We start from the raw sequence: 461,373 nt of genomic DNA, 5'->3' as shown, positions 1-461,373 counted from the left end.
TTACGGACTTGACGACTTAATGACTCATTCAGTAAATGGCAGTGGCTTTAATGCTGACTATGGATTATTAGGATCAAACAAAGCAACTGAAGACAAAGTGAAACTTTTTCCGAGAAACTGCAATGAGATTGTCGGGGAATTACAAAAGGCTTTTAAACAAAGCACGGGAAAACAAGTAGAAGTAATGATTTATGGCGACGGTGCTTTTAAAGATCCCCAAGGCAAAATATGGGAACTGGCCGATCCTGTAGTTTCTCCCGGCTATACTTCCGGCTTGTTCGGAACTCCTAATGAAATTAAGATTAAATATGTAGCCGATAATGAAATGAAAGCGCTTACCAGTGAAGCACTGACCCAGGCTATTAAAGATAAGATAAAGGATAAATCGCTTAATCTATGTGGCAAAGAGGAAGCTTTGGGTACCACGCCGAGGCAGTATACTGATTTATTGGGCAGTTTGTGTGATTTAACCAGCGGCAGTGGTGACAAAGGTACACCGGTCGTTCTGGTACAGGGGTATTTTGATAATTACGCGACAGAATAGTAACGTTAGAAAAGTGCCGTGTGCTTAACACGGCCTTTTTTCTTTTAGTCAATGATTATCTTTCTTGATACTCTCATTATCATCATATTTTTGTATATTTTTGTGTTTGGCGGAGAGAATAAAATTTTGTATGATAAAGACAGCAATTTTTTTAGGTGGGGGTGCCTCGGCAGCCGAAGGCGCACCTGTACAAAATCTGTTATTTAAAAAATATTTCAAAAGTCTTCGTGCTGAAAGTAATTATAGTGACTGCAAGCGCGTGAGTGAACTTAGCTCGTATTTTAAAGAAATGTTTTTTATTGATGTGCTTCATGATGATTTGGATGCTATTCAGTTTCCAACCTTTGAAGAAGCTATTGGCCTGTTAGATTTGGCTGTTCGTAAACGACAGTCGTTTATGGATTTTGATTTGGAGAACCTTGCACAAAGCTGTAATCGGATTGGCTTTATCAGGCAGTATCTGGTGTTGTTAATGGCTGAGGTACTTGAAGATAAAACGTCTGTCGTGAAAGGGCTCCATCGCGCTTTGGTGGAAAGTCTGAGTTCCAATGGGCTTCTGACCGATATGGTGTTCCTATCGACCAATTATGATATTTTGATTGATCAGGCTTTAGCTTCCAGGGATGACATTGCTTTAGATTATGGAGTAGACTTTACCAATTATGCAAGTCCGGCTTATTCTCCGAATAATAACAAGCTCATTGTTCAGCTCTATAAGGTGCATGGGTCGCTTAACTGGTTTTATTGTCCAACTTGCAGTTCATTGCGGTTAATCAAGTGTCAGCAGGGGGTCTTTAACTGGTTAACAAACCCTGCGCAGGTACGGTGCAGACGTTGTCAATCAATGGAAACTCCTGTCATTGTGCCGCCTACATTTTTCAAAGATATGTCTAATAGTTTTTTAACTATGGTTTGGCACAAAACCGAAACAACCCTAAGGGATATTGGACACCTTATTTTTTGCGGTTATTCATTTCCAGATGCGGATATGCATGTTAAATATCTGTTAAAACGGATTCAAACCAACCGTGCCGGCAGGCTGAAGATAACGGTAATTAACAATTATCCTGGCAGGAAAGCAGCAAGGAGGCTGGAGGAAGAAGAACGCTATAAGAGGTTTTTGGGTACCCATGTCCATTTCGCTAAAAAAACCTTCGAAGAATTTTGCCGGCAACCGGAGACCTTTATATAAAGTTATCTGATTGCCGACAGGAAGATAACAAATAGCCGCCAATTTGGCGGCTATTTGTTTATCCCAACAGAGCAGGATTTTTCTTTATTTTGCTTGGTTAAAGGCTAATAAAAGAATATGGTTGCCGTGCTTACTGGTAAAGTCTTTTTCGAACTTTTTGATAGTATCCAGTTCTTCTGTAGACAAAGTCGCAAAGTTGATTTTGTCAGCGTGCATTGTAGGACTCCTTTCTATAATCGGCTTACTATTAATTTTGCCAATTATAGAATTTATATGCCGGAATCTACAAGCGGCCGCTGCAGTTTAGAACATTGCGGATTTTATGTTTGACCATGCCTTTAATGGCTTCGCGGGCTGGTTTCAGATATTGCCGGGGGTCAAAGTCAGATGGATTATTGGCAAAATGTTCTCTGACAGAAGCAGTCATAGCCAGACGGAGGTCGGTATCAATATTAATCTTGCAGACACCCATTTTACCAGCTCTGAGCAGCATATCTTCGGGAACGCCTTGGGCGCCTTTGATTTGGCCGCCAAATTGGTTGCATTTATCCACAAACTCAGGTAGTACAGTAGAAGCACCATGCAATACCAGCGGGAAGTTGGGCAACAGTTTGGAAATGGTTTCAAGACGGTCAAAATCAAGTTTGCATTCACCTTTAAATTTATAAGCGCCATGACTGGTGCCGATAGCAATTGCCAGGGAATCTACTCCTGTACGCTCCACAAACTCTACGGCTTGATCAGGGTCGGTATATGTAGCATCTTTGGCACTGACATTAACGGCGTCCTCGATACCGGCAAGACGACCAAGCTCGGCTTCAACGACAACACCGCGCTCATGGGCATAGTCTACAACTTTTTTAGTGAGTGCAATATTTTCTTCAAACGGGAGTTTGGAGCCGTCTATCATAACTGAACTGAAGCCGCCGTCAATGCAAGATTTGCAGATTTCAAAATCCTCGCCATGATCCAGATGCAAACAGATCGGCAAGTTAGAATCTTCCAGGGCCGCCTCGACCAGTTTAATTAAATAGATGTGTTTGGCATATTTACGAGCGCCGGCAGATACCTGAAGGATGAGCGGTGCCTGCTCTTCCTTGGCGGCCTCAACAATGCCCTGAATAATTTCCATGTTATTGACGTTAAATGCGCCAACAGCATATTGGCCTGCATAAGCCTTTTTGAACATCTCCTGTGAAGTTACTAATGGCATGGAAATCCCTCCTATGTTTTCCTAAGAACCAGATATATTATAGCATATTTCAAATACATTATAGCATATTTAGATATTATTTCCCAAGTTTGCTGATAAGATTAATTAGATCATCCGGCAAAGAACTAGTCAAGTCAAGCTGCTGTTTGGTAACCGGATGTGGCAGAATCAGCCTGGCTGCATGCAGAGCCTGGCGATTAATCTGATCAACAGGACCACCGTAGAGGTCATCTCCCTGCAGCGGACAGCCGATATACTGCAGGTGAACCCGTATCTGGTGGGTGCGTCCTGTTTCCAGCAGGATTTCAAGCAAACTGGCATGTTTGAAGTTTTCCAGAACGCGATAACGGGTAAGGGCGTGCTGACCGTCGGGACGCACCTCTCGTTCAATAATACTGTCAGTTTTACGGCCAATCGGGGCATCAATTACTCCGCAGGCAGGAGTCGGAATGCCGGTAGCGACCGCCAGGTACTGTTTAACGATATATTGTTGATTTTGATTAAGCCAGTGCTGAATATCGGGACGCTTGGCAATAAGTATCAGGCCTGAGGTATTACGGTCAAGGCGGTTGACAGGGTGGAAGCCGCAGGAGTAGTGCTGCAGGCTATAGTAATGCATAATTGCATTGCCTAATGTACCGGAACGCTCTCCGGTTGCCGGATGTACCAGCATGCCTGCCGGTTTATTAGCTGCCAGCAGCCATTCATCCTCATAGATAATTGAAAGCGGCAGGTTTTCGGCAATAATGGACGAGGTTTCCGGCCAAGTGACAGTAATGGTGTCTCCGGGATAAACCGTGTCGGAGACTGCCGCTGGCTGGCCGTTAATGGCAAGGGTTCCATTTGTTTTTATCTTACGCCATAATGTTAGCGAGAGTCCGGCCTGCCGCCGTAAAAAATCCTTTAGTGGCAGGGCAGAACAGGTTAGTGGGACAGTAAAATCAGGCATAGTCACTCCTGGGATGCTGAATATACATTAAGTATAGCCTATTATTCGCAATACTAGAATAAAAATCCTCTAAAAGCAAGAAAACACGGCTTGCGCTGAGTTTGGCAAGCTGTGTTTTCTTGTTTATCTGACGGCTAAGCCCCTGGATAAGGTTGATGCATAAAAAATATAGGAGGCAAGCCGCCTCCCTGCAAACATGAAAGTCTCAGAACATATTTTGCACCATGCTTATCATCATGGCTATGTGCTCGCGCTCTGTTGCTATGGATTCTTTAATATAATCGCCCATTGGATTTGCTCTTAGCCCATAGTAGTAGGTAAACCGGCGATGCCGCCGGATAAGCCCTAAAAGGAGTGCCAGAAGCAATAGGCGACTGCCCAAAAATTGCCGCTCAGTGTCTGCCTGCTCGTTGTCGCGCATTTTAAAACTGTATTTTTTCGTTATGGCTGCCAAATTATCGTCATGCATACATATCATGTGTAAAGTGTCCAAATAGCCTTCCCAATGGTTTTCGGCCATAGTGATAAGTGTATCGCGCATGCCGTCGCTGGCATGTTCTGACGCCTCTACGGCTGTATACATAAGCTCAAGCTGCTCAATAGCTTCCTGATGTAATAGTATCATGTGCGCCGGGTCAACGGCTAACGGCCGACGGCTGAATATTTTCTTCATCGGGACATCAGCTCCTCTGCCAAGGCATTAACGAAGTTTATCTGCGACCGCCTTTGAAGGGAGCGATAAAGCGGATCATCTTGATTGGTACATGCAGTGAAATGGAGCGCCGGCAAAAGCTACTGTTAACTATGATGTAATCGCAGCCTACATAGCAAATGGTGCCGCAGAATGTGGAACCTTTACGGTCAATCATAGCGTCGGTGCCGAGGAGAACTTCATCGCCTAAAAAGCAGAGCAGGCGGTCTTTGAAGTTATCCCGCTGCATTTTATACGCCATAGGGTCTTCCATGAATTGGTCATCACAGCACATCATGTCTTTATCCGGATAATCACAACACATTCCGGCTTCCGGACCATACCAATGAGGATATCTGGTTTCCATAAATATCAATGACCTCCTTTATTTACCTTAAGAAAAATAATGATGATTTTTATATATTCTCTTTCTACTTCAGCATATGAAGTTCAAAAACATAATGTTACAGCCGTCAACAATTTAAGAGTTGAATTATAATTAGGACTCTAGTACTAGTGGCTGGCGATGAAAACAGGCAGGAAAAAAGCGGTATGTGACGAATATATAAGCTATCTTTAAATATAAGTAGGTGAATCTTGGCTCAATGGAGTTTATGAAAAATAGTAATATTATTCTCATGGGTTTTTTAGTATGGGTGATTATTGCGCCGCGCGCGAGTAGTCCGCGATATGGCGAACTATTTTTAGCCTATATGGCAGCACTGTTATTCAGTCTTATCGGCAGTTCAGAGCTTATGATGACAAAGCCGGTCGCCTTTTTCTTTACCTTAGGCGGAGTACTGGCTTTTTGTTATGTTGTAGCACGCAAAACTGTTAGAATAACTATTCGAAAGTAAGGAGGATTTTTTATGTCTTCTCATCCTGATAAAAAGTCAGCCCGGGTACGACGGGATAATAAACCTAACGAACGAGCTGAAGTCAGGTATTTCAAGGGTGAAGAGCAATTTGAACGCTGGCGTAAAGAGTTTGTTCAGCATCAGGATTATGAGCTTAAGTTAGCCGCTGTCAGCAAAGTTACCTATAGCCCGGTGGATTTTGAATCGTTACTGGTGACTGAGCCTTTTCCCGAGCTGAAGTTAACTGATTATAGTTATCTAGTCGACAAAGCTGCAAGTAATATGGAAGGTAAGTATGTTTACCCTGTTGCTGCCAGAATCGCGGCCATTGTCTGTTTGGTCGGTGTATTGGCAATACTTTTTAGCCCAATGACTCTTTTAATCACGGCTGCGTTTGGAGTTGCGGTCGCAGTATCTCTGCATTTTACTATAAAGGACAGGGAAGAGGCTATAAAGAAGGCCAAACTTGAGGCTATGGAAGAAATCGGCGGGCGCAATGCCCAGGAACGTCTGGCTTACGAAGAAGCCAGACGTCAATATGAAGAAAAAGAGGAGTCACGAATCACGCTCATCAACCAATTGATGGCCGGGGAAGCTGCTGCCGTTCGCTCCCGGGTGGACGAGGTGCTTAACCAAGTAAAACTGCCGGTAGTTGTTGAAGTTGAGATTGATTTTTACAGGAATATTCCGCTGGCGAAGGTATACCTGCCAACCAAAGGCGTTATTCCCAAACAACTTTGCGAGATTTTACCGACAGGCCGTCTTCAGTATCAGGATAAAGATACCCGGGTGTTTAATAAACAATATTTTGAACTTAGTGCGGCCATTATCTTACAGATTGCATCGACAATTTTGGCCCATATACCCTCCTTTCAAGAGGTATATGCTGCCGGCATTGTTAAAAACGAATTTAGTGATGATTGTGTAATTGCTGTAAAAATTCACCGAGATAAGATTGACTGCATCAACCGGGCAGCTAATGCCATTGCTGCCATACAAGCATTTGATGCCGTATACGAATGTGATACTTCGTTAGCGCTCTATCCTATAGATATGTTGTATCCGCCTGAATGGGAAGGGGTCGACAAGCAGCAACTGAAAAGTTTGAAGGTGCGAATATTTAAATAATAATCCCGGATACTATAGCGGAAAGAAAAATTTTCACTATGTATTGAAAGTAACAGGAATTTAATTTTTTATGAAGAATAATAATTATTATTAAGTAAAAAATAAAATAATCTGGAGGGAAATATCTGATGAAAATTGCTGATTTAGTACAAAGTGCTGATTGGAAAGCTGAAAAACATGTGCCGGTAATCGATGCGCCAGCCCAAGCAAAAGCTGGGGAAAAAGTTACTGTAGAAGTTTGTGTAGGCAAAGAAATTGCTCATCCGAACACAACAGAGCACCATATTCGCTGGATAAAGCTTTACTTTAAACCTGATAGCGGCAAATTTGCCTATGAAGTGGCAGCTTTCGAATTTGCCGCTCACGGTGAATCGGTGGAGGGCGCCAACAAAGGACCCGTTTATACCGAACCGTTTGGTAAGGCTGTTGTTAAATTAAATGTTTCCGGTACATTTGTTGCTGAAGCCTACTGTAATATTCATGGTTTATGGGAAGGGTCCAAGGCCATTTCTGTGGAAGAATAGTATATGATTTTTTGAAAGGTCAGAGAGGGTGACTCCTGACTTTTCTTTATTTTATTTTGATTTTGCCGGAGTGTTCAATTATTTAATTTCTTGTTATTTTTGTCCACAGGTAGAAGGATATTGTGTTTGTATGGAGAATATAAACTGCCATGCTGAATTACATGCTGTATAATAAAGGGGGATAGGCATGGCACTAATTGTAAAAAAATTTGGCGGAAGCTCAGTAGCTACACCAGAAAAAATTATGGCAGTTGCCAGGCGGGTATTGCAGGAAAAAAAGCCTGACGATAAAATTGTTGTTGTTGTGTCAGCAATGGGAGATACTACCGATGACTTGATAAGTTTGGCTAAGGCAGTTACAGATCAACCTGTTGCCAGAGAAATGGATATGCTGCTGGCAACAGGCGAGCAAGTATCTATTGCACTTTTAGCCATGGCATTTACCAAATTAGGACATGCGGCCGTGTCCATGACCGGTTTTCAAGCCGGCATAACCACCAATGAGGTTTTTAACAAGGCCAGGATTACCGGCATTGATCCTGCAAAGGTAGTTACTGAACTTAATGCCGGCAAGATTGTAGTGATTGCGGGTTTTCAAGGTTTGACAAAAGCCGGGGATATTACCACATTAGGACGGGGTGGTTCTGATACTACCGCCGTGGCAGTGGCCGCAGGATTAAAAGCTGACCATTGCGAAATTTACACTGATGTGGATGGCATTTATTCTACCGATCCCCGGATTGTTCCGACTGCCAGACGGATGAAGGAGATTACACATAACGAAATGCTTGAAATGGCTCGTCTGGGTGCCGGTGTAATGCATCCGCGTTCAGTGGAATTGGGTAAGCACTATGGCATGCCAATTCATGTTCGTTCCACCTTTACAAATGAATCAGGCACATTTATCAGGGAGGAATATACGATGGAAGAAAAAGAGTTTGTAATTCGTGGCGTAACCCATGACACCAATGTGGCTAAAATTGCCGTATTAGGAGTTCCCGACCGGCCAGGAATCGCCTATAAAATATTCTCTACTCTGGCTGATGCCAATGTTGATGTGGATATGATAGTACAAAGCGTACGCGTTATGGACAAACACATAATCGACATGGTGTTCACGATTGCTCAGGGAGATGTTTCCCAGGCCAGGCTTATTTTAGAGAAGCTTGCTGAAGAAATGGAATTCAGCGGTCTACTCATTGATGAAAATGTAGCTAAAGTGTCGGTAGTCGGCGCCGGCATGTTAGGCAACCCCGGTATTGCTGCCGCTACCTTTGGCGCATTGGCTGATGCCGGTATCAATATCGCGGTTATCAGCACTTCTGAAATCAGCATATCCTGTTTGATTGAAGAGGACAAAGCCAAACAAGCCGTTAATGCTATTCATGCCCGCTTCTTTCCCGCATAACACTGCAAAGTAATGAAAGCACCAGCCTCCGGCAAGAGGCTGGTGCTTGTTTTTATTCAAGCGCTTCTGATACAAAAATTACAATGTATCGATTGTGTAATACAGGCCAACCTATAAACAGGCACCAAAAATAAAAACAAATGGAGGTTTTGCGTAATGTCAAGGACGAGAAAACCAGTGAACCCTGCAGCGCAAAATGGCCTAGACCGTCTAAAGGAAGAAACGGCTGCCGAGCTTGGTCTTAAAGACTACAAAAACACCTACAAAGGCGCTCTGACTTCGGCCGATAACGGCCGGGTAGGGGGACATATGGTTCGCAAGATGATTCAAAGCCGCGAAACTCAATTTGGACAAGGAAGTGTACAGGCTACTAATGGGACTGCCACAGCTGCACATGACGTCAACCAAAAACCTTAAGCAGGCATAAGCCTGCTTTTTCTCTTCCTAACAGAAAGCATACCTTTCTTAAAAGCAGGATAAAGGCAACAGCGACTTCCGCTGCGACGCGCCTGGATGGCATAGCAATTCGGCCCGCCAAAGGCTCGGTGTAAGCCGTGTTTTCTTTATAAAAAAACTCTTTTTTGCCAAATTTTAAACAGGAAATATAATGGTATAACCAGAATAAGTATATAATAGGTTTAAATCCGTACGTTTTGAATTTTATTTGGGCCTATTTGAAGAAGGAGTGCATTGTGTGAAAACGGCATTAATAAAACATTTATCCAGCCATGTCGGTGAACAAGTAACTGTGCAGGGCTGGGTGTACAATCAGCGCTCTTCCGGAAAAATTACTTTTATTATTCTCCGGGATGGTTCTGGACTGATGCAGGGAGTTGCCGTTAAGCAGGAAGTGGGTGAAACGCTTTTTGGCGAAGCCAAAAAACTTACTCAGGAAAGTGCTGTCAAATTAACGGGAATTATCCGCGAGGAGCCGCGTTCGGTGGGCGGTTACGAAATGCAAGTCACCGGTCTGGAGATAGTCAGCATTGCTGAGGACTATCCTATTACCCATAAAGAGCATGGCGTGGATTTTCTGGCTGAACACCGCCATTTGTGGATTCGTACGCCACGCCAGGCTGCCGTATTACGTATCCGCTCAGAAATTGAACATGCACTGAGAAACTTTTTTTATGAGCGTGACTTTGTCCTGGCCGACGCGCCGATTATTACGCCGGCGGCTTGTGAAGGCACGACCAACTTGTTTGAGATTGACTATCATGGTGAAAAAGGCTATTTATCACAAAGCGGTCAGCTTTATAATGAAGCAAACGCCATGGCTTTGGGACGCATATATTGTTTTGGTCCCACTTTCCGGGCGGAAAAATCCAAAACTCGCCGGCATTTGCTGGAGTTTTGGATGATTGAGGCAGAAATGGCTTATTTCGACCTGGATGCCAACATAGAGCTCCAGGAAGAAATGATTTGTTATGTTGTCCAGCGTGTCCTTAACAAATGTCAAAATGAGCTGAAAACCTTAGAACGCGATATAGAAAAGCTGAAAGCTATCAAACCGCCGTTCCCGCGCATTAGCTACACTGAGGCTGTGGAGCTGTTAAAGCAGGCGGGTGAAGAGTTTACCTGGGGCGATGATTTTGGTGCACCGCATGAGACCATTATTTCCAACCACTTTAACGCACCGGTATTTGTACATCGTTATCCGGCAGCAATTAAAGCTTTCTATATGAAACCCGATCCTGATAATCACCAAGTGGTTTTAGGCGCCGATCTCCTGGCCCCTGAGGGCTATGGAGAAATTATTGGCGGCGGCCAGCGCATTGATGATTTGGCATTATTGGAGCAGCGTATTGCGGAGCACAAACTGCCCCAAGCTGCGTTTGAGTGGTATTTGGACTTGCGCCGGTTTGGCACTGTGCCACATTCCGGCTTTGGTTTGGGGCTTGAACGCACGGTGGCTTGGCTGTGTGGTTTGGAGCACATACGCGAGACGATACCTTTCCCGCGCATGCTTCATAAAATGTATCCGTGAGACTGCAGCTAAACAATAAAAAACAGAGGATAATTTAAAAACAAAGTATATATAGGGGGAGATAATATGACAGTAAGTATTGCCGCAACACATGCGAGAGGTAAATTTGCTACAGACAAAATTTTCGGAGCGGCCGCTGCCGCTAATAAGGATGTTGCCCAATATGGCAAAGCAATGGTGGTAAATGCCACCATTGGTGCAATTTTAGATGACAATGAGGCATTGGTTTGTCTGCCTACTGTGGAAAAAGTATACCGTAGCCTGCCAATAACTGAAGTAATCAACTATGCGCCTATTGCCGGCCTGCCTGAGTTTTTGGATGCAGCAACAGCGTTAGCCTTTGCCGATAACCGTCCTGATGCTTACACCGAGGCGGTAGCCACTTCCGGCGGTTCGGGCGTACTTCATCATACAATTGCCAACTATACCGAGCTTGGTGATACTTTGCTTACTTCTGACTGGTATTGGGGCCCCTACAAAGTATTGTGTGAAGATGCGCTGCGCAAGCTGGATACATACACCCTGTTTGACGAGAACCAAAACTTTAATATTAAGTCATTTGAAAGCAAAGTTACCGAACTCTTAGCCAAACAAAACAATTTGGTGACCATAATCAATACTCCGGCTCATAATCCGACCGGTTACAGTTTGGCAGATAACGAATGGGACGGCGTATTGGAGGTAGCCAAGGCGGCAGCAAAAGATCAATCAAAACGGCTTGTCCTTTTGGTGGATATTGCATATCTTGACTATGCGGGTGAAAAAAACGAATGCCGTGCCTTCATGAAAAAATTCAGTAACCTTCCTGATAATATTCTCGTTATTTTAGCCTTCAGCATGTCTAAAGGCTATACGATGTATGGTCAGCGTACCGGAGCCATGATTGGCATTTCTCAAAGCAAAGATGTAATCAAGGAATTTGCTGATATTAACCAATTCACCAGCCGGGCGACCTGGTCTAATATCAACCGCGGCTGCATGCGCCTGTTATCCACTATTTACAATGATAAGGCCATTCTAGCTCAGGTGGAGAAAGAGCGCAGCGAATATTATGCAATGATTCGTGAACGTTCGGAAATTTTTGTCCGTGAGGCTAAAGCCGCTAACCTTCATATGCTGCCCTATATCGCAGGTTTCTTCCTGACTATTCCTTCCAATAATCCTGAAGCGGTATGTGATAAATTGCATGAGGATCACATTTTTGCCGTACCACTGGCTAAAGGTGTTCGCGTAGCCGTATGCGCTGTACCGTCTGCCAAAATTACCGGCATGGCTGCTAAAATGGCTCAGGCCATGGCAGTGGTTGAAAAGTAACACCTAAAACCAAAAGCAAGATTGCTTCGCGTTAGCGCAGCAATCTTTTTTTTTTCACCAGGTCACCTCTTATTACATAAAATATAATATACTTTTGAGAAATGTAGATGAGGTGAGAAAATGGCTGACAATTTAGCGATTGCTTATCTTCGGGGAGGGCCGCTTGCGCCTGAAATTAAAGGAGAGGTAACTTTCCGCAGTGTACGAGGCGGTACCAAGGTCACTGTTGAGGTTTGGGGCTTACCCCGCTATCAGCCGGCAAGTAACGGAAAACAGCCGGTCGGACCTCATGGTTTTCATCTTCATGAACGGGGAACTTGCAAAGTGGGAGATCCGGATGATCCTTTTATGGCAGCCGGCGGACACTGGAATCCTGGTAATCAGCCGCATGGCAACCATGCCGGTGATTTTCCTGTACTTTTTTCAAACAAGGGATTTGCCTATATGTCTTTTTTTACCGATAAATTTACCGTTGCCGAAGTTATTGGCAAGGCGGTTATTATTCATGAAAGTCCTGATGATTATCGAACCCAGCCGTCAGGTAATTCTGGACGACGGCTGGCCTGCGGGGTAATCAGAAGATGTCAGGATAGTTAATATAAGATTTTACCATTGTTTGAACACATCGGTGCGGGAAATACTAGTGCAAAGGAGGTCGATAGCTATGCTTTGCCATCAAAACAACTTAATGGGTGAATCCACACTTGCGTTTCCCCGCACCGGTTTTTGGATTGTGCATATTTTGGGAGGGTTATTTCTTATTTCGCTAGGTATGCGGCTGGTGGTAAGAAAAGCGCCTGTCCCCTTACTGGTTTACAGGTTGTTTAAAATGCTGCAGTAAAGATAAAGTGGAAAACCGCTAAAACAAGAGGTCAGCTTTTCCCTAGTGACAGGGAAAGCTGACCTCTTGTTTTTAGGGGAAATGATTATTTAAGCACCATCATTTCAGTAGCTTTTACCAGCGCAGTAACCTTATCTCCAGGAGCCAGCTTCAAATCTTCTACCGAATCGACAGTTATAGCGGCTACCAGTTCGGTGCCTTTATAATCCATAACAACCTTTGCCATCACAGAACCTTTAACCACTTCTTTTACTGTTGCCTCTAATTTGTTTCTGCCGCTGATTTTCATGATGTAATCAATCTCCTTTTTATTTTGAATTTACTTTATATAACAAATTATAACATGGAAAATTATGAAAAAAAACAGGAAAAACAAACACATCGTCATGGCTACAGCTAACAATATTACAGTTTTAACTAAAAAAATAAAAAATAAACAAAAAAAGGAGCTGTCGTGAACATTTTATAAAAACGTTCACGACAGTGTCCTTTTTGGCATTATGATCTTGTACATTGCCGATATTCAACTGTTACAACAAATGTTTTTGTTACGGTATGTGCTTTAAGCGACAGTATAAATTTTTACATCAGGGGCGGCGCTCCAGAGTGGTTTTAATCCGACAAAGACATCATTTTTGAACATTTCAGTGTCAAGATAGGCTTTTGCATTTTCAACGCTATCAAAGCCATGAAGAACTTGTACATCTTCGTCACGGACAAGCAGCTCTTTAGTCTGGGCTCCTTTGATTTGGTTTAGGAAAGGTTGCCGGTAATCGGTATAAACCTTTGCTGCTGCTGGCCGTTTGGCACTCTCAATGACCATCGTAATTTCCAAATATGCTTTTACACTCATGTCATTACCTCCACGTACTTTGTTGATAAGTTAACCACAATCAAAGTATAACAAGGCAAGTTGGAGTAGCAAATATGTTAGTAAATTTATAAGTATCTAATAATTTTAATAGTAATGGCGTTATAATAGCTGATCACATGTTTTACAAGGCGGGAGCTTTTTGCTTAATTGGTCTTTGGTCTGTTGTCGTGACCAAAGGCAAATGCTCTGAAGAATGGGTAATACAGACTGTCCTTTTTTAGTCAAAGAATATTCGACCTTTGGCGGTATTTCATTATACTGTTTGCGGCTAATAATTTCATCTGCAATAAGCTCCTTTAACATAGCAGCGAGCACAGCGTCAGTTATATTGGCAAGCTCTTTTCTAAGTTCATTGTAACGCATAACGCTGTGGGCAGACAGAACACAGATTATTCTTGATTTCCATTTGCCGCCAAAGATATCAAGTCCATATTCGAGAGGACACATAAATGTTTTTTCTAGTTTGGGTTCATATTTCATAGTAAATCACCGTACCTTATATTTTATAGTAACTATAGCAACGGAAAATGATAGTGTCAATATACTGGGAAATCTTATATAAGCCGAAATTTTATGCTATGTTTTTTCATAGTAACTAATCAATTTATTAATATTTACACCATTGTAAGGTTAAGGTATATTTAAAGTTAAAGTTTCCATTAACAAAATAGAACAATGGACTAAACTTATAAAATCTGTATAAGGCAGGAGATATAATGTTCGAGTACGAAACTAGAGGTGTATGTTCAAAAAAAATTCAATTTGAGATTCAGGATAATATAGTTAGGAAAGTGTCTTTTTTAGGTGGTTGTAATGGCAATCTACAAGGTATCGGCAGTTTGGTTGAAGGAATGAAAGTGGAGGAGGTTATTAATAGACTCGAAGGGATAAAATGTGGAGGGAAAAATACATCTTGTCCGGCGCAACTGGCGATAGCGTTAAGACAGCAGGCCGTATCTCAGGTTGTACCAAACGCTTGAGTATGAAAAAGATCCAGATATCTCAAGCTTTTGCAGAAAAAAACAGCAATTTCAGGGGGCTTATTCATGAAGAATAGCAAGTATGTTGGCAAAATTGATGATCTCCCACTAGTCGATTGCTCTGATTTCATCTTAGGGGCTGAAAAGCGTATCGTTTTTGGCCCGGATCGATTTGGGGATGCCTATGTTATGCGTTGCTTTACATTAGAGCCCTATTCTGTGGCACCACCCAACCAGCACCCTTGGGAGCACTATGCTCTGTGCATCGGCGGAGAAGGAAAATTTATAGTTGGGAACACCGAGTATGATATTGCCAATGGTTACTGGATGCATGTTCCCGGCAACATCTCTCATATTTTCTGGAATACTTCGGATAAAGAACCGCTTGTTATTATTTGCATTGTTCCCAAAGGTGGAGACGTAAATCCATTTACTACTGCTAGGCCCACTCACCAGGAATGCAGTTTTTGATAATAGTGGTATATCTGTAATAAAAACAAAACAGACGATTCAAAAAGTAGAATCGTCTGTTTTGTTTTTTATAATTAGCATCCGTAGGGATTGTTCTGGCACTGTTCGCATTTTAAGCAACGAACAGGATTTTTCTTATTATTCAGCAGATGGAACAATCCCCAACGGCGGATTTCTTTCATAATGTTAACCATGCCGACCCCCAGTTTTGTCAGCGAGTATTCCACTCTGGGGGGATTTTCCTGATAGTCGATTCGCACAACAAGTCCATCGTCCTCAAGCTCCCGCAGCTGATCTGTCAAGACTTTATGGGAGATATTGGGGATGGCGCGCATAAGTTCACCAAACCGTATACTTTCGTAGGTGAGCAGTTCCTTAATGATGGTAAGCTTCCATTTTCCGCTAATCATGGACAAGGTGGTTTTGATGGGACAACTTTCAGGAGTCATGCTAATTCCCCCCAGATAAAAAATTAACGCTAGCCAGTTACCAAAAAGTGCGTATCCAGTCACAAAAATGTGCGTACTTGTAAAAGAATCATCTAGATTATATATTGAATACATAATAAAAGTCAAACGCAAGACTATGCAGTTATATAGTAAAGGCATTGATAAAAATCTGCCTTTAGAAAGGCTTGCATTTGCTTAAAAAATGGAGGTTTTATGTATGGAAAATGTTAAGTATGTTGGTAAAATTGATGAATTGCCGTTAATCGACTGTTCCGAATTTATTAAAGGAGCTGAAAAGCGCATTATTTTTGGGCCAGGCCGATTTTGGGATACCCATGTCATGCGCTGCTTCAAATTAGCTCCCGGTTCTGTGGCACCGGAAAACCAGCATCCTTGGGAACACCAGGCTTTGTGCGTTGGCGGCAAAGGGAAATTTGTCATTGGCGACACCGAGTACGATATTGCCGGTGGTTCCTATATGTTCGTGCCTGGTAACATCCCTCACACCTTCTGGAATACTTCTGAGACTGAGCAGCTTGTGATTATCTGCATCGTTCCCAAAGAAGGCGATGTAAATCCTCTTACCGCCAGCCCGGAACAGAAAAAATTTAGTTTCTGTTAATAAGGAGTTGAACACTATATGCCAATGAAAACCCATAAAGTCACTATACAGCAAAAAAACGCAGTTTGCATGGAATTTGAGGCTCGCGGACTTAAAACCTTGGTTGACGAACCGTTAACATCCGGCGGCACCAATCTTGGCCATACTCCGGTTGAACTACTTTTGGGAAGTCTCGGTTCGTGCTTGGCGATCACCACATTTATTTTTGCATCCATGCAAGGCATTCCTATCACCGATATTCGGGTAGAAGTAGAGGGTGACATGAATAATGATGGTTTGACAGGTGTTGATCCATCAATGCCGACAGGCTTTCAAAGCATTCGCTATCACTTCTTTGTCAAGAGTTCTGCTCCCGAAGAACGCATTCGTCAACTGGTAGAATTTGCGGAAGCAAAATGCCCGGTCGGTTCCACAATTCGTAATAGTGCAGCTATGTCTGAAGTCAAATTGACAATGGTTTGATACTTCTCCCGGCAATGTGACAGTAAGCTGCCCTGCCGGAGTAATGCGGCGGGGCAGCTATTTTATCCTTTTACACTTTACTGGGGGGATTATATCATGGAAATTAAAATCGGATTTATTATGGGCCCATCTCCTGTCACGGTAGGAGCGGTTACTGTGAAAGCAGGCGACTGTGTGAAGTCTGGGGACAAGCTCATGGAATATGAAACGCAGAAAGGCATTGTTCCTGTTGTGTCCTCAATTGACGGAATCGTGCAAAAGGTTTTTGTCACCCAAGGTGACAAGGTAACTGCAGACGATGTCCTATTTGAGGTAGCTGATGCTCTAAAGGGAACGGCAGCAGATGAAAATAGTGCTGGTATTACTAAAGAAATTGATGCTAACTGCGAACTATTGGTAATCGGTGCAGGTCCTGGCGGTTATGTCGCAGCCATCCGCGCAGCGCAAGCCGGGATCAAAACCACCATTGTTGAAAAAGGTGAGCTTGGCGGCACTTGTCTTAATGAAGGCTGCATCCCTACCAAAGCATTTGTCAAAACCGCCCAGTTATTCCGCGAGATTGCGGAAAGCGAACTGTATGGTATTCATGTACAAGACGCCAAAGTGGATTTTGCCCAGGCCTTCCGCCGTAAAAATGAAGTGCGGAAGCAATTGAAAGGCGGCGTGGATTCGCTACTGCGTGAGCACGGAGTTACTGTCTTGCGCGGGGAAGCCTTGTTCTGCTCTGATAAGCAGGTTGATGTTGTAGCAACTGATGCCATCTATCACGTAACTGCTAATAACATTATTATTGCTACAGGTTCCAAAATCTCGCAACTGCACATCCCGGGAGCACACCTTCCGCTTGTATTGAACAGCCAATCTGTGCTGGATTTGGAGCAGCTCCCGTCTTCCATTACAATTGTTGGCGGCGGCGTTATCGGTATGGAGTTCGCTTCGATTTTTGTCAGTATGGGTGTAAAAGTACATGTCGTCGAATTTTTAGATCATATTCTTGCTATGCTGGACAAGGATGTCTCAGGCGAACTGCAAAAGTTTTTACAAAACAAAGGGGTACAAATACACACCTCTGCCAAAGTGACAAGCATTGAAGCAAGCATTGACGGCCAGGCTATCGTAACCTATCAGCAGGGAGAAGAGCTCTTTAGATTGGCAAGTGAAAAAGTACTGATTTCCATTGGTCGCGAGCCGAACCTGGATATGCTGCAGTTAGAAAAAGCAGGTATCAGACTGTGGGAAAAGAAACGCGGCATTGAAGTGAATGAATTCATGCAGACGAATATTCCGCATATTTATGCAATTGGTGATGTTGCAAATATGATTCAGCTTGCTCATGTGGCCTCCCATCAAGGTCTTTGTGCTGTAAACAATATCTTGGGCCATGCGGAGAAAATGGACTATGCTGTTGTGCCTAATGTTATTTTCACCAATCCAGAAACAGCGGCAGTCGGCATGACGGAAGCAGAATGCGAAAAACAGCAAATCGCGTTCCAAATTGCCAAATTCCCTTACTACGCCAACGGCAAAGCACTGATTATGAATGAGACCAATGGGTTTGTAAAATTGATACAAGACAGTGCCAGCAAAAAGATTATCGGCGCAAGCATTATTGGGCCAGATGCAGATGCGGCAATTAACATACTGTCATTTGCCATTCGATTTGGTCTTACTGATAAGGATATAACCAGTGTTATCTTCCCGCATCCAACCACTAGTGAAGCCATTTTCGAATGTGCATCAGGCTTGACTAATACAGCCATTCATTTACATCAGAAGGATTATCTAAAATAAGAATACTGCCTGCCATTTACTACAAAGGGGATGCTATTTTTGCTGCTGGTACAAAACAATTCACTTGATCCTTATTATAATCTGGCGCTAGAGGAATATTTGTTGACAAATCTCCAGGAAGATGTTCTGTGCCTGTGGCGAAATAGGCCGACAGTGGTTGTCGGCAAAAATCAGAATACTTTGGAAGAAATTAATCTAGATTATGTCCAGCGTGAAGATATCAGGGTAGCTCGCCGCCTAACAGGCGGTGGAGCAGTTTATCATGATCTTGGCAATGTAAACTATACCCTAATCATACCTTACGCCCAAGACATATTCGGAGATTACGAAAAATTCACACAACCGATTATTGCATTTCTCAACACACTGGGAGTTACAGCAACTCTTTCTGGCAGAAATGATTTATGTATCGGGGAGCAGAAAATCTGCGGCAATGCCCAGGCAGTTGTGAATGGACGGCTGCTGCATCATGGCTGTATCCTATTTTCATCTGATTTAGCTGCGCTTACCGATGTACTGCGCCCCAATCCTGCAAAAATAGAAAGTAAAGGCATAAAATCGATTCGCAGCCGCGTTACTACCATTTTGCAGCAGCTAGAGGAAAAGATCAGCGTGGAGGAATTCTGCTCGGCACTGCAAGCGTATTTTTTGCAGGCTGTTCCCGACTTAAAGCCGTATACGCTGAGTACGCAGGAAACCAAGGCTGTCCGTGAACTAGCTCGCCACAAATATGCTTCCTGGGCATGGCAATATGGTGTTTCGCCTCAATATTCATGGAAAAAATGCCAGAAGTTTGCCCATGGATTTTTGGATGTCCGCATGGAAATCAGCGAAGGTAAAATTGAACAAATTACTATTTTTGGAGATTTCTTTGGCCTTGAGGATATTACCGAACTAGCTGACACTTTACGCGGCTGTCCTCATGAAAAATCAGCTATAATGGAGATTCTTGGGCAGACATCCATTGAACGGTATATCTACGGCGTGACTGCAGGGGATTTCTGTGCTCTATTAGTTTAAATAACAAGTTGCAATCTTATTACAAGGAGGTTCTTACATGTTTAAAAGCTTACAAGCAAGAAAATACTTTTATGTTATTCTTCCCTTGTTTATTGGATCAATCATTTCGTATCTTGATCGAGTCAATGTTGCCTTTGCGGCGCTAAGTATGAATCAGGATATGGGATTTTCCGCTGAAGAATATGGAATGGGAGCCGGTATTCTCTTTTTCGGTTATATGCTGTTTGGCGTTCCAGGGACACTGATCGCAGAACGCAGAGGTCCCCGTTCCTGGCTTGCTGTCATATTGGTGGTTTGGGGAGTGGTGTTAGCGTTCATGGCATTTATGCAAAATGCCACGCAGTTTTATATCCTGCGCTTTTTACTGGGAGCATTAGAGGCCAGCTTCTTTCCTGTTGTTTATGCTGTTATTATGCCGCGCTGGTTTAATACCAAGGAGAGACCGGCAGCTATGTCCCTTTTTCTATCGTCCATGCTCTTATCAGGAGTTATTGGCGCACCACTCGCCGGTTGGTTATTAGATGTTTCCATTTGGGGGCTCAAGGGCTGGCAAACCTTATTTATCCTGGAAGCGATTCCGGCTGTTGTCTTAGGTATTGCCTATTTATATTGGCTGCCAAACTCGCCTAAGGATGCTGTTTGGCTGTCATCAGAAGAGAAAGAGCTGTTGACCCAAGAATACGAGCAGGAAGTTGCCGCAAAAAACTCAGTCCGGAAATTTACCATTTGGGAATCTTGTAAGAATAAAAAAGTGCTGAAGCTTGCTGGAATCTACTTTTTGTGGATGACTGGTTTTTGGGGATTCAACTTCTGGATGCCCACTGCGCTTAAAGCGGTATCTGGTTGGTCTAACACCCAGATGGGCTGGCTTATCGCCATACCCATGACCATCGCTTTTTTTGGTTTCAATCTGTGGGGGATGTCTTCTTCTAAGTCAGGGGAAAAACGTTGGCACATGGCTTTGCCGTTATTCTTAGGTGCTATTGCGATGGGTGCCGGGCCGTTTGTTACGAATCCTTGGATGAGTCTTGTACTTGTCAGTCTTAGTGCATTAGGACTATATGTGGGACTGGGAATCTGGTGGTCTTATCCGACTACCTTCTTATCCGGTTCGGCTGCTGCCGCCGCGACAAGCTTAATTAACTCTATCGGCTTAATCAGCGGCTGGGTTGGGCCATATGTTACCGGTTATATGAAAAATGCGACAGGCTCATTTCAAGGGGCGTATATCGGAATGGCTATTTCTGTTGCCATCGCAGGTTTATTTATCCTAACGTTAGACAATGGGGTTGCGACTGGTAATACAGAAAAAAAGCATGATGCTATGCAGGATGTTAAGAACGCATAATTTATATTTTCTATTTTAAATAAAAAGTCCGGCGGTGAAATGTCAAGCCCCTAAAAGGCGAAAGATTTAAAGAAATGAGCAGATTGATCGTTAGAGTGGCCGAAAAAGGGAATAGCAAACAAACCCTGCCTGCCCCATTTTTTAACAGCAGGGAGTGAAGGGGGCGTAGAAATCTACGCCGGTTTGTAAAGCCGGTTATCTTTCAGCAGTCGAAAGACTAACCTGACCAATTTTCTGGCAGTTAAAGCGAGTGCGCGTTTATGCTGATACTTGTTGACCTCTTTGAATTTAAGGTCATAGTAGCGCTTGTACTCCGTGTCGCAACGCACGAGAGAATGGGCGGCTTCACACAAGTAGTATTTGAGGAAACGGTTGCCAGAGCGGATGAGGCGGGTATTGTGAGCTTCAAACATACCGGACTGGTGCTGAGACCAGGCAAGGCCGGCAAATTTAGCAAGAGCGGCTTGTCCATTAAAACGGTTGATATCGCCGATTTCGGCGATGATACCAGCGGAAAATACGGGGCCGATACCAGGAACCGAAGTCAATGTGTTGGGGATGTTGTCAAACTGGCGCTGAATTTCTTTATCTAGGGCTTTAATCTGAGACTGCATAGCGCGCATGGAGGAAATGGATAGGGCCAACACCTGATTTACGGAGTCAGTGACCGTCTTAGGGAGACGGTAAGAGCCTCTAGCGGCAGCTTGTAGCGCTTTAGCAATCTCCAGCGGTCGCGGAGAGCGATTTTTCCCTTTGTGCGCGATAAAAGAAGCCAGTTGGTCAATATCCATGTTGGCCATATCATCTGGGGTTTCAAACTCTTCAAAAAGCGCCAGCGCCGTCGCCCCGAAATTATCGGAGAAAATCTTCTCCTGGGTGAGACCGGAGCATTTCATGAAGAGATAGTTCATAAACCGCTGCTTTTCCCGTGTGAGATTTTGGACAGCGAAGAAGCGGGCGCGGGTTAGGTTTTGCAGAGCTTTGTAACGGTAATCGTCCATGTAGACCGGGGCAGTGATCCGGCCGAAGCGAAGATTGTCGGCGATGACGAAGGCGTCTATGAGATCGTTCTTGGGCAAATCAGAATAGGCATCCTTAAACTTTTTAACCTGCTTGGGATTGAGCACATGCAATTTGCGTTCGAACCGCCCCAGAGCGCCGTCTTCCCGCAGGAAATACAGCAGATTATTGCCGTAAACCGAAGTGGCTTCCATGCCAATCACGGCGGCGGACAGGTTCTTCTCCGTCAATGCGGCTACCACTCGCTTGGAGAGAGTCTGCGCCCCGCCGAGGTTGTTTTGGACCGAAAAGGAACTATGTTTGGAGCCGTCTGGCAACATGATGTATACTGCGTTATTACGGCTGCCTACATCAATGCCAACGAATAATGGATTCACAGTTTCACCTTCTTTCCTGGATGAATTTTGAGTCAACCGGCTTGGCAATACCCATGATACCGGAGCATCCACACCCTCGCGTATTAGAATCCAGCCGGGAACAGGCCGTTGCGAACCCGTACTGCAAAACGGGCTGCCTGTTGCCTGGCAAACAGCCGGCGGTTTGAAGCTAACTTCCGGTTCAGGGGAACAGACTTTTTTTGAAGCAGCCTTTCGGCTCAACAGGAGAATGAAGAACTTTAACCTGATTGACACAAGGTCAATTTTATCATGGGTATGGGCAGGCCGGTTGGCTTGTTACTATCTGCGGGGGCATAAAAATCCCCTCGCAAAACTTATTATACGAGCATTCCTGTAAACGGTTAAAAACGGCGATTGAACAAAAAGAAGATACTCCCTACAATTAGCTCAAAGGGGTCAAGCCCCAAGCAGGGTCAAACAGCAACAGAGTTGCCGAATGCCCTAATTAAAAAACGAGCATAGCATTGAAGGGAGTATCCAAAATGAGTGTAACACAGAACGAAAAAATTCGTCAATTGACAGAAAGCACAATGGTGGTCGGTGTGGATATCGCCAGCGAGAGCCATTGGGCACGAGCGTTCGACTGGCGCGGGATTGAACTGACCAAAGCATTCCATTTTGAAAACGATGCGGAGGGCTTTGTGCTCCTGACCTCATGGATATGGGATGTAGCGGCGAAAAACAGCAAGGATCAGGTTGTCATCGGGGCAGAGCCAACGGGCCACTACTGGTTCACGCTGGCGGAATATCTAAAAGACAGCGACATCAAGTTGGTTTTGGTAAATCCGCACCATGTAAAGAAAAGCAAGGAATTGGATGACAACCACCCGAGCAAGAGCGACCTGAAAGACCCGAAGGTCATTGCCAAATTGGTACTGGAGGGGCGCTACTGCGAGCCATATATCCCAGAGGGCGTATACGCCGACCTACGGATAGCGATGAATGTCCGTGAGCGTATTATCAGGGAGATGGTGATAGCGAAGAATCAAATCCAGCGGTGGCTGAAAATTTATTTTCCCGAATATCGAAGTGTCTTTGTAAATTTCAGCCAAACTGGTAGTATGGCGATCCTGCATGAAGCCCCCTTTCCCGCCGACCTGGCTGCTTTAGGGCCGGACGGTATCAACACCATCTGGCGACGCATGAAACTGCGGGCGGTGGGAAAGAAGCGTGCCCAGAACCTGTATGCGGCGGCTAAAAAGAGCATCGGATGCAGGGACGGCATGGGAGCAGCCCGAACAGAATTGAAGCTACTACTGGAAGATTACGACGCCAAGGCCCAGCAGCTTGCGGAAATCATGTCCATGATAGAGGCATTGTGCGAACAAATACCTGCGGTAGCCGAGTTGATGAAAATCCCCGGTATTGGCCTCGTGACCGTGGCCGGGTTCTTCGCAGAGGTCGGCGCCGTCCGACGGTTCGATTCGCCAAGGCAGATTCAAAAGCTGGCCGGTCTTGCCATCACGCAGAACAGTTCCGGCAAATTCAAGGGACAAACAGGCATCAGCAGACGGGGACGCTCCCGGTTGCGAACGGTTTTGTTCCGGGCCGCCATTATGCTGGTTGGATGGCATGGCAGCCCAGAGTTCCGGCAACTGCATCAATACTATACAACCAGGGAAAAGAACCCGTTGAAGAAAAAACAATCCATTATTGCTATGAGTTGTAAGCTCATCCGAGTGTTTTACGCGGTCTCGACAAAAGGCTGCGCTTACGACCCCGTGAGACTGCTTGCGGATATTCATAGGAACCAGCCGCAGCAAGCGGCGTAACCGTTACAGGAAGCTGCTCCCTGAAGCGTCGCGGGGATGCACCGGGCTTCCGTCCATCAGTATTTTGCAAAACAAAAACAGAGCCGGTAGTTGGTCATCAAAATTCTCCATCAGAGCAACGACTCGGCATACGAGCACGACTGACACCACCTTGCAGGCAAGCAGAACGAAGGAATTGAGGGCAACGACCCTGTTAGACATGGGAGGTTTGCTGCTGCGGGAAATGTGGTTTACCGTTTGGCCTGTCATCAAAAAACACTTGATGCTGGCTTTGCTGTGCCTCTTTCCCGCTGGATTAGGCGTTCGACGCTCTCCGTGCCTGCATACGCTCTGTTTAACCTTGCGTAATCCTGTGAAAACGGGAGTATTGGAAAGAAAACTCAAGATTATTTAGGGAGGAGATATAGCATATGACTACAATAAATCCTAGCGAGAAAAGCCGAGTAATTTCTGCCGCAGAAATGGCATCTGTATCTAATATCTCAAATTTGACCAACGATCGAATCGAAGCGTTGGCAGGTGGTCACGGTATGGTTAATATGGCCATTCATACTGTGGTCAACGTTATCACCGAAGAAGTGCTCAGAGGCAGGAGCCTATCCATTGAATTTGCCGATGCCCGCAGACTGCCGATTGATGATATCATGGAGAAAGCAATCAAAACGGCAAAACATTCCGGAGCTGATGGTGCAAACGCCGCATTAATCGTAGCATGCATTATGTATTTGGCAGGGTCTAAGGCACAGGTTGGCATACCGGCCGGAAACAGGAAGCTGGGGGCTACTGCCCGGATGTTGGCTCAGGTGGATCGAAGCGGTGTCGCCGCAGTTCCCACAGCTAAAATGAATAATAAAATCTCCGGATTTCCTGCGGTTGTGGCCATTAATCAGGCTATGATGGAGGGACGATTGACGTCCTTTGACGGTAGAAAGATACCCATGTTTGTGGCTGGCGGCCCAGTATATGGGCATAGTGCATTGGGGGAAGATTTTATCTGGCCGGAGATGGCACGAAACGGTGCACGTATTGGTACACAAGCCATGCTTGATGCCATGGCCGGTGCTGCGATGCAACCCAAGCCTTTTATCTCTGCTGTATTAGGTGCTGCCGCGATTCTGGAAATCATCCATCCGGATGCTGAGGTGCCGGAAGCAAGCGGGCAATATGGCCGGACAAGCTCGGCCTATTTGGTGGGTAAGTCGGCTGTCGAAACTGCAGGGCTACCGGAGAAGATCCATTTAAAAGTTACCGGAGAGGAATATGATACTGCAAAAGTTGTCGGTGATGTCGGTTTAATTATCAAGGATATCGGCGGACCTTCTGTAATCGGCATGATGGCTTTTGATGAAATTTTTGCTGCTTTTACTGAAATGCTCTCAGGATTCTCAGGAAGTCCTGTCAATACACCACTCGGACATATCGGGGCTTATGCCATTATCGGGATGAAGGCATTATTTGAACATAACGGGGATGCCGAGAAAGTGGCAAAAATGATTGCTGAAGAACGTGCTCAAACTACATTTAATCCGGAAGTGGCGCTGTTCAGTATAAATACAATAGCAAGAAAAGCTAATGAACTTAACAATGGTCTTGTCACTAGTATGTTAATCAATGCAACCGAGCCCGCAAGAGCCAAAGCCTTACATTCGCGCGCGGAGTTTGCTTTTGCCCAACTATCGGCAGGGAAAACGCTGGAAGAAGTAGTTCGCGCATTGGATGAAGAACGTATTGCATATATGGAAAAACATGCCGATAGAATTCTTAGTGATATGACAGGCAGTGAGACCCACGTTAAAATACTAAAAATCGCACCAGGCGCAAGAAGAACTGCCAACCTCGCGAAAAAGTATTGGGCGTTTGATCCGTTGATTGATATTAGTGTGACTCTTGGTGATAAGACGGCTGTGATGCATGGGTTTGTCCATGACATTATACCCCAAATATGCAAAGGGGAGCGACCTGATATTGAATGGGCAGCACCACTGGGTGCTGTAATAATGGATGAAATTGCCTTTTCAGGAGTTTGTATTATGAATATTGTTGTACCTGCTGCCATAGCTGCGGCAATGAAACTCTATACGCCAGCTGAGGCGGCAACTATTGCTGAAAAAGCGGCATATGTTACTGCCGGCATCCCTGGAGGAAAGGCTGCGGCAACACGGGTTGCAAAACTTGCTTTAGAGATTATTGAAGCTTAAACGAGGAGAATAAGGAAGGATTGCCGTTATGCTTTTAATGACTACCGTTGACAATGTAAATGCTGAACACGTTCCATACCTAATTGAACAGTTAATGGCAAAAGGAGCCGGCAATGTCCATGTGGTGAATGCGATGACCAAAAAGGGGAGGCCGGAATATATTCTGCTAATTGATACACCTGAGGGAAATGTAGATATAGTCAGCGGCTATCTTGCTGCTGAATTAGGAACCTTGGGTATCAGGCAGTTTAATGTCGACCATATCTCTTACAAATACTCTATCGAGACGATGAAGGTAACCTTGCAGGATGGAACAGGGAATAAAATTTGGGAAGATAATGTAAATGTCAAGTTAGTCAAAGATGTCCGTGATAATCCACTCACTGCCCGGGCAGAGTATGAGTGTGTGAAGAAAGCGGCAAAAGCGTTTGAAGCTTCGGGTGCAGGCATTACCTTTTATGAATTAAAACAGATTATTGAGAGTCAGGCAGTAAGCTATTTCAAGAATACGGAGTTTGCAATACATGTTGAACCAGTAGACAAAAGTAAATTGCGGGATAAGAATCCCAGCCGGTGAAACTGCAAAGTTCCATTTCATAATATTTTTCTTGCTAGTAGTCAAAAAAGGGCGAGTCGCAAGACGATTTTTAAATAATCGTTTGCGACCCGCCTTTTTTAACTATTTCCCATAAGCTGACCAGTTTGGGACAAGTCATAACCGCCCATGCCGGCTACTTCGTTACGGAATACATCGGAACGGATAATGGTTAACAGCGCCTGGAAATGTGGCTTATCCGCATCCTCCCGGCGCAAGACAAGGTCATAACGCTCTTTTTTTTGAAAAATGAAATCAATATCATAACGCTCTTTTTTTTGAAAAATGAAATCAATATCGCTGACTTGCAGTGCAGCTTTTTCGATACCGATACCGACATCGGCTTCGCCTCTGGCCACACAACTGGCGACTGCCAGATGGCTCATTTCCTCCCGGGAGTAGCCGTTTATCTGGCGGTAATCAATTGCAAGCACGTGCAGCATTTCGTCAAGCAAAACTCTTGCGCCGGACCCGCGCTCCCGGTTGATGAGCGTTATATCAGGCCGGTTTAAGTCATGCCAATGGCTGATGTTTTTTGGATTGCCTTTGGCAACGTAAAAACCGGTATTGCGATAAGCCAGGTTGTAGACCACTGTACGGTGCCCTGGCAGAAACCGGCGTACATAAGGAGTATTATACGTGTCGGTATCGCTATCCCACAAATGGGCAGTAACGACATTAGCAGTCCCGCGATACAGGGATAACAGCCCGTCAATGCTGCCAGCATAATTGCGAAAACAACGGATATGGGGAAGTGCTCTTTCGAGATGCCGGGTTAGAATATCAAGGATAATGTCTTGCCCGCAGATGATAAAGCTGTCCGGTTCGGCGCCCGGGTCGTCTAATGGTGGCTGGGCAGCGCCCTTCCGGGACAATGCAGTTTTCTTTGATTTTTGGATATAGACTTCTAAATCCGGTGCTTCGACCCGGACTTTGCGACCAATGTGATAGGCCGCAAGATCGCCCCGCTTAATCATTTCATAGACGGTGAAGCGAGAGATCTTCAGGATTTTGGCAACTTCTGCGGGGGTGTAGGACGTTGTGTCACTCATAATATGCACCTCTATAAAAAGTTATATTAATTGCTGGCAAGCTCTTGCCAATATCATACAACAAATAATATAATAACACCATAGAGGCTATGTTCGTTTTTGTTAGTTTATATTAGTTGAAATGAATTGCATTTGCGTTTTTTATTTTAAACGGTAAGCCAAGCCTTTGCTTTTTCGATGATATTAATTAAAGAAGAGTACGGTAGTATCTACTGTTTTAGGTATAGTTCGGTTATGTTAGTTGTTTTTTGCCTGAAAGGGGGTAAGGTATTTGTTTGATTCATTGACAGCCGGGCTGAATGAAGACTGTCCGTATGGGGATATAACGACAGAATTGCTTGGGATCAGCGGATTGGGAAAATTTCGGTTCATATCACGGGAAGATGCTATCATATCCGGAACGCCGCGCCTTAAAGAGTTTTTTGAGAGCAAGAAACTCCAGGTCGTTGATTGCAAGGAAGCGGGGACCCCAGTAGCTAAAGGCGGAGTCATTATTGAGGCCCATGGCGAACTAACGACACTGTTTAAGTTATGGCGGATATGTCAAACGTACCTGACAGTGATGTCAGCTATTGCTACGCAAACTCATAAGCTTGTCAGTGCAGCCAGAGAAGTCAATCCCGATATTCAGATTGTGGTGGCTTGTCGCAAAGCTCATTTGGGAATGAGGCTGGATGAAATGCGGGCTATTCAGGATGGTGGCGCTATTTATCATCGCAATTCGCTAAGTGATACTATTTTGATAACACAGAACCACATGAGGATGCTGGACAGCCTGCCTGAAAAGTTGTATTCCATGCAGCATAAGATTGAGTTTGAACCCAGCAATCTGGAGGAAGCCTTCCGCTATGCTTCCTGCGTAGATGTTATGCTGCTTGATCATTTTGAAGCCGAAACGTTAAAACCGGTTGTGCAGGAGCTGCGGCAAATGAATCCTAAACTCCAAATAGGGGTGGCCGGAGGTATCACACTGGACACGGTGAAAAAATTCGCCGGGTTTGTTGATCTCATTGTACTTAGCTCTGTACTATATGCCTATCCGCTGGATTTTACCTGCCGGATAGAGCGAATCTAAGGGGGAAGAAAAGATGGGGAAAATGAGTACAAGACTGTTTGTTGTTTTGGCCCTGGCAGTAGCCGCTATTTTTAGCTTGGTTGGCTGTGGCGGCGAAAAACAAGCTCCACCGGCAGCGCAAGCACAGCCGGTAGAAATTAATGTATCGGCGGCAGTGAGTCTTAAGGATGCACTTGCGGAAATTCAAAAGAACTATCAGGCTAAAAACCCGAATGTTAAACTTGCTTACAATCTTGGGGCTTCCGGTGCCCTCCAGAAGCAAATCGAGCAGGGTGCGCCTGCAGATATTTTCATTTCAGCTGCTCCCAAACAGATGAACGAATTGGAAGAAAAAAATCTAGTCAACAAAGCCACCCGCAAAAATTTGGTTGAGAATAAACTGGTTGTTGTTGTGCCTAAAGAATCAAAGCTGAACATAACCAAATATGAAGACTTAACTCAGGACGGAGTGAAAAAGCTTGCGCTTGGTGAGACAGCCACAGTGCCTGCCGGTCAGTATGCCCAACAGGTATTACAAAAATTAGGATTGTGGGATGCAATAAAAGACCGGGTAGTTTTCACCAAAGATGTACGTACCGTACTGGCTTATACTGAAACAGGCAATGTAGAGGCCGGGATTGTATATAAGACAGATGCCATTTTCAGTGACAAAGTGAAAGTTGCCGCCGTTGCGCCGGAAGGAAGCCATCAGCCCATAGTTTATCCTGTGGCTGTAACCACCGGTACTAAACAGCAAAAAGCAGCCGAAGCTTTTGTTGAGTATCTGTTTAGTGCAGAAAGCAAAACCGTCTTTGAAAAACATGGCTTTACGATGGGTAAATAGCAGACAGCTTGTTTAAGGTAGTGCAGGGGGGAGTTTACCATGAGAAGGAATGCTGCAGTTCATTTGCTGTTTGGACTGGTTGCAGTTTTGGCTGTTGCCGGAACCATCTGGGCTGTGGAGCCTGTGGCTCACAGGCCGGCTAAACTTGCAGAACCGGTTGAAATTAATGTTTCTGCCGCGCTTGGCCTAAAAGATGCCTTACAGGAAATTCAAACAGAATATGAAGCAGTTAACGCAAATGTGAAGCTGGTGCTCAATCTTGGGCCTTCCGGAGTTTTGCAAAAGCAGCTGGAGCAGGGTGTTCCTGCCGACCTGTTCATTTCTGCCTCTATGAAGCAGATCAATGAGTTGCAAAGTAAAAACCTTGTAGTACCTTCTACCCGAAGAATACTGGTGAATGACAAATTGGTTTTGATTGTTCCTAAGAATTCACAGTTGATAATTGAAAGTTTTCAGGATTTAAAAACAGTTACGCGATTTGGCATGGGCGAGCCGGCAACAGTGCCGGCTGGCCAATATGCCATGGAATTGCTTAAAGGCATTGAGGTATGGGAAGCCGTTAAAGATAAAGCTGTCCAGGCTAAAGACGTTCGTACCATCATCTCCTATGTCGAAACAGGAAATGTTGATGCCGGTATTGCATTTTCGACGGTAGCAGCGCTGAGTGATAAAGTAAAAGTCGTCGTTGTTGCGCCTGATGGTTCGCATACGCCGGTTATGTTCCCGGCGGTAGCTATGACTAATTCTAAGCATCCTAAAGAGGCGGCCGCCTTTTTAGACTATTTATGTGGTCCGCAAAGTGCAGCAATATTTCAGAAATACGGTTTTAGTTTTGTCGGCTCAGGCCAATAAGGTAGGTGTATGTTATGGAATGGCAGCCAGTCCTTTTGTCGGTCAAGGTTGCACTTGTCTCATTAATATTTGTATTCACCTTTGGAGTAGCTGCCGCTTATGCGATGCGAAGCTTTGAATTTCCCGGCAAGAGTGCACTGGAGGCAGTTTTTGCATTGCCCTTGGTATTGCCGCCTGTGGTAACCGGCTTTGTATTATTGGTTTTGATTGGCAAACAAGGGCCGATAGGACAGTTTTTGTCAGAAACCTTCCATACCCAGATTATTTTTACGCCATATGCAGCAATGCTTGCTGCCACGGTAGTTGCATTCCCACTGATGTATCAAAGTACCAAAGCGGCTTTTCAGGGGGTGGATCGTACCCTTGAGGACGCCGCCCGGACGTTAGGCTCCAGTGAATGGCGGGTTTTTCTGACAATAACCATCCCCTTGGCTTGGCCGGGTCTGGTTGCCGGGCTGGTATTGTCCTTTGCCAGGGCACTGGGCGAATTCGGAGCCACTATCATGGTAGCCGGTAATATTCCCGGTAAAACGCAGACCATTCCGCTGGCAATTTATTTCGCGGCAGAATCCAATAACTTGACGCTTGCCGGCACCTATGTCCTGTTGATTAGCGGTATAACCTTTCTCCTCATTTTTTGGCTCAATGTCTGGTCGAAAAAGAGAGCCGGCGATACGTCTGTAAGGGGGTTGTTCTAAATGCTGCAGGTTGCTATGAAGAAAAGATTATCGGATTTTACGCTGGATATTAAGTTTACGGTCGCCAACGATATTTTGGTATTGTTTGGCCCTTCAGGTGCGGGCAAGACAACCATTCTGCGGGCCATTGCCGGTCTCTTAAGGCCGGATGAAGGCCATATTATTCATAATGAATGTGTTTTGTTTTCTTCAGCGGCAAAAACCTTCATGCCGCCGCAATCGCGGCGTGTGGGATACATGTTTCAGGAATTTGCCTTATTTCCGCATATGGATGTTAAACGCAACATCTGGTATGGTGTTAAAAAACATGACAGCAGATCCCAGGAGCTCTATGAACGATTGTTGGGGCTGTTGCGTATTGAGCATTTGGCATCACGGTTTATTGAGAAATTATCAGGCGGCGAGAAGCAGCGAGTGGCTTTGGCCCGTGCGTTGATGGCAGAACCGGCGATTCTGTTGCTGGATGAACCTTTGTCGGCACTTGACAGTGATACCCGCCTGGAATTACAGGCAGAGCTAAAGAAGATTCAGGGTATCTGGAATATTCCCTTTATTCTTGTCACTCATGATCTTGCAGAGGCCAAGGCATTGGGGAATCAATTTTTGTTTTTAGAAAAGGGCAGGCAAACAGCCGGCGCTGCTTTGCCAATTGCGGAGCTGCTTCAGTGTCAGGGTGTTGGTTAGTGGTGCACGGCAGGGTATTTTGTGAACAGTATAAAGCAGGCTTGTATCAGCTAAAAGAGCAGTAGTTTCTTTTAGTTGATTTTTTATATATGAGGATATTGGAAGACGGCTATAATAAAAGCTTTTGTGGCCGGTGATATTGATATGGGCGGGGGATGGTTAGATGAGTATTGCTATCGTGGATGTGAATGGCTGGCAAAATGTGTTGGATCTTAAAAGCGGTAAAAAACGCACTGAGGATACACCACTTATCCGGTTGGTAAGGCAAGTGCTGGACAGGCATCCTTATCCCGGGGATACCGACCTGCGCAGCAATACCTGGGTAACGGATACCGCTTTGGATATGCTGGAACAATATAATCCCCAACTTGTATTTTTAAGCTACGCGCAGCAATATTTTGCTGCCCGGTATACGCGGCTGCCGGATATTGCATGGGATGCTATGACTGATGAGCTATTTAGCGAAATAGAACGTTTTGTCAGACAATCGGGATTTACTCCGATAATTATTGGCAACGGTGATATGATAACTATTGAGGGCTGGATCGATTTGACCAAACTGGATGGTGCGGCAGTTTGTACAAGCTGTTCCACCCGCTATGCAGGGCTTTATAATGCAAGCAGGAGAGATTTTGAATATGTCCATAATCTACAGCAAGTAGAAAGGGTTGTCAGCAAAGCGGAATTTATCCGGGAATTTGACGGTCACCAGGAGGATGTCCGGCGTTTACCGGAATATCTGGTGGTGGCAAAAGCAGGATATTGTTTTAAAACACCGGCAGTGCCGCAGCCGGTTATGATGCCGGCGCGCAATGAAGTAGTTCCCATATATACAGAGCTGGGAAAAATAACTGATATTACCGGTATCTGTGAGCATATCCGCGCTTGCGGCGGAAACAAGAAGATCGCGCTGATTGTCTTAGAGGGTATTGGCAGAAAACATTTCCGGTTGCCGTATCAAGAATGTAGCAACCGGCTAAAATGGTTTTGTTATGAACCGGGAGTGGCACAATATTTGTCGATTTCCTGTGGAAAGCATCAGCTATTTCAGTATCCGGCCGGTTATCGGCAAAGTGTGGAGGCTGATGTAAATACAGATTATCCGTTTTCAGGTAAATTTGAGGAGATGCCGGCAGGCACACTGGGAGAAAAATTTGTCGGCAAGAGTATTGCTATCGGCAATAGGAGTATGTTTATGCATACCGTTGCCGGTGTGGACATTTCGATTGAGTGTTTTGCAAGAAATTTAAATAATCTGGGCTGCCTGGCGGTTATTCATAAGAGAAAAGTAGGTCAGAGATTTCTCTAACCGATTGACCTTTTGCCAAAACTTAGCATACATGCTCTTCTTATGTTAATTGATTATTGCGGCAGGAGAATGGGGGAATATAGTTGAATTAGCATATATATAGTTTAGAGAAAGTTTATCGCTGATGAGGGGGCCTGTCACATGTCGGAAAAAATAAGTGTAACCTTTTCCAATGGACGTACTGTCGAGTATGAGAAAGGTGTTACACTGCTGGAAATTAGCCGGGATGCCGCTCATAGGTATACTACACCGGTGGTAGCCGCAAAAGTAAACAATACCATAAGGGATCTGCAGAATGTGCTAGAACAGGACAGTGTGGTAGACTTCCTTGATCTCCGGAGTGAGGCCGGGATGAAAGTGTATCAGCGCAGTGTCACTTTTGTCTTGATTGCTGCCGCTCAGGAACTGTTTCCAGGCAGTGAAGTAACGGTGGAGCATTCCTTGAGCAAAGGGCTGTACTGTGAACTGCATCATGGACGGGATATTATGCCGGAAGACGTCGAAAAACTTGAGCAGCATATGCGCCAAATTATTGAGGAGGACCGGCCGATTGTTCGTAAAACTCTGCCTAAGGCCGAAGCTATCGAAATGTTTAAGGCAGCAGGACAGCGGGAAAAAGTCAGTCTGCTCGAACAGTTTGACAAGGAAAACGTCAATATTTATTACTGTGGCCAGGTGTATGACTATCTTTATGGTAATATGACACCTTCAACCGGTTATGTAAAAGTATTTGAACTTAAATATTATCCACCGGGAATCATCTTACGGCTCCCTGAGAAGGATAATCCTAATGTGCTGCCCAAATTTGTTGAGAATCCAAAATTGTTTAAAGTGTTTAAAGAAGCCGCCCAATGGGGAAATATTTTACGGTGCGCCTATGTAGCCAACCTGAATGAGTGCACTGGTAAAGAGGATATAACAGATATTATAAGAGTAGCGGAAGCCTTGCATGAGAAAAAGATAGCCCAGATAGCCGACTTTGTCGCTTCGCACCGTGACGAAGTTCGGGTTATTTTGGTAGCCGGTCCTTCCTCATCAGGAAAAACTACCTTTGCCCAGCGGCTTAATATTCAATTAAGAGTTAACGGGGTGTGGCCGGTACCGCTTTCACTGGACGATTATTTTGTTGACAGGGAGAAAACGCCGGTTGATGAACATGGCGAGTATGATTTTGAATCGATTGAAGCCATTGATCTGGAATTATTTAATTCTCATCTGGCCAGGATTTTGTCCGGAGAAGAAGTGGAAATGCCTACCTTTAATTTTAAAACAGGGCAGCGTGAATACCGGGGCCACCGTATTAAGGTAGACAAAAGCCAGCCACTGATTATCGAAGGCATCCACGGACTTAATGAACGTTTAACAAGTTCAGTGCCCCGTCACTGTAAAATTAAAATATATATTAGTGCCTTAACGCAATTGTCGATAGACAGCCACAATCGCATTCCCACAACCGATGCCCGTCTTATTCGCAGGATTGTCCGCGATAGTGAGTTTCGTTCCCATGACGCGCTGATGACACTCAAGATGTGGCCATCGGTACGCCGGGGCGAGGAACGCAACATTTTCCCATTTCAGGAAGAAGCCGATTTAATGTTTAATTCGGCGCTCATTTACGAATTGGCGGTGCTCAAGAAATACGCCGAACCGCTGCTGCAAAAGATTACACCAGACAACTCAGAGTATTCGGAAGCTCGCCGGCTGCTCAACTTCCTGGAATACTTTATTCCGGTGGAAGATAATGAAATTCCGCAAAATTCCATTCTGCGTGAATTTATCGGCAAGTCTTGTTTTGAAAAATAGCAATAAAAATATCACCCGGCTTTAAGCAGGGTGATATTTTTTTACGGTCACAGCCAACTGTGTGTTAGCGGTTGGACTCAAAAAACTTAAGGGCAACCTCGGGGAATACGGCATAAGACAATACATCTTCGGTAGAGGCATTAGGATAACCCTTTTCAGCCAATTCCTGACGAAGGGCAGGCATTTGCGGCTTGATGTCGTCAGCCGGACGGTGGGTGATAATCTCATCATCCCCAATTAGCGTTTTCAAGAATTCCGGGTCAATAGGAGCCGGGGTACGGCCATATTTACCGCGGGCAAGATCTTTGATTTCCCGTGGCACAACTTTATAGCGGCCCAACATAACGTTGAAAGCCGACATGGAGCCAACAATCTGGCTTGTTGGTGTAACCAGCGGCGGATAGCCGAGCTCGGCCCGCACTTTGGGCATTTCCTCGATAAGATCAGGGAACTTATCTGCCATACCCTGTTCTTTCATTTGGTTTAAAAGATTGGAGAGCATGCCACCGGGGATTTGGAACGACAGTACCTTGGTGTCAATTTCAATGTTGGTATTAAGATTAAAGGTTTCAGTCAGTTGTTTTTTTATAGTCCGGAAATGATCGGCAATGGGGAACAGCTTCTCCTTGCTGAGGCCGGAATCACGCTCAGTGCCTTCGAGGGCGGCAATCATGGCCTCGGTAGCCGGCTGGGAGGAAGCCATAGCGAATGGTGAAAGGGCGGTGTCAATAATATCAACACCGGCTTCAACTGCTTTTAAGTAAGTCATAGAGGCCATGCCGCTGGTGTAGTGTGTGTGCAGGTGAATGGGTATATTGATTTCGGCTTTCAGTGTTTTTACCAGTTCATAGGCTTTATATGGCGCCAGCAGGCCGGCCATATCCTTAATACAGATAGAGTCGCTGCCCAGACTGACAAGGTCTTTGGCTACTTTAAGAAAAGAATCGTTGTTATGGTAAGGGCTGATGGTATATACGAACGCGCCTTGTACATGCGCTCCCGACTCTTTGGCGGCACGCATGGAGGCTTCCAGGTTACGGACATCATTAAGGGCATCAAAAATTCGGATTACTCCCACACCATTATCAACTGCCCGCTTGACAAACTCGCTGACAACATCGTCGGCGTAATGATTGTAGCCAAGTACATTTTGGCCGCGTAAAAGCATTTGAATGGGGGTTTTTTTCAAATACTTTTTAATTGTGCGCAAACGCTCCCAGGGATCTTCATTCAAGAAGCGCAGACAGCTGTCAAAAGTAGCGCCACCCCAAGCTTCAATGGAGAAATAGCCAATTTCATCAAGCTGCTCTAATACCGGCAGCATGTCCGAAGTGCGCATACGGGTGGCAGCCAGTGACTGATGCCCATCGCGCAGGACTGTTTCCGTAATTTTTAATGGAATACCTGTATTCATGAAAGTCCCCCTTACTTATTAGTTTGATAATTCAATTAGTAAAATGGCAATACTTAAATTTTAGACGGTTTTTGCTGCTTTGACCAGTAGCAATGAAAAAAATATACTGTATACATTAATTAATCTTTTCTGGCAGGTTCCAGGTGACGGGCCAAAATTGCCGCCATCTTGCTGGAGCCTGTCATCGCAGGCATGCCGTTATAGTGCCCAAGTTTGGTAAGGATCGAGTATACCTGGGGATTTTCCACCGGTGTATGGGCATGGGAAGCGTTGCCATAGTCATTGATATAATTGGTGCATTCTTCCGGCGGAATAAGTCTGCCGGGACCACCGGCACAGCCACCCTTGCAAGCCATGCCTTCGATAAAGTTGGCATCCAGTTTGCCTGCCCGAATATCTTCCAATAGTTTGGTACAGGCAGGTATACCGTCTACTTTGACCGGGTTGAAGTTTTCGGCACGGCGGGGGATAAGCTTTTCTACTGTGGTACCTACGGCTGCGCTGACGCCGCCTGTACGGCCATAGAGCCGGCCGCCCCAGGAGGCTAAGGGGTTTTCTTCATCCGCTTCCTCAACCGGGTTCACATTAGCTGCCTCAAAAATGGTCGCAAGTTCCTGAAAGGTGAGGACGAAATCAATGGCGCCTTTCAGGTCAGGGAGTTGTGCTTCCGATTTTTTCGCTACACATGGGCCAATGAAAACCACTTTGGCATCTGGTTCAAGTTCTTTAATTACCCGTCCTGAGGCAACCATCGGGGATACTGACGGCGATATATGGCCCATTAAGTCAGGGAATTTGTTTTCGATCAGTTTAATCCAGATAGGGCAGCAGCAACTGGTGATTAGGAAATCATGTTCATCTTTAACATGTTCATCATATTCAAAGGCTTCCTTAATGGTGATCAGGTCGGCATACAAGGCTGTTTCCACCATTTCGCTAAAGCCCAGCTTTAATAGCGCGCTGCGCAGTTTGCCTGCCGTTACCTCAGGACCGAACTGGCCGGTAAACGCCGGGGCAACAGAGGCATATACTTTATGGGTATTTTGCTTAAGTAAATTAATCAGTGGTACAAATTGTGATTTATCAGCCAGCGCGCCAAATTCGCAGGCATTGATGCAGTAACCGTCTCTGGCGCACTTATTTTTATCGATACAAGGGCGGCCAAGTTCATCACGGGTAATCGCGCTCATTGGGCAAGTGGTTTGGCAGTTGGCGGTTTTACAATCCTTACAAGCTTCCGGATTGGCCAGGACAATGGGTTCGCTGCCCATACCCATCAGGGCTTCTTCATCATATTCATTAATAACCTCTTCCGAGTTGTTGGGCTCAAGACCCATGGCAATGCGAATCTGATTGGCGACAAGTCTTCTGGTAGCTTTATCTTCAAATTCAGACTGCAGTAAATGGCATATTTCCTCTTTACGTTCGAAAAGTTGGCCTTCCCAGGCAGCTTTTGCAACTTGATAAAGGATTCTAGGTCTGATATTAAGATCGGGAGGAGTACTTTTCTTCATTGTTATCACCCATCCAATTATGATTTTATTACCAATAGTATAATTTGACGTTTTATGTAGAATTTCCTGTTGTAGTTTGTGCAATTATTTGCTATTGTAGTAGCGCAATGAATTTAAAATTATATTAGATAGTAGGAGACATATGGACAAAGAAATACGAACCGAGTCTGTTTTGAGGAAAGACCTTTCGCTGCTGACTGCCACGACACTGGTAATCGGCATGGTTATTGGTTCCGGGATTTTTATGAAGCCCGGCAAAGTCATCGAGGCTGCCGGTGACTCTACTATGGCTTTGGCGGCCTGGGGATTAGGCGGCATTATTACCATCGCGGCAGGACTTACTGTAGCCGAGCTGGGGGTGCAGATACCGAAAACAGGCGGTATCTATGCCTATCTGGATGAAGTATACGGCAAAATGTGGGGTTATCTTTTCGGCTGGGTACAGACCTTCATTTATGGACCGGCGACAACCGGGGCGTTGGGCTTATATTTTTCCACATTATTGCTGCCATTTTTTAATTTCCCTGAAACCTGGAAGTTGCCGGTAGCCATTGCAGTGGTTGCATTTTTGGGCGGTGTCAATGCACTGGGAGCCAAATATGGCGGCTTGATTCAGTCGGCAGCTACTGCCGCTAAGCTTGTGCCCATTATACTTATTGCGGTTTTTGGTCTGTGGCAAGGCAATGGACAGATTCTTAATATGCCGGGCGGGATAGGGGAAACCGCAGGTATGGGGGCTGCTGTCCTGGCAACCTTGTGGGCATATGACGGCTGGATTAATGTGAGCTTTGTTGCCGGTGAAATGAAAAATCCGGCAAAAGAATTGCCGCGGGCTATCATTACCGGTTTGGCTATTGTTATGGCGGCTTACCTTGCCATTAATCTAGCGCTATTTCATATGCTGCCGGCTTCTGAAATTGCTCTTCTCGGCAACCGGGCCGCAGGTACAGTTGCCGGGCTGCTGTTCGGTGAAATGGGCGGGAAACTGATCAGTATTGGTATTTTGATTTCGATTTTCGGCGCACTTAACGGCTACATTTTAACCGGGGCAAGGGTGCCTTTTGCCATGGCGCAAAACGGTCTGTTGCCCGGGGCGCAGCTCTTAGGGAAGGTTCACAGCAAATCCGGTACTCCGGCCAATGCCTTACTGCTGGTAGTAATTTTGGCGGCAGTGCTCATGACTCTGGGCGATCCGGACCGTTTGACAGATATGGCTATGTTCATTATTTGGGCATTCTATATTTTGGCCTTTGCGGCAGTGTTTATCTTACGCAAGCGAAACCCTAAAGCCAAACGGTCTTACAGTGTACCCGGTTATCCTATCGTACCAGGTATCGCTATTTTGGGTTCCGTATATATTGCGTTTAGCATGCTGGTGCATAACCCCGGCGACGCTTTATATGCTTTGGGCATTACGCTGGCAGGTATTCCGGCATATATGCTTTTACGAAAAAAATAAGTATTGTTCAGGCGCAACGGCAAAATGCTGTTGCGCCTTGTTTTTTTTATTCTGACAGCAAGCATAAAAAGGCTTTAATGGGGAACCTATAAGATGATATTCTAGTTTGTATGTTATGAGGTGAGCCTTTTGGAAAAGGTTTGTCCATTGTGCAATGCGCTGCAGCAGGTTGAAAAAAAATGTCCGCACTGTGGCAAGACTATGCTGGATGGCGGTGCACTCAATAACTATCTCGGGCCCTATAGTCCTTATATGGAAGCGCAGTCATTGCCGTTTCAGTCTGAAGCGTACTGTATACATCTGCTCTATTGTCCGGAATGTGATTATGACAGGCAAGAAATCCTGGCGCTGGTGGCCATGTAGCTGGCATAAAAATGTTCCGACAGGCAGATACTAAAAAAAAATAAAGGAGTGAATACCTATGTCTAATCCGATTGTCAAATGTACTGTTGATCAATGTACTCACTATATGCCAGGTGACCAATGCATGGCAGCAAAAATCAGCGTTTACAATGATGAAATGGAAGGTAATTCAGCAAAATCAGCAGACACCCAATGTAAAGCTTTCCATCACCGCAAAACAGTGGGCGATATGATTGGCGCATTGCATAATGCCAATGTTGGCGGCAGTGTGTCGGCGGCCTTTCTGGAAGGCACTCAAATCACTCCGGCTGTTGAATGCTTTGTTAATGAATGTAAGTTTTGGGATAATGGCAACTATTGCGGCGCCGACCAGATTCACGTAACCGGTACTAATGCGTCGAAAACCACAGATACCGATTGCGAAACTTTTAAAAAGAAGTAATTAAAATTAGCAGGCAAAGGCCCGAAAAATAAGATAATGAAAAGCCACAAACATCGATACAATGTTTGTGGCTTTTCATTGGTAATCTTGCGTTACTTAAAATTTAATGCTTGTCATGACAGCCGCACCCGCATTGGTCGCCATGGTCAACAACTTTAATCGAGTCAAGCTGGACTTTAACCTGACCTTTAATATGCTCAATATAACGGCGGCGGAGTTCAGCCTGCTCAGCACGCTCGTTATCAGTAAGTCCTGTTTCACGGCTTTTTTTTGCCAATTCATTTATTCTGGCAATGCATTGTGCTGTTATCATAAGTGATTGCCTCACTTTCATTATTTAATATAATAGCAAGAAATATTCTTCCTATTATGTAAAAAATACTAACAAATTATTGACAAATGTGCAAGTTAGAATGAAAATAAAGTAGACTTAGCTTCAGGTGGGGTTTTGAACCATATTGGCCTACGCGGACAGATTAAATGGCGAGTTTCTTCTGATCTCGTAGCATAGCGGCGAAATGCCACCCAAGGCACTATGTCTTCTACGTGTGTTGTAATAGCTGATCCAGGCCTCGATACTGGCCGCAGCCTGCCCTAGCGTAGCAAAGGACCGTTTTTTAACATGCTCCACTTTTAAAAGCCGAAAGAAGGATTCCATCGGGGCGTTATCATAGGGATTGCCTTTCCGGCTCATGCTGCCAAGGATGTTATGTTCTTTCAGCAAGTCTTTATGCTTGTGCGATGTATATTGACTGCCCCTGTCGGAGTGATGGATGAGACCTTCAGCAGGTTTTTCTTTTACAATGGCCATCCTAAGTGCTTTACAAGCAAGGTCTGCTGTAGGGCGATTGCCCAGAGCCCACCCAACTATTTTGCGTCTGGCTAAATCTAAGATACAAGCTAAATAACACCACTGGCCGCCCACTCGGATATAGGTGATGTCAGCCAGCCACACTCTGTTTATTTCTTGCACCTCAAAGTTTTGATTTAACAGGTTGTCAAAGGCTTGTTCATTCGGGTCAGCTTTGGTGGTTTGAGGTTTGTATTTGCTTTTTATCTGGGCTTTGATGCCATGAGCATGCATGATTCGCTGCACTTTGCTGCGCCCAATGATAATCCCTTTGTCGTTTAGTTCTTCATAGACCTTTTGAACGCCGTAATTGTGATCATGTTCTCGTTCAATCTGATGAATATGAGCCACTACTACAGCATCCCGATCGTGGGTTTTCGGGCAACCGGCTTTCACCCAGGCGTAATATCCACTTCTGGCTACCTTTAAAATGCGGCATAAATCGCTAACAGCATATTGGGAGCGATAATCGTAGATAAACTGATATCTTATTTGCTGTTTTTGGCGAAGTATACCGCTGCTTGCTTTAAAATAGCGACTTCATTCTCTAGTTCCTTAATGCGTCGTTGCGCTTTACGAAATTCATCCTCATCGGGCTTGAGATTTCCTGTTCCGGGGAAAGCATGTTCTGGATCACTTTTATATTGTTGAATCCATTTATAGACCGTATTTTCGTGAATTCTTAGTTCCGCTGCCAAACTGGGGCAAGTACGAGCTCCACTTAGATAAAGTTTCACGATATCTTTTTTGAACTCTGCATCAAATCGCTGACCTTTCATGTTGGACACCTCCTGGCTTTATTGTACCAACCATTCTTGATGTCCACAAAAGGCATTACGGTTCACTTTAACCCCATCTGAAGGTTAGTCGCCCTTATCCAGGGACTTAGTCGCTCTTACTCCCACCTGGAGAGGGGGGAGTCTTAGAGCGAGTTAGTCATCGGATAAAAATTAAAGGAAAATAGTTCTATATTCCGAATTAAGATACTATGACTATTATACCGGGAAAGGTGAGAAAAATTTATGAATAAGTGGCGTTGTAATGTATGTGGCTATATACACGAAGGAGAAAAAGCTCCGGCAGAATGTCCGGTTTGCGGGGTGGGGCCGGAAGAGTTTGCTATTTTTACGGAAAAAGTTGAACAAAGGCAGCCGGGAAAACGCTGGAAATGTACGGTGTGCGATTATGTTCATACAGGCGATACTCCACCGGACAGCTGTCCCTTATGTGGTGTCAGCGCAGAACTATTTGTATTGCTGCTGGATGAGACTGTCTCACTCACCCGTGAGGCGGTAGCTGAAGCCGGGCTGGATACCGCGAATTCTGCGATGGATAAAATCAGTTATGGCTTGTACATCGTTACGTCCATTAAAGATAACAGCATCAACGGACAATGCTGCAATACCGTATTTCAGCTGACAAGCAAGCCGTTACGGATTTCTATTTGTCTTAACAAAAGGAATCTGACCCATCAATATGTTATGGACAGTGGCATTTTTGCCGTGTCGATGCTGGGAACCGAGCAAACCGAGGCTGTCAGGCGGTTTGGTTATCAGTCAGGCCGGAATGTAGATAAATTTGCCGGGATAGAATATCTTTCCGGGCAGAACGGCTGCCCGATCCTCACAAACTGTCTTGCTTATGTTGAAGCGAAGGTACTGCAAACGCTGGATGTCGGTACCCATACACTCTTTATCGCTGATGTGACTGCCGGCAGAATGGTAGCAAACGAGGAAGCACTGACATATAGTCTTTATAGGAGCAAAAAAGGATGATTAGCGGCGTACGCCAGTCATCCTCACAGAAAAGAAATAATAAACATGAGGGTGATAATCTTGTATGAGCTGATTATTATCGGCGGGGGACCGGCAGGGATGACGGCAGCCGTATATGCGGCGCGCAAGAGGATGAATGCTTTGCTAATTACTAAAGAGTTTGGCGGACAGCCGATGTGGACCATGGATATTGAGAATTATATGGGCTATCAGTTTGTCACCGGGCCGGAGCTGATGGAAAAGTTTGATGAACAGGTGAGGAAATTCCCGATTGAAATAAAATATGAAGAAGTTACCAAACTTGCTGCCAATGATGATGGCACCTTTAGTGTAACCGGCGACGGGGAAGAATATCGGGCCCAAACGGTTATTGTTGCTTCAGGCAAGCGGCCGCGCCGTCTGGCAGTGCCGGGTGAAGCTGAGTTTACCGGGCGGGGTGTCAGTTATTGCGCTACCTGCGACGGCCCCCTGTATGCCGGTAAAACGGTAGCCGTAATCGGCGGCGGCAACTCGGCGCTGCAGGCAGCTATTGAAATCAGCCCGATTGCCGAAAAAGTATACCTGATATCCATTGCCGGCTACAACGCTGACCCGATTATTATTGAAAAACTTAAAGAACTTAAGCGCCCTGTCGTTGAATTTATGGGTTACACGACAACCGCCATTACAGGCTCGCAAGCGGTGGAAAAGCTGGTACTGGTCAGCAATGATACCCGGGAACAAACAGAACTTGATGTGCAGGGAATTTTTGTGGAAATCGGCTTAGAGCCCAACACCGAATATTGTGAGGGAGTAGTGGACTTTAACAAATACCGCGAAATTAACACCGATTGCCGTACACGCACCAAACTACCGGGCTTGTTTGCTGCCGGTGATGTCACCAACGGCCCTGACAAGCAAATTGTAATTGCTGCCGGCGATGGTGCTAAAGCAGCATTAGTAGCGTATGAATTTCTGCTGCACAAACGGCCAAACGCTTAACAGCAAGCCAAGGGACCGGCACCTGCATATGTGGCAGGTGTTTTTCTTTTCTCAGTTATACTTGGCTTTTTCCGGAAAATGAGTATAATATTATTCATACCATTAGTAGATAGAATACGATTTTTATTGGAGTGTGAGAATGTGAAAACTGTCATAACAATTGTCGGGCAGGACAGAGTTGGCATAATTGCCATGATTAGCAACATTTTGGCAGAAAACAATGTTAATATCCTTAATATCAATCAGAATATACTTAATGGATTTTTTAACATGGTTATGATTGTCGATATGGGTCAGTCCATTATCAGCCTGAAGGATCTGGGTCACCTGCTGGGAGAAAAGGGTGCTGCCATGGGCCTTGATATCAAAGTGCAGCATGAAGATATCTTTAAAATAATGCACCGTGTGTAGTCGTAAGCTTGGAGGTAATACATATGTTCACAATGCAGGATGTTAATGATACTAACCGCATGATTGAAGAAAATAAGCTGGATATCCGGACGATTACGATGGGTATCAGCCTGCGGGACTGCGGTCATCCGGACAGCAAGGTGCTTTGCCGCAATATTTATGATAAAGTGACCCGTACGGCTGAGAAGCTGGTGCAGACAGGAGAAGACATTGAGGCCGAATATGGTATTCCTATCATCAACAAACGTATTTCGGTAACTCCTATTGCCATTGCTGCCGAAAGCTGCCAGACCGACAGCTATGTTGAAGTGGCCCGGGCGCTGGACGCGGCGGCTAAAGAAGTGGGTGTAAACTTTATCGGCGGATTTTCCGCACTGGTGGAAAAAGGCTACACCAATGGTGACCGCATATTGATTCGCTCCATTCCGGAGGCGCTAGCCGTAACCGAGAGAGTATGTTCCTCAGTCAATCTGGGCTCCACCAAAGCCGGAATTAATATGGATTGCGTCCGGGAAATGGGTGAAATCATTAAGCTTACGGCTGAACGCACCAAAGACCGGGATGCGTTAGGCTGCGCCAAGCTTGTGGTATTTGCTAACGCACCGGAGGACAACCCGTTTATGGCAGGGGCCTTCCATGGTGTGGGTGAACCAGAGACTACCATCCATGTGGGAGTATCAGGTCCCGGTGTTGTCAAACGGGCGCTGGAAGATGTGCGCGGGCGCGACTTTAGCACTGTGGCCGAAACCATCAAACGCACGGCCTTTAAAATTACCCGTGTCGGCCAATTAGTGGCGCAGGAAGCGGCACGGAGGCTTGGTCATCCTTTTGGCATTATTGATTTATCCTTGGCCCCGACACCCGCAGTTGGTGACAGTGTAGCACATATCCTGGAAGAGATGGGCATAGAAAGTTGTGGAGCTCCCGGGACAACAGCCGCATTGGCGCTCCTGAATGATGCTGTCAAAAAAGGCGGCTTAATGGCTTCCTCGCATGTTGGCGGTCTCAGCGGCGCTTTCATCCCTGTCAGTGAAGATGCCGGCATGATTGCTGCCGTCGAGCGTGGCAGCCTGTCCTTAGAAAAGCTGGAAGCCATGACCTGTGTATGTTCGGTTGGCCTTGATATGATCGCCGTACCTGGCGATACTTCGGCGGCTACCATTTCGGCCATTATTGCCGACGAAGCCGCCATTGGCATGATCAATAACAAGACGACAGCTGTCCGGATTATTCCCGTACCCGGCAAAAAAGTTGGCGATAGTGTTGAGTTCGGCGGCTTATTGGGCTATAGCCCGATACTGGCTGTCAGCAAATTCAAATCTGATGACTTTATTGCCCGCGGCGGGCGAATTCCGGCACCGGTCCGCAGCCTGACCAACTAAAAATGCAGCAAATGAATAAAGGCGAGATTGCCAGCATATGTGCAATCTCGCCTTTCGGCAGCTATGCTAGTACCTCGTCTCACCTAATTCTTTGGATTATATAGCAGTCTTTTTCCGCCCTGCGTTGTTGTCGTCGCCTTACATATGTCCGATATGCGCGGCTCCTCCGCCTAGCAGGGCGAAAAAATCCTTGCTATCTAATCTCAAATTTTAGGTAAGACAAGGTACTAGAATACTTCATTGGCTTCACGATATTTGCGGACGGCAGCCAGTTTGTCCTCAATGGTAGCTGCTGTCTCCCAAACCTCTTTGAATAGAGCGGAGTTTTTGAAACCGGCGTTCCAAAGATAGGCATCATCCGGTGTATAACAGGCAAAAGTAACAGGCTGGTTTAGGTTGTCCGGCATTTTGCCGTTATCATCGGTGAGTAAAGCATAGTCACCTGTGGCAGAAAGCTCAATACCCAGCACCACCAGGTTATCCTCAATTTCTGTTTGTTCAAATCCAAGAGCTCCATAAAAATTTACAATAGTATCACTCATTTGATCATCTCCTTATTAGTTTGGTCATATTTGTCAAGATTAGAGGTAATAAAGCAGGTGTGTGGAATAAACCATGAGAATGAATAAAACAGGGTATACTTTCTGTTAGGACTAAAAAACAACAATCTGGGAGGCTTAGATTTAATATATATGGAAAATACATTTGCACAACTGGGGCTTAATACAACGCTGGCGTCCGGGCTGGCCAAAGCCGGTCTGACAGCTCCGACTGCTATCCAAAGCGAGGTAATTCCACTGGCGCTGGCCGGTAAAGATATTATCGGCCAATCACCCACAGGTACCGGTAAAACTTTGGCCTATTTGCTGCCATTATTTCAAAAGCTCGCTGTTGACAAACGTGAGACACAAGCCTGCATCCTGGCGCCCACCCATGAACTGGCCATTCAGATACAGCGTCAGATAGAAATGCTGGCAAATCATTCAGGCTTGCCGGTAATGGCTGCGCCTCTGATTGGTGATGTCAATATTGCGCGGCAAATCGAAAAGCTAAAGGACAAGCCGCATATCATAACCGGGTCCGGCGGGCGAATTCTTGAGCTCATTCAGAAGAAGAAGATCAATACCCAAACTATTAAGACCATTATTCTGGACGAAGCCGACAGACTGCTTGACGACAAAAATATGGACAGTATCAAAGCTGTAGTGAAAACCACACAAAAAGACAGGCAATTGCTGGCGTTTTCGGCGACAATAACGCCGGTGGCGCTTAGCCGGGCGCAAGAACTGATGAACAAGCCGCAGCTGGTGCAAGTTGAAGGCAGGGCGGAGACGATGCCTGACATTGAACATGTGTATTTTGTGTCAGAGCGGCGGGATAAATTTGAGGTGCTGCGTAAAATAATCCGCAGTGGTAATATTGCCCAGGCGCTGGTATTTATCAATAAAAGTGATGATGTTGAGCTTACCGTTGACAAGCTGAATTACCACGGCCTGACAGCGGCTGGTATTCATGGCAGCTTTGTTAAGGAAGACCGGAAAAAGGCCATGGATGGCTTTAGAAGCGGCAGGCTTCAACTATTGGTAGCCTCCGATCTGGCAGCCCGGGGACTTGACATACCGGGGATAGGATATGTATTTAACTTGGATTTGCCGGAAGATCCGCAGGTTTATTTGCATCGTGCCGGGCGAACCGGCCGGGCAAAGAGCAGCGGGGTGGTTATTTCATTAGTTTCACCGCGGGAACTGCCGCTGATTGCTAAATATGAAAAGACTTTGCAGATTGAAATGCTGCCAAAACAGATTGCCCGCGGTAAGGTTTTTGATAAGAAATCCGGCAGCCGGCCGAAGCCGGATGCACGCAAAGCCAGAAACGGGATTACCGCGCCGCGTGGGGAGTGACGGAAGAACCTGCACTTAGGATATTCCACATTGGCATTACTATTCCTCTTCCTTTTGGTGGCAGAGATATTATCATGTATGCTAATATATAAGGATATGAGGTATACCGTGTTGACGGCGGCATGACTTATGTGGAAGGGGCCAGTTGTTAAGTGAGACTATAAAATGTTAAGCTTCGCATAAAAAAGTTTATGTAAAGACATTTCTTATGAGGCCAAAATCCTCATACACCTCCTTTTATTTATCTTTTTTTCTGTTTTACTTTACATAATATTATCATTAAAATGCAACACTTAAATTAGTAATTAAACCATAAATTACTAGTTTAAGGAGGTTGCTTTATGGAAGCAAGAAATAATGTTTCAACTGGAGATTTAAGTCTGTACATTTCAGCTCTTAATGAGAAACTGGAAGAATTAAATTATAGCGCAAGCGCTAAAAATCGTATGAACTCTGTTTGGCTTGTACTTATGGCTTATGTAACTGAAAACGCACCTACTCCATACAATGAAGAATTCCGACAAAAGTTTATACGGGATATTTATGGGCACTGTATGGGAGAAAAACAATCCGCATTTATTGTTAACCGTGCAGATCTTACTGTTGGTGATATACGTTTTGTTTCTCCGGCAACGGTAAGAATTGTCGGAAAAGGAAGGAAAGCTAGGATTGTGCCACTTCTTTCAGGGACGGAAAAACTGCTCCAAGCCTATTTAAAGATTTAAAACTACAACCTAATGAAATAGATCATCCCTTATTCTGTAATCGGGAGAAACAGAAATTTACTAGAGCTGGTATTACGTATATACTCAAAAAGTATGCTGCCGAAGCGCGGGCAAGTAATCCCGTCTTTAATTCCAGATACGTTATCACCACACTGCATTCGACATTCAAAGGCAATGCATTTGTTGCAAGCAGATGTGAATCTAATTTATATCCGCGACTTGCTCGGACACAGTGATGTAAAAACTACAGAAGTTTATGCAAGAGCAGATAATGAGCAAAAGCGAAAAGCTTTAGAAGCTGCAAATCCAATTAAAACAAAGGTACAATTTCCTGCATGGACAGACGATGACGGTTTAATGGAGTGGCTAAAAACTTTTGGAAAGTAAATAGAATTTATCAGGAGTATTTTGAAATTAACACAGTTCATCTATAATTTAATAAACATATTAAAAATTAACGAAAAGGATGGATTGTTAAAATGATCATACGCAAAATGGTTGCAAGCGATATTCCTGAGTTATCACAGTTATATATATAGGCAATTTTGGAATGAAGATTCTTGCATTGAAACCATGTATGACCAGTTTAAGAAGGTTTGCGAAAATGGTACACATATATTATTAAGTGCTGTAGAAAATGAGCGTCTAATTGGTTCAGTTATGGGTGTTATTTGTGAAGAATTATACGGTAATTGTAAACCTTTTATGATTTTGGAAAATATGATAGTTGATAATAAATGTAGAAATAAAGGAATTGGTAAAGCCTTGATTGCTGAAATCGAGAAAATTGCTATCGATAAAAATTGTACACAAATAATTTTAGTTACAGAAATTGATAGGATTGATGCCTGTAAATTTTACGAATCTGCTGGATATAGTCCTACTAAAAATAAGGGCTTCAAAAAGAAACTTTAAAAATACTAGTCATTTATTAGCAGCTTATTATGGAAAGACTATGGAGGACAAAAACCAATGGAATCGCAAAAATTACCCCCTAACTTAACATATCCTAAAACTTTACATAGACTATATATTGCTGAAAAACCGAGTATGGCAGCGGAAATTGCCAAATGCCTGCCAGGACCGGCAAGCCGCAAGGACGGTTGTATTCACACCGGCGGCGGGGTCATTACCTGGGGTTATGGACACATTCTGCGCCAGGCTGAGCCGGATGAATATGATCCTAAATATGAAAGATGGCGGGTAGAAGACTTGCCGATTATTCCGGAAAGCTGGAAGCTGCTTGTGGCCGATTCCTGCAAAAAACAGTTTGAGATTATTAAAAACCTGATTGAGCAGGCCAATGAAATCGTTCATGCCGGTGACCCTGACCGGGAGGGGCAGCTCTTAATTGATGAAGTGCTGGACTATGTACATAACCAAAAGCCGGTGCGCCGGCTGCTTTTAAATGCGCTTGATGAGCAAAGCATCAGGAAGGCCATTGCCAATCTTCGCGACAACCAGGATTTTCAGAACCTGAAGCAATCGGCGCTGGCCAGGTCACGGGCTGACTGGCTGATTGGCATGAATTTGTCCCGCGCTTATACCCTGGCGGCGCAGCGGGCCGGTCACCGGACGACACTCCCGGTTGGGAGGGTTAAAACCCCGACACTGGCGCTGGTAGTTCGCCGGGAACGCGAGATAGAGAATTTTAAGCAGGCAGACTATTTTACGCTCAAAGCTGATTTTGAGCATAGTGACACTATTTTTACAGCCTATTGGAAACCGCGGGAGGAGCAGTCGGGTCTTGATACCGAAGGCCGGCTGGCCGATAAGGCGATTGCCCAGGCCCTGCTGGAAATGCTGCAGGCGGCCACCGAGCCGGCGGCAGTAATCTCATGCGAAACAACGGAAAAGAAAGAACCGCAGCGATTGCCGCTGGCATTATCGACACTACAGGTTATGGCAGGCAAAAAGTTTGGCTATGACCCGCAGGTGGTTTTAGATACTGCCCAAAAGCTGTATGAACGAAAATTAACTACTTATCCGCGTTCTGACTGTGAGTTTTTACCTGAGTCACAACAGGATGATGCTGCCGTAATTCTTGGTAATCTGACAGGGTTGGCCCATCGTGAATTGGCTGGCTGGTCTGGCAAGGCAGACAGCCTGATTCGCAGCCGGGCCTGGAACGACAAAAAGATTACAGCCCACCATGCCATTATTCCCACTGTGGAGCGCTGCAATTTTGCCGCATTAAATGAAACCGAAAGAAATATATATTTTCTGATTGCCCAGGCATATATCGCCCAGTTCTATCCGGTGCATGTCTATGACCAGACACGGGCTGAGCTTGAACATGCCGGCGAAAGGTTTACCGCCAATGGCCGGATTATCAAGGAACTGGGCTGGAAAGAAGTATATGGTGCGGAAGCCGAAGAAAAGAAAGAAGAGGACAGCGGCACACTGCCGGCCATGAGCAAAGGGGACCGGGCGCGCTTTATCCAGGCTTCGGCCGAAAAGAAGTCAACAAAAGCACCAAGCCGGTTTACGGCAGCCACATTGCTGGCGGCTATGAAAGAAATTCATAAATATGTTAAAAACCCGGATTTAAAAAAGCAGTTGAAAGATGTGGCCGGCATTGGGACTGAAGCCACCCGGGCCACCATTATCAAAGAACTTATTGAACGTGGCTTTTTGCGGGAAGAAACCAAACGCAAGTACCTCAAACCAACCGAACCTGCGTATCTGCTTGTGGATATGCTGCCGGAAGAGCTCACTTATCCTGACTTTACCGCCTTATGGGAAGATATTTTGCGCCAAATGGCAGAAGGCAGTGCCAGTCTGGATGCTTTTTTGGGACAGCAGGCGCGGTTTGCGGCCAGTCTTTGTACCAAGGCCAAAGGGGCTGACATCCCGCTCAAGGGTGATCACCACTGTCCGCGCTGCCGCAAAGGGGTACTGCAGCTTAGAAACGGCAAGCATGGTAAGTTCTGGGGCTGTTCCCGTTACCCGGCCTGCCGGGCATCCTTTGATGATAAAAATGACAAGCCGGATATACCGGTACGAAAAGCACAAGGGCAAGGCTGATTACGCCTTGCCCTTGTGCTTTTATTTATCCTAACAGAAAGTATCACTTTCTTAAGAGCAGGATAAGGGCAACATCGGCTTCCACTGTCGCCAAAGGCCGGTGCAAGCCGTGTTTTCTTTATCTGCCTCTAGGAGCTTTGCTGCCGGAATTCGCTGCGTCTGCTTTAGGTTTCCGGCGGCTACGGAGATTGTTTCCGCCATGGCTGACGGCTTTTTTGTCGCCAGTCTTCTTGGCAGTCACCGGTTTTTCCGTAATCTTCTTAGTTGATGCCGGAGAAGCTTTTTTCGCATTTTTAATTACTTTTTGTCCGTTGGCTTTATATTTTTCAATAGAAGACTTGATTCCCTGCTCAATCAGCCGCAGATACATGTGTTCACCAGGACTAATGAAGGTGATGGCTGCCCCGGTTTGACCGGCCCGTCCGGTCCGGCCGATGCGGTGGATGTAGCTTTCGGGGTCGTGCGGGATATCATAACTGAAGACATGGGTGACGCCCTCAATGTCCAGGCCCCGGGCGGCAATGTCTGTGGCAACAAGGATTTGCAGCTTTGCCTCGCTAAACCGGCGCATAACCTGCATACGTTTAGCCTGTGACAAGTCGCCATGCAGCTCGTCAGCTTTATAGCCGCGCTGAATAAGGGCAGTATTGACAGCTTTGGCCCGTTCTTTAGTATGGCAAAATACAATGGCCAGATAAGGCTGCTGTTCATCAATCAGGCTGCAGAGTTTGTCAAGCTTGCCGGCCTCAGGCAGTTCAATCATGATTTGTTTGATTTCATCCAAGGTTACATTTTCCGTTTGGACGCGGATATCGGCCGGCTTGTCCATATAACGGGCGGCCAGTCCCCGTACCTTCGGCGGCATGGTTGCCGAGAACAGCAGGGTCTGCCGTTTGCTGGAAGTCAGCTTTATCAGTTCTTCCACTTCTTCTAAAAAGCCCATGTGCAGCATTTGATCGGCCTCATCCAGCACCAGCCGGGAAACACCGGCAAGCACCAGCGTTTTACGTCTGACATGGTCAAGCAAGCGGCCTGGTGTGCCGACTACGATGTGAGGCTGACCTTTCAACTTGCGGATTTGCTCATCCACCGCTTTGCCGCCATGTACCGACAAGACATTAATGCCAAGGATATTGGCCAGTTTGGCGGCCTCGGCCGTAATTTGCAGTGTTAATTCCCGAGTTGGGGTGATAATCAAAGCCTGTACATGGGGTGCCGAAATTTTTATTTTTTCCAAAATGGGCAGCAAAAAGGCCAGTGTCTTGCCGGTACCTGTCTGGGCTTGGGCAATAACATCTTTGCCTGCCAGCAAAATAGGAATTGCCTGGGCTTGTATCGGGGTAGGACGGGTAATTCCTGTTGTTTTTAAAAATTGAGTCAACTCAGGGCGGATGCCTAAGGCTGAAAAGTTTGTCGACATAGAAGGCACACCTTTCTTTTTCATAGTATGCGGTAAAGTCAGTTTGCACAAGCCGTAAAGCGGCTATGCGTGGTAAATATACAATATACTACTATTTTCCAGAAAAGTAAAGAGGCTTTACTGGAAGGTTTGGTGTCAGAGCCTAAGTTTTGTAGAAAACATATTGCCAAACAGCGGACAGAGGAAGCTATTCAAAGAGTCTATTATGGTGATGGTAAAATAAAATGGGGCCTTCAACAGGAATGGCATTGGTGAGGAGAGAAGAATATGACGATAATAACATTTCTTACGGTCAGAGTTGCAGTAATTATAAAATGAGGGGGAGAGCAGATGAGCATTGATGCAATTGTATTACATTCCACCGATAATGTGGCTACCGCAGTTCAGGACCTGAAAAAAGGCCAACAGGCTATAATTCGTTTGGGACGGGAGATCAATCGTGTAAGCATAATGGAAGATATCCCGTACGGTCATAAGTTTGCGGTGCGGAAAATCAATAACGAGGAAAACATTTTAAAGTATGGAGAGGTCATTGGCCGGGCAACGTCGGATATTGAAACCGGCTGCCATGCTCATATTCAAAATATTGAAAGCTTGCGTGGCCGCGGCGATCTTCAGAAGGAGGTATAACATGGAATTTATGGGTTATCGTCGTGCCAACGGTACAGTAGGGACGCGTAATTTTGTCGGTGTTCTGTCAGCGGTAGTATGTGTAAACGAGGTTGTAGAGTCGATTGTTCGTCAAGTGCAGGGTACTGCTCGCTTCACCCATCATCAAGGCTGCTGTCAAACGCCACTGGATATTGGAATTGTGAACAAAACTTTAATCGGATTGGGGGGCAACCCCAACTTACATTCGGTAATTATCGTGAGTCTTGGCTGTGAGAGCACCGATATCACAGGCGTAATCGAAGGTATTCGCGCAGCCGGCAAGCGGGTAGAGCATCTTATTGTTCAGGAGATTGGTGGTTCAGCACGGTCAACAGCGGCGGGAATTTTACTGGCGCAGGAAATGGTGAGAGAGGCCTCGTTTGCCAAACGTGAGGCTTTCCCAATCAGTGAACTGGTTATGGGCATGAAATGCGGCAGTTCTGATACCACATCCGGCTTGGTGCCCAATCCAGCTATTGGTGTAGCCTCTGACTTATTGGTAGCTGCCGGTGGGATATCAATTTTAGGTGAGGTTACAGAGTTCATCGGAGCTGAGCACATATTAGCCAAACATGCCGCGAATGAAACAGTGGCTCAGGAAATCTACAGATTGGTTGAACGTATGGAAAAAAGAGCAATGGTGGTCGGTGAGGATATTCGCGGCGGGCAGCCTACCGGTGGCAATATCAAGGGAGGCCTTACCACCATTGAAGAAAAGTCACTTGGGGCCATCGCCAAAGCCGGATCGGCACCTATCCAGGCAGTCTATGAATACGGTGAACAGCCTACGGTTAAAGGGCTGGTAGTAATGGATTCCCCCGGGAGGGAGCCGGAGATATTAACAGGTTTGGCTGCTGCGGGTGCCAATGTAATTGTCTTTGCAACCGGCCGGGGAGCGCCGCAGGGATTTCCGTTCGTGCCGGTGCTTAAAATTACCGGTAGCCGCACTGCTGCCGAAAAAATGAGTGATCATATTGATATGAACCTGAGTGCGGTAATTGAGGGCAGTGATACAATCCCGGATGCCGGGCATCGTATTCTGGAAGAAGTGACTCATATTGCTTCAGGGGCTATGACCAAGGCGGAAATATCGGGATATGTCAATTCAATGGATATTTATATGCGGGGGCCGGTTATCTAGACTGCTGAAGTAATTTTTGATAATGAAAGAGAACTGCCGTTGTTTAAAGAAGAAGCTACGTAAATTGAATTTGCAGAAATGGAGTGGAAAACATGGCTGTAACAGTAAAAAACACAGTAGTAGGCTTTGTTGGGATTGGTGTTATGGGTAAGAGCATGGCAGGGCATTTGCTGAAGGCCGGTTATCCTGTACGGGTATATAACCGGACTAAAGCCAAAGCCGAGGATTTACTTAAGCAGGGTGCGGTATGGGAAGAAACGATAGCCGGATTAGCAGCCAATTGCAATGTGATTATCACGATGATTGGCTATCCCAAAGATGTCGAAATAGTTTATTTGGGTGATGACGGTTTATTAAAAAATGCCAGCCAGGGAACATATTTTTTGGATATGACTACGTCGTCACCAGAACTAGCAATCCGTATTTACCGGGAAGCGAAGGCAAAAAACATGCAGGCTCTTGACGCGCCAGTCTCAGGCGGTGATATTGGGGCAAAAGAAGCACGGCTTGCCATTATGGTGGGCGGTGAGCCGGGGGCTTTTGCCGCTGTCCGGCCGATTTTGGAATTGATGGGTAAAAATATTGTTTTACAAGGCGCCGCCGGGGCAGGCCAGCATACTAAGATGTGCAATCAGATTGCAATCGCAAGCAACATGATGGGCGTATGCGAGGCAATGGCTTACGCAAAAAAGGCTGGCCTTAATCCCAGCCTTGTACTCCAAAGTATTGAGACCGGGGCGGCAGGCAGTTGGTCACTGAGCAATCTGGCTCCCAGGATGTTGGCCGGCAATTTTGAGCCAGGCTTTTATGTTAAGCATTTTATTAAAGATATGAAAATTGCTATTGAATCTGCTCAACAAATGGGCTTGGATACTCCGGGACTGCAGCAGGCAATCAAGCTATACGAGCAGTTGGCAAGCCAAGGGGAGGAAGACAGCGGAACTCAGGCATTATTCAAATTGTATCAGTAATTTAGGATAATGTGTTCTTAATGGGCATCACCATTTGCCCAGACTTTACAGGACATTCCTGGAAAAATTGAGATAATGTGATACAAATCCTAAGTTTTGCAGTAAAAAAATATAAAAAGCTCTGCAGTACAGCATTTTATACGCACTGCAGAGCTCTTCTTTTGGTATAGTAGCTTATTGTACCAGCCATTCTTGGTGTCCGCAAAAGCCATTGCGATTCAAGCGCAGGGATTGCCTGAACTTGAACAGGCCTAGGTCGGTAATGTCGGTTTAGGCTATGTGTAAGTAAAATGTGATATACCATTTCCATAAAAGTAAAGAGTCTTTCTTCATATAAAAAGCTATTTGTGTTAAAATGAGAAAGAAAAACCTTGGCAGATACTATATATACAAAAGGAATGGAATATGAATTTATTAACAATAGAGAATCTTACCAAAAGCTACGGTGAACGAGTATTATTCGGCAATGTTACCTTTGGCATTGATGATGGAGATAAAATTGGGCTTATTGGGGTCAACGGCACCGGCAAATCTACTTTTTTGAAAATTATCGCAGGTGTGGATACCGCAGATTTTGGCAAAATAACGGCAGGTAGCGGTATAAAGGTTGAATATCTACCACAAAATCCTGAGTTTGATGCCCAGGCTACCGTATTGGAGCAGGTGTTTAGAGGCCATTCACCGGTTATGCAGGTATTGAGAGACTATGAACAAGCTTTGGTAGAGGCACAGCGTTATCCTGATGATGCTGTGCGCCAGAAACGGCTTATCAGCTTAACGCAGCAGATGGACACACAAAATGCCTGGCAGCTGGAAAGTGATGCCAAAATCATACTTACCAAGCTGGGGATTACTGATTTTGCCGCCATTGTCAGTACCCTGTCCGGTGGTCAGCGCAAACGGGTGGCACTAGCCAGTGCGCTCATTAATCCTGCCGACGTGTTAATACTGGACGAGCCCACTAACCATATTGATAACGACACTGTAGCCTGGCTGGAACAATATTTGGCTAAGCGCAAAGGCGCACTTATTATGATTACCCATGACAGGTATTTTCTTGACCGGGTAACCAACCGCATTATCGAATTGGATAAAGGCAAGTTATATACATATACCGGCAATTACAGCAATTTCCTGGAGCTGAAGGCCGAGCGGGAAGACCAGCAGGAAGCCAGTGAACGCAAACGGCAGAATATCCTGCGCAATGAGTTGGCTTGGATACGGCGGGGAGCGCAGGCCCGCAGCACCAAGCAAAAGGCCAGGATTGAGAGGTTTGAGCAGCTTAGCGCCCAGACTCCGGATGGCAGACAAGGCCAAATAGAGATAACGGCAGGTGCCAGTCGTTTGGGGCGCAAGATTATCGAGATGGAGCATATCGGCCAAGCCTTTGAAGCTAGTACGTTAATCAATGACTTCAGTTATATTGTCCTTAAAGACGACAGAGTAGGTATTATCGGGCCTAACGGCAGCGGTAAATCCACTTTACTTAATATCATTGCCGGACGGCTCATTCCTAACCAAGGTCAGGTTGAAATCGGCCAAACGGTGAAAATTGGTTACTTTTCTCAGGAAAGCACCGAAATGAACCAAGACTTGCGGGTTATTGAATATATTAAAGAAGAAGCTCACTTTCTGCCGACAGCCGACGGCGGTACTCTTAGTGCCGCTCAGCTATTAGAACGTTTTCTCTTTCCGCCTAATCTGCAGTGGACACCGATTGCCAAGCTGTCAGGCGGGGAGAAGCGCCGCCTGTTCTTATTGCGGGTGCTCATGAGTGCGCCTAATGTGCTCTTGCTGGACGAACCGACCAATGATCTGGATATCCAGACCTTAAGCATTCTGGAAGACTATCTTGACGACTTCCCGGGTGCTGTTATTGTGGTATCCCATGACAGATATTTTCTTGACCGGCTTGTGGAAAAAATATTTGCCTTTGAAGGTGACGGCAGGATTACACAGTATCCTGGCAACTACTCCGATTATCAGGAAAGAGTCAGTATGCTGGAAGCTGAAGCTTTACCTACAAATAAGAATAAAAATACTGCAGATAAAAAAATTGCGGCACAAGACAAGCCCAAAGAACGGCCACGCAAACTGTCTTTCAAGGAACAGCGTGAGTATGAGCAAATAGATGAAGTAATTGCCGGTGTAGAACAGGAGCTTTCTCAGGTAGCCCACGCCATCAATACCGCCGGCAGCAACTTTGAACTGTTACAGGAGCTTACCGCAAAACAGCAGGATTTAGAGTTAAGACTAAACGAATTATTGGATCGCTGGACCTATCTTAATGAGCTGGTAGAAGAGCTTGATAATAATAATTGATAAAAAGGAGTGAGTACCTTGATAGTCTCGCCATTATTCTACCGTTTTAGAGCTGACAAGGTACTAATCTGACAGGCTATGAACATACAGATATTTGGCACGAAAAAATGTCAGGATACCAGGAAGGCCGAGCGCTATTTCAAGGAGCGCAAGATACCGTTTCAATTTGTCGATCTGACAGTGCGCGGTTTAAGCAAGGGCGAACTAGACAAGGTCAGGGCGGCTGTCGGCGGACTGGAAAACCTGATTGACAAAACAGGCAAAGAATACGAAAAACGTAATTTGAAGTATTTGGTGCACAATGTGGAAGAAATGCTGCTCAATCACCCGTTGCTCTTAAGAACTCCGGTGGTACGGAACGGGGCTAAGGCTACTGTGGGGTATTGCCCGGAGGTTTGGGGTGGTTGGAGTTAGAATGAGGTCAATATGATTTGCAGGTTTTTCCTGCTAACCTTAGCGCTAATATCAAAGAATGCTATAAGCTCTTGGCGGTTTAGGAAACCTTCAACTTTAACAGTAGAAAAGTAAAAAAATCAGCATACACCATTCACCGGGAGGCAGGTTCTCAGGAAGCTGTCTCTCGTATTTTTTTGCGCAAAAGCAGAAGCTGCCTCCAGTGTTATTGAGACAGCTCCTCCTAATCGGTTTTCTTTTTAATTTGCTAATTTCTTCGAAAAATCAGCTTTTTTCCATATAGGGGACTTATAGCTGTTAAGTTTAACTATAATTAATGCTGTACGGTCGCTAAAACCCTAGCAAGCGTGATTTGTACATCCAATATAATTGGCCGCTGGCACGGAGCCCGCTTTATCGTTATTGCGAAGACGGCCAATAAAAGCCTGATCCTACTGTTAGCCGACAAATTGAAAGCGCTTGCTGCCGAAACCAAATTTGCAATTGGTGAGGAAATGGTATCGATTCGGCTAGCGATCGGTCATACGGTTTCACAGGACTATGATACTGTCGACTATCTGATTGAACGTGCCATTAAGGATTCACTTGAGAGAAGAGCCCCGGAAGCGCCGCCGGCGCCGGAGAAGCCTCAGGCGGATAAAGCCACGGTTGTCAGCAGGCAGCGCAAGGAAAGCAGTTTTCACTCTGCCAGCTCCAGACGGTAATCCTTATAGGAAGATGATACGATTAATTTTTATTTATCCTAATGATGCATAATTACAGGAGGAGACTAAATGAAAAAAATATTTTTGTTTTTCACAGCAGTTATTGCTATGACCTTTTTTATGTCATTTCAGTCGGAAGTTAAAGCGGCCTCTACGTGACGTCTTAATATACCTCCCGGTTCGGTTGAGGTTGTAGCATTAACTAAAGTTTATAAGGTTGGGGAAGCATTTCGCACTAGCGATGTAGGCATGCATATTTATTATGCTAAAAATCGTTCTAACTATCATGGACATAAAGAGTTAAAGTACTGGGCTAATGGAGTATCAATTGCAGAGGGTTACATATTTAAAACTCCTGGTAAAAAAACGATCACTATAAAATATCAGGGTAAGCAAGGGCAATATGATTTGCAGGTTTTTCCTGCTAACCTCGGCGCTAATATCAAAGAATGTTATATATTAAACGCTCCTCCAGAGTTTTCGTATAGACAAACATTAGATTTATTTGACCCTTCTGATATTACAGTAAGATGTGTTTATACCAATGGTGCAACTGATGACTTTAGAGCGAGCGACTTAGAGTTTTATGCTAACGGTGTTAAGCTATCGAAAGGATATAAGTTTAAAGAAGCTGGCAATAAAAACTTTGTCATTCGCTTAGGAAACTACAATATTAAACAAACACTAACAGTAGTTCCTGCTTTTGATAAGGCTGTAAGCCGTTATGAGCTTATAAATCAACCTGATCAAACCAAATATAAAGTTGGGGAAGCTTTTCATACCTGCAAATATACTGTAAGATGTTACTTTGAAGACAATACTACAGCGGATTTTAGTGGCGATCAGCTTGATATAACTGCCAATGGTGTACAGATGCATGAAAACTATGTTTTTGTTAGCCCAGGGGACAAGAAAATTATTATATCTCTTGGCGGTTTCAGGCAAACTTCGACGTTAACAGTAGAAAAGTAAAAAATCAGCATACACCGTTCACCGAGAGGCAGGTTCTTAGGAATCTGTCTCTCGTATTTTTTTGCTCAAAAGAAGAAGGCTGCCTCCATTGTTATTGAGACAGCCCTCCTGGCAGAGTTTCCTTTTAATTTAATTCGCCAATTTCTTCCACATCCGGAATTTATAACTATTACGTTTAACTATAATTAAAGTCTATGCCCGGCGCATTACCCAGTATTTCCGGGAACAAGGCTATCTTGTCGCTAGGGCTGTTATTCCCGCCCAGACGATTGAAAATGGCGCCGTAACCATCCAGGTGCTGATTGGACAATACGACCAAATTCAGGTGCGGAATAATTCTGACCTGCGTCAGACGGCGATTGATCGTGTGCTGAGCCCCCTGAAAAGCGGCCAGTATATCCGCAAGGAAACCCTGGAACGGACACTGCTGCTGCTATCCGCTACGGACGGTATCAGCAGCAAGGCGACCTTAACGGCAGGCGGCGCACCCGGCACCTCCAGCGGCATTGCCAAAACGACCAGCATCTACGAAAGCGTTATCCTTAAGCGTTCCCGTGACTTTAATCTCACAGGCCGTATCGGCTTTGACCATAAGGAACTGGAAGACCGCATTGACTATTTTGGCTCCAACGGCCGTAAATCCGCCGATGTGTGGAATCTTGGCATCAGCGGCAACAGTCGTGACAATGCCGGTGGCGGCGGCTACAATAGCTTTGGCCTTACCTTCGCGCTGGGACACCTCGACATGGATTCGGCGGATGCGGTTACCGCTGACAGCAGCGCTCACACCGCCGGACACTATACGAAAGCCAACCTGAATCTCTACCGGATACAAAGCCTTGCCCCGGTATCTGATACCGGAGCAAGGCTTTGTTTGTCGGACGGAGGATTATTTTAATTCAAGGAATACTGAATGATCGCGATTCGGCAACTGTTTCCGGCAGTTTCAAAGAGACGGCAACTTTGAATACTTGTTGTTCACAATACATAGAGCAATAACCGTGGTATTTGGAAGTTAGGGCTTTCACACTGGCAAGCCCCATTCCATGATTATTGCCATGTTTTGAGGATACAAAACCATCGTCTTGATGTATAACGGAGCCGCAAAAAGAATTAGCAATTTTAATTACCAGATGATTCTTGGCTATGGTGGTTTTAATGTCAATAAAACGCAACTGATCTGGAGGCATTTTACTGCAGGCTTCAACAGCGTTTTCCAGGCAGTTGCCAAGAATAACGCACAGGTCTTGATCATCAATGCCTAAATTGCCGGGCAAATGCAAGTTTGTATTTACAATAATACCTTGCTCCTGGGCCGCCTTTAGGTAATAGCTAATGAGAGCATCCGCAATTTGGTTGGAACAAACTTTCGGGAGAGAAATGTCGTCATAGTGATTGCAAAGCTGGCCCAGATAAATTTCTGCCGCAGCCGAGTCTTTTTTTACTAGAAATTCTAAGCATGTCACAAGATGATGACGCAAGTCATGGCGCATTATTTTCATAGCGTTAATACTATCGTTTAGGTTGCGATAATGCTCGTGCTGCAAGGCCAGTTGTTTTTCTGCTTGCTGGTTGCGCATTGTCTGATAGATTGCTGTGGCAACCAGGTAATAGGTAAAAAGAATCAATAAGGTATTTACTACCAGCGGAATGAAGTTGGATAGCAAATATGTTCTTTGTACCCCATAAAATGCCAGCAGTACAAATGACAAAAGGGGAAAACAGGTAAAAACGAAATTTCGCTGATCGATAATTGCAATCATATTGCCGGCATAGGGTGATACATATTTTTTTATTAAAGGCAGTGATGCAGCCTCAAGCAGCAGACCTGCCAAAACCAAACCGCCTACATAATGGTTAAATAGTAATTGCTCTAGAAATAAAAAGATAAGAAAAGTAAATTGGGAAAGGGAAAAAATCATAAAAAAGACAAAAAGCTTAGCATTCATTGTCTCCTTAAAAATCAGCGCGCAAGGAACCATATACAATGAGCCCACCATGTAGCCAAGCAAAAAAGGATCAGGGATAATGGTCTGCAAAATGCCGCGCAAAAAGTAAATAGTGATCCAGGTAACAGAGAAGGCAGTCACTTGAAACCAAAGAGGACGCCGTGGAGTTAAGAATATATATAGCAGTAAAATATTTGTTATTAAAAATATGCCTCTGCTTACAAGCACTATACTCTCTTGCAAAATAACCTCTCCTACTGCTGCGACATTAAATCAGTCCAACTAAAAAGGGATTGCTTATAATGTTGCAGAATTGTTATTTATATCCCACACCTTAGGTGAATCTGGTTACGAGGTGGCAACCAATGCTAATCATAGCGATTTGTGACGATAATGCTGCTGACAGAATAAAGCTGTACGAAACAATTGAAAGCTATTTATGTAAGCAGGGTGTCAGCGCTAATCTCTTTGCTTATGATAACCCTTATAAATTAAACTCAGTTATCGAGAGTAAAACCATATGTTTTGATATCATATTTCTGGATATCATTATGGACGATATGAATGGAATGACATGTGCGCGGATAATCCGTAAACAGGACAAGTTAGTTAACATTATATTTCTGACAAGTTCAACAGATTACGTTTATGAAGGATACGAAGTCAACGCGACAGGCTATCTGGTAAAACCGATACAGATAGATCAGTTAGCCAAGGTTATGGAAAGGGCAATAGCGCAGATCGAAAATGCAGAGAAAGCAAGCATTTGTATCGCTTACCGCGGTGTAACTCAAAAAATACTGACAAAAGATATCCTTTACTTAGAAAGTGAAAATAATAAAGTAAATATTGTCCTGGCGAAGACAGCGGAAAAAATAACTGTTTATACTAAACTGGATGAATTCGAACAAACTCAGCAGTTAAACACCTTTATCCGGTCACACAAAAGCTATCTGGTCAATTTCCTATATATCGAGAAATATGAAAATGACAGGTTTGTATTAACTGACGGAACGGCCATACCAATTAGCCGAACAAATAAAGAGAAAGCCAGGGACGCCTTCTACAAGCTTCTAAATAGTCAATAGTATATAATCACAATTAACTGCCATGCGTCATGTATGGCTTTTTTCTTTCTTTATATTTCGCCAATTTCACCAAAAAACCTGCCTTTTTCCGCATATGGAATTAACATTCGCAAGACTTAACTATAATTAATATACTATGGAAGCGTTTGGGGCGGTAAAGCACCATATGAGGATGAAGTGCCATTTTATAAAGAGGTTCAGTTCACCGACATAAATCCGCACAACGCCGAGTTCAATTTCTAACTGCCTACAGGGTTGGCGAGGGCTTTGACGGCACCGGGTTTAAGATGGTGTATAAGGATGATAATGACGGAGGGAAAATAACGGACATCTCTGCTAATTACAGTTTTTATACTTCGGATGGCGTTAAGCTGACGCAAGGCCGTCCGTTCTAGACTGCCGGAACAAAGATGATTGAAATCAAAGGAGACATCGGAAATGGCAAGTTAACACTTGTGGCGAGATATTTTATCATTGTAACTGACGGTTCTCATCAATAACTTAGTTGATTCCCAATGTTGGGATTAGCATAAGGGGAGTTAAATCAATTGGTAGAAGTTATCATTGCAGCAGCATTGAGACTAATCTGCATAGTAAAACCGCGTCACCAGTGCTGGCAAGTGATTAACATCCGAACCGGTGAGAAACGACGCATGTAGAAATAGAGGATGGTAGCAGAGAGACTTAAGTATAACTGAGCGGCAGAGCGTTTATCATTAGAAAAATTTTAGCAATGAAGGGTAAGGTAGAGTGCTTGCAGCATGCTTTTATAACGACGGTAGCGTTAACAATGAAGAATTTAAAAAAATAGTATCCAGGTATAATAAGGTCATTTTGCGCTATGTAAAGATATATTATTTGCCTGGCGGTGATTATCACGATATGTACCAGTGGGGCTTAATCGGTCTATATAAAGCTGTGCGTGATTATGACGAGGAACGCGGCAGATCGTTTCACCTAATTGCTGAGCTTAATATTAAAAATACAATCAAATCAGCAGTAATCATGTATAATCGCAAAAAACACTACATTCTCAATAAAGCCATTTCGTTAAGTGCAATAGCAGATTGGTCAAATACAAGCGATCAGTTAGAGTTAATAGGAATAATCAAGCAGAGTTCTTCTGATGATCCTGCTGAGCAGATTATTGAAATTGAAACCATCAAGACCATCTATGCGACAATGGACAGTGTACTGTCACGCCTGGAAAAAAGAGTTATTGAGCTGTATATTATCGGCTATAAACAGCGGGAAATCGCACAAGTATTGGACTTTCAAGAAAAGGTAGTAGATAACGCAATCCAAAGAGCCCGCCAAAAAATGACATTGCACTTGAAGGAATGGCGCGGTTTTTGCAAAAAGAAAAAAAGCAGGTACTGACCACCTTTCGCCAAGATTTAGAATGGAGGCTTTAGTTTGGAACCCGAAATCAGTGATAGAATTAAAGAGTTATATGATCAAGCGCAAATCCTGGTTGTTGACGATTCCATATTTTCACGGACCTTGATTACACGAGAATTACTTACTAGCGGATTTAACAAAGAGCAAGTACAGCAGGCCGGTAGCGGGAGAGAAGCGTTGGAAAAGATAAAAGAAAAGACCTTTGATCTTTTCATCATAGATATCATTATGGACGAGGTGGACGGTATAGTGGTGCTGAAAGAAGTGAAGCGAACGCAGCCTGCGGCCAAAATTATCATGTGTAGCAGCCGAAATACAGAAGATGCTGTTCAGGAAAGTGTTTGTATCGGCATTGACAGCTTTATCGTAAAACCTCACACAGCAGAAATTTTTCAAAAAGTTTTGTATCGTATTTTATTAAGCGGCGATGAGGCAGGTAGTTCCCAGAACAATGTGATGACATGGCACGCAAAATGTCATGTCTGCGGTCAGAAAATGGTGGAAGTCAATGCTATGGATATGGTTAGCTTCTACTGCCCACGAAATTGTATGAAACTTGGACCCTGGTCAATAGTGCTAGTGAAGCAAAGCGAACTGGATCGCATCTATGGGGAGGCGAAACGTTTAGAAGTCTAATAACCACAATTAGCTGCCATGCGTCATGCATGGCTTTTTTTTATTATTTCGCCAATTTCACCCAAAAGCCTGCATTTTTCCACATCTGGAAGTAACAGTCGCAATAGTTAACTATAATTAATGTAAATATTGGATTGTTAACAAGGAGGAGCTAATTTTGCTAAGACTGTCAGAAAATGCGATAAAGATGCTAGTATCCAAGTATAGGGCTGTTTTACAGCGTATGTTGGTTAAAAACACAGCCGTATTTGCAGCGTGCTGCGTGATGATCGGGGCGGCTGCGCCTGTTGGTGCTGCTGAGGTTACCTACGACGACGCCAAGGCGACAGGTGGCACAGGGCTGCAAACCGCCGCCATCGGCGGCGCGACCAACCCAAGTCTGTTTCCCGGCACTTCTGCCGTACCCGGTGCATCGGGCAACACGGTCACTGTAAATTATACAACCGGCACAACCCCGGACCGGGTCTTCGGCGGCCTCTCGAATAGCGCGGCGGTGACTGGCAACACAGTGAATTTTTTGAATGGGACTGTGACCAATAATCTTTACGGCGGGTATGATGCTGCTGCCGCGAATGGCTTGGGATCTACCGGTAATACCGTGACTATTTCCGGTGGCACAATTGATAACATGGCGATTAGCGGCATAAGCCTCAATGGTAATGCCACCAATAACAAAATAACAATCTCAGGAGGCACGGTTAAAAATCAAGTGCGCGGTGGTTCTGCTAATGCTGCCGGTGATGCTATAGGCAACAGTGTTATCATTTCCGGTGGTACGGTGGGCGATGGATTAGGCACTATGTCTAATGGATGGGTTATTGGTGGTTCTAGTCAAGATGGTACTTCCTCCGGCAATACGGTAACCATCAGTGGTACCGCCAAAATCAACCGTGTCGATGCAGGGGAAAGCACCAGCGGTCCAGTGACAGGCAACAAGCTATTCGTTACTGGCGGCGAGATAATGGGTAGTACGGCCAGGGCTGCTTGGAGCAATACCGGTCTAGTCTCCGGCAACGAGGCGCACATGTCCGGTGGCATTATCCATAACTTTGATGGCGCCAGCGGGTCGCTTATGGGCGGACACAGTAATTCTGGCAATGCCGAGAATAACCTTGTAACCATGAGCGGCGGCAGTGTTTCCGATGTAACAGGCGGAAGTTCAGGGGATGGTAATGCTATAGGCAACAAAGCCATCATGAGCGGCGGAGAAGCGAATACGCTTGAGGGAGGATTTAGTTCAGAAGGCAGCACTGAAAACAACGAAGTACTGTTTAGTGATGGTAAGGTAGGTAACATTTATGGCGGCAAGACAATGGATAACAGCGTTGTTCTCGGTCATGTTCCCGGAAATGCTTCCGGCAATACGGTCAACATCACTGGCGGCGAAATTCTTTACGATGTTTATGGTGGCATGAGTTCCCAGGGATCTGCCAACGATAATACAGTAACCATTGGCAGCAACGTACGATTGGCAGCCACATCTTCTGTTTACGGCGGTTGGATAGATCTTTCCAGCAGCGGCACATCTACCGGCAATACCCTGAATGTCAACGGTTTCACAGGAACCCTCAAAGAAGTTAACAGCTTCCAAAACTACAACTTCTTCCTTCCTGCATCCCTGAAAAACGGCGGCACCATGCTCACCGTTACCAATGCTACCAACCTAACAGGCACCCAGGTAGCAATTACCGGCATGGAAGGGGGCTCACCGTTGAAGCAAGGTGATACCGTTACCTTGATCAACAGCACTACCGGTACTCCTGCTGCCTATCGCGTATCTAACGTGCAGTCAGGCATTTCCATGCTCTATGATTTCGATATGGCGGCTACGGTGGATAGGGGATTAACAGCAACACTAACCTCCGCACAAGTCAACCCGCAGACCAAAGCTCTCGCCGAAGGCATTGCTGCCGGAATGGCTTTTGTCAACCAAGGTGCGGACATAGCAGCCGGTGACGGCCTGGCTGATGCCAGGGCACAGGCGCAAGCAGCCGGAGGTGCAATCGCCATGTTTGGCGGCATGTCACATGGCTCGTCCAAGTATAAAACCGGCTCCCATGCCGATTTGAAAGGCACCTCCCTCATTATCGGCTGGGCTAAGCAGCAAGCTGCCGAGAACGGTGCAAAATTGAAAGGGCTATTCCTCGAAACAGGCTGGGGCAACTATGACAGTTACAACAGCTTTGGCAATATGCCCAGTGTCAAAGGCAAGGGAGATACCCGCTACTATGGTTTAGGTGTACTCGCCAGACAGGATAAAGCAAACGGCAGCTACCTGGAAGGTTCGCTGCGGGGCGGCAAAAGCAAAACCGACTTCAGCAGCAGCGACCTAAGAACCGCTGCCGGACAAAGAGCCTCCTATGACAGTGATGCTGCCTACTACGGCGTGCATATCGGCGTTGGTAAGCTGAAAGTCAATGGCAACAAAACACTGGACACCTATGCCAAATATCTCTGGACACACCAGGACGGTGATGACGTAACAATCGCCGGAGAACGTTTTAACTTTGACGGAACCGATTCCCATCGCTTGCGCATCGGCGCCCGCCTAAGCAAAGTCCAGCCGGGCGGCAAAGTAACCAACTATGCCGGTTTGGCCTATGAATACGAGTTTGACGGTAAAGCCCAGGGCAGCGTTCACGGTATGAGGCTTGATGACCCCAGCCTCAAAGGCAGCACAGGTATCCTGGAATTGGGCGTAAGCATCAAAAGCCGCCCGGAAAGCAGCAACACCCTCGAACTTGGCCTCCAGGGCTATGCCGGGAAACGGGAAGGTGTGACAGGGACAGTGCAGCTTAAGCGGGTATTTTAGCTTCCGGGGGCTGTCTCAATCAAGTGGCAGCTCCTTTAAGTTACTATAAAAAAAGACGAAAGTCAGATAAAATCTCACAGGTCACCCCCGATCGTTAGCCGCAAAGCATAGCAAGGAAACCAAATTAAGCAGAAGAAGGAAATAGGTGAGACAATGAAATGGTTTAGATTCTTGTTCATGTTATTAGCACTATGGTTGGGAATGTTCCAATGCCTGGATGTAAACGCCCAGGAAGTGGTAGTCAACGGTCATGGCATTTCTCGTGAAGCGGCTATGCAGGATGCATTCCGCCAAGCTGTGGAACAAGCAGTCGGAACCCTAGTCGATTCGCAGACACGGGTGCGAAACTACGCTGTGCTAACCGATGATGTTTATACCAAATCGCAAGGCTTTATCAGAGAGTATTCTATTTTATCAGAACAATATATGGATGCTAGGATTGTTATTCAGGCCAGGATAATAGTTGATTCTGAGCCTAATTCCCAACTTATGACGATCTTGCAGCGTTTACAAATGATTGATGTGGGCTTGCGTGACCCCCGTATTGCCGTTATTGTCACCGAGCATTACAACCGTCCGCTCCCCGATCCGGTAGCTGAATCAGCCATCATTAACCAACTAATCGAGGCAGGCTTTAAGCGCTTGACAGATCCTAACAGGTTGGCTCATATTCGCCGTTCTGATGCGATCAAGGCTGTTATCAACCGCGGCGATACCGCCACAGCTATACGACTTGCTGCCACGGAACCGCTTGATTATTTGATTGTAGGGGAAGCCTTTAGTGAATATGCAGGATATGGCCCCGGTCACAGCATCATATCCTGCTACGCGCGTGTCGAGACAAGATTGATTAAGGCCGATACCGGTGAGATTATTGCTGCACAAGGCTTTCAAAGCGGCGGAATTGACGTTACTGAACTTGCTGCTGCCAAGGCATCCTTGAACAATGCCGGTAAACTGGCCGGAAAGTTCTTTGCAGATAAGCTAATGACTTATGCCGCCAACCCGGAAAAGGGTCTCCGGCTCAAGGTAGTCGCCGTCAATGATTATGCGGTTATTAATCTACTGGGGCGCTTAGTAAGAGAGCAGCCTGGAGTCAGCAATGTATTTTTGCGGGACTATCAGCAAGGAACGGCGATGTTTGATGTCAATTATATCGGCAATCCGGCTATATTAGCAGAACGGTTAGAAAAGATGCCGGAGTTACCGGTAAAGGTAAATGAAATTAGTCATAGCGTGATTGTAGTTAGCATGAGGTAAACCAAAAGGGGGGGATTTTATATGATGCGCAAAGGTATATGGGGCATGGTATTGGTTTGTATTATTATTGTTGTGTCTTCAAATGCAGCGTTGGCAGCTGCAAACACCACAAAAAAAATAGGAGTGCTTACTCTCAACAATAATAGTTCGTTCCATAACCTTGGTGTCATGGCCGCTGATATGCTTACTGCAGACTTGATAAAGCTTAAATCATGTACTATTGTTGAACGCAGTGAATTATCGCGTGTATTTGAAGAACAAGCAATGGGAGCAAGGGGCTTTTTGGATGAGGCAACAGTAACCAAGTTAGGCGGTATATTGGGGTTGGATTACTTAGTGATGGGTACGGTAGATGGAATTCTAAAAGAAGAGCCGGGACATTATTACTATTACGATAAATATGACAAAAAAACAAAGCAAACGCGTAAAGAAAAAAGATGGGTTGACAGTAAATTCAACACCTCTGCCAACCTCACCATAAAAATAGTGGATGTAAAAAATGGACAAATTGTTTGGTCAGGGCAAACATCAGGCGATTCCTCCGATAAAAGCATCAGTGGTGCGGTTACAGAGGCTGCTTACAACCTAGTTAGAGAAATATACCACTTTATTCCCGTACAAGGCTATGTGATTAAAGTGGTAGGCGACAAATATACTATTGACTTAGGTACTAAGCACAATATGGCTAAGCGTGATAAATTGCTGGTCACTGGTGCAGGTGAGACGATACAACATCCGGTAACCGGTCAATTGATTGTCAGCAAAAAAAATATTGCCGAACTGGAAGTTGTTGAAGTTTTTGATACTATTTGCGTGGCCAAACGAAAAGATAAGGATAGCGACAAAAACCCACAACTGCAGAAGTATGTTAAAGTCGGTGATACTGTAACCAGGCAATTAAGAAAAAAACCCAGCGGCTTTTTAGGCTTGGGCTGGTCGGGAAAACATGAATTTTAAAAGGTATTCAGGCCACCAATCCGACACCACCCCGCCCTACGGGTACCCCACCACAGTGGGGATTTAAGAATATTTCGTCATAAAACCCAGTAATTTTGGAGTTTTCGAGGATGCTCAATCATACAAGGGAGGAAACTTACATGTTGAAAAAATATTGTGTCGCTTTCACCATTGGTGCGATACTGTTCACTGCTGCACCATCACTGGTAGGTGCAGCGTTGATAAATACGAATGTAAATGTGTCGGTAACTGCATTTGATCAAATTGGCGAGCATGGTACTGTGAATTGGAAGCAAGGTGTGGTTGAGGCTGTCGGCACAGGTGTCCCACCCTATGAAACCTACCCCGCGCAAGCCCGAGCTATGGCTAAAAGGGCAGCCGTTGTAGATGCACAGCGCAATCTCTTAGAAGCCATTCATGGTGTTCAAGTTACCGCCGAAACTACTGTGCAAAACTTTGCAATTGCTGATGATACTATTAAAACTAAGGTCAGTGGTATTGTTAAAGGCGCTAAAATTGTTCATGAACAGCAATTTGCCGACGGCACATATCAAATAATTATGCGTATTAATCTATTCGGACAAGGCAGTGTCGCAGAAGCTATTACCAATTCTGTAAAATCAACTACTCCGGATCTGTTACTAAGCCCATCTCCTGCTTACAAACCGGCAGAACTTCCCCTAACTGTCAGCTCCAGCTATACCGGTTTGGTGATTGACGTAACCGGACTGCCATTGACGCGGGCGATGTCTCCCGTGGTTTTTGATGATACTGGCCGTAAAATTTACGGTCATGAAAATATTATCCCCCAATATGTAGTATCGCAAGGCATGATTGACTATATGTGTACACCAGAAGATTTAAGAACGCTCGAACTTGGTCAATCTCGTGCCGGTACTAAGCCAATAACAGTAAAAGCACTTGCGCTGCGCGACCACAATGTCAATATCATTATCAGTCAAGCTGATGCTGATAAAATATTAGCTGCTAATATGCAGGATAACTTTTTGATGCAAACAAGGGTTTGTGTGCGACAGTGAACTTCTGTCCAGGTAAGGACGGTATGTGAGAAGGAACTGTTATTGAATAAGTATCAAAACCTTGAGGCAAATGAGGGCAGACCTCGTTGCCCTTTCCAGCACCGTTACTAATGATACGGAGAACCATATCAATGGTGATAGAAAAATGGTGTGTAATACAAGTAAATAAAAAAATAGTCAAGTTCCTGCAGAATGTTCTAATAGTTTGCAGGAACTTTGTGTTTTTATAGCAAATTTATTAGTTGTGAAGCTTAATAGGGCGTTTAGACTCGAAAAATCGTGTTGCAACTTTTAGTGAGAGTTTTGTTAGGAATGGGGTTTTACAATGCTAGTTGTAAAATCCCATTTTTTATAGGGGAGGTAGCCAAAATGCCTGTTACATTGGAAGGTAAATTAGTAATTGCGATATCTTCGCGGGCACTTTTTGATTTAGATGACAGTAATAAAATTTTTGAGGAAAAAGGCGAGGATGAGTATACAGCGTATCAGATAGAGCACGAAAATGAAGTACTAGGACAGGGCGTAGCCTTTCCGTTAATAAAGCGCCTATTGGAACTCCGTAATCCGGAAACAAATGAGGACATGGTTGAAATCGTTCTAGTTTCTAAAAATGATCCAAATACTGGGCTCAGAGTTTTAAACTCCATAGAATCTTATCAGTTAAATATTACACGTGCGGCTTTTTCACGAGGGAGAACACCTTATAAATATTTAAAAGCATTTAATGCAGACTTATTTTTATCGGCGAATCCGGATGATGTAAAATTGGCACTGGAGAATGGATATGCTAGCGCTACTATTTATACAGGAACACCTTATAGAGAAGATGAAAACTTTGATGAAATCCGGATTGCCTTTGATGGCGATGCCGTAATATTTAGTGATGAGTCAGAGAAAATATACCAGGAAAAAGGGTTGGAAGAATTTAAACGGTTTGAAAAAGAAAACAGAGAGATTCCAATGGCACCTGGCCCCTTTAAAGCCTTTCTCACTGCTTTAAATAACCTGCAAAACGTCTATAAAAATGCAGACAAAAAGCCGATACGAACGGCTTTAGTAACCGCACGAAATGCTCCCGCCCATGCGCGTGCAATAAAGACACTTCGCGAATGGGGAATTGGCGTTGATGAGGCTTTCTTTTTAGGCGGATTGGACAAGGCTCCAATATTAGAGAGCTTTAATCCACACATTTTCTTTGACGACCAGCATACATACTGTATAACTGCATCAAAAGTAGTCCCAACCGGACATGTACCGATTGGCGTAAAAAATTCTCGGAAGTGAAAAACAGGATCTGAGGGCAGGAAGCGTAGGGACGCACATTTTGCTTCCATGATAGCAGGCAGTTTCTGGACAGTGGGGACGTCAGGCTGTGCGAAAACAAGTAAAGATTAACTTAATAAAACTAGCCTCAAAACATGAGCGTTAAGGATACTATGATATAATAAAATCATAGACAAATTTGGCTTAGAGGTGAATATATGTCGCGCTTTATAAGCAATAACACGGATAGAAACCAAATTAGTCTGATTCCGTCTTCGCTTGAAGGAATGATAAGCCAGGATAACCCTGTTCGTGTGATTGACCTCTTTGCCGATAGCCTGGACTTAAATCAAATGGGGTTTCGTTACGCTACGCCCAAAGCAGTCGGACGTAAACCATACAATCCAGCCGACTTGCTCAAATTGTATCTTTATGGCTATTTTAACGGCATTCGGACGTCACGAAAACTCGAAAATGAATGCAAAAGAAATATAGAGCTAATGTGGCTGCTTAAAGAATTAACACCGGATTATCGCACCATTGCTGATTTTCGCAAAGATAATATCTCCGTTCTAAAGAATATCTTTCAACATTTTTCCGTATTCTGTAATGAACTTGGCCTGTTTGGCAAAGAGATTGTAGCCATAGATGGCAGCAAGTTTCGAGCCAATAATGCGCGGAAGAAGAATCTTACTAAAGGCAAGGTAGCTAAAATGTTAGCCTATTTTGAGCAGTCTGCCGCACGGTATCTGGAGTTGCTAGAACACAATGACGACCTTGCCGACGCTTCCCATGTCGCTTATAGCCAAGACGATATAAAGCAGAAGTTGGCCAAAGTAAATCAACGTATTCAAGAGCTTACGGAGCTCAAGGCACAAGTGGATAAAACGGGCGAGGTTTCTTTGACGGATCAAGAATCCCGCCTTATGAGCGTTAACAATATGGGGTTTGAAGTAGCCTATAATATGCAAACCGCAGTAGATGCCAAAAACCATCTCATTGTTGCAGTTAATGTAACCAACAATCCGGCCGATCAAGGGCAGCTTCACCCAATGGCCATACAGGCGAAAGAAGAATTAGCTACAGATTCCATTACTGTACTTGCCGATAAAGGATATTATGCAGGAGAATGTCTCAGAAACTGTGAGCAAGACCAGATTACGGCCATTGTATCCAAGCAAAATCCGCCATCAAGCACGGGAAATCCAGCCTACACATTAGACAAATTCCAGTATGATCAAGAAAACGATTGGTATATTTGTCCGCAAGGACAAATCCTGCCTAAGGTAAGCAAGGCAGAGACAAAAGAAAAGATGTATCGGAGCAAGGCCTGTAAAAATTGCCCACACAAAAAGGAATGCACAAAAAATAAACGAGGCCGGCAAATCATCCGAGGCGAATACCATGAGATCATGGCACGAGCCGATGAGCGATTAGCGAGAAATATGACACTTTACAAACAACGGCAGATGATTGTGGAACACCCATTTGGGACCATTAAGCGAACAATGGGTTACACGTACTTCCTGCTGCGGGGAATAGAAAAGGTGCACGGAGAAGCAGTTATGCATTGTTTAATGTATAACCTAAAACGCGTGCTCAATATTTTAGGAACAGATAAATTGGTGGCAGCAATCCGGAAGTGTTCAAGCTTTTATTTCCAAGATTGCTGCTGTTTTTCTTCCTATTCGGCTGTTTAGACCCTTAACCGCTTGAGAATATGACTGTTTTCGCACAGCCTGACGTTCCTGATTCGTCAACTTTTGGTGTTGTATGTTAGCTGATGGCCGCCGATCGTATAATTGAAACATAGTTAAAACCGGAAGACTATTTTCCGATGATAAAAAGTTGACGGAAAAGGAACGTCCCCTTGTTGTCCTGTAGGGTATTGCCCGGAGGTTTGGGGTAGTTGGAGTTAGAATGGTTTAATATATCAGATGATGCGCCTGTGCCTTTTGGTGCAGGTGTATCGGGTTTTTAAGGTTGGTTGGGGAGAACCGTACCACTGGTAACGGTGCTGGAGTAGAAAAAATAGGGGTAGAGATATGAAGAAAATTACGGTTGTTGGGGCACCTATGTGGCTTGGTCAATCCGTGTTTGGAACTCAATTAGCTCCAGCGGTAATTCGCTCTGCAGGCCTTATCCAATCTCTGCAGTTAAGACATACTGATGTTATCGATTCTGGAGATTTAGAATTTAAAAGTGAAGAAAATTATTGTTCTGTTGATGATATTCGTTGTAAAATCAAAAACTTGAACCCAGTTTGGGAAGGAGTAGAACTTTTAGCTTCAAGAGTTTCAGAAATTGTTGCTGAAGGGAGATTTCCTCTCATTTTAGGGGGAGATCACAGTATCGCGATAGGGAGCCTGGCCGGCGTTGCAAAGCATTATCGAAATTTGGGTGTCATATGGTATGATGCTCATGCTGACAGTAATACGATGGCGACATCACCGAGCGGAAATGTCCAGGGGATGCCTTTAGCGGCAAGTCTCGGGGCGGGGCAGTCCGAACTGGTTAAGGTTGGTGGCTATAGAAATAAAATTAAAGCGGAGCATGTTGTGCTAATCGGCGTTCGCGACATAGATGCAGGAGAGCAAGAATTTATTGAGCGCAACCAAATAAAACAATTTACGTCCGAGGATGTCTTTCGGATTGGCATCCACAATGTTATAGAAGAGGCCGTTTCCTATCTGGCTACGCAATGCGATGGCATTCATTTGAGTTTTGATTTAGATGTACTTGATCCAAGCGATGCTCCTGGTGTAGGAACACCTGTCGCAGGAGGAATTAGCCTTAAAGAAAATATAGAGGCAATGAATCTATTGGCAAAGCACAATATCATTACTTCGGCTGAATTTGTTGAAGTGAATCCTTTAGTGGATAGAGACGGAAAAACTGTGAAGGCTGCGATTGCATTAATAGAGGCATTGCTTACTAATTAGAAAAGCGAATTACGAGTCAGGTGTAGAGTCGGGTGACGGTTCTTTGAGTCACCTGTGTCGAGGGGACGTTGTGCCAAGAAGCGCGGTCGAGTAGAAGCGCGCCTCGCGGCACGCCCCCCTCACAGAACCGGACGTGCCCTATTAAGGCATCCGGCTCTTCATAGCAGCATTTACTTACGTTTAGCCATAGATATTTACATAGATCCTCGCTTTAGCTAGCGGGAATCTATCTTTGAGTTTTGCAAATCCTTCCCAGGTCAAGCTCTTCTTTTGGCTTCTTCGATTAAGTACTTCAAACAATTTACGCCGTATATAGTATCCAAATGTATTGATAGCGCTGCTGTTGTCGGTTACTCCATAGTAGCGGAAGTGACCAACCAGCTTGATGTTTATCTGCTTAATCAATTTTCCTATCTCTGTATGCATATTTTGATAGAGCCATCCAGCGAAATGTTTTAGCTTTGCTCTCAATTTCTTCCGGCTGGTTTTCCTTTTGACGCGGAATTTTCCCTTCTTGCTCTTGCTACAGTAGTGCGTGAACCCAAGAAAGTCGAATGTCTCCGGTTTGCTGGCCCCTTGGTTATTCCGTCTTTCCTCAGCAAAGCGCCCGAATTCGATAGTCTTTGTTTTCTCCTCTGCTATTTCTAGGTTGAATTTCCTCAATCGTTCTATCAACTTACCGTAGAAATCTTCGGCATCTTCTTGGTATTGAAAGAAGCATACAAAGTCGTCACAGTACCGAATTAAATAGGCCTCGCCTCTGCATTCCCGCTTTATCTTTACCATAAACCACAGGTCGAGCACATAGTGCAGGTATATGTTCGCCAGGGTTGGGGATATGATTCCCCCTTGCGGCGTTCCGGTGTCCGCCTCTTCTAGTTTCCCCTGTTCCATGACACCTGCTTTAAGAAATCGTACTATCAGTCTCAATAGATTCGGGTCTTGGATTCGTTCTTGTAGAAACTTCACCATCCACCCGTGTTCTACGTTGTCAAAGAATCCTTTAATGTCCGCATCCACTACATAGCTGACCTTCTTGCTTTCGAGAATCTTGGTGATTTCCTTCAGCGCTTCATGGCAATTTCTCTCTGGTCTGAAACCGTAGGAGCAGTCCAGAAATTCCGGTTCGTAGATGGCTGTCAGGACTTCATTAAGTACTTTCTGCACCAGTTTGTCCTCATAGGCAGGTATCCCTAGTGGGCGTTTCTTCTTATCCGTTTTGGGGATGTAGACTCTCTTTACTGGCTGCGGCTTGTACGCTTGCCGCTTCATTCTTTCCAGGAGATTCTTGATGTTTTCCTGTAGCTTTTCACCGTATTCTTCTTTGGTTACACCATCAACGCCTACTGCCTTGTCTGCTGACAGAATACTATGGGCCGCGTTCAGGCTTTCCTCGTCAATAGCATGGATAAGGGTTTGCAACTTGACTCTCGGTCTTTGTTTGGCTAATTCAGCTATCCTTGTCAGCTTTGTTTCCAATGGGTTCTCTGCCTCCAGTGCAGCATTGTTTCTTTTTCCAAGGCCACTACTATGTTACGTCCTTCCCTCCGCTGGCATTACCCGGCTTCTTCGGTACTACGACGTAATCCGACTCCCTGTCGCTTATTTGGCTTCCTCATCTTCGACTTGTCCGCCATACTCCTTTGAGAGCGGCAGGGTCTCCCAAGTTCACACGGAGTAACAGTGTGTAGCATGCCAAGACCTACGATCCCGGGCTGCCGCGATTAGCTCGCCTGTATCGCTAACTGCGGTGTTGTCTTCTGCTCGTCCCATGCATCGACCTTGACCATTGATGATTTCGGGATTCTACATCTTCAGCTTGTGCTTTCGGCCTACTACCTTTCCTGCCTACGCTTAGACCTGGCGTTACCGCTTCAGTCCCAAGGCTGGATACTGGGTGGTTGGCTAGACCTTCCCAGACGGGATTTCCACCCGCTTTACTCCGTGCGCTTCTTGGCGCACGGGACGTACACTTTGCTTCTGTGATAGCAGGCACTGGTTTCCAGCCAGAAGCAATCAAGCGTTTTTGCGAAGCAAATTTTACGTCCCTTTGCTTCTTATAAAGGGCACGGAAAAACCGTATCACTGGTAACGTCGAGAAGAGGCCTTAATCCTTGTGGCTGCAGGGATTGGGGCCTGCTTTTTTGTATGCTTCTAGGACTTGTGAGGGTAGCTGCCCTGATTGCCCTGCAATTTGGAAGAGATCAATTGAGATAAATGGGTTTCGGAAATGTCATTTGAGTATGGGGTTATTTGTGTTCGTCTTATGTGCAATTACGTATTTTATTAAGCAATAGGAGGAAAATAAGGGGAGTAGATAAAAAAGTTGATTTAAAAAGTAAATTAAACTTTTCATCTTATGTAAGGGATTTTACTGAGTCAGCTATACTGGTACATAGAAGCAAAGAAGCAAATACTGTTAAAGCAGAATGAAAGCTATTGGGAAGGGAATAGGGCCCTTATGAATTTCAGTGTTTCAAAGAATGAGAGGGAGGGAAGCGAATGATTTATGTCGCTTTACTGCGAGGGGTAAATGTTGGTGGGAAAAATAAAATCGACATGAAGCTATTGAAGGAAACTTTCGTACGAATAGGTATGAGATCTGTAGTCACATATATTAACTCCGGCAACGTGGTTTTCGCTGACATACAACATTCTAAAGTAGAAATAACTACACTGCTAGAAAAAGCTATTTCTGAGGACTTTCAGTTGAAGATAAAGGTTTTAGTTCGTAGTATAAATGATTTTAACCATATGATGGAAATTATGCCTAATTATTGGAAAAATGATAGGGATATGAAATGTGATGTGCTGTTCTTATGGGATGAAGTTGACGGGGAGACATTGCTTAGAGAATTAGAAATTAAGCCTAACATAGATACGGTTATATATGCACCTGGAGCTGTTTTGTGGGCTGTGGATAAATGCAATGCCACTAAGAGCGGTTTGCTAAAATTTGTGGGTACATCCCCATACAAAAAGACGACAGTGAGAAACGTCAACACTACTCGAAAAATATATGCTATTATGAAAGAACTATAGAAGCAAAGGGACGTATATTTTGATTCTATTTGTATCAGAGCCTACACAAACAAGCATTTTTGCGAAGCGAATTTTCCGTCCCTTTGCTTCTTCTAAGTTTGCCTAACTATAATTGTACTTTGCTTGGAGTTTTATTTATGCCCAAAGAAGATATAAAAACATTAACACCTATGATTGCCTTATTAGGGTTTTGATGAGCTCAGAAAGGCGGAATAACCCGTTCTCCATTTCAGGTAATGAGGCATAAGAATAAGATAGGCGGAGATGTCGGTTTGATAGCGTATCGTATATGTTGCCAGGATGAATCAAAAGACCATTATTTAAAGCCTCTTTAAATAGTTTTTGCATAGAGACGGCCTGATTTAATATGAGCCAAATGTAAAAGCCGCCTTTAGGAATTTGCCAAGTGGCAATATCGGAAAAATGGGCTTCTAAGGCATTGCAAGCTACTTTGCGGCGAATTCGTAGCTGTGTTCGGACTTCTTCTAGATGTGTTTGGTAGAGACCGCTGGTCAACCATTCTGCGGCAGCCCATTGGGATAAGGAGCTAGAACCGTAGTCAGTTTGCATTTTAATGTCCGCTAGTCTTTCTATGACTGGTTCTGGTCCTACGATCCAGCCAATGCGTAAGCCAGGACTTAATGATTTTGATAGACTGCCCAGGTAGAGTACAAGCCCTTCTTTTTCAAGAGCCTTTAGTGGTATGGGAGGTGGTGTATCGAGCCAGAGTTCTCTATAGACATCATCTTCAATAATAGGTAATTGCTCTTTTTGACATATATTAATAATGCTTTTACGACGTTCTTTTGTCATTGTGATTCCTGTTGGATTGTGAAAACAGGGGATAGTATATAGTAAATTTACATTTTTATGTTTTTTATGAAAAGAGATAGGCTCCATGTTCATACCCTCTTCGTCAAGGGGAATTCCGCAAAGATCCATATTCATGGATTGAAATAATTTGAGGGAAAAAAGATAGGATGGTTTCTCAAGTAAGATTGTAGATTCTTTTGGTAATAGGCTGGAGCAAATCAATTGCAGAGCTTGCAGTGCGCCAGATACAATCATAATCGATGCTGGAGAGGCATTGATACCGAAGGAGGATAAATACATACTGATCTGCTCACGGAGAAACAATAATCCTCTTGGTTCTTCGTAGCCTAGGGCGTGAATACGATCAGGTAATTTCCTTAGGATTGAATCCATCATAGTTTTCGGGAAAATTTCTGGCGAAAGTTCTCCTGTACTTAGGCAAATGACCTTGGGATTGAATTCTAAATGGTTGATTTCCTGGATGGTATGAAGGTTGGGGAGATGTATTCCTCTGTCAAGATAAGAAGTCCAATTGTTGGGTGGGGTTGATGAGAGCAGGGACCAAGTATTATTGGCCACCCAGGTACCGCTTCCCAGCTTGCTTTCGAGTAATCCGTCTGCTATTAATTCATCTAAGGCAATTGTTAATGTACTTCTATTTACCTGGAAAATACGGGCAAGAGTACGTTGCGGAGGCAATTTACTATTAATAGGCCACTCACCAGTGGCTATTTTATTTTTCACATATTCTGAAATTTGTTGATAGAGGGGCAGAGAGTCTTTAGGATTAGGTGCCCAATCAATTAATAACACTTGATTCTCCCTTTCTTGAATGTTTTTCTCATTATAACAAATTGGATGGTATGATAACAATCCAATTGGCTGAAGACATTCCAGGGATGTTTTATTATACTGTAGAAAACAATGACAGGGAGAGAATCTGATGCAAGCATTTGTTCATGGAATAGTTCTAGCTATGGGGTTGATACTGCCATTGGGAGTACAAAACATATTTGTTTTTACCCAAGGGGTGACTCAGCCAACATTTTTGAGAGCGTTGCCTGTTGTTATTACGGCAGCGATGTGTGACACTATTTTGATTTTAATGGCAGTTCAAGGCGTTTCCTTATTTATAGCTAGTTTTGCTTGGGTTAAGGTATTTTTCCTTGGAGTAGGAGTTGTTTTTTTATCCTATATGGGGTGGCTTACCTGGAATAATACGTTAGTAAATAGTTGTGATAAAGAGGAAAAAATTTTTACCGTCAAACAACAAATCCTTTTTGCAGTCACCGTTTCCCTGTTTAATCCTCATGCTGTCTTGGATACCATTGGTGTGATTGGGACAAGTTCTATTAATTATAGTGGAAATGAAAAAGTATTGTTTACAATGGCTTGTATTCTGATATCTTGGTGTTGGTTCTTACTTTTAGCAGTTCTGGGATGGAGAGTAGGAAAGCAAAACGGATTTACACAAATATTTGGAGTCATAAATAAAGTTTCGGCAGTTTTCATGTGGCTATCAGCTATATATATGGCTTATAGTAGTAATTTATTGGTTTAAATCATGCTTATCTAAGTAGCCGTTTAGCCCTATACGGAGAACCATATCATTAGTAACGGCGAAAAAAAGCCTTAACCCTGAGAAGTCAGGGTTAAGGCTTTTATATTTAGAGTTTTTTATTTATAATCCTTCGCAATTAACTGCTCATACACTGACCCGTCAATGAGAGCCTCAATAATTACTGGCCCTGACATGGATAATCCTTTTTGCAAGGAGGCTCGCATTTCCTCCTGATCTCGAGCTTTTAGAACAGGAACTCCGAGGAAGCTATCTGAACCAAAATACTCACCCACGTATAAATCTGTACCATATTGAGGCAGGTTCTGCCGCTGCTGCTTAACGTCAATCAGACCCAAGCTTCTATCGCAAAGGACAACCACTACAATATGTAATCCAAGTCTGCGTGCGGTCAGGAGTTCTCCGCAATTCATAAGAAACCCACCATCGCCGGTTACACAGATAACGGTACTTGATGGCTGGCATAATTTAGCACCAATGGCGGCGGGTATCCCGAATCCCATAGCCGACCATCCATTTGTTATAAGGAAACGGTTTGGTTCGCCAGTCTTCCATAATTGCCCTAATAGATGAAGATGTGCGCCCACGTCACTCGTTAAGATTGTATCCTGAGGCACTATTTCACGGAGCGTTGTTATAAGATCTGATGGACTAAAATTACTGCAGACAGGAACTAGTGCCTGGAACAACTGGGCTTTATTTTCTTGAATTTGACCAAAATCCCAATGGTATTCTGGTAGTTTTAGTGAATTTAAAAAAGACAAAGTATCTGAAACATTGCCGGTTATTTCATAGATACTATGGTAGTCAGGCGTAATATCGACTGGATCTACGTCAATATGGACTAAGGGTACATTTGGCATCCAGGACTCGTAGTTAAATTCTATTGAGTCATACCCAATGCCAATGACTAAATCGGCCTTTCTGTATATTGATGCGACCATATCGCTCTTGGCATGGAAAAGAACTCCGGCATAGCAGGGATGGTCCTCTGGGATAACCCCTTTTGCCATCGGTGTTAAAACTACGGGGATATTATTGTTATCCACAAATTCCTGTATTAATTTGTGAAGCCCCAAGCGTACGGCTGTCAGCCCTACTGCTAATACAGGCTTTTTTGCCTCCATTAGCAGGGTGGCCACCTGTCTGAATAAGGAAGGGTCCGGCATGGAGAAAGGCACTTTCTCGTAGTTATGAATCAAGGTACCGGAATCTAGCATTTCTCCGTCTATATCGGCAGGCAATCCAATATGAACAGGCCCAGGAACTCCCGAAGTTGCTATCCTAAAGGCGTCGGTGGCAGTGGCTGTAAAGTTGCCTTTTGTCATCCTAAAAGTCCGCTTTGTTATAGGTTGGTAAAGCGCTTGATGATCAATATTCATTTGAACTCTTCTACCCACCTCAGCATCTTTTACCTCGGTAGTGAGGGCAATGACGGGTGAACGGTCTAACAGGGCGCCGCCGATGCCGGTCGACAAATTTGTGGCGCCTGGTCCAAAAGTAGCATGGCAAACGCCGGGTATACCTGTCAAACGTCCAAAAACGTCCGCCATAATGGCAGCACTCTGTTCATTTGCCACTAAAATAAATTCGATACCATTGTTTCTCATTGCATCCAGGTAAGGTATTGATGGGCCGCCGGGAATGCCAAACACATACCTTACTCCCAGTGCATGAAATGATTTGATTAATTGTTCAGCCAATGTTGGCATACAAGTCTCCTTAACCGTTGTTTTCTATACTTGCTCATATGAAGATTACATATCTTGCTATTTATTCAGTATCAATTCTCTATTTGTTCCTTGAATCCTCCGAAACATAGGCAGAACACCCAAAAAGAGTATATAAAAAGGTATCTTTAATAAGAGGGATTCCTGCCTGAATTTTGCATTTGGGCAGGAATTCTGTATAATTAAAAGTAAAAGGGAATACAGTTAAACCGCATACGAGGATGGGGTCCAAATGTTAGACAAAAAAAGCATATATGCTCTTTTAGATAAATATCAGTTTACATATGAAGCCTACGAGCATCCTGCTGTTTATACTATTGAGGAACTGGATGCTCTAACTATTCCGCATAAAGAGCAGATTGTAAAAAACCTTTTTATGTGCGATGATAAGAAGAAAAACTATTATTTAGTTACCGTGCCCGGATCTAAGACCGTCAATCTAAAAAGCCTGAGCGAAAGGATATCAAGCCGCAAGCTGTGTTTGGCCAGCGAGCAATCGCTTAAAGAATTGCTGCTGCAGGAAAGAGGACATGTAACTCCGCTGGGGGTTTTGAATAATGCTCAGAGAAATGTTATCGTAGTATTTGATAAAAGCCTGGATAATCAGCGAATAGGCATCCATCCCATGGAAAATACGGCGACAATTTTTATTGCTTTTGAGGATATTAAAAAACTGATACAGGCTCATGGAAATGCTGTTATTATGTGTGACTTTGATTAATTTTAAAACTGGAGATAAAAATAATGCTGACAAAAGCTCGGGAAATATTAAAAAAATACTACGGCTATGATGAATTCCGGCCAGGACAAGAAAAAATCATTGCCAGTTTGCTTGGTGGCAAAGATACGGTAGCTATTATGCCGACCGGTGCGGGAAAATCGTTATGCTTTCAAGTTCCGGCGATGCTCTTGCCTGGGGTTACAGTCGTAGTTTCACCGCTGATCTCATTAATGAAAGATCAGGTGGACGCATTAACCGCACAGGGCATACCGGCTACTTTTATTAATAGTTCGCTGACAGGCTCCGAGGCTGGCAGGAGGCTGCAGAATATGCGTGCCGGGCGGTATAAGCTGGTATATGTGGCGCCGGAACGGTTGACTGCTGACTGGTTCCAGGCGGTGGTTGGCGAACTCAATATCAGCATGCTGGCAGTGGACGAGGCCCACTGTGTTTCACAATGGGGGCATGATTTCCGGCCAAGCTACCGGGCTGTCAGCTCTTTTATTGCCGGTTTGAGTAACCGGCCGGTGATTGGCGCATTTACCGCCACCGCAACACCTGAGGTAAAAAAAGATATTGAGAACCTGTTGGCCCTCAAGTGGCCGCAAGTGTATATAACCGGTTTTGACCGGCCGAACCTGTCTTTCTCCGTCCTGCGCGGTGAAAACAAGCAGCAGTTTATTTTGCAATATCTTAAGGCTAATGCCAATCAGGCAGGCATTATTTATGCTGCCACCCGGAAAGAAGTTGACGGCCTCTATGAATTGCTTAGGAAAAAAGGGCATGCTTCCGGACACTACCATGCCGGGTTAACTGATGAAGAACGCATGTCGCAGCAGGAACAGTTTCTTTACGACGATATCCGGGTGATGGTGGCCACTAACGCCTTTGGTATGGGAATTGACAAATCCAATGTGCGCTATGTCATCCACTACAATATGCCGAAAAATATGGAATCCTATTATCAGGAAGCCGGACGCAGCGGACGGGATGGCGAGCCTGGTGAATGCATCCTGCTGTTTGGGCCGCAGGACCCGCTATTGCAGCGGTTTTTGATTGATAAGTCTGTCGAGCAGCCGGAACGCAAGCAGCATGAGCTGAAAAAGCTGCAGGAAATGGTGGATTATTGCCATACGCCTGATTGTCTGCGGCAATATATCTTAAACTACTTTGGTGAGTTTGCGGCAGGGCCGGGCTGTGGCCATTGCGGCAATTGTATGGCGGACGGCGAGCAGGTGGATATTACCGTTGATGCGCAGAAAGTGTTTTCTTGTGTCTATCGACTGAAGGAACGCTTTGGCATTGCCGTTATTGCCGATGTGCTGAAAGGCTCTAAAAATAAAAAAGTCCAACAGCTGAGTTTGGACCGTCTGCCAACCTATGGGCTAATGGCGCAGCGCACAATCCCGGATATTAAAACACTGGTTCAGCGTCTGGTTGCCACAGGCTATTTGCGTTTGACCGAAAGTGAGTATCCGGTAGTAAAGCTTGAGCCCAGTGCCGTGCCGGTGCTGAAAAATCAGGCCCAGGTTTGGCAAAAGGTATTTACCGAGCGTCAGCCTGTGGCTGATGATGCTTTGTTTGAACTGTTGCGCAAATGCCGTAAAAGCATTTCCGAACAGGAAGGTGTGCCGCCATTTGTCGTGTTTGCCGACACTACCCTACGGGAGATGAGTCAGCATCGTCCGGCAGACCTTGCTGCCATGCGCCAGATAAAAGGTGTTGGCGAACTGAAGCTGCACAAATATGGCAGGGAATTCTTGCAGGTTATCACTCAATATATGGCGGAAAACGCAATTGCCGCAAGCAATACCGAGGCGGTTGCCGCTGCCGAAGCAGTAAAACCGGCAGCAAGTAAAAAGAACAGCAAAGCCGATACCGAGCCCAGTCATGTAATAACTCTGGCAATGTACCGGGAGGGTAATGACTTGGACGCTATTGCCAAAGCCAGAGAGTTGACAATGAACACCGTGCAAAACCATTTGGTGCGCTGTGCTCAGGAAGGTCATGCTGTTGACTGGGACCGGCTTATTCCCGGGCAGTATGAAGAATTAATTATTGCCAGGATAAAAGAAATCGGCGGCAAACAGTTAAAACCACTGAAGGACGCTTTGCCTGATGCTGTGAGCTATGCGGCTATTAAGGCTGTTTTGTGCAAGCACTTTGGTACAGCAGACCATTAATCAAAGCGGCAAATTTAATATATATGAAATGTAATGGAGAACTGCGCATGGATAAAAAAGCAATAGCCTGGCTGTATGGCCAATTGCCGGAACTTGTGGACAAAGGGATTATTTCGGCGGAAAGCGCGGAACGGCTAAAAAAGCATTACGGATCTGTGGCGGCTACTACCGGCACAAGAACCTTTCTGCTGGTATTTGGTGTTATTGGCACACTGTTGGTTGGCCTGGGCATTATTTTAATTTTGGCCCATAACTGGGAGCAGCTCACTAAACTAAACCGGCTGATGATTTCCGTTGGCCTGCTGGTAGTCGCTCAAACCGCAGCCGGAAGTGTGTTGTGGTTTAAGGCAGACAGCCCGGTATGGCGGGAGACTACGGCCACTTTACTTATGCTCATGGTGGGCGCGGCGATGGCTTTGGTGGGCCAGACCTATCATCTGGCAGAAAATGTCGATGCTTTTTTGCGTACCTGGATGCTTTTATCGTTGCCGCTTATGTATCTCATGAATTCTGTGAGTGTAGCAGTACTATATACCATCGGGGTGACAGTCTGGGCTGCCGGTGGTTATGCTGACATAAGCAACCAATGGATTTGGGTGTTATTCGGGTTAGTGCTGCCCTATTACCGGAATTTGCTCCAAAACAACCGTTATGCCAATGCCACCGTTATTTTGTCCTGGGTGTTGACTATCTGTTTTTATTTTTGTTTTGCAGCGGTCTTCTCTCAGAACTTGGCTAATTTGGGCATGCTCATCTACAGTTGTTTATTTGCCTTAACCTATCTTTGTGGTGTGCTATGGTTCAGCGGCCGGGAGGGGTGGATGCCGTTCCGGCCGGTAGGTTTGGCAGGGAGTATTTTTCTAACCTTTTTACTGACTTTTCATGATATCTGGAGTCATTTGCAGGTAAGCTGGAACGCTGGTTCCGGAGTTCTGTATCTGTTTGCAGCGGTGCTGTTGGCACTGGTCATTGGCGGTATGCTGCGGGTGCGAAATAATCCGGGAGTCCGGCAATTTGCCCTGATACCCTGTGTCATTGGCGCGGGCTATCTTGTTCAGTATTTTGACGGCAGCGGTATTGGTGCAACCTTTATTTTGAATGCGTATATGCTGGGCCTGAGTATTAGTGTGATTGCTGCCGGGGTGAGAGTGTATAATCTTGCTAAGCTCAATCTGGGTATGTTCATGATGGCGGCGTTAATTATTGCCCGCTTCTTTGATATGGATGTAAGCTTTATTGTTCGCGGCGTGCTGTTTGTTCTGGCAGGCATCGGTTTTCTTGTGGCCAATGTGGTTATAGTACGTCGTAAGGCAGGGGGGCAACATGAAAAATAAGAAACTGCTGTTTGGTGTATTTATCGTCGTCGCCGTACTGCAAGCCGCTATGCCGCTGTATATGGCCTGGCGGTGGGAAAATATTCTGGCGACAGGCCAAAGGTTTTATTGGCAAACAGCACCTGTTGACCCATATGATGCCTTTAAGGGACGGTATGTGGCGCTGCGCTTTGAGGAAACCACAGCCCCTGTTGTGGACGAGGAAGTGATATCCGGTAAAAAGGCATATGCCATTATTGAAGAAAATGCCGCAGGCCAGGCATTTATCAGCGCCGTTACTGCCAAACGTCCGGAGCAGGGCGCTTATGTAACCGCTAAGATTTATCGCAGCGGGGAGGGCATGGCTTATGTGGTTTTGCCGTTTACACGCTACTATATGAATGAATACCTGGCGCCGGCAGCCGAAGCCGCCTACCGGGAGAGTGCCGGCAAATCAGGGGTTGCCGCCGTCCGGATTAAAGACGGTTATGGTGTTATTGAAGAACTGTATATTGGTGATAAAACACTGGTTGAATTTTTGCGGCAGCCGTAACCGCTGTAAGGGATGTTGTTGATGCCATATACGTATATTGTTAAGTGTGCCGATGGTAGCTTGTATACCGGCTGGACAACCAATCTTGAAACCAGAGTGACAGCACACAATAGCGGCAGGGGTGCGCGTTATACCCGTAGTCGTCTGCCTGTCACGCTGGTCTATTATGAGCTCCAGCCTGATGAGAGTCAGGCGAGAAAGCGTGAATATGCGATAAAGCAGCTTGACCGTAAAGACAAAGAACAGCTAATTGCCGGTTTTACGAATTAAAAGGAATAAAGGAGCATTTGATGGACGGAACACAGCGGAAACATATAATCCCCGGTGCAAAAGTAAAAATCGTGCAAAAGCCGCATCAGCGCACAGGGCAGTTGACTGAAGGGATAGTAAAAGATATTCTTACAAGCAGCCCTGTGCATCATCGCGGGATCAAAGTCCGGCTGACAGACGGAACTGTCGGCAGGGTACAGGAAGTTATCGGTTAGAAAAATGAGCTAAGCCTAGGTGACAGGCTTAGCTCATTTCTTTACAGTGTGCGGTTTTCGATATGTGCGATTGCGCGCAGGGATTGCATCAAAGCAGTGAAACGTTCGGGTTTGATGGATTGCTGTCCGTCACATTTGGCATTGCTGGGGTCTTGGTGAACTTCGATGATGACTCCGTCGGCTCCTACCGCAACGGCAGCTTTTGAGAGTGATTCCACCATCCACCATAACCCGGCAGCATGACTGGGATCGACGATAACCGGCAAATGGCTGAGGCGCTTGATTGCCAGTACGGCGCTGAGATCAAGGGTATTGCGGGTGTAGGTTTCGAATGTCCGGATACCGCGTTCGCATAAAACGACGTTTTCATTACCGCCTGCCATAATATATTCTGCAGACATCAGGAGTTCTTCGATTGTCGCGCTGAGCCCTCTTTTCAGCAGAATGGGTTTTTCAATTTGGCCTGCGGCTTTTAACAGGTCAAAATTTTGCATATTGCGGGCGCCGATTTGAATAACGTCAATATCTTCGTGATGGTCTTCCAGTTGCTTAACTGACATGATTTCTGTGACGATCGGCAGACCGGTGGCTTCACGCGCCAGCTTCAAAAGCTCAAGGCCTTCTTGTTGCATGCCTTGGAAACTGTACGGTGATGAACGGGGTTTGAAAGCACCGCCCCGCAGAAAACCGGCGCCAGCGGCCTTAACTTCCTGGGCGATACCGACAATTTGTTCCTGGCTTTCCACCGAACAAGGTCCGGCGATGATGGCCAGTTGATTGCCGCCGATGGTTTCTGAACCGGCGCGAATCACGGTGTTTTCCGGATGGAAGGTACGGTTGGCCTTTTTGTAAGGTTCTTGTACGGAGAGTACCTTTTCCACATAGTGTTTACTGAGCAGGTAGTCGCGGTCCAGCTTGCCGGTGTCGCCGACAATGCCTAAAATGGTTTGAAACTTACCATAGGTAGGCCAAACGCTGCAGCCATAGTTTTCCAGTTCCTGTTTCAATTTTTCAATTTGTTCAGTGGATGCCAAAGAATTTAACACAATAACCATAGATAACGCCTCCTGAAATTTTAATATTTATTATAATTAAAAATAAAAAACCTAAGGCTCATTGAGCCTTAGGTTTGCTATCATAGCAACCGGTTATGTTTATTATTAAGGACTCAACGGTGAAACATGTATTAATTTATCGTATGCAAAAAAGCCTGCGCCAAAAAAGCTGGCCCAAGCAAAAAAGAAAAAGTATTGATTTGCATATAAATTAATAGCACTTAGTTTCATGTTGATCACCTGTCATGGCTAATTTTAAATCATGTATTCATTATACCAGAGAAATTGGCACTGTCAACACAAGAATGGAAAATAGGATAAATTTAATTTTCGTGTAATTGATGTAGTATGAAATTAATACAAATGTACACAAAAAATCTTAAACTAATCCAGACTGCCTCTGGGAAAGACGCGGGCATTAGCGGAAATAAATTGACACTGACAATTGTTGCTTATATACTTTATAATAAATCCCATCAAATAAGATTTCTTCCGGATTGGAGGCACAGACTGTGCGCATAACTAAAGCAATTAAACAAGAGATGCTTGCATTATTGGAGCAATATTATAGCGATACTACTACTGCGCTGAATTACACTACGGCGTTTGAACTTTTGATTGCCGTAGTGTTATCAGCTCAGTGTACAGATACCAGGGTGAATATTATCACGGCGCGGATGTTTCCCCGTTATAATACACCGGAAAAAATTCTTGAGTTGGGGCAGGACGGGCTTGAAGCAGCAATCAGGGATTGTGGCTTATTTCGCAGTAAAGCGAAAAATATTCTTGCAACCTGTGAGATATTGTGCCGGGAATATGGCGGACAAGTGCCGGAAAAATTTGAGGATTTACTCAAACTGCCCGGAGTGGGGCGGAAAACCGCCAATGTTGTGATAAGCCAATTATTTGGTGTGCCTGCCATTGCAGTGGATACCCATGTATTCCGGGTGGCTAACCGGCTTAAGCTGGCAATGGGTGATACGCCGCTGGCTGTTGAGCAAGGGCTTATGCGCGCTATTCCCAAAGAAAAATGGGGAGATGCCCACCACTGGCTCATCTGGCATGGACGCAAAGTCTGCAAGGCAGCAAAACCGTTGTGTAGGGATTGCTTTTTGCAGCATTTGTGTCCAAGCAGTAATGCTAAGTAGGATGTTGTATAAAAATTAAATATGATGTATAATAATACAAATGGTTAGGGGGATGGGCTATGATTTTTCGTAAAGCGACATTTAGTGATGTGGAAAGCATCCTGAAATTGATTAATGAGTATGCTCAGCAGGGGCTTATGCTGGCACGCTCGCGTAATACCCTGTATGAAGGATTGCGGGAATTTGTCCTGGCCGAAGAGGACGGAAAGGTTGTCGGAGTTGCGGCTTTGCATTTGGTATGGGACGAGTTAGCCGAGATCCGGGCGCTGGCTGTCCATCCCAGCAAGATAAAGACTGGTATTGGGCGCACGATTGTGGAGAAACTTACCGAAGAAGCGAAAGAACTTGGCGTTAAAACCTTATTTGCCTTAACCTATCAGCCGGGATTTTTCCGAAAGCTGGGCTTTAAAGAAGTGGAGAAAGACAGTGTACCGCAAAAAATGTGGAAAGAATGTATCAACTGTCCTAAATTTCCCAACTGTGATGAGATTGCCATGGTTAAAGAATTATAAAGAAAACTCAGCTTGTGCTGAGCCTTTCTATTGGAATAAAACAAACAAGCCTGCTGTCAGTTGCTTTTGACAGCAGGCTTGTTTGCTTTTTCCGGGCTATAAATCCATACTTTCACCTGGGTTCATAATATGTACAGGAATGTTCATCGCCGTAATTTTCTCCTTAAAAGCTTCCGGCGATTGGGCAATAACCGGCCAGGTATTATAGTGCATGGGAATTACTGCCTGTGGCTGGAGCAGTTTGACGGCTTCCACAGCGTCATCAGGCCCCATGGTATAATTATCGCCAATCGGCAGCAGGGCGTAGTCGATTTTCTCCAGGCGACCCAGGAGTGCCATGTCGCCGAAAAGTGCCGTGTCACCGGCGAAATAGAGGGTTTTGCCAAAGAAACTGACAATAAACCCGGCAGCATGTCCACCAGGGATGCCCGCACCATGGAAGGCAGGCGTTATCCGGACATAGCCAAAATCAAAGGAGCGTTTGCCGCCCAGATGCATGCTGATATTGGCACAGTTTTGTTGTTCTGCCAGAGCGGCCAGTTCAGCCGTACCAATAACGGTGGCGCCTGTGCGCTTGGCAATGGCGATAGTATCGCCAAGATGGTCGCCATGACCGTGACTGACCAGAATGTAATTGCAATTAATCTCATCCGGGCTGGCAGGATTGGCAGGATTACCGGTAAAAAAAGGATCAAACAGCAGGGTTGTATTTTTGTGAGTTACGGTAAAACAAGCATGTCCATAAAATTTTAGGGTAATCATAAATACACCTCCACAAGGATACTCGCTATAGTATTTTTACACCATGGCCTGATAAATTCCTGCTATGCGCAGGTAGTTTATGCAATCCAGGCAATAAGATTCCAAAATATGGTTTGCAAAAGAAGGTTAATTGGATAAAATGAAGAATTTTTAAACTATAATAATAGTGGGTAATAAAGGAGCGCTAACAAATGATTCCGGTAATTTCTGTGGTAGGGCGGTCAAATAGTGGTAAGACAACCTATTTGGAAAAACTAATTGCAGAGCTTAAACGCCGGGGATACCGGCTGGCGGTTATTAAGCATCACCATACCGATAATGTTGAACTGGATCATCCCGGAAAAGACACTTGGCGGCACGCTCAGGCAGGGGCAGATATCGTTTGTCTGGCTTCGCCGAATAAATTTGCCATGATGCGAAAAAGTGACCAGGAACTGTCACTTGACCGGGTGATTAGTTACATTGATAATGTGGATATAATCTTTACCGAAGGCTATAAACAAGAGGCTAAGTCAAAGATTGAAGTGTATCGTCAGGCAGCAGGCCATCTTCCGCTTGGCAATAAGCCGGAGCTGCTTGCTGTAGTGAGCGATACCGTTCTTTATCAGGATGTGTCGCATTTTGCCCTTGATGATCCGTCAGCTATGGCTGACTTCCTAGAAAAAAATGTGTTGAAAATGAAATAGCAAAGGACTGATTGCTGTGCATGACGGACATAATCGCCAAATCAATTATTTACGGGTTTCGGTAACCGACCGCTGTAATTTTCGCTGTGCTTATTGTATGCCAGAACAAGGCGTTCCCATGCTTAGCCATGATGATATTCTCAGTTATGAAGAAATGTTCCGGGTAATCCGGGTTCTCAGTCAGCATGGTATTAGCAAAATTCGCTTAACAGGCGGTGAGCCGCTGGTGCGGCGGGGAATTACCGGGTTTATCCGCAGCATTGCCGACCTGAATACGATAACCGATATATCTTTGACCACCAATGGCAGCCTGCTTGCCGGAATGGCTGGTGAGCTAAAAGCCGCTGGTTTAAAACGGGTGAATATCAGTCTTGACACCATTGATCCGGAACGGTTCAGATGCATTACCGGCGGTGGCGATGTTGCTGCAGTCATCAAAGGAATACAAACCGCCTTAGCGGTAGGCTTGATGCCGGTAAAGCTTAATGTTGTGTTGACTAACATAATCTCGAAATACGATGTAGCGTATTTTGTCGATCTGATACATCGCGAGCCGGTATCTATCCGGTTTATTGAATATATGCCGATTGGGGATGCGCGGGTTGGCCCGGGCCCCAGTATTGCCGAAATCAAAAAAATGATTAATTCCTCAGGTCGTGGAACTTTGAAGCCAACTTTGGATATTCATGGCAACGGTCCTGCAAAATATTTTTGCCTGCCACAGGCCAAAGGCTCCTTCGGCTTTATAACCCCCATATCGGAACACTTTTGCGGTGCCTGCAACAGGATTCGCCTGACAGCAGACGGAAAGATTAAGCCCTGTCTGTTGTCAAATCAAGAAGTAGATATTAAGGAGGCTCTTCGCAGTGGGGCTGGTGATGATGAAATTGCAAAATTATTTTATGCCATCATTACGAGCAAACCGGAAGGTCATACTTTGTCAAATTCGGGCAACCCGACGAATTTTTTTCGAAAAATGTCACAGATAGGCGGATAATTCAGGTACAGGACTCTTATACTGTTAAGGTCGAAAAATTATTCTTTTTTAAAAAACTTATGGCAGCCGGGGCCTAATGTAAAGCGATTAGAGTAAAAGTTGCAGCAATTAACAAAGAAGGTGCGGATTTTGACAAGACCTTTTCACGGTATTTCTACGTTATATACCATTGAACCCTCGATTCGTAATGTTGCTTTTTCCCATCATGCACTCTGGGTAGAGCAGGCAAATAAAAATATGCGGGAAGGCTTTGAATGTGCCATTTATTATGAGCCATATGCCAATCTTGTGTATCCTGATACCTTAGATGCCATGATGGTTGAGATTACGGCCGGTCAGACAGGATATCACATTTCCGGCTTTGCTGTAATTCCAGATGGTGAACGTGAGGAAATTAAGATTAATATCTGGTATTCCAATTATGCTAAAGCCAAACAGGCTGCTGACAGATGGATTATAGCGACCCGTAAACTGGTGATGTTGCATAATAAATAAAGTTTCATATGCTTTATACAGGCAGCCTAAGGCAGGGCAGCCAGCAAATGGGTAAACCGGTTGTACCGAATTTATCCTGCTGGGATTGTTACTGTCATTAGGCTGCTGATTTTTTGTTTCATTAGGGGCATGTTTTTTATCAAGTAACCTGTTGAGGGTACACATTTTATGATTGTGGCTTTTAGTAATGGTATTGTGTCATCTAAGTGTGATATACATGTAACACAGCAAGACACAAATGTCACACCTTCTTAACAATCGTGAAAAAATAAACTTATTACCATGGTAAAAAAAGCTTTAATTACTATATATTTACAATAATACATACATTGGCATGAAAGTTGCGATATATATGAGTGTGATTTACGATACCGGGAAAAGTGGCTTCGTCCTCCCTTAGTCCAACATCCAACTAAAGTTCGGGATATGGACTCCGAAATTTTGCCACCAGGAGGTGAATTAGTTAGCGTAGTTCAATATTTTGCAAGATGTCCCGGTTCGGTGAGTTGCTTTGGTTAAGCTATTTGGTGAAAAAAACTTAAATAACGAGAGGAGTTTGAATAATGACGAAAAAATCTTATGGTTATTTTATGCCTCCGGTATCCCTGATGGGGGTTGGCTGCCTTGAGGATATCGCTGATTATATTAAGCCGATGGGCTTTAAGAAGGCGTTAATTGTTAGCGATAAAGTTCTTGTCCAAATTCAACTTACCAAAAAACTTACCGATGTGCTTGACAAAATTGGCGTAGCCTATGTTATTTTTGACGGTGCTCAGCCTAACCCAACCGTTACTAATGTTAATGATGGCTTGAAATTACTTCAGGACAATAAATGTGATTTCGTTATATCTTTTGGCGGTGGTTCGCCTCATGACTGTGCAAAAGGTATTGCCATTGTTGCTGCTAACGGCGGCAAGATTGAAGACTACGAAGGTCTTAATAAATCAGCCAAACCTCAAATGCCGCTGATTGCGGTTAACACAACCTCTGGTACCGCCAGCCAGATGACCCGCTTCTGTATCATTACCGATGAAAGCCGGCATGTAAAAATGGCCATTGTTGACTGGCATACAACGGCAGTTATCGCTGTTGATGATGCGGAATTAATGGTTGCTATGCCGCCGGCTCTTACTGCTGCCACCGGTATGGATGCACTGACCCACGCAGTAGAAGCTTATGTATCCACAATTGCTACCCCGGTCACCGATTGTGCCGCCCTCAAGGCAATAGAATTGATTTCCGGCTATTTAAGAAGAGCAGTTGCTAACGGCAATGATATGGAAGCCAGAGAAATGATGACATATGCCGAATATCTTGCCGGCATCGCTTTCAATAACGCCAGCCTGGGATATGTACACGCCATGGCCCATCAGCTTGGTGGATTCTATGATCTGCCTCATGGTGTCTGCAATGCTATTTTGCTTCCGGCCGTGGAAGACTATAATGCGAAAGTTGTTCCTGAAAGATTTGTTGATATCGCCAAGGCAATGGGTAAGGATGTTACAGGATTATCTTCGGCAGATGCTGCCGCAGCCGCACTTACCGCCATTCGGGAACTTTCTGCCGACATCGGTATTCCAGCAGGCTTGAAAGACCTCAAGGGGTTTAAGGAAAGCGATATTCCGACTCTTGCCGCTAATGCGCTTAAAGATGTCTGTGGTCTAAGTAATCCGAAACAAGCCACGCAAGAAGAAATTGAGGCTATCTACAGAGCTGCCATTTAAATAAACGAAAGCCGTATAAGACATATGGGAGCCCGGCAGATTTTGCCAGGGCTCCTTGACTTTACAACGCTGCGCCGCCGGCGCTTAACCTCCGCCTATGCATAACGGCCGCCCGCACCTCAAAAATGTTGACGGTTGTAAGCAGTGCATTAGCGGTTTTTCTTATTTATAAAATAGTAATAGAAATGTGACATAAAAATGATACTAAAATATTGCAGGAATTGTTAAACAAATGGCAAATTTTATAAGTATGAAAAACAGTACTGGGCAGACCAGGAGCAATTCAAGCAGCAGCTGAGGAAGGGGATATAGAAGTGGGGCTTACACATTTCAACAATTGCGGTAAAGCCCGCATGGTTGATGTCACCGTGAAAGAGGAAACAAAGCGGGAGGCCGTAGCAGAAGGCCGGATTAGCATGGAGCCTGCCACGCTTGCACTGATAAAACAAGGGGCAATGGGTAAAGGTGATGTCTTAGGAGTGGCCCAGGTAGCCGGAGTCATGGGTGCCAAACGGACCTGGGATTTAATTCCGATGTGTCACCCGCTGCTATTGACAGGAGTTAATCTTGAATTTGTTATTGATGATACGGCAAGTGTGATTGATATTAAAGCCATTGTCAAGACCACCGGCAAAACCGGAGTGGAGATGGAGGCACTTACAGCGGTTTCAGTGGCTGCCTTAACCATTTATGATATGTGTAAAGCCGTTGATAAAGGCATGACAATTGAATATGTCCGCCTGGCGGCTAAATCAGGCGGCAAAAGCGGCGACTATGTCAGGGAGGATAAATAAAATGCAGGGTAAAATTGTAGCTGTTTGTACCAGCAAAAACAAAGGGGAACGTAAAAAAGATGTCAGACAGGCGAATTTGCTTGTCGGTCTGGGACTTGAAGGAGACGCTCATGCCGGGTTTAAGCACCGTCAGGTAAGTTTGCTGGCATTAGAAAGCATTGAAAAGATGCGGCAAATGGGGCTTGATGTTCATCCTGGAGATTTTGCCGAAAATATAACGACCCAGGGATTAAACCTGCCGGTTTTGCCGATCGGCACCAAGCTTAAGATCGGCGATACTTTGCTCGAAGTCAGTCAAATTGGCAAGGAATGTCACACTCGCTGCAATATCTATTACCAGGCCGGTGATTGTGTTATGCCGAAGGAAGGCATCTTTGCCATTGTTGTGGCAGGCGGTAAGATTGCGAGTGGTGATAGTATTGAGGTGATTGAAAATGTTTAGTATTGGCATTATTACCGCCAGTGACAAAGGCGCGCGTGGTGAACGGGAGGATCTGAGCGGCAAGGCGATTGCCGAGGTGCTGGCTGAGCTCGGTGAGGTTAAACATTATCTAATTGTTCCTGATGAGCAGTCAGCCCTCAGTGAGGCGATGATTCAAATGGCTGACGACCGTAAGCTGGACCTGATCCTTACCACCGGCGGCACCGGCCTTGGTCCGCGTGATGTGACACCGGAGGCCACCTTAGCTGTAATTGACAGGCAGGTACCGGGTATTCCGGAAGTTATGCGAGCCAAATCGCTGGAAAAAACCTCACGGGCTATGCTCTCACGAGCTGTGTCCGGCTTGCGCGGGCGGACACTGATTATTAATTTGCCCGGTAGCCCCAAAGGCGTGCGGGAATGTTTGGAAGCCGTACTGCCGGCTCTGGAGCATGGGCTCTCAATCATGAAAGGGGAAGCAGGCGAATGTGCCAGACCCTAATGCCTGCCTAACAGCCAACCCGCTCAGAAAATACCAAAGGAGATGATTGTTTGTTAAGAGCTAATTATTTACAAGTGCTTGCCGATATTCGTGAGGATATAACGAAGATGGGCGAAAAAACCGTCTTATCGGTAATGACGGCAGTCAGCTCCTTTGCCTTGAATAATGTTGAGCAAGCGCAACTTTCACGGCAGTATGAAAAAGAAGTTGATGCTATGTATAAAGCCATTGATGACAAATGCATTACCACAATTGCCACCCAGCAACCGGCTGCTGCCGATTTGCGTTTTCTGGTATCAACGATAAAAATTGCCAATGAGGTTGAACGGGTAGCCGATTATGCAAACAATATTGCAAAAATAGTCCAAAAAAAATTTCCCAAACTGGATTTGGCCTCGCTTGCTCCGGTAACAGACGGAGTTACCAAACTTGGTGAGCTGGCAGCAGCCATGCTTGCTGACGCCATCAGGGCCTATGCATTGAATGATGCCGAGTTAGCTACCCAGGTAAGAGAGCGGGATGCTGAAGTAAATAAGCTAAATAAGGCGTTGATTAAAGATATTTTAGCCATTGCGATGACTAATCCGCAAAATCAGGAAGCCGTACTTGAGTATAATGTAGCCATTCGCTATATTGAAAGGGTGGCCGACCGGGCGACAAATATTGCCGAAGGGGTATTTTACATTGCTACCGGCTTTAACGTGAAAGATAAAAAGTCATAGGAGTGAATGGTTTGTCAAAGCCAATATATGTAATAGGCCACCGTAATCCGGACACTGATTCCATTTGCTCGGCCATTGCTTATGCACAGCTTAAGAATGCATTGGGCGAGCAGGCAGTTCCTGTACGTGCCGGAAAAATCAATGCCGAAACCAAATATGTTTTAGATTTTTTTGGCATACAGCCACCGCAGCTCCTGCTTGATCTGTATCCCCGGGCCAAAGATGTAATGCATGAAAAGCTGGTTACCATTCATCCCAGGAATACGCTGCGAAAGCTGGGGCAGCTTATTACGCAGTATAATGTAAAATCAATTCCGGTTGTGGAAGATGACGGTAGTTTGGTGGGCATTGTCACTGTCGGAGATTTAGCTGAACGCTATGTTAGTGAGCTCGGGATGCAGGATTTGCGGGAAACCGGGGTCGACTATGCCGGAATCCTTGGATGTCTCAATGGTACTTTATTATGTGGCGGTGATTTGTCCAAGTCCATTCAGGGCCATGTAAAAATTGCCGCTTCCCATACTCAAACTATGGCTAAAGTGATTAAACCGGGTGATATTGTTATTGTCGGCAATCGTACCAATGCTCAGCTAAGCTGTATTGAAGTGGGAGTAGCTTGTCTGATCATAACCGGCGATTATGAAATAGAGCCTGAGGTGGAAGCTGCTGCCATAAAAGCCGGGACATATATCTTCCGTACCCCTTATGATACCTATACCTGTGCCCGGCTGATCAACCAGAGCATTCCGGTGGGAAAAGTTATGAAAACCAAGGTTACGTCCTTTAAACCGGACGATATGGTAGCCGACCTGAAAAATGTCATTATTCGTACCGGCTACCGCAACTATCCGGTAGTTCAAAACGGTAAAGTGGTAGGACTTATTGACCGTGACCGGCTGATAGTGCCTGAGCGTGACCAGGTGATTCTGGTGGACCATAACGAGCGTTCGCAAGCCGTTGATGGAATTGAAGAAGCTAAAATTGTTGAGATTGTGGATCATCACAGGCTGGGTGGACTGGAAACCAGTGAACCTATTTTTATCAGACATGAGCCGGTAGGCTCTACCGCTACCATTGTAGCCAATATGCACTGGCATAGAAATATCGATATATCCCGGCAAAGCGCAGGGCTGCTGCTGGCAGCCATCATCTCAGATACCGTATTGTTTAAATCGCCGACTACAACGGCAAAAGACCGCGATACGGCCCAAAAACTTGCACAGATTACCGGTCTTGACATTCAGGAATTTGGGATGGGCATGCTGCAAGCCGGTTCGGTTATAGATAAGCTAAGTCCGAGCGATATTGTAACTACCGATCTGAAAGAATTTCAGATTGGTGAATATCATGTTGTGATTAGTCAAATATCTGTCATGGACCCCGAAGCAGTGTTAAAGCAGCAAAAGCAACTGAATGCCGCGCTGCAGGAAATCTGCGAAAAAGGGCAGTATAGTATGGCCATATTATTGGTTACCGGTATATTGAGCGAGGCTACGTATCTCTTGCATTATGGTCAGCCGTCAGGTCTCATAGCAGCTGCATTTGGCGAAGGACGCTCTGACGGCACCTGGTTTCTGCCTGGTGTTATGTCACGCAAAAAACAGGTAGTACCGCCGCTGATTGATGCCGTCCGCCGGGATATGTATAACTAGATAAGCAGAAGGGATTGGGATACATGACTACTTATACGACAAGTGGTGTATGTGCAAAAAAGATTGAATTTGTGGTCGAAGATGGCATTATAAAAAAAGTGGAATTTCAGTCAGGCTGTCCGGGAAATCTGGCCGGAGTCAGCCGGCTGGCTGTGGGGATGAAGGCCGAGGAGGTAATCGGTAAGCTCAAAGGAATAACTTGCGGCGACAAGCAAACCTCCTGCCCGGATCAGTTTGCCAAGGCCTTGGAAGCGCTGAATGGCAAGTAAAATAAAGTAGACTTAGCTTCAGGTGGGGTTTTAAGCTCATCTGAAGCTAAGTCATCGGATAAAACTAGGAGAGTAGCAGGTGAAGCGAGTGCTTGTTTGTGAGATTATCTACCAAACCACCGGTGAGCGCTGGGGGATATTTCCACGAGATATTGGTGAATTTCAAGCACGGCTTGTTAGTGATGAACGGATAATAAATAACAGCAATACCAATACTATTATTAAGAGATCGGCGAATTTTGAAATAATATCAACTTCTTTTACGCCTGATGAAAAAAACAAACGTCATAGAAAAGCACTTGAAGACCTGGTGCAGGAACTGCAGCAGGCAGGCTGGAAACAGCAGCCTGAGCAGGGAACAGAATGGTACAATCTAACATTCCGTAAAAAATAACTTAACAGTATCCTATTGACAACACGTAATTTATCTGCTATATTCATCAGCAACAGCATATTCAAATGCAATGAACGGGATAAGTAAATTAGCTGCGCTATTATCAGAGAGCCGGGGGGTGGTGTGACCCGGTAGGCGTGCATATTGAAATACACCCGTGAGCAGCAGGTCGAACGGAATACAAGTAGACTGCGCCGGAGGCCACCGTTATCATAGGCTAGGGTATCGGAATTCCTGTACCTGAAAGAGTGGCTTGCTATTTATTTAAGCAAGCAGGGTGGTACCGCGAGTAAAGTCTCGTCCCTGTATAGGGGATGGGACTTTTTATATTTTTATGGAGGCGATAGACATGATTATTGTAATGAATCCTACAGCTACCCAGACAGAAATTGACAATGTGATTGCCCGGGTAACCGCAGCCGGCTTAAAAGTCCATTTGTCGGAAGGTAAACTTCGTACCATTATTGGTTTAATTGGCGAGAAAAAACTCATGGTTCAGTTGCCGCTCGAGGCTATGGCCGGGGTGGAAAAGGCAATATCGGTTACCGCCGGCTACAAACTGGTCAGCCGGGAGTTTAAAAATGAAGACACAGTTATTGATGTTGGCGGCGTGCTGGTGGGTGGTCCCCATATTGTTGTCATGGCCGGACCTTGTGCTGTTGAAAGCCGGGAACAATTACTGGAATCGGCAAGGATTGTCAAAGAAGCGGGCGCCCAATTTCTGCGGGGCGGCGCTTACAAGCCGCGGACTTCGCCTTACTCTTTCCAGGGACTTGAAGAAAAGGGACTGGAGATGCTGGCTGAGGCCAGAAGCTTGCACGGGCTGAAAATTGTTACCGAGGTTGTTGATATTGAATCCGTACCGGTAGTCGGCGCCTATGCCGATGTGTTGCAAATCGGTGCGCGCAATATGCAAAACTTCCAACTCTTAAAGGCGGTAGGCAAAAGCGGCATGCCTGTACTGTTAAAACGCGGGATAGCGGCTACCATCAATGAATGGCTGCACGCCGCCGAATATATTATGAGTGAAGGCAATTTCAACGTTATGTTCTGTGAGCGTGGTATCAGGACCTTCGAAGAATATACCCGTAATACACTGGATTTAAGTGCTGTGGCCGCGCTCAAGAACTTGAGTCATTTGCCGGTTATTGTTGATCCCAGTCATGGAACCGGTTTGTGGAAATTAGTGCGTCCCATGGCTAAAGCGGCCGTCGCCGGCGGAGCAGACGGACTGATGATTGAAGTTCATCCCAACCCGGCCGAAGCGTTATCTGACGGCAATCAGTCACTGACTCCTGCCAATTACCAGGCCTTAATGAGTGAAGTGGCAGCCGTTGCCAGAGCAGTAGACAGGAGAATGGCATGACTTCGCCTGCTGAGCGGATTGCAATTATCGGCATGGGACTGATCGGTGGTTCGCTCGGTTTGGCCTTAAAGGCTGCCAGAGGCGGCAAAATAGAGATTACTGGTATGGATACCAATGAACTGTCACTTGTCAAAGCGCGGCAGAGTGGTGCTGCCGATATAGTTACTACCGATTTTAAGGCAGGTGTGATAAACGCCGACATAATCTTTTTATGTACACCGGTGCTGCAAGTGGCTTCACTGGTAAATGAAATAGCACCTTATATAAAAAAAGGCGCTATCCTGACAGATACCGGCAGTACGAAAGGCTATTTAATCGAGCAAATAACGGCAGTATTGCCTGAAGGCGTGCATTATGTGCCGGGACACCCAATGGCCGGGCGTGAGAAAAGCGGTATAGAGGCTGCCGACGAAACGCTGTTTTGTGATAAGTGGTATATCCTTACCCCTGATGCGGCAAGTGATGCGCAGGCCATTGACACAGTTCGCCGGGTTATTGGCTGGACAGGAGCCAAAATTACCGTGATGGAGGCTTGCCAGCATGACTGGTGTACCGCACTTATCAGTCATGTGCCGCACATTGGGGCGGCGGCTCTGGTCAATCTGCTGGAACATGCTCACGATCAGGACAGCAGCATTAAACTGGCTGGCGGCGGTTTTCGGGATACCACACGGATTGCTTCTTCCAACGCCGATATGTGGGCCGATATCTGCATAACTAATTCCGGGCCGATTGCCGACAGCCTGGACAAATTCGGCCAGCTATTAACCCAGGTGGCAGCGGCTGTCCGCCAGGGAGACCGGACAAGCATCCATACCTTCTTTGCCACTGCCAAAAAACGCCGTGATGAACTATTGCGTTTGGAAGAGGCCGCTAACGGACAACCCTTGACCAATGGGCATTGATAATTTGAGCCATTAGCTGTTTGCCGTCAATATCAGGATGAAGACCGTCGATGGACAAATGCTCGGGAAGTTTACGGCTGCTGTCGGTAAAATAGGGTTCAATGTCAATACAGTATTGCTGTTGACGGATGAAACTATTGACGGCATCAAACTCTTCCCGCCAGCCGGGTACTGTTTCCTCCTGGAAGATGAGGGCAATGGTTTCCGGATTAATGGGCGGCAAAGTCAGAAATATCGGCCTGATACCATGCAGCAGGCATTTGTCGCGAATAGCGGCAAGTTCGGAAATTACCTGTGTCGCGGGAATACCGCCGCGCAGACTGTTAGTTCCACCGAGAATAATTAAATAGTTTGGCTTAAAGGGCAGGACATCCTGCTCAAACCGCGCCAGCATGGTTGCCGCAGTATCACCGCTTTTACCCAGATTAACGGTGGGAAAATAAAGGTATGTCTGGTAGCTATAGTCGGAATCGGCCGGAGAATAGGAGATAGCGCCACCACCATGCGTGATACTGTCACCAAAGGTTGCCGCATATTGTCTCCGGGTTGCAGCAACGGTAAAATCGGCTGTGTCCGAGTAGCCGCCCACCGGATTTCCGGCCGCATCCATCCCGCGAACCCGCCAGTAATACCTACCTGAGTTTCTGCGGGGCTGGTCATCATAGCAATCATTAACGCCGGTAACAATTTTGCTCCAGATGCGATGGCGGGATGGTTCAACGCCATTAGGGTTTTCCGGCGGCCGGCTGGTAAGCTCGACTTCATAACTTACACCACCTGCCACCGGAATCCAGGCATAGGCAGGATAAAGTGGTGCCGGCTGTGTTGCCGGCATCCGGTTATTAGTCAGGGGACGGGTAACCGGGACAAGGCTGCGGTCAAGCCAGACTTCGGCCGCGTCAGAAAACACTCCCAGCGGGTTGCCTTGCAGATCAAGAGCGCGAACGCGCCAGTAAATACAGTTGCCTTTATACCAGGATAAATCAGCATTATACCCATTGGTAAAAATTTTCCGTACTAAACGAAGCTGGTTCTTCGCTGGAAAAACAGTATTGGGATTTTTCGGCAGCTCTGCGAGGAATTCCAGTTCATAGTAAACTGCGCCTGGAACTACTGTCCAGGTAAGCATCGGCTGGACAGAGGACGGGGCGCTGTCAGGATAAAAAGAAGTAGGCGCAGGTTTGACATTATCGGCGCTTTCAGGTATTTGGCCGATGTTATCGGTTAGCCTGATGGAATTGGCAGATGGGTCCAGGGGCTTAATTTCCGCCGGCTTCGGTTTGAGCGGAATCGGATCTGCATTTTTTGGTATTTCCGGCAAATATAGCATTAGTGCCAGCAATATTGCCAATATAATCAGTATCTTCAATGTTTGCACCTGCCGGATGTATGGTAGGAACGACTGTTATATGCTTATCATGCTTATAGTATTGACAAAAACTACACTGACAATAATAAAGAAGCTTAGTGGATGCTAATCAGCCCATCCACCAAGCTTCTTTATTATTGTCTAAACTTTACAATACCGGGCGAAAAATCATTTTGTCGCAAACCCTGCTATCCTTGCCAGAGTTATTTTCCTAAGGGCATCTACGCTGCTGAAAGCAATGTTAGGCACATAATAGGTCTCAAGCTCATCATGCAGTTTCTTTGCTTCCTTGATATAGGCTCCGGCTTTATCGAAAAACTCCCAGAAAGCGGTCCGGTCATAAGCGGTGACCGCGTCTAGCTGTCTGGTAATCACCGGATTGAGGCATTCATTCATGTCAATAACCGGTGTTGTATTATCAAGGGACAGATTATGCGGCGGTGTGGAAGTCAGCACAGCCGTGTCAAGAGCCGGGATGATGATGTGTTCTATTTTTAGCGGGTCAAGCGGACAGTAATAGGTTTCGATATCAAGCCCCTTAGTGATAGCCGTATCGGCGGCTTTAGCCAGCAGGGTAGCTTTGCCTGTGCCGGGAAAGCCGGTAATAATATAGCGGTGCTTGATATCGGCACTAATAGAATCAATATAATTTACCGGACCAATTGGCGTGATCGCAGAGGCGAAAAGCTTCCTGTTTTTCCCCTGGCCTACGCTGGTGACACCGCCAAATATTTTCTCAATAATGGCAGTTGTTTTCTGGTTGGCTATTTTGTAATCCATTGCTTCGCCGTTGGCCGCCTCCCAGTCATCATATACCGCTTTGGCCGCTCTGAGCATGCGGTAGGCGCGTTGGAAGCGTTTGCCGATCTCCCGGGTGCAGCTTACGATTTCAGCTTTATTGTTGATCAGCTTGCTTTCGTCCCAAAATTCGCCGAGATTGAGGATTTCGTCAACACAACCGGGATGCTTGGGATCAACAATATGAGGAGAAGTACCGTCAATTAATGCTGTATTGAGCGACGGTATGACCAGCCCGTCCAGGGAATGCGGGTCACTTGAGCAATGGTGATGTTCGACGTCAAAACCCTGGTCCACCATCGCCTGCCCAATTTTTTTCATAAACGTGGATTTGCCGACTCCGGGTCCGCCCTTCAACAGGAAAATCCTGGTAGCGTCAATTGGAATTACATAGTCATAATAAGAGAAAAAGCCTTGGGGGGTGTTGCCGCCGGGAAACACATGCTTGATTTTGCCTTCAGCCATTGTTATCCTCCCTTTTGTGGCAGTTTGCCATTACCGTTTTTCTATAATGTATATGACTCAGGCGGCATGAGTAGATCAAAAAATCCTATATTCATTGACATATCCTGGGGATAATGGGTAGGATTTTTACTTTTTGTGTAGAATAATAATTACTTTGGACTTTTATCCAGGGAGAATGCTATGCGCAAAGAAATATATGGATATCTTGCTGTTATTGCAGCTGCCAGTATGTGGGGAATTGGCGGTTCGGCAGCCAAAGCGCTGATGAATCAGGATATTACGCCGTTCCTGTTAGTGAAAATTCGTCTGACACTGGCATTTTTATTAATGGTAGCCGGGCTTTTCTGTTACAACCGCCAACTGCTGGTGATTCCGCGCCGGGAAATAGCGTATTTTGCCGTACTGGGTACGGCCGGAATGGCGCTGTTACAATTTTTCTATTTTTACACCATCAGCCTTACGAATGTTGCCACCGCCGTTTTCTTGCAATATCTGGCACCGGTACTGATGGCTGTATATGCAGTGCTTTTTGAAAAGGAAAAACTGGGTTGGCAGCGCGGCAGCGCAGTTGGGTTGGCCACTTTGGGCGGACTCATGATTATGCTTAACGCAGGCAGTACCAACATCAGCCTGCTGGGGCTTGCCAGCGGCCTGATGGCTGCGGTGGTTATGGCGTTTAATACCATATACGGGAGACGGGGGGTACGCCAGTACCATCCGCTGACAGTGGTCACCTACTCATTTTTCTTTGCCGCATTGTTTTGGTGGCTGGTGTCGCCTGATGCGTGGACAGCAGGAGTCATTCATGCCGGCAATTGGTGGCTGTTTATGTATATTGCCGTATTCGCCACCGTAGTTCCTTTTTTACTGTATTTTACCGGTATGCGGTTTTTATCGCCGACCAATGTGGGAGTTACTGCCTGCCTCGAACCTGTTATTGCCGCTGGTGTCGCTTACCTGACGCTGGGTGAGGTTATGGGCTGGCTGCAGTCCTGCGGCGGGCTGCTGGTAATTGGCGCCGTTATTTTGCTGCAGACAAGCAGTGAACCGCAAGCTGCCCCAACTAAGGACAAACAAGCTGATATTGTATAACTGGAGTGATTTTGATGCATATTGTACTGGTAGAGCCGGAAATTCCCGGCAATACCGGCAACATTGCCAGATTGTGCGCAGCTACCGGCTGTGAACTGCATTTGGTTAAACCGCTGGGGTTTTCTATTGAGGATAAGTATTTAAAGCGGGCAGGGCTTGATTATTGGAATTTGGTTAAAGTACATGTTCACGAAACCTTTAATGAAATAGCCGCATTGTACCAAGGCCATAATTTTTATTTTAATACCACAAAAGCCGATAAACATCATAGCGATATTGCGTACCAGCCCGAAGACCTGCTGGTTTTCGGCAAAGAAACTGCCGGACTGCCTCAGGAACTGCTGCATTCTTACCCGGATAACTGTGTCCGCATCCCTATGGTTGATGATGCCAGGTCACTTAACTTGTCGAATGCGGTAGCAATTGTCGTATATGAGGCGTTCAGGCAGCAAAATTTTGCCGGGCTCAGATGATCATGCAGCAAAAATTTCAGATCTAGGACGGTGATTCCATGTTTGCACAATTTGGACCGGCAGGTAATCCGGACGCATTTTATGAAGCCGGCTTCAAGTCATCGGCCGACATGCCTAAATGGCTGGCAGGTCTTACGCTTAACGCTTATGAATATCAATGCAGCCGCGGTGTTAACATTAAGCAGTCGACTGCCGAACTGGTAGGGCAGGAGGCTGCCCGTTATGGGGTTAAACTTAGCATCCATGCGCCTTACTATATAAGTTTAGCTACCGAGGATGAAGCCACTGCCAGCAATACGGAACGCCATTTTCTCCGTTCGCTTGAGGTTGCAAAATGGATGGGCGCAGACAGGATTGTTTTTCATATCGGTGGCTCCGGCAAAGGTATTGACCGGCGCCAGGCATTAGAACGCGCCAAACGCTCATTTGCCAAGGTTTTGGAGCAGGCTGAGCAGGCAGGCTTGGCAGGCCCGAACCTCTTGCCGGAGACGATGGGCAAACAAAATCAGCTGGGCTCACTTGACGAAGTGCTTGAGTTATGCAAAATGGCCGAATGGGTGCGTCCTGCTGTCGATTTTGGCCATTTACATGCCGTGACCGGCGGTCAGTATACCACCAGCCAGGAGTTTGCCGCTGTATTTGATAAAATCGGCGAAGTACTGGGAGAAGAAGCGGCCAAACAACTGCATATTCATTTCAGCCCGATTGAATTCACCAAAGGCGGTGAGAAACGTCACTGGAGTTTTGGTGATCCTTTCGGTCCGCCGCATGAGCCACTCCTGGCAGTCATTGCTGACAGAGGGTATACACCTCGGATTATCTGCGAGTCTGCCGGCACTCAGGCTAAAGATGCCAAAACGATGCAGGTGTTTTACCAAAAATTATTGAAAAAAGATTTCAGTGTATAAAGAGTACAAATAATGCATAAAATAGATGGTGTACTGGAGGTATTTTCATGAGTGTGCATGACAAAGCCCATGATTTGGGGCGGGCGTTGAGAAACTCTGACGAGTACAAGGCGTTTTTACTTGCCAAGCAAAATCTTGACAATGACGCAGCAAGCAAAACCATGGTACAGGATTTTTTCAAGAAAAAGCTGGCTGCCGAATATGACTTAATGGCCGGTCATCCTGAAGATAAAGAGAAGTCTCAGGAACTGCAGAAAATGTATGAAATGATTGTCCTTAATCCCAAAGCCAGAGACTTCATTCATTCTCACATGCGTTTTCAGCAGATTGCGGCTGACATATACAAAATAATTGGCGATGCGGTCGCCGAAGGAATGGATATATTTGGCAAAGAATGAGAACATGGTTACCATGCCGGTAGACTTTGCTGCCGAATTAAAAAAAGCTATTCCCCCGGAAAGGCTGCTGGTTAATGAACCGTTGTCCAAACACACCACGTTTCAAATTGGCGGTCCGGCTGATTTTTTAGTGCTGCCGGCTTCACCGGTGGAAGTGGCGGAGGTGCTTGCACTTGCTGAAGCTTGTACTGTACCTGTCACTGTGTTGGGGAATGGTTCTAATGTATTGGTGCTGGACCGGGGCATTCGCGGTCTGGTTATTAAATTTGGCGCTGAAATGGGGTATATCCGGCATAACGGCACGACTGTGTTTGCCGGAGCCGGTGCGTTGCTCTCAGAGGTATCGCAATATGCCGCCAAATCCAAACTCACAGGCTTTGAGTTTGCCATTGGTATTCCCGGCAGTATTGGCGGTGCGGTATTCATGAATGCCGGAGCCTATGAAGGCGATATGAGTCAGGTGGTGCAGGCTGTCACTGCGGTATGCGCCAATGGCAAACGGCAACGGTTTGTCCGGGAAGAACTGCTTTTTGGTTACCGGCACAGTGTTTTTCAGGAAAACGGCTGCCTTGTCTGCGAGGTTGAACTGGCTTTGTCTGCCGGTGAGGATAGCTCTATTCAGGTTCGTATTGAGGATTATACAAACAAACGGCACAGCAAACAACCGATTGATATGCCCAGTGCCGGCAGCACCTTTAAGCGGCCGCCGGGGTATTTTGCCGGTACCCTGATTGAGCAGGCCGGCCTCAAAGGTGCCCGTGTCGGTGGCGCACAGGTTTCAACCAAACATGCGGGGTTTATTATTAACGCCGGTGGTGCGACAGCCCGGGATGTGCTGTCACTTATCAGTAAAGTTCAGGATCGTGTCTATCAACAGTTTGGTATTTCCCTGCATCCGGAGGTACGGGTATTAGGGGAAGGCTAAGACAAGGGTATAGCAGAAGTTTTTAACCGGGAGCAAAATGCCCCGGTTTTTATTATTTTTGCAGGGAAAGCAGGCAAGGGTATTGAATTTAGAATATTATACACAGTAACAAAATGCTGAAAAGGAGACAAAGCTATGCGTTTAACTTTTTTGGGAGCCGCTGGAATGGTAACAGGTTCCTCGTACCTTTTGGAAATCGGTCAGAAAAAGTTTTTGATTGACTGCGGCCTGTTTCAGGGGTCAAAAGCCATTATGGCACTAAATAGACGGGATTTTTTATATAACCCGGCCGAGATTGACGCTGTGTTTTTAACTCATGCGCACATTGATCACAGCGGGCTTTTGCCCAAATTGTGCAACTCAGGCTTTAAAGGGCCTATTTACGCTACGAAAGCAACTGCCGAACTATGCAGCATTATGTTGCCTGATAGTGCTCATATTCAGGAATTTGATGCGGAAATTGCCAATAGAAAAGGGCAGCGTGCCGGACGCAAACCGGTAGAACCCTTGTATACGGTAGCAGATGCTTATGCTTGCCTCAATCAGTTTTCACCCGCAGCCTATGATACTAAGCTGACACTGTCTGAGGAGGTTACCATTCAATTCAGGGATGCCGGCCATATCTTAGGTTCTTCCATGATTGAGGTATGGGGAACGGAAAATGGTCAAACCGCCAAAATTTTGTTTTCCGGTGATATGGGGCAGCCTGATCAGCCGATTATTAAAGACCCGGCCATCATTGAATCAGCCGATTATATTGTTCTTGAATCTACTTACGGCGGCCGGCAGCATGAGCCTGGCGACCCCATTGAGCTGTTAGCCAAGTATGTTAATGATACCGCAGCCAAAGGCGGCAATCTGGTTATTCCGTCCTTTGCTGTTGGCCGCACCCAAACCCTGCTGTATCATTTGTATAAGTTGTTTAAAGCAGGTTCGATACCGGAAATTCCCATCTTTGTGGACAGTCCGCTGGCGATAGCGGCAACCAATGTATTTTTGAAAAACTCACAAGAGTATGATAAAGAAGCCTATGATCTGATGTATGGCGATCAGGAGCAGCCGCTGCGCCTGCCGCAGCTGGTTTACACCAAAACGGCTGAGGAGTCCAAGGCCATTAATAGTCTGGATAAACCGGCCATCATTATATCGGCCAGCGGTATGGCCGATGCCGGGCGTATTCTTCATCACTTAAAACACAACCTATGGCGGCCGGAAAGCACTATATTGTTTGTCGGCTATCAGTCGCAGGGCAGTTTGGGACGCCGGATACTGGACGGTGCCAGAAAAGTTAAGATTATGGGTGAGGAAATCAGTGTTAGAGCGGAAATTCATAATATGGAAGGTTTTTCGGCTCACGCCGATCAGAGCCAACTGACTTCCTGGCTGAAAAATTTTACAACAAAACCGGCTAATATTTTTATTGTGCATGGTGAAGAGGACCGGTCAGAACCTTTTGGCAAAATGATTAATGAAGAGTTTGGCATAGCGACATATATTCCGAAATATGGTGATGCTGCCCAGATTGACGGACGGACCTGGAACATTGAGCCTTCGGCGATTACGACGGTTGAGCCAGCCGTTCAGCAGCTTAGAGATCAGCTCGAGGAAATGGAAAAAGAATACGCCGACTTCCGGCGCAGGCTCGAAGACCTGGTGGCTGCCAATTCCGCCAATCTTCAGGCAGTGCTTAAGCGTGTTGAGAAAATCCGGACATTTGTTAAAAAGACACTCAGTGATTTATGGTCGTGATATGATAATTTTTATTTGACATTTGCTGGTTGGTATAATATAGTGAATTGTGCATTACACTACAGAAGGGTGCAGCTAAATGCATCCTTCTGTTTATTTAGGGAGGACAAGCATTATATATGGAACGAAACGACTTACGTAATATTGCAATTATTGCCCATGTTGACCATGGTAAAACCACTTTGGTCGATGCTATGCTTAAACAAAGCGGCGTTTTCCGCGCCAATGAACATGTAGCCGAACGCGTTATGGACTCTAACGACATTGAGCGGGAACGCGGCATTACTATCCTGTCTAAAAACACGGCGGTAATGTATAACAATACCAAAATTAATATTGTTGACACTCCGGGTCACGCCGATTTTGGCGGCGAAGTGGAGCGGGTTCTCAACATGGTTGATGGTGTGCTGCTCTTGGTTGACGCCTTTGAAGGACCTATGCCTCAGACTAAATATGTGTTGAGAAAAGCATTGGAACAAAAATTGAAACCCATTGTGGTTATAAATAAAATCGACCGCCCGGATCAAAGGGTGGAGGATGTTGTTGATGAGGTTTTAGAACTGTTTATTGAGCTTGAGGCCGATGATGAGCAGCTTGATTTCCCGGTTGTCTACGCTACTGCCAGGTCAGGTATTGCAAAAATGGAAATGGCCGACGAAAGCGACAACCTGCTGCCTTTGTTTGAATGTATTGAGAGAACCATACCTGCACCGCAGGGCGAAATTGACGGTCCGCTGCAGGTCATGATAACCACCCTCGATTATGACGATTATGTCGGGCGGATTGCCATTGGCCGGGTTGTGCGGGGGCGTATTGTGTCCGGACAAAATGTTACTGTTCTGACCGGTGAGACTCAGGAAAAGGCCAAAATCGGTAAACTATATATATATGAGGGCTTAAAGCGTACCGAGGTTAAGGAAGCGGCCTTGGGTGATATCATTGCCATGATTGGCTTGGAAACGGTCAATATTGGTGATACTGTGGCCGATACCGAAAATCCGGAAGCCTTACCGACCATCAGGATTGATGAACCGACTTTGGCGATGCTGTTTGCGGTTAATACCAGCCCGTTTGCCGGGAGGGAAGGTCAGTATGTTACCTCCCGCCATATTAGGGACCGTCTGTTCCGCGAGGCGCAAACCAATGTTAGCCTGAGGGTTATCGAAACTGACAGCCCGGACGCTTTTGAAGTTGCCGGCCGGGGCGAATTGCATTTATCCATTCTTATCGAAACCATGCGCCGTGAAGGCTATGAACTGCAAATCGGCAAACCCCAGGTAATTTATAAGCAGATTAACGGACAGCGCTGCGAGCCAATGGAATTTTTGACAATTGACGTACCGCAGGAATTTATGGGCGCAGTTATGGAATCTCTGGGAACTCGCCGGGCAGAACTTGTCAATATGGTGGAACTGGCCGGTTACCTGCGGATGGAATTTATTGTTCCGGCGCGCGGGCTGATTGGTTTTAGGTCAGAGTTTTTGACCAATACTAAGGGCAATGGCATTATGCACCATGTGTTTCATGGCTATGTACCCTATAAAGGCGATATTCCCGGCCGTACCCGTGGGGCTCTAGTGGCGTTTGAGGCTGGTGAAACCAGTGGTTATGGCATCAATAGCATTCAGGACAGAGGCATTATGTTTGTTATTCCGGGGCAAGCCGTATATCAGGGCATGATCGTTGGCGAAAATGCCCGGGAAATGGATATGGATGTTAATCCCTGCAAGAAAAAACATGTTACCAACATGCGGGCCAGTGGCTCTGATGATGCTGTCCGGCTGGCTCCGGCGCGCATTTTCAGCCTGGAGCAGGCGCTTGAATATATTAATGATGATGAACTTGTGGAAGTCACTCCACAAAGCATCCGGCTGCGCAAAGCAACCCTGGACAGACATGCCCGCGGACGCGAGCGGAAAAAAGAGGCTTAAGCAAGGTACACTTTACTATTCACAATGACAAGCGGGAGGGGTAACCATGATATTGTTATCACCTGAGGCTGAAACAGTACTTCGCGCCAGATACCTGCGCGAAGATGAAACCCCCGAACTCTTATTTCGCCGGGTGGCTGATTACATAGCCGGTGCTGAAGCCGGCTATGGGCAAAATGCCGCCCAGGCAGCCCAGGCATATTATGAGCTGCTGGCTTCCGGGACGTTTCTCCCCAATTCTCCTGCACTTATCAATGCGGGAAAGCCCAAGGCCCAGTTAGCTGCTTGTTTTGTTTTACCAATAGAAGATTCCTTAGCCGGTATTTTTGATACTCTGAAACATACTGCCCTCATTCATCAGAGCGGTGGCGGCACCGGTTTTTCCTTTTCCCGCCTGCGCCCGGAAGGCGCCCGGGTAGGAGCAACCGGTGGAGCCGCAAGCGGCCCGGTATCTTTTATGCATATCTATGATTTGGCTACACAGGTTGTTAAACAGGGGGCTGCCAGGCGTGGTGCCAATATGGCGGTATTGCGGGTGGACCACCCTGATATTTTTACTTTTATTACTGCTAAACGCCGGCATGATGTACTCAATAACTTTAACCTGTCGGTAGGTATAACCGACGCTTTCATGGAAGCTGTTAAACAGCAGGCTGATTTCGAGTTGATAAATCCCCAAAATCATACTCCGGTCCGGACTGTGCCTGCCCGGGAAATATTTGACTTGCTGGTACAGATGGCCTGGGAGAACGGCGAGCCCGGACTGTTTTTTTTAGATATTGTCAATAAAGCTAACCCTACGCCTGCTTTGGGCTTATTTGAGTCTCCTAATCCCTGCTCCGAGCAGCCGCTGCTGCCATATGAATCGTGTGTGTTAGGTTCAATCAACCTTACCCGGCTGCTAACAGCAAATAAGGGGCAGAGAGTTAGCCTTGATAAACATAAACTGACCCGGACTGTTAGACTGGCAGTCCGGTTTTTGAATAATGTCATCGATATCAACAGTTATCCGCTGCCGGAAGTGACGGAAGCCACCAGGAAAACCCGGAAAATTGGGTTAGGAATTATGGGATTGGCCGAACTGTTTATTTTGCTTGATTTGCCCTATGCCAGTCAGGAAGCAGTCCAATTAACCAAGGATATTATGCAGGCAGTTACAACTGAGGCGAGAGCCATGTCAGCCGAACTGGGACGGGAGCGAGGCAGTTTTCCCGCTTTTGCTGATAGTATTTACCCCCGGCAGGGTTATGAGCATATGCGTAATGCTACAGTAACCACCATCGCGCCGACAGGAACCATCAGTATAATTGCAGGCTGTTCAAGCGGTATAGAACCACTGTTTGCCCTGGCCTTGACCCGGAGAGTTCTTGACGGCAGGTTGATTACCAGTGTAAATCCGGTGGCTGTTAATTACCTCAGGCAGCAGGGGCTGCTGACACAAGCAGTTAATGAGCAAATAGCCCTGGCGGGAAGTGTGGCCGGCCTGGCACTGCCTGACAGAGTGAAGCGTGTGCTGGCTACCGCCCATGAAATTGAGCCTGCATGGCATGTAGCCCAATTGGCTGCAGCTCAGGCATACACCGATAATGGTGTTTCCAAAACGGTAAATCTGCCCAAGGACGCTACCTGTGAAGACGTTGCCAGGGTATTTTTTGCAGCCTATGATCAGGGGTGTAAAGGCGTGACAGTATACCGGGATGCCAGCCGGGATGAGCAAGTGCTCAGCCATGGTGTCGGGTGCGAAGAATGTCGGCAAATATTCTAGATATACCTATTTAAAAGCATGGCAATACTAGAAAGCGTAACAGTTTTTTAGGTTATTATCGGGAACTTTGTCTTTGCTTTAGTGCCACAGTCCTACCATATTGGGAGATTTCACCCTATTTTACCTGTAACACAAAATTTCGCCGCAGTCTGGCAGGAATTAGCATAAAGTATGTCGAATACTTTCCTAGAAAATCTTGAAGATTTGAGATAAGTATCTAGGGAGGCGTTGAACGGTGGCGCTTGGATTAATTGATAAATTGACTAACTTTTTGATACCGCTGGAAGAAGAAACAGCAGCACCGGGAAAATCAGAAGTGTCTGCCGGGGCAAAAGAAATGGCGGTACAGGAAACCGAACGTCGTCCCAAGCTTAAAGTACATACTCAACAACCGGGACAACTGAAATTATATGTGGATTTGCCAACAAGCTTTGACGATGTGCAGGCATATGCCGATTATCTCAAAACGAATATTGCTGTTGTGGTCAACTACCAGCAGGTAGATGCCGCTACCCAACAGCGTATGAGCGATTTTTTAAATGGAGTATGCTATGTTCTGGGCGGCTGTGTACAGCGGGTTTCAGACAGAGTAATACTTTATGCTTACGCCAATATTGAAGTGGATAAAAAGATTTTCGCCTATTCAGTACCTACCTATGTACGGGTGAAAAACGAATAAAGTATGTGCAATAATAAACAGCCGGCAGACTGGTGAAGTCAAGCCGGCTGTTTTATTATTGCACATACTCACTCAATCACTTTCATATATTTCAATAGTATACTGACATTCATTTTGTAGTCAATCTGATGGGAGGAGTCAGCGGTATGAAAAGATTAAAGGCTAAAACCGGCAAATTCGGCTCATCATTATGCCTGATTGCTCTTAGTGCCATGCTAATGCTGTTTGCCACTCAACTGCCGGTATTTATGGAATCCGCTGCCGGACAATTTTTTGCCGGTTTCTGGGCGTTGTTTGCCCTTACTATGTGTACGGCACATGTTTTGCGTTTAACCGGTGAACGGCGGCGTCATATAACGGTAATGCCGCCGGCAGCAGGGCCGAAAGATGCCCGCACCCGGAAAAGTGTCGGCAAGCTGCGGGTTATGCGCGGCTAATACAGCATTAGCAAACTTTACCCGGATTTAATATGTTTTTAGGATCAAAGGTTTGTTTTATACTCCGAAACAAGCCAACGTGTTCAGCCTCTAACGAGCAGGCTAAGTAGGGTTGTTTCGCATGGCCGATGCCATGTTCACCCGATACTTGCCCGCCTAGCTCTGTTGCTTTGGCATACATTGCCTGCATGCTTTCCTCCAGTTTAGTTTCCCAGGTTGCTTGCGCCAGCTTGTCCCGCAGTACATAGATATGCAGGTTGCCGTCACCGGCATGACCAAAGCTTTGAATCCGGACTCCCAGCTTGTCTTGCAGACTGCGGGCGAATTTTACGAACTCTGCAATTTTGTTGCGGGGTACAACTACGTCACATTCATCCATTTCGGTGGTAGAGGCCTTGATGGCTTCGAGGAAAGCGCCTCTGGCCGACCAGATAGATTGCTGTCTTTCAGGTGTATTGGAAATCAAGACATCAAAGGCGCCTGAATCCAAACAAATATGAGCAATCCGCTCATACGCCTTTTCCAGTTCTTCGGTACTATTGCCGTCAAAGGTAAGGAGTAAATAAGCGTCAGCTGAAGTATCAGGAAATTTTTTGCCCAAAAATTCTTCTGCTGCGAGAATGACCTCGCGTTCCATGAATTCGACAGCGGTTGGGATAGATTTTGCCTTAATTATTTTCGGCACGGTTTCGATAGCTTGACCAAGATCAGGGAAAGGGATTAACAGACTCAAGGCTTTTTTGGGCAGCGGCAGCAGACGTAAAATAGCTTTAGTTACAAAGCCCAGCGTTCCCTCAGAACCAACAATAAGATCTTTCAGGCTATAACCGGAACTGTTTTTTACATTCTTGCCACCGAGATTAATGACTTCGCCATGGGGCAGTACAACCTCCAGTCCACGCACATAATCCCTGGTGACACCGTATTTGACAGCGCGCATACCGCCGGCATTGGTGCTGATATTGCCGCCGATGGTTGCGCTTTTTTCACCAGGATCAGGCGGATAAAAGAAATCGTGTTTTTCGACATAGGCTGCCAGTTCCATGAGCAGAACACCCGGTTGTACTGTTATTGTCAGGTTTTCATCATCAAGCTCGAGAATTTTATTCATTCGCACGGTGCTGATCATGATTCCCCCATGTAAGGCAACCGAGCCGCCGACAAGGCCGGTTCCCTGGCCGCGGGGAGTAACAGGAATCGTATTGTCGTAAGCATATTTCATTATTTTTGCTACTTCCTCAGTAGTTAATACTTCGACAACTACTTCAGGATAGTTTCTTATCATACTTAATTCGTCGCGGCTGTAGGTTTCCGGCACATCTTGTCCGGCAAGCACGCGCGTGCCGCACAGTGATACCAAAAAGTCAATGTCTTGTTGGTCAATTTTTTTGTAGGACACACCACCAGCTCCTAATTATGAGATTTTACATTTGGCGGGATTGGTCAAGCAATTCCATTAATCTTGGTACGATTTCAAAAACATCACCTACAATCCCGTAGTGGGCAATGTTAAAAATCGGAGCATTATCATCATTATTTATGGCAAAAATCACATCCGCCTTGTCCATTCCGGCAACAAACTGGATAGCACCGGATACGCCGCAGGCGATAAGCAGCTTGGGCTTTACAGTTCTGCCGCTTAACCCGATTTGTAGTCTGGCATCAGCCAGCCCAGCCTCAATAAGTGGTCTGGTTACGGCAACCATTCCCCCTAATTGTTCTGCCAGCTTGTTAATAATATCCAGGTCTTTCTGGTTTTTTACGGCTCTGCCGGCAACAACAATAATTTCGGCATCTTCCACACTGCGGACTTTTTCTTTATCTTTTGTGCTCAGAACCCGGATGCGTGATTGCAGTGCCTGGTTTGCTATGTCGCAGAACGTAACTTTGCCGGTTGGCTGAGAGATTTTTTGCGGTGCGGAAAAAACCTTATAACGCACTGTCGCAAATTGCGGGCGATGGTTAGGGGTATAAATGTGGGCCATAATATTACCGCCGAAGGCCGGACGTATTTGGGCTAAATTCGTATCCTCATCCACATCCAGGATGGTGCAATCGGCTGTTAAGCCTGTACCAAAACGGGCTGCCACCCTGGGAGCCAGGGACCGGCCGAGATTAGTACTGCCAACTAAGATAATGCTGGGTTTCTGCCTGTTGATGAAATCCTCGAAGACAGCAGTATAGGGTTCAATTCTGAAATCCTCTAATTCCGGGTTATCGTAAACAAAAACATCATCAACACCATAGGCTAGCAAGCTGTGAGCAGTCTGGCTAATATCGCGGCCAATAAATAAACAATACACCGGGTGCTTGATTTTGGCAGCCAGTTCTTTGGCTTTGCCAATCAATTCATAGGTGACCGGATGAATGTGGCCGTGATGATGATCAACGTAGACGGAAATACCGCGCCAGAGACTTTTGTCAATTTCCTCAACTTTTTCCTCAAAGCAGGAAAATACCCCCTGAGGACCTGTTTTGACACAAATATTACACATCTTACAAGCCGCATTAATGGACAGATAGTTGTTGTCATACTCAATTGCGCCAAATGGACAGATTTTAATTAAATCATCGGGATTGGTTACTAAGTCTTGTCTAATTATAATTTTGGACATAGCCGTCCTCCTTACACCAGCTTACATGCTTGCAATTTTGCTGCCATTTTGCCTGCCAGTTCATCAGCGTTGCCGCGCCAGATTTCTCTGTCAATGTTTGACTCAGGTGTAAAAATCCGCAGCACCCTTGTCGGTGAGCCATTGAGGCCGTATTTTAATTCGTCCTGGTCGGTAAAATCTTTCAGCCCGTAGAAGGCTATCTCCTTATCTTTAGTTTGCAGCTTTAATTTAAAAGAGGGGAGGCGGGGTTGAAAAATTTCTTTTTCAACGGTTATCAGGCAGGGAAATAATACTTCAACAGTTTCCACGGTATTTGTCATATCCATTTCTACGATAATAGAGTGTTGTGTGACTTCTACGATCCGTCGTACATAAGCCACATGGGGAATATCCAAAAATTCAGCCAGTTCCGGACCGACCTGGGCGGTATCCCCATCGGTGGTTTGTTTGCCGCAAATGATGAGGTCAAAATCACCCATTTTTCTAAGACCCTGTGCTAAGGTGTACGATGTTGCCAACACATCGGCACCGCCAAATTTTCTGTCTGTCAGTAAAATTCCATCATCAACGCCCATCATAAAGGCTTCCTGAATAATTACAGACGCCTGAGGGGGGCCCATGCTTACTGCTTTAATTACGGCGTTATACTGCTCTTTAAGCCGCAGGGCTGTTTCGACAGCATATAAATCGTAAGGGTTCATCTTGGAATCTACCCCTTCACGTTTCAGGACACCTGTTTCTTGGTCTACCTCCACCTCGGTGGTGCCGGGAACTTGCTTGATACAAACAACGATATTCAAATACAGAACCCTCCCTGTTTATAAGACAATTTTGTTAGCTATAGCATGAATAGATATTGCTTAGCTTATACTTATTTACCTCAGGAACACAGTTTTTGCTATAAAAAGAGCCCGCACCCGGAAAGCTTTCCGAAGTGCGGGCAATGTGGAAAATAACCTTAGTTTTAATAGGATTAACCCATTGTGGCTAGTACATCAGCCAAATTATTCAATAAATTATCCAGATCATCACGGCTAATAACCAGTGGCGGCTGGAAGGCCATTACATTGCGGTCAGGGCCGTTTTTGCCAATAAGGAAACCGCGGTTTTTCATCTCTTCTAACATGCGGTCAAGCTGTTCGGTTGCCGGCGATTTGTCCGGTTTGACTATTTCCGCTCCGAGCATGAGGCCATGGCCGCGAATATCACCTATAAGGGGATGCTTTTTTTGTAATTCAGTCAGACCTTGTTTGAGATATTCGCCAAGCAGGGCCGCCTGTGCGGTCAGGTTGTTCTTGGTAAGCACCTCCAGGGTTGCCAGAGCAGCGGCCGAAGTGACCGGGTTGCCGCCAAGGGTTGAAGCGCCGGGGCGGGTATAGGTGTCGGCTATTTCAGGACGGGCAGTAAAGGCGCCGACAGGCGTGCCATTGCCTAAGGCCTTGGCCATAGTCATAATGTCCGGTTCCACACCGTAATGTTCAATCCCAAACATCTTGCCGGTACGGCCAAAGCCGGTCTGGATTTCATCAATGATTAGGAGAATGTTGTATTTGTCCAGAATCTCTTTGATCCGTTTAAAATAACCGGGTGGCGGAGTAATGATGCCGCCATTGCCCTGAATGGGTTCGGCGATAAAGGCGGCAACCTGGCCGGCGGTGGTGGTCTTAATTATTGTTTCAAGTTCATTGGCGCAAGCCAGGTCACATTCAGGATGGCGTTTGCCATAAGGGCAGCGGAAGCAGTAGGCATTGGGCGCAAAGCTGATGCCGCCAACCGGGCTGGTATCGGTACGCCACATCGACAAACCGGTCAGGCTCATGGTCAGTTTGGTACGGCCGTGCAGGCCTTGACGCAGGCTGATGAATTCCTGTTTACCGGTATAGATTGATGCTAGCAGGGCAGCGCCTTCATTGGCCTCGGTGCCGCTGGAACAGAAAAAGGTTTTCTGGAGGCGCCCGGGGGTAATTTGGGACAGGCGCTGCGCCAAATTAACAATATTTTCGGTAAGATAAATGGTGCAGGTATGCTGCAGGGTCATCACCTGATCACAGACGGCTTTGGTAATCTCCGGGTGGCAATGGCCGCAGTTAACCACAGATACTCCGGCAAAGCAGTCAAGATATTGTTTGCCGGTATGGTCATACAGGTATTGCATTTCCCCCTTGACTAACTGCATCGGTTCAGTATAAAAATGGTAAACGCAAGGGATCATATACTCCTTCTTTTTTCGAAGTATTTCATCAGGTCCTAAGTATTGCTCCTGGTTTGTCGTAGTCATATTTTCATCCTTTCAGCCTCAGCAGCAAATTCTAGCCAACAGTCTAGCGTGATACGCGATAGCGAAAAGCCCCGATACCCAACTGCCGCGGGCCGGCAATTCTGTCAATAATTGTTTTGTCAAACACATAGGTATCACCAGCAGCCAGTTTGTCAAGTTCTGCGCGATAGGCAGCTGTAATTATGCCGACTAGTTCGGAGCTGTAATGCTGGCCTTCAATCCGGTAATTAACGATGCCTGCCTGCATAAGTGCAGCCAGGTGGGGAAGCAGGCACAGATCTTTGGCAAAGAGAATATGGTTGCGGCAGTATTGATCAATCTTAATGTCATGCCGTTCACCGGCACTGTCTAAGAGGGAGTAGTGCCGGTTGGAACACAGGTCATGGCAGGGATGGGTGGCAGTGCCGGCCATAATGGCTGACGGTATACAGTGATCCAGTACCATAGCCTCAATGGCGCCATGAATAATCATTTCCAGCGGCAAGGGGCTGTGCTTGGCCAGTTCGGTAATTTGTTCATAAGTAGCTTCCAGGGAGATCGTTGCTTTGCTGGCGCCGTTGTCTTTGAGCCAGGCGGCGGTAAGGTGATTGAAGAGATTAAATGAAAAGTCAGTCTGGATTGACAGGCTGGAGGTCTGTTTTGCCAGGCGCAGCATGCCGCTATTGGAAACCATCAGACCATGTGGCTTTAGGGTTTCCAAACCGGCAAATAATTGTTCAAGCTCGCCGGCTTCCCGTTCCATGGTAATGCGCGGCGTAGTGACAATAACCTGCACTTGCCGGTCATCCGCCAGTTTGACGGCAGCTTTTATATCCTCCAGACTCCAGGGCTTACCGGGAGCAAAAGCCTCACCGCCAATATAGGCAATATCGGCACCATTGGCAAAGGCGCTGGTTAGTGAAGCAAGGTCAGCCACCCGCACGGCAAGAGCAGGACGCAGCCGCAGGGAAGGATTGTCCGACCCGGTATTTGGTACCAGGACTGCCGCACTGCCGGTGACGCCGGCTTCTTTGACTGCCTGACTGAAAAAGCGGGGCTCGCGTTCACCGGTATAGCCAATAGAGCTGGCACCTGGATTGCCAAGCGCATAACAGGTTGAAAAGTCACGGGAACGGTATTCATAAAGTTCTTGCCAGTCTGTGGCATCAAAGGTGTAGCCATTGGGGTCGGCAATATAGCGGTCAAGGGCTTTGCGGTATAGCCTTACAATCCGGCTGACAAAATCGGCCGTACGCATGCGGCCTTCAATTTTGAAGGAGCAGACACCAGATTGAATCAGCTGCGGTAAAGCCGTGTACATGCACATATCCTTAAGTGCTAATTTATACGGTCCGGGGTCTTTTGCGGCCACAGCCTGACCGGTAAGGGTATCGACAAGCTGGTAGGGCCAGCGGCAGGGTTTCAGGCAGCGGCCGCGGTTGGAGCTTTGGCCGAATACTACACCGGAGTGGAAGCACTGACCGCTGTGAGCTGCGCACATGTCGCCATGAATGAAATATTCCAGTTCAACGCCGGTACGCTCCCTGAGCAGCGAGAGCTGGGACAATGTCAATTCACGGTTGGTTACCACCCGGGTAATGCCATAGTCCATAAGCGCTTTTATGGTATGTTCATTATGAGTATTCATCATAACTGAAGCGTGCAGGGGAACAGTAAGGTTGATTTCCCGCGCCAGTTCCAGGATGGCCAGATCTTGGACAATCAGTGCATCTGGCTGGATTTCATTTAAAAATTTGAGATAATCGCGCACACCGGGGATTTCCCGTTCACTGATAAGGTTATTGACAGTAACATATAGACGGACGTTACGGGCGTGAGCGTAGGTAATAGCCTGGGTCAGTTTTTTATCATCAAAATTGGTATCAGTCCGGTGCAGGCGCATGTTAAAGCGTTTGCCGCCAAGATATACGGCATCGGCGCCGGCTGTAATTGCCGCTTCTAATACTTCCCAAGTGCCGACAGGCGCTAAAAGTTCAACAGATTGCCGGGTTAATAGCATGTAGTTCACTCCAAATTAAGAATTACTCAAACACTTCTTTCGCTTTGACCAGCAGTGACGGAGACAGTTCAATTCCCAGATTGGCTGCCACGAAGGTATTCAGTTGAATTTCGGGATGTTCAACAATACCGACAGGAATATTGCCAGGTTCAGCCCCGGCAAGAATTTGTGCTGCCTGGGCACCACAAGCGCGTCCCAGTTCGAAGTGGTTGGCCACAAGCGCTCCTAATGCTCCTGCTGGCACATTGGGGGCATGGGAAGTAATGATTGGCAGGTTTGCCGCTTCGGCATAGTAGGCTACACTGGCGAAATTTTCTTCGATGACCCGCCCAATGGGGAGAAACAGAGCATCCAGGTTTGGCGGCAGTCGATCTGCCAATACCGACAAATCCTCAGCTTTGTCTGCAGGCAGTTCAACAAGACTAAACAGGCCGGCTGCCGCTTGTTTAAAATTACTTATCTCCAGCAGGGCATTGCTGTCGCCGCTGTGATATAAAATGCCGATGTTGTTAGCTGACGGCAAAAGCTCACGGATAAACGCCGCTTTGGCGGCAGCCGGAACCATACCTGCCATGCCCGTGGCTTTGCCCCCCGGCTTGTCCATGGTTTTAACCAGTCCCGCACCTACCGGGTCAAAGACCGGTGTGAAAACTACCGGGATATTGCCTGCTAAAGCAACAGCCGCCTGCGCAGCCGGGGTAGAACAGGCAAAAATGAGGTCAACCTTTTGTTTAGCCAGTTTGCCGGCAAGCTGCGGTAAATCATGCAAAGCGCCATCGGCATTTACATAATGAAACTCAACAGCCAAATCTTGTCCGGTCAGCCCGGATTTAAAGCCATGTACGGCATCATCCAGATTCTGCGTTAACTGTAAAATCCCTATATTATGCAAGTAAATAACACCTCTCGCCTTTCTTTTTTGTACAATTTCCACATGAAATTGACAAATACCTGCTAGTACCTTGTGGCACTTAAAATTTGAGATTAAATAGCAAGGATTTTTTCGCCCTGCTAGGCGGAGGAGCCGCGCATATCGGACATATGTAAGGCGACGACAACAACGCAGGACGGAAAAAGACTGCTATATAATCCAAATAATTAGGTGGCACAAGGTACTATAGACTTGACAAAACAACGGACAAAAATTAAACCACGTTGTTTCGCAAGAATATGATATAATACACAAAGAAAGATATATGTTTCATGCTACAGCAAAGATTGCTGAATGATGATTACAGGGATGATGAGAAACCTTATGAATACAGATAAAACTTATAATACAGGCGTATCTTTTGTCCATTTGCATAATCACACCGAATATAGCCTGTTAGACGGCGCTGCCCGAATTGAAGATATGGTGCGCCGGGCCAAGGAATTGGGAATGCCGGCAGTAGCCATGACTGACCATGGTACGATGTACGGCACAATCGATTTTTATAAACAAGCCAAGAAGCATGGCATTAAAGCAATTATCGGCTGTGAAGTATATGTTGCGCCACGCTCGCGGTTCGATAAAGCAGCTGTGGAAGGGGAGTCATATTATCATCTCGTGCTGCTGGCCGCCAGCGAGCAGGGGTATCGCAATCTTATCGAATTGGTATCGCGCGGCTACAGTGAAGGTTTTTATTACAAACCCCGGATTGACCGGGAAATACTGCGCAGCTATAGTGAAGGCCTGATTGGCTTGAGTGCCTGCATTGCCGGTGAGATACCTGCGGCGATTTTGCGGGGAGATCTGGCCGGAGCCGAGGCTTTGGCTGCTGAGTATAAGGAGATTTTCGGACAGGACAATTTCTTTATCGAACTGCAGGATCACGGCATGCCTGAAGAAAAACAGGCAAACCAGCATTTGGTCAAACTGGCGGCAAAGCTGGAACTTGGTCTTGTTGCCACCAATGACGCTCATTATATTAACAAAGAGGACGCCGAATGCCATGATGTTCTGCTTTGTATTCAAACAGGCAAGACTGTGGACGAACCCGGCCGGATGCGGTTTCCCAGTGACGATTTTTACTTGAAAAGTCCGGCGGAAATGGCTGAGCTGTTTGCCGGGTATCCGGAAGCTTTGAGCAATACCCTGAAGATTGCTGAACGCTGCAATGTCACCTTTGATTTTGACCGGCTCTACCTGCCTGATTTTCCTACACCGGATGGCATCAATGACGATGACTATCTTGCCCAGCTATGCCGGGAGGCGGTTTGCCGGCGGTATCCGCAGGCAACGCCGGCAGTGGAGGAAAGGCTTGTTTATGAACTGGGTGTCATAAAAAAAATGGGTTATTCCAGCTACTTCCTCATTGTCTGGGACTTTGTCAACTATTCCCGTAGCCAGTCCATTCCTGTAGGGCCGGGAAGGGGTTCGGCGGCTGGCAGTATTGTTGCCTATTTGTTAGGCATTACTAATATTGACCCGCTTAAATACGGCCTGCTGTTTGAACGGTTTTTAAATCCGGAACGGGTATCTATGCCTGATATTGATATAGATTTTTGTTATGAACGCCGCAGTAAAATCATCGAATATGTTGTAGCACGCTATGGCAGTGACCGTGTAGCGCAAATTATCACTTTTGGAACTATGGCGGCGCGGGCGGCGATCCGCGATGTGGGACGGGCGTTAAATCTGCCCTATGGCGAGGTTGACCGTATTGCCAAATTAGTACCTGCCGAACTGGGTATCACTTTGAAAAAAGCGTTAACAGCCAACCGGGAGTTAAAAGACCTCTATGACAGCGAAGAAACAGTAAAGAAACTGGTTGATCTTGCCATGGCGGTGGAAGGCTTGCCGCGCCATGCTTCCACCCATGCCGCCGGCCTGGTTATTGCGAAAGAGCCGCTGACACATTTTGCCCCGCTGCAGCTTTCCAGTGAAGGTTTTCTTACCACTCAGTTTGACAAAGACCGGATTGAAGAAATCGGTCTGCTGAAGATGGATTTACTGGGGCTGAGAACCCTGACGGTTATTGGTGATGCCATCGCCCTTATCCGGGAAAACCGGGGACAGGAACTGGATATTGAAACCATTCCGCTGGAAGATGCCAAAACCTGCGCCATGCTGGCTGTCGGTGATACCTCCGGCGTGTTTCAAATGGAATCAAGCGGCATGACCAATCTGGTGAAAGACTTGAGGCCGGAACGGTTTGACGACCTCATTCCCCTGGTGGCGCTCTACCGCCCGGGTCCTTTGGGAAGCGGCATGGTATCTGATTTTATTGATGGCCGCCACGGTAAGAAGGTAGTTACCTATCTGCATCCGCTCTTAGAGCCCATCCTCGAAGATACCTTTGGTGTTATCCTGTACCAGGAGCAGGTTATGCAGATTGCGTCCACACTGGCCGGGTTTACCCTGGGACAAGCCGACCTGTTGCGCCGGGCTATGGGGAAAAAGAAACATGAAGTGCTGGATGCGCAGCGGGAAAACTTTCTCCAAGGGGCCGCCGAACGGGGGATAGATGCGAAACTGGCTCATGATGTGTTCGAACTTATGACCCATTTCGCCGACTACGGTTTTAACAAATCCCACAGTGCCGCCTATGCCCTGGTAGCCTATCAGACAGCGTACTTAAAAGCCCACTATCCGCAGGAGTTTTACGCAGCACTGCTTACCAGTGTCATGGGAACCAATGATAAGGTGGGTTACTATATCGAAGAATGCCGCCGCCGGGGTATTGCCGTTTTACCGCCGGATATTAATGCCAGCGGCAGTTCGTTTTCGGTTGACGGCGAAGCCATTCGCTTTGGCTTGGCCGGTGTAAAAAATGCAGGCGGCAATGCTTTGGAAAGCATAATTAAGGCCCGGCAAAAGGGCGGTAAATTTACGTCACTTGTTGATTTTTGCTCCCGTGTTGACATGCGGCTGGTGAATAAACGGGTTATTGAAAGTTTGATTAAATGCGGGGCTTTTGATTCGCTTAATGCCCGCCGTTCCCAGCTGCTGCACGTACTGGAGCAAGCTGTCGAAGTGGCTGCCTGCCGCCAGAAGGACGCGGCCAGCGGACAATTGGGGCTGTTTGGGGACGATACGCTGGAGTGCGTAAATGATGTCAGCCTGCCGGATATACCCGAAATGCCGCAGGAACAGATCTTAGCCTTGGAAAAAGAAATAACCGGATTTTATGTAACCGGTCATCCGTTGGATAAATATCGTGCTAAATTGGAGACGCTGCCGGCACTGGGCACTTTGGCCGAAGGTCAATATACCGACGGGCAGCCCATCCGGGTAGGCGGGCTCATTGCCAGTGCTAAGCGCATTAATACCAAAAATGGCAGTATGATGTGTTTTATCAGCCTTGAGGATTTTTCCGGACAAGTGGAAGTCATCGTATTTCCCAAGGTTTTTGAAAAAACAGGCCGCCTGTTGGCGCCTGATTTACCTGTCCTGGTTTCCGGACGGCTGAATATTCACGAAGAAGGCGCCAAGGTTATGGCTGACAATATCAGTTTGCTGGAAAACGCCGGCGCCGAGGTTAGAATTACTTTGCGCCAGGAGCAGGAAACCCCGGTCATTTTAGCCAAGCTGCAGGAAGTGCTCACCAAATACAATGGTCAGGCAGCCGTTTATTTGCATCTGACCGGCAGCAGCCGGACACGGGTGATAAAGACGGAGAAAAAATATTGGATTGAGCCGACACCGGCAGCTGTTGCCGCCATTGAAGGGCTTTTGGGCAAAGGGACTGTAACTACTGCTTAATCGCAACGAAATTTTAATTGATTTGCGAAAAATGTTGCAGTTGTCCCGTAAATAATATTAGAATAAGAGATATTACATTTGTTGCTATTAATCGAATATTGTACAACAGGAGGCTATCGCATGGAAATCATTGTTTGTGTCAAGCAGGTGCCTGACACTACTGAGGTTAAAATTGACCCGCAGACCAATACGCTGATTCGTCAGGGTGTGCCAAGTATTGTAAATCCTTTTGATAAAAATGCTTTGGAAGAAGCGCTGAAACTCAAAGAAAAGCATGGAGGACAGGTAACGGTAATTTCTATGGGACCACCTCAGGCTGCCGAAGCGCTGAAAGAGTGTATTGCCATGGGGGCCGATGAAGCTGTTTTACTGAGTGACCGCGCCTTTGGCGGTGCCGATACACTGGCTACCAGCCGGACCCTGGCTGCAGGTATTAAGAAACTTGGTAATTTTGATGTTATTCTTTGCGGCAAGCAAGCCATTGATGGGGATACCGCCCAGGTAGGACCGGAGCTTGCGGAGCATTTGGCAATCAGTCAGCTTACCTATGTTTCCAAACTTGACATTACCGATGGGGTAGTCAGAGTGGAACGTGAGCATGAAGAAGGTTATGAAGTTATTGAAACCACATTGCCTGTGTTAATTAGTGTGGTAAAATCCATTAATGAACCGCGTTACGCCAGTATTAAAGGCAGAATGAAAGCCAATCGCAAAGAGGTGCCTGTCTGGACGGCTGCCGATGTTGATGTAAATTTGGACGAGATTGGCCTTAAGGGTTCACCTACCCAGGTTCGCCGCATCTTTACCCCCCAGCAGCGGGTACAGGGTGAGATTATTCAGGAAGATACTGCCCGTGCCGCTGTAACCCGGTTACTGACTAAACTTAATCAGGCTAAAATTATCTGATGCAGGGGGAATTATAAATGGCTGTAATTGTAGATAAAGAACAGTGCATAGGCTGCAGTGCCTGTGTCGGTGCCTGTCCGTTCGGGGCGATTGTTATGGAAGACGATAAAGCAGTAATTACCGATGCTTGCACAGTATGTGGCGCATGTATTGATGTATGCCCCGTAACGGCCATCACTCGTCCGGCTGCGGCAGAACCGGCGGCAGATACCGGTGATTATCAGGGTGTATGGGTATATATAGAACAATTTCAGGGCAAGGTTCGTAATGTCGGACTGGAACTGCTGGGGGAAGGGCGTAAACTTGCCGGTGCGATGGGACAGGAACTGGCTGCCGTAGTTATCGGTGAAGGTGTGGAACCCTTAGCCCGGGAACTGTTTGCCAGCGGTGCTGACAAAGTGTATTTGCTGGAAGGCGCAGAATATAAGCATTACAGCACCGATGCTTATACCATTGCTTTAACCGATTTAATCACTGCCTATAAACCTTCCGTTATTCTGATGGGGGCGACCAATGACGGGCGCGATCTTGGCCCGCGGGTGGCCTGCCGGGTAGGTACAGGTCTGACGGCTGATTGCACCAGTTTAGGCATTGATGAGGAAACCGGGCTTGTTGCCTGGACGCGTCCGGCCTTTGGCGGCAATATTATGGCTACCATTCTGTGTCCTAATCATCGGCCGCAGATGGGAACTGTCAGGCCCAATGTATTCAAACGTCCTGTGCCTGATACCTCTCGCAGCGGCGAACTGGTGCGGGTAGCAAGCAAAGTCAAGGCCGAAGATATCAGGACAAAATTTATTGAATTACTGACACTCAGCGAAACTGCCTCCTGTAACCTTGACGAAGCTCAGTTCATTGTCTCCGGCGGCAGGGGGATGGGTAAACCCGAAAATTTTGCGCTTATTGAAGAATTGGCCAATGTACTCGGCGGCGCTGTCGGTGCCTCCCGCGCGGCTGTTGACGCCGGCTGGAAGCCGGCTATCCATCAAGTCGGACAAACCGGCAAAACCGTAGCTCCCAAAGTCTATATTGCCTGCGGCATCAGTGGTGCCATCCAGCATTTAGCCGGTATGTCGACCTCGGACATCATTATCGCTATTAACAAAGATGCCGATGCGCCTATCTTTAAATTTGCCGACTTTGGCATTGTGGGTGATGCTTTGGACGTGTTGCCTGTGCTGATTGAGGAGATTAAAAAACTTAAGCAGGCCTGCTGATTAGTATACATAATAAGTCCCGCACTCCAGACTAGGGAATGCGGGACTTAATTTATCCTGATAGAAAGTATAACTTTCGCCTGGATAAGGCAACATCGGCTTGCACCTTCGCTGAGGCTCGGGGCAAGCCGTGTTTTCTTTATTTTTACTTACGCAGAATCAGTGCCACTCGCCGGTGTCGATTTTGCGCTCTGTCTTTTGGCAACATACAAACCGGTTAAAATTATCATAGCACCAAAGAATTGCAGCCAGCCGAAGGTTTCCCCCAGAAACAGATACCCGGCGCCAACCGCAAAAACCGGAGCCACATTATTATACAGTGATGCGGTGGCACTGCCTGCCTTGGCTGTTCCCCAAATCCAGAGACAATTGGCCAAGCAGAGCGGGAATATGCCGGAATATAACAAGCTGGCCCAGCCCGGCCACGGAACTGCCTGCCAATCAACAACAAGTATGGAGGGCAGGGATACCAGGGCGAAGAGGCCGCTGGAAATGAGCAGGATATAGGTTGTAATCTGATAAACCGAATAGGTTGCCGACAATGGGCGGGAAAAAACGGTATAATAGCCATAGCACATTTGTGCGGCCAAAAGCAACAGCGCTCCCTGGATATGATTGCCGGCAAGACTGACTTCTTTGCCTGTTCCTGCTACCATCAAAACTACGCCAAACAGGGAGATGGCAATGCCTTTGATGATATCCGGATTAATAGCTTCCAACCGGTGAAAGTGACTGATCAAAGCTACACTGACAGGCAGACAGCCCAGAATTAGCGATGAGTTGCCGGCAGTGGTGAGCTGCAGGCCGAAAGTGAAAAAAAGCTGAAAAAAGAAAAACCCCAGGCTGGAAATAAGGACAGATTTTTTATCTTCCTGCCGTAAAGGTATCCAGATACATAAACGGCGTAAAATCAGCCAGGCAACGGCTAGTGCCGCGAATAGGCGGACTGCGTTATAAGGCATAGGCGGTATATGGAGCAGGCCGATTTTCATTACCGGCGGGTTCAAGCCCCAGAGTAAGGCGACAAGCGCCAAGACGAGATGTACCTGCATTGTAAACACCTCTAAGTAAATGTATCCTATACATATACCATGGAAATCGCTGGATTCCTGCTTGCTGCACATGCAAAAAACGAAGATTTAATTCCGTGCTTGGCTGTAAAGAGTTTTTTTAGTAAACTTATGGTATAGCAGATTGCAACCAGATTACATAAAGGGAGTTTTTGCCTATATGATAAAGAGTGTACTTTTTGACCTTGATGGAACCTTATTGCCCCTTGATCAGGATGCGTTTTTCCATGAATACTTAAAGCATATGGGGCGGCGGGCAGCCAGCATCGCCGAACCCAAACAGTTCATTAACCAGCTGTTAGCCTCGACCGGGACTATGATTAACAGCAAGGATAAAACCAAAACCAATCAGCAGGTCTTTTGGGAGGATTTTTTGGCTAATATTGGTATCACCGAGGATGTGCTTGTGCCGGTTATGGATAATTTCTATGAGACGGATTTTGTCCTGGTAAAGCCAACAACCAGAGCCAGTAAGGCTGCCCGCCAGGCCGTTATGGCGGTACTTGAACTTGGCTTGGAGGTAGTTGTGGCTACTAACCCGATATTCCCGCTACATGCTGTCAGGCAGCGTATTGACTGGGCTGGATTAGGGGATATAAACTTTAAACATGTTACCAGTTATGAACACTGCCATTTTTGCAAACCCAATCCCGATTATTATCGGGAAATCGTCGACCAGATTGGCCGGCAGCCACAAGAGTGCCTGATGGTGGGGAATGATGTTGAAGAAGATTTAGTGGCAGCTAAAATTGGCATGAAGACTTATTTGGTAACAGATTGCCTGTTAAATTCTAAAAAACTGGATTTTACAACCGATTATCAAGGAACATTACAGGAATTGGCTGACAGTATTGCAGGCATCATCAAAGCAGAGAATGGTGGCGTCAGCTAATGTACCTGGCGGTAGTTTACGCCGAATTTTCCGGTATAACTTGTGTTATTGCCGGAAAAAATAATCTTGACAAAACAAAAAACATGGGATAGAATAACGCTAAAGTTAATTTGTGTAAAAAGCTGTGAGCAGGACGAGTACATTTGTACACTTCAGTTCAGCGAGCCGGTGACCGGATTTCCGGAGGTGTGATGACCGGCCTGGAGAGCATATGGAATGGACCTGTGAGCTGTCCACCGAAAGCAACTGCAAGTAGGCTGGGCCGGCTGCCGCCGTTAGCAGGCTAGGGTATCGGATTTTTGTCCCGTACCTGAATAAGGAAAAGTGCAGACTTTTCAAATAGGGTGGTATCGCGACCATTTCGCCCCTGGGGTGAAGTGGTCTTTTTATTTACCCAATTGACTGTATTTTTCAAAATAGGGTGGTACCGCGGACCATTTCGCCCCTTTCGGTGAAGTGGTCTGTTTTTTTTTATGCAAAGGAGGCTGGACATTATGTTAAAGGATTATCTTTCTCAGGCAGTAGCCGGTCGGCATTTTTCCCGTGAGGAAGCCAGAAACGCCATGCAGGTAATCATGTCAGGACAGAGCAGTGAAGCCCAGATTGCCGCCTTTTTGACTGCTATGCGCATGAAGGGCGAAACAAGCTTGGAGGTGGCCGGCTTTGCCGAGACCATGCGCAGTCAGGCCCTCAGGATCGAATGCAAAGCCCCCAGGTTAATTGATACCTGCGGCACCGGGGGCGATCAACGCGGAACTTTTAATATATCGACAGCAGTTGCCTTTGTATTGGCAGGAGCCGGGCTGAATGTGGCCAAACACGGCAATCGTGGTGTGTCCAGTTCGTGCGGCAGTGCCGATGTGCTAAAGGCTCTGGGAGTAGAACTGGAGCTGCCGCCGCAGGGAGTGGCAGAGGCTATTGATACCATTGGCGTCGGCTTTATCTTTGCCCCCCGCTTTCACCAGGCCATGAAATATGCTGTCAAGCCGCGGCAGGAGCTAGGGTTTCGAACCGTGTTCAATTTGCTGGGCCCGCTGACCAATCCGGCAGGCGCTCATTGCCAGCTAATCGGGGTGTATGATCCGGCCCTGACAGACAAAACCGCGCAGGCACTTGCCGAACTGGGAGTAACCCGGGCGATGGTTGTGCACAGCCTGGATGGGCTTGATGAAATATCAACAGCCATGCCGACAAAGGTTGCCGAAGTATGCAAAGGGGAAATACGCTCCTATGTAATTGACCCTGCAGCCTATGGGTTTAACGCCTGTACCCAGGCTGATTACCGGGGCGGCACCGTGGCAGACAATGCCCGGATTATTCTTGCCTTACTAAACGGCGAGCAAGGCTTTAAACGCGATATCGTTCTGCTAAATGCCGCCGCAGCTTTGGTTGTTGCCGAGGCGGCGGCAGATATCAGGGAAGGGCTGCAGTTAGCGACGCAAAGCATTGATACCGGCGCTGCCTTGGGCAAGTTGGCGGCATTAAGGACGTTTACGCAAAGGTATCGGGAGGAGGGATTGGCATTATCGTAAAAATTTGTGGTATCACTACCCTGGAGGCAGCGCTGGCAGCCTATGATTTTGGCGCAGATTGGATTGGTTTTGTGTTTGCACCAAGTAAACGGCGTATTACACTGGCAGAGGCCAGAAAAATTTCCTGCCGGATTTCGCAAATTGGTAAGGTCGGCGTATTTGTTAATGCGCCGCTGACTGAAGTGCGGGAGGCAGCCTCAGCATGCAAGCTGGATTATGTGCAGTTGCATGGTGATGAACCGCCTGAGTATTGCCGCCTGGTTGGTTATCCGGTGATTAAGGCCTTTAGAATTGGTTCGGGTTTTAGTGCAACTGCTTTCAACGGGTATCGGACATCATGGACTTTGTTTGACAGCTTTACTGCCGGGGTGCAAGGGGGAACAGGCAGGGTCTTTGACTGGCAGGCAGCACAAACGCTGGTTAAGCAGGCACCAAGACCGCTGCTGGCGGCAGGAGGTCTCACCCCGGAAAATGTGACGCAGGCAATTGCCGTTCTCGGGCCTGACGGCGTTGACGTATCCGGCGGTGTGGAAACCAACGGGATAAAGGATATTGAAAAAATTAAACGCTTCATCACGGCAGCCAAAGGGGGGATAGGCCAAAATGCTAAATAGTATTGTCGATCAGACCAGACAGGCGGTAGCCTTGGCTAAACAAAACAAACCGCTTGCGGTTATCGAGCAGGATATAGTAACCGGAAATTATGCTTTTAGTGAGGCTGTTAAGCAGCGTGACTGGACACTGATTGCCGAGTGCAAGCTGGCATCGCCGGCTAAAGGAACGCTGTGTGGCGGCTATTCGGTACCGGAGCTTGCCCGAATGTTTGCCGCCCATGGCGCCGCCGCGTTATCGGTGCATACCAATGCCGCTTTTCGCGGCAGTATTGACGATATTGCCAGGGTAAAGCAAATGGTTGATTTGCCGGTGTTATGTAAGGAATTTATCCTTGACGAATACCAGCTCTATGCAGCCCGGGCAGCAGGAGCCGATGCTGTACTGCTTATTGCTGCCATATTGACCGCAGACGAGCTTGGCCGCTTTATCGGGGTTGCCGCCGATCTGGGGATGGACGCCTTGGTGGAAGTGCACACCCTGCCGGAACTACAGCAGGTACAGCAGACAACGGCTAAACTGATAGGCGTCAATAACCGCAATCTGGAGACCTTTGCCACCAGTATCGAGCAAACCTTTGCCTTGCTGCCCTATTATGAACCGGGAGGGCGTTTGCTTATCAGCGAAAGCGGCATTACGACCAGTCAAGACGCGCTAAGACTGAAACAGGCTGGAGTAAACGGCATATTGGTAGGCGAAGGACTGGTAACGGCCGGGGATATTGCCGCTAAAACCCGCGAGCTTGCTTTGCTAAGTGCTAAAGAGGAAGGGAGAGACAATAATGCCTGATAAGAATGGAAGATTTGGCAGCTACGGCGGCCGGTTTGTGCCTGAGACGGTTATGCCGGCCCTGATTGAACTGGAGGAAAGCTATCGTGCCTTACAAGCGGATGCCGGCTTTCAAGCTGAAGTGGAGTTTTACTTTAATGAATATGCCGGGCGTCCCACCCGGTTGTATCATGCCGCCAAGCTGACACAGCATTATGGACGGGGACAAATTTATCTGAAACGGGAAGATTTGCTCCATACCGGCGCCCACAAGATTAACAACGCCATTGGTCAAGCACTTTTAGCCAGGAGAATGGGGAAGAAACGTATTGTCGCCGAAACCGGCGCCGGTCAGCATGGGGTAGCCTGCGCCACGGTGGCGGCGTTGTTTGGCATGGAGTGCTGCGTTTTTATGGGCCAGGAAGATATGGAGCGACAGGCGCTGAATGTTTTCCGCATGCGCCTGTTAGGTACACAAGTCATACCGGTCACCAGCGGCAGCGGTACGCTTAAAGATGCTACCAGTGAAGCCATCAGGTACTGGGTAACCCATATTCAGGATACCCACTATATTATTGGCTCAGTAGTCGGCCCGCATCCGTATCCGATGATTGTAAGAGACTTTCAGGCAGTTATCGGCCGGGAAGTCGCCCGGCAGGTTGAAGAAATTGGGGCTGAGCTAAAATATATGGTTGCTTGTGTTGGCGGCGGCAGCAATGCCATGGGAATTTTTTATCCATTCCGAGATAACGCGGCAGTTCGTAAGATTGGCGTCGAGGCTGCCGGCAAAGGGCTTAACACCGGTGAACATGCGGCCTCATTGACCCACGGCAGGCCGGGTGTACTGCACGGAGCTCTAAGCTATCTCCGGCAGGATGGTGAAGGTCAGGTTATTCCGGCTTACTCTATATCAGCCGGTCTTGACTACCCGGGAGTTGGGCCGGAACATGCCTGCTTCAAAGATAGCGGACAGGTAACCTACACGTCGGTTACCGATAAGCAGGCACTGGCTGCTTTTCAACAGCTGGCGCGGCTGGAGGGAATCATCCCGGCCCTGGAAAGTTCACACGCTTTGGCGTACCTGGAAGAATTAATGCCGCAGACCAAGGAAACGGATGCGATTGTTGTCTGCCTGTCAGGGCGGGGCGACAAAGATGTGCAGATGGTGGCCGATGTATTGGAGGGACGGATATGAGCAAGATAACGGAAAAATTATGCGATTTGAAAGCGGCGGGGCGCAAAGGCTTAATTATTTATCTGACAGCCGGTTATCCCGATTACCATGTTACGTTTGAGACCGTGAAGGCACTGGCAACCGCCGGCGCCGACATAATCGAACTCGGACTGCCGTTTTCCGATCCCATGGCCGATGGTCCTATCATCCAGCAGGCAGCAACCCAGGCGCTGGCGGCAGGCGCAACCACCGGCAAGTTACTGGAATTGACAGCGCATATCAGGCGGGAAGCCTCCATACCGCTGGCAGTTATGACCTATTACAATCCGGTACTGCAATATGGGGCGGAAAGGTTTGCCGCTGACTTTGCCCAGGCCGGTGTTAGCGGATTAATTATTCCTGATGTGCCGCTGGAAGAGGCAAGTGCCGTAGAACCTGCCTGCCTTAAGACCGGTCTTGACCTCATCCGGTTTCTTGCTCCTACCACCACTCCTGCCAGATTAAAAGACATTTACCGGCAGGCTTCCGGCTTCTTGTATTGTATTTCAAGTACCGGAGTCACTGGTGTGCGACAGATTGACTACCAGCAGTTAGCGCCGCTGTTAGCGGCTGTCCGCCGGGAAACAGATTTACCCCTGGCTATCGGCTTTGGCATCGGCAGCCCGGCTGCCGCCTGTCAAGCGGCTCAGCACGCTGACGCAGTCATCGTCGGCAGCGCTGTTATGGAGCGGCTGATGCAGGACGGGGTTGAGGCGGCAGCGGAGTTTACCCATTCGCTCAGACAGGCGCTGGACAGGGAGTGTGGCTGCTGATGCGAATATATCCGGGCAAGGAGGAATTTTGCCAGTTAGCTGATCAATATACGTTATTGCCTGTTACCATGGAATTGTCTACCGATTTGGAAACTCCGGTTTCCCTGTATTACAAACTGGTGGGAGAAAGTCCGGGATTTATTTTGGAAAGTGCGCAGACAGGCAAGACCTTTGGACGGTATTCTTTTATCGGTACAAAGCCGCTGGCTGTTTTTACCGCCTGCAAAAACCGGGCTGACATAACAGTTGGCGAATGTTCAACACAGGAGAACGGCAAACCGCATCTGGTGTTCAAAGATTTTTTAAAGAAGTTTTCTATGCCCAAGCTGCCGGAACTGCCGCCTTTTGCCGGTGGCGCGGTGGGATATGCCGCCTATGAAGCGGTAGTGTCCTGGGAACGGGTACGTGGCCTGGATATTCCGGATGAATTGCCGCTTATCGAGCAAATGGTTTGCCAATACATCCTGGTTATGGATCATCTGACTCATTCTACCAGACTGATAAATTTGGTGCATGTCGCGTCAACTGCTCAGGCCGCTGGCGCCTATGACCTGGCAGTACGGGAACTGACGGAATTAGCGGCTAAGCTTAAACAGCCTGTTTCTTTGCCTGAGGATGAGTCAGAGCAGACAGGCCGGCCGGTGGCAGCCGACAGAGTCGGGGAGGCGGTACCGGGTAAAGAACAATATCTGGCGATGGTAGAACAGGCCAAAGAATACATTGCGGCAGGAGAATTATTTCAGGTCGTGCTGTCACGCCCTTTTTACTACCGGTTAGCCAGTCCGCCGTTTTCGCTATACCGGCGGCTGCGGCAAGCCAATCCCTCGCCGTACATGTTTTATATTAACTTTGGCGAACGGCAGCTTGTCGGGGCTTCGCCGGAACGGCTGGTCAAGCTGGAAGACAACAAAGTATTGACTTGTCCGATTGCCGGAACGCGCCGCCGGGGTGAGAGCGCGGCAGAAGATGATCGGCTGGCCGGGGAACTGCTGGCCGATATCAAAGAGAGGGCCGAACATGCCATGCTTGTCGACCTTGGCCGCAATGATTTAGGACGGATTAGCCTGCCGGGAACGGTGCATATTGACAGGCTGATGGAAGTGGAAAAATACTCCCATGTCATGCATATTGTGTCAGAGGTGTCCGGGCAGCTGGCGCCTGAGTTTTCGGCTGTGGATGTGCTCACCGCCTGCTTTCCGGCAGGTACGGTGAGTGGTGCACCTAAAGTGCGGGCCATGGAAATCATTCACGAACTGGAGGGGGATATTCGCGGTCCTTATGCCGGCGCGGTTGGATACTTTGATTTCAGCGGTAATATGGATACGTGTATTACCATCCGTACGCTGATGATTGACAAACAGCAGGTGACGGTTCGGACCGGGGCGGGTATTGTCGCCGATTCCATACCTGAAATGGAATACCGGGAAATTATGAATAAAGCCCGGGTATTAATGCAATTGCTGGAGGAGGCTCCGATAACATGATTTTACTGCTCGATAATTATGACTCGTTCACCTATAACGTGTATCAGTATGTGGCTGGTCTGGGCTATCCGGCAACAGTCATTCGCAATGACATGACTACCATAGAACAAATTGCCGGAGCGGGATATCGCGGGATCATTATTTCACCCGGACCTGGAACTCCGGCAAATGCGGGTATTAGTAAAGCGGTTATCGAACGGTTTGCCGGACAAGTTCCCATATTGGGAATTTGTCTTGGCCACCAGGCTATCGGTGAAGTATTTGGCGGGCAGGTGGTTCGTGCACCGCAGCCTGTGCATGGCAAAGCCGAGTACATTATTCACCGGGGGCAGGGCATTTACCGTGATTTACCCAAGCCGTTTACTGCCGGCAGATATCACTCACTGATTGTTGATAAAGCAGGACTGCCTGACTGCCTGGAAATTACGGCCAGTTCGCAGGATGATTTAATTATGGGCCTTAGACACCGCAAGTATGATGTAGAAGGAGTGCAGTTCCATCCTGAGTCTATTCTGACGCCCCAAGGAAATAAAATACTGGAGAATTTTCTTGTTAAGGTAAGATAAGTTTCATACACTTCTCATAAAGTAATAAATATATTTTGAAGAAGATTTCCGCTTTCTTGCAGAGAAGTATACCGATGAAAAGCTTGAAAAATAAAGTTAAAACTTCTATAATATAATCAGGTTGGTTGTTGGGAACAACTCTTTTGGAGGACAATGGCTGTAATACTTGGCTTTTTTGCTAAGGATTCCGGCCATTATATTTGAGCACTACAAGGAGGGGGAAGAAAGATGGAAGTGGGCGGTATCTACATACCGGAGCCATTACATGCCGTAGTGGCATTTATTACAGACTACTCATACCTATCCAAACTGGCAGTATCTGTTTTCATTTTTTTTGTATTTTGGGGATTTCAAAATCTCTTTACTAATTATATCTTTGCTTTTATTCTCAGGCTTATTCACCGAAACAATGACACTCAGGAGCATTCTTTTCTTAATACTGTCCGTGTACCTATCAGGAATTTAATTGTACTTGTCGGTATTTACCTTGCCTTGCAAAACTTCTTGCCTGACACCTTCAACTCTGTACTAAATAATATATTGAGAACAGGCAGTATTGTTTTATTTTCAAGTGCTATAAATGCATTGATTGGTTATTACTCTGAAAACCAAGATAGAATCCACCAGATTTTTAATCACGAAATAGACAAAATTTTAATTCCGTTTTTTTCAAAAGTAATGCGGTTTGTTGTGCTGGCGTTAGCCTTTGTTGCCATCGCCAGTACCTGGGGCTATGATGTCAATGGTTTTATAGCCGGTCTGGGGCTTGGCGGCCTGGCTTTTGCCCTGGCAGCCAAAGACCTTATTGCCAATATTTTCTCCGGAATTATTATTATCACAGACAAACCGTTTAGTATTGGCGACTGGATAAAAGCAAGTGATGTTGAAGGAACGGTTGAAGACATTAATTTCAGAAGCACTAAAATTAGGGCTTTTGACGCGGCACTGGTTACTGTTCCTAACTCAAATCTGGTAAATACTTCTATTATAAATTTTACCAAACGTAATTTACGCCGGATAACTTTCCAATTAAACGTGCGTTACGATACCCCCAGTTATAAGTTAGAAGCATGCATTGCCGGGATTGAAAACATTCTCCGGACACATCCGGAAATTGATCAAAAAATGATATTTGTCAAATTCGATTCCTTTGGAAAAAATGGTCTGGAAATATTTTTATACTTTTTTGCTAAAACCATTGTTTGGGAAAAATACCTCAATATTAAGCAGGATATTAACCTCAGAATTATGGAGGTTTTGGAGAAAGAGGGTGTGTTTGTTGCCTTGCCAAGTACCAGTGTTTATGTTGAACCCTCTATGACAGACAATATCTCAGAAAAAGCCCTGTAACTGTGTGGTTGGTGCTTGAATAAAAAACAACCGCATGGTATAGTAGTAAAAATAGCAATTAAAGACTATGAAGAGGAAAAGTAAGTATATCTATTGCCGCTACAGAGAACCGGAAAATGCTGAGAACCGGTACGGGTTGGTATGCTGAAGTTCACCTTGGAGTTGCTTGCTGAAATCCGGTACCTTTGTCCGGATGGTAGGCGGAGCCGGAGACCTTCACCGTTAGCAGCGAAGGAGAGTATCGGCGTTAGGCCTGTACTTTATTACGATGTTTTGCCGGCAGGCGGACAACAAAGGTGGTACAGCGAGATTAACTCTCGTCCTTTTAGGGGACGGGAGTTTTTAATTTTATGGAGGGATACTATGCTTAGAAAAGTTGGATTTTTAGGACCGTCAGGAACATATTCTGAGGAAATTGCCTTAAGCCTTTATCATGAAAACGAAGCCCGGCTGGAACCGTTTAGTGCCATTGATGCCGCAATTAGAGCGGTTGCGGCCGGTGAAGTGGATGAGAGTATTGTACCGGTGGAAAATTCCCTGGAGGGGTCGGTCAATATTACCCTGGATACCCTTGCCCATGATGTTGATTTATATATTACCAAAGAAGTGGTCTTGCCTGTCAGACATAGCTTGCTGACCAAAAAAGACGGCAACAAAAACATTGCTGTAATTGTTTCTCATCCGCAAGCGTTGGCTCAATGCCGTAAAACCTTAGGGAAGCTGTATCCGCAGGCTAAACTCCAACCGGTTGATAGCACAGCCGAGGCGGCCAGAATTGTTGCTGCCGGTGATGGCCGGTATGCGGCTGTCGGCAGTGCAAAGGCAGCCGAAATATATGGATTGAAAATATTGGCAGGCGATATTCAGGATAATATCGCTAATTCAACCCGGTTTATTAGTCTGGAAAGGCAACCGGTACGCCAGGTACAGGGCAACTGCAAAACCTCACTGGTATGTCAGATCAATGGGCTGCGTCCAGGCAGCTTGTACAATATATTGCAAGAATTTGCAGCAAGAGAAGTCAATTTAACCAGGATAGAATCTCGCCCTGCTCGTACCGGACTGGGATTGTATATATTTTTTCTTGACATGGAAGGCAGTACGGCGGAAAGTAATATTGCCGGCGCTGTTAAGGCCATTGAAGAAAAATGTTTGTGGTATAAGAATCTGGGCTCTTACCCGGTCTATCATACCGGCAAATAGCAATATCTATGGACTCCTATAAAAGATCTTTCACAATAAAAGCTGCTGTTAAAAGTATGCTGTTAAGTAATGCTTATGTGCTTTGCAGGTCATAATAACTCCGAAGGAGGTGTTATTATGACAAGAAAAGTTGCGGTGGAGGATAACCTGTCAGCAATTAAACAAGTGTTGACACAAAGGGGCTTTACCGTAGTAAGCCCTGAAAGCAAGGAAAATGTAATGGCTTGTATAGTAACAGGTATGGATAGTAATCTAATGGATATTCAGCATACGGTTACCAAAGCTCCGGTTATTAATGCTGACGGCATGACGCCAGAGCAAGTAGTTGCCCGTATAGAATCACTTCAGTAAGTTGTCAACAAAGGCCCCTTCGCCGGTGTGAAGGGGCCTTTGTTCTACCAACAGAAAGTATAACTTTCTTAAGAGCAGGCTGAGGGCAACAGCGGCTTCCGCTTTCGCCACAGGCTCGGCACAAGCCGTGTTTTCTTTATACACGGCTAAGATAATAAGAAACGGCAGGATTTTACCGGGAGCAGGCGGAATATACATATTAGTAGTCTGCCAAGCCCAAATCCACCTTATGGCTTTAGACCTGGCAGACTGCCAGAGATTACTTATGGTGGTGAATTATATGGGCAAATATAAAGTTGTAGTTACCGGACGAATTATGCCGGCAGGTTTGGCGATGTTGAAGGAGCATTGCGAGATCTATCAATGGGAGCAGACCGCAAGACCGCGAGTAGCGGATTTAAGCGAATGGCTGCGTGAGGCCGAGGGGCTGTTTGTTTCGACAAATATTCCTGTCAATGAGGAATTACTGGCAGTTGCGCCCCGGTTAAAGGTAATTGCCCAACCGGCAGTAGGCTACGATAGTGTGGACATTCCAGCTTGCACTAACCGTAAAATTCCGTTTGGCAATACCCCCGGTGTTCTGGTGGAGACAACGGCCGAACTTGCATTTGGACTGCTGCTAACTGCCGCCCGGCGCATTCACGAGGGCTGGGACTGGGTACGGGCCGGCAAGTGGCAGCCTGGCGTGCTTATGCCTTTTGGCGTAGATTTATATGGAAAAACACTTGGCATTGTGGGGATGGGGGCAATTGGCTCGGCTGTTGCCAGACGGGCTCAAGCCAGCGGGATGAAAGTAATCTACAGTAACCGCAAGCCACGTCCGGACCAAGACGCACTTAAGGCTGAATATCGCCTGTTTGATGAACTGTTGGCCGAAGCTGATTTTATTGTTGTGCTGACACCGCTTACCGCCGAGAGCAGGGGGATGTTTGGCGAAAAAGAATTTGCAAAAATGAAGCCAACGGCCTATTTCATAAATGCTGCCAGGGGTGCGGTGGTGGATACGCAGGCTTTATATAAGGCACTTGCTGAAAAGCAAATTGCCTATGCCGCCTTGGATGTTACCGATCCCGAACCGTTACCGGCAGATCATCCGCTCTTAACACTATCAAATATTCTTGTAGTACCGCATATTGGCAGCGCAACAACCGAAACCCGCAATAAGATGGCAATGCTGGCAGCGGAAAATTTACTGCTGGGATTAGCCGGCAAGCCGCTGGTAACTTGCGTAAATCAGGAAGTCAATTATCGTTAGCTATTGCCGCAAAGCCGTCCCCTTGTTTCTGACAGTTTGTATGAAAACTTGCCCATTCGTTTCTTACAATTAGTTTCTTGTTAGCGAGCTAGCTCTATTCTATTATAGAGTAAAGACTTTCAGCTCACTTGACTTTTGCAGTAAAATCAGCTAAAAAGGCCTGAAGTCCTTAAGAATCAAGGATTTCAGGCCTTTTTATTTTGTCACTTATCTGGAAAATTATTTTCCCGGTTAACGCAGCTGTTTTTTGTTCAGCCGGGAAATTTGCAATAGAGCTTGAGCAGCACGGCTTGTGCGCCAGATCTAACAAAAACAGCAGAGGAGAGAGGCTTGTGAAAAGTATCCGGACTTTTTTTATACTTGTCATTACCGGCATTACCCTTGTGGTATTTGGCATTCAGACCTATGTTTCATCAACCCAGATCAGAGAATTTGTCGTGGCTCAACTGGAAGAAAAGTTGCTGTTGCAGGTTTCGCAGGAAGCGACGGCACTATACATCCCCCTCAAAGAAATTGCCGATGAAGCAGTGGCTCTGGGCAATATGACTGCAACTATACCGGAGTACCGTGACGAGATTATAGTTAATTATATTATGAAAAGCGTACAGAAAAGCAAGTCGTTTGCCGGGGCCGGCATAGCGTTTGAACCATATGGTTATCAGCCGGATGTGAAAAATCATTTCCCGTACATCGGAAAGGACCAGAACGGCACCCCGGCTTTGACCTGGGATTACAGTGTAGTGGATTATCATGCGAGAGCGTGGTACAAATTAGGCATCAGTTCGCAAAAACAAATTGCTTATTCAGAGCCCTATTTGGATCAAAGTGATGCCAGCCGGATATGGGTAAGCTGCGTTCATCCGATCGAAAAAAACGGGAAGCGCATTGGCGTGTCCGCAGCGGATTTTACCCTGGATACTTTTAAGAAGCAACTGACCGACATCCGGGTAGGGCAGAACGGTTATGCCTTCGCGCTTACCCGGACTGGTTTAGTAATCGGCAATTATACCGGCCCCGGCACGGAGCAGGCAAAAGACTTGTCGGTACAACTTACTCAGGTGGCTGACAAGGATTGGCAGGCGTTGGGCCAAGCTGCGCTGCAGGCGGACAAGCCGGGAGTTATGCGGGTAAACGACAATTATATCGTATACTCCCCGGTAGGTGACAGTGGTATGACTCTGTTCCTGGCCTATCCGGCGGCGGAAGTCTTTGCCGGATTGAACAAGCTGATGTATTTCAACATTATTTTGGTGATTGTTTCCCTGATTTTACTCGTATTGGCCTTAGCCTATGCTGTAAACCGGCGTATTATCAAGCCATTGCAAAGCTTGTCCGAAACTGCCAACCTGGTTGCCGCCGGTGATCTGAGCAATCTCAAGGCAGAACAGACGTCAAATGACGAGATCGGACGGCTGGCGGCGGCATTCCACACCATGTCCGGCAATTTGCGAACCCTGATGGCGCAGGTCATGCAGTCGGCGGAATCGCTGGCGTCTTCGTCAGAAGAGCTGACAGCAAGTGCCGAGCAGTCAGCCCAGGGGGCAAGCCAGACAGCAACAACCATTACGGCGGTGGCAGCCGGTACCGAACGGCAAACCGAAGCCATTAACGAAGCCACGGCGGTTGTTGCCCGCATTTCCGACGAGATCAATCAGGTTGCCGGCAATGTCGGCATAGTTGCGACAACTTCCGGGCAAGCGTCAGGCGCTGCCAAAGAAGGAGGCAAAGCTGTCGAAGCCGCCGTGCGGCAAATGGCTGCTATTGAAACTAAAGTAACACATTCTGCCCAGATTGTAGTTAAGCTGGGGGAACGCTCCCATGAAATCGGCCAAATTGTCAACACCATTGCCGGTATTGCCAGTCAGACCAACCTCTTAGCTCTCAACGCCGCGATTGAGGCCGCACGGGCCGGGGAACAAGGGCGCGGCTTTGCGGTAGTGGCCGAAGAAGTCCGCAAACTGGCTGAACAGTCTCATGAAGCCGCCAAGCAGATTGCCGGGCTCATTAGCGAAGTCCAAAGCGAGACTGCCAGTGCTGTCACCGCCATGGATGAGGGCACCCGTGAAGTAAAACTCGGAGCGGAAGTTGTCAATAATGCAGGTCATGCCTTTGCCGAGATTGTGGTACTGTTTGAGCAGGTATCCGAACAGGTGGGCAAAATAACGGGGGCGGTGCAGCGGGTTGCCGGCGGCAGCCAGGATATTGTTACTGCCGTACAAGACATTGCCGGCATAAACCTGGATACTGCCGGACAAACCCAGACAGTTTCAGCGGTTACCGAAGAACAGGCAGCATCCATGCAGGAAATCGCTGCCGCCAGCGAGTCGCTGGCAAGGATGGCGGAGACGCTGACGCAGGCAGTAAGCAAATTTAAACTGTAGCTAAAACTGTATACTAATCCCCCTGTTCCGCATTAACTGGAAAGAGATTTCTAGGAATTCTTTGTTAAACAGGACAATCCGCTCCTCTCTGCATCCATTCGTACTTGACCTGTCGGATTTCAGCCGTTCATGACGGCAGTGTCCTCCTCGGTGCCGAAATCCTCCGGCACATCCCCCGCCGTGCGGAAACGGGAGAAACGGTTGATGACCTTCACCATGACATACGTAACAAAAAAACAATAGACGGCGGCAATAAGGATCCCGGCGGCTTGCACCGTCAATTGCTGCGGATTCCCATAAAGCAGGCCGGCAGCGGGAGCCAGAGAAGGATCAGCAAAAATTCCCAGCAGGAAAGCGCCTAGCAGGCCGCCGACACCGTGGAGCGCCCAAACATCCAAGGTATCATCATAATTGCGCTGTATGCGAAAGAGTACGGCGTAATAGCAGGCGAGTCCCGCGATGGCGCCAGCCAAAATAATTGCCCAGGGGACAACATAGCCGGCCAAAGGGGAGCTGACAATGAGCCCTGCCAAGGCGCCGAAAGAAAGGTCTAAAATCGTCACCTGTTTGTCATTGCGGTAGTAGGCTAACATCATCCAGACGATGGCCCCGGCGGAGCTGCCCAGCAAAGTGGAAACCATGGCCACAGCGGCGATGCCGCCGGCTGCCATGGAGCTGCCGCCATTGAAGCAAAACCAACCGGCCCACAAAATCCCCATGGCAATCACAACATTTGTCAGATTACTGGGGCCCTCCTTGCCCGTCTCCCGGTTGCCGACGGCTTTTACCGCCGCCAAAGCGGAGAAACCGGCGATCATATGGACCGGCACGCCGCCGGCAAAATCCACATAACCCCATTGCTGCAAAATACCGCCGCCCCATACCCAATGTACCACGGGGCTGTATACCAGGAGACTCCAAAGAGAGATAAAAAGCATATAAGGCAGTAAGCGCATACGACCGACGACGGCGCCGCAAATCAATGCCGACGTTATAATGGCAAATGTAGCCTGAAAAACAAAGAAAAGCGCAAAGGAAACCGTAGGTGCAAAGGCACCGGTCTCGATCCCGATATTGCGCAGGAAAAGATAGTCTAAACCGCCAATCAGGCCTCCGAGAACATCGCTGCCGAAGGCGAGGGTAAAGCCCAGCAGGCTCCAGACAATGGTAATAACGGGTATGGCAATACAGGTTTGCATCAGCATCGTCGGCCCATAGCGCCTTTCCGTCAAGCTGCCATAAAGAACAGCCACCGCAGGAGTCATGAACAAAACAACGCAGGTACAAATTAAAATAAATGCGGTATCTCCAGCTTGCATCATCTTTATGATCATTCCTTTCGTGCGCACATTGTGCGCTTCATACAGATACCAGAAGCGATTAGATTATCACCACAACAATTCTTTCTTGCTGCTGCATATGCACATCAACAATCCCACCTTTCTGAATAATCTTTTTTTGCTATATTAAAAATATAGCAAATAGCCCCTCAGCCAGTATTGTGTAATGTTAGGATTTTCTGGTGTTATTCTTAGAAAATATGTACCTCCTGGTTTTCATTTGGTGAATGAAATAGTTTGCACAAGAATCATCTCTTTAGAAAAGAACAAGAAAAGTAAAGTGCTTTACTTTTCTTGTTCTTTTTGTACTTGATATTAAGTTGTCTTATTAAATTTAGTCTATTGGATTTGCCACCAAAAACTAGAGGCCTTTTTGCTCAGTGTCCGTTTATAAGGATACATTCTAGCTGGAATTTAATTCTTATGACGTGCCTAGCAACCGGCAGCAGGAAGTGGCAGGAAGAGTGCGAATATATACCGATAGTAGCTTGAAAGGCTGGTATTTATGAAAAGCAGATTGTTCCTTTCCCTACTATCTGTCATTGCGGTTACTTTGTTCATAGGAGCGGTTCCTGTGCAAGCGGCTAGGCAGGTTTCCCGGGATGCCGGTGTGGATCAATTGAAAGCCGATGACAACAGAACCAACAAACTTCGTCACGGTTACATCAAGCATGCTGGCGACAAAGTGTATTACTATTGGTGATTTTTAGTATGAAGGCTGGGCCTTGCAGAGGCTGAGCCTTTTATTTTTGCCCTGACGGGAAAGTTCGAAATAATTTTCTCGAAAAATATTTGTAAAAAAATTCAAATTAAGCAGGATTTTAGCTGTGATTGTGTAAGTCTTCACTCAATGGTTGTATTCCGCTGCCAGATTGAGATGAGAGGATGATATATATGAACCAACCCATTCATGAACTTGTACAGCACGGACATAATTATGTTGTTGCAATGAGGCGGCATTTCCGGAGTTTTCCGGAGCTAAGCGGACAGGAGTATGAAACTCAGAAAAAAATCATATCCGAACTGACAGCTATGGGACTGGAACCCCGTTCGATTGCCGGGACAGGAGTTCTGGCTGAGATTACGGGAGGAAAGGCTGGCAGAACGGTGGCTATACGTGCTGATATTGATGCGCTGCCTATTCAAGATGAGATTGAGCAGCCATACTGTTCACAAAACGCCGGTTGCTGTCACGCCTGCGGCCATGACGGTCATATTGCCATGCTGCTTGGCAGTGCCAAAGTTTTTAGCAGCATTAAAGATGAACTGACAGGCAATATCCGGCTGCTATTTCAACCGAGTGAGGAAAGCTTCCCCGGTGGTGCTATTGCTATGATTGATGAAGGCGCGCTGGCTAAGGTGGATGCGATAATAGGGGCGCATCTCTGGCAGCCGCTGGCAGTAGGGACAATGGGGATAACCTATGGCCCGATGATGGCTTCACCAGATCAGTTTACTATTACGATTAAAGGTCGCGGCGGTCATGGGTCAATGCCGCATCAAACAATTGATCCGTTGTACGTTGGCGCTCAGATTGTGCTGGCTTTAAAAACCATTACCGGCAACCAGGTAAATGCCAAGGAGCTGGCAGTGCTGTCAATTGGGATGTTTAAAGCAGGCGATGCTTTCAATATAATTCCCGATACGGCAATCTTGCGGGGAACGGTACGGACATTTGCGCAAAATATCCGCGAAATAATTTTCGCTAATATTGACAGGATTTGCAACGGGATTTGCGCTGCTGCAGGCGCTGCTTATACGCTGGAAAGTCTCTATGGTTTTCCGCCGGTTATCAATAATCCGCAAGTGGCACAAGTTGTCGCCACAGCCGGAGAAAAGGTCTTAGGCAAGACGGCAGTGATTGAATTAAGTCCGGCCATGGTAGGTGAGGATTTTGCCTACTATCAGCAGCAGGTACCGGGTTGCTTCATGTTTATTGGTGTTGGTAATGAGGCCAAAGGGGTTGTTTACCCTCATCACCATCCTAAGTTTGATATGGACGAAAGGGCACTTAGCCATGGGGTCGAGGTTATGGTGAATTCTGCCTTGCATCTGTTAAAGGCATGATTTAGTAATGAAATAGCAGGGAGGTGAGGATTTTGAGTCCGGTTAAAATTATTTTAACGCTAATTCCTTTTATCTGGACAATTGGTATGATTCCTTTTGTCAACCGCGTTAAACCAATGGTTATGGGTCTGCCGTTTTTAGCCTTTTGGCTGGTAGCTGGAATTATTGTAGCATTCTTATGCATTAAGGCTCTTTATGCCATTGACTCAAAAAATAATAAAGAGGCGGAATGAGCACCATGAACGAAAGAAGGGGACGTAATAATGAGTAATGAGGTAATTGCGCTTATTGTTATTTTTATCTTTGTTATTGGCGCTACTATTGTTGGTATGATTCCCGGTATGAATAAGAAAATGAGTTTGGAAGAGTGGGCTGTTGGCAACCGGAGTTTTGGCCGATGGCTTAATTGGTTTATTATGGCTGGCGAGATCTATACTGCCTTTGCTTTTTTGGGAGCAAGCGGCTGGGCCTACGCACGTGGCGGACCGACTTTCTATATCCTGGGTTATGGGGCGCTGGCCTATGTAGTAGGGTATTATTTACTGCCGGCTATTGCCACAGTAGGCCGCAAGCATGGTCTGATGACGCAGCCGGATTTGGTGGAAAAGCTATATAACAGCAAAGCCTTGGGCATACTCACGGCTTGTATAGGGATAGCTTTCCTGATGCCCTATTTGCAGCTTCAGTTAACAGGGCTTGGTCTGATTATTGAAACTTGCTCCTATGGGCAAATTACCCGTGTACCGGCTATGCTGATAGCCTTTACTATGGTGGCTACCTTTGTGTACATAAGCGGTTTAAAGGGTGTTGCTGCCACGGCAGCGATAAAAGATGTTATTATGATGGCTGCCGTAGTATTTTTTGGTTTATATCTTCCGGCACACTATTTCGGTAGTGTCGGCGGCATGTTTGAAGCCTTGGATGCGGCAAAACCGGGTTTCTTAACTTTGCCTGGCGGCACCAAGAATCTGGATGTAAGCTGGGTGATGTCAACTTTAGTGGTCACTAGCTTAGGCTTTTACATGTGGCCTCATTTTTCCGCAAACAGTTTTAGTGCTAAAAACAATGAAGTATTACGTCATAATGCCGTGTATTTGCCATTATATCAATTTTGTTTACTTTTCCCGATGCTTATTGGTTTTACGGCGCTGCTGGTGCTGGTGCCGGCACTTAAGACACCTGACATGGCGTTTATGGCCATTGTTCAGCAAGTTTTCCCGGGCTGGGCTCTCGGCTTGGTGGGCGGTGCCGGAGCACTGGCCTGTATGATACCGGCGGCTGACTTGCTGTTGTCTACTTCGATGCTGTTTTCGCGTAATGTATATGGACGGACAATAGGTCAGAATGCCAGCCCGGCAACTATTGGAAGGCTGGCAAGGATGGTTGTGCTTGTGCTGACAGCCATTGCTCTGGCACTGGCTATATTTGTTCCCAATATGCTTGTAAACCTGCTCTTAACCGGCTATTCCGGCGTTACTCAGTTCTTCCCCATGCTTGTGCTGGGTTTGTGCTGGAAGAAAGCCACAAAGCTGGGAGCCTATGCCGGGCTGATTGTGGGAGAAATACTTGTTTTTGCGCTTATTCTTGGAAAAATGGACCCACTGCCTTTTGCCAATTTGAACCTGAATGCCGGGTTTGTGGCATTAGTAGCTAATGCTGCAGTCTTTGTTGTAGTAAGTTTGTTAACTTATGATGCGAAGCTTGACCGCTCTGCTGCTACGACAGTTAAGACCCAATAACTTCCAGGTGTAAAGTAAAACCCGGGCTTATGAGTCCGGGTTTTATTTTGCAAACTAACAACATACGCAAAAAGAAAATCTTTATAGGACTGCGTGCAGCTAGAGGATATTGGCTTATAATGGTGAAGTATACCATGTGTATAACTTTCTTAAAAACAAAGGGCAAGGGTAGCATTGGCTTCCGCTTTCGCCAGAGGCTCAGCGCCAGTCGTGTTTTCTTTGCAGATTAACTAGTAAGAAGCTAATAGGAGGATACATATGTGGACCGTAGTATATATAGCTTCTAACCGGGCACAGGCTGAAATGTTTAAAAATGTACTGTGCAATGAAGGTGTACTTGCTAATATTCGTCCGGCAGGAGTCGTGTCCGCGCTCGGGGATGGCATGTATGAAATTTTGGTTTTGGAGTCAGAAGCCGACGAAGCTAATTCTATTTTGTGCCAATACGTAACACGTTAGTTTTAGTTGCAGATGGAGTTAGAAGCACATCTATAACTAAAATCGCATGACTTGCAGGGAATTTTTTCTATGCTCCCGCTGACTGAAGCTGAAGTTGAAGCACCGGTTAGTTATTAGGTAACCAGCAAATAGCATAAGGAGTGATACGATTTGTTGAAAAAAACGAAAATTGTTTGCACTGTGGGTCCCAGCACAGATAAACCAGGTGTTTTAGAAGCCATGATGGCTGCCGGTATGAATGTTGCCCGGTTTAATTTCTCTCACGGTTCTCATGAAGAACATGCGAAACGTATTGCCAGAGTAAGAGAGGCTGCCCAAGCTGTTAACAAGCCAATAGCGCTTATGCTTGATACTAAAGGACCGGAAATGCGGCTGGGTTTATTTGCTGATGGCAAGGTCTGTTTGGAAAAAGGCCAGAAATTTGTGCTGACAGGACGCGAGCTTCTGGGCACCCAAGAGATCGCTTCCGTCAATCATAAGTTTTTGCCACAAGAAGTTGCCCCCGGACAAACTATACTTATTTCCGATGGTTTGGTAAGTCTTCACATTGATGCGGTTGAAGGCGATGATATTATTACTACTGTGAATAACAGTGGGCAAATTGGCGACCGCAAACGGGTTGCGGCACCTGGTATTGCCGTTAACCTGCCGCCCTTGTCCGAGCAGGATGTTGCCGATATTAAATTTGGGATTGAAAATCAAATGGATTTTATTGCCGCTTCTTTTATTCAGCGGACAGCCGATGTACTTGCTATTCGCAAAATACTGGAAGACGCCAATTATTCGATGGATATCATCCCTAAAATTGAAAATGCCGAAGGTGTTAAGAATATTGATGAAATTATTAAAGTGTCAGATGGCCTCATGGTGGCAAGGGGTGACCTTGGCGTAGAAATTCCCGCTGAAGAAGTGCCACTGGTGCAAAAGATGCTTATCCAAAAATGTAATAAGGCTGGTAAGCCTGTTATTACGGCTACCCAAATGCTGGAATCAATGGTAACCAATCCGCGGCCTACCAGAGCGGAAGCCAGCGATATTGCCAATGCTATTCTTGACGGTTCGGATGCTATTATGCTGAGTGGTGAAACCGCTTCCGGACAATACCCGCTCGAGGCTGTCCAGACCATGGCCAGGATTGCTATGCGTACAGAAACCTCACTAAGTCACAATACCATTCTGCGAGGCAAAGGCATTCAGCTTCAGCGGACAACTACAGATGCTATCAGCCATGCCACTGCGCAGATTTCTTATGAATTAGGTGCTGCCGCAATTGTAACGGCAACACAAACAGGCTATACCGCCAGAATGGCATCAAAATACCGTCCTCAGGCTACCATTGTGGCCGTTACCCCCTGTATGAAAACGGTGCGCCGGATGCTGTTATTATGGGGTGTTTATCCGATTTTGGGACCCAGCTTCAATAATACTGACGAAATGGTGCAAAGTGCGGTCGCCAGTTCGCTGCAAGCCGGAGTTGTTAAAGACGGTGATTTAGTTGTTGTTACTGCCGGTGTGCCTGCCGGTATGTCTGGCACCACTAACATGATACGGGTGCATATTGTCGGCAATATCCTGATGCGTGGCACAGGTATCGGGCAACGGGCTGTAACCGGTAAAATTGCTATTGTAAATTCTGTTAAGGATATTCAAACTAAATTCCAAGAGGGCGATATTTTGGTGGTTAGCAGCATTGATGAAGATACTGCCTCTTATGCGGTTAAAGCAGCGGCCATTGTTGCTGAAGAAGGTGGACTGACCTCTCATGCCGCTATTGTGGGAGTAAGCTTTGGCATGCCGGTACTTGTTGGTGTTGAAGGCGCTACTGAACGTCTGCAGGATGGTTCCATTGTTACTGTGGATGCCGCCCGTGGTATCGTATATCAGGGAGAAATTAACGCTCGATAGGGAGAACCCTTATGTCAGTATGGTTGTTTGCGCTAACGCTGATTGGGATCATCTTAGCCGCCTGGTGGTGCTATACCAGGCGGCTTGATTGGCAATTTGCGCACATTACAGCTCAATTAAATAAGATCACTACTAAGCGGCAGGTAAAAGCTGCTGCCGGCAAACGCATACTTAGCCGGATTTATAAAATTATCAATACCAGTTTGTATGCCGGTAAGGCAGCTGATGCTTACCGTGCATTTGATTTGTTAAAGCTGGCTTTAGGCCAAGGATTAGGGAGGCCGGGAGAACCGTTGCGGCTTACTGCCGCTGTATATCTGGCTGTAAAGTCAAACCAGCTTGATATTGCCGGCCACGGTATTGATGCCTTTCGGCCTTTGTTGAAGAATATGAAGCCAGGTGAAGTGCCGGCCGCAGTTGAACAACTTGCACTTATTGCTGTTCTCAGCCTGAAAAAGCGTCAGAATTTCCTGGCTGCCCGGGCAGTGGAGGTTATTGCTGCCGGCATGGGGGCAGCGGCAGATGAAGCCGACCATGCATCTGTCATGCGGGCGCTGCGGCTTATCGGACTGTTTGCTCTGCGCCGGCAGGATACCGGTCTTGTCCTTGAGCTGCAGAGTAAACTAGAGACTTGGCTGATGGCCGTACAGTCAACGGTTTCGAGCCAGGAGCAGGTAGCCGGGATACTTTCGGCCTGGTTGCACCGGATAGTAAAAACCGGTGATGCCAGTCAGCTTGCAATACTGACACAATATATCGATCAACTGGTGAAAAAAGGGCTATTAACAGAGCAGGCAATAACGATAATCATTGCCGAATGCAATTATTTAGCAGGTATGGACAGTCGGAATCCTTATAGCCGGTTAACCGGTGCAATCTCCATGACAAATCTCGAACTGGCGGTACAAATGAGAACCGTCAGTATTTGGCGGCAGGCGGTTGATGGCGCCGGCCAGGCTGCCAGGCTGGCGATAGCCCAACGGACTTTAACAGAATGTTTTGCTGTTGGCTATCCATTGTTTGAAATGGGGCGCCGTTTACTTATTGCAGAACTTAATGCCGGCCCGCTGCAGGACAGCTTCCGCCAACAGGCATTATATGTATTGGTGCGGGAGTGTCTGCAACTGATAGAATTTGTTGGCAGACAGAACTTTGCTGTAACCGCCGCCGATATCATTGAACAAATCTATCTTGACTGGATTAAGCGACAGGGAAACGCCGGACATAACAAATCGATCAAGAAGTTTTGTCAGTTGCTATTTTTGTATTGTACCAGGATTAAACGCCGGCAAAAGCGCGCGACAGCCGACGGGGCTGATTTCAATACCGGCGAAGGGATAACCGCAGCCGACCGTGAGCAGTTAAAAAAGCTTGGATTTATTTCAGAATAAAATAAAGAACAAGGGGCTGTGGCAACTTTGCGAGAAGTTACCCAGCCCCATTTTATATACAAGCTTGTATCACATGGTCCTGTTATGCTTATGCCGGAGAAGATGCTGCTTGGGAAAGCTGCCGGTAAGAGCCAGGCTTACTAAAGGAATAAGGCTGCCAGCCCTGGTGATAAGCAGGGCCAGCCCGGTGCTTAAAGCAAGAGTGACCAGATAGAAAGCAATCGCAGCAGATGGTGTTAACGGAATCGAAGCTTTAGTAAGTTGAGCAAACAAATGATACATAACTAGTGGATGCACAAGATAAATCAGATAAGAGTATTCTCCCATCCGGTTTAACAAGGTCGACAACCACTTGGACAGTGGCGTGCTGAAAAGTTTAAACCAAAATAGTGTTGCACCTACTGTATATAATACGCCAATAGGACTGAGTTGGTGGACGGTATTAACGGCTGCTTCCAGACTAAACTGTTTAAAGTAGATAAAGTAATAATAAGCCAAGAGCATTCCGCCCAGAGTCACAGTAAAGAATATAGTAACCCTTTGCCTGTACCGCTCCAAAGCGGCCTGAAATTGAGGATAGAGTTCAGCGCAAACGGCACCAAGGATAAAGATAAACAGGTAATGAAAAATCCAATAATTCATACGGTATTGGACAGCCACATTCAGGTAATAGTTGTCAAACCCGGTTTTGAGCAGATAGCTTGAATAATAATTAAAGACGATTTGCCCGAAGAGCAGTATGAGCAAGCTTGTTGCCGGAGCTTTTACAATCAGGCGTGTAAGCTGCCGCCATAATGGCATAAGGGCATAAAACCAAAGCAAAATAACCAGAAAATAGAGTTGATAAGAAGCCAAACCAAAGAAAAAATATTCATATACAGTTGGCAGATGCCAGATGCCGGCATCACGGCTTATCCAGGTATAATGGAGCATATACAGAATTGACCAGGCCAGATAGGGTAAGAGTACGGATTTAAAGCGGCGGCGCATAAATGCCGGATAATTAAAATCAGCGGCCAGCGGCTGACTGATAAATAGTCCGAATGCCGATACAAAGAAAAATATCGGCACACTAAATCTGGTGAAAATTTCAAACAGCGCAAAAAGGTGCGGACTGCTATCCGGGTAGGAAAGCGAATAGGCGCCTGTATGGATGCCGATAACGCCAAGCATGGCCAGGCCGCGAATATAATCAAGGGCAACGATATGCTGCTTATTCATACTGTTCCACTCTTCCGTAGGCAGAATGTTGTTTGACAGGCAGCGCCGCCTGTTTGTACTGATTGGTCAGGTAGACCCCGGCAATAACCAGTATGCCGCCGAAAATAGTATAGCCGGTTAGTTTTTCTCCTAACAGCCAAACGCCGGCTAAAATGGCGAACAACGGATTCAAGTAGCTGAAGACGGCAGTTTTCACAGGTCCGATACGTGCGACTCCGGTATACCACATATAATAACCGTATACAGAGCATAGTATTGCCAGATACAATGCCGCACCGGCAGTCGGCCAGCTTATGGTCGTTACTTGCTGGATAAAAGGCAGGGGTGCGATTTTTGTAGGGAAAAAAGCGAATGGCAGCAGCATGATTGTACCGAAAATATGAATATAAGCTATGGCTGTGAAGGGGCGGTATTTCTGCAAAAGTGGTTTGCCGTACAGGGTGAACCCGGCCCAAACTAAGGCATTGGATAAGAGCAGGAGATTACCCAGCAACGTAGCTGACTGAAATATAGTGCCCAGCTGACCATTGGTAATGATCAGGCTTACACCGACAAAGGCCAGCATAATACCGATACCGCCGACGGTGCCGATTCTTTCCCAGCCTAATGCCGCTCCCAGTAGTGCGGTAAAGATGGGACTGGTAGCAATGATGAGTGCGGCATTGATTGTGGTAGTATAACTAAGCCCGGTATAGTGAAGGTAAAAATAAGATGTAATTACCAAAAACCCCAAAAGAATGAACTTCGGAATATCTTTGCGCTCAATGGTACTGCCGCGGTCCATTTTTGCTAAAATAATCGCAAAAAGGACAGCCGCGAGAATAGCGCGGAAAATGCCTAAATTAATGGGTGACAGCTCATACATGCCAATTTTGGCGGCAGCATAGGAAGTTCCCCAGAAAAATGAAACGCTTGTTAGTGCCAGGTAAAATAGTGCTAATGTGTTCATTGGCAATCCTTTCCGGGACAAAGTATAGTAAAACCACTATTTATTATAGGCCGTAACTGCTGAAACTGCAATAAAAGTTCGGTTAATTCAACCTATATAGCTTTAAACTTAGCCAATTTTTCAGTTGGCAGAAAATTACCGGATAATGTATAATCATTATTAATAAATACTATATTTTAAAAAAAGGAGAGAAAACTCATGAATATGACAGTGACAGAACGGGCACAGGAATTTATTGCCCAGGAAGGCGGCGTAATCACGGTTAAAATTGAGAAACGCCTGATACCCGGTTGCAGCAGCCTCCAGACAGCAGATGTTCCGGCCGTGCATGTGGGCGAGCCGGAAAAACACGAAAAGGAGGATTATCAAACGTTTACCATTGATGGAGTTATGGTTCATGCCCACAGTTCGGTGGTTAATTATAATGACAAAATTCTTTTACGAATTGATACGGAAACAAACTTGTTTGGGAAAAAGCTGGGGATGTTCGGCTTGCCGGTTCCGGCTCAAACCTGCGGCACATGTTCAGCCTGCCAGTGAAGCACCGAGTTTTCACCGCGCCGCAAAGTAAATAAACTGCCGCAGGTCTCTTTAAGGCCTGCGGCAGTTTATTTATCCTTTAAGATTGGTGGCACAGCTGGAACAACCGCCGCCTTGTTCTTGCATATATTCTTCCAGGCGTCCATTGTTGTACAAAATCATTTCAGCTAAGGCCATGGGTAAAACTTCGGTCAAAAGGACTTCCATAGCGTTGTGCATAGCTTGCTTTTGGTCTCTGTGGCTTAGAGCGGTTGTTAACTTTTCCTCAATAGGCTCACGATACGTGGTGAGCCAACGCTGATAATGGGCAACTAATGAGGGTCCATCAAAATACATGGTCAGTCACATCCTTTTTTATATATTCTGTATTACAGTAATTCCATTCATCACGATTGACGGGTCAGATTAAGAGATAATATTTTAGTTAAATGTGCCAGAGAATAGCACTCAAACATGGAACAATGTTTAGAAAAAAGCGGAATAGCGCTATTTTGGCTCCAGCGTTCTTTGGGTTGGGTATTAAGCCATAAAATTCGCTTAACCTTTTTGCTGATCAGCGATAATTCGCCGGCGGTTTCGAGCGGCGCCAGTGTATTGGCATCACTGATAATAAATAGCAGGGTAGAAGGTGACAACAGTTTTTTGTATTGAGCTTCTAAACTTGTTAAAGCAATATAAAGATTAGTACCTTGCCCCATTTGGGCGGAACTTGATATTAGTTCTTCCGTAACCTGAGCAAAATCATCTCTGCCGCGAAAATAACCGGTTACCTTTTCCAGGTCGGTGGCAAAAACAAAGGATTCAATATTTTTCACAACACTGGACAGACCAAAAAGCAGTGGCAGGGTAAACCGGACATATTTGGTCATAGAGGCTGATACATCGCACAAGACAACAATATTAGGCTTATGAATTTTTTGGGTTTTATATTTTAAAGAAATCATGATACCGCCATAGCGCATATTGCGGCGAATACTTTGACGGATATCAATGAGCTTGCGGCGTCCGGTCATACGGAAACGGCGGGAGATACGAGTTGTCAGACGATGCGCCAAACGCTTGATAAGCGAAGTAACTTGTGGAATTTCGTGTTCGGCAATGTCTTGCATATTTTTGTACAGCAGGGGATTGCGTCCTGTGCCGCCAAGACCTGCTGCTGAATCCACGACATGATCCAGCTCGTCATACCCCAATAATTGCCGCCGGGCGGCCGCCAATTGTGCTAAATCTTCCGGCGACAGTTGTCGCTGCCAGAATGACAAAGAGCTCTTGAGCAAATTTTCCACTACCGGCTGAAACGATTCCTTGACATTATGACCTGTCGAGGTTTTCTCCAGGAATTCCTGCAGCCGCTGTTTTTCCATTTCAGGCAAGAGCTTATAGACATCCCTAAGTTCGTCAGGAATATCAAGCGGACGGCCCTGAAAGACCAGTTCTTCCTGTGCCTGCTGCGATTGCTCAAGATCAAGCTGTTGTTTGGAATCCCAGGCCTCACGCTGCTCTTGCTTTGCTTCAGGCGGTACAAAAAACAAATTGAAGGTTTGCTCAAAGGCTGCTTGATCTTCCGCATTCTTAATTAGTGTGCTTTTCAAAGCTGCCCGGAATTCGTCCCTGTCAAAATTATCAATGATTGTCAGACTGTTTACGGCATCAATGGTCTCTGCAATGCTGATCCGTACTCCGAGTTGGCGTAAAATCTGAGCAAATCCTACGATATTATCGGCAAGTGAGTTCAATGTGATCAGCCTCCGCAGCTTGCGTCGTCGTTATGGCAGTGGTAAGCTGTGTTCGTCATACCTGTTGCTTGCTTGACAGCAGCGCAGAGTCCATCGGCACCCATATCCTTTTGAAAGGCTGTCAAATCATCGCGGTTTTTAAATAGCAGCCCCATTGTTTGTTTAACCATGGTGGAATCAAGGTGGTCGGCATGCATGGCAATGAGCGCCCTTGTCCAATCAAGTGTTTCGGCAATGGAAGGCTGTTTGCTCAGTGTCAGACTGTTACGCAGATGATTAACGGCAGTGGCAATCTGCAGAGCTAATTTTTCTGTGACTTCAGGGATTTTAGCGCGGATAATATTAATTTCCTTATCAATGGTCGGATAGTCAATATATAAGTAAACACACCGCCGGCGCAAGCCTTCCGATAATTCTCTGTCATGGTTGCTTGTCAGCACAACAATGGGAATGTGTTTGGCGCTGACAGTACCAAGTTCCGGAATCGAGATTTGAAAGTCGGATAAGATCTCAAAGAGAAAAGCTTCAAACTCTTCGTCAGTTTTATCGATTTCATCTATTAATAAGACTGGCCGATTTTCTGCTCGAATGGCTTTTAACAGCGGGCGTTCCAATAAGTAGTCTAAAGAAAATACATCATCTTCAGAAAGGTTCTGGCAAGCAGTGTCCCGCAACATTTGAATTTTGATGAGCTGGCGCTGGTAATTCCATTCATATAAGGCTTTGTTTTCGTCCAGACCTTCATAACATTGCAGACGGATAAGTTCGGTATCAAACACTTTACTAAGCACCTTGGCAATTTCGGTTTTACCGACACCGGGGGCACCCTCAACAAGCAGTGGTTTTTCCAGCTTAAGCGCCAAATAGACAGTGGTAAGAAGCTCTTTATCACTTATATACCCGTGCGCTTCAAAAGCAGTGCGTAGTTCCGGCATAGAGAGTGTAGATTTTTTGGACATAATTGTTCTCCTATCTCTAATCAATGTATTGTTTTCATTCTACCGCAAGTTGATAATAATTGACAAGAGAAAACGTTTCTCCAAAAAACAAAAGCTACCCGTATTTGAGTAACTTTTGCGTACAGCGGAAGATATACTGTTATTATAACGTTATGCCGATAAATTCACCGCTTTTAAACGGAGCTGTTTCAAGTAGTTGACTGGGTAAGATATCGAAGTGTTTAAAAAATTTTTTTGCTCCGATATAGGCACCTTTGGCTGCATAGCGTACAGGAAAAGTGTTGGGCTTTAGTTCTCCCAGAGGAAGAATCCCCAGTGCCCGGTTTGCGGGATCATAGCCTAACATGCAAAAACTATTGTTTTCTAAAAGCTGTGTGGCCTGTTTGTTAAAAACAATACGGCCATTTGGGCGCACCTCAATGGCTGGTTGATCATTTTTGGGCAGCCGGGTACGATGGGGTTCAAATAAAGTAAAAGAAAAACTTTTTTCTTCACTCATGCTATTCACTCCTTAATAACTTAACTCGTGTAATAAAAGTATGCTCAAACTTACAAAACTATAAACATTAATTTTGAAAATTATTAATGTTTATTTGTGTTATTCCCGAAGTTAAGCGTTTGAAGGCAGGAATTTTCCTAATCAGGCATAATTTTATTTATTAGGATCCTTCTTAGCTGTTAGCAGAAATTAATTGCTTTCCAGAGTACAATAAATTATCAGGAGGAATTAAGAATGAATCAAATGTGGTTTCAAGTTTTGGCGGTTATGATTGTAGGCAGCATGTTAAAGTATTTTGTTCTCAATACACTGGCTTGGGTGGTCATTGATTTAGCTGTACTTGGGGTAGCTTATTTGCTGTTGCGTCGCGACCCCTTTATTGATATGCGGCGCTCTATGATATTTCTTGGCGGTTTAACTGCTGTCAACGTTCTGGTTGATTTGGGAATAATAAGCGGGGTAATTGGCAATCTGGCTCTGTTGGGACTCTTAGCCTATATAATGTTTGGGCGCGGTTACACTAATCGCCGGCGTAGATAGCCGGGAGGAATACTCATGTCTGACAGCCGGATTATTACCAGAACGGCATTATTATTGTCGCTTACCCTGATTTTTCAGTCGCTGCGGTTTTTTATTCCCTTGCCGCCGTTTTTATCAATGTTTATTATTGGCAGCTTGGTTAATGCTTCCTTGCTTATTGCTGCACAAAAAGCCGGTTTGTGGCCTGCACTCATTATTGCCGCAATAGCCCCGGTTGTGGCTTATTTTCAGGGACAGCTGCCTTTGCCGGTATTCATTTTACCAGTTGCCCTAGGCAATGCGGCATACATCCTCCTGTTTTTAGCCGGTCGTCAGTTGGGCCGTATTCCCGGCATTGTTCTGGCAACCTTGGGTAAAAGCGGACTTTTATACGGAATATTTGCCTGGCTGCTTACTTTTATCGCGATTTCCCCGAAAGTGGCCGCAGGCATTATGCTGGCAATGAGCTGGCCGCAGTTGGTTACCGGCGGGGTAGGAGGCATATTGGCATATTGGGTGGCACAACGTATCAAGTAACGAAAAAAACCTCTGCCAATGTCAACCAGGCAGAGGTTTTTCGGTGCGTCAGGAGAAAGTATAGTATTAAATAGAAGAACGGAGGAAACAAATTATGAGCGAACAAGAGCAAAATAATCTAAGCATCAAAGAACTGGCAGGGAAAAACTTCAAAGAAGGCTACAATTGTTCTGAGACTATTGTAAGGACTTTTCGTGACTTTTATCAGTTAGATGTTTCTGATGAGGCTTTAAAGATGGCGTCAGGCTTCGGCGGTGGTCTTGGTCATGCCGGCTGTATGTGTGGCGCTCTTTCAGGCGCCACCATGGTATTGGGGATGTTCCAGGGCCGGGACAATAAGGAGCAAAGCCGCGGTCCTATCTACAGCAGCTCCCATGATTTCCATGGCATCTTTTCCGAAAAGTTTGGCGCCGCCTGTTGCCGGGTGCTCAATCCTCATGAATTCGGCACTCAGGAGCAGCGGCGTACTTGCCTTAAAATTACCGGTAATACCGCCGAACTGCTGCTGAAATATATCCAGGAGAAAGAGCTGGCAACAAAGGGATAGTTTAAAAGATACGACATAAAACTTTGCCGTTATCGGTGAGCCATTTGCGGCATTCCTGATAGTCAGGAGCAAACTTTCTGACTTCATTCCAAAACTTAACAGAATGGTTGGGCTCCAGTAAATGGCACAGCTCGTGAATAATCAGATAATCAGCTACCCGGGGAGGAGCCATGATGACTCGCCAGTTATAGTTGATATTGCCAAGGCTTGAACAACTACCCCAGCGGGTTTTCTGATCTCTGATGGTTATACGTACCGGGCGAACGCCAATTAATGCCGCCCAATGCTTGGTTCTGACAAGAAATTGTTCACCAGCCTGGTTTATTAGCCAGGCTTTTAGTATTTGTTCGGTAGTGACAGAATGCTCTGCGGCCATCCTCGGTCCAGGCAGCTTTACGAGAATTTCCGAGGGCTTTATTATTACTTCCGGCTTGTTATTGCTGCCAGGCAAAACAACAAGAGTGTAAGTCTGGCCCTGGTACAGCAGTTGAGAGCCGGGTGTCAGCGTCTGGTTCACAGGGTTGGCGGCAAGTGCCGCTTGTTTGTTTAGCCGGCCTGTAAGCCATCTGCTTTTACTTGTCAGAATCTGCTTAACTTCATCAGCGGTGAGTTTCCCTGGCGCTGCGATTTCAACTACGGCAGTAGGGAGCAGCCGCAATTGAATGGTTTTCCGGCGTTTATCAAGACGCAGTGAATAAGTAATTATACGGTCATTGAGTTTAATTGTCGGCATAGTTAATTCCTTTGTGATAGTAGTAAATCAAAATTATATATTTGCCATAAAATCAGATTGTCCTTTTCTAGGAAGAGTTATTTTTTCATGGTAAAAAACTTACTTGACAATAACAAATGCAGGTGGTATTATAACTAATGTCCGCTATAGGACATAAACATAATAAATGCCCGGGTGGCGGAATGGCAGACGCGGAAGACTCAAAATCTTTTGTTGGTAACAACGTGGGGGTTCAAGTCCCTTCCCGGGCACCAATTGAATCGAAAACTATTTTAACATTTATTTGAATTTTTTTGGACGAAATAAGCCGCTCTCAGCATTGCTTGGAGTGGCTTTAATTATTTTTTTGAAAAAGGGGCTTATACGTTAACTAGTAAATTATCTATGAATAAGCTGGTTAACACTGAAGGAGTAATTCGATGTCAATACAAAAGAAGCAATTATTTACGCGGAGGATATTTCCGACAACCTGGGTATCTTTATTTTTGACGGTATTGCTATTTCCTCTTGGTTTGTTCCTGCCGGAGTGGTGCGGCTGGGAAAATGGTCTGATAGAAAATTCACAGGTGGCTATTCTTATTTTTGGAGCATTCTTATCTTGGAGGTTGGCGCATCATAACCGCGATGATAGACAAATTCATAATTTGTGTTTATGGATGATAGTTGTTTGGCTGATGATGGTTGGGCGAGAATTGAGCTGGGGACGGGTATTTTTTGAGCCGATAACTATCGGACCGGATGGCCCTACGTTTCCGTCGATTCATGCAATTTGGTATGGTAAGTATGTGTATCCGGTGCTTACGGTTATCATTATTAGTACACTAATCGGATTGTGGCGCAATTTCAACTGGGAGCATATTAAACAAAAAGTCTACATATCAACGGTTGATGGGGTTCTGTTAATTATTGCCGCCATAGCTTCACAGCTTATTTTTGAAAGAAATTTAATTTTATTACTCAAGCCGTATTCGCAGGTATTAGAAGAGCTGTCCGAATTAATAGTTTATTGGTGCATGGTTAGTATTTTAATGGCTAATGGTTCCCCAAAATAGACAAATATTACCCATTGCCTTTTTTTACCGTTACATTGCGTACGGTACCGGTATATTCATTAGAAAACAAAGGTGGTATAAGTGGATCGCATCCTGCAGGGTGCGGTTTTTCTATTTCCGGCTTCAATTCGGCACGAATTAAATGAACGTTTTTTTGTAGCAAAATTACTCAGCCATTCATAGATTACAACATACCCCTTACTTTGTGGATAGGAGGCGCACATATGGGATTTAACGGATTCGGCGGCTTTGGAGGTCGAGGCGGCTTTGGTGGTTGCTTTATAATAATTATCATTATTCTGTTGCTATTCTGCTTCTGTAATGATGACTGCAGCCCGACCTGCTAAGTAATTTCGCCTTACGCCAAAACACAACGAGATATTAGGGAACAGAACGAGGCATTCATAATATGGATGCCTTGTTCTGCGTATATCCCCTAGAGAACAATATTTTGTTTCCGGCCTTCTTTTTACTTGACGGCTTATAAATTATTGACATTATTCTCATAAGAAATGAATATAAATTTATTTTTGGTATTTTTTTACATTAATTCATAAAAATAGCAGGAGAACCACCCTGCAAGCGCGAATATAATCGCAACTACAAAAACATGGAGGGTGGTTTTATGACAGAATTGCTTAGCATCAAAGACATATCGCAGGAAATTGGTATTCCGCAAAGCACTTTACGGTATTATCGCGATTTATTTATGGATTATTTGCCGGCTACCGGCGAAGGGAAAAAGAAACGTTTTTACCCTGAAGCCGTTGAAGTGTTCCAGGCTATTGCGAAAGGTATGCACCAAAATAAAAATGCAGATGACATTGCTCGTGATCTCAATAGGCGGTTTGCAAGATTTATTGAAGTCGATGCCGAATCGCAGGACGGCAGCGCAACAGCTCCGCAAGAGGAAGAATTGGTCCAATCGCAAGCCTTATCGCCAATAGCTCAGGTTGAAGGTTCTACCATTATGGCGGTTATTGCTTCACAAAACCAGGCTTTACAGCAAATTGCAGCTACCATTAGTATTGTAAACGGACAGCAGGAAGAATTGCATGATTTAAGGCAAGAAGTTTCTAAACTTGAGGAGCGTATGGAAGCGGAACTCACCGAACATTTTCAATTGGTAGATGCCCGGTTGCAACAACTGGCGGAAGAAAAAGAACCCACCAAGCAAAAATCATTCTGGCAGCGATTATTTAGCTAAAATAAGAATTGTATACGATAGCTTTTGGATATTATATATTGCTAAGTAAAAGGCAGTGAGCCAAGGCATAATTTGCCCGGAACACTGCCTTTTACTATTGTTGCAGGTTAAAATATAAATGGAAATATTTGTAATTTAGTGTTTTTTATTACAAATATTGTAAATTAAGTGAAATGTCAGCCCTAATTATGTTGAATAATAAGCAGGATAACCATAGGTAAATAAGTCATCGTGTCGAATTAGGCGGCGCTCCAACCGTAAGCAGGTCAAGGGTTGTTGGTTTCCAGCTATTAATTTCGACAAGGAAGCTTGAAAAAGTGTCGGTTTTTTACGAAAACTAATTAGGCTAATTTAGCAGGAATTACAATAATTTACAAGAATGTTTAACAGCACCAAAGGTAAAGCTGGTCACTAGGAGGCGATCGACAATGTCTGCGGCAGAAGCTCTCGATAATAACGTAGTGTACTTACCCAGAGAGGATGACTGTCAAGATTCTTTTGAAACCACCACAGGAATTATTTTCATAGACAATGAGCTTAAGTTGAAAAATCTCAATCGTGAAGCAGAAAAGATTTGTGGTATTGACAGGAGTAAATCCATAGGTAGACGGGTAGACGATGTATTTAAACATCATGGTGAAAAGTTTTTGCAGGTATTTCATATGGATGAATATGAGGATTTACATACTGCAAATTTAAAGCTAAAAGTCAAAGATCAGTTTGTTTATGTTCATATTGATACACTAAGGCTTAGAGGCGCTGCCCGGGAAACAAACGGCTTAATTGTTATTATCCAGGACTTATCTGCCGTACGGGCCGCGATAAAGCAGATACAGATAACGCAGATGCTTATGTCTTTAGGCGAATTGGCAGCCGGAGTGGCTCATCATGTGCGGACTCCTCTTACAACCATAAGCGGGTATTTGCAGGTAATGCTCGGCCGGCTGGAAGATGATCAATATACGGTGGGGCGTGATGTGCTGGAGATGATGCTGGATGAGGTATCTTGCATCAATAATGTGGTAAAAGACCTTGTTTTGTTTGCCAAGCCGCCTGTGAACAAAGAAAACAGCATCAACATAAACCGCGTCATTGAAGAAGCCTTGCTATTGACCTTCAAACAGCTTGGTGGTGAACAGATTGACATTGACAAACAGCTGGCTGCTGATCTGCCGCTGCTCAATGTTGACAGTAATTTAATCAAACAGGCTATTGTTAACATTATGCAAAACGCCATAGAAGCAATGCCGGGCAAGGGCGTACTGTCAGTAAAATCCTGGATTAACTCTGAGCTAAGTATGCTTGTCATCGCCATCGGTGATACAGGCTCCGGCGTTTCGCCGGAAATTTTGTCCCGGGTATTCGAACCGTTTTATACCACCAAACTTGAACATATGGGACTGGGGTTGCCGGTAGCTCACCGGATTATTAGTGAGCATGGTGGCTTTATCAATATCAATCCATTACCTGCTGGCAATACAGGTGCACAGATTCATATCTATCTTCCGATTGTTGACGAACGCCACCGGCGGTTACGGGTGGTACACCAACAGATACTTAATCTTCAGTAAGTATGTTAAAAAATTATAGGTTAAAGGCTGGCTTAAGGGGTAATATCTGAGCCTGCATTCTTCATATTATGATATTGCTACAAAAAACGATGTGAAGAAGGGATGCTAAGTGTTACTCCGGGTTACCTTGTGGCTGTATGTGTTTTTGTTGCTAACAGTATCTATCGGCTATGCCAAACCGAGTGCCGAGCTGGTTGCACCAAGTCTTATCGTGAATTTGCCCAGCCGGACAATAGAATTATTCTCGGGAGATAATTTGCTGAAGGAGTTTCCGGTAGCTATCGGCAAGCCGGCTACCCCAACTCCGCTTGGGAATTATTCTATTATTTGCAAGGAAGTAAATCCTGCCTGGTATCCGCCGGATCAGAAGGGGATAGTGGTGCCCACAGGCCCGGCTAATCCGCTGGGATACAGGTGGATAGGAATTTGGCATACCTATGGCATTCACGGTACAAACGCGCCTTGGTCTATCGGAACAGCCGTATCTAATGGCTGTATTCGTATGTACGAAGAAGATGTGGAAGAGCTTTTTGACAAGGTGAGCTATGGTACACCGGTACGGATCACTTATGACCGAATAAAGGTCCGGACAAATACCACCGGCCAGATATTGCTGTCAGTATATCCTGATGTCTATAATTATGGCAGTATAACCGTGCGGGATATAAGAAACAAGCTTAATACCTATTACCTAAACGATTTTGTCAGTGATGAATTTCTGCGAAATATACTCAACAAACCCAGTGACAAGCAGGTAGTTATCGCCAAACCATTTCCTATTAGAGTGAATGGCAGTCTGCTAACCTCACGCGGGCTGATTGTGCAGGAAGTTCCCTACATTCCCCTTTATTCACTTGCCGAGGCGCTGAAACAGAAAATACACTGGGATGAAAAAACTAAAACTGCCCGGAATGAAGCAGTCAGTGTACCAGGCATTGCCAGTGGCAGTATGGTATTTGTTTCAGCCGCCAGTATAGCAGCGTTGTTTAGCGGTGAGCAGAGCTGGCACTCAGAAGAAAATTCCTGGAATTTTGATAAATTAAAGGTTTTTTTGAACGAACAACCGGTGAATTTGGAAGTGCTTAGAATTCAGGGGATTTTGGCAGTACCGGCGCTCTCGTTAGCAGAAATGATGGAACATAAGTTTGAATGGAATGAAAAAGAACATAAGCTAACCATCAACGATAAAGGGCAGAGTGTTAATGTTCCGGTTGAGATGGTCGCAGCAGTGCCCTACATTAAAATTACGAATATAAATCGTTACTTTGATGCTTATGTGTATTTGAATGAAGCGGCTAAGACCTTAGAGCTTACTTATCCTTAACGCAAATTAATATAACCTCCCATAGCGTTGTCACGTTGACACTTGCCATGACCTCCGGTCTTTGTCATGGCAAGCAGTAGCGTGGCAACGTTTTTCTTATCCTAACAGAAAGTATAACTTTCTTAAAAGCAGGATAAGGGCAGCATCGGCTTCCGCTTTCGCCAAAGGCTCGGCGCAAGCTGTGTTTTCTTTAGCAAACTATTACATAATGTTAGCAGGTATTTAGGAAAATAGAGAAGGGATTTTGTGTTTAATAGCCAATAAAAGTAGATTGGACAATATTAGAATATAAGGTGGTGGGCTTATGCCCCAAAGATTTATTATAATTGACGGCAGCAGTCTGGTTCATCGGGCATTTCATGCGCTGCCAATGCTGCGTACAGCTGACGGGCTGCATACCAATGCGGTATATGGATTTACAACCATGCTTGTAAAATTGCTGGCAGACTACAAACCGGATTTTTTAGCGGTGGCTTTTGATAAAGGACGGGTGACCTTCCGGACAGAAACTTACTCACAGTACAAGGCTCAACGTCAGGCTACTCCCGGAGAACTGTCCGAACAGTTCCCCTTGCTTCGCGAGCTGTTACAGGCGTTTGGCATCACGACAATTGAAGAGGCGGGCTTTGAGGCCGATGATATTATCGGCACACTGGCAGCAAAGGCTTCCAGACAAGGCTATGAGGTGCTTATTGTAACCGGTGACCGTGATGCCCTCCAGCTTATCGGGCCGGAGACCAAGGTGCTGCTTACCAAAAGAGGCATCTCAGATATGGAGACCATGGATACGGCTGCGCTCAAAGAAAAATACGGTTTGACTCCGGCCCAGATTATTGATATGAAAGGTCTGATGGGAGACAGCTCTGACAACATACCGGGTGTACCCGGTGTTGGCGAAAAAACGGCAGGAAAGCTGCTGGCCCAATTCGGTTCACTGGAAAATGTCTTAGCCAATATTGACCAGGTGTCAGGCAAAAAACTGCAGGAAAATCTGCGTCAATTTACCGACCAGGCAATTTTATCAAAACAGTTGGCTACTATTGTTTGCAACATGGATATGGAGTTTATCCCGGAAAATTTTGGTATTCATCCAGAAACGCAGACTGTAAAAGAATTGTTTGCTAAATTTGAATTCAAAACCCTGTTGGCAAAAGTGGACACCTTGTTTCCGGGAATCAGCAGCAGGGATGCCGGCGAGATTCAATCGCCGGCTGTTGAGCTAAGTACGCCTGCTATCGCCGCCAGCCGGTCAGAGGTTGCTGCCGTTTGTGCCAAGGTTAGGCAACAGGGGCGCATGAGCTGCTATCCGGTATCGCCAGGACACTCACCATTAGCCGGACTTATTGGCCTTGCTCTCACTTGTGCTGAAGAAACCGTCTACATTCCCGCAGAGGCAGAAGGCTGGAACGGCGTTTTTGACTTGTTGGCCGACAGCAGTGTAACGATAGTTGCCTATGATTCTAAAAAGCTGTATAATGCCTGTCAGGCAAGAGGGACGCTGGTGCAGGCTCAAGTAACAGATGTCCTGATTGCCGCCTACTTGCTGGACCCCACGGCTTCTGCCTATCCGCTGGATGTTTTGGCCAAAAAATATTTGGAGCAAAATGTGATTTTGCCTGCCGGGGACAAAAACTTGCCGTTGAAGCCGGAGTTTGCTGCCTGGGCCAGTGGTATTACCGGGCAGTTGCAAGCGGTACTGGCTGTGCAACTTAAAAATACCGGCTTGGACAAATTGTTTGAAGAAGTTGAGATGCCGCTTGTCGAAGCTCTTTCAGCGATGGAGGTTGCCGGCATTAGTGTTGACCGCAGCTACCTGCGGGAGATGGCGGTAAGTATTGCCGGTAAAGTAGATCAGCTGATCGATGAAATTTACCTGTTGGCTGATGAACAATTCAATGTCAATTCCACCAAGCAGTTGGGCGTTATTTTATTTGAAAAGCTCAAGCTTCCTATTATTAAAAAGACAAAAACAGGTTACTCTACTGACGCAGAGGTACTGGAAAAATTAGCCGGACAGCACCCGCTAATCGATAAACTGCTGGAATACCGTATGCTGACCAAACTTAAGTCAACCTATCTTGACGGTATGGAAGGATTAATTCACCCTGAATCAGGCAGAATTCACACTACCTTTAATCAAATGGTTACGGCAACCGGCAGGTTGAGCAGTTCTGAGCCCAACCTGCAGAATATTCCTATCCGTTCCGATATTGGGCGGAAAATACGGGAATTATTTGTTCCCGGCGAAGAGTACCAGTATATTATGTCTGCCGACTATTCGCAAATCGAGCTCAGAGTACTGGCCCATATGGCTGGTGATGCCAGTTTGCTGGAAGCGTTCCGCCATAATCAGGATATACATACCCGGACAGCAGCGGAAGTCTTTGGTATAGCGATGGCGGAAGTTACGCCGGAGATGCGGGCCAGAGCCAAGGCTGTCAATTTTGGTATTGTTTATGGCATAAGCGATTACGGGCTGGCGCGTGATATTGGTGTCAGCCGCAAAGAAGCCAGTTACTACATTGAGAGTTATTTTGCTAACTATCAAGGTGTGAAAAGATATATTGATGAAGTTGTCGCCGGTGCCCACCGCGACGGCTATGTCACAACCTTGTTTGGGCGGCGCCGTCATTTGCCGGATATTAACAGCAGCAACTTTAATCAGCGCTCCTTTGCCGAACGAACAGCTATGAATACCCCTATTCAAGGAGCAGCTGCCGATATTATCAAGATTGCCATGAATAAGGTGTATGCCGCACTTAAGGCAAAGCAGCTCAAAAGCCGGCTATTGCTGCAGGTTCATGATGAATTAGTATTGGAAGTAACAGAAAACGAGCTTGATCAGGTGGCAGCGCTTGTGAAACAAGCAATGGAACAGGCAGTAGAACTTGATGTGCCGCTGGTAGCCGAAGTAAAGACCGGCAGTAATTGGGCTCAGGCCAAATAAAAGGGAGTGTGTACCATGCCGGAAATGCCAGAAGTCGAAACAATTCGCCGGACGCTTACTGATAAGATTGAAGGGCGGAAAATTACCCGTGTTGATATAAAATTATCGCGCCTGATTAAGTGGCCGACAGCACCAGAATTTCAGGCGGTACTCACTGACCGGACAGTTGAAAAGCTGGTACGGCGGGGTAAATATCTGCTGTTTTACCTTGACAACAGCTTGGTTCTTGTTATTCATTTACGAATGACCGGACGTTTGTATTATGCAACCCAGGGAAGAGAATATGATAAATTTACGCATATCCTGTTTTTCCTTGATAATGGCGATGCATTGTTATATGCCGATACGCGTACTTTGGGAACTTTGTATCTGATGCCTCAGGCTGAATTATGGCGTATTGCCGGTCTGGCCTCTATGGGGCCGGAACCGCTGTCTGAAGAGTTTACGCTGGAGTATTTTGCCGGTATGCTGGAAAAACGCCAGGCTAAAATTAAACCGGTGTTATTAAACCAGAAGCTGGTTGGCGGTCTGGGAAATATCTATGTCGATGAAGCGTTAGCCATTGCCGGTATTGATCCTGACCGGATAGCCAGCAGTATTAATGAAACTGAAGCAAAATATCTTTACCAGGCAATAAATCAGGTTATCGCTGACGGGATTTCCCATGGCGGCACCACTTTTCGCGACTATCGTGATGGTGCAGGCCAAAGCGGCAGCCACCAGCACCACCTCCATGTATATGGTCGTGCCAATCAACCCTGCCATCGCTGCGGCGCTATTATTGCCCGCAAAGAAGTAGGAGGGCGTGGCACTCATTATTGTCCTAATTGCCAAAAGTAACCGGAGGAAGCCTTATGTATGTCATTGGATTAACCGGCGGCATTGCCAGCGGCAAAAGTACGGTAAGCAAAATGCTCGGCAAGCTGGGGGCAGCTATTATTGATGCCGACCAACTTTCGCGGGAAGTTACTCTTCCCGGAAAGCCGGCCTGGCAGGAAATTATTAAGCGGTTTGGCGACGGTATTATTGAGCCTGGCGGGGAAATCAACCGCAAACGTTTAGGACAAATTATTTTTGCTGACAGTCAGGCACGGTTTGATTTAGAACAAATCACCCATCCGCGTATTGAGGCCGAAACAATGGCTGCCATTATTAGGGCGGAACAGAATGGCTGTACGGTAGCTGTGCTTGATGCGCCCCTATTAATCGAAGTGGCTTGGCATCACAAAACAGATAGTGTATGGGTGGTCTTTGTTAATGAACAAACTCAGCTTACCCGGCTAAGATTGCGTGACAATATTAGTTATGAAGATGCCGTGGCAAGAATCCAGGCACAAATGACTTTGCATGAAAAATTGAATTATGCGGACGTTATTATTGACAATAACGGCACTCTTGAAAATACCAAAGCACAGGTGCTTACAGCCTGGCAGAGGATAAGGCTTTTGCAACAAAGCTGACGGTATTTTTCTTACCAACCAAACATATCTTTAATACAGCGATTTTTAGTGCGGAGTGATTTTATTGCGTATCCGGACTTGGTTTAAAGTCCTGCTCATCGGTCTTTTGTTAACTGTCGCCGGGATATATACGGCATACACCGGCGACTGGTTTCAAAAAAAATTTATGTATCCGTTTTTATACCAGGAAGCCATATATACGTATGCCTTAGAACAGGATATTGATCCGTTTTTAGTGGCTGGTGTTATCAAAACAGAAAGTAAGTTTATTACTGAAGCCCGCTCGCCGAAAGGCGCTTTGGGACTGATGCAGATTATGCCTGATACTGGCCGCTGGATTGCCGAACAGCTTAATCATGAAAAATTTATGATAGCCGATCTTACTGATCCGGATATTAATATCCGGTTTGGTACTTGGTATTTAGCTTCATTAAAAAAAGAATTTCACGACAATGAAGTATTGTATCTCGCAGCCTATAACGGCGGACGAGGCAATGTGAAGCAATGGATGCAGAGGTACGGCTGGTCGGAAGATTTTGCTGATATAAAGCAGATCCCTTTCAAGGAAACCAGAGAGTATGTCGAAAAAGTAATGCATAACAAAAAACGCTATCAGGAATTGTATGGCCGATAAAGCAGACTTAGCTTCAGGTGGGGTTTACCCCATCAGAAGGTTAGTCGCCCTTATCCAGGGGGTTATAAACAGTCTTAGCTCCCGTTTGTGAAAACTGAGAGTCCCTATGAAGCAAAATCTAGATGTATTAGCAGGTAATGAGGGGAAATGTACTACAAATGCGTAAGTTAATGATTTTACTTTTAACCTTATTGACGGTAGTTGCTGCGGGGTGCGGTTCCGACAAACAGCCCCTGCCGTCTGAGAACAAAAAGATAGCTGTTCAGCAGGGTGGACAGTTAAAGTATGGCAGTTTACAGGAACCGAACACGTTAAATCCACTTCTTTCTGATTTTTTATCTACCGCTGAAGTAGGCAGACTGCTCTTTAGTGGTTTGGTAATTACCGGAGATAAGGGCGAATGGCTGCCGGACCTGGCTGTGGATGTGCCCACAATGGCTAACGGCGGGGTTACTCCTGACGGGCTGAGAATAACTTATCGCTTGCGCCAGGGGGTTAAGTGGCATGACGGCATGGAATTTACTGCCGAAGATGTTAAGTTTACCTGGCAGCTTATCATGAACCGCAAAGTAAATATTGTATGGCGGGATGGCTATGATAAGATCAGTGATATTGAGACTCCGGACAAATACACGGTTGTTATCAAATTCAAAGAGTTTTATGCGCCTTATTTGACGCTATTTACCACCATATTGCCAAAACACAGGCTGGAAAACGCAGGTGATATTAATAAAGCAGCCTTTAACCGGGCTCCCATCGGTACCGGTCCCTTTAAGTTTAAGGATTGGCAGATAGCAGAAGCTGTTGTTTTGGAGGCTAACACCAGTTATTACCGTGGTAAACCGGTGCTAGACAGTATTGTTTATAAAGTTATTCCTGACGCAAATTTGCTGCTTACCCAACTGAAAACTGGAGAATTGGATATTGCCAGTAATATTGGCTTTTCATATCTGGAGCAAGTAAAGGCGCTAGACGGAATACGGACAGTCATTGCGCCCACTATGGTTTGGGAGCACATGGATTTTAATCTTGATAATGTTTTGTTCCAGGACGTGAGGGTGCGCAAAGCCATTGCTCTTGCCATTGATCCGCAAGCCATTATCACCAATGTGCTCAAAGGTGTTGCCAGCCCTGCCTATGCTGACCAGTCGCCGCTGTCCTGGGCCTACAATCCTATGCAGCAGCCAACCGGCAAAGATATTAATACAGCGCGCAATTTACTGGCACAGGCAGGCTGGCAGCCCGGCTCTGACGGAATTATGACCAAAGAAAATAAGAAGCTGGCTTTTTCGCTGACCACTCCTACCGGCAATCGGCAACGGGAGCAGACTGCCCAAAAGATTGCTGAACAACTAAAGGAAATTGGTGTTTTAGTAGAAGTACGGCCTGTTGAAGGACAGGTGTTTTTCAGTGAGGTTTTGAAAAACAGGCGGTTTGAAACAGCCTTATATGCCTGGATGTCCGGTATTGATCCAGACAATACCAACCTTTGGCATTCCCGTAAGATCCCCGGTGCCGCTAACGCGTATACAGGGCAAAATTATCCCGGCTGGCGTAATCCTGAAGTGGATAGGCTTACTGAACTTGGCGTCAGAACGGTCGATATTGCGGCCAGAAAAGATATCTATTTTCTTATCCAGGATTTTATTCGTCAAGATTGTCCGGTTGTTCCGCTGTTCTTCCGGGGAAATATTGATGCGGTAAAGACGTCGGTAGCTAACTATCAGCCTAATCCAACCCCCTCAGGCAATATGTGGAATGCCTGGCAATGGGGTTTTACGATTACTAAATAATGCTCGACATAAAATTCTTGACGGAAAAGCTTGACGATGATTTATTGTTGTGATAATATATATTATGTTGCGTTAAACAGTGATAAGCAGAGAACCATATTGTCGCGAGCTGCAAAGCGAAGAGAGAATATGAGTGAATCGCTTAGTTCTGAGCGGAGCGAAGAACATCCTATATATATATCACAACATGCGGTCGTGGCGGAACGGCAGACGCGCTAGCCTCAGGAGCTAGTGGGGGCAACCTCGTGGTGGTTCAAATCCACTCGACCGCACCATCTATAAGCAAGAACCTGTGTGAGTCGCTTAGTTCCAAGCGGTAGCGCGGAACATCCTTTAAAAATTTCTTGACGAACCGAAGCATTTATCGTATAATTTCAGTTGTTGGATAACATAACATGCGGTCGTGGCGGAACGGCAGACGCGCTAGCCTCAGGAGCTAGTGGGGGCAACCTCGTGGTGGTTCAAATCCACTCGACCGCACCATAAGCAGCGAACCAGGTTGTTGCAAGCCATCAGGCGAAGTAAGAACCTGTGTGAGTCGCTTAGTTCTGAGTGGAGCGAAGAACATCCTCTATCTACAATAAACAACGCGGTTGTGGCGGAATCGGCAGACGCACCATCTTGAGGGGGTGGCGCTCACAAGGCGTGTGAGTTCAAGTCTCACCAACCGCACCAAAAAGCAAAAAAGCCTTTGAGACTATCTCAAAGGCTTTTTTAGTTATCTATTGACAAGCCTCGGCGAACTCTGTTATTATTTATACAATAAGCATATGGCCTTTAAGTTGGTCCTGTGAGGCTGGCAAGGGGATGGTAGTAGGGAATTTTGTCTTCTTGCGCGCTTTTCGTGCCAAGAAGGCTTTTATTATGCCTAATAATAACAAATACTATCCTTTAAATTGGCCCCGTGAGGTCTGCAAGGATGTTGTTGCCAAAACGCCAAGGCTTTATCCGGCGTGGTTAGTTATAACTCCTTGCTCCTTGGGGCAGGGAGTTTTTTTACATTCGAAGGGAGAGTGTGTAATGATTAAATCCCATATATCACTGAGAAACAAGGATATTCTTGGTCTTGAAACCATGTCCGCAGCCGAAATGAACCTGATTCTCGATACTGCAAAAGAAATGAAAAACATCATCGATCGTGATATCAAGAAAGCGCCCACACTGCGCGGCAAGTCCATCATTAATTTATTTTTTGAGAACAGTACCCGGACCCGTACTTCTTTCGAGCTGGCAGGCAAGTATCTTGGAGCAGATGTTGTTAACATATCGACAAGCACAAGCAGTGTTGCCAAAGGGGAAAGCTTGCGTGACACTCTGCTAACCGTCGAAGCCATGGGAGTAGATATTATCGTCATGCGCCATGAAGCCGAAGGCTCGGCGCAATTTGCTGCCAATATCGCTAAACCGGTAATCATCAATGCCGGTGATGGCGCGCATGAGCATCCGACCCAGGGTCTCTTGGATATGTTTACCATAAAGCAATATAAAGGCAATATTGCCGGCCTTAAAGTGGCTATTGTCGGCGATATTCTTCACAGCCGGGTAGCCCGTTCTAATATCTGGGGTCTTCTGAAAATGGGAGCCGAGGTTCATGTAGCCGGACCACAAACCCTGTTGCCGCGCGGCCTGGAACAGGTGGGTGTCACGGTACACTACCGGGTTGAAGATGCGCTGGATCAGGCAGATGTCGTGAATGTACTCCGGATTCAGCGTGAACGGCAGCAAAAGGGATTGTTCCCGTCGGCACGCGAATATGCCCGCATATTTGGTGTTAACGCGAAACGGCTGGCACTCGCCAAGCAGGATGCGCTATTGATGCATCCGGGTCCGATGAATCGCGGCCTGGAAATTGCGCCTGATGTAGCCTACGGGGAGCAGTCGGCGATACAAGAGCAGGTAAAGAACGGACTGGCAGTTAGAATGGCGTTGTTATTCTTGGTATTGATGGGAGGGACTCACATTGAAGCTGCTAATTAAAGGTGGACGCATTATAAATCCGGCTGAACAGATGGACATGACAGGCGATATTGTGATTGAACAGGGTAAGATCGTGGCAATCGGGCAAAACCTCACAGCCGATGGCGGGCAAGTTATTGAAGCCGCCGGCTTAGTTGTGGCTCCTGGTCTTATTGATATGCATGTGCACTTGCGGGAACCAGGCCTGGAGGCAAAAGAAGATATTGCTTCAGGTACACGGGCAGCCGCGGCCGGTGGCTTCACTACCGTCGCCTGCATGCCTAATACCAAGCCGGTTGTTGATAATTCGATTCTGGTTTCCGGGTTAATTCAGCGCGGCCAAACAGAAGGTGTAGTGAACCTTAAAATAATTGGTGCCTTAAGTAAGGGCCTGGAAGGCAAAGAGCTTGCCGAAATTGGTGATATGATTGCAGCCGGGGCGGTAGCCATCTCTGATGACGGCGGTCATTTGGACAGTACCCGGCTGTTAAAAACCGGTCTTGAGTATACCGGTATGTTTCAACGTCCGGTCATTACCCACTCGGAGGACGAAGAACTTGCCGGCGAAGGCTATATGCATGAAGGTGCCGTATCGGCCATGCTGGGAATAAAAGGACGGCCGGCCGTCGCTGAAGACATTGCGGTTGCCAGAGATATTATGCTGGCAGAATATGCAAATTCGCCCATTCATATTGCCCATGTAAGCAGTAAGGGGGCGGTTGAGATTATCCGGCAGGCTAAACGGCGGGGCGTAAAAGTGACGGCAGAAACAACACCACATCACCTGACCCTGACTGATGAAGAACTGAAGAGTTTTAACACCGCTTTCAAAGTAAACCCGCCGCTCCGGTCGGCCGACCATAGGGAAGCGCTGATTGCCGGACTGAAGGACGGAACCCTGGATGCCATTGCTACCGATCATGCTCCCCATGCTTTTGAGGAAAAAGATGTTGAGTTCCGTTATGCGCCCAGTGGCTTTGCCGGACTGGAAACAGCGCTTGGTGTTGTGCTGACAGGACTTTATCACACCAAAAAGCTGACACTGATGGAAGTGATTGATAAAATGTCATATGCTCCGGCAAAAATCCTCGGACTGGAAAGCGGTGTGCTGAAAGTCGGCGCTCCGGCAGATATAACGATTATCGATACTGAATATAAATGGGATGTTAATTGCATAAATTTTTATACAAGAGGCAAACATTCTCCATTTGAAGGCAGGAATTTTAAGGGCAAAGCGCTAATTACTATAGTGAACGGTAGTATAATTATGCAAAACGGCGAGGTGCTTAAATGATTGGCAAACTGATATTGGAAGACGGCAGCGTTTTCCAAGGGATGCTGGTTTCTGCTGCTAACACAGTTGGAGAAGTAGTGTTCAACACCGGCATGACCGGTTACCAAGAAGTATTGACAGATCCGTCCTATTGCGGACAAATCGTAACAATGACCTATCCCTTAATCGGCAATTACGGTGTGGCTGATATATTCGAACAAGCCAGACAATCGTTTGTACGGGGTTTTGTCATCAGCGAACTTTGCCATCAGCCCAGTAACTGGCAGGCGGAAGATTCTTTGGCTGCTTACCTGAAAGCCCGGAATATTCCCTGCATCTATGATGTTGATACCCGGGCAATTACCAGACGGATACGCTCACACGGGGCTATGAAAGGCGTGATTGTAACGGCTGATGCTACGGCAGGCGAAATTGCTGAGCTGTTGGGAAGACCGCTTTGTGATGATGTGGTCAATGAAGTCACGACAAACGAAGTCTATCGGATTTCAGGCAATGGACCGCGTATCGCGGTTATGGATTTCGGTATTAAACGTAATATCCTGAACACGATGGCCAACACCGGCTGCGATATTACGGTACTGCCTGCTCATACTCCGGCGGCAGAAATATTGGCTCTTAATCCTGACGGTGTATTTTTATCCAACGGGCCTGGCGACCCTAAAAATGCGCCGGTGGATACTGTACGGGAGTTAATCGGCAAAAAACCGATATTTGGCATTTGTCTGGGGCATCAACTCCTGGCTTTAGCTTTAGGGGCAGATACCTATAAGTTAAAGTTTGGCCATCGCGGTTCCAACCAGCCGGTCAAAGACCTGGCAACAAACAGGGTATATATTACCTCACAGAATCACGGCTATGCTATTGATGACAGCTCGCTCGGCAAAATTGACGTAACAGTAACTCACCGGGCGGTTAATGATGAAACCATCGAAGGCATGCGGCATAATAGTTTGCCTATTTTTTCGGTGCAATATCATCCCGAAGCCAAACCAGGCCCTGATGACAGCAGCTACTTGTTCGACGATTTTATGAAGCTTTTAGCCCAGGAAACAAATAAGGCAAGGGGGAACTAACGTTGCCGAAAAAAGACAAATTGCACAAAATTATGGTAATCGGCTCAGGACCAATTGTCATTGGCCAAGCGGCTGAATTTGACTATGCCGGCACACAAGCCTGCCAAACGCTGAAAGAAGATGGTTTTGAAGTGGTGCTGGTAAACAGTAATCCGGCTACCATTATGACAGATACCCATATTGCCGATTGGGTATATATTGAACCGCTTACTCCTGAATATTTAGAGGAAATTATCGCAAAAGAACGTCCGGACGGGCTGTTAGCTACTTTAGGCGGCCAGGCAGGACTTAATCTGGCGGTTAAACTGGCAGAAAATGGCGTACTGGACAAATATCAGGTTAAGCTCCTGGGGACACCGCTTGACGCAATCAAAAAAGCGGAAGACCGGGAACTATTCAAAGCCACTATGGAAGAAATTGGTCAGCCCATTCCGGAAAGCACCATTGTTGAAGATATTGACAGTGCGCTCAAGTTTGCGCAGGAAATTGGTTATCCGCTTATTGTGCGGCCAGCGTATACGCTGGGAGGAACTGGCGGCGGCATTGCCTATAATGATAAAGAACTCATTGATACAGTAAACAGAGGGCTGAAATACAGTCTGATTGGTCAGGCGCTGATTGAACGGAGTGTAGCAGGCTGGAAAGAAATAGAATACGAAGTTATTCGTGATGCGGCCGATAACTGCATTACGGTATGCAATATGGAAAACTTTGACCCTGTCGGCATCCACACCGGTGATAGTATTGTTGTAGCGCCGTCACAGACGCTTTCGGACCATGAATATCAGATGCTGAGAAGCGCGTCACTTAAAATCATCCGCGCGCTGGGCATCGAAGGCGGTTGTAATGTCCAGTATGCGCTTGACCCTAACAGCAGTAAATATATTGTCATCGAAGTAAATCCCCGGGTAAGCCGTTCCAGTGCGCTGGCTTCTAAAGCCACCGGTTATCCGATTGCCAAAGTAGCCACAAAAATCGCAATCGGCTACACCCTGGACGAAATTACCAACGCGGTAACCGGAAAAACCAAAGCCTGCTTTGAACCGGCCATTGACTATGTGGTAGTCAAGTTTCCCCGCTGGCCTTTTGATAAATTCAACCTTGCCGACCGGACTCTCGGCACCCAGATGAAGGCTACCGGAGAGGTTATGTCCATTGACCGTAATTTTGAAGGAGCCTTATTAAAAGCTGTGCGTTCCTTGGAGATTGGTCTTAACCGTTTATCCATTCCGGAATTGATTGGCCTTAGCGATCAGGAAATTATCGAAAAACTTGAGTCTGCCAATGACGAGCGGGCCTTTGTTATTGCCGAGGCTATGCGCCGCGGCATAACGGTGGCAGATATTCACGCCATAACCGCTATCGATAAATTTTTCCTGGACAAAATTGAAAACATTGTAGTGATGGAAAGAAAAATCAGCCAAGAATTATCCCCCACAGTGCTTCTGCGCGCTAAGAAGATGGGATTTGCGGATAAAACCATTGCCGAACTTACCGGTAAAACGGTATACCAAATCCGGACGATGCGCAAAGAGGCTAATATTGTGCCAACTTATAAGATGGTGGATACCTGCGCCGGTGAGTTTGAAGCAGTTACGCCTTACTACTACTCGAGCTATGCCCAGGAAGATGAAGTAACAACAACCGATAAACGCAAAGTTGTAGTACTGGGTTCCGGTCCTATCCGTATCGGCCAAGGCATCGAATTTGATTACTGCTCGGTGCATTCTGTCTGGGCACTGCGCGAGATGGGCATTGAGTCGGTTATTATCAATAATAATCCGGAAACCGTATCAACAGATTTTGATACTTCTGACCGCCTGTACTTTGAACCGCTGACACCGGAGGATGTATTAAATATTATTGATAAAGAAAAGCCTGAGGGCGTCATCGTTCAGTTCGGTGGTCAAACGGCTATCAATTTGGCCGGACCACTGGAAAAAGCCGGTGTCAAGATCTTTGGCACCAGTGTGGAAGGGATTGACAGAGCGGAAGACCGGGAAAGGTTTGAAGCACTCTTAGAAGAACTCAATATTCCACGCCCTCAGGGCGCTACAGTCACCTCTGCCGCTCAGGCGCCGGCAGCCGCCGCCCGTATCGGCTATCCGGTTGTTGTCCGTCCTTCCTATGTACTGGGCGGGCGAGCTATGGAAATTGTCTATAATGAAACCGAGTTAAAAGATTATATGGTGCGCGCCGTAAAAGCCTCGCCAGAACATCCGGTGCTGATTGACCGTTATATGCAAGGCACAGAGGTAGAGGTTGATGCTATCGCTGACGGCGAGGATTTCCTGATCCCTGGCATCATGGAGCATATCGAACGCGCCGGCGTCCATTCCGGTGACAGTATCGCGGTATACCCGCCGCAAACATTGTCTCCTAAGGTCATTGACACCATTATCGACTACACCGGGCGTCTGTCCAAAGGACTTAAAGTAAAAGGCCTGATCAATATCCAGTATGTTATTGTTGATGAAGAAGTTTACGTAATCGAAGTAAACCCCAGATCCAGCCGGACAATTCCGTTCTTAAGCAAAATTACCGATGTACCAATGGTCAACGTAGCAACCCGTATAGCTCTTGGGGAGACCTTGAAAGGCTTGGGATATACTCCCGGACTGCTGCCACTCAGAGACTATATTGCCGTCAAAGTGCCGGTATTCTCTTTTGCCAAAATGCAGCATGTGGATATCTCGCTTGGACCGGAAATGAAATCCACCGGTGAGGTTATGGGAATTGATTATCAATATTCCAGAGCACTTTATAAAGGGATTGTCGGTGCAGGTATGAATATACCGCAAGAGGGTACAGTACTGGTGACAGTGGCTGATAAAGATAAACCTGAGGCTGCCGAGATCGCCAAAGAGTTTGTCCAAATGGGCTATGAACTGATTGCAACCAGCGGTACGGCTAAGTATCTCCGGTCACAGGGTTTAACGGTAGGCGAGGTACCTAAGCTCCATGAACAACAGCCGGAAATCATTGAGATGATTAAGGCTGGAAAAATCAATATGGTTATTAATACTTTAACTAAAGGACGGGATTTTGAAAGCGACGGTTTCAAAATCAGAAGGGCGGCTGTGGAGCATTCCCTGCTTTGCCTGACCTCGATGGACACGGCCAGCGCCGTACTTGATGTGCTTAGTATCATGCGTCAGGGTAAATTCCTTTATGTACTGGCATTGCAGGACTATGTAGGCGGAGGAGAAACAACCCGTGGCTAAAACCTGTGTACTGGCTCAGATAATTGAAAATAGCGTTATTGCCGGCGATGTATTTAAATTGATTGTGACTGCTCCGGCAATTGCCGGTATTGCCCGGCCCGGTCAGTTTGTCCACCTGCGGCTGACAGACCAGCTTGATCCATTGCTCAGACGGCCGCTCAGCATTGCCGATTGCCATGCTGCTAACGGCACACTGACTCTCATTTACCGGGTTGTTGGTCGTGGGACAATGCTTATGACTAAGCTTCAGCCAGGAGATACTGTCGATTGCATGGGACCGCTGGGCAATGGTTTTACCTTGACAGGCCAGCGCCCCCTCCTGGTAGGGGGCGGTATGGGGCTGGCGCCGCTTGTTATGCTGGCCAAAGCCTTTTGCTCCCGGCCGGCTACTATATTGATGGGCGGACGCAATGAACAGGAGCTGTTTTGGCCCAATATGTATGCCGGGGTTTGCCCCAATATACATATTACAACAGATGACGGCAGTATCGGTTACCGCGGTTTTACGATAGATGTATTGCCCGGACTATTAGAAAAAGAAAAGTTTGATGTCATCTATGCCTGTGGACCGCATGTCATGCTTCAGGGTGTGGCGGCCATTGCTGCAAAATACAAGATTCCTTGTCAGGTTTCACTGGAAGAATATATGGCCTGCGGTGTTGGTGCCTGTCTTTCCTGTACCTGTGCCGGTACCAGCGGCAAACGTCACAAAGTGTGCACCGACGGCCCGGTTTTCTGGGCCGAGGAGGTGGCATGGTGAGCAATGTAAATGATATGCTTGCTGTCAATATTGCCGGGATAAAAATGAAGACACCGGTTATGACAGCTTCAGGAACCTTTGGCTTTGGTCTGGAATACAGCGATTTTGTTGATTTGAACCAGGTAGGTGCCATAGTCGTTAAAGGCACAACCCTTGCTCCGAAGGCCGGTAACAGCGGCCGGCGGATGGCGGAAACCCCGGCAGGGATGCTCAACTCTATTGGTCTGGAAAATCCCGGTGTGGAGGAATTTATCCACACCATAATGCCCAGACTGGCGAAATATGATGTGCCTGTTATTGTTAATATTTCAGGCAATACGGTGGAAGAATACGGGCAATTGGCGGCAAGGCTTGACAAGACAGGGGTAGCCGGTTTGGAAGTAAATATTTCCTGCCCTAATGTCAAGCAAGGCGGCATTGCCTTCGGCACCTGCCCGGATAGTGCGGCGCAGGTAGTGCGGGAAGTAAAAGCAAAGACTACTTTGCCGGTTATCGCCAAGCTTTCACCCAATGTTACCGATATTGCCCTCATGGCCAAAGCGGTGGAAGCTGCCGGTGCGGATGCCATCTCGCTCATTAATACCCTGCTGGGAATGGCTATCGATATCCATACCTGGCGGCCTGTGCTTGGCAACATTGTCGGTGGCTTTTCCGGGCCGGCAGTTAAACCGGTGGCGCTGCGCATGGTGTGGCAGGCAGCCAACGCCGTCAAAGTACCGGTTATTGGTATGGGTGGAATTATGACTGCAGCTGACGCCGTTGAATTTATGCTGGCCGGAGCCAGTGCCGTAGCGGTTGGCACAGCCAATTTTGTTAATCCGTACGCAGCAGTTGAGGTAGCCGGGGGCATCAGAGATTATCTTACCGAGCGCGGTTTGAACCAGGTGAGCCAGCTTGTCGGCAAAGTCAACTGCGGCTAAAATCATATAGCAGGGAGAATGGCAAAATGGAAGTACGTAACCGTTTGATTGTAGCCCTCGATGTTGCCAGTATGGCTGATGTCAGGCAACTTGTTGAGACTTTAGGCGATGCAGTAAGCTATTATAAAGTCGGCATGCAGCTTTTTTATAGTGTGGGCATGGAATGTCTGACCTATCTGCGTGAGCAGGGTAAAGATGTATTTCTTGATCTGAAAATGCATGATATTCCGAATACGGTGGCTCAGGGTGCGGCTTCGCTCACCCGGCTGGGAGTGGCTATGATTAATGTTCATGCATCAGGCGGACAGGCGATGATGCAGGCTGCGGCTGAAAAGGTTGCCGAAACCGCCAAAACCCTTAATATACCGCGACCCAAGCTTATAGCTGTCACTATCCTTACCAGTATGAATGATGCCGAATGGGCCTCGCTGAGAAATACGGCCAGTATTCCTGACCAGGTAGTGCATCTGGCAAAAATGGCGCAGGCAGCCGGAATGGACGGAGTAGTTGCATCACCGCAGGAAGCAGAGCTTATCCGGGCAGCCTGTGGCAAGAATTTTGCCATTATTACTCCCGGTGTTCGCCCCCATGGCGCAGCCTTAAACGACCAAAGCCGGATTGCTACACCGGCGGCGGCTTTACAGGCAGGCGCACATTATCTGGTGGTAGGACGGCCCATTACGGCAGCCCCGGATCCAAGGGCAGCAGCATTGGCAATTTTAGAGGAAATGAGGGAAGCATAATGAATGAGGCAGAAGTGAGACAGCTATTTGTTGAGACAGGTGCCATTTTAGAGGGGCATTTTCTATTGACGTCAGGCTTGCATAGTCCGCTGTATGTCGAGAAATTCCAGGTGTTGCAATATCCGAAACATACTGAAAAACTGTGTGTGGCAATGGCTGAACGTTTTAAGAACGCTAATATTGAACTGGTAGTTGGCCCTGTAACCGGAGGCATCATCCTGGCCCATGAAGTGGGTAAACATCTTGGTACCCGTGCCATTTTTACTGAGCGGGAAAATGGAAAGATGACACTAAGACGCGGTTTTGTTATTGAAAAAGGGCAGCGTGTGCTTATTGTTGAAGATATTGTTACAACAGGCGGATCGGTAAAAGAAGTTGTTGATGTGGTGCGCCAGCATGGCGGCATTCCGGTTGCGGTAGGCATGCTGGTTGACCGCAGCGGCGGCAAAGCCGACTTTAGTATACCGGCTCAAGCGCTGCTGCATTTGACTGTTCCGGCCTACCAACCGGATGATTGCCCTTTATGTAAAGAAGGTACAGCCATCACCAAGCGCGGCAGCCGCAAGCTATAACTATGCAAACAAGGCTGCACCAGTTCGTGCAGCCTTGTTACATTATTACTTATTTCATAGAAATTATAGTAAACAAGCGATATAAAGATATTCAACGAGATATACATAAATAATTCCGTAAAATAGTTGCTGAAAGCTATTGCTATTCTGTGAGAACCATGGTAATATTAGATTCTGTCAGGGAGATACATGAATTACGGCCCCGTGGTGTAGCGGTCTAACATGCCGCCCTGTCACGGCGGAGATCGACGGTTCAAATCCGTTCGGGGTCGCCATTTAAGCGGAAGTAGCTCAGCGGTAGAGCATCGCCTTGCCAAGGCGAGGGTCGCGAGTTCGAATCTCGTTTTCCGCTCCATCCATACAGGGGTATAGCTCAATTGGTAGAGTAGCGGTCTCCAAAACCGTTGGTTGAGGGTTCAAGTCCTTCTGCCCCTGCCACAAATAAAGAATCCATACAGGTTTTCAGCCTGTATGGATTCTTTATTTACTTACAAGCCAAGATCCTTTAATTTACCCGTCAGCCAGTTCCAGCTCTTTTACCTTTAATACCTCTTCACGCAGTGTCAGCCAGATAGACTGGAACAGTTCGTTATAATGAAGAGTGGTGCGGATGGCCGCAATGTCACGAGGGCGGGAGAGATTGACATTGACGATTGATTTGACTGTACCAGGATGTGCGGTCATGATGAGAATGCGGTCACTGAGGCATAAAGCTTCATCAATGCTATGGGTGATAAAGACGGTGGTTTTTTTGCTCAGATCCCAAATACGCAATAGTTCTTGCTGAAGAATGATCCTGTTCTGTTCATCAAGCGCACCAAAAGGCTCATCCATTAGCAGTATCTCCGGATCATTGGCAAAAGCGCGGGCCACGCTTACCCGCTGCTTCATACCGCCGGAAAGCTGGTGAGGATAGGCTTTGGCAAATTTGCTCAGGCCTATCATACGAATATAATCTTCAGCAATTTCATAACGCTCTTTTTTGGGTATACCACGCAGTTTGAGGCCGTACGCTACATTGTCAATCACCGTCATCCAGGGAAAGACCGACTGTTCCTGAAACACCATAGAATTTACCGGGCGGTCGCCTGATTTGAGTGCTATATCAACACTGCCGCAAGATGCTGTATCCAAGCCGGCAAGTATGCGCAGCAGTGTAGTTTTGCCGCAGCCGCTTGGTCCAACAATCGAGAAAAACTCACCGTCTCCGATAGCAATATTAATGTCAGTAAGAGCGGTAATCTGACCACGGCTGGTAGCAAATGTTTTTCCTATATTGGTTAAGACAATGCTGTTGCTGTCATAAGGCATAACCGCACCTCCTTTGGAACCCTTTTAATTGGTTTGTTTCCAGGGCAGCACCAGATGTTCCAGCCAGTCAAGCAACAGGGAAAAGATATAGCCAAGCACCGATAAGGTAATCAGTGCCACAAACATCTGCTCAATATCAAACATATCATAGGCCCGCCAAATCATCCAACCGACGCCGGCTTTGGCGGCCGACATTTCGGCTGCCACAATCAGAATAAGAGCCATGCCCATACCAAGCTTCAGGCCGGCGAATATCATGGGCAATGCTCCCGGCAAAGCAACGGTAAGGTAAAAATCTTTACGGCTGGCACCAAAATTTTTGGCGACCTCCAGATAAATTTTATCAATATTTAATACACCGGCCATCGTATTAATTACCACCAGATAAAAGACACCAATGGCAATGGTGAATATCTTGGAGGTTTCCCCCAGTCCGAAAATGAGGAGAATGAGCGGCATAATGGCTAGTTTGGGAATAGGATAGGTAGCTGCAATCATTGGTTCAAAAGCCGAACGAACAAAAGGGGAAAGCCCCATGCTCATGCCGAGAAGAATCCCGGGAATGGCACCGGCCAGAAAGCCCCAAATGACCCGTAATACGCTTACCCAGGTGTTGTAAATCAGGTCGCCGGAAATTAATAAAGGGAAAAAAGCCTGGAGAATAAGTGACGGACTTGAGAGCAAACGGGTATCAACAAACCCTGCCCGGGCTGCAATTTCCCAAATGAAGAGCAGAGTTAACGGAGACAGTATGGAAATGGCTGTTTTCATTATAATCAGCTCCCGGTATACGACATAACTTACTGATAAGCACCCAATGTTTGTACGGCAAAGTCTACATACTTGTTATCAACAGCATCTTCCAATTGAATTTCGGATTTCAGCAAGCCTCTGGCTTTGTACCAGGCCAAGTCAGCAGCAATGCCCTGCATTCTTAGGTAACCGTCAGGATTAAGTCCTGTGGGAAACATTTTTTCATATAGTTCAGGATCTTTGATTACTGAATACCTGCACAGTATAGCAATGATCTCTCCTTTATTTTTATTCTTAAAAAAGGCGTCATTGTAGTCGCGCATAGATTTAACATAGGCGGTCATAAAGCGGTTGGCGACATCTGGCCGTGTTGTCATGCTTGTGCCGTACACTAACAGCGCGATTTGTGCCTCAGGGTCATATTCAGACGGGTCTTTCCAGGGATCGACAAATCCTCTGGCAATACCTTGGGTTACAAAAGGCTCAATCACCATAGCGGCGTCGATACTTTTATTGCCAAGTGAAACAAGCATATCCGGGAAAGCACGGATTACCTGCATATCAATATCGTTGACGGTTAAGCCTCCCTTGGCCAACACTCTGTCTAAACATATTTCATCAAGTGAAGCTGTGCCAACCACGGCAATTTTTTTGCCGCGCAAGTCGGAAAAATCTTCAATTTTGCCGGCAAGGTCTTTTCTTATAACCAGCCGGTAATAGCCTTGACCGGGAACATTAATGCCTTTGTCGGCTACAATTTTTACCGGTATGTCCCGCGACATGGCGTTTAGCAGTCCGGATGCCGTAACTGTCGCACCGACATCTAACTGACCTGCGGCCAATTGATTGATCATTTCCTGGCCTGTATTAAACTGTACAGGCTCAATTTTAATCCCCAGATCCTGATAATACCCTTTAGCCATGCCAATAAGAATACCAGCATCGGAAACAACCTGCTTCATGCCGACTTTTACAACGATTTCTTGTGGCAGGGGCGTTAAGCCAGAGGACCAGGCAGGGGCTTTTGCCGGATTTACCCGGGTAGCGGGCGCCTGACTGCAGGCAGTAATGAGAAAGGTGAGTACAAGTAAGACTGAAACCAGTCCACACCAGCGTCTTACCATGTGAAATCCCTCCTTGTTGCTATTGTCTATACTTCCGGGTGAGCTACTTTTATAGTATTCGGACTTTGTTTTTTGGTTACAGGGGAGGCAGGTTTTTTTGCAGGTAACCAAGAATATAATCATTAGCTAATAGGAGAGGACTAACTCATGGAAAAAATTATTGAACAAGTTGCTGGCTGGGATTATTTAAAGAAACTCCCTCGTGAAATTTTCGGTTTTACGCTAATTAATGAATTAATGACTTGTGGTTCCCAGTATCGCATTTTTACTTATAATAACCACATGGCCCGGCGCAGTTTTACTATTATGTATGATCAAGCGACTAAAGACTTCCTGGCCCGTACAGTAGTGGGATTAATGGAATACTGTGATATTAGCTTTATTACCGGCGATTTGGCGGCATTGGAAAATATTCTGACAGACCGGATGGAAAAAACCCTTAAGGGATTAGTATATTTTGATCCGGCATCTTTGTGTGTGCGGTTTAAAGAAAAGAAAATTGTTGAATGGCCGTATATAACCAAGCTGCCCAAACAATTGTCCGGATTTGAACTTTTTATAAATCCGCGGGAACCGCTTAAAGCATTAAACGGTACCTACGTTTTAATAGACTACAGTGATTTTACGACAGAGAGCAATTTGACAATAAACTATAATATTTTCCGTGACGAATTTTTTGGTGAAATCCGTACCAAGCGGACACCTGTTATGATATCTGATTTTGATGCCAAAACGTTGCCTGAGCTTGAGGCGCGGGTAGTGGACAAGCTAATTCCAACTCTTGACGATTTGAGTAAAACTACAAGAACAATCTGATTAGAATCTGCAATTAAGGAGGTAAGCTATATGCCAAGAATATTAATATGTGATGATTCCTCATTCATGCGCATGATACTCAAAAAACTGCTAATAGAAAAAGGACACGAAGTAGTTGCAGAAGCTGGTGACGGAAAACACGCTGTACAATTATATCGTCAACATAAACCGGACTTGGTTACTATGGATATCACCATGCCGGTCATGGACGGAATCCAGGCAGTCAAACATATTCATGAGGAAGACCCTTTTGCTCGTATTGTTATGGTAACAGCCATTGGTCAACGGAGTATTATCACTGAGGCCATCAAAGCAGGTGCATCAAGTTTTATTATCAAACCTTTTGATCCAGGACAAGTAGAGGAAACGATCAATAAAGTCCTGGCTGGTTAAATCTGCTTACTGAAAATACTTGACTATTTAGATATATTACTATATAATTAATCGCGTTGTTGTGCATGTTGAGTATGATTTTACTAGCTAAAGTATTGACTTTACCTAGCAAATAATATATACTAAAACATGCGATTGTCTAGCGGCCCTGTGGTGTAGCGGTCTAACATGCCGCCCTGTCACGGCGGAGATCGACGGTTCAAATCCGTTCAGGGTCGCCATTTCGCCTCGGTAGCTCAGTCGGTAGAGCAGAGGACTGAAAATCCTCGTGTCGGCAGTTCGATTCTGCCCTGAGGCACCATTTAAGCGGAAGTAGCTCAGCGGTAGAGCATCGCCTTGCCAAGGCGAGGGTCGCGAGTTCGAATCTCGTTTTCCGCTCCAGTTCCATATTTAGAGGAAGTTCCGCGCTACGCTGGAACTAAACGACTCACACATGTTGCTTCGCTGTTTATGGCGGCATAGCCAAGTGGTAAGGCAGAGGTCTGCAAAACCTCTATTCCCCAGTTCAAATCTGGGTGCCGCCTCCATCTACAAAATAAAGCCACATATTCGTGGTTTTTATTTATGCTAACTAATCCCCATGCCGGGGTGGCGGAACTGGCAGACGCAACGGACTTAAAATCCGTCGGAAAGAAATTTCCGTACCGGTTCGATTCCGGTCCTCGGCACCAAACGTAAAAAGAACTTCGCGAATAACGCGAAGTTCTTTTTACGTTTCATAGTTTGTCTGAGGAGGTTAGTAGGTTAAGGAATTACACGGCGCTTGCAGCAGTCGAATGGCCGACATAATCGGTATGGCCGGCAGTAATATGGTCTGCAATGATACGGGCGGCAATAAAAGGGAATGCAGCATTGACGAATATCCTGCTGTTCGTCAAATTCGGTTATTTCCGGATACTCTTTGAGCCGTTCATTTCTTTTGTTTTTCACAAATGTAACCCTCCATTACTCTGATATTACATAATATGCAGCGTTGAAATAATGGAGAGCAAAAAACGCCCGGACAACATGGAAGTGTCGGGCGCTTTTTCAACTTTACCTCCTGCTTTGTGCCATTAATGCAGCGACTTTGTTGGCAAAGCTGATTGGGTCTTCAGGGGCAATGCCCTCCATAAGCAAGGCCTGCCCATAGAGTAAATCGCAATAATCTTTAAACTCTGTAGAATCCGGAGCCGTTTCATGCAGGGTCTTGATAACGGCGAAAATTTCATGGTCTGGATTGATTTCCAGGATACGGCTTGCTTTGAAGGAAGACTTGTTCATCTCAGCTAAAATTTGTTCCATAGATAAGCTAATGCCGGTATCACCGCTAACCAGGCAAACAGCGCTTGATTTGAGGCGGCTGCTAAGCTTAACATCGGCAACTTTACCGGTCAACTGGTCTTTTATTGCTTTAATCAACGACTCATTTTCCTTGGAAAGCTCTTGAACCTCTTTTTGTATTTCAGAAGAGCCGATATCTTCCAAGTCTAAATTGCCGCGGCTGACTGACTGGAATTTTTTATCCTTGTACTCACCCAGAGCATCAATACTAAATTCGTCCACCCGATCAAAGAGGTAGAGGACTTCAATACCTTTTTCTTTGAGAAGTTCCATCTGTGGCAGACGCTCTACGGCAGAACGATCTTTGCCGGTGGCGTAATAAATAACTTTTTGTTGCTCAGGCATCCGGTCTGTGTACTCTTGCAATGTAGTAAGCTCTTCAGACTGGGAAGAGGAGAAAAGCAGCAGATCTTTTAACTTGTCACGACTGTGATAATCCGCATAAACTCCTGTTTTTATGGCTTTACCATACTCGTTCCAGAACTTTTCATATTTAGACCGGTCTTTGCTCAGCATATTTTCCAGTGTTTTCAGGATGCTCTTTTCCAGGTTTTTACCAACCAGTTTTAGCTGTTGACTGTGTTGGAGAAGCTCCCGGGAGATATTAAGGGAAAAGTCGGGAGAGTCGACCAGGCCTTTGACAAAGCGTAAATACTCAGGAAGCAATTCCTGGCAATTGTCCATGATAAATACATTTTTAGAGTATAGTCTGATACCGGTTGTGGCCTCACGCTGGTAAAAATCAAAAGGAGCATGAGCAGGAACGAAGAGCAGGGTAGTATATTCTACAGCACCTTCTACTTTCGAGTGAATGATCTCCAAAGCATCTTCCCAATCATGGAAAAGGGTTTTATATAGCTGATTGTACTCATCTTTGGAGATATCATTCTTGTTACGCGTCCACAGCGGCGTCATGGAGTTAAGGGTGCATACTTCTACTGTTTGGGAAGGAGGCGCATCAGCTATTGCTTTGCCCTCCGCATCTAATGGCTGTTCTTCTTTGACAAAATTCATTTTAATGGGATAGCGGATGTAATCAGAATATTTTTTTACCAGGTTTTGAAGAATATAGCGGTTTAAAAAGTTTTCTTCCTGATGCTCAGGTGAATGATACTCTTGCTTTAAAGTCAGTACAATCGTGGTGCCGCGCGTATCCTTGTCACACTCTTCGATGGTATAAGTGCCATCACCGGTTGACTCCCACTTAATTCCTTTGCTTTGTCCAGGTGCACGGGTTAATAAAGTTACTTTTTCAGCCACCATAAAGGCTGAGTAAAAACCGACCCCGAACTGACCAATTAATTCCGTATCAGCGACCGAACCAGCCTCTTTTACTTTTTCAAGGAAGGATTTTGTACCTGATTTAGCGATAGTGCCGATGTTCTCAACTACTTCATCAAGCGTCATGCCCATGCCATTGTCGGCAATAGTCAGAGTATGAGTAGTTTCGTCGGGAATAAGAAAGATTTCAAAATCAGTCTCGTTTTCTAAAAGCGCATGATTGGTTAATGACTCAAACCGAATTTTGTCGATGGCGTCTGAGGCATTCGAGATAAGTTCCCGCAAAAAAATTTCCCGGTTAGTATAAATAGAGTGAACCATCAAATCCAACAATTGTTTAGTCTCTGCTTGAAATTCCCTTGTTTCTTTAGTAATTGCTTCTTGAACCATAGAAACCTCCGATATTTTATTACTCTGTTAGCACTCTTTGTCTTTGAGTGCTAAATATATCTAAATAATAGCTAAATTACCAGGTAAAATCAAATGTTGCAACAGATAAATTAGTCCAAATTGCTATAATACTGCTGCTTATAGCTGTGATTTTCGTTATATTACGGTATTTTTCGCGCAAATTTTATTTGTTTGCAAATAGCAGCGTTTTTTTGGCGGGAGATAATCATTATGTGGCAACTTGTTGGTATTCTAAAATATAATACCAACAAAAGCATGACATCCCCCTTGACAATACTGGCTGCTATTCGTTATAATTCAAATGCAATCAATTGAATATGACCTTCATCGTAAGGGGAGTAGCTTTTCGGATAATTGTCAACATACGGTGCCTGAGGCATCTGGCATTATCATTGGTATATTACCAATAGTGAGACCTTCGGTATGTATTAATTGCGTACCTGAGGTCTTTTTAGTTTGAGAGGAGGAGCCACCAAGGAAGCAAAATAGCTTTTGCATTGGTATAGAATAGTGTTGGAAAACACCACACTAGTAAGAACAGAAAATAGGAGGAATAATTTATGGATTTTTTCGGTACTATTGGTCCTGAATGGTTTATGGCTTTGGGAAGCATCCTTTTGGTTAACTTGGTATTAAGCGGTGATAATGCTGTTATTATTGCACTTGCCAGTAAAAACCTGCCACCTGATCAAAGAAACAAAGCAATTATGTGGGGAAGTGTGGGGGCGGTTGTTCTCAGGATCATTCTTACCTTCGTAGCAGCTTATCTGTTGGATATCCCGTATCTCCAATTTTTTGGCGGTTTGGCCTTGCTTTATATTGCCATTAGCCTGTTGAAAAAAGATGAGGGTGAAGGCAATGTAGGTCAAGCTAATTCCTACTTCGAAGCCATTAAAATTATTCTGTTTGCCGACCTTATCATGAGCCTGGACAATGTTCTTGCTTTGGCCGCTATTGCCCAAACCGTTCCTTCCGGTAAATACGGTTTGATTACGATTGGTCTTGCAACCAGCATTCCGCTAGTGGTGTTTGGCGCCCAACTTTTGATGAAACTTATGGATCGTTTCCCGATCATTATCTATATCGGAGCAGGTATACTTGGGTATGCAGCCGCTGCAATGATCGTTGCCGATAGTGCGGTCGGACAATATGTCAGCGATTATGCGTTATTCCTCAAGATTGCTTTGACATTGGCAGTAGTTGGTATCGGGTATGTGAGGAGAAACAAACCTGATGCCCCCACTGAAGCCGAGGGTTAATTAATTTAATTTGTTTTTTGCCAGGATGAAAACCGCCGACGGGCAATTGCCGTCGGCGGTTTTGTTTTCCTAACAGAAAGTATAACTTTCTTAAAAACAGGATAAGGGCAACATCGGCTTCCGCCGTCGCCAAAGGCTCGGCGCAAGCCGTGTTTTCTTTATACCCTCGCGTCGGACAGCAGTGCAGGTGTAATCGTCAAAAGACCGGCACAAGCCGTGTCTTGGTTACATTCTCTCAACTATACGCAATATCGGCAGTACCAGCGCAGCCAGTACCAGGATAAAGATACCAATGGCTCCAGACCGGTTATCATGCCGCATAAGCCAATAAGCATAGGTTATGGCGTGAAAACCAATGACGGCGCCAATGCCCAGGTGCATGTAATCCACGCAAAAATCACTCCCTGATTGGCATAGTTTTATACATAAGGCCGGTACGGCGCAACTTGGCATCTACTTTGATATGTATTTTGGCCTGTGGATAAAGACGGTTCCAGTCAATTGCGCTAAACTCGTCATAATTTTTGACTTTAGGCCGCAAATATTTGCCAAAGTTTACAACATCGGCTTCAAGTTCCTGAGTTTTGACCAGCATGTTTTTCATCTCCAGAGAAATGGCTTTAGATACCTGCTGCTCTATCTCCGGCCGCAGCTCATCAGCCTCATAGTTAGTACCGCTGGAAATACTGCTTAATTCACATTCTATCAGCACTTCAATATTGATTTCCGGTACATCGTCAATCAGGCTGACCTCAATTTTCGGAGCGCTCCCCAACCGCATCAGAAGATAGATATTCTGTTCCGGCACACGCGGGTCGGCTAAGGTTAAAAATCCTTTAGGGAAATTTCCCATAAGAATGGCCAACATCCGGGTTTCTACATTTGTCAGCATACCTATCATTTTATCACCTTTAAATATGGCTGTGCCCGCAAGGGCGGCCGGATTACCGCCTTCACGCGCAATATCGCCGGGAAGATACCCCGGTGCCCGGTCTGGAAGTGTCGGTGCAGCACTTGGTTTATCTTTACCCGTATCGGGATTAATTCCTGCCAGAACAGTGCAGGGAGCGCCGCCCGGCTCTTTCAGCCTGACATAAAAATCATGCAGTTGGCTGGATAGATAATAGCCGCTTTCCGATGATATGCCCAAAACTCCTTCTGCCCAGCGTGATGGCAGCAATTCAAGTTCCGGATTGTTCATATCGATGAACTCTTTGGCAGTACCTCTGGCGACTACTAGGTACATGGAACCACGAAATTCCCGGAAACGAGTCAACGGCCCGATTAAATTGGCTAATCCTTGCCGGGCCAGTTTTTCACCAACAACCCAGATCTTGACATGAGAAAGATTGGGTGCACGGCCGACAGAGGCATTTAATAAAGTCTGAGCCTCAACCAGCGAAGGTGCTTTTACCGTAACTTTTTCCACCACTTTTTCGCCGCCGCCACTCTCGCCGCCACTGCCCAATGCCCTGGGAATAGCAATGAGGTAGGTTACGTTCAATTGATTATCTGCGGCGGCGTCAACGCCAACAGCCAATACGTAAGCCACCGCATCAGTTTCCCGCGCGCCATTGCAACCTGACATAAGGAGGCAGAAAAGTAGTAATGCCGATAGTAATTTTACCCTGTGGAACATGAGCGAACTCTCCCTTTTCGTTTGTGCCAAAGGACGGCAAGCAGCATTGCTGTTGGCATGAGATATAACCCGGCATTAAAAACGGTTACGACAAACAGGGAATCCAAACGGATGACAGTAGCAATATCCGGCGGCATCATAGCTAATTGGGCAATAAGGTAAGCTGACAGGGGAATAAGCGGGCGCATAGTAGGCAGAAGCAGCATCCTGGTAATAAAGTAAGTACCCATGTAGATACTGATAGCAATACCTAGCACCCCGACAACAACCCATAGGATAATAAACAAGGATTCGATTCGCTGCACATAGCGGCTCAAATATACCAAGCGTGCCATTTCAAAGAATGGCAATATCTTTTCGGTTGCGCCATTTACGCCAAATACCATAGTAAATACCATGATCGACAGGCCTTTAATCGACACGCTGCTGACAATACCAAAGATGCTGGCCCATGTAAAGGTCCTGAGGTTCTGCAGGGCAGGAGCCACTATCATAAGGATTAGCCCCCCGGTATTAATACCTGCAGTTAAAACAGTTTGTTTAAGTGAAGGCAAAATGCCTTTGCCTACCCAGGGAGTGAGATTATATATATCATAATAGGGCACTAACAGCAATAAAACGGCTAACAGGCTGAAAATACTCATAGGCATTAATAAATATGTTCCACGCGCCAGGGTTTCAAGACCAAACCAAGCCGCCAATGCCACTACAAAAGCATACCAACCGACAATAAAACTAAATTCTATTTGCGGCAGTGCCGTAAGCAGTGTATTCTCGGCAAATTGTCTGAGCAGTATGGCTGCATTGGTAAAAAAAACAATAATACCTAGGATGCTGAAAAGCCAGGCCCCCATGCGCCCGAACAAACGCTCGGCAACATTAACAATGTCTCCTTGCACATATTGATAAACATAACGAATGATCAGCACAGCAATTATAGCCGGAATGGCAGCTAGAATATCCACCCACCAGCCGGCGCTGGCGGCAATGGTCACCATATTGGCCGGTGCTGTAAGAAAAACGCGCGGGAACAATATAATAAAAACCAGGGCAGTTCCTTCTGCCAGACCCATACGTCCAGGATGGTAACTCATGATTTGTCTTCCTCCCCGGCTGGTTTTTCCATCATCCATTTCCGGCTGATGTGTGGCTGCCGCTGTCTGTCGATTGTGTTAAGCGCATCCGGACGCTGCTCTTGACGAAAAACAGGTCCGCGTATCACCACATCCAAATTTGCTTTGGCTTTTGGGGCTACAGGCACCATGTAAGGCACGCCGAATGACTTCATACTGCATAACAGCAGCACCATAATCAGCAGTCCGGAAGCTACGCCGACAAGCCCCAGGGTGGCGGCCAGCAGCAGCATAACAAACCGCAGCATTCGAAAGGCCATAGCCATTTGAAAATCAGGTATTGCAAAAGAAGCCAAGCCGGTAAGAGCAATAATAATAACAACAATGGGGCTGACAATATTAGCCGTAACGGCGGCCTGTCCTAAAATGAGAGCACCGACAATGCCAATGGTTGACCCCAGGACACCAGGAATTCTTAGCCCGCCTTCCCGGATAAGCTCAAAAGAAAATTCCATCAGGATAACTTCCACCAATGCCGGAAACGGCACACGTTCTCTGGCACCGGCAATGGCCAGCACAATTTCAGTTGGCAGTGCTTCCGGGTGAAAATAGTAAATAGCCAGATAGAAAGAGGGCAGCAATAAAGTAGTGAACCCGGCTATCAGACGCAGAATCCGCAAAAAAGAACTGTTAGGCCCCTTAAAAGAAAAATCTTCGGCAGAATGAAAAAAAGTAAAGAAGCTAACCGGTACAATATGGGCAAAAGGAACGCCTTCCAGGATAAAAGCTACCCGGCCCTCACTCAGATGTGAGGCTACCCGGTCAGGGCGTTCGGTAGATAATGCCTGCGGGAAAAGGATACCCGGGTGGTCCTCAATAAATTGCTGGAGTGTGCCTATATCGCCGACATAACTGGTAGAAATCCCTTCAATGCGCCGTTTAATTTCCTTTACCAGTGATGGATTGGCTACAGAGGCCAAATACATAATGGCGCAATTGGTATTTGTGCGTTTACCGACTGCCACAAATTCAGTAACCAGATCAGAGCTTTTCAATGTAGAGCGGATAAGACCGGTATTGATACGCAGACCCTCACTAAAAGCAGCCTGTGAACCCCGAATGGTTTGTTCGGTAACAGGCCTGCCGACACTCCGCTGTGCCATGCCCTTAGTGTCGATCAGCACGGCTTCCGGCACACCATTGATAAACAGCGCGGTATCACCGCTATTAATGCTATTTTGAACTGATTGAAAATCAACGGCTTTCTTGACTTGGTTGGCTGGCAAGCATTCTTCAATAATTTGATCAGTAAGACTGTCGGCAGTATTATTAACAACCCGGTCAGCAGAAAATAACATAAGTGGCTGCAGTATCGCCAAAATCAAGGTTTTACTGTCAACCATACCTTCCAGGAATACCATCATGGCTCTGACAGGCGGGGATAAGGGAATTGTCAGATGCCGAATAACGGTATCTTTGTTCTCGGGCAGCCGATACAATTTTTCTACAATTGACCGGTTTTCTTCCAAATTAGCGCTAACCTGGCGCTCACTCGGCGTACTCACTGCATCATAGGCCAAACGCGCTGGTGATATTTCGGTTTGCAGTTGACTCAGTTTCTTATACTCGGCTCTGAACTCGTCGATAGACGATATTTTTCCGTCCCTCAGTGTTTCTGTTAGTTTCTCCATACTGTCCTGGAGCGATTTGGCCTGACGCAAGAGCATATTGAGTTCCTCAGCCGAACCTTGCAAGGCCGCTGCCGGGGTTATGGGCGATGTTTCATCCTCATTAGGCAGTTCTTCCAAAAAAAAGGTAGGAGGAGTGCGCGATGGTTTATAAACAAGCATGTCTTGCAGATAGCGATAGATTTTAACAATAATGTTATCCCCCATACTATTCACCCCATTTACCAGTAAATCGCAACTCGTGGTTATTATTACCAGAGTACCATTTTTTTAACATTATTTTTTATCCCAACAAAAAGTATAACTTTCTTAAGAACAGGATAAGGGCAACATCGGGCTTTTGCTTTCGGCACAAGCCGTGTTTTCTTTATTTACAGCTTGTATGACGGCCGCCCGCGCCGGTCCTTGGCTCGGCAGCTTTCTTTTTATAAGATCCGGTGGCACACAAAACTTATACCTGCTGTTAAACGAAAAAAACCGGCTAAACTCAAAAGTTTAGCCGGTTTCAGCTTCCTCATTGTCATATTGTCCCAACACTTCCACTGCTGTTGGCACAGGCAATTGTTCCACGGTTTTCAGTTTGCGTTCAATAGCTCGGGTACGTACAGCAGCCGCATCGATCTGCCGGCTGGCCTGATCCAATTTTTCTTTTGTTTTCATCAGAACATCGCCAAATTTACCAAATTCGGTTTTAACTGCGCCAAGGATAGTCCATACTTCACTGGAACGCTTTTCAATGGCCAATGTCCGGAAACCCATTTGCAAACTGTTCAGGAGTGCTGCCAGAGTAGTCGGGCCGGTTACATTGATGCGGTATTCCCGCTGTAAAATGTCACATAAGCCTGGGCGGCGCAGTACTTCGGCATACAGACCTTCAACAGGCAGAAAGAGAATGGCAAAATCGGTGGTGTTAGGCGGATCAATATACTTTTCCCTGATGGTTTTTGCTTCTTGCCGGATACGCGTCTCCAGACCGGCCGCAGCGGCTGCTGCCAGTTCAGAATTAGCCGCCTCCTGGGCTTCCAGCAGGCGCTGGTAGTCCTCCTGGGGGAACTTGGCGTCAATGGGCAGCCAGACAGTGGTCTCGCTGCTATCTCTGCCAGGCAGGCGGACAGCGAACTCTACCCGGTCCTGACTGCCGCGTTTGGTAGCCACATTGGCAGCATACTGCTCAGGGGTTAAAACTTGCTCCAGCAAAGAAGCCAGCTGCATCTCGCCCCATATTCCGCGGGTCTTGACATTGGACAGTACTTTTTTGAGATCACCGACACCGACAGCCAGTTGTTGCATTTCTCCCAGTCCTTTATGCACTTGCTCCAGCCGTTCGCTCACAAGCTGGAAAGATTCACCCAGGCGCTTTTCCAGGGTGGCATGCAGTTTTTCATCGACAGTGGCACGCATTTCCTCCAATTTTTTGCTGTTGTCGTCCTGAATAGCGATCAGCTTGGTCTCAACAGTCTCACGCAGCTTGTCCAGCTTTTGCTCATTGAGTTGGGTGAGGCGCATAAATTTTTGGTCATTGCTGTTAGTAAAATTATGTAACTGCAACGCAAGTTCTTCACGCAATACTTTGACGTTGAAGGTAAGCTCCTGACGGTTTTTTCCCAATTCATCCCGCAAAGCCGTTTCCAGACGTTCCTGATTATATGTCAATTGCTTAAGGGGAGTTATATCGATTTGTCCGGGTTTGCTTGCTTTCATTAGCAGCAGCAGTATGAGAAACAGATTGCAGATAAGTAATACTATGCCGGCTACAGGTAGTATTTCATTCATGGCTACACTCCTAAGGTTTATTTTAATAGGCATTGTTATTCAAGACAAACCAGGTTAATTCCTTTTGTTATGAATAAAATTGCAGTACTTATTGGGCATAATGGAATAAAGAAGGATTTCTTTTGATAGTAATAGAAAATAATACCATGAGATTTCATAATACCAGCATTAAATTTGCAAGGAGGATCTGAAATATGTCTGACAACCAACAAATCATCGACGAAACTATTGAAAAATATGAGCAATATATTAATCCGGCTGTTGCCAAACTGTTCCGTTTCATGGGACTTTCCACCATTGAGTGGGAGGCTCAGGGCAATGTCATTCGTGATATTGATGGCAAAGAATATATTGATTGTCTGGGCGGCTATGGGGTATTCAGCCTGGGACACAGGCACCCTAAAGTAGTGGAGGCCGTCAAACGGCAGCTTGACTTAATGCCGATGTCCAGCAAGGTACTGTTTGATAAACCTATGGCCGATTTGGCGGCACTTATGGCTGAAATTACACCAGGTGACCTTACATATAGCTTTTTTGTAAATAGTGGTACCGAGGCGGTAGAAGGCAGTCTGAAGTTAGCCAAGGTACATACCGGAAGAAATAAAATTATCGCCACCGTTAATTCCTTTCACGGCAAAACCCTGGGAGCACTGAGCGCCACCGGACGCGATTTGTTTCGCGATCCGTTCCAGCCACTGCTTACCGGTTTTAGCCATGTGCCATTCGGTGACATCGATGCATTGCGTCAAGCTGTGGATGAGGAAACAGCAGCCGTCATACTTGAACCGGTCCAGGGCGAGGGCGGTATCATTGTTCCGCCTGTCGGGTATCTGTCTGCGGTTCGTGACATTTGCGACAAAACGGGAGCGCTGTTAATTTGTGATGAAGTACAATCAGGACTGGGACGCACCGGTAAAATGTTCGCTGTCGAACACTATGGTGTAATACCTGATATTATTACTACCGCCAAGGCTTTAGGCGGTGGCGTTATGCCCATTGGTGCCTTTACTGCCCGGCCTGCAATTTGGGATAAGTATATTACCAGCCCGTTTTTGCATACCTCGACCTTTGGCGGCAATCCACTGGCTTGTGCTGCCGCCATCGCTGCCATCAATGTCATTAAAGAAGAAGGGCTTGTCGCCAAGGCCGAACAAAGCGGTACTTATTTTATCGGCAAATTAACCGAGTTGGCGCATACATATCCAGAGGTCGTCAAAGAAGTGCGCGGGCAAGGTCTGATGATTGGCGTAGAATTAACCAAAGAGGGTATTGGCGGTCTTATCCTGTCAGAAATGATTGATAAAGGCGTACTGATTGCTTATACACTGAACAATCCGAAAGTAATCCGCATTGAACCTCCTCTGATTATTGAACAACAACAAATTGATTATGTGATTGCCGCATTGGCAGACGCTTTAGCAAAAGCGCAGGATATGCTGGAAGACTTATAACATATACTATAATAGGACAGGAGGAAAAGATACTATGCCATATGTAGAAGTAAGTTTGCCGGTTCGGGCTGAACGCAGCGAAATATATCCTATCTTGAAAGAGATGGAGAAATATCCGGAATTTATGGCCGATTTGGTGAGCGTTGAGGTTGTGGAACGCAAAGAAAATTCCACAATAACAAAATGGGTGTCCAATGTCGACGGGCGCATCATCAAGTGGACAGAAGTAGACCTATTTGATGATGCAAATATGCATATTAGCTACAAACAGATAGATGGCGACCTCAAAAAGTTTGAGGGAGAGTGGATATTGACCCCGGTAGCAGATGGAACTGAGATAAAGCTGACGGTAGATTTTGAATTTGGTATCCCGATGATAGCGGGACTCTTAAATCCGATTCTAAAAAAGAAGGTACGGGACAATAGTTTGAATATGTTGACCGCCATCAAGGAACGCATGGAAAATCGAGCATAAACAAGGGTTGTTAATTATAAGTAAATCACTTATAATTAAAATAACTTCAGAAAAGAGATTAGATGGAGCAAGAGAATGGGGGAGCGATGTCATCTTTCACTGACATACGTTACGAACAAGACTGTACAATATTATAAACTATGGAGGTGTTGTGATGAACACACTTAAAACTACAGTTTTGCTTGCTGCGCTGACAGGGTTACTGATGGCTGTAGGTGCTTTCTTCGGCGGTACGCAAGGCATGATGTTTATGTTTGTTATCTCAATTCTAATGAATTTTGGCAGCTACTGGTTCAGTGATAAAATTGTCCTTAAAATGTATGGGGCGCAAGAAGTTACACCACAGGACGCACCTGATTTAGTCCGGATGGTGAGCGGTTTGGCCCAGAAGGCCAAAATGCCTATGCCGAAGGTGTATATTATCAATACTGAAGTACCCAATGCTTTTGCTACCGGACGCGACCCTGAGCATGGCGTGGTGGCTGTAACCACCGGTATCATGCGGGCGCTCAACTACGAAGAGCTTGAAGGCGTTGTTGCCCACGAACTTGCGCATATCAAAAACCGCGACACTCTGATTAGCACCATTGTCGCCAGTATAGCCGGTGTTATTGCGATGATTGGCAGTATTGCCCAGTGGTCCGCGATTTTTGGTCTTGGTCGTGGAGATGACGAAGAAGGCGGCATCGGCGGCATTGTCGAATTTGTGTTTCTGGTAGTGGTGGCACCGTTGACAGCCACTCTTATTCAGCTTGGTGTATCGCGTTCACGCGAATACATGGCCGACCAAACAGGCGGCACGATGTCTGGTAATCCGCTGGCCTTGGCGAGCGCCTTGCAGAAGATTGAGTACTATGCGAAACATCGGGTTATGCCTTCAGCTACCCCGGCAACCTCGCATCTGTTTATCATCAATCCCCTCAGCGGCGCAGGCGGTATGCTTGTCAGCCTGTTCAGCACCCATCCGTCCACAACCGATCGGGTGGCTAAACTGGAAGCGCAGGCAAAAAAAATGCGTTAATATCATTTTTGGTAAAAATCCCTCTGAAAATTACTTTCAGAGGGATTTTTTTGCAGGATATGAGCCGGTAAGTATGGAAAAAATATACCAATAGTCAGCCATAATAGGAGGATACCATGAAAATAGTCCGATTCGAGTTTGAAGGCAAAATTGCTTATGGCCTGTTAGCAACAGACAACCAAATCACGGTTATTGATGGTGATATTTTTTGCGGCCCCTACCAGGAAAGCAATAAAAAAGTAGCGTTAGACCAGGTTTCGCTGCTTGCGCCATGCCAACCAACGAAAGCCGTTTGTATTGGCCTTAATTATCATGATCATGCAAGGGAAATGAACCTTAAGCTGCCGGAAGAACCATTAATTTTTATTAAGCCATCGTCAGCCTTAAATAAACCTGATGGAGAGATTGAGTTTCCCTCCATCTCCAAAAACTTGCATTATGAAGGCGAATTGGCTATCGTTATCAAAAAAACAGCACATAAGATACCGGTAGAACAGGCGGGGGAATATGTTTTGGGCTACACTTGCGCCAACGACGTAACGGCGCGGGATATTCAAATGCATGACGGCCAATGGACGCGCGGTAAATCCTTTGACACGTTTTTACCACTTGGTCCCTGGATTGAAACCCAATTAAACCCTCATGATGTTGGCATTAAACTTTTATTAAATGGCGAAGTAAAGCAGATATCAAACACGACTAACCTAATATTTAAAGTACCGGAAATGGTGGCTTTCATCAGTCAGGTTATGACTTTATATCCTGGTGACGTAATCCTGACAGGCACACCTGCCGGAGTAGGGGCCATGCAGGTAGGCGATACAGTGACTGTTGAAATAGAGGGAATTGGGCGCCTTACCAATACGGTTGTGCGCGGTTGACACAAAAAAGGAGAAGATGCTATTGGGTTCGGTAATTCCTTTCAAAGGTTTGCAGCCTACAATTGATAATAACGTATTTATTGCCGAAGGAGCCAGAGTTATTGGCGATGTTTCCATTGAAGCCCACGCAAGCATCTGGTTTAACACTGTGCTGCGCGGTGACGTACAGCCGATTCGGATTGGCCGGTATACCAACATACAAGATAATTGTACCATACATGTCTGGTACGAATTCCCCACCGTAATTGGCAACTATGTCACGGTGGGCCATGGAGCCATTCTCCATGGTTGTACTATTGCCAGCAACTGTCTGATCGGCATGGGGGCCATCATTCTAAACTATGCTGAAATTGGTGAGAACTGCATTATTGGTGCAGGAGCACTCATCCCTGAACGAAAAAAAATCCCGCCCAATTCCCTGGTTATGGGCTCACCCGGCAAAGTTATCCGTCAGGTCAGTATGGAAGAAATTGAAACTATTCGCCAATCGGCGTTAGTCTATGTTCAAGATGCAAAGAATTATATGGTATAAGGCGGTGTAGCTATGGGGGACACAATTGAACGCACGCTGGTGCTATTAAAACCTGACGCAGTTCAAAGAAAAATTTGCGGCGAAATCATCAGCCGTTTTGAACGAAAAGGCCTTGCACTAACTGCCCTTAAATTATTGGCATTACCGCCGGAAACTGCTGCCAAACATTATGAAGAACATCTGGGTAAATCCTTTTATCCGGCGCTTATTGAGTTTATAACATCCGGTCCTATTGTGGCAATGGTGCTCTCAGGCCCCAATGCCGTAAAAGTAGTCAGAGCCATGATGGGTACGACGAATCCTGTTGATGCAATGCCCGGAACCATCCGTGGCGATTATGCCACAGTTATGTCCAGTAATATTGTGCATGGATCAGATAGCATAGCCAGCGCACAACGGGAAATTGCCATATATTTTACTGAACAAGAATTAGTTCAGTAGCCATTGGAGGAAGATAATGAGTAAAGTTTATACCAAAACAGGGGATAAAGGCACTACCGGGCTGTTAACCGGTGAGCGAATCAAAAAAACAAGCGCCAGAGTAGAGGCCTATGGTACTGTTGATGAAGTTACCTCAGCGCTAGGTTTGGCAAGAGCGACTTGTACCAAGCCGGAAGTTAAAGAAGCCGTATTTAAACTGCAAAAATTGTTAATGCTGGTTATGGCTGATTTAGCCAGCGCCGGTAACCAGGAACGCTATATTACAGCCGAACATGTGGCAGCACTGGAACAAATGATTGATGAGTTTGACGCTAAGCTGCCACCACTGAAAAGCTTTATCGTGCCTGGCGCTACCCCGGGAGCGGCTGCTCTTGACCTGGCTCGGACTGTCACCAGACGAGCCGAGCGTCAGACATTACGGCTCCAGGCGGAGGAAGCAGATGCTGTTAATGAACAACTGCTTATTGGCTTAAACCGTCTGTCAGATTTGTGTTTTGTATTGTCCCGTTTAGAATCCGAGACTAGCAAGTAGTGGCCGGCAATACACAGCCAAAGCTGCAATATCTCTAAATAATTTTACTGAAACCGGCAGATGTTGCACACCTTTATTCGACCCGCATAAACTATATCGATAGCTAAGGATGGTTTAGTAATAGATAATAGTTTAAACAAGGGGGCGAGTATGGTGAATTTCCGTTGTTATGTAATGTTACTGCCAGGACCGCTGCGTAAATTGATGCGTATGTTCTTGAAAGGATAAAAAACATGATTCCCTCCACCCAAAACGAGCTATTGCTGGCACAATAGCTCGTTTTGTTATTCCAATAAAATAGATAACTTGCTTAAAAAACTGGAAAAAAATTATAAGTATGGAATAAATAGTGATAAAACTGTTTAATTTAACTTAAGCAAAGTAGACAGAAAAGCAGGAATATTTGCAGTAAGCAGAGAATAAAAAAATTTAATGTGTCTGAAATTAACCATACCACAACAGGAGGGAACTAGCCATGAAAGAGTACAAGAGCGACAAGTTAAGAAATGTTGGAATTGTAGCCCACGGAGGATCTGGTAAGACATCCTTGACCGAAGCCATGTTATTTAATTCTGGCGCGGTTAACCGTTTAGGGCGTGTTGATGATGGTTCGGCAACAACTGATTTTGAACCTGAAGAGGTAAAACGGAAAGTTACCATTAATACAGCTTTGGCTCCTTGCGAGTGGCGCGATCATAAAATAAACTTTATTGATACACCTGGTTACGCTGATTTTGTAGCTGAAGTTAAAAGTGCTCTACGGGCTGTTGACAGCACGCTTATTGTGTTGTGTGCCGCCTCCGGTGTTGAGGTGGAAACTGAAAAAGTATGGAACTATGCAAGCGAATTAGGTTTGCCGCGAATTGGTTTTATTAATAAAATGGACCGGGAAAACGCTGACTTTTACAGTGTTGTCGACAGTATGAAAGAAAAATTCGGCAATGGCGTTGTCCCGGTTCAATTGCCGATAGGCGCTCAAGATACATTTAAAGGTATCGTTGATTTGATTACAATGAAAGCCTATCTGGCTGAAAAGAATGGTAAAGAATACATTGAATCCGATATTCCGGCCGATATTCTTGAGCAGGCTGAAGCAGCGCGCATGGTTCTGATCGAAGCAGCTGCCGAAGGTAATGACGAGCTGCTGACAAAATACCTGGAAGGGGAAGAATTAACAGATGACGAAGTGGTATCAGGCCTGTTAACCGGTATTTCTCAGGCCAAGGTATTTCCGGTGCTGTGCGGCTCGGCCGTCAAAAATATCGGAATCCAACAGGCGCTGGATTCTATTGTTAAATATCTGCCCGCTCCTGGTATTAGTCCGGTCATCGGTTACCACCCGGTTACCAAAGAGCCTGTGGAAAGAAGTATTGGTGACCCATTTTCCGGCATTGTATTCAAAACTACAGCCGACCCCTTTGTTGGCCGGCTCAGCTATATTCGCTTATACTCCGGTTCGATAAAGCCGGACAGCACGCTTTATAACGCTACCAAGGATAAAGCCGAACGGATTGGTACCCTCTTTACGCTGCGCGGTAAACAGCAAGATCCGGTCACCGCTGTTCATGCCGGTGATATTGTAGTAGTCGCCAAGCTGCAGGAAACCGGTACGGGAGATTCGCTCTCAGACAAAGATAAACCCATATTATTTGAAACTATATCCTATCCAAAACCAATGTTCGTACGGGCCATTGAAGCTAAGAACAAAGGTGATGAAGACAAAATAGGCCAGGCACTAGCCAGACTGATGGATGAGGACCCGACCTTTAAGGTTCGCAAAGATGTGGAAACCCATCAGTTACTCGTTTATGGTATGGGCGAATTGCATCTTGATATTATGACCGAACGCATGAAACGTAAATTTGGCGTTGAAACGCTGCTGACTAACCCCAGGATTCCCTATCGTGAAACTATCCGTGGCTCGGCTAAGGTTGAAGGCAAACATAAAAAACAAAGCGGCGGACATGGGCAGTATGGACATGTGTGGCTGCAACTGGACCCGTTGGCGCCGGGCGCGCAATTTGAATTTGTCGATTCCATTTTTGGCGGTTCGGTACCGCGGCAATATATTCCGGCAGTTGAAAAAGGGGTGCGTGATGCTTTAAACGGTGGTGTTTTAGCCGGTTATCCGATGGTTGATGTCAAAGTAACCTTAACCGACGGCTCCTATCACACGGTTGACTCATCGGAAATGGCTTTTAAAATTGCCAGCACTATGGCCCTCAGGAAAGGCGCGCTGCAAGCTAAACCAGTACTGCTTGAACCTATCTATGCCGTCGAAGTCATTGTGCCTGAATCATATATGGGTGATGTAATCGGCGATCTTAATACCAAGCGGGGACGGATTCAGGGGATGGAACCCATTGGCGGCGGTCTGGGAAAAATTAAAGCCCAGGTGCCGATGGCAGAAATGTTCCGTTATAGTATTGACTTACGTTCGATTACCCAGGGACGCGGAAACTTTGATATGAGTTTCTCTCATTATGAAGACGTACCTGCACGCATTGCCGAGAATATAATTGCCAGCGCCAAGAAAGACAAGATGGAAGAAGCATAGTAAATAGAAGCCTAGACAGGCTGCTTGGCGTAGCCTGTCTAGGCTTTTTTCATTCTAACAGGTTGAAAGAATGAATTTAAAGTTTGTTATAGATATTTAAGGCGGAATGCGAGTATTATTATAATAAAAGCCTGCAGCTTTCCTTGCTTGACAAAAAGCATACCTTGCTTACAAACAGGATAAAAGCAGCAGCGGCTTATGCTTTTGTCAAAAGCTCAGCGTAAGCCGTATTTTCTTTAATTCATGGGAGGTTTAACAATGGGTGAATTTGTTTTGAAACACAGCCAAAATGGCGTTTGGTACGGACTGTTTACCGAATTTGCCATCAGAGGCATTAAGCACGGTGTCTCCACACGGCTGGGCGGCAGGAGTGTTCAACCGTTTACCAGTCTTAATCTGGGGCTGCATACCGGCGATGATGCCGACACCGTGTGGCATAACCGGCAGGCCTTCTGCCAGGCGCTAGGCTTGACGGCCGATAAAGCAGTTACCGCCGAACAAGTGCATGGCGATGTCGTGCGATTGGTTACCGAAACAGACGCCGGACGTGGTGCCCGGCACTATCAGGAAGCTATCGACGGTACCGACGCGTTAATAACCAATGTGCCGGATTTGCCGCTCATGTTGTTTTTCGCCGACTGTGTGCCTGTGCTTATCGTTGATCCTGTTGCCAAGGCCATTGGCATAAGCCATGCCGGGTGGAAGGGAACGGTTGCCAAAATTGCGCAAAAAACAGTGATGGCTATGCAGCAAAGCTACAATACCAAACCGGCAGACTGCCTTGTGGGTATTGGCCCGTCCATTGGTCCCTGCTGTTATGAGGTGGATGAGATGGTAATCAGCAAACTTAGGAGTGACTTCAGCAAATGGGAGGAGCTGGCAATACCGTGCGCCGGCCGCTGGCAGCTCAACCTGTGGGAAGCCAACCGCCAGCAGTTGCTGGAAATAGGGGTGAAGGACAGAAATATTACAGTCAGCGGTATCTGTACAGCCGAAAATACTCCCGTTTTTTTCTCGCACCGCGCTGAAAACGGGAAAACCGGGCGTATTGGTGCCGCAATTACGCTATAAGGATATGTAACGATTCAGTATGTGTCTGGAGAATATTTGTTCTTGAAAATGTCATGCCAGCCGGGTATAATAGAATAAATGTCAAATAATTGACACCAGCAAAGACGCTGTTGTTTCCCCCACGGGAGACAGAGCGTTTTTTTCAATAAGGAGGGTGTGTTTTATGCAGCAGCTGCGTTTGGAAGAGCTTGTAATAACCAGTTTGGTAACCCTTAGCCCCTTGGCGTCAACAGCAGTTGCTGCCACCAGTGTCTGTAATAATGAAACGGCAGCCATCCTGCAAATTGATGGAAAATGGGGGTATATTACGGCAAACCAGCTAACCCTTTCCGGGACATGGGCCAGAGAAATCGCCTGTTTTGACGCTGTTATACAACCAGCCGGTTTACTGTCAGCCGCAATCGAGAATTTGCCGGCAGAGCTTATGAAAGGTGCTGTATTCTTCGAAGCTGATGGTAAAATTATTGCTTTCAGTACCCCTGAATTACTGTTTGCTGCCCTGTTTTCCCGGTACAAATTGCAGCAGTTGCAGATGGAAGCTATTTTAGATACAGTCGGCGAGTCAGTCTGCGTGATTGATCAAGCCAATAAGGTGGTTAGCTGGAATAAAAGCGCCGAAAGGCTATATGGCATTGCCGCCGGGAGCATTTTAGGAAAGTCGATTGACAGTTTTTTTACAAACTTATTGGTAAAAAAGGCTGCGGCTGAGCGCATTACCGTCAAAGACCAGTACCATAATCCCTGTTCGCAAACACATGTACTTATTAATGCTGCACCGATTCTAATGCATTCTCAGGTTGTTGGCGGCGTGTGTGCTGAACGTGATATTACCGAAGTCGTAAATCTCAATCAGGAGCTTACGCGTACCAGCCGCAAGGTACAATCGCTGGAAAAGGAAATTGATAAAATCAGCGCCAAAGCCGATGCGTTTGCTGCTGTCTGCGGCCACAGTCCCGGTATTATCGCTGCTGTCAGTATGGCCAGACGGGTGGCGGCTACCACTGCACCACTGCTGCTCAGAGGCGAAAGCGGTACTGGGAAAGAGGTTTTCGCCCGGGCTGTACATACTGCCAGTAACCGCAAAGGCCGGTTTATTGAGATTAATTGCGGTGCCCTTTCCGCGAATTTAATTGAAAGTGAATTATTTGGTTATCAATCAGGCGCCTTTACCGGAGCTGACCACAAAGGCAAAGCCGGCCTTTTTGAGCTTGCCGACGGCGGCACGCTTTTTCTTGATGAAATTGGAGAAATGCCCCGGGAGATGCAAGTAAAATTACTGCGAGTATTGCAGGAAAAAAAATTTTACCGGGTGGGCGGTAATGTCCCGGTTCAGGTCGATGTACGGATTATCGCCGCTACCCACCGCGAACTGGAGAAGATGATTGACAATGGCGAGTTTCGTGAGGATTTATATTACCGGCTCAACGTCGTAACCTTGCACCTGCCGCCACTGCGGAACAGACGCGAGGATATTCCTGAATTGGTATACCGGGGATTAAAACATTTTTGCAGCATTCACAAAGCCGGTGCTAACAACAGCAAAGTGGAACCGGCCCTCATGGCAGCGTTGCTAGAATACGATTGGCCGGGTAATGTCAGGGAACTTAATAATATTTTAGAGAGACTGGTTATTCTCGCTGACGGCGATATGCTGACAACAGCCTGTTTGCCTGCTAATGTTAAGGCAGGAAATACACAAAATAAAACAATTGGCTCAACTCCGCCGCTTACCGTGACAACACTTTCGGAACTGATGACATTTGAGCGGGCGCTAATTACGCAAGCTTTACAGGAAACTAACTTTAACAAGGCTGCTGCCGCCAAAAAACTCGGTATTCCCAGAAGTACGCTGTACTATAAAATGCAGCAGCTGAACCTGGAACCAGGAGGTGTCAGCAATCTGACGGCAACGTCAAAAAAATGACATAACGAAGAATAAGATTGCCTTGCACTGTTGTTGCGTTCACAAGGCTGAAAGGCTAAACCTGCCAGTCATTACGAGTGCGATACACTGTACACGGCAGTCTTTTTTTATGCCTCTGACCGTTGGCACGATACTTGCAATAATAAGCTGCAAGGAGGTGCAGGTATGAGGATTACTAATCATCCAATTTTACAATTCCCTGAAAAAACTAAAGTAACTTTCAGTTTTAACAAGCAACTGCTGGAAGGTTATGCCGGTGAACCGATTGCCGCTGCTCTGCATGCCGCCGGTATTACCGTACTTGGACACAGCCACAAGCTTCATCGGCCGCGTGGGTTGTTCTGTGCCATTGGCAACTGTTCATCCTGTTTAATGGTAGTTGACGGGGTTCCCAATGTGCGGATATGTATTGAACCGCTGCGACAAGGGCTGAGGGTTGAAACACAACAAGGGAGAGGGAAGCTGCCATGCCTATAGATATTGCCATCCTCGGCGGCGGACCGGCTGGTCTCATGGCGGCCATTCATGCCGGGAAAGCAGGTGCCCGTGTGCTGCTTATGGAACGCGCCGGACAGTTTGGCGGCCAGCTTATTAAGCAAACCCATAAGTTTTTCGGTTCCAAAAGTGAGTACGCCGGTGAACGCGGCATAGACATAGCTGAGCTTCTGATCAACGAGGCGCTTGCACTGCCTGCTGTAACGGCTTGGAATAATACCACTGTGCTTGGTTATTATCCGGAAGACGGTATGCTGACAGCTAAGCATTGGGGAAAATTCGTCACTGTTAAAGCAAAAAAAATCATAGTTGCTACCGGTGCGGCGGAAAAAACATTAGCCTTTCCCGGCAACGACCTGCCGGGAGTTAGCGGCGCCGGTGCAGTACAAACCCTCATGAATGTTCATGGTGTTCTGCCAGGTAAACGCCTGCTAATACTGGGTTCTGGCAACATCGGCCTCATTGTAGCCTACCAACTGCTGCAAGCCGGTGTTGCGGTTGCCGGAATTGTCGAAGCAGCTCCCAAAATCGGTGGCTACCTGGTGCATGCTGCCAAAATCCGTCGGGCCGGTATCCCTATCTACACTTCGCATACTGTCAAAGCCGCCTATGGTTCACCCGGATTAACCGGTGTAACCGTCTGCCGGGTTGATAATAACTGGCAGGCAATTACCGGCACCGAGTTTGATATTCAGGCAGACGGCCTTTGTCTGGCTGTCGGCCTTACCCCGTTAACAGAATTGTTGCGGCAGGCTGGCTGCCGGATGGAATATATATCAGAACTGGGAGGCTATGTACCGCACCGCAGCAGTACCATGCGGACCACGCAGCACAATATCTATGTCGCCGGTGATGCAGCCGGAGTGGAAGAAGCCTCAGTCGCTATGGTTGAAGGGAAGCTGGCTGCTTTGGCAGCCGTCGCCAGCCTGGGACTAACAGCCGGTAATGGGGAAGAAAGCTACAATGCTGCATATGACCAGCTTGCCGCACTTAGAGCCGGCAATATCAGCGCCAAAATTCGTTCCGGTCTGGCCAAAGTAACCATGAGTGAGCAGACCGGGTATTGTGAGGTGATATAGATGCTTGAACAAACCGGAATTCCTGCTATGAGTGATGTGAACGATGTACTTCCTTCGCCTGCGCGTCTGACCCAGGGACCGATAGCAATTCTTGAATGTTTCCAAAACATTCCTTGCAATCCTTGCGCCGATGCCTGTCCTCAGGGTGCCATTGCTATCGGCAGCGACATCAACCAGCGTCCTGTACTTGATGAAACTAAATGTAACGGTTGCGGCGTCTGTTTGACTGCTTGCCCGGGAATAGCCATTTTTGTAATTGATTACGCCTTTAGCGAAAGTCATGCTATGGTCAAAGTTCCTTATGAGTATTCGCCTTTACCGGAAAAAGGGCAGATAGTTAATGCTCTTAACCGCCAGGGGGAAACCGTTGCTGACGTCCAGGTACAGCGGGTACAGCTAAACAAAAATAAAACCGCAGTCGTGTGGCTGGCTGTTCCCAAAGCACTTGCCATGGTTATCCGGGGCATAGCTATCGCGAAGGAGGATTGCCAGTATGAGTGAACCTGTTATCATTTGTCGCTGTGAAGATATCACTCTTAAAGAAATACAAGAACTTATTACACAAGGAGCCCATACACTGGAAGAACTCAAACGGGAATGCCGTTGCGGCATGGGGCCCTGCCAGGGCCGGACGTGTATGCCCCTCATTGCCCGAGAACTTGCCGCAACCTTAAAAACAAGCATTGCCGATATCGCAGTGCCGGTTTGCCGCCCGCCGACAGCCCCCATATCCTTAGGTGCGCTGGCATTGGGTGATGACCATGATTAAACACGCAGATATCATCATTATCGGCGGTGGCGTTGTTGGCTGTTCCATAGCCTATAATCTGGCTAAAGCCGGAGCCGGGCAGGTTGTTGTGCTTGAGCGCGGCTACCTTGCCAGCGGTGCTACCGGGCGCTGCGGCGCCGGCGTCCGGATGCAGTGGGGTACTGAAACCAATTGCCTGCTGGCACGCGAAAGTGTCAAAATCCTGGAAAACCTGCCGGCGATGCTGGAAATAGAAGATGATATTGAATTTAAACAGGGCGGCTATCTTTTGCTTGCTTATACCAGCAAAATGGTAGAACAATTCAAAAAAAATCTTCAGCTACAAGCTTCTCTTGCTATTCCGGCCTGCTGGGTATCGCCGGAACAAGCCAAAGAGATTGTGCCCTATCTAAATATTCAAGGACTGCTTGGCGCTACTTTCTGTCCCAAGGACGGGCATGCCAACCCGTTCAAGGTTACCAGTCTGTACGCCAAGGCTGCCGCGCGACTGGGGGTTAAATTTTATACCTATACCGAAGTCACCGGACTAACGGTCAAAGCCGGTAAAGTGAGTACCGTCCATACCGACAAAGGTGATATTGCTACCAATACGGTGATTAATGCAGCCGGTGGTTATGCCAAAACCATAGGTCGCATGGCCGGGATCGAGCTGCCTATTTTTCCGGAGCGCCATGAAATACTGGTTACCGAGCCGGTTGCTCCTCTGCAAATACCCATGGTAATGTCCTTTTATCACAACCTCTACTGTCAGCAAACACCTCATGGCAGTTTCATTATGGGTATTGGGCATCCGGATGAACCGGAAAGCTTTAATACTCAGGCAAGCTGGCGCTTTTTGACCGAAATGGCGGAGCGCATCACTACCATTCTGCCGCCGCTGGCTAAGCTCAATGTCATCAGGCAATGGGCAGGTCTTTATGATATGTGTCCGGACCGAACGCCTATCCTGGGAGAGGATTCAAATGTGCAGGGGTTCTATACTGCCGCCGGTTTTAGTGGTCACGGTTTCATGATCGCTCCGATGGTAGGTAAGCTGATAGCCCAAACTATTATGGGTTTGCCTACCGATATTCCCATTAATGCCTTCAGTGCCGACCGATTTGTTCGTGGTCAACTATATGTCGAACCTTCCGTTGTCTGATTATCCCAATATTATATTAGGGGGTTATATCTATGCCAGCAGAATTTAAAAACGAAGCGTTTATTAACTTTTCCTTGCCTGAAAACACAAAAGCAATGGAAACGGCGCTAGCCCGTATTGCCTCACAGAAAGGCGGACACTATCCCTTGGTCATTGGCGGCGAAAAAATTAATACCCAGTCCTTTATTACCTCAGCCAACCCCTCGGATTTTAAAGAAATCATCGGTACTACCGCCAGCGCCAATGTAGATCTGGCCGAAAAGGCCGTCCAAGCCGCCCTTGCTGCCTTTGCCGATTGGCAGTATGTCAGTCCCGAAGAACGCGCCCGTTATTTATTTAAAGCCGCCGCTATCATGCGCCGCAAGAAATTTGAGTTTTCAGCTTGGCTGGTAGAAGAAGCAGGGAAAAATTGGGCCGAGGCAGATGCTGATACCGCCGAAGCCATCGATTTTTTAGAATACTACGCACAGCAAATGCCCAAATTCGCTGCTGGCATGACGGTAGTACCCAGTGCCGGCGAGCAAAATGAATGCTTTTACATTCCGTTAGGTGTCGGACTTATTGTACCACCCTGGAATTTTCCATTGGCCATTTTGACTGGAATGACGGCAGCCGCCATTGTTACCGGCAATACTGTAATCATGAAGCCGGCCAGCACTACGCCGGTTATTGCCGCCAAACTCATGGAGTTATGGGAAGAAGTAAGCCTGCCGCCTGGTGTTGTCAATTTTCTGCCTGGCAGTGGCGGTGCTATCGGTGATTATCTTGTCAGCCATCCTAAAATTCGCTTTATCAACTTCACTGGATCGAAAGAGGTTGGGCTCCGGATTAATAAATTAGCCGCCGGTGTTTCACCGGGACAGAAATGGATTAAACGTGTCGTGGCCGAAATGGGCGGCAAAGATGCTATCATTGTTGACAACGAGGCAGAACTCGAAGACGCTGCCAACGGTATTGTGAACTCAGCCTTTGGCTTTCAGGGACAAAAATGTTCGGCATGCTCCCGGGCCATCATTGTCAAAGATGTGTATGAGGAAATTGTCGCTAAAGTCACTGCCAAAACCAAAGCTTTGACATTAGGCCCAGCCAGTGATCCCGCCGTTAACCTGGGACCAGTCATTGACAAGAATGCCTATGATAAAATTCTTGAATACATAGAAATCGGCAGAAAGGAAGGCCGCATAGTGGCCGGTGGTGCTAAAGGGGCCGAGACGGGCTATTTTATTGAACCCACAGTCATTGCCGATGTCGTGCCCAATGCTCGCATTGCTCAGGAAGAGATCTTCGGTCCGGTTGTTGCCCTTATCAAGGCCGAGGATTTTGAGCAGGCCATTGCCATTGCCAATGACACTGAGTATGGCTTAACCGGGGCTGTATATTCTCAGAACCGTGCCAAACTCGAAAAAGCTCGCCGCGAATTCCATGTCGGCAACCTATATCTTAACCGGAAATGCACCGGCGCACTGGTTGGTGTTCACCCTTTTGGTGGTTTCAATATGTCTGGTACTGATTCAAAGGCTGGCGGAAGCGATTATCTGCTTCTTTTCCTGCAAGCTAAGTCGGTAGCGGAAAAACTGTAACTTATTTAAGTTTTACAAAATTAGTATTGTAAATTTCACGAAAACGTAATACAATGTATAATCATACAATACAAAAGTGTAGTTCTATTCAATATATATATATTTTGTAAGCAAAGATGCTTTTTGGAGAGATATATTTAACTTTTCTTTCCAAAAAGCTTTTTTTATCTAAACTCGATTTTAGCAAAGGCTGGCGTTTAAGGAGGGATGAAAAACATATTTAGGGGACAACCTTATAAATTTTATAGGAATAGGAGATGGAACTATGAGTAAATTCAGATTGAAAATGGCTGGCTTATTAACAATACTTATCATGTTGTCAGGGCTGATAACCGGGTGTGGTGACACCGCCAGCAAAGACATTAAAATCGGGGTAGTTTACGAACTAACCGGCAACACCGCAACTTTTGGTACGGCTGCAGCTAACGGTGCTAAACTGGCGTTTAAAGAAATTAATGCCAAGGGAGGTGTTCTAGGCAAACAAATCCAGCCGGTTATAGCCGATAACAAGGGCGAACCGGCCGAATCAACCAATGCCATGACCAAAGTCATTACCCAGGATAAAGTAGTGGCAGTAACCGGGTTTACTGTCAGTTCTTGCGGTATTGCGGGATCGACGGTTGCCGAGGTTAATAAAACCCCTTTTGTAGCTGCTGCAACCACTAATCCTAAGGTGACTCTTGACGAAAAGAGCGGTAAAGCCAAAGATTATGTATTCAGGGCTTGTTTTATTGATCCCTTTCAAGGGACAGTGGCAGCCAACTTTGCTCTCAATAGCTTACAGGTAAAAAAAGCCGTTATCTTAATTGATAACTCCAGTGACTATAGCAAAGGCTTGTCCCAGTTCTTTAAAGCTTCCTATACACAAGGCGGCGGACAGGTTCTGGCCGAAGAGGCCTACTTGCAGAAAGACCAGGATTTCAAAGCAATTCTTACCAAAATTAAAGCCCTCAATCCTGAACTTATATATCTTCCCGGATACTACGAGGAGGTAGGCAAGATTATAAAGCAAGCCAGGGAAATGGGTATCACGGTACCGTTTCTGGGCGGTGATGCCTGGGATTCACCTAAATTAGCGGAAATCGCCGGTCCTGCACCTTTGAATAATACTCATTTTACTAATTTTTATTCCAACGAAGATACCAGCCCTGCCTCCAAAGCTTTTGTTGAAGCTTACAAAAAGGAATATAACCAGGTACCTGATTCCATGGCCGCAATGGGCTATGATGCCGCGTATTTGCTGGTTGATGCCATCAAGCGCGCCAACAGTACCGAAGGAGCAAAAATTCGTGAGGCACTGGCTGCAACACAAGGCTTTAAGAGTGTGAGCGGTGACATGAATTTTACTTCTACCCATGACGCAATCAGAAGTGCAGTAATCATTGAGTTAAAAGACGGTAAACAGGTGTATAAAGAAACCGTAAAACCTTAGTAGCGGAAAATCGCCGTTCGGCTTTGCCTGACGGCGATTTTTTTTATGAGAAATATAGAATAATATAAGTAATATTTAAAGGAAAATTTTGTTCGTGGGCGAATAAATTATTAGAATGGAGGATTTGCCATGTCTATAGCGCAGAATATTGCTGAAATAAAACGGAATATTGATACAACCAAAGTAAAACTCGTAGCTGTTACCAAAAATCATAGCGTCTCGGCCATGCTGGAAGCAATTGCCGCCGGCATAACGGCAGTGGGGGAAAACCGGGTTCAGGAAATGCTAGCCAAACATCCTGATATTCAGGCCGCAGGCAAGCAGGTCGAGTGGCATCTCATCGGGCATTTGCAAACAAACAAGGTGCGCCAGGCTGTGCCACTGGCAGCTCTTATTCACTCAGTTGACAGCCAGCGTCTGGCCATTGAGATTGATAAAACTGCCGGCAAACTGGGTAAGCGCCAGGATGTGCTGTTACAAGTCAATGTTGCTGATGAGGAAAGTAAGTTTGGCATAGAGTTGGGACAAGCCCTGGTACTGGCCAAACAAATCAGCCAGCTTGAACATGTGAGATTGTGCGGACTTATGACCATCGCGCCTTACACTGAAAACGCCGAAACAGTACGTCCGGTATTTAAAGAATTTTATCAGCTATTCAGTGAATTAAAGGCATTAAACCTGACCAATACCGACATTAAATGGTTATCTATGGGTATGACAAACGACTATATGGTAGCTGTCGAAGAAGGAGCAAACTTGGTACGTATCGGCACTGGAATATTTGGTTCTCGTCAATATTAAGGAGGAGAGAGAAAGTTATGAAGTTCATGGAAAAAGTTTGGGGAAGCTTGGGTCTGTTTGAAACAGCCGACCAAGAAGACGAACGCCCAAAATTAGAAGAGACAGATGTTAAAACCAAACAAAAAAATAGCAGCAATGTGGTATCACTGCCAATGACTTCACAGAATCAGCAGCAAAGCAAACAAGTCAAGGTTATGGTGGTTGAGCCCTTTTCTTTCGATGACGCGCAGCATATTGCCGATTATCTCAAAGGCCGCAAGCCGGTGGTTGTCAATCTCGAGAATACAGACCCTGAAATTTCCAAACGGATGATTGATTTCATCAGCGGCACAACCTACGCCCTCAATGGGCAGATCCAAAGAGTCGGCAATAATATATTTCTTTGTGCGCCCACTAATGTTGATGTAGCTTACAGCCCGCGGGAAGATGCCGGTGACCGGACACTTATGCCATGGGTTAACAAATAAGTCGATTACCAGACGGAGGAATTATGCTAACAAATAAACAAGTCGGTTTTATTGGCGGCGGTGCAATGGCGGAAGCGCTTATTCGCGGCATATTAGAGGCCCGGTTAGTAACACCGTCCCAATTAACAGTAAGTGATGTTTCCAAGGAACGTCTGGATTATCTGCGTAGCACTTTTATGGTGTCAACTACTCATGATAGCCAGGAAATAGCTAAACAGTCAGATATATTATTTTTAACAGTTAAACCGCAAGTAATCAGCAGTGTTATTGAAAGTATCGCACCGGTGGTAGCCAAAAGCACTGTGGTAGTATCTGTAGCGGCTGGAATAACGATTGCCGCCTTTCAGGGGAAAATGCCCGGTGTGCCAATAATCCGTGTTATGCCCAATACCCCGGTTGCCGTAGGGGCAGGCATGTCTGCTATGGCGCTGGGGAAATATGTAACAACCACAGTAAGTGAGCCTGTTGCTCAAATATTTGGCGCTGTGGGTAAAGTGGTCACTGTCACTGAAGATACTATGGATGCTGTTACCGGCCTGTCCGGCAGCGGTCCGGCTTACGCGTTTGTTCTGATTGATGCACTGACAGATGCCGGGGTTCGTGTCGGTTTTTCCCGTCAAACGGCAGTGCTGCTTGCTGCCCAGACACTTATGGGCGCTGCCAAGATGGTGCTGGAAACCGGCGAACATCCGGCTAAACTGCGTGATATGGTGACTTCTCCCGGAGGTACTGCCATTACCGGGGTTCATGTATTAGAACAAAATGGTGTGCGTGCCGCGCTCATTGATGCAGTGGTGGCTGCCACTAACCGTTCCCGTGAGATGGGGAGACGGTAATGAGCGAACGGGACAAAATTTTACGGTATTACCGGTCGTCAGGCGATGCCGAGCTGGCGGCAAAACTCCTGGACTTAGCTGAGGCAACGCTCAAAAACCGCAAATATAAAGTAAGCGAAATCCTTGATCCTTATGGGCAAAGTATTGCTGAAACAATAACTGCCCACTATGAGCGGCTGACACTGGAAGCCTGGGGCGGATATGCAGGCGCTGAACGGGTGAAAGTGGCTTTTGTCGATTCCGATTTTCTCGATTATGCCAGTTCACTGGATTTTGCGCTGGCCGTAATTGTAATAAAGTGGGATAGCCGTTACAGCCGCCTGACGCATCGCGATGTACTAGGGGCATTAACAGGGCTGGGAATCAAGCGGGAAGTGCTGGGCGATATTATTATGGCCGGCGAAGAGTGTTATGTAGTGGCTGACGATTCAATGGCCGCCTATATTGTGCAAAATCTGGCAGAGATTGGACAGGCCTCCGTATCTGCAGCCTTTGCTTCGTTTGATGATATTCCTGCAAAAGAGGAAAAAGTAAAAGAAATTCGGGCAACAGTGGCCTCTTTGCGGCTGGATGCCATAGCGGCTGCAGGCTATGGCATGTCGCGAACGCGTATGGCAGATGATATTGTCGCAGCAAAAGTGAAAATTAACTGGCAGGAAGCCAAAAGTCCTTCTCAAGCCGTAAAAGTGGGCGATGTTATCTCCATGCGTGGCCGTGGCCGCGTTGAGGTCGTCGAAATTCCCGGTCAGACCAAAAAAGGACGTTACAGCATTTTACTTAGACGATTTATTTAAAATGAGGGTGGGGAGTCTATGCTTACACCGTTGGAAATCCATAACAAAGAGTTTAAACGCGGCTTTCGCGGCTATAATGAAGAAGAAGTAGATGAGTTTCTTGACAGGGTAATAAAAGATTACGAAACATTGTACCGTGATAACATGGATTTGAAAGAAACCATTGATCGCCTTAACAGCAAACTTGAACATTATCAGCATATGGAGAACACTCTTCACAGCACCCTGGTCATTGCCCAGGAAACTGCTGAAGAAGTCAAGCTCAATGCTAAAAAAGAAACTGAACTTATAATTAAAGAAGCTGAGATTCGTGCACAAAAACTGGTTGATGAGGCCATTAGCAAAGTTCGCAAACTAACTGGCGAATCGGAAGAACTGCAAAAACAATCGCAGATTTTCCGTACCAGGCTGCGTACCCTGCTGCAGGCCCAGATGGAAATGCTCAATAGTGCTGAAGAAGATGAAAACTAGTCGCACACTCAATGTGGGTGAGCTTGATATTAAGGAACTACCGGACGGCATCGCCTTTAAGGTGCGTGTCCAGCCGCGTTCCAGCAAAAATGCCATTACCGGCATGATGGGCGATAGTTTAAAAATCAACCTGACTTCGCCACCGGTGGACGGTGAAGCCAATGCTGCCTGTCTGGCTTTTTTGGCAACGTATATGGGTTTGCCTAAAAGCACTGTCAGTATTATTGGCGGACATAAAAACCGTGCAAAAATTATTAAAATTACCGGTGTTGATAAAAATATTTTTTTGAACAAGCTATCTGCCGGTATTTGACTTTGTTCGTCAATCATGTATAATATATGCGTATATAGTATATTTTATCAGTAATGACGGAGATTCGCCTAGGTGGCGGTTTGCAGCGAACCAGGATATGGTGTAAGCCTGGTAACCAAAGTCATGGCTCACTATCACTCCTGAACTGCGGACTGAACAGACAGTACCTTGCGTCAAGGTACTCAGTAAGCTTCGCCGTTTAACGCCCGTTATCGCGTTGTAAGTGGCTGAACTAAGCCAATTAGGGTGGTACCACGGGAATTAACGCTCTCGTCCCTTTACGGGATGAGAGTTTTTTTATTTCTCAGGTCTTTATCTTATGGAGGTGTTCACTTTTGGATTACAGCAAAACGCTTAATTTACCGCAAACAGATTTCCCCATGCGCGCCAATCTCCCTGAACGGGAGCCGGAAATGCTGGAGTACTGGCGCAAAGAGCAAATTTATGAAAAAAAGGTTACCCAAAGTAAGGGTAAAACTAAATTTATCCTGCATGATGGCCCGCCATATGCCAATGGCAATATTCATATCGGCACCGCATTAAACAAGATACTGAAGGATATTATTGTCAAATACAGGTCATTGCGCGGTTTCGATGCTCCCTATGTTCCAGGCTGGGATACCCATGGCCTGCCAATTGAACATGCGGCCATCAAAATCCTGGGGTTAAACCGTCACGAACTCGATCCACTGGAGCTGCGCCGGGAGTGCAAGCAATATGCCTTTAAATGCCTGGATCTCCAACGGGAAGATTTCAAACGCCTGGGTGTTGCGGGTGACTGGGAAAATCCTTATGTGACCCTGTACCCTGAATATGAAGCCAAACAAATTGAAGTCTTCGGCGAAATGGCGAAAAAGGGACATATCTACAAAGGCTTAAAATCCGTTTACTGGTGCATTTCCTGTGAAACGGCTCTGGCTGAGGCCGAGATTGAATATGCGGAGAAAAAATCTCATTCGATTTATGTTAAATTCCCGCTTATCGATGACAAAGGCAATTTGCCGGTAGGAGTCAGCAGTGAGCAGGTCTATGCTGTTATCTGGACAACTACTCCATGGACCATACCTGCCAATGTGGCTGTTTGTGTTCATCCGGAGATTGAATATGCCTGGGTGCAAATCGGTGATGAAATATATCTGCTGGCCAGTGATTTGATCGAAACAGTTGTCAAGTCTAACAATCTTGGTGAATATACTGTTTTATCAACAATGAAAGGTGCCGCCATTGAAGGCATGGTCTTTAGCCATCCGTTCTTTGACCGTGAAGCACCCATCATCCTGGGAGAGCATGTTACACTTGAGGCAGGTACCGGATGTGTGCATACAGCTCCCGGCCATGGTCAGGAAGACTTTGAGGTTGGCATGAAATACGAATTGCCGGTTATCAACCCAGTTGATCCTGCCGGTAAATTTACTGCTGAAGCAGGTCAGTTTGAAGGTCTGCTGGTGAATGATGCCAATGTGCCTGTTATTAAAGAATTGGCTGCCCGGAGCCTGCTGCTTGGCAAAAGCTCCATAAAACATCAGTATGCACATTGCTGGCGCTGCAAAAATCCTATTATTTACCGTGCTACCGAGCAATGGTTTGCTTCTATTGACGGCTTTCGCGCCGAAACGCTCAAGACCATCGAGAATGATGTTCAGTGGATCCCGGCTTGGGGTGAAGACCGGATTCGTAACATGGTAGCCGACCGCAACGACTGGTGCATTTCGCGGCAGCGTGTATGGGGTGTGCCTATTCCGATTTTTTATTGTACCAAATGTAATGAACATATCATTAATGATACAACCATTGACGCGGTTAAAGAAATCTTCCGTAAGGAAGGCTCTGATGCCTGGTGGGCAAGAACAGCGAAAAAAATACTGCCTGACGATTTTGCCTGCCCTCACTGCGGGCATAATGAATTCCGCAAAGAAACCGATATTATGGATGTATGGTTTGACAGTGGTTCCAGCCATGCTGCAGTATTAGAACAACGCGAAGAATTGCAGTGGCCTGCCGACCTTTATCTGGAAGGCAGCGACCAGCATCGCGGCTGGTTCCAGTCCTCGCTGTTAACCTCGGTAGCTACTCGCGGTGCAGCACCTTATAAGGGAGTATTGACCCATGGCTTTGTTGTCGACGGTGAAGGGCGTAAAATGTCCAAATCTGTTGGCAATACCATTTACCCGCAGGAAGTCATTAAACAATACGGTGCCGATATTCTTCGCCTCTGGGTAGCATCGGCCGATTACAAAGCCGATATCCGCATTTCCAATCCTATTTTGAAGCAATTAGCCGAAGTATACCGCAAAATCCGCAATACTTTCCGTTACATTCTGGGCAACCTGCAGGACTTTAACCCAGATACCGACAAAGTGAATTATAACCAGCTCATGGAGATTGACCGCTGGGCGCTGATGCGGTTGGAGCAAGTGCGGGATAAAGTTACCGAAGCCTATGAAGAGTATGAGTTCCATCTGCTCTACCACACGGTTCATAATTTTTGTGCCGTTGAACTAAGCGCCTTTTATCTTGATATCCTCAAGGACCGCGTTTACACTGCACTTCCCGGTTCCATCGAACGTCGCGCCGCGCAAACGGCTATGTACGAAATCCTCAATACCCTGGTAGTGATGGTTGCTCCGGTACTAACCTTTACCTCGGAAGAAGTATGGCAGTATATGCCTAAACAACAGGGCCGGCCTGAAAGTGTGCAATTAGCTTCCTGGCCAACTGCCCGGCCTGAGTACCTTGATGCAGCCTTAGAGACCAAATGGGATAAAATTCTTGCCATGCGCAGCGAAATTACCAAAGCGTTGGAAACCGCCCGGCGTAACAAAGTAATCGGCCACTCGTTAGATGCTGCGGTTAGTCTTTATGCTGCCGGTGAAGAATTGACGGCACTCTCAGCCATTAAGGATGATTTAGCCACATTGCTTATTGTATCTGATGTAACTTTATCTGATCAGCTTGACCAGGCTCCAGGTGAAGCCTACCGCGCTGAAAACATGCAAATGGCAGTTGCTATAGCTCCGGCGCAAGGAGGCAAATGCGAACGCTGCTGGATTTACAGCCCAACGGTGGACCAGGATAATGAGCATCCGGCTCTTTGTCAACGGTGCGCTACTGTAGTAAAAAATATGTAAGCAGGATAAACCGGGAGCTAATCCCGGTTTATTTTTATTAAGCAGGGAATAATACCAATGGGGGTCTGTTTGTATGGACAATAAAAATCCAGTCAATACTAATAAGAGTGATGATCAGCAGCCTGAATTTATTGCCAGACAGCTGGAACGGCTGGTCAACCGGTTGGAATCCATGCGGATTGCCGATTATATGGAGACATTAGAACGCCCTGTCAGGCTGATTCTCACTAACTTTGTGGCCGGCATTGCCCGTGGATTAGGTATTGCCATCGGTGCCAGCTTGGTGTTTGCTTTATTGCTCGCATTCCTCAAGCAGCTGATAGTGCTCAACATTCCGGGTATCGGCGGCTTTATTGCCGATATCGTACGGTTTGTCGAAGCCAAGAACGGTACTTTCTAGATCATCATTACAGGGAGGCTGACACATGACAAAGGATATTTTTGATTGCATCCGCCAAAGCCATAGTATTCGCAACTTTAGGTCTGAGCAAATCCCTGATGCTACCTTAACCCGGATTCTTGAAGCCGGTAATATGGCACCAAGTGCCGGTAATTTGCAACCTTGGTACTTTTATGTGGTACAGGATGTTTCGGTAAAGGAAAAAATTGCGGCAGCGGCTTTTGATCAGGAGCAAATTAACGAGGCTCCCACGGTAATTGTAATTACTGCCGACCCGGCCCGTTCGAATGAACTCTATGGCGAACGCGGAGCACAATTGTATTGTATTCAAGACACAGCAGCAGCGGCACAAAATATCCTGCTGGCTGCCGAAGGACTTGGTGTTGCCGCTTGCTGGGTTGGCGCTTTTAATGAAACAAAAGTTGAGGAAGCAATCAAAGCCCCGCCACGTCTCAGAGCGGTAGCCATAATTTGTCTGGGATACAGCAACGAGCAGCCAAAAGAATATAAGGAACGCCTGCGTCTGGCTGAAGTCGCTAAATTTATTCACTAAGAAGGGGGCTTTAGCTTGCACTCAAAACGACTGGCAAAATCCAAAGCCCGGTTACTAGCAAAAAAGCAGGAGCTGATTGAGACTATTTTGCAGCTTGAGGATAATGGTCTGCGCTCAGCCTTAGCTAATACTACAGGCGAATTGAGCAGCTATGACAATCATCCGGCCGACTTAGGCAGTGAAACCTTTGAGCGGAGTAAAGACGTCGGGCTGCGGGACAATGAGCGTGTATTACTAAGCAATGTCGAACATGCCTTAGAAAAAATTCACCAGAGTACTTATGGCCGTTGTGATCGTTGCGGCTCTCAGATATCAGAGGAAAGAATGGAGGCGCTGCCTTGGGCCACCCAATGTATTGAGTGCCAACAGAAGGTAGATCAGAATGCCGTTACCCCCCGCCCCTTAGAAGAAGTAATCCTCACCCCGCCATTCAAAAAAAATTTCCTGGGTTCGTCCAGTTGTGAATGTGTCAGCTATGACGGTGAAGATGCCCTGCAAGACGTTATGCGCTATGGCAGCTCTGACACCCCCCAGGATGTTCCCGGTGCAAAAGACTATGAATCCGTATTCCTCAATAGTGACGAGCACCATGGTATTGTTGAGCTGACGGATGCCATTCCCACTGAACCGGGAAGTACCGGCAGACATGCAATCAAGCAGCAGAAATACGAAAAACAAACCAGGCAGTAAACGCCCGGTTTGTTTTTCTTTGCAGGATTTTATTGGGAAGTGTGTAATCATATAATCATTGTCAGGACATACTATTTAGGTTGCTAAAATACATGATGTTAACGATTTGCAGGTGATGGTGTAATGATTTGTCCGAAAGTCAAGCTCATATCCTTGGCCAAAACTGGCGTTTTAGGACTGGTTGTAGCCATCTATTTTTATTTGCCCGGAGTACAGCAATTTACCGGTGAAGGAATTTCTTATCTGCGCTCCCACAACTTCGAAGGTCTGCGCCAGTTTATTTTATCCTATGGTATATGGGCACCTGTAACCAGTATTGCCCTTATGACCTTGCAGTCCATGGTCCCCCTGGTGCCGGGGATAATCATTACCATTACGAATGCGTGGATATTCGGCTGGCAGGCCGGAGCGCTATACTCCTGGACCGGCGCACTGCTGGGCGCAGCCCTGGACTTTGGGATTGCCCGCTGGTATGGACGTCCGGTGGTAGAACGCTTTATCGGTATTAAATACCTCACGCTAACAGACAAATTTTTTAAACGCCATGGCATAATAGCTGTACTTATTACCAGGCTTATCCCAATCATTCCCTTTAAGGTAATCAGTTATGGAGCAGGCCTGACCAAACTAACAGTATGGAAGTTTATTGCCGCTACAGCAATCGGGCAAACGCCGGCCATTGTGCTTTATTCCATACTTGGTCAGAATCTCTCACATAATCTTACATTAGTAGCAGCTATTACTACAGTACTGGTAGTTGCCGGACTTATCGTTTACTATTTCCGCGATACTATCGACCGGTATATAATTCCCCCGAAAAATAAGTAAAGAAGTACGGTATTATCACCGTGCTTCTTTACGTTTGGGAAAAATTCCGGTATCATGTTATCATATACAGCGAGTTAAAGCTTTGCCGGCGGATGAATACACCATCGGCCGGCGACTGCAAATTCTTTGCTGTGGAATATATAGTATTGATAATTGGGTAAAAGATAGGAGAGAGAATTGGTGCCTAGAGTATTACTTGCAGCCATTGCTGTGGCAGTAGTCATAATTGACCAGTGGTCAAAGCATTATATTCAGTCCCAGATGTTGCCGGGAATGTCCATACCGGTAATTGAAAATATGTTTCACATTACCTATGTCCTGAATCCAGGTGCCGCATTTGGGATTTTGGAAAACCAGCGGTTGTTTTTTATTGTAATTGCGCTGGTTATGTTAGGACTGATTACCTACTTTTTTTCCCATATCCCGGATAACTTCCGTCTTATGCGGCTGGGAGTCAGTCTCTTGGCAAGTGGCGCTCTCGGCAATGTAATTGATCGGGTACAGACCGGGTATGTGGTGGATTTTTTTGATTTTCGCATATGGCCGGTGTTTAATGTGGCCGATATTGCCATTGTCACAGGGGTTGGCTGTGTTATATATACCCTTGTATTTATACCCTTTCCGGCAGAATACCAAGAAAACTAGTAGTCTGCCAAGTTTAAAGCTATAGGATGAATTGCGCGAGATTTTTCGTCCAGCAAGGCGGAGGAGCCGCACATATCGGACATATGTAAGGTGACGACAACGAAGTTGGGCGGAAAATATCGCTACAAGAACAACTATGGATTTAGGCTTGGTAGACTACTAAGATAGGATGATAGTATAGTATGGAACAGATTCCCACAACAGGCGGAGCTGAAACACGAATTGAAACAATATCCGATGAGCAGGGGCTCAGAATAGATGTACTCTTAGCTAAACGGTTTCCGGAACTATCCCGTTCCCATTTACAAAAGCTTATTGCCGATGATTTGGTGACAGTAAACGGAAAGCTAATTAAAGCAAACTACAAAGTCCAGGCTGAAGATAGTATCAGGATCATCTTTCCTGAAGCCAAACCTGTTGAAATTGCCGCTGAAGCCATTCCCCTTGATATACTTTACGAAGATGCCGATATTATTGTTATCAATAAATCACGGGGGATGGTGGTCCATCCGGCTGCCGGCAATTATGCCGGTACGCTGGTAAACGCCCTGTTAGAACACTGTCAGGACCTATCAGGCATTAACGGCGAAATCCGCCCCGGTATTGTCCATCGTTTGGACAAAGATACCTCCGGTGTTATGGTAGCCGCAAAAAATGACCGTGCGCACATAGCTCTTGCCGAACAAATCAAAAACCGTACCGCCAGCCGCAAATATGTAGCTATTGTGCATGGCACCATTGCTGAAGAGCAGGGGATAATCAATGCTCCGATTGGCAGACATCCGTCTGACCGCAAAAAAATGGCTGTTACGTTTAGTAACAGCAAGGAAGCTATAACCCGGTTTCGCGTCATTGAGCGGTTTATTAATTACACTCTGGTCGAATGTAAATTGCAAACAGGCAGAACTCACCAAATCAGAGTACACATGCAGTATATTGGCCACCCGGTAGTAGGGGACCCGAAATACGGGCCTGAGAAAAAAAGGTTTGCCATTTCCGGTCAGGCACTGCATTCGGCCGAACTTTCCCTCAAACATCCTATTTCTGGCGAAGAATTGCTGTTTACCGCACCGGTACCGCCAGACATGGCTGATATATTAACCAAACTGAAGGCGTTAAAAAGAGAGACTAACTATTAAAAGTCAAGCCCGAATTTGAGGATGGAGGACAAAAAACAGATGGTTCAAAAAAGGGTATAGCAAAACAGACGTCCACAGGACGCCATGCGGGCTATCGAGAGAGAATCAGGCTGCCAGACGATAAGGCTCGCCGGATTTCTCCAGAGCATAAATGAGCCGGACCAGCTTCTTGGCAGCATGAGAGATGGCCACATTGTAATGCTTTCCCTCGGCGCGTTTCCTGGCGAGGTAAGCGGCAAAGACAGGGTCCCAAAGGCAAACAAATTTTGTGGCATTGAAGATGGCATAGCGTAGGTATCTGGAGCCGCGCTTCTCCATATGGGCATAGCAATTTTTAAGCTGCCCGGATTGGTAGGTAGAGGGCGACAGGCCGGCATAGGCCAAAATCTTGTCAGGGGAATCAAAGCGTGAAAAGTCACCCACCTCAGACAGAATCATAGCCCCCATCCTGTAGCCAATGCCGGGAATCGTGGTAATAGGCGAAAGCATCTTGTCCATGATGCGTTGGATGACCTGTTCAATTTCCGCAATCTCGGCATCGAGTTCACGGATGAGCCGGATGGTATGCCGCAGTTCCAGTGATTTCGCGGTCGTCACAGAGCCAATCGATTGCCTGGCGGCTTCACGTATCTCTATGGCTTTGTCCCGTCCGTAACGGCCTTTGGAGGATTCGGCAAGCAAATGGGTGAGCCGCGTCAGATGTGCCGCTGCAATCTGCTTAGCCCCCGGGAACTCATCGAGCAAGGCGTAAACAGAGGCCATATGGAGTGACGATACCAGCTTTTCCAGCTCCGGGAACAGGATGCATACCAGCCTGGCAATTGAGGACTTCAGCTTAGCGCGTACCTTCACCTTGTCGAACCGGTATCTGGTGAGTGACTTTAGCTCCTCATTGTGGTAAGCTGTGTCTGTGTAGGGCTTGAGGCCCACATCAGACATGAGCATAGCCGCAATTGTTCGCGCATCGACACGGTCAGTCTTCGTCTTTCGCAGGGTGAGGCTTTTCCGGTAAAGATTGGTGTGCAAGGGGTTAATGACATAGGTGTCCAGACCATTGTCAAGGAGAAACCCGAGAATGTTGTAGCTGTAGTGTCCGGTAGCCTCAAGCCCTACCTTTATTTTGTCCAGGGGCAAAGAACAGGCACGGATTTTTTCCAACAGGTAGCCAAATCCTTCCATGCTGTTTTGGATGGTGAACACATTTGCAAGGACTTTACCCTCCGAACTGATGATGAAGCAGTCGTGTTTATCCTTAGCGACATCAATCCCGACACAAATCATAGCAAGACCTCCAACGGTATTATTTGATGCTGTACCCACAGAACACTTTGCTCTTGTAACCTTGTTCTACATCAACCGTCTGGCGGTATCTAACTGATTAACAAACCTGCAAAGGGCTGCGGTTGGAGCCTCTCTTGAACCATCTGGTGGTAGGAGATAAAACCAATCCACAGCATCCTTTACAGTGTAGCATATAGCCCTTGGAGAGGGGCTCTAATAACTACTACTCTATAATACAAGGAGCAGTAAAGTTATGACTAAGCATGTTAATATGGTTGACAAAGCAATTATTATGGATTCTCAGGCCATTAAACGCGCACTCACCCGGATAGCTCATGAAATTGTTGAACACAATAAAGGCGTAAGCGATATAGCGCTTGTCGGTATTAGGACCCGTGGTGTTCCTTTAGCCCAGCGCGTAGCCGAGGAAATCAAGCGCATTGAGGGTGTTGAAGTGCCTGTCGGCATTCTGGACATTACCCTGTATCGCGATGACTTGTCGACTTTGGCGTATCAGCCCATTGTTCATGAAACACTTATTCCGTTTTCCATCAATGGTAAAAAGGTCGTACTTATTGATGACGTATTATTTACCGGACGCACCGTGCGGGCGGCGCTGGATGCCATTATCGATATCGGCCGTCCGTCGTCTATCCAGTTGGCGGTACTTATTGACCGCGGGCACCGGGAACTGCCGATCAGAGCCGACTATGTCGGTAAAAATGTGCCGACTTCCGGCAAGGAAATAGTCAGTGTTCAACTGGCTGCGACCGATGAAGCCGAACAGGTTGTCATTAAGGAATTTACTCAGGAGTAAGTATTGCAGCAACAGTGGCTTTGTCAGGTGTTACATAGATTGTACTTTGGTGGTCATAAATGACAAAGCCGGGTTTTGCCCCTGATGGTTTGCGCACATAACGGCGTCTGGTATAGTCTACCGGCACATTGGCCGATTGACGGCCTTTGCTAAAATGGGCAGCCAACAGAGCGGCCTCGACAATGGCCTGTTCTGTTATCTCTTTATTATCCCGGCGAATAATAACATGTGAACCGGGTATATCCTTAGCATGCAGCCAAAGATCCTCAGACTGCGCCTGTTTAAATGTCACTATATCATTTTGCCGGTTATTTTTACCAATAATAATAGCAAAGCCGTCTGTCGTCTTGACTGACAGCGGTGAGGACTGGGCAGCAGGCAAACGGCGTTTGTCTGCTGCTTTCATATAACCGGCGGTTATCAACTCTTGCTTTATCTCGGTTACTTCGGCATTCAGGTCGGCATGCTCTAAGGCCACTGCAACGCTTTCCAGGTAGGTAATCTCCTGCCCGCACTCGACAAGCTGATTGGCCAAATGCTCTGCCGAGCGCTTAGCTTTGTTATATTTGGCGTAATATTGCTGTGCATTCTCCAGCGGCGTCAGTGCCGGATCGAGACTGATTATTACCTGGCTGTCTTGCTGCTCGCTGTAGATATCCGGCAATACCTGCTCATGGCTGCCTGCCGGGATATGGTATAGATTAACCATTAAAATATCGCCGTATATCCGCAAGGTGTCTGCATTCTCAGCCTGTTTAAGCTCCTCAGTCAATACACCTTGCTTACGGGTTAATTTAGCTAACTCTGCTGCCACCAATTTAACAAGTACTTCTTTTTCAGGCAGTGACGGACGCCCGTTAAAACTGTCAAAAAACGCAACAGCCTCACTCATGGTGGAGAAACTATGAAAACTATGCTGCCCCAGATGTTCAGGAACAAAAGCGGCAATTGCCAGCGGCCGGCCTTGACCCTCGACAACACTGGGAACAATCTGACTGTTGTTAAGCGGCGCCGCAATACTGGCAACAGCTTCTGCTAATGCATCTATATCCGAGACATCAAGAGCGCCTGACCTGATTTCAGGAGAAAAACCGGCACGCCAGACAATCTCATTGGCGGTGAGCGGCCCCAGACCGATACCGGCGGCAATAATGGCTTTACTTAACGGTAAATCGGCTGCTGCCAGTACCTGTTTGGCAAAGAGATCTGGTGCGACAGCCAGAATATTGATCTTATCCTGACCGGGAGGGTAGACATATTCTTTACCTGGCAGCACCTGGCGGTGGCGGCTTAGCTGATAGCCCACCCTTCTAATAGCATCAATAATAATATTATCCTGACTTAGAATAATATTGCTGTTTTTACCCATAATCTCGATAATCAGCCGTTTGGTGATAATTATCCCCCGGTCACCACGTACATCTATATTGATATTTATGATACGGTCAAGGCTGTGTTGTTCGATGCTGCCAATTCGTCCGTCTTCCAGATGCTTGCGCAGCAGCATGCAAAAATTAGGAGCTGCTGCCGGATTTTCCGGAGCAGAAGCGGCAAGCAAGATTTTAGGCCGCTGAGGATTGGCTGAAATATGAAGCCGAAGATTTTCCCCCGGCTGGCGTACCCACAGCAGCAGCGAATAGGGGTCTGGCTGAAATACTTTATCAACACGTCCGCCGGCTAATGCGGCATTTAGTTCATTTACCAGCGGCGCAAGAGACAGTCCGTCGACATTCATGGCATACCCTCCGTCAGTTACAAAGCTTGAGACAATTTGCCAATAGTATAACACCCTTGGCAATTAACGGTCAAACCCGGTCTAATTAAGCGGCTGCCAGAATAACATGGTTAGTAAAACACATGTTAGCGAGGTGGCTGCATGGACAGAGAAAAATGGTATGCACGTACGCCAGATGAAGTAGTTAAGTTCTGGCAAACAAATTTTACGGACGGCTTAACTTCTGCTGAAGCGAAGGCCAGGCTGGATAAATTCGGATTTAACCAACTGACCGAAAAAGAAAAAACGGCTTGGTGGAAACGGTTTTTAGTCCAGTTTCAAGATTTTATGGTATTAGTATTACTGGGAGCTACGCTCATATCGGCCTTTTTAGGTGAATATACCGATGCCATAACAATTTTACTCATTGTCCTGATGAATGCGATATTAGGTTTTATTCAGGAATACCGGGCCGAACGATCGCTGGCGGCCTTAAAACAACTGGCGTCACCAACCGCCAGGGTCGTAAGAAACAGTATGGTACAGCAAGTTCCGGCCAAAGAACTTGTACCAGGCGATATCCTGGCACTGGAAGCCGGTGACAAGCTGGCTGCCGACGGCCGACTTATCGAAGTTTATAATATGGAAGTGGAAGAAGCTGCATTAACCGGTGAATCTTTGCCTGTACGGAAAGTAGCTGACCGCCAGTACAGTGAGGATGCACCCTTAGGTGATAGAAAAAATATGGTATATGCCGGCACCAGCATTGTCCGCGGGCGTGGCCGGGCCGTAGTTTGTGCTTCAGGCATGGCCACAGAAGTCGGACATATCGCCGGCATGATTCAAGCATCAGCGGAAGAAGCCACTCCGCTGGAAAGACGGCTTGAAACTCTCGGGAAGTGGCTTGTCTGGGGTTGCCTGGTTATTTGCTGCATTGTTGTAGTTACCGGTATAATCAAAGGGGAGTCACTGTTTCTTATGTGTATGGCTGGCATCAGCCTGGCAGTAGCTGCCATTCCCGAAGGATTGCCGGCTATTGTGACCGTAGCCCTGGCCCTTGGTGTGCAGCGCATGATTAAACAACGGGCAATTATCAGGAAACTGCCGGCGGTGGAAACGCTTGGCTGCACAACCGTCATTTGCTCGGACAAAACCGGTACCCTGACGCAAAATGCCATGACCGTACGGCAGATATTTGCCGGCAGTCAAATTTATGAAATTACCGGCTCAGGGTATGATATTAAAGGCAGTATTTTACTTAACCACCAAGAGTTTGACTATGCCAAAGATAAAGCGCTTGAGCAATGCCTTGTCATCGGAGCACTTTGTAACAATAGTTCGCTGAAACAAAACAATGTTACCATTACCGGCATCTGGCGCAACAAGAACGAAACGGGCTGGTCCATTGAAGGCGATCCTACAGAAGGCGCTATCGTCGTCGCGGCCGCCAAAGCCGACATTTGGCAGGCTAAGCTGGAAAAAACCAAAAAGAGAATCGCTGAGATTCCCTTTGAATCAGAACGCCGCCGCATGTCAGTGGTATACCGGGAGACCGACGGCAATAGCAGCTTATATAGCAAAGGCGCGCCTGACACGATTTTAGAATTGTGCCGGTATTACCACACCGCGGCAGGGCCGACCTCGCTTACCCAGGAACATATTGATAAAATTAACAGCATAAATGAACAAATGTCCTCCCGGGCTCTCAGAGTGCTGGCTGTCGCCTATCGCCGTCTGACACCGGCTCAGGCGCAAAATCCGGACGAATCCCTGGAAACAAATTTAGTATTCGCCGGGCTGGTGGGTATGATTGACCCGCCGCGGGAAGAAGTCAAAGCATCTATTGCTTTATGCCGGGAAGCCGGAATTAAAACAGTCATGATTACCGGTGACCATAAAAGTACGGCGGTAGCCATTGCTCAGGAATTAAATATTTATAAAGAAAGCCAGCATAAGGCGCTCACAGGTAAAGAGCTTGACGCCATGGGGGAAGCTGAACTTGATTCTATCGTAAATACTGTCTCGGTCTATGCCCGGGTTTCACCTGCCCATAAGCTGAGAATCGTCCAGTCGCTCAAACGTAAAGGACATATTGTAGCCATGACAGGGGATGGTGTTAATGATGCACCAGCAATAAAGGAAGCCGATATTGGCGTGGCTATGGGGCTTACCGGCACTGACGTCACCAAAGAGGCTTCTGCCATGGTTTTAGCTGATGATAACTTTGCTACTATTGTCGCAGCCGTCGAAGAAGGGCGGGGGATTTATGATAATATCAGAAAGTTCATCCGGTACCTGTTGTCCTGCAATATTGGCGAAGTTCTTACCATGTTTCTGGCCGCATTGCTGGGATTACCCATTCCCCTCTTACCGGTACAGATATTGTGGGTAAACCTTGTTACCGATGGTCTGCCGGCTATGGCGCTGGGCATTGATCCTAATGATCCTAACAGTATGCGCCGTCCGCCCCGGCATCCGAAAGAAAGCGTATTTTCCCGCGGTTTAATTAAAAAAATTGTTGGCCGCGGCATTCAGATTGGTTTAAGCACACTTTTCGTCTTTAGTGTGGTATACTATTCCCAGAATGATTTAGCGCTGGCCCGGACAGCAGCCTTTGCCACACTGGTATACTGCCAGATGTTTCATGTGTTTGATTGCCGGTCTGAAACCTATACTATTTTCGAACTCGGGTTTACCAGCAACAAGTACTTGCTGGCAGCCGTTGCCTTCTCGACCAGCATGCAGTTGGCGGTTATGTACATACCTTTGTTAAGTTCCATCTTTTCCACAGTACCACTGTCTTTAAGTGAATGGGCGCTTGTCCTGACAGTTTCCGGCTGGACACTGATACTTAACGCTTTCAAGCATGTATTATTCGGACGGCGGCCGGCACGCCGCGCGGCGGTACCACACAACCGCTAAACCTGCACAAATCAAAAAAAGAAATCTTTATTTTTTATTCATAATAATTTAGGAGGAATAGTATGCAATTTACTAAATGGCATGGATTGGGCAATGATTTTGTAATTGTCAATGGCATGAAAGAGCACATCGCTGATTACCACAAGCAGGCGGTTGCTGTTTGTGACCGTAATTTTGGTATTGGTGCCGATGGCCTTGTTGTGCTGCTTCAGTCAGATATTGCCGACTTTAGGATGCGGATATTTAATTCAGATGGCAGTGAGGCCGATATGTGCGGCAACGCCACCCGCTGTGTAGCCCGCTATCTTTATGAAAATAAAATAACAAGTAAAACAGTCATCACCCTTGACACATTAGCCGGGATTATTACACCGGAACTCATTTTTCAAGACGGGGTACTGGCAACTGTCAAAGTCGATATGGGTGAACCCAGGCTCAAGCGCAGTGAAATCCCACTTGTCGGCGATGCACAAGAACAGGTAATCCATGCACCGCTGGAAGTAGACGGCGAACTGTATCACATTACCTGTGTTTCCATGGGAAACCCTCATTGTGTCATCTTTGTCGATGATGTGGCTAAAGTCAATTTATCAGCTATTGGCCCCAAAATTGAAAACCACCCTCAATTTCCCAAAAAGACTAATGTTGAATTTATCCAGATAATTGACAGGCAAACCGTAAGAATGCGTGTCTGGGAGCGTGGTGCCGGGATAACGCAAGCCTGTGGCACAGGTGCCAGCGCTGCGTTGGTTGCTGCGGTGTTAAACGGCTATACAGATCGCCAGGCTACCGTCCGACTGGATGGCGGTAACCTCTGGCTTGAATGGGCCAACAATAACCACATTTATAAATCAGGACCGGCCGTGGAAGTATTTCGTGGAGAATATCTGCTGTAAAGAAAACACGGCTTGGGTCGAGCCTGTGACGACGGCGGAAGCCGATGTTGCCCTTATCCTAACAGAAAGTTATACTTTCTGTTAGGATAAAGTAGTCGGCTCTGGCTGAGCCGGCTACTTTAATTATTTTTTAAATTCTGAAAAAAAGGTTTTTTTTGGTCGTAAGTATAATATGTATAGCAGGACAATTTGCCATCGGAGGTGTTAAGGTGAAGCTTGTTGCCGCTATTTTCAGCTTGTTCTTTTTGCTATCTATGCCGCTTGCTGCCAGTGCCATAGCTTTGGTCAATCGGGATGTCATCCTGGAAGCGCAAGAGTATGGTATAAAACGCAAACAGCTGCCGCTTACTGAGTTTCTTCATCCCTGGATTGTCTACGAGGAACAAGCAGCTATCCTTAATGAAACAACCGAACGGGCTTATTTGTATACCCCATTTTTGTTGTTGGCAAATGATGCCCGTGACAAAGCAAGAAGCAAAAAAACGGTTCAGCTTGCCGACAGTGAAAAGATTCTGGCCGATTATGCCGGATGTCTTGTCTTCAGTATAACAATTAATGGCAGCACCGAGAATTTCAGTAACGGTATTCAAGCCACGATTAAACAAGACAAGAAGACGCTCAAGCCATATCATGCTGTTATTAATTCTCCGGTAAAAACCCCTTGGTTCCCAGACGAACCAAAGTTCACAACCCATACATATTTTTACTTCAATAACAGAGAAGTACAGTTAAACAAGCCTGTGACAGTGGTGTTAACCACTAAAGACAAAAAGGAACGCCGCTTTTATTTTGATTTGTCTAATTTCAAATAACTCATTGCGATGGACAACCAACAAAGCAGGAGGAACTGTAAAAATCTACGGTTAAAATCGCATGAACAGTGAATAATAACATACGCAAAGGAAGGTGCAGTTTCCGTGCTCAAAAGCATGACCGGTTTTGGCCGGGGGGAATACATTGATTCAAGCCATCGCATTATAGTTGAGATTAAAGCAGTAAATCACCGCTACAACGAAATTGTTATCCGTATGCCGAAAAGCCTGGGCAGTCTGGAAGATAAGATCCGCCGCAGCATTGCCAATACCATTTTGCGCGGCCGGGTGGACGCTTTTATTACGGTTGATGAATATGGCGAAAAGAAACGTACGGTAAGGGTTGACAAAGAATTGGCAATGGCTTACCATAATGCAATGAGAGAATTAGCCGGCCTGTTGGAAATACCGGCAACTGATAACATCTACCATTTATCCAAATATCCTGAAGTTTTCAAAGTGGAAGAAATCACCGAAGATGTAGAACAGCTATGGCCCAAGCTGGCGGCGGCTATTGAGGCGGCAGTGGCCAATCTGATGAAAATGCGTGAAGCTGAGGGCGCAAATATTGAGCGCGACCTCCTGGAGCGGGTAGACAAGCTCAGCAGCTATATTGCGGCTGTAGAGGAGAGAGCACCGCAGATTCTTGTAGATTACCGGGAAAAGCTATTAAACCGTATGCGGGAGTTGCTGGCCGCAGTAGGGGCAGAACCTGACGAAACCAGACTGCTGCAAGAATCGGCTATATTTGCTGACAGAACTAATTTCACTGAAGAAATTGTCAGGCTCAAAAGCCATTTATCCCAGTTCCGGGCAACTGTAAACTCGCCTGACGCCGTGGGGCGCAAGCTGGATTTTATTGTTCAGGAAATAAACCGGGAAACCAACACAATTGCTTCCAAAGCAAATGACTCTGCCATCGCCAATATTGTTGTTGAAATTAAAAGTGAAATTGAGAAGGTCAGAGAGCAAATCCAAAACATAGAGTAATATAGGAGAATTACGTCTAAGTGGCCTATAAATTTATAGGAGGAGTCTTAATGGACATAAAATTAATTAATATCGGTTTTGGCAATATTGTGTCGGCTAACCGGATCATATCCATAGTTAGCCCTGAATCAGCTCCCATCAAACGCATTATTCAGGAAGCGCGCGACCGGGGTATGCTTATCGACGCTACATATGGACGCCGGACCCGCGCTGTAATCATTACCGACAGTGATCATGTTATTTTATCGGCAGTACAGCCGGAAACAGTAGCTCACCGGTTAACAAGCAAAGACACCAGCGATGACACTGCCGAATAAGGGAAAGGAGTTAAAGCCATGCCGCAGCAAGGAATACTACTAGTTGTATCCGGTCCTTCGGGTACCGGCAAAGGCACCATTTGCCGCGAGTTGCTGCGTAGCAATCCCCAGTTAAAATACTCTATATCGGCTACTACCCGCCAACCCAGGACGGGAGAAGCTGACGGAGTAAATTATCTTTTTGTTGCCAAAAATCATTTTCAAACCATGATTGAAAACGACGACCTGCTGGAGTGGGCCGAAGTCTACGGCAATTTTTACGGGACGCCACGCCACTATGTGCTTGAACAGTTAAAAAACGGATATGATGTCGTACTGGAAATAGATACCCAGGGAGCTATGAAAATAAAAGAAAAATTTCCGGAAGGTGTATATATATATATCATCCCGCCCTCATTGGATGAGCTTGCTGACAGAATTCATAAACGCGGTACTGACAGCCTGGAAGTCATCAAAAAACGCCTGCATTGTGCCAGCGCCGAACTTGCTCAGGCGCATAACTATCATTATATTGTAGTAAATGATCAAGTGGCGGCAGCTGTGCAAAAAGTGGAAACAATCATTGCCGCTGAAAAGCATCGGGCAGAACGCAATACCGATTTAATTGATAGTCTTTGCCAGGCACGTTGTAACTAACGAAACTTGGCACAGTAAATAAATTAGGCAAGGGGATATGCTATGATTAATCCGTCTTTAGATACATTAGTGAAAAAGGTTGACAGCAAATATACACTGGTTGTCTTAGCTGCCAAACGGGCTCGGGAAATTATGGATGCCCAGCAGCCACTGGTGGAGTCTAAATCGAATAAGCCGGTGACAATTGCCCTGGAAGAGGTGGCTCAAGGTAAAATTACCTACGAACGCACCAAAACCGGCATTAAATAGGAGTCAGCAATGTCATCAGGCCAAACTATCGTTATCGGAGTTGCCGGCGGCATTGCCGCCTATAAAGCAGTTGAAATTGTCAGCCGGTTAAAGAAAGCCGGGTATACGGTCTATGTTATCATGACCAAAGCGGCTACAGAATTTGTCACACCGCTCACCTTTCGCGAAATTAGCGGCAACCCGGTGGTTGCCGACATGTGGGAAGAGCCCAAGACCTGGAATGTGCAGCATATTGCACTGGCCAGCCGCGCTGACCTATTCCTCATTGCGCCGGCAACAGCCAATATTATCGGCAAAATAGCAAACGGCATAGCCGATGACATGCTTACAACCACCGTCATGGCTACCAAAGCACCGGTAATTTTGGCTCCAGCCATGAATACCAATATGTATCTAAACCCAATTACCCAGCAAAACTTAAACAAACTGGCAGGACTTGGCTATCATATAGTAGAACCGGCCTCCGGCATGTTAGCCTGTGGTGTGGATGGCCCCGGCCGCTTGCCTGAACCGGCAGATATTGTAAAAAAAGTTAAATCCCTGCTGCAAGGCAACCGGGATTTAGCCGGAAAGCGGGTACTGGTTACGGCTGCCGGTACGCGTGAACCCATTGATCCGGTGAGATATATTGGCAACCATTCGAGTGGCAAAATGGGATATGCTCTTGCCGAAGCCGCCGCAGCACGCGGCGCAGAAGTTATTCTTGTTTCCGGTCCGTCAAGTCTTGCCTGTCCGGCGGGGATAACTGTCACAAAAGTGGAAACTGCCGCGCAAATGCGTGAAGCTGTGCTTGCGGAGTTTGATACTGTCGATGTTGTAATCAAAGCCGCCGCCGTGGCTGATTATCGGCCTGAGACGGCAGCAGACCAAAAAATAAAAAAAACCGGCAATACCCTAACCTTATCCATGATCAAAAATCCTGATATTTTGCGCGAATTAGGCGAGCGTAAAAAGCATCAGCTCTTAATCGGTTTTGCAGCCGAAACGCAAGAGCTTTTAAGTCATGCACAAGAGAAACTAATTAAGAAGAATCTTGATATGATTGTTGCCAATGATGTTACTTTACCGGGAGCCGGCTTTAATACAGACACAAATATTGTCAGAGTCATACATAAAAATGGCCAGATTGAAGAACTGCCGCAGCTTACTAAACGCCAGGTGGCTGAAATTCTGATTGACAAAATTTGTGTAATGTTGACAAATTATACTTGATTTTTTTTTGTATTTGGATTAAAATCTTTTTGTTGTTAAATTGCATATGCTATACTCATCAAGAGTTGGTGGAGGGACTGGCCCGATGAAACCGCGGCAACCATTTAGTAGTTTTACTAAAAACGGTGCCAATTCCGGCGGATAAACCGCAAGATGGGAGTGAGAACAATCACGCCTCCCTTGCTTGCGGAGGCTTTTCTTTTTTGCAATATAGAATTTAGGAGGGACAGCACTATGGTAAAACGTGTACTTTTTACATCTGAATCTGTAACCGAAGGCCATCCAGATAAGATTGCCGATCAAATTTCCGACAGTGTACTTGACGCAATTCTGGCTCATGACCCCAATGCCCGGGTAGCTTGTGAAACATTGGTTACCACCGGTATTGTGCATGTGGTAGGTGAAATCACGACCAACTGCTATGTAGATATTCCCAAAATTGTTCGTGAGACCATTAAAAGTATTGGTTATACCCGTGCTAAATATGGTTTTGACGGTGAAACCTGCGGTGTGTTAATTTCTATTGACGAACAGTCTGCCGATATTGCTTTAGGTGTTGATAAAGCGCTCGAAGCCAAGTTAGGCAATATGGATGCCATTGAAGCGATTGGTGCCGGTGACCAGGGTATGATGTTCGGTTATGCTACCAACGAGACTCCGGAATATATGCCATTGCCCATCGCCCTGGCTCATAAAACAGCCCGCCGCCTCTCTGAGATTCGTAAGAACGGCGAGCTGCCATATCTCCGTCCGGACGGAAAAACCCAGGTAACTGTTGAATATGAGGATGGTAAACCGTTACGCATTGATACTATCGTAATTTCAACCCAGCATAGCCCGGAAGTCGACAGAGAAACCATTGAAAAAGATCTTATCGCCAAAGTTATCATTCCGATGGTTCCCGGCGAACTGTTAGATGCGCAAACCAAATACTATATCAATCCTACCGGCCGGTTTGTTGTAGGCGGCCCGCAAGGTGACTCCGGACTGACAGGACGCAAAATTATCGTCGATACATACGGTGGCATGGCTCGCCACGGCGGTGGCGCTTTCTCCGGTAAAGATCCCACAAAAGTGGACCGTTCTGCTGCCTATGCTGCCCGCTATGTAGCCAAAAATGTCGTCGCAGCAGGCTTGGCCGATAAGTGCGAAATACAATTAGCATATGCCATCGGTATTGCCCGGCCGGTATCGGTCATGGTAGAAACCTTTGGTACCGCGAAAATTGACGAGAGCAAAATTGTCGAACTGATCAACAAGCACTTTGATTTAAGACCTGCCGGCATTATCAAGTCCCTGGATCTGAGACGCCCCATTTACCGTCAAACAGCGGCATACGGTCACTTTGGCCGCACTGACATAGATTTGCCCTGGGAGCGTACCGATAAAGCCGATATGCTTCGCAAAGAAGCCAATATATAAGAGTTAACCGTTCTTTGGTTTCAAGTAAAAAAGGGTAAGAATCTTAGACAGGGTAGTCAGCGGATAAATATTAATTAATTAGTGGCCAATGGTAATACTAATATTGCTGGAGACTCAATTCAGTAAAAAGGGGAGGTATTCCATTGGCCACACAGAAAAATACCACACAATCCGTTTACCGTGTTGGGGGCCTCAAAGGCGACCATTGCCGGGACCGTATTGAGCATACGTTGTCCCACCTTCATGGTGTTTCGTCCGTAAAAGTAGACTTAGCTTCTAAGCAAATTGCTGTCAGCCATGATGCATCGGTGACTTCTAGCGGATATATTGAAGAAACCTTACAATCACTCGGTTATTCAATTCAAGGTTGAGGAGTCTGACATATGAAGCTCCATTTTTCACCGCTGAAAAAGCGCCGGATTAAGCGTTTTTTTAAACGTTTGCCAATGGACACCGGGCTAGATTGGGAAATGGCCGCTCATGATCCCGAAAAACCGGTAGCAGGTATTTGACACTGAAAAGCGAATATAAATATATATGTTAGCTAACAAAGGGGACTGCATAGTCCCCTTCTCTTTATCCTTAAGAAAAGAAAGCCAGGTGTAGAAAAAATGGCAAACACCGCTCAAATTATTGTAAATATTCCTGCCCGCAGCATTACTAAGCCTTTTTCCTACATTATTCCAGCTCACTTACCTGAGATCACTATCGGCTGGCGTGTATTAGTTCCGTTCGGCAACAGGAAGGTAGAAGGGTTCGTTGTCGGTGTGGAACCCGAATGTACGGAAGGCTTAAAAGCCATCCTTGCTATACTTGATGATTACCCCTGGTTTGATGACAATATGTTGAAAACAGCCAAATGGATAAGCCAGTATTATCTCAGTTCACTGGCCGAAGCCATGCGTCTGTTCGTTCCCGGCCTGTCGGGAGTAAAAACGCAAAAAGCCTATCAGGCATCTGCCGCAATGGATTATGAAGCGGCAGCCATGCTGCTCGACAACAAGCCGGAGGAATACCGCCAGGCACTCACCTATATTTATGCTCATGGTCCGGTTAGTCTCAAAGATCTTGCCAAACTTCCCGGTAACATAGATGCTATGATAAAATTTTTTTTACAACATAAACTAATTATTCATGCAGATACTGTCAATACACGCGGCAAAGCCAGTACAACGACGATTATTAACTTGGCTGTCAGCAAGGAAACTGCTGCTCAAGCTGAGCAAATGCTGCCCAAAACCAGGGCAGCCCAGCGCCGGCTTTTGCAGGCACTCCTGCAGAATAATGAACTTGCCTTGCCCCAGTTGCGCCACCTTAATATTTCGCAAGCCACTGTAAAAAAATTAGCAGAACAAGGGCTCATTACCAGCCGCAGTGTACCGGTACTCCGCAACAGCTATGACAGCGTTTGTCAGCAGGCTGCCGAGGTATCATTGACACAACCGCAGCAGCACGCCTTACAGCTAATAATTCCAGCCATTAAAGCCGGAACGCATAAATCTTTTTTGATTCACGGCGTTACCGGCAGCGGCAAGACGCTTATTTATATCAAGGCTGTCGCTGAAGCCCGGCGACATAATCGCCAGGCCATTGTCCTGGTGCCGGAAATTGCTTTGACCAGTCAGCTTGTCGCCCGTTTTCGGGCAGCGTTTGGCAATGATGTTGTTGTTATCCACAGCAAACTATCAGTCGGCGAACGGCACGATGCCTGGCGCCGCCTCCAGTCCGGCCAGGCTGGCATTGTTATTGGTGCACGTTCGGCTTTATTTGCACCTGCCCGCGATCTGGGCATAATAATTATCGATGAAGAACATGAGTTTACTTACAAACAGGAAGAATCTCCCCGTTACCATGCCCGGCAGGTTGCCTTAATCCGGGCCAGACTGGCCGGTGCAGCCCTGGTACTGGGCAGCGCTACCCCGGCGATAGAAACTTACTTCCAGGCACTTAACGGCACCCATACGTTAATCTCTATGAATAAACGGGTTGATGATGTGCCAATGCCGGAAGTTACACTTGTTGATATGCGCCAGGAATTGGCACAAGGACGCCGCAGCGTCATTTCACTGCCACTGCAGGAGATGTTAGCCAGAGCCCTGGCAAAAAAGGAGCAAGCCGTTATCCTGCTTAACCGTCGCGGCTATTCTACCTTTGTCCTGTGCCGCGAATGCGGCCATGTGCTCAAATGCAGACATTGTGATATTTCACTGGTATATCACACCCCCGGCAATAGCCTTCGCTGCCATTACTGTCAGGAACGCCATACTGTGCCTGATACTTGTCCTGAATGCGGCAGCCGGTATATCCGTTATTTTGGCGCCGGTACCCAGAAGGTGGAAGAGGCACTTACCGCATTATTTCCGGCGGCAAAAATTGTGCGTATGGATCAGGACACCACCCGAGGCAAAATGGCACATGATAAAATATTAGCGGCTTTCGCTGCCGGAACGTATGATATTTTGTTAGGCACACAAATGGTAGCCAAAGGTCACGACATTCCTAATGTAACGGCAGTTGGAATTATCTCGGCAGATACTGCGCTTAATCTGCCCGACTTCCGGGCAGCTGAACGGACATTTGCGCTCTTGACGCAAGCGGCAGGGAGAGCAGGACGCGGCGCAAAGAGCGGGCAGGTAGTAATGCAGACATATAATCCCGAGCACTATGCGATAACTGCCGGAGCAGAGCATAATTATCCGGCATTTTATGAACATGAGATTGCCTTTCGCCGTCAACTGAACTATCCACCGTTTGCTAATTTGATAAAAATAACAGTACAGGCTGCCGACGAAATCATGGTGCACCAGAGTGCTAACAAATTGGCAGTCGAACTGGCTCAAGCAATGGCGGGAATAGCTGCCGACATTATTGGACCGTTTCCGGCATCGGTTCATAAAATAAAAGACGTCTTTCGCATTAATATTTTAATCAAAACAAAGGATCCAGCTGCCGTGACCAGCCTGTTCACAGCTTTGCACATTAGCAGCCGCAAAGATGTGATTATTGACGTAGACCCTGTGAATGTCATCTAACCGTCACATTAAATTATTTTGTCAAAGCTTGACTCATGTATTTGACACTTTCGTCACCTGCTAAACTGTGATAAAATTTGTCTAATGGCCTGAAAGGAAAGAGGGAGGTACAAAACCATGCCAGTAATGGAAATTAAAAAGGCAGGCGACAAAGTGCTTAAAGATATTGCTGCGCCTGTAGAAAAGATTGACCGCAAAATTAAACAATTGCTTGACGATATGACTGAAACCATGTATGCCGCCGATGGTATCGGACTGGCTGCTCCGCAGGTGGGAGTATCCATGCGAGTGGTAGTTATCGATATTGGTGACGGCATTATCGAACTGATTAATCCGGAAATCATTAACAAAGAGGGCTGTGAAAATGGTACAGAAGGCTGTCTGAGTGTCCCAGGCATGTATGGGGAGGTAGAAAGGTATGGGACAGTAACGGTGGAAGCTCTGAATCGCAGCGGCAAAAAAATCCGGATTTCCGGTTCTGGCCTACTGGCACGTGCTCTGCAACATGAAATAGACCATCTTAACGGCATTTTGTTTATCGAACTGGCAAAAACCATACATAAGGGGTAGTTGTAATGGGAAAATTGCGTACGGTATTTATGGGCACACCCGACTTTGCGGTACCTTGTCTGGATATGCTTGTAAAAGAAGGTTATCCGGTAGCCGGAGTCATCACGCAGCCTGACCGCCCTAAAGGGCGCGGTCAAAAACTGGCCTACTCGCCGGTTAAAGAAGCTGCACTGGCATACAATCTGCCTGTTCTGCAGCCTGCCAGCATCAAAACTGTTGACAGCTACAACCAGATTGCCGCCCTTAACCCGGATATTATTATTGTCGTTGCCTTTGGACAACTTTTGCCTAAAAAGCTGTTAGAACTGCCGGCCTACGGCTGTATTAATGTACATGCCTCACTGTTGCCCAAATATCGCGGCTCAGCGCCCATCCACTGGGCCATCATCAACGGAGAAACCACCACCGGTATTACCACCATGTATATGGAGGTCGGCATGGATACCGGCGACATGATTGCCAAAGCCGAAATCCCGATCCTTCCGACAGATACTACCGGCAGCCTGCATGATAAATTGCAGGACCTTGGTGCAGCCGTATTATCAGATACTCTCCGGCAACTGGCGGCAAACAGCGCGCCGCGCGAAGTACAACAAGAGTCTGAAGCAACCTATGCCCGAATGTTGTGCCGAACCACAGAACGGATTGACTGGCATCTGCCGGCAACAGCCATACATAACCTCGTACGAGGCCTGAATCCCTGGCCGGGAGCGTATTGTACCTATCAAAATAAATCATTGAAAATCTGGCAGACTAGAGTACATGACGCTTCACACTCCTGTTCAATTCCGGGACAAATTATCCAGATAACCAAAACAGGATTGGTTGTTGAAACAGGTAAAGGGACAATCGAACTATTGGAAGTGCAGCCTGAATCCAAACGACGGATGAAAGCAAGCGACTGTGTTTGCGGCTATTGTCTTACCGTAGGCAACCTATTGGAGTAGAAGGTGAAAGTATGATTGAAGTAGCTCATCGTCCTCGCAAGCGTCTGTTTTTAATACTTATTCTCATCAGTTTATGTATTGCAACCATCTCAAGTTATGGTCTATGGATCGTTAGTCTGCCCGGCCTGGCTAACATCAGCAGCTATTTACCCATGATTCTCGGCGTAGTTTTGGCTGCGGTAATTTTGGCTGCTGCCTTTGGTGTTATCGGTATCATCCTGGCTATTTTGGGGTTTAATACCCTGGGAATGTTCCAGGGAGTGGCCTGGTCGGCCATTAATCTGTTATTTCCTCTTGCCATATGTGTGGGCAAGCTTTTTGACGTTGAAAAAGAACGTATTGAACGCTCGTTTATTGAGGTCAGCAACCATTTAATCAAACACAAGAACATCGTCGTAGAGTCCGGTAAGCTGCTGATTATGACCCCGCATTGCCTGCAGCATGAAGACTGCCCGCATAAAATTACCCGCAATGTTGCCAATTGCCGCCGCTGCGGCCTTTGTCCCATTGGTGACCTGACCACACTTGCCGAAAACTATGGGGTTCACATCGCAGTGGTAACCGGTGGTACTCTGGCGCGAAAAGTAATAAAAACAATACGCCCGCACGCCGTACTGGCCATTGCCTGTGAACGCGACCTGACAAGCGGCATTCAGGATGTTTTTCCCATCCCTGTCATTGGCGTACTTAACAGCAGACCACAGGGTCCCTGCTGCAACACGCAAGTCGACCTTAAAAAGGTCGAACAAGCGCTCCAAAGCTTTGTTACGAATAAGAAGCATAAATAATAAATAAAGATGGTGGCAGCAATGACCGCAAAAAAAATTGACGCCAGGGAAGTGGCGCTGAAAATAATTAATGAAGTTGAAACTAACGGCGCCTATGCCAACATTGCCCTTGCTAAAGAAATAAACCGGCGTACGGCCCAGGGACAGCTTTCTGATCAGGACCGGAGGTTTATTACCGAACTGGTTTATGGTACTGTCAAAGCAGGCGCGACTTTGGACTGGCTGCTCGGCCTCTATCTGAACCGTTCACTCACCAAAGTAGCACCTGTTATTAGAAACATCCTGCGCCTGGGTATATATCAACTGTTTTTTCTTGAAAAAGTACCGGCTTCTGCCGCTTGCAACCAGTCGGTAGAATTAGCAAAGAAGTATGGTCATGCCGGTACCGTTAAGTTTGTTAACGGCGTGCTGCGCAATGCTGCCCGCAATCCGGAAAAAGTTGTGTATCCCGACCGGGACAGTCAACCGGTTAAATACCTTGCATTAAAATATTTCCACCCTGAATGGCTGGTTGAACGGTGGGTGGAACGCCTGGGTGTAACCGATTGTGAAGCTTTGTGCCAGACTAACAATACTATACCGCCCCTTTCCTTACGCACCAATACTATCAAAATCAATCGCGACAGACTCCTGCAGCGCTTAGCCGGCGAAGGCGTAGCCTGTCAGGCGTCGGCCTGGACGCCTGAAGGAATTGTCTGTCAGGAACATCCGGGTCTGGGTACTCTTGCCTCCTTGCAGGAAGGTCTGTTCCAGGTCCAGGACGAAAGCTCCATGCTGGTCGCGCACATCTTAGACCCAAAACCCGGCGAATTTATCATCGATGCCTGTGGCGCACCTGGCGGCAAAACTACACATATTGCTGCCCTGATGAATAATACCGGGAAAATATTATCCACCGATATTTATGAGCATAAACTGGCACTTATCCGGGAGAATGCCGCCCGTCTGGCATTGACTAATATAGAAACCAGGGCACTTGATGCCGTAAATTTAGGCAGCATGTTTCCGCTTAAGGCAGATAGAGTACTGGTAGACGCTCCTTGCTCCGGTCTGGGGGTGCTCCGGCGAAAACCTGATTCCCGCTGGCGCAAATCGCCCGAAATACTGCGCGACCTGCCTAAATTACAGGCTGCTATCTTAGTCAGCGCCGCTCAATGTGTAAAGCCCGGCGGCGTTCTGGTATACAGCACCTGCACAACCGAGCCTGAAGAAAATCAAGATATTGTTGGTGATTTTTTACGTGCACATCCTGACTTTAGTCTTGAGCCCACAGGTCAGTACCTGCCGGCCCAGAAGCGTCCTGACAAGCTGCTGCAGCTCTGGCCGCATACCGACAGTATTGATGGTTTTTTCATCGCTCGTATAGCGCGTCAACAGTAAGGCGGTAATTAATATGACAACTACAGCAAAATTAGAATTGTTCGGGCTGTTTGCCGCTGAGATTGCAGAGGCCATACGGCCTTTGGGATTAGAAACATACCGGGCCAGGCAAATTGCCGAATGGTTGTATAAACACAATGTCCGTGACTTTAGCGCCATGACTAATTTGTCTAAAGACCAGCGAGTTAAGCTTGATGACCAATTTACCATTACCCAGCTTCGGCAAAAGGCGGTTCAACACTCGGGCGATGGACGGACAAGCAAGTTTTTGCTGGCCTTTCCTGATGATATGGCTGTCGAAACAGTTCTTATGCGTCAACCTTATGGCAATAGCGTTTGCATATCCACTCAGGTTGGCTGTGCTATGGGCTGTACTTTTTGTGCATCCACCTTAGGAGGGTTAGCCCGAAACCTTACCGGCGGAGAAATACTCGCTCAGGTGCTGTATATCCAGGAACTGTTAACACTTGAACAACAAAAGGTAGACTCTATTGTTATTATGGGTTCAGGAGAGCCTTTGGCAAATTATGATAACGTGCTGCGTTTTATTCGGCTTATCCATGAAGCCTACTGCCTGAATCTGAGTTACCGCAGTATAACCTTGTCAACTTCCGGACTTGTTCCTGAAATTGACAGATTATCCCAGGAATCATTACCGCTCACGCTGTCAATCTCATTACATGCACCTACTAATGAACTGCGAACCAGACTTATGCCGATTAACAAGCGTTATCCGCTCGAACAAGTGCTGGCGGCAGGTGACCGCTATTCTGCTGCCACAGGCAGACGTGCCACTTATGAATATACTTTGATTGCCGGCATTAATGACCAGCCGTCACAGGCTGCCGAATTGGCGGTTCTGTTAAAAGGTCGGTTGGCTAACGTCAATCTAATTCCCATTAACCCGGTGCCTGAACGGGGATTACTCCGTCCTTCGCCGGCTGAGGTCGTTAGATTTGAGCAACTGTTAAAGGCGCAGCATATTAATGTAACTGTCAGACGCGAGATGGGAACAGATATTGATGCCGCTTGCGGCCAATTGCGCCACAAAATAATTTTAGATAATGGTTAATTTTGACTAGCTCAGCAATATCGCGTATAATAAAGGAAATGCGTCCTGTACGCTAAATTTTAGCAAAAGCGGATGCCGGAGCAGAATGAAAGATTTAAGTGCTTAGCAGGAGTGTTATATTTGAAAATTGTTCGCAATATCGAAAATTTTTTTGAAAAATATATCGAAGGGTTCTTTAATAAGCAGTTTTCCAGCAGCCTGCAACCGGCTGAAATTGCCAAGCAATTGGCCAGGAAAATGGAAGATGAGCGTACGGTTGGCGTATCCTGCGTTTATGTGCCAAACCACTACGCGGTCTATATAAACCAGGAAGACTACGAACGGCTGGAGCCTTGTGCGCCAGCCGTGTGTGGTGAATTATCGATGTATTTGAGCCAAGAAAGCCGCAGTAAAGGTTATACTATGGCTGGCTGCCCTCAAATCGAACTCTTTGCTGATGAACAATTAAGCAAACAGGAGTTCAGGATTACGTCAAGTTTCACCGAAGCTCCCGCCGAAGAAAGTGACAACCAGCTTGACGCTATCCCTGATGCCGGCGATACCAGGATATTCGACAAAATGGAGCCCATGCTCCTAACCCGCCCGCCACAGCAGCTTTTACATGGCTTATTGACCGTAATTGACGGATTGGATGCCGGGTTAAAAATTGACTGCACTGTTAACCGGATAAACATTGGTCGCCGTAATACAAATGAACTGCCGCTGACAGACATGAATACCTCACGTCTGCACGCATATATTGTGTATGAAGAGAACTCTCATGTTATTCACGATGCCAAAAGTCTTAACGGCACTTATGTCGGCAACCAGCGTATTACCCACAAGCAGTTGAAAAGCGGTGACAGAGTAAAAGTGGGGAACACTGTGATTTTGTATGAGGTGAAGTAGAATTGCCCGGAAAAATGCAGGTGTTTAATATTGTTGTAATAGCCTTGCAGTATAGCCTGGTGATACTGCTCTATTACTTTTTGTACCATGTAATAAAAATTGCAGTCAAGGATTTGACAGGCTTGTCAGATCCGGTGAAGAATACTGTTTTGGTCAGTTCTGAACTGCAGGCGGCAGCCGGTAGTGATACACCGCCGCCCAGGCTTGTAGTTATTGCCGACAAGCAAGCCTTGCTGTCACAAACCAGTTTTGTCATAAGCGACAGTTTAACAATAGGACGCAGTGAGCATAATGATTTAGTAATTAATGATAGTTTTGTTTCACATGAGCATGCCTGCATCTCCAAATCGAAGCATAACTATCTGTTAGCTGATTTAAGCAGCACAAACGGCACGCTCGTTAACGGCCAACCGATTGAAGAAGAAATTGCTTTAGCGGATGGAGATGTAATACAGATTGGAGCGGTTACTCTTACGTTTGAGAGGTGATTTCCATGCTGGCATTTGCACAGTCAGACATTGGTATGGTACGCAAAATCAATGAAGATAGTTATGTTTTTTCGCCGCCACACTTGTTTGTAGTTGCCGACGGCATGGGTGGACATGTTGCGGGGGAGATTGCCAGTAGCCTTGGAGCCAGTACTATCCAGGAACATATCCAGAAAATTGAACAACCTGCCAACTGGGAACAGGTATTAAAAGAAGCAATTGACAAAGCCAATTGCATTGTTTACCAGATGTCCCAGAACAAAAGCGAATGTCAGGGTATGGGGACTACCGTTACTGCCATATATGCTGACGGTACTGAGATATGCTGGAGCCATGTCGGGGATAGCAGATTGTATTTAATCAGGGACAGCATATTACAGCAAATAACCAGCGACCATTCACTTGTTTGGGAACTGGTGCAAAGCGGCAACATCACCAGTGAGGAAGCACTGGTTCACCCGCACCGCAATATTTTGACAAGGGCTGTGGGCACCAGTGATACCATATGCATAGATTCAGGCAGATTTTCCTGGCAGCCTGGCGATAGTTTGTTGCTATGCACTGATGGATTAACCAATATGCTTAGCGAAGAAGTTATACTAAGGATTTGCACACAGCTAGACCAGCCGCAGACGATTGTCAATACCCTGGTAGAGCAAGCACGGGATGCCGGCGGCTATGACAATATTACAGCTATTCTCGTGCAATATAAGGGTTAGCTTATATGAAGCAGGTAAAACAAGCTGAATTTGGACTACTCCTACTGACTGGTGTCATTTTAATCAACGGGTACCTTGCAGTTACCCTGTCAAACCAGCAATTTACTTACCAAATACTTAGTATTATCGTTGGGTTAATCGGCTTGTGTATGACAGCATCATTACTTGTTCGCCGTTTTTGCACTGCTGCCGATCCGTTAATATTGCCGTTAGCCGTATTTTTAGCATCTATCGGGCTAACACTTATTATAAGACTTCGTCCTGATTTATTTATTCCGCAAGTTATCTGGTTAGCGATAGGGCTGGTGGCCTTTGTCGTTACGGCGGCATGTTTTCGCCAAGCCGATGCTATCGCTAAATATAAGTACCTGTGTGGTATAACCGGTGTTGCATTATTGATCATCACTATCCTGTTTGGCGTAGACATCGGTGGCAACAAAAACTGGATTATCCTAGGTCCGGTAAGATTTCAGCCTTCCGAGTTTGCCAAATTGCTGATTATTATATTTTTAGCCGCTTACTTAAGCGAAAGACGTCAACTTTTAACATTTGCCACCAGACACTACGGTCCGTTTACTTTGCCTCATCCGCGTTTTATCGCCCCTTTATTGGCCTTGTGGGGTTTAACCATGGCTATGCTTATTGTCCAGCGTGACTTAGGTTCAGCTTTGTTGTATTTTGGCACAACGGTAACCATGGTTTATATGGCAAGCGGCAGACTAAATTATGTAGTATTGGCACTTGGTTTGTTTTTTGCTGGTTCAACGGTGTGCTATCTGCTATTTCCTCATGTTCAGACCAGAATTGATATTTGGGCCAATCCCTGGGCCGACCCTACCGGCCAAGCATATCAGATTGTTCAGTCGCTGTTTGCTCTAGGCTCAGGCGGTATTCTTGGCAGCGGCCTGACATTCGGTTATCCCACTATCATACCGGAAGTACACACTGATTTCATCTTTGCCGCTATTGGTGAAGAGTTGGGGCTAATGGGTACGACTGCCGTAATGCTTGCTTATATGCTTATTGTCTACCGGGCTTTTCGCGCGGCGTTAATCTCGCCGACTCCATTTACCATGCTGCTGGCCGGTGGTTTAGGAGTCCTTACAGCACTGCAGGTTTTTATCATTATTGGTGGTGTCACTAAGTTTTTACCGCTGACCGGCATAACCCTGCCACTGATCAGTTATGGCGGCAGCTCCATGGTCTCAAGCTTTATCCTGCTGGGTATGTTATTTGCCATATCGGAGGCGACAGCACCCAATGAATAATCATAAAAAGCTTCCACATCAGGCAATCCGCCGGAGTATCCGGCAAGCCGCGCTGTTTTTGGTCGGTCTGCTGGTGCTGCTGTTTGGCTATGTGACATATCTGCAAGTTATTGCAGGCAACAGTCTTGCCTTTCACCCGCTTAACCGTCGCACAGCTGAAGCCTCCCTCAAAGTGGAGCGCGGCCAGATTGTCGATAGTCAGGGAAACGTGCTGGCTGTAAGCAAACGGTCGGCACAAAAAGAGTATCAGCGGGAATACCCATATGATACATTATTTGCCCATATTGTGGGCTATGACCATCCCAAGTATGGCAAAACCGGTCTTGAAAGCAGTTATGACGGCTACCTGTCAGGTCAAATAAATCCTGAACGGCGGTTAGGTGCAGTCAGCCAGTTATTTACCAGCAGTGCAGGCAACACTATTACCCTCACACTTGATGCCAGGCTGCAGCAAGCTGCTTATCAGGCACTGGGTAACAGACGCGGCGCAATTGTTGCCATATCGCCGCAAACTGGTGCCATATTGGCTATGGTCAGCCGCCCCGGTTTTGATCCCAATACGCTTGCAGCTAACTGGGATACCCTTTCACAGGCAGTGGGCAGCCCCTTGCTTAACCGGGCTACCCAAGGGCTATACCCGCCAGGCTCCATCATCAAGGTGCTGGTAGCCGAAGCTGCCTTGGCTGAGCGGGCGGCCAATGTCAACCAGCAGTTTACTTGTACCGGTTCACTAAAAATCGGTTCAGATTATACACTGCCGGAAGTCGATCACCAGGCGCATGGCAAAGTGACGTTAGAGCAAGCGCTGGCTGTATCCTGCAACGTTACTTTTGGTCAGTTAGCACTGGATTTGGGGCGGGATAAGATGGCTAAACACTATGAGCGCTATGGTTTGGCTCAGCCGCCTACAGGCGATATTCCGGTAAGTGCCGGCAGGCTGCCTGCTTTTTCCAAGTTAAGTGACGGCGATTTAGCCCAAACCGGCATAGGTCAGGGAAGTCTGTTAGTCACACCGCTTAGCATGGCGATGCTGGTATCGACCTTTGCCAACAAGGGAACTATAATGAAACCATATCTAGTGCAAAGAGTTACGGCTCCTGACGGCACTGTGCTCAAAGAAACTTCACCGGAAAAATGGCTGTCGCCGGTGGATGCCAAAATTGCCGGTCAGGTTGCCGCTATGATGGTAACTGTGGTAAATAAAGGAACAGGTAGCAGAGCTGCGCTGCGCGGTATTGAGGTTGCCGGCAAGACCGGTACAGCCGAAAATCCCCATGGCGCATCACATGCCTGGTTTATTGGCTTTGCTCCGGCTGACAACCCGCAAATTGCGGTAGCCGTGATTATTGAAAATGCCGGTTCAGGCGGTGCCTTTGCCGCACCCGCGGCCCGGCAAATATTTGTACAGGCATTACGTTAGGGGGGAGGGAACTGATGCTCAATCGCACACTTGATGATCGTTATACAATATTAGAACGAATTGGCGGCGGCGGCATGGCCGATGTATACCGCGCCCATGACAAACTGCTGGACCGTTCAGTAGCTGTTAAAGTGCTGCGTTCCCAGTTTACTGATGACGAAGAATTCGTCAGCCGTTTCCGGCGGGAAGCGCAGGCTGCAGCCCGGCTTTCTCACCCTAATATCGTTAACATCTACGATGTTGGTCTTGATGAACAAGCCTACTACATTATCATGGAATACATCTCCGGGGAAACATTGAAGGATAAAATTGAGCGCGAAGCACCGCTGCCGGTAGAAACAGCCGTGCGTATTGCTATCGAAATAGCAGAAGCGCTTGAGCACGCTCACCAGAATAATTTGGTTCACTGCGATATCAAACCGCATAATATTTTAGTCACCCGGTCAGGGCGGATAAAAGTAACCGACTTTGGCATTGCCAGAGCAGTTACTTCTTCTACTATGACTAACTCCGGTACCATTATCGGCTCAGTGCATTATTTTTCGCCCGAGCAAGCCAAAGGTTCTGCTGTTGGTGCTAAATCCGACATCTACTCTCTGGGCATCGTGCTCTATGAAATGCTGACAGGCCATGTTCCATTTGCCGGTGAATCGCCAATTAGTATTGCACTAAAACACATACAGGAAGACCCTAAGCCGCCCCGTGAATTAAATCCGGAAATACCACCATTGGTTGAAGCTATTATAATGAAAGCAATACATAAAGATCCGGCAGCCAGGTTTAGTGATATCGGTGAGATGATTGCCGATTTTACCATGGCGCAGAATTATTTAAGTGATGACCGTACCCGCAGATTATCCCGCAATGATTTTCCCACCCAGATATTGCCGCAAATTACATCACCGGCAGAACACGAACGGCCGCAGGGATCAGCGCAGGCAGACTCCCGGCTGCCTCATTCAAACGGGAAAAAACGGCCTAAAATCTGGCTATGGGCAGTATTATTCTTCTTATTAATTGGCTCAGCACTTGCTGCCTTTTTGGGTTTTGGCAAATTTTGGAGCCTAAGTGAGGTTACTGTTCCCAATGTCGTCGGCAAACAGGCCGAGGCGGCGAAAAATATTATCACCAGCCAGAATCTCAGGGTTTCGGTTTCAGATGCTTTCAGTGACAAAGTGCCGGAAGGCTATGTTATTTCCCAGCAGCCTGAAGCGGGAACAACAGTGAAAGAGCAGCGCATGATAACGATCATTGTCAGTAAGGGCGGCGAAATTATTGGTGTCCCTGACTTACGTGGTCTTAACCGCCGGGATGCGGAACTGCAAATTAAAAATTACGGCCTTAAATTAGGCCGGATTGACGAACAATTTTCCCCAGATGCTGCACAGGATACCGTTATCGGCCAGAATCCGCGGCCACCGGCACAAATAGAAAAAGGCACAGCCATTGATATTGTAATAAGCAAAGGTGCTGAACCGAAAAAAGTAGTGTTGCCTGATTTCCAGGGATCATTGTTAGACACCGTTGCCACTCAGCTCGAGAGCCTAAAACTCAAGCAGGGGAATGTAACCGAAACACCAAATGATAAATATCCGCCGGGAACCATTGTCAGCCAAAATCCGCCACCGGCTACCGAAGTAGCGGAAGGCACAACCGTTGATTTTTCTGTTGCCAAAGGAGTACCAGGCGCAGTCAAGCGGGCAGTGGTGCAGGTAACCGTACCTGACGGCCCGTCCCGCCAGCAGCTGCAAATCGTCGTCACCGACACCAACGGACGCCGGATTGTTTATGAAGGCGCGCACAAACCTGGTGCGCGAGTGGAAAAAACAGTTGAAGGCATCGGCCAGGTGCGTGTTCAGGTGTATATTAACGAAAAGCTGCTGCAAGAGCAAACAATATAGCGTGTTTCCGCACACGCCTGAATTCGCTGAATTAGGAGGCCTCATGTGCTCAACGGTATTGTAGTAAAAGCCTATAACAGTTACTACTATATACAATCAGGCAGCAAAATTGTCAGTTGCAATCTGCGCGGCCGGTTTAAGAAAGAACGGTTTTCGCTCACAGTAGGTGATGAAGTAACCTATACCATGACCGGACCGGACAAGGGCGTTATTGAGGAAATTTTACCCCGGCGCAGTATCTTAAAACGCCCGCTGGTTGCCAATATCGATCAGGTGGTATTGACTTTTGCGGCCGTTAATCCTGATATTAATCCAGCTTTAGTTGACAGATTTTTAGTTGTTGCCGAGTATTCGGAGCTGGACATAATTATCTGCATCAATAAGACCGATTTAGCTGATCTTGATGCTGTGTCACAACTTGCCGGACGCTATGAGCAAATTGGTTATAAAGTACTCACCGCCGCTGCCAAAGCGGGTACAGGTATTGATACGCTGCGCTCACTTCTTTACAATAAGATTTCCGTCTTTGCCGGTCCTTCAGGAGCAGGCAAATCAACGCTGCTTAACGCTATCCAGCCAGGTCTTGAGCTAACTACCGGCGAAGTCAGTCACAAAATCGGCCGTGGTAAACATACTACCCGGTTTGCCGAGCTGCTGCCGCTGGCAGGCGGAGGTTTTGTCGTAGATACTCCGGGGTTTAGCTTTACAGAGTTTAATGACATGGAAGCAGCCCATCTCATGGATTATTTTCCTGAAATCGCAGCAGTTGCTCCAGCATGTAAATTCAATACCTGTCTCCATTACAAAGAGCCGCAGTGTGCTGTTAAGCAAGCGGCAGCAGACGGAAGAATTCATGCAGACCGCTATCAGTCCTATCTTGAGATACTGACTGAAATTAGAGAAAACAAGAAGGGATACTAAATGACGAAGACAATCAAGATTGCTCCATCCATACTATCGGCCGATTTTTCCCGGTTGGCTGATGAAATAATTAAAATTGAGCAGGCAGGTGCCGACTGGGTACACATTGATGTAATGGATGGGCATTTTGTTCCCAATCTGACTTTTGGGGCACCAGTTGTTGCTGCCATTCGCAAAGTTACCCCATTACCGTTTGATGTTCACTTAATGGTTAATAATCCGCAAGACCTGATTGAGCCATTCGCCAGAGCAGGGGCCGATATTATTACCGTTCACGCCGAAACAGCCCCCCATTTGCACCGGCTGATTCAAACCATTAAAGAACTGGGAAAAAAGGCAGGCGTTTCACTAAATCCGTCAACACCCTTGTCGGCAGTGGAAGAAGTGCTTGCCGATGTCGATATGCTGCTGATTATGAGTGTTAATCCCGGATTTGGCGGACAAAAGTTCATACCCAGCGCAGTGGATAAAATCGCCCGGTTAAAAAGTATGCTTGATGAACGAAATCTTATCGTCGATATTGAAGTTGACGGTGGTATCAATGCCGCTACCGCCCGCCAGGTAATAGCTGCCGGTGCCAACATTCTGGTTGCCGGTTCTGCGGTTTACGGCGCACCCGACATACCGCAAGCAATTAATGCCATTCGCGGGACTTGATTATATTGTCGTTTAATGGTAACATATTATAGGAGCTAGTGTTGTATCCGGTGATGTTATGGAGTATAGCTCCGAGAATTTTTGTTGTCAGGCGCGGCGGAGGAGCCGCACATATCGGACATATGTAAGGCGACGACAACAAAGTCTGGCGGCAAAAAGGCCGGTGATATACTTCATGTTATCACCGGATGCAGCACTAGAGTCATTATGGTCACAACTGTATAATGAGCCTTTGGGGCAAGGTGAAAAAGAGAAATCTTTTAATTCCTGACCGGCGGTATAGCCCGCGAGCCGTTTTACGGCTGATTCGGTGAAATTCCGGAGCCGACAGTATAGTCTGGATGGTAAAAGGCGTAATTTAAGCCAATCGGCATTTTCAATTTGCCGATATAAACTGTTGATAGCCCCAAAGCGTATCAACAGTTTTTTTATGTACTGGAGGGCTTCTATGGATCAATATTATATGCGTCAAGCATTGACTATTGCACAGTATGCGGCAGGCAGAACCAGCCCCAATCCACTGGTAGGCGCCGTTATTGTAAAAGACGGCCGGATCGTCGGTCAAGGCTGGCATCGTCAGGCCGGTACACCCCATGCGGAAATTCATGCTTTGTCCCAGGCTGGCGAACTGGCCAAAGAGGCAACAGTATATGTAACACTTGAACCGTGTTCGCATCATGGACGCACCGGTCCTTGCGCCGATGCGTTAATTCAAGCGGCAGTTAAGAAAGTAGTCGTCGCTATGACTGACCCAAACCCGCTGGTAGCCGGCAACGGCCTTAAACGCCTCAGAGCAGCCGGGATTGAAGTGATTGAAGGCGTACTTGCCGCCGAAGCAGCCAGGCTTAATGAAGTATTTATCAAATGGGTATCTACGGGAATGCCTTTTGGTGTTCTCAAAACCGCCATGTCGCTTGATGGCAAAATTGCTGCTCACACTGGTCATTCCAAATGGATAACCGGTGCAGCAGCCAGGGAATATGTTCATACACTCAGGGACACCCATGATGGAATACTGGTAGGTATTGGCACTGTGCTGGCCGATAACCCGGAGTTAACCACCCGCTTGCCGGAAAACGGCAAAAATCCGGTAAGGATTATTGTGGACAGTATGGCATGTACGCCACTAACCGCTAAAGTAGTGACAGACAGACAAGCAGCTACCATTATTGCCGCCAGCGCCCAAGCGCCGGCAGAGCGGGTAGCTGCGCTGCGCAGCCGGGGGGTAGAGGTGCTCCTGCTGGAAAAAACACCGCAGGGCGTTAATTTACAGCAGCTTTTTAAGCTGCTGGCAGAACGCCGTATTACCAGTATCCTGGTGGAAGGCGGCGCAACCATTAATGCGTCGGTTTTGGCTGCCAATCTTATTGATAAAGTACACTGCTTTATCGCTCCTAAAATAATTGGCGGCAAAACAGCGCCAACTCCGGTGGGTGGTACGGGCGCAGACGCTGTGGACCAGTGCATTATGCTTGAAGATATTGCGACCCGGTCAATAGGTGCCGATTTATTACTAAGCGGCTATATAACCGGACGGGAGGGACGAGATGTTTACCGGACTTGTGGAAGAATTGGGGAAAGTTAAAAATATTGCCAGAGGTGCTAAATCAGTCCGCCTGACGGTTTCCGGGCACAAAGTCCTGGAAGATGTTAAGCTGGGTGACAGTATTGCGGTGAACGGCACCTGCCTGACAGTTGTCGATTTCAGCCGTGATTGGTTTACCGCCGATGTCATGCCAGAAACCGTCGACCGCACTGCTCTGGCAGGACTCAAGCCGGGTGACACTGTCAACCTGGAACGTACGCTCCGTGTGGGAGACAGGCTGGGTGGCCATATTGTCAGCGGTCATATCGACGGGGTAGGAACTATTTTAGCCAAAGAACAAAATGATAATGCCGTAATCGTTCGCATTGGCGCCGGCCCGGAAGTAATGCGTTACATTATTCAAAAAGGCTCGATTGCTATCGATGGTACCAGCCTGACAGTTGTGGACTTTGGCCCTGACTGGTTCACCGTATCGCTTATCCCGCACACTGCCACCATGACCACAGTAGGCCTTAAAGCGACAGGCCAGCCTGTTAATCTGGAAGCAGATATTATCGGTAAATATGTTGAAAAGCTTTTGGGCTTCAGCCAGGCTGCCCAACCGGCTGAAAAGATTACCCTGAGATTTTTAGAGCAGCATGGTTTTACACTATAATAATGTTTTATTATACATAAACTGAGGAAACGGAGGCCTTTATTATGAAATTCAACACCATTGAAGAAGCTATTGAAGATTATAAGGCTGGAAAAATTGTTGTGGTGGTTGACGACGAAGACCGGGAGAACGAAGGAGATCTCCTAATGGCGGCTGAGAAAGCAACACCGGAGGCCATCAACTTTATGGCTACCTACGGGCGCGGCCTAATCTGCATGCCAATTATCGGCAGCAGGCTGGATGAACTGGATATCGGCCCAATGGTAGTCGAAAATACCGATAATCATTGCACTGCTTTTACCGTATCCATTGATGCCAAAACAACAACTACCGGTATATCTGCACATGAACGGGCCATGACTGTTCAAGCTGTGCTTGACCGGCAAACAGTGGCAAGCGACCTTAGACGTCCCGGACATATTTTTCCGCTGCGTTACTGCGATGGCGGCGTACTAAGACGGGCCGGCCATACGGAAGCAGCGGTTGACTTAGCCAAACTTGCCGGAATGTATCCCGCCGGCGTTATCTGCGAAATTATGAATGAAGACGGCACCATGTCCCGGACGCCTGAACTGATGGATTTTGTTAAAAAACACGGTCTCAAGCTTATTACCATCGCCGACCTGATTAAATATCGCAAAAAGCATGAACGCTTTATCATCAAAGCAGCCGAAACCAAACTGCCAACCCAATATGGTGAATTTAAACTTATTGCCTACGAAAGCCAGCTTGACAACCAATGCCACGTTGCTTTGGTAAAAGGTGATGTAGCCAATCAACCGAACGTTTTAGTCCGGGTTCATTCAGAATGCCTGACAGGTGACGTTTTGGGCTCACTGCGCTGCGATTGCGGTGAACAGCTGGCCCATGCCCTCAAACGCATTGAAAAAGAAGGGTGCGGTGTATTACTTTACATGCGCCAGGAAGGCAGGGGTATTGGTCTGGCAAATAAAATCAGAGCCTATGCACTGCAGGACAAAGGTAAAGATACTGTCGAAGCCAACGAATTGCTAGGGTTTCCTCCTGATCTTCGAGACTACGGCATTGGCGCACAAATTTTAGCGGATTTAGGTTTAACCAGCATTAGACTGCTTACCAATAATCCCCGCAAACGTGTGGGACTTGAAGGCTATGGTTTAACTATCACCGAACGTGTGCCACTGGAAATGCCTGCCAACAAATTTAACAACAGGTACTTGTCTGCCAAAAAATCCAAACTTGGACATTTATTAAAACAATATGAGGGGGCGCAAAATCAATGAAAACAATCAAAACATTGGAAGGTAAATTAGTTGCAGAAGGACTGAAATTTGGGATTATTACCGCAAGATTTAATGAATTTATTAATAGCAAACTGCTGGAAGGCGCTTTAGATGCACTGAAACGTCATGGCGCAACCATGGAAAATATTGAAGTTGCCTGGGTGCCGGGTGCTTTTGAAATTCCACTTATCGCCCAGAAGATGGCTATGAGTAAAAAATATGATGCTGTCATTTGTCTGGGGACGGTAATACGAGGCAGCACCAGCCATTATGACGTTGTTTGTGCCGAGGTGTCAAAAGGCGTAGCCCATGTCGGTCTGGCCAGCGGTATTCCCACAATTTTTGGCGTGCTTACCACAGATACCATTGAACAGGCTATCGAACGTGCAGGCACCAAGGCCGGCAATAAAGGCTTTGATGCTGCGGTTTCCGCTATTGAAATGGCCAACCTGATTAAAGGACTGTAACACGGAGGGTATTATGAAAATAGGCATAATCAGCGATACTCACGGCTGCCTGGAAACCTGGCAGAAAGTATTTAACCAATACTTTACAGATGCCGATGTGATCATTCATGCCGGTGATGTGCTCTATCACGGGCCGCGTAACAGTATTCCTGCCGAATATAACCCCAAGCAATTGGCTGAAGTACTGAATAATTGTCCGGTACCCATTCTGACAGTCTGCGGCAATTGTGATACAGAAGTTGACGGTATGGTGCTCAACCTGCCTATTCAGTCCCCTTACACCTACCTAATGATAAATGACCTAAGAATAGTTGCAACCCATGGTCATAATTTAACCACAGAAGCCAAGCAGGTTATGGCAAAACGTTTAAAGGCCAATATATTTATCACCGGTCACACCCATATTGCTGCCCTGGAAAAAATCGAAGACATTATTTACCTGAATCCAGGCTCTCCGGGTATGAGCAAGCGCCCGGACGGGCGCGGCACTATTGCCTGGATAAATGACAACAGAGTTGAAATACTAGATATAGCAACAGGCCAAGCCCTTCTGTCGACAGCATTGGCCTAATCGGAGGTTACTGTTCTATGCATGACCAGCTTATCCGGGCAACAGCACCTGGAATCCGCGGTTTTGCCGCGATTACTACCAACCTGACGGAGGAGGCGCGCCGGCGTCACGATTGTCTTCCGGTAGCCGCCGCAGCCTTGGGCCGTACTATGACCGGCGCGGTATTAATGGCTGCCAACCTAAAAACTGCCGAAAGCCTGACTGTCAGAATCTCCGGCGACGGCCCGTTGAAAGAGATTGTGGCCGATGCTTACCCTGATGGCTCAGTACGCGGCTATGTCAGAAACCCATCTGTTGATTTACCGCTAAACAACGGTAAATTGGCTGTCGGCCAGGCCGTAGGAAAGGGGCATATATATGTCACCCGCTTTGTCGGGTTAAAGCAGCCGTTTACCGGCAGCGCCGAACTGGTATCAGGCGAAATTGCCGAAGATATTACTCAATATCTTACTGTTTCTGAACAAACACCCTCAAGCGTAGCTCTTGGCGTACTGATAGCACCCGATACTACAGTAGCTGCGGCGGGAGGCTTTTTTATCCAGGCTTTACCCGGAGCCGAAGAAAAAGTCCTTATTAAGGTTGAAAATAATTTACGCCATATACCACCGGTTTCACAAATGGTATATAATGGGCAAGATGCCAAAAGCATCCTGGAAACAGTATTTGCCGGCTTGCCGACAACGATATACCCTGGGACGGACCTAAGCTTTCACTGTCAATGTTCAAGGGAAAGGGTAGAAAACATGCTTGTCAGTCTCGGTGCCGAAGAACTCAAACAGATGATTGCCGATGGAGAAGCCGAAGTCTGCTGCCACTTTTGCAGCGAGAAGTATCGGTTTGATGACCAGGAATTAACAGAAATTTTAAGAGGTATTGAAACTAAATAGGGTAAAAAAATAAGGTGTCTCAATCTTTGGATTGAGACACCTTATTATCCGGTTGCGGTTTTTGCCGGAGGCTCGGCATAAGCCGTATCTTCTTCCTATATATTTATATATAAGGAGGGAAAAATAAAAGGGACTTGATAATCAAGTCCTTTCTTTGCCATTAAGATAGCGATTAGACCGCGCGTTGAATTTTACCGGAACGCAGACAACGGGTGCATACATTCACACGTTTTACTTCACCTTTAACTAAAGCTCTTACTCTTTGTATGTTAGGTTTCCAGGTGCGCTTGGTTTTAAGGTTGGAATGGCTGACATTGAAGCCGGAACGCTCACCTTTACCGCAAATTTCACAAAGATTTGCCATCTATTTCCACCTCCTGTAAGAAACATCCTCATATACTCAACGTGACTATTTTAGCACAATTTGCTTATGATATGCAAGGCCAAATCACGCTTTTACTAACTTTTTTCATAAATACCTGTCATTTAGTGCCCGTTAGCAGGAATTGCGCGTATTATATTGAAAATAAAAAATAAGTAAATACAGGGGGCTTGACTATGATTAATAAAAGCACTCCAATAATTGAGGCACTCCGCTCACACCAAGAGGCTCGCGAGGTTTTTGCCAAATATGGTATGGGTTGTATCGGTTGCATGGGATCGCTGACTGAAACCATTGAGAACTGTGCCAAAATGCATGATATTGATGTAGAGGCTTTGTTAGCAGAATTAAACTCTCTTTTTCAAGAAATAAACAAATCGTAAGGTGATTTTTATTGCAGAAATTATTGTCGGCAAACATACAATTCCTCAAAGGAGTCGGGCCGGCCAATGCCACGAAGCTTGCTAAACTTGGCATTTTTACGGTTGGCCAGCTGCTTGAGCACTATCCGCGCCGCTACGAAGACCGAAGCAAACTCAAACTTATTGCCGAATTGACTGACGGGCTGCATGAGGCTTTTCGGGCGATAGTGATAAATACTGGTGAACTAAAATCTCACCGGGGATTCAAAATAATCAAGATTGCCGTGAGAGACAGCTCAGGGGTAGCCCAGCTAACCTGGTTCAACCAATCCTATATCAAAAATAAGTATCAGCCCGGCATGGAACTTATCATATTTGGCAAAATTCAGCGACGTCAGGGCGTCATTGAAATCAACAAACCGGATGTCGAGGTTGTTACCGAAAGCAACCAGGGCGGCGGACAGATTGTACCGGTATATCCGGCCACCGAAGATATCCCGCAATGGCAGTTGCGGACATTAATCCAGCAGGCATTACACCGCTTTGCAGATTCTGCAGCTACCGAGCAAGCCGAGACCCTGCCTGACGGTATTATTGCAGGCCACAATTTAATGAATAGGCGGCAGGCGCTGAGCTGCATTCATTTTCCGTCCACTATGGAAGATTTAGCCGCCGCCCGCCGGCGACTGGTATTTGAAGAGTTATATTTATTGCAATGCGGTCTGGCCTATTTAAAACAAAAAACAAAACAAAACTTTACCGGCGTTAAGCATTCACCTGACGGTGAATTGGTTGCCAAAATATATAAAAATCTTCCCTTTACGCTGACAGGCGATCAAGCGCAAACCTTGCGCGAAATCAAGGCCGATATGGAAGATACCACTCCCATGCAGCGCATGGTTCAAGGCGATGTTGGCTCAGGTAAAACAGTTATTGCTGCCATAGCTCTTGCCAAAACCGTGGAAAATGGCTATCAGGGGGCCATGATGGCACCTACCGAAATACTGGCAGAGCAGCATTATCATACACTGGCCAAGCTGCTGGCACCACAGGGTATCCGCCTGGCGGTGCTGACAGGCAAGCTTACCCGCAGAGTAAGAGACGAACTGCTGCAGCAAATACAAGAGGGCATCATTGACATCGTTGTCGGCACCCATGCGCTGATTCAGGACGATGTGGAGTTCAAGCATCTTGGCCTGGTGGTGACCGATGAACAGCACCGCTTTGGCGTACGCCAGCGGGCCCGGTTAGAAGCTAAGGGAAAACAGCCCGATGTACTCATAATGACTGCAACGCCAATTCCCCGGACAATGGCGCTTACTGTCTATGGCGATCTGGATGTTTCCGTCATACGCGAACTTCCGCCAGGACGTATTCCTATTGCTACTTTTTCACGCAGTAATGACCGCCGTAATAAGATCTATGCGTTTGCCGTCGACCAAATTAGAGCCGGCAGGCAAATTTACGTAGTTTGCCCGCTGGTTGAAGAATCAGAAAAGATTGAAACCCAATCGGCGGTAAAATTATATAATGAACTATCCACCACTTGCTTAAGCAACATTCCTTGCGGCCTACTGCACGGGAAAATGAAATCACAGGAAAAGGATGCAGTTATGGAGGCTTTTGCCAAGGGTGAAATTAAAGCATTAATTGCAACCACTGTAATTGAGGTTGGCGTTAATGTGCCTAATGCCACGGTCATGGTTATAGAGGGTGCCGAACGCTTTGGTTTGGCACAATTGCACCAGCTGCGCGGCCGTGTAGGCCGGGGACGGCATAAATCCTATTGCATTCTGTTATCTGACAGCACCAGTGAAGAGACGATGGAACGACTAAAAATCATGACTGAGGTAAATGATGGCTTTATCCTTGCTGAAAAAGATTTGCTGCTAAGAGGGCCTGGTCAGTTTTTCGGCACCCATCAGCACGGTATGCCTGATTTTAAAATTGCCGATATTGTCAGAGATACCGATATTTTGCTTGAGGCTCGCCGGGCGGCCCAGCAGACAGTTTGTTCACCCAAATATTTGGACAAAGTATGGCAATCCTTGCAAAACTGGTATGGCGAAAAATTCAGTATGATATTTTGCCGCTAGGAAAGCAAAAAAAGCGGCGGCCCGAAGGCCGCCAATTATGGGAGAGGAGAAAATTTACATTACTAATATTGACATTCCAGACCAGTTTTATACATACTTGGTTCAATTTTTCTAAAATATTTTTTGTTTTTTTTTGCTGCTGCGCGCACACTATTAGCAAATAACTGCAAGGAGTGGCAGCATGGACAAAAAATATACGGAAAAACAACTACAGGGTATTGCTGGGGAATGTCAGAAATTTGAACATATTATTGCCGCTATGGGTTATGGTTATTCTCTCCTGAATGTAGCGGAAGACGACTATGTCAGGCGTTGCACTGACTGCGTTCACTGGTTAGATGGTGCCTGCGGCATTTTTAAGCAGGAAATCCTTCAATGGAAATAATCTTGAACAGCGCTGTGATACAGCGCTGTTTTTGAGGGAATAGGAAGGTATCACATGAATAAATTACTGGGCTGGCTGGCTATTATTATTATTATTGGTTTATCCTATATGTGGCAGCCGGAGTTCTTTCATAATGCTTATGCGATTATCGAGAAAGGCGATATTGCCGCTTTAGCCGAATACTTAAGATCTTTTGGTCCGGCTTCTATACTTGTCACAATTATTTTATTTGTGGTCATGACTTTTACCATTGTTTTCCCATTTATGATTCTATCCGGTGCAGCCGGTATTGTTTATGGCCTATTTTGGGGAGTAATCATTTCCTGGGCAGGAGAAGTAATTGGCGCTTTAGTTATGTTTATCTTTGCCAGATACTTTTTCCGTCAGGCGGTAGAAGGCTGGATAGTTAAAAGCCGGTATTTAAAACAGGTTGACAACTACAGTGCCACTAATGGGTTTAAAGCCTTATTACTTGCCAGGCTTCTGCCACTGGCACCCTCAGGCATCATCACCGCGGTAGCGGCTATTAGTAAGATTTCGTTTAAAGACTTTTTATTGGCAACTGTCCTCGGAAAGCTGCCGCCGGTAATTATAAAAGTAATAATCGGCCATGATATTGTTTTTGCCGGAGAAAATTTAGGCCGGTTGATAGTTGTTACCGTGTTGGTAATCCTTGTATACAGTATTTTGTGGTGGCGTAAAAAAAAGCAGAAAAGCCAAGCATAAACAACAATTACTTGGCAAACAGCCAGCGTCGTCCACCCCGGCTGCGCGGTATAAGCCGGCAGAGTTTCTCCCAGATCGGCCCCACCATATCCCGCCGGAGTTTGGTATAGTCTGCCAAAGCCGAACGTTCTGCTTCATCCGGCAGCCATTCATTGGGGATTTCTCTCACTATACAGTCAAGCTGCTCATTACTCAGCTTGTTCACTACCTCAAGGTATGGAATAAAGTCTTGTGCAGTAAGCAGGTCCTTAAGCAAAATTCTATAATGCTGGAAATAATACGTTTTTATTTTTGTACCAAGTTTTTCAAATGAGTCAATCGTCCAGCGGCTGGATCTAAACAAATGCGAATTATCTATTGCGTAAATTTTATATTGGTCATTCTCGAGATGAAGTAATAGGTTTTTTTGATTTTTAGCACGGTCTGCATTGTGAAACATATGGTCGAACAATATAATGCCGGCCATTTCCGGTACATTGACAGCCTTGTGCAATCGATTTTTCCCGATATATTCCGCATGTTCCAGATAGCGGGAGCCAAAATGGGGGCCGGGTTCCAAGCCTAACTCCAAAAGGCAGGGATGGGAATTGAGCATTTGTTCATCAATTTCAATTATATCGCTTGGAGGAAAGCACAAATTCATTATCGCACCAAGCTTGGCTGCAAAAAATTCGCTTGCCAATACCCGTGAGCCAAATCGATGGTTTTGGAATTTGACTACATAGATATTACCATCCTGCGCACGAAAAAACTGGGGTGCAGTAACCCCGACGCCCACTTCGCCCAAGTATTCTGTAGCCATTAGCATACTGTCAGCCTCCCCGAAAAAAAGACCCGGTAAAGAAAACACGGCTTGCGCTGAGCCTATGGCGAAAGCGCAAGACGGTGTTGCTCTTATCCAGGCGAAAGTTATAGCTTCTATCAGGATAAAAATTTACCGAGTCCTACCTTAGCATTGCATTACCTTGACTCGGTTCACATCACAGCAAAAGTTAAATTAGCATTCGGTGGATCTGGACGCAGATGCTATAGCTGCGAGATTAATAACGGCAGTACTTACTGTATCATCAGAAATTCCCGAAGAGGTGGCCGGCCCGAATATTTCATCAACCGAGATAAAAGCCAATTCATCGTCGACATTGCCAAGGGTTCCTTGAAATATGAAACCGCCAAGGGTTGTAATTACCACATTATCACCAATCATGCGTCTTAGAATGCAAATCAACTCACGGCTCTCTTGCCGTTCGTTGGTTTCGGTTCTTTGTGATACACCGTCAGCACCGGGACAATAATCATTACTAAACGGATTAGTCCTTACTCCTGTAGCTTTTGCAACGATTTGCCAAAGATCAACATGAATAAATTTTGCATCCACAACTTCTCCGCCAGGAGAAAGAATTTCTGCGTTTGACTCTGCTTCAATGGCTGGCGTTAAAAAGGCGACCCGGCAGTCATCAATTTTTTGCAGATTACCAAAGTAAACGATTCCGTCGAAGCCAAACAATAATACGTCGGTGTTTAACTCACGCTGAAGCTCCCTAATCAAGCACTCGTTGCGGAGCTCTCTGAATATGCTCATAAGTATGGACCCCCTTCAATATCTAAAATCACAAGGTGTGTTTACTATACTGTATGAGCCATATAATAAAAGTGTTACTCCCACATCATGTCAAACAGGATAGGAACAGGTAACCGCAGTACAGACCAGAAAAATGTTTGTTCCTATTTTACATATGCAGGGATTATTACCTTGGGCAACGAAGATGATAGATAGAGAGAAAATCATTTCAAGGAGGGAATACCTATGCCAATTGTACAAATTGACCTGATTGAAGGACGTTCACTAGAGCAAAAACGTGAAATGGTAAAAAAAGTAACCGAAGCTATTGTAGAAACAGCCAAATGCCCGCCTGAAGCCGTAACTATAGTAGTACGCGAGGCTTCTCCCCAGCATATCGGCAAAGCCGGTAAACTAGTATCTGATAAATAATTATTGAAGCCATTTCGCTTGCGAAATGGTTTCAATTTTAGAAAGGTGGCGCTTCTCCGATGAGACCCATACAATTTGCGTTTGAGCTTGAAACTTCGTTAAGCAGACAAATAGAGACATTACATGACACTGCCACCACCGGCACTGTGCCAATACCGGTATTGGGGCTTATCAAAAACTCTCAGACGGAGTTTTTAAAACTTTTATCAGCACTTAATACCGGCGAGAGCGACAGCGTTCGATACCCGGCGGTAACGGAGACCCAATTGCTGGGATCAGACGCGGTCTGGCAGCAAGCTACCCAAAATACAACTGCTGCTAATGCCTGTCTGCAGGAGCTTACTGCTCTTTGGTCGATTTACATTACCATCGACAAATGTGTGCAGTTTTACCAGCAGGCGGCTGTAAACAGCGCACAGCCTCAGGCACGGCTGTTTTTTAGCTCGCTTAGTCATGTAAAAAAAATTCTGCGCAGAAGGCTTGATGGCATTATTCAGATTTACTACAATTATTATTGGGGAGAGTTAGGGTTTGCGCCGTTTATTTTAGGAAAAGACTAGGTGACGCAAATTTCAAGGTAACATAATAATAATTCTGATGGGGCTGCCGTGCTGGTAGTCTCATTTAATTATGTAGCTATATTGCGGTTTCAGCGGCCGGACTTACGCTAGTTCTAAGTTGACATTTATTTATGCGTCCGGACAAGCATAACCAAGGAAAAGCCCGGCTAATAATCAATATCGCCGGATAACTACTTCTAAACATGCTTGCCTAACCGGCGGATATTCTGTAATATATAGGCCATGCCGAATTTCCAGAGAAAAAGGAAAACGGGGGAACCATTTCCGGGGTGAATCCGCTAACAAGCGGTAGGGATTTCCCTTTGTCCCGAACCCGTCAGCTAACCTCGTAGGCATTTAGAAAGGGGTGTTTTACAATGAAAAACATCAAAAAAATTATTTGCAGTACCCTTACCATGGCAGTTTTAACTGCCGCGATTTTACTGCCGCAGGCATTTGCCGCACAGGCTGGCCAACCTGGCTATAAAGCCGTTTTGGACGTAAAAGCTACCGCCTACGCTCCCGGACCGCACGATAACGGTAAATGGGGCAACCTGACGTATCTGGGTACCCAGATACGCCCTGGCGTAATTGCTGTTGATCCCCGGATTATTCCCCTTGGCTCAAGAGTATATATTGAGTTTGCCGATGGCAATACCATGTATGGTGTGGCCGAGGATACCGGCGGCGCAATTAAAGGCAATCGTATCGACATTGCCATGCAATCTGTTGAGCAGGCTTATGAGTTCGGGATTCAGAATGTAAAAGTATATGTTCTTAATTAACAACAATGCCTGGCTTTTTGCCAGGCATTGTCTACTGCATAACAGAGGTGCCTGCGCCTTTATAATATTGACGGCTGTCAGCACCAGGTCAGCGGTTTTTCTTATTTTTTTTATGAATTACATACAAAGTGGTAGATTTGGTAAGTTTATTTATGTTATTATAATTAGAAATACCTATTACGAGATGTTGCATGAAAGGAGTCAGTTAATGTTTGACAACAAATTTGGCCCCGAAGGTTTAACTTTTGATGATGTTTTGCTTGTGCCGGCAAAATCCGAAGTTTTGCCTAGAGAAGTAGAAGTATCCACGTATCTGACAAAAAATATCAAGCTGAATATTCCTATAATCAGCTCCGGCATGGATACAGTCACCGAAGCACGTATGGCGATTGCCATGGCGCGTGAAGGTGGCATAGGGGTAATACATAAAAATATGCCAATTGCGCGTCAGGTTAATGAAATTGACAAAGTCAAACGTTCAGAACATGGAATTATTGTTGACCCAATATTTTTATCTCCGAACAACACCCTGCAGGATGCTCATGATCTTATGGAGAAATACCGCATTTCCGGTGTACCGGTAACTGAACATGATAAGCTTGTCGGTATCCTGACCAATCGCGATTTGCGTTTCGAAACAGACTTAAGCCGGAGAATCGGCGATTGTATGACCAGAGAACATCTGATCACTGCCCCTGTTGGCACTTCCCTGGAAGAAGCCAAGGAAATCTTGCGTGAGCACCGGATAGAAAAGTTGCCGCTGCTTGATGCTGAGGGGAATTTAAAAGGACTTATTACTATTAAAGATATTGAGAAGGCGCAAAAGTATCCAAGCTCAGCCAAAGATCCCAAAGGCCGTTTACTGGTGGCAGCCGCCGTTGGTGTCGGCGCAGACATGATGGACCGGGTTGAAGCTATTGTAGCGGCCAAAGTGGATGTTATTGTTGTCGATACCGCCCACGGTCATTCGCAAGGTGTACTTAACGCAGTAAAGAAGATTAAGGATACATTTCCTCACGTCGACCTCATTGCCGGTAATGTTGCTACAGCGGAAGCTACCCGTGACCTGATTGAAGCCGGCGCAGATGCCATTAAGGTAGGCATTGGACCAGGTTCCATTTGTACTACCCGGGTAATTGCCGGTATCGGTGTACCCCAGATTACAGCAATTTATAACTGTGCCCAAGCTGCGCGCCCGTATAATGTTCCTATTATCGCTGACGGCGGTATCAAATATTCCGGCGATGTTGCCAAAGCCATTGCAGCCGGGGCCCAGATCGTAATGATCGGCAACCTGCTGGCCGGTACGGAGGAAAGTCCTGGAGAAACCATTATTTATCAAGGACGCAGCTATAAGGTATATCGTGGTATGGGTTCTTTAGGTGCTATGGCAGAAGGCAGTAAAGACCGCTACTTCCAGGAAAATATGGACAAACTGGTTCCGGAAGGAATAGAAGGCCGGGTTCCTTATAAAGGTTCTGTTGCCGACACTGTGTTCCAGCTGATTGGCGGCCTGCGTGCCGGTATGGGATATTGTGGCGTACGCAACATTGAAGAGCTCATCTCAAAAACCCGGTTCATCAGGATTACCGGTGCCGGTCTTAAAGAAAGTCATCCCCATGATATAAGTATCACTAAAGAATCACCAAATTATAGTGTTTAATAAAGAAAACACGGCTTGTGCCGGACCGCTGGGAAGGGAAGCCGAAAAAAATGCTTTGGACAATAGTCCAAAGCATTTTTACATATTTACCACGGTGGCGGTGTCTCAAAATTAACTACACGAAATTCGAAGTGACGGTCCTGATAAAACTTGATAATAGCAGGCAGCGCTTTCACCGTCTCGCTATGGCCGCGTCCATCATGCATAAGTACAATGGCATGGCTCCATAAATGTTTGCTTTCCATTTGAAAAGCGATGTTGCGCATAATCTGGCCGGCCTTCTCCCGGGAAGCGTCGCCGGAACTTATGTTCCAGCCTATTTCCACATAGCCCAGACGGGATAATGTTTCCCAGTATTCTTTGGTAAAACTGCCTGCCGAACCACCGGGAGCCCGGGAAATACGCGATCTTACACCAGTTACTTGCTTTATAATTTCATCGGTATGACGCAATTGGGATACATAGGAATTAGCGGATTGATACAGTTCACGATATACGTGATTGTAAGAATGATTGCCGATAGCATGGCCTTCCTGATAAATGCGACGCAGGATTTCCGGATGCTTTTCAATCTGACTGCCAACAACAAAGAAAGTTGCCTTGATATTATGCTTTTTCAAAATATCAAGAATAGGCGGGGTATTTTCCAAGTCAGGACCGTCATCAAAAGTAAGGTATACTACTTTTGTTCCATAATACGGGGTAACCGGCGGCAGTCCCAAAGCCAGTCCTTGGTGCTGGCGCTCTGTGACGGTAAACACATCATAAACCGGTTTGTTGCCTGCCGGCAGGTACTCCGGGTTTTCATTCAGATAATAAGCGTCAACAGCATCATTGGGCAAAGTATAGTTGCTTTCTGCCGGGAAAGATTCCTGATGGGCAGGCAAACCTACTGCCGCTGCGGTGTCGTTATTAGAAAACGCCAGTAATGCCAGTGGCGATGACGCTAAGATGATTAGACAAACAGCACTTAATCCACAAACTATCAGAAAGAATCCCGGCTTATTTTTCATTATTTGCTCCTGCTTAAATAATTTGATGTATGGTGTCTAATTTTCGTATATTCTCTAACCTGGTTGATGATTCCTGCATGTAAAAGTTATACAGCTGGGGATACTATTCTTGCGAGGAGTGTGTAAATAATGCCGACTAAGCTAATAAAAGTAGTTGCCTGTACAATCCTGTTGATGATGTGTACCAACGTTGGTTATGGTTTTTGGGGATTGCCTGGAACTAATAGTCTCGAAAACCTCAATCTGGTATCTGCCACTCAGGTATTTGACATAAACGGACAGTTAATTTCAAAACTTTTCGAAGAAAACAGGATTGTGGTAACAATTAACAATATATCGCCATATGTCCAACAAGCCATTATCGCCAATGAAGACACTCGCTTTTATAAGCATTTTGGCATCGATCTGATTGGTATTTTTCGCGCTGTAGTGGTAAATATTCGCCAGGGAGGTTTGGTGGAAGGAGGCAGCACAATTACTCAGCAATTAGCAAAAAATATGTTTCTCACCCAGGAACGTACGATAACGCGCAAGCTGAAGGAAGCAGTCTTGGCTTTAATTATTGATTATAAGTTTTCCAAGCAGGAAATTCTGCAAGCATATTTAAACCAGATTTATTTTGGTGAAGGAGCCTACGGCATCGAAGCTGCTGCCCAAATGTATTTCGGCAAACATGCCAAAGAACTTTCTTTGGCAGAAAGCGCCCTCTTGGCAGGGCTGCCGCGCGGTCCTAATATTTACTCACCGTATATTGACATGAAAGCCGCCATGGAGCGCCGGGCAGTTGTGCTGGCAGGTATGGTCAAAGAAGGTTATATAAGTACAGAAGAAGCCGAACAGGCTAAGGCAGAAGCAATTGCCCTTGCCGGCAAAAAAAAGAGGGTAGTACAGGCATCCTATTTCCTTGATTATGTTGCTAATGAACTGGTAGGCCGTTATGGCGCCAACAGGGTTTATAAGGGGGGCCTCAAGGTCTATACTACCTTAGATATCAGCCAGCAGCAGGCAGCCGAAGCCGTCTTGGGACAATTGCAGGGAGCCGTCCTGGCCCTTGACCCGAAGACTGGATATGTCAAGGCTATGGTTGGTGGACGTAATTATGAGGAAAGCCAGATAAACCGGGTTTTTACCGAGGTACGGCAGCCTGGTTCTGCCTTTAAACCCTTTTTGTATGCGGCTGCTCTCAATCAAGGCTTGGCTGCCAATGCGATTATTGTTGATGAACCTATCAACTTCAATGGCTATGCGCCTGTCAATTATGACAAAAAATATCGCGGACCGGTGACCTTGCACAAGGCTTTGCGTTGGTCGGTCAATGTTCCGGCCGTGAAACTGGCCAATCAAATAGGTATTGATAAAGCGTTGGAATTAGCCAAATCTCTGGGAATTAGCACCATTGTGCCTGATGATTATGTTTTATCTTCCGCGTTGGGCGGCCTGACACAGGGCGTAAATCTGTGGGAGATGACCTCAGCCTATACCGCCTTTGCCAATGGCGGTATAGTGTCAAAACCGGTAGCCATCCTGAAAGTGCTTGATGAAAATGACCAAATACTTGAAGAAAATAACATTGTCCAGCAAGCGGTATTGAAACCGGAAATTGCGTATATAGTAACAAACATGCTGCAAGGTGTATTACAGGACGGTACGGCGACACCGGCTAACCTTGGCCGGCCGGCCGCCGGAAAAACAGGTACCACCGACAATTATGAAACCGCTTGGTTTGTGGGTTATACTCCGGATCTGCTGGTAGGTATTTATGCAGGTAACGACAATCGTAAGCCCATAGGCATTTCCGGTACCGAAGTTTCGGCACTATGGGGAAAGATGGTTTATAAGATCGTAGCCGACACGCCGCCGAGTGAATTTTCCATTCCGGCCAATGTTGTCGTCAATATTCCCATTTGCACAAATACGGGAAAATTGGCGGGAAGCAGCTGCAAAGAAACTGAGTACAGTGCTTTTATCCAAGGAACTCAGCCCATAGCGCCACGCTGGGAAAATCGCCTGAAAGAGTGGTTAAATCCTGATGCTGAGCAGCCACAGGAAAAAGAAAGAGAGCAGCCTTTCTGGAAGTGGCCTTGGTCGAGATTGCCGTCATTTTAAACTTATGGTACAATGTGTTAGGATAGTAAAATTAAAACAAAATCTAAGGAGAAAATGGTTTTCAGTGGGTATTAAAGCAACGGTCTTGCAGGTTCCAATTGACATTGTAACAATGGCTGAAGCAGTAGCCAGGCTGGAAGAGTTTATTCTCAAGCGAAAGCCGCATTTAATTGCTACCGCTAATGCCGAAATGGTTATGCTGGCACAGGAAGACAGGGACCTGGCGGCGATTCTTGCCCAATGCCAGCTGGTGGTGCCGGACGGTGCCGGCGTGGTATGGGCGGCAAGACATCAGGGATATACTATCCCTGAACGCGTGGCAGGTTATGATTTGGCTCAGAACTTATTAGCTCAGGCTGCGCAGAAAGGCTATAGTGTGTTTATGTTTGGCAGCCACCCGGATATTATCAGCAAAGCCAGACAAGCTGCTCTAGAACGTTATCCTGGCCTCACAATTGTCGGTACAAGACATGGTTTTTTCGGCAAAGAGGATGAGCCGGAGATTATGCAGCAGATAACGGCGGCCAAACCTGATATTTTACTGGCAGCTTTGGGTGTACCCAAACAGGAAAAATGGCTGGCCCGAAATCTGGCTAAACTTAACGTCCCTGTATGTATGGGAGTAGGCGGTACCTTCGATGTAATGGCAGGAGCTGTTAAACGCGCCCCGTTATGGATGCAGCGCACAGGCCTGGAATGGTTATTCCGGTTAGTCCGGCAACCGCAGCGTGCGCTTAGAATGCTGGCTTTGCCGCGGTTTGCCGTCAAAGTAATGCTGGGCAAAAAAGGTTAGACAAAGTAAACTAAGTGTATTATACTGATATACTGAACTTGCTTTTGGTTTGCATGTTATCAAGATGATTTACTAGGGAGGTGGATAGGTGGTACAAAATCCGGTTGTTAAAGAAGGTTATATTTATATTATTGTACTTGGACTGATCACTGTTATCACTGCCTTAACTCTGGGTGGTTATTGGGCTATTTTCCCCGGAGTGCTGACAGCTTTTATTACTTTCTTTTTCCGTAACCCCAAGCGCGAGGTGCCTGCTGATGATACTTTGATTGTATCGCCTGCCGATGGCAAAGTTATGAGCGTTACGGAAGTATATGATGATCAGTTTCTTAACGATAAAGGATTAAAGGTAACTATCTTTTTGTCGGTATTTGATGTTCATGTCAATCGCAGTCCTGTCCAGGGGGAAATCAAATTCCAGCAATATACTTGCGGCAGATTTAAACCAGCCTATAAAGAATCGGCAGCTTGTGAAAATGAGCGTCATGCTATTGGACTGGAAAATGGCAAGATGCGTGTATTAGTCACACAAATTGCCGGCATTCTGGCCCGGCGCATTGTATCCTGGGTTACTCTGGGTACTGTGCTTGAACAGGGTGAACGGTATGGGCTTATTAAGTTTGGTTCTTGTACAGAGCTTATTGTACCAACAACGGTGGAAGTACTGGTAAAAAAGGGGGATAGAGTAAAAGGAGGAAAAACGGTAATAGGGAGGTTAATGGAAAAGTGAGAAACGCTATTCCTAATATAGTAACTGCGGTCAATCTTGTGTTAGGCATGTTTGCTATCATCTTTACGCTCCAAGGTGAATTTGCCTATGCAGCTTTTTTTGTTGTGGCTGCGATGGTGGCTGATGGCTTGGACGGACGGGTGGCACGATATTTTGGCGTAAGCAGCGATTTTGGCAAAGAGCTTGATTCTTTATGCGATTTAGTATCTTTTGGTGTAGCTCCTGCGATCATGGCCTATGCTTATATGCTAAAAGACTTCTCCGGCGGTGCTCTTATTGCTGCGGCATTTGCCACTTGCGGTGCTCTGAGGCTTGCCAGATTTAATGTTAATACCGGCAAAGTAAAAGGCTATTTTATGGGTTTACCTATTCCGGCTGCCGGCTGTGTTATTGCCACTTTTATTTTGATTGGTATCAAGCCATCCGGCTGGATATTTGCTCTGATGGTGGCAGTTTTTGCCTATCTAATGATCAGCACTGTCAGGTATCCTGATTTTAAAGGTAAAGAAGGGGAGCCTATACGCATAATTCCGGTGATTATAACCCTCCTGGTGGGAGCGTATATACTATACCTGAACCTGACCTTCGGTGCCATTTTGTTTGTCCCGTTTTTTGCTTTTGCCTTGTTCGGTATCTTAAATACAATATTTGGCTTATTTGACGGCCGTTCTGTGCAGTAAGCCGGATTTGTCTGCCAGATACCAATTAGAAAAAATGCATTTAGCTGATTTTGCCGCATATGATTTACTGATGAATATTTTCAGATAACCGTTATAAATCTTGTTACGTCATGGTCCATTAGATGGAGAACAGGGTTTTGTAAGGAGAATAATCCATGAATTACATTTTTGATTACATAATGATTCCCATGCAGCTTATTATTGTGTTTTTCACCTTGTATTATTTTTTCATTGCATTTTTCGGAATCGTTAAACGGCATGAAGAAAAAATACTGACACCAAAACATACCTTTGCAGTAATTGTTGCTGCCCATAATGAAGAGCAGGTAATCGGGCAATTGGTGGAAAATTTGCATGTGCTGAAGTATCCCCGGGAACTTTATGATATTTATGTTGTGGCTGATAACTGTAAAGATAAAACGGCACATATTGCTAAAAACGCTGGTGCAATCGTATATGAGCGCTTTAACTCGGAACAACGGGGCAAAGGTTATGCGATGGAATGGATGTTCGAAAAGTTATTCGAGCAACCGAAGCAATATGATGCTGTTGTTGTTTTTGACGCTGATAATTTAGTAGATACCAATTTTCTGCTGGAAATGAATAGTCGTTTATGTAAAGGCGAAAAAGTCATTCAAGGGTATCTTGATGCTAAAAATCCTAATGACACCTGGATTTCCGGTACTTTTGCCATTTCGTTCTGGGTAGTAAACCATATATGGCATTTGGCAAAATATAATTTGGGCTTGTCCAGTGTACTTGGTGGCACCGGTATGTGTATTTCAACAGATATATTAAAGCGGTTTGGCTGGGGAGCAACCTGTCTTACCGAAGACATGGAATTTACCATGAAAACGCTGTTAATTGGAATCCGCACCACTTGGGCTCATGATGCCATCGTATATGATGAAAAGCCGCTCACTTTTATGCAGTCCTGGAAACAACGCAAACGCTGGGCTCAAGGTCACTTTGATGTTGCCAGCCGCTATATCCCCAAATTAATCACTGAAGGGATAAAACGGCGGGATATACGACTGCTGGATGGCGTTATTCATTTGGTTCAACCGCATTTTCTGCTCTTGTCCACAACCTTTGTTTTGCTAAACTATGTTTATTATATTACACCTTTTTATACCAATATTTTGTTCATGGTTCTGCCGATAGAAGTATGGCGAATCATTGCTATTGGTCAGTATCTGTTTCCCATTATTGTCTTGGCTAAGATTAGGGCTAGCTGGAAAACCTGGGTTTACTCCATTTTCTATCCACTATTTGTATATAGTTGGATACCCATTACCTTCTTAGGGTTTCTGCACCGTAATGACCGCAGCTGGAGTCATACCCCGCATACCCGCAGTCTTAGTTACCATGAGATAATACTAAGTAATTCTAACGAGTTCTCCAAAGAAAACCTCTTAAGTAAGCAAGCGATCAAATAAAAGGTGAGTGGATGCTCATCTTTTTTTGTCCTAACAGCCAGAATAATATAACTGATAAAACCTATTTTTGAGGAGGCGTTGACATGTACGATTTAACCATTATTGCTGAATTCGAAGCGGCCCACCAATTGCCCGATTATCCAGGTAAATGCCGCCGTTTGCATGGACACAACTGGAAGGTGGAAGTTACCGTTACCGGCCATGAGCTTAATCACCTGGGAATGGTTATGGATTTTAAAGACCTCAAAGCAGAAGTTAATAAAGTAATAGACAGCCTGGATCACTATTACCTTAATGATCTGCCGGTTTTTAAAACAATTAATCCAACTGCAGAAAATATAGCAAAATACATATATGACACACTGGCCGAAAATCCGGTATTCCAACAGAATGTTAAAGTTCGCTGCATTCAGGTCTGGGAGTCACCGAGGTCGGCTGTCAAATATTGTCCACAGGGGTAATTATGCTTAATCTTGTTGAAATCTTTTCTTCGATCCAGGGTGAAGGATTATATGTTGGCACAAGACAAATATTTGTGCGCTTTGCCGGCTGCAATTTAACCTGTACCTATTGTGACACACCGGATTCCCGCCAGTTTTCTGGCCAAGCTTTAGTAGAGCGCACTCCGGGAGAACGTGATTTTATCCGGATAGCCAATCCGGTGGCTATTGATTCTGTGGCCCAAATGATTAATTCCCTGTTGACAATAAGACACCATTCGATCAGTCTTACCGGCGGTGAGCCACTGTGTCAGGCGAAAATGCTCGCCGAATTGGCACCAAAACTTAATGCTCCGCTATATCTTGAAACCAATGGCACCTTATTTGAGCAGTTGGCTGTGGTATTGCCGTATATAGATATTGTTAGTATGGATATCAAATTGCCAGGTACTTCCGGCAAGCATTACTGGCAAGAACATCATGAATTTTTGCGTCTGGCAGCAGCTAAAGAGGTTTTCGTCAAAATAGTAATTGCCGCTCAGAGCAGTAAAGAGGAGATTCACCAGGCTTTTAACCTGGTGGCCGGCATTGATGATACCATTCCGGTAATTTTACAGCCGGTAACACCGGTGAACGGCTGCGAAGCCGTCTCGCCTGACAATATGCTGGCCTATCAAGCGCAAGCATTAGCTTTACTTAAAAATGTTCGTGTAATTCCCCAAACCCATAAGTTAATGGGACAATTATAATATAGGGAGGTTGTGTTCTTGCATATACTGTTAACCAATGATGACGGAATACTTGCGCCCGGGATAAGAGCACTATGGCAAGAACTGGCGCAAATTGCCAGAATTACTGTTGTCGCACCAGACAGTGAAAAAAGTGCTTCCAGCCAGGCAATTACTGTACATCACCCTATATGGGTAGACAAACATCCTATTGACAGCCAGAATATCAGCGCTTGGCGGGTTGGCGGTACTCCTACCGATTGTGTCAAAGTTGCTTTAGAATCCCTGCTGACACATGACCTCCCTGATGTTATCGTTTCCGGCATCAACCAAGGCTCAAATTTAGGAACAGATGTCTTATACTCAGGCACTGTCAGTGCCGCTATTGAAGGGGCATTGCACGGCCTGCCGGCTATTGCCATGTCATTGGACAGTTGGCAGGCGTGTGATTTCAGCCCTGCGGCCAAAGCGGCCAGAAGAATAGTTGAAACCATGGTTGACAAAAAATTGCCGCCAAATACACTGCTGAATGTCAATGTACCGGCATTACCGGAAAATCAGCTTAAAGATTTAATGATAACTAAGCTGGGGGTTCGCAGTTACGAAAATACATTTGAACGCCGTCTGGACCCGCGTGGCCGCACGTATTACTGGATGAGTGGTCATGTATCTGAAACTGAAAATGACCCGGACAGCGATATTACTGCCGTTAAAAACGGTAAAATATCAGTTACCCCGATACACTTTGATTTAACAAACTATGGAATAATGAAGCTCTTGGAGAAATGGGAGTTATAATCTTGCTGCTCAGTTCGGTATATTTGGCCGTTATTTGCATAAATTTACAGTAAAAGATTTTTCAGGAGGGAGTACTATGGCCAAACTGTCCCGGCGTGCAAAAAATTATCCCCAGACTCCGCGCAATACAAATATGCCGATGGCTGTCTTTAAAGGAGTAGCCGTTAGCATTGCTATCTCGCTTTTTTGCGCCGTATGCCTTTCCCTAATTAGCCTGCTGTCTGACAGTAGATTTATTGATAGCTATATTGAATATATAATGGTTGCGGTAACTATGACCAGCATTTTTGCCGGCAGTATGTATGCAGCAAAACAAGTTGCCGGCAAAGGCCTGCTCATCGGTTGTGCTGTAGGTGTTATCTATGTACTGTTTTCCGTAGGAATAGGTCTTGAGTTAGGGCAGAGCCAAGTATCCTGGCTCATGCTGGGCAATAAATTTGCCGCAGGCAGCTTAGCAGGAGCACTTGGTGGTTTTATTGGCGTAAATTTATAAAATACAGTAACCTGAATAAGCAGGGATTATTTTAACAAGCTTGAATGTTATTGTAAGAGCCTTTATGCCTAACTCTGGTGAACTCGTTTCAGCAAAGTTAAAACATCGCCGCGTTCAGGTGGAGACTTTGCTCCATCTGAACCGACGCGCCTGTATGGGGAAGAGTCTTACAGCTTAGGTATACCGGCCGTGATAGTACAAGTAAAAATCGCGGCATACCTGTAGGCAATACTGAGACAACCTTTCGCATACCACTTTGACTGCAATTGGCAAAATACTTTCTGCCTGCTGGTCAGGGGCCAGATCCCCAACTTCTAATTACCATAATTCCTACCAGGAGGATACGACTTGAAATTTAAAGGCGTTTTATTTGACCTCGACGGCACGCTTATTGATACTTCCAACCTGATTATCCGTTCCTTTCAACACACCTTTAATTTGCATTATGGGCGCCCGTTGACACCTGAAGAAATTTATGCTTTTTTTGGCAAACCGCTTAAAGCCGCTCTGGAACATTACGGCCCCGGTAAAGTGGAAGAACTTACCCAAACCTATCGTGAATTCAATTTAGCCCATCATGACCAGCTTACCACTGGATTTTCCGGGGTACCGGAGACAATCAAAGCACTCTATAACGCGGGTATTCTTATGGCAATAGTGACTTCAAAGACCAAAAGTACTGCTATCAGGGGACTTAAACTGTTTGACATGGATAAATATTTTTCTGTTGTTATTGGTCACGAAGAATGTCAAAAGCATAAACCTGAGCCGGAACCGGTGTTATTGGCCCTCGAAAGATTAAACCTTGCACCGGCTGACTGCCTGATGCTCGGCGACAGTCCTTTCGATTTAATCAGTGCACGGGAGGCAGGAGTTAAGACTGCAGCAGTCCGCTGGACTGAAATCGCTTGGGATAGCCTATTGGCCGAAAAACCTGATTATATCCTGCATACAATCGAAGATTTGCTTACTATCTGTGAAATAGAAAAATAAAGGTAGGGTGACATATGATGAAAATTGCAATTATCGGTGGAACAGGGGTGTATGATCCGCAAATTCTCAATAATATCCGCGATCAGGAAATTGCTACTCCCTATGGCGTGGTGCGCTTTAAAAGCGGCGAATACGCCGGCAAAGAAGTTGCTTTTCTTCCCCGCCACGGCAGTAATCATTCTATTCCGCCACATTTAATTAACTATCGGGCCAATATCTGGGCAATGAAAAAGGTGGGTGTGCAAAACATTATTGCCACAACAGCCGTTGGCTCACTTAACCTGGCCATGAAACCTGGCGATTTTGTCCTCATAGACCAGTTTCTTGATTTCATCAAAAACCGGACAACCACATTTTACGAAGGCGGCGAGCGGGGAGTAGCACATCTTGACGTAACAACACCCTACTGCCCGTCAGTGCGCAGCTTATTGGCTGAAATCGCCAGCCGGCTGGGAATTGCCCTGCATCAGCAGGGAACCTATGTCTGCACCGAAGGACCCCGTTTCGAAACACCGGCGGAAATCAAAATGTTTGCCAAACTAGGCGGTGATGTTGTTGGTATGACCAACGTCCCGGAAGTTATTTTGGCCAGGGAAGCTGAAATTTGTTATGCCACTGTTTCCATGGTTACCAACTTCGCTGCCGGTATATCACCGCAGCCGTTAACCCATCAGGAAGTTGTGGAGGCCATGGCGGCTAATTCAGAGAATATAAAGAAACTTATTCTGTCAGCCATAGAAAGCTTAGAACCGGAAACTGACTGTGCATGCAAACACGCGTTAGCAGAGTATGGCGGTTTTAAACTATAGGGGGTAATGCGTCATATGCATGCTGTTGTTTGGTCAAATAACTGCCTTACCTTGTTAAATCAAACCTTATTGCCTGCTAAAGTTGAATATATTGATTGCTATGACTGGCAGCGGGCGGCAGAAGCCATAAAACGTCTGGAAGTACGCGGAGCTCCGGCCATCGGGGCGGCAGCGGCTTTTGCCCTGGTGCTCGGCGCCAGAGCTATTGCCGGCCTTACTATGCCTGAGTTCAGGCAAAAACTGGCTGACACTGCCGAAGCCTTGCAACAGACCAGACCTACGGCAGTAAATTTGTTTTGGGCTATTAACCGGATGATGTCCGTACTGCAAAAACTGCCAGAACAGGCTGATACCCTGGCAGCTATTGCTGCTTTGGAACAGCAAGCCCTTGCTATTGCCCAGGAAGATAAAGCTGTTAATGAAAAAATGGCCGTCCATGGGGCAAAGCTGTTTACGTCTCCGGTTTCCGTGCTGACCCATTGCAATGCCGGCGCTCTGGCAACAGTAGCTATTGGCACGGCGCTCGGGGTTATTCATGAAGCCTGGTCGCAAGGCAACATTACCCGGGTTTTTGCCGATGAAACCAGACCGCTGCTGCAAGGTGCCAGACTTACGGCGTGGGAATTGATGCAGGCTGGCATTCCTGTCACCTTAATTACTGACAATATGGCTGGCTGGGTCATGAAAAATAATATGGTTCAGGCGGTTATCGTCGGGGCTGACCGGATTGCCCTAAATGGTGATGTTGCCAACAAAATCGGAACATATAGTGTGGCTGTGCTGGCGAAAGAACATGGTATTCCGTTTTACGTTGCCGCACCAACATCTACTTTTGATTTCACTATACACAGCGGTGCCGACATTCCTATTGAAGAACGCTGCGCAACCGAGGTTACCTCTTTGGGCGGCAACTGTGTGGCACCACAGGGAGTAGAGGTGTTCAACCCCGCGTTTGATGTTACTCCACACCCCCTGGTAACTGCCATAATCACCGAATTTGGCATACTGCGGGCTCCCTATAACCAAGCCATCAGCCAGCTGTCTAAACAATGCGAGTAAAGGAAGGAGATTTTACTATGGAATCAATGGTTCGTGATATTAACTTAGCCCCTCAGGGTATGGATAAGATTAACTGGGTTAAAGAATTTATGCCTGTGCTCAATGTTCTCAATGAGGAACTGTCTCAAACCAAACCGTTAGCCGGCAAAAATCTGGTAATCACCATGCACCTGGAAGCAAAAACCGCTTATCTGGCACTTGTGCTCAAAAATGCCGGTGCCAACGTAGCTGTGACTGGCAGTAATCCGCTGTCCACACAGGATGATGTTGCCGCTGCCCTGGCTTCCCAAGGTGTTAAAGTATTTGCCTGGTATAATACCACAACGGAAGAGTATGAAGAATTTTTACATAAGGCACTTGATACTAAACCAGATATCATTGTCGATGACGGTGGTGATTTAGTATCGCTGCTTCACGGTGAACGCCGCGAAATGGCAAAAAACATCCTCGGCGGCTCAGAAGAAACAACAACAGGAGTTCTGCGGTTAAGAGCGTTAGCCGACTCAGGACGCTTACAATTCCCGATGATTGCGGTAAATGATGCATATTGTAAATATTTATTTGATAACCGTTACGGCACCGGCCAATCCACCTGGGACGGCATTATGCGGACAACGAATCTCACCGTTACCGGTAAAACTGTAGTTGTGGCCGGCTATGGCTGGTGCGGCAAAGGCGTGGCCATGCGGGCCAAAGGACTGGGCGCTAATGTAATTATTACCGAAATAGATCCGATTAAGGCCATCGAAGCCGTGTTTGACGGCTTCACGGTATTGCCCATGCAGGCAGCAGCCTCCCAGGGCGATATTTTCGTTACCCTGACAGGCTGCAAAGATGTTATCCGCCGCGAACATATGGAAGTCATGAAGCCGGGGGCAATTCTGTCCAATGCCGGCCACTTTGATGTGGAAATCAATAAAGAAGATTTGGCCGCATTAGCTAAAAGCCGCAGAGTGGTACGGAAAAATATCGAAGAATTCGCTATGGCTGACGGTCGCAAAATATACCTTCTGGCAGAAGGCCGTTTAGTAAATCTGGCAGCAGGTGACGGCCATCCTACGGAAATTATGGATTTGTCTTTTGCTATGCAGACACTTGCCGTTCTTCACATTGCCGGCAACCATGCCACCCTCGAGAAAAAAGTATATACCGTTACTGCTGAAATGGATAACCGTGTTGCCGCTCTCAAGCTTAAAGCCATGGGCTTCAGCATTGACTGCCTGACCCCTGAACAGGAAGATTACTTGCATAAAGCATAAGACAGAGCATAATAGGGGGGAGCTATACATGTTAAATATCTTGCTAAAAGGCGGCGATGTTCTATGCGCCGATGGTCAAATACGGCAAACAGATATTGCTGTCAGCGGTTCAGTAATTACGCAGATCGGAAAGATTGATGAATCGGCAGAACAGGTTATCGACTGCCGTGACAAACTTATCATCCCCGGTTTTGTCAACACCCACACCCATGCAGCCATGACACTGTTCCGCAGTTATGCCGATGATATGATGCTCATGGACTGGCTGCAGAAGAAAATCTGGCCGGCGGAAGAAAATCTTACTGCCGAGGATGTATATTGGGGAACACAGTTAGCCATAGCCGAAATGCTTAAAAGCGGCACAACCTGTTTTGCCGATATGTATTTCTTTATGCCTGAGGTTGCCAGAGCCGTAGCTGAAAGCGGCATTCGTGCTGTTTTAGCACGAGGTATGGCCGGCATCGCACCTACTGCCAATCAGGCACTGGCCGAAAGTGAGAATTTCTACAAAGAATGGCATAATGCGGCTAATGGCCGCATTACCGTAATGCTTGGACCACATGCTCCCTATACTTGTCCGCCCGATTTTATCAAAAAGGTAACAGCATTAGCCACAAAACTGGGAGCACAAATTCATATCCATCTATCGGAAACAGCCGGCGAAGTAGCTGATTGCCAAAAGCAATACGGCAAATCACCGATTGCCTTAATGAACGAGCTTGGCATTTTCGACCATGGTGCTTTAGCAGCGCACTGCGTGCATCTGTCACCGGAAGATATTGCTATTATGAAGGAAAAACAAGTACGGGTAGCCCATAATCCTGGCAGCAATATGAAACTGGCCAGCGGCGTTGCGCCGGTTCCTGATCTGCTTGCAGCCGGAATTTGTGTTAGCTTGGGCACCGACGGTGCCGCCAGCAACAACAATTCAGATATGCTGGAAGAGTTGCGGCTGGCTGCTTTACTGCATAAGGTTCATCGGCTTGACCCGCTGGCCATTCCGGCAAAAACTGCAGTAGATATGGCTACCGTTCAGGGTGCAGCGGCTTTGGGGTTAGAGACAATAACCGGCAAATTGGCAACCTCTTATAAAGCCGATATAACGATCTTCGACAGACAGGAACCACACTGGCACCCGCGTCACGACAGTCTGTCCCTCCTGACTTACGCCGCCAGTTCCCGCGATGTTCATACGGTTATTGTTGACGGTAGCATACTGCTTGACAATCGCAGGCTCACTACCATTGACGAAGAGCGTCTGCTGGCAGAGACTGACCGGCGAGGAATGCGATTAGTTAACAAGTAAGATAAATATATTTTTTTCTGCCTGCCGACAGGATTTGTCATAATAATCTTGAATAATAACACTAATAAGGTTACGGTATTGAATTACTATCTCGGTTTACTGGAGGGCAACCAATGTTTGAGCAAGCCGATCGGATGAAGGCATTAACTTCGGCAATCTTTACGCAAATTGACGATATGCGCAAAGCCGAAGTCGCCGCGGGAAAAGATGTTATTACTTTAAGTATAGGCAGTCCTGACATGGCACCGGCACCACACATTATCGAAGCATTAAAAAATTCTATTGATGGCCGCATGAATTATGGATATACATTATCCAGAGGGGTACCTGAATTATTAACGGCGATTGCCAACTGGTACCAGGCCAAATTTGACGTCGAACTGGACCCTGCAACTGAAGTGCATTCGCTGATTGGCTCACAGGAAGGATTGGCGCACATCGCTTTATGTCTTATTAATCCCGGCGACGTCGTACTCGTACCCGACCCAGGTTATCCGATATTCAGCTCCGGCCCGCTTGTTGCCGGAGCTGAGCTCCACCGGATGCCGCTAACGCCTGAGAACAATTATCTGCCTGATTTGACAGCCATTGATGAAACCGTGTTGAAGCGGGCAAAAATCATGATTTTAAATTATCCTAACAATCCGCTGGCTGCTATCGCACCCCGCAGTTTTCTGGAAGAAGTAGTTGCCTTTGCCAAACGGCATAATATTCTGGTTTGCTATGATTTTGCCTACAGCGACTTAGTATTTGACGGGTATCGTCCTGACAGCTTCCTGTCCATCCCTGGCGCTAAAGATATTGCCATAGAATTTAATTCTTTATCCAAAACCTATAATATGGCTGGCTGCAGGGTTGGTTATGTTGTTGGTAATGCTAAAGTAATATCGATTTTAGGGCGGTTAAAATCTAATTTTGACTATGGAATCTTTTATCCCATCCAGCAAGCCGCAATAGCTGCACTGACTGGGTCCCAGGATTGTGTCGGGGAAACAGCGGCAAGGTATCAAAGACGCCGCGATATTATTGTTAATGGATTTAATGAACTTGGCTGGCAGGTAAATCGCCCGCAGGCTTCCATGTACGTGTGGGCCCCTGTGCCCACAAAACAATCATCCTTTGACTTTACGGTGTCACTGCTAAAAAATACGGGAGTGGCAGTTATCCCTGGCAGCGCATTTGGCGCCTATGGTGAAGGATATGTGCGTATAGCGCTGGTTCAACCCGAAAGCCGCTTGGAGGAAGCTGTAGACAGAATAACTAAATGGCTAAAGCCGTAGAGAGTAGGAGGATTTTGGGATGAGGGTATTGAATTTTTATTCGTCTAACTATCATAGTCAGTTGGTTTGCCGCCGCAAAATATGCACAATCAGACTTGGCGATAAAACCAACAAATATTCGGAAGGCGATATTGTATGGGTCACCGTCGGCAAACGCTTTTCCCAAAAAAAGAGAATCTTTACAGCAGCGATTGACCGTGTTTTAGTGAAACCGATTGCCCAATTGACAGCAGATGATTTACAAGGCGAAAATCCGGATATTGCCAGCATCGATGATTTACTGGTATTTTTACGATCTATTTATGATAAAGCATTAAGTACTAGTGATATTGTAACCGTAGTATATTTTTCCGAAATCATCGAATAGCAGGTATAATATAATTTCATAAAAGAGGAGTGCATTCTTTATGTCTAAACCAATTCCTGTGGGTATTTCAGCCCGCCACGTGCATGTATCACGTGAAGACCTTGATGTCCTGTTTGGTGAGGGATATCAGCTGACAGTAAAAAAGGATCTGTCGCAACCCGGCCAATTTGCCTGTGAAGAGCAAGTCGATTTGGTTACTGAAAAAGGAACTTTCAAAAAAGTTCGTATCCTTGGTCCTGAGCGTAAGCAAACGCAAGTTGAAATTGCCCTTACAGATGCGCTAAAACTTGGTATCAAACCTCCTGTTCGTGATTCAGGCGACTTAAAAGGTTCACCGGGAATTACACTGGTAGGGCCTAAAGGTGAAGTAAAACTGCCTGAAGGCGCTATTGCGGCATGTCGTCATATTCACATGACTACCGCTGATGCTGCTGAGTATGGCCTAAAGGATAAAGATATTGTTAAAGTTCGCTGTGGTGGCGAACGTGGTCTCATATTCGATAATGTTTTAGCCAGAGTAAGTGATAGTTTCCAGCTTGAATGTCATCTTGACACCGATGAAGGCAACGCAGCCAAGATCAATACTGGCGACACGGTTGAAATTATAAAGTAGACTACCTTCAAGTGGGGTTTTAACCCCGATTGAAGGTTAGTCGCCCTTATCCAGGGACTTAGTCGCTCTTACTCCCACTTGGAGAGTTGGGAGTTTAGAGCGAGTTAGTCATCGGATAAAATAGAACGGATTCACAGGTAAAATTACCCCGTGTTGTACAAACGACATGGGGTTTAAAATTTTTATGTGTGTACAAGATACATACATTGGAGAAACTTGCGTAAAAGGAGGGAACCATATGCCAAAACCCGTATTTAACGAAGAAAGATGCAAGGGCTGTGAACTATGCACGGTAGCATGCCCCCATAAGATTATAGTTCTTGCCGACCGGTTTAACAGCAAAGGTTACCGGCCAGCCACCTGTATTGATGAAGCCAAATGTGTGGGGTGCGCTCTCTGCGCCAAAACCTGCCCGGATATTGTCATTGAGATTCATAAAGATAAAGACAAGGAGGAGTGATTGTAAGTGGCAGAAAAAGTATTAATGAAAGGTAATGAGGCCATTGCGGAAGCCGCTATTGTTGCCGGTTGCCGCCATTACTTTGGCTATCCGATAACACCGCAAACCGAGTTGACTGAATACATGTCCAAAAGAATGCCGCAGATTAATGGCGTTTTTCTGCAAGCAGAAAGTGAAGTGGCTGCCATTAATATGGTATATGGTGCTGCCGGCGCCGGCGCCAGGGTAATGACATCTTCATCCAGTCCGGGAATAAGCTTAAAGATGGAGGGGATTTCCTATATTGCCGGTGCTGAACTTCCTTGTGTTATTGTCAACATTGTCCGTGGCGGTCCCGGTTTAGGCGGTATCCAGCCGGCACAGTCAGACTACTTTCAGGCTACGAAAGGCGGCGGTCACGGCGATTACCGGAATATAGTGCTTGCACCTAATTCAGTTCAAGAAATGGTGGATATGACAATACTGGCGTTTGATCTCGCTGACAAATACCGTAATCCGGTTATGCTGTTAGGTGATGGTGCACTGGGCCAAATGATGGAGCCGGTTGCTTTCAATGTCAGTGAAGCAAAACCTGTTGTTAAACCCTGGGCAGCAACCGGACTAAGAGGCCGCACCACCCCTAATATCATTAACTCACTGCATCTGCAGCCTGAAAAGCTGGAGCAGCATAACATCCATCTCCAGAACAAATACGCTCAAGTCAGCGCCAACGAAGTACGGTATGAAGAATTATATACAGAAGATGCCGAACTGGTACTGGTGGCCTATGGAATTACCTCACGCATTGCCCGTTCAGCAATGGAAAAAGCCAGGAATGAAGGTCTGAAAGTAGGCATGCTGCGCCCAATTACCCTATGGCCTTTCCCCGCAGAGCCCTTCGCAATAGCAGCAAAGAAGGCAACCGCTTTCCTGACACTGGAATTAAGCGCTGGTCAAATGATTGAAGACGTACGTTTAGCTGTTAACGGAGCTAAACCGGTATACTTCTATGGACGTACCGGTGGTATGATCCCCAGTCCTAAAGCAGTCTATGAGCAGATTGTCAATATCTTCACGGTAAGGAGGGGAGATAAATGGCCGAAAAAATTTTTTCCAGGCCTCAAGGACTAAAAGACGTTGCTTTTCACTACTGCCCGGGCTGCCATCACGGCATTATTCACCGGCTGGTTGCTGAAGTGCTGGATGAACTGGATGTACGTGATAAAGCTATTGGCGTAGCTCCTGTTGGCTGCTCAGTATTAGCGTATGAATACTTTAACTTTGATGCATTTGAAGCCGCTCACGGCCGTGCACCTGCGGTTGCTACCGGGGTGAAACGCGTCCATCCGGATGCCATTGTCTTTACCTATCAAGGTGATGGAGATCTGGCAGCCATTGGGTGTGCCGAAATTGTTCACGCCGCTGCCAGAGGTGAAAAAATTACTACCATTTTTGTCAATAACGCCATTTACGGTATGACTGGCGGCCAAATGGCACCAACAACCCTCGTAGGGCAAGTGACCAATACTTCACCTTATGGCAGAAATGCCGACTCTACAGGCCATCCGATAAGAGTTTCTGAAATGCTGGCTACTCTTGATGGAGCAAAATTCATCTCCCGCGTGGCCGTTAATACTCCTGGTAACATGGCAAAAGCCAAGGCAGCCATGAAAAAAGCCTTTGAGGTACAAATCCGCGGCGAAGGGTTTGCTTTAGTTGAAATACTGTCAACCTGTCCGACCAACTGGGGCATGAGCCCGGTGGAAGCGGCTAAATGGCTGGAACAAAATCTAATCTCCTATTACCCCCTGGGTGTATACAAAACTGCAGAGGGGGCAGCAAAATGACTCATGAAATAATACTAGCCGGATTTGGTGGTCAAGGTGTCATGCTTATGGGGCAAATTTTGACTTATGCCGGCATGATTGAAAACAAACAGGTATCCTGGATTCCTTCCTATGGTCCTGAAATGCGAGGCGGCACAGCCAATTGCTCAGTAATTGTCTCCGAAGAACCAATAGGTGCCCCGATAGTATCTGAACCAAATTTGGTAGTGGCAATGAATTTACCTTCACTGGATAAATTTGAGCCAATGCTGCAGCCGGGCGGCATATTAATAATCAATAGCTCTCTCATTGAGCAGGCGGCCAAAAGAACCGATATCAAAGTATATCCGGTGCCGGCTAATGATATAGCTGCCGAGCTTGGCAATTCCAGGACCGCAAACATGGTGATTGTCGGAGCAATTATTGCTGCCAGCAAAGTAGTATCCGATGATGCCGTATTAAAAGCCTTTGCCAAAATGTTTGCTCAAAAACCTGAATTATTAGCGATTAATGAGCAGGCTATTCACCGGGGTATGGAATATATACACCGCTAACTATTATATATATAAATAAAGAACTGCCTTGAAAAAATGAAATGAACCCTCGTCCTTTCATTCCACTGGGCAGTTCTTTATTTCTTCTATTCTTTATTACCATAATTCCATTAAAACAGGGGAGGATTTTTTACAGTAAATAGCGAAACTTTAGTAAATAATTAGAATGAGTGAGATGATTGCTAGTGAATGGTCAAATATATACAGCCATGTTAAATACTATTGTTAATGCACAACCGTCAGTACTTGTAACACTTGATGCTGCCGGTACTATTTCACATATTTACATGACAGAACGATCACAAGCCTCACTAGCATTTTTGATCGGCAAAAACTTTGCAAAACTGCTCCGGCTTATATTTGGTTTAAAAACCACTAAACTTCTTTGCCATACCATTAACACTTGCCGGCTTTCCCAGCAGCAAACTACCATTTCTCAATTAAAACACATTACCGGAAAACATTTAGCCGAGTATTTTAACTGTAGTTTTGCTCCGGCCCCTGAACAACAGGTTGTAGTGCTTTTTCAAAAGGTCACTGAGAATGTATTATTTCAAGAAGAGTTTTGCAGTATTGCGGAACAGCATGAAACCCTGAACCAGGATCTATGTATAGCTATGGCTAATCTTGATTTTCAGTTAATGGATTTAGAGCAGGCGCATAAAAAATTGTCGGCGCTATACCGGATAACGTCCATTGTTCAAAAAACCGTTAATGAAAAAGAAGTTCTGGAAGAAATAGTAGTCGGTATAACCCGCGAACTGGGATTTGCCAATGCTGCAATATTTTTACTTGATCCTACCTCACAAGAATTAGTAAATAAAGCCCATCGTGGCTATTATAATGATCAAGTGCGTATTATGGTGGGGCAGGGAATCATTGGTAATGCCGCATTATCCCGTGAACTTATTTATGTTCCGAATACCAAGCTCGAACCGCGCTATATTCCCGGCACTTCAAACGGTTTTAGCGAAATAGCTATTCCGCTGATAGTTGGTGACCAGGTAATTGGCGTCCTTGATGTTGAAGCCTCGGAAGATCACATTCTTAAAGAGTATGACCTTAACTTGCTGCGTTCCTTAGCCAGTCAGATAGCCATGACTATCGCTCATGCAAGCCATGTAACCAAAGCTTGCGTAGAGGCTTCAACTGACGGCTTAACCAATGTATATAATTACCGTCACTTCCGCAACATCTTTAATCAGGAATTTAAAAGGGCAACCCGCTACCAGCGCCCGCTTTCTTTGCTGATGATTGATATCGATCATTTTAAGCACTATAATGATCTTAATGGGCATTTGCAGGGTGACGATGCTCTTAAGGCTGTTGCAGACCTTATTCGTCAGCATTGCCGGGATACTGACTTTGTATTTCGTTATGGCGGGGAAGAATTTGTGGTGCTGCTGCCGGAAACCATTGTAACGCAAGCTCACATCATTGCTGAGCGAATCCGGCAAGAGATTGCCGGATATCCATTTCAAAACGGCAAAGCCCAGCCTGGTGGGGCACTCACGGTTAGTATTGGCATAGCCGGCTATCCTAATGATGCGTACAGTGAAATGGAGCTCATAGCTTGCGCCGATGCCGCGTTGTATTCCGTAAAACGTGCTGATAGAAACCGTAGTTGCTTATATAGTGACCAGCCTTAGCTGCACAACTGCAGCCAAAGAAAGGTTACAAATGAAAAGTATGTACTGGTGGTGTGTCAAGAGTGACTCGTGAAGTGATAGGCGATTATAAGGCATATTCCTTAGCTGGCACAGACCGGGAGGTACGCTTTATTACCGATGTGTTAAACTTAAATCCTGGTCAATCCATCCTGGATTTATACTGCGGCTATGGCCGCCATGCAATAGAATTGGCTAAACAAGGTTTTGTGGTAACCGGAGTAGACGCTACCAAAGATTTTTTAGATATAGCTGCACAAAAAGCCAAAGAAGCCAACGTAAATATGGCCTTCGAACAGAAGGACATGCGAGACCTCGACTACGAACAACAGTTCGCCGCCGTAATCAATATGTTTGCAGCTTTTGGCTACTTTACCGATGATGAAAATGCCAATATTATCAAATTAGTCGCCAAGGCACTCCAGCCAGAAGGCCTGTTTCTAATTGATTTACTGAATAAAGACTGGATGCTTCGCAACAGTTTAAACCGCTATTGGCGGCACCCAAGCGGCGAATATGTACTCTCCTATAAGGTCGAGCTGGAAAAGGGTATTGCTACCATGAAGCGTCAGTTAATTAATCAAGTTACCGGTGCCAAAACTCAGTATGAATTTGTTTTAAGAGCCTACTCACTGCCTGAAATGGCTGATATATTCAGCTATTGCGGTCTTTCCGTTATAGCAACTTACGGAGGTTTTGACGGCCGCGCCTACAGTTCTGAAACTCCGCGTATGATAATTCTCGCGAAAAAAATACCTTAGACAGCAGAGCAGAGGCTATGTAAGCCTCTGTTTTTTACTGTTTATCCATATCACAGTCTCGCTGCTTTCTCATAACATAATAGAGAAGGGAAATATGCGAGGTGAGCGCCAATGATTATCACTATTAATAACCTTCCACGAGGCTCCCGTCCCACGGTAGGAGTTGCTTTAAGCGGCGGCGGGCTAAGAGGCACTTCACATATCGGTGTGCTTAAAGCCTTACATGATCATAACATACCGATTGACTATATTTCCGGAACCAGCGCCGGGGCCATCGTTGCCAGCATGTATGCTTGCGGTTATTCACCGCAGCAAATGCAGTCCATTATTCAGAGTATTAATGTTCCTGATTTGGTAGATTTAAAAATTACTACTTCTGATTTGTTCAAGCATGGATTCAAATGGCTGGTGCACGGCAAATTTCGTTTTTGGTCAGTATTGCCTACAGGCCTGCTCAAAGGAGAAAAGATTGAAAAGTTTTTTACAAACTTATGGCAGCAGAAAACTGTTCGCGATACTAAAATACCGCTTGCCGTAACTGCCGTTGACATACATTCTGCCGATACCGTTTTTTTCACATCACCGTTACCCCCAAATCGAGCTATCCTTAATGCCAGATATTATCATAATGCACTGCTGTGTGAAGCCGTCAGAGCCAGCATTTCCATACCAGGAGTATTTTATCCGAAAAAATATCGCGGAATGACACTGGTTGATGGAGCTGTAAAAAACAACCTGCCTACAGATATTTTGAATCATATGGGTGCTGATAAGATTATCGGCGTCGACTTAGGCTATAATGGTCAGACAAATCATGAAATTAATTCCGTAGGTGAAATACTAATGCAATGTATTGAGATTATGGGCAGAGAAGTTACCCTAATAAAATCTGAACAATATGCTGATGTTATTATCAGACCTCAGACCTACGATTTAAACCATAAGGATTTTAAACAGTCCCAGGAATTTATTAAACGCGGTTACCTGGCAACACTTGAAAAAATAAAGGAAATTAAAGGCATGCTATCAGGCTGATTACAGTTTCTTGTTCATTTTCCCCTGCATATCATACATTAAGTTGGCTTCCGAAAAGCCAGAGCAGGGAGGCAGGGGAATGAATAAACCAGATATACCTGTACTATTTCGCGAGCTTTTCAAATCTCACAATCTGCAAGATAACCTAGTGGGGGTTGGTCAGGGCCACAAATTTATCCGTGGTGAAAACACAGGAAAAGAGGCACTAACAATCCTTGTCAGAAAAAAATATCCCAAATCGGACTTACAGCGCAATGCCATATTACCTAAAATAATGGCTGGTGTAGCTACCGATATAATAGAAGTAGGGGAAATCCGGCTATTAAACCAGCGAACCGGGTTTTGCCGTCCAGCCCAGCCGGGAATAAGTCTTGGCCATTATAAAATTTCAGCAGGCACCTTTGGCGCTGTTGTCAAAGATAAAATTACCGGCGAGCCTCTGATATTATCAAATAATCACGTGTTAGCGAATATTACCAACGGAATTGACAAGCGCGCCAGCATCGGTGATCCGATTATCCAGCCCGGAACCTATGACGGCGGTAAAGTAGCAGACTCTATTATTGCTCATTTACGCCATTTTGTACCTATATACCGTGAAAAATCATGTCCGCAATGCAGAATTGCCCGAACCTTTGAAGTGTTACTTAATCATTGTCTTCGCATCGTTCGGCCTAACTATCAGGTGCAGCTTATGCGTAACAGCGAAAAGTTAAATCTGGTCGATTGTGCGGTAGCAGCTCCGCTAAATGCAGAAGACATTAGTGCGGAAATATTAGAGTTTGGCTTGATAGCCGGTATTAAACAACCCACACTGGGCCTGGCGATTAAAAAGAGCGGCCGAACTACCGGTATAACACATAGTCAAATCATAGCCACAGATGTGACACTCAAAGTGGGCATGAATAACTATGAATACGGCGTATTTACTGATCAGATATTAGCCGGACCGATGAGTATGCCTGGTGATAGCGGGGCATTAATTTTGACTGACGACAATTATGCAGTAGGCTTATTATTTGCCGGGTCCGAACAGGCAACCATGCTCAATAAAATTGAGCATGTGCTGGAAGCACTTAATGTAACTTTTTAATTAAAAATAAATATAGTAAAACAAAAAGGACTACCAGCTTATCTTATAAATAAGAAAACCAGGATAAACTCCTGGTTTTTCAGCATGCAGCTATTCGATTATGCGTACGGATACTCGTTGTTATGTGATTTAGAGTGATAACCATAATAATTATGGTTATCATCCTGATATTTTCTTTTCTTCGATTTTACATGAAAGTTTTTTTTCGACTGGAGTCTTTGTTCTTGCTCAGCAGGATTATACCAACCCTTTTCCTGCATAACGGAAAATAGAGTATAGGCGTTTTCGTGCTCATCCTGCTGGAATTCCTCCATCGCATTATGAACCGTGATATTAGAGGATTCCATTATGGCATGCTCATACAAATGGGAAAGATGTTTCTCCATATTAAGCAAGTCAAGCATCATATCACGGTCAGAAAGTCTGCCGCGATTGTTTGGGGTATAATTATTATTATTGTTATAACGTCTCTTAGTGCCCACAGATTCACCTCGTTTCAAAATTAATTACTGATATTGCTGGGATGAGAAAGATCTTCCCATCAGTTGTTTCAACCTATCGGCATGATGGCTCTTATTCATAGAAATGCTAAATAATAAGTTTTTCAACTCATTATCCTGGCATTGATCTGCATAGGCGCTATACTTGGCAAATGCCAGATTTTCCATTTGCAGAGCATCTTCCAAGTACATTTTTTCTTTTTGAGTAAGTTTCTGGGAGTAATTGTTGCCGTAATATGCCAATTTCTTCACCTCCAATTTGTTAGATATGTAATTTCATTCTAGTTTTTTCTTTATAAGAGTCTATTATTCAGAATAAAAGGCACATATGTCTGGGAATGTATTCCTGTGATCGCCTGATTGCCACAGATTAGCAAACAGGTGTTCGCATGATAAATAATATGATGTAATAACACCATCTACGGTGTATTGATTAGTTTAATGCATTCGTTTACATATGGTTACTCATAAAGATTAGTTGCGATTATGACCGCAACTAAAACGCAAGAATAGCGATCATACGTTTTCCGGCAAAAAATTTATATTTTCATAGCAAACGCAAAAAGCGAGATCACCAAAAGAAAGCTTTTTGCCACTCCCTCAGCCTTAACTTAACATAATAGATATTATCGGACATAAAATTTTATAAAAAAAGCGGGACACTAGCGTGCTTTAGTGACCCGGACATCATTAGTTTCAATAATTGTATTGGTTGCTTTTACGGGAATCTTCAATGTTTGACCCGGATATATAGCTACATCATTGCTAAGACCGTTAATTTTCTTTATATCTATAATGACATTGCGGATATCATCTTTCGGTGTAGTGAAATTTGCTGCGATACTCCATACCGAATCACCTGGTTTGACAGATACGGTCTGATAACTTATTGATTTTGAATTTGCTGATGCCGCGGAATAATTATTCCAAACGAAAACCAACAACATGATACCAACAACCATAGCAATAAAATGAAAGTTTTTCATAAATATCACTCTCCAGAACATATGTTTGCTTTATTATAGCACGCACATATGTTCTGGTCAATATCACCATCTAAAAAAAACGAACGAATGTTTGCATTTTATGATTATAATGTTATAATAGTAATAGATAATTATTACTTGGTGGTGTTCCAATGACTGTTAATAAAGAAACCTTACTTAATACCCGGCAAAAACAGATATTAAAATATATTAAAGAAACTCTTCGCACTAAAGGCTACCCGCCTTCAGTACGGGAAATTGGCGAAGCTGTCGGATTAAGTTCCAGTTCAACTGTACATAGTTATTTGTCTAAACTTGAGGCATTGGGTTTTATTCGCAGAGATCCAACAAAACCACGCGCCATTGATGTATTAGATGAAGCTCCCTGGCGTCAGAAAAATATTACTCCGGTACCGTTGGTAGGACGGGTAACAGCCGGTACGCCTATTTTAGCTGTGGAAAATATTGAGGAAACGTATCCCCTCCCTACTGAACTAGTAGGCAATGATGATGTTTTTATGCTCACTGTTCAAGGTGATAGTATGATTGAAGCTGGAATTCTGGATGGTGATTATATTCTTATCCGCAGCCAAAATACTGCACGGAACGGTGACATTATAGTTGCGCTTATTGATGAAGAAGAAGCCACTGTAAAACGCTTTTTTAAAGAAAAGGACTGTATCCGCTTACAACCGGAAAACCCTGCTATGGAACCCATCTATTCACGCCAGGTCACTATATTGGGTAAAGTGATCGGGGTATTCCGTCGTCTTCAATAATTATATTTACCTATATGAAAAAGCAGCTCACTATTAGTGAAGCTGCTTTTTATTATTCCAACAAAAAGTATAACTTTCTTAAGAGCAGGATCAACATCGGCTTGTGCCGTCGCCGAAGGCTCGGCGCAAGCCGTGTTTTCTTTATAAACATATAAGTCCTATTTTTGAGGCTGCTCTGGCGGAATTTTACTGCCAATCCGTACTATCTTATCTACTGGTATAAATTCATCTGATCCTAAAAACTCCTGGCTGACAATCTTGCCATCTACCTTTTTAATACGATAAGTCGATACTATGAATCCTTTTTGTCCTTCTACTTCGATGATTTCTTTGCCCAGCTCCAATTCAGGATCTTGCTTAATAAAAGTGCGAGGTTCCAAAGCCTTTTTATCTTTAACCGCTATATAAATTTCAGGAGAATTCTCCTTGCGTTTACCAAAAACGTTCACAACAAGCTGATTACCAATAACTTCACTGGTAATATAAATATTTTGGGAAAGTGTGTTTCTAAACTTGAAATCCAATTGATTATCCGCCACAGTAGCATCTTGTCCTAAAGGTACATAGGCGGGTGGCCGAAAATGGGAAGTTCGCTCTTCAATACCCAGGTCGGCTAACAAGATAGCATTATAAAGAGTACTGCTGACCTGGCATACGCCGCCTCCCCAGTCAGGAACCAGCATGCCGTTAATATATACAGGGGCTTCTTTATAACCGAATTTAGATAAGCGTAAACCTACAATAGTATTAAAGGAAAATACATCCCCTGTTCTAAGCAAAGTACCGTTAATGCTTTTGGCAGCCAGTAAGACGTTTTGTGTACGATTATAATCCTTAGGGTCAAACTGAGTAGTATAGGAAGCAATTATTCCATCAATGTGTACCAGATCTTGAGACACAATTGGCGGTACAATTTCTTCTACAATTACAGGAAGCACAAAGCTAAGCTTGGTATTAAGCGTCGCAGTAGCTTCAGCCAAAGTTCCGGCGATATTAACCTTACGGCCTGTTACTTCCGGAACTATTTCAATAGTTGAAGTACCGATTAGTTTTATCCGGGAATTATGCGGTTGCCGGTCTATGCTCTTAGCAATGGCTGCAATAATATCATATAGCTTATCATTATTATATTGGACTGTCAGGGCCAGACTATGTCCCTTGTTTATCGCTATATACCGTTCCTGCAGCTGATGTATGATATTGCCTTTCCGGCCTACCTCATATGCCTGCTGCGCCAATTTGTCAGCTTCAATAGTAAGCGCAATGTCTTGTGCAGAGATGACCCACTTTTTTTCGTTATAGACGGCTGTAATAAATGGGTTATGTTTGGTACGTTCACTAAAGACGGTGGAAATCTTTCGCTCAGCTTCTGCTGCGGATAAGCCACCGACATGAATATCTCCCACACTAACTCCCTGGTAAATATTATTTGTTACCATAAATGCAGTATTAGCTGCAAGCAAGCTGACTGCACTAAACAGTATGATTATAATTAAAAATAAAATTATCTTTGTCTTTCTAGATGTTACAGTCTGCACAGGAATACACTTAATCCTTTCATTGCGTTAAGTGCTGGTAATAAAGCAAACTTTCAAAGGTAAAGCAAGCCCCCGCCAGGACAGCGGGGACTTTATTTCCATTTTAACTTTAACGCGTACGTAATTGAATATTATTGAATATTCATCGATAACTCAACAAATTTGCCGGCAAGTTTGGCTTTTTGCAAAACTTCTTCGGTAACTTCACCACCCTGTTCTATAATTACTGCGCCATTATCGGTTTCGATACGCCGGGCGACTTTTTTACCAAGCAAAAATTTACGATGTTTATCATCGAATTTTTTAGCAGAATCGTCGGCCGGTTGCTGCTCTTTTTCTTTGACAACTTCCACAGGTGCTGCTGGCACTTCGACCTGAGGAGCCGGAATATTCTCCTCAACCGGTGTGACTACTACCGGTTCAGGCTCAACAGGTTGAGCTGCCACAACAGGAATCTCCACCTGGTTAACCACAGGCGCTGCGTTAGTTACCTTTTCATCAGAAATAATGAGTACTTCTTTGCCAAAAGTAACGATGTTTTGTGCTGCAAGGTCAACAATTTCACCTTCGGTTTTTTCAAGTTCACAAATGTTGATTTTACCGGAATTATCAATGGTAAACTCATTAATCTTGCCCTCAATTTTGCCACCTTTGGTAAGCACCTTGGTGCCGATAATCTTCACACCGGCGGCAAAGAATGCTTCAAATTCGGGGCGGTCAGCAAGGGTTAGGATATCCTGGCTGTTATTAATAGTAACAGCATATTCACCCAAACCGGCAATAGCCTCAAAAGGCAACAGCTTGGCTCCTTGATACCATTTGCCATCATCAATAACTAAGGCCGCAACCGTACCATTAGTATAATTAATAAGAAGCTCTCTAACATGCCCAAATTCCTTACCTTCGGTAATGCTAATAATTGGTTGGCCAACAATTTCTACACTTTTCTTCATTTTATAACCCCCATATATTCTCTTAAGTAAATTAGATATTACCTACATTACGCCACTCTCTAAATTCTTCATCTATTTGATCCAGTATATGTGGCGGAATCTCACAAAAAGGAATATCACCCAAACGGTTTTGCACTAAAACATTTTTAGTAATACGCAAATAGGCAATGGTACTAATAAACTCTTGCTCCATCATCTTGTCTTGCCTCGTTTGCGAGAGATTCCGACCATCCAAAAATACTTTTATAGCGTCATCATAAGCTCCCCTATTTTTCAGGATGTTGCCAATTTCAACGGTGAGAAAAGGAGCCGCTTCACTAGCAGGGTATAAGGTTAAGGCCCGGTTAAAAGCATTAAATGCGGCGGTATAGTCATGGCTTTCTTTACTTATAAAAGCAAACTCAAGCAAATCATCTAATTCTTCAGATTCAAACTGCATTGCTGCTCCTGCCGGATGATTGTAATCCATGATCAAGTTATCAGCCTCCTGCACAAATGACGATTCTGGCATTTCCAGAAAACTTTCTTGCTCTGGTTCGTCTTGGCCGGTTATCTCGTCAGACATTGGTTGCCATACTTCTGTTGCTGCAGTTCCAGGGAGTTCTGCGAGCTCTTCCGCTTGGTCTAATGCTCCAGGCAATTCTACCGGTAATTCTTCTTCCGGTGCAAGGGGTTGCTCCCATTCAGGTGTAAACTCAGTTACCTCTTCTTCCCCAACCTCATCTAAATTCTCAGTATCTTCTACTGCCGGCACTGAACCTTCCTCTTGTGCAACAGGTTGTTCTAATACAGCTACAAGCTCAGCTACCTCTTCTTCCTGAACATCGTCAAAGGTCTCAGCATCATCTGCTACTGCCGGTACTAAACCATCCTCTTGTACAACAGGTTGTTCTAATACAGCTACAGGCTCAATTACCTCTTCTTCCCCAGTTTCGTCAAAGTTCCCGGCATCATCTGTTACTGCCTGTATTAAGCCATCCTCTTGTGCAACAGGTTGTTCCAATACAGCTACAGGCTCAGTTATCTCATCTTCCCAGGTTTCGTCAGACAGTGCAGCTTCTGCGCTAACCTGATTATCAACATAATCACCAAATGGTCCAGTTACAGTTTGCTCTTCCAGATCAGCCTCATTAACTGTCGGCAAAATAACGTCATCTGTTGCTGGTAAGACGGCTTCAGACTCCGGGAGAAATTGCCCGGAGGCATTGCTGCTGAAAAAACTCTCTTCCTGCTGCAATACATCACTTGCCGCCGCTTCGTCCACTAGCTTACTTGCAAAAAGAGTGTCACTTTCCGGGTGGGATTCGTTAGTAACAGTTTGAACGATTCCATCAGATGCAACTGCAAGCGAACATGTTGCCGCGGTTTCAACCTCGCTTCCCCGAGGGGAAGGCTCGTCTTCACATTTGGCAACAAAATACGCAAAAACAACAGCAAAAATTGCCAATACAGCCAAGGTACCTGGCAGACCGGCGAAACCAACAACGATTTTGGGCAGGACTAAGCTAATAAACATCGAGCATACCGCACACAAGAGCAGCGGCCGCAATCGCAAACCCAGCCCGAAGATATTGTTAGCCAACTTATATACAATCAAAGTTGCCGCAAGAATAGCAATCAAACTGGCAATGATATATTCCACACTAAACCACCAAACAGCATATTTTTAGCTACAAGCAGCCATACTTCTGCTGTATTCGACGCTTTTACACTTTTTCCTGTCGCAAAATTACCCAGGTTTAAGAAATATGTAAGAAATGTCAGGTTATAGCTCAGCAATAGCGCTGGCCGCTCCTAAAATACCCAGCATAGCATGTTCAAAGGTTAATCCGCCTTGCAAATAGACAATGTACGGCGGACGCAGCGGACCATCGGCGCTAAGTTCAATAGATGACCCCTGAATAAAAGTGCCGCCTGCCATAATTACCTGGTCTGTATATCCCGGCATCGGCCCAGGCACAGGGTGCACATGCGCATCTACCGGCGAATATTGCTGTAATCCCTGACAAAAAGCAATCATTTTTTCCGGCGACCCTAATTCAATGGCTTGAATAATATCACTGCGTATATCATCAGCTTGCGGCAGTGTTTTATACCCCAGTAAATCAAACAACACAGCCGCAAAGATTGCGCCTTTGAGAGACTGGGCCACAACATGCGGTGCTAAGAATAATCCCTGATATAATAAGCGGCTGTCAGCCAGACTGGCCCCCAGTTCCCCTCCCAATCCGGGTGCTGTTAAACGATAGGCGGCCATATCAACCAAATCATCTTTGCCTGCAATATAGCCGCCGGAAGGCGCGATTCCGCCTCCAGGATTTTTAATCAGCGACCCGGCCATAATGTCAGCTCCCACGGCAGTCGGTTCCAGGGTATCGACAAATTCGCCATAACAGTTGTCCACAAAGCAGATGCATTCAGGATTATGCCGCTTTATTTCAGCACATACGACTTTAATTTCAGCGATAGAAAGCGGTTTTCTCAGACTATACCCACGTGAGCGTTGGATAAGCGCTATTCTAGTGTTCTTGCGCATATGTCCGGCAATAGCCGCAATATTAACCCCCTCCGGATTCATCGGCAACTCGCGGTAGCCAATACCGCATTCTTTTAAGGAGCCGGGCGTATGAACCTTGTAGCCGATGACGGTTTGCATGGTGTCATAGGGCGCGCCGGTAACTGCCAGCAATTCATCCCCCGGACGCAATAAACCGAATAGCACACAGGCCAAGGCATGGGTGCCTGATACAAACTGAGTGCGTACCAACGCCTTTTCGGCACCGCCTAGCTCAGCCCAAACTGCTTCCAGGCGTTCCCTCCCGCTGTCCCCATAGCCATAACCGGTTGTTGTCCGGAAAAGGTATTCGGAAACCTGGTGATTACGAAAAGCCTTCAGTACTTTAGCGGTATTTTGTTCGGCAATATCATCTACCGCTGCGAACAGCGGGCGTGCCGTTTCCAGTGCTTTGATTTTAAGGGCGGCAATGTTACTGGGAAATAAGTTCATGAGTTATTCCTCTCCTGGTATATATTTTTTATAACGCTCAAATTGCTCTGGCGGTAAAGAAACAGCAACTGCAATACCGGCCTCTTCATAGGCTACCGAATACACTGTCGCCAAATCATATAGTTTTGCGATTAAACCGCTTTGGTCATAAGGTATCAGCAATGTTGCATCCACTGTGGTTGCTTTTAGATTATCCTCGATCATCACCAGCAGTTTATCAAGATTTGTGCCGTTTTCTGCAGATACCGCAATAGTATTCGGTTCCCGCAGCATACGCCCGGTAATGTGCGGGTTATCAAGTTTATCCATTTTGTTGAACACAGTAATAACCGGCTTAGTTTCAGCCCCTAATTCCCTCAGCACTTGATACACAGCCTGAATATGCTGTTCATACTGAGGATGGCTGGCATCAATAATATGCAGCAGTAGATCAGCTTGCACCACCTCTTCCAGTGTGCCGCGAAAAGCCGCGATTAACTGGTGCGGAAGCTTTTGGATAAAACCTACCGTATCTGTCAGCAAAAATTCCTTGCCGCCCGGCAATATGCTTCTCCTGGTGGTTGAGTCCAAAGTCGCAAACAGCTTGTCCTCTGCCAGTACCCCGGCAGCAGTCAGCTTATTAAGCAAGGTTGATTTACCGGCATTGGTATAGCCAATCAAAGCGGTTGTAGGCACTCTCGCCGCCTGGCGACGCTCACGGTGTAAAGCACGGTGTTTCTTCAGATTTTCAATTTCCTGCTCAATATCATTAATTCTTGACCGTATGCGCCGCCGGTCTACTTCCAGTTTGGTTTCTCCAGGTCCGCGGGTACCGATGCCGCCGCCTAAGCGTGACAATACCAGACCCTGTCCGCCCAGGCGCGGAAGATTATATTTGAGCTGAGCCAGTTCAACCTGAAGTTTACCTTCATGTGACTGTGCTCTTTGAGCAAATATATCCAAAATTAGCGCCGGACGATCAATCACCTTAATCCCCAGAGCCTGTTCCAAGTTACGTTGCTGTGCAGGCGAAAGCTCATCGTCAAAAATGATGATATTGGCACCCAGTTCCTGCCGCACAAGGCTAATCTCCTGCACCTTACCACGTCCTATAAAATAGGCGGCATCCATACGACTGCGTTTCTGCCAAACAGACCCGACAACTTCAGCACCAGCCGTTTCCGTTAACTGGGCCAGTTCACTGAGTGAGTGGCTGACATCCCAGTCACCTTGCCGATCAACACCTACAAGCAGCGCTTTTTCTGATTGAGCCATAGTGGAAACAGCCTCTTTGCTGTCCAACAAACGTTCAAGCTGATTGGTTAGGTAACCCAAATCAATTTGGATAAACTCCTTAAGTGATATTGGGCCTACTGTTCGTACATCATATTCGTCAGCAGTATGGCCTGAAATAAAACCAAAACTAATCTCATGAATACCGTTTTTAATACCAATGGCGGCCATAATATCAAACCGCAGCTTTTTAAGTGATGCCACATCGATACTGCTTAACCGGCTATCGCCGCCCGGATGGGTATGTATGCACCGGATGCCGCTCAGGCGGCCCGGCGACCGTCTGCCGTCTGTTGCCGGCAGAGTTACTGTCTTAGTATCGCCAACCGCCACCTGCACAACGATTCCCCGCCGGTTAATATATACGGCTATTTCACGGTTTAATTGCTCGGCGATAGCCGCCATAGCTTGTGCCAACTCAGTTGTAATTGTCTGCCCAAACGGAACCGTATATTGGTATAACTGCTCCAGGCTATCTATAAGTACTTTCTTTAAGCCGTCCTTTTCTCCATGCACTTCAGGCAATTATCAAACACCCCTAACTTCTCTGTCTTAGTTTAGATAATATCCACATTATACTTTACACCATTTTTGTTATAAAGTATCCACACCCCTGCTAAAAATTTCGCATTGTGACGCTTTTACCCAATTTTCATCACAGATAACGCACTTTCCTGCTTCCAATGAGTCTTGACGCAGTTTTAACGGCATCAGGACTTCCGCTTCACGATAGCCCGATTTCCATCCTTGCCGTTTTCCCATACAATAGCCTAGCAAAAAGGCAAACAGACTGCCAATAATAATATAGAATATCATATACGTACCCGCTCGTAACGAAAAGATAACAAATAAATAATTGCCGTACCGGTAAATACAGGAAGAAACAGGTAATCATTCACTCTCCAGGCAATCATTATACATGCTAAACATACAATGATGCACTCCATTCTGCCAAACCGGTTTGCCAAATTACGCTGCCCGGCCATCTGATCACTCCGGGCATCAATATAGTCATCGAATAACTGGACTGCCAATACAAAACTAACGGCAAACAACATATTGCTCCAGCCAAATAAGATTATCCCCGCAATACATGCCAGAAATGACTCCTGAAAACCGGTTAACCGGCTGGGAAACCGCTCATGCATACTGCCGAACATCCCAATAATATAGCTGGCAAAAAACAAAGACAGACTTAGCGATGCATTAATACCGGCAGCCAGGGCCAGCAAAAACATAGCATATAACATAGTACCCTGCTCTAATATTCTAGCCCAATTAGGTTTCCCGACAACCGCATCATAGTCCTTATCTAAATAGTCATCAGCCAATTTTACGGCAGCGGAGCAGCATACCACCGCCATTACTGTAGACAAAAACTCAAATATTTCTAGCCACACAGGCTTTCACCTCTTTAAATCCCTGACTATACAGTGCAGATATGGGAATAACTGTAGCCTTAGGAAAAGCGGCTGTCAAATGCACTAAGTTGTCTTTAGCTGAATGCAAATCATATTTGTTGCCTAGCAACAAATATGATTTGCGAACAATACCATAGTTATAAAACTCATGGTCAATAGTAGACGTATTATTTATAAGATTTTTGCCGATAAGAGATAAATCTACCATATGCAAAATAAGGTCGGCAGAACGCAGTAAGGCAATGGTCTGCGCCATCCCTTTACGAATGGTTCCATCCTGGTGTATTTGTTCACTAACGCCACAAGTATCAGTAAGTTTAAAATTTACCGCCGTCTTGCCTACTGTCATCCGTAAAACCACGGATTGCAAAGATCGCGTTTTATGTAGGGCCATACCGCATAATTCCCGCTTTCCTTCTTCGAGCGAAAAATGCCGGCAGGTCATTAAATCATCGTAGGTGCGAAAAGTTACATCAACACTTTTGGCGCCAAGATAGCCGGCAAAATTAAGGGCAAACATAGTTTTGCCTGAATTAGGCCGACCAATAATTACACATTCTCGCATGGCTCCACCCCCGTAATATCCCTTGGTTCTATGACCATCAATTCTTCTCTGGTGGTAGAATGCTTACTGATAAGGCGCACAGCCTGCCGCCTTATCGCTTTCTCAATAATGTTCCTTACCGTGCGTGCATTGCCGAATTTATCATCACTATTGTTTGCCGGCGGATTTAGCGAATGTAATAACGCACTTTTTGCCTGAACAGTAAGCTGATACTGGCGTTTTGCACATAACTGTTCGGCAATTTGCAGCAATTCCTGTCTATTGTAATCGGGAAAATCAATGTGAATCGGAAACCGGGAATGCAGTCCCGGATTAGTCTGCATAAATTTTTCCATTTCTTGCTGATAACCGGCTAAGATAAGAATAATCTCATCTTTATGATCTTCCATAGTTTTCACGAGACTCAGGATACAAACAGGCATAAAAAGAGATATGTTTTACTTTTGGCATCGCTCCATAAGCAGAAAACCAAGCTATTAGGAGCAACGCGACGCTAGAACTTGTGTGAATCGCTTAGTTCCAAGCGAAGCGCGGAACTTCCTTTAGCTAAGGTCTAGGTCCGAAGCCTCCAAAAGCTGAAAAGCCAGGCGGCATTCCTAAAATCCGTAAACTCACTGCGCTCAAACAGTACGGATTTCTTAACAGAATACCGCCCGGCGTTTCTCCTACGGAACACTTTTTCCGGCAATGGCCGGAGGGTTACGGGAGTTATCAGATGACAGTCGCCCGTGCCGGGTCTTGTGTTGGCACGCAAAACTTATAAACACGATATAAAGGATGAGCTTCATAAACACGCCAACATTACAAATATTTCCAGGAAATATTTGTAATGTTACTATCTGAAATCACGTGGCAGCTTAATTGAACCTATGGGAGATTTTATTTGTCCAGGCTCATAAGCCGGACAACGTAAAGACTTGTCCCTATATTTAATATTGCCTGTTATAAAATTTTGGTGAAAGTGGTCACAATGGTTTGCCTGTTTAAAGCGGCAATCCGGGCAATCGGCAGTGGGAGCAAGAACTCCCTCCCTTGCTTTAGTAATAAATTGTTTGGACTGCAGAAGCTCCTGTAAATACTCCTTAATCAGCCGGGCTACACCGGCAGTCTGTAAATGATTCAGTTTTTGCAGATTTTTGATGGCTTTATCAAGCTCTATCTCGTATAACAAGGTATCAGGTATTTGTTTAAGCAGCGCCAAATCATCGGTAAGTGTTTTAAGCTTACTTCTTGCCTGTATGGGATTTGACCCAAGATAAATTGATGTGTTTTTTGGAAGTTTTGTTTCACGGTTGTAGGTGCTGTCTTTTAAATAAAACGTTCCGTTTTTCCGTACCTCAATGTGCATGGTTAGCTACCTCTCCAATTCATTTCTTTCCCGCCACTATTAACTACTCACACATAAACAGTGAGTAGTTAATCCAGCAAAATCAATAAACTCACTACTGTTATATGAGTTTATTGTAGCATGTTTTTTCTAAACTCACAATAAAATTATGAGTTTATTTAATTGTGCCATATCAGCCTCTGCCTGCCTCATTGCTGAAGTTATGGTTGAAAATCCTGGCAAACAGACAACCAGCTCTGGCATAGGATTAACTGAGGTGATGAACTATGAGAGAGCATGATACATCGAAAAAAGCGATAAATGCCGCTATTAAAATAATAATAGTAAATGAAAATCCTAATAAGCATGATGAGTATAGTAAGATATTTATGTCACCGCTTGTTGCAGGGTTACTGCAACGCCTTCAGTTGTCCCAAGCTGAGTAGCCGCAGGCAAGGGGTGAAAAAATGAAAGTAGCTATTTACGCCCGTGTCTCAACCGATCAACAGGCAGAAAAAGGCTACTCCATCGAGACTCAGCTTGAAGCTTGCCGAAAATATGCCGATGAACTGCGGGCTGTTACGGTGGAAGAGTTCGTTGATGACGGCTATTCGGCAGAGTTTATCGAACGTCCGGCCCTTACCCGCTTACGTGCAGCAGTAAAAGCTAAGCAGTTTGCTGCAGTTATCTTCTATGACCCGGACAGGATGGCCAGAAATTTGCTGCATCAGCTGATCATTGCCGAAGAAATTGACAAGTCTGGTGCTGAACTGAAGTTTGTAGTGGTAAATTACGATCAATCAGCAGACGGTAAGTTTATGTTTGGGATCCGCGGTTTATTGGCAGAACTTGAAAAGGAAAAAATCAAAGAGCGTACCATGCGCGGTAAACGTGGCAAAGCAGCTAAAGGGCTGGTGATTAGTGATACTAAACCATTTGGTTACACCTTTGATCCCCAAAACAGCACTTATGTTATTAATAAGAAAGAGGCCGAAATAGTCTGTTTGATCTTTGACTTTATGGTTAAAGAAAAAATGGGGACAGCCAAAATCTGCAAAGAGCTTAATGCCCGGGGTATCCCTTCTCCCCGCACTAAAAACGCCTGGATTGTTTCCAGCGTACATAGGATACTGACCAATACCCTGTATAAAGGTGTTTTGTATTCCATGAAATATCGCTATGAAAAAATCGGCTTGAAACAGAAAAGACGAACTCTGCGACCGGAGTCGGAGTGGATACCTGTATTTGTTCCGGCAATTATTGATGAAATGACCTGGCAGGCCGCACAACAGCAGCTCCGGGAAAATAAGAACCTTGCCAAACGCAATCTAAAGCACAATTATCTCTTACAGGGTCTTGTCAGCTGTGCGAAATGCGGGCGAGCCATGGTAATCTCCCGTTCCGGCGGCAAAGAGCACAGTTATTATGCCTGCATTAGCCGGAAAAGTGCATCCTATGCTTGTTCCGGCCGGAAATCCTGTATAGCCAGGCAGATTCCTACCGAAGTACTAGATACCTATGTGTTCAAGTATTTGCTGGAACACTATTATAATCCGGTTAAGATCGGCGAATATATTCAGGAATTTGCCGGTCGTAAAGACCTTCAGAAGTATGAAATGGCATTAGAGCAACTAACCAAAGCTGAAAAGGAGCTGACAAAACAAAAAACTGCTGTGCTTCGCTGGTTTCACCAAAAGATATTGTCAGAGGTGGAAGTCGAAACTCAATTACAAGACATTAGGCAACAACTCAGCACCATTTTGCACCTGAAAAAATCCTATGAAACTGAATTAGCCGCTATCCCTCAGACGCCTTCGCTAAACGAAGTTATTGAAAAAATTGACCTTAAAATACAGGAAACCGAGTTCACTATAACTGAAAAAAAAGCCGCCTTACGAGCCATAATCGACAGCATTATTGTTGAACGAATAGATAATACCCGCGGCCGTGGCAGCCGGCCTGAAATCAATGTTATGCTCAAATTAAAATGAATCCTGCACGCCAGCCGGTTCATCTGCTGCTTTGCTTCCACGGTTTCACCATACAATCGATGGCTTCTTTGCCAAAATCCTTCTCACCGCCTCTGGCTAATGAATAGGCTTCGTCAATAAACAAGATACCCCCATAAGCTTTTTTGAGTTGTTCTCTTGTCTTTTGGGCGGTATGACCAATATATTCGCCAACCAGATCTGCCCGTTCCACTTCAATAAGATGCCCGCGTGACAATACTCCCATTTCCCGGAATACCTTGCCCATAATCCTGGCCACTGTAGTTTTGCCTGTACCGGGGTTACCTTTGAAAATCATGTGCAGTACCAACGGTTCAGTATTTAAACGCTCTTTTTCCCGGCGTTTTTGAATTTCAATAAATGCGTATATCTCTCTGACCAGCTTTTTTACCTCAGATAAGCCGATAAGATTATCAAGCTCATGGAGAATTTTTTCAATCCGTTCCTCTACATTGGACTGAGCACTGGCAAAATCACCGCCAGTACTAGTTTCAATTTCACGTAGTTTTTTAAATGCTTCTATTGGTGATAATTCCCCTGTTCCAATAGCAGCTAATACTTCTTCAGGGCATAGATAAGCCATACTCTCACCCCACTACCCGTCTATACCAAAATCATAATGACTTCATGAAACTTTTCCGTCTACGCTTTCAGCGCAGACGTACTGGGCTTCGTGCTATATAGTATACGTTATGAGCAGCAAAAGGTGATTACTGGCAGGAACACAAAAGTCTGCCAGAAAACTAAATAATTTTCTGGCAGACTGGCGTTCATTTTTAGGAATTATCCCGCTTTCCATCAGCATCCAATCCACAAAACAACCATAACCGCTGGTTGGGTCATGAACAAATACATGAGTTATTGCACCTACGAGTTTACCGTTTTGAATAATGGGGCTGCCGCTCATGCCCTGCACAATCCCCCCGGTCTTTTCTATCAGTCGTTGGTCAGTAACTTTAACAACCAAGCCCTTGCTTTCAGGAGCTTCCTGCAAATTAATTTTTTGAATTTCAATAGCAAATTGCTCAATGGTTTGTCCGTCGACCACTGTCAGCATTTCAGCAGGACCCAGTTGAATCTGGCTCATAGACGCCACCGGGATAGCTTCAGGATATTTTTCATTTACAAGTCGTGCATTCAATTCACCATAAATTCCGAACTGGGTATTCTTGCTAATATTGCCTAGCAAGTGATCTTCTTCAATGAAAACACCTATTTTTTCTCCCGGATGACCCCTTTTTCCATGCTGAATGCCTGATACTGTGGCAAGTACAATTTTACCCTGTTCGCAATCTATGGGCTGATTAGTATCACTGTCAGTAATTATGTGCCCTAAAGCGCCGTAGATTTTTGACTCTGATTCATAAAAAGACAGTGTCCCGACTCCTGCCGCACTATCCCGTACAAATAAACCAATGCGGTAACGTTTGGTATCATGACATAGTACTGGCGATACAGTAACATGTTGCTGACCTTCGGTACGTTTAAGCAAAACATCAATATTTCGTTTGTTTTTACCGCTCTCGTCAATAATTTCGGCTACTTGGGCATCACTTTGCACAGGTGTTCCGTTAATGCTGATAATTACATCACCTACGGCAATGCCAGCATCTTTTGCCGGAGTAACATATTGCCCCTGCATGGTTAATACGGGTGAGTTACCAACAACGATAACCCCTTGGGAACGAAGCACCACGCCGATGGAGTGCCCTCCGGGAACAAGTTTTATGGGCGGCAATACATCTACTTTGACGGTTCGAAACGGTATTATACCGAATAATTTAAACTCGATAGTCGATTGCCCAAGCTTGACAGGTTCGAGCGAGACCGGCCGGGATAACGCCATTGTTGGCAATAACTCCGGTGCTTGTATACGAATGCTGCCACCATCCTGCTTAACCCTGACGGTAAGTGGAAAATTTACATCAAACAGCGCTGTCTCACCCTCAATGACCCTAATATGCATGGGAAGACCGTAAATATTCCGGAATTGGGGAGAAAAACAAAATGCAAAGATTGTGCTGATAATCAACATTGCCAAAATTAACCTGCTGTTCAGTAAACGATTAAATCTTGTCATGTTTTCTTCCATCACTCCCTATTACATTCTTCCCAAAATTTCCACTTTACCTTCACCTCATTTTTTTGTTTTCAACCGGCTGCAAACTTAGAATTTCCCGAATGCAAAGAGGATTATTCCGGAGTTATTGCTATTTATTGCCTTGGCAGCTGAATTTGCGGCATTTTTTCAATAAAAATAGCGCAAGCTTGCGCTTACGCTTTATTTTTCCAGTTTTCTTTTTTTTTCTTAGAATTTTCGAGCATTTGAGCTGCATTATCCATAGATAATTTTGTTATCTCACCAGATGCCATTCTGGCCAATTCGGTAATTTGAGCGTCCGGATTAAGGGTAGTAACCTGTGTTCTTGTTCGTTCCTCTTCAACAATTTTTTCGATATAAATATGACAGTCGGCCATGGAAGCAATTTGCGGCAGATGAGTTATACACAATACTTGTTTGTCGAAAGCGGCAATTCTGGCAATTTTCTCAGCTACTTTTTGGGCTGTCTGTCCACCAATACCGGCATCAACTTCGTCAAAAACCATAGTAGCGGTTTCATCCCGTTCGGAGCATACTGTTTTGATAGCTAACGCTATCCGTGATAATTCGCCGCCTGACGCAATTTTATGCAATACCTTAGGCTCTTCACCCGGATTTGCTGAAAACAGGAAATATACGTCATTGGCACCATTGGCAGTATATTGCTGGTTTCGCTTGACGGCAACCAGTAATTGTGCTTTTGGCATACCTAAATCAGCTAAATGGACTGATATCTGCTTTGCCAGCTCCAGACCGGCTGCCCGGCGCCGACTGTCAAGCTCGTCAGCCAATTGCTCCACCTTAAGCGAGAGGCTGTGTTCTTCCTGTTCAAGCTGACTAAGCCGTTCATCATAATTAGTTATGGCAGTAAGCTCACTGCTGGCCTGCTCATAGTATTGCAATATGTCGTCAACCGTTGCTCCGTACTTTTTCTTAAGTTTATAAATTATGTCAAGACGGTCTTCCAACTTAGCCAGTTTAGCTGGGTTAAAGTCTATATTTTCCTGGTAATTTCTTAATTCACTCATTGTTTCTTCCAGTTGGTACAGCGATTCGGTTACAACAGCTAATTGCTGCTCAATAGCCTGATCATAGCGTGCAGCCAATTCAAGCTCCTGTTTGATATCGGCCAGACAGGAAACTATGCCGCTAAAGCCTTTATTTCCCTGGCTTAACAGCATATAGGAACGCGATATGGCCTTAGTAATTTTTTCGGCGTTAGCCAAAACCTTGACTTGACTTTCCAGTTTTTCTTCTTCACCGGAAACCAGAGCGGCGGCAGCAATCTCCTGGGTTTGCCAGGCTAGCATTTCTTCACGCTGCAAGCGTTCCCGCGAATCTTGTGTAAGCCCGGTAAGCTCTGTTTTAAGTTTTAGCCACTTTTTGTAAGTTTGGCGGTATTCATCTAATTTGGGCTTGATATCGGCGGCAAAAGTATCAGTAAGAGCCAAATGAACCTCAGGTTTTAACAGGGCCTGGTTCTCATGCTGCCCATGCATATCAACAAGTTTTTCGCCAATTTTCCGGAGAATAGCCAGGGTTACCTGACAGCCGTTGACATGAATGGAATTTTTCCCATGTCTGGTCAAACGTCTGGCGATAATCAAGCTGCCATCATCTTCCGGCACAATCCCTTGCTCATCAAGGATGCTATCCAGGGAATGAATACCAGCTATATCGAATACCGCTTCCACCCGGAAGTCATCAGCCCCGGTACGGATAGAATCTGACGAAGCTTTGCCACCAATGATAGCTGATAATGCATCAATTAAAATAGATTTGCCTGCTCCGGTTTCCCCTGTCAAAATGGTTAGGCCAGGGACAAATTCAATATGAGCTCTGTCAATAAGCGCAAAATTGACGACAGTCAGTGATTTCAGCATATGTATCTCCCCTCAAAACACGCTACATTCCCCGCCCCATCAGCGATTGGAATTTTGCTATGACTTGCGGAACAGCTTCAACAGGCTTTACCAGTACGAAGATGGTATCATCACCGGCCACTGTGCCGATAATTTCAGGCCACTTTACATAGTCAATAGTATAGGCGACTGCCTGAGCGGTGCCCGGCAGTGTCCGCAGAACAACAATATTCTGGCTATAATCAATAGTGACTATTGAATCATGAAAAGTGCGCTCCATACGGGCTTGCGACAAAACAATATTTTGCTCAGGCGGAAAAGCATAACGATACCGCCCGTCGCCTGTCGGTACTTTAATTAACATGAGTTCTTTTATGTCGCGGGAAACAGTGGCTTGTGTAATATCAATGCCTTGTTTGCTAAGCGCGTCAGCTAAATCCTCTTGGGTTTCAATTACATAACGCTCGACAATTTCTTTAATCTTTGAATGACGTAACGTCTTCAATCTGTTTGCTCCTTCATCTTTTCGATTATATACAAAACAGGTGGGTTGTTTCTTTGATTTACCATTGACCAGCAAGCAATGGCAAATGTCTCTTGTTTTAAGCTTGCCAGGTATTCCTGTACAGACTGGCATTCCTGTCTGCCGTGTTCATAACCGGGATAGGCAGCAATAGTCATCAGTCCCCCCACCGCCAGCAGCTGTAAGCTGTAAGTTATGGCCTTTATGGTAGTATCAGGGCAAGTATTTATTTGCCGGTCGCCTCCCGGCAAATAGCCCAGATTAAACATAACAGCATCTACCGGCTGATGTAGATAGCTCAGAATATTGGCATGACTGTCCAACACTAGTCTGACTTTGTCAATCAGCAACTGCTTGGTAAGCAGCTGCTTGGTTTTAGTCAATGCCTGCTGCTGAATATCAAATGCCCAGACAACGGCCTCATTGGGGGTATTTTCTGCCAAGAATAACGTATCCCTGCCGTTGCCGGCGGTAGCATCAACTACCTGGCCGGCTGCTGCCAGCTTGGGGCGCAAAAGCCGGTGGGCCATCAGTACCGCGTTAGCAACTGCCATCCCTGTCGCCTCTCCTTAACTTGGTCCGCAGAGTTTCGTAATAGCTTTTGCCGGTAAATTTGATAAAGCGCGCCCGGAACGGCGACCGCCGGACAACCACGATATCATTGGGCAGTAGGCTATAAACCGATTGCCCATCTACGGTAAGCACAATATCATCATGGGTAGCCTGCATCCGGACTTTTATCTCTTCCCGTTCGGAGATAACCAGAGCTCGGGAATGAAGTGTATGCGGACAGATTGGGGTAATAACAATTACTTTTAGCTTCGGATTGACAATAGGTCCGCCGGAAGATAATGAGTAACCGGTTGAGCCGGTAGAAGTAGCAATAATAAGTCCATCTGCAGGATAGTCAGCGGTAAGCTCTTCATCAATATATAATTTTAGTTTTATCATGCGGGAGAAGCCGCCTTTGGCAATAACAATGTCATTTAGCGCCGGCGAAATGTAAATGGGACTGCCATCACGGATGACAACAGCATCTAACATGAGCCGTTCCTCTATATAATAGTCACCTTTAACCAGTCTCTCTAATGCAGTGCTTAAATCAGGCAGCTCAATCTCTGTTAAAAAGCCCAGATTTCCCATATTTACTCCGCAAACCGGGATACCAAAAGGTGCAATTTCTCTGGCAGTGTTTAAGAGTGTTCCGTCACCTCCTAAAGTAATGCCAAACGTAATGTCCTTTCTAACACATTCCAGTTTACCGGCCAAGTGGGAGCATTTAAGCTCTAATGCCGCATCTTCCGGCATAACCACTTGAATATTGCGTTCTTTAAAATATTGTATAATCCAGCCCAACACTGTACCAATACTCTGTTTTTTCGTGTTGGGAAACAAGCCTACAGTCAACAAACCTATATCCTCCATTATCCGGTTAAATTGGCATGGGCGTCAGCAACTACAGCAGCGATTGTTGGTTCATCCACTATTGATTCACTGGCTGCATTAGTAAGATATAATAAGTACTCGATATTGCCTTCCGGGCCTTTTACCGGTGAATAAGTGAGTCCTAATGGCGATAGTGCCAATAGCCTGGAAATGTTTACTATATTGTTAATAACTTCACGATGGATGGCCGGATCTCGTACTACACCTTTTTTCCCCACCTTATCCCGCCCTGCTTCAAATTGCGGTTTGATGAGTGCTATTACTGCCCCTTGGGAGGTAAGCAGTGTTTTTACTACCGGCAATACTTTATCCAACGAGATAAAGGCAACATCTATGGAAACAAAGTCCAATGGTTCAGCTAAATCTTCAGGCCTTATATTGCGAATATTGGTTCGCTCCATATTGACTACCCGGTCATCTGTCCGTAACGACCAGGCAAGTTGTCCATAACCGACGTCAATCGCATAGACTTTCGCGGCGCCATTCTTAAGAGCGCAATCGGTGAAGCCTCCGGTCGATGCGCCAACATCAGCCATAACCTTGCCGGTCAGGTCCAGATTAAAATAGGCCAGCGCCTTGGCAAGCTTAAGGCCGCCCCGGCTGACATAACCAATACTGTCGCCATGAACGGCAATATGAGCAGAAACGGGGACAACGGTTCCGGCTTTGTCTGTTTTTTGGCCGTCAACAGTAACAATTCCGGCCATAATATAGGCTTTAGCCCGTTCACGGCTTGCAGCCAATCCCTGTTCCACTAATAATACATCAAGACGCTCTTTTGTCCGTTGTCCTGTCATTTGCGCGCTCCAAACTGCCGGATAAAGGTTTCAACACTAGTGGCTATGCCTTGATCATCCAGGCCATGCTGAGTTAACAGCTGACCTCGCTGGCCATGCTCAATGAACTTATCAGGCAGTCCCAGACGTAATACTTTAACCCAGTTAAGGTTCTGTGAGTTTATATACTCAAGCACAGCCGAGCCAAACCCTCCGGCTAACATATTATCTTCAACAGTGACAATAATCCCGGTGTCACGCGCCAATTGACGGATAGCCTGCTCGTCCAACGGTTTTATATATCTGGCATTGATTACACTGGCGGAAATTTCTTTCCCGGCTAATATCGCTGCCGCACTTTTACATGGTTCAACCATAGCGCCTGTGGCCAGTAAAACCACATCTTTCCCCAAAATTAATTGTTCAGCCTTACCTGTTTCCAGCTTAGTAAAACAGTCTTGCAGCTTAACCCCGACGCCGTTACCGCGCGGATATCGAATAGCAACCGGCGCATTTAGTTCGGTGGCAGTATACAGCATATGACGAAGTTCGTCTTCATCCTTAGGAGTCATGATTACCATATTGGGAATATGCCGTAATAAGGAATAATCGAAAACACCATGATGGGTTGGCCCATCTTCGCCAACAATACCGGCCCTGTCCAGCATAAAGATAACCGGCAGATTCTGCAGGCATACGTCATGGAGAATCTGGTCATAAGCACGCTGGATAAAAGTAGAGTATATTGCGACAACAGGACGTTTTCCCTGGGTAGCCATACCGGCGGCCAAAGTAATGGCATGCTGCTCGGCAATACCCACATCAAAAAAACGCTTAGGAAAGGTTGCGGCAAATTTTTTAAGACCTGTACCGTCAGGCATGGCGGCGGTTATTGCAACAATATCAGGGTTTTGTTCCGCCAATTTGACGATAGTATCGCCAAATACCTGGGTATAGGATGGTGCGCTGGTTGCATTCTTTTGAATTTCGCCTGTCTCAATACAGAAAGGACCGACACCATGAAACTTATCGGCATTGCGTTCGGCCGGCGCATACCCCTTGCCTTTCTGGGTTAATAAATGGATCAGCACAGGCCCTTTAACACTTTTCGTTTTATCCAGCACATCCAAAAGCAAGGGAATGTTATGACCATCAATGGGGCCAAAATAAGTGAATCCCAATTCTTCAAACAACATGCCGGGAACTAACAGATATTTCAAACTGTCTTTTACCCGTTCAGCAGTATTGGCCACACTATCGCCAATAGCCGGAATCCGCCTTAGTAGATACTCAATATCATGCTTGACTTTTGAGTAGGTCGGCGCTGTACGCATTTTAGCCAAATATTCGGACATGGCGCCAACATTTTTGGCAATAGACATTTCGTTATCATTCAAAATCACTGTGAGATTTATCGCCAAATGCCCTGCATGGTTAAGTGCTTCATATGCTTGTCCGCCTGTCAGCGAACCGTCCCCGATAATGGCAACCACATTGCCTTTTGCGCCCGACATGTCGCGGGCCAGCGCAATTCCGAGAGCAGCAGATATCGAGGTGCTGGAATGTCCGGAACCAAAAGCGTCGTGCTGGCTTTCACTCCGTTTAGGAAATCCGCAAATCCCCCCGCTTGTCCGTAAGGTGGAGAAGGTTTCCCGCCGGCCTGTTAAAATTTTATGTACATATGCCTGATGTCCGACATCCCAGATAAATTTGTCTCTGGGGCTGTCAAACATTTTATGGAGCGCCAACGTTAGTTCGACAACCCCTAAATTGGGGGCCAGATGTCCACCATTGTTCGCTACCGTATGTATAAGAAGCTCGCGGATTTCCCCGGCGAGCTTTTCTAATTGGAGCACAGACAGGTGTTTAAGATCTTGTGGCCCATTAATACCGTTAAGCAGTTTACTCAAACTGGTTCCCCGCTTTCCCTTACTGGCGTCAAACAAGTCAATTTTGTCAAATGACACCTAATGGTAGTTATCTTTACCAAACATATTATAGCATATCTAATCAACATTCATCTATAAAATATATAAAACGCATAGGCAATAACAAAGCCGTGCACAGCTCCGCCCAAAACCTCAAGCGGCGTATGCCCTAACAGTTCTTTAAGCCTGGTTTCCCGGACGGTATGCTCAACCCGCATTTCACGTACCAGTTTGTTGATAACCTTGGCCTGTTTGCCTGCCGCCCGGCGCACCCCGGCAGCATCATACATGACTATGCCGGCTAAGATTACTGAAACGGCAAACAAGTCTGATTCAAGCCCTTCCCTGAGTGCAAGCCCGACGGCTAAACTTACTACCAGCGCAGTGTGAGAGCTGGGCATGCCGCCGGCTCCGACAAGGCGCTCGGCATTAAAAGCACCATGCCGCCAATATGCTGTTATCGTTTTTAGCACTTGTGCCGTAAACCAGGCGGTTATAGCTGTCATTAAAATAACGTTTTTTCCTATTCCAGCCAGGAATTCGGCCATTGTCTACACCTCAGGCTTCTCGAGTTATTAAGTAAATTACCAGTTCACGCAGTATATGGGCCTCCGGGCCAAATTTGTCCAAACTTGTCAGTGCATTGTCCACTGCCTGCTGTGCCAGTTGTTTAGCCCCGTCCAAGGTATGCAAGGTGACATATGTTGCTTTATGATTTCTTATGTCACTGCCCACAGGCTTGCCGATTTTTTCCTGAGTACCAACCACATCAAGAATATCATCGGTAATTTGAAACGCCAAACCAAATTGTTCAGCATACTGCGATAGTGCATCAATTTGCGCTTTACTGCCTCCGGCTAACATAGCTCCGGCCCTCAGGGCCGCTTTGAACAGAGCTCCGGTTTTAGCCTGATGCATAAATTCCAAAGTAGCGGCATCAATGGTTTTCCCCTCAGAAATGAGATCAACGGCTTGACCGCCGATCATACCGGCAGCACCGGCAGCGGCTGCGATTTCACCGACCACGGTAACCAAAACAGCCGGATCAACTTTGGTTTGCGAAACCATCATGGCAAAAGCGGCTGTTAGCAAGCCATCGCCGGCTAAAATCGCCATACCTTCGCCATATATCTTGTGATTAGTAAGTTTGCCGCGACGGTAATCGTCATTATCCATAGCTGGCAAATCATCGTGAACCAGCGAATAAGTGTGTATCATCTCGAGAGCGCAAGCCACCGGCAAAAAATCATTACCATCGCCGCCAACAGCATCAGCGGCTGCCATAAGCATGATCGGCCTGAGCCGCTTGCCGCCGGCAAACAGGCTGTAACGCATCGCTTCGTATATAATGGGTGGATAGGTTTCAGCAGGAAGATATTGCGAAAGGGCTTCATCTATCAGGCTGATTTTAACCTGACAATATTCAGCAAGTGTGGCTTTTCCCATAATTAATTCCCCTCCGCTAAATTAAGTGGCTGCTCAACTAACCGCCCTTGTTCCTGCTGCAGAATTTTATCAACCTGCTTTTCGGCCGCGCTGAGGCGCTCAAAACATAGCTTGGCATAGGACATGCCTTGGCTGAACTTATCCAAAGCTTCTTCCAGAGGCAATTCACCTGCTTCCAACTCTTTTACAATTACTTCTAATTTTCCAAGAGCATCTTCAAAACATACATTATTTTGCTTATTACTTTTAGTAGCCATTTTTGCTCTCCCTTACACAGGCGACTTCAACCTCAAGCCGTCCATGATTTAAAATAATTTCTAATTGTTGTCCCGGTTTTACCTGATTGGCAGCACTGATAACTTGTCCCGCCGGGGTACGCGTCAGGCTGAAACCGCGGGCAAGTACCGCAAGCGGGTTTAATACCGCTAATTTTTCCGCATGTAGTTTCAACTGCTGCTGTTTTGTCAGGATACTATTACGCGCTGCCTGTTCCAACCGTTCTACATAGGAATCAACCAGCTGACGGTGCTCGGCAAGCAATTTTTCCGGTTGAGTAAATACTCTGTTATCCCGCAACTGACAGACGGCTTGCCGCCTTTGTTTAATATATGTCCGCATAGTATTTTCCAGCATGGTTTGCAGCGTTTGGATATACCTTTTCAACTCATAAACGTCGGGAACAACCATTTCGGCCGCCTGGGAAGGGGTTGCTGCCCGGGAGTCGGCGGCAAAATCAGCCAAAGTATAATCGGTTTGGTGTCCGACTGCCGACACTATGGGAATACTTGATGCGGCAATGGCCCGCACCACTTGTTCGTCATTGAACGCCCATAGCTCCTCAATGGAGCCACCACCCCGGCCGGCAATGATAACCTCTACATTCTGCAAACGATTAAACGCGCGGATTGCTTCTACTATTTGTCCGGGAGCTTCCAGCCCCTGAACCTGCACAGGATACAAAATAAGCGGTATGCCGGGGTGACGGCGTTTGGCTACCGTGATAATGTCTCTAAGCGCCGCTCCGGTGGGTGACGTTATTACGCCAATAGCCTGCGGAATGAGTGGCAGTTGTTGCTTGCGGCTTTCGTCAAAGAGTCCTTCTGCAGCCAATTTTTCTTTCAATTGATTGAAGGCAAGACTCAGCTCCCCCACCCCGTCCGGTATTAACTGATCGGCATAGAGTTGATATTGCCCGTCCCGTTCAAACACGGTTACCTGACCATAGGCCACAACTTTAAGTCCGTCACGCGGCTCAAATTTCAAAAATTGCGCGCGGCTTTTAAACATGACGCCTTTAATTTGGGACCCGGCATCTTTAAGCGTGAAATAACAATGGCCTGAATAATGGGCTTTAAAATTAGACAGTTCACCTTTGATAAACACTGACATCAGTCTGGTATCCCGGTCAAGCAAGTTTTTGATATATTTTGTCAGGTCGCTAACGGTATATATATTACTCATTTGTATTCCACCTGGCATCAAATTTATTTATTGTATGGTAACAGCTGTTACCATACTGTTAATAATAATAACTTATAATTGTAAAAAAAACCAGACATAAGTCTGGGTAAAGAATTTTGTACCAGGGTGCCACTTCCTGGCATATACTTTTTGATCCAATGCACAGGAAAGTGCATTGGTGGATTCATGAGCAGCTACCGGCAATTTAAAGCAAAATAAGCAGCCCCGGTAGCATTGTCCGGACTATATATAATATCAGGAAAATATAATTGAGCTATATTGGTGTCTGCCAATTGGGTGACAAGATATTGCCGGATACACTTATTTGCCATTACTCCGCCAACAAGCAGTACATCGTTTAAACCGGTATTGGCAACAGCATATTTTATCATGGCAGTGACCGCACGGGCAATACACAGTTCAACACCGGCGGCAATTACCCTTTTGTCTGCGCCCTGGCCTACCAGCCTGCGAACATAGGTCTCAGGCCCGGCAAAACTAACCGAGGCACCACGAACAGTCACCGGGATATAGATAGCCGGCTCGCCGGCTGCGGCTGCCAAAGCCTCCAGTTGGGGACCGGCCGGAAAGGTCAAGCCCAGCAGAACGCCAATACGGTCAACCAGTTGTCCTGCATGAATATCCAGACTGCCACCCAGAATTTCAATATTCAGCCGCCCGGCAGCAGACGGACATACAGCAGGTGATACCCGAACAATCTCGGTTGTTCCGCCAGATAGATGCACAGCTAAAAAACTGCCGGTTTTAGGCCCGCCGGCTGAACGTATTCCGGCAAAAATATGGTTTTCCTGATGACTAATACGCTGCAGGGGCACAGCCTGACTAAGAGCCAGTACTTTCGCATATCCTTCTCCCACCAGAAAAGCCGGCATATAGGAGTCTGACAAAGGCCGGGGGAAAGCCGACACTCCGATAGCGCTGAAGTTCACAGGTTTCCCGACAGGTAAACAGGCCTGGGCAAAAAGATCCGGCAGATTACGTGTATGCTGAAATACCATTTCAGATTGCTGAAGTCCCCGGGAACCTGCTTTTACCTCCAGAATGCGCCGGCAATCGGCAACCGGCGTTCCCTGCTCATCTAATATAGCAACAGAAGTAGTATAACAACTAGTGTCTATTCCCAATACATACTTCATGATAACTGCTTATTTTTTACAATTGACCCTAAAATTCCGTTAATAAAACGGCTTGAGTCTTCGGTTCCAAAAGTTTTTGCCAGTTCTACGGCTTCGTTAATCGCAACACCTGGCTGGAGGCGTTCTTCACTATATTTCATTTCATAAATAGCCATCCGGGCGATATTGCGGTCGACTCCGGCCATACGGTCAATTTTCCATTCCCGTGATAGGTCAGATATATAATTATCAATTGCGGCTAAGTTGCTCTGGGTGCCTTCCACCAATGATTTTGCGTAGCTTTTGGTAGTTTCGCTAATTGCTCCCTCACGCTCGCTAAAGACGGCGGTAAGTGCCTCTTCACTGGTAACACCGGCGTTAAAATCAAGTTGAAATAATGCTTGAACAGCCATTTCACGGGCCTTTCTGCGACTCATAATGTCCCTCTTTCCAAAGCAGCTACCGGTTGTAACCCGGTGGCAGCAGTTTGTCCAATATTTCCATAATGTCTTCTTTTTGATCAATTCGCTTGCCAACTACATAGCCGGCCGCAGCGCATAAAGCAACAAATAATGTCTGGAAAAAGCCAAAAATTAAGATGAGAATACCGATGACAAATCCCACTAGAACACCAATCATTTTTCCGCTATGGTTCTGCCAGATTTCTGCCAACAATTTGGAGTTCAATGCTGCCACCCCTATTCAACACGCTGTTTCGTTTTGAAGTCATTGCTAATGGTTTCGACCATAACCTGAACATCAGCTAATTCTATGCCCACGGTATTTTTTACATATTCATGAACACGGTTTTGAATCTCCGCAGCTACGGTCGGCACATGACTTTCCGGACTGATTTTGACTTTCATCCGAACAATAATGTTCTCATGGGCCATTGAAACATCTACTTTAATGTCACGTACACCGCGAATATGTCTGGCAACTTTCTCCACCAGATTTTCCACAGCCATAAGAGAAATATGCACATCTCCCATGTCATTATGATGAACAATGGTATTCTTCACTCTGCGGGAACGGAGACCGGCTAACAGCAATCTGATGCTTACGAGAAAAAAAACAGCGCCAACCAGCGAAGCTTCCCATTGACCATACACATAAGCAAGACTTGTCCACGCCAATTCCAAAGGAATAAGGCGTAAAGACAGGAGAATAACGACAACCGATAAAAACGCCAAGAAAAATGTGTAAATAGATAACATAATGCGGTCAATGATCCCCATAGCGTCTCCTTTCTTTGCCTTACCTGGCAGTCCCGCCAAGCCCAAATCCATCCCATGGTTTGAAACTTGGCGGACTACTGGTTTACCGTGTTTTCTTTATCCTAACAGAAAGTATGACTTTCTTAAAAGCAGGATAAGGGCAACATCGGTTTGCGCTGTCGCCAAAGGCTCGGCGCAAGCCGTGTTTTCTTTATCTTACCCTAATATCGTCTTCTTTAACGTCCTGAGCAAAGCCTACGCCTTGAACATGAATATTGACTTCAACAACATCCAGACCGGTCATTGACTCAATTCCCCGTTTAACATTCTCCTGGACTCGCAGTGCAACATCAGGTATACGTACACCATATTCAACAATTATATATAAATCTACCGCGGCTTCCTTCTCTCCAACTTCAACCTTAACACCTTTAGAGAGATTTTTCTTACCCAGCATTTCGGCAATGCCACCCACCAAACCGGCGCTCATTCCGGCAACACCGGGTACTTCGGTTGCTGCCAGTCCGGCAATAATGCCAACCACTTCATCAGCTATCCGAATCGAACCTACATCAGTTTGTTCTGTTCTTTCCTGTCGATTATCCATTCTAATCCTCCCCCTCAAAATCCTGAATCTAAATACCAAATTATCTGATGACCAACCCGCTCTAAGACTCCCATTTGCTTTAAATAGGAGTTTAGGAGGATCCCTGGAAGTTGGGCGATTAACCTTAGCTGGAGTAAAAACCCCGCCCTAAAGTTAATGCTGCCTTACTGCATACAGGTATTATATTTATATTATTATACCAAGCTTTTTCCATTTTTACAATTTAAGCAATAAAGAAAACACAACTTGTGCTGAGCTTTTATAAAGATGATGCGAAAAAGTAAGCAAAGCTACAACTCCACTCAGGGTTTGGCACTAACCGTTATATCTTCAGGCTTAACTCCGGCAAGGCGGCTGATCACTTCTGCCACTTGCACAACTTCTTCCTGGGTAAGCGCCGTGGTCTTTACTACTGCGCTTACTGAATTGTCACTGATAAATACAAGGGCATCGGTAAACCCTTTTGCTTTGATCAGGTTTTCCATTTCAGCCTCACGCTGTTTTTCCAGAGTCATTTTTAAAATGGTTTCTTGCGCCTGATGCTTAGTATCTTCAGCTGCAGCATTTTTAATAATCTCCCGCAAAAGGTCTGACCTTTCACTCCTGATTTTATCCCGTTCTAACCGGTATTCGGTAAAAAAATCCGGAGCCATAACAGGTACGACTTGCTCTGATAGTATTGGCCTGGTAACTTGCATAGCATTCGATCTGTCAGCCCTGACCTGATACGTATCCTGAATATAATTCCAGGCACCACTGAGCAGCAGGGAAAAAATACCGATTACTACTACAAAAATAGCCATCTTCCCCAGCCTGTTCACAGAAAATACCGATATTATTTTCATCCCTCTCACCTCACTTTCTTTGGGGCATAACTGTAATTTTATAGGATGGAATCCCCAAACCTGATTCGACAGCTTTGGTAAGGTTGGCTTTTACGGTTGAATCATATGCACCTTCGGCCACGACCAGAACCCCCTTAATTACCGGTTTAAATTCCCGTACCATTACCGCTTTGTCGGCACCATTTTCCCTGCTTAACAATACTTGCTCTGTCTCTTTAATTTCTGTTGTCGTACGCAGACCACCTGTATTATCTTTTTCCTGTACGGTTTTAGTTTCTTTGGTAATGTTTTTGGCATGCTCCTGCATACCGCCGGTTTCAAGGATAATACTTACCGAAACGGAACCGGCTCCTCTGACCTGGGCCAGAAGATTGGCAAGTTTACTTTCAAGAGCTTCTTCATAACTGCGGCTTACAGCCGGAGTAGTCTTAGGTGTTTCTAAGGGCACCGCGGGTGCAGGCGCGCTAAATGGCTCATAAACTCCACCAACAACCAGCAGCATAACTCCGAGTAGTCCCAGCCAGATCAGTCTGGCATTTACCGCTCCGGCTTTTACAATTTGACTGGGTATGGTTTTTTTTACTCCTGCCAGCCATTCTTTAAGAGATATTTTTAATGCAGTCATACCATGTAACCTCCTGTTACTATAGATTTAGGGACTAAAACATGACAACCAGCCATGTTTTCGCCACATTGTTGCCTAAGCTGATAGAATGAAAGAGCAATGGGTCTGACGGAAACCTCCAAGGACTAACCACGTCCGTATTTAAGTCAGTCAGCCAGCCTCTCATTCGCAGCGTTCGATTTATGCAGGTAGAACCACTGTCAACCAGTGCGTCCGTGTCATCAAACAGATAGAATCGGCAATGATAGAAGGCTGGCCTGCCAATTGTTAATCTGTAATGGGAGCGTGTTTGATGAACGCAGTAGGAATTGATGTTTCCAAAGGTAAGAGCATGATTGCTGTTGTCCGTCCCTTTGGAGAAGTGGTCGTTAAACCGTATGAGGTGCCTCACACCACCAGTGAACTCCGTAAACTGGCAGGCTACCTGAAAAGCCTGGACGGTGAAACAAGGGCCATTCTAGAGCATACGGGGCGATATTACGAACCAGTAGCTCAGATACTCCATAACTCAGGAATCTTTGTCTGCGCAGTCAATCCGAAGCTCATTAAGGATTACGGCAACAACTCCCTCCGGCGTGTCAAAACGGATAAAGCCGACTCCATGAAGATCGCTCGGTATGGTCTTGACAACTGGATAGAACTACGTCAACATACTCCTATGGATACGATTCGTTACCAACTGAAAACTATGAACCGGCAATATGGTCTATACAACAAGAGCAAGATTGCTATGAAGAATAACCTCATTGCCCTTCTTGATCAGACCTATCCTGGAGCTAATGCACTTTTCTCCAGCCCCACCCGTGAGGATGGCAGCCAGAAGTGGGTGGACTTTGCTGCGTCTTTCTGGCATGTGGACTGTGTTCGGTGTATGGGACAGACTGCATTTATTAAGCGTTACCATACATGGTGCCAGCGGCATGGGTACAATTTCAACTCTGTGAAAGCCTCTGAAATCCATACGCAAGCGAAGAACTTAATTGCCATGCTCCCCAAGGATTCCTTGACCAAGCTACTGCTTCGGCAAGCTATTGATCAGCTAAACGTCACAGCTAGAACGGTTGAATTGCTTCGCACAGAAATGAAGCGGCTGGCTCAGCAACTTCCTGAATATCCTGTCGTAATGTCACTGTACGGCGTTGGAGAGTCGCTTGGGCCACAACTCATGGCCGAAATTGGCGATGTGATGCGCTTCGAGCGCCGCAACTCTTTAACCGCCTTTGCCGGCGTTGACCCTGGTGCAAACCAGTCCGGTAGATACGAGGCCAAGAGCAGCTCCGTTTCTAAACACGGCTCCCCGGAGCTACGGAAAACGCTTTTTCTGGTGATGGATGTGCTTATTAAGAAAGCTCCGTCTGACGACCCGGTGTTTTGCTTCATGGACAAGAAGCGTGCCGAAGGTAAACCGTACTTCGTCTACATGACCGCCGGGGCTAACAAGTTTCTACGTATTTACTATGGGAAAGTGAAGGAATACTTGGCTTCGCTTACTACAACCGAATAGTCCCCTGCAATTCACTTGTCAGCCAGCGCTTTTTGCGGTGGCTTGTTTGTGGTGCATATTTTTACTGGCTCATTTCTTTTTCAATTCACCACTTGACTTTTACTTTGCAGGCTTAATGTAAGCGTTTAACCCCAATTTGACCGGTCTTAAGCTGATATAGCTCAGACACTGTCCGTTTAACCTTGTCAGTTACTGCTGTAGATAATTGTTCCGGTTTTTTTGATGTTTCGCGGATAGCCGGACCACCAACGGTTATTTTTTCAATCTTTCGTTCATCGGCAGTAATTCCCGGTTCAATATAAATCACTACATTTTTAATCCTCCCGATACTTTTACCTTTGCTGCCTTGCTCGTCAGTGCTATCTAAGTCTACTGTCACTTTGGCGTCAGCAACCCCGTCAATAGCCAGTACTGTTGCCCTAATTTGCTTGGCCAAATCCCGTTTGTAGATATCACGGGCTAATTGTTCCCTTTTATCGACAACATGATTGGCTGCGTGTAAAATATCATCCGGACGGCTCTCGGACCGGGTTGCTAATGCCGGCTGCAGGTCTTTGGTCCACTTATTCTCCATAATCTCAATAACGGGTTGTAAAATAGTAAGCATAATAAACAAGCCCATAATCACTCGCACAAATCGCTGCATACTGTTGCTAGGCAGCAACAGTTCCAGAAAAGAGGCAAATAGTACGACAAATACTATACCCTTGACCCAAACCGTAATAGAATCAATCATACCATCACCTGCCATAAGCCTATCGGAGCATCATGGCAACACTGCCGGCACCGATAATCATAGTAATTACCAAAAACAACATGAGAACAACGGTGAGTAACGCACCGAATACCAATAACAGGTTATTACCCATAGCATCAAGACATTTAGCCATATTCTCATCACCCATGGGCTGGATCAGTGCTCCGGCAATTTTAATTACTACTACCAGGGAGATAAGTTTGATGACAGGCAGCGCACACAGCAATGCAATTGTCAATACACCAAAGATGCCTACCGCATTTTTTAATACCAGGGATGCCCCCATAACTAATTCAACCGTATCGGCAAACATTTTACCCACTACCGGGATAAAGGTGGCTGTTGCATATTTTGCCGTCCGCAAGGTCAGCCCGTCGGCAACACTGCCGGCGACTCCCTGAATACTTACTATGCCAATAAATACTACAAGTACTAAGCCCAGTACCATCATACCGGCCTGTTTCAGCACACTGGTCAAATTACTGAGTTTGTATTTGCCGGAGAGATAGTTGACACATTCTAAAACTGCAGTTAAAAATAACAAAGGTAAGATGATATCTTTAACCACCACACTGGTTGCACTAACCACAAATAGCATTAACGGGGTAAACAATGCTGCCGAGGTCAAAGCACCAACTCCGGCTAGCAGAGACAGCAGCAGCGGCAGCAGTGCCTCCATAAAGCCAACTATATTGCCTACAGTTTCCCGCGCAAGGGAGAGTCCTTGATAAAAAGCACTTAAGGCAATGACACACAGGAAAATAAAGCAGACACTATAGGATAATAGTGAAATGGAGGATTGCTCAAATGAATTTTGCAAATTCTGTAATAAAGCACACAAAACAGCCAAAAACAAAAGTTTACCCATAAGATGGATATTGGTTGCTAATTCCTTAAACAGGTAGGCAATAAATTTATTACCTACCGCCTGCCAGTCAATAGAAAATCCCTTACTGGCAATATCTTTAATTACATCGGTAGTCAAGAGCGGGATATCTTCATGCAATTCCTTATTAACGGTCTGAATAAAGTGATTTACCTGATTGACTGATGACTCCTCCAGCAACTCAAACGGAATTGCCTGATTTTCCTCAGGTGCTGCCCAGGCAATATTGCTATACAAAACAAGCAGTAACACTATTATTATTATTTTCTTCACACACACTCCACCTTAAGGAATGAGTCTTACAATGGTATCCAGTACCAAGGCGATAATTGGTACGGCCATAACCATAACCAATATCTTGCCGGCAAATTCAATTTTTCCGGCGACTGCTCCTTCACCAGCGTCACGACATACTTGGGCACCAAATTCGGTCACATAAGCAATACCAATAATTTTGAGGATAGTATTTAAATACATCTGGCTAATATTGGCTTTTTCTGCTAAGTCACGAAATAAATCAAGTACAACATTCAGTTTGCTTAGCACCATTAAAAAGATAATAGCCGACAGCGTCAAGCCGAGCTGTACGGCAAGCTCAGGACGTTGCTGTTTTATTACTAAGATTAGCAAGGTAACGATAAATCCAAGCCCAATGATTTGAATGATTTCCATGACGCTTACAACACCCCTTAGAACAGCTTAAATACGTCCTGGACGGTGTTAAACAAGCGGCCTAATAGTTGTACCACCCATAATAACACCATGGCAAAACCGGCAAGTGTACATAGATGAGCCATGTCTTCCTTGCCTGCCTGTTTTAACGCAGTGTGGAAAACCGATATCAAGATACCTACCCCGGCAATTTTAAATAGAATATCCAGCCCCATCATTACCCTCCTTTTACTACTAAAGATATGGTTTGGTTATACCAGAACTATGACTACTGCCAACCCGCCGCAGATACCCAGATAGCGATACATTTTAACATTCTGTTCACATAGTCTTTCGGCTTCATATTGAATCCGTGATAATTGTTCCTGGGCCAAATCAAGCGATTTATGTTGTTCTTCCCGGTTCATACCACCTAAGTTGGCGCTAAATACTGACAGAACTTCCCTTTCAGGGTTATGTAAGACTAGCTTATTTGAGTCTTTAAGGGCCTGATTCAATGCCGCCTGTGGTGTTAAGCCGTTATCTGCCAGTAATGATGCCATGGCTTGAAACAATTCGGCTATAGGCCCGGTAATACCGCCGGTAGACTGAACTAAGGCTGCCGGTAAGGGGATTGCCGTATAATTAATATGAGACTTTAGCGCCGACAAACAACTGATTATTTGGCGAATTTGCCGCGGACGTTCGGCATACTGTGCCGCTAACATAAACCCCAGAGAAACGCTGGCAATGATGACCAGCAAACTGCCTAGTATTTTCAACCACATATTCCCACCTCATCCGGACAAGTATATAAAACTTTTTCTTGGCGTGAATCGAATATTTCTTCAATAGTACCTGGCCCTAAGCGACTGCTAAGGACGACATACCTGTCAAAAAGCTTTTGTGCCAGTAATTCGCCAATGTACGGACGCTCATACAGCTCATTAACCGTCCGGCTATGAACGGTAGCAACCACTGTTACACCGGCACAAATGGCCTCCCTTACCGCAATTACGTCTTCCTGCCGTCCCAATTCATCTGTTGCTACTACCTGAGGAGCCATTGAACGGATCAGCATAAGCATCCCGCTTGCTTTGGGGCAGGTATCAAGCACATCAACACGCGGACCTAAATCGACACTGGGAATTCCGTTTTGACAGGCGGCAATTTCGGAACGTTCGTCCACCACACCAATTTGTACTCCGGCAATACCGAGTGACGGCTTACCTGTACTTAACTGTCTGATTAGATCGCGCAGGATGGTGGTTTTACCACACCGTGGCGGTGAAATGAGCAAGGTATTTACTATCCTCCCGCATTCCCGGTCTACCATATAAGGCAGAATACTGTCGGCACAGCCCGGAATAGCTTTGGCCAACCGGAAATTTAGCGAGCTGATACACTTGATTGTTTTAATGACCCCGGCAAAAACTGTTGCCTGTCCAGCCAAACCAACCCGGTGACCGCCAGGAATAGTCAAATATCCTTGACTCACTTCTTCTTCAAAAGCATAAACGGAATTCTTGCATAACAGTTGAAATATACGGGACAAATCCTGGCTGTTGCAGCAATAGGCCTCTGACGCAGCCGTTTTACCTGCCTGTGGAACCATAATATCGCTGTTGTCTAAGACCAGCAGTAAGGGCTGATTGACCCTGATACGGATTTCGGTGATCTCATTGATAATGTTGTCAGGCAGCTGCAGTAACAAGCTGGCAATATGGGAAGGCAAGACCGGACAAATCTCCTGTTGTAAAATGCTTTTCCTGTTTTTCATTATTTTTTCATCCCCATAACTACTGATATGGTAACTTGTCTTGCACCTGGTTTCTTTACATAGATATGTCGGGGAAAAAAATATATACCAAAAAAGAAGAACATGACTTATGCGAACCACTGGCAATTTTGCAAAAAAATAAATCCCGGGAGTTTTCCCGGGATGAGGCTAAAGCGAAATATAATTATATACCTGGATGCATAATATGGTTAGAATCTTTTGTATCATGCATATGATTTGCCGTAATATCCAGGGTATTGTCATAAACTACACCGCCACAGTACGGGCAGGTAACCTCGATATCCTCCACATCATCTAATATCTCGGATTCAAAAGTAACCAGTTCATGACAATCCGGACAAGCCACTTCAACCATATCGTCTTCAAAGACGTCTTCATACATCTCATCGTCGTAATCATCATCATCTTCATTGTCAAAATCTTCTTCATATACTTCTTCTTCAAGGTCAGTCAGATCTTCGTCAATAGACTCCACATAATCTTCGAGTTCTCTTTGCGCCAGGTTGACATTACGGACTTCATCAGCGAAAGAATCAAGTACATCAATAATATTGAGCAAAACTTTGCCCTCAGATGAATGTTCGTTAACATTAAGTCCTTGAGTTAATCCATGTAAATAGGCGACCTTTTCCTTAAGATTTCTCATAAAAAACTTAACCCCCTTTAGCTATGTTCTACTATTCATTGGCTACTAGTAGTATGTCCAATGCTTATTAAAACATAACTTAGTGCTGCATCCGGCGATAACATAAAGTATATCACCGGATGCAGCACCAGGGGGTTTTATGTCTTACAGTTATTTAGCTGTTATGCCCGCTCGATATAATCGCCGGAACGGGTATCTATTCTCAAAACCTCACCGACATTGATAAACAGCGGCACACGCACAACATGGCCGGTTTCCAGCTTAGCCGGTTTGGTACCACCGGTGGCGGTATCGCCACGAATACCGGGGTCTGTTTCAACAACAGTAAGTTCAACCGACATAGGCAAATCCATGCCAATTACATTACCTTGGAAGAATAATACGGCAATATTCATATTTTCTTTTAAGAATTTACGCGCATCACCCATTTGCTCAGCCGATAATTCAATCTGTTCAAAAGTTTCATTATCCATTAAATTGAACATTCCGTCGCTTTCATACAGGAATTGCATTTCACGACGATCAACATGTGCTTTGGGTAATTTTTCGCCAGCATTGAACGTCCGCTCAACAACAGCACCGGTACGGCCATTTTTTAATTTGGCCCGGACAAATGCAGCTCCTTTGCCTGGTTTTACGTGTTGAAAGTCAACAACCTGCCAGACATCACCCTCAATTTCCACTGTTACACCGGTACGAAAATCATTTACTGAAATCATTGATAAGCCTCCCCATAGTTCGATCAATTAGCTATTTCTATTAAATCCTTGCTACTGGCAGTAAGAACTGTACAGCCGGCAGCAGAAACTGCAACTAAATCTTCAATCCGTACGCCGCCCCAGCTGGGAAGATAAATTCCCGGCTCAACAGACACCACCATGCCTTCTGCCAGGACGACTTCCCCTAACGGCGACAATCGGGGCTCTTCATGGATAAACAGCCCCACCCCATGGCCCAAACCATGCCCAAAGTATTCACTATAGCCGGCATCAGCAATTATCTGCCTGGAAACGGCATCGATTTCCTTGCCTCTTTTCCCGGCCTTCACGGCATTCACACCCGCCAATTGAGCCGCTAATACAATATTATATATTTCGCGCTGTTTATCAGTCGCTCGTCCTGCCACAACCGTCCGCGTCATGTCAGAATGATATCCCTGATAAACTGCGCCAAAATCCATAGTTATAAAATCCCCGGCTTCGATGACTTTATTGGTAGCCCTCCCATGCGGCAGCGCACCTCTCGCTCCGGAAGCCACAATCGTATCAAACGCCGGTTTTTCAGCACCAAGCTTGCGCATTTGGTATTCCAGCTCTAACGCAACTTCTAATTCTGTAATTCCCGGTTTAATTATCTTGAGAGTTTGGTCAAAGGCAAAATCGGCAATCTCAACCGCTTTGGTGAGCAGTTCCAGTTCCGATTGATCTTTAACCATACGTAAGGCATCAAGTGTAACAGGCCTAAGCTCTATGGCCATCAGACGCGCTGCCAATTTTTGATAAAATTCCCATGTCACAAAATCACTTTCAAAACCAACACGCACCATTCCCATGTCTCGGCAATGCTCTGCCAGCGTCTCAAAGAGGGACGCTCCGTGCCGGACAACTTGGTATAACGGCGCTTGCTGGTTTGCTTGTTCAATATACCTAAAATCAGTCAATACCTTTTGTGTTTGCCGGCTGATCAGCAGTACACCCGCCGATCCGGTAAAACCACTAAAATAGTGACGATTCTCCGGTTTGGTGACAATAATGCCATCAACCCCGCCTGTGTCCATCATTGCATATAATCTTGCCAGCCGCTGCTCGATCATTGTTTATCTGCTCCTAGTAAACCTGCTGCTGCTTCCAGCGCCAACAGGTAGCTATTTGCACCAAATCCTGCTATTTGGCCAACAGCTATTGGTGAAATAACCGAATGATGACGGAAGTCTTCCCGGCGATAGATATTCGATAAATGCACTTCAATAGCAGGAACACTGACTGCTGCCAGTGCATCCCTCACAGCAATGCTATAATGGGTAAAGGCGGCCGGATTGATAATAATACAGGCATACTGGCCCTGAGCCTGCTGAATGGCATCAATCATGACGCCTTCATGGTTTGTCTGAATGACAGTCAGTTCCAAACCCAATCCTTCTGCCCTTTCCTGCAGCATTGTATTAATATCTTCAAGTGTAGTCGCACCGTATATATCCGGCTCACGCTTTCCCAGCAAATTCAGATTGGGTCCGTGCAAAACCAATATTTTTTCTGTATCTGCTCTCAATCCATCATCTCCAGCACTTGTCTTCCTTAGCTAGCAATTACAATTTATTCAAAAAAATGGTTATGTATGTACCAGCTTTTACATTTTAGCATATATTTTTTATTTTGACTACAAAAAACGATGAAGGTATTCCCTTCCTGCCAGCCGTGTTACTGCTTCAAAACAGCTGCTGCTATTTCCCGAAAAATGGGAGCAGCAACATTGCTGCCTGACATGCCTTCTTCGACAAATATAACTATGACATATTGCGGCCGATCAAGGGGTGTAAACCCGGCAAACCAAGCGTGGTTAATACCTTTACCGGTTGAACTGATTCGCCCGGTTTCAGCCGAACCTGTTTTACCGGCCGAACCAGCCCCTTCTACATAAGCAGCCTGGCCGGTTCCATATTGAGTAACAGCTGCCATCATTGTCCGCAATCTTTCGGCCGTTTGCCGTGACATTACCCGCACCGCCGAACTGGGTTGAAATTTTTTTACAATTGCACCGTCAGGACTGGCAAACATGCTTACAATATATGGCTCCACTTTGATCCCGTCGTTGACAATGGTTGCCGTCATTTGGGCCAACTGTACCGGTGTAGCTTCACAAAAACCCTGGCCAATGGCTAAATTAGCCAAATCACCCGGATATAACTGATCACTCTCCGGCAAATTACCTTTACTTTCACCCCAAAAATCCAGCTTGGTCCGGGAACCGTACCCAAGCTTTTGGGCCATAGTAATAAGCTTGTCAGCTCCCAGTTTTAAAGCTATTTCAATAAATACCGGATTACTGGAATGGGCCATGGCTTCCGTAAGCGTCAGCCGGCCTTTGGGCCCTTGTTCGTAATCCCATCCCTGGAACCGGACATTATTCACATCAATGAAGCCTTGATCAAAAAAGCTGTCATCCATGCGCACGGTCTTGCTTTCCAATGCAGCTGCGGCTACTACCAATTTAAACACCGATCCGGGCTGGTAGGCTGAAATTGCCCGGTTTAAGAGCGGAGCACTGTTTTGATCCAAATAATGGCTCAGATTATTCGCATCAAAAGCCGGCCGTGAAGCCATAGCCAGCACCTCGCCTGTATGGGGGCGCATAACTACCACGGCACCCTTAACCATAGTATGATCCATAACTTCTTCGACTTTTTGCTGAATATGTTTGTCAATGGTTAAAATAATATTGCTTTCTCTGTTGCCGGCAGTGAGTTTCATCCGTTTATAGCCCAGGCCGGGAATAAGCTGCTGGCCGGCATCTACAAGTGCGGCCACATATTCAGGCTGGCTGCCATGTAATAATTCATCATACATCCCCTCAATGCCGCTGACCCCTTTGTTATCTGCCGCATTGATATAACCAACCACATGAGCAGCCAGCGCACCATGACCATAGCGAACTTTTTCAGCAACAGCCACAATCCCTGGTATCTGCATTTCGTTGATCTTCCGAGCAGCATCATAACCGATATCTTTAGCCAGCCGAAAAGGATATTGGCTGGTGCTTAGGCGGCGCAGCGCCATATCAAGCTGCACCTGCGGCAAGTCGATAATGGTATCCAGTTTATGTAACGCTTGTCCTGTTTTATGCTCAATTTGACCGGGAAATACGATAACATTATATTGTTGCGAAGTGCTGGTTAACGGTAAACGGTTACAATCCAATATCTCGCCTCTGGCAACTTCTACCGGTAGTTCCTGCACACGAATACTCAGCCCTTCCAGCGCTAACTGCGGACCGTGAATAATCTGAAGATAAAACAATCGCAGAACTAAGAAGCCTGCTGCCACCAGAAAAAACAATAACAATTGATAAATGCGTCTATTGGAATAAGCCATACTGCCGCCTTTCTGTATGAAACATATAGGCATAGTATGGCTTATTAAAGTAAAAGGTTATTCAGGCTTCAATATATTGAACCTCAATCGGCAGATGGGCCAGTATTTCACGGACATCGCCGACCGTATCCGGGGTTGCCCGGATTATCAAAATTCCGGCCTTCCGGTCCAAAGTACTGACAACCCCCAGATATTCATATCCTTCCATGATTCGGTTGACAAAATTTACATCTTTGGGTTCAACCTGAATGCAGATCGGTTTTATCGTGTCTTTCATTCAAACCCCCGTTTGGCCTCAGGACGCCTTAGCATAGCGTAAGGTACCACTGGTTTGTCTACCGGCATGGTTATAATTTGCTGCGGGTGAGGCGCTACATCGATAGCATGACCTTCGGCATCAAACATCGCCCGAATGGTCTGAACGAAATTTTCTCTGCCAGGCTGCATAATTTCAATTTGTTCCCCAACCTTCATATTGTTGCGCTGCTCAACAACAGCCCTGCCTGTTGCCGGATCATATTCTTTGACAAGTCCGATAAAATCATGGGTTTGCAAATAGCTGGACGAAGTATAAATCTGATCCTGTTCGGTAGTTTTATTAAAATAAAAGCCGGTTGTATATTCCCGGTGCGATACTTTTTGCAGTTCTTCCAGCCATTCCTGCTTAAAGTGAAAGGCACCGCCTGCACTGACATAAGCATCAATGGCTTCCCGGTAAACCTTGATAACGGTAGCAACATAATGAACACTTTTCATGCGGCCTTCAATTTTAAAACTGTCTAAGCCACTGTCAATTAACTCAGGCAAATAAGTAATAAGACATAAGTCTTTGGAATTGAAGATATAGGTACCGCGTTCATCTTCCACCACAGGCAGATAAACTCCCGGCCTGCTTTCTTCCATAACATGATATTTCCAGCGGCAAGGCTGCGCACATTGTCCCCGGTTAGCGTCACGTCCTGTTAGATAATTGCTTATCAGACAGCGCCCCGAATAAGACATACACATCGCACCATGAACAAAAGCTTCCAGTTCAACAGCTACCTTTTCCCGAATAAGTCTGATATCGGCCAGTGAAAGTTCTCTTGCCAGCACCACCCGTGCTGCACCAAGCTCTTGCCAAAACTGAACGGTCGACCAGTTTGTGCTGTTAGCCTGTGTGCTGATATGAATAGGCAGCGCCGGCGCGACTTGGCGGGCTATGCGAAAGACGCCAAGATCTGAGACAATGATAGCATCAGCGCCCATAGCAGCAACAGTGCGTATGTAATCAGGCAAAGCAGCCAGGTCATCATTATGAGGAAAAATGTTAATCGTGATATAGGCTTTTTTGCCCAGACTGTGAGCAAAATCAATGCCTTGTTTCAGTTCATGTTCTTCAAAATTGTCGCTGAAGGCCCGCAGGCCAAATGCTTTTCCGCCCATATACACAGCATCTGCTCCATAAAGGAGCGCCATCTTTAGTTTTTCTAAATTCCCCGCTGGGGCTAACAACTCCGGTATTTTCATATATTCGCCCTTCCCTGATAATGCGATACGGCCATACCATCACCAGTGTGATGCACTACCGTCTTGAACCGCTTATCCTTAGTTACAAAGTCAAGGTACGCCTTAAGCCGTTTAATAATTGTGCGAAAACGTCTGGGTGCGTTACTGTCATCAAGAACCCAGCCTCTAAATAGAACATTATCGGCAATAATAACAGCTCCTGGAAGCAGTTTATCCATAACTTTATGCAAATAGTCAAGATATTGCCCCTTGGCTGCATCAATAAATACCAAATCAAAACTGCCGGTTAATGCCGGTAAAACCTCGCCGGCATCACCGGCAATCATGGTAACCTGCTCAAGCTTGCCCGCCTGAGCCAAAAAATTGCTGGCAATTTCGAGCCGGGCTCCATCTTGCTCAATGGTTGTGATCTTGCCATTCGGTGCCATTGCAGCCGTCAATAAGAGCGTGGAATAGCCAATCGCTGTCCCGATTTCTAAAATCGATACCGGTTTGGCGGCTGCAGTCACTTCCTGCAGCAAGCGGCCGCCTTCCCGGCTGATAATTGGTACCTTATGAATATTGGCGTAGTCCTGCATGGTAATTAAGATCTGCTGTTGCTTGTCCATACTAAATCTGCACCTGACTGATTGCGCTCAAATGTTCTTCATAAGTCTTACTAAAGTGATGCTTGCCCTGTTTATCGGCAACAAAATACAAATAATCGGTCTTCTCAGCAAAAAGTACCGCTTTAATGGCTGCACTGCCCGGATTGGCAATAGGTCCTGGCGGCAATCCCATACTCTGGTAGGTGTTATACGGGGAATCAATTTGTGTATCCTGAATGGTAAGTTCAGCCTTCGGATACCCCAAAATATACTGAATGGTGGCACAGGATTGCAGCGGCATGTCTTTCTTCATTCTATTTGAAAATACACCGGCAATTACCGGCTGTTCTTCACTCAGTTTAGCTTCTTTTTCTACCAGTGAAGCCAGGATAATGACCTCACGGACAGAAAGCCCCTGTTGGGCTGCCTGCTGTCTGAGATCAGGTGTTAGTTTGGCATCAAATTGTTTGACCATCAGGGCCAGCATTTCTTCCTCACTGATTCCCTTGGCAAACCGGTATGTGTCAGGAAAAATAAATCCTTCGGCACTATATTTTGTATTAGGGTTAGCTTGCATATACGGATAGGGGGAAAAGGTTTTAGCCAAAGCTTTAAACTTTTCCGGATCAGCTATTTTTTTCTCAGCCAATAGCCCGGCAATCTGATCAACGGTATATCCTTCCGGAATAGTAATTTGCTGATAGGCGGTTTGACCTTGTGACATCATATCAAGCATTTGGTTCACTGGCATTACCGGGCTAATCGCATATTCTCCAGCCTGCAGCGAGTTTTCCACACCTCGAAGCTTAGCAGCAATCCGAAAGACGAACGCATTTTTAATTAAGTCTCTGTTTTCCAGTTCATCTGCAATTACTTTGGTCGGAGTGCCTGGTTTAACAGTAAAAACAACCGGTTCACCGGCAGTACCGGCCGGTTGAGCAAACGTCCAGCCAAGCATAGCGCTAAAACCAACAAGTGTTATTACCAGTATGCTGACCATAGTTGTTGTAGACATCAAATTTTTCAGCATAATCATTAACTATCTCCCGTTCCTGTAATCTGAAGCTATTATATTATAATATATAATGCCAAGGTAGACAAACAATAAAAAAAGAAGCCTGTTCGGCTTCTTTATTTTTATTCTTCCTCGTCTTCAAAAACTAATTCTTCATAAGCCTGGCGAACTGCTTCAAACTCTTCATCTGTTGGATCTACGTAAATTTCTTCGCCATCTTCATCAACATCAATCCGGGCAATAAACACATCGGTTTCTTCATCACAGCCACAACCGCAGCTACAGCTGTCTTCGCCGCCTTCTTCTTCAACGTCGATGGGTACCAGTATAGCGAAACGCTTGTCACCAACAGGAACAATCATATCTTCGCGATAATAGTATTCGTTGCCTTCTTCGTCAGTCATGACTACTACCGGTTCGTCTTCAAACTCCATGATATCATCTTTTTCATTGTCAGCCATTTCTTCACCTCATTTTACTCATACGCAATGTAATTGTATCCTAGAAAACATATCCTGTCAAGGAAACCTATGGCTCTCTTGCTGTTGTGCGGGGCAAACTGTCAAGATAGCCCTGCAGTATAAATACAGCAGCCATTTTATCAATAACCTGACGGCGTTTGGCCCGGCTGACATCAGCCGCTATCAATGACTTTTCCGCCGCTACGGTTGACAGGCGTTCATCCCAAAAGGCAGCTTCCACATCCGGAATAGTTTGCAGCATGTCCTGAGCAAACTGTTTTACGAGTTCACCCCGGGGACCGATAGTACCATTCATATTTTTGGGCAAACCGATAACAACCAATCCCACTTGATACTGGTTAATCAGTTCTTTCAGCCTGGCAAAGTCCCGGGACGGCGTCGTTCGCCTGACAACCTCCACCCCTTGTGCTGTCAGTTTGAGTTCGTCACAAACAGCCACACCTATGGTTTTGTCCCCAACGTCAAGTGCTAGTATACGCATATATCCTCCAAAATATATAGCAAAATAGATATTTTTATTAAATTACTTTTAAACAGAAATCCGGACAATAGGCGCCGCAATAACCGCATAAGATACACCGGGCGTAATCGGCTCTGACTTTGCCCTCAACAACGGCTAATGCCCCTGCCGGACAGCGCGAGGCACACTGGCCGCAACCGGCGCACCAATCTTCCACCAGCAGTCTTCTGGGTGCTGCTTTCACGTTGTCCCAGAGCTGACTGTCAGGATTTTTTCCGGAAAATATGGCTGTATTCAGCAGCACTTCATCGATTGTCTGCATACCGACAGCAATGGAAGTAATGCCTGACTGAGCCAGTATCCAGGCAAAAGCCTGCGCAGCAATGGCATTCAAGTGTCCCCCGCCCAATGCTTTCATCGCATAGATGCCTTTGCCACAGTCTACCGCAAAGCGGATGGCTTCCAGCATTTCTCCGGCAGTCCCGTCCGTAATGCCAATTCCTTTTATGTTGATTATGGGATGAATTATATCTATTTCCTCAATGAGGGCAGCGGCCCGCACAACGTCAATGGTATGGGTTGACACACCGGTTGCCCTGATTATTCCCTGACGTTTGGCATCACACAAGTACGCCAGCGCGTCCGCATGACCTTTGAGCGTCATTCTGGAAGACTGTTCATGCAGTAGAAATATATCAATATAATCACGGCCAATTTCGCGGCAGGCAGTTTCCACGCTTGTCCGCATATCCTCATAAGTATAGGCATAAGATTTGGACGCAATAATTATATGTTTCCCGCCATCAGCCATGGCTTTCCGAATATAAGGATATGTACCATATAATTCGGCAGTATCAACAAAATTGACCCCTGCATCAAACGCTGCTCTCATAACGGCAGCCCCCTCGGCAAGCGGGCGGTTTGACTGCAAGGGGCCAATAGTGAGTCCGCCAAAACATAGTTTTGACACCTTAAGACCGGTTTGGCCAAGTACCTGATAATCCATTTACTTGTTTTTAAGATAGGCTCGGACTAACTCCTCAATAATTTCATCACGTTCCAGCTTGCGAATTAAACTGCGCGCATTATTATGACTGGTTATGTACGTTGGGTCACCGGATAGCAAATATCCAACCAATTGATTTATCGGATTGTAGCCTTTTTCCCTTAATGACTGGTAAACCGTAGTCAGGATTACTTCCGCTGCATTGGTTTCATCATTATGTACTTTAAACATCATGGTCTCTTGGGATGTGTTGGTCATAAAGCCTCCTCCTCCCTTATATTATCGGCAAAGCATTAACCTATATATTCTACTTCTCACTATATTTTTCCTGTTAGTTTATTAAAATTTTTACAGGCAGGCCTCAAAGCCTGCCTGTAAACCGGTCTTTTTTGGTAAAGTACGACCTATTTTATTTGTGTTTTAATAATTTGTTCGGCAATCTGCAGTGCTTCACCGATTTTTTCCGGCTGCTTGCCACCGGCTTGAGCCATGTCAGGCCGCCCGCCGCCGCCGCCGCCAGCCGTTTTGGCTGTTTCCTTAATGATATTGCCGGCATGGATACCTTTTTTTACACAATCGGCAGTTGCCATCGCAATAAAATTAACCTTATCGCCGTTAACAGCACCCAGCACAACTACACCGGATTGTAAACGGTCTCGCACCATGTCGCCGGTTGCACGCAGATTTTCCATGTCGGCAGCAACCACTTGCCCGATAACAACCTGCACGCCATTAATATCTTTAATAGCGGCTAACAGGTCTTGTACCTCGTTCTTAGCCAATTTTGTCTGCAGTGCACTTACTTCTTTTTCTAAATCACGGACACGTCCGTTGAGACCCTCAAGCCGGGTTACCATTTCTTCCGGCCGGGTCTTAAGCAAGGCTGACGCTTCCTTGATAAGGCCGGTTTGAGCCTTGAGGTATTCATGTGCCCCATAACCGGTAACAGCCTCAATCCGGCGCATCCCGGCACCAATGCCTGCCTCGCTGATAATTTTAAACAGGCCAATTTCGGCAGTAACGTCAACATGCGTACCGCCACACAGTTCTTTACTAAAGCTGTCTACCATGACAACCCGTACCTGCTCACCGTATTTTTCACCAAACAGAGCCATTGCTCCCATTTCCTTGGCTACATCCTGAGTAGTCTCAATAATGCCAACACTGGTGTTATTCAAAATGACATCATTTACAATTTCCTCAACTTCAGCAAGCTGTCCGGCGGTTACAGGCGCAAAATGCGTAAAGTCAAAACGCAGACGACTGTCATCAACAGAGGAACCGGCCTGATTAACATGTCCGCCCAACACTTGTTTTAAAGCAGCATGCAGCAGATGAGTGGCAGTATGATTACGGGCAATATGCCGGCGTCTGGCAAAATCTACGGTTAAATCAGCCGTTTCACCGGTTTTGATTGAACCTTCACTCACCTGACCAATATGGTAAATCGTTCCATCAGGCAGCTTGCGGGTATTGTTTACTTCGATTTTACCCAGTAAACCGGTAATCAGGCCGGTATCTCCCACCTGACCGCCACCTTCGGCGTAAAAAGGCGTAACATCTAAAATAACGGCAATTTCATCCCCGTCAAAGGCTTCTTCAACAATTTTACCTGCTTTAAACAGCAGGACGACTTTGGCAGTTTCGGCATCAGGTTTATAACTAAGCTCTTCTGTCACCAAATCTGATAAATCAGGAATAACAACCTGCTCTTCACTGTCCTGGCGTGCGGCACGGGCCCGTTCGCGTTGTTCAGTCATGGCCTGGTTAAAACCTTGCTTATCTAAAGTCATGTTATGTTCGCTCAAAATCTCTTCCGTGAGCTCCCACGGGAAGCCAAAGGTATCGTACAGCTTAAAGGCGGTTGTACCGTCAAGGGTAGTTTTGCCGGCTTGGGTCAATTCCTGGATATGTTTATTTAATAATTCAATCCCCTGAGTAAGGGTGGTATGGAAACGTTCTTCTTCTAATTGAATTACTTTTTTCAGATATGCTTTTTTGTCGCTAATATCCGGATAGGCCTCAGCGAAAATACGGGAAACCACATCAACAATATCTGTGAGGAACGGTTTTTCAATCCCCAGCAAGCGGGCATGGCGGACAGCCCGCCGCAAAATCCTGCGCAGAACATAACCGCGTCCTTCATTGGAAGGCAGCACACCGTCGGCAATCATAACCGTCATACTGCGGCCATGGTCGGCAATTACTTTTAACGACACATCATTTTTAGCAGATTGTCCATAGGTAACACCGGCTACATTCGCCGCATACTCGATAATGGGGTATAATAAATCGGTTTCAAAATTTGAACGTTTATGTTGCAGCACTGAAGCTATCCGCTCCAGGCCGGCGCCGGTATCAATATTCTTCTTGGCAAGCGGCGTATAATTGCCGTTTTCATCCCGGTCAAACTGAGTAAAGACCAAATTCCAAATTTCTAAATAACGGTCACAATCACAGCCTACTGCACAGCCAGGCTTGCCGCATCCCCGCTCTTCACCTAAATCAATATGGATTTCCGAACAGGGACCACAGGGTCCTGGGCCAATTTCCCAGAAATTCTCTTCCAGCCGGATAATACGGTCTGCCGGAATTTTAATATCATTATGCCAGATGTCAAAAGCTTCATCATCACCGGTATGTATGGTAATCCAGAGCTTGTCTTGGGGCAATTCCAACTTCTCGGTCAGAAATTCCCAGGCCCAGGCAATGGCTTCTTTTTTAAAATAATCACCGAAAGAAAAATTGCCAAGCATTTCAAAAAAAGTATGATGGCGCGCAGTTCTGCCTACATTTTCAATATCACCGGTACGAACACATTTTTGACTTGTAGAAATCCGGGTATGCGGCGGTTTCATTTTGCCGGTAAAAAAGGGTTTAAATGGAGCCATCCCTGCACCGATTAACAGCAGGGACGGATCATTCTCAGGAATGAGTGAATAACTTGACTGAATTAGATGATCTTTACTTGCAAAGAAATCCAGAAACAGTTTTCGCAGTTCGTTTCCGGTTAGTTGTTTCAAATCAATCAGCTCCAATGTGCTAAATTTAAGCATTATTCTGGTGGAATTATACTACAGTTTAAGATTTAGTGTCAATATTTGGTCTTGTTAAGTGGCTTGCTAGTATTAAGTTAACATCACAGACATGTTAACTTAATAAGGCTCATTTCAGGAAAAACTATAACAACAGCTTAATACTATGCTTAACAAGTACTTTTCCTACTGCCGCCACCGGTACGCCCAGCAGCATGCCAATAATCCCAAATAATTCTCCGCCGGCAAACAAAAAAAAGATTACTGTAAGCGGATGCAGCCCCACACTCTCTCCTAATATCTTCGGGGCAATAACACTACCTTCCAATTGGTGGATAACCAAAAATAATATTGCCACCTTCAGGGCCAATACGGGTGATTCCAGCAAGGCCAGGGTTACGGCCGGGGCGGCTCCAATAAATGCGCCGAAATACGGAATAATATCAAGCAACCCGGCGGCAATGCCTATTAACAGGGCAAAAGGAACATGAAACAAATATAAGCCGGAGCTCACTAATACACCGACAATTAGGGCTACGGTAAGCTGGCCGCGAATGATTCCGCTTAATACGGTATCAATGTCCTTAAGGGCCAGGGTTAGTTCATTCCGCCAATGGCACGGAACCAACCGAAAGATGCCTTCTTTGATTGAGTACCCATCGCGCAGGAAATAATAAGCCAGTATCGGCGTAATAGCCAGCCCGATTACATGGGAAAGCAAGCCCATAATACTGCCGGCCAATTCACGGGCAAAAGACTGACCTGCCTGTTGCAACGCCAACATGGAATCATCAATAGCAACACGCATGGAATACGGTATAACTGAATTTTGATATTGACTCTGAATAAGATAAAGCAGTTCCTCACCTTTTTTAAGAATATGCGGTAATTCTTTGGCGAAATTTTCCAGGTCATTGACAAAAATAGGCACAAGACGAGTTGTTCCCAGGACAAAAACTGCAAATACAACAACATACAGCAGGGCAATAGACCAGCCGCGTGACAGACCTTTATTTTCCAGATAACATACGCCCGGATTAAGCAGATATACTAAAAATAAAGCAATTAAGAATGGATAGAGGCTGCTGCGGACAAGCCAGAGAAAATATACAATTGCCGATAAAAATAATAGTACAAGAATAAGCCGGAAATGCTTTTTAGTGAGTTGCATATTTTCCTCCTGTAGTTGAATAAGAAAAAGGAGACCACAAGGCCTCCCTATTACTGAATACTAATCCAGTTTTTTCATCAGTCGCCGGCGTGCCCGGCGCGCACCCCGCATCAACTCCCGGGTGGTGTCGGTAACGGTGTCGGTACTGCGCTCAAGCAGCGGTTTTTTCTGTGGTTTGGCCATGGGACCTATGATAGCGCCGAGTACGGTTCCTAGAAATCCACCGAAGATCAACCCTTGCCAAAAATTGCTGCGCATCATATCACCCCTTTTGTACCTCTAGATTTACAGTACCCTGCAGCAAATCCTCATATAGAGTCAAAGTGCCGTCAGCCTCAACATTAAAAATTTTTACGTCTTGGTTCCGGACCATAAACTCCACACAACAGTCCCAGCAGTAGTACTGGTCGGCACCCACTTTACCTATTCCATGTCGTCCGCATACCGGACAAGTTGTCATGCAAATCCACCTCACACCTCTTTTGATTCAGGTATAAGAAGATTGGTCATAGTGTCAGGAACTATCACAAGTTCCTGACTAACAACTTGTGCCTCAGGCAGCGGCATAACTTTGCGGCCATACAACAAATCAGTGATAAGGCCTTCAGAAACTTCATAAGCCTTTATCTCACCGGTAGCAGAGTCAAAAAGAGCGTCAACCAATATGCCTAAACTTAATCCGGCATCAGTATAAATCGGCTTATCCAGTAAATCATTCAAATGGTAGACCGTTCCCGGCATCATAGCCGGTGTTAAGTCCCGCACCGCATAAGCAGCCCTGACCATGACGGCGGCACTGCCTACCCTGGATAAATCTTCAAACAATATACCCTGGTCGTTAGTAAACCAATTAGCGCCAGCAAGGACAATACCACGAACAACAGCCTGCTCCAAGTCTACAATTACTTCTTTTACCTCGCCAATCTGCGTGCCGGTCCCGGTAATAAGCACCGGCAGGCCAAATATTTCACGTAATTTTTGCATCATAGGCCTCCTGAGCAGATGGTAGTATTAGTATAACCAGAATTCAGACTGTTTATAGCATCCGTACTGCTATTTCACTACTTTTGTAATAATGCCGCCACCGACAACAATATCATCATGGTAAAATACTACTGATTGCCCGGGCGTTATGGCGCGCTGCGCCGCAGCAAACCTTACATGCACTTGTCCATTGCCGATTGGTGTTACCGTGGCTTTCGCCGGCATTGCACTATAACGAATTTTGGCGTCGGCAACAAGTGGCTTGTCCAGGTTATCGATAGTAATAAAATTGAGATCATCAGCAACAAGTTCGGATGCAAAAACATCCTGATCTGAGCCGACAATCACTTCATTACGCTCTGCATCAACCGCCACCACATACAAAGGTTTGCCAACCGCTAAGCCAAGACCTTTGCGCTGCCCGACGGTATAAAGCTGCACCCCCTGATGTTTGCCTAATACTTTGCCGGTAGTATCAATAATATTTCCCGGTCTGAGTGATTCAGGTATCCGTTCTTTCAGGAAAGCTTTATAGTCATCATTAGGCACAAAACAAATTTCCTGGCTGTCCGGTTTATCGGCAACCGACAACTCCAGCTCTTTAGCCAGTTTTCTTGTCTCGGTTTTTGTAAAACTGCCTAAAGGCATTAAAAAATGGCTTAAAGTATGCTGATTCAGGTGATATAAGGCATAGGACTGATCTTTAGCAGGGTCTACCCCCTTTTGCAGAATATAACGCTGCCGGTTTTCATCATAGCGAATCTGAGCATAATGGCCGGTGGCCACATACTCTGCCCCCAAAGCCAGCGCTTTAGTCAGCAGACCTTCAAATTTGACATAACGGTTGCAGGCAATACAGGGATTAGGGGTTCTGCCTGCGGAATACTCTGCCATAAAATACTTGACAACAGTTTCCTGAAACATATCCCGGAAGTTTAATACATAATAGGGAATGCCGAGTTTATTGGCAACCCGTCTGGCGTCATCAACCGCTGATAGGGAACAACAGCCTCTACTGTCAGGATCATCACTCCCCTGATCTTTTTCCCATATTTGCATTGTCGCGCCGATTACATCATAGCCTTGATGAACAAGAAGGGCGGCAGTTAAAGAACTGTCCACCCCTCCGCTCATGGCTACAACCACTCTGGGCTTGTCAGCCATTCATAAATCACTTTCCTTTTTTAGCAATGTAGTCCTTTATAGCTTCATGCAGCGCATCGGCTGCCAAATTAGAACAGTGCATTTTTGCCGGAGGCAAACCACCTAATGCCTCAGCCACCGCCTGGTTGGAGATTGTCAAGGCTTCATCCAGGGTTTTGCCTTTAACCATCTCTGTTACCATACTGCTGGTGGCAATGGCCGCGCCACAGCCGAAGGTTTTAAACTTAACATCGGTAATTATGTCATTTTCCACTTGCAGATAAATCCGCATAATATCGCCACATTTGGCATTACCCACTTCACCAACACCGGCAGCGTCTTTTATTTCGCCGACATTACGGGGATTGGAGAAATGGTCCATAACTTTGTCATTATACATTAGTATCCTCTCCTCAACCTTCAATTAGTGATGATGATGGCAACTAGAGCAAGGATTAGACGGCTTAAATTCAGCCGCGCTTCCATATAACGGCGACATGCTGCGCAGCCGTTCCACAATTTCCGGTACAACGTCCAGGAAGTAGTTGACATCTGCCTCTGTATTTCCCTTACCCAGTGTAACTCTAAGTGAACCATGCGCTACTTCGTGGCTTAGACCCATAGCTAAGAGGACATGCGAGGGATCTAAAGAACCGGAAGTGCAGGCAGAACCACTGGAAGCCGCAATTCCTTTCATATCAAGATTCAAGAGCAATGACTCCCCTTCGATGAACAGGAAGCTGAAGTTAGCATTGCCCGGCATTCTCATTTCCGGATGACCATTTAGCTTTACATGGGGAATCTTCTCCATAACGCCGGCAATAAGCTTGTCGCGCAAGCCGGTAACATAAGCGACCTTCTTATCCATATCCTGTTTAGCGATTTCTGCTGCTTTCCCTAATCCGACAATTCCTGGTACATTTTCGGTACCGGCCCGCATATTACGTTCATGACCGCCACCATGCTGAATTTCCTCAACTCTTACACCACGGCGGATATAGAGGGCACCAACGCCCTTGCTGGCATAGAATTTATGACCTGACAAGGTCAGCATATCTATATTTAATTCTTTTACATCAATAGGATAATTGCCGGCAACCTGTACGGCATCGGTATGAAAATAAATTCCCTTTTCCCGTGCAAGTTGTCCGATTTCTTTGATTGGTTGAATTGTTCCAACTTCATTATTGGCGAACATAACACTAATAAGTATGGTCTTGTCTGTTATGGCATTTTTTAAGTCTTCCAGGCTAATCATGGCATTTTCGTCAACCGGCAGATAGGTAACAGTAAAGCCCTGTTTTTCAAGGTATTCGCAGGTATGAAAAATAGCGTGATGCTCAATACCTGTAGTAATTATATGATTTCCTTTCTTGCGGTTGGCATAAGCCACACCCTTAATGGCTAAGTTATCCCCTTCTGTGCCGCCGCTGGTAAAGAAAATTTCCCTCGGTTCAGCGTTAATCAAGGCAGCCACCTTTTCCCGGGCATCCTCCATCGCTTTGCGGGCTTCCCGGCCAAAAGCATGGACGCTGGATGCATTGCCGAATTTGTCGGTCATATATTCCAGCATCAATTCAGCAACTTCCCGGTCAACGGGAGTCGTGGCCGAATGGTCAAAGTAAATACGTTTCATGCTACTCATCTCCTTGTCCCTTTTCTTCATTGCATAAGTCTGCGAGTGTAATTGAATCTATCACAGAAGTAATGCTGTCTCTTACCTTAGCCCAAACACCGCGGGTCACACATATATCAACCCGTTCACAGAAGGTTCTGCTTGCATCATCAGCCAGCAAACAGTCAACCGGGGCAATTGGCCCTTCCATCGTGCGGATTACATCACCAACCGAAATTTCTGCGGGATCTTTAGTCAATGCATAACCGCCTTGGGCTCCCCGGACGCTTTTTACATATCCGGCCTTCCTTAGTGTACCCATTAACTGTTCCAGATAATGTTCGGATATTCCTTGACGCTGAGCTACGCTTTTAAGTGAAATGGCGCCTTGTCCATAGTGAAGTGCCAAATCATACATAGCCGCTACGCCATATCTCCCTTTCGTTGATAACTTCACTGCAACCTCTCCCAGCCCGGCTTTTCCGAGTATTATGATAGGTTTTCTTGCTTTTACATTTTTTAATATAGCAAAATTATGGATAATTGTCAAAGGCGAAACCGTTAATTTTTTTAGTATTCGTCATCTATAACGCTCTATGCGTCAGTTCAAGCTGTATTTTAGCAGTTTCAGCTGCCATTTATATCCTTACAGCACGTAAAACTTGACGCTAAAAAAAATCTCAATTAAATTAAAATTTTACCGGATTGACAAGCTATTCTGACTATGTTATTTTTTAAACATAGTATATATTAGGAGGTTTTTCATGAGTCTCAATACGAGCAACACACAATCGGTAAAAATCGTCACAGCCGATCCGGGCGGGCTGGGCCTATTTGGGTTAGCAATGGTTACTTTCGTAGCCTCTACCCAAAAACTTGGCTGGACTACAGGACTTTCTTTTGTTGTTCCCTGGGCTATTTTTTTGGGTGCCATTGCTCAATTGATTGCTTGCTTTAATGATTTCAAGCACAATAACACCTTTGGCGCAACAGCTTTTGGCGCATATGGTCTGTTCTGGCTTGCGGTGGCTGCCAGTTGGCTGATTAAAATGGGAGCTTTCGGACCAGTATTAGCTGCCAATGTTGACGGTGCTCAGTTGGGAGTTGCCTTCCTTGGGTTCCTTATCTTTAGTGTGTTTATGACCATCGGCGCTATGGAAACCAATAAAGTTCTTTTCATTATATTCTTTCTTATTGATTTTCTGTTTATTGGCCTGGCAGCAGACGCCTTTGGTTTCGGCCATGGCTGGCATGTGCTGGCTGCCTGGTCTGAACTCTTAATTGCTTTGTTCGGTTTTTATGGCAGCGCTGCTGCTACTCTTAATGTTCATTTCGGCAAACCCTTTCTTCCTGTTGGCAAACCGTTCGGTATTTTTAAATAATCAACTTAATCATACTATGAAAACCGCCGGCGCGGGACGACCGTTATGCATAATCGAACACTCGCGCCGGTGCTTATCTCAGTACGTAAAATTTATACAGTCTATGAATCAAGAAAATGGCTCCCTTGGGGGGCCATTTTTCTTTTAGTTGGGATTCTTTTTGCGGATATGCCCAAGTCTTTCAGCAAAACCTGTTTCAAAACCATGGCAGGTAGGCTGATAGTATATCTTGTTTTTTAGCTTATCTGGCAGGTATTGCTGCTCAACAAAGCCGCCGTCATAGTTGTGAGGATAAAGATAGCCCTTGCCGCTGCCAAGCTTATGAGCGCCGCCATAATTACTGTCGCGAAGATGCTGGGGAACCGGACCGCAGTCCAGCTTCCGTACATCGGTGATGGCTTCGTCAATAGCCACATAGGCTGCATTGCTTTTAGGCGCACAGGCCAAATATGTCACTGCCTGGGCCAACGGAATCCGGCCTTCAGGCATACCGATAAACTGCACCGCTTGAGCCACAGCCATAGCTACGACAATTGCCTGCGGATCAGCATTACCGATATCTTCAGCCGCACTAATAACCAGACGCCTGGCGATAAACTTAACATCTTCGCCAGCTTCGAGCATTCTTGCAAGATAATGCAGTGCCCCGTCAGGGTCTGAACCCCGTATGCTTTTTATAAAGGCTGACACGACATCATAATGGTTGTCGCCTTTTTTATCATAGGCTTGCAATTTTTCGCCGGCGACTGTTTCAATAATCTCCGGAGTGAGTATCCGGGCCTGATCCGGCCCAAACATGGCGGCTGCCTGTTCAAGTATGTTGAGCGCCGTGCGCGCATCACCACCGGCAATTGCGGCAATTTTCGCCAGCACAGCGTTGTCACAGCTTATTCCTTCCTGTCCGAGTCCTCGTTCACCGTCAGTCAGGGCTTGTTGTATGATCTGAATAATCCCCTGCTCATTAAGCCGTGTGAGCCGGATTACCCGCATGCGGGACAGAAGCGGCGAGTTTACTTCAAAATATGGATTTTCAGTAGTTGCTCCAATTAAAATAACGGTGCCATTTTCAACATATGGCAGCAGGACATCCTGCTGTCCTTTGTTAAATCTGTGAATTTCATCCACAAACAATATGGTTCGCCGCTGATGGAGCCTAAGCCGTTCTTGCGCACTTTCCACTACTTTTCGAATATCGGCTGTGCCGGCGGCAACAGCATTTAATTTTTCAAACTGGCTGCCGGTGGTTTGTGCAATAATGTGAGCAAGTGTTGTTTTACCTGTTCCCGGCGGTCCATAGAGAATCATTGACGGAATATTATCAGACTCGATCATTCGCCGCAAAAATTTTCCCTGACCAATGACTTCTTCCTGCCCAATATATTCTTCCAGTGTTTGGGGACGCATTCTTACAGCGAGCGGCCTGCTGTCCTTCGGCTTGGGGTCAAATAAGTTTTGAGAAAACAGCTCCACAATATCACCCTTTTATTATGCGTGCCATTGTATCAATGGTATATTGAATATCATCCCTGGTAATTCCATAGTGGGTTACCATACGAATTTTGTGATTACCAAACTGACTGATTTTAATTCCTTGTCCAGCAAAACATGCAGATAACTCGGCGGCAGTTTTCCCACTCTGCATGGTATCGATAACTACAATATTAGTTTCAACATCGCTTGCATCAAAGCCTATCCCCATATTAGCAACAGCATCGGCCAGCATCCGGGCATGTGCATGATCTTGCTCCAATCTCTCCACCATGGTGGAAAGCGCAACAATACCGGCAGCCGCAATAATACCGGCTTGCCTCATGCCACCGCCAAGCATCTTGCGATAGCGGCGGCAGGTTTCCACGAAATCCCTTGAACCTGCCAATAAGGAACCAACAGGAGCGCCTAAACCTTTGGACAAGCAAAACATGACCGAGTCCGCATATGCAGTAAGTTTTTCCACAGCAACCTGCTGCCTGGCAGCTGCATTAAATATTCTGGCACCATCCATATGAACAGGTATAGTATGTGCTTGAGCCAGTGTATAGATGCCGGCAAGGGTTTCAACAGGGTAACACTTGCCGCCGGCCCGATTATGCGTATTCTCTAAACAGATTAGCGAAGAGCGTGGCTGATGAATATCCTGAGGGCGAATCGCCGGTTTCACAACCTCTGGCGTTAAAATGCCCCGGTGACCGGCAAGTGTTTTTGCCTGAACGCCAGCCAAAACAGCTAACCCTCCCACTTCATAGAAAAAGATATGAGACTCTGCCTCACATAAAATTTCATCCCCCCGTTGTGTATGGGCTAATATCGCTAATTGGTTGCCCATCGTGCCACTGGCAACAAACAAACTGGCTTCTTTGCCTGTCATCCGGGCCCCCAGTTCTTCCAGCCTATTTACCGTGGGGTCTTCCCCATATACATCGTCGCCTACCTCTGCCCGGTACATTGCCTCGCGCATTGCCGCTGTCGGCATGGTTACGGTATCACTTCGTAAATCGACTAATCGCAAAACTTTCACTCCCATCAAAATATGTTGCTATATTCTACATATAAGGTATCTGATTACTATTCTGTCTAAATGTGAAAATTCCTGGCAAAGGCTACTACTACTTTAAAAGAAAATGGATTATCCCGCCTCATATACCTGAGAGGGATAATCCATTGTAAATCAATTCAGTTGGCATACCCAATCCCCACTATGCCGTATCGCCTGTGTTTTGAACCTGCCCTCGGCAGGTGGGTGCTCGCCTGACTACTTTATGTGTCCCTTGTATCCTGGGCATACACGCTATAATCAGAGCCTGGCTCCCTAAGTCAATGTGTTGGCTCAAAACATAGACTTTACACGTGCACAGCAGGGTTGAGCTGCTTCCTTTGTTCGCTTTAATATTATCAAATAAGTCAAACAATTGCAAGAGTAGCAGCTGTAGAATATTTTTCCAGCTTATTTTTTGGTAACAACCTCAGATTTTATATATAGTTCTTTAAGCTGCCGCTGCCCGACTTCTGCCGGTGCCTGCATCATCATATCGGAAGCACTTTGGGTTTTGGGGAAAGCAATGACATCCCGGATAGAAGCGCGTTTGGCCATAAGCATAACCAAACGGTCCAGACCAAAAGCAATGCCACCATGGGGCGGAGTGCCATATTCAAAGGCTTCAAGCAGAAAACCAAATTTCTCCACAGCTTCTTCAGGTGTTAAACCGATGCCTGTGAAAACTTTTTCCTGCAGGCTGCGATTATAAATCCTGATGCTGCCGCCGCCAAGTTCGATACCGTTAAGCACCATATCATAAGCTTTGGCTCTAATTTTGCCAGGTTCGCTGCCCAGATACTGAACATCTTCATCACGCGGCGAGGTAAACGGATGGTGCATGGCAACCCAGCGCTTGTCTTCTTCGTCGTATTCAAACATGGGGAAATCAATAACCCACAGGAAAGAAAGCTTATCGGGATCAATTAAGTTTAAACGACGGGCCATCTCCAGTCTGAGCTGTCCTAATGCGGCTGCCACCACACTAGGTTTATCGGCAACAAACAGCAACAAGTCACCGGTTTCAGCCTGAGCGGCCTCAGTCATTTGTTGGATGGTTTCCTCACTGAAGAATTTAGTAATTGGTGATTTCAGACCCTCAGTGGTATAGGAAATCCAGGCTAACCCCTTGGCTCCATAGGTAGCAACATAGTCTACCAGACCATCAAGCTCACGCCGGGGTGCATTAGCGTAGCCTTTAACATTAATCGCCTTAACTTGTCCGCCGTTAGCTAATACCGCATCAAACACCTTAAACCCGGAGTCCTTAAAGATACCGGACAGATCAATCAGCTCCATGCCAAAACGAAGGTCAGGTTTGTCTGAACCATAACGGGCCATAGCCTCGTCATAGCTTAAACGGACAAAGGGTGTAGGTACATCGGCACCGACACCTTCTTTAAAGATGTAGGCAATCAGCTTTTCCATCAGGGACAGGATATCTTCCCGTTCAATAAATGACATTTCAATATCGAGCTGCGTAAACTCCGGCTGACGGTCAGCTCTCAGATCTTCATCACGGAAACAACGGGCAATCTGGAAGTAACGTTCCATGCCGGCAACCATTAATAACTGCTTGTAGATTTGCGGAGATTGGGGCAAAGCATAAAATTTGCCCGGATTCACCCGGCTTGGCACCAAATAATCTCTCGCACCTTCCGGGGTGCTTTTGGTGAGAATGGGAGTTTCAATCTCAACAAAATTATGTTTATCAAGAAAATCCCGCATGGATTTTGTTACCCGGTGTCTGAGCATCAAATCCTGTTGCATTTCAGGACGCCGCAAGTCAAGATATCTGTGCCGTAAACGCAGCAATTCGTCTACCTCAATACCATTTTGAATATAAAAAGGCGGGGTTTTTGCTGTATTTAGGATTTTTAGTTCATTGCCATATACTTCAATAGTACCTGTAGCCATATTAGGATTGACAGTAGCTTCCGAACGAGCTTTAACCACGCCGCGTACAGCTAAAACATATTCGTTCCTAACCATCTCGGCTTTAACAAAAGCGTCTTTGTCAACATCAGGGGAAAATACTACCTGAACAATGCCTGAGCGGTCACGTAAATCGATAAAAATCAACCCGCCATGGTCACGACGTCTTGAGACCCAACCACACAGGGTGACTTCCCGTCCGGTGTGATCCTCATTTAAATCGTTGCAGGCATGGGTACGTTTTAACCCCTGCATTGTATCAATCACAATTGTTTCATGAGCTGTTTCTATTTGTGCCATTACTTCTCCATCCCCTCTGTAATCATCGAAATCAAGTCAGCCTTGTCAATTAATTCCTGACTGCCTGCTTCCATATTTTTTAACATTACTTTATTTTGTGCCAGTTCATCTTCACCGATAAGTGCCACAAACCTGGCCGGATACTTGTTAGCATACTTCATTTGTGCCTTTAGACTGCGGTTCATAAAATCCATATCGGCGGCAATACCTGCCCGGCGCAGTTCTGTCAAAATTTCAAAGGCAGCTGCCTGTGTTTCCTGCCCCAGCGGGGCAACAAAGACCTCAATGGCATTGGTTACTGACGGCAGTAATTCCTGTTTTTCCAGAGCCAGCAGCACCCGCTCCATCCCTATGGCAAAACCAATACCGGGTGTAGGTTGTCCACCACATTCGGCAATCAAGCCGTCATAACGTCCGCCGCCGCACACCGCACTCTGTGCCCCCAACGGCGCATATTGAATTTCAAAGGCGGTTTTAGTATAGTAGTCAAGCCCGCGCACTAACCGGGGATTAAGCACAAAACTAATGCCTGCAGCTGTCAGCAATGCCTGTAAGCCGGTAAAATGGCTGCCGCACTCCTCGCACAAACAGTCTGCCATGTGCGGCGCACCCTGAGATTGCACGGTACAGGCTTCGTTCTTACAGTCCAAAATACGCATAGGATTACGGTCATAGCGCGACTGACAATCTGGGCATACATGCGATAATTTGTCGCGGAAAAACTCCTGCAGCCTGCTGCGGTAAACAGGACGGCATGCCGGACAACCGACCGAGTTAATGAGTAGTTTTAAATCGTTGAGTCCTAATTTGTTGAGAAACTCGACTGCCAGGCTGATAATTTCGGCATCAATGGCCGGCCCCGGTGCGCTCAAAGCCTCAACGCCGAATTGATGAAATTGACGGTAACGGCCGGCTTGCGGCCGGTCATAGCGAAACATCGGCCCAATATAATAGAGTTTTGTCGGCTGTGGTCCGGCGTATAGCTTATGTTCTAAATAAGACCTGACTACGGCTGCGGTATTTTCAGGACGCAAAGTGATGCTGCGCTTACCCCTGTCAGTAAAGGTATACATCTCTTTCTCAACAATATCGGTCGTCTCGCCGATGCCGCGCAAAAAAAGTTCAGTATGCTCAAAAATCGGGGTACGAATCTCTTGATAAGCAAAATTATGGCACACTTCACGGATTACTTGTTCTATATACTGCCAGTATCCGCTACTGTCAGGCAATATATCTTTTGTTCCCCTCGGTCCGCTTGTCAGCATAATGAATCCTCCTTATGGTCGCCATACAGTCTTGAAAGCAAGGTATTTCTTTCACATAAGTAATTATCTAAATTTGCAATGTATGCAAAAACATCTTTCGCATTATAACAGCTCTGAAGCCGCCAAACACCCTGGTGGCTTACCGCTTTAGTACCGGCAGCAGGCCCGATGCCAATGATGGTTTGCCGTTCTTCCATAATTTGAATATTATAAATGCAGTCTGTTCCCGGCTTAGCATAACCAACATTTTCAAAATTTCCGGTCATATACTTCTGCCGGTACAAGTAGTAAGGATGCATATCCATACTGGCAGTATATTGAGTCGCAAGCTGCAGCATTGCCTGGGTTGTTTCCTCATTAGGCAACACTTGTTCGTTGATTATACCGGAATTCAGGGATTCCTTCAGGATAGAGCCCCGCTTTAAAGCTAATGTATGTATCGTAATATTTTCAGGATTAAGTGCAACGATTTGCCGCATGGTATCATCCATATCAGCAGCCGTTTCACCGGGAAGACCGGCGATTACGTCCATATTGATAACTGGAATCGCCGCGCGGCGAATTTTCCCGAATATGTCTATTATATCCTGAACACTATGCCGCCGTCCAATCTGTTTTAAAGTTTTATTTTGCATGGTTTGTGGATTTATGCTAACCCTGTTTACCCCGTTATGGCGAAAAACATCAATTTTCTCATCATTAACGCTGTCAGGCCGACCGGCTTCCACTGTCCATTCTTTAGTCTCTGCTCCCCAAAAAGCACACTTGATCAACTGCAGCAGATTATTAAGATCAGTGGCTGTTAAACTTGTAGGAGTTCCACCACCAACATAGATGCTTTCCACTGCCAGGCCATATTTGGCTACCAGTTTAGCAGTACTTTGGATGTCTTTAGTAATTGCCCGTAAAAAAGCATCAAGCTGTTCTCGGCGCTCAGGCAGCACATATGCCGGAAATGAGCAGTACAAACATCTCGATGGACAATAGGGTATACCTATGTAGATACTTATTTTTTTACCATCTGCAAGATGACCTGGTCTGGCAAGCATCGGCCGCTGATGAATGGCAATACCTGTGACCAGTTCAGCCTTTGCCGGTTCTATGCCGTAGTCTTCCACCAGTCTGCTAATAATGTTGTGGCAACTTTCGCCCTGGTCCAACAGCCGGTGAGCAATTTTTGTCGGACGTACACCGCGTAATATTCCCCAGGGAGCTGGATTCTTTGCTGTTATCTTACGCATAAGCAACAGCAAAGTAAGGCGTACCAGATGCCTGGCAACGCCTGTCACATCTTCCCTGCCGGCATTTTTACCGCCTGCCGGCGGCACCGGACGAGTCTGACACGCGCTTTGCGATTGAGAATTACCGTCTGAATCACAGTTACTTACAGTTACCTTGACAGCTACTTCAGCACCTGCAGGGCTGACAGCAACCGCTACCAGGAAACTGGAGCCGCCAAGTTTGGTTAGTGCGGCTCCTTCCGGCCAGCCTCCTGCATATGTCAGCTTAAATAAGGCCATGATGTCACGCACCGCAGCTAACACGTCAATTTCCGCACCAGTAGCAGCATAAAAGAACTCTTTACTCTTCACGTTTTTCGCGGCACTCCCCGCAGTATCCATAAAACTTTACCTGATGGTCGACAATAGTAAAGTTACTGTTTTTAGAGATTTTATTCTCAAGATCATCCAGAAGATCATCCTCAAACTCAATAACCTTACCACAATAGAGACAAATAAGATGATGGTGGTGGTGCGGCGTGCTGGTTTCATTCATCTCATACCGGCTGCGTCCATCACCGAAGTCCATCTTTTGCAGAATATCGAGTTCACTAAGCAATTCAAGGGTACGGTATACTGTCGCCAAACCAATATCATTGGACTGCTGACGCACAATATTGTGAACATCTTCAGCACTTAAATGCTTATCACGGTTATCGATAAATACCTGCAAAATAATCTGCCGCTGCGGCGTAAGCTTATACTCGCGCTCTCTAAACATTTGGCGCAAATTAGATAAATCAATCGTCATACATTTTACCTGCCTTTATTAATTCATTTATTGAATAAAGGAATTATGGGTACGTTCCCAGCCAATTGTGGTTTCCGGACCGTGTCCTGGCAGTACCCTGACATCATCGGCGAGTGGCATAAGATTTTCTTTGATACTGTGAATTAGCTGACTGTAAGAACCACCGGGGAAATCAGTCCGTCCAATTGACCCTGCAAATAAGGTATCTCCCGCTACCACCAGTGAATCGGTCAAGAGACAGATGCCCCCGGGGGTATGGCCAGGAGTGTGCAGCACCTTTAATTCAATATTCCCAATACTAATCGTGTCATTATGGCTTAGCAATCTGTCGGCACTCTGACAGACCATACCACCGCCGATATATATTGACAGGTTACGCTCGGCGCTTGTCAACATCTCTGCATCTTCATAATGAATTAAGACTTTTGCACCGGTAGCCTGTTTAACGGCATCATTGGCAGCAATATGATCCGCATGTCCGTGAGTATTAATAATATATTCCACTTTAAGCCCTGCCTTATTAATCTCGGCAATAATTGCTTCGGCGCTGCCACCAGGATCAATCACCGCGGCTTTTGAGGTTTGTTCACAATAGAGGATATAACAATTTGTTCCTAAATGCCCTACTCCCATCTGAATCACTTTCACTTAAATCACGCTCCTATATATAACCTGCTAACTATTTTTGCAGGCGGGTAGGATGTTGGCAAAAGCACACACCAAACCGCCAGTGACAAAGCGTTGTTAATGCACCACCCGCCTGCGACTGCAAAATTCTTTGCTGCGAAATATATGCTTAAAACAGCCGTTTGCTGTCTAACAGCATGGTTACCGGCCCATGGTTAGTCAAGCGGACAATCATCTCAGCCTGAAACTTGCCACAAGCTACCGGAACCCCCATATCCCGGCATAGGGTTACGAAGTATTCGTAAAGGAATATAGCTTCCCCAGGCGGCGCAGCGGTATCAAAACTCGGCCGGCGTCCCTTGCGGCAATCACCATATAGGGTAAATTGAGAAACTACCAATAGTTCTCCCTTTATATCCTTAAGGGATAAATTCATTTTTCCCGCTTCATCAGGAAAAATTCGTAAATTTACAATTTTTTCCGCAAGGTAGTTAGCATCCAGCTCGGTATCTTCCTGCCCTACCCCCAGAAAAACAGTCAGGCCTGTGCCGTTAGCGGCAATCTCCTGATCATCGACTGTTACACTGGCATTATCGGTCAATTGAACAACAGCCCTCATCAGACTCCTCCTACAGTTGGGTCATACGATGCACACTATATACATCCTGAACTCGTCGTATTTTAGTCATGATATGTTCCAGCTGGCTCAGATTGCCGATATCAATATCCATATTAATAACCGCAGTTTTATTTTTTTGCACGCGGGCATTAAGGGAAGACACATTTATTTTGGAATCTGAGGCAATCATCATAATATCTGACAGCAAATTAGGACGATCGGTACCGGTAATTTCAATCGAAACTTTGTATAATGTATCACCGGTAATATCCCAGCTGACCTCAATCATGCGCTCATATTCTTCCGGATTGTTGTGGATATTGGGGCAATCGGCACGATGCACCGATACACCCCGTCCTCTGGTAATATAGCCTACAATCAAATCACCCGGAAGCGGATTGCAACACCGCGCCAATCTGACCATCAGCCCTGACTCGCCTTTGACCAAAATACCATGACCGGATTTATTTTTCTGCCGTTTGGGTTTGAGACCGGCCAGCATAGCCGAAACATCAGGAGGGGTGGTGCTTTTTAATTCTTTTTTATAGGCCTCAATCAGTTTGGTCATAACCCCATGCAAAGTAACTCCGCCATAACCCAAGCCTTCAAATAAATCTTCTTCACTGGAAATATTTAATTTTTTTGCCGCTTCACTCAAACGGTCACCCTTTATCAGATCGCGCCATTCGTAGCCAAGCTTCTTGGTCTCCCGTTCAATCATTTCCCGGCCTTTGGCAATGTTTTCTTCCCGTTTTTCTTTTTTAAACCATTGCCTGATTTTATTGCGGGTTTCTGATGCACCAACTACGTTCAGCCAATCCCGGCTGGGACCATTAGTTTGCTTGGCGGTAATAATCTCTACAATATCACCATTGGTGAGCTTATATTCCAGCGGTACAATTTTACCGTTGATTTTAGCGCCGACACACCGGTGGCCTACATCGGTATGAATACGATAAGCAAAATCAATGGGTACTGAACCGGCAGGCAAATCAACGACATCGCCCTTGGGAGTAAATACAAATACCTCGTCGGCAAAAACATCCAATTTCACCGTTTCAATAAATTCACGCGGATCTCTTAAATCACGGTGCCATTCCAAAAGCTGCCTTAACCAGGCTAGTTTTTGATCAGAATCCTTAGCTGCTGCCTTACCGCCCTCTTTATAACGCCAATGAGCAGCAATACCATATTCGGAAATACGGTGCATCTCCAGGGTACGAATCTGGATTTCCAGCGGTTGTCCGGATTGACCGATAACTGTCGTGTGCAGCGACTGATAGCCATTGGACTTAGGCATAGCAATATAGTCTTTAAATCTGCCAGGCAGAGGCTTCCATAATGTATGGACAATGCCCAAGGCTCCATAACAGTCTTTTACCGTATCAACAACAATACGAATAGCCGATAAGTCATAAATTTCACTGACATCCTGCTTATGGCTTTTTTTCATTTTTTTATAAATACTGTAAAAATGTTTGGGCCTGCCTTGGATTTCGGCTTTAATGCCAACACCGTCAAGCCGTTCGTTCATCAGCGCAATGGCGTCTGTGATAATCTCTTCCCGTTCTTTGCGCTTTTGTTTTACCTGTTCGACAAGCCTGTAATACTTTTCCGGCTCCAGAAATCTAAAGGCCAAATCTTCCAGTTCCCACTTAACATTAGAAATCCCCAGCCGGTGGGCGAGTGGCGCAAAAATCTCCAGCGTTTCACGCGATATTTCCTGCTGCTTATACGGCGCCATATATTTAAGGGTTCGCATATTATGCATTCTGTCGGCAAGTTTTATCAAAACCACCCGGATATCTTTGGCCATCGCCAGGAACATCTTGCGATAGTTCTCCATTTGATGTTCTTCTTTGGATTTATACTCAATACGGCTTAATTTAGTAACCCCATCGACCAGCATAGCTATTTCTTTACCAAACTCTTTTTCCAGCAGTTCCAGCGTAATATCCGTATCTTCCACCACATCATGCAGCAAACTGGCACTGATGGTTATGGCATCAATCTGCAAATCGGCCAGAATATTGGCGACTCCCAATGGATGACATATGTATTCGTCTCCAGATACCCTAAGCTGCCCTTCATGTGCATCATGAGCCATTTGATAGGCTTTTTCAACCAGCGGCAACGGCGCATCAGGCTGGTAAACTTTGATCTTGGCAAGTATATTTTCAAGCGTAGGCTTTATAGTCCTTTTTCCTTGTGCATCGTTACCCATGTCTCACCTCTTACTGCTGCTACAGACAACCGGATTTATTACTGTTAATACTGAATCAGTGAACCAATATCATAACCGGTCAACACTTGACGGCCATTTAAGAAAGATAATTCGACCAGAAAAGCCAGACCTACAATCGTACCACCTAATTGTTCTACCATTTTAATGGTTGCCAGAGTAGTACCGCCTGTTGCCAGCAAATCGTCAACAATTAGTACCCGGCTCCCTGGTACAATAGCATCTTTATGAATTTCCAAAGAACCTTTACCATACTCTAAAGAATACTCATAGCTTACGATTTCTGCCGGCAGTTTACCTGGTTTACGAACAGGCACAAAACCGGCTCCCAAGACATACGCGACAGGAGCACCAACCGCAAATCCTCTTGCCTCAGGACCGATAACAATATCAATCGGTTGCTGTTTATAAGGCTCTGCCAGTCTATCGATGGCTAAGCGGAAGGCTTTTCCGTCTTTGAGCAAAGTGGTAATATCTTTAAATTGAATTCCCGGTTGAGGAAAATCGGGTATATTGCGAATTTTTTCCTGTAGATCCATTATGGATGAACCCCCTCAAACTAAATATGCTGATTCAAGAACTCTTCACGCAGTCTTATGCTTTCCCTGAATGTAGGTGAATCTGTCAGTTCAAGCTTGGTCGTCGGTGCAGGTTGAAGGTGAATCCTAAACACATCCTGCTCAACGAATTCCCGGGTTAGTAATTTTAGCTCCCCCAAAATGGCTAGCGATAAGTCAATAACCCGTTCAGATAAAGTTTCTTTATAGTTGCTGAAAATATTATCCGAAATATTCTGAAGGGACAAATCATGCAAACCAGACCTATTGTATCGTTTTAACGTCAAATATACCTGACTTACACAATCGCGGTCAGGCGCAATTGCATTTAGTTTTGCCTGTGTCTGCCGATCAAGCGATTGGCGAACATCCCGCGCTGTAAGCTGCAATTTTTTGTGACCTTGCCATTCATTATACTTAGGGACAAATACCATATCTATGGTTTCATTACAAGTAAGATTATCTGATAATTCCCCCATATTCCAGGCAATGACATCATTAACTGACGTATGCTCCAAGGTAAGTTTCAAATGCCGACTTTGTTGTCCGACAAGCCGCTTTTCCCTCAGCTTAACATTCCGGCAGGCAAAGAGCGGACTCGGATTGGCAAAGCCATATGGTTCAAGGCAGGCTAATTGCTCGATAAAGGCAGCATTGACTTCTTCCAGCGCCAGAACCGAATCAATAGTAAGAATCGGTACATAATCTGCTGCTGACAATGTTTCTGTCGCAATAGCCTGTAACCGTTCCCTGAGCAGCGGGATATTTTCAGCCGGAATTGTCAGCCCGGCAGCCTGGTGATGACCGCCAAACTGAGTTAGTATATCAGAACAGCGCGACAAAGCTGTATAAATATCAAACGCCGGGATACTGCGGCAGGAGCCTTTGCCATACCCCTCCTGGATACTAATCATAATTACCGGCTTATAATATTTTTCTACCAAACGCGAAGCTACAATGCCAATAACTCCGGAATGCCAATCTTCACCAGCCAACACTAACACCTTGGCCGTACTTAACTCTATGGTTTCAAGCTGTTCTTCAGCCTTAGCCAGTATTAATTTTTCGATGGTTTGGCGGGCGGAGTTTTCTTCGTCTAACAGGTTTGCCAGTTCGCGCGCATACTCGGAGTCATTGGTAAGCAGCAGTTTTACCCCGGCGGCGGCCTGACTGACACGCCCTACGGCATTAAGCCGTGGGGCAATGACAAACCCCACACTGCCACTATCAATACCTTTGCCTGTCAGGCCACACACTTCCACCAACGCCTTTATCCCCGGGTTATCGGTAGTAAGCAGCCGGTTTAGTCCCAGCTTGACCAATATCCGGTTTTCTCCGGTAAGCGGGACAATATCGGCAATTGTGCCAATGGCCACAATCTCTATATAATCGAAAAAATTATTACCAGTTCCATGATAATGCTGCCATAAAGCTTGACACAGCTTGAAGGCAACACCAACTCCGGCTAAATTTTTTTCCGGATAGGCGCAACCAGGCTGTTTAGGATTGATAATGGCTAACGCCGGCGGCAGCTGCGGCGGCGGCTGGTGATGGTCGGTTACGATTATATCCAGCTGCCCTTGTACAGCCTCAATTTCTTTTATGGCACTGATGCCGCAGTCAACGGTAATCACCAAGGTGGTTCCTGTCTGTTTCAGATTGTTTAACGCGGCGATATTAAGGCCATAGCCTTCGCTTTGCCTGTCTGGAATGTAAAATTCAACATTAGCCTCCAACCGGCTTAAGGTTTTGTATAAAATTGCACAGGCAGTAATCCCATCTACATCATAGTCGCCATAGACCGTAATTTTCTCCCCGGCTGCCAGTGCATGAGCAATTCTCAGGGCAGCAGTTCCCATATCTTTGAGTAAATATGGGTCCGCAATATGTTCCATGCCGGCATATAAAAATTCAACAGCCTTCTGCTCGTCTGTAATGCCACGATTTATCAGCGCCTGGGCAATATGCCTGGATATATTAAGTTTCCGGCTGAGTTCACTTGCCAGTTCACGCTTAACTGGAAATAACCTCCATGCCTTTTGCAGCCTAGCCATATAAAGTTTGCAGACCTCCGTAATGCTATATTAGATAATTGTAGTATACAGTGTAACATTTTGCAACTTTGCCTGTTCTTAGCAATTTTGCTGATTTTGCGGCTGGATCTCCTGAGGAGTTTCCTGCTGGATTTCCTGCTTAGCTTTTAGTTCATGATTTTCCGCTTCTAATTGCCGCTGTGTTTCGGTTAACTTAGTGATGGTGCGTCTAAGCTTGAACTGTACCAGCAATGAAAGTGACAGAATAGTCATCGCGCCAAAGGTAGCTGCTCCCAAAATAATGATAACCAGCGAGGTTTGAAAACTCCACATTAAAAAGCTTACAGTCACCGGCAGCGAATTTTGCACAGCAAAAACGGCAACCAATAAGGCGAACACAAAAGCAAATAATAAATTCATCATATTTTATCACCATCCACAAATATATCTTAACGGTAGTATTCTCGCAAAAACTTGAATATTCCTTTTAAAATTAGCGATTTCGGCAAATAAAAGCAAAAACAGGCAACCGCCTGTTGAGTCCTTTGGGATGTGAGTTATAAAGAAAACATGGCTTGCGCCGAGCCTCTGGCGACGGCGGAAGCCGATGTTGATCCTGCTCTTAAGAAAGTTATACTTTCTGTTAGGGTAAAAATAAATACATATGGATAAGCACAATCATGATAAGCCCGCAAGCAAATCTAAAGCATGCCACTCCGGCTAACCGCAAAAGTACACTGGTAACCGTATCACCCCGGGGCAGCAATGTTTTACCGGCAACTAATTCCCACACAGCAAGTCCGAGAAGCGGTCCAAGCAAGGCATTAGTGGCCAGCATACCCGCCAAATGAGTTGCCGTACAATTAGCACTAAACACAGGTGATACAGAATAACTTCGTGTCAAATATAGCCTGAGTACTCTGCCTCCCACCTCGGCCGTAATTGAAATTAATACCAATAAGGCAACCAGCCAGGGAGCAGCACTCACATACCCGGTAACGGCACCGTAAAAAGCAGCCCCGAGTAATATAAGCAGCGTTCCCGGCAGTTTTAGGGTTACTGTACAAAAAAGACCTGTTACCATTATAAATGTTACGAAAAATTTGACCACCAAAAGTTACTTACCTCGTTTCACACCGCTCTGCCTATTGGTACTATTAGTGTAACTTGTTAGCCTCCTGTTTATGTAGAAAGTACGCTATGCAGCCAATAAAAACCGTCATAATCACCCCGGTAACACTCATGAGCATAAGAATGGTTTCCAGTTTAGCATAACTGCCGGCCCATACAAATACAGCAGATAAGCCGAGAGCCGGCCAAAAGTTAAAATTGGTAATTACACTAAGCTGTTTAGCATTAACTAACATGGCCGGAACCATTGTATTGATCAAAATGCAAAATAAGATACTGTCAAACCCGAGTGCGAGCCAATTACCAAACGTCCTGTCGGCAACTGTCGACAATGGCAGTAAACCCGGAGCACCGCTTGTCAGTGCCAGATGAGCCAGCACCAGGGTAAAAAAGCCCTCAAAAAATTTTGCCAATATCGCCAAATACACGCCTGTATAATTTTTTGCCGCAAAATAGGTTCCCGTTTCCACTACCAGGGCTGAACGCATGCCTCCGGCATTATAGCCAATGAGCGCCAATACTAAAGGCCAGCTGATATTCTCGAACGAAATCAGGCTTTCAAAGGATACTATCGGAATAGTATCCTGCAGCATAACTACCATCATCCCGATTGCCGGAATAAATAGCAGTGCCAAATAATTAGAAAGCTGAAGTATTTCCCGGCCATAACCGGCTGCCAGCAAAGAACACGCCACTATACAGAGCGGGACTGCCATTGTATAGGGGATCCCCGTAAACTGCTGCAACAATTGTCCGGCAAAATAACCACCGGTTAATGTGCTGGCCGGTAACGATACCGCCAGTACGGAAAGTGCCAGCAGCCATTTGCCGCGCACCCCAAATAACCGCTTAACCACAGCTGGCAACTCACGCCCGCTTCTTGCGCCAATCCAGGCAGAAACACCTGCCACTATGGAGCCAAATATCATATAAGCCAGAAATACGGTAGCATAAATACCATTGCCTAATAACGAAGCCATGGCCGGAACAACAGCTACATTATCACCGGCAATATGAACAATGGCCAGCGACAATGCCGGTAGTATCACGCCCATACGTATCGCCCCCTGCCTGCTAATAGGATATTACCCCGGGGCGTTAATGGTGCAAAAAAGCCTGAGGTAATTTATTTTCCTCAGGCTTTTTGATTTCATCATATAAATTAAATGTTTTACTTGGCGCCTTTTGCTTTCACTTCAACACGCCGCTTTTCATCATATTCTTTCCAGTCAACCCACAGCTGGCTGGAAGTAAATATCGAGGAATAGGCACCGACAGCAATACCGATTAGCAGCGCTAGCGAGAAATTTTTCGTTGTTTCGCCGCCAAACCAATAGAGGGACCCGGCAGCAAACAGCACTGTCAGCACAGTATAGATTGAGCGGGTCATAGTCTGCCATACACTGCGGTTAACCAGTTCTTCAATGTCATCATTTTTCTTGTAGTTTCGCAGATTTTCTCTAATTCTATCAAAAATAACAATGGTGTCATTAATGGAATAACCGACAACTGTTAACAGGGCAGCGACAAAGGCAGCATCGATCTCTTTTTGCAAAAGCGAAAAGGCACCGATGGTAATGATTACGTCATGAACTAATCCCAAAATCCCGCAAACCGCAAATTTGAATTCAAAGCGGTATGTGATGTACACAATCATGAGCACCCAGGAGATTACCAAAGCAAAAACAGCTTGCCGGGTCAGTTCAGAACCGACAACGGCGCCAACCTTTTCCACCCGCAGAACTTCAAAAGCCCCTAGCTTGGTTTCGAAACCTTTCAGCACGGCACGGCGTTCATCCTCGTTTAATACATGGGAGCGGATAAATACATTAGGGGAAACAGACTCTTGCCCTGTCAAGGCTAACTGAATTGTACTATTCTCCAATTGATAGTCTTTAAGCACATCCCGCACCTCGGCTACGGTAACAGGCCGGGAAAATTTTAGATCCAACAATGTGCCGCCGGTAAAATCAATGCCTAAATTGAAGCCTTGGATTGCTATTGACAGCAGGCCGGGAAGGAGAAGGCATACCGAGAGTAAATACCACCACTTACGTCGTTTAACAATATCAAAATTCATCTCTTTCTCCCCCCTAAGCCCCGAAAAACTTGCCATTTTTAATGATATTGGCGTTTATAAGAATTTTTAACATAAACCGGGTGGCTGTAATGGCGGTAAACATACTCAAAACAATCCCCAGGCCCAAGGTAACAGCAAAACCTTTAATCGGCCCTGTTCCCAGGAAAAAGAGTACTGCTGCGACAATCAGGGTGGTGATATTTGAGTCCAAAATAGTAGAAAATGCGCGGGTAAAACCCGCATCGATGGCGGCCCTCAGGGTTTTACCATTACGGTATTCTTCCTTAAAGCGCTCAAAGATAAGCACATTGGCATCAACAGCCATACCCATTGACAAAATAATACCGGCGATACCCGGCAGGGTTAATGTGGCATTAAGCATTTTCAGGCTAGCTAACAGCAACATTACATACAAAACCAGGGCTACGTTGGCAACAAAACCAGAAACCCGGTAGAAAAGCAGCATAAAAATAACAATGGCAGCAATGCCAATTACAAAAGCTTCCACACTCTTGGCTTTGGAATCTTCGCCTAAAGTCGGACCGACAGTCCTTGTTTCTAATACATCAACTTTAACCGGAAGTGCACCTGAGCGCAGCAGGATTGCCAGGCGTTCCGCCTCTTCCATGGAACGATTGCCGGTGATGACTGCCTTGCCGTTAGGAATGGCTTCCTGCACAACAGGATTGGTCAATATTTGTTTATCCAATAAGATGGCAATATGCTTGCCTACGCTTCTTGCCGTCAGGTCTGCAAATTTCCTGGTACCTTCATCGGTAAACTCAATAGCAACCAGCTTTTGGCCACTTTGGTCGATCTGTGCTCTGGCATCTTTCAAATCTTTACCGGTCAGCACAATATTACCGCTTTCATCCTGAAACTCCATAAGTGCTGTTTGTCCCAGCATTTCAATGGCTTTTTCCGGATCCTTTACACCCGGCAATTCAACAATGACCCGACGGTCCCCTTGGCGCTGTACAAGCGGTTCTGTAAGCCCAAGCTCATTAATCCGGCGTTCAATAATATGAACGACCCGTTGCAGAGCATCGTCGTTAACCTTAGCTTCCGGCGTATCAGATGCCTCAAGTACAACATGCGTTCCCCCCTGTAAGTCAAGCCCTTGTTTAATAGACAGGGCTAATGGCGGCATATAGTAGCCGGCAACAGCGAGAATTGCCACAATAACAACCAAAAATTTGGTTAAATTCCCCCACCTCAAAAGGTTGTCCTCCAATCTTGCTAATAGGTTTTTTTCGATAACTATGACTATAGCAAATCATAGTCGTTAATTACCAGTTTGAAACGGCAGTTTAGTACTTCTGCCGCCCGCCGGCACATAATCATCCGTTGTAAAAATATTTCAAAGTACTCCATAACAGGACAAATATCGGTGTCAATGGTGACATAGAGTGTTACCGTCCGGGAATCTTTATCAATAATTAGTTTACTGCTTTCGGCCGCATAATTTACCCTGTCATGGATCTCAAATTTGGCAAAGTCACGATTGGTAACCCGCGCACGATGAACATCTGATTTATCAGCCAAAATTAGCGCAGCGGCTACATGATTAACGGCATTGCCGCGTTCTTCTTCATGATTGCCAATGGCAGATATTACCAAGGCAACTTCTTCCGGCGGCATCTGCATGCGGGTAAGAATGGTAAAAGCCATTATCGCCCCGGAACCACCATGATTATACCTATTAATCATATTGGCAATATCATGCAGATACCCTGCGATACCTGCAAGTTCACAGTCCCGTACCGGAAATCCCAGTTCATGCAAAACCTTATACGCTAAAGCTGAGACGATGCCGGCATGTCTAAGACCATGTTCAGTAAAGCCCAAGCTCCCAAGGTACTGAGTACTTCGGGTAAGATAAACATTTACTTCGTGATCTGCTTTTAATTGAGCAACAGTGACGTCTTGTCCGATAGTTGCAATTGACATGACCAATCCTCCGATTATCAAATTAGCCCTGCCTGCCCAATATCTCAAGACTAGATAATCGGTACCGACAGGTAAAGAAAAATATAACTACTTACATTTTGCCTTACCTGCAAGTAAATATGCCTTCTTCTGTAAGTAAATAATTTACTGGTTTATCATGCTCGTCAGTCGGCACCGTTTCCAGTATCTGCGCCGCCCAGGCCGCCCCAATAAGTTCGGCTTTGTTGGCTCTTAGCAGAAACCGGTCATAGTAGCCGGCTCCCATGCCTAAGCGCCGTCCGGTTTTGTCAAAAGCCACTCCGGGGACAATTATGAGGTCAAGTTCACTTGGTTCCAGTAAGTTTAAGGTTGCCGGATTCGGCGTAAGCAGATTAAACTGTCCTACCACCAGATCCTCAAGATTGGCAATAATGGCGGCATCCATTAACCCCCTGGTCTCACGCATATGCGGCACACAGATGGTCTTACCGGCAGCAAGCGCATGGGAGATAACTTTATCCAAGTGAGGCTCATCAGGCATTGCCAGATACAGCATAATATTTTTAGCATTTTGATATACAGGCCAGGTGAACAAATGCTCAGCAAGCCTGCCACTACCGGCAGCCACTTCCTCCCGGGTCATTTCGCGTCTAATGGCTAAAAGTTTTTTACGCAATTCTTTCTTGGCATCTTTATTAATCTCCATGATGTTTTCCCTCCCCCTTAAGAAAAGACTTGGCTTTTCACCAAGTCCTCCGGACGACATTCGTAATCAGGCAACAGTTTACTCTTTAGGTTGGCTTTGCAACTGGCCTACTGCAGTACGCGCTATCTCGACTTCTACTTTATCGGCAATTTTTATAGTTACGGTTTTTTCACTTAGTGCCGTGATCGTACCGTATATTCCACCGATTGTTACAACTCGCGCACCTTTCTTCAAATTATCCAAAAGTTCTTTGCGGCGCTGTTGTTCTTTTTTTTGCGGACGGTACAGTAAAAAATAGAATATTACGCCCATCAATACAATCGGCCATGAGGCCTGAATGGCCTGCATTATTTCTGGAGTCATGCATTAATCACCTCCTGTTGTTTATTAGCAGTATATTCCACACATTTAGCGTAAATCCTTTTATTATTTGTGATAATAAGCCCAAAACTCTTCTCTGAACTCCAAAAAACGCTCATCAAGAATGGATTGGCGCATTTCTTTCATAAAATTCACCAGGAAATGCAGATTATGGGTAGTGGTCAATCGCAAGCCAAATATCTCTTCTGTCTTTAACAAGTGCCTGATATAAGCACGTGAAAAATTCCGGCAGGTATAGCAATTGCAATCCGGATCGATAGGCCGGAAATCTCTGGCAAATTCAGCATTTTTGACAACAAGCCTGCCTTTGTTTGTCATGACAGTCCCATTGCGTGCCACCCTTGTCGGGAAAACGCAGTCAAACATATCAATACCATACATTACGCCTTCCAATAAACAATCAGGCGTGCCTACTCCCATTAAATAACGCGGCTTGTTCTGTGGCAGTAAAGGCACAGTATGCTCCAGCATCTCATACATCAGCGGTTTGGGTTCACCCACACTAAGACCACCGATTGCATAACCGGGAAAATCCAGGGAAACCAGGTCCCTGGCACTCATAGTCCGGAGATCTTTGTACATACCGCCCTGAACGATACCAAACAAGGCTTGATCCTTGCGGGTGTGGGCTTTTCTACAGCGTTCGGCCCAGCGGGTTGTCCGTTCGGTAGACTGGCGGGCATATTCATGCTCTGCCGGATAGGGTACACATTCGTCAAATGCCATAATAATATCAGCCCCTAAAGCCATTTGGACTTCGGTGGCTTTTTCCGGTGATAAAAAATGCTTTGAGCCGTCAATATGTGAACGGAAAGTAACCCCATCCTCGGTAATTTTGCGCAGCGGCCCCAGACTAAACACCTGAAAACCGCCACTGTCAGTTAAAATTGCCCGATCCCATTGCATAAACTTGTGAAGTCCGCCGGCTTCGGCAACCAAATCATGACCTGGCCGCAAATATAAATGATAAGTATTACTTAAAATTATTCCTGCCCCCATGGCCTTTAACTCATCAGGGGACATAGCCTTTACGGTGGCCTGTGTGCCTACAGGCATAAAAATAGGTGTGTCAAATACGCCGTGCGGTGTATGTATCCGGCCCGCCCTGGCCCCAGTTTTGGAACAGCGTTTGATTAGTTCATATGTAATGGCCAATAACTGCACCTCCATAGTCAATTAATAAAATAGACTTAGCTTTATCGGATAAACATGGCATCGCCAAAGCTGAAAAACCGGTAGCGTTTATCCACCGCTTCCCGATAGGCGTCAAAAATAAACTCCCGGCCAGCCAGAGCGCTGATTAGCATTAATAATGTGGATTTTGGCAGATGAAAATTTGTAATAAGAGCTTTAACAATTTTAAACTCATAGCCTGGATAAATAAATATCTCTGTCCAACCGCTTTTGGCTTCTAAACAGCCGCTGCTCCCGGCCGATTCCAGGGTACGGACGGCTGTGGTGCCCACCGCAATAACCCGGTTGCCTGCCGCAAGGGTTTTATTTACAATTTCGGCGGTTGCCGGTGGCACAGAGTAGTACTCGCGGTGCATAACATGCTCGTTTATATTTTCCGCCACTACCGGCCGGAAGGTTCCCAGTCCGACGTGCAAGGTAATATAAGCTAAATTAACTCCCATATTTTCAATATTTTCCATGAGCTCACGGGTAAAATGAAGCCCGGCGGTGGGGGCCGCAGCCGATCCCCGTTCCCGGGCATATACCGTTTGATAACGTTCCTTGTCCGACAACTGAGCTTTAATATAAGGCGGCAAGGGGGTTTCCCCTAACACATCTAAAATCTCTTCAAAAATTCCCTGATAAGTAAATCTGACAACCCGGCCGCCAAAATCGGTGGTACTCAGCACTTCGCAGCGCAGATTTTCGCCAAATTCAATGACGGTTCCCGGTCTGGCCCGTTTACCGGGTTTAACCAGAACCTCCCAATCATCTTTTGTCGTCCGGTTTAACAAAAAAACTTCCACTTTGCCGCCGGTTTCCGGTTTAATGCCCAGCAGCCGGGCAGGTATTACCCGGGTATCATTAAAAACCAGGGTATCCCCTGGTTGTAGAAGTTGCGGCAGATTATAAAAAGCATTGTGAGTAATCGTGCCTGTCTTTCTGTCAAGCACCAGCAGCCGGGAATGGTCGCGTGGCTCAACCGGCTGCTGGGCTATTAGTTCTTCGGGTAAATAATAATCGAAATCCGAAACCAGCATGTAACCCCTCTTTATGGCCTATATGTAGGCTTTTTTTATTTCTACACCTTGGTAGTAGTGTTTCAATATCTCTTTAAAATATTCGGTATTGCCCGGTGGTGCCTTTTCCGCCATAGCTTTAGCCCCCCACTGAGACAAGCCTAAGCCATGTCCCCAGCCAGAACCGTTAATAATTACAAAATCGGCCGGTTCACCGGCAACCGGGCGAATACTGTTCTGCGACGGCTGTGTCCGCACACTCTTTTTGCCGGCAAAAACCGGCTGAGCTGCTGCGGTAGTAATATCAAATAAAGTGCTTTTCAGGTCTAACATGGTTCTCATTTTTGCACCCGTTATCTGTACACTGCCATTAGTACCTAACAAACGAATATGCTTTACCCGTCCGGATACACCGCGGTCATTACTGACAGCCGGTGGATTACCTAGTGGCGACAATTCAATGGCCTGAAGACGGCCAATATTGTAACCGGCTCTACTGACAGCTTGATTAAGTTCGGCAATGGTCAGCTTTTTTTCCCATTTAAAATACGGGCAATCCTGGTCGAAGTCAGCTACCCCTTTTAGATAGGGCTGCGGTGAGGACCAGACATTTTCACTGTTCTCAGTATGCCCCCCCGAACTGCTGTGGAAATAGGCGGTTATTAATTTACCGCTATGGAATAGTACTAAGCCTCTTGTCGAATCTACCGCTTCCAGGGCTCTGGGAGTTTCACTTTCCAGCCCGCCATACACCTGGCAATCGGTAGTGGCACATACATCAAAGCCATCAGCTTTATGTTTATTGCTACTGGCCAGCGCATAGGTACGCGCAGCCACCGCCTGTGCCTTGACTGCTTCCATTGCCCATTCGGGTGATATTTCATGCTTGATGATTCCATACACATACTCTTCTACCGGCAGGGTATTAACAACAGTCATGCCGGATTTACCGGCAGGACGAAGAATACTTATATCTCCCCGATACCGTCTGTTGTTAACATGTGCATACTGCTTAATAGAAACCATAACATCCTTACTTTTGAGAACAACATTAATGCCGTTAGCGGCAACCGGCATTCCATTAATGGAAAAACCATTGCCTTTATCACTAATTGTTACTTTTTCATAAGCCCGAAAACTTTTTATTGTTTTGTTCGTTCCGGCATTGACAAGATCAAAATTAGCGTCAGCAGTAATTTGTACACTTTGCTGTCCGGTCAAGATTCCCACACGCAGACTGGGTTCTTTAAGCCATAATGCTGGCTCAGTCTCCCGGGCTTGCCCCGTTACCGGCAAAAATAATAGCATAAAAAAAACCAGCAGTAACCATTGTAGCATATGTTTACGCACGCGCATACCTCCGGTACTATTTTCTTGTGATCAAATTTAAAATTATTGTGAGAACAATACTGATAATAATAGAAGTAACAATCGGGAAATGGAAACTAAAGTTACCCCGCTCCAGATGGATATCGCCTGGCAATCGGCCTAAACTAAGAAATTTCCCGCCAAAATGGAAGATAGCTCCGGCAATTAACAAAATTACGCCCAACAGCATCAGCAGCTTGCCAAATGAGTCAAATCCCCCAGGCATCAGTTCTGTCCTTTCCGCGGTTTGCAATACCGGTCTTTTTCACTAAAAATACAGCCACAATAAGGCTGGCGGTACATTTCAAGTTCTCTGCTTTTCTGTACTCCTTCCTGCCAGCCTGGCCGAAAGTCGATATAAGAAAATTTGATGCCATGCTGAATTGCCGCAGCTTCGCCTGCTGCTTTTATCAATTCATGCTGCTGATAAGGACTGACCAACAAAGTGGTGCTAAAACAGTCATAACCGTGCTCCCTGGCATAGCGCGCCGTTTGCTGCAGCCTGAGGTCATAGCAATTACGGCAGCGGCCGCCGGGAGCAGTGAGTGCCTGTTGTAAAAACTCCTCTAAAGTATACCTGTCATCAATAATTAGGTGCTCCAGTCCGATTTGGGCGGCAAAAGCTTTTAAGGTATCAAGGCGCCGGACAAATTCTTTGTACGGATGAATATTTGGGTTGTAAAAATAACCGGTTATTTCGTATTCCGGATATGCTTCCCGCAAATGTTTAAGCGGAAAGACCGAACACGGACCACAGCATACATGTAACAGCATGCGCATTCAATAAGTCACCTACCACAATTTTTCTTGGGTTTCAGCTTTATCCTTGTAGGGTATGTTGAGATGGGCGTAAGCGGCAGGGGTGGCTATCCGCCCCCGCGGCGTCCGGGCGATAAAGCCCATCTGCAGTAAAAATGGCTCATACACATCTTCAATGGTCTCTGTTTCTTCACTTATCGAGGCAGCCAATGTATCAAGGCCAACCGGGCCACCGTTAAACTTTCTGATGATGGCATCCAGCATATTCCTGTCAGTTTTATCCAGGCCCTGTTTGTCAATTTCCAACAGCTCCAGCGCCTTATCGGCGATGGCGTCGGTAATGACACCATCACTTGTTACTTGAGCAAAATCCCGTACCCGTTTTAGCAGGCGGTTGGCAATTCGCGGCGTACCGCGTGACCGTCTGGCAATCTCTAAAGCACCGCGGGGCTCAATAGCAACATTAAGTATCTCAGCCGCTCTATTTACAATACATACCAGATGCTCTGTTTCATAATATTCCAGACGGCAAATAACACCAAACCGATCCCGCAGCGGCGCGGCCAAGGCGCCGGCCTTAGTTGTCGCCCCCACCAGCGTGAATTTAGGCAAATCCAGACGAATGGAACGCGCAGACGGACCTTTACCGATAATAATGTCAAGCGCATAGTCTTCCATTGCCGAATACAGTACTTCTTCCACCGCCCGGGACAAGCGATGAATTTCATCAATGAATAATACATCCTTTTCACCCAAATTGGTCAGCAGTGACGCCAAATCACCAGGCCGCTCAATCGCCGGACCTGAAGTAATCCTAAAATTGACACCAAGTTCATTGGCGACAATCCCGGCTAATGTAGTTTTCCCTAACCCAGGCGGCCCATATAACAATACATGATCAAGCGCCTCTCCCCGGGCCATTGCTGCCTGCACAAAAATGGACAGGTTATTCTTTACCTGGTCTTGTCCGATATATTCAATCAAACGGCGCGGCCGCAGGCTATACTGCCAAGAATCAACCTCTTGCTCGTCTGATGCCAAAACACGTTCTTCCACCAGTTAGCTCTCCTCCTAGTTACCTCCGGCCAAATTCCTTCAATGCAAACCGAATCAATTGTTCTAATGACAGCGCCGACTGCGCCTTACCCTCACGTTCATATATTTTCTTAATAACCGGTGTTATTTCGGCATGATTATACCCCAGAGCAGCAAGCGCTTGTACAGCCTCCTGCATAATATCTCCTTCGGGGCTTGTACCGGCTGCCGGCTGTCCGGCAATGGCTGGATCAAAATCGGTGCTGATACCCATTTTATCTTTCAACTCTAAAATGATTCTTTCTGCTGTTTTCTTGCCAACACCCGGTAATTTAGTCAGCATAGCGGCATTATTGGTACTGACAGCAGACCGGAAATTTTGCGGTGTAATGGTTGACAAAACACCGGCAGCCACTTTAGGCCCAATTCCTGATACAGAAATAAGGCTTAAAAATAGTTCATATTCTTCCTGGGTATAAAACCCGTGCAAGGTCAGCGCATCCTCGCGCACATTAAGGTAGGTAAATAAGGTTGCCGGCTGCCCGACAGCCAGTTTCTGCCTGGTCGAATTGGGGATAAAAACCCGATAGCCGACTCCCTGTACATCAATAAAACAATTATCGGTAAACAGATGTGTTACTATACCTTTAACATAACCTATCATGCGATACCCTCATCCTATTTATACTCCCGCAATGTGCGGTACATACAGCCACAGCCAGAGCATCGGCGGCATCATCAGGATGCGGCTTTTTCGGCAAATTCAATAATCTTTGAGTCATATAAATAACCTGTTCTTTTGTTGCCTTGCCATAACCGGTTACTGCCTGTTTTACCTGCAATGGTGTAAACTCGGCCAGTTTGAGATCATTCTGGGCCGCAGCCAGCAGTACTACACCTCTGGCTTGTCCCACAGCCATAACTGTCCTGACATTTTTATTCATAAATAATAGTTCTACACCCATAATAGCAGGCTTATACTGTTTAATCAGGAAATCAATTTCCTGATGAATTTTTTTTAGCCGCATTGCCGCTTCCATATCTGGTGTTGTTTCGATAACTCCATACGTTAGTGCTTTTAATCTGCTTCCCTGTGCTTCGACCAAACCATAACCACATATAGCTGTGCCGGGGTCGATTCCCAATACTATCATTTGCTGCCCCCTTTTTCCAGTTTCATTCGACAACTTTAAGCCGTTTTCCTTTAAAAAGTAAAAAGAGAGGTTTCCCTCTCTTTAACGTGCCTGCATACCTTCTAAAGTTCTGAGCAGCTCTTCTTTAGACTGCACAACCAAGCCCTGTCTTAATTCCTGTACATCTTGCGGCATCAAAGCATTAATAGGTATCTTCGTTACTTCTTTGACCAGGGCCTTAGGGCCGGGGACTCCATAGAAAACGGTCACATAACCATCTTTGATGCCAATAAACATATTATTGGCATGCTCCCGGCACAAGCTGTCCACCTGCAGCCTCATTTCAATTTCTTTAGTATCAAATTTTTCTATAGACCAGCCTGAATAGATTTTTTGTACTTGATTAAAAGTAAGGCCAACTAAATTATCAGGCGGCTTGGTTCGAAATACCTCTTCGTCTTTGCACTTGGTATAAATTATTTTTTGCACAATATCGGTATTGGCTGAAATTTTAATTTTTCCATCCTGTTTAACAGCCTCGGTCTCTTGTTGTGGGATAGGCAGCTTACCGTCTTCGCCATCCTGAAAAGCATAATAACCAACACCGGACAATAATAAAATTAGGCCGCCGATTAATACAGGCTTTACGGGGATAAGTTTGCCATACACCTTTACCTGGTGGAATGAGGAAAGTTTCGCAATAAATTTAGACCACATACTGACAACACTCCTTTCTCTAGTGTCGTCAGTATTTTTCCCAAATTATACAAAAAATATACTAGTTTTCCAAATAAATAAGCAAAAGCGTCATGCTGGTCTTGCATCTTATTCAAACCAAAGTCCTATTGCCTGTCAGGCTAAAAAACAAAGCAGGCCGAAGCCTGCTGACTACTCTTCCATATCCTCCGGAATATCAAAATTAGTATACACTTCCTGAATATCGTCGTGATCTTCCAATGCTTCCAGGAGTTTCATCATTTTAACTGCTTCATCGCCGGATAAGCTGGAGATAGTTTCCGGTACCATAGTGACCCGGGCAACAATTGTTTTTATATTATTTTTATCCAGTTCTTCTTGTACTTGTTCAAAATCTTCAGGATCGGTAGTTATTTCAAACTGGTCGTCAACTGCTTCAAAATCTTCAGCACCGGCGTCCAGCACCATCAGCATTAATTTTTCTTCCTCTATACCATCTTGTTCAACAGCAAATACGCCTTTTTGCTTAAACATCCAGGAAACACAGCCGGTTTCTCCGAGGTTGCCGCCATATTTAGAAAACAAATGCCGTACATCGGCAGCAGTTCGGTTTCGATTATCTGTCATGGCTTCCACGATGATAGCAACACCACCGGGGCCATAACCTTCATATTTGATTTCTTCGTAATTACTGCCTTCAAGTGTACCCGAACCTTTTTGAATAGCCCGTTGGATATTCTCTTTTGGAATATTATTTTCTCTTGCTTTTTGCAATGCCAACTTTAGACGCATATTACCTGTTGGATCAGACCCACCCATTCGTACTGCAATCGTAATCTCACGGCTAATTTTGGTAGTAACCTTGCCCCGCACAGCATCCATTTTGCCTTTTTTGTGTTTAATATTGGCCCATTTTGAATGTCCCGACATTGTAATACTCCTCTCAGACTATGTGAATCGCCAATATTGTAACATAATAGGAGGTAGTTGGCAAAGTACATTTTTTAAATCCACTCAATACTGACTTCTTTGCCTTTTTCTTGCAGTACACTGTTTAGTTTAGTTAAGACTTGGGCCTTAAGATTCATCTGCAAAGGAAAGTAAGGGTTCTGGTGCGCCGGATTAACAGCTAAACCGGCAAAAACTCTAATTTTATCTGCATTATTAAATAGCTTGGCAAGTAAGGTAGCTCCATCTCGTTTAGTAGAATTACGTAAATTCTTAGTATTTATCAAACGATCAACAGCTGCGTTTAAAGTTAAAATTCCTTCTGTTACCAAATCAATCCCCTCCAGGTAACCGATCGGTGGAATTTGCGGATCATAGCAGGTTAAATCCATTTTAAGCGGACAATTGGTTATTCTGCTTACGATTTGAGCAGTAGTCCCGCCTGCAACCACCTTTTTTCCCGGTGCTGAAAGCAATTGCCGGACAAGCTGTTCATCGAGAGCCGCATCGGCCGGTGGTCCTGTAAATACAGTTAGTTGCTGTGGATACCGCATTTTAACGACCAGGCTTGTTGAATCATCGCCCGGGCATCCCATATAGTACCCTTCGCAACAATTTATTAAATGCTGCCCGATGGTTTCAGCATCACTACTCTCGTTACACTCATCTGCCAGCTGAGCAGCTACCCCTGTCCAACCCCACCCCAGCTTAAGCAGGCCGCCAATACCGGCATGCAGCACTCCATCCGTTACTGCCACTAATATATCATCTTCCTGCAGACACAGTTCCCCTTCGCGGATAATTTTGCCGCTTACTAGCTTTTCCTTAGTCGGAAACTCGATTACCTTGCCACGTCGCACTAAAAAAGTAGACGGACAGTCAAATTCGACCACCGTGGTTTGACCGTCAGGACCAATTTTTATGATATGCAATGTCGAATAGGCTATTTTCCGCTGCCGGCAGACCGGCAATGTTTCCGCAACAGTGTTCACAACATCTTCAAGCGCTATGCCGCGTTTGAGCATAACGGAGGCAATTTTTGTGGTTAAGGTAGCTAATATATTGGCCTTGACACCGCTGCCCAGGCCGTCAGACATTACAATAATTGTTGATTCAGGAGTCCTGACAATATCTACATTATCGCCGCATAATTCTTCACCGTTTTTGGATAATTGGGCTATTCCTACCTCGGCATGAAGTTTTTGCATCAGGATTCCCCCTTGCCTTTGATTAGCATAATCAACTCTAACAGAGCTGACTTAGTTTCGGCGGTTGTTTCACCCAAAAGACCTGCAATTTCTTGGGCAACATGCATTTGTTTATTTATGATATCTGTCGCTTTTTCCACAGTCTCCAGTTTCATCTGCTGCAATTCGCGATTTCTTAGTTCATGGGCAGTTATATCTGTAATTATAGCAATAATCAGTCCATGCTCCGGAACAGGTATAATCATTTGCTCGGTAACAATATCATATAATGGATACTCAACTCGTTTGCCTACAATTTTATGACCAAATTTTGCCGCTGCAATGAAATCAGAGCAATTAAACAGCTCTGTAAGATTCATACCTTTATATATCTCTTTGATCTTGCCAAACATACGTGTAACAGCCGGATTGAATTCCTTAATAATCATTTTTTCATTAACTGCAATAATGGCATTTAATGAATTCTCAACAATAATGTTAGCAAAGGATTCCGCTTTCGAACGCATGTAGGGTACACACATATCAAGCTCGGCATGTCCCTGAAATACTGCAATGGCTTTAGCCCGGCAGGTGTCATAACCGCAGGCACTGCAATTTTTTTCATCCTGGACAGTAAATTTCCCTGTTTGTTTGAGAATTTCTATGATTTCCTCTTCTGTCGGGATAACTGCATTAATGGTTTTGGACTGATAAGAGCGGGATAAATCCAGTGTATTGCCGGCAGCATAATGGCATTTATCTGTACAACCCGCTTGGGTATATGCCAATACTTTGTTCCTCTTGGTCTGCATAAATTGACGAATCCCCATAGCAGGACCGCCGATACAGCCTCCGGAACAGGCCAGAGCCTCAACAAATCGCGGGGAGAACTCCTGGTTGATTAATCCCTCAAATACTTCCATGCATTTTTCAATACCATCTACAGTAATGATTTCTGCATCAGTCAGTCCCACAAAAGGCATAACTATGCCACCTGCTACAGGAAAACAGCGACCGGCGCTCATTGATGCAAGTGATGATTGTTCCCGTGCCCCTGCCTGCATTATAGTTGGATTCTTAAACGGCGAAGACAGCCAGTTTTTTAGCTCTTCAAAAGTTATTACGGCATCAATCATTGAGTTTGCGCCACTGCCTTCTCCAATTTTAGCTATACATGGTCCGGCAAAAACAACAAAAGTATCCTGACCGTATTGTTTTTTAATCAGTTTGGCATGAGCCAGCATAGGTGATATGATTGGCGCCAGGTTGTCTATTAATTGCGGATAATATCTTTCAATAATATTTATAATAACCGGACAGCATGACGAGATTACGGTAGCATCCGGTAGTCCCTGAGAACTAGGCTGCATGTATGTCCCATAAATTTCAGAAATCATGGTGGCAGCTACGGCAGTTTCAGCTACACTATGAATTCCGGCACCAATCAGCGCTTGCATAAGCTCCTCCCGGGCAATTTCAGGAAAAGCCGCCACATAGGATGGGGCTAAGCTGATCACAACTCTTTGACCTTTTTCCAAAGCTGTTTGTAAGCGCTGGATTTGATTATCCACTTGTTTGGCTTTCTGTGGACATTCCACAACACATCGCCCACACAAAATACACCTTTCTTCTATAATATGAGCATGGCCTTTTCTAATCCCTATTGCTTTAACAGGACATGAACGTACACAACGGAAGCAATCCTGGCAATTTACTTTATGCGTAATAATAGTGTTAATTTCCTTTACCTCCTAACACTTTTTCCATAAAAATGCCGTACACCTTTTCCTTGACAACATTAGTTATAATCTCATCGTTTAATTTAATAACCACACCTTCGGTACATTTACCCTGACAAAAATTTCCTTCGATATCTATCTCACTCTGAATCTGATACTTATCTATCAGTGCTCTAAAAGTATTTAATACACTATACGCGCCGCGCAAATGGCAGGCACTACCAAAACAAATGGATAATTTAAGCATAAATACACCTCAGAATTTTTTCGTGAAATAATTCACTTTAATTTTTATATTATACCGCAACTCATTCTACTTTTAAACGCAGTTAAGCATATAATTTCAACGAAACTGCATCTCAGGTTACAGCAATTTATCTTGTGGACAAAAACTATTTATGAAAAAGGACTGAAGGTTTATTATCCAAACACTTCTGCAACAGCAAACTATTTGCGGTTTCCTCATACCCAAGTCGATGATAAAACTGATGAGCCTCTGTTCTCGTAATATTCGAATACAGTCTGATTCCTAAACAGCCTTTAGCCTGCGCCCACAACTCCGCTTTTTCCATTAACATCCTGCCAATACCGGCTTTACGGTAATCGCTACTCACCACAAGACCCAAAACTATGGCTGTTTTTTTCGTAATCAAAGTGCTATAGATTGATACATGCACCCAGCCAATAACCATTTTGTCTTCAGTCTCAGCTATATACAGCTTATTTGTCTCATCATTTTCCAAACAAGAAACTGTTTCCTTAATTTCCTCGATAGTGACTTTATAGCCTAATTCCGCGGCCAAATCCGGCAAAGTCCCTAAATCAGCTTCAGAAATTTCACGGCAAAAATACATAACAATACTCCTCATTTTTAAAATAAGAAAAATCACTGATGCAGCCTACATAGCGTCAACACTACTGAGGCACGGGCAGACGCTATGCATAAGCGCGGAGATTAAAGCGCCGGCGGCGCAGTGTTGTATGATGGCCGCCTGGGCCGGGTTTTGTGTCGGCACGCAAAACTTGTAAATTTTATTAAATCAAAAAAGGCTACCTCTCATAGATTTAAAAGTCTATTTGAGACAACCTTCCTTTTTCTGGTGGAGATAAGCGGGATCGAACCGCTGGCCTCTTGAATGCCATTCAAGCGCTCTCCCAGCTGAGCTATATCCCCATATTGTTTCAGGAATACTTATATTATCACAATCACTCATGTATTTCAATAAGCAACTTTTGCTAATTAGCATTCCCTCAAAACCAAACAATGTAAGAGTTATCATCTGCCAAATGTACCGACCTGGAATTAGAGCTCGCTTATAATGATGTTCTTCGCTTCCGCTCAGAACTAAGCGATTCACTCAGGTTTCCGCGTCGCTTTCGCTCCTAAAAACCTGGTTCTCTGCTTATCCCTAGAAAGGAGGTGATCCAGCCGCACCTTCCGATACGGCTACCTTGTTACGACTTCACCCCAATCATCGACCCCACCTTAGACGGCTAGTTCCTTTTCAGGTTACCCCACCGGCTTCGGGTGTTGCCAACTTTCGTGGTGTGACGGGCGGTGTGTACAAGGCCCGGGAACGTATTCACCGCAGTATGCTGACCTGCGATTACTAGCGATTCCGACTTCACGGAGGCGAGTTGCAGCCTCCGATCCGAACTGAGAGCTTGTTTGTGTGTTTGGCTCAACCTCGCGGTCTTGCTTCACTTTGTTTAAGCCCATTGTAGTACGTGTGTAGCCCAGGACATAAGGGGCATGATGACTTGACGTCATCCCCGCCTTCCTCCGCATTGTCTGCGGCAGTCTCCCTTGAGTTCCCACCTTTACGTGCTGGCAACAAAGGATAAGGGTTGCGCTCGTTGCGGGACTTAACCCAACATCTCACGACACGAGCTGACGACAGCCATGCACCACCTGTTTTTGTGTCCCCGAAGGGAGGGATCTATCTCTAGACCTTTCACTCAATGTCAAGCCCTGGTAAGGTTCTTCGCGTTGCGTCGAATTAAACCACATACTCCACCGCTTGTGCGGGCCCCCGTCAATTCCTTTGAGTTTCAACCTTGCGGCCGTACTCCCCAGGCGGGGTACTTATTGCGTTAACTCCGGCACAGAAGGGGTCGATACCCTCTACACCTAGTACCCATCGTTTACGGCCAGGACTACCGGGGTATCTAATCCCGTTCGCTCCCCTGGCTTTCGCGCCTCAGTGTCAGACACAGTCCAGAAAGTCGCCTTCGCCACTGGTGTTCCTCCCAATATCTACGCATTTCACCGCTACACTGGGAATTCCACTTTCCTCTCCTGCACTCAAGATTCCCAGTTTCCTGCGCCCATACGGTGTTGAGCACCGCACTTAGACACACGACTTAAGAATCCACCTACACGCCCTTTACGCCCAATAATTCCGGACAACGCTTGCCACCTACGTATTACCGCGGCTGCTGGCACGTAGTTAGCCGTGGCTTCCTCCTTTGGTACCGTCATTAGATTGCATTATTCACACAATCCACGTTCGTCCCAAACGACAGAGCTTTACAATCCGAAGACCTTCTTCACTCACGCGGCGTTGCTCCGTCAGACTTTCGTCCATTGCGGAAGATTCCCCACTGCTGCCTCCCGTAGGAGTCTGGGCCGTGTCTCAGTCCCAGTGTGGCCGTTCATCCTCTCAGACCGGCTACTGATCGTCGCCTTGGTGAGCCGTTACCTCACCAACTAGCTAATCAGACGCAGACCCATCTCTAAACGATAGCTTACATGTAGAGGCCATCTTTCTTAACTCAGCCATGCAGCCAAGTTACCACATTCGGTATTAGCACCACTTTCGCGGTGTTGTCCCCAGTTTAGAGGCAGGTTGTCTACGCGTTACTCACCCGTTCGCCACTAAGTATCTATTGCTAAATACTCCGTTCGACTTGCATGTGTTAGGCACGCCGCCAGCGTTCGTCCTGAGCCAGGATCAAACTCTCCATAAAAGTATTTCGTCCATATGCCTACGAGCTTTCTTACCGTTGCTATCTTGATAGTGTGAATGATTCACTTTATCAGACGCAACAGAAAAAAGTTCAAAGTCACACGTGACTACCTTATTTATGGAGCCTTTTGTGGCTCATAAAATTTCGAAATTGATGTTAGATGTAAAACATCTAACTAAGCGATCACAGCGGAATCACAGATTCCGCTGTGCCTGCTTATAAAGTGCTCATTGAGCACCGCACATCTGGCTTTTTTGATGCATTACTTACATTGTTCAGTTTTCAGGGAACGCCGTCACAAGGCCCCTTTAGATAATACGCCTTGTCCGGAATCGATGTTATTCATCTTATCATATTGATTATCCCATGTCAACAGCATCGGTAAGTGTAATACATCAGAAATTAAATCACGTTTAACTTGATTAATTAATTTTTAGACCGGCATTACCGCTATCTGTATCACCATTAAATATATTTCCTTCAAGCGGAAATGGAAATTGCACATAAGTATTGGGGACTTCTCCAACAATTACATATTCAGCAATAGGTACTTGTGTATTAACACGAACACTTTGGCTGACTAAGGGCACCACGATACGAACTTGCGTAGTGGCAACCAAGTATACCATGTGTCTTGTTTGGTTAATACCGGCTTGTTCAAACTTATCTATTACTTTAACCTGAACTGTACCGACCGGGATGATAGTGACCGTGATTTTAGGCCCCATACTGGCAAGAAATTGACTGCCTAATACCTGACCGATGGGAATTCGTATTTTTTCTTCCGTTATTTCTTTCAGAGCTTCCTGAACCTTAATAGTAGTATCAGCACCCAGCCTGTTGAACTCCATAGTATTAGGCTGAATCAACACCACACGCCCGCGTTCATCTAAGGTGACATTCAACAGGGTTTTAGGGTCAATTGTGAGACTGACTCTATTATTAATAACATTATTGATAGCTTGGGTTGCAATAAGAGTTGCCCTTGCCTCAGCAATAGCCATCAGTGTTGGTTTTAAATGAGTTTCAGCCTTCCAGAAAAAAAACACCATTATGGTTACCGCTATTATCAACGCTATTGGGAAGAGTGGTATTGTACGTCTGCGCCGCACGGAAAACCGCATGTCTCCCCCCTCCTTCGAAACGCACTAACACTGTTTGATTATTATATATATGACGAAGACTGTTTATCGGTTACTAAATATCTATTCATGGGAATTAGTTAAGCGGGAATACTAAAAAAAAGCGAGGTGATTATATGGATGGTTTGGAAAAGTTGAAGCTGCAAGTGGCAAATGAAACTCTTGGCCGTGAGATGAAGAAGGAAATAACCACCGATAATTATGAAAGTGTTCTTGAAGAAAAAAAACTTGAAGTAGCGGAAGAACTTGGACTTAAGGAGAAAATAGAAAGTGTTGGCTGGGAGAATATGACTACCAAAGAGGTAGGAAAAATCGGCGGTCAGATGGGCGGCCATATCAGTGGTCAAATGGTAAAAAAACTGGTTTCGATGGCTGAAGCACAGATGGCTCCTGTCGAAGAAGAAGTTATAGATGATTCTAAAAAACATTTAGAAGACAAACCATGAAAATAAAAATTGGGTCGCGGCTGCGACCCAATTTTTATTTTCTGCCAGATCTGCTTATTCCACTATAATACGGTGATATGTCTTCTTGCCTTTACGGATGAGCAGACTGTTATTCTCAAGTAGATCTGCTGCAAGCAAAAAGTCCGGATCAGCTACCTTAATATCACCAATATAAAGTCCGCCTTGCTGAATGAGTCGGCGCCCTTCACTTTTGGATGCGACAATGCCTGTGCCGGCAAGAACATCCAGCAGTTTTGTCCCGATCAGAGTACTGGCTATCGATACCGTTGGTACATTCTCCAAACTCCCAGCTCCGCCAAATAATGCTTCGGCGGCTTGTTGAGCTTTCTCGGCCTCTGCCTGACCATGAATGAGTTTCGTTACCTCAAAGGCAAGTGTTTTCTTAGCTGTATTAATTTCTTTATCCTGAAGCGCGCCCAGCCGCCGGACTTCATCCATCGGCAAAAATGTCAGCAGTGCCAAACATTTTTCTACATCAGCGTCATCGATATTGCGCCAGTACTGATAAAAATCATACGGAGAGGTCTTTTCAGCATCCAGCCATAGGGCCCCTTTCTCGGTCTTGCCCATCTTCCGGCCGTCACTTGTGGCCAGTAATGTGAAGGTCAAGCCGTAAGCCGGTTTTCCCTCCTTACGCCTGATAAGATCTGCGCCAGCCAAAATATTAGACCATTGGTCGTCACCGCCCATCTGCATAATACAATTGCACCGGCGGTTAAGCTCCAGGAAGTCATAGCCCTGCATCAACATATAGTTAAACTCCAGGAACGATAATCCTTTATCCATCCGCTGCTTGAAACATTCGGCAGTCAGCATACGGTTAACGGAGAAATGGATGCCAATATCCCGAATAAATTCTACATAATTCAGCTGCAACAACCAGTCGGCATTATTCATCATCAACGCTTTGTCATCAGAAAAATCAATAAAACGCTGCATTTGCTTTTTAAATCGTTCGCCATTGTGTTCAATATCTTCTCTGGTCAGCATTTTTCGCATATCTGTCTTGCCGGAGGGATCACCGATCATTGCCGTTGCTCCACCGATAAGACAAACAGGACGATGGCCAGCCTGCTGCATATGAGCCATCACCATCATTCCCAGAAAATGTCCAACATGCAGACTATCGGCCGTAGGGTCAAAACCGATATAAAAAGTAATCTTTTCCTTATCTAATAACTCTGCAATTTCATCCTCATGTGTCAATTGTTGAATAAATCCACGTTCTTTAAGAATATCTAAGACAGACATTATTTCATCCTCCTTTATTGAGTTTACCGGACTTCACAGCCGGTAAAAAAAATTAAACCCGCCCCCTGTCAGGGACGGGAGTAAACCCGTGGTACCACCCTTGTTGCTGCAATAAGCCACTCAAGCGAAGTTAAAAAACTTCCAGCCATATAACGGTGGCTCCGGCCCGGCTTACTACTGCACACTTTCAGCCTGCTGTTCATAGGTGTATTTCAGCCAGTCCGCCTACTGAGTTTCACCAACCCTCAGCTCTCTAAAAGACCATTCTGACTTACTTCTCCTATTCATTACATTTCACATATAATATACTGTATATTTTTATATGCCTGAGGTACTAGTATCTTACGTCAAAATTCTCGATACCTCAGACAAAATTTCTACTTTTATGCCGCATTATAACATAACAATTTTAATATTGCAAACGATTGCCAAAGAAATACCCTATCAATAGTTTTTATGATATAATGATTAGCGAATCAAAATCCTTTTAACTTTGTTTTTCAATAATATTTAGCTGCAAATGTAAGTGAATCTGCAGGGGGAGGAAACAATGCAAGATAAAAATAACGAAAATAAAGAGTCAGGCCGACGGCGTCCCAAGAAAAATTTCCGGGCAGTTACCATCATTGCCATACTTGTGTTCTTAGTTATGTTAACAGGTGCAAGCCTTGGATTTTTGACGGCCAGCATCCATACTATTCCCAGCCTGAAGGGGGAAATACGTCCGGCTGTCTCTTCCCAAATTTTTGATGTAAACGGGAAGCTCATAACAACCATCCATTCAGTAGAAAACCGGTTGCCGGTATCTATAAATAAGATACCAAAAAATTTACAAAATGCATTTATTGCAGCAGAAGATGTCCGTTTCTATCAGCATAGTGGTATTGATCCCCGGGGTATCCTGCGAGCTATCTGGTCTAATATAACCAATCGCGGCATAGCTGAAGGCGGCAGTACCATAACTCAGCAGCTAGCCAGAAATGCTTTACTTTCACAAGATCAGACAATTAAGCGTAAAATCCAGGAAGCCTTTTTATCCTTGCAAATTGAGCGGCAATACAGCAAGCAGGAAATACTAGAAATGTATATGAACCAAATTTATTTTGGTCAAGGTGCCTATGGCGTGCAAACAGCTGCCCAAATTTATTTTGGCAAAAATGTTGAAGATTTGAATTTAGCCGAGTGTGCTATGATTGCCGGCATACCTAAGAGTCCTAATTATTATTCCCCTTCCAGCAATTTAAAAGCCGCTAAAGAACGGCAGTCTGTAGTATTAGACCAACTGGTTAAGTATGATTACATTGATTCGGCCACCGCTTTGAAAGCCAAGAACACCGAAATAAAACTGGTTAACCGTAACACTACTACTACTGCGACCGCTTCCTATTTCACCGATTATGTACTGCAATTGCTTATCGAGAAATATGGTGCAGATGCCGTATATAAAGACGGCTTGAAAGTATATACCTCTTTGGATATCGAAATGCAAACCGCAGCAGAACAGGCTATGAATCAACTGCTGCCGACACGCCGTACCGAAAATGGCATCAAACAGCCCCAAGGAGCTTTAGTGGCTATTGACCCTCATAACGGTCATATCAAAGCAATGGTAGGCGGCCGTGGAAACGATCAGTTTAACCGTGCAGTACTAGCCGAACGCCAGCCGGGCTCTGCCTTTAAACCGTTCGTTTACCTGGCTGCTCTTGAAAGCGGTTTTACACCGGCCAGCATTATTGATGACAAGCCCATTAGCTTTGGCAGTTGGTCGCCAATGAATTACGATCGACGCTTTCGCGGTCCGGTAACTATGCGTACTGCCCTTGAGCAATCACTAAATGTTGTAACCGTAAAATTAGCTCAGCAGGTCGGTATTGACAAAACATTATATTATGCACAGCAAATGGGTATCTCCACACTGGTCCTTACCGGTAATACCAATGACCGCAATTTGGCCATGTCATTAGGTGGCCTTACCCGTGGTGTCACCCCGCTGGAGATTGCCAGTGCCTATGGAGTGCTGGCAAATGGCGGTGTACGGGTTGAGCCGCTAGCTATCATTAAAGTTGTCGACCGCAATGGTAAAGTAATTGAAGAAACCCTTCCCCGTGAAAGGGTAGTTGTCAATGAACGAAGCGCATATCTGCTTACAGATATGCTGCGGGGAGCTATTAATCAGGGTACCGGGGCAGGTGCCTACTTTGGCCGTCCGGCAGCTGGAAAAACCGGTACTACCAGCGATTATAAGGACGCCTGGTTTGTCGGGTATACGCCTGATTTAGCAGCAGCTGTTTGGATGGGTTACGACAATGCCGACTATCTGAGCGGCATCACCGGCGGCACAATACCGGCAACAATTTGGCAGAGTTTTATGCGGGAAGCTTCCACCAAATATGTTGCCCGTGATTTTGTGAAGCCTTCCGGCATCGTTACCGCCAGAATATCCACCCAGGACGGTTTACTCCTCAACGATGCCGCCAGTAAAGAGGCCCGTGATGAGCTTTTTGCCGAAGGCACTCAACCTACCAAAGTTTCGACAGTTACTGCAACCAAGGATGATAATGATAAGAAAGACGGCAAGGATAATGCTGCTAACAATGATGGTAAGAATCCAGCCCAGACTGGTAATACCGAAGGTTCGGACACAACAGAGCAAATTCCACCGCCACCGCCAGCAAAGAACAGCAAAAATACCATTGACCCGGCACTACCGCCACCACCGCCCAAACCTACTGATTCTAACAAGAAAAATTAGTTTTAAAAAAACACGCGTAAAATCACGCGTGTTTTTTTCCGTTTAAGCATATACATTAATATAGAATATTAGCAATCAGCAATTCCCTGGTCATCACAGCACATCCAGAATAGTAAAATGATAATAATGATGATAATGACCCAACTGTTTCCAAAAGAACCGCCACCGCCAAATCCACGTCCCATTTTATATTTCCTCCTTTTTTCATAGCCAGTAAAGAGCGCTATCCTCTTTACTGTAATATATGATTTTTGCGTTTTTTTGTCACTTTCAGCAGGAGTTACAGCTGCATGCGGGTGTTGTATTATTGTCAGGATAAATTAAGAACACGCCTTTCAGCGTGTTCCGGATGTACGTAAGTAAGTAGAGTAATTATAGACAAGTGTCATCACCATCAAAAAAGAAGAGTAATAAGATAATGATGATAATCCAAATACCACCAAAGCCATTACCGCCAAATCCACACCGCGACATGTAAACTACCTCCTTAATTATGTGATGAGGGCGAAGTATCGCCCGCCCTTCTACTTCAATATATACATTTTTAACTCGAAGTGTTACTAACCCGGCTTGACATTTAACTGCTAATTTTTCGTTTCAAATAGCCTTCTAATTTGTTTTGGAGCCTCACTCGCAACTTTAACAGATTGCATAGTATTTTCGATTACATCGGTAATATTGCGGATTTTATCTACAGTAGACGACATAGAATCAATTCGTCTATCCATTGAAAAATTTTCTGACGCCAACGTCAAGAGTATGACCACCATCTGCACATTGAGATTGGGGTTTTGCATCATCTTTCTCAGCATCGCAGCCGGACCGCGTGAGCCAGTCTTTTTCTGCTTCTGCGATGTCTTGGCAGGCAAAACCACCGGTACAGTTTCAGGTGCCTGCTCATTTGTTGCAACAGGATCTTTCATTGCTTTTACCGGCCTTTCTACAGGCGGCAACCCTGCGTTTTGGCGATATTTTCGCACGCGCACAAATTCCACCCCCCTTCACAAATGATTTTTCTAATCCAATATATGAAATATCGGTGTATTTGGAGTTTGGACACTCACAAAATTAGTTTAACTGAATAAATTAGATAGAAATATAGGAGGTGCATAGCTAGTGTTTGAACAGTTTGGTAACATTATGGAAATGGTAAAAAAGGTTCAGCAAAATGTTGATACTGTTCAGGAAGGGCTCAAACAAGAACGTATTGAAGTATCAAGCGGCGATGTTATTAAAATAACTGTCAATGGTCAGCAAGAAGTTGTTGCTATTCAATTAAACAGCAAATATCTAAACGCCGATAACGCTGCATTATTACAGGATTTATTATTAGCAACAATAAATAATGCATTATCGAAATCACGTGATTTGAATCAAGCCGCTATGGGCAAACTGGCTACCGATTTGAACCTGCCTAAAATTCCCGGCATGTTTTAAGGAGGCGTTCTTATGCCGAATGACACTGACACCACTGGGTCTTCGTCGCTACTCGGCTCAATAAACCGAATGCTTGATGCCAGTGTTACCTCTGGAGCAGGGCTCGATAACCTGGTAACTGTTTTATCACTGTTATGCCTATTTTCTATAGTTAACCGTGGCCATACTACCAATATGCCACAACAAACTCAAACTGCGGCCAACAGTAATCCTCTACATAAACTACTGGGTGAATTGACAAAAGGCGGTGGCGACAGTGGTGCCGGCGGCGGACTATCACCAGATACTTTAATGTCCCTTCTGCCGTTGTTAAACAACCCGCAACTAAAATCAAAACTCAATCCCGGCACTATGGGCAGTGTTCTGGGATTATTAAACAATCTTGGCGGTCTTGGTCTTGGTGGCGGCGGCAATTCACAGGAAAAGCCTAAAAATGAAACTAAGTCAGAACCTAAAACGGAATTACCCAAACAACCGGCCGAAACTGAAGCACCTGCCGCTCAAGCCGCCACCGCACAGCAGGCTGCGCCGCCAAAAGAGCGGTCCTTACCGCCGCAAAATGACGAAGATAGCGAGGAACCAGACGGCAAAACCTATGGACGGTATCTAAATTGGAAAAACAACTTTTAAACCACAAAAGACGGCTTGCACTGGAGCCGCAGGAAAAAACGCAAGCTAATAAGGGAGAAAACTACACTACTGACAAAACAAAAAAACTGGGAATCATTCATGTGAATAATTCCCAGTTTTTTTGTATGGACAATTTAGCCCCGGTCAAAAAATGGACTTTTTCCGGAAACACTGAGCGGGATGCCGTAAGCAATTTGGACATCTTCCTCAAATATATCCAGATTGAGTGCCGCCCGCCCAATTGTAAACATAATTCGGTTATCAATATGATGCAATGCAGCCGCACTGACAGCCGATCCCAGGGCAATGCCCAGATCCCCCACAGCAATCGCACAAAGCCCTGCTTTTTCAGTATTCTCTTTACAGTTGGCATACCCGCAGTAGCCGCAGGGTTGCACACCCATAGGCTTGACTTTTTGGCCCATCAGAATCGCCAGCTGTGTTTTTTCCAAACAGGCGGCATCACGTTCGAAAAAATGGGCTCCGCTTGCCTGCGCAATTTTCTTCATTTCTTCGACTAATTGATCTTTCGTTCTGCCTTTGACAACCATGACTACTAAGTTGTCTATTCCCCGCCCTTTAGGCGCCGTCCGGGCAGCAGCGCACATTAACTCAGCAACCTGCTCCAGGGCGCGCTGCTCCATTTCCTTACTTTGAATAATCATTCGTTTTCTCCTCCCTAAATAATATTTTTCAAGCCTTCCTTATAGCTAAGACAGCCTGGCTACGGTAGCGCCGGTACCGCCTTCATTAAGTTCGGCTATACGAATTTGAACAATATGCGAATGGTTTTCAAGATAGGTTCTTACGCCCTTTCTTAATGCACCGGTACCCTTGCCGTGAATAATAAGCACTTCATGCAGACCTGCCAGTACAGCTTCATCAAGATATTTATCAAGAGTGGTCTCAGCTTCTTCAATCGTCATACCACGAAGGTCAATTTGTCTTGCTGCTGTTGCAACCCGGCTCATCACAGCGGGTTTACCGGCATTAGCCGCTTTTGTTTTGGTTATATGCGGGGACTCTTCCGCCAGCAGCCGGCAGGAAGTTAATGGTACTGTAAGCTTTAACGCTCCCAGTTGCACAGTCACGTCTGCCATGCTTACGGCCAATACTTCCCCTTTTTGTTTTAACGTAGTAATATACACATTCATTCCCGGGTGAAGCATGTCTGCCGACACCTCAGACGCTTCGTCCTCATCCACATCCAGTGTATTAACCTCACTGCTCATGTTCTTTAGTTTTCGGCGGGCAGTTTCAATTGCAGACTGCCTTTCCCGCCCGCTATGTTCGGAAAACTGGGCTTTTAAATCACTAATAATTTCTTCGGCGCTGCGCCTGGCCTGTCGAACGACAGCCGCTGCCTCTTCCTGCGCTTTGGCTAATGTCACCGACTTCTTTTCGGCGAGCAGGCGTTCTGCTTCCAGTGCCTTTGCTTTAGCCTGGGTTAATTCCTGCTTTATTTGATTTACTTCATCCAGCTTGAGCGTATACGATTTCTTCTGTTCTTCCAACGCTTGCAAAACTGTCTCAAAATCAGCATGTTCTTTGTTAATTAACTCTTTAGCGCGACCAATGATACTCTCGGACAACCCCAGGCGCTGACTTATCGCAAAAGCATTACTGCTGCCAGGTATGCCTATTAACAGCCGGTAAGTAGGACGCAGTGTCTGTATATCAAATTCTACGCTGGCATTTTCTATTCCATGTCTGGTATAAGCAAATGTTTTCAATTCACTATAATGGGTTGTTGCAATAGTTTTTGCACCAATTGTGTGCATATGCTCCAGGATTGCCATCGCCAAAGCGGCACCCTCACTGGGATCAGTGCCTGCGCCGATTTCATCAATGAGCACCAAGTCGTTTGCAGCTACCTTTTTTAATATCCCAACCAAATTAGTCATATGACCGGAGAAAGTGCTGAGACTTTGTTCAATGCTCTGTTCATCGCCAATATCGGCAAAGATATTGCCGATAACCGGCATTTCAGAATCAGCGGCCGCCGGAATAAATAATCCGGACTGCGTCATCAGCGCAAATAACCCGACAGTTTTCAAAGTTACTGTTTTACCGCCGGTATTTGGCCCGGTAATAAGCAAAGTAGTAAAATGCCGTCCCAGCCGGACATCTATTGGCACAACATTTTCTGACGCGATAAGCGGATGACGCGCCTGAATGAGGTTAACATGTCCTTGCTCATTAATCACCGGCTGCACTGCCCGCATATCAATACTTAGTTTGGCTTTGGCAAAAATAAAATCCAAACGGGCTAAGAGGGTAAGATTATCTTCGATAACATCGGCTACGTTGGCTACTTGACCGGTAACTACGGTTAAAATGCGTTCAATCTCATTCTTTTCCGCAGACATAAGCTGTTTTATATCATTATTGAGATTTACTATGGCCATAGGCTCAATAAATAAAGTGGCGCCACTGGACGACTGATCATGAACAATGCCCGGAAAATTATTGCGGAATTCTTGTTTGATCGGAATTACATATCTATCACCGCGCATTGTTACCAATGCATCCTGAAAGTATTTTTGATATTCGCCTGATCGCAGGATACTGTCCAGCCGTTCTTTGACACGGCTTTGGGATTGTCTTATTTCGCGGCGTATTTTTAACAATTCACCGCTGGCATCGTCCCGGATAGTACCTTGCTCAGTAACAGTAGCTTCAATTGTTGTTTCAATATTTCTTAATAAGGTTATCTGCCCGGCCATAGCAGCCAGCAGTGGTATCTCCACAGGCAATTCGGCCAAAAAGTTTTTCATCCGCCTGGCGGCATATAAGGTGCTGGCTACCGCTAAAAGCTCATGCGGCTCTAATATAGCACCCAGAGCCGCCCTTTTTATACCGGCACGCACATCGCGAATTCCACCAAGCGGCACAGCAGGTACCTGGTTCATGACCGTACGGGCTTCAGCCGTCTCGGCCAGCCGGCGCTTAACTTCACCGGCATCATTTGCAGGTATCATACTCTCGGTAAGCTCCCGCCCCATAACAGAGCCTGTGCGTTCAGCCAGCATGTCCCTGATTTTATTAAACTCCAAAGTTGTAAAAACCGATACTTCCATATAACTCTCCTCTATAATACTCCGCGGAAATAATGACCTCTGGTAATATTTTCGTGCTCCGCGGCAGTAATTTTGTCTTGTACCAGCAACGGATGCCGCTCTCCCTGATCGATCAGTTCCCGGTATAGCCGGGTTACACGGGCAACCTCCTGGACCGGGCTGTATTTGGCTTCAAACCGGAGCCGGCTAATACCGGCCCGCATTAACCGGGGTACATGCGGCAGCATGGACAGTTCTTTAGCATTCAAAATGTGCATCCGGCAAAATTGGTCAGTGGCAACCGGGAATAATTCATTCATTCTGTCTTTCAGCCAAAACTGACCGCGCAAACAGGCCTTGCCGCACTTTTGAATATCAGAACCTCCTAAAAAACTCCCCAACAGGCAATAATCGGAAATCATAAGTGTCAGATAACCATGTACTAAGCATTCAATAGGAGCAAGTTTTTTTGCTGCCAGTTCCTCAATTTGAGCAAAATTAAGCTCAGGCGATAAGGTTAGGCTAGCCAGGCCGGTATTGCTTACATAGCCCGCAGCAACACTGTTATATATATTCAAGGGATAATCGCCGTGAAGCGGTATCCTGTCCCGGAAGAGGTGTAAGGTTCCTATATTGCCAACACCTATGGCCATAGGGTTAATTTCATTAAATAGTGCAATCCGTGCCTGTAATTCCTGCATTTGACGCTGATTCAACAACCGCGGCGTATTGAGAATAATTTTACGGCCATGGCTGTGGCAATAGGCCGCTGCCGCATGATAATCCTCGGCAGCTAACGGCCGGTTACCAAAGCACTCGCCGCCAAACATGACAATATCGGCACCATTATCCACAGCTGCCCTGACTTTGTCAACGGCATCCACATTTACGACAAGTTCCGGTCTATTCTCCGGGTTTACTGTACGCGCCTGCGGCTGTATACTCACAATAGACTTATCCTGCGGCAGCGGCTGCCGGTAAAACCTAGCAAGCCGTGCGGTTTCCAGCGCTTCTACCGCCCGGCGTCTGGCATCATTAATCTCGCTGACAGGCACCATTACTTCACCCTGGATCTGGCAGTCCAGTTGTCGCAAGCTAAAAACGGTAGTCCCAAGACGTTCGATTTGTTTCATAACCGTATCAGGAGTCAGCGGTCTTTTTAGTGCCTTTTCGGCGACAAAAGCCGTTGCTGCCTGACCGGTAAATCCTTCGGAATCTTGCAGCGTTATAACCAGCGGACTGCCTTCGGCAACAGTCACGGCAGCATCAACAGGTATACGCCTAAAGGCATCGGCTCTGTTAAAGCAGGCTCTGGCACGTTCCATTAAAGCGGCATCAAAGACCTTAAACACTCTGTCGTTGTCACGCACAGGCGAACTTACCGGAATTGTGACCGCCGTATGGGCCTTAGCTTCCGTAACTGCTTTGCCGCCAACCGTCATAGCAGTAATCGTAACATTGACCCGGCCGCCGACTTTAACCCAAAACTCAACAATATCGCCAATGGCAAGCGACTCGTCCAGTTTGATGACAGCTGTTTTATTGGCCGGCTTATACTCAAGCACCCGGCCTACCCTGACACCACGGTTATTGGGACGCCGGTCGCTCATCATCGCCCGTCCGTTTTTACCGTAAAGGTGGGCAGTAGTAAAGTCACGGTTAAAAATTTGCGCCAGATCTTTTTTGTCTTGCTCACTGACAGTATAATCGGACTGGCGGGCCTGATAGCTGTCAATGGAACGCCGGTAGGCATCAACAACAACAGCAACATATTCCGGCCGTTTCATCCGCCCCTCAATTTTAAAAGAAGTTACACCGGCCTCAATTAACTGTGGTAATACTTCTATAGTGTTAAAATCCTTCGGGCTAAGCAAATAGGCCCCGGCATCGGCCTGCTGCAACGCATCATTTCCCGCTGCATCAACAAGCGTGTAAGGAAGGCGGCAAGGCTGGGCACAGCGTCCGCGATTGCCGCTGCGTCCGCCAATCAGGCTGCTCATCAGGCATTGTCCCGAATAAGAAATACATAACGCACCATGAATAAATGTCTCTATCTCGACAGTAGTATGCTTGCAAATATATTCAATATCTGCAAGTGACAACTCCCGGGCCAGTACTACTCTTTTAAAGCCCATAGCGGCCAGAAAATCAACACCTGCCAAATTATGAGCTGTCATCTGCGTACTGGCATGCAGCGGCAGATTAGGAACTACCTTTTTGGCTACTACTGCTACCCCTAAATCCTGCACAATAATGGCATCAACACCTATTTCGTATAAATGCCGCAAATAATCAACCAATAATGGCAATTCACTATCATCCAGCAATGTATTAACAGTAACCAATACCGCTACTCCGCGCAAATGAGCGAAACGTACGGCTTCAGTCAATTCCTCATCAGTAAAATTCGGTGCATAATGTCTGGCACCGAACATCTTGCCGCCAAGATAAACGGCATTTGTCCCACTTTCCACTGCTGCAATCAAAGCCTCTTTGCTGCCAACAGGCGCGAGTAATTCAATCACGCAAATCATCCTTCCTTAAAACCGCTAGTATTGCCGGAGCAATATCTGATAAATTGTTGATACCCTCTGCCATCTTTTGTGCTCCGGCACCGATGGCAATAAACGGTACCTTATTGACGGTATGGGTTTTTACCCCCATATCTTCGAAATTTCCATGGTCACTGGTTATCAACAGCAAAGTGTCTGCAGGCAATAACTCGCGAACAGCTCCAATAAACTCATCAAGTATGTGCAAAATTCTTTGCGCATAATGCCAATCCTGCTTATGACCTGCCCTGTCTGTTTGAAAATATTCAAAAATAGTAAAAGCATTGCTTTGGGAAATAGCAATCAAATTATGGGCAGCCTGCCTTGGTGTTACCGGCGGAATATCCACACCAAAGCTGCCTAGCATTTCATTGGTAATATCCTGATATACCGCCTGTCCCCTATCGATTTCCGGCAGGGACCGCAAGGACATACCGGTACTTAACGCTGCCAGCGTAATGGCTGAATGGCGGCGTTTGCGCCTTGCCACCAGTTCAAAATAATCTGGCAGATACAGATTAGCCGATGTGGCCGTAAGCCCGTCTTCAACCAGTTCTTTCATAAAATTATTATCGGTAATGATTTTTGACAACTCAGGTCCGGGAAAGGCCTGTATGTGACGCCCCATGATTTTGGCAGTATTCAGACCGGTAAGGATGGCCGCCTGCCCTGTTGCACTTTGTGGTAATCCCTCCACCCCCAGGGTAGTGTCAATGGGTACCATAGCACAATCAGACACCAGGACCGCTCCCAGCTCCTCTGTCAATGCCCCGCCAAACCCGGAGGCAATACTGTGCAAGCCAAAACGCACCAGGGGGTTAATGGCCGGGTCATGCCTGCCTAAACCAATGCCATCAATGAATATGAATAATACCCTCATATCTGGAAACCGCCTTTATTACCTATATACTCCGCAACACGCCACCCCTGGAAAAACGGTAAGCCGGATGAGAATGACTGGATACAGCATAAGAAAGAAGAAGGGGTATCCCTTCCTCTCATTAATGCAATTCTTTTTCTTTGTCGGCCGGGTTCTGCTCAGCCTCGTTCCTGACTGCCTGCTGCTCCCGCAAGTGATTGGCCAGAAACTCCACATCATCCATAAATTTTTCAAGTTTTGTCCACTTTTCTCCAGCCAGACTCAGCGGATTGTCATAAATACTTTTGATATAGCTCTCAAATTCTTTTTTAGTCAACGGCTCCGTTTCGGGTGTGCGAACCATAGTGAATTCGCCGCAGCTTTCCAGACGGGCTGTTTCTATGATGCTCAAGTCGGACATATCAAGACCCTTTTTATGCAGTTCCTGCCGCAGATCATCGTAATTAAAGTTCGTTTTCGTAAAGTTTTCTTTAAGAATACGTCCATCTTTAATCAACGTCACCGGTGTGCCCTCAAACCATTTTCGCAAGGTTTTATTCTTTAAAGCCAGATATCCCATTAATTGCTGTAACAGCAGCAATGCTACCAAGACCAAAATCCCTGCTCCTAAGGTAGGAGCTTGGTCCATAGTCCCGGCAACAATAATATCGCCAATGCCAACCATAATGATAAAATCATAGGGCGACAGCTGGCCTACAGTACGGTTGCCCATCAACCTGACAACAACTAATGCTACCGAACATAATACGATGAAGCGCAATAAAACCGGCCCCAATGAACCGCTGTCGAACACGGTATCACTCCTTTTCTGTCTGTATTATTAACATGACTTCCAAGTGTTATACCGCACATACTGTGTAAGCCTTATTTATCTTCTTTTATTAGCTCAAGGAGCTCCAGATAATCTTGCTCTAACCGTAAAAATTCATCCGCAATATTTAAAGCTGTCAACACGGCGATTTTAGTGGGCGACAGTCTTAGGTTGGCTTTAGCCGTTTTTTTCATGCGTTCATCCAGCATAGCTGCCAAACGCAAAATTCGCTCCGGCTCAATATTGCCTTTCAATGCATAGCTTTCGCCGTATATTTCAACAGTTACCTTACTTTTTTTTTCTGACATAATCCACCTGAAGTTAAATATTTACTGCAGAATATACTTCTACCAGCCAAAAACTAATTCCTGCTAAAAAAAAGAAAAAGGCGGGATAACCCGCCTTAAATTCACATTATTCCTTAAATACATTTCCTATTTGGGACACACACCGGACTATTCCCGGAGTTTAGCTGCAAAAGTGCTTTCAAGCGCAGCAACAATATTTTTATAATATTCATCGATCTCGATATCTGTCAGTGTCCGGTCGTTGGCCTGGAAAGTAAGTGAAAATGCCAGGCTGCGGAACCCTTTGGTCACTTGTTGGCCGGTATAAACATCAAACAATTGAACAGCAGTAAGCAAGGAACCGCCGTTTGTGATAATGGCAGCTGTTACCTCACAGGCGGGGATATGTTCAGGTAAAACAACAGCCAGGTCGCGGGTGATTGCCGGAAACTTGGGCAAGGACTGATAATCCGGTTTTATTGTGGCATGCTTGATCAATGCTGCAATATGCAATTCAAATACATAGACTTTTTTTGTTATTGCGTAAGCATCTAAAACAGCCGGATGAACTTCACCAATCATTCCCAGAACATCGCCATCTTTTTGAATGACTGCAGTTTTTCCAGGGTGCAGTGATGGATTTTGGCCTATTGCTACAGAATAACCGGCAATTGCCAGTCCTTCCAGGATCGCTTCGACAGCACCTTTGGCATCAAAGAAATCGACATTATCTCTTCCCTGATTCCAGGCCATCGCCTGGCGTTTGCCAAGCATAGCTCCACACAGCATCAGCGGTTCCTGTGGCAGATCACTAAGCGGCAGGGTTTCCGGGCAGTATACGGCTCCGACTTCATATATTTTCAAATCTTCATTCTTGCGGGAAAGATTGCGGACAATGGTATCCATTACGCCGCCCAGCAAAGTTGTACGCAAAATCGGGAAATCATCGGTAATAGGGTTTAAAACCTCAATAGCCTGGCGCAGCCGGCTGTCGGCAGGAATATTTAGTTTATCAAAGGTATCCGGATGAGAAAAGCTCAGGGAAACAATTTCCGAAAAACCACTGCCTGTCAGGACGGCCTTCACTTTGTCGACAAGGTTCTGCGAATAATTCTGTTTGCCTTGCAACATACTGCCTGCCGGTGTCGTGGACGGCACATTGTGATAGCCATAAATCCTGGCAATTTCCTCACAAATATCGGCCGGCAAAGTTACATCCCCACGCCAGGTCGGCACAGTCACTGTAATTTTTTCCGGCCCGGCATCAACCTCGAACTCCAGACGTTTTAGTATATCAACCATTGCATTTGCCGGTATATTGGTACCAAGATAGCTGTTAATTTGCTTAGGAGTAAAAACAATTTGCTTAGGCAGCTGCATCTCAGGATACGCATCAACAATACCCGGGCACACCTGGCAGGCTCCCATATCTTCAAGCAGTGTGGCAGCCCGGTCAAGAGCCTTAATAACATTAGCCGTGTCTACACCGCGTTCAAAACGTCCGGATGCTTCCGAGCGAAGTCCTAAGGCCCGGGAAGTGCGGCGAATACTTGCTCCTTTAAACGAAGCGGCTTCCAGCAAAACATTTTGGGTATTGGCCGTAACCTCAGTAGCCAGCCCGCCCATTACCCCGGCGATGCCAACAGCCTGTACGGCATCGGCAATCACCAGCATGTCAGGAGCAAGTTCCCGCTTAACTCCATCAAGGGTAGTCAGTTTTTCACCCGGGTTGGGTTTGCGGACAATCAGGCTATGACGCGCCAACAGATTATAATCATAAGCATGCATCGGCTGACCTAATTCCAGCATAACAAAATTGGTCACATCAACAACATTGTTAATCGGCCGCATACCGGCAGCCTGAATTTTGTGCTGCATCCAGGCAGGTGATGGCCCTACTTTAATATTGGTTAAGATTCTTGCGGCAAACCGTGAACAAAGATCGGAATCCTCTATCTGGATACTGGTCATATTGTTAGCCTTTTCTGTACCTGCTTCTTTTAAATTAAGCATTGGCTTTTTCAAAGAAGCACCGGTAAGCACGGCAATCTCCCGGGCAATGCCAATGATGCTGAAGCAGTCGGCTCTGTTAGCAGTAAGTTCAAACTCAAGCACGACATCGTCCAGCCCCAGGGCTGTACGAATATCTATACCGATTTCCGTGTCTGCAGGCAGAATATAAATGCCGTTTCTAGCCTCAGGGGACACCAGTTTGTTGTCAATAGCAAGCTCTTCTGTCGAGCATAACATTCCGTTAGACAACAGCCCCCGGAGTTTTGTCGGTTGAATACTCATCCCGTTAGGCAAAGAAGCTCCAACGGTGGCTACAGGAACGATATGGTCCTGCCGGACGTTGGTAGCTCCGGTCACGATGGTAACCACTTCGGTACCAATGTCGACTTTGCATACCGATAATTTATCTGCATCAGGATGGGGAAGCATCTCCAGCACTTTACCGGTAACTACACCTGATATATTTTGTCCTAATCGTTCCACAGCTTCGACTGGAATACCGGCCATAGTCAGCATGTCTGCCAGTTTTTCCGGTGTTTCTTTAATTTCTACATAATCTTGAAGCCATTTTATTGACGCTCTCATAACTTTCCTCCTTTACCTGCCTTTAAAATTGACGTAAAAAGCGTATATCATTATCAAAAAATAGTCTGAGGTCATCAATACCATAGGTAAGCATAGCAATACGCTCTACACCCATACCAAAGGCAAAACCACTCACTTTACCCGGATCAAAATTGCTCATCTCCAGAACGCGCGGGTGAACCATGCCTGAACCTAAAATTTCCAGCCAGCCTGTGCCTGAACACACACGACAGCCTTTACCGTCGCACATGACACAGGAGATATCCACTTCGGCACTTGGTTCGGTAAACGGAAAAAAGCTGGGGCGGAATCGTACATTAACTCTGTTACCAAAAATTTCTTTGGAGAAAAGTTCCAGGGTACCTTTTAAATCAGCAAAACTAATCCCCTGGTCCACTACTAAACCTTCTACCTGCTGGAACATCGGTGAATGAGTGGCATCATAATCCCGCCGGTATACTTTACCGGGAGCAATGATGCGGATGGGTTGATTGGGCTCAGCCGCCTGCATTGTCCGTACTTGTACAGGTGAGGTATGGGTTCTGAGCAAAAACTCTTTTGTGATATAAAAGGAATCTTGCATATCGCGAGCCGGGTGGTCTTGAGGCAGATTGAGCGCCTCAAAGTTATAGTAATCCTTTTCCACTTCCGGGCCTTCGGCAACTTCAAAACCCATGCGCATAAAAGTATCTTTAATCCGATTCAACGTCAGCGTTAACGGGTGTAAGTGCCCAAGACCGGCGTGCCGCCCCGGCAAAGTAACGTCAATGCTCTCTGACGCCAGTTTCTGAGCCAGTTCAGCTTGTTTTGTGGCCTCAAGTTTAGTGGCTATAATGGCTTCCAATTCATTTCTGATGTCATTAACGACCTGTCCCACCCGTGGCCGTTCTTCCGGACTCAACGCGCCCAGACCACGCAGCATACCTGTGAGTAATCCTTTTTTTCCAAGGTATTTGACTTTTAGGTCATTAAGCGCCTCTTTTGCGGTAACTTCCGACAGCTCCTTAAGAGCTGTTTCTCTTAATGAATTAAGCTCTTGTTCCATATGTTCCTCCTAAAAATAAAAATAAAAAGACTTCCAGCCCCAAGGGGCGAAAGTCTTGACTTCGCGGTACCACCCTAATTACACTCGATTTCCTGTAACGCGGAAAAAACGCCAGACCTACACAGAATAGCCTATCCCTTCAGCCCAGATACTCAGAAGTGAACTTCTGCCAGCTGTTTCAGCGCTGCTCGCAATCTTTGGCAGCATCCTCCCTGTAGAAACATAACTAACATACTCTCTTCCTCATTGTACTTACATAAAATGACTATTAACTTATTGCAACCGTAAGCGTTTATACCACAAATACGCAGCAATGGAACCGGTAGCTTCAAACATTCTCCAGAAAAATTCGGCGGTCATCATCGTAAGACCACACCCTCTCTGTCCGTAATCAGTATCTCCATTATTGCTAACCGTATTATATCACAGCCTTGTAAAAATTACAAGGTTGACCGCTGTCTTACCGCTTCATACAGGATTATACCGGCAGCAACTGCTACATTGAGCGATTCGGCCTGGCCAATAAGCGGTATATTCACACAACTGTCAGCGGCTTCCAGTAATTCGGGACTGACACCCTGACCTTCATTTCCCAAAACAATCGCCACAGGACAGGCAAGCCTGGTCCGGTAGTACAGTTCTGATTGCTGCAAACTGGTTGCCAGCAGCCTAACTCTGCAGCGCTGAAGCCAGGTAATCAGTTCTAACGAAGTTATCCCTTCAACAACCGGCAGATGAAACAGCGATCCCATGCTGGCCCGCACGGTTTTACCGGCATAGATATCGGCTGAGCCTTTAAGCGCAATTACTCCGGTACAACCGGCGGCATCTGCGGTACGGATAATGGTTCCAACATTGCCGGGGTCCTGAATACCGTCAAGTACCACAACCAAGGGAGGGTTTTCACCGGCAGCCACCATGCTTTCCAGGGTAGCCTGACGTTTTTTTACTATTACCATAATTCCCTGAGGTTGTTCCGTATCGGAAATCTTGTTATAAAGGCTGTCAGGAACCACTGCCAGCTGACAATTTAACTTTTCCAGCCTCTCAATCAGGCTGCGCGTCCGGTCTCTGGCAGCCGCCGCTTCCGTATAAATGCAGGTTGCGACAGACCACCCGGCAACAGCACATTCTTCTATCAGGCGCACGCCTTCCGCGATAAATAAGCCCAGGCTATCCCGGTATTTTTTTTGTTTAAGGGAAACAACTTCTTTAATCAGCCTGTTTGCCGGACTGGAAATAAACTCACTCATTCTAATTCCTCCAGCTTTTGTACCCCCTGGCTTTCTCCCACAATAATCAGAATATCCCCTTTAGCAATTTTTTCATTAGGCTGTGGCGGTGCAGTCACCTGCTCGCCCCGCTTCATCGCTACCACATTAACTTTATATTTTGCCCGGAGATCAGCTTCAGCCAGGCTTTGACCCACTAAGGCTTTGGGGGCAGTGATTTCAACAATACTCAAATTAGGAGATAACTCAATATACTCCAGTACATTGGTTGACACCAGGTTATGGGCCACCCGCTGCCCCATATCACGTTCAGGATAAACAACACGGTCTGCGCCAATTTTCTCCAGCATTTTTCCGTGCAATTCATTGCGGGCTTTTGCCACAATATGTTTTACGCCAAGATCTTTTAACAGCAAAGTGGTAAACACATTAGCCTGCATATTCTCGCCAATGGCGACAATAACTACATCAAAGTTTCGGATACCTAATGCTTTAAGTGAGTTTTCATCAGTGGTATCTGCCTGGACAACATGGGTGACTTCCTCACTAAACTTTTGCACCTGTTCTTCATCGGCGTCAATTGCCAGCACTTCATACCCGAGCAGATATAAGGCCCTGGCAACACTTGTGCCAAAACGCCCTAAGCCGATAACAGCAAATTGCTTGGTCTTATTTTTTACTGCCAATTCTCTCCCTCTTCTCTTAACCTATGATAACTTTACCTTCAGGGTATTGTAAATTGCCTTTGCGGGCTTTTAATGCCAAAGCCAACGCCAGCGTGACCGGGCCGACACGTCCGGCAAACATAGTAAAAACAAGCCAGAGCTTACCCGAAGTTGTCAGGGTTGTTGTAATTCCTGTTGTTAGTCCGGTGGTGCTAAAGGCCGATATTACTTCAAACAGCAGCCTAATAAACTCTTGATTTTCGGTAATGGTTAACATCATGGTTACAAAAATCACGGCCAGTGCAGATATTAACATAACGGCAAGAGCCTTATAAACAATCCCATAGGGAATTCGCCGCCCAAATAATTCGACATCACTTCTTCCCCGGATTAGTGCCCAAGTGGCCGCAACCAAAACACAGGCTGTCGAAGTTTTAATCCCACCACCTGTCGAGGCCGGTGAAGCGCCAATAAACATTAGGATTATCATAAAAAATAAAGTGGCATCTGTAAGATTGCTCATATCTACCGTATTCCAGCCGGCAGAACGGGCAGTTACTGATTGGAAGTAGCTGGCCATAACTTTCCCATTCCATGATAAATTAGCCATAGTTCCATGATTATCATATTCCAGCAGAAAAATTACCAACGCACCTAAAACAATGAGTACAAGTGTTGTAAACAACACTACTTTGGTATGCAGTGAGAACTTGGAGAACCGCCGGTTTGTCCAAACATCGGCAATAACAGTAAAACCTATACCGCCCAGGATAATAAGGAAGGTTATAATAAGATTGACGACGATATCCTCTGCATAGCCTATGGCACTGGAAAAATTACCGGTTATGCTGCCAAATAAGTCAAATCCCGCATTACAGAATGAAGAAACTGCGTGCCAGTAGCCAAAGTAAATCCCCTTAAGTCCCAAATCGGAATATAAACGAATAGCCAAAAAAGTACCGCCAATAAATTCAATGAGCAGAGTCACCTTGATAATATACTGGGTAAGACGTACAACACCCGCTACGGTAAGTTGATTCAAAGCCTCCTGCATCAACAGCCGTTCCTTCAGATTGATCCTTTTGCCTATCAGTATTGCCATCAGGGTAGTCATAGCCATAATTCCCAGACCGCCTACCTGAACCAGGCTAATTAACACAAGTTGTCCAAACAGGGAAAAATATGTACCAATATTGACCACTGTCAAACCAGTTACGCAAACAGCCGATGTTGCGGTAAACAGAGCATCCACAAAGCTCAGGCCTTCACCGGTGACGGAAGCCAAGGGTGTCATCAAAAGCAAAGTTCCTACAAGTATCAGTCCGGCGAAACTCAACACCAATACCTGATAGGGAGTAAGTTTCCACTCTGCGATATTAAGCAAATTAGCGATTTTATGCGCCAAAATTTCCACCTCTGCATTCAGCTATACTTAAAGATTATACCCAAAACAAGAAAAGTAAACAAGATTTGGCATAAACTAATTTGCAGCAGGCATGAAAATACCCCCGGATTTCCAATACCGGGGGTATTAAATAATTGTTTTTTTTGCTATATTGCCTTTGAGATGCAGTCAAAGGATAGCATATACCGGCGGACTGAATCTTTTACACCTTTTTTTACTGTTGACATGAGTTGAATGTAATTGGCAGACTGATTTTTAGTAAGTTCATTTCTTAAGGTTTCGCCGGCAGCCATTGACATATCGGTGGCAATGTTGACTTTTGTTATACCTGACTGAATTGAGCTTTGATATTCCTCTCTGGTCAGTTTTGAGCCACCATGCATAACCAAGGGTACGTTTACCGCATTGTTGAGTTCCGATAAACGGGAGAAGTTAAGTTTAGTACCGCCGCGGTATACTCCGTGGTTAGTCCCTACAGCCACTGCCAAAGCATCCACTTTAGTTTTTTCCACAAAACTCTGGGCCAGTTCGGGTTTAACCAAATTTTCCTCTTGTATATCGTGAATATTGCCGTAACAACCAACATAGCCCAATTCACCCTCGACAGATACACCGAGAGAATGGGCTATGCGGGTAATTTCTTTGGTACGTTTTAAGTTGTCCTCAAACGCCAGGGCTGAACCATCAAACATAACAGAAGTGAAGCCCCAGCGAATGGCTTTCATCACTCCTTCATAAGTATAACCATGATCAAGATGGAGAGCAACAGGCACAGAAGCCTTCTGCGCAGCTCTGCTCATGGCAGCACTCAGTGTATCAACATCGACAAATTTAAACAAACGCTCGGGAATGCCAAGCACCAGGGGAGTTTTTAGTTCTTCTGCCACCTCAATAACCGCGCCTAAAGTCTCAAAATTAAATACGTTAAAACCGCCTACAGCATACTTTCTTTTTCTTGCATCCTGAAGTAATTCTTTCATTGTTACCAGGGCCAAGTCTAACTCCTCCTTTTTTGTTTTATTACGCCAATATGTAGTTGTACTGGAATTCTCCTATATCCATTTTATTCGCCACTACCCTAAAAAAACCTGCCATTATAATAAAAATTTAAAAAAATCAAATTTTTCACACTACATAATCTTTTTATCCGATGACTAACCCGCTCTAAGACTCCCGCTTCTGCAAGCTGGAAGTTATCCCCTTACGGGCACAGGCGAGCGGCTAAGTCCCTGGATAATTCCGACTAAGATTCAGATGGGGTCAAAACCCATCTGAATCAAGTCTCCATTTATGGATTTTATTGCTAAACGTTTATTGAATTGCCTATAGTAATTCCTATATTTATAAATATTATACATCCATAAAGAAAACACGGCTTGCGCCGAGCCTCAGCGAAGGGTGGAAGCCGATGTTGCCCTGATCCAGGCGAAAGTTATACTTTCTATCAGGATAAAATAAAAAACTCCCGGAATTATCCGGAAGTTTTGATTGAAATCTACAGTTGTTCTTTTGCAGTGCTTACCAGTTTACCAAATGCAGGCATATCGTTAACTGCCATATCGGCTAACATTTTACGGTTAACTTCTACCCCGGCTTTTTTCAGTCCATTGATCAGCTGGCTGTAGGAGATACCGTTAATACGAGCGGCAGCATTAATCCGGGTAATCCATAATTTACGGAAATCACCTTTTTTGGCGCGGCGGTCGCGGCGGGCATAATACAGAGCTTTCATCACTGTTTCATTTGCTTTTTTAAACAGCTTGCTCTTGGAACCGCGATAGCCTTTAGCTAATTTAAGAATCTTTTTATGTCGTCTATGTGCAGTAACACCTTTTTTAACTCTTGGCATGTCACATACCTCCTGATGTACTTATAAATAAATTGTTTGATTCTATGCGTAAGGAAGCATTTTTACTACGCGCTCATGATCAGACTTGCTAACCATAGTGGCTTTACGCAGGTTGCGTTTACGGGCCGGAGATTTTTTCTCAAGAATATGGCTCTTGAAAGCTTTGGCGCGTTTAAATTCACCGCTGCCAGTCACTCTAAAGCGTTTTGCGGCACTTCTACGGGTTTTCATTTTTGGCATTATTGGATATCCCCTTTCTATTTATGTGCTGGATTGCGTAGTGTTGGGCTTAGGAGCTACAATCATAATCATATTTTTACCTTCGAGCTTAGCCTCACGTTCGATATTAGCCATATCCTTAAGCAAGGTCGCCATTCTTACAAGCACTTGCTTACCAAGTTCGGGATGAGAAAGTTCTCTACCTCTGAACATGATAGTTACCTTGACTTTATCGCCATCTTCCAAGAAACGCTGGGCATTTTTCAGCTTAACATTAAAATCATGGTCCTCAATATTCGGACGGAGTTTAACCTCTTTAAGCGTAATTACCTTTTGCTTCTTTTTGACTTCTTTGTCGCGTTTTTGCTGCTCATACCTGAATTTACCGAAATCCATAATCCGGCATACTGGCGGTTTGGCAGTTGGTGCTACTTCGACTAAGTCAAGATTTTGCTCAGCTGCTAAACGTAACGCGTCTCTCAGCGACATAATCCCTAACTGTTCATTGGCGTTGCCGACCAATCGAATTTCCCTGGCGCGAATTTCTTCATTGATCTTTAAAGTTTCTTTGCTAATTGCCGCTCACCTCCTGATATTTGTCAAATAAAATAAAAAACGGGTGGTATAAACCACCCGCGTAATAGCATATCAAAATGATTGCCTACTGTTACCTTACTAACTGCCCCCAGGCGTCGTAAGGTGAGAAGCGGATGGCTTCTGCTTAATGCAAAATTCAATTACCTGATAATGTTAACACCTATCGGCAAGGAAGTCAAGCTTTTTTCAAATCTTTATGGATTTTCCTTGTCATCTCTTGGCAATAATTTCGGCAATGGCTGTGGTTATAAATTGTTCAACAGGCATTGCTCCAATATCGCCTTCTCCCCGTTTACGAACAGACACAGTACGGGATTCGGCTTCTTTATCGCCCACAACCAACATATAAGGTGTTTTTTGCAACTGAGCTTCACGAATCTTATAGCCGATTTTTTCATTGCGATCATCTACTTCTACCCGAATATCCTGATCACGCATCGCCTGGGCGATTTCTTGGGCATAATTGGCATGACGCTCACTAATCGGCAGAATCTTAGCCTGCACTGGAGCAAGCCACATCGGAAAAGCGCCGGCATAATGCTCAATCAAAATACCGATAAAGCGCTCTATGCTGCCATAGGCAACGCGATGGATCATTACCGGGCGGTGTTTTTGACCATCTTCGCCAATATAGGTAAGATCAAATTTTTCCGGCATCAGCATGTCAAGCTGAATGGTGCCGCATTGCCAGGTACGTCCGATGGAATCTTTTAAGTGAAAATCAATTTTCGGACCATAAAAAGCGCCATCCCCTGGATTAATTTTGAAAGGCATGTTCAGCTCTTCCATCGCCTCTTTCAGCGCAGTTGTTGCTGTTTCCCAGATTTCATCAGACCCCATGGCCTTTTCCGGTTTAGTACTCAGTTCAGCATGATAGGATAAGCCAAAGACACTGTATACGGTATTAAAGAGTTCGATGACCTTCTTAATTTCGTTCTTAATCTGGGAAGGCAGCATGAAGATATGAGAATCATCCTGCGTAAAGCTGCGTACGCGCATAAGTCCGTGCAGCGCTCCGGAAATTTCATGCCTGTGAACAAGTCCCAACTCGCAGGTGCGCAGGGGAAAATCACGATAGCTGTGGTGCTGAGTACGGTATACCAAGATACCGCCAGGACAGTTCATCGGTTTTACCGCATAACCTTCTTCGTCAATTTCGGTGAAATACATGTTCTGACGATAGTGATCCCAGTGCCCTGATTGCTGCCATAGTTTTTGGTGCAGGATAATCGGAGTTTTGATTTCTTGATAGCCATACTTAATATGCAGCTTGCGCCAGAAAGCTTCCAGTTCATTACGGATAACCATTCCTTTGGGATGAAAGAAAGGAAAACCCGGACCTTCTTCCTGGATGCTGAATAGATCAAGTTCACGGCCAAGCTTGCGGTGATCCCGTTTGGCGGCTTCCTCCATCATGGTTATATAGGCATCCAAATCTGCCTTCTTTTCAAAGGAAGTACCATAAATACGCTGCAGCATTTTCCTTTTTTCGTCCCCGCGCCAGTAGGCGCCGGCAATACTTTGCAGCTTAATTGCCTTAACGCGTCCGGTAGACTGAACATGCGGCCCGGCACATAAATCTATAAATTCGCCTTGCTTATAGATAGATATTTCCACATCTTCCGGCAGATCACGAATCAGCTCTTGTTTGTAGCTTTCCCCTTGTTCGCCAAACAGCTTAATGGCTTCCTCACGACTGAGTGTCATGCGCTCAAGCGGTAAGTTTGCCTTAACGATTTTTTCCATTTCTGCCTGAATTTTTTCTAAATCCTCAGGCGTGAATGTATGGGCAGTATCAAAGTCATAGTAAAAGCCATTGGCAATAGCCGGACCAATCCCTAATTTAGCATCAGGATACAGGCGTTTAACAGCCTGAGCCAAAATGTGGGAAGAGGTATGACGTAAAGCATCTTTACCTTCCGCATCTTCAAATGTAAAAAATTCGACAGCTGCATCTTGTTCCAATTCAGCAGACAAATCGGTCACTTGTCCATCTACTTTAGCAACCAGTGCAGCTTTCGCCAGGTTGCGGCTAATTGAGGCAGCAGCCTCTGCCAGTGTTATTCCCTGCTTAAGTTCACGCACTGCTCCGTCTTTTAATGTCATATTAATTTTGTTCATTTTCGACAGCCTCCTACTAACAAAAATAAAAAAACTCCCAGTCCCTGTAGGGACGAGAGTTTTATACCCGTGGTTCCACCCTGTTTTGGCAAAACGCCATCTCAGATTTTGATAACGGGGAAATACCCCGGCAAAGCTTACTTAAGTTCGGCTAGGCAGTTTAGAGGTGGTAATCATGCATGGTATGCGTAAAGATGTTTTCAGCCTGTGACATCTTCTCTCTGGACGCCCTTCAAAACATAATCATATCCTCGGCATCACTGTTCAACAGCAGTATTTAATTATCAAGAATTATATACGAGTTGAGCGGTATTGTCAAGGTTACAACTCCGTATGGGTAGATTTACCGGCAGGAATACACAGTTCGCAACCCTCACACACTACGACACGTCCTTCAAACACACTCTTGATTGTCTCCAGGACCTCTTTGTCGCTCAGCCGGTCACTGGTATGTACCATGATATTACGTGGAGCAATAGTTATTAAGGCGCTTACTACCAAATCTTCATAGTTAAGATTATCAGCATCATCGGTATTACAATTCGGCATTAGCGAGTTCTCTACATATTGATTATTTATTATTTTACCGTGCGAGTCATAAATTTGGAATACGCCAGGGCTATTAATAACCAGATGAGCCTCTTCTACCCGCGGCTCCTGAACATCGACAAAATAGCGCAAAACCCGTATAAATTCCTTGTACTCAAGCTCCATCATAAAATCGTCAACAACATTATCAATAACCTCTGACAGGTGCAGGCGGTAATCTTTGAGACGAAAATTTAGGAAGCCCTCCAGTACCAGCACATGGTGATTATCCAGATATTCTAAAATACGGGACAATATTAGCTTATAACGCACTGCCGGACAGACACCAAGTGCTTTTAAGGTATTTGATTCGACTACAGCCCGTTCGTCATGGTTAAAATAAAAGTAATTGTTGGTAACCATCTTATTGATGATTTTATGTTCTTCATTACTAATGATCCAATCAGCGAGTATCTGGGATACACTATTTTTCAGCACATTCTTTATTCGCTCATAATTGCGAAATGATAACTCGCCATCACTGATATTTAAACCAAGAAATGTATAGCCGCCTTTATCAAGCTCTTCTATGACTACACGGAAGCCTTCTTGGGTCAGCGTTTTACAGTCGCATTCCAGCTTTTCCCTAATATTTCCGGTTGTTCCGTTCAGGCCGATCGAAAGTAACTTCACCACCCTCACTCCCTTCTCATATAGTATATGTTTCAGAGCTTATTTGCATACAATGAGGGGAGCAAAGTGTTTTATCGAATTAGTTAACTGCCCTTAATTGGTTGTTAACAGCCTCAAGCCATTCATTACGGCCTTTTACAACAAATTTAATTACTTTATCCTGAATAGTAACCACCTGTAACGCATTGGGAATAACGAAAAAAGTCTTTACTGCCTGCAATTCCTTAATATGGGTCAGCGGTACTTCCTCCATATATTTATTGGTAATGCTAAGCGCATAACCAACAAAAACCAGACGGTTGTCTGTCAAATAGAGCGCTCCGTTTAAAACATCTCCGTTACAAGTATAACTGGCAAGACATTTCTTGATGATGACTTCATCCAATTCTAAAGGAAAGCTGTACATACACCCTACCTCCTTTACGCTTGTCGCGCGTCTTCAGGCACAATCAAAAACTCAATATCCGGGTTGCGTTCCATGACCCATCTGAGCTGCCACTCATTACTAATTAATGCGACCGGCCGGTCTTTTATATCCTGGATCAAAAGTCCATTGTCCATATTTTTCATAGACTTTACATCAAGGTTTGGACCATAGAGCCATCTGGCGATGGAGTACGGCAGCTTGTTCATTAAGATATCCACACCATATTCGTGTTTAAGACGGTACTCCAGTACCTCAAACTGCAATGAGCCGACAACCCCAATGATAAAAGATTCTACCGGATAATCCGGTTGGCGAAATACCTGAACAGCCCCTTCCTGGGTAAGCTGGGTCATGCCTTTGATAAATTGTTTGCGCTTCATGGTATCTTTAGCCTGAACCCTGGCAAATTGCTCGGGGGGAAATACCGGAAAGTCCCGGAAAGTAAACTCGAAGCCTTCCTGGCACAGCGTATCGCCAATCCCAAAAATTCCAGGATCAAACAGCCCCACAATATCTCCCGGATACGCCTCATCAATGATGGTTCGCTCTTGAGCTAAAAACTGTTGCGGTTGGGCTAGCTTCACCGATTTTCCCGACTGTGCATGATATACAGCCATACCCCGTTCAAACTTACCGGAACATATTCTCATAAAAGCCAGACGGTCCCGGTGAGCCGGATTCATATTGGCCTGAATTTTAAATACAAATGCTGAAAACTTTTCATCGTCCGGAGCAATCAACCCTTCAGACGATTCTCTCGGCATCGGTGCAGGAGCTAATCGTAAAAAGTCTTCCAGGAACAGTCTTACACCAAAATTGGTCATGGCACTGCCAAAGAACATGGGAGTAAGTTCGCCGCCGGCTACTTTAGCAAAATCAAACTCCTCCCCGGCCATATCCAGCAGTTCAATGTCGTCACATAATGCCTGATGAATTTCATCACCAAGCAATTCTTTAAAAGCCGGATCATCCACACCGCCTTTTGTTGAAGGCAAAGCACATTGTCCGTGAACGCCGCTGTGTTCGAATAATTCAATCTGCGCCTGCTCGCGTATATAAACACCGCTGTAGTTGCCATCAATGCCAATAGGCCAGTTCATCGGATAGGCCCGAATGCCGAGAACCTTTTCTATTTCTTCCATCAATTCAAAGGGATTACGTCCATAGCGGTCAAGCTTATTAACAAAGGTGAATACCGGTATACCCCGCTGCTTACAAACCTGAAACAGTTTTTTGGTTTGGTCTTCAACGCCTTTAGCCGCGTCAATAAGCATTACCGCACTGTCGGCAGCCATCAAGGTGCGGTACGTGTCCTCACTAAAGTCCTGGTGACCAGGAGTATCTAATATGTTAACACGAAAACCGTCGTAATCAAATTGCAGTACACTGGAGGTTACTGAAATACCACGCTGTTTCTCAATTTCCATCCAGTCAGATACCGCGTGTTTCTGCGCTTTTCTGGCTTTTACAGAACCGGCCAGCCGGATGGCGCCGCCGTAAAGCAGCAGTTTTTCAGTTAATGTGGTTTTACCGGCGTCCGGGTGGGATATAATGGCAAAGGTGCGGCGTTTAACAATTTCGGGAATAATATTTGACATTTCTGCCTCCTAAAGTTAGTCTGTTGAAATTACAGCATATCTATCCAATTAGCGGGAATAATCTTATCAAGACTAGTAATGGCAGTATCATAATAACGTAAACAGTACAATAATTTAATATACACCATTTATTGACAGGAGTCAATGCCGTCTTACTGGCAATAAGTATCACTTTATCAGGTTTGATATAACATTTTTTTAAAATGGTGTTTTAAAATAGATTGACATAGTATCCGGTGTACTATATAATCTAATTTGTGACAAAAAATCTCATCGCGGGGTGGAGCAGTTGGTAGCTCGTCGGGCTCATAACCCGAAGGTCACAGGTTCAAGTCCTGTCCCCGCAACCAACGCTGGTGTAGCTCAGTCGGTAGAGCGTATCCTTGGTAAGGATAAGGTCACCGGTTCAATCCCGGTCACTAGCTCCATTTTAATACGGCGGCGTAGCTCAGCTGGCTAGAGCATTCGGTTCATACCCGAAGTGTCCGGGGTTCAAATCCCTGCGCCGCCACCAGAAAAAAACCTTGTCAATTTTGACAAGGTTTTTTTCTATATTTAAATTACTGTTATATGACAAATTCTAAACACACCTGATTACGTCCTGCTTTCTTAGCTCGATACAATTGCGTATCAGCTCCGGCAATCATTGTTTCCATCGAAATGTCACTAGTTGTACAGGACATAATTCCAATAGAAACCGTTATTTGCCGTCCGTAAAAGGGAGTATTCTCGATTGCTCCCCGAATAGTTTCTGCAATCCTTACGGCTTCTTGTGCGGCTGTGTTAGGCAAGCCAATAATAAATTCTTCCCCGCCGTATCGGGTAACTATATCGGATTCTCTCACATTATTTGCAAGCAGGGCGGCAAGACGTCGTAAAACCACATCCCCTTGCGGATGCCCAAAAGTATCATTGTATTTTTTAAATTCATCAACATCAATCATCAGTACTGATAACGGTTTACCCGGATATAATGCCGGCAATTGACTAAATAATTCCTGAAAACGCCGCCGGTTCAATAATCCAGTCAGTCCGTCGGTATCGGCCTTATACTGAAGCTCGCTATACTGATTTTGAAAAGCTAAAATGCGGCTAAGAGACAAATCAAGCATATGCACCGACAAAGGAATACTCATTAACAAGGTCATGGCCAATAATAGAAAATTATCTGCTGCTACAAACGGAGATACAAAATTAAATCCGGGATGATAAGCTGATAAAATTGCCAGTAATCCAAGATGGAGAGCGGTAATAACAACAGAAGCCGCAAATAAACCGAGGTTCCTGGATCGTATGTTCTTGATAATCAGATAAGCGCTGGCCACATACACATAGATTCCGGCAGCCCACCATATCCAGTCAAGTCCGCCTTTTAGCATACGGAACACCAAGGTTGCGGTCGCAACAATAAAACTATCTGCCACACCTATATATAAAGTGGATAAAATGATAACAGACAACCGTAAATCAAAAAAGAAAACATCTAAGTAAGGCAACTGTATGGGAAAAATCATAGCCAGTCCGGATAACACCAGGAAAAACATGATGCCGACATGGTTCGGCCCTGAAGATTCGTGCAGTAGCACCAATAGTTTAGTGCGATAATGCTGGGCAGCCAAATTAGTAACAGTATATAAAACACAAAACCCCTTAAATAGCTCAAGCAAAAACCCCAGCACATCAAAAGCTGGAAGTCCCATATAATATCTCCATTCAAGTAATGAGCAACACCACTCTCAATAAAAGCATATATTCGCTATAAAGCTATTTTTTCCTTTAAAAATTCTGTTAATTTCCTTGCTCATTCATTGACAATAATACTGTTGCTACTTCAATCTGCCTTATCCGCCATTCATTGTCTTCATATTTCCATATGGAAGTTACATTGGCCACCAGATCAGCGTTGTATGCCCCTACCACCCGTTGATGACCACGAAGCTCATAGGTGCCGTTACGGCTAAAATCAATGGGTTCTATTACTGAAAATGGATAGGAGTATGGCTTAACTTCTTTTAAAAGCTTACCTTCCGGGCTATACACATTACTGCCAAGATACCTGTCTTTATTAGCACTGAGATCAACAATGGTACTGCGTCCGGTATTTTCGTTGACTAATTCGGCTTTAAAGCCATCAACAAACCTGCCGGTAAACTTTGCTCCACCATTATTCTTTTCAGCAAAAATCACCTTCGGTTCGGCGCCACTGAAAGTAGCGATAACGTGTCCCACAATGCCGCCGCTGCCACCTGTTGGTGCCGACACCATAACATCACTGATCTTATCGCCGTCAAAATCTCCCACAAACAACTTAGCTTCGTAACCGCCGAAATTCTCCAATTGAGTAGACACCTGGTTACCGGTCGCACCATTTTGAACTATGATATCGATTTGGTCGGCATATATAGCGTCCGGTTTTGCTTTGCGACCAATTAAGAAGATATTGTCTTCGATAGCATCACCAGTAACATCGGCAATTTTAGCGTCAAGTACATACCTCCCGGCAGGCAGCTCAATTTTTGCCGGTTCCATTGCCAAGCTGCGCGCCGCACCGGTAACATGACCTGCCGCATTATAAACGGTTTTCACTGTATTAGTCTCATAAGAGCCTTCCTGTGCCAGGTACACTGACGGAACAAAAAGAACTACAGCCGATATAATTCCCGCAATTTGTTTTTTATATTGCATATCACGATACTCTCCTTTTTAAAAATCACTTTGTTATTACAATAAACGTAAACCTATCAAAAAAGTAACGAAAATAGCTAAGTTTCTTAAAAAACAGAAAAGCCCACAGATACATTTCTGTGAGCCTGTTTTTTTGCATTCTGGTGGGACTAACTGGACTCGAACCAGTGACCCCTACGATGTCAACGTAGTACTCTAACCAACTGAGCTATAGTCCCTCAACTCAGGTAAATTATATTACGGTTAATTATAAAAGTCAAGGTACTTTATAAATTAGTACAGAATATTGTTGGCAATTACCAGACGTTGAATTTGGTTGGTTCCTTCGTAAATCTGCATGATTTTAGCATCACGCATATATTTCTCCGCAGGATACTCTTTGGAATAACCATATCCGCCCAGCACTTGAACAGCATCCACCGTAACCTTCATCGCCGTGTCAGCAGCAAAGCATTTAGCAATGGCAGATTCTTTAGTATAATCCACACCCTGGTCTTTCAGCCAGCAGGCTTTATAAACCAGCAGCCGGGCAGCCTCAATTTGCATCGCCATATCAGCCAGCATAGCCTGTACAAGCTGGAACGAAGCAATAGGCTTATCAAATTGTACGCGCTCCTTGGAGTATTTAACAGCCAATTCAAAAGCCGCCTGAGCCAATCCCACCGATACCGCACCAACAAACGGCCGGGCAGCATCCAGTGTTTTCATGGCAATCTTGAAACCTTCTCCTTCACGGCCAATACGGTTAGTTGCCGGAATACGCACGTTGTCTAACACCAATTCGCAGGTATTAGAGGCCCTGATCCCCATCTTTTCTTCTTCTTTACCAACTGTAAAACCCGGAGTGCCGCGATCGACAATAAAAGCAGTCAGGCCACGGATACCGGCTGTTTTACGGGTATTAGCAAAAATAATATAAATTTCAGCAATGCCACCATTAGTAATAAAACACTTTGTTCCATTAAGAATATAATCTTCGCCGTCTTTAACAGCGGTAGTGGCAACTGCTCCTGCGTCAGAACCGGCACCTGGCTCAGTCAGCGCAAAAGCGGCTAATTTACCATTATTAAGAACATCAAACATCTTCCGCTTTTGCTCATCAGTACCCAATAATACTACCGGATAAGAAGCTAAAGCATTGGCTGCCGTTGTTGTAGCTACACCAGCACACCCTTTTCCCAGTTCCTCATAGATAAGAGCGATTGAAAGGGCATCAAGACCTGGTCCATCATACTCTTCAGGAACAGTTAAATTGAGCAAGCCTGCTTCATCAAGCTTCTTCCACAGATCAGCTGGAACCACACCGTCTTTATCCATTTCTAAAGCGTGCGGAGTAATTTCTTTAGCCACAAAATCCTTTACCATCTTTTGTAGATCCAGTTGGTCGGGAGTAAAGTTAAAATCCATGCCTTGCCTCCTTATTGTTCGCATAATACAAAAAAATACTAAAGATAAGTATACCGCATAATGATTTTTTTGTTAACACCCAAATTGCAAAAAAATGAAAAAACGCGCTATTTTAACAGCAGTTTAGCGCCAACTGCAAGTAATACTAAGCCAAACAGCTGTTGAGGGCTGCAAGCCATACGTTCAAGGCCAAAGCCGCCAAAATGATCAATGAGAATGGCCGTCAATACTTGTCCGACAATTATAGCGGTAGTAGCATTGGCTACACCAACACTGGGGATACTGGCAGCTACCAAATATATTATGGCAACGCCAATCATACCTCCCAACCAGGAATACCAAGGTGCTCCTTGCCATGCGTACAAATTCCCCTTACCCATTTTAAACAAAAACAGCAAGATCATTACCAACAAACTTCCGGTAATTTGTACAATAAATGTGGCCTCCAAAAGACCAATAACTTTACTTAACGAAGAATTCAGCGACCCCTGCACCGCCATTAATACCCCGGAAATCAACGCTAATACTAATGGCAGCATTTCGCTTGAGATGAAGTTCAACTTAGACACGCCCCCGTATATTTGCACAATTCTAAGTGTAGTATAATACTTGGAAGTTATTAATATTCCAGGATAACCGGCTTTGGAATAAAAAAAAGAGGCTTACTCTGCTAAGCCTCTTTAGTCAAGTATGTATACTGTTACTTGCCGAACGCCAAAAGCCAAAGCCTCGCGGCGGTTCTCATAAGCCAAATCAATACGGTTACCCTTAATCGCACTGCCGATATCGTCAGCTACTGCATACCCATATCCTTTAATATACAATCTGGTTCCCAAAGGAATAACCGATGGATCGACAGCAACCAAACCCTTACGTAAATAATTGCCCCGGTATGTATAGCTGCCATTTCCAGGATCATGCGCCGTATACGCTGATGCCTTCATAACAATAGAGCGGCTGTATCTGCTGGGTTCACTCGTCAAGCGCCCAAGATAGGCGAATGTTTCTTTGTCAACAATCCCCGTTACTTCAAGGTCATTATTACGTTGAAATTCTTTTACGGCCTTAGCGGTAATCGGACCGAAGATCCCATCAATCGCGCCGGCATAAAAACCACCATCTGCCAAAAACTTCTGCACCGCTCGTACTTCATCGCCACGTGCGCCAACAGCAATCGGCGCTTTTTCCGGCTGCTCCGCAGTCAGTCCGACCGATGGGCTGCTTACTGCAAACAGCATGACCAATGCAAAAGTAAACGCCCAAAAGGCTCTTTTCAATGGTTTCACCTCTCTTACAATGCGCCTCCGAGGTTAGCTGTCGGGTTTGGGCAAAAGAGAATGTGAGAACGCCCTACCGCGATTGCGGATTCACCCCTGTATTTCTATTGGTTCCCCCGTACCATATAAGGATTCGGCATTATAAATATAATATACCAAATTGCAAGCTTGGTCAAATTCGATATCATGGTATATTCTTGTCATATCGTCTATTTCTTTCAGTTATTTAAAAATTTCAGGAAAAATTGGAGGCAAACATTATATTCCCAGCGCCGTGCATAACTCCTTACTCGCTACACCGGTAACAGCTACCCCTTTATCTGCTTGATAAGCTTTAACCGCTTCTTCTGTCATAGTGCCAAACAAGCCGTCAGCCCGTCCCTGAAAGTATCCCATCTCTTTAAGTTTAAGCTGCAGCGCAGCTACGTCGGAGCCTGAAGCTTTATATTTCAAATTTCTTTCAATCCTAATATTTCTGCCTGTAATGCTTACCGGAGTACCAATAGGAGTCCATTCAAACAGCTCTTCGACATCCTTATTGCGCATTCTGATACAGCCATGGCTGGCAAATTGTCCAATTGACCATGGCTTATTGGTCCCATGAATACCAAATGTGCCCCACGGCACATTTAACCCCATCCAGCGAGTACCAAACCCTGTTCCCCAGTCATAATCCTTCCATACAACATTCCATTCGCCAATAGGAGTGGGAGTTTTACTTTTACCCACAGCAATCCGGTACTTTTTGTAAAGCTCACCATCGTTATGAAGCTCTAACTCCCTTGACTGAACTTTTATTAGAATGCTCACCTTACCGGCAGGTGCCTCAAAGGGTTGCCGACTATCAATTGCCGCCAGGTCCTGTTCATCCATATACTCAAAGCCAAGAATGCTAAAAACAATGCTTAAAATAGCTAATACTGCTATACCGAAAAATATCCGTGAACGCCTGACTTTAAACGACCATAAGGAATTCACCTGGTTCGCCCCCTTACAGACTGTATTCTTCAGAAAATATATGCAGCTGTCCGCAAGGGTATGAAATTTTACATGCTGTCAGGCCAACAAAAAAATTAACCGGCTAAAGCCGGTTAATTTAACACATTACATCGCATTAGCTACCATAACCCAATGGCACTTTGCGGGATTAAGATCCAAATGAATATTATTCTTGACTGCGTTTGGCATCAAAATAGTTATTAGTGTTAGTAAGCAACGTAGAAAGCAAGACCACCTCATCCTGGTATCCGGCTAAACGGTCACTTACCTCTGCTTGGACTTTTTCCTGCACGCTACTACGCACAGCAGTCTCTACCGCCCGGGCAATGTTTTGCTTAGCCACATCCTGGTCCTGGACTGCCAGTTGCGCCGCAACTGAGCTAATATCATTAACAATATCCGCTTTTCCGGTGCGTTCAAGGGCAAATTGGGCAAGAGTTCCCCACAATGCCTGTTTATTGCCTTGTTCAAAATTATCCTTTATTTTCAACAACTCTTCAATCTGGGCAGCCTGTGCGTTGGCAGCAGATAATTCAGCCAGTTGGTCTCCCAAAGACGCAGCCTCTGCTTTAGGCATCGCCAACGAAAATATTGGCATTGAGAAAACCATCAACATGACAGCGGCTATCTTTCTTTTCACAATAATACTCCTTCCCCTTTAATGGTTTGGATTCGTAACACATTTTATCATATAGTTTACATAATTAATAGAGGTAAATTAAACAAGAAAACTGATTGCAAAAACAATCAGCTTTTTTTGTCCTAACAGAAATATAACTTTCTTAAGAACAGGATCAACACCGGCTTCCGCTGCGACGCGCCTGGATGGTGCTAGTACCGATTGCGCCACGGATGGCATAGCAATTCGGCCCGCCAAAGACTCGGCACAAGCCGTGTTTTCTTTATTTAATGCCAAGCAGTTATAATACCATTTTCAAATACCGGAATAACTGACAAGGTATCTTGTTGTAAACATAACATAACATCTTGTTCAAAGCCGATACTACGTAAATAGCTGGCATGTGACGATTCTGCCACCCTTGGCAGTAACTCGGCGGCAAAATCACGGTACATCGCCTGCGCGGCCAATGCGGTGTCACTGAGTTTAGCAGTCTTACTGAAGCGCTCTGCCAGCAGGCCTGCACACAAAGTGTCTTCCAAGGAAAACCGCCCCTCCGAACCGGCACATACAATGACGACATCGTCTTGCTGCAGTTGTAAAGCACTTGTTATGGCAGCCGCATTAACAAAAGCCATTGCATATACCTTTTGAGCCGCACTTGCTTTGGTTAATGCCAACGTTCCGTTGGTCGTTGTCATTACAATTGTTTTACTTGCTACTTGTTCCCGTGTGTATTCAAAAGGCGAATTTCCCAGGTTAAAACCCGGAATAAGCAAGCCTTCGCGTTCACCAGCCAGCAATATATCCGGATTATTAGCTTTAAGCTTGTTAGCCTCTGCTACTGTTCTTACAGGGATTAGCTCTTTACAGCCATTGGCACAAGCAGTGGCAATACTTGTCGTCGCTCTAAGCACATCAATAACCACCGCACTGTACTTACTGTATTTTTCATCGTCAAAATCGTTAGGAGTAAAACAAATATCAATATTCACGATTTCTACCTCACTTTTCCTGACCAAGAATCCGTATTACATATATCCAAATTATATATATCCAAAAATATGTACATTTTTGTCAGACTAAAAGGAAAGCGCTTGGGCTGTCCAAGCGCTGCTCTGTTAACCTAGAATACCCTGTTTTACATTGTCTAAGCCTAAACGATCTATCATCATGCCAATGCGCTCGTGTTTGCGGGCATTGGCTTTGTAGTAAGCAATGATTTTATTAATAATCGCGATTACTTCTTCCTGAGGTATTTGTTCTGTTAATAAATCAGCAACTCTGGCTCTGGCACCAGCACAGCCGCCAATTACAATTTTCCAGCCTTTAGCGGTACCGATCAGGCCTATATCCTTTACCCAGCCCTCAGCACAGGAATTGGTACAGCCGCTAACCCCAAATTTGAGTTTGCCGGGCAACTCCATGCCATGATACAATTTATCAATCTCAAGCCCTAACGTTAAACCATCTTGCTGGGCCCGCTTACAGAAATGAGTGGCCGGACAAATCTTTACGCTCCGCACACACAGACCAACAGCAGCACCTTTATCCATCCCTAGTTCTTCCCACACGGCATCAATTTTATCCTCGGCAATACCAACAATGGCAATCCGCTGCGCTGAGGTTAGTTTGAGTGCCTTGGCTCCGTATTTTTCTGAGACGTCGGCTATTTTCCTCAACACGTTAACATCGAGAATGACACCACCGGGAATATGAGGAGCAATAGCATATGTTTCTCTGTCACGTTGAACGATAGCACCTTTTTCCAATAAATCTGTCTTTTGTTCCATAATATGAAACCTCCTATAAGATAATAATATGTAGTGGAATATTATTATAAATTAGATACTTCTTATAAAAATCCTGCTCCCTTACAAAATTTTTCTAAAAAATGCAAAGGGCAGAGATAGAGTTCTTTTGACGCAAAAAAATATAGCATCCATATAGACGCTATATTCTTGCTAAATCGATTCTGGCTTACGCCCAGGCATCCAGCATTTCACGGAGTTTTACTACATGTGTCTGTTCTTCAGCTTTTAACTGGTTAAATATAGTTCTGGCTTCTTCAAATTTAGCACATTTCGCTAAGGCATCATAAAACAGAATAGAATCTTTCTCATCTTGTAAAGCGGCTTTCAGAATATCGGCAATGGTATTAAGTTCAGGCAAAGTTTGCGCTGCCTTATCTTTAGGGAAAATATGGGGCTCAGCGAGAACTGTCAAATACTTTGAAGTTTCTTGGTCAAACAGGTAATCGCTGGCATCCGCATCTTTGTTTTCCTTAAGTTTATTATAAAGTGCAGTGAATTTTTCATGATGATAAATTTCTTCATTCATAAGAAACATGAACAAGTCTTTATGTTCCTGATTTTTGGCTTGCTCATATGCTTTTTTGTAAAAGTCGCGACCACGTGCCTCCATATCAATAGCGATTCTCAGGCCTTCCAAGTCGCTAAACAAGTTGCCCATATCACAGGCATTTTTTTGCATGTGGATGTCCTCCCTTTATTAAATTCATAATATACTGGATTATATTCCATCTTTCTGGATAAAATCCTTTTTCCTTTGTGACTTTTTTATCAAATATAGTGAATAATTAGCAAATTAAATATATACACTATTATATACATACTTATCCTGGGACTTAGCCGCTCTTGAACTCCCGCTTGTAGAAGATAGGGGCCTTAGAGCAGGTTAGTCTCAGAATAAAAGGAAAGCAGCATGGGTAAAAATCCCAGTGAAATTTCACTGGGATTTTTACTATTAGTAAGGTGATATCCTATTAACAATGGATCATATTCTTCTTGTATTCACGATAGAGTACTTTTAATTCATTAACCTTATCTGACATCTCAATTTGCAGGGCTGATGCAGTATCATAATCGCCTGCTTGAATAGCCTCTTTAATCCGGGTAAATATACACTTTTGCGATAAGCAGTCTTTGGCAAGTCCCACTCTGAGAGCATTAATCTTATCCCAGTTGGAAAGGTCAAGATCACTGGCACAATCAGCATTATGCAAGAGTACTGCCTCTTTTACAACACCGAGATTTTCCGGAATAATGCGATTGAGCAGTTCAGTTTTCCAGCGAACTAACGCACCAGCCACAAAAGCCTTAACCAGTTCGGGGCGGAAAGATCCGCCAATAGTAAGTGTTTTAACCTTCTCCGGATATTTCTCGATATTTTGCATGTTTTCCCAAACAGTGGCAGGCGGTTTGCCAAACAAGCGATTACGCTCTTCGGCAGAATAATCATCAAATACGTCATGTTCGCTGCGATACGCCCGTTCTGTTTCAAGATAAAAGCCTTCTTGCCCGGCTTCTTTGGAAAGCTCGGCATCCAGTTCTGCTATTGTTTTGCCAGAATTTACGGCAGCTTTAATACCATCAAGCATGCTCATATAAATAGCCGTTATTGCAATATAGGTATTGGTATACGGATTCGGTGAACGAACTTCAAATCTGGTAGCCATCGGATTATTAACATCACGTACCAGTCCCGCCAGGATGGTTCTGTTACGCGAAGGCACGGCCGGAGTATGGCCTAAGGAGGTTACGATACATACCGGTGCCTCAAAACCGGGCTTTAAACGATTAAGCGAGTCATTGGTTGAAGAAATGAACGGGTTAATGACTTCGTAATGCTTTAAGAGTCCCATGATTGCACCATAACCAATGGCGCTTAAAAAATACTGCTTCATATCAGAAGGCGAGAACAGGTTAACGACTTTTCCAGACTTAAGTTTTGCTGCAATGCCGACATGAGTATGTTCACCACTGCCAGCAACACCAATTATCGGTTTTGCTTTGAAGGTTACCTCCAGGCCATTTGCCCGAAAAGCTTCTTTCACAATAATTCTGGCTTGAAGCTCATTGTCTGCGCATTGCAAAGCATTAGAAAACTTCCAGTCAATCTCCAGCTGTTCCATAACATGGTTTAAGTGACCGGTTTCATCGATCTGTGCTTTAACGCCACCGACTTCCTTGTGACCCATTTCCGGTTCAAGACCATATTTGGCCATCATCAATATGGCTTGTTCCATTGCAGTACGGACATTGCCACGTGTCCGCTGCCAGTATTGCTCCTGTAGAACCTGGGAAGCCGACAGTTCTTCCACTTCTGCTTTGTTGGCCGGAGTTTTTACCCAGAATTCGAGTTCGGTGGCCGCAGTAAAGAGAATATCGTCTACATCAGCAGCGTTGATATGTTCTAAGCCGGCAATCTTACTATTGTTTTGGAAAAGAGCCTTGATTTCCGCTTTTATATATTCCATGCTTTGCGCTAAAATGGAACGGGAGTCAACTCTAAGTCCATCATGTACCAGGAACGCCGGAATCCGGAGAGTACCGACAGGTTTACCGGTTTCCTCATCAATATGTTCATAATTATAGTCTACAAACCAATTAACACTGGCATCGGCCAGCATGTCCAGTTTGGCGTTGTTTAATGTTGCAATGCCGGTAAGAACAACAGACGAGCCATCTGTCTGGACTGCACTGCCATCATAAAATTTTTCCATATCCTCCATGAACAAACCAATAGGAATCTTCTCATCGGTATCATTACCAGCCAAGTCAATACCCACCAGTGAAGCAAACTTGATTTCCGGGTGATTAGTTAACAGGTTCAAAATTTCTTCTTTACCATATTTACCTGCAGGAATTACATACACTAAATCTTTAGTCATTTCCTTCACCTCATCATAAAATATTCATCTTATAGGTTCTCGCAATAGACCCTGGCCAATTCGGGCAAAAAAACAAACTCCTCCACTTTGCAGGTGTGAAGGAGTCGCCATTGACTCAGTCATATTTAAATATGTACTTAATTATAGCATAAAAAATCCTTTTGTCTAGATACTAAATTACTTTTTTCTATTTTTACTCATTCCCCTTGTCCATGTGGCTGTTTTCCCCCATGCCCCATTCTGGCAACCAGGAGCATTGCCAACAGGATAACAGATACCCCACCTACCATAACAGGTGTCGTTACTATGTGGCGCGGTAAATATTCATATAAGCCGGCTACACCAAAGAAAATAAAGATACTAGCGGCAACCCATTTTACTAATCGCTCAGGAATCTTCTTGCCTAGCACTACACCAATAACTATACCGATGGCATTGGCAATCATCATGCCGACTGTGGTTCCCAGCCAAACAGGTATGATTTGATTGGCAAACTGAGCTGCCAGTGCGACGGTGGCCAACTGGGTTTTGTCTCCCATTTCTGCAATAAAAAAAGCGATAGTGACTGTCCAAAAGGGGCTGCGGTTAGTCTCTTTATCTTCACCGTTAAGTTCATCTCCCCGGATTGTCCACAAGCCAAAAATAATAAATGATGCCGCAGCAGCAATCTGCACATATTGTAACGGCATGAATAGCGTTATGTAACTACCAACAACTACAGCAAAGAGATGATTAAGAACGGTGGCTACGAAAACACCGGCCAAAACGGTAGGCCACGGATAACGAGTGGCAAACGCCATGCCCAGTAATTGTGTCTTATCCCCCATTTCAGCAAGTATAACAAAGGTAAGTGATGTAATAAATGCTGTCAAAAAGATTCCTCCTTAACAAGGTTAACTCATCTACTAGTATGACCAAAATACAATAAGTTTTCAACCCCAAAACTTTACATTTGAATTTGATTCAGTTATGCTATTGCTATAATCATGGAAAAGGATGTGATTACATGGAGCTATTAGAAGCCATTAATAGCCGCCGCTCAGTACGAAGTTATACCAGCGCCCAGGTAGATAAAGCAACAATTGAAAAACTGCTCGACGCTGCCGTACAGGCCCCCAGCGCTATGAATTCCCAGCCTTGGGCCTATGCTGTAATTCAAAATGCCGCCCTGCTCAAAGAATATTCCGACCGCACCAAGCAACTTCTCCTGGCATCGCTGGATAAATTTCCGCAGCTTAACAAGTATAAAGCAGCATTTGAAAACCCTGACTTCAATATTTTTTACAATTCCCAGTCACTGGTAATTATCTTTGCCAAGCCTGGATCTCCAAATGGTACTGTGGATTGCTGTTTAGCCGCACAAAATTTTATGCTGGCAGCACACAGCCAAAACCTTGGCACCTGTTGGATTGGCTTTGCCCAGAGATTTTTAAGTCTGGCTGAAATCAAGGAAGAACTCGGCGTCCCGGCGGAATATGAAGCAGTAGCCCCGATCATCGTAGGTTATCCGGAGGTCAAGCCGCCGGCAGTACCTAAAAAAGCTCCGGAAATTTTATTCTGGAAATAATACAAAACCCGCAGCCAAAATGCTTGCGGGTTTTTTTATCCTGATAGAAAGTATAACTTTCGCCTGGATAAGGGCAACATCGGCTTGTGCCTTCGCCAAAGGCTCGGCGCAAGCCGTGTTTTCTTTATGCTTGTCTGAGTAGTCAATAAGCCGAGTTCTGTTCCGCGTTAGCGGTGATGATCATTTATCTGGGCCGGCAGTTGCCTGACAGCTCAAGCGACACAACCCGGAAGGCTCAGCGGGCAGCTTCATCCCTTCCCTATTCGGTCTTGCTCCAGGTGGGGTTTACCTAGCCAGTCAGTCACCTGACTGCTGGTGCGCTCTTACCGCACCGTTCCATCCTTACCTAACCAAGGTTAGGCGGTCTGCATTTCTGTGGCACTTTCCCTGAGGTCGCCCTCGCTGGACGTTATCCAGCACCCTGCCCTAAGGAGCTCGGACTTTCCTCGAGTGCAATCAAGCACCCGCGATCATCTTTCGTACTCAGAGGTTAATCAACCGGATATTTATTATATCACTTGTTCAACACTAAATCAATAAGAACTAAGCAGTACTAAAACAAGAGTTGCTCCGGTCAAGACATAGCTGTATTAATAGGATCTAAATACATCCTGCTGTACATTACTAGCCATAATTTGTACATTCCAGTTTTTTTTGCCGGCACACAGGGTTAAATACCTGACCACACTTTCCACCACCGGTTGTTCGGTAGCAAAATGACCGGCATCTATAATAACCATCCCCTCAGCAATTGCCTGCTGGGCATCATGATATTTTACATCGCCGGTCACCAGGACATCGGCTCCCACCTTACTTGCGGCTTCAATCAAACTGGCCCCGCTGCCACCGCATACCGCCACAGTGTTAATTACAGCATCGGCCGGACCTGCCACTTTAATTGCTTCAACAGCTAACGCCGTCTTTACCTTCTGTATAAATTCTGCCAAAGGCATTGACTCTGTCAGGCGGCCAACACGTCCCAAACCGTGACGAAGGCCGCTATTTTTAAGTACATATTCATCGTAAGCAACTTCTTCATAAGGATGGGCCGCCAGCATAGCAGCAATCACCTCAGAGCGCCGCGATTTTGTGACAATGGTTTCCAGCCGGTATTCCTCAACAAATTCAAGCTTGCCCTGTTCACCGATAAATGGCGCAGTCCCGGCAAGCGGTAAAAATGTGCCGATCCCCTGAGTCTGAAAAGTGCAATGGCTGTAATTCCCAATATGCCCCGCACCAGCTTCAGTCATAGCCATGCGCACCTGTTCGACATGGGAGGCAGGAACAAAAACTGCCAGCTTGTGCAGCGGCTCCTGATAAACCGTCGTCAGCGGCGCAATAGCCAGCAGATTGAGTTTCTGGGCCAGTACATCATTCACTCCCCCGGGCGCACTGTCAAGATTGGTATGGGCGGTATATACGGCGATTCCATGTTTAATTAAAGTGGACAACATACTTCCTAATGGCAAATCGGTGCGAAGCTGCGAAATTTTTTTAAATATTAGCGGGTGATGGGCAACAATCATGTCAGCGCCTGCCGCGATTGCTTCACTAATAACCGCCATATCTACATCCAAAGCTACACTGACTTTATGTATAGTCTGTTCCGGACTGCCAACCAACAGACCAACATTATCCCAATCCTCTGCCAAATAACCAGGAGCTAACTGCTCAAGCCCGGCAATAATATCACGGCATTTTACAGACATGCAAGCTTGTCCTCCAATTCTTTCAGTTTTCCATTAAACTCTCTGTATTTTACAGAATTAACGGCTTCCGTACTGCCGGCCATTGCCGAAAGTACGCCACGCAAATGACTGATCAATTCTTCGATATGCTGTTTCAACAGCGGATGCCTTGTATGCCAGAGCAGCGGTCCAATTTCATATAATACCGGCTCCACTTGCCGGCTTATTCCTTGTTCTGCCGCAATGATCTGATATAACCGCCCATCCTCTTCCACCAATTGTTCATCAACGATGTGCCAATTGTTAATACATAACCATTCTCTAACAAGTGCGGCAGCAATCATGGGTTGTAAAATAAGGCGTTTAATGCTTATCGTCACCTCTGGCCGGGATGTCAAAATGTCAATAATATTTGCCCCACCCATGCCGGCAATCACAGCGACGTCGGCTTCGCCGGGGCTAAGTACCTCAAGGCCATTCCCCTGCCGTACGGAAACCTGTTCTGCCAATTGCCGGGATTCCACCGCGTTTTTCGCCGATAGATAGGGGCCATAATGGATATCCCCGGCAATAGCGCGGGAAATAACATTTCTGGTAACAAGATATATTGGCAAATAAGCATGATCTGTACCGATATCGGCCATAGTTGCTCCGGCAGGAACCATGTCTGCAATGGTTTTTAATCGTTCGCCCAATTTCATTGTGTATCCTCCTGTCGGTTTGTCCTTGTTATTATTTCGCCTGGTGGCTAAAAAATCCTTTCCTCCTATATAGTAAGAAAAATCGCTGACGCGCAAAATCATTCTATTAGACTAAACAAAAAACCTGCGAGCTTAACTTCGCAGGTTTTTATGGTGGGCGATGACAGGATCGAACTGCCGACATCCTGCTTGTAAGGCAGGCGCTCTCCCGGCTGAGCTAATCGCCCGGGTAATTAGAATAAAGGATGTTCTGCGCTACCGCTCAGAACTAAGCAATTCGCACAGGTTCTGGTATCGCTTTCGCTCTCCAAAACCTGGCTCTCTGCTTATCAATCAGGTTCTCATGTCGCCTATTGGCTCACGAGAACCTGGTTCGCTGCTTATGGTGACCCGTAAGGGAATCGAACCCTTGATACCGCCGTGAAAGGGCGGTGTCTTAACCGCTTGACCAACGGGCCAGAACTAAATGGTGGGCCCACCTGGGATCGAACCAGGGACCAGCCGGTTATGAGCCGGCTGCTCTACCGCTGAGCTATAGGCCCTAGAGAGATTAAAACAGGTTTTCCGAAGAAAGCCTGTTTGGAAACATAGTTAGAAACGTATAGGATAGGATGTTCCGCGCTACCGCTTGGAACTAAGCGATTCGCACAGATTTCCGCGTCGCTGTCGCTCCTAGAAATCTGGCTCTCTGCTTATCTGCTTATGGCTCCTCGAGTAGGACTCGAACCTACGACCGATCGGTTAACAGCCGATTGCTCTACCAACTGAGCTATCGAGGAATATCGCCAACGTTAATTATTATAAGATAATGTATTTATTACGTCAAGTAGTTTAGCAAATTTACTCAAGGAAGTCTTTTAATTTCTTACTGCGGCTTGGATGACGAAGTTTCCTCAGTGCTTTAGCTTCTATCTGGCGAATCCGTTCACGGGTAACGCCAAAATACTGCCCCACTTCTTCGAGAGTACGAGCCCGGCCATCATCCAGGCCAAATCTGAGACGCAGCACTTTCTCTTCACGCGGAGTAAGTGTTTCAAGCACTTCCTCCAGCTGTTCCTTAAGCAACATAAATGATGCTGCTTCAGCAGGAGCAGGCGCGTCCTGGTCTTCAATAAAGTCGCCTAAATGAGAATCTTCTTCTTCACCAATAGGCGTTTCCAATGATACAGGTTCCTGCGCGATTTTCATAATTTCCCGTACCCGCTCGACACTAACATCCATAGCTTTGGCAACTTCTTCCGGCGATGGTTCACGCCCAAGTTCTTGCAGCAGCTGGCGTGACACGCGAATGAGCTTGTTGATGGTTTCCACCATGTGCACTGGAATACGGATAGTACGAGCCTGGTCGGCAATAGCTCTGGTTATGGCCTGGCGTATCCACCAGGTAGCATATGTGCTAAATTTATAGCCCTTGTTGTAGTCGAATTTTTCTACAGCCTTAATTAGTCCCAAATTACCTTCTTGAATAAGATCAAGGAACAGCATCCCCCTGCCAACATACCGCTTGGCAATACTTACAACCAGTCGTAAATTAGCTTCTGCAAGCCGGCGTTTGGCCTCCTCGTCTCCTTGCTCCATACGCTTTGCCAGTTTCACTTCTTCATCAGCGGTTAAGAGCGGTACCCGGCCAATTTCCTTAAGGTACATACGAACAGGGTCATCGATGTTAATGCCTTCAGGAATGGTGAGATCTATATCTACTTCTTCGGCTGTGGATTCAATCTCAGCCATGTCAGGGCCTTCAATCAATTCACTGTCCGGGGCATCATCAACAATTTCAATACCTTTATTGCTAAAGATTTCATACATATCATCAATTTCATCAGGACTCATATCATCGGTCTGCATAGTATCCATAATTTCGGCATATGTTAACACACCGCGTTTTTTTCCTTTATGCAATAGCTCATTGACATGCTCGCCTGAAGTATTTTTCTTATCGGCCATAGTTTTCCCCCCTTCCCGTGGCAATCGATAGTAGTTGATTTATCCATACCTGCTTATTAGTGATGCAATTTGCTAATTTCATGTTTAATTCGCTGACTTTCCGCCAGTTCCTGCAGAAAGCTACTATCCCCCATGCGTTCTAATTCGTCGGCCATCAGCCGGTGTTGTTCGTACAATGTTGTTAAATGAGCTAACCTAATGGTTTTTATACAATCATCTACTAATTTGACTACATCCTCAAACTGTATTTCCATTAACATAATATGTGAAAATTCGTTATTGGCTTTTTCACTTAAGCTATTTACAACTGTATTTAGTTCTGCCTGTGTAATATTTTTTTCCATATTATACGCATTAAATATCAAATTAATTATCTCTTGTTGCAAAACGCCCTGAAATTCTTGTGGAAAAATTTTTGCAAATACATAAGGAACCAGTGATAAATCATCGCACATCAAACGAATCAGTTGACGTTCAGCCTGAACTACTGCTGGTGCCGGTTGTTTATATAAGAAGGCAATGTTTATAGTTTTCCCGTTTTTTACATTTTTATCCTTTTTAAGCTGAACTATATATTTTGTTATTTCGCTCCGTAAAGCGCTTTCATCAACAGCAAGTATCTGAGATAACCGTGTAATATGAGCATTGATTTCTACTGCATTATCTGCCTCGGCCAAAATGGGTGCCAGTTTGCCAACAACAGCAATTTTGCCTTGAACAGTAGAATAATCATCTGATTTTAACGCTTGGTCAAGCTGATAATCCAACAGAGACTGTGCTGCTGCTAGTAACTCTTCAAAGGCTGCACTGCCATGTTTCCTAATAAACTCATCCGGATCCTTACCATCTGGTATTGTTACTACCCTGATAGCTGCGCCTAACGCCCGCACAGTATTGAGCGCCCGCAGGGTTGCATTCTGGCCGGCTGCATCGCTGTCATAGGAAAACAAAAGCTCAGTATTAAGGTTATTAAGTTTCAGGAGGGTTCTGGCCTGTTCTGGTGTAAAAGCTGTCCCCAGGGATGCCACTACATTTTTGATGCCATGAGTATACAGCATGATAGCATCCAGATAACCTTCAACAATAACCACCTTGCCTAAGTCGCGAATAGGCTTATATGCACTCTCAATGCCGTATAGTACCTGGCGCTTATTAAAAACTTGAGTTTCCGGTGAATTAAGGTATTTAGGCTGAGTATCATCCAAAACTCTGCCACCGAAACCTACAATCCGGCCTCTTACATCGCTTATCGGAAACATAATACGGTTACGGAATCGATCGTAAACGCCATCTCCTGATGTCCGGGCAGCACACAGCCCTGATTTCAGCAGTATATCAAGAGTAATGCCTCTTTCACTGAATGCTGATGATAGTTTATCCCAGAATGGTGGTGCAAACCCTAGTTTAAAAAAATCAATACATTCAGCAGTTATGCCACGACTGGTCAGATAATCACGGGCCGGTTTACCATAATTGGTTTTGGTTAGACAGGAATGAAAAAAATCTCTGGCTAACTCGTTTACCTGATATATTTTGGCTATTTCCTGATCCCGGGCTTGCTCGCGCGGGGATTTTTCCTTTTCCGGCATAGGAATGTTAAGTTTTTTCGCCAAGAGCTTTACCGCTTCAAAAAAAGTAATGCTTTCAACTTTCATGAGGAAATTGAAAACATTGCCACCGCTCTGACAACCAAAACAATAGAAAAAACCTTTATCCGGAGTTACCGAAAACGAAGGTGTCTTCTCGTTATGGAAAGGACAGCATCCCCAGTAATTTTTCCCTTTCTTTTTTAACGCAACATAGTCTGAGACAATACTGACAATATCACTTTCCGAGCGCAACCTATCGATAAAATCATCGAAAATCGCATCTTTCATAAACTCACCTTATCCAGGCAATGAGCAAATTCTCCTGCTGTGTTTTTAATACATGATTCTGCAAATAGTTCCAACATCTGACTTAATTCTGCATTAAGAGTAATATTCCTGCCAAAAAACAGCAAATATAGAAAGTTGTTTATGCATAGTTCAGTGCAACCGTGTTTTTCAGCAGTCACTTTAGTAATTATTATTCAATATAAATGACAAAATTCCTCTTTTACATCTTGACAAAACTGATAATATTTGTTTAGAAAGAAAACACGGCTTGTGCGAGCCTCTGGCAACGGCACAAGCCGATGTTGATCCTGTTTTAAGAAAGTTTACTTTCTGTTAGGATAAAAAACAGAGCCTAATGTGTAAGCTCTGCTGACTATTTTGGTATCCCCCAGGTAGCAGGGATAAATAATTTTTCAAACTGCTTAATGGCATACAAATCCGTCAAACCGGCAATATAGTCAACAACAATGGTTTGCAGCCCCCATCGTTCTTCACGTTCTAAAAATTCCTGTGGCAAATTGCCAGGAGCGGACATGTAAGATTCAAAAAGTTTGCTAATAACGTACATAGCCTTTTTCCGGTCAGGTTCAAGCGCATCTGAACGATAAATCCTGCTAAACATGAATGAACGGAATTCGTTCATGGCGTCTTTAACCCGGCCGGACATAATAATTTCATTTTTTCCATCAGACTCTGTAATAATATCTGACACCATAACAGTTATCATGCTGGAGGGGTTTGAACCGAGTACCTTAGAAACCTTTGCCGGTAAATCTACCGGTTTGAGCATGCCGGCCCTAATACCGTCATCATAATCATGACACAAATAGGCGATACGGTCGCCGTAGCAAACGATATTACCCTCAAGCGTAAAGGGTTTATTTTCGCCTGTATGGTTTAAAATTCCATCTCTTACTTCGGCAGTCAAGTTAAGCCCTTGTCCGTTCCGTTCCAAATGCTCTACCACTCGTAAGCTTTGTTCATTATGATGATAACGCCCGATAAGGTCACGTAAGGCGTATTCCCCTGCATGTCCAAAAGGAGTATGTCCGACATCATGCCCCAACGCGATGGCTTCTGTCAAATCTTCATTAAGCCTGAGTCCACGGGCAATGGTCCGGGATATTTGCGCAACCTCCAAACTGTGCGTCATGCGCATACGGTAATGGTCACCAGGAGATATATACACTTGCGTTTTATGTTTAAGACGTCTGAAGGCTTTACTATGAATCACGCGATCCCGGTCCCGTTGAAAGGCTGTACGAAAATCACAAAGCGGTTCTTCATGATCCCGGACGGCTTCCCGGCTTTTTGCAGCATAACTGGATAATATTTTAAATTCTTGTTCTTCAATGCGCTCACGAATTTTCATATGTTCAGCCTCCTTTTCTATATATTATACATTATTTCCCTTTATGAGACTAGTTTTTCTCAGTATTACACATTTTGGCAGAGCACAACTCCGAATAATTTGTTATAATAATATAATAGAAAGGGGCGTAACGGATGAGAAGCAAAATATTTTTATCCACTCTTTTAATCTTAGTACTTTTCACAGGCCTGGCAGCGGCAGCAAAACCGGTAGTAACAGCTGATCGTACATATTTTGATATTAGTACCGGTCTTTATGTTCTAAATGGCAACGTCCGCATTGAGATGAAAAACCGGATAATAACTGCCGGCCAGGCAAAAGTTAACCCGGTTTCACTGGAAATCTGGGGTTCGGGCGGCATCACCGTAACTGAGAATGATGTGCATTTTACCGGTGACAGTGTATATGTCTACGGCACTAAGGATAAGGCAAAAATTGACGGTGGCGTTAACCTGTCCCGCAACGGATTAGCTATCACAGCCGATACTGTGGAATTTAACTGGCGTACCAAAATAGCTGTTTTTAACGGCAATGTTAATGTAGCTCAAAACGGCAGCCATTGGTCAGCTGATTCTGTCAGCTATAATGTCAAACTTAATAGTTTCCTTTAAAATGATTTAAAGTGATTAAGAAAATCCCTGGCCGCAATGCGTACCAGGGATTTTTACTATTTGGCGTAAAACGTCATTTTTTTTACAAATTGGCTAATTTGTTTTTCTGAACAATTTCCAATATCCGGTTTGCCGTCTCTTCGATAGCTTTATTGGATACATCAATTATCGGGCACTGCACTCGGCGCATAATCGACCGGGCATAGTCAAGCTCCTCGTGTATCCGCTCAATATTGGCATAGCTGGCATCAGGCCCTAATCCCATTGTTTTGAGGCGTTCACTGCGAATTTCATTAAGCTTGAACTTGTCAATAATCAGGCCAACTGTGCGATGAGGCGGTACTTGAAAGAGCTCCTGCGGCGGCGGTATTTCCGGCACAAGCGGCACATTGGCTACTTTGACTTTTTTATGAGCCAAATACATGCTTAGCGGGGTTTTTGAGGTGCGCGAAACACCAAGAATTACAATATCGGCTTTTAGCAACCCCCAGGGGTTTTTGCCGTCATCATACTTTACGGCAAACTCTACCGCTTCCACCCGTTTAAAATATTCCTGGTCAAGTTTATGAATAAGCCCTGGTTTTAATCTGGGAGTTATGCCACTGATGTCTTGCACTGCAGCAATCATCGGACCCATAATATCGATTGTCGGAATATTATGTTCTTTGGCCTGTTCTAATAATGCCTCACGCAAATCAGGAGAAACTAAGGTATGACAAATAACACAAGAATGGTTGGCTGCTTCCTGCACTGTTTCGGCAATTTGTTCCACCGAGTTGATATAAGGTATCCGGATAATATCAAATTCACTGGAATTAAACTGACTAGCCGTAGCGCGAGCCACCATTTCAGCCGTTTCACCAAGAGAATCTGATAATGCATAAATAATCGGCAGCTTAGCCATAACTGTCTCCTCCTCGTCCTTCGCCAATTTCAACAAACACTCTGGTAATATTGGTTTTAGTTAGACGCCCGACTACTTCATGCTCATGAACTTTGTTGCCCTGCAGGTTAGCCGGAACAACAACCGGCAGACTATCCACCTCGTTGTCAATAATTTTTTTGGCAGCTGTTAAAATTGGTTCCTCCGGAGTTGTTGTAATTATTTTCGTCACCGGTGTCATAAGTACCTTTACAGGCATTTTATGCAGGTCGCTTCCACCCATAGCCACCTTAAGCACATCTTTACGCGAAACCACTCCACCTAAAATGCCGCCTGGTTCAACAACATATACTGAACCGACATCTTCCAGGAACATAGTGACAACAGCATCATAGGCGCTTGTGCCAGTGGTGACAACAACAGGCACTGATTGCACATCCTTAACTTTTATCCTGTTAACTTGTTCAGTTAGCAAGCTTAGAGTATTTTTGCCGGTATAGTAGTAGCCCACCTTGGGTCGGGCTTCTACCATACCGGACATCACCAGGATAGCTAAATCAGGCCTAAGGGCGGCTCTGGTTACACTAAGACGTTCAGCAATTTGTTCCCCGGTAATCGGGCCTAATGTTCTGACCATCTCAGCAATTTTTTCTTGCCGCGGCGTTAAACCCAATAACTGCCCCCCCTTTTTGCTGATAGAAAGGCTACATAAGCCGCATTTTCCCTACAGGCGAAAAATAACTATATTACGACAATTTTCGTTAAATCAGCGGTATGTGCGGATAGGCCGGAAATGGCTTTTAGTAACGCCAGACGGTTGTTTTTGACAGCCGTATCTTCCACCATAACCATGACGGCTCCGAAAAATGCATCAATTGGTGCAGCCATAGCGGCCAGTACGGTGAGCACACCCTGATAATTTTTTTCGGCTTCATGCTTGGCAACAGCTGCCCGGGCATCGATGTACGCTTTGTATAAAGCGTGTTCAGCCTCGGCTGTAAACAAACCTGGATCAATAGTCTCTGAGCTGGCATTCTTCGCTAAATTTCCGACACGAATCAGCGCCTGCACTGCTTTTTGCATAGCGATAGTTCCGCCTTCGACAGCCATGGCTTTTGCCCTTAACCAGGTATCATAGATATCATCAACACCTACTGCTAATACGGCATCGATCATATCATACTTTAACGCTTCATCTGTTAGAACATTTTTTATCCGCAGACGGAAAAAATCTTGTATGTCTGCCAACAGTTTAGTCTTCCGCTCACTATCGCTTATACCCAATAAATCCATAGCCTGAGCGGCTATCGCTGTTAAAGAAACAGGATACTTGGCTTCAATTAAAATATGTACAATACCCAGCGCCTGACGCCTGAGTGCGTACGGGTCCTGTGAACCTGTGGGAATGAGGCCCCGGCTGAACGTAGCCACAATATTATCCATCTTATCAGCTATGCTGATTAATCGTCCTGCGGTTGTTTGCGGCAGCATGTCACCGGCAAACCGTGGCAGGTAATGCTCAAATATCGCTTGGGCAACTGCCGGATTTTCGCCATGCAGCAGCGCATATTCCCGCCCCATGATACCTTGGAGTTCGGTAAATTCACAGACCATGCCTGTCACTAAATCAGCTTTTGCCAGATGTGCTCCCCGGTTAACGATAGTAAGCTCCTCCTGGCTGATTCCCTGCATCTGTCCAATAGCAGCCGCCAAACGTTCTAAACGCAGTACTTTATCATAGAGTGTACCCAAGCCTTCCTGGAATACTATGGATTTTAGTTTCTCCACCCGGTCGGTCAAAGCTACTTTTTGGTCTTCTTCAAAAAAGAACCTGGCGTCAGCCAATCTGGCCTTCAATACCCGCTCGTTTCCGTGGCAAACAATGTCAATATGCTCGGCACCGCCATTCCTTACGGTAATAAACATTGGTAAAAGCTTGCCATCTTTGCCGGTTACGGGAAAATACCGCTGATGCTCACGCATGGGAGTAATAATAGCCTCCGGCGGTAAACTAAGATATTTTTCTTCAAAACTGCCGCATAAGGCTGTGGGATATTCCACTAAATGAACTACTTCTTCCAAAAGTTCTGCATCAATGGTCGCTGTTCCTCCCCGGCTCAGCGCTAAAGTTTCAATTTGCTCCCTGATTACGCGGCGGCGTACATCCGGGTCAACCATAACGTAGTTTTCGTCAAGCCGGGAAAAGTAATCTTCCACCGAATTCACTTCGATTTCAGCCTTACCCAGGAAACGATGCCCGCGCGTCATGTTGCCGGAAGTTACTCCCGGCAGAGTGAAAGGCACCACTTCGCTGCCAAACAAAGCTACCACCCAGCGGATAGGACGGGCAAAACGCATATCCAGATGTCCCCAGCGCATACTTTTGGGGAAAGATAAATGATTGATAATATCGGTTAACAGTTCTGGCAGAAGTTCGGTTGTCTGCCGACCTACTTCCTGGACAACAGCGTATATATAACCATCTTTAACCACAAGCGCCGAAGGATCAACACCCTGTCCCCGGGCAAACCCCAAAGCGGCTTTGGTAGGGGTGCCATCTTCAGCAAACGCTATTTTAACAGATGGTCCTTTATTTTCGCTATGTTTGTCTGCTTGACTGCCGGCAACCGCTCTGATGATAACAGCCAAACGCCGCGGCGTGCCGACAGTCCTGACCTCGCCGTGGGCAATTCTAAGTTCCGCCAATTTGGTTTTCGTTATATTTTCTAATTGTGCCAATGCACCTGGCATAAATTTCGCAGGAATTTCTTCTGTTCCAATTTCCAAGAGTAGATCTTTGCTCATGGCTTATTTACCTCCCTTTAGGAGCGGATAGCCGAGATTTTCCCGCTGCTCCAGATAACCTTGCGCGCACAGACGGGCCAGATTCCGTACCCTGCCGATAAAGGCGGTACGTTCACTAACGCTGATGGCGCCGCGGGCATCAAGCAGATTAAAACTGTGGGAACATTTTAGCACATAATCATATGCCGGCAATACATAACCCAATTCAACAATACGAATGGCTTCTTTTTCGTACAAATCAAACAGCTTGAATAATAGCTCAGTATCGGCAATTTCAAAATTATAATGGGATTGTTCCACTTCATTGCGATGAAAAACATCACCATAGGTAATACCATTTACCCATTCAATATCAAAGACATTTTCCTTGCCCTGAATATACATGGCCAAGCGTTCCAGTCCATAGGTAATTTCTACAGATACTGGTTTAACATCAATACTGCCCACTTGCTGAAAATAAGTAAACTGAGTAATTTCCATACCGTCCAGCCACACTTCCCAGCCCAAACCCCAGGCCCCCAAAGTAGGGGATTCCCAGTTGTCTTCCACGAAGCGGATGTCGTGTTTTTCCGGCTCAATTCCCAGTTTCGCCAAACTGGCTAAATATAATTCCTGAATATTCGCCGGTGAAGGTTTCATAATAACCTGATACTGATGATGCTGGAATAAACGGTTGGGATTATCCCCATACCGTCCGTCAGCCGGGCGGCGTGATGGCTCAACATAGGCCACATTCCACGGCTCAGGCCCGAGCGCCCGTAAAAAAGTCGCCGGATTCATCGTACCTGCACCCTTTTCTACGTCATAAGGCTGCTGAATAATGCAGTTTTGTTCTGCCCAAAAATTTTGCAATGTCAGGATTATCTCCTGGAATGTCATAGAATTCCCTCCTAAAAAAATAAAAACATCTTGTCCCAGTAACTTTAATCAAGTTACAGGGACGAGATGTTATTCCCGCGGTTCCACCCTGATTGGGCACATAGAAGCGCCCCGCCTTAATCTATTGCAGGTTTTACTCTCTGACGATTTCCTCCTGCGGCTTGGGAAGGCCTTTCACCTTGATAATACCGGGCTTACACTCTCCCCGGTTCGCTGTACGGCAAGGTTACTTATTTCCCGCATTGCCTCATTGTATACTTTTTTACCAGAATAACAAATGTCCTCAGGTTTGTCAAATACTAAAACACATCTTTAGGGAAATCAGCCTTGGCGGCTTCGGCTTCATCAGTGTCATCGGCATCAGGTTCCTGGCGTACTACCTCGATAGTACAACGTTTGAACACAGCCACTAATACACCCAGAGCAGCCAATTGCGGCAGCACTACAGCACCGATGGCACCTAAGGCAACCGGTATTTCAGCCAACACCCTGCCTTCATGCTTCACGCGTATTTTATTGACATTACCTTCCCGAATGAGTTCTTTGACCTTATCAATAACCTCAGTAGAACGTACTGAAAATTCCTCTGTCCACTTCCCATCAGTTTTGGTTAAGCCCTCAAGTTCAATTAGAGTATCAATCACATTGCCCTGATTACGTTCCAAAGCCTCTTTGGCTTCCCGGTACGAAACACTTGTGCGTTCTCTAATCAGGTCGATTTTCTCCAAGGTAATATCCATGTCATAATCCCCCAAGCAGTTTTGCTTAGTTTCTCCTTATTACAGCAAAGCTATTCTTTATTATAAGGAGTTAATCCGGTTAATGAACTCCAGTGACTTTAAAGGGCGCTCTAATTGGTGTCGGACAAACCCATACAGCAAGGTTTCGATATTTACCAGGATTCTGGCATTAACAGCAAACTGCCCTGGATTATCTAAATCAAGAGTGCATACTTGTTCTAAAAACTTTTGGTCGGCCTGGGGAAAAACAGGGTCATTCGCCAGGCTGCATTCGGCACAAGTGCTGCCACCGGCAGCAAAACTAAAGCTAACTGGGAAAATTAGTTTTTTGCCACATTGCGCGCACCGCTCATACTCAGGTTGAAAACCGGCTAAGGCTAATAGCTGCCATGCCCCTGCCAGGGCCGAAATACGCGGGTTGCGAACGGCAAGCAAACGAAAAACCGCCAGCAAGGTATCATATGCCGCAGCTTCAGGCTGCCGCTCTGGCCATAACCCTGTTGCCAGTTCGGCAATGAAATTAGCGTATGCCAGTTTGGTTAAATCTTCTCTGATTTCCCGGAAAGAAGTTTGCACTTCACATTGTTTTACCGCATCCATGCCTTTTCCGGCAGTCATTGCCAGAGACAAGTGGGTAAATGGCTGGAGGCCTCCTCCCAGCTTGCTTTTAGGTTTACGGGCACCATAGGCCATAGCTCTTATGATTCCATATTCACGTGAAAATAAAGTGACCACTCTGTCGGCAACGCTCCAATCGCGTGCTGCCAACAGAATGGCTTCTGTCTGATACTCTACTGCCATCTAGCCTCACGTAATCCATGATTTGAAAAATTTGCTGGTAAAAGCATCGGTTCTGTGGATTCATCCGCCGGTTCAGAGGTATTGCCAGGACAATCTTGACATGCACGATAAGCAAGGTAAGCATCGATATTACCGGTACTAAAGAAAATCTCCCACATGGTTTCCCGTAATAACACTCGACATCATCCCTTCACACGATATTGACAAGCAGGATTAGCCACAAAAACCTATTATATTACGCTTCTGCCACTGCTTGCAGCGGCAAAAGCGGCACAGCCTTAACTCTTACAATCCTAAAACCGTTAACATGCAGCACCTCAAAGGAATAGTCACCGATATCCACCTTGTCACCGGCCTCAGGACGCCGTCCCAACATGCCGAAGATGTAGCCGCCAAGGGTGTCTTCCTCATGTTCATCCAACCGGATATTTAAGAGTTCAGTTACATCATCTAAAAGTACTCCGCCGTCAAATTCATAGCTGCCGTCAGGCAAACGCTGGATTTCCACCTCTTCAGTTACATCATCATGTTCATCCTGAATATCGCCAACGATTTCTTCAATAACATCTTCCATCGCCACCAGTCCGGCCGTGCCTCCGTATTCGTCCGCAACAATAGCCAGATGGGTACGCTTACGCCGCATAACCTGCAATAAGTGAGCTACCGACATGCCTTCGGGAACCACCAATATTTCGCGCACAATGGCGGTTAAATCTTTTTTATTATTTACAAGCAAATCAAAATCCATTATATCGCGAATATGAATCATGCCAATAATATGATCCTTATCCTCCAGACAAAGCGGATATCGGGTATGGCCGGTTTCTCTAACCACTCGCATATTTTCTTCAAATGAATCATCAGCAAACAAGCAGATCATATCCTGGCGCGGTACCATGATTTCCCTTGCCAAACGATCAGCAAAATCGAAAACATTATCAATTAATTCGCTTTCCATCTGATTGAGTACCCCGCCGCGGTGACTGGCGCTTACAATCATCCGCAGTTCTTCCTCCGAGTGAGTCAGTTCTGCTTGGTTAGCAGCCTTAATCCCCATTAACCCCAAAATCGACTTGGCCGCTTGATTACACAGCAAGATAAACAGATATCCGGCCTTGTGAAAAATATATAGCGGCCAGGCACAAGCCAATGCCAGATTCTCCGGATGTTGAATAGCCATTGATTTTGGCACAAGTTCTCCTAAAACAATGTGCAGGAAAACAATGGTCATAAAACCGATGACAATACTTATGGTAGAAATCAGCCACTCGGAAACCGGAATATAATTGAGTAACAGGGGACCTATCAAAGCAGATATGGCCGATTCCCCCAGCCATCCCAGCGCCAAAGATGTCAGTGTAATACCCAGTTGGGTTGCTCCCAGATATGTGTCAAATGAGTTTACTACTTTTAAAGCTATTTTAGCCCGGCCATTGCCTTGATGAGCCAGTTCTTCCAGCCTGGTTTTCCGAATTTTCACCAGTGAAAATTCAGCCAGCACAAAGAACGCATTTGTTAAAACCAATAGCATGACGGCCGCCAGTTTTATTAAACTGAATAAAGGCGAATCGATAAAGCATCTCTCCCTAGTTATTTGGAATCATTACTGCGTGGCATAATAGAACCTGCAGTAATAACATATTGTAATGCGCTTTCGCTAGTTACGTCTAAAGGTATTATGTCCCGTCTGGGCACAATAATATTAAATCCTGCAGTCAGATTTAAACTCATAGGAACGAACACGCAGACATGTTCTTCACTAAATTTTTCCGCCAGCGGTGCTGATAATTCGGGCATAAGAAATCCCAGTGATTTGACTCCCGGGTGAGGATAAGGCACTAAAACCGCATTTTGCAAAAGTTTTTGTGATTCAAATACTGCCGTTGCCAATTGCTTGACACTGTTATATATAAATTTCACTACAGGTATTGAACCTAACAGCCGCTCACCGTACCCGATTACATTTTTTAAAAGCCAGTGGGAGGATAACCAACCCACAAGAACAATTACCAGCAATACCACAACCAGAGCCACGCCGGGAAAATGAATCGGCAGATATTGTCCCAGCAGACGATCAGTGAATGAAAAGATATTGATAACAACAAACGTCGTGATGGTAATTGGTACAATGAGAATTAACCCATTAAAGAAATATTTAGAAAACCACTTCATTAATTCACCTCTCCTTACAAATCATACCATTAACCACCGTATTGGTCAATATATGTTACATGTTTATAGCCTGCGAAAGAAAAGGCTGCCGCAAGCGGCAGCGCAAAAAACGGTTATTATGGCTTTACTACTCGAAACCAAAACTTTTTAATACATTTGCCCGGTTACGCCAATCTTTTTTGACTTTGACCCAAAGATCAAGATAGACTTTCGAACCCAGCAGGTTTTCAATATCGGCACGCGCCATTCTGCCAATATCTTTCAGCAACCGGCCGCCGGCACCTATTACAATGCCTTTTTGCGAATCACGTTCCACATAAATAACAGCTCTGACATACAAGTCTTCATTTGCTCTGGTAACTATTTCTTCAATATCAACAAGGATTGCATGGGGAATCTCCTCTTTGGTCAGATGCAGCACTTTCTCCCGGATAAGTTCGGCAATAACCAGCCTTTCCGGCTGGTCGGTAATCATATCTTCCGGGTAATATTGCGGTCCGGGCTCAAGGTAGTTCTTTATCTCAGCAACCAGTCCGTCAAAGTTAGTTTGATCAAGTGCCGAAATCGGAACAACAGCGGCAAAATTGAAGGCAGCGGTATATTTTTCGATAATGGGAAATAATTTTGGTTTTTCTATGCGATCTATTTTATTGACAACCAGAATGACCGGTGTGCGGGCATTGGCCAGGTTATCTAGTATGTAGCGTTCTCCTGGCCCCATTTCGGCAGTCACATCAACGACAAATAAGATAACCTCCACTTCGCGCAACGAGCCTTCCGCTTCTTTAACCATATACTCACCCAGTTTGTGTTTGGGTTTATGAATGCCCGGGGTATCAATAAAAATAATTTGGGCATCGTTCTGAGTAAGCACTCCCATAATTTTGTTTCTGGTGGTTTGTGGCTTATCAGACATGATGGCCACTTTTTGTCCGATTAAATTATTCATTAGTGTTGACTTGCCAACATTAGGGCGGCCAATAACAGCCACAAATCCTGATTTGTAATTTTCTTTATTCATTATTATCACCGTCTTTATAAAAATCAACTTTAGCAAAACTAAAGGGTAACAGCTCATCCATAGTAACCAGCCGCCGATCGCCTTTAAGGTTCATTAAAATAATTTGGCTAATGCCAAATTCAGCCATAACCTGCCGGCAGGCACCGCAGGGAGAGACCGGACCGGGCGTATCAGCCACTACGGCTATTGTTGTAAGTTCTGTTTCTCCTGCCGATACGGCTTTGAAAATAGCCGTGCGCTCAGCACAGTTAGACAGACCATAGGAAGCATTCTCGATATTGCAGCCCGTAAAAATCTGTCCGCTCTTCCCCTGTACTGCCGCTCCTACCTTAAATTTGGAATAAGGCACATAAGCCTGTTCTCTGGCCTTGACAGCGGCTTTACCCAGTTCCTCCATAGCATCGTTCCCACCTATTTAAACAATTTGTCCCAGAATAAAACATAGCCAACACCTACGGCAGCCAATGCCTGAACCAGCACGGCTCCGGCAGCGGCATCTTTAGCCGCTTTGGCCAACGGGTGAAACTCCGGCGAAACTTTATCGACAAGCGCCTCTATCGCCGTATTTATCATCTCAACAGCCATTACAGCAGCAATCGTAACAATTAAAACAGCCAGTTCAATACGGCTCAGTCTCCAATTCCAGGCTGCGGCAAGTACGAGCAGAGCAGCCGTTATATGGATCTTCATATGCCGTTCTTTGCGCACACAATAAACAATACCGGCAATGGCATATCTAAATGCCGCTATTATTTGCATACCGGCAGCGATTGCTCGCGCGTAATACCGAGAAGGGATAAAACATGTTCTTCTTCCCGGCGCATTTCCTGTTGTTCTTCTGCCTCCTCATGATCATAGCCCAGAAGATGCAGCATGCCGTGAACTGTTAAATACGCCAGCTCCCGCTCCAAGCTGTGTCCATATTCCCCGGCCTGCCGGGCGGCCGTCTCCAGCGATATAATAATATCACCAAGCAAAATCTCAATATCAGCCGGAATCTGGTTAATATCCGGCTCATGAGTGCCTTTGCAATGATCATTCATTGCAAAGGATAATACATCGGTAGGCTTATCTTTACCCCGGTACTGGCGATTGAGCTGGTGAATATATTCATCATCAGCCAATACTACGCTGACTTCGGCCTGGGGCTCTAATCCATATACCTCAGCCGCCTTATTTAGTACCTGGTTCAACATGCACTCCATCGCCGACGTTATCGTCATCTTTTCCTGCAGGTTGTTTATTATTATTTCCATTCTTGTTTTTTCTCCTCTCAAGCTCTTTTAAAGCTTCAGGGTATTCGATACGGCTGTGAAACATGCTTGACAACAGACGGATATAAACATCGCCAATTATCTTCAGATCTTTTAAGGTAAGATTACAATCGTCAAGCTGACCGTCTTGCAACCTTTCCCGGATAATTTTCCGCACAGTAGACTCAATCCGGTTAACATTTGGTTTGCCAATTGACCGCACTGCCGCTTCACAGGCATCGGCCAGCATAATAAGCGCCGCCTCTTTCGTTTGCGGTGCCGGCCCTTCATAACGAAAATCGTCTTCAATAACACATTCACCATGCTCGTGTTCTGTTGCCCGCTTATAAAAATAGGATACAAGTGTTGTGCCATGATGTTGCTGAACAATATCTGTTATTACCTGCGGCAGCTTATAATCCCGGCACAGATCAAGGCCATCCTTAATATGTGAAGTAATAATCAAGGTACTCAGCGATGGTGCAATTTTGTCGTGCGGGTTTTCGCTGCCTGCCTGGTTTTCAATGAAAAAATACGGTCTTTTGGTTTTACCAATGTCATGATAATAGGCCCCTACCCGGACAACAACAGGATCGGCACCTACCGTAACGGCAGCCGTCTCAGCCAGGTTGCCAACAAGTACACTATGATGGTAGGTTCCCGGCGCATCCAACAGCAGTCGCTGCAATAGCGGATGGTTGGGTTTGGCTAGATCCAGAAGCTTTACCGGTGTAGTAATATTGAAGGCATTTTCAAGGTAAGGCAAAAGCCCGATTGTAATTACGGCAGAAAGTATTCCGCCAATGGCGCCAAACAGCCCCTGCAGCAAGATTTCACTGCCGTTAAGCTGCTCAATAAGGCCTGTCGACCCAATTACCAAAAAATTGACGGCCGCGATGGAAACACCGGCTTTGGTTAGACTGTAACCATGAACCATCTTGGTTACACTGTATACACCTGTCATACCACCAATAAGCGCAGCAGCCACTGCTCTTAAATCATGTTCAACAATTACACCAAAAAACATAGCCATAATTACACCTACAACCAGCCCTACCCGTGCATCGATAAGGATAGCCGCCAGGAGAGCACCAGCGGCAACCGGTGCGGCAAAATCTGAATAATAATGGGCTACTTTGGCAATTATCATAGTGACCAAAACAATTAGGCCGAGCAAAATCAAGTATCTGTCGTTGGCATGGATGCTATTGGCAAATTGATATAAATACCCCATCGAAATTCCCATAACCAATAACACAAAGACAGCCAGCCCCAGGATCCGCGCTGCGTTCACATTGCCGGCATAAAGTCCTAATTCTTCCATTACATGAATTTGTTCACTTGTAACAACATCGCCGCGCCTTACCAGTATCTGACCCTTTTTAACCGTTTCCCGAACAGGCTCAATATTGGCCAGCGCCGACTGCTTACGTTTGTCTGTTTCGCGAACATTTAAAATAAAGTTAGGTCTGATCAATGTTTGCGCAATTCCGGCTACTATCGTCTCGGCATTTTTATTAAGTCCTAATTCTTCAGCTTCCAGCACTACCTGTTTTCTGGCAATTTCAAGGTCATCATCCCTAATGCCACGCTGTAGATATTTGCGCAATATCGCTGTAGTGTAGTTTTCTGTTTTTACTAAGCCGTCTTCATCCAAATGAATCAAACCGGTAATAACGGCACTTGACAGACTTACAGGTAAACCGTGCGTTAGTTTCTCCAATTTCTGCTCACTGGTAGTCAGGCTGTTGTCTGCCAAAACAGCCTGCGCTGAACGAAAAATAGTTTTGACATCTTCTTCCGCTTTCGCCATAACGGCAACATCCATGTCATACACATTAGCCACACTGGCCAGGACCTCAATCTCAAGTTTTTTAGTTTTAGCACTATCTACATAAGATACGGTCCGTGGTGCAATTACATCCCTGTCACTTACTTCTCCAACAAGCAGTGATACTTTTTCCGGTATAAAATCAGCTGACAAACATACCATATACAGCACAAAAAACACAACAAACATCAGGATTCGACGCACTAATGGCCGGGTATAGATACTTCCCGGCTTAAGAAACAGTTTTCGCAACCTGTTATTAACCGATATCATCTTTTTTCACTCCAGACAAATATTGAGCACTGTCGGCAAAATCTTTATCTTTTATCAGCACTCAATAAATTCTTACTTTTGACCGTACTGTTCATAAGCCTTGATGATTCGGCTGACTATTTCATGCCTTACTACATCGCTTTCATCCAAAGTACAAAGTGCAATACCGGGAACACTGTCCAGTACGGCTTGGGCATGCTTAAGGCCTGATTTAACGCCTAAGGGCAAATCAATTTGCGTTATATCGCCGGTTATAACCATTTTAGAGCCAAACCCCATTCTGGTCAGAAACATTTTCATCTGTTCAGCAGTTGTATTTTGCGCTTCATCCAGAATGATAAAAGAATCCTCCAGTGTCCGTCCCCGCATATAGGCCAAAGGGGCTACCTCGATAATGTTTTTAGTCATATGTTTCTGTACAGTATCTACGCCCATGATATCATACATGGCATCATACAACGGTCTTAAATAGGGATCTACCTTTTCCTGAAGATCACCTGGTAAAAAACCAAGCTTTTCACCGGCTTCTACCGCCGGCCTTGTCAGAATTATTTTCTCTACCTGCTTATTTTTCAAGGAAAATGCTGCCATAGCAACAGCAAGATAAGTCTTCCCGGTTCCTGCCGGTCCTATTCCGAAGGTAATAGGATTACGCCGGATCGCATCTAAATACCGGCTTTGTCCGAAAGTTTTTGGCTTAATATGACGGCCCCTGGCACTAACGAGAATGGTATCGGCAAACATTTGATGAAGAAAATCTGCCTGACCAGCCAAAATCATGCGGATGCTGTATTTAACATCGTGGCTGGTTACCGGATTGCCCTCCCGATATAAATAAATCAGCTCGTTAATCAAGCGGATAAGATTGTCAACTTCTTGCGGTCCACCGTCGAAAACTATTTCTGTTCCTCTGGCCGTTATCCTGCTGGCAAAATGCTGGCTGATTAACCCTAAAAATTCATCATTTCTTCCTAAAACTGCTACTGCTTCTTTAGTGTCTGCAAAGCTAACCCGTTTCTCCAAACAACCAATGCCCCCTAATACCATATTTACTGAGAAATATTTATAGTCTGCCCAATATCTTCGATTGTTTCTACATTTACTTTAACTCTGACAATATCCTCTTCGGCTGTTTTTAGGATTTCATAATTACGTGATAATATCTGCGCTGTTTCAGGTATACTGGTTTGCACTAGCTGAATAGCCTTGGCATGCGCTTCATCACGGGCTTTCTCAAAAGGCTTCTCTGTCAGGGTCGAGTTTATTTCATGATATATTGTAATAGTTGATTCGACAGTAAACCCACTATTCCTCCATTGAGGCATGTGTTTCTGTGTAATCTCGGTTTCGAATTCCGTGAACGGCTGATTTGGCGTGGCATTAAAGGTTAACTCCTTATCATTGATTTTCAGGGTCACAGCCACCTGGCGATTGCCTGTGCGGATAACAGATTTTTCTTTGCGCTCAGCTTCGGCATAGCTTTCATACCACACCCGTGCTTTGACAATACCTTTAGCCCTTATCAGTTCCCCGGGAACGCTGATTATATGAGGTTGGCCGGCATCAGCCGCAGGCACCGGCTCAGGAATAAATCCTTTCACCAGTAAATCACCTTTTTTTACGGTATCTCCCAGTTTTACTGCCGGTTGTCCGGCTAAAGCAATGATCTCGGTAATAACACCGTCTTTAGCAGCAACGATATGGGCCGGTGCTTTATCTTCCTGTTTGGGCATGGTTTTTTCCACCACTTCGATAATCGCCCTGGTACCGGTAAAATTTACACCCACCCATGCTACTTCCGGAATATTGAGTAATATTTCCCGTTCAATGCTTTTGATATTCAGACCATTCTTGCCGGCTCCCGCTTTTAGCCCTTGCTGATAGGCAACATATCTGATCCCTTCTTCCGGTATATTTTTCAAACCTGTAATTTCAACAAACCAAATATAGGAAGATAGTATATTGAGCACCAGGATAAACAAAACAACTCCTACAATCATCATCTTGCGGCGTTTAATGCGTTTGATTACAAACGGCAGGCCACGATGTGACAGTACTTTTACTTTAGTACGGCTGCACAGCACCAATGGCCGGATTTTAAAAAAATCACTTAATCCTATCCAGGCAATAATATCTTCATTGTTTTTGCTGATACCCCATAATAAAATCTGTTCTGTGATGCAAAGATTAATAAACCGTTCCGGCATAGAGCCGCTTATCTGGATTTTTACGGCACCACGCAGATATTTAGTGCTACATATCATACTTAACCTCCTGCACTATCCCTTCTATCAGGATTTGTTCGGCCTGCAGGCTGCCAAGTGTTAGTGTTTCACCATAAATATATAGTTCTCCCTGGCTGAGTTTGATACGGACAAGTGAAGGGGTATATTCAATAATCCCTTTATGATTTTCAACCAGCAATTGCTTGTTGCCAAGCATAGTTATTCTTGGTAAATCCAGTATTATATCTTGCGGTATTTCTAAAATTCCAGCCAACGATTGTAAATTTCTTCTACGGCGCAACATGGAAAATCCCCCCTCATATACAAATGTATGCCTATGAATAGGCCGATTAGTACATGATAAGGAGGATTTCAAAAACTATCTTAAGTTATATTATATCGGTGCCTGCAGCAGATTAACTGTTGCCGCCAAAGAAGCGTCAGGACACATGCGGGTTAAATATTCCTCAAATTTATGCACTTTTACCGGAGCAGCAAACCGCATATAATTAGTGGCTACAATCATTTCACCGCAATCCAGGTTTTTAATTTCATTACGCTGCTGCAAAATGTCTTTACGGCACATCGCCTCCAGTTTGCCTCGGTCGGCTTTAGATGCAAGCCCCAGGATAAATAAAGTGTTTAGCTGGGAAAGTACTTTATCGGCTAACAAGCGGGGCTGCTGATCAACAACACATAAGCCGATATTAAATTTTCTGGCCTCACTAACTAGCCGGGCAAAAACATTTTGTGTGCTTTGTTCCTTTTTACCCAAAAAGCGATGTGCCTCTTCCAGTACAATTAATACCGGTTTCGCCCGGGAAAGTTCAGGTTCAGACTTACCGGCGTAATGCAGCAGCATTTTTTTTGATAAAAGGGTTGATAAAGCCTGTTCACCGACAGGAGAGATATTTTTTAGTTCAACAAGTACAACTTTGCCTTGTTCCAGGTTGGTTAGCATGTGTTCGATGGCGGTAAGACCGTTATTCAAATGGCTTTCATTACTAATATTCAGCTCTTGTTCCAGATTCCAGCAGATGCTTTTAATTTTACTGATTGTCCGTGATTGAAATTTTTGCCCGGTTGAGCCGGCTATTTCTTCAATAATATCATCCACATCATAATGTAACACATAGTCCATCCAGCGTTCCTGCCAAACAGAAGCCAGTTTATAAATCGCATCAAGCTGGGGTTCGCTGAAAGTAGCACAGGCAGTAATATCCTCCGGCTCTACTTCGCTATAATTGAGCGCTAGCTTTTGTACATTATTATGAGGATGTTCAGGGGTGGTATTATAAACAACCAAACGCTCTTTCACGCGAGGATGCAGGGATAAATCACGATAATACTCATTATGAACATCAAATATGAGCAGTCCGTAATTCTCGCTGTCGATAATAGAGCTGGAAAGGACCTTTACCAGATTGCTTTTGCCAGACCCGGTTGTGCCGAAGATACCGATATGTTCGGTAATGGCTTTAGAGCCGAATATACCGACAGGCAGCTTCAACACTTCACGGCCGCTTTTCAGATACCCGATTTCAAGATCACCCTTCATTTCATTCAACAAAGCCGTATCATCGGTTGTCAGGCCGCGAACTTCGCAGAAAAAATCCGGACAGGTTTTGGGATTAAATAGCTGACCCTGGCCGTCGGCGTAACAAAGTTGTTCAGCAATACCAAGCTTTACCGTATGGTTGCCGCCTAAATAAAAATCAAGTTCTTCCTGATTAACCACCTGTCCATTCTCATCCAGTTTGCTCATTAAATAGCTGACACCATTCATTCCTGACCAGCGTGATTTAATTTTAAAATCATAAGCCCGAATATAGAACCTATCATTATTTTTCCCTTCAACCACTAAAATATCACCAAAATCAACATCCTGATTAGGAGCAACGACAAATTCCATATAGGTGCCTTTTGCATAAGTAAGGCGTCCTTTATATTCCAACATATGTTTGCCCCCTTTGATAGTTTGTTTAGCAACGATTTTAGTGTGCGCCAAAACAAAAGAAATAAAACAGGGGTTATTTTCCCTGTTTTATTTCGAATTGCTTAATTTGGTTTTTTATCCCGATAGAAAGTATAACTTTCGCCTGGATAAGGGCAACATCGGCTTTCGCCTTCGCTGAGGCTCGGCGTAAGCCGTGTTTTCTTTATCCATAATTATTGTTTAGGCTGCCGCCATATCGGCCGATAAGCACGAGGCGGCTGAAGGATTTCGGCAAAAATCAAGCCGTTTTGTGCTACTTGTGGTGATAATTTTCCCTTCCAGGGGGAAACCGGTTCTGTAGTGTGCGGTATATGTACCGGCGCTGGCATAGGCACCGTCGTTTTTTGGGGAGCATCCCAAGTTTGGGCAGTGAAATCCGTATAGGTTAATGCCGGCTGTGCGGCAGGCTTTGCTTTTATCTCTGTTGGCTGCGGTTTTGTGCCAACCGGGGTTGGCACTTTCGGGGGAATATCGGGATACTCATATTCCTCCGGATTTTTGCGCCGTTTTAGCAATTCAGGTATAAAATACAGCAACAGCATTATTAGGAGCGGTAATAAAGATTCCATGACTTCACCAACCTATTTTCGAGGTTCATCTGTATTATCGGCTGTACCTGCCGGGCCAGCTTTGGCAATAGTCTCCCGCATCTGGGTATCTGCCAGTACATTGTTCATATTATAGTAATCCATCACACCAATCCGGCCTTCTTTCAAAGCAACAGCCAGAGCTTTAGGGACATCAGCCTGGGCTTCTACTACCTTGGCTTGCATTTCCTGGGTGAAGGCGCGCATTTCCTGTTCTTGCGCCACCGCCATTGCCCGGCGTTCCTCGGCTTTAGCCTGAGCAATACGTTTCTCGGCTTCTGCCTGGTCTGTTAAGAGTTCAGCGCCAATATTGCGACCAACATCAACGTCGGCAATATCAATGGACAGAATCTCAAACGCCGTGCCTGAGTCCAAGCCTTTAGTCAGTACAGTGCGCGAGATATGGTCAGGGTTGGCCAATACCTCTTTATGGTCATCGGTTGAACCAACAGTGGTAACAACCCCTTCACCGACACGGGCCAAAATAGTGGCTTCCCCTGCGCCGCCTACCAGGCGGTCAATATTGGCTCGTACAGTAACCCGGGCTTTTACTTTAAGTTCAATCCCGTTTTTGGCTACAGCAGAAACAAAGGGTGTCTCAATCACTTTCGGGTTAACACTCATTTGTACTGCCTCAAGCACGTTACGGCCGGCCAAATCAATAGCTGCCGAACGCTCAAAAGGCAAAGGAATTTCCGCACGGTGAGCGGCAATCAGTGCATCAATTACCTTGTCAACATCACCGCCGGCCAAGAAATGAGCTTCCAACTGGTTTACATTTACACCCAGCCCGGCTTTATTAGCCTTAATTAGCGGCAATACAATCTGCGCGGGAGGTACCCGCCGTAAGCGCATACCAACAAGGGTAAAGATTCCGACATTGACTCCGGCTGCCAAAGCTGAAATCCACAGCCCCAGAGGCACGAAATGCAGGAATACACCTATCGCGACAATCACCAGGAAAACAAATAAAGCACTACCAATTAAAGCTGACAACATATTACCTCCTTATATCTTTAAGAATTTACAGGACGGACGACAATACGGTTTCCGGTTATATTCACCACCTTAACTAATGTATTAGGCTCAACAAATTGCCCCTCAGACACTACATCAAGTTGGACACCATCAATAATCATCGCACCGGCAGGCCGAAGCCCTGTAGGCGTTATACCTGTTTTATTCAAATACACGCTATAATCTTGGCTGCTGCTAAAACCGGCATTTTTGGTCGCAGCATCTTTTAAAATCAACCGTGACCATAACTTGCTGGAAGGCAGGCGTTTTAAGAGTAGCAAAAACACCACAATGGCAACCAGCAAGCTTATTGCCAGCATGTTAATAGCAGCGGCATTGGCTCCCAGTGTTAAAAATAAGCTGGCAAATACGGCGATAATACCACTAATGCCAAAGATCCCCACACCTGGTGTGTAAAGTTCAAACAGGATAAGCGCCAGCCCGCCGAGAAACAGAATAATTTCCAGCCATCCGGCAATTCCGGTAAGCCACTGACTGCCAAAGAAAAGTACGGCGGCAATGACACCAATTAAAGCGGCAACTCCCATCCCGGCTGTTTTGATTTCTGTTAATACTGCTAAAAATATGATTGACATCAGAAATGATTTAACCGTAGGATTAGACAGCCATCCTGCCACATTTTCCTGCCAGCCTGGCACATATTCGATGACTTCATTGCCGGCTAAGCCATAATGCGCAAGCACGGTTTCCCTGTCAGGCGCAACAATGTCGGCATAACCTACTTTGATGGCCTGATAATCAGTAAGGGCCAGTATTTGACCAGGTTCAGCATAGCCCGGAAACCCCAGTGATTTGTCTACCATAGCTTCAGCCACCTGAGGATTGCGCCCGGTCCGGTTGGCCGTGGCCGCAAATTCAGCTTTTAAGGCAGCCACTGTCTTCTCGGTTGTTGGTATGGGTTCTGCTGCACCGATACTGCCGCCTGGCGCTATCGCAATATGCTTATGCGAAACTGCAATCAACGCTCCCGCCGACCATGCACGGTTCTTGATATAACAGATAGTCGGCACAGGCGAGTTGATGATCATATCACGGATACTGACAGCCGAATCCACCAAACCGCCAAAGGTATCGATCTCAATTAAAACAGCCTGCGCCTGTTTGCTGCCGGCATCAGTCATAGCTTTATGAACAAGCGCCGCCTGACCACCATTGATTTCTCCTTTGATAGATATACTGATGACAGGCCCGGTGGCAGCCGCTATCGGCCTTTCTGCAAGGAACAGGGTAAACAGGGCCGCTATTACAATAATTACCATTTTATGATACGCAATATGCCTCATATTCTCACCTCCAAACAATTCATTAGATTATCTTGCCAAATCATTTATTAGTTTATTCGCCATCATTTGCCAGTATCCCTGTTTTCTCCCAATAAAATCTTATTTGTCGAAAGTTTGAAAATTGTTACTTATTGTAAAAGCCTTGACTTGTCGAATCATGCATGTTATTGTCTTAATATAGTCAAGTGAAGCTTATGCAACATATAATGCAGCAGTATAAACAGCCAATTCATCTACTATTTACACTTCTATGCAGCAATTATTGCAGTTGTTCCCCAGCAGTTATCTTCTATTAGTCACAGCACTCTTGCATCAACAATAATCTACTGATCTCAGCATAAGCTACAGCAATTAATTACAAGACATGTAACGGTCAGCTTCACTAACTACAGAAAAGACAAGCATTGCTTGTCTTTTCTTTTTTTATTCCCTCTATGGTGTTTATCTATACAGACACAGGACTACTAACCCGCCCTTTTCTCCCTGCTTGTAACAATTTGAAGTCTTAAAGCAGGTTAGTCATCACAATAAACTAAAATCCGGCGTTAAAAAACGCCGGATTTAAATTTGTTCTACTGATTTAAGAACTCGCGCACAATGCTGTTTACGAGCTTACCGTCAGCACGACCCTTAACTTTTGGCATCAATATAGCCATAACCTTGCCCATATCTTTGGCGCTGGCAGCTTGAGACTCTGTAACAGCTTCAGTCACAAGAGCCCGCACTTCTTGTTCACTCAATTGTTGAGGAAGGTACTGCATCAGAATGTCGACTTCTTGTTCAAGGTTCTCAACCAAATCAGGACGATTACCTTTTTTAAACTCTTCAATCGAATCCCGGCGCATTTTGACTTCTTTAGCCAGTACGTCCAGAACTTCCTCTTCAGAAAGTTCTCTTTTCTTGTCAATTTCTAGATTTTTGATACTGGCGCGAACCATGCGAATAACGGAAAGCCGAAATTTTCCAGCTTCTCTATCCTTCATAGCCTGCTTCATATCTTCTGTTAGCTTGTCTTTAATAGACATTCAGTTGATACCTCCGAAACTAGTTAAACTTACGTTTACGTGCTGCTTCGGATTTCTTCTTGCGTTTTACGCTGGGTTTCTCATAATGCTCGCGTTTTCTAACTTCCGCAAGAACCCCGGCTTTTTGGCAGGTACGCTTGAACCGGCGGAGTGCGCTGTCAAGCGTTTCATTTTTGCCTACTTTTACTTCAGACATCTGATCTCCCTCCCTCCACTAGAACCATTACGAGGAAGTGTACTTGAATAACATACACCTAATTATTATACACTAAAACGCTGAATATTGTCAATATTAACCTGGAGGCCAAGTCATAAAACGGCCGCCCAATATATGGAAGTGGAGATGGTAAACAGTCTGTCCACCATTATCCTTGGTATTGATGACTGTGCGGAATCCGTCTTCAGCTACTCCGGCAATTGCTGCTATTTTGGGAATTGTCGCCATGATATGACCAAGCAGCTCTGCATCATCAGACGTTGCCTCAAGAATATTAGCTATATGTTTTTTGGGTATAACCAATACATGTACAGGGGCAACGGGATTTATATCAGGAAATGCAATAAGCTGTTCATCTTCATAAATGGCGTTTACCGGAATGGTTTTAGCTGCAATTTTACAAAATATACAGTCCTGCTGCATAGGTACTCCCTCCCCTCCGCAGTAGATAGTAATATACATTTGCTTTCTAAATTATTCTTCTTAATTATATAAAATCCTGCCGAAAATATGTTACTCAAGAAATTTATTCTATTATTTTCCCCCAGAGCCCATCTTTGTACACACGCTCAATCGCAACTTTACCGATTAGTCCGATATGCTCCTGAGTACCGGCAGCATAAACACGCACATAATTGCCGGTTAAGCCTGAGAGTAAGCCCTCGGTTTCGCTAATTTCAAACAATATATCAAGCTTTTGTCCAATAAATGACTGATGATATATTTCTGCCTTCCTGTCTGCCAACTTTTGCAGACTCTGTGCCCGGCGTTTTTTTTCTAGTTCAGGTACTTGAGCCAAAAATTTAGCAGCCGGAGTACCTGTCCGGCGGGAATAAGGAAAGACATGGATTTTGGCAAATGGCATAGTACCGACAAAATCCAAAGTGTTGGCAAACATTGCTTCCGTTTCTCCCGGAAAACCAGCAATTATATCTGTCGTAACCGCAATATCCGGCACGCGCGCCCTAATACCGGCAATTAACTCCCGATACTGAGCAGTCGTATAGTGTCTGTTCATAGCCGTTAAAATCCGGTCATCTCCGGATTGCAGCGGGAGATGGAGATGCCGGCAAAACCGGCTGTCCAATTGCATCAACGCGATCAAGCTGTCAGAGACTTCAACCGATTCCAGCGAACCCAGACGCAGACGCATAAGCTGGTTCCCCCCGGCGTTTAAAACTGTCCGGGCGGCATCAACCAGCGTAATCTCCTGTTCTTTGTTGGACAAATCACGGCCAAAAGCCCCCAAATGTATGCCGGTAAGAACAATCTCGGTAAAACCGGCAGCCACCAGCTTTTCCGTTTCGGCGGCAATGCTGGCAAGTGTCCTGGAACGCAGCGGCCCGCGGGCATAAGGAATAATACAATAGGTACAAAAATTAGTGCAGCCTTCCTGAATTTTAAGAAAAGCCCGTGTTCGTCCCGGCATAGCAAACAGCGGAATATCCTCAAACTCTTTAGCCTGCATAATATCGGTAACGGCATTGACCTGTACTGTCCGGTTATTAGCCAGAGCGGCCTCAACCAGTTCCACAATCCGTGCTCTGTCCTGAGTACCGACAATGACATCCACCCCGGGAATTTGAGCTACCTGACCGGGCGAAACTTGCGAGTAACAGCCGGCAACGGCAATAATAGCCTGGGGATTCAGTCTGCCGGCCCGCCGAATGAGTTGGCGTGATTTTTTTTCTCCCAGACTGGTGACCGAACAGGTATTGATGACATACACATCCGCCTGTTCGTCAAAGCCAACCATTTCGTAGCCTTGAGCCTTAAACAGACCTTCCATTACTTCTGTCTCAAACTGATTTACTTTACAGCCCAATGTTGTAAAAGCTACTTTCCGCATAGTCAGCCCCCTAAATCGCCGCACTCATACATGACAGCCGTTAAAGCAGCTAAGGCTGCTGTTTCGGTACGCATAATCCGTGGCCCCATAGTAACAATACTAACCCCTTGTTTTTGGCATAACCCGACTTCGGCTGTGCTGAAACCGCCTTCCGGACCAATAAAAAGCATATATGCCGGCTTATTGGCTTGAACAAGCACTTGCTTTAAACCACAAGCGGCTTGTCCCTCATATAGCATAATTTTATTGGTATCAGTAAATTCCTGGTTTGTAAGTACATCGGCCAGGCGGATTATCGGATATACTTGCGGAATATGGCTTCGCCCGCATTGTTTAGCCGCTTCACGGGCAATTTTTTGCCAGCGGTTCACTTTATCTGCCTGTTTCGCAGCCTCATACCGCACGACACAATGTTCGGTAGCCGCAGGAATAATGCCATGTACGCCAAGCTCTACTGCCTTTTGCACAATAAAATCCATCTTTTCCCCTTTGGTCAGGCCCTGCACCAGGTAAACCGCAACAGATGGTTCTGTATTATCTTCCGTAAAGGAAAGCAAGGTAAGCTGTATGACCTCCGGAGTTGCCTGAGTAATTTGGGCTTGACAGGTTTTTCCGTCCTGGCCGGATAATAAGACGGTATCACCGGCGGCTAGCCGCAGCACGGCAGCCATATGCCGGGCATCCGGACCGGTAATTGCCATAGTCTGACTAATGGGGGCCTCAATAAAGAAACGGCGCATATACGCGCCTCCCTATCGGCTGTCGCTGCCGGCCACAATAGCCACCCAGCCGCCTTCTTCAATGACCTTATCAACAACAAATCCGTTATCAATAAGTGCAGCGGTAACATCACTCAAACGTTCGGAAATAATGCCGCTGGCAATAAACAAACCGTCATCTGCCAGTCGTGTCCGGACATCTGGCAGCATTTTGATAATGATATCGGCAATAATATTGGCAACTATCACATCAGCCTTACCCTGTACGCCGGTCAGCAGGTCGCCGTGAGCAACTTCTACAGTTGCCGCCACCTGGTTAATCACAACATTTTCCCGGGCTACCCGCACGGCTACCGGATCAAGATCAACCGCCTGCACATGTGCTGCGCCAAGTTTGGCAGCAGCCACTGCCAATATGCCGGAACCTGTACCGACATCAAAAACAATATTGCCTGGTTTAATACTCTCTTCCAGGCAGCGAATACACATGGAAGTGGTATGGTGTGTACCTGTACCAAAGGCCATCCCCGGATCCAATTCGATAACAATATCATCAGTGAGCGGCACATAGTCTTCCCAGGACGGTTTAATAACAATATGCTCACTTATCCGTACCGGATGAAAATACTCTTTCCAGGAGGAAGCCCAATCCTCTTCCTGTACTTCACGACAGTTAATACAACCCCGGCCTTTATCAAGGTTATGTTCATGCAGCCTATTGACACTTTCCTCAAACACACGCAGCTTATCGTCCAAAAGCTCATCAACAGGCAAATACGCCTTAATAGTTACTACTTCTGTTTCTGTTTCTTCGGGGATGTCGCAATAATCCCAGGTCCCTGAGCGCCGGTAACTATTAATCAGTTCAGGGTCTTCTATCACAACCCCGCTTGCTCCCAGATCGTGAAAAACATTAGCCACCGCCTCAGTAGCCTCATGGGAGGTTTGAATGCTGATTTCAGCCCATTTCATGCGCCATCGCCCCTTATACATCTATTAATACTATTTACAAAACACTAAAAACATTTTTAAATTTCTTAAAAAAACCTTTTTCCTCCGAGGTCGGCTCAACACCGCCGGCTTTAGCAAACTCTTGTAAAAGTTCCTTTTGGCGGTCGGTTAATTTCTTCGGCGTTACTATTTTAACGCGCACATGCTGATCACCGCGTCCATGGCCGCGCAAATGCGGAATGCCTTTATCTTTGATGCGGAACACGGTGCCGGTTTGGGTGCCTTCAGGCACCTTGAGCTTAACCCGGCCGTCAAGTGTAGGCACTTCAATTTCGTCCCCTAATGCAGCCTGAACAAAATTAATCGGCACTTCGCAAACAACGTCATTGCCTTCACGTGTAAACAGTTTATGCTGTTTTACGAAAAGATACACGTATAAATCCCCGGGAGGACCTCCGCGCTGTCCGGCTTCGCCTTCATGAGCCACCCTAAGTCTGGAACCGTTATCAACGCCGCCAGGAACTTTGATTTTGATTTTACGTTTGACTCTGGTCTTGCCGCGGCCATTACACTCTTTGCACGGAGTCTTGACGATTTTTCCTTCTCCCCGGCAACGTTCACAGCTTCTCACATTGACCATACGGCCAAAGGGCGTGTTTTGCGTTACCTGAACCTGACCTGTGCCCCGGCATTCGG

At 45.7% G+C, this 461,373-nt stretch carries 460 protein-coding genes, 21 tRNA genes, 1 rRNA gene, 2 other RNA genes, 2 pseudogenes, 4 riboswitches and 5 other annotated features (2 of these 495 cut by a window edge); of the genes and pseudogenes, 260 read left to right on the top strand and 226 right to left on the bottom strand.

What is annotated here, in order from left to right:
- Together SPSPH_RS12000 and SPSPH_RS11995 are read left to right on the top strand one after the other, a co-directional pair.
- Positions 1 to 544, top strand: partial view of a coenzyme F420-0:L-glutamate ligase gene (locus tag SPSPH_RS12000; RefSeq protein ID WP_075758198.1) — the final stretch only. Its footprint begins 644 nt before the window's first position; 544 of the gene's 1,188 nt are visible here — the last part of the coding sequence; the start codon falls outside the window, past its left edge; its stop codon occupies positions 542 to 544.
- A gap of 130 nt (positions 545 to 674) precedes the next feature.
- Positions 675 to 1,736 (top strand): SIR2 family protein, encoded by a 1,062-nt coding sequence (locus tag SPSPH_RS11995; RefSeq protein ID WP_198931064.1) that lies wholly within the window; start codon positions 675 to 677, stop codon positions 1,734 to 1,736.
- Between the two features lie 84 nt (positions 1,737 to 1,820).
- Here the strand turns inward: SPSPH_RS11995 and SPSPH_RS11990 are convergent, their stop codons facing one another.
- The 5 genes from SPSPH_RS11990 to SPSPH_RS11970 form a co-directional block, all read right to left on the bottom strand.
- Positions 1,821 to 1,952 carry a hypothetical protein gene (locus tag SPSPH_RS11990; RefSeq protein ID WP_255430409.1) on the bottom strand — a complete coding sequence of 44 codons (132 nt, stop codon included), beginning with the start codon at positions 1,950 to 1,952 and terminating at the stop codon, positions 1,821 to 1,823.
- Between the two features lie 67 nt (positions 1,953 to 2,019).
- Positions 2,020 to 2,949, bottom strand: a complete 930-nt coding sequence (gene fba / locus SPSPH_RS11985) for a class II fructose-1,6-bisphosphate aldolase (protein ID WP_075758199.1) — start codon at positions 2,947 to 2,949, stop codon at positions 2,020 to 2,022.
- Between the two features lie 76 nt (positions 2,950 to 3,025).
- On the bottom strand, positions 3,026 to 3,898 hold the full coding sequence (locus SPSPH_RS11980; RefSeq protein WP_075758200.1) for an RluA family pseudouridine synthase: 873 nt from the start codon (positions 3,896 to 3,898) through the stop codon (positions 3,026 to 3,028).
- 205 nt (positions 3,899 to 4,103) lie between these two features.
- Positions 4,104 to 4,571, bottom strand: a complete 468-nt coding sequence (locus SPSPH_RS11975) for a hypothetical protein (protein WP_075758201.1) — start codon at positions 4,569 to 4,571, stop codon at positions 4,104 to 4,106.
- Between the two features lie 37 nt (positions 4,572 to 4,608).
- Complete coding sequence (locus SPSPH_RS11970; protein ID WP_075758202.1) at positions 4,609 to 4,956, bottom strand: hypothetical protein; 348 nt, start codon at positions 4,954 to 4,956, stop codon at positions 4,609 to 4,611.
- A 247-nt stretch (positions 4,957 to 5,203) separates the two neighbouring features.
- Here SPSPH_RS11970 and SPSPH_RS11965 point away from each other — a divergent pair, with 247 nt between their 5' ends.
- The 9 genes from SPSPH_RS11965 to SPSPH_RS11925 all read left to right on the top strand — a co-directional run bounded on the left by SPSPH_RS11965 (position 5,204) and on the right by SPSPH_RS11925 (position 12,648).
- Entirely contained in the window at positions 5,204 to 5,446 is a 243-nt protein-coding gene (locus SPSPH_RS11965; RefSeq protein ID WP_223226076.1) for a hypothetical protein, read from the top strand.
- Positions 5,447 to 5,458: 12 nt separating this feature from the next.
- Entirely contained in the window at positions 5,459 to 6,574 is a 1,116-nt protein-coding gene (locus SPSPH_RS11960) for a hypothetical protein (protein WP_075758204.1), read from the top strand.
- 128 nt (positions 6,575 to 6,702) lie between these two features.
- A complete protein-coding gene (locus SPSPH_RS11955; RefSeq protein WP_075758205.1) occupies positions 6,703 to 7,098 on the top strand; it encodes a class II SORL domain-containing protein in 396 nt (131 codons plus the stop codon).
- A 187-nt stretch (positions 7,099 to 7,285) separates the two neighbouring features.
- On the top strand, positions 7,286 to 8,506 hold the full coding sequence (locus SPSPH_RS11950; protein WP_075758206.1) for an aspartate kinase: 1,221 nt from the start codon (positions 7,286 to 7,288) through the stop codon (positions 8,504 to 8,506).
- Positions 8,507 to 8,662: 156 nt separating this feature from the next.
- Entirely contained in the window at positions 8,663 to 8,923 is a 261-nt protein-coding gene (locus tag SPSPH_RS11945) for an alpha/beta-type small acid-soluble spore protein (RefSeq protein ID WP_075758207.1), read from the top strand.
- Between the two features lie 277 nt (positions 8,924 to 9,200).
- Positions 9,201 to 10,493 carry an asparagine--tRNA ligase gene (gene asnS / locus SPSPH_RS11940; protein WP_075758208.1) on the top strand — a complete coding sequence of 431 codons (1,293 nt, stop codon included), beginning with the start codon at positions 9,201 to 9,203 and terminating at the stop codon, positions 10,491 to 10,493.
- Between the two features lie 66 nt (positions 10,494 to 10,559).
- A complete protein-coding gene (locus SPSPH_RS11935; protein WP_075758209.1) occupies positions 10,560 to 11,807 on the top strand; it encodes a pyridoxal phosphate-dependent aminotransferase in 1,248 nt (415 codons plus the stop codon).
- Between the two features lie 120 nt (positions 11,808 to 11,927).
- The gene (locus tag SPSPH_RS11930) at positions 11,928 to 12,404 is read left to right on the top strand and encodes a superoxide dismutase family protein (protein WP_075758210.1); all 477 of its coding nucleotides are present in this window, start codon (positions 11,928 to 11,930) and stop codon (positions 12,402 to 12,404) included.
- A gap of 67 nt (positions 12,405 to 12,471) precedes the next feature.
- On the top strand, positions 12,472 to 12,648 hold the full coding sequence (locus SPSPH_RS11925) for a hypothetical protein (RefSeq protein ID WP_158027126.1): 177 nt from the start codon (positions 12,472 to 12,474) through the stop codon (positions 12,646 to 12,648).
- A gap of 85 nt (positions 12,649 to 12,733) precedes the next feature.
- Here the strand turns inward: SPSPH_RS11925 and SPSPH_RS11920 are convergent, their stop codons facing one another.
- The 3 genes from SPSPH_RS11920 to SPSPH_RS11910 form a co-directional block, all read right to left on the bottom strand.
- Positions 12,734 to 12,937: a TOBE domain-containing protein gene (locus tag SPSPH_RS11920; RefSeq protein ID WP_075758211.1), complete on the bottom strand. Its 204-nt coding sequence runs from the start codon at positions 12,935 to 12,937 to the stop codon at positions 12,734 to 12,736.
- Between the two features lie 273 nt (positions 12,938 to 13,210).
- Positions 13,211 to 13,501 carry a hypothetical protein gene (locus SPSPH_RS11915; RefSeq protein WP_075758212.1) on the bottom strand — a complete coding sequence of 97 codons (291 nt, stop codon included), beginning with the start codon at positions 13,499 to 13,501 and terminating at the stop codon, positions 13,211 to 13,213.
- 120 nt (positions 13,502 to 13,621) lie between these two features.
- Positions 13,622 to 14,002 carry a winged helix-turn-helix transcriptional regulator gene (locus SPSPH_RS11910; RefSeq protein ID WP_075758213.1) on the bottom strand — a complete coding sequence of 127 codons (381 nt, stop codon included), beginning with the start codon at positions 14,000 to 14,002 and terminating at the stop codon, positions 13,622 to 13,624.
- A gap of 236 nt (positions 14,003 to 14,238) precedes the next feature.
- On the opposite strand from SPSPH_RS11910, the gene SPSPH_RS11905 reads away from it, so the two are divergent.
- Complete coding sequence (locus tag SPSPH_RS11905) at positions 14,239 to 14,502, top strand: TIGR03905 family TSCPD domain-containing protein (protein ID WP_075758214.1); 264 nt, start codon at positions 14,239 to 14,241, stop codon at positions 14,500 to 14,502.
- Positions 14,503 to 14,568: 66 nt separating this feature from the next.
- Positions 14,569 to 14,973: a cupin domain-containing protein gene (locus tag SPSPH_RS11900; RefSeq protein ID WP_075758215.1), complete on the top strand. Its 405-nt coding sequence runs from the start codon at positions 14,569 to 14,571 to the stop codon at positions 14,971 to 14,973.
- Positions 14,974 to 15,047: 74 nt separating this feature from the next.
- On the opposite strand, the gene SPSPH_RS11895 is transcribed toward SPSPH_RS11900, so the two are convergent.
- Positions 15,048 to 15,422 carry a winged helix-turn-helix transcriptional regulator gene (locus SPSPH_RS11895; RefSeq protein ID WP_075758216.1) on the bottom strand — a complete coding sequence of 125 codons (375 nt, stop codon included), beginning with the start codon at positions 15,420 to 15,422 and terminating at the stop codon, positions 15,048 to 15,050.
- A 217-nt stretch (positions 15,423 to 15,639) separates the two neighbouring features.
- On the opposite strand from SPSPH_RS11895, the gene SPSPH_RS11890 reads away from it, so the two are divergent.
- From SPSPH_RS11890 to SPSPH_RS11870, 5 genes are all read left to right on the top strand, one after another.
- On the top strand, positions 15,640 to 16,044 hold the full coding sequence (locus SPSPH_RS11890) for a cupin domain-containing protein (RefSeq protein WP_075758217.1): 405 nt from the start codon (positions 15,640 to 15,642) through the stop codon (positions 16,042 to 16,044).
- An 18-nt stretch (positions 16,045 to 16,062) separates the two neighbouring features.
- Positions 16,063 to 16,506, top strand: coding sequence for an OsmC family protein (locus SPSPH_RS11885; RefSeq protein WP_075758218.1), 444 nt, complete (start codon positions 16,063 to 16,065; stop codon positions 16,504 to 16,506).
- 96 nt (positions 16,507 to 16,602) lie between these two features.
- Positions 16,603 to 18,297, top strand: a complete 1,695-nt coding sequence (lpdA, locus tag SPSPH_RS11880) for a dihydrolipoyl dehydrogenase (RefSeq protein WP_075758219.1) — start codon at positions 16,603 to 16,605, stop codon at positions 18,295 to 18,297.
- A 39-nt stretch (positions 18,298 to 18,336) separates the two neighbouring features.
- A complete protein-coding gene (locus SPSPH_RS11875; protein ID WP_158027127.1) occupies positions 18,337 to 19,317 on the top strand; it encodes a lipoate--protein ligase in 981 nt (326 codons plus the stop codon).
- A 37-nt stretch (positions 19,318 to 19,354) separates the two neighbouring features.
- Complete coding sequence (locus SPSPH_RS11870; RefSeq protein ID WP_075758221.1) at positions 19,355 to 20,665, top strand: MFS transporter; 1,311 nt, start codon at positions 19,355 to 19,357, stop codon at positions 20,663 to 20,665.
- 173 nt (positions 20,666 to 20,838) lie between these two features.
- On the opposite strand, the gene SPSPH_RS11865 is transcribed toward SPSPH_RS11870, so the two are convergent.
- Positions 20,839 to 22,062, bottom strand: coding sequence for an IS110 family transposase (locus tag SPSPH_RS11865; protein ID WP_075756316.1), 1,224 nt, complete (start codon positions 22,060 to 22,062; stop codon positions 20,839 to 20,841).
- Positions 22,063 to 22,565: 503 nt separating this feature from the next.
- Here SPSPH_RS11865 and SPSPH_RS11860 point away from each other — a divergent pair.
- From SPSPH_RS11860 to larC, 3 genes are all read left to right on the top strand, one after another.
- Positions 22,566 to 23,855: an IS110 family transposase gene (locus tag SPSPH_RS11860; RefSeq protein WP_075756315.1), complete on the top strand. Its 1,290-nt coding sequence runs from the start codon at positions 22,566 to 22,568 to the stop codon at positions 23,853 to 23,855.
- A gap of 410 nt (positions 23,856 to 24,265) precedes the next feature.
- On the top strand, positions 24,266 to 26,053 hold the full coding sequence (locus SPSPH_RS11855) for a hypothetical protein (RefSeq protein WP_075755866.1): 1,788 nt from the start codon (positions 24,266 to 24,268) through the stop codon (positions 26,051 to 26,053).
- 28 nt (positions 26,054 to 26,081) lie between these two features.
- Positions 26,082 to 26,630 (top strand): nickel insertion protein, encoded by a 549-nt coding sequence (gene larC, locus SPSPH_RS11850; RefSeq protein WP_075755865.1) that lies wholly within the window; start codon positions 26,082 to 26,084, stop codon positions 26,628 to 26,630.
- A gap of 98 nt (positions 26,631 to 26,728) precedes the next feature.
- Here the strand turns inward: larC and SPSPH_RS11845 are convergent, their stop codons facing one another.
- On the bottom strand, positions 26,729 to 27,700 hold the full coding sequence (locus SPSPH_RS11845) for a substrate-binding domain-containing protein (RefSeq protein ID WP_075755864.1): 972 nt from the start codon (positions 27,698 to 27,700) through the stop codon (positions 26,729 to 26,731).
- 271 nt (positions 27,701 to 27,971) lie between these two features.
- Between SPSPH_RS11845 and SPSPH_RS11840 the strand changes: the two genes are divergently transcribed.
- The 7 genes from SPSPH_RS11840 to SPSPH_RS11810 all read left to right on the top strand — a co-directional run bounded on the left by SPSPH_RS11840 (position 27,972) and on the right by SPSPH_RS11810 (position 34,944).
- Entirely contained in the window at positions 27,972 to 28,775 is an 804-nt protein-coding gene (locus tag SPSPH_RS11840; RefSeq protein WP_075755863.1) for a quinolinate phosphoribosyl transferase, read from the top strand.
- A gap of 13 nt (positions 28,776 to 28,788) precedes the next feature.
- Positions 28,789 to 29,598, top strand: coding sequence for a molybdate ABC transporter substrate-binding protein (gene modA, locus SPSPH_RS11835; RefSeq protein WP_233138816.1), 810 nt, complete (start codon positions 28,789 to 28,791; stop codon positions 29,596 to 29,598).
- 39 nt (positions 29,599 to 29,637) lie between these two features.
- A complete protein-coding gene (modA, locus tag SPSPH_RS11830) occupies positions 29,638 to 30,450 on the top strand; it encodes a molybdate ABC transporter substrate-binding protein (protein ID WP_075755862.1) in 813 nt (270 codons plus the stop codon).
- A 14-nt stretch (positions 30,451 to 30,464) separates the two neighbouring features.
- Entirely contained in the window at positions 30,465 to 31,148 is a 684-nt protein-coding gene (gene modB / locus SPSPH_RS11825; protein WP_075755861.1) for a molybdate ABC transporter permease subunit, read from the top strand.
- Entirely contained in the window at positions 31,149 to 31,832 is a 684-nt protein-coding gene (locus SPSPH_RS11820; protein WP_075755860.1) for an ATP-binding cassette domain-containing protein, read from the top strand. It begins immediately after the preceding gene.
- A 163-nt stretch (positions 31,833 to 31,995) separates the two neighbouring features.
- A complete protein-coding gene (locus SPSPH_RS11815; RefSeq protein ID WP_075755859.1) occupies positions 31,996 to 33,141 on the top strand; it encodes a hypothetical protein in 1,146 nt (381 codons plus the stop codon).
- Between the two features lie 141 nt (positions 33,142 to 33,282).
- On the top strand, positions 33,283 to 34,944 hold the full coding sequence (locus SPSPH_RS11810) for a nucleoside kinase (RefSeq protein ID WP_075755858.1): 1,662 nt from the start codon (positions 33,283 to 33,285) through the stop codon (positions 34,942 to 34,944).
- 64 nt (positions 34,945 to 35,008) lie between these two features.
- Here SPSPH_RS11810 and SPSPH_RS11805 read toward each other — a convergent pair whose 3' ends face one another.
- Both SPSPH_RS11805 and SPSPH_RS11800 read right to left on the bottom strand, forming a co-directional pair.
- Complete coding sequence (locus SPSPH_RS11805) at positions 35,009 to 36,358, bottom strand: pyruvate carboxylase subunit B (protein ID WP_075755857.1); 1,350 nt, start codon at positions 36,356 to 36,358, stop codon at positions 35,009 to 35,011.
- A gap of 119 nt (positions 36,359 to 36,477) precedes the next feature.
- Positions 36,478 to 37,872, bottom strand: coding sequence for a [Fe-Fe] hydrogenase large subunit C-terminal domain-containing protein (locus tag SPSPH_RS11800; protein WP_075755856.1), 1,395 nt, complete (start codon positions 37,870 to 37,872; stop codon positions 36,478 to 36,480).
- A 142-nt stretch (positions 37,873 to 38,014) separates the two neighbouring features.
- Here SPSPH_RS11800 and SPSPH_RS11795 point away from each other — a divergent pair, with 142 nt between their 5' ends.
- The 3 genes from SPSPH_RS11795 to SPSPH_RS11785 all read left to right on the top strand — a co-directional run bounded on the left by SPSPH_RS11795 (position 38,015) and on the right by SPSPH_RS11785 (position 40,136).
- A complete protein-coding gene (locus SPSPH_RS11795) occupies positions 38,015 to 39,331 on the top strand; it encodes an APC family permease (protein ID WP_075755855.1) in 1,317 nt (438 codons plus the stop codon).
- Between the two features lie 129 nt (positions 39,332 to 39,460).
- Positions 39,461 to 39,694: a hypothetical protein gene (locus SPSPH_RS11790; protein WP_075755854.1), complete on the top strand. Its 234-nt coding sequence runs from the start codon at positions 39,461 to 39,463 to the stop codon at positions 39,692 to 39,694.
- Between the two features lie 58 nt (positions 39,695 to 39,752).
- On the top strand, positions 39,753 to 40,136 hold the full coding sequence (locus SPSPH_RS11785; protein ID WP_075755853.1) for a DUF1540 domain-containing protein: 384 nt from the start codon (positions 39,753 to 39,755) through the stop codon (positions 40,134 to 40,136).
- A gap of 103 nt (positions 40,137 to 40,239) precedes the next feature.
- Here SPSPH_RS11785 and SPSPH_RS11780 read toward each other — a convergent pair whose 3' ends face one another.
- From SPSPH_RS11780 to SPSPH_RS11770, 3 genes are all read right to left on the bottom strand, one after another.
- A complete protein-coding gene (locus SPSPH_RS11780) occupies positions 40,240 to 40,449 on the bottom strand; it encodes a DUF896 domain-containing protein (RefSeq protein WP_075755852.1) in 210 nt (69 codons plus the stop codon).
- Positions 40,450 to 40,599: 150 nt separating this feature from the next.
- Positions 40,600 to 41,463, bottom strand: a complete 864-nt coding sequence (locus tag SPSPH_RS11775) for an IS3 family transposase (protein ID WP_233138955.1) — start codon at positions 41,461 to 41,463, stop codon at positions 40,600 to 40,602.
- 11 nt (positions 41,464 to 41,474) lie between these two features.
- Complete coding sequence (locus SPSPH_RS11770) at positions 41,475 to 41,765, bottom strand: transposase (protein ID WP_075755850.1); 291 nt, start codon at positions 41,763 to 41,765, stop codon at positions 41,475 to 41,477.
- Between the two features lie 243 nt (positions 41,766 to 42,008).
- Between SPSPH_RS11770 and SPSPH_RS11765 the strand changes: the two genes are divergently transcribed.
- From SPSPH_RS11765 to SPSPH_RS11750, 4 genes are all read left to right on the top strand, one after another.
- A complete protein-coding gene (locus SPSPH_RS11765) occupies positions 42,009 to 42,761 on the top strand; it encodes a flavin reductase (protein WP_083945486.1) in 753 nt (250 codons plus the stop codon).
- 60 nt (positions 42,762 to 42,821) lie between these two features.
- The gene (locus SPSPH_RS11760) at positions 42,822 to 43,742 is read left to right on the top strand and encodes an NAD(P)/FAD-dependent oxidoreductase (RefSeq protein ID WP_075755849.1); all 921 of its coding nucleotides are present in this window, start codon (positions 42,822 to 42,824) and stop codon (positions 43,740 to 43,742) included.
- 141 nt (positions 43,743 to 43,883) lie between these two features.
- Positions 43,884 to 44,153, top strand: a complete 270-nt coding sequence (locus tag SPSPH_RS11755) for an ACT domain-containing protein (RefSeq protein WP_075755848.1) — start codon at positions 43,884 to 43,886, stop codon at positions 44,151 to 44,153.
- 23 nt (positions 44,154 to 44,176) lie between these two features.
- Positions 44,177 to 45,535, top strand: coding sequence for a PFL family protein (locus tag SPSPH_RS11750; RefSeq protein ID WP_075755847.1), 1,359 nt, complete (start codon positions 44,177 to 44,179; stop codon positions 45,533 to 45,535).
- A gap of 227 nt (positions 45,536 to 45,762) precedes the next feature.
- Here SPSPH_RS11750 and SPSPH_RS11745 read toward each other — a convergent pair whose 3' ends face one another.
- Positions 45,763 to 46,077, bottom strand: coding sequence for a hypothetical protein (locus SPSPH_RS11745; RefSeq protein WP_075755846.1), 315 nt, complete (start codon positions 46,075 to 46,077; stop codon positions 45,763 to 45,765).
- Between the two features lie 150 nt (positions 46,078 to 46,227).
- Between SPSPH_RS11745 and SPSPH_RS11740 the strand changes: the two genes are divergently transcribed.
- The 5 genes from SPSPH_RS11740 to SPSPH_RS11720 all read left to right on the top strand — a co-directional run bounded on the left by SPSPH_RS11740 (position 46,228) and on the right by SPSPH_RS11720 (position 51,188).
- The gene (locus tag SPSPH_RS11740) at positions 46,228 to 47,436 is read left to right on the top strand and encodes a DEAD/DEAH box helicase (protein ID WP_075755845.1); all 1,209 of its coding nucleotides are present in this window, start codon (positions 46,228 to 46,230) and stop codon (positions 47,434 to 47,436) included.
- A 341-nt stretch (positions 47,437 to 47,777) separates the two neighbouring features.
- The gene (locus SPSPH_RS11735) at positions 47,778 to 48,161 is read left to right on the top strand and encodes a hypothetical protein (RefSeq protein ID WP_075755844.1); all 384 of its coding nucleotides are present in this window, start codon (positions 47,778 to 47,780) and stop codon (positions 48,159 to 48,161) included.
- Positions 48,162 to 48,254: 93 nt separating this feature from the next.
- The gene (locus tag SPSPH_RS11730) at positions 48,255 to 48,548 is read left to right on the top strand and encodes a tyrosine-type recombinase/integrase (RefSeq protein WP_075755843.1); all 294 of its coding nucleotides are present in this window, start codon (positions 48,255 to 48,257) and stop codon (positions 48,546 to 48,548) included.
- A gap of 111 nt (positions 48,549 to 48,659) precedes the next feature.
- Complete coding sequence (locus tag SPSPH_RS11725) at positions 48,660 to 49,076, top strand: GNAT family N-acetyltransferase (protein ID WP_198930903.1); 417 nt, start codon at positions 48,660 to 48,662, stop codon at positions 49,074 to 49,076.
- A 57-nt stretch (positions 49,077 to 49,133) separates the two neighbouring features.
- Positions 49,134 to 51,188, top strand: coding sequence for a DNA topoisomerase III (locus tag SPSPH_RS11720; protein ID WP_075755842.1), 2,055 nt, complete (start codon positions 49,134 to 49,136; stop codon positions 51,186 to 51,188).
- A 118-nt stretch (positions 51,189 to 51,306) separates the two neighbouring features.
- Here the strand turns inward: SPSPH_RS11720 and SPSPH_RS11715 are convergent, their stop codons facing one another.
- The gene (locus SPSPH_RS11715) at positions 51,307 to 52,608 is read right to left on the bottom strand and encodes a DEAD/DEAH box helicase (protein ID WP_075755841.1); all 1,302 of its coding nucleotides are present in this window, start codon (positions 52,606 to 52,608) and stop codon (positions 51,307 to 51,309) included.
- A 330-nt stretch (positions 52,609 to 52,938) separates the two neighbouring features.
- Here SPSPH_RS11715 and SPSPH_RS11710 point away from each other — a divergent pair, with 330 nt between their 5' ends.
- The 9 genes and pseudogenes from SPSPH_RS11710 (at position 52,939) to SPSPH_RS11675 (ending at position 60,681) form a co-directional block, all read left to right on the top strand.
- Positions 52,939 to 53,238, top strand: a complete 300-nt coding sequence (locus SPSPH_RS11710; protein WP_075755839.1) for a UxaA family hydrolase — start codon at positions 52,939 to 52,941, stop codon at positions 53,236 to 53,238.
- Between the two features lies 1 nt (position 53,239).
- A complete protein-coding gene (locus SPSPH_RS11705) occupies positions 53,240 to 54,400 on the top strand; it encodes a UxaA family hydrolase (protein ID WP_075755838.1) in 1,161 nt (386 codons plus the stop codon).
- Positions 54,401 to 54,492: 92 nt separating this feature from the next.
- Positions 54,493 to 55,371: an NAD(P)-dependent oxidoreductase gene (locus SPSPH_RS11700; RefSeq protein ID WP_075755837.1), complete on the top strand. Its 879-nt coding sequence runs from the start codon at positions 54,493 to 54,495 to the stop codon at positions 55,369 to 55,371.
- 405 nt (positions 55,372 to 55,776) lie between these two features.
- Positions 55,777 to 57,693 carry an ABC-F family ATP-binding cassette domain-containing protein gene (locus tag SPSPH_RS11695; protein ID WP_075755836.1) on the top strand — a complete coding sequence of 639 codons (1,917 nt, stop codon included), beginning with the start codon at positions 55,777 to 55,779 and terminating at the stop codon, positions 57,691 to 57,693.
- A 78-nt stretch (positions 57,694 to 57,771) separates the two neighbouring features.
- A complete protein-coding gene (locus SPSPH_RS11690) occupies positions 57,772 to 58,107 on the top strand; it encodes an arsenate reductase family protein (protein WP_075755835.1) in 336 nt (111 codons plus the stop codon).
- Positions 58,108 to 58,442: 335 nt separating this feature from the next.
- Positions 58,443 to 58,811, top strand: a pseudogene (locus SPSPH_RS11685) (hypothetical protein); the annotation flags it as partial.
- Between the two features lie 249 nt (positions 58,812 to 59,060).
- Positions 59,061 to 59,783 (top strand): hypothetical protein, encoded by a 723-nt coding sequence (locus tag SPSPH_RS11680; protein WP_075755833.1) that lies wholly within the window; start codon positions 59,061 to 59,063, stop codon positions 59,781 to 59,783.
- Between the two features lie 181 nt (positions 59,784 to 59,964).
- Positions 59,965 to 60,078: pseudogene (locus SPSPH_RS23530) on the top strand (POTRA domain-containing protein); the annotation flags it as partial.
- Entirely contained in the window at positions 60,079 to 60,681 is a 603-nt protein-coding gene (locus SPSPH_RS11675) for a hypothetical protein (RefSeq protein WP_075755832.1), read from the top strand.
- Between the two features lies 1 nt (position 60,682).
- Here the strand turns inward: SPSPH_RS11675 and SPSPH_RS11670 are convergent, their stop codons facing one another.
- Complete coding sequence (locus SPSPH_RS11670; RefSeq protein WP_181382954.1) at positions 60,683 to 61,732, bottom strand: ATP-binding protein; 1,050 nt, start codon at positions 61,730 to 61,732, stop codon at positions 60,683 to 60,685.
- 365 nt (positions 61,733 to 62,097) lie between these two features.
- On the opposite strand from SPSPH_RS11670, the gene SPSPH_RS11665 reads away from it, so the two are divergent.
- The 10 genes from SPSPH_RS11665 to rocF all read left to right on the top strand — a co-directional run bounded on the left by SPSPH_RS11665 (position 62,098) and on the right by rocF (position 75,131).
- Positions 62,098 to 62,820: a LytR/AlgR family response regulator transcription factor gene (locus SPSPH_RS11665; RefSeq protein ID WP_075755830.1), complete on the top strand. Its 723-nt coding sequence runs from the start codon at positions 62,098 to 62,100 to the stop codon at positions 62,818 to 62,820.
- Positions 62,821 to 63,570: 750 nt separating this feature from the next.
- Positions 63,571 to 64,200 (top strand): sigma-70 family RNA polymerase sigma factor, encoded by a 630-nt coding sequence (locus SPSPH_RS11660; RefSeq protein WP_075755829.1) that lies wholly within the window; start codon positions 63,571 to 63,573, stop codon positions 64,198 to 64,200.
- A gap of 36 nt (positions 64,201 to 64,236) precedes the next feature.
- The gene (locus SPSPH_RS11655) at positions 64,237 to 64,857 is read left to right on the top strand and encodes a response regulator transcription factor (RefSeq protein WP_075755828.1); all 621 of its coding nucleotides are present in this window, start codon (positions 64,237 to 64,239) and stop codon (positions 64,855 to 64,857) included.
- Between the two features lie 157 nt (positions 64,858 to 65,014).
- On the top strand, positions 65,015 to 67,669 hold the full coding sequence (locus SPSPH_RS11650; RefSeq protein WP_075755827.1) for an autotransporter domain-containing protein: 2,655 nt from the start codon (positions 65,015 to 65,017) through the stop codon (positions 67,667 to 67,669).
- 153 nt (positions 67,670 to 67,822) lie between these two features.
- Complete coding sequence (locus SPSPH_RS11645) at positions 67,823 to 68,929, top strand: hypothetical protein (RefSeq protein WP_146196586.1); 1,107 nt, start codon at positions 67,823 to 67,825, stop codon at positions 68,927 to 68,929.
- Between the two features lie 21 nt (positions 68,930 to 68,950).
- On the top strand, positions 68,951 to 69,886 hold the full coding sequence (locus SPSPH_RS11640; RefSeq protein ID WP_075755825.1) for a CsgG/HfaB family protein: 936 nt from the start codon (positions 68,951 to 68,953) through the stop codon (positions 69,884 to 69,886).
- Between the two features lie 140 nt (positions 69,887 to 70,026).
- Positions 70,027 to 70,926 (top strand): LPP20 family lipoprotein, encoded by a 900-nt coding sequence (locus SPSPH_RS11635; protein WP_075755824.1) that lies wholly within the window; start codon positions 70,027 to 70,029, stop codon positions 70,924 to 70,926.
- Between the two features lie 369 nt (positions 70,927 to 71,295).
- Complete coding sequence (locus tag SPSPH_RS11630; RefSeq protein WP_075755823.1) at positions 71,296 to 72,210, top strand: 5'-nucleotidase; 915 nt, start codon at positions 71,296 to 71,298, stop codon at positions 72,208 to 72,210.
- Between the two features lie 197 nt (positions 72,211 to 72,407).
- Positions 72,408 to 73,889, top strand: a complete 1,482-nt coding sequence (locus SPSPH_RS11625) for an IS1182 family transposase (RefSeq protein WP_075755822.1) — start codon at positions 72,408 to 72,410, stop codon at positions 73,887 to 73,889.
- A 345-nt stretch (positions 73,890 to 74,234) separates the two neighbouring features.
- Positions 74,235 to 75,131 (top strand): arginase, encoded by an 897-nt coding sequence (gene rocF, locus SPSPH_RS11620; protein WP_075755821.1) that lies wholly within the window; start codon positions 74,235 to 74,237, stop codon positions 75,129 to 75,131.
- A 180-nt stretch (positions 75,132 to 75,311) separates the two neighbouring features.
- Here rocF and ltrA read toward each other — a convergent pair whose 3' ends face one another.
- Positions 75,312 to 76,610 carry a group II intron reverse transcriptase/maturase gene (ltrA, locus tag SPSPH_RS11615; protein ID WP_075753482.1) on the bottom strand — a complete coding sequence of 433 codons (1,299 nt, stop codon included), beginning with the start codon at positions 76,608 to 76,610 and terminating at the stop codon, positions 75,312 to 75,314.
- Between the two features lie 1,023 nt (positions 76,611 to 77,633).
- On the opposite strand from ltrA, the gene SPSPH_RS11610 reads away from it, so the two are divergent.
- Positions 77,634 to 78,173 (top strand): DUF1697 domain-containing protein, encoded by a 540-nt coding sequence (locus tag SPSPH_RS11610; RefSeq protein ID WP_075755820.1) that lies wholly within the window; start codon positions 77,634 to 77,636, stop codon positions 78,171 to 78,173.
- 168 nt (positions 78,174 to 78,341) lie between these two features.
- Here SPSPH_RS11610 and SPSPH_RS11605 read toward each other — a convergent pair whose 3' ends face one another.
- Complete coding sequence (locus SPSPH_RS11605) at positions 78,342 to 79,799, bottom strand: PLP-dependent aminotransferase family protein (protein WP_075755819.1); 1,458 nt, start codon at positions 79,797 to 79,799, stop codon at positions 78,342 to 78,344.
- Between the two features lie 130 nt (positions 79,800 to 79,929).
- Between SPSPH_RS11605 and SPSPH_RS11600 the strand changes: the two genes are divergently transcribed.
- Positions 79,930 to 80,547 (top strand): LysE/ArgO family amino acid transporter, encoded by a 618-nt coding sequence (locus SPSPH_RS11600; RefSeq protein WP_075755818.1) that lies wholly within the window; start codon positions 79,930 to 79,932, stop codon positions 80,545 to 80,547.
- 116 nt (positions 80,548 to 80,663) lie between these two features.
- Here SPSPH_RS11600 and SPSPH_RS11595 read toward each other — a convergent pair whose 3' ends face one another.
- Positions 80,664 to 82,277, bottom strand: coding sequence for a thiamine pyrophosphate-binding protein (locus tag SPSPH_RS11595; protein WP_075755817.1), 1,614 nt, complete (start codon positions 82,275 to 82,277; stop codon positions 80,664 to 80,666).
- Positions 82,278 to 82,527: 250 nt separating this feature from the next.
- Between SPSPH_RS11595 and SPSPH_RS11590 the strand changes: the two genes are divergently transcribed.
- From SPSPH_RS11590 to SPSPH_RS11565, 6 genes are read left to right on the top strand one after another with little or no spacing between them, the layout of a single operon-like run.
- Entirely contained in the window at positions 82,528 to 83,016 is a 489-nt protein-coding gene (locus SPSPH_RS11590) for a prolyl-tRNA synthetase associated domain-containing protein (protein WP_075755816.1), read from the top strand.
- A gap of 23 nt (positions 83,017 to 83,039) precedes the next feature.
- Positions 83,040 to 85,199, top strand: coding sequence for a DNA helicase RecQ (gene recQ, locus SPSPH_RS11585; protein ID WP_075755815.1), 2,160 nt, complete (start codon positions 83,040 to 83,042; stop codon positions 85,197 to 85,199).
- Between the two features lie 47 nt (positions 85,200 to 85,246).
- Positions 85,247 to 86,533, top strand: coding sequence for a DUF2157 domain-containing protein (locus SPSPH_RS11580; RefSeq protein ID WP_075755814.1), 1,287 nt, complete (start codon positions 85,247 to 85,249; stop codon positions 86,531 to 86,533).
- Positions 86,523 to 87,065, top strand: coding sequence for a GDYXXLXY domain-containing protein (locus SPSPH_RS11575; protein WP_075755813.1), 543 nt, complete (start codon positions 86,523 to 86,525; stop codon positions 87,063 to 87,065). The genes SPSPH_RS11580 and SPSPH_RS11575 overlap by 11 nt, the downstream gene beginning before the upstream one ends.
- Before the next feature lie 21 nt (positions 87,066 to 87,086).
- Entirely contained in the window at positions 87,087 to 87,335 is a 249-nt protein-coding gene (locus SPSPH_RS11570) for a GIY-YIG nuclease family protein (protein ID WP_075755812.1), read from the top strand.
- Positions 87,336 to 87,355: 20 nt separating this feature from the next.
- Positions 87,356 to 87,550, top strand: a complete 195-nt coding sequence (locus tag SPSPH_RS11565) for a YwbE family protein (protein ID WP_181382932.1) — start codon at positions 87,356 to 87,358, stop codon at positions 87,548 to 87,550.
- 41 nt (positions 87,551 to 87,591) lie between these two features.
- On the opposite strand, the gene aroF (SPSPH_RS11560) is transcribed toward SPSPH_RS11565, so the two are convergent.
- Positions 87,592 to 88,605 carry a 3-deoxy-7-phosphoheptulonate synthase gene (aroF, locus tag SPSPH_RS11560; RefSeq protein ID WP_075755810.1) on the bottom strand — a complete coding sequence of 338 codons (1,014 nt, stop codon included), beginning with the start codon at positions 88,603 to 88,605 and terminating at the stop codon, positions 87,592 to 87,594.
- 512 nt (positions 88,606 to 89,117) lie between these two features.
- Between aroF (SPSPH_RS11560) and nth the strand changes: the two genes are divergently transcribed.
- Together nth and SPSPH_RS11550 are read left to right on the top strand one after the other, a co-directional pair.
- Entirely contained in the window at positions 89,118 to 89,753 is a 636-nt protein-coding gene (nth, locus tag SPSPH_RS11555; protein WP_075755809.1) for an endonuclease III, read from the top strand.
- Positions 89,754 to 89,812: 59 nt separating this feature from the next.
- On the top strand, positions 89,813 to 90,265 hold the full coding sequence (locus SPSPH_RS11550; protein ID WP_075755808.1) for an N-acetyltransferase: 453 nt from the start codon (positions 89,813 to 89,815) through the stop codon (positions 90,263 to 90,265).
- Positions 90,266 to 90,361: 96 nt separating this feature from the next.
- Here the strand turns inward: SPSPH_RS11550 and SPSPH_RS11545 are convergent, their stop codons facing one another.
- Positions 90,362 to 91,027 carry a metal-dependent hydrolase gene (locus SPSPH_RS11545; protein ID WP_075755807.1) on the bottom strand — a complete coding sequence of 222 codons (666 nt, stop codon included), beginning with the start codon at positions 91,025 to 91,027 and terminating at the stop codon, positions 90,362 to 90,364.
- Positions 91,028 to 91,218: 191 nt separating this feature from the next.
- Between SPSPH_RS11545 and mobB the strand changes: the two genes are divergently transcribed.
- The 13 genes from mobB (at position 91,219) to SPSPH_RS11480 (ending at position 101,954) form a co-directional block, all read left to right on the top strand.
- Positions 91,219 to 91,713, top strand: coding sequence for a molybdopterin-guanine dinucleotide biosynthesis protein B (mobB, locus tag SPSPH_RS11540; protein WP_075755806.1), 495 nt, complete (start codon positions 91,219 to 91,221; stop codon positions 91,711 to 91,713).
- Between the two features lie 16 nt (positions 91,714 to 91,729).
- Positions 91,730 to 92,710: a GTP 3',8-cyclase MoaA gene (moaA, locus tag SPSPH_RS11535; protein WP_075755805.1), complete on the top strand. Its 981-nt coding sequence runs from the start codon at positions 91,730 to 91,732 to the stop codon at positions 92,708 to 92,710.
- A gap of 129 nt (positions 92,711 to 92,839) precedes the next feature.
- On the top strand, positions 92,840 to 93,205 hold the full coding sequence (locus SPSPH_RS11530) for a hypothetical protein (RefSeq protein WP_075755804.1): 366 nt from the start codon (positions 92,840 to 92,842) through the stop codon (positions 93,203 to 93,205).
- Between the two features lie 563 nt (positions 93,206 to 93,768).
- On the top strand, positions 93,769 to 94,929 hold the full coding sequence (locus SPSPH_RS11525) for an iron-containing alcohol dehydrogenase (RefSeq protein WP_075755803.1): 1,161 nt from the start codon (positions 93,769 to 93,771) through the stop codon (positions 94,927 to 94,929).
- A 314-nt stretch (positions 94,930 to 95,243) separates the two neighbouring features.
- A complete protein-coding gene (gene moaC / locus SPSPH_RS11520; protein ID WP_075755802.1) occupies positions 95,244 to 95,723 on the top strand; it encodes a cyclic pyranopterin monophosphate synthase MoaC in 480 nt (159 codons plus the stop codon).
- Between the two features lies 1 nt (position 95,724).
- Complete coding sequence (locus SPSPH_RS11515) at positions 95,725 to 96,165, top strand: MOSC domain-containing protein (protein WP_075755801.1); 441 nt, start codon at positions 95,725 to 95,727, stop codon at positions 96,163 to 96,165.
- Entirely contained in the window at positions 96,158 to 96,646 is a 489-nt protein-coding gene (locus SPSPH_RS11510) for a MogA/MoaB family molybdenum cofactor biosynthesis protein (RefSeq protein WP_075755800.1), read from the top strand. The genes SPSPH_RS11515 and SPSPH_RS11510 overlap by 8 nt, the downstream gene beginning before the upstream one ends.
- Positions 96,647 to 96,696: 50 nt before the next feature.
- Positions 96,697 to 97,368, top strand: coding sequence for a phosphate signaling complex protein PhoU (gene phoU / locus SPSPH_RS11505; RefSeq protein WP_075755799.1), 672 nt, complete (start codon positions 96,697 to 96,699; stop codon positions 97,366 to 97,368).
- 11 nt (positions 97,369 to 97,379) lie between these two features.
- Entirely contained in the window at positions 97,380 to 99,020 is a 1,641-nt protein-coding gene (locus tag SPSPH_RS11500) for a putative manganese-dependent inorganic diphosphatase (RefSeq protein WP_075755798.1), read from the top strand.
- Between the two features lie 23 nt (positions 99,021 to 99,043).
- Complete coding sequence (locus SPSPH_RS11495; RefSeq protein WP_075755797.1) at positions 99,044 to 99,289, top strand: TIGR03905 family TSCPD domain-containing protein; 246 nt, start codon at positions 99,044 to 99,046, stop codon at positions 99,287 to 99,289.
- 79 nt (positions 99,290 to 99,368) lie between these two features.
- Positions 99,369 to 99,683, top strand: a complete 315-nt coding sequence (locus tag SPSPH_RS11490) for a hypothetical protein (protein WP_075755796.1) — start codon at positions 99,369 to 99,371, stop codon at positions 99,681 to 99,683.
- 61 nt (positions 99,684 to 99,744) lie between these two features.
- Positions 99,745 to 99,991 (top strand) — a binding site (T-box leader).
- 41 nt (positions 99,992 to 100,032) lie between these two features.
- A complete protein-coding gene (gene aroF / locus SPSPH_RS11485; protein ID WP_075755795.1) occupies positions 100,033 to 101,049 on the top strand; it encodes a 3-deoxy-7-phosphoheptulonate synthase in 1,017 nt (338 codons plus the stop codon).
- On the top strand, positions 101,046 to 101,954 hold the full coding sequence (locus tag SPSPH_RS11480; RefSeq protein WP_075755794.1) for a prephenate dehydrogenase: 909 nt from the start codon (positions 101,046 to 101,048) through the stop codon (positions 101,952 to 101,954). Before aroF (SPSPH_RS11485) ends, SPSPH_RS11480 begins: the two co-directional genes overlap by 4 nt.
- On the opposite strand, the gene SPSPH_RS11475 is transcribed toward SPSPH_RS11480, so the two are convergent.
- Together SPSPH_RS11475 and SPSPH_RS11470 are read right to left on the bottom strand one after the other, a co-directional pair.
- Positions 101,923 to 103,323, bottom strand: coding sequence for an SGNH/GDSL hydrolase family protein (locus SPSPH_RS11475; RefSeq protein WP_075755793.1), 1,401 nt, complete (start codon positions 103,321 to 103,323; stop codon positions 101,923 to 101,925). The two genes, SPSPH_RS11480 and SPSPH_RS11475, sit on opposite strands and share 32 nt — an antisense overlap.
- A 168-nt stretch (positions 103,324 to 103,491) precedes the next feature.
- Positions 103,492 to 104,586 carry a PRK06851 family protein gene (locus SPSPH_RS11470; protein WP_075755792.1) on the bottom strand — a complete coding sequence of 365 codons (1,095 nt, stop codon included), beginning with the start codon at positions 104,584 to 104,586 and terminating at the stop codon, positions 103,492 to 103,494.
- 180 nt (positions 104,587 to 104,766) lie between these two features.
- Here SPSPH_RS11470 and SPSPH_RS11465 point away from each other — a divergent pair, with 180 nt between their 5' ends.
- From SPSPH_RS11465 to SPSPH_RS11420, 10 genes are all read left to right on the top strand, one after another.
- On the top strand, positions 104,767 to 105,678 hold the full coding sequence (locus tag SPSPH_RS11465) for a DMT family transporter (RefSeq protein WP_075755791.1): 912 nt from the start codon (positions 104,767 to 104,769) through the stop codon (positions 105,676 to 105,678).
- 14 nt (positions 105,679 to 105,692) lie between these two features.
- Positions 105,693 to 106,151 (top strand): tRNA (uridine(34)/cytosine(34)/5-carboxymethylaminomethyluridine(34)-2'-O)-methyltransferase TrmL, encoded by a 459-nt coding sequence (gene trmL, locus SPSPH_RS11460; RefSeq protein WP_075755790.1) that lies wholly within the window; start codon positions 105,693 to 105,695, stop codon positions 106,149 to 106,151.
- Between the two features lie 38 nt (positions 106,152 to 106,189).
- On the top strand, positions 106,190 to 107,059 hold the full coding sequence (locus SPSPH_RS11455) for a TIM barrel protein (RefSeq protein ID WP_075755789.1): 870 nt from the start codon (positions 106,190 to 106,192) through the stop codon (positions 107,057 to 107,059).
- A 47-nt stretch (positions 107,060 to 107,106) separates the two neighbouring features.
- Positions 107,107 to 107,457: a YlbF family regulator gene (locus SPSPH_RS11450; protein ID WP_075755788.1), complete on the top strand. Its 351-nt coding sequence runs from the start codon at positions 107,107 to 107,109 to the stop codon at positions 107,455 to 107,457.
- Between the two features lie 4 nt (positions 107,458 to 107,461).
- The gene (gene murB, locus SPSPH_RS11445) at positions 107,462 to 108,382 is read left to right on the top strand and encodes a UDP-N-acetylmuramate dehydrogenase (RefSeq protein ID WP_075756065.1); all 921 of its coding nucleotides are present in this window, start codon (positions 107,462 to 107,464) and stop codon (positions 108,380 to 108,382) included.
- Between the two features lie 135 nt (positions 108,383 to 108,517).
- A complete protein-coding gene (locus tag SPSPH_RS11440) occupies positions 108,518 to 110,131 on the top strand; it encodes an MBL fold metallo-hydrolase RNA specificity domain-containing protein (RefSeq protein ID WP_075755787.1) in 1,614 nt (537 codons plus the stop codon).
- Positions 110,132 to 110,250: 119 nt separating this feature from the next.
- Entirely contained in the window at positions 110,251 to 112,062 is a 1,812-nt protein-coding gene (typA, locus tag SPSPH_RS11435; protein ID WP_075755786.1) for a translational GTPase TypA, read from the top strand.
- Between the two features lie 46 nt (positions 112,063 to 112,108).
- Entirely contained in the window at positions 112,109 to 113,827 is a 1,719-nt protein-coding gene (locus tag SPSPH_RS11430; RefSeq protein WP_233138809.1) for an adenosylcobalamin-dependent ribonucleoside-diphosphate reductase, read from the top strand.
- Between the two features lie 235 nt (positions 113,828 to 114,062).
- On the top strand, positions 114,063 to 114,506 hold the full coding sequence (locus SPSPH_RS11425) for a cell division protein SepF (protein ID WP_075755785.1): 444 nt from the start codon (positions 114,063 to 114,065) through the stop codon (positions 114,504 to 114,506).
- Between the two features lie 146 nt (positions 114,507 to 114,652).
- Positions 114,653 to 114,943: a hypothetical protein gene (locus tag SPSPH_RS11420; RefSeq protein WP_075755784.1), complete on the top strand. Its 291-nt coding sequence runs from the start codon at positions 114,653 to 114,655 to the stop codon at positions 114,941 to 114,943.
- A 7-nt stretch (positions 114,944 to 114,950) separates the two neighbouring features.
- On the opposite strand, the gene SPSPH_RS11415 is transcribed toward SPSPH_RS11420, so the two are convergent.
- The 6 genes from SPSPH_RS11415 to SPSPH_RS11390 form a co-directional block, all read right to left on the bottom strand.
- Positions 114,951 to 116,342, bottom strand: a complete 1,392-nt coding sequence (locus SPSPH_RS11415; RefSeq protein WP_075755783.1) for an FAD-binding oxidoreductase — start codon at positions 116,340 to 116,342, stop codon at positions 114,951 to 114,953.
- 25 nt (positions 116,343 to 116,367) lie between these two features.
- Positions 116,368 to 117,558, bottom strand: coding sequence for an electron transfer flavoprotein subunit alpha/FixB family protein (locus tag SPSPH_RS11410; RefSeq protein WP_075755782.1), 1,191 nt, complete (start codon positions 117,556 to 117,558; stop codon positions 116,368 to 116,370).
- A gap of 11 nt (positions 117,559 to 117,569) precedes the next feature.
- Positions 117,570 to 118,358 carry an electron transfer flavoprotein subunit beta/FixA family protein gene (locus SPSPH_RS11405; RefSeq protein WP_075755781.1) on the bottom strand — a complete coding sequence of 263 codons (789 nt, stop codon included), beginning with the start codon at positions 118,356 to 118,358 and terminating at the stop codon, positions 117,570 to 117,572.
- A 173-nt stretch (positions 118,359 to 118,531) separates the two neighbouring features.
- Positions 118,532 to 119,836 carry an aspartate aminotransferase family protein gene (locus SPSPH_RS11400; RefSeq protein WP_075755780.1) on the bottom strand — a complete coding sequence of 435 codons (1,305 nt, stop codon included), beginning with the start codon at positions 119,834 to 119,836 and terminating at the stop codon, positions 118,532 to 118,534.
- Between the two features lie 43 nt (positions 119,837 to 119,879).
- Entirely contained in the window at positions 119,880 to 121,835 is a 1,956-nt protein-coding gene (locus SPSPH_RS11395) for a peptidase U32 family protein (RefSeq protein ID WP_075755779.1), read from the bottom strand.
- Between the two features lie 22 nt (positions 121,836 to 121,857).
- Positions 121,858 to 122,727, bottom strand: coding sequence for an ABC transporter substrate-binding protein (locus tag SPSPH_RS11390; protein WP_075755778.1), 870 nt, complete (start codon positions 122,725 to 122,727; stop codon positions 121,858 to 121,860).
- A gap of 363 nt (positions 122,728 to 123,090) precedes the next feature.
- Between SPSPH_RS11390 and SPSPH_RS11385 the strand changes: the two genes are divergently transcribed.
- The 3 genes from SPSPH_RS11385 to SPSPH_RS11375 all read left to right on the top strand — a co-directional run bounded on the left by SPSPH_RS11385 (position 123,091) and on the right by SPSPH_RS11375 (position 128,645).
- Positions 123,091 to 126,522, top strand: a complete 3,432-nt coding sequence (locus SPSPH_RS11385) for a DNA polymerase III subunit alpha (protein WP_075755777.1) — start codon at positions 123,091 to 123,093, stop codon at positions 126,520 to 126,522.
- Between the two features lie 120 nt (positions 126,523 to 126,642).
- Positions 126,643 to 127,428, top strand: coding sequence for an electron transfer flavoprotein subunit beta/FixA family protein (locus SPSPH_RS11380; RefSeq protein WP_075755776.1), 786 nt, complete (start codon positions 126,643 to 126,645; stop codon positions 127,426 to 127,428).
- A gap of 17 nt (positions 127,429 to 127,445) precedes the next feature.
- Entirely contained in the window at positions 127,446 to 128,645 is a 1,200-nt protein-coding gene (locus SPSPH_RS11375; protein WP_075755775.1) for an electron transfer flavoprotein subunit alpha, read from the top strand.
- A 149-nt stretch (positions 128,646 to 128,794) separates the two neighbouring features.
- Here the strand turns inward: SPSPH_RS11375 and SPSPH_RS11370 are convergent, their stop codons facing one another.
- Complete coding sequence (locus SPSPH_RS11370; RefSeq protein WP_075755774.1) at positions 128,795 to 129,697, bottom strand: DMT family transporter; 903 nt, start codon at positions 129,695 to 129,697, stop codon at positions 128,795 to 128,797.
- A 178-nt stretch (positions 129,698 to 129,875) separates the two neighbouring features.
- Between SPSPH_RS11370 and SPSPH_RS11365 the strand changes: the two genes are divergently transcribed.
- From SPSPH_RS11365 to SPSPH_RS11315, 11 genes are all read left to right on the top strand, one after another.
- Entirely contained in the window at positions 129,876 to 130,607 is a 732-nt protein-coding gene (locus SPSPH_RS11365) for an HAD family hydrolase (protein ID WP_075755773.1), read from the top strand.
- A gap of 115 nt (positions 130,608 to 130,722) precedes the next feature.
- Positions 130,723 to 130,979: a binding site (T-box leader), on the top strand.
- A 122-nt stretch (positions 130,980 to 131,101) separates the two neighbouring features.
- Positions 131,102 to 132,139 (top strand): anthranilate phosphoribosyltransferase, encoded by a 1,038-nt coding sequence (trpD, locus tag SPSPH_RS11360; protein ID WP_075755772.1) that lies wholly within the window; start codon positions 131,102 to 131,104, stop codon positions 132,137 to 132,139.
- Positions 132,088 to 132,753, top strand: a complete 666-nt coding sequence (locus tag SPSPH_RS11355; RefSeq protein WP_331250335.1) for a phosphoribosylanthranilate isomerase — start codon at positions 132,088 to 132,090, stop codon at positions 132,751 to 132,753. The genes trpD and SPSPH_RS11355 overlap by 52 nt, the downstream gene beginning before the upstream one ends.
- Positions 132,743 to 133,540: an indole-3-glycerol phosphate synthase TrpC gene (locus tag SPSPH_RS11350; RefSeq protein ID WP_075755770.1), complete on the top strand. Its 798-nt coding sequence runs from the start codon at positions 132,743 to 132,745 to the stop codon at positions 133,538 to 133,540. Before SPSPH_RS11355 ends, SPSPH_RS11350 begins: the two co-directional genes overlap by 11 nt.
- Entirely contained in the window at positions 133,533 to 134,714 is a 1,182-nt protein-coding gene (gene trpB, locus SPSPH_RS11345; RefSeq protein WP_075755769.1) for a tryptophan synthase subunit beta, read from the top strand. The genes SPSPH_RS11350 and trpB overlap by 8 nt, the downstream gene beginning before the upstream one ends.
- Positions 134,711 to 135,505, top strand: a complete 795-nt coding sequence (gene trpA, locus SPSPH_RS11340) for a tryptophan synthase subunit alpha (RefSeq protein ID WP_075755768.1) — start codon at positions 134,711 to 134,713, stop codon at positions 135,503 to 135,505. Before trpB ends, trpA begins: the two co-directional genes overlap by 4 nt.
- On the top strand, positions 135,505 to 136,989 hold the full coding sequence (locus SPSPH_RS11335) for an anthranilate synthase component I family protein (protein ID WP_075755767.1): 1,485 nt from the start codon (positions 135,505 to 135,507) through the stop codon (positions 136,987 to 136,989). The genes trpA and SPSPH_RS11335 overlap by 1 nt, the downstream gene beginning before the upstream one ends.
- Positions 136,986 to 137,555, top strand: coding sequence for an anthranilate synthase component II (locus SPSPH_RS11330; RefSeq protein ID WP_075755766.1), 570 nt, complete (start codon positions 136,986 to 136,988; stop codon positions 137,553 to 137,555). The genes SPSPH_RS11335 and SPSPH_RS11330 overlap by 4 nt, the downstream gene beginning before the upstream one ends.
- 228 nt (positions 137,556 to 137,783) lie before the next feature.
- Positions 137,784 to 138,905: a mechanosensitive ion channel family protein gene (locus tag SPSPH_RS11325; protein WP_075755765.1), complete on the top strand. Its 1,122-nt coding sequence runs from the start codon at positions 137,784 to 137,786 to the stop codon at positions 138,903 to 138,905.
- Between the two features lie 58 nt (positions 138,906 to 138,963).
- Positions 138,964 to 139,233, top strand: a binding site (T-box leader).
- A gap of 35 nt (positions 139,234 to 139,268) precedes the next feature.
- Positions 139,269 to 140,108 carry a prephenate dehydratase gene (pheA, locus tag SPSPH_RS11320; protein ID WP_075755764.1) on the top strand — a complete coding sequence of 280 codons (840 nt, stop codon included), beginning with the start codon at positions 139,269 to 139,271 and terminating at the stop codon, positions 140,106 to 140,108.
- A gap of 117 nt (positions 140,109 to 140,225) precedes the next feature.
- Positions 140,226 to 140,459 (top strand): YkuS family protein, encoded by a 234-nt coding sequence (locus SPSPH_RS11315; protein WP_075755763.1) that lies wholly within the window; start codon positions 140,226 to 140,228, stop codon positions 140,457 to 140,459.
- Here SPSPH_RS11315 and SPSPH_RS11310 read toward each other — a convergent pair.
- Complete coding sequence (locus SPSPH_RS11310) at positions 140,448 to 140,657, bottom strand: hypothetical protein (protein WP_075755762.1); 210 nt, start codon at positions 140,655 to 140,657, stop codon at positions 140,448 to 140,450. The genes SPSPH_RS11315 and SPSPH_RS11310 overlap by 12 nt on opposite strands.
- Before the next feature lie 82 nt (positions 140,658 to 140,739).
- Here SPSPH_RS11310 and SPSPH_RS11305 point away from each other — a divergent pair, with 82 nt between their 5' ends.
- Both SPSPH_RS11305 and SPSPH_RS11300 read left to right on the top strand, forming a co-directional pair.
- Complete coding sequence (locus SPSPH_RS11305) at positions 140,740 to 141,714, top strand: 2-hydroxyacid dehydrogenase (protein WP_075755761.1); 975 nt, start codon at positions 140,740 to 140,742, stop codon at positions 141,712 to 141,714.
- Between the two features lie 332 nt (positions 141,715 to 142,046).
- Positions 142,047 to 144,095 carry a methyl-accepting chemotaxis protein gene (locus tag SPSPH_RS11300; RefSeq protein WP_075755760.1) on the top strand — a complete coding sequence of 683 codons (2,049 nt, stop codon included), beginning with the start codon at positions 142,047 to 142,049 and terminating at the stop codon, positions 144,093 to 144,095.
- A 119-nt stretch (positions 144,096 to 144,214) separates the two neighbouring features.
- On the opposite strand, the gene SPSPH_RS11295 is transcribed toward SPSPH_RS11300, so the two are convergent.
- Positions 144,215 to 145,417 (bottom strand): ammonium transporter, encoded by a 1,203-nt coding sequence (locus SPSPH_RS11295; RefSeq protein ID WP_075755759.1) that lies wholly within the window; start codon positions 145,415 to 145,417, stop codon positions 144,215 to 144,217.
- A 592-nt stretch (positions 145,418 to 146,009) separates the two neighbouring features.
- Here SPSPH_RS11295 and SPSPH_RS11290 point away from each other — a divergent pair.
- From SPSPH_RS11290 to SPSPH_RS11260, 7 genes are all read left to right on the top strand, one after another.
- Positions 146,010 to 146,138 (top strand): hypothetical protein, encoded by a 129-nt coding sequence (locus SPSPH_RS11290; RefSeq protein ID WP_269147936.1) that lies wholly within the window; start codon positions 146,010 to 146,012, stop codon positions 146,136 to 146,138.
- A gap of 191 nt (positions 146,139 to 146,329) precedes the next feature.
- On the top strand, positions 146,330 to 147,502 hold the full coding sequence (locus SPSPH_RS11285) for a M20 metallopeptidase family protein (protein ID WP_075755758.1): 1,173 nt from the start codon (positions 146,330 to 146,332) through the stop codon (positions 147,500 to 147,502).
- A 23-nt stretch (positions 147,503 to 147,525) separates the two neighbouring features.
- Complete coding sequence (locus SPSPH_RS11280; protein WP_373325895.1) at positions 147,526 to 147,735, top strand: DUF3311 domain-containing protein; 210 nt, start codon at positions 147,526 to 147,528, stop codon at positions 147,733 to 147,735.
- Positions 147,736 to 147,765: 30 nt separating this feature from the next.
- The gene (locus SPSPH_RS11275; RefSeq protein WP_075755756.1) at positions 147,766 to 149,241 is read left to right on the top strand and encodes a sodium:solute symporter family protein; all 1,476 of its coding nucleotides are present in this window, start codon (positions 147,766 to 147,768) and stop codon (positions 149,239 to 149,241) included.
- 258 nt (positions 149,242 to 149,499) lie between these two features.
- A complete protein-coding gene (locus tag SPSPH_RS11270) occupies positions 149,500 to 149,700 on the top strand; it encodes a putative signal transducing protein (protein WP_075755755.1) in 201 nt (66 codons plus the stop codon).
- A 150-nt stretch (positions 149,701 to 149,850) separates the two neighbouring features.
- Positions 149,851 to 151,605: a pyruvate kinase gene (gene pyk, locus SPSPH_RS11265; RefSeq protein WP_075755754.1), complete on the top strand. Its 1,755-nt coding sequence runs from the start codon at positions 149,851 to 149,853 to the stop codon at positions 151,603 to 151,605.
- 11 nt (positions 151,606 to 151,616) lie between these two features.
- Positions 151,617 to 152,996: a hypothetical protein gene (locus SPSPH_RS11260; RefSeq protein ID WP_075755753.1), complete on the top strand. Its 1,380-nt coding sequence runs from the start codon at positions 151,617 to 151,619 to the stop codon at positions 152,994 to 152,996.
- A 69-nt stretch (positions 152,997 to 153,065) separates the two neighbouring features.
- Here the strand turns inward: SPSPH_RS11260 and SPSPH_RS11255 are convergent, their stop codons facing one another.
- Positions 153,066 to 154,217 (bottom strand): acyltransferase, encoded by a 1,152-nt coding sequence (locus SPSPH_RS11255; RefSeq protein WP_075755752.1) that lies wholly within the window; start codon positions 154,215 to 154,217, stop codon positions 153,066 to 153,068.
- The gene (locus SPSPH_RS11250; protein WP_075755751.1) at positions 154,210 to 155,166 is read right to left on the bottom strand and encodes a DMT family transporter; all 957 of its coding nucleotides are present in this window, start codon (positions 155,164 to 155,166) and stop codon (positions 154,210 to 154,212) included. Before SPSPH_RS11250 ends, SPSPH_RS11255 begins: the two co-directional genes overlap by 8 nt.
- A gap of 198 nt (positions 155,167 to 155,364) precedes the next feature.
- Between SPSPH_RS11250 and SPSPH_RS11245 the strand changes: the two genes are divergently transcribed.
- Positions 155,365 to 155,706, top strand: a complete 342-nt coding sequence (locus SPSPH_RS11245) for a CC/Se motif family (seleno)protein (RefSeq protein WP_075755750.1) — start codon at positions 155,365 to 155,367, stop codon at positions 155,704 to 155,706.
- 72 nt (positions 155,707 to 155,778) lie between these two features.
- Here the strand turns inward: SPSPH_RS11245 and SPSPH_RS11240 are convergent, their stop codons facing one another.
- The 4 genes from SPSPH_RS11240 to SPSPH_RS11225 form a co-directional block, all read right to left on the bottom strand.
- Positions 155,779 to 156,042, bottom strand: coding sequence for a hypothetical protein (locus SPSPH_RS11240; protein ID WP_075755749.1), 264 nt, complete (start codon positions 156,040 to 156,042; stop codon positions 155,779 to 155,781).
- 50 nt (positions 156,043 to 156,092) lie between these two features.
- On the bottom strand, positions 156,093 to 157,442 hold the full coding sequence (locus SPSPH_RS11235; protein WP_075755748.1) for a vWA domain-containing protein: 1,350 nt from the start codon (positions 157,440 to 157,442) through the stop codon (positions 156,093 to 156,095).
- A 5-nt stretch (positions 157,443 to 157,447) separates the two neighbouring features.
- A complete protein-coding gene (locus tag SPSPH_RS11230) occupies positions 157,448 to 158,401 on the bottom strand; it encodes an AAA family ATPase (protein ID WP_075755747.1) in 954 nt (317 codons plus the stop codon).
- Between the two features lie 142 nt (positions 158,402 to 158,543).
- Positions 158,544 to 158,900 carry a hypothetical protein gene (locus tag SPSPH_RS11225; RefSeq protein ID WP_075755746.1) on the bottom strand — a complete coding sequence of 119 codons (357 nt, stop codon included), beginning with the start codon at positions 158,898 to 158,900 and terminating at the stop codon, positions 158,544 to 158,546.
- 234 nt (positions 158,901 to 159,134) lie between these two features.
- Here SPSPH_RS11225 and SPSPH_RS11220 point away from each other — a divergent pair, with 234 nt between their 5' ends.
- The 3 genes from SPSPH_RS11220 (at position 159,135) to SPSPH_RS11210 (ending at position 160,503) form a co-directional block, all read left to right on the top strand.
- Positions 159,135 to 159,440, top strand: a complete 306-nt coding sequence (locus SPSPH_RS11220) for a hypothetical protein (protein WP_075755745.1) — start codon at positions 159,135 to 159,137, stop codon at positions 159,438 to 159,440.
- Positions 159,441 to 159,455: 15 nt separating this feature from the next.
- Complete coding sequence (locus SPSPH_RS11215) at positions 159,456 to 159,956, top strand: hypothetical protein (RefSeq protein WP_075755744.1); 501 nt, start codon at positions 159,456 to 159,458, stop codon at positions 159,954 to 159,956.
- Positions 159,957 to 160,050: 94 nt separating this feature from the next.
- The gene (locus tag SPSPH_RS11210) at positions 160,051 to 160,503 is read left to right on the top strand and encodes a C-GCAxxG-C-C family (seleno)protein (protein ID WP_075755743.1); all 453 of its coding nucleotides are present in this window, start codon (positions 160,051 to 160,053) and stop codon (positions 160,501 to 160,503) included.
- Between the two features lies 1 nt (position 160,504).
- Here the strand turns inward: SPSPH_RS11210 and SPSPH_RS11205 are convergent, their stop codons facing one another.
- Complete coding sequence (locus SPSPH_RS11205) at positions 160,505 to 161,236, bottom strand: M48 family metallopeptidase (protein WP_075755742.1); 732 nt, start codon at positions 161,234 to 161,236, stop codon at positions 160,505 to 160,507.
- Between the two features lie 168 nt (positions 161,237 to 161,404).
- Here SPSPH_RS11205 and SPSPH_RS11200 point away from each other — a divergent pair.
- From SPSPH_RS11200 to SPSPH_RS11085, 24 genes are all read left to right on the top strand, one after another.
- Positions 161,405 to 161,490 (top strand) — tRNA-Leu (locus SPSPH_RS11200).
- Positions 161,491 to 161,655: 165 nt separating this feature from the next.
- Positions 161,656 to 162,288: a hypothetical protein gene (locus SPSPH_RS11195; protein WP_075755741.1), complete on the top strand. Its 633-nt coding sequence runs from the start codon at positions 161,656 to 161,658 to the stop codon at positions 162,286 to 162,288.
- A 625-nt stretch (positions 162,289 to 162,913) separates the two neighbouring features.
- Entirely contained in the window at positions 162,914 to 163,495 is a 582-nt protein-coding gene (locus SPSPH_RS11190) for a MerR family transcriptional regulator (protein ID WP_075755740.1), read from the top strand.
- Positions 163,496 to 163,923: 428 nt separating this feature from the next.
- Complete coding sequence (locus SPSPH_RS11185) at positions 163,924 to 165,066, top strand: two-component system sensor histidine kinase NtrB (RefSeq protein WP_075755739.1); 1,143 nt, start codon at positions 163,924 to 163,926, stop codon at positions 165,064 to 165,066.
- 109 nt (positions 165,067 to 165,175) lie between these two features.
- Positions 165,176 to 166,390 carry a L,D-transpeptidase gene (locus SPSPH_RS11180; RefSeq protein ID WP_075755738.1) on the top strand — a complete coding sequence of 405 codons (1,215 nt, stop codon included), beginning with the start codon at positions 165,176 to 165,178 and terminating at the stop codon, positions 166,388 to 166,390.
- A gap of 304 nt (positions 166,391 to 166,694) precedes the next feature.
- Positions 166,695 to 169,337 carry a DNA polymerase I gene (gene polA, locus SPSPH_RS11175; RefSeq protein WP_075755737.1) on the top strand — a complete coding sequence of 881 codons (2,643 nt, stop codon included), beginning with the start codon at positions 166,695 to 166,697 and terminating at the stop codon, positions 169,335 to 169,337.
- 15 nt (positions 169,338 to 169,352) lie between these two features.
- Positions 169,353 to 170,177, top strand: a complete 825-nt coding sequence (gene mutM / locus SPSPH_RS11170; protein ID WP_075755736.1) for a bifunctional DNA-formamidopyrimidine glycosylase/DNA-(apurinic or apyrimidinic site) lyase — start codon at positions 169,353 to 169,355, stop codon at positions 170,175 to 170,177.
- 14 nt (positions 170,178 to 170,191) lie between these two features.
- A complete protein-coding gene (coaE, locus tag SPSPH_RS11165) occupies positions 170,192 to 170,797 on the top strand; it encodes a dephospho-CoA kinase (RefSeq protein WP_075755735.1) in 606 nt (201 codons plus the stop codon).
- Positions 170,798 to 170,852: 55 nt separating this feature from the next.
- A complete protein-coding gene (locus SPSPH_RS11160; protein WP_233138804.1) occupies positions 170,853 to 171,431 on the top strand; it encodes a lytic transglycosylase domain-containing protein in 579 nt (192 codons plus the stop codon).
- A 158-nt stretch (positions 171,432 to 171,589) separates the two neighbouring features.
- Positions 171,590 to 173,224: a peptide ABC transporter substrate-binding protein gene (locus tag SPSPH_RS11155; RefSeq protein ID WP_233138800.1), complete on the top strand. Its 1,635-nt coding sequence runs from the start codon at positions 171,590 to 171,592 to the stop codon at positions 173,222 to 173,224.
- A 189-nt stretch (positions 173,225 to 173,413) separates the two neighbouring features.
- A tRNA-Leu gene (locus SPSPH_RS11150) sits at positions 173,414 to 173,499 on the top strand.
- A 122-nt stretch (positions 173,500 to 173,621) separates the two neighbouring features.
- Positions 173,622 to 173,707: transfer RNA gene (locus SPSPH_RS11145), tRNA-Leu, on the top strand.
- A 106-nt stretch (positions 173,708 to 173,813) separates the two neighbouring features.
- Positions 173,814 to 173,899: transfer RNA gene (locus SPSPH_RS11140), tRNA-Leu, on the top strand.
- A 345-nt stretch (positions 173,900 to 174,244) separates the two neighbouring features.
- The gene (locus tag SPSPH_RS11135; RefSeq protein WP_075755732.1) at positions 174,245 to 175,201 is read left to right on the top strand and encodes an aspartate carbamoyltransferase catalytic subunit; all 957 of its coding nucleotides are present in this window, start codon (positions 174,245 to 174,247) and stop codon (positions 175,199 to 175,201) included.
- A complete protein-coding gene (locus SPSPH_RS11130) occupies positions 175,185 to 176,474 on the top strand; it encodes a dihydroorotase (protein WP_075755731.1) in 1,290 nt (429 codons plus the stop codon). Before SPSPH_RS11135 ends, SPSPH_RS11130 begins: the two co-directional genes overlap by 17 nt.
- On the top strand, positions 176,471 to 177,547 hold the full coding sequence (gene carA, locus SPSPH_RS11125; RefSeq protein WP_075755730.1) for a glutamine-hydrolyzing carbamoyl-phosphate synthase small subunit: 1,077 nt from the start codon (positions 176,471 to 176,473) through the stop codon (positions 177,545 to 177,547). Before SPSPH_RS11130 ends, carA begins: the two co-directional genes overlap by 4 nt.
- Before the next feature lie 2 nt (positions 177,548 to 177,549).
- Positions 177,550 to 180,771 (top strand): carbamoyl-phosphate synthase large subunit, encoded by a 3,222-nt coding sequence (gene carB, locus SPSPH_RS11120; RefSeq protein ID WP_075755729.1) that lies wholly within the window; start codon positions 177,550 to 177,552, stop codon positions 180,769 to 180,771.
- On the top strand, positions 180,764 to 181,531 hold the full coding sequence (locus SPSPH_RS11115; protein WP_075755728.1) for a dihydroorotate dehydrogenase electron transfer subunit: 768 nt from the start codon (positions 180,764 to 180,766) through the stop codon (positions 181,529 to 181,531). Before carB ends, SPSPH_RS11115 begins: the two co-directional genes overlap by 8 nt.
- Positions 181,525 to 182,451 (top strand): dihydroorotate dehydrogenase, encoded by a 927-nt coding sequence (locus SPSPH_RS11110; RefSeq protein WP_075755727.1) that lies wholly within the window; start codon positions 181,525 to 181,527, stop codon positions 182,449 to 182,451. Before SPSPH_RS11115 ends, SPSPH_RS11110 begins: the two co-directional genes overlap by 7 nt.
- 26 nt (positions 182,452 to 182,477) lie before the next feature.
- A complete protein-coding gene (gene pyrF, locus SPSPH_RS11105) occupies positions 182,478 to 183,194 on the top strand; it encodes an orotidine-5'-phosphate decarboxylase (RefSeq protein WP_075755726.1) in 717 nt (238 codons plus the stop codon).
- Positions 183,194 to 183,766: an orotate phosphoribosyltransferase gene (gene pyrE / locus SPSPH_RS11100; protein WP_075755725.1), complete on the top strand. Its 573-nt coding sequence runs from the start codon at positions 183,194 to 183,196 to the stop codon at positions 183,764 to 183,766. The genes pyrF and pyrE overlap by 1 nt, the downstream gene beginning before the upstream one ends.
- A gap of 198 nt (positions 183,767 to 183,964) precedes the next feature.
- Positions 183,965 to 184,041, top strand: a tRNA-Asp gene (locus tag SPSPH_RS11095).
- Positions 184,042 to 184,046: 5 nt separating this feature from the next.
- Positions 184,047 to 184,121: transfer RNA gene (locus SPSPH_RS11090), tRNA-Gly, on the top strand.
- Between the two features lie 7 nt (positions 184,122 to 184,128).
- Positions 184,129 to 184,204, top strand: a tRNA-Trp gene (locus SPSPH_RS11085).
- A gap of 72 nt (positions 184,205 to 184,276) precedes the next feature.
- Here SPSPH_RS11085 and SPSPH_RS11080 read toward each other — a convergent pair.
- Genes SPSPH_RS11080 through SPSPH_RS11070 form a run of 3 tightly spaced genes read right to left on the bottom strand, consistent with a single transcriptional unit; the run spans position 184,277 to position 186,954 of the window.
- Positions 184,277 to 185,077: an ABC transporter ATP-binding protein gene (locus SPSPH_RS11080; RefSeq protein WP_075755724.1), complete on the bottom strand. Its 801-nt coding sequence runs from the start codon at positions 185,075 to 185,077 to the stop codon at positions 184,277 to 184,279.
- 24 nt (positions 185,078 to 185,101) lie between these two features.
- Entirely contained in the window at positions 185,102 to 185,848 is a 747-nt protein-coding gene (locus SPSPH_RS11075) for an ABC transporter permease (protein WP_075755723.1), read from the bottom strand.
- Positions 185,849 to 185,877: 29 nt separating this feature from the next.
- Positions 185,878 to 186,954, bottom strand: a complete 1,077-nt coding sequence (locus SPSPH_RS11070; RefSeq protein WP_075755722.1) for an ABC transporter substrate-binding protein — start codon at positions 186,952 to 186,954, stop codon at positions 185,878 to 185,880.
- Positions 186,955 to 187,101: 147 nt separating this feature from the next.
- Here SPSPH_RS11070 and SPSPH_RS11065 point away from each other — a divergent pair, with 147 nt between their 5' ends.
- The 7 genes from SPSPH_RS11065 (at position 187,102) to SPSPH_RS11035 (ending at position 188,834) form a co-directional block, all read left to right on the top strand.
- Positions 187,102 to 187,770, top strand: coding sequence for a hypothetical protein (locus SPSPH_RS11065; protein ID WP_075755721.1), 669 nt, complete (start codon positions 187,102 to 187,104; stop codon positions 187,768 to 187,770).
- A gap of 30 nt (positions 187,771 to 187,800) precedes the next feature.
- On the top strand, positions 187,801 to 188,163 hold the full coding sequence (locus SPSPH_RS11060; RefSeq protein WP_075755720.1) for a response regulator: 363 nt from the start codon (positions 187,801 to 187,803) through the stop codon (positions 188,161 to 188,163).
- Positions 188,164 to 188,307: 144 nt separating this feature from the next.
- Positions 188,308 to 188,384, top strand: a tRNA-Asp gene (locus tag SPSPH_RS11055).
- A gap of 4 nt (positions 188,385 to 188,388) precedes the next feature.
- Positions 188,389 to 188,464, top strand: a tRNA-Phe gene (locus SPSPH_RS11050).
- Between the two features lie 5 nt (positions 188,465 to 188,469).
- Positions 188,470 to 188,544 (top strand) — tRNA-Gly (locus tag SPSPH_RS11045).
- A 71-nt stretch (positions 188,545 to 188,615) separates the two neighbouring features.
- Positions 188,616 to 188,690, top strand: a tRNA-Cys gene (locus SPSPH_RS11040).
- A 55-nt stretch (positions 188,691 to 188,745) separates the two neighbouring features.
- A tRNA-Leu gene (locus SPSPH_RS11035) sits at positions 188,746 to 188,834 on the top strand.
- 73 nt (positions 188,835 to 188,907) lie between these two features.
- Here SPSPH_RS11035 and SPSPH_RS11030 read toward each other — a convergent pair.
- Positions 188,908 to 189,093: a hypothetical protein gene (locus tag SPSPH_RS11030; protein ID WP_143558978.1), complete on the bottom strand. Its 186-nt coding sequence runs from the start codon at positions 189,091 to 189,093 to the stop codon at positions 188,908 to 188,910.
- Between the two features lie 105 nt (positions 189,094 to 189,198).
- Positions 189,199 to 191,157, bottom strand: coding sequence for a molecular chaperone HtpG (gene htpG, locus SPSPH_RS11025; RefSeq protein WP_075755719.1), 1,959 nt, complete (start codon positions 191,155 to 191,157; stop codon positions 189,199 to 189,201).
- Between the two features lie 581 nt (positions 191,158 to 191,738).
- Here htpG and SPSPH_RS11020 point away from each other — a divergent pair.
- Positions 191,739 to 192,437 carry a TerC family protein gene (locus tag SPSPH_RS11020; protein ID WP_075755718.1) on the top strand — a complete coding sequence of 233 codons (699 nt, stop codon included), beginning with the start codon at positions 191,739 to 191,741 and terminating at the stop codon, positions 192,435 to 192,437.
- A 225-nt stretch (positions 192,438 to 192,662) separates the two neighbouring features.
- Here SPSPH_RS11020 and SPSPH_RS11015 read toward each other — a convergent pair whose 3' ends face one another.
- From SPSPH_RS11015 to SPSPH_RS10995, 5 genes are all read right to left on the bottom strand, one after another.
- Positions 192,663 to 192,827, bottom strand: a complete 165-nt coding sequence (locus SPSPH_RS11015) for a hypothetical protein (protein WP_158027061.1) — start codon at positions 192,825 to 192,827, stop codon at positions 192,663 to 192,665.
- Positions 192,828 to 192,834: 7 nt separating this feature from the next.
- The gene (locus tag SPSPH_RS11010; protein WP_233138941.1) at positions 192,835 to 194,025 is read right to left on the bottom strand and encodes a Ger(x)C family spore germination protein; all 1,191 of its coding nucleotides are present in this window, start codon (positions 194,023 to 194,025) and stop codon (positions 192,835 to 192,837) included.
- 35 nt (positions 194,026 to 194,060) lie between these two features.
- Positions 194,061 to 195,170 carry a GerAB/ArcD/ProY family transporter gene (locus SPSPH_RS11005; protein ID WP_075755716.1) on the bottom strand — a complete coding sequence of 370 codons (1,110 nt, stop codon included), beginning with the start codon at positions 195,168 to 195,170 and terminating at the stop codon, positions 194,061 to 194,063.
- Positions 195,167 to 197,044, bottom strand: a complete 1,878-nt coding sequence (locus SPSPH_RS11000) for a spore germination protein (protein WP_075755715.1) — start codon at positions 197,042 to 197,044, stop codon at positions 195,167 to 195,169. Before SPSPH_RS11000 ends, SPSPH_RS11005 begins: the two co-directional genes overlap by 4 nt.
- 288 nt (positions 197,045 to 197,332) lie before the next feature.
- Positions 197,333 to 198,610 carry a DNA recombination protein RmuC gene (locus SPSPH_RS10995; RefSeq protein ID WP_083945478.1) on the bottom strand — a complete coding sequence of 426 codons (1,278 nt, stop codon included), beginning with the start codon at positions 198,608 to 198,610 and terminating at the stop codon, positions 197,333 to 197,335.
- Between the two features lie 194 nt (positions 198,611 to 198,804).
- Here SPSPH_RS10995 and SPSPH_RS10990 point away from each other — a divergent pair, with 194 nt between their 5' ends.
- The 30 genes from SPSPH_RS10990 (at position 198,805) to SPSPH_RS10845 (ending at position 227,056) form a co-directional block, all read left to right on the top strand.
- On the top strand, positions 198,805 to 200,061 hold the full coding sequence (locus tag SPSPH_RS10990) for an acetylornithine/succinylornithine family transaminase (protein ID WP_075755713.1): 1,257 nt from the start codon (positions 198,805 to 198,807) through the stop codon (positions 200,059 to 200,061).
- Positions 200,062 to 200,095: 34 nt separating this feature from the next.
- Entirely contained in the window at positions 200,096 to 200,536 is a 441-nt protein-coding gene (locus tag SPSPH_RS10985) for a type II toxin-antitoxin system RatA family toxin (RefSeq protein ID WP_075755712.1), read from the top strand.
- Positions 200,537 to 200,690: 154 nt separating this feature from the next.
- The gene (locus SPSPH_RS10980; RefSeq protein WP_075755711.1) at positions 200,691 to 201,557 is read left to right on the top strand and encodes a zinc metalloprotease HtpX; all 867 of its coding nucleotides are present in this window, start codon (positions 200,691 to 200,693) and stop codon (positions 201,555 to 201,557) included.
- 116 nt (positions 201,558 to 201,673) lie between these two features.
- Positions 201,674 to 202,438 carry a fumarylacetoacetate hydrolase family protein gene (locus SPSPH_RS10975; protein ID WP_075755710.1) on the top strand — a complete coding sequence of 255 codons (765 nt, stop codon included), beginning with the start codon at positions 201,674 to 201,676 and terminating at the stop codon, positions 202,436 to 202,438.
- A gap of 16 nt (positions 202,439 to 202,454) precedes the next feature.
- Entirely contained in the window at positions 202,455 to 202,970 is a 516-nt protein-coding gene (locus SPSPH_RS10970; RefSeq protein WP_075755709.1) for a gamma carbonic anhydrase family protein, read from the top strand.
- A gap of 12 nt (positions 202,971 to 202,982) precedes the next feature.
- Positions 202,983 to 203,411 (top strand): nucleoside-diphosphate kinase, encoded by a 429-nt coding sequence (ndk, locus tag SPSPH_RS10965; RefSeq protein ID WP_219930489.1) that lies wholly within the window; start codon positions 202,983 to 202,985, stop codon positions 203,409 to 203,411.
- A gap of 16 nt (positions 203,412 to 203,427) precedes the next feature.
- Positions 203,428 to 203,943 (top strand): cob(I)yrinic acid a,c-diamide adenosyltransferase, encoded by a 516-nt coding sequence (locus tag SPSPH_RS10960; protein ID WP_075755708.1) that lies wholly within the window; start codon positions 203,428 to 203,430, stop codon positions 203,941 to 203,943.
- 475 nt (positions 203,944 to 204,418) lie between these two features.
- Positions 204,419 to 206,500 carry an elongation factor G gene (gene fusA / locus SPSPH_RS10955; protein WP_075755707.1) on the top strand — a complete coding sequence of 694 codons (2,082 nt, stop codon included), beginning with the start codon at positions 204,419 to 204,421 and terminating at the stop codon, positions 206,498 to 206,500.
- Positions 206,501 to 206,758: 258 nt separating this feature from the next.
- Positions 206,759 to 207,571: a peptidoglycan editing factor PgeF gene (pgeF, locus tag SPSPH_RS10950; RefSeq protein ID WP_075755706.1), complete on the top strand. Its 813-nt coding sequence runs from the start codon at positions 206,759 to 206,761 to the stop codon at positions 207,569 to 207,571.
- A 163-nt stretch (positions 207,572 to 207,734) separates the two neighbouring features.
- The gene (locus SPSPH_RS10945; protein WP_075755705.1) at positions 207,735 to 209,495 is read left to right on the top strand and encodes a sigma-54 interaction domain-containing protein; all 1,761 of its coding nucleotides are present in this window, start codon (positions 207,735 to 207,737) and stop codon (positions 209,493 to 209,495) included.
- A gap of 165 nt (positions 209,496 to 209,660) precedes the next feature.
- Positions 209,661 to 209,972: a (2Fe-2S)-binding protein gene (locus SPSPH_RS10940; RefSeq protein WP_075755704.1), complete on the top strand. Its 312-nt coding sequence runs from the start codon at positions 209,661 to 209,663 to the stop codon at positions 209,970 to 209,972.
- On the top strand, positions 209,963 to 211,069 hold the full coding sequence (locus tag SPSPH_RS10935) for an NAD(P)/FAD-dependent oxidoreductase (protein ID WP_075755703.1): 1,107 nt from the start codon (positions 209,963 to 209,965) through the stop codon (positions 211,067 to 211,069). The genes SPSPH_RS10940 and SPSPH_RS10935 overlap by 10 nt, the downstream gene beginning before the upstream one ends.
- Positions 211,070 to 211,570, top strand: a complete 501-nt coding sequence (locus SPSPH_RS10930; protein WP_075755702.1) for a 4Fe-4S dicluster domain-containing protein — start codon at positions 211,070 to 211,072, stop codon at positions 211,568 to 211,570.
- Positions 211,563 to 211,838 carry a (2Fe-2S)-binding protein gene (locus SPSPH_RS10925; protein ID WP_075755701.1) on the top strand — a complete coding sequence of 92 codons (276 nt, stop codon included), beginning with the start codon at positions 211,563 to 211,565 and terminating at the stop codon, positions 211,836 to 211,838. The genes SPSPH_RS10930 and SPSPH_RS10925 overlap by 8 nt, the downstream gene beginning before the upstream one ends.
- Positions 211,831 to 212,979 (top strand): NAD(P)/FAD-dependent oxidoreductase, encoded by a 1,149-nt coding sequence (locus SPSPH_RS10920; RefSeq protein ID WP_075755700.1) that lies wholly within the window; start codon positions 211,831 to 211,833, stop codon positions 212,977 to 212,979. Before SPSPH_RS10925 ends, SPSPH_RS10920 begins: the two co-directional genes overlap by 8 nt.
- Positions 212,980 to 213,011: 32 nt before the next feature.
- Entirely contained in the window at positions 213,012 to 214,559 is a 1,548-nt protein-coding gene (gene pruA / locus SPSPH_RS10915; protein WP_075755699.1) for an L-glutamate gamma-semialdehyde dehydrogenase, read from the top strand.
- Positions 214,560 to 214,824: 265 nt separating this feature from the next.
- Positions 214,825 to 215,991 carry an ABC transporter substrate-binding protein gene (locus SPSPH_RS10910; RefSeq protein WP_075755698.1) on the top strand — a complete coding sequence of 389 codons (1,167 nt, stop codon included), beginning with the start codon at positions 214,825 to 214,827 and terminating at the stop codon, positions 215,989 to 215,991.
- A gap of 129 nt (positions 215,992 to 216,120) precedes the next feature.
- The gene (locus SPSPH_RS10905) at positions 216,121 to 216,792 is read left to right on the top strand and encodes a YggS family pyridoxal phosphate-dependent enzyme (protein WP_075755697.1); all 672 of its coding nucleotides are present in this window, start codon (positions 216,121 to 216,123) and stop codon (positions 216,790 to 216,792) included.
- A gap of 17 nt (positions 216,793 to 216,809) precedes the next feature.
- Positions 216,810 to 217,259, top strand: coding sequence for a cell division protein SepF (locus SPSPH_RS10900; protein WP_075755696.1), 450 nt, complete (start codon positions 216,810 to 216,812; stop codon positions 217,257 to 217,259).
- 23 nt (positions 217,260 to 217,282) lie between these two features.
- Positions 217,283 to 218,095 (top strand): pyrroline-5-carboxylate reductase, encoded by an 813-nt coding sequence (proC, locus tag SPSPH_RS10895; protein ID WP_075755695.1) that lies wholly within the window; start codon positions 217,283 to 217,285, stop codon positions 218,093 to 218,095.
- On the top strand, positions 218,095 to 218,889 hold the full coding sequence (locus tag SPSPH_RS10890) for an RNA-binding protein (protein ID WP_075755694.1): 795 nt from the start codon (positions 218,095 to 218,097) through the stop codon (positions 218,887 to 218,889). Before proC ends, SPSPH_RS10890 begins: the two co-directional genes overlap by 1 nt.
- A gap of 18 nt (positions 218,890 to 218,907) precedes the next feature.
- Complete coding sequence (locus tag SPSPH_RS10885) at positions 218,908 to 219,360, top strand: DivIVA domain-containing protein (RefSeq protein WP_075755693.1); 453 nt, start codon at positions 218,908 to 218,910, stop codon at positions 219,358 to 219,360.
- Positions 219,350 to 219,673 carry a DUF167 domain-containing protein gene (locus SPSPH_RS10880; RefSeq protein WP_075755692.1) on the top strand — a complete coding sequence of 108 codons (324 nt, stop codon included), beginning with the start codon at positions 219,350 to 219,352 and terminating at the stop codon, positions 219,671 to 219,673. The genes SPSPH_RS10885 and SPSPH_RS10880 overlap by 11 nt, the downstream gene beginning before the upstream one ends.
- Before the next feature lie 335 nt (positions 219,674 to 220,008).
- Entirely contained in the window at positions 220,009 to 222,801 is a 2,793-nt protein-coding gene (ileS, locus tag SPSPH_RS10875; protein WP_075755691.1) for an isoleucine--tRNA ligase, read from the top strand.
- A 73-nt stretch (positions 222,802 to 222,874) separates the two neighbouring features.
- Positions 222,875 to 223,201 carry a DUF5665 domain-containing protein gene (locus tag SPSPH_RS10870; protein WP_075755690.1) on the top strand — a complete coding sequence of 109 codons (327 nt, stop codon included), beginning with the start codon at positions 222,875 to 222,877 and terminating at the stop codon, positions 223,199 to 223,201.
- A gap of 25 nt (positions 223,202 to 223,226) precedes the next feature.
- The gene (locus tag SPSPH_RS10865; RefSeq protein ID WP_075755689.1) at positions 223,227 to 223,754 is read left to right on the top strand and encodes a nitroreductase family protein; all 528 of its coding nucleotides are present in this window, start codon (positions 223,227 to 223,229) and stop codon (positions 223,752 to 223,754) included.
- Between the two features lie 15 nt (positions 223,755 to 223,769).
- Positions 223,770 to 224,444: a TraR/DksA C4-type zinc finger protein gene (locus SPSPH_RS10860; protein ID WP_083945477.1), complete on the top strand. Its 675-nt coding sequence runs from the start codon at positions 223,770 to 223,772 to the stop codon at positions 224,442 to 224,444.
- Between the two features lie 123 nt (positions 224,445 to 224,567).
- Complete coding sequence (locus SPSPH_RS10855; protein ID WP_075755688.1) at positions 224,568 to 225,272, top strand: TVP38/TMEM64 family protein; 705 nt, start codon at positions 224,568 to 224,570, stop codon at positions 225,270 to 225,272.
- Positions 225,273 to 225,452: 180 nt separating this feature from the next.
- Entirely contained in the window at positions 225,453 to 225,917 is a 465-nt protein-coding gene (lspA, locus tag SPSPH_RS10850; protein ID WP_075755687.1) for a signal peptidase II, read from the top strand.
- A 182-nt stretch (positions 225,918 to 226,099) separates the two neighbouring features.
- Positions 226,100 to 227,056 (top strand): RluA family pseudouridine synthase, encoded by a 957-nt coding sequence (locus SPSPH_RS10845; RefSeq protein WP_075755686.1) that lies wholly within the window; start codon positions 226,100 to 226,102, stop codon positions 227,054 to 227,056.
- 105 nt (positions 227,057 to 227,161) lie between these two features.
- Here SPSPH_RS10845 and SPSPH_RS10840 read toward each other — a convergent pair whose 3' ends face one another.
- On the bottom strand, positions 227,162 to 228,337 hold the full coding sequence (locus SPSPH_RS10840) for an IS110 family transposase (RefSeq protein ID WP_075754228.1): 1,176 nt from the start codon (positions 228,335 to 228,337) through the stop codon (positions 227,162 to 227,164).
- A gap of 253 nt (positions 228,338 to 228,590) precedes the next feature.
- Between SPSPH_RS10840 and pyrR the strand changes: the two genes are divergently transcribed.
- On the top strand, positions 228,591 to 229,154 hold the full coding sequence (gene pyrR, locus SPSPH_RS10835) for a bifunctional pyr operon transcriptional regulator/uracil phosphoribosyltransferase PyrR (protein WP_083945476.1): 564 nt from the start codon (positions 228,591 to 228,593) through the stop codon (positions 229,152 to 229,154).
- Here pyrR and SPSPH_RS10830 read toward each other — a convergent pair.
- On the bottom strand, positions 229,141 to 230,889 hold the full coding sequence (locus SPSPH_RS10830; RefSeq protein WP_075755685.1) for an Rqc2 family fibronectin-binding protein: 1,749 nt from the start codon (positions 230,887 to 230,889) through the stop codon (positions 229,141 to 229,143). The genes pyrR and SPSPH_RS10830 overlap by 14 nt on opposite strands.
- A 141-nt stretch (positions 230,890 to 231,030) precedes the next feature.
- On the opposite strand from SPSPH_RS10830, the gene SPSPH_RS10825 reads away from it, so the two are divergent.
- The 31 genes from SPSPH_RS10825 (at position 231,031) to hslO (ending at position 261,763) form a co-directional block, all read left to right on the top strand.
- Positions 231,031 to 233,790, top strand: a complete 2,760-nt coding sequence (locus SPSPH_RS10825) for a calcium-transporting P-type ATPase, PMR1-type (RefSeq protein ID WP_075755684.1) — start codon at positions 231,031 to 231,033, stop codon at positions 233,788 to 233,790.
- A gap of 62 nt (positions 233,791 to 233,852) precedes the next feature.
- Positions 233,853 to 234,686 carry a diaminopimelate epimerase gene (gene dapF / locus SPSPH_RS10820; RefSeq protein WP_075755683.1) on the top strand — a complete coding sequence of 278 codons (834 nt, stop codon included), beginning with the start codon at positions 233,853 to 233,855 and terminating at the stop codon, positions 234,684 to 234,686.
- A gap of 209 nt (positions 234,687 to 234,895) precedes the next feature.
- On the top strand, positions 234,896 to 235,498 hold the full coding sequence (locus tag SPSPH_RS10815) for a hypothetical protein (RefSeq protein ID WP_075755682.1): 603 nt from the start codon (positions 234,896 to 234,898) through the stop codon (positions 235,496 to 235,498).
- 105 nt (positions 235,499 to 235,603) lie between these two features.
- A complete protein-coding gene (locus SPSPH_RS10810) occupies positions 235,604 to 236,488 on the top strand; it encodes a YicC/YloC family endoribonuclease (protein ID WP_075755681.1) in 885 nt (294 codons plus the stop codon).
- Between the two features lie 50 nt (positions 236,489 to 236,538).
- The gene (remA, locus tag SPSPH_RS10805) at positions 236,539 to 236,805 is read left to right on the top strand and encodes an extracellular matrix/biofilm regulator RemA (protein ID WP_075755680.1); all 267 of its coding nucleotides are present in this window, start codon (positions 236,539 to 236,541) and stop codon (positions 236,803 to 236,805) included.
- An 18-nt stretch (positions 236,806 to 236,823) separates the two neighbouring features.
- A complete protein-coding gene (gene gmk, locus SPSPH_RS10800) occupies positions 236,824 to 237,441 on the top strand; it encodes a guanylate kinase (protein ID WP_075755679.1) in 618 nt (205 codons plus the stop codon).
- Positions 237,442 to 237,483: 42 nt separating this feature from the next.
- Positions 237,484 to 237,690, top strand: coding sequence for a DNA-directed RNA polymerase subunit omega (gene rpoZ, locus SPSPH_RS10795; RefSeq protein WP_075755678.1), 207 nt, complete (start codon positions 237,484 to 237,486; stop codon positions 237,688 to 237,690).
- 9 nt (positions 237,691 to 237,699) lie between these two features.
- Positions 237,700 to 238,902, top strand: a complete 1,203-nt coding sequence (coaBC, locus tag SPSPH_RS10790; RefSeq protein ID WP_075755677.1) for a bifunctional phosphopantothenoylcysteine decarboxylase/phosphopantothenate--cysteine ligase CoaBC — start codon at positions 237,700 to 237,702, stop codon at positions 238,900 to 238,902.
- Positions 238,903 to 238,954: 52 nt separating this feature from the next.
- Positions 238,955 to 239,062: riboswitch (SAM riboswitch) on the top strand.
- Between the two features lie 74 nt (positions 239,063 to 239,136).
- Positions 239,137 to 240,324 (top strand): methionine adenosyltransferase, encoded by a 1,188-nt coding sequence (gene metK, locus SPSPH_RS10785; protein WP_075755676.1) that lies wholly within the window; start codon positions 239,137 to 239,139, stop codon positions 240,322 to 240,324.
- Between the two features lie 143 nt (positions 240,325 to 240,467).
- Positions 240,468 to 240,695, top strand: coding sequence for a heavy-metal-associated domain-containing protein (locus tag SPSPH_RS10780; protein ID WP_075755675.1), 228 nt, complete (start codon positions 240,468 to 240,470; stop codon positions 240,693 to 240,695).
- Between the two features lie 12 nt (positions 240,696 to 240,707).
- A complete protein-coding gene (locus SPSPH_RS10775) occupies positions 240,708 to 240,836 on the top strand; it encodes a hypothetical protein (RefSeq protein ID WP_255430413.1) in 129 nt (42 codons plus the stop codon).
- A 99-nt stretch (positions 240,837 to 240,935) separates the two neighbouring features.
- The gene (gene priA / locus SPSPH_RS10770; protein ID WP_075755674.1) at positions 240,936 to 243,356 is read left to right on the top strand and encodes a primosomal protein N'; all 2,421 of its coding nucleotides are present in this window, start codon (positions 240,936 to 240,938) and stop codon (positions 243,354 to 243,356) included.
- 117 nt (positions 243,357 to 243,473) lie between these two features.
- Positions 243,474 to 243,926 (top strand): peptide deformylase, encoded by a 453-nt coding sequence (gene def, locus SPSPH_RS10765; RefSeq protein WP_075755673.1) that lies wholly within the window; start codon positions 243,474 to 243,476, stop codon positions 243,924 to 243,926.
- Between the two features lie 5 nt (positions 243,927 to 243,931).
- Positions 243,932 to 244,873, top strand: a complete 942-nt coding sequence (gene fmt / locus SPSPH_RS10760; RefSeq protein WP_075755672.1) for a methionyl-tRNA formyltransferase — start codon at positions 243,932 to 243,934, stop codon at positions 244,871 to 244,873.
- Positions 244,874 to 244,884: 11 nt separating this feature from the next.
- Positions 244,885 to 245,661, top strand: coding sequence for a DUF116 domain-containing protein (locus SPSPH_RS10755; RefSeq protein ID WP_075755671.1), 777 nt, complete (start codon positions 244,885 to 244,887; stop codon positions 245,659 to 245,661).
- A 36-nt stretch (positions 245,662 to 245,697) separates the two neighbouring features.
- A complete protein-coding gene (gene rsmB / locus SPSPH_RS10750) occupies positions 245,698 to 247,041 on the top strand; it encodes a 16S rRNA (cytosine(967)-C(5))-methyltransferase RsmB (RefSeq protein WP_075756060.1) in 1,344 nt (447 codons plus the stop codon).
- Positions 247,042 to 247,054: 13 nt separating this feature from the next.
- Positions 247,055 to 248,113: a 23S rRNA (adenine(2503)-C(2))-methyltransferase RlmN gene (gene rlmN, locus SPSPH_RS10745; RefSeq protein WP_075755670.1), complete on the top strand. Its 1,059-nt coding sequence runs from the start codon at positions 247,055 to 247,057 to the stop codon at positions 248,111 to 248,113.
- A 120-nt stretch (positions 248,114 to 248,233) separates the two neighbouring features.
- Positions 248,234 to 249,001, top strand: a complete 768-nt coding sequence (locus SPSPH_RS10740; RefSeq protein ID WP_075755669.1) for an FhaA domain-containing protein — start codon at positions 248,234 to 248,236, stop codon at positions 248,999 to 249,001.
- 2 nt (positions 249,002 to 249,003) lie between these two features.
- The gene (locus SPSPH_RS10735; RefSeq protein WP_075755668.1) at positions 249,004 to 249,489 is read left to right on the top strand and encodes an FHA domain-containing protein; all 486 of its coding nucleotides are present in this window, start codon (positions 249,004 to 249,006) and stop codon (positions 249,487 to 249,489) included.
- Positions 249,490 to 249,494: 5 nt separating this feature from the next.
- Complete coding sequence (locus SPSPH_RS10730) at positions 249,495 to 250,208, top strand: Stp1/IreP family PP2C-type Ser/Thr phosphatase (protein WP_075755667.1); 714 nt, start codon at positions 249,495 to 249,497, stop codon at positions 250,206 to 250,208.
- 5 nt (positions 250,209 to 250,213) lie between these two features.
- Positions 250,214 to 251,476, top strand: coding sequence for an FtsW/RodA/SpoVE family cell cycle protein (locus tag SPSPH_RS10725; RefSeq protein WP_075755666.1), 1,263 nt, complete (start codon positions 250,214 to 250,216; stop codon positions 251,474 to 251,476).
- Positions 251,469 to 252,896 carry a peptidoglycan D,D-transpeptidase FtsI family protein gene (locus SPSPH_RS10720; protein WP_075755665.1) on the top strand — a complete coding sequence of 476 codons (1,428 nt, stop codon included), beginning with the start codon at positions 251,469 to 251,471 and terminating at the stop codon, positions 252,894 to 252,896. Before SPSPH_RS10725 ends, SPSPH_RS10720 begins: the two co-directional genes overlap by 8 nt.
- A gap of 14 nt (positions 252,897 to 252,910) precedes the next feature.
- Positions 252,911 to 254,797: a Stk1 family PASTA domain-containing Ser/Thr kinase gene (gene pknB / locus SPSPH_RS10715; protein WP_075755664.1), complete on the top strand. Its 1,887-nt coding sequence runs from the start codon at positions 252,911 to 252,913 to the stop codon at positions 254,795 to 254,797.
- Between the two features lie 45 nt (positions 254,798 to 254,842).
- Positions 254,843 to 255,718, top strand: coding sequence for a ribosome small subunit-dependent GTPase A (gene rsgA / locus SPSPH_RS10710; protein ID WP_075755663.1), 876 nt, complete (start codon positions 254,843 to 254,845; stop codon positions 255,716 to 255,718).
- Positions 255,719 to 256,375 (top strand): ribulose-phosphate 3-epimerase, encoded by a 657-nt coding sequence (rpe, locus tag SPSPH_RS10705; protein ID WP_075755662.1) that lies wholly within the window; start codon positions 255,719 to 255,721, stop codon positions 256,373 to 256,375.
- A 224-nt stretch (positions 256,376 to 256,599) separates the two neighbouring features.
- Positions 256,600 to 256,732, top strand: a riboswitch (FMN riboswitch).
- 91 nt (positions 256,733 to 256,823) lie between these two features.
- Positions 256,824 to 257,960, top strand: a complete 1,137-nt coding sequence (gene ribD, locus SPSPH_RS10700; protein WP_075755661.1) for a bifunctional diaminohydroxyphosphoribosylaminopyrimidine deaminase/5-amino-6-(5-phosphoribosylamino)uracil reductase RibD — start codon at positions 256,824 to 256,826, stop codon at positions 257,958 to 257,960.
- Positions 257,923 to 258,576, top strand: a complete 654-nt coding sequence (locus SPSPH_RS10695) for a riboflavin synthase (RefSeq protein ID WP_075755660.1) — start codon at positions 257,923 to 257,925, stop codon at positions 258,574 to 258,576. Before ribD ends, SPSPH_RS10695 begins: the two co-directional genes overlap by 38 nt.
- A 44-nt stretch (positions 258,577 to 258,620) precedes the next feature.
- A complete protein-coding gene (locus SPSPH_RS10690; protein ID WP_075755659.1) occupies positions 258,621 to 259,838 on the top strand; it encodes a bifunctional 3,4-dihydroxy-2-butanone-4-phosphate synthase/GTP cyclohydrolase II in 1,218 nt (405 codons plus the stop codon).
- A complete protein-coding gene (ribE, locus tag SPSPH_RS10685; protein WP_198930902.1) occupies positions 259,835 to 260,305 on the top strand; it encodes a 6,7-dimethyl-8-ribityllumazine synthase in 471 nt (156 codons plus the stop codon). Before SPSPH_RS10690 ends, ribE begins: the two co-directional genes overlap by 4 nt.
- Positions 260,306 to 260,318: 13 nt before the next feature.
- On the top strand, positions 260,319 to 260,876 hold the full coding sequence (gene yfcE / locus SPSPH_RS10680; protein ID WP_075755658.1) for a phosphodiesterase: 558 nt from the start codon (positions 260,319 to 260,321) through the stop codon (positions 260,874 to 260,876).
- A gap of 17 nt (positions 260,877 to 260,893) precedes the next feature.
- A complete protein-coding gene (gene hslO, locus SPSPH_RS10675) occupies positions 260,894 to 261,763 on the top strand; it encodes an Hsp33 family molecular chaperone HslO (protein WP_075755657.1) in 870 nt (289 codons plus the stop codon).
- Between the two features lie 172 nt (positions 261,764 to 261,935).
- On the opposite strand, the gene rpmB is transcribed toward hslO, so the two are convergent.
- Positions 261,936 to 262,127: a 50S ribosomal protein L28 gene (gene rpmB / locus SPSPH_RS10670; protein ID WP_075755656.1), complete on the bottom strand. Its 192-nt coding sequence runs from the start codon at positions 262,125 to 262,127 to the stop codon at positions 261,936 to 261,938.
- Between the two features lie 194 nt (positions 262,128 to 262,321).
- Between rpmB and SPSPH_RS10665 the strand changes: the two genes are divergently transcribed.
- The 4 genes from SPSPH_RS10665 (at position 262,322) to SPSPH_RS10650 (ending at position 265,714) form a co-directional block, all read left to right on the top strand.
- The gene (locus tag SPSPH_RS10665) at positions 262,322 to 262,528 is read left to right on the top strand and encodes a DUF1858 domain-containing protein (RefSeq protein ID WP_075755655.1); all 207 of its coding nucleotides are present in this window, start codon (positions 262,322 to 262,324) and stop codon (positions 262,526 to 262,528) included.
- 11 nt (positions 262,529 to 262,539) lie between these two features.
- Positions 262,540 to 264,603, top strand: coding sequence for an ATP-dependent DNA helicase RecG (recG, locus tag SPSPH_RS10660; protein WP_075755654.1), 2,064 nt, complete (start codon positions 262,540 to 262,542; stop codon positions 264,601 to 264,603).
- A gap of 181 nt (positions 264,604 to 264,784) precedes the next feature.
- Positions 264,785 to 264,988, top strand: coding sequence for a hypothetical protein (locus SPSPH_RS10655; RefSeq protein ID WP_075755653.1), 204 nt, complete (start codon positions 264,785 to 264,787; stop codon positions 264,986 to 264,988).
- 54 nt (positions 264,989 to 265,042) lie between these two features.
- A complete protein-coding gene (locus tag SPSPH_RS10650) occupies positions 265,043 to 265,714 on the top strand; it encodes a TVP38/TMEM64 family protein (RefSeq protein ID WP_075755652.1) in 672 nt (223 codons plus the stop codon).
- A 7-nt stretch (positions 265,715 to 265,721) separates the two neighbouring features.
- Here SPSPH_RS10650 and SPSPH_RS10645 read toward each other — a convergent pair whose 3' ends face one another.
- Together SPSPH_RS10645 and SPSPH_RS10640 are read right to left on the bottom strand one after the other, a co-directional pair.
- A complete protein-coding gene (locus SPSPH_RS10645; protein WP_075755651.1) occupies positions 265,722 to 266,522 on the bottom strand; it encodes a HipA family kinase in 801 nt (266 codons plus the stop codon).
- A gap of 189 nt (positions 266,523 to 266,711) precedes the next feature.
- The gene (locus tag SPSPH_RS10640; protein WP_075755650.1) at positions 266,712 to 267,293 is read right to left on the bottom strand and encodes a hypothetical protein; all 582 of its coding nucleotides are present in this window, start codon (positions 267,291 to 267,293) and stop codon (positions 266,712 to 266,714) included.
- 225 nt (positions 267,294 to 267,518) lie between these two features.
- On the opposite strand from SPSPH_RS10640, the gene SPSPH_RS10635 reads away from it, so the two are divergent.
- The 4 genes from SPSPH_RS10635 to guaB all read left to right on the top strand — a co-directional run bounded on the left by SPSPH_RS10635 (position 267,519) and on the right by guaB (position 270,712).
- Entirely contained in the window at positions 267,519 to 267,704 is a 186-nt protein-coding gene (locus SPSPH_RS10635) for a 2-hydroxymuconate tautomerase (protein ID WP_075755649.1), read from the top strand.
- A 59-nt stretch (positions 267,705 to 267,763) separates the two neighbouring features.
- Positions 267,764 to 268,264 carry a hypothetical protein gene (locus SPSPH_RS10630; RefSeq protein ID WP_075755648.1) on the top strand — a complete coding sequence of 167 codons (501 nt, stop codon included), beginning with the start codon at positions 267,764 to 267,766 and terminating at the stop codon, positions 268,262 to 268,264.
- A gap of 234 nt (positions 268,265 to 268,498) precedes the next feature.
- Positions 268,499 to 268,636, top strand: a riboswitch (cyclic di-AMP (ydaO/yuaA leader).
- A 5-nt stretch (positions 268,637 to 268,641) separates the two neighbouring features.
- The gene (locus SPSPH_RS10625; RefSeq protein WP_075755647.1) at positions 268,642 to 269,049 is read left to right on the top strand and encodes a 3D domain-containing protein; all 408 of its coding nucleotides are present in this window, start codon (positions 268,642 to 268,644) and stop codon (positions 269,047 to 269,049) included.
- Between the two features lie 208 nt (positions 269,050 to 269,257).
- The gene (guaB, locus tag SPSPH_RS10620) at positions 269,258 to 270,712 is read left to right on the top strand and encodes an IMP dehydrogenase (RefSeq protein ID WP_075756058.1); all 1,455 of its coding nucleotides are present in this window, start codon (positions 269,258 to 269,260) and stop codon (positions 270,710 to 270,712) included.
- A gap of 86 nt (positions 270,713 to 270,798) precedes the next feature.
- Here guaB and SPSPH_RS10615 read toward each other — a convergent pair whose 3' ends face one another.
- Positions 270,799 to 271,725, bottom strand: coding sequence for a polysaccharide deacetylase family protein (locus tag SPSPH_RS10615; protein WP_075755646.1), 927 nt, complete (start codon positions 271,723 to 271,725; stop codon positions 270,799 to 270,801).
- A 129-nt stretch (positions 271,726 to 271,854) separates the two neighbouring features.
- On the opposite strand from SPSPH_RS10615, the gene SPSPH_RS10610 reads away from it, so the two are divergent.
- The 25 genes from SPSPH_RS10610 to SPSPH_RS10490 all read left to right on the top strand — a co-directional run bounded on the left by SPSPH_RS10610 (position 271,855) and on the right by SPSPH_RS10490 (position 294,993).
- Positions 271,855 to 273,831, top strand: coding sequence for a transglycosylase domain-containing protein (locus SPSPH_RS10610; protein ID WP_075755645.1), 1,977 nt, complete (start codon positions 271,855 to 271,857; stop codon positions 273,829 to 273,831).
- Between the two features lie 112 nt (positions 273,832 to 273,943).
- Positions 273,944 to 274,624: a WecB/TagA/CpsF family glycosyltransferase gene (locus SPSPH_RS10605; protein WP_075756057.1), complete on the top strand. Its 681-nt coding sequence runs from the start codon at positions 273,944 to 273,946 to the stop codon at positions 274,622 to 274,624.
- 88 nt (positions 274,625 to 274,712) lie between these two features.
- Positions 274,713 to 275,354 (top strand): phosphatidylserine decarboxylase family protein, encoded by a 642-nt coding sequence (locus SPSPH_RS10600; RefSeq protein WP_075755644.1) that lies wholly within the window; start codon positions 274,713 to 274,715, stop codon positions 275,352 to 275,354.
- Entirely contained in the window at positions 275,351 to 276,034 is a 684-nt protein-coding gene (pssA, locus tag SPSPH_RS10595; RefSeq protein ID WP_075755643.1) for a CDP-diacylglycerol--serine O-phosphatidyltransferase, read from the top strand. Before SPSPH_RS10600 ends, pssA begins: the two co-directional genes overlap by 4 nt.
- Positions 276,035 to 276,189: 155 nt before the next feature.
- Positions 276,190 to 277,473 carry a glycosyltransferase family 2 protein gene (locus SPSPH_RS10590; RefSeq protein ID WP_075755642.1) on the top strand — a complete coding sequence of 428 codons (1,284 nt, stop codon included), beginning with the start codon at positions 276,190 to 276,192 and terminating at the stop codon, positions 277,471 to 277,473.
- Between the two features lie 83 nt (positions 277,474 to 277,556).
- Positions 277,557 to 277,934 carry a 6-carboxytetrahydropterin synthase QueD gene (queD, locus tag SPSPH_RS10585; RefSeq protein WP_075755641.1) on the top strand — a complete coding sequence of 126 codons (378 nt, stop codon included), beginning with the start codon at positions 277,557 to 277,559 and terminating at the stop codon, positions 277,932 to 277,934.
- 2 nt (positions 277,935 to 277,936) lie between these two features.
- Positions 277,937 to 278,662 carry a 7-carboxy-7-deazaguanine synthase QueE gene (locus tag SPSPH_RS10580; protein WP_075755640.1) on the top strand — a complete coding sequence of 242 codons (726 nt, stop codon included), beginning with the start codon at positions 277,937 to 277,939 and terminating at the stop codon, positions 278,660 to 278,662.
- A gap of 18 nt (positions 278,663 to 278,680) precedes the next feature.
- Complete coding sequence (gene surE / locus SPSPH_RS10575; RefSeq protein WP_075755639.1) at positions 278,681 to 279,439, top strand: 5'/3'-nucleotidase SurE; 759 nt, start codon at positions 278,681 to 278,683, stop codon at positions 279,437 to 279,439.
- A gap of 76 nt (positions 279,440 to 279,515) precedes the next feature.
- Positions 279,516 to 279,932 carry a TIGR04086 family membrane protein gene (locus SPSPH_RS10570; RefSeq protein ID WP_083945473.1) on the top strand — a complete coding sequence of 139 codons (417 nt, stop codon included), beginning with the start codon at positions 279,516 to 279,518 and terminating at the stop codon, positions 279,930 to 279,932.
- A gap of 348 nt (positions 279,933 to 280,280) precedes the next feature.
- Positions 280,281 to 280,925, top strand: coding sequence for a pyrophosphatase PpaX (gene ppaX / locus SPSPH_RS10565; RefSeq protein WP_075755638.1), 645 nt, complete (start codon positions 280,281 to 280,283; stop codon positions 280,923 to 280,925).
- Positions 280,926 to 280,939: 14 nt separating this feature from the next.
- Positions 280,940 to 281,734 (top strand): S-methyl-5'-thioadenosine phosphorylase, encoded by a 795-nt coding sequence (mtnP, locus tag SPSPH_RS10560; protein ID WP_075755637.1) that lies wholly within the window; start codon positions 280,940 to 280,942, stop codon positions 281,732 to 281,734.
- A gap of 15 nt (positions 281,735 to 281,749) precedes the next feature.
- The gene (gene mtnA, locus SPSPH_RS10555; protein ID WP_075755636.1) at positions 281,750 to 282,793 is read left to right on the top strand and encodes an S-methyl-5-thioribose-1-phosphate isomerase; all 1,044 of its coding nucleotides are present in this window, start codon (positions 281,750 to 281,752) and stop codon (positions 282,791 to 282,793) included.
- 17 nt (positions 282,794 to 282,810) lie between these two features.
- Positions 282,811 to 284,052 (top strand): adenosylhomocysteinase, encoded by a 1,242-nt coding sequence (locus tag SPSPH_RS10550; protein WP_075755635.1) that lies wholly within the window; start codon positions 282,811 to 282,813, stop codon positions 284,050 to 284,052.
- Positions 284,053 to 284,080: 28 nt separating this feature from the next.
- Complete coding sequence (locus SPSPH_RS10545; RefSeq protein WP_075755634.1) at positions 284,081 to 285,358, top strand: amidohydrolase; 1,278 nt, start codon at positions 284,081 to 284,083, stop codon at positions 285,356 to 285,358.
- Between the two features lie 113 nt (positions 285,359 to 285,471).
- Positions 285,472 to 286,638: an LL-diaminopimelate aminotransferase gene (locus SPSPH_RS10540; protein WP_075755633.1), complete on the top strand. Its 1,167-nt coding sequence runs from the start codon at positions 285,472 to 285,474 to the stop codon at positions 286,636 to 286,638.
- A 19-nt stretch (positions 286,639 to 286,657) separates the two neighbouring features.
- On the top strand, positions 286,658 to 287,005 hold the full coding sequence (locus SPSPH_RS10535) for an ASCH domain-containing protein (protein ID WP_075755632.1): 348 nt from the start codon (positions 286,658 to 286,660) through the stop codon (positions 287,003 to 287,005).
- Positions 287,006 to 287,045: 40 nt separating this feature from the next.
- On the top strand, positions 287,046 to 287,618 hold the full coding sequence (gene pduL / locus SPSPH_RS10530; protein ID WP_075755631.1) for a phosphate propanoyltransferase: 573 nt from the start codon (positions 287,046 to 287,048) through the stop codon (positions 287,616 to 287,618).
- Between the two features lie 238 nt (positions 287,619 to 287,856).
- Positions 287,857 to 288,078 carry a 4Fe-4S dicluster domain-containing protein gene (locus tag SPSPH_RS10525; RefSeq protein WP_075755630.1) on the top strand — a complete coding sequence of 74 codons (222 nt, stop codon included), beginning with the start codon at positions 287,857 to 287,859 and terminating at the stop codon, positions 288,076 to 288,078.
- A 6-nt stretch (positions 288,079 to 288,084) separates the two neighbouring features.
- The gene (locus SPSPH_RS10520) at positions 288,085 to 289,188 is read left to right on the top strand and encodes a 3-methyl-2-oxobutanoate dehydrogenase subunit VorB (RefSeq protein WP_075755629.1); all 1,104 of its coding nucleotides are present in this window, start codon (positions 288,085 to 288,087) and stop codon (positions 289,186 to 289,188) included.
- Positions 289,152 to 289,904 (top strand): thiamine pyrophosphate-dependent enzyme, encoded by a 753-nt coding sequence (locus tag SPSPH_RS10515; protein ID WP_075755628.1) that lies wholly within the window; start codon positions 289,152 to 289,154, stop codon positions 289,902 to 289,904. Before SPSPH_RS10520 ends, SPSPH_RS10515 begins: the two co-directional genes overlap by 37 nt.
- The gene (locus SPSPH_RS10510) at positions 289,901 to 290,437 is read left to right on the top strand and encodes a 2-oxoacid:acceptor oxidoreductase family protein (protein ID WP_075755627.1); all 537 of its coding nucleotides are present in this window, start codon (positions 289,901 to 289,903) and stop codon (positions 290,435 to 290,437) included. Before SPSPH_RS10515 ends, SPSPH_RS10510 begins: the two co-directional genes overlap by 4 nt.
- A 185-nt stretch (positions 290,438 to 290,622) precedes the next feature.
- Complete coding sequence (locus tag SPSPH_RS10505) at positions 290,623 to 292,086, top strand: sensor domain-containing diguanylate cyclase (protein ID WP_075755626.1); 1,464 nt, start codon at positions 290,623 to 290,625, stop codon at positions 292,084 to 292,086.
- Positions 292,087 to 292,148: 62 nt separating this feature from the next.
- A complete protein-coding gene (locus SPSPH_RS10500; protein ID WP_075755625.1) occupies positions 292,149 to 292,865 on the top strand; it encodes a class I SAM-dependent methyltransferase in 717 nt (238 codons plus the stop codon).
- A 111-nt stretch (positions 292,866 to 292,976) separates the two neighbouring features.
- Positions 292,977 to 293,900, top strand: coding sequence for a patatin-like phospholipase family protein (locus SPSPH_RS10495; protein ID WP_075755624.1), 924 nt, complete (start codon positions 292,977 to 292,979; stop codon positions 293,898 to 293,900).
- A 79-nt stretch (positions 293,901 to 293,979) separates the two neighbouring features.
- Positions 293,980 to 294,993, top strand: a complete 1,014-nt coding sequence (locus SPSPH_RS10490) for a hypothetical protein (RefSeq protein WP_075755623.1) — start codon at positions 293,980 to 293,982, stop codon at positions 294,991 to 294,993.
- A 98-nt stretch (positions 294,994 to 295,091) separates the two neighbouring features.
- Here the strand turns inward: SPSPH_RS10490 and SPSPH_RS10485 are convergent, their stop codons facing one another.
- The 3 genes from SPSPH_RS10485 to SPSPH_RS10475 all read right to left on the bottom strand — a co-directional run bounded on the left by SPSPH_RS10485 (position 295,092) and on the right by SPSPH_RS10475 (position 296,479).
- On the bottom strand, positions 295,092 to 295,475 hold the full coding sequence (locus SPSPH_RS10485) for a spore coat protein (RefSeq protein ID WP_075755622.1): 384 nt from the start codon (positions 295,473 to 295,475) through the stop codon (positions 295,092 to 295,094).
- 24 nt (positions 295,476 to 295,499) lie between these two features.
- A complete protein-coding gene (locus SPSPH_RS10480; RefSeq protein WP_083945472.1) occupies positions 295,500 to 295,736 on the bottom strand; it encodes a ferritin family protein in 237 nt (78 codons plus the stop codon).
- 419 nt (positions 295,737 to 296,155) lie between these two features.
- Positions 296,156 to 296,479 (bottom strand): LysM peptidoglycan-binding domain-containing protein, encoded by a 324-nt coding sequence (locus SPSPH_RS10475; protein ID WP_075755621.1) that lies wholly within the window; start codon positions 296,477 to 296,479, stop codon positions 296,156 to 296,158.
- A gap of 152 nt (positions 296,480 to 296,631) precedes the next feature.
- On the opposite strand from SPSPH_RS10475, the gene lexA reads away from it, so the two are divergent.
- Positions 296,632 to 297,258: a transcriptional repressor LexA gene (gene lexA / locus SPSPH_RS10470; RefSeq protein ID WP_075755620.1), complete on the top strand. Its 627-nt coding sequence runs from the start codon at positions 296,632 to 296,634 to the stop codon at positions 297,256 to 297,258.
- Between the two features lie 158 nt (positions 297,259 to 297,416).
- Here the strand turns inward: lexA and SPSPH_RS10465 are convergent, their stop codons facing one another.
- From SPSPH_RS10465 to SPSPH_RS10420, 10 genes are all read right to left on the bottom strand, one after another.
- Entirely contained in the window at positions 297,417 to 298,664 is a 1,248-nt protein-coding gene (locus tag SPSPH_RS10465; RefSeq protein ID WP_233138784.1) for a VanW family protein, read from the bottom strand.
- Between the two features lie 263 nt (positions 298,665 to 298,927).
- On the bottom strand, positions 298,928 to 299,749 hold the full coding sequence (locus tag SPSPH_RS10460; protein ID WP_075755619.1) for a PRC-barrel domain-containing protein: 822 nt from the start codon (positions 299,747 to 299,749) through the stop codon (positions 298,928 to 298,930).
- Positions 299,750 to 299,780: 31 nt separating this feature from the next.
- Positions 299,781 to 301,391: a tetratricopeptide repeat protein gene (locus tag SPSPH_RS10455; protein ID WP_075755618.1), complete on the bottom strand. Its 1,611-nt coding sequence runs from the start codon at positions 301,389 to 301,391 to the stop codon at positions 299,781 to 299,783.
- 123 nt (positions 301,392 to 301,514) lie between these two features.
- Positions 301,515 to 302,756 (bottom strand): aminotransferase class I/II-fold pyridoxal phosphate-dependent enzyme, encoded by a 1,242-nt coding sequence (locus SPSPH_RS10450; protein ID WP_075755617.1) that lies wholly within the window; start codon positions 302,754 to 302,756, stop codon positions 301,515 to 301,517.
- A 3-nt stretch (positions 302,757 to 302,759) separates the two neighbouring features.
- Complete coding sequence (hflX, locus tag SPSPH_RS10445; protein WP_075755616.1) at positions 302,760 to 304,553, bottom strand: GTPase HflX; 1,794 nt, start codon at positions 304,551 to 304,553, stop codon at positions 302,760 to 302,762.
- Positions 304,554 to 304,622: 69 nt separating this feature from the next.
- Positions 304,623 to 304,844 (bottom strand): hypothetical protein, encoded by a 222-nt coding sequence (locus tag SPSPH_RS10440; RefSeq protein ID WP_075755615.1) that lies wholly within the window; start codon positions 304,842 to 304,844, stop codon positions 304,623 to 304,625.
- Complete coding sequence (locus SPSPH_RS10435) at positions 304,841 to 305,428, bottom strand: hypothetical protein (RefSeq protein WP_083945470.1); 588 nt, start codon at positions 305,426 to 305,428, stop codon at positions 304,841 to 304,843. The genes SPSPH_RS10440 and SPSPH_RS10435 overlap by 4 nt, the downstream gene beginning before the upstream one ends.
- The gene (locus SPSPH_RS10430; protein WP_075755614.1) at positions 305,409 to 306,014 is read right to left on the bottom strand and encodes a GTPase; all 606 of its coding nucleotides are present in this window, start codon (positions 306,012 to 306,014) and stop codon (positions 305,409 to 305,411) included. The genes SPSPH_RS10435 and SPSPH_RS10430 overlap by 20 nt, the downstream gene beginning before the upstream one ends.
- Positions 305,999 to 306,403, bottom strand: coding sequence for an AAA family ATPase (locus tag SPSPH_RS10425; protein ID WP_075756053.1), 405 nt, complete (start codon positions 306,401 to 306,403; stop codon positions 305,999 to 306,001). The genes SPSPH_RS10430 and SPSPH_RS10425 overlap by 16 nt, the downstream gene beginning before the upstream one ends.
- Before the next feature lie 446 nt (positions 306,404 to 306,849).
- Complete coding sequence (locus SPSPH_RS10420) at positions 306,850 to 307,362, bottom strand: hypothetical protein (RefSeq protein WP_075755613.1); 513 nt, start codon at positions 307,360 to 307,362, stop codon at positions 306,850 to 306,852.
- A gap of 266 nt (positions 307,363 to 307,628) precedes the next feature.
- Between SPSPH_RS10420 and SPSPH_RS10415 the strand changes: the two genes are divergently transcribed.
- Together SPSPH_RS10415 and SPSPH_RS10410 are read left to right on the top strand one after the other, a co-directional pair.
- A complete protein-coding gene (locus tag SPSPH_RS10415) occupies positions 307,629 to 307,787 on the top strand; it encodes a hypothetical protein (protein WP_158027060.1) in 159 nt (52 codons plus the stop codon).
- Positions 307,788 to 307,808: 21 nt separating this feature from the next.
- Positions 307,809 to 309,332 carry a recombinase family protein gene (locus SPSPH_RS10410; RefSeq protein ID WP_075755612.1) on the top strand — a complete coding sequence of 508 codons (1,524 nt, stop codon included), beginning with the start codon at positions 307,809 to 307,811 and terminating at the stop codon, positions 309,330 to 309,332.
- A 19-nt stretch (positions 309,333 to 309,351) separates the two neighbouring features.
- On the opposite strand, the gene SPSPH_RS10405 is transcribed toward SPSPH_RS10410, so the two are convergent.
- The 19 genes from SPSPH_RS10405 to SPSPH_RS10315 form a co-directional block, all read right to left on the bottom strand.
- On the bottom strand, positions 309,352 to 309,933 hold the full coding sequence (locus SPSPH_RS10405) for an AAA family ATPase (RefSeq protein ID WP_075755611.1): 582 nt from the start codon (positions 309,931 to 309,933) through the stop codon (positions 309,352 to 309,354).
- A 93-nt stretch (positions 309,934 to 310,026) separates the two neighbouring features.
- Positions 310,027 to 311,430 carry a SpoIVB peptidase gene (gene spoIVB / locus SPSPH_RS10400; RefSeq protein WP_083945542.1) on the bottom strand — a complete coding sequence of 468 codons (1,404 nt, stop codon included), beginning with the start codon at positions 311,428 to 311,430 and terminating at the stop codon, positions 310,027 to 310,029.
- Between the two features lie 194 nt (positions 311,431 to 311,624).
- Positions 311,625 to 313,334: a DNA repair protein RecN gene (gene recN / locus SPSPH_RS10395; protein ID WP_075755610.1), complete on the bottom strand. Its 1,710-nt coding sequence runs from the start codon at positions 313,332 to 313,334 to the stop codon at positions 311,625 to 311,627.
- Positions 313,335 to 313,356: 22 nt separating this feature from the next.
- Positions 313,357 to 313,818 (bottom strand): arginine repressor, encoded by a 462-nt coding sequence (gene argR / locus SPSPH_RS10390; RefSeq protein ID WP_075755609.1) that lies wholly within the window; start codon positions 313,816 to 313,818, stop codon positions 313,357 to 313,359.
- The gene (locus SPSPH_RS10385; RefSeq protein WP_075755608.1) at positions 313,815 to 314,390 is read right to left on the bottom strand and encodes a tRNA (mnm(5)s(2)U34)-methyltransferase; all 576 of its coding nucleotides are present in this window, start codon (positions 314,388 to 314,390) and stop codon (positions 313,815 to 313,817) included. Before SPSPH_RS10385 ends, argR begins: the two co-directional genes overlap by 4 nt.
- Positions 314,377 to 315,246, bottom strand: coding sequence for an NAD(+)/NADH kinase (locus SPSPH_RS10380; RefSeq protein WP_075755607.1), 870 nt, complete (start codon positions 315,244 to 315,246; stop codon positions 314,377 to 314,379). Before SPSPH_RS10380 ends, SPSPH_RS10385 begins: the two co-directional genes overlap by 14 nt.
- A 14-nt stretch (positions 315,247 to 315,260) precedes the next feature.
- Positions 315,261 to 316,079 (bottom strand): TlyA family RNA methyltransferase, encoded by an 819-nt coding sequence (locus SPSPH_RS10375; protein ID WP_075755606.1) that lies wholly within the window; start codon positions 316,077 to 316,079, stop codon positions 315,261 to 315,263.
- Positions 316,076 to 317,968, bottom strand: a complete 1,893-nt coding sequence (gene dxs / locus SPSPH_RS10370) for a 1-deoxy-D-xylulose-5-phosphate synthase (RefSeq protein ID WP_075755605.1) — start codon at positions 317,966 to 317,968, stop codon at positions 316,076 to 316,078. Before dxs ends, SPSPH_RS10375 begins: the two co-directional genes overlap by 4 nt.
- A gap of 107 nt (positions 317,969 to 318,075) precedes the next feature.
- The gene (locus SPSPH_RS10365; protein ID WP_075755604.1) at positions 318,076 to 318,534 is read right to left on the bottom strand and encodes a divergent PAP2 family protein; all 459 of its coding nucleotides are present in this window, start codon (positions 318,532 to 318,534) and stop codon (positions 318,076 to 318,078) included.
- Positions 318,535 to 318,544: 10 nt separating this feature from the next.
- On the bottom strand, positions 318,545 to 319,432 hold the full coding sequence (locus SPSPH_RS10360) for a polyprenyl synthetase family protein (RefSeq protein WP_075755603.1): 888 nt from the start codon (positions 319,430 to 319,432) through the stop codon (positions 318,545 to 318,547).
- Positions 319,433 to 319,434: 2 nt separating this feature from the next.
- Positions 319,435 to 319,689, bottom strand: coding sequence for an exodeoxyribonuclease VII small subunit (xseB, locus tag SPSPH_RS10355; RefSeq protein ID WP_075755602.1), 255 nt, complete (start codon positions 319,687 to 319,689; stop codon positions 319,435 to 319,437).
- Entirely contained in the window at positions 319,679 to 320,893 is a 1,215-nt protein-coding gene (xseA, locus tag SPSPH_RS10350; protein WP_075755601.1) for an exodeoxyribonuclease VII large subunit, read from the bottom strand. The genes xseB and xseA overlap by 11 nt, the downstream gene beginning before the upstream one ends.
- Positions 320,894 to 321,087: 194 nt before the next feature.
- The gene (locus SPSPH_RS10345) at positions 321,088 to 322,050 is read right to left on the bottom strand and encodes an O-sialoglycoprotein endopeptidase (protein ID WP_075755600.1); all 963 of its coding nucleotides are present in this window, start codon (positions 322,048 to 322,050) and stop codon (positions 321,088 to 321,090) included.
- Positions 322,047 to 322,466 carry a transcription antitermination factor NusB gene (nusB, locus tag SPSPH_RS10340; RefSeq protein ID WP_075755599.1) on the bottom strand — a complete coding sequence of 140 codons (420 nt, stop codon included), beginning with the start codon at positions 322,464 to 322,466 and terminating at the stop codon, positions 322,047 to 322,049. The genes SPSPH_RS10345 and nusB overlap by 4 nt, the downstream gene beginning before the upstream one ends.
- 22 nt (positions 322,467 to 322,488) lie before the next feature.
- On the bottom strand, positions 322,489 to 322,725 hold the full coding sequence (locus SPSPH_RS10335; protein ID WP_223226096.1) for a DUF2273 domain-containing protein: 237 nt from the start codon (positions 322,723 to 322,725) through the stop codon (positions 322,489 to 322,491).
- Positions 322,726 to 322,727: 2 nt separating this feature from the next.
- The gene (gene amaP, locus SPSPH_RS10330) at positions 322,728 to 323,267 is read right to left on the bottom strand and encodes an alkaline shock response membrane anchor protein AmaP (RefSeq protein WP_075755597.1); all 540 of its coding nucleotides are present in this window, start codon (positions 323,265 to 323,267) and stop codon (positions 322,728 to 322,730) included.
- A 190-nt stretch (positions 323,268 to 323,457) separates the two neighbouring features.
- Positions 323,458 to 323,853, bottom strand: a complete 396-nt coding sequence (locus tag SPSPH_RS10325; RefSeq protein ID WP_075755596.1) for an Asp23/Gls24 family envelope stress response protein — start codon at positions 323,851 to 323,853, stop codon at positions 323,458 to 323,460.
- Positions 323,854 to 324,155: 302 nt separating this feature from the next.
- Positions 324,156 to 324,698 (bottom strand): SpoIIIAH-like family protein, encoded by a 543-nt coding sequence (locus SPSPH_RS10320; protein ID WP_109298194.1) that lies wholly within the window; start codon positions 324,696 to 324,698, stop codon positions 324,156 to 324,158.
- A 10-nt stretch (positions 324,699 to 324,708) separates the two neighbouring features.
- Positions 324,709 to 325,323, bottom strand: coding sequence for a hypothetical protein (locus SPSPH_RS10315; protein WP_075755595.1), 615 nt, complete (start codon positions 325,321 to 325,323; stop codon positions 324,709 to 324,711).
- Positions 325,324 to 325,615: 292 nt separating this feature from the next.
- Here SPSPH_RS10315 and SPSPH_RS10310 point away from each other — a divergent pair, with 292 nt between their 5' ends.
- A complete protein-coding gene (locus tag SPSPH_RS10310) occupies positions 325,616 to 326,827 on the top strand; it encodes an IS110 family transposase (RefSeq protein ID WP_075755594.1) in 1,212 nt (403 codons plus the stop codon).
- Between the two features lie 112 nt (positions 326,828 to 326,939).
- Here the strand turns inward: SPSPH_RS10310 and spoIIIAF are convergent, their stop codons facing one another.
- The 28 genes from spoIIIAF to SPSPH_RS10170 all read right to left on the bottom strand — a co-directional run bounded on the left by spoIIIAF (position 326,940) and on the right by SPSPH_RS10170 (position 349,120).
- Positions 326,940 to 327,563: a stage III sporulation protein AF gene (spoIIIAF, locus tag SPSPH_RS10305; protein ID WP_075755593.1), complete on the bottom strand. Its 624-nt coding sequence runs from the start codon at positions 327,561 to 327,563 to the stop codon at positions 326,940 to 326,942.
- A 19-nt stretch (positions 327,564 to 327,582) separates the two neighbouring features.
- Positions 327,583 to 328,743 carry a stage III sporulation protein AE gene (gene spoIIIAE, locus SPSPH_RS10300; protein ID WP_075755592.1) on the bottom strand — a complete coding sequence of 387 codons (1,161 nt, stop codon included), beginning with the start codon at positions 328,741 to 328,743 and terminating at the stop codon, positions 327,583 to 327,585.
- Between the two features lie 12 nt (positions 328,744 to 328,755).
- A complete protein-coding gene (gene spoIIIAD, locus SPSPH_RS10295) occupies positions 328,756 to 329,142 on the bottom strand; it encodes a stage III sporulation protein AD (protein WP_075755591.1) in 387 nt (128 codons plus the stop codon).
- A gap of 17 nt (positions 329,143 to 329,159) precedes the next feature.
- Entirely contained in the window at positions 329,160 to 329,360 is a 201-nt protein-coding gene (spoIIIAC, locus tag SPSPH_RS10290) for a stage III sporulation protein AC (RefSeq protein WP_223226097.1), read from the bottom strand.
- A 33-nt stretch (positions 329,361 to 329,393) separates the two neighbouring features.
- Positions 329,394 to 329,909 carry a stage III sporulation protein SpoIIIAB gene (gene spoIIIAB / locus SPSPH_RS10285; protein WP_075755589.1) on the bottom strand — a complete coding sequence of 172 codons (516 nt, stop codon included), beginning with the start codon at positions 329,907 to 329,909 and terminating at the stop codon, positions 329,394 to 329,396.
- Complete coding sequence (spoIIIAA, locus tag SPSPH_RS10280) at positions 329,900 to 330,901, bottom strand: stage III sporulation protein AA (RefSeq protein WP_075755588.1); 1,002 nt, start codon at positions 330,899 to 330,901, stop codon at positions 329,900 to 329,902. The genes spoIIIAB and spoIIIAA overlap by 10 nt, the downstream gene beginning before the upstream one ends.
- Positions 330,902 to 331,085: 184 nt before the next feature.
- Positions 331,086 to 331,568 carry a CD1247 N-terminal domain-containing protein gene (locus tag SPSPH_RS10275; RefSeq protein ID WP_075755587.1) on the bottom strand — a complete coding sequence of 161 codons (483 nt, stop codon included), beginning with the start codon at positions 331,566 to 331,568 and terminating at the stop codon, positions 331,086 to 331,088.
- 161 nt (positions 331,569 to 331,729) lie between these two features.
- Positions 331,730 to 332,287 carry an elongation factor P gene (efp, locus tag SPSPH_RS10270; RefSeq protein ID WP_075755586.1) on the bottom strand — a complete coding sequence of 186 codons (558 nt, stop codon included), beginning with the start codon at positions 332,285 to 332,287 and terminating at the stop codon, positions 331,730 to 331,732.
- A 23-nt stretch (positions 332,288 to 332,310) separates the two neighbouring features.
- Positions 332,311 to 333,378 carry a M24 family metallopeptidase gene (locus tag SPSPH_RS10265; protein ID WP_075756051.1) on the bottom strand — a complete coding sequence of 356 codons (1,068 nt, stop codon included), beginning with the start codon at positions 333,376 to 333,378 and terminating at the stop codon, positions 332,311 to 332,313.
- A complete protein-coding gene (gene aroQ, locus SPSPH_RS10260) occupies positions 333,378 to 333,836 on the bottom strand; it encodes a type II 3-dehydroquinate dehydratase (RefSeq protein WP_075755585.1) in 459 nt (152 codons plus the stop codon). The genes SPSPH_RS10265 and aroQ overlap by 1 nt, the downstream gene beginning before the upstream one ends.
- 149 nt (positions 333,837 to 333,985) lie before the next feature.
- Positions 333,986 to 335,656: a peptidoglycan D,D-transpeptidase FtsI family protein gene (locus SPSPH_RS10255; RefSeq protein WP_075755584.1), complete on the bottom strand. Its 1,671-nt coding sequence runs from the start codon at positions 335,654 to 335,656 to the stop codon at positions 333,986 to 333,988.
- Positions 335,657 to 335,717: 61 nt separating this feature from the next.
- Positions 335,718 to 335,933, bottom strand: a complete 216-nt coding sequence (locus SPSPH_RS10250) for a DUF4911 domain-containing protein (protein ID WP_075755583.1) — start codon at positions 335,931 to 335,933, stop codon at positions 335,718 to 335,720.
- On the bottom strand, positions 335,930 to 337,165 hold the full coding sequence (locus SPSPH_RS10245) for a peptidase U32 family protein (RefSeq protein ID WP_075755582.1): 1,236 nt from the start codon (positions 337,163 to 337,165) through the stop codon (positions 335,930 to 335,932). Before SPSPH_RS10245 ends, SPSPH_RS10250 begins: the two co-directional genes overlap by 4 nt.
- Positions 337,162 to 337,773, bottom strand: coding sequence for an O-methyltransferase (locus tag SPSPH_RS10240; protein WP_075755581.1), 612 nt, complete (start codon positions 337,771 to 337,773; stop codon positions 337,162 to 337,164). Before SPSPH_RS10240 ends, SPSPH_RS10245 begins: the two co-directional genes overlap by 4 nt.
- Before the next feature lies 1 nt (position 337,774).
- A complete protein-coding gene (gene mltG / locus SPSPH_RS10235; RefSeq protein WP_233138780.1) occupies positions 337,775 to 338,788 on the bottom strand; it encodes an endolytic transglycosylase MltG in 1,014 nt (337 codons plus the stop codon).
- Between the two features lie 101 nt (positions 338,789 to 338,889).
- Positions 338,890 to 339,228, bottom strand: a complete 339-nt coding sequence (locus tag SPSPH_RS10230) for a DUF1292 domain-containing protein (protein ID WP_075755580.1) — start codon at positions 339,226 to 339,228, stop codon at positions 338,890 to 338,892.
- 67 nt (positions 339,229 to 339,295) lie between these two features.
- On the bottom strand, positions 339,296 to 339,730 hold the full coding sequence (gene ruvX, locus SPSPH_RS10225; protein WP_075755579.1) for a Holliday junction resolvase RuvX: 435 nt from the start codon (positions 339,728 to 339,730) through the stop codon (positions 339,296 to 339,298).
- A 37-nt stretch (positions 339,731 to 339,767) separates the two neighbouring features.
- The gene (locus SPSPH_RS10220; RefSeq protein WP_075755578.1) at positions 339,768 to 340,715 is read right to left on the bottom strand and encodes an aldo/keto reductase; all 948 of its coding nucleotides are present in this window, start codon (positions 340,713 to 340,715) and stop codon (positions 339,768 to 339,770) included.
- Positions 340,716 to 340,973: an IreB family regulatory phosphoprotein gene (locus SPSPH_RS10215; protein WP_075755577.1), complete on the bottom strand. Its 258-nt coding sequence runs from the start codon at positions 340,971 to 340,973 to the stop codon at positions 340,716 to 340,718.
- A gap of 146 nt (positions 340,974 to 341,119) precedes the next feature.
- A complete protein-coding gene (gene alaS / locus SPSPH_RS10210) occupies positions 341,120 to 343,738 on the bottom strand; it encodes an alanine--tRNA ligase (protein ID WP_109298193.1) in 2,619 nt (872 codons plus the stop codon).
- Positions 343,739 to 343,895: 157 nt separating this feature from the next.
- On the bottom strand, positions 343,896 to 344,921 hold the full coding sequence (locus tag SPSPH_RS10205; RefSeq protein WP_075755575.1) for an AI-2E family transporter: 1,026 nt from the start codon (positions 344,919 to 344,921) through the stop codon (positions 343,896 to 343,898).
- 60 nt (positions 344,922 to 344,981) lie between these two features.
- The gene (locus SPSPH_RS10200) at positions 344,982 to 345,182 is read right to left on the bottom strand and encodes a hypothetical protein (RefSeq protein WP_146196577.1); all 201 of its coding nucleotides are present in this window, start codon (positions 345,180 to 345,182) and stop codon (positions 344,982 to 344,984) included.
- A 1-nt stretch (position 345,183) separates the two neighbouring features.
- Complete coding sequence (locus tag SPSPH_RS10195) at positions 345,184 to 345,381, bottom strand: hypothetical protein (RefSeq protein ID WP_075755573.1); 198 nt, start codon at positions 345,379 to 345,381, stop codon at positions 345,184 to 345,186.
- 11 nt (positions 345,382 to 345,392) lie between these two features.
- Complete coding sequence (locus SPSPH_RS10190; protein WP_083945468.1) at positions 345,393 to 345,908, bottom strand: PRC-barrel domain-containing protein; 516 nt, start codon at positions 345,906 to 345,908, stop codon at positions 345,393 to 345,395.
- 66 nt (positions 345,909 to 345,974) lie between these two features.
- Positions 345,975 to 347,069, bottom strand: a complete 1,095-nt coding sequence (mnmA, locus tag SPSPH_RS10185; protein WP_075755571.1) for a tRNA 2-thiouridine(34) synthase MnmA — start codon at positions 347,067 to 347,069, stop codon at positions 345,975 to 345,977.
- A 7-nt stretch (positions 347,070 to 347,076) separates the two neighbouring features.
- Positions 347,077 to 347,448 carry a Fe-S cluster assembly scaffold protein NifU gene (gene nifU / locus SPSPH_RS10180; protein ID WP_075755570.1) on the bottom strand — a complete coding sequence of 124 codons (372 nt, stop codon included), beginning with the start codon at positions 347,446 to 347,448 and terminating at the stop codon, positions 347,077 to 347,079.
- Positions 347,449 to 347,472: 24 nt separating this feature from the next.
- Complete coding sequence (gene nifS, locus SPSPH_RS10175; RefSeq protein ID WP_075755569.1) at positions 347,473 to 348,684, bottom strand: cysteine desulfurase NifS; 1,212 nt, start codon at positions 348,682 to 348,684, stop codon at positions 347,473 to 347,475.
- Position 348,685: 1 nt separating this feature from the next.
- Positions 348,686 to 349,120: an RrF2 family transcriptional regulator gene (locus tag SPSPH_RS10170; RefSeq protein ID WP_075756049.1), complete on the bottom strand. Its 435-nt coding sequence runs from the start codon at positions 349,118 to 349,120 to the stop codon at positions 348,686 to 348,688.
- Positions 349,121 to 349,427: 307 nt separating this feature from the next.
- Here SPSPH_RS10170 and SPSPH_RS10165 point away from each other — a divergent pair, with 307 nt between their 5' ends.
- Complete coding sequence (locus SPSPH_RS10165; protein ID WP_075755568.1) at positions 349,428 to 350,045, top strand: acetate uptake transporter; 618 nt, start codon at positions 349,428 to 349,430, stop codon at positions 350,043 to 350,045.
- Between the two features lie 144 nt (positions 350,046 to 350,189).
- Here SPSPH_RS10165 and SPSPH_RS10160 read toward each other — a convergent pair whose 3' ends face one another.
- The 37 genes from SPSPH_RS10160 to yunB all read right to left on the bottom strand — a co-directional run bounded on the left by SPSPH_RS10160 (position 350,190) and on the right by yunB (position 385,565).
- Complete coding sequence (locus SPSPH_RS10160; RefSeq protein WP_075755567.1) at positions 350,190 to 351,515, bottom strand: replication-associated recombination protein A; 1,326 nt, start codon at positions 351,513 to 351,515, stop codon at positions 350,190 to 350,192.
- Between the two features lie 4 nt (positions 351,516 to 351,519).
- Positions 351,520 to 352,551, bottom strand: coding sequence for a low-specificity L-threonine aldolase (ltaE, locus tag SPSPH_RS10155; protein WP_075755566.1), 1,032 nt, complete (start codon positions 352,549 to 352,551; stop codon positions 351,520 to 351,522).
- A 177-nt stretch (positions 352,552 to 352,728) separates the two neighbouring features.
- Positions 352,729 to 352,906: non-coding RNA, 6S RNA (ssrS, locus tag SPSPH_RS10150), on the bottom strand.
- 80 nt (positions 352,907 to 352,986) lie between these two features.
- Entirely contained in the window at positions 352,987 to 354,774 is a 1,788-nt protein-coding gene (aspS, locus tag SPSPH_RS10145; protein ID WP_075756048.1) for an aspartate--tRNA ligase, read from the bottom strand.
- Between the two features lie 35 nt (positions 354,775 to 354,809).
- Complete coding sequence (gene hisS / locus SPSPH_RS10140) at positions 354,810 to 356,075, bottom strand: histidine--tRNA ligase (RefSeq protein ID WP_075755565.1); 1,266 nt, start codon at positions 356,073 to 356,075, stop codon at positions 354,810 to 354,812.
- Positions 356,069 to 357,667 carry a coproporphyrinogen dehydrogenase HemZ gene (gene hemZ, locus SPSPH_RS10135; RefSeq protein WP_075755564.1) on the bottom strand — a complete coding sequence of 533 codons (1,599 nt, stop codon included), beginning with the start codon at positions 357,665 to 357,667 and terminating at the stop codon, positions 356,069 to 356,071. The genes hisS and hemZ overlap by 7 nt, the downstream gene beginning before the upstream one ends.
- The gene (locus SPSPH_RS10130) at positions 357,657 to 358,106 is read right to left on the bottom strand and encodes a Fur family transcriptional regulator (protein WP_075755563.1); all 450 of its coding nucleotides are present in this window, start codon (positions 358,104 to 358,106) and stop codon (positions 357,657 to 357,659) included. The genes hemZ and SPSPH_RS10130 overlap by 11 nt, the downstream gene beginning before the upstream one ends.
- A gap of 27 nt (positions 358,107 to 358,133) precedes the next feature.
- On the bottom strand, positions 358,134 to 358,754 hold the full coding sequence (locus tag SPSPH_RS10125; RefSeq protein WP_075755562.1) for an MBL fold metallo-hydrolase: 621 nt from the start codon (positions 358,752 to 358,754) through the stop codon (positions 358,134 to 358,136).
- Positions 358,755 to 358,902: 148 nt separating this feature from the next.
- Positions 358,903 to 359,352, bottom strand: coding sequence for a D-aminoacyl-tRNA deacylase (gene dtd, locus SPSPH_RS10120; RefSeq protein ID WP_075755561.1), 450 nt, complete (start codon positions 359,350 to 359,352; stop codon positions 358,903 to 358,905).
- Between the two features lie 10 nt (positions 359,353 to 359,362).
- Positions 359,363 to 361,576, bottom strand: coding sequence for a RelA/SpoT family protein (locus tag SPSPH_RS10115; protein WP_075755560.1), 2,214 nt, complete (start codon positions 361,574 to 361,576; stop codon positions 359,363 to 359,365).
- A gap of 44 nt (positions 361,577 to 361,620) precedes the next feature.
- On the bottom strand, positions 361,621 to 362,133 hold the full coding sequence (locus tag SPSPH_RS10110; RefSeq protein ID WP_075755559.1) for an adenine phosphoribosyltransferase: 513 nt from the start codon (positions 362,131 to 362,133) through the stop codon (positions 361,621 to 361,623).
- Between the two features lie 20 nt (positions 362,134 to 362,153).
- A complete protein-coding gene (gene recJ, locus SPSPH_RS10105) occupies positions 362,154 to 364,205 on the bottom strand; it encodes a single-stranded-DNA-specific exonuclease RecJ (RefSeq protein ID WP_083945467.1) in 2,052 nt (683 codons plus the stop codon).
- A 78-nt stretch (positions 364,206 to 364,283) separates the two neighbouring features.
- On the bottom strand, positions 364,284 to 364,607 hold the full coding sequence (locus SPSPH_RS10100) for a LapA family protein (protein ID WP_075755558.1): 324 nt from the start codon (positions 364,605 to 364,607) through the stop codon (positions 364,284 to 364,286).
- A 220-nt stretch (positions 364,608 to 364,827) separates the two neighbouring features.
- On the bottom strand, positions 364,828 to 365,295 hold the full coding sequence (locus SPSPH_RS10095; RefSeq protein WP_233138939.1) for a DUF456 family protein: 468 nt from the start codon (positions 365,293 to 365,295) through the stop codon (positions 364,828 to 364,830).
- Between the two features lie 46 nt (positions 365,296 to 365,341).
- A complete protein-coding gene (locus tag SPSPH_RS10090; protein WP_075755556.1) occupies positions 365,342 to 366,370 on the bottom strand; it encodes a hypothetical protein in 1,029 nt (342 codons plus the stop codon).
- Positions 366,371 to 366,486: 116 nt separating this feature from the next.
- Positions 366,487 to 367,395 (bottom strand): protein translocase subunit SecF, encoded by a 909-nt coding sequence (gene secF, locus SPSPH_RS10085; protein WP_075755555.1) that lies wholly within the window; start codon positions 367,393 to 367,395, stop codon positions 366,487 to 366,489.
- Positions 367,396 to 367,408: 13 nt separating this feature from the next.
- On the bottom strand, positions 367,409 to 368,614 hold the full coding sequence (secD, locus tag SPSPH_RS10080; protein WP_075755554.1) for a protein translocase subunit SecD: 1,206 nt from the start codon (positions 368,612 to 368,614) through the stop codon (positions 367,409 to 367,411).
- Positions 368,615 to 368,661: 47 nt separating this feature from the next.
- On the bottom strand, positions 368,662 to 369,345 hold the full coding sequence (locus SPSPH_RS10075; protein WP_075755553.1) for a phosphohydrolase: 684 nt from the start codon (positions 369,343 to 369,345) through the stop codon (positions 368,662 to 368,664).
- Between the two features lie 103 nt (positions 369,346 to 369,448).
- Positions 369,449 to 370,030 (bottom strand): 5-formyltetrahydrofolate cyclo-ligase, encoded by a 582-nt coding sequence (locus tag SPSPH_RS10070; protein WP_075755552.1) that lies wholly within the window; start codon positions 370,028 to 370,030, stop codon positions 369,449 to 369,451.
- Between the two features lie 78 nt (positions 370,031 to 370,108).
- The gene (gene yajC / locus SPSPH_RS10065; RefSeq protein ID WP_075755551.1) at positions 370,109 to 370,393 is read right to left on the bottom strand and encodes a preprotein translocase subunit YajC; all 285 of its coding nucleotides are present in this window, start codon (positions 370,391 to 370,393) and stop codon (positions 370,109 to 370,111) included.
- Between the two features lie 63 nt (positions 370,394 to 370,456).
- Complete coding sequence (gene tgt, locus SPSPH_RS10060) at positions 370,457 to 371,581, bottom strand: tRNA guanosine(34) transglycosylase Tgt (protein WP_422397022.1); 1,125 nt, start codon at positions 371,579 to 371,581, stop codon at positions 370,457 to 370,459.
- A gap of 26 nt (positions 371,582 to 371,607) precedes the next feature.
- A complete protein-coding gene (queA, locus tag SPSPH_RS10055) occupies positions 371,608 to 372,627 on the bottom strand; it encodes a tRNA preQ1(34) S-adenosylmethionine ribosyltransferase-isomerase QueA (protein ID WP_075755549.1) in 1,020 nt (339 codons plus the stop codon).
- An 18-nt stretch (positions 372,628 to 372,645) separates the two neighbouring features.
- Positions 372,646 to 373,956, bottom strand: a complete 1,311-nt coding sequence (locus SPSPH_RS10050; protein WP_158027059.1) for a SpoIID/LytB domain-containing protein — start codon at positions 373,954 to 373,956, stop codon at positions 372,646 to 372,648.
- Positions 373,957 to 373,972: 16 nt separating this feature from the next.
- Complete coding sequence (locus SPSPH_RS10045; protein ID WP_075755548.1) at positions 373,973 to 374,200, bottom strand: DUF2905 domain-containing protein; 228 nt, start codon at positions 374,198 to 374,200, stop codon at positions 373,973 to 373,975.
- Positions 374,200 to 374,754, bottom strand: coding sequence for an epoxyqueuosine reductase QueH (locus SPSPH_RS10040; protein ID WP_075755547.1), 555 nt, complete (start codon positions 374,752 to 374,754; stop codon positions 374,200 to 374,202). The genes SPSPH_RS10045 and SPSPH_RS10040 overlap by 1 nt, the downstream gene beginning before the upstream one ends.
- Positions 374,755 to 374,766: 12 nt before the next feature.
- Positions 374,767 to 375,789: a Holliday junction branch migration DNA helicase RuvB gene (gene ruvB, locus SPSPH_RS10035; protein WP_075755546.1), complete on the bottom strand. Its 1,023-nt coding sequence runs from the start codon at positions 375,787 to 375,789 to the stop codon at positions 374,767 to 374,769.
- Between the two features lie 19 nt (positions 375,790 to 375,808).
- Positions 375,809 to 376,432, bottom strand: a complete 624-nt coding sequence (gene ruvA / locus SPSPH_RS10030; RefSeq protein WP_075755545.1) for a Holliday junction branch migration protein RuvA — start codon at positions 376,430 to 376,432, stop codon at positions 375,809 to 375,811.
- Positions 376,416 to 376,922, bottom strand: coding sequence for a crossover junction endodeoxyribonuclease RuvC (gene ruvC / locus SPSPH_RS10025; RefSeq protein WP_075755544.1), 507 nt, complete (start codon positions 376,920 to 376,922; stop codon positions 376,416 to 376,418). Before ruvC ends, ruvA begins: the two co-directional genes overlap by 17 nt.
- An 81-nt stretch (positions 376,923 to 377,003) precedes the next feature.
- On the bottom strand, positions 377,004 to 377,618 hold the full coding sequence (locus tag SPSPH_RS10020; RefSeq protein ID WP_083945466.1) for a BofC C-terminal domain-containing protein: 615 nt from the start codon (positions 377,616 to 377,618) through the stop codon (positions 377,004 to 377,006).
- Positions 377,619 to 377,789: 171 nt separating this feature from the next.
- Positions 377,790 to 378,527, bottom strand: a complete 738-nt coding sequence (locus SPSPH_RS10015) for a YebC/PmpR family DNA-binding transcriptional regulator (protein WP_075755543.1) — start codon at positions 378,525 to 378,527, stop codon at positions 377,790 to 377,792.
- A 74-nt stretch (positions 378,528 to 378,601) separates the two neighbouring features.
- The gene (locus SPSPH_RS10010) at positions 378,602 to 379,753 is read right to left on the bottom strand and encodes a SpoIIE family protein phosphatase (RefSeq protein ID WP_075755542.1); all 1,152 of its coding nucleotides are present in this window, start codon (positions 379,751 to 379,753) and stop codon (positions 378,602 to 378,604) included.
- A complete protein-coding gene (locus tag SPSPH_RS10005; RefSeq protein ID WP_233138935.1) occupies positions 379,753 to 381,459 on the bottom strand; it encodes a [Fe-Fe] hydrogenase large subunit C-terminal domain-containing protein in 1,707 nt (568 codons plus the stop codon). The genes SPSPH_RS10010 and SPSPH_RS10005 overlap by 1 nt, the downstream gene beginning before the upstream one ends.
- Positions 381,460 to 381,466: 7 nt before the next feature.
- Positions 381,467 to 381,718 (bottom strand): (2Fe-2S) ferredoxin domain-containing protein, encoded by a 252-nt coding sequence (locus SPSPH_RS10000; protein WP_075755540.1) that lies wholly within the window; start codon positions 381,716 to 381,718, stop codon positions 381,467 to 381,469.
- 145 nt (positions 381,719 to 381,863) lie between these two features.
- Positions 381,864 to 382,325, bottom strand: coding sequence for a GNAT family N-acetyltransferase (locus tag SPSPH_RS09995; protein WP_075755539.1), 462 nt, complete (start codon positions 382,323 to 382,325; stop codon positions 381,864 to 381,866).
- A 244-nt stretch (positions 382,326 to 382,569) separates the two neighbouring features.
- A tRNA-Ala gene (locus SPSPH_RS09990) sits at positions 382,570 to 382,645 on the bottom strand.
- A 239-nt stretch (positions 382,646 to 382,884) separates the two neighbouring features.
- Positions 382,885 to 384,441, bottom strand: a 16S ribosomal RNA gene (locus tag SPSPH_RS09985).
- 422 nt (positions 384,442 to 384,863) lie between these two features.
- Positions 384,864 to 385,565: a sporulation protein YunB gene (gene yunB / locus SPSPH_RS09980; protein WP_075755538.1), complete on the bottom strand. Its 702-nt coding sequence runs from the start codon at positions 385,563 to 385,565 to the stop codon at positions 384,864 to 384,866.
- 134 nt (positions 385,566 to 385,699) lie between these two features.
- Between yunB and SPSPH_RS09975 the strand changes: the two genes are divergently transcribed.
- Positions 385,700 to 386,029 carry a small, acid-soluble spore protein, alpha/beta type gene (locus tag SPSPH_RS09975; protein ID WP_233138777.1) on the top strand — a complete coding sequence of 110 codons (330 nt, stop codon included), beginning with the start codon at positions 385,700 to 385,702 and terminating at the stop codon, positions 386,027 to 386,029.
- Positions 386,030 to 386,083: 54 nt separating this feature from the next.
- Here the strand turns inward: SPSPH_RS09975 and tyrS are convergent, their stop codons facing one another.
- On the bottom strand, positions 386,084 to 387,301 hold the full coding sequence (tyrS, locus tag SPSPH_RS09970) for a tyrosine--tRNA ligase (RefSeq protein ID WP_075755537.1): 1,218 nt from the start codon (positions 387,299 to 387,301) through the stop codon (positions 386,084 to 386,086).
- A gap of 67 nt (positions 387,302 to 387,368) precedes the next feature.
- Positions 387,369 to 387,598 (bottom strand) — a binding site (T-box leader).
- A gap of 253 nt (positions 387,599 to 387,851) precedes the next feature.
- On the opposite strand from tyrS, the gene SPSPH_RS09965 reads away from it, so the two are divergent.
- Positions 387,852 to 390,053, top strand: a complete 2,202-nt coding sequence (locus tag SPSPH_RS09965) for a transglycosylase domain-containing protein (RefSeq protein ID WP_075755536.1) — start codon at positions 387,852 to 387,854, stop codon at positions 390,051 to 390,053.
- Positions 390,054 to 390,637: 584 nt separating this feature from the next.
- On the opposite strand, the gene SPSPH_RS09960 is transcribed toward SPSPH_RS09965, so the two are convergent.
- Entirely contained in the window at positions 390,638 to 391,039 is a 402-nt protein-coding gene (locus tag SPSPH_RS09960; protein WP_075755535.1) for a hypothetical protein, read from the bottom strand.
- A 130-nt stretch (positions 391,040 to 391,169) separates the two neighbouring features.
- Here SPSPH_RS09960 and SPSPH_RS09955 point away from each other — a divergent pair, with 130 nt between their 5' ends.
- Together SPSPH_RS09955 and SPSPH_RS09950 are read left to right on the top strand one after the other, a co-directional pair.
- The gene (locus SPSPH_RS09955; RefSeq protein ID WP_075755534.1) at positions 391,170 to 391,490 is read left to right on the top strand and encodes a YbaB/EbfC family nucleoid-associated protein; all 321 of its coding nucleotides are present in this window, start codon (positions 391,170 to 391,172) and stop codon (positions 391,488 to 391,490) included.
- A gap of 12 nt (positions 391,491 to 391,502) precedes the next feature.
- Positions 391,503 to 392,120 carry a hypothetical protein gene (locus SPSPH_RS09950; protein ID WP_075755533.1) on the top strand — a complete coding sequence of 206 codons (618 nt, stop codon included), beginning with the start codon at positions 391,503 to 391,505 and terminating at the stop codon, positions 392,118 to 392,120.
- 134 nt (positions 392,121 to 392,254) lie between these two features.
- On the opposite strand, the gene SPSPH_RS09945 is transcribed toward SPSPH_RS09950, so the two are convergent.
- The 19 genes from SPSPH_RS09945 to SPSPH_RS09855 all read right to left on the bottom strand — a co-directional run bounded on the left by SPSPH_RS09945 (position 392,255) and on the right by SPSPH_RS09855 (position 414,686).
- A complete protein-coding gene (locus tag SPSPH_RS09945) occupies positions 392,255 to 392,785 on the bottom strand; it encodes a ferredoxin domain-containing protein (protein WP_075755532.1) in 531 nt (176 codons plus the stop codon).
- A 45-nt stretch (positions 392,786 to 392,830) separates the two neighbouring features.
- Complete coding sequence (locus SPSPH_RS09940; protein WP_075755531.1) at positions 392,831 to 395,200, bottom strand: endonuclease MutS2; 2,370 nt, start codon at positions 395,198 to 395,200, stop codon at positions 392,831 to 392,833.
- A gap of 11 nt (positions 395,201 to 395,211) precedes the next feature.
- Entirely contained in the window at positions 395,212 to 397,713 is a 2,502-nt protein-coding gene (locus tag SPSPH_RS09935; RefSeq protein WP_233138774.1) for a DUF3656 domain-containing U32 family peptidase, read from the bottom strand.
- Positions 397,697 to 398,611: an alkaline phosphatase family protein gene (locus tag SPSPH_RS09930; protein WP_075755529.1), complete on the bottom strand. Its 915-nt coding sequence runs from the start codon at positions 398,609 to 398,611 to the stop codon at positions 397,697 to 397,699. The genes SPSPH_RS09935 and SPSPH_RS09930 overlap by 17 nt, the downstream gene beginning before the upstream one ends.
- Before the next feature lie 121 nt (positions 398,612 to 398,732).
- Positions 398,733 to 399,404 carry a DUF421 domain-containing protein gene (locus SPSPH_RS09925; protein WP_075755528.1) on the bottom strand — a complete coding sequence of 224 codons (672 nt, stop codon included), beginning with the start codon at positions 399,402 to 399,404 and terminating at the stop codon, positions 398,733 to 398,735.
- A gap of 71 nt (positions 399,405 to 399,475) precedes the next feature.
- The gene (locus SPSPH_RS09920; protein WP_075755527.1) at positions 399,476 to 399,730 is read right to left on the bottom strand and encodes a cell division protein ZapA; all 255 of its coding nucleotides are present in this window, start codon (positions 399,728 to 399,730) and stop codon (positions 399,476 to 399,478) included.
- Positions 399,731 to 399,877: 147 nt separating this feature from the next.
- Positions 399,878 to 402,307: a phenylalanine--tRNA ligase subunit beta gene (gene pheT, locus SPSPH_RS09915; protein WP_075755526.1), complete on the bottom strand. Its 2,430-nt coding sequence runs from the start codon at positions 402,305 to 402,307 to the stop codon at positions 399,878 to 399,880.
- A gap of 22 nt (positions 402,308 to 402,329) precedes the next feature.
- Positions 402,330 to 403,352 (bottom strand): phenylalanine--tRNA ligase subunit alpha, encoded by a 1,023-nt coding sequence (gene pheS, locus SPSPH_RS09910; RefSeq protein ID WP_075755525.1) that lies wholly within the window; start codon positions 403,350 to 403,352, stop codon positions 402,330 to 402,332.
- 440 nt (positions 403,353 to 403,792) lie between these two features.
- Entirely contained in the window at positions 403,793 to 404,605 is an 813-nt protein-coding gene (locus SPSPH_RS09905) for a TrmH family RNA methyltransferase (protein WP_075755524.1), read from the bottom strand.
- Entirely contained in the window at positions 404,602 to 405,270 is a 669-nt protein-coding gene (locus tag SPSPH_RS09900) for a potassium channel family protein (protein ID WP_075755523.1), read from the bottom strand. Before SPSPH_RS09900 ends, SPSPH_RS09905 begins: the two co-directional genes overlap by 4 nt.
- Before the next feature lie 16 nt (positions 405,271 to 405,286).
- Positions 405,287 to 406,663, bottom strand: a complete 1,377-nt coding sequence (locus tag SPSPH_RS09895) for a TrkH family potassium uptake protein (protein WP_422397021.1) — start codon at positions 406,661 to 406,663, stop codon at positions 405,287 to 405,289.
- Positions 406,664 to 406,800: 137 nt separating this feature from the next.
- Positions 406,801 to 407,649, bottom strand: coding sequence for a class II fructose-bisphosphate aldolase (locus tag SPSPH_RS09890; RefSeq protein ID WP_075755522.1), 849 nt, complete (start codon positions 407,647 to 407,649; stop codon positions 406,801 to 406,803).
- Positions 407,650 to 408,149: 500 nt separating this feature from the next.
- A complete protein-coding gene (rplT, locus tag SPSPH_RS09885) occupies positions 408,150 to 408,503 on the bottom strand; it encodes a 50S ribosomal protein L20 (RefSeq protein ID WP_075755521.1) in 354 nt (117 codons plus the stop codon).
- 42 nt (positions 408,504 to 408,545) lie between these two features.
- Positions 408,546 to 408,743: a 50S ribosomal protein L35 gene (gene rpmI, locus SPSPH_RS09880; RefSeq protein ID WP_075755520.1), complete on the bottom strand. Its 198-nt coding sequence runs from the start codon at positions 408,741 to 408,743 to the stop codon at positions 408,546 to 408,548.
- 21 nt (positions 408,744 to 408,764) lie between these two features.
- Positions 408,765 to 409,298: a translation initiation factor IF-3 gene (gene infC, locus SPSPH_RS09875; protein WP_075755519.1), complete on the bottom strand. Its 534-nt coding sequence runs from the start codon at positions 409,296 to 409,298 to the stop codon at positions 408,765 to 408,767.
- Positions 409,299 to 409,323: 25 nt separating this feature from the next.
- Positions 409,324 to 409,451 (bottom strand) — a sequence feature (ribosomal protein L20 leader region).
- Positions 409,452 to 409,529: 78 nt separating this feature from the next.
- Positions 409,530 to 411,440 (bottom strand): threonine--tRNA ligase, encoded by a 1,911-nt coding sequence (gene thrS / locus SPSPH_RS09870; RefSeq protein ID WP_075755518.1) that lies wholly within the window; start codon positions 411,438 to 411,440, stop codon positions 409,530 to 409,532.
- A gap of 321 nt (positions 411,441 to 411,761) precedes the next feature.
- The gene (gene ytxC, locus SPSPH_RS09865) at positions 411,762 to 412,661 is read right to left on the bottom strand and encodes a putative sporulation protein YtxC (RefSeq protein ID WP_075755517.1); all 900 of its coding nucleotides are present in this window, start codon (positions 412,659 to 412,661) and stop codon (positions 411,762 to 411,764) included.
- Between the two features lie 79 nt (positions 412,662 to 412,740).
- Positions 412,741 to 413,067, bottom strand: coding sequence for a GRAM domain-containing protein (locus tag SPSPH_RS09860; protein ID WP_075755516.1), 327 nt, complete (start codon positions 413,065 to 413,067; stop codon positions 412,741 to 412,743).
- A 14-nt stretch (positions 413,068 to 413,081) separates the two neighbouring features.
- Positions 413,082 to 414,686, bottom strand: coding sequence for a peptide chain release factor 3 (locus tag SPSPH_RS09855; protein WP_075755515.1), 1,605 nt, complete (start codon positions 414,684 to 414,686; stop codon positions 413,082 to 413,084).
- Between the two features lie 274 nt (positions 414,687 to 414,960).
- On the opposite strand from SPSPH_RS09855, the gene SPSPH_RS09850 reads away from it, so the two are divergent.
- The 3 genes from SPSPH_RS09850 to SPSPH_RS09840 all read left to right on the top strand — a co-directional run bounded on the left by SPSPH_RS09850 (position 414,961) and on the right by SPSPH_RS09840 (position 415,200).
- Positions 414,961 to 415,036, top strand: a tRNA-Met gene (locus SPSPH_RS09850).
- 2 nt (positions 415,037 to 415,038) lie between these two features.
- Positions 415,039 to 415,114: transfer RNA gene (locus SPSPH_RS09845), tRNA-Thr, on the top strand.
- Between the two features lie 9 nt (positions 415,115 to 415,123).
- A tRNA-Met gene (locus SPSPH_RS09840) sits at positions 415,124 to 415,200 on the top strand.
- A gap of 52 nt (positions 415,201 to 415,252) precedes the next feature.
- Here the strand turns inward: SPSPH_RS09840 and SPSPH_RS09835 are convergent.
- The 13 genes from SPSPH_RS09835 to SPSPH_RS09775 form a co-directional block, all read right to left on the bottom strand.
- Complete coding sequence (locus tag SPSPH_RS09835; RefSeq protein ID WP_075755514.1) at positions 415,253 to 416,386, bottom strand: GGDEF domain-containing protein; 1,134 nt, start codon at positions 416,384 to 416,386, stop codon at positions 415,253 to 415,255.
- Positions 416,387 to 416,474: 88 nt separating this feature from the next.
- Positions 416,475 to 417,371 (bottom strand): integrin alpha, encoded by an 897-nt coding sequence (locus SPSPH_RS09830; protein ID WP_075755513.1) that lies wholly within the window; start codon positions 417,369 to 417,371, stop codon positions 416,475 to 416,477.
- A gap of 141 nt (positions 417,372 to 417,512) precedes the next feature.
- Positions 417,513 to 417,589 (bottom strand) — tRNA-Val (locus SPSPH_RS09825).
- Between the two features lie 55 nt (positions 417,590 to 417,644).
- Positions 417,645 to 418,778 (bottom strand): acyl-CoA dehydrogenase family protein, encoded by a 1,134-nt coding sequence (locus SPSPH_RS09820; protein WP_075755512.1) that lies wholly within the window; start codon positions 418,776 to 418,778, stop codon positions 417,645 to 417,647.
- Between the two features lie 107 nt (positions 418,779 to 418,885).
- The gene (locus SPSPH_RS09815; protein ID WP_244915960.1) at positions 418,886 to 419,338 is read right to left on the bottom strand and encodes a DMT family transporter; all 453 of its coding nucleotides are present in this window, start codon (positions 419,336 to 419,338) and stop codon (positions 418,886 to 418,888) included.
- Between the two features lie 120 nt (positions 419,339 to 419,458).
- The gene (locus tag SPSPH_RS09810) at positions 419,459 to 420,064 is read right to left on the bottom strand and encodes a peptidoglycan-binding protein (RefSeq protein WP_373325884.1); all 606 of its coding nucleotides are present in this window, start codon (positions 420,062 to 420,064) and stop codon (positions 419,459 to 419,461) included.
- A riboswitch (cyclic di-AMP (ydaO/yuaA leader) is annotated at positions 420,062 to 420,204 on the bottom strand. It overlaps the preceding gene by 3 nt.
- 109 nt (positions 420,205 to 420,313) lie before the next feature.
- Positions 420,314 to 421,033 carry a L,D-transpeptidase family protein gene (locus tag SPSPH_RS09805; RefSeq protein ID WP_075755511.1) on the bottom strand — a complete coding sequence of 240 codons (720 nt, stop codon included), beginning with the start codon at positions 421,031 to 421,033 and terminating at the stop codon, positions 420,314 to 420,316.
- Between the two features lie 187 nt (positions 421,034 to 421,220).
- Entirely contained in the window at positions 421,221 to 421,694 is a 474-nt protein-coding gene (locus SPSPH_RS09800) for a hypothetical protein (protein ID WP_075755510.1), read from the bottom strand.
- 266 nt (positions 421,695 to 421,960) lie between these two features.
- On the bottom strand, positions 421,961 to 422,668 hold the full coding sequence (locus SPSPH_RS09795) for a 2-phosphosulfolactate phosphatase (RefSeq protein WP_075755508.1): 708 nt from the start codon (positions 422,666 to 422,668) through the stop codon (positions 421,961 to 421,963).
- 126 nt (positions 422,669 to 422,794) lie between these two features.
- A complete protein-coding gene (locus SPSPH_RS09790; RefSeq protein ID WP_075755507.1) occupies positions 422,795 to 423,466 on the bottom strand; it encodes an NAD(P)/FAD-dependent oxidoreductase in 672 nt (223 codons plus the stop codon).
- 187 nt (positions 423,467 to 423,653) lie between these two features.
- On the bottom strand, positions 423,654 to 424,166 hold the full coding sequence (locus tag SPSPH_RS09785) for a ferritin family protein (RefSeq protein ID WP_075755506.1): 513 nt from the start codon (positions 424,164 to 424,166) through the stop codon (positions 423,654 to 423,656).
- A gap of 292 nt (positions 424,167 to 424,458) precedes the next feature.
- Complete coding sequence (locus SPSPH_RS09780; RefSeq protein ID WP_075755505.1) at positions 424,459 to 426,366, bottom strand: glutamine synthetase; 1,908 nt, start codon at positions 426,364 to 426,366, stop codon at positions 424,459 to 424,461.
- A 197-nt stretch (positions 426,367 to 426,563) separates the two neighbouring features.
- Entirely contained in the window at positions 426,564 to 427,238 is a 675-nt protein-coding gene (locus tag SPSPH_RS09775) for a TMEM165/GDT1 family protein (protein WP_075755504.1), read from the bottom strand.
- Between the two features lie 134 nt (positions 427,239 to 427,372).
- Between SPSPH_RS09775 and SPSPH_RS09770 the strand changes: the two genes are divergently transcribed.
- On the top strand, positions 427,373 to 427,933 hold the full coding sequence (locus SPSPH_RS09770; RefSeq protein WP_075755503.1) for a nitroreductase family protein: 561 nt from the start codon (positions 427,373 to 427,375) through the stop codon (positions 427,931 to 427,933).
- Between the two features lie 131 nt (positions 427,934 to 428,064).
- Here SPSPH_RS09770 and rnpB read toward each other — a convergent pair.
- From rnpB to SPSPH_RS09720, 10 genes are all read right to left on the bottom strand, one after another.
- An RNA gene (gene rnpB, locus SPSPH_RS09765) (RNase P RNA component class A) lies at positions 428,065 to 428,419 on the bottom strand.
- Between the two features lie 104 nt (positions 428,420 to 428,523).
- Positions 428,524 to 429,642: a Nif3-like dinuclear metal center hexameric protein gene (locus SPSPH_RS09760; protein WP_075755502.1), complete on the bottom strand. Its 1,119-nt coding sequence runs from the start codon at positions 429,640 to 429,642 to the stop codon at positions 428,524 to 428,526.
- Positions 429,633 to 430,322 carry a tRNA (adenine(22)-N(1))-methyltransferase gene (locus SPSPH_RS09755; protein ID WP_075755501.1) on the bottom strand — a complete coding sequence of 230 codons (690 nt, stop codon included), beginning with the start codon at positions 430,320 to 430,322 and terminating at the stop codon, positions 429,633 to 429,635. Before SPSPH_RS09755 ends, SPSPH_RS09760 begins: the two co-directional genes overlap by 10 nt.
- Positions 430,323 to 430,473: 151 nt before the next feature.
- Positions 430,474 to 430,549, bottom strand: a tRNA-Val gene (locus SPSPH_RS09750).
- Between the two features lie 156 nt (positions 430,550 to 430,705).
- Positions 430,706 to 430,780: transfer RNA gene (locus SPSPH_RS09745), tRNA-Glu, on the bottom strand.
- A 9-nt stretch (positions 430,781 to 430,789) separates the two neighbouring features.
- Positions 430,790 to 430,864: transfer RNA gene (locus SPSPH_RS09740), tRNA-Ile, on the bottom strand.
- A 161-nt stretch (positions 430,865 to 431,025) separates the two neighbouring features.
- Positions 431,026 to 431,101, bottom strand: a tRNA-Asn gene (locus tag SPSPH_RS09735).
- A 61-nt stretch (positions 431,102 to 431,162) separates the two neighbouring features.
- A complete protein-coding gene (gene rpoD, locus SPSPH_RS09730; RefSeq protein WP_075755500.1) occupies positions 431,163 to 432,269 on the bottom strand; it encodes an RNA polymerase sigma factor RpoD in 1,107 nt (368 codons plus the stop codon).
- Between the two features lie 56 nt (positions 432,270 to 432,325).
- Entirely contained in the window at positions 432,326 to 434,146 is a 1,821-nt protein-coding gene (gene dnaG, locus SPSPH_RS09725) for a DNA primase (RefSeq protein ID WP_075755499.1), read from the bottom strand.
- A 373-nt stretch (positions 434,147 to 434,519) separates the two neighbouring features.
- Complete coding sequence (locus SPSPH_RS09720; protein ID WP_075755498.1) at positions 434,520 to 435,518, bottom strand: deoxyguanosinetriphosphate triphosphohydrolase; 999 nt, start codon at positions 435,516 to 435,518, stop codon at positions 434,520 to 434,522.
- 134 nt (positions 435,519 to 435,652) lie between these two features.
- Here SPSPH_RS09720 and SPSPH_RS09715 point away from each other — a divergent pair, with 134 nt between their 5' ends.
- Positions 435,653 to 436,129 (top strand): LptA/OstA family protein, encoded by a 477-nt coding sequence (locus tag SPSPH_RS09715; protein ID WP_075755497.1) that lies wholly within the window; start codon positions 435,653 to 435,655, stop codon positions 436,127 to 436,129.
- An 82-nt stretch (positions 436,130 to 436,211) separates the two neighbouring features.
- Here the strand turns inward: SPSPH_RS09715 and SPSPH_RS09710 are convergent, their stop codons facing one another.
- The 27 genes from SPSPH_RS09710 to dnaJ form a co-directional block, all read right to left on the bottom strand.
- On the bottom strand, positions 436,212 to 437,033 hold the full coding sequence (locus SPSPH_RS09710) for a pyruvate, water dikinase regulatory protein (RefSeq protein ID WP_075755496.1): 822 nt from the start codon (positions 437,031 to 437,033) through the stop codon (positions 436,212 to 436,214).
- A complete protein-coding gene (locus SPSPH_RS09705; protein WP_075755495.1) occupies positions 437,026 to 437,685 on the bottom strand; it encodes a helix-turn-helix transcriptional regulator in 660 nt (219 codons plus the stop codon). Before SPSPH_RS09705 ends, SPSPH_RS09710 begins: the two co-directional genes overlap by 8 nt.
- Positions 437,686 to 437,753: 68 nt before the next feature.
- Complete coding sequence (gene glyS, locus SPSPH_RS09700; RefSeq protein ID WP_075755494.1) at positions 437,754 to 439,817, bottom strand: glycine--tRNA ligase subunit beta; 2,064 nt, start codon at positions 439,815 to 439,817, stop codon at positions 437,754 to 437,756.
- A gap of 3 nt (positions 439,818 to 439,820) precedes the next feature.
- Complete coding sequence (glyQ, locus tag SPSPH_RS09695; protein ID WP_075755493.1) at positions 439,821 to 440,696, bottom strand: glycine--tRNA ligase subunit alpha; 876 nt, start codon at positions 440,694 to 440,696, stop codon at positions 439,821 to 439,823.
- Positions 440,697 to 440,995: 299 nt separating this feature from the next.
- Positions 440,996 to 441,436 (bottom strand): DUF4342 domain-containing protein, encoded by a 441-nt coding sequence (locus SPSPH_RS09690; RefSeq protein ID WP_075755491.1) that lies wholly within the window; start codon positions 441,434 to 441,436, stop codon positions 440,996 to 440,998.
- Positions 441,437 to 441,496: 60 nt separating this feature from the next.
- Positions 441,497 to 442,237 carry a DNA repair protein RecO gene (gene recO / locus SPSPH_RS09685; protein WP_075755489.1) on the bottom strand — a complete coding sequence of 247 codons (741 nt, stop codon included), beginning with the start codon at positions 442,235 to 442,237 and terminating at the stop codon, positions 441,497 to 441,499.
- Between the two features lie 235 nt (positions 442,238 to 442,472).
- The gene (locus SPSPH_RS09680; protein WP_075755487.1) at positions 442,473 to 443,768 is read right to left on the bottom strand and encodes a hemolysin family protein; all 1,296 of its coding nucleotides are present in this window, start codon (positions 443,766 to 443,768) and stop codon (positions 442,473 to 442,475) included.
- Positions 443,769 to 443,827: 59 nt separating this feature from the next.
- Positions 443,828 to 444,409 (bottom strand): DUF502 domain-containing protein, encoded by a 582-nt coding sequence (locus SPSPH_RS09675; protein ID WP_075755485.1) that lies wholly within the window; start codon positions 444,407 to 444,409, stop codon positions 443,828 to 443,830.
- A gap of 127 nt (positions 444,410 to 444,536) precedes the next feature.
- Positions 444,537 to 445,430 (bottom strand): GTPase Era, encoded by an 894-nt coding sequence (era, locus tag SPSPH_RS09670; protein ID WP_075755483.1) that lies wholly within the window; start codon positions 445,428 to 445,430, stop codon positions 444,537 to 444,539.
- Positions 445,423 to 445,827, bottom strand: a complete 405-nt coding sequence (locus SPSPH_RS09665; protein ID WP_075755481.1) for a cytidine deaminase — start codon at positions 445,825 to 445,827, stop codon at positions 445,423 to 445,425. The genes era and SPSPH_RS09665 overlap by 8 nt, the downstream gene beginning before the upstream one ends.
- 14 nt (positions 445,828 to 445,841) lie before the next feature.
- Complete coding sequence (locus SPSPH_RS09660) at positions 445,842 to 446,189, bottom strand: diacylglycerol kinase (protein WP_075755479.1); 348 nt, start codon at positions 446,187 to 446,189, stop codon at positions 445,842 to 445,844.
- The gene (gene ybeY, locus SPSPH_RS09655; RefSeq protein ID WP_219930480.1) at positions 446,180 to 446,653 is read right to left on the bottom strand and encodes an rRNA maturation RNase YbeY; all 474 of its coding nucleotides are present in this window, start codon (positions 446,651 to 446,653) and stop codon (positions 446,180 to 446,182) included. Before ybeY ends, SPSPH_RS09660 begins: the two co-directional genes overlap by 10 nt.
- Complete coding sequence (locus SPSPH_RS09650; protein WP_075755475.1) at positions 446,604 to 448,787, bottom strand: HD family phosphohydrolase; 2,184 nt, start codon at positions 448,785 to 448,787, stop codon at positions 446,604 to 446,606. Before SPSPH_RS09650 ends, ybeY begins: the two co-directional genes overlap by 50 nt.
- A 72-nt stretch (positions 448,788 to 448,859) precedes the next feature.
- Positions 448,860 to 449,834 (bottom strand): PhoH family protein, encoded by a 975-nt coding sequence (locus SPSPH_RS09645; RefSeq protein ID WP_075755473.1) that lies wholly within the window; start codon positions 449,832 to 449,834, stop codon positions 448,860 to 448,862.
- A 2-nt stretch (positions 449,835 to 449,836) separates the two neighbouring features.
- Positions 449,837 to 451,051 (bottom strand): sporulation protein YqfD, encoded by a 1,215-nt coding sequence (yqfD, locus tag SPSPH_RS09640; RefSeq protein ID WP_075755471.1) that lies wholly within the window; start codon positions 451,049 to 451,051, stop codon positions 449,837 to 449,839.
- A complete protein-coding gene (gene yqfC, locus SPSPH_RS09635) occupies positions 451,041 to 451,316 on the bottom strand; it encodes a sporulation protein YqfC (protein ID WP_075755469.1) in 276 nt (91 codons plus the stop codon). Before yqfC ends, yqfD begins: the two co-directional genes overlap by 11 nt.
- Positions 451,317 to 451,406: 90 nt before the next feature.
- Complete coding sequence (locus tag SPSPH_RS09630; protein WP_075755467.1) at positions 451,407 to 452,969, bottom strand: ATP-binding protein; 1,563 nt, start codon at positions 452,967 to 452,969, stop codon at positions 451,407 to 451,409.
- 212 nt (positions 452,970 to 453,181) lie between these two features.
- A complete protein-coding gene (locus SPSPH_RS09625) occupies positions 453,182 to 453,577 on the bottom strand; it encodes a hypothetical protein (RefSeq protein ID WP_075755465.1) in 396 nt (131 codons plus the stop codon).
- Positions 453,578 to 453,589: 12 nt separating this feature from the next.
- Entirely contained in the window at positions 453,590 to 454,594 is a 1,005-nt protein-coding gene (gene floA, locus SPSPH_RS09620) for a flotillin-like protein FloA (protein ID WP_075755463.1), read from the bottom strand.
- A gap of 17 nt (positions 454,595 to 454,611) precedes the next feature.
- Positions 454,612 to 455,916: an NfeD family protein gene (locus tag SPSPH_RS09615; RefSeq protein WP_075755461.1), complete on the bottom strand. Its 1,305-nt coding sequence runs from the start codon at positions 455,914 to 455,916 to the stop codon at positions 454,612 to 454,614.
- Positions 455,917 to 456,488: 572 nt separating this feature from the next.
- Positions 456,489 to 456,941, bottom strand: a complete 453-nt coding sequence (locus SPSPH_RS09610) for a GatB/YqeY domain-containing protein (protein WP_075755459.1) — start codon at positions 456,939 to 456,941, stop codon at positions 456,489 to 456,491.
- Between the two features lie 19 nt (positions 456,942 to 456,960).
- Positions 456,961 to 457,137, bottom strand: coding sequence for a 30S ribosomal protein S21 (gene rpsU, locus SPSPH_RS09605; protein WP_021167731.1), 177 nt, complete (start codon positions 457,135 to 457,137; stop codon positions 456,961 to 456,963).
- A 96-nt stretch (positions 457,138 to 457,233) separates the two neighbouring features.
- Positions 457,234 to 457,581 carry a histidine triad nucleotide-binding protein gene (locus SPSPH_RS09600; RefSeq protein WP_075755457.1) on the bottom strand — a complete coding sequence of 116 codons (348 nt, stop codon included), beginning with the start codon at positions 457,579 to 457,581 and terminating at the stop codon, positions 457,234 to 457,236.
- 103 nt (positions 457,582 to 457,684) lie between these two features.
- Positions 457,685 to 459,007, bottom strand: a complete 1,323-nt coding sequence (gene mtaB / locus SPSPH_RS09595) for a tRNA (N(6)-L-threonylcarbamoyladenosine(37)-C(2))-methylthiotransferase MtaB (protein ID WP_075755455.1) — start codon at positions 459,005 to 459,007, stop codon at positions 457,685 to 457,687.
- A gap of 2 nt (positions 459,008 to 459,009) precedes the next feature.
- Complete coding sequence (locus SPSPH_RS09590; RefSeq protein ID WP_075755453.1) at positions 459,010 to 459,747, bottom strand: 16S rRNA (uracil(1498)-N(3))-methyltransferase; 738 nt, start codon at positions 459,745 to 459,747, stop codon at positions 459,010 to 459,012.
- Between the two features lie 12 nt (positions 459,748 to 459,759).
- On the bottom strand, positions 459,760 to 460,698 hold the full coding sequence (gene prmA / locus SPSPH_RS09585; protein WP_075755451.1) for a 50S ribosomal protein L11 methyltransferase: 939 nt from the start codon (positions 460,696 to 460,698) through the stop codon (positions 459,760 to 459,762).
- A 34-nt stretch (positions 460,699 to 460,732) separates the two neighbouring features.
- Positions 460,733 to 461,373 carry the 3' portion of a molecular chaperone DnaJ gene (dnaJ, locus tag SPSPH_RS09580; RefSeq protein WP_075755449.1) on the bottom strand. The gene runs 496 nt beyond the window's last position, so only the last 641 of its 1,137 coding nucleotides appear in the window; its start codon lies beyond the right edge, outside the window; the stop codon is at positions 460,733 to 460,735.

Origin of the sequence: Sporomusa sphaeroides DSM 2875 (genome assembly GCF_001941975.2) — a bacterium.
Taxonomy (GTDB): domain Bacteria; phylum Bacillota; class Negativicutes; order Sporomusales; family Sporomusaceae; genus Sporomusa; species Sporomusa sphaeroides.
This window is presented reverse-complemented; position numbering and strand designations above follow the sequence as displayed.

What these genes read in the sequence shown, in the direction of transcription:
- SPSPH_RS11245 (WP_075755750.1), top strand. Translation starts at nt 155,365, where the DNA reads ATGAATATGACAGTGACAGAACGGGCACAGGAATTTATTGCCCAGGAA.
- SPSPH_RS10695 (WP_075755660.1), top strand. Translation starts at nt 257,923, where the DNA reads ATGTTTACCGGACTTGTGGAAGAATTGGGGAAAGTTAAAAATATTGCC.
- SPSPH_RS10415 (WP_158027060.1), top strand. Translation starts at nt 307,629, where the DNA reads ATGAGAGAGCATGATACATCGAAAAAAGCGATAAATGCCGCTATTAAA.
- SPSPH_RS10645 (WP_075755651.1), bottom strand. Translation starts at nt 266,522, where the DNA reads ATGCTAATGGCTACAGAATACTTGGGCGAAGTGGGCGTCGGGGTTACT.
- SPSPH_RS09830 (WP_075755513.1), bottom strand. Translation starts at nt 417,371, where the DNA reads ATGCAATATAAAAAACAAATTGCGGGAATTATATCGGCTGTAGTTCTT.
- spoIVB (WP_083945542.1), bottom strand. Translation starts at nt 311,430, where the DNA reads ATGACAAGATTTAATCGTTTACTGAACAGCAGGTTAATTTTGGCAATG.
- queD (WP_075755641.1), top strand. Translation starts at nt 277,557, where the DNA reads ATGTACGATTTAACCATTATTGCTGAATTCGAAGCGGCCCACCAATTG.
- SPSPH_RS11780 (WP_075755852.1), bottom strand. Translation starts at nt 40,449, where the DNA reads ATGATAACAGCACAATGCATTGCCAGAATAAATGAATTGGCAAAAAAA.
- SPSPH_RS11430 (WP_233138809.1), top strand. Translation starts at nt 112,109, where the DNA reads ATGATATTGTTATCACCTGAGGCTGAAACAGTACTTCGCGCCAGATAC.
- SPSPH_RS11700 (WP_075755837.1), top strand. Translation starts at nt 54,493, where the DNA reads ATGGCTGTAACAGTAAAAAACACAGTAGTAGGCTTTGTTGGGATTGGT.
- mtnA (WP_075755636.1), top strand. Translation starts at nt 281,750, where the DNA reads ATGCATGCTGTTGTTTGGTCAAATAACTGCCTTACCTTGTTAAATCAA.
- SPSPH_RS10925 (WP_075755701.1), top strand. Translation starts at nt 211,563, where the DNA reads ATGAGTGAACCTGTTATCATTTGTCGCTGTGAAGATATCACTCTTAAA.
- SPSPH_RS11495 (WP_075755797.1), top strand. Translation starts at nt 99,044, where the DNA reads ATGACTACTTATACGACAAGTGGTGTATGTGCAAAAAAGATTGAATTT.
- SPSPH_RS11925 (WP_158027126.1), top strand. Translation starts at nt 12,472, where the DNA reads ATGCTTTGCCATCAAAACAACTTAATGGGTGAATCCACACTTGCGTTT.
- mltG (WP_233138780.1), bottom strand. Translation starts at nt 338,788, where the DNA reads ATGATTATGCTGAAAAATTTGATGTCTACAACAACTATGGTCAGCATA.
- SPSPH_RS11020 (WP_075755718.1), top strand. Translation starts at nt 191,739, where the DNA reads ATGGATTTTTTCGGTACTATTGGTCCTGAATGGTTTATGGCTTTGGGA.
- SPSPH_RS09645 (WP_075755473.1), bottom strand. Translation starts at nt 449,834, where the DNA reads ATGGTATTAGGGGGCATTGGTTGTTTGGAGAAACGGGTTAGCTTTGCA.
- SPSPH_RS10460 (WP_075755619.1), bottom strand. Translation starts at nt 299,749, where the DNA reads ATGAAGAAAAGTGTAGAAATTGTTGGCCAACCAATTATTAGCATTACC.
- SPSPH_RS10635 (WP_075755649.1), top strand. Translation starts at nt 267,519, where the DNA reads ATGCCAATTGTACAAATTGACCTGATTGAAGGACGTTCACTAGAGCAA.
- SPSPH_RS09660 (WP_075755479.1), bottom strand. Translation starts at nt 446,189, where the DNA reads ATGCAAATAATAGCGGCATTTAGATATGCCATTGCCGGTATTGTTTAT.
- nifU (WP_075755570.1), bottom strand. Translation starts at nt 347,448, where the DNA reads ATGTATAATGACAAAGTTATGGACCATTTCTCCAATCCCCGTAATGTC.
- hisS (WP_075755565.1), bottom strand. Translation starts at nt 356,075, where the DNA reads ATGCTGACAAGCGGACCGAGGGGAACAAAAGATATATTGCCTGACAGT.
- remA (WP_075755680.1), top strand. Translation starts at nt 236,539, where the DNA reads ATGGACATAAAATTAATTAATATCGGTTTTGGCAATATTGTGTCGGCT.
- SPSPH_RS11195 (WP_075755741.1), top strand. Translation starts at nt 161,656, where the DNA reads ATGTCAATACAAAAGAAGCAATTATTTACGCGGAGGATATTTCCGACA.
- htpG (WP_075755719.1), bottom strand. Translation starts at nt 191,157, where the DNA reads ATGGTTCAAGAAGCAATTACTAAAGAAACAAGGGAATTTCAAGCAGAG.
- SPSPH_RS09680 (WP_075755487.1), bottom strand. Translation starts at nt 443,768, where the DNA reads ATGCTATTGGTTTTAACAAATGCGTTCTTTGTGCTGGCTGAATTTTCA.
- SPSPH_RS09905 (WP_075755524.1), bottom strand. Translation starts at nt 404,605, where the DNA reads ATGAGTGAGTTTATTTCCAGTCCGGCAAACAGGCTGATTAAAGAAGTT.
- SPSPH_RS10345 (WP_075755600.1), bottom strand. Translation starts at nt 322,050, where the DNA reads ATGAAGTATGTATTGGGAATAGACACTAGTTGTTATACTACTTCTGTT.
- SPSPH_RS11440 (WP_075755787.1), top strand. Translation starts at nt 108,518, where the DNA reads ATGCGTTTAACTTTTTTGGGAGCCGCTGGAATGGTAACAGGTTCCTCG.
- SPSPH_RS10855 (WP_075755688.1), top strand. Translation starts at nt 224,568, where the DNA reads ATGATTTGTCCGAAAGTCAAGCTCATATCCTTGGCCAAAACTGGCGTT.
- SPSPH_RS09650 (WP_075755475.1), bottom strand. Translation starts at nt 448,787, where the DNA reads ATGATATCGGTTAATAACAGGTTGCGAAAACTGTTTCTTAAGCCGGGA.
- pyrF (WP_075755726.1), top strand. Translation starts at nt 182,478, where the DNA reads ATGGAAGTACGTAACCGTTTGATTGTAGCCCTCGATGTTGCCAGTATG.
- SPSPH_RS10230 (WP_075755580.1), bottom strand. Translation starts at nt 339,228, where the DNA reads ATGGCTGACAATGAAAAAGATGATATCATGGAGTTTGAAGACGAACCG.
- larC (WP_075755865.1), top strand. Translation starts at nt 26,082, where the DNA reads ATGCTTTTAATGACTACCGTTGACAATGTAAATGCTGAACACGTTCCA.
- yqfD (WP_075755471.1), bottom strand. Translation starts at nt 451,051, where the DNA reads ATGATATGTAGCACTAAATATCTGCGTGGTGCCGTAAAAATCCAGATA.
- SPSPH_RS10980 (WP_075755711.1), top strand. Translation starts at nt 200,691, where the DNA reads ATGAACACACTTAAAACTACAGTTTTGCTTGCTGCGCTGACAGGGTTA.
- lpdA (WP_075758219.1), top strand. Translation starts at nt 16,603, where the DNA reads ATGGAAATTAAAATCGGATTTATTATGGGCCCATCTCCTGTCACGGTA.
- SPSPH_RS11845 (WP_075755864.1), bottom strand. Translation starts at nt 27,700, where the DNA reads ATGAGTGACACAACGTCCTACACCCCCGCAGAAGTTGCCAAAATCCTG.
- mtnP (WP_075755637.1), top strand. Translation starts at nt 280,940, where the DNA reads ATGATGAAAATTGCAATTATCGGTGGAACAGGGGTGTATGATCCGCAA.
- thrS (WP_075755518.1), bottom strand. Translation starts at nt 411,440, where the DNA reads ATGAACAAAATTAATATGACATTAAAAGACGGAGCAGTGCGTGAACTT.
- SPSPH_RS10720 (WP_075755665.1), top strand. Translation starts at nt 251,469, where the DNA reads ATGAATAATCATAAAAAGCTTCCACATCAGGCAATCCGCCGGAGTATC.
- aroF (WP_075755795.1), top strand. Translation starts at nt 100,033, where the DNA reads ATGATTATTGTAATGAATCCTACAGCTACCCAGACAGAAATTGACAAT.
- SPSPH_RS11110 (WP_075755727.1), top strand. Translation starts at nt 181,525, where the DNA reads ATGGTGAGCAATGTAAATGATATGCTTGCTGTCAATATTGCCGGGATA.
- prmA (WP_075755451.1), bottom strand. Translation starts at nt 460,698, where the DNA reads ATGAAATGGGCTGAAATCAGCATTCAAACCTCCCATGAGGCTACTGAG.
- SPSPH_RS11860 (WP_075756315.1), top strand. Translation starts at nt 22,566, where the DNA reads ATGAGTGTAACACAGAACGAAAAAATTCGTCAATTGACAGAAAGCACA.
- proC (WP_075755695.1), top strand. Translation starts at nt 217,283, where the DNA reads ATGCTAACAAATAAACAAGTCGGTTTTATTGGCGGCGGTGCAATGGCG.
- SPSPH_RS11690 (WP_075755835.1), top strand. Translation starts at nt 57,772, where the DNA reads ATGAACATACAGATATTTGGCACGAAAAAATGTCAGGATACCAGGAAG.
- yfcE (WP_075755658.1), top strand. Translation starts at nt 260,319, where the DNA reads ATGAAAATAGGCATAATCAGCGATACTCACGGCTGCCTGGAAACCTGG.
- ribE (WP_198930902.1), top strand. Translation starts at nt 259,835, where the DNA reads ATGAAAACAATCAAAACATTGGAAGGTAAATTAGTTGCAGAAGGACTG.
- SPSPH_RS10865 (WP_075755689.1), top strand. Translation starts at nt 223,227, where the DNA reads ATGACAAAGGATATTTTTGATTGCATCCGCCAAAGCCATAGTATTCGC.
- SPSPH_RS11350 (WP_075755770.1), top strand. Translation starts at nt 132,743, where the DNA reads ATGCTAAATAGTATTGTCGATCAGACCAGACAGGCGGTAGCCTTGGCT.
- SPSPH_RS11260 (WP_075755753.1), top strand. Translation starts at nt 151,617, where the DNA reads ATGTCAGTATGGTTGTTTGCGCTAACGCTGATTGGGATCATCTTAGCC.
- spoIIIAF (WP_075755593.1), bottom strand. Translation starts at nt 327,563, where the DNA reads ATGATTGATTCTATTACGGTTTGGGTCAAGGGTATAGTATTTGTCGTA.
- SPSPH_RS09930 (WP_075755529.1), bottom strand. Translation starts at nt 398,611, where the DNA reads ATGAGGGTATTATTCATATTCATTGATGGCATTGGTTTAGGCAGGCAT.
- SPSPH_RS11765 (WP_083945486.1), top strand. Translation starts at nt 42,009, where the DNA reads ATGAATAAGTGGCGTTGTAATGTATGTGGCTATATACACGAAGGAGAA.
- SPSPH_RS10115 (WP_075755560.1), bottom strand. Translation starts at nt 361,576, where the DNA reads ATGGGTAACGATGCACAAGGAAAAAGGACTATAAAGCCTACGCTTGAA.
- SPSPH_RS10045 (WP_075755548.1), bottom strand. Translation starts at nt 374,200, where the DNA reads ATGCCTGGGGGATTTGACTCATTTGGCAAGCTGCTGATGCTGTTGGGC.
- SPSPH_RS09600 (WP_075755457.1), bottom strand. Translation starts at nt 457,581, where the DNA reads ATGCAGCAGGACTGTATATTTTGTAAAATTGCAGCTAAAACCATTCCG.
- rocF (WP_075755821.1), top strand. Translation starts at nt 74,235, where the DNA reads ATGAAGAAAATTACGGTTGTTGGGGCACCTATGTGGCTTGGTCAATCC.
- xseB (WP_075755602.1), bottom strand. Translation starts at nt 319,689, where the DNA reads ATGGCTACTAAAAGTAATAAGCAAAATAATGTATGTTTTGAAGATGCT.
- pyrE (WP_075755725.1), top strand. Translation starts at nt 183,194, where the DNA reads ATGAATGAGGCAGAAGTGAGACAGCTATTTGTTGAGACAGGTGCCATT.
- SPSPH_RS10525 (WP_075755630.1), top strand. Translation starts at nt 287,857, where the DNA reads ATGCCAAAACCCGTATTTAACGAAGAAAGATGCAAGGGCTGTGAACTA.
- SPSPH_RS11645 (WP_146196586.1), top strand. Translation starts at nt 67,823, where the DNA reads ATGAAATGGTTTAGATTCTTGTTCATGTTATTAGCACTATGGTTGGGA.
- SPSPH_RS11135 (WP_075755732.1), top strand. Translation starts at nt 174,245, where the DNA reads ATGATTAAATCCCATATATCACTGAGAAACAAGGATATTCTTGGTCTT.
- SPSPH_RS11640 (WP_075755825.1), top strand. Translation starts at nt 68,951, where the DNA reads ATGATGCGCAAAGGTATATGGGGCATGGTATTGGTTTGTATTATTATT.
- SPSPH_RS11410 (WP_075755782.1), bottom strand. Translation starts at nt 117,558, where the DNA reads ATGTCCAAAATTATAATTAGACAAGACTTAGTAACCAATCCCGATGAT.
- SPSPH_RS09820 (WP_075755512.1), bottom strand. Translation starts at nt 418,778, where the DNA reads ATGGATTTTAACTTTACTCCCGACCAACTGGATCTACAAAAGATGGTA.
- SPSPH_RS10200 (WP_146196577.1), bottom strand. Translation starts at nt 345,182, where the DNA reads ATGATGCGCAGCAATTTTTGGCAAGGGTTGATCTTCGGTGGATTTCTA.
- SPSPH_RS11975 (WP_075758201.1), bottom strand. Translation starts at nt 4,571, where the DNA reads ATGAAGAAAATATTCAGCCGTCGGCCGTTAGCCGTTGACCCGGCGCAC.
- SPSPH_RS09720 (WP_075755498.1), bottom strand. Translation starts at nt 435,518, where the DNA reads ATGAAAATTCGTGAGCGCATTGAAGAACAAGAATTTAAAATATTATCC.
- pduL (WP_075755631.1), top strand. Translation starts at nt 287,046, where the DNA reads ATGTCTAAACCAATTCCTGTGGGTATTTCAGCCCGCCACGTGCATGTA.
- SPSPH_RS09710 (WP_075755496.1), bottom strand. Translation starts at nt 437,033, where the DNA reads ATGGCTAAGCTGCCGATTATTTATGCATTATCAGATTCTCTTGGTGAA.
- spoIIIAD (WP_075755591.1), bottom strand. Translation starts at nt 329,142, where the DNA reads ATGGAAATCATTCAAATCATTGGGCTTGGATTTATCGTTACCTTGCTA.
- SPSPH_RS11785 (WP_075755853.1), top strand. Translation starts at nt 39,753, where the DNA reads ATGTCTAATCCGATTGTCAAATGTACTGTTGATCAATGTACTCACTAT.
- SPSPH_RS10245 (WP_075755582.1), bottom strand. Translation starts at nt 337,165, where the DNA reads ATGAAAATACCGGAGTTGTTAGCCCCAGCGGGGAATTTAGAAAAACTA.
- SPSPH_RS10440 (WP_075755615.1), bottom strand. Translation starts at nt 304,844, where the DNA reads ATGATATTCTATATTATTATTGGCAGTCTGTTTGCCTTTTTGCTAGGC.
- SPSPH_RS11885 (WP_075758218.1), top strand. Translation starts at nt 16,063, where the DNA reads ATGCCAATGAAAACCCATAAAGTCACTATACAGCAAAAAAACGCAGTT.
- SPSPH_RS10070 (WP_075755552.1), bottom strand. Translation starts at nt 370,030, where the DNA reads ATGGAGATTAATAAAGATGCCAAGAAAGAATTGCGTAAAAAACTTTTA.
- carA (WP_075755730.1), top strand. Translation starts at nt 176,471, where the DNA reads ATGATTGGCAAACTGATATTGGAAGACGGCAGCGTTTTCCAAGGGATG.
- SPSPH_RS10315 (WP_075755595.1), bottom strand. Translation starts at nt 325,323, where the DNA reads ATGACTGCATTAAAAATATCTCTTAAAGAATGGCTGGCAGGAGTAAAA.
- SPSPH_RS10450 (WP_075755617.1), bottom strand. Translation starts at nt 302,756, where the DNA reads ATGAACTTATTTCCCAGTAACATTGCCGCCCTTAAAATCAAAGCACTG.
- SPSPH_RS10110 (WP_075755559.1), bottom strand. Translation starts at nt 362,133, where the DNA reads ATGGATCTACAGGAAAAAATTCGCAATATACCCGATTTTCCTCAACCG.
- SPSPH_RS10590 (WP_075755642.1), top strand. Translation starts at nt 276,190, where the DNA reads ATGAATTACATTTTTGATTACATAATGATTCCCATGCAGCTTATTATT.
- efp (WP_075755586.1), bottom strand. Translation starts at nt 332,287, where the DNA reads ATGATTTCAGTAAATGATTTTCGTACCGGTGTAACAGTGGAAATTGAG.
- SPSPH_RS10870 (WP_075755690.1), top strand. Translation starts at nt 222,875, where the DNA reads ATGGACAATAAAAATCCAGTCAATACTAATAAGAGTGATGATCAGCAG.
- SPSPH_RS10910 (WP_075755698.1), top strand. Translation starts at nt 214,825, where the DNA reads ATGAGTAAATTCAGATTGAAAATGGCTGGCTTATTAACAATACTTATC.
- SPSPH_RS11185 (WP_075755739.1), top strand. Translation starts at nt 163,924, where the DNA reads ATGTCTGCGGCAGAAGCTCTCGATAATAACGTAGTGTACTTACCCAGA.
- SPSPH_RS11855 (WP_075755866.1), top strand. Translation starts at nt 24,266, where the DNA reads ATGACTACAATAAATCCTAGCGAGAAAAGCCGAGTAATTTCTGCCGCA.
- rpmB (WP_075755656.1), bottom strand. Translation starts at nt 262,127, where the DNA reads ATGGCAAATCTTTGTGAAATTTGCGGTAAAGGTGAGCGTTCCGGCTTC.
- SPSPH_RS09715 (WP_075755497.1), top strand. Translation starts at nt 435,653, where the DNA reads ATGAGAAGCAAAATATTTTTATCCACTCTTTTAATCTTAGTACTTTTC.
- SPSPH_RS11955 (WP_075758205.1), top strand. Translation starts at nt 6,703, where the DNA reads ATGAAAATTGCTGATTTAGTACAAAGTGCTGATTGGAAAGCTGAAAAA.
- SPSPH_RS09665 (WP_075755481.1), bottom strand. Translation starts at nt 445,827, where the DNA reads ATGGAGGAACTGGGTAAAGCCGCTGTCAAGGCCAGAGAACAGGCTTAT.
- SPSPH_RS11215 (WP_075755744.1), top strand. Translation starts at nt 159,456, where the DNA reads ATGTCTGACAGCCGGATTATTACCAGAACGGCATTATTATTGTCGCTT.
- SPSPH_RS11805 (WP_075755857.1), bottom strand. Translation starts at nt 36,358, where the DNA reads ATGAATACAGGTATTCCATTAAAAATTACGGAAACAGTCCTGCGCGAT.
- SPSPH_RS10775 (WP_255430413.1), top strand. Translation starts at nt 240,708, where the DNA reads ATGAAGCTCCATTTTTCACCGCTGAAAAAGCGCCGGATTAAGCGTTTT.
- SPSPH_RS10325 (WP_075755596.1), bottom strand. Translation starts at nt 323,853, where the DNA reads ATGGATAATCGACAGGAAAGAACAGAACAAACTGATGTAGGTTCGATT.
- SPSPH_RS11635 (WP_075755824.1), top strand. Translation starts at nt 70,027, where the DNA reads ATGTTGAAAAAATATTGTGTCGCTTTCACCATTGGTGCGATACTGTTC.
- SPSPH_RS10985 (WP_075755712.1), top strand. Translation starts at nt 200,096, where the DNA reads ATGCCATATGTAGAAGTAAGTTTGCCGGTTCGGGCTGAACGCAGCGAA.
- glyS (WP_075755494.1), bottom strand. Translation starts at nt 439,817, where the DNA reads ATGAGCAAAGATCTACTCTTGGAAATTGGAACAGAAGAAATTCCTGCG.
- SPSPH_RS10360 (WP_075755603.1), bottom strand. Translation starts at nt 319,432, where the DNA reads ATGGGAAAAGCCACACTTGCTGAATATTGTCAGGTTAAAATCAGCCTG.
- SPSPH_RS10640 (WP_075755650.1), bottom strand. Translation starts at nt 267,293, where the DNA reads ATGAGCATATTCAGAGAGCTCCGCAACGAGTGCTTGATTAGGGAGCTT.
- pknB (WP_075755664.1), top strand. Translation starts at nt 252,911, where the DNA reads ATGCTCAATCGCACACTTGATGATCGTTATACAATATTAGAACGAATT.
- SPSPH_RS10945 (WP_075755705.1), top strand. Translation starts at nt 207,735, where the DNA reads ATGCAGCAGCTGCGTTTGGAAGAGCTTGTAATAACCAGTTTGGTAACC.
- SPSPH_RS10970 (WP_075755709.1), top strand. Translation starts at nt 202,455, where the DNA reads ATGCTATTGGGTTCGGTAATTCCTTTCAAAGGTTTGCAGCCTACAATT.
- polA (WP_075755737.1), top strand. Translation starts at nt 166,695, where the DNA reads ATGCCCCAAAGATTTATTATAATTGACGGCAGCAGTCTGGTTCATCGG.
- rpoD (WP_075755500.1), bottom strand. Translation starts at nt 432,269, where the DNA reads ATGGCCGATAAGAAAAATACTTCAGGCGAGCATGTCAATGAGCTATTG.
- SPSPH_RS11220 (WP_075755745.1), top strand. Translation starts at nt 159,135, where the DNA reads ATGAATCAAATGTGGTTTCAAGTTTTGGCGGTTATGATTGTAGGCAGC.
- SPSPH_RS10410 (WP_075755612.1), top strand. Translation starts at nt 307,809, where the DNA reads ATGAAAGTAGCTATTTACGCCCGTGTCTCAACCGATCAACAGGCAGAA.
- SPSPH_RS10940 (WP_075755704.1), top strand. Translation starts at nt 209,661, where the DNA reads ATGAGGATTACTAATCATCCAATTTTACAATTCCCTGAAAAAACTAAA.
- SPSPH_RS10900 (WP_075755696.1), top strand. Translation starts at nt 216,810, where the DNA reads ATGAAGTTCATGGAAAAAGTTTGGGGAAGCTTGGGTCTGTTTGAAACA.
- SPSPH_RS11385 (WP_075755777.1), top strand. Translation starts at nt 123,091, where the DNA reads ATGAATACAGATAAAACTTATAATACAGGCGTATCTTTTGTCCATTTG.
- ruvC (WP_075755544.1), bottom strand. Translation starts at nt 376,922, where the DNA reads ATGATAGTATTGGGAATCGACCCCGGCACAGCTATATGTGGTTATGGT.
- typA (WP_075755786.1), top strand. Translation starts at nt 110,251, where the DNA reads ATGGAACGAAACGACTTACGTAATATTGCAATTATTGCCCATGTTGAC.
- spoIIIAA (WP_075755588.1), bottom strand. Translation starts at nt 330,901, where the DNA reads ATGAAAAACAGGAAAAGCATTTTACAACAGGAGATTTGTCCGGTCTTG.
- SPSPH_RS11315 (WP_075755763.1), top strand. Translation starts at nt 140,226, where the DNA reads ATGACAAGAAAAGTTGCGGTGGAGGATAACCTGTCAGCAATTAAACAA.
- SPSPH_RS10165 (WP_075755568.1), top strand. Translation starts at nt 349,428, where the DNA reads ATGAGTCTCAATACGAGCAACACACAATCGGTAAAAATCGTCACAGCC.
- murB (WP_075756065.1), top strand. Translation starts at nt 107,462, where the DNA reads ATGGTTACCATGCCGGTAGACTTTGCTGCCGAATTAAAAAAAGCTATT.
- SPSPH_RS10570 (WP_083945473.1), top strand. Translation starts at nt 279,516, where the DNA reads ATGGCCAAACTGTCCCGGCGTGCAAAAAATTATCCCCAGACTCCGCGC.
- tgt (WP_422397022.1), bottom strand. Translation starts at nt 371,581, where the DNA reads ATGGAGGTGCAGTTATTGGCCATTACATATGAACTAATCAAACGCTGT.
- dapF (WP_075755683.1), top strand. Translation starts at nt 233,853, where the DNA reads ATGCAATTTACTAAATGGCATGGATTGGGCAATGATTTTGTAATTGTC.
- pyrR (WP_083945476.1), top strand. Translation starts at nt 228,591, where the DNA reads ATGACTAAGCATGTTAATATGGTTGACAAAGCAATTATTATGGATTCT.
- SPSPH_RS11480 (WP_075755794.1), top strand. Translation starts at nt 101,046, where the DNA reads ATGACTTCGCCTGCTGAGCGGATTGCAATTATCGGCATGGGACTGATC.
- SPSPH_RS10250 (WP_075755583.1), bottom strand. Translation starts at nt 335,933, where the DNA reads ATGAAAGACACGATAAAACCGATCTGCATTCAGGTTGAACCCAAAGAT.
- SPSPH_RS11250 (WP_075755751.1), bottom strand. Translation starts at nt 155,166, where the DNA reads ATGAACACATTAGCACTATTTTACCTGGCACTAACAAGCGTTTCATTT.
- SPSPH_RS10665 (WP_075755655.1), top strand. Translation starts at nt 262,322, where the DNA reads ATGATTAATAAAAGCACTCCAATAATTGAGGCACTCCGCTCACACCAA.
- SPSPH_RS10475 (WP_075755621.1), bottom strand. Translation starts at nt 296,479, where the DNA reads ATGAAAAACTTTCATTTTATTGCTATGGTTGTTGGTATCATGTTGTTG.
- SPSPH_RS11510 (WP_075755800.1), top strand. Translation starts at nt 96,158, where the DNA reads ATGTTTAGTATTGGCATTATTACCGCCAGTGACAAAGGCGCGCGTGGT.
- SPSPH_RS11060 (WP_075755720.1), top strand. Translation starts at nt 187,801, where the DNA reads ATGCCAAGAATATTAATATGTGATGATTCCTCATTCATGCGCATGATA.
- SPSPH_RS11800 (WP_075755856.1), bottom strand. Translation starts at nt 37,872, where the DNA reads ATGAAGAAAAGTACTCCTCCCGATCTTAATATCAGACCTAGAATCCTT.
- SPSPH_RS11080 (WP_075755724.1), bottom strand. Translation starts at nt 185,077, where the DNA reads ATGCCTTATGACAGCAACAGCATTGTCTTAACCAATATAGGAAAAACA.
- ribD (WP_075755661.1), top strand. Translation starts at nt 256,824, where the DNA reads ATGGATCAATATTATATGCGTCAAGCATTGACTATTGCACAGTATGCG.
- SPSPH_RS11705 (WP_075755838.1), top strand. Translation starts at nt 53,240, where the DNA reads ATGGAATTTATGGGTTATCGTCGTGCCAACGGTACAGTAGGGACGCGT.
- SPSPH_RS11680 (WP_075755833.1), top strand. Translation starts at nt 59,061, where the DNA reads ATGCATATTTATTATGCTAAAAATCGTTCTAACTATCATGGACATAAA.
- fba (WP_075758199.1), bottom strand. Translation starts at nt 2,949, where the DNA reads ATGCCATTAGTAACTTCACAGGAGATGTTCAAAAAGGCTTATGCAGGC.
- SPSPH_RS11240 (WP_075755749.1), bottom strand. Translation starts at nt 156,042, where the DNA reads ATGTATTTTGATGGACCCTCATTAGTTGCCCATTATCAGCGTTGGCTC.
- SPSPH_RS10320 (WP_109298194.1), bottom strand. Translation starts at nt 324,698, where the DNA reads ATGAAAATAATATCGGTATTTTCTGTGAACAGGCTGGGGAAGATGGCT.
- SPSPH_RS11905 (WP_075758214.1), top strand. Translation starts at nt 14,239, where the DNA reads ATGTTCGAGTACGAAACTAGAGGTGTATGTTCAAAAAAAATTCAATTT.
- queA (WP_075755549.1), bottom strand. Translation starts at nt 372,627, where the DNA reads ATGCTGGTTTCGGATTTCGATTATTATTTACCCGAAGAACTAATAGCC.
- SPSPH_RS10515 (WP_075755628.1), top strand. Translation starts at nt 289,152, where the DNA reads ATGGCCGAAAAAATTTTTTCCAGGCCTCAAGGACTAAAAGACGTTGCT.
- SPSPH_RS11005 (WP_075755716.1), bottom strand. Translation starts at nt 195,170, where the DNA reads ATGAGTTACCATCCTGGACGTATGGGTCTGGCAGAAGGAACTGCCCTG.
- SPSPH_RS10730 (WP_075755667.1), top strand. Translation starts at nt 249,495, where the DNA reads ATGCTGGCATTTGCACAGTCAGACATTGGTATGGTACGCAAAATCAAT.
- SPSPH_RS10000 (WP_075755540.1), bottom strand. Translation starts at nt 381,718, where the DNA reads ATGCTTAAATTATCCATTTGTTTTGGTAGTGCCTGCCATTTGCGCGGC.
- SPSPH_RS11595 (WP_075755817.1), bottom strand. Translation starts at nt 82,277, where the DNA reads ATGCCAACATTGGCTGAACAATTAATCAAATCATTTCATGCACTGGGA.
- SPSPH_RS10495 (WP_075755624.1), top strand. Translation starts at nt 292,977, where the DNA reads ATGATTATCACTATTAATAACCTTCCACGAGGCTCCCGTCCCACGGTA.
- pgeF (WP_075755706.1), top strand. Translation starts at nt 206,759, where the DNA reads ATGGGTGAATTTGTTTTGAAACACAGCCAAAATGGCGTTTGGTACGGA.
- SPSPH_RS11895 (WP_075758216.1), bottom strand. Translation starts at nt 15,422, where the DNA reads ATGACTCCTGAAAGTTGTCCCATCAAAACCACCTTGTCCATGATTAGC.
- SPSPH_RS10255 (WP_075755584.1), bottom strand. Translation starts at nt 335,656, where the DNA reads ATGGCTTATTCCAATAGACGCATTTATCAATTGTTATTGTTTTTTCTG.
- SPSPH_RS11070 (WP_075755722.1), bottom strand. Translation starts at nt 186,954, where the DNA reads ATGGTAAGACGCTGGTGTGGACTGGTTTCAGTCTTACTTGTACTCACC.
- SPSPH_RS11945 (WP_075758207.1), top strand. Translation starts at nt 8,663, where the DNA reads ATGTCAAGGACGAGAAAACCAGTGAACCCTGCAGCGCAAAATGGCCTA.
- SPSPH_RS10995 (WP_083945478.1), bottom strand. Translation starts at nt 198,610, where the DNA reads ATGAATGAAATACTACCTGTAGCCGGCATAGTATTACTTATCTGCAAT.
- SPSPH_RS11335 (WP_075755767.1), top strand. Translation starts at nt 135,505, where the DNA reads ATGCGAATATATCCGGGCAAGGAGGAATTTTGCCAGTTAGCTGATCAA.
- yqfC (WP_075755469.1), bottom strand. Translation starts at nt 451,316, where the DNA reads ATGTTGCGCCGTAGAAGAAATTTACAATCGTTGGCTGGAATTTTAGAA.
- SPSPH_RS11155 (WP_233138800.1), top strand. Translation starts at nt 171,590, where the DNA reads ATGCGTAAGTTAATGATTTTACTTTTAACCTTATTGACGGTAGTTGCT.
- SPSPH_RS10010 (WP_075755542.1), bottom strand. Translation starts at nt 379,753, where the DNA reads ATGCAAAAACTTCATGCCGAGGTAGGAATAGCCCAATTATCCAAAAAC.
- SPSPH_RS11930 (WP_075758210.1), top strand. Translation starts at nt 11,928, where the DNA reads ATGGCTGACAATTTAGCGATTGCTTATCTTCGGGGAGGGCCGCTTGCG.
- SPSPH_RS11210 (WP_075755743.1), top strand. Translation starts at nt 160,051, where the DNA reads ATGAGCGAACAAGAGCAAAATAATCTAAGCATCAAAGAACTGGCAGGG.
- SPSPH_RS10090 (WP_075755556.1), bottom strand. Translation starts at nt 366,370, where the DNA reads ATGGGCGTGATACTACCGGCATTGTCGCTGGCCATTGTTCATATTGCC.
- SPSPH_RS11900 (WP_075758215.1), top strand. Translation starts at nt 14,569, where the DNA reads ATGAAGAATAGCAAGTATGTTGGCAAAATTGATGATCTCCCACTAGTC.
- SPSPH_RS11515 (WP_075755801.1), top strand. Translation starts at nt 95,725, where the DNA reads ATGCAGGGTAAAATTGTAGCTGTTTGTACCAGCAAAAACAAAGGGGAA.
- SPSPH_RS09790 (WP_075755507.1), bottom strand. Translation starts at nt 423,466, where the DNA reads ATGGAACAAAAGACAGATTTATTGGAAAAAGGTGCTATCGTTCAACGT.
- SPSPH_RS11670 (WP_181382954.1), bottom strand. Translation starts at nt 61,732, where the DNA reads ATGAATGCTAAGCTTTTTGTCTTTTTTATGATTTTTTCCCTTTCCCAA.
- rpsU (WP_021167731.1), bottom strand. Translation starts at nt 457,137, where the DNA reads ATGTCTGAAGTAAAAGTAGGCAAAAATGAAACGCTTGACAGCGCACTC.
- SPSPH_RS10385 (WP_075755608.1), bottom strand. Translation starts at nt 314,390, where the DNA reads ATGGCAGTTGCTAACGCGGTACTGATGGCCCACCGGCTTTTGCGCCCC.
- recJ (WP_083945467.1), bottom strand. Translation starts at nt 364,205, where the DNA reads ATGGCTAGGCTGCAAAAGGCATGGAGGTTATTTCCAGTTAAGCGTGAA.
- SPSPH_RS09690 (WP_075755491.1), bottom strand. Translation starts at nt 441,436, where the DNA reads ATGGATATTACCTTGGAGAAAATCGACCTGATTAGAGAACGCACAAGT.
- mnmA (WP_075755571.1), bottom strand. Translation starts at nt 347,069, where the DNA reads ATGGCTGACAAGCCCAGAGTGGTTGTAGCCATGAGCGGAGGGGTGGAC.
- SPSPH_RS11225 (WP_075755746.1), bottom strand. Translation starts at nt 158,900, where the DNA reads ATGAGTGAAGAAAAAAGTTTTTCTTTTACTTTATTTGAACCCCATCGT.
- SPSPH_RS10040 (WP_075755547.1), bottom strand. Translation starts at nt 374,754, where the DNA reads ATGCGCATGCTGTTACATGTATGCTGTGGTCCGTGTTCGGTCTTTCCG.
- SPSPH_RS10075 (WP_075755553.1), bottom strand. Translation starts at nt 369,345, where the DNA reads ATGTCAATTGCAACTATCGGACAAGACGTCACTGTTGCTCAATTAAAA.
- SPSPH_RS10960 (WP_075755708.1), top strand. Translation starts at nt 203,428, where the DNA reads ATGAGTAAAGTTTATACCAAAACAGGGGATAAAGGCACTACCGGGCTG.
- SPSPH_RS11400 (WP_075755780.1), bottom strand. Translation starts at nt 119,836, where the DNA reads ATGACTACGACAAACCAGGAGCAATACTTAGGACCTGATGAAATACTT.
- pheS (WP_075755525.1), bottom strand. Translation starts at nt 403,352, where the DNA reads ATGGAACAAGAGCTTAATTCATTAAGAGAAACAGCTCTTAAGGAGCTG.
- SPSPH_RS11455 (WP_075755789.1), top strand. Translation starts at nt 106,190, where the DNA reads ATGTTTGCACAATTTGGACCGGCAGGTAATCCGGACGCATTTTATGAA.
- SPSPH_RS10215 (WP_075755577.1), bottom strand. Translation starts at nt 340,973, where the DNA reads ATGACCAACACATCCCAAGAGACCATGATGTTTAAAGTACATAATGAT.
- SPSPH_RS09940 (WP_075755531.1), bottom strand. Translation starts at nt 395,200, where the DNA reads ATGGAAGTATCGGTTTTTACAACTTTGGAGTTTAATAAAATCAGGGAC.
- coaE (WP_075755735.1), top strand. Translation starts at nt 170,192, where the DNA reads ATGTATGTCATTGGATTAACCGGCGGCATTGCCAGCGGCAAAAGTACG.
- fmt (WP_075755672.1), top strand. Translation starts at nt 243,932, where the DNA reads ATGGGAAAATTGCGTACGGTATTTATGGGCACACCCGACTTTGCGGTA.
- SPSPH_RS11550 (WP_075755808.1), top strand. Translation starts at nt 89,813, where the DNA reads ATGATTTTTCGTAAAGCGACATTTAGTGATGTGGAAAGCATCCTGAAA.
- modA (WP_075755862.1), top strand. Translation starts at nt 29,638, where the DNA reads ATGAGAAGGAATGCTGCAGTTCATTTGCTGTTTGGACTGGTTGCAGTT.
- SPSPH_RS09950 (WP_075755533.1), top strand. Translation starts at nt 391,503, where the DNA reads ATGCCGAATGACACTGACACCACTGGGTCTTCGTCGCTACTCGGCTCA.
- aroF (WP_075755810.1), bottom strand. Translation starts at nt 88,605, where the DNA reads ATGGTTATTGTGTTAAATTCTTTGGCATCCACTGAACAAATTGAAAAA.
- SPSPH_RS11910 (WP_075758213.1), bottom strand. Translation starts at nt 14,002, where the DNA reads ATGAAATATGAACCCAAACTAGAAAAAACATTTATGTGTCCTCTCGAA.
- SPSPH_RS11815 (WP_075755859.1), top strand. Translation starts at nt 31,996, where the DNA reads ATGAGTATTGCTATCGTGGATGTGAATGGCTGGCAAAATGTGTTGGAT.
- hslO (WP_075755657.1), top strand. Translation starts at nt 260,894, where the DNA reads ATGCATGACCAGCTTATCCGGGCAACAGCACCTGGAATCCGCGGTTTT.
- SPSPH_RS10490 (WP_075755623.1), top strand. Translation starts at nt 293,980, where the DNA reads ATGAATAAACCAGATATACCTGTACTATTTCGCGAGCTTTTCAAATCT.
- SPSPH_RS10540 (WP_075755633.1), top strand. Translation starts at nt 285,472, where the DNA reads ATGTTTGAGCAAGCCGATCGGATGAAGGCATTAACTTCGGCAATCTTT.
- trpA (WP_075755768.1), top strand. Translation starts at nt 134,711, where the DNA reads ATGAGCAAGATAACGGAAAAATTATGCGATTTGAAAGCGGCGGGGCGC.
- ruvX (WP_075755579.1), bottom strand. Translation starts at nt 339,730, where the DNA reads ATGCGTATACTAGCACTTGACGTTGGGGACAAAACCATAGGTGTGGCT.
- rpoZ (WP_075755678.1), top strand. Translation starts at nt 237,484, where the DNA reads ATGATTAATCCGTCTTTAGATACATTAGTGAAAAAGGTTGACAGCAAA.
- SPSPH_RS10615 (WP_075755646.1), bottom strand. Translation starts at nt 271,725, where the DNA reads ATGAAAAATAAGCCGGGATTCTTTCTGATAGTTTGTGGATTAAGTGCT.
- trpB (WP_075755769.1), top strand. Translation starts at nt 133,533, where the DNA reads ATGCCTGATAAGAATGGAAGATTTGGCAGCTACGGCGGCCGGTTTGTG.
- SPSPH_RS10630 (WP_075755648.1), top strand. Translation starts at nt 267,764, where the DNA reads ATGAGACCCATACAATTTGCGTTTGAGCTTGAAACTTCGTTAAGCAGA.
- trpD (WP_075755772.1), top strand. Translation starts at nt 131,102, where the DNA reads ATGTTAAAGGATTATCTTTCTCAGGCAGTAGCCGGTCGGCATTTTTCC.
- SPSPH_RS10580 (WP_075755640.1), top strand. Translation starts at nt 277,937, where the DNA reads ATGCTTAATCTTGTTGAAATCTTTTCTTCGATCCAGGGTGAAGGATTA.
- SPSPH_RS09995 (WP_075755539.1), bottom strand. Translation starts at nt 382,325, where the DNA reads ATGTATTTTTGCCGTGAAATTTCTGAAGCTGATTTAGGGACTTTGCCG.
- SPSPH_RS11870 (WP_075758221.1), top strand. Translation starts at nt 19,355, where the DNA reads ATGTTTAAAAGCTTACAAGCAAGAAAATACTTTTATGTTATTCTTCCC.
- SPSPH_RS10625 (WP_075755647.1), top strand. Translation starts at nt 268,642, where the DNA reads ATGAAAAACATCAAAAAAATTATTTGCAGTACCCTTACCATGGCAGTT.
- SPSPH_RS11970 (WP_075758202.1), bottom strand. Translation starts at nt 4,956, where the DNA reads ATGGAAACCAGATATCCTCATTGGTATGGTCCGGAAGCCGGAATGTGT.
- dtd (WP_075755561.1), bottom strand. Translation starts at nt 359,352, where the DNA reads ATGAGGGCTGTTGTTCAATTGACCGATAATGCCAGTGTAACAGTCGAT.
- SPSPH_RS11270 (WP_075755755.1), top strand. Translation starts at nt 149,500, where the DNA reads ATGTGGACCGTAGTATATATAGCTTCTAACCGGGCACAGGCTGAAATG.
- SPSPH_RS10880 (WP_075755692.1), top strand. Translation starts at nt 219,350, where the DNA reads ATGAAAACTAGTCGCACACTCAATGTGGGTGAGCTTGATATTAAGGAA.
- SPSPH_RS11370 (WP_075755774.1), bottom strand. Translation starts at nt 129,697, where the DNA reads ATGCAGGTACATCTCGTCTTGGCGCTTGTCGCCTTACTCTGGGGCTTG.
- SPSPH_RS09610 (WP_075755459.1), bottom strand. Translation starts at nt 456,941, where the DNA reads ATGTCTATTAAAGACAAGCTAACAGAAGATATGAAGCAGGCTATGAAG.
- SPSPH_RS11375 (WP_075755775.1), top strand. Translation starts at nt 127,446, where the DNA reads ATGGCTGTAATTGTAGATAAAGAACAGTGCATAGGCTGCAGTGCCTGT.
- SPSPH_RS10935 (WP_075755703.1), top strand. Translation starts at nt 209,963, where the DNA reads ATGCCTATAGATATTGCCATCCTCGGCGGCGGACCGGCTGGTCTCATG.
- nifS (WP_075755569.1), bottom strand. Translation starts at nt 348,684, where the DNA reads ATGAAACGTATTTACTTTGACCATTCGGCCACGACTCCCGTTGACCGG.
- pruA (WP_075755699.1), top strand. Translation starts at nt 213,012, where the DNA reads ATGCCAGCAGAATTTAAAAACGAAGCGTTTATTAACTTTTCCTTGCCT.
- SPSPH_RS10310 (WP_075755594.1), top strand. Translation starts at nt 325,616, where the DNA reads ATGAACGCAGTAGGAATTGATGTTTCCAAAGGTAAGAGCATGATTGCT.
- SPSPH_RS10405 (WP_075755611.1), bottom strand. Translation starts at nt 309,933, where the DNA reads ATGGCTTATCTATGCCCTGAAGAAGTATTAGCTGCTATTGGAACAGGG.
- SPSPH_RS09855 (WP_075755515.1), bottom strand. Translation starts at nt 414,686, where the DNA reads ATGTCAAATATTATTCCCGAAATTGTTAAACGCCGCACCTTTGCCATT.
- SPSPH_RS11285 (WP_075755758.1), top strand. Translation starts at nt 146,330, where the DNA reads ATGAACCAACCCATTCATGAACTTGTACAGCACGGACATAATTATGTT.
- secF (WP_075755555.1), bottom strand. Translation starts at nt 367,395, where the DNA reads ATGAATTTTGATATTGTTAAACGACGTAAGTGGTGGTATTTACTCTCG.
- SPSPH_RS10420 (WP_075755613.1), bottom strand. Translation starts at nt 307,362, where the DNA reads ATGCACATTGAGGTACGGAAAAACGGAACGTTTTATTTAAAAGACAGC.
- SPSPH_RS10825 (WP_075755684.1), top strand. Translation starts at nt 231,031, where the DNA reads ATGGACAGAGAAAAATGGTATGCACGTACGCCAGATGAAGTAGTTAAG.
- SPSPH_RS11960 (WP_075758204.1), top strand. Translation starts at nt 5,459, where the DNA reads ATGTCTTCTCATCCTGATAAAAAGTCAGCCCGGGTACGACGGGATAAT.
- SPSPH_RS10130 (WP_075755563.1), bottom strand. Translation starts at nt 358,106, where the DNA reads ATGACGATTGATTTATCTAATTTGCGCCAAATGTTTAGAGAGCGCGAG.
- fusA (WP_075755707.1), top strand. Translation starts at nt 204,419, where the DNA reads ATGAAAGAGTACAAGAGCGACAAGTTAAGAAATGTTGGAATTGTAGCC.
- SPSPH_RS11575 (WP_075755813.1), top strand. Translation starts at nt 86,523, where the DNA reads ATGAAAAATAAGAAACTGCTGTTTGGTGTATTTATCGTCGTCGCCGTA.
- SPSPH_RS11610 (WP_075755820.1), top strand. Translation starts at nt 77,634, where the DNA reads ATGATTTATGTCGCTTTACTGCGAGGGGTAAATGTTGGTGGGAAAAAT.
- coaBC (WP_075755677.1), top strand. Translation starts at nt 237,700, where the DNA reads ATGTCATCAGGCCAAACTATCGTTATCGGAGTTGCCGGCGGCATTGCC.
- recQ (WP_075755815.1), top strand. Translation starts at nt 83,040, where the DNA reads ATGCTGACAAAAGCTCGGGAAATATTAAAAAAATACTACGGCTATGAT.
- SPSPH_RS10905 (WP_075755697.1), top strand. Translation starts at nt 216,121, where the DNA reads ATGTCTATAGCGCAGAATATTGCTGAAATAAAACGGAATATTGATACA.
- SPSPH_RS10100 (WP_075755558.1), bottom strand. Translation starts at nt 364,607, where the DNA reads ATGATGAATTTATTATTTGCTTTTGTGTTCGCCTTATTGGTTGCCGTT.
- SPSPH_RS10830 (WP_075755685.1), bottom strand. Translation starts at nt 230,889, where the DNA reads ATGAATGTCGACGGACTGTCTCTTGCGCCGCTGGTAAATGAACTAAAT.
- lexA (WP_075755620.1), top strand. Translation starts at nt 296,632, where the DNA reads ATGACTGTTAATAAAGAAACCTTACTTAATACCCGGCAAAAACAGATA.
- spoIIIAB (WP_075755589.1), bottom strand. Translation starts at nt 329,909, where the DNA reads ATGTGGTTGAAAATACTAGGCAGTTTGCTGGTCATCATTGCCAGCGTT.
- era (WP_075755483.1), bottom strand. Translation starts at nt 445,430, where the DNA reads ATGAATAAAGAAAATTACAAATCAGGATTTGTGGCTGTTATTGGCCGC.
- SPSPH_RS11380 (WP_075755776.1), top strand. Translation starts at nt 126,643, where the DNA reads ATGGAAATCATTGTTTGTGTCAAGCAGGTGCCTGACACTACTGAGGTT.
- SPSPH_RS11395 (WP_075755779.1), bottom strand. Translation starts at nt 121,835, where the DNA reads ATGCTATTAACCCGGCAATCTGTTGAACTTTTAGCGCCTGTCGGCACT.
- metK (WP_075755676.1), top strand. Translation starts at nt 239,137, where the DNA reads ATGGTAAAACGTGTACTTTTTACATCTGAATCTGTAACCGAAGGCCAT.
- SPSPH_RS11695 (WP_075755836.1), top strand. Translation starts at nt 55,777, where the DNA reads ATGAATTTATTAACAATAGAGAATCTTACCAAAAGCTACGGTGAACGA.
- ruvA (WP_075755545.1), bottom strand. Translation starts at nt 376,432, where the DNA reads ATGATAGGTTATGTTAAAGGTATAGTAACACATCTGTTTACCGATAAT.
- SPSPH_RS11965 (WP_223226076.1), top strand. Translation starts at nt 5,204, where the DNA reads ATGAAAAATAGTAATATTATTCTCATGGGTTTTTTAGTATGGGTGATT.
- SPSPH_RS11915 (WP_075758212.1), bottom strand. Translation starts at nt 13,501, where the DNA reads ATGAGTGTAAAAGCATATTTGGAAATTACGATGGTCATTGAGAGTGCC.
- SPSPH_RS10275 (WP_075755587.1), bottom strand. Translation starts at nt 331,568, where the DNA reads ATGAGAAATCTTAAGGAAAAGGTCGCCTATTTACATGGATTAACTCAA.
- SPSPH_RS11590 (WP_075755816.1), top strand. Translation starts at nt 82,528, where the DNA reads ATGTTAGACAAAAAAAGCATATATGCTCTTTTAGATAAATATCAGTTT.
- SPSPH_RS11230 (WP_075755747.1), bottom strand. Translation starts at nt 158,401, where the DNA reads ATGTCCAAAAAATCTACACTCTCTATGCCGGAACTACGCACTGCTTTT.
- rpmI (WP_075755520.1), bottom strand. Translation starts at nt 408,743, where the DNA reads ATGCCAAAAATGAAAACCCGTAGAAGTGCCGCAAAACGCTTTAGAGTG.
- glyQ (WP_075755493.1), bottom strand. Translation starts at nt 440,696, where the DNA reads ATGACATTCCAGGAGATAATCCTGACATTGCAAAATTTTTGGGCAGAA.
- SPSPH_RS11205 (WP_075755742.1), bottom strand. Translation starts at nt 161,236, where the DNA reads ATGCCGACAATTAAACTCAATGACCGTATAATTACTTATTCACTGCGT.
- SPSPH_RS10375 (WP_075755606.1), bottom strand. Translation starts at nt 316,079, where the DNA reads ATGACAGGACAACGGACAAAAGAGCGTCTTGATGTATTATTAGTGGAA.
- SPSPH_RS10650 (WP_075755652.1), top strand. Translation starts at nt 265,043, where the DNA reads ATGAATAAATTACTGGGCTGGCTGGCTATTATTATTATTATTGGTTTA.
- SPSPH_RS11950 (WP_075758206.1), top strand. Translation starts at nt 7,286, where the DNA reads ATGGCACTAATTGTAAAAAAATTTGGCGGAAGCTCAGTAGCTACACCA.
- SPSPH_RS09590 (WP_075755453.1), bottom strand. Translation starts at nt 459,747, where the DNA reads ATGCGCCGTTTCTTTATTGAGGCCCCCATTAGTCAGACTATGGCAATT.
- SPSPH_RS11450 (WP_075755788.1), top strand. Translation starts at nt 107,107, where the DNA reads ATGAGTGTGCATGACAAAGCCCATGATTTGGGGCGGGCGTTGAGAAAC.
- SPSPH_RS09770 (WP_075755503.1), top strand. Translation starts at nt 427,373, where the DNA reads ATGGAGCTATTAGAAGCCATTAATAGCCGCCGCTCAGTACGAAGTTAT.
- mobB (WP_075755806.1), top strand. Translation starts at nt 91,219, where the DNA reads ATGATTCCGGTAATTTCTGTGGTAGGGCGGTCAAATAGTGGTAAGACA.
- SPSPH_RS11920 (WP_075758211.1), bottom strand. Translation starts at nt 12,937, where the DNA reads ATGAAAATCAGCGGCAGAAACAAATTAGAGGCAACAGTAAAAGAAGTG.
- yajC (WP_075755551.1), bottom strand. Translation starts at nt 370,393, where the DNA reads ATGACTCCAGAAATAATGCAGGCCATTCAGGCCTCATGGCCGATTGTA.
- SPSPH_RS11365 (WP_075755773.1), top strand. Translation starts at nt 129,876, where the DNA reads ATGATAAAGAGTGTACTTTTTGACCTTGATGGAACCTTATTGCCCCTT.
- SPSPH_RS10510 (WP_075755627.1), top strand. Translation starts at nt 289,901, where the DNA reads ATGACTCATGAAATAATACTAGCCGGATTTGGTGGTCAAGGTGTCATG.
- SPSPH_RS10205 (WP_075755575.1), bottom strand. Translation starts at nt 344,921, where the DNA reads ATGCAACTCACTAAAAAGCATTTCCGGCTTATTCTTGTACTATTATTT.
- SPSPH_RS11935 (WP_075758209.1), top strand. Translation starts at nt 10,560, where the DNA reads ATGACAGTAAGTATTGCCGCAACACATGCGAGAGGTAAATTTGCTACA.
- pheA (WP_075755764.1), top strand. Translation starts at nt 139,269, where the DNA reads ATGCTTAGAAAAGTTGGATTTTTAGGACCGTCAGGAACATATTCTGAG.
- SPSPH_RS11465 (WP_075755791.1), top strand. Translation starts at nt 104,767, where the DNA reads ATGCGCAAAGAAATATATGGATATCTTGCTGTTATTGCAGCTGCCAGT.
- SPSPH_RS11735 (WP_075755844.1), top strand. Translation starts at nt 47,778, where the DNA reads ATGGAAGCAAGAAATAATGTTTCAACTGGAGATTTAAGTCTGTACATT.
- SPSPH_RS09920 (WP_075755527.1), bottom strand. Translation starts at nt 399,730, where the DNA reads ATGTCAGAAAAAAAAAGTAAGGTAACTGTTGAAATATACGGCGAAAGC.
- SPSPH_RS10190 (WP_083945468.1), bottom strand. Translation starts at nt 345,908, where the DNA reads ATGATGCAAAAATTACGTGAAATATTTGGCCTGCCGGTGCTTATTACC.
- SPSPH_RS11255 (WP_075755752.1), bottom strand. Translation starts at nt 154,217, where the DNA reads ATGAATAAGCAGCATATCGTTGCCCTTGATTATATTCGCGGCCTGGCC.
- SPSPH_RS11750 (WP_075755847.1), top strand. Translation starts at nt 44,177, where the DNA reads ATGTTCACAATGCAGGATGTTAATGATACTAACCGCATGATTGAAGAA.
- SPSPH_RS11325 (WP_075755765.1), top strand. Translation starts at nt 137,784, where the DNA reads ATGGAAGTGGGCGGTATCTACATACCGGAGCCATTACATGCCGTAGTG.
- SPSPH_RS10725 (WP_075755666.1), top strand. Translation starts at nt 250,214, where the DNA reads ATGAAGCAGGTAAAACAAGCTGAATTTGGACTACTCCTACTGACTGGT.
- ndk (WP_219930489.1), top strand. Translation starts at nt 202,983, where the DNA reads ATGGGGGACACAATTGAACGCACGCTGGTGCTATTAAAACCTGACGCA.
- SPSPH_RS11545 (WP_075755807.1), bottom strand. Translation starts at nt 91,027, where the DNA reads ATGATTACCCTAAAATTTTATGGACATGCTTGTTTTACCGTAACTCAC.
- SPSPH_RS11720 (WP_075755842.1), top strand. Translation starts at nt 49,134, where the DNA reads ATGGAATCGCAAAAATTACCCCCTAACTTAACATATCCTAAAACTTTA.
- recO (WP_075755489.1), bottom strand. Translation starts at nt 442,237, where the DNA reads ATGGCAGTAGAGTATCAGACAGAAGCCATTCTGTTGGCAGCACGCGAT.
- floA (WP_075755463.1), bottom strand. Translation starts at nt 454,594, where the DNA reads ATGTTGTCAGCTTTAATTGGTAGTGCTTTATTTGTTTTCCTGGTGATT.
- tyrS (WP_075755537.1), bottom strand. Translation starts at nt 387,301, where the DNA reads ATGTCTGTCTTAGATATTCTTAAAGAACGTGGATTTATTCAACAATTG.
- SPSPH_RS11770 (WP_075755850.1), bottom strand. Translation starts at nt 41,765, where the DNA reads ATGAAAGGTCAGCGATTTGATGCAGAGTTCAAAAAAGATATCGTGAAA.
- SPSPH_RS11730 (WP_075755843.1), top strand. Translation starts at nt 48,255, where the DNA reads ATGCTGCCGAAGCGCGGGCAAGTAATCCCGTCTTTAATTCCAGATACG.
- SPSPH_RS09615 (WP_075755461.1), bottom strand. Translation starts at nt 455,916, where the DNA reads ATGAGGCATATTGCGTATCATAAAATGGTAATTATTGTAATAGCGGCC.
- SPSPH_RS11065 (WP_075755721.1), top strand. Translation starts at nt 187,102, where the DNA reads ATGGAAAAAATTATTGAACAAGTTGCTGGCTGGGATTATTTAAAGAAA.
- mutM (WP_075755736.1), top strand. Translation starts at nt 169,353, where the DNA reads ATGCCGGAAATGCCAGAAGTCGAAACAATTCGCCGGACGCTTACTGAT.
- recN (WP_075755610.1), bottom strand. Translation starts at nt 313,334, where the DNA reads ATGCTGAAATCACTGACTGTCGTCAATTTTGCGCTTATTGACAGAGCT.
- nusB (WP_075755599.1), bottom strand. Translation starts at nt 322,466, where the DNA reads ATGAGTCGCAGAAAGGCCCGTGAAATGGCTGTTCAAGCATTATTTCAA.
- SPSPH_RS11795 (WP_075755855.1), top strand. Translation starts at nt 38,015, where the DNA reads ATGGACAAAGAAATACGAACCGAGTCTGTTTTGAGGAAAGACCTTTCG.
- SPSPH_RS10545 (WP_075755634.1), top strand. Translation starts at nt 284,081, where the DNA reads ATGTTAAATATCTTGCTAAAAGGCGGCGATGTTCTATGCGCCGATGGT.
- SPSPH_RS09630 (WP_075755467.1), bottom strand. Translation starts at nt 452,969, where the DNA reads ATGTTGGAATATAAAGGACGCCTTACTTATGCAAAAGGCACCTATATG.
- modB (WP_075755861.1), top strand. Translation starts at nt 30,465, where the DNA reads ATGGAATGGCAGCCAGTCCTTTTGTCGGTCAAGGTTGCACTTGTCTCA.
- yunB (WP_075755538.1), bottom strand. Translation starts at nt 385,565, where the DNA reads ATGCGGTTTTCCGTGCGGCGCAGACGTACAATACCACTCTTCCCAATA.
- SPSPH_RS11470 (WP_075755792.1), bottom strand. Translation starts at nt 104,586, where the DNA reads ATGGCTGAAGGCAAAATCAAGCATGTGTTTCCCGGCGGCAACACCCCC.
- ybeY (WP_219930480.1), bottom strand. Translation starts at nt 446,653, where the DNA reads ATGACGATAACGTCGGCGATGGAGTGCATGTTGAACCAGGTACTAAAT.
- spoIIIAC (WP_223226097.1), bottom strand. Translation starts at nt 329,360, where the DNA reads ATGATGGGGCTGGATATTCTATTTAAAATTGCCGGGGTAGGTATCTTG.
- SPSPH_RS11890 (WP_075758217.1), top strand. Translation starts at nt 15,640, where the DNA reads ATGGAAAATGTTAAGTATGTTGGTAAAATTGATGAATTGCCGTTAATC.
- SPSPH_RS11190 (WP_075755740.1), top strand. Translation starts at nt 162,914, where the DNA reads ATGACAGAATTGCTTAGCATCAAAGACATATCGCAGGAAATTGGTATT.
- SPSPH_RS10535 (WP_075755632.1), top strand. Translation starts at nt 286,658, where the DNA reads ATGAGGGTATTGAATTTTTATTCGTCTAACTATCATAGTCAGTTGGTT.
- SPSPH_RS11630 (WP_075755823.1), top strand. Translation starts at nt 71,296, where the DNA reads ATGCCTGTTACATTGGAAGGTAAATTAGTAATTGCGATATCTTCGCGG.
- SPSPH_RS09965 (WP_075755536.1), top strand. Translation starts at nt 387,852, where the DNA reads ATGCAAGATAAAAATAACGAAAATAAAGAGTCAGGCCGACGGCGTCCC.
- pheT (WP_075755526.1), bottom strand. Translation starts at nt 402,307, where the DNA reads ATGAGAGCGTCAATAAAATGGCTTCAAGATTATGTAGAAATTAAAGAA.
- SPSPH_RS11310 (WP_075755762.1), bottom strand. Translation starts at nt 140,657, where the DNA reads ATGTATATTCCGCCTGCTCCCGGTAAAATCCTGCCGTTTCTTATTATC.
- trmL (WP_075755790.1), top strand. Translation starts at nt 105,693, where the DNA reads ATGCATATTGTACTGGTAGAGCCGGAAATTCCCGGCAATACCGGCAAC.
- SPSPH_RS10920 (WP_075755700.1), top strand. Translation starts at nt 211,831, where the DNA reads ATGATTAAACACGCAGATATCATCATTATCGGCGGTGGCGTTGTTGGC.
- SPSPH_RS11580 (WP_075755814.1), top strand. Translation starts at nt 85,247, where the DNA reads ATGGATAAAAAAGCAATAGCCTGGCTGTATGGCCAATTGCCGGAACTT.
- dnaG (WP_075755499.1), bottom strand. Translation starts at nt 434,146, where the DNA reads ATGAAAGATGCGATTTTCGATGATTTTATCGATAGGTTGCGCTCGGAA.
- SPSPH_RS10430 (WP_075755614.1), bottom strand. Translation starts at nt 306,014, where the DNA reads ATGCGAGAATGTGTAATTATTGGTCGGCCTAATTCAGGCAAAACTATG.
- SPSPH_RS10365 (WP_075755604.1), bottom strand. Translation starts at nt 318,534, where the DNA reads ATGGCCGAATTCCTGGCTGGAATAGGAAAAAACGTTATTTTAATGACA.
- SPSPH_RS10840 (WP_075754228.1), bottom strand. Translation starts at nt 228,337, where the DNA reads ATGATTTGTGTCGGGATTGATGTCGCTAAGGATAAACACGACTGCTTC.
- SPSPH_RS11420 (WP_075755784.1), top strand. Translation starts at nt 114,653, where the DNA reads ATGAAAAGATTAAAGGCTAAAACCGGCAAATTCGGCTCATCATTATGC.
- SPSPH_RS11570 (WP_075755812.1), top strand. Translation starts at nt 87,087, where the DNA reads ATGCCATATACGTATATTGTTAAGTGTGCCGATGGTAGCTTGTATACC.
- SPSPH_RS10655 (WP_075755653.1), top strand. Translation starts at nt 264,785, where the DNA reads ATGGACAAAAAATATACGGAAAAACAACTACAGGGTATTGCTGGGGAA.
- SPSPH_RS10690 (WP_075755659.1), top strand. Translation starts at nt 258,621, where the DNA reads ATGAAATTCAACACCATTGAAGAAGCTATTGAAGATTATAAGGCTGGA.
- SPSPH_RS09760 (WP_075755502.1), bottom strand. Translation starts at nt 429,642, where the DNA reads ATGTCTGTAAAATGCCGTGATATTATTGCCGGGCTTGAGCAGTTAGCT.
- SPSPH_RS10240 (WP_075755581.1), bottom strand. Translation starts at nt 337,773, where the DNA reads ATGGACAAGCAACAGCAGATCTTAATTACCATGCAGGACTACGCCAAT.
- SPSPH_RS11525 (WP_075755803.1), top strand. Translation starts at nt 93,769, where the DNA reads ATGACGAAAAAATCTTATGGTTATTTTATGCCTCCGGTATCCCTGATG.
- SPSPH_RS10425 (WP_075756053.1), bottom strand. Translation starts at nt 306,403, where the DNA reads ATGGAAGATCATAAAGATGAGATTATTCTTATCTTAGCCGGTTATCAG.
- SPSPH_RS09785 (WP_075755506.1), bottom strand. Translation starts at nt 424,166, where the DNA reads ATGCAAAAAAATGCCTGTGATATGGGCAACTTGTTTAGCGACTTGGAA.
- SPSPH_RS10890 (WP_075755694.1), top strand. Translation starts at nt 218,095, where the DNA reads ATGAGCGAACGGGACAAAATTTTACGGTATTACCGGTCGTCAGGCGAT.
- SPSPH_RS11010 (WP_233138941.1), bottom strand. Translation starts at nt 194,025, where the DNA reads ATGTCAGGTTGCAATGGCGCGCGGGAAACTGATGCGGTGGCTTACGTA.
- SPSPH_RS10930 (WP_075755702.1), top strand. Translation starts at nt 211,070, where the DNA reads ATGCTTGAACAAACCGGAATTCCTGCTATGAGTGATGTGAACGATGTA.
- SPSPH_RS09860 (WP_075755516.1), bottom strand. Translation starts at nt 413,067, where the DNA reads ATGTACAGCTTTCCTTTAGAATTGGATGAAGTCATCATCAAGAAATGT.
- SPSPH_RS11565 (WP_181382932.1), top strand. Translation starts at nt 87,356, where the DNA reads ATGGACGGAACACAGCGGAAACATATAATCCCCGGTGCAAAAGTAAAA.
- gmk (WP_075755679.1), top strand. Translation starts at nt 236,824, where the DNA reads ATGCCGCAGCAAGGAATACTACTAGTTGTATCCGGTCCTTCGGGTACC.
- modA (WP_233138816.1), top strand. Translation starts at nt 28,789, where the DNA reads ATGGGGAAAATGAGTACAAGACTGTTTGTTGTTTTGGCCCTGGCAGTA.
- SPSPH_RS11820 (WP_075755860.1), top strand. Translation starts at nt 31,149, where the DNA reads ATGCTGCAGGTTGCTATGAAGAAAAGATTATCGGATTTTACGCTGGAT.
- SPSPH_RS11715 (WP_075755841.1), bottom strand. Translation starts at nt 52,608, where the DNA reads ATGTCGACAAACTTTTCAGCCTTAGGCATCCGCCCTGAGTTGACTCAA.
- SPSPH_RS10550 (WP_075755635.1), top strand. Translation starts at nt 282,811, where the DNA reads ATGGAATCAATGGTTCGTGATATTAACTTAGCCCCTCAGGGTATGGAT.
- SPSPH_RS11710 (WP_075755839.1), top strand. Translation starts at nt 52,939, where the DNA reads ATGAGCATTGATGCAATTGTATTACATTCCACCGATAATGTGGCTACC.
- priA (WP_075755674.1), top strand. Translation starts at nt 240,936, where the DNA reads ATGGCAAACACCGCTCAAATTATTGTAAATATTCCTGCCCGCAGCATT.
- SPSPH_RS11980 (WP_075758200.1), bottom strand. Translation starts at nt 3,898, where the DNA reads ATGCCTGATTTTACTGTCCCACTAACCTGTTCTGCCCTGCCACTAAAG.
- SPSPH_RS09780 (WP_075755505.1), bottom strand. Translation starts at nt 426,366, where the DNA reads ATGACTAAAGATTTAGTGTATGTAATTCCTGCAGGTAAATATGGTAAA.
- SPSPH_RS10195 (WP_075755573.1), bottom strand. Translation starts at nt 345,381, where the DNA reads ATGACAACTTGTCCGGTATGCGGACGACATGGAATAGGTAAAGTGGGT.
- SPSPH_RS09835 (WP_075755514.1), bottom strand. Translation starts at nt 416,386, where the DNA reads ATGGGACTTCCAGCTTTTGATGTGCTGGGGTTTTTGCTTGAGCTATTT.
- SPSPH_RS09935 (WP_233138774.1), bottom strand. Translation starts at nt 397,713, where the DNA reads ATGATTTGCGTGATTGAATTACTCGCGCCTGTTGGCAGCAAAGAGGCT.
- SPSPH_RS10975 (WP_075755710.1), top strand. Translation starts at nt 201,674, where the DNA reads ATGAAAATAGTCCGATTCGAGTTTGAAGGCAAAATTGCTTATGGCCTG.
- SPSPH_RS11625 (WP_075755822.1), top strand. Translation starts at nt 72,408, where the DNA reads ATGTCGCGCTTTATAAGCAATAACACGGATAGAAACCAAATTAGTCTG.
- SPSPH_RS11600 (WP_075755818.1), top strand. Translation starts at nt 79,930, where the DNA reads ATGCAAGCATTTGTTCATGGAATAGTTCTAGCTATGGGGTTGATACTG.
- SPSPH_RS10020 (WP_083945466.1), bottom strand. Translation starts at nt 377,618, where the DNA reads ATGTGGTCTAAATTTATTGCGAAACTTTCCTCATTCCACCAGGTAAAG.
- SPSPH_RS10845 (WP_075755686.1), top strand. Translation starts at nt 226,100, where the DNA reads ATGGAACAGATTCCCACAACAGGCGGAGCTGAAACACGAATTGAAACA.
- SPSPH_RS11305 (WP_075755761.1), top strand. Translation starts at nt 140,740, where the DNA reads ATGGGCAAATATAAAGTTGTAGTTACCGGACGAATTATGCCGGCAGGT.
- SPSPH_RS09625 (WP_075755465.1), bottom strand. Translation starts at nt 453,577, where the DNA reads ATGGAATCTTTATTACCGCTCCTAATAATGCTGTTGCTGTATTTTATA.
- SPSPH_RS10220 (WP_075755578.1), bottom strand. Translation starts at nt 340,715, where the DNA reads ATGGATTATCAGGTACTTGGCCAAACCGGTCTTAAGGTGTCAAAACTA.
- xseA (WP_075755601.1), bottom strand. Translation starts at nt 320,893, where the DNA reads ATGAGTAATATATATACCGTTAGCGACCTGACAAAATATATCAAAAAC.
- SPSPH_RS11745 (WP_075755846.1), bottom strand. Translation starts at nt 46,077, where the DNA reads ATGAGTGATACTATTGTAAATTTTTATGGAGCTCTTGGATTTGAACAA.
- amaP (WP_075755597.1), bottom strand. Translation starts at nt 323,267, where the DNA reads ATGGGGATCATTGACCGCATTATGTTATCTATTTACACATTTTTCTTG.
- SPSPH_RS11990 (WP_255430409.1), bottom strand. Translation starts at nt 1,952, where the DNA reads ATGCACGCTGACAAAATCAACTTTGCGACTTTGTCTACAGAAGAACTG.
- SPSPH_RS11075 (WP_075755723.1), bottom strand. Translation starts at nt 185,848, where the DNA reads ATGAAAACAGCCATTTCCATACTGTCTCCGTTAACTCTGCTCTTCATT.
- SPSPH_RS11295 (WP_075755759.1), bottom strand. Translation starts at nt 145,417, where the DNA reads ATGATGCAAGCTGGAGATACCGCATTTATTTTAATTTGTACCTGCGTT.
- SPSPH_RS11740 (WP_075755845.1), top strand. Translation starts at nt 46,228, where the DNA reads ATGGAAAATACATTTGCACAACTGGGGCTTAATACAACGCTGGCGTCC.
- SPSPH_RS09945 (WP_075755532.1), bottom strand. Translation starts at nt 392,785, where the DNA reads ATGATTATTCAAAGTAAGGAAATGGAGCAGCGCGCCCTGGAGCAGGTT.
- SPSPH_RS09675 (WP_075755485.1), bottom strand. Translation starts at nt 444,409, where the DNA reads ATGAAGTGGTTTTCTAAATATTTCTTTAATGGGTTAATTCTCATTGTA.
- def (WP_075755673.1), top strand. Translation starts at nt 243,474, where the DNA reads ATGCCAGTAATGGAAATTAAAAAGGCAGGCGACAAAGTGCTTAAAGAT.
- rlmN (WP_075755670.1), top strand. Translation starts at nt 247,055, where the DNA reads ATGACAACTACAGCAAAATTAGAATTGTTCGGGCTGTTTGCCGCTGAG.
- rpe (WP_075755662.1), top strand. Translation starts at nt 255,719, where the DNA reads ATGACGAAGACAATCAAGATTGCTCCATCCATACTATCGGCCGATTTT.
- SPSPH_RS11665 (WP_075755830.1), top strand. Translation starts at nt 62,098, where the DNA reads ATGCTAATCATAGCGATTTGTGACGATAATGCTGCTGACAGAATAAAG.
- guaB (WP_075756058.1), top strand. Translation starts at nt 269,258, where the DNA reads ATGTTTGACAACAAATTTGGCCCCGAAGGTTTAACTTTTGATGATGTT.
- SPSPH_RS11330 (WP_075755766.1), top strand. Translation starts at nt 136,986, where the DNA reads ATGATTTTACTGCTCGATAATTATGACTCGTTCACCTATAACGTGTAT.
- SPSPH_RS10755 (WP_075755671.1), top strand. Translation starts at nt 244,885, where the DNA reads ATGATTGAAGTAGCTCATCGTCCTCGCAAGCGTCTGTTTTTAATACTT.
- SPSPH_RS11000 (WP_075755715.1), bottom strand. Translation starts at nt 197,044, where the DNA reads ATGGGGGATAACATTATTGTTAAAATCTATCGCTATCTGCAAGACATG.
- SPSPH_RS10990 (WP_075755713.1), top strand. Translation starts at nt 198,805, where the DNA reads ATGTCTGACAACCAACAAATCATCGACGAAACTATTGAAAAATATGAG.
- SPSPH_RS10610 (WP_075755645.1), top strand. Translation starts at nt 271,855, where the DNA reads ATGCCGACTAAGCTAATAAAAGTAGTTGCCTGTACAATCCTGTTGATG.
- rplT (WP_075755521.1), bottom strand. Translation starts at nt 408,503, where the DNA reads ATGCCAAGAGTTAAAAAAGGTGTTACTGCACATAGACGACATAAAAAG.
- SPSPH_RS11275 (WP_075755756.1), top strand. Translation starts at nt 147,766, where the DNA reads ATGAGTAATGAGGTAATTGCGCTTATTGTTATTTTTATCTTTGTTATT.
- SPSPH_RS10885 (WP_075755693.1), top strand. Translation starts at nt 218,908, where the DNA reads ATGCTTACACCGTTGGAAATCCATAACAAAGAGTTTAAACGCGGCTTT.
- SPSPH_RS10605 (WP_075756057.1), top strand. Translation starts at nt 273,944, where the DNA reads ATGGCTGAAGCAGTAGCCAGGCTGGAAGAGTTTATTCTCAAGCGAAAG.
- SPSPH_RS09755 (WP_075755501.1), bottom strand. Translation starts at nt 430,322, where the DNA reads ATGAAATTGGGCGAACGATTAAAAACCATTGCAGACATGGTTCCTGCC.
- mtaB (WP_075755455.1), bottom strand. Translation starts at nt 459,007, where the DNA reads ATGCGGAAAGTAGCTTTTACAACATTGGGCTGTAAAGTAAATCAGTTT.
- SPSPH_RS11995 (WP_198931064.1), top strand. Translation starts at nt 675, where the DNA reads ATGATAAAGACAGCAATTTTTTTAGGTGGGGGTGCCTCGGCAGCCGAA.
- SPSPH_RS09975 (WP_233138777.1), top strand. Translation starts at nt 385,700, where the DNA reads ATGGATGGTTTGGAAAAGTTGAAGCTGCAAGTGGCAAATGAAACTCTT.
- SPSPH_RS11810 (WP_075755858.1), top strand. Translation starts at nt 33,283, where the DNA reads ATGTCGGAAAAAATAAGTGTAACCTTTTCCAATGGACGTACTGTCGAG.
- SPSPH_RS10015 (WP_075755543.1), bottom strand. Translation starts at nt 378,527, where the DNA reads ATGTCGGGACATTCAAAATGGGCCAATATTAAACACAAAAAAGGCAAA.